The following is a 461373-nucleotide window of genomic DNA, read 5'->3' as shown; positions in this document are numbered from 1 at the left end:
GCGGCGCGACGGCGCCGGAACCGGGCCACCGCAGGGTCCACCGCGTCCGCCCCCGGGCCCGCCTCGTCCGCCTCCGGGCCCGGCTGTGCGGCACCGGGGGCGGACGCGGTGAGCGCGGCGGTGATCCGGGCCCAGGGCCAGGCAACCGGGGCGCCCTCGTACTCCGGGCTGCGGCCCCACGCGGTCGTCCAGCCGGCGGCGGCCAGGTCCCGGGCGAGGGCGTCGGCGAGCGCCGTCTTGCCCGCGCCCGGCTCGCCCGAGACGAGGGCGAGCGCGGGGCTGCCGTGCCCGGCGACGCGGGCGGCGGCCTGCCGCAGGGCATTCGACTCCTCGTCCCGCCCGACGAACGGGCGCTCGTCAGGCGGGACGGGCGCGGACGTGGCCGCTCCGGCGCCCGTCGCGGGCGTCGCCGGCCCGGCACCCGTCACGGGCGTGGCCGCCCCGGCACCGACCACGGGCGCGGCCACCACAGGCGGGATCAGTTCCGGCGCCTGGGCGAGGATGTCCGCCTCCAGCCGGCGCAGCCGCGGGCCCGGGTCCACGCCGAGCTCCGTGACCAGGGTGTCGCGCGCCTGCCGCAGCGCGGCGAGCGCCTCGCCCTGGCGGCCCGACCGGTACAGGGCGGTGGCCAGCAGCCGCCAGGCGTCCTCCCGCAGCGGGCGGCCGGCCGTGTGGGCCCGCAGTCCGGCGGCGGCCTCGGCGGCCCGGTCGAGCGCCAGCAGCGCCTCCGCCCGCCGTTCGAGGACCAGCATCCGCAACTCGTCGAGCCGGTCGATGTCCGCGCGGGCCCAGGGCTGGTCCGCGAACTCCGCGTACGCCGGACCGCGCCACAGGCCGAGTGCCTCGTCGAGGCGACGCAGCGCGGGTACGGCGTCGCCGGCCGTCAGCAGCTCGCCGGCCTCCCCGGCCGCCGCCTCGAACCGCCAGGCGTCCACGGCGTCCGGGGCCGCGCGCAGCGCGTAGCCGGGCGGGGCGGTCACCAGCAGGCGGGCGGGTTGCCGGGCCGCCCGGCCCGGTTCCAGGGCGCGGCGCAGGTCGGCGACGAACGTACGGATCGCCCCCACCGCGCCGTCCGAGGCCGTCTCCCACAGGTCCCCGACGAGCCGCTCGACCGGTACGACCCGGCCCCGGGCGACGAGCAGGCGGGCCAGCACGGCGCGGTGGCGGGGGCCCTTCAGCGCGACGGGTTCGGCGTCGCGTACCGCGCGCACCGGTCCCAGCACGCCGAAGGCCACCGCGTCCGTCGCCGGGTGCCTGGTCATGGCACCAATCTAGGCAGGCCCCGCCGGTCGGGTGCCCGGGGCCGGCGCCGCGCGGCACTCATCCGTTGCTGACCGGTCGCTGATCATCCCAGCGCACGCTCGGTGCCGGACGACGTGGTCCCCGGACCACCGCACCCGCCGCGAGGGCGGCACCACAGGAAGGCCCACCATGCACCCGACGATCAGCGGATTCGAGCACCGACGCGTCACCGTCGCCGACGGCGTGACGCTCAGCGCGGCCGTCGCCGGTTCCGGCAGCCCGGTCGTGCTGCTGCACGGCTTCCCGCAGACCCACCTCATGTGGCGGCACGTCGCCGCCGATCTCGCCGCCGACCACACCGTGATCTGCCCCGACCTGCGCGGCTACGGCGACAGCGACAAGCCGGCCGACACGGACGGGACCGCGTACTCGAAGCGGACCATGGCCGCTGACGTGGTCGCGCTCGCCCGGGCGCTGGGCCACGAGCGGTTCGCCCTCGCCGGGCACGACCGTGGCGCCCTGGTCGCCGTCCGCGCCGGCCTGGACCACCCCGGGACGGTCACCCACCTGGCCGCGCTGGACGTGCTGCCCACCCTCGACATGTGGGACGTCATGCGCGGCGTCTCCGCCGCCGTCGGCTTCCACCTCTACCTGATGGCCCAGCCCCCGGGTCTGCCCGAGCGGCTGATCGGGGCGAGCCCGGACGCCTTCTTCGGCCACTTCCTCGACGCCTGGACCCGCGACCCGGACGCCATCCCCGCCCAGGTGCGGGCGGCGTACCTGCGGGCGTCCCGGGAGGCGGTGCCCTCCATCGTCGCCGACTACCGGGCCTCCGCCGGGATCGACGTCGCGCACGACCGCGCCGACCGGGCCGCCGGCGCGACGCTGCGGATGCCGGTGAGCGTGCTGCAACAGGACTGGGGTGCCGCCCTCGGCTACGACGCGGCCGCGCTGTGGCGGGCCTGGGCACCCGACCTGGAGCACCGGACGGTCACCTGCGGGCACTTCATGGCCGAGGAGGCGCCCACCGAGGTCGTCGCCGCCCTGCGCGCCCTGCTGGCCCGGTAGCGCCGGGCGACGCCCCCGGCCGCGGTGCCCGCCCGCCCCGGACCGGCGCCAGGGGTCGGATCCGGTCGGGGGACCGTCGCGCCGCGCCGGGGCGGTCCGGTGGCGGCAACCGCACTAGGGTGGCCTTGTGACGACGCGCACCACGAGCGCTGGCGCTGCCCCGGTCGGCGCGCTGCCCGCCGCCGGGACGGCGGCGCGGTGACCGGCCGGCTGGCGCAGCTGTGGCGCTATCCGGTGAAGTCGATGCTGGGCGAGCGGCTGCCCGCCGCCGACGTCGGCCCGGCGGGCGTGGCGGGCGACCGGCGGCTGGCCCTGCGGCACCGGGGCACCGGGCGGGTGGCCAGCGCGAAACACCCCCGGCTCTGGCGTGGCCTGCTCGCGCTCCACGCGACCGGCGCCGCACCCGGGCCCGTACGCATCACGCTGCCCGACGGGCGGGCCGTGTCCAGCGTCGACCCCGACGTCGACGACGTGCTGTCGCGGGTGCTCGACGCCCCGGTCACGCTGATCGACCGGCCCCCCGCCGGGGCGGTGCTGGACCGGGCCGACCCGGACGCGGTGCTGGCCGCCGGCCTCACCGCCGAGGTTCCGGTCGACGCCAGTCCGCTCGGGGCGGCGGCGCCGGGCACCTTCTTCGACTTCGCCCCGGTGCACCTGGTCACCACGGCCACGCTGGCCCGGGTGGCCGCCGAGCTTCCGGCCGGCACCGTCGAGGCGGTCCGCTACCGGCCCAACCTCGTGCTCGACGTCGACGTGGACGGCTTCGCCGAGAACGACTGGGTCGGCCGCGAGCTGCGGATCGGCCCGGAGTTGGTGCTGCGGGTGCTCGCCCCGACCCCACGGTGCGCGGTGCCGACCCTGGCGCACGGGCCGCTCCCCCGGCAGGGCGCGGCGCTGCGCGTACCGGCCCGGCTCAACCGGGTGGCGCCGCTGCCGCAGCTGGGCCCACAGCCGTGCGTGGGGGCGTACGCGCAGGTGGTCCGAAGCGGTCGGGTGGCGCAGGGCTCGACGGTCGAGGTCGGCTGAGCCGGCTCAGTCGTCGTCCTCGTCGTCGTTCCGCAGCCCCGTGTCGACCCGGTCGAGCAGGGCGTCGAGTCGCGCCGCCGTGTCCGGCGGGATCTGCCCCTCCTCGGCGGCCTTTGCGAGGCGCTCCCGCAGCTGCTCGACCCTCTTGGCCCGGTCCTTCTGCTTGCCCCGGCTCAGGTCGGCGAGCTTGTCCCGCAGCCCCTCGACCGTCTTGCGGTCGATCTCGCCGCGCGCCTGCGCCCAGGCGAGCACCGCGGCGAACTCCGCGATGAACTGCGGCAGGCCGACCGGTTCGGGCCGCGCGGTCACCGGCGGCGGGGCGGCGGTCGTGGCCGGCGGTCGCGTCGGTCTGGCCGACGTCGGCTCGCCGCCCGGTGTGCCGGTGGTGGGGGCCGCCGCCGGTGGTGGGCTCGCCCCGTCGGTGAGCACGAGCGCCCCGACGAGCCCGACGAGCAGCGCCACGCCGACGGCGACCAGCGCGGTGACGGGCCTGTCCCGCGTCGCCCGCGCGTCGGTGGCCGGGACGCCCCGGCCGGTACGGGCGGCCACGGGTCGGTGCCCGCCGGCCGGTGCGGGGTACGGCACCCCCGCGCGCCCGGACGCCGGCCCGGGCAGCGCGCGGTCGGGTCCTGGCAGCGCGCGGTCGACCAGGGTCGGCGGGTGCGCGGGGCTCCCCGGCAGGGTCGGCAGGACGACCGCCGGCGGGTTGGCCGACGTCGACGCGCCGAGACGGGCGGACAGCTCGGCGGCGCCCGGCCGGCGCGCCGGGTCGGTGGCGAGGCAGGCCAGGGTCAGCTCGGCGACGTCGGCCGGCAGCCCCGGCACCCGCGGGGACGGCACCGACCGGTGCCCGGCGTGCACCTCCAGCGCGTCCTCCCAGGTCTGCACGGGCAGCGGGGCCCGGCCGGTGAGGGTGCGGTAGAGCAGCGCCCCCAGGGCGTAGACGTCGCTGGCCGGGTTCGGCGGCCCGGGTCGCATCCGCTCCGGGGCGAAGTAGGCGGGGGTGCCCATCAGCAGCTCGCCGGTCTGACCGGCGCGCGGATGGTGCGGCCCGGCGAGCGCGGCGATGCCGAAGTCGAGGACCTTGGCGCCGGTCTCGGTGAGCATGACGTTGCCGGGCTTGACGTCGCGGTGCACGACGCCGATGCGGTGGGCGGCGGCGAGCGCGCCGGCGACCTGGGCGGCCATCCGCACCGCCTCCGGCCAGGGCAGCGGGCCGGAGGCGAGCCGGTCGGCGAGGTTGTGCCCCTGCACCAGCTCCATCACCAGGTACGGCACGACCACGCCGCCGTCGAGGGTCGCCTCGCCGTAGTCGTACACCTGGGTGACGTGCGGGTGGGTGAGCCGCGCGGCGGCGCGGGCCTCGCGCTGGATGGTGGCCCGCAGCTGCGGGTCGGTGGCGAACTGACGGGTGAGGGCCTTGACCGCGACGGGCCGGTGCAGCACCTCGTCGTCGGCGCGCCACACCTCGGACATTCCGCCGAGGCCGATGCGCTCGCGCAGGACGTAGCGGTCGTGCAACCGCAGAGCGGGCGAGAACGGCGACATAGCCCTCCAGTCTGCCCTGCCGGCGGGGGTGGCCACCAGCGCGGTGCCCGTCGGCCGGGCGAGCTGATCGACGAGGCGCACGCACGAGGCCGCCAGCGCCGTCGTCCCGGACGCGGGCGCGGGTCAGGGCTTGCGGGCCACCGCCCCGTACATGCTGACCTCGGCCGCCGTCGGACGCGGCTGCGGGGCGTCCTCGGCACGCCACTCGGCGACGGAGGTGATGCCGGGCTCGACCAGCTCCAGCCCCGCGAAGAAGCGGGTGAACTCGGCCCGGGTGCGCAGGTTGATCAGGCCGTGCGGCCCGTCACCCCGGGCCGCCGCCTTCGCCTCCTGCGCCACCTGCGGCGGCAGGTAGTCGTGGGTGGCGTGCGAGGCAGCCAGGAAGCTGCCCGGCGGCAGCGCGTCGAGCAGCCGCGTGACCACGGCGTACGGGTCGTCGTCGTCGCCCACGAAGTGCAGGATCGCGACCAGCATCAGGGCCACCGGCCGGGACGGGTCGATGGTGCGCAGCAGGTCCGGGTGGCGCAGGATGCGCTCCGGGTCGCGCAGGTCGGCGTCGATGTAGGCGGTGGCGCCCTCGGGCGAGCTGGTCAGCAGCGCCCGAGCGTGCGCGAGCACGATCGGGTCGTTGTCGACGTAGACCACCCGCGACTCGGGGGCGACCGCCTGGGCGACCTCGTGCGTGTTGTCGGCGGTCGGGATGCCGGTGCCGATGTCGAGGAACTGGCGGATGCCCTCCTCCCGGGCGAGGTGCCGCACCGCCCGCTGGAGGAAACGCCGGTTCTCCAGGGCGGCGGTGCGGATCGTCGGGAAGGCCGCCGCCACCATGTCGCCGGAGTCCCGGTCGGCCTGGAAGTTGTCCTTGCCGCCGAGCCAGTAGTTGTACCGGCGCGCGGGGTGGGCCACCGAGGTGTCGATGCGGTCGCTGGGGCTGGCGGGGCCGGACGTCGTGCCCGGGGCATCGGTGGTCAAGGCAGCCTCCACGACTCTGCGCCGCCGCGAGCGGGGGCGTCCGTCCACTGTCGCCGGTCGGCGACCATGTTAGCCGCAGCCCCGGCCGGACGACGCCCCGCAGTGCTCACCCCGGATAGAGGTCGTCCAGGATCCCGCCGAGGATCTCGGGCGTACGCTCCGGTGGCTCTGCCTCCACGCAGAGGCGCTCCATCGCCACCGCGTAGTAGTCGAGGTCGTCGCGCTTGTCGAGGTAGAGCGCGCTGGTGAGCTGTTCGATGTAGACGACGTCGGGCAGTTCCTGGTCGCCGAAGCGCAGGATGGTGAAGGCCCCACCGGCGGCGGCGTGCCCCCCGGCGGCGAACGGGATGACCTGGAGCCGGATGTTCGGCGACTTGGTCGCCTCGATCAGTGCCGCCACCTGGTCACGCATCACCCGGGGGCCGCCGATCGGCCGGCGCAGGGCGGCCTCGTCCACCACCGCCCACAGCTGCGGCGGGCGCTCGCGGTGCAGCAACCGCTGGCGCTGCATGCGCAGGGCGACCCGTCGCTCGATCTCCGCCGGCGCGGCCCGCCCGTGCCCGAGCAGCACCACCGCGCGGGCGTACTCGCGGGTCTGGAGCAGGCCCGGGACGAACTGGACCTCGTAGCTGCGGATGAGCACCGCGGCCGCCTCCAGCCCCAGGTACGACTGGAACCAGCTCGGCAGCACGTCGCCGTAGCGGTGCCACCAGCCCGGGCTGTTGGCGTCGCGGGCGAGCTTGAGCAGCGCCTCCCGCTCCTCGGACGCGGTGACGCCGTAGAGGGTGAGCAGGTCCGCGACGTCGCGCTCCTTGAAGCCGACCCGGCCCAGCTCCATCCGGCTGATCTTCGACTCGGACGCGCGGATCTCCCAGCCGGCGCCCTCCCGGGTCACCCCGCTGGACTCGCGCAGCCGACGCAACTGGGCGCCGAGCAACATGCGCAGCACGGTCGGGCCGGTCCCCGGACCGCCCTCGGCGGGACCCATCGCCACAGCCGACCTCCACACGCCGTTCGGGTCGGCCAGGTGCCCCCGCGCGGCCGACGTGTAAGCATGCCATGAACCGTGAGTGAGGTGAACTTCCTCGGTGCGGACAATCCGTCCCGCCGACGGGACGCGGTCAGGCGATCAGATCGTCGAAGTCGCCGTCGCGGGCACCGAGCACGAAGGCGGCGATCTCGTCGACCGTGTAGATCAGCGCCGGCCCCTCGGGGTGCCGGGAGTTGCGCATGGCGATGCCGGCGCCGCCCGGCAGTTCGGCCAGCTCGACGCAGTTGCCGCTGGGGTTGCTCCGGCGACTCTTCTGCCAGCGCAGCGGGGGCAGCTGGGTCGTGGGAACGCCGTTCGGAGGCTGTTGCATGGGCGTCTTTCTCTCGCGAGCCCCGCGACGCCGGCCGCGGTGGCTCGGTGAGGGGCGCACGGCATCGACGATGGGCTTCCTGCACGTGCATCTGCTATTGCATCTGCATCGGACAGCGAGCATGATAACGCACGTGAACGGTACCCATCTGTTCACTGAGAGTTACCGAACCTGGGCTGTCACCAGGGCGGAGAGGGCCTGGCGCGGGCGTGGACCGCCGCGTGCCGGGGCCGGGAGTCATCGTGGTGATGGGAGGTCTCGTGCCGGATCCGTTGACCATCGCGTCCGGCATCTGTGCCGCCGGGGCACTCGTCACCTCCTGGCAGCTGCGGCGCCGCGCGATCGAGGCCGAGGCCGAGATCAGGCACCTCCAGGCCGAGCTGGCCGCCGAGCGGCACGCCGCCAGCCACGACCCCCTCACCGGCCTGCCCAACCGCCGAGCCTTCTACCGCCTGGCCGCCACCCTGCTCACCGACGCGGCCGGCCAGCCGCTCATCGCCGTGGTGCTCGACCTCGACGACTTCAAGCAGATCAACGACCGTTACGGGCACGCCGCCGGCGACCAGGTGCTGGTCAGCGTCGCCCAGCGGCTCGCCGCCTTCGCCGGGGACAACCTGGTCGCCCGGCTCGGCGGCGACGAGTTCGCCGGGTTGCTCACCAGCCCCACGATCGACCGGCGGTGGATCGAGCACGCCACGCGGCGGCTCTGCGACAGCCTCGCCGCCCCGATCCCGCTGGGCGGGCTCAGCGTCCGGGTGACCGCCTCCGTCGGGCTCGCCCCCGTCACCGGGCCGGCGCAGCTCACCGAGGCGCTCGACCGGGCCGACGCCGCGATGTACCGGGCCAAGAGCCTCGGTGTGGCCCGCCCGCCCCGCCAGCTCGTCGACACCGCCCACCTGGCGGAGTGCTGAGCGGGCCGGCCCGCCCCGACGGACCGCCGACCGGGCGCGACGCGTTTCGACGTGTCCCGCGACGGCCGGCGGGTATGCCAGCGGGGTCAGCGCCACAACGGCCGGAAGGGGAACCACCGTGGCGAGCATCCGCGCTGTGGTCCTGAACTGCACCCTCAAGCGGTCCCCCGCCCCGTCGAGCGCCGAGGTGCTCGGGCGCGAGGTGCTCGACGCCCTCGCCGGGCAGGGGGTGGCGGGCGACCTGGTCCGGGTCGTCGACCACGACGTGCGGTTCGGGGTCTCCACCGACGAGGGCGACGGCGACGGCTGGCCGGCCATCCGGTCCAAGCTGATGGCCGCGCAGATCCTCGTCATCGCCACACCGATCTGGCTCGGCCAGCCGTCCGCGGTGTGCAAGATGGTCCTCGAGCGGCTCGACGCCGAGCTGTCCGAGACCGACGCCGAGGGCCGGCTGCTCACCTACGGCAAGGTCGCCGGGGTCGCGGTCGTCGGCAACGAGGACGGCGCGCACCACACCATCGGCGAGGTGCAGCAGGCCCTCAACGAGGTCGGCTTCACCTGCCCCGCGGCGGGCGCCACCTACTGGGTCGGCGAGGCGCTGCACAAGGTGGACTACATCGACGCCCGCCCCAAGCCCGACACCACGGGACGCACCACGAAGGCGCTGGCGCTCAACAGCGCGCACCTGGCCCGGCTCCTGGCCGAGCAGCCGTACCCGCCGCCGGACGCCCGCGACGCCGCGGTCGGCCCGAGCCGCGAGCCGGCCTGACGCTCAGCGCCAGCCGTAGCCGGCCCGTAGGGCCTGCCCCACCCGGTCGAACCGGGCCCGGTCCAGCACCGCGCCCTCGCGGCGGATGCCGTCCTCGCGCATGGTCAGTACGCGGTCCAGCCGCACCCAGCTCGGCCGGTTGTCCCGGTCCCACTCGCCCGGACCGAGCGCGAGCCAGTGCCGCTGCCCGTCGCGCTCGCTCTGGCTGGACAGCATCAGCCCGAACAGCGTCCGGCTGTGCCTGCCCACCACCAGCACCGGGCGGTCCTTGCCCTGGCGCGGGTCGTCCTCGTACGGCACCCAGGTCCAGACGATCTCCCCCGGATCGGCGTGCCCGTCGCGCTCCGGGGCGTACGCCAGTTGCCGGCGCTGCAACGCGGCCACCTGGCGGGGACGGGCGACCTGCGCCGGGCCCGGCCGGGGCCGACGCGGCGACGGGATGACCCCGCCGATGCGGGCCGCCACACTCCTGAGAAGTCCTGCCACGACCGGCAGCCTATCCCCCGCCGGGACCGGCGGCCCGGTGGGGACAATCCGGTGGACCGGGCCCGGGGCGAGCCGTCAGGATCGGCGCCATGCCGGTTCCCCCGCATCAGGTCCGCGCCCGTCACACCGCCGACACCGTCACCGTGTACCAGGCGTACCCGCCGGAGATCGCGGGTCCGGCGCTGGCCGCCGGCCGCTTCGTGCCGCCGTTCAAGCGGGAACGGATGACGTGGATCAAGCCGTCGTTCCGCTGGATGATGTACCGCTGCGGGTGGGGCGCGAAACCCGGGCAGGAGCGGGTGCTGGCCGTCGAGATCACCCGCGCCGGCTTCGAGTGGGCGCTGGCCAACTCGTGCCCGAGCAGCTACGACCGCGACCTGCACCCCGACCGGGAGACCTGGTCGCGGCGGCTGCGGGCCAGCCCCGTGCGGGTGCAGTGGGACCCGGAACGGTCGCTGCGCCTGGCCCCGCTGCCGCACCGGTCCCTCCAGGTCGGGCTCGGCGGCGAGGCGGTGCGGCGTTACGTCGACGAGTGGCTCGTCGGTCTCACCGACGTGACCCCGACCGCCCATGCGGTGCGCGCGGCGCTCGACGCGGGCGACGACACCGCCGCCGAGGCGCTGCTGCCGCCGGAGCGCCCGTATCCGCTGCCGCCCGAGGTGGCCGCCGTGATCGGCGCGACGGCGCGTCCGTGAGCCGCGCCGTACCCCTTGCGCGTGCTTGACTGGGGTGTCGGTGCGGGCACGGAGGAGGCGGTGGCGGATGGTCTTCCCGGTACGGACGCGGAGCCTGGTCACGCAGCCGACCGCCGTCGGGGCGCGCACCCGCTCCCGGCGGCGGGCCGCAGGCGCGGCGACCGTCGCCCTGGTCCTGCTGGCCGGTGCCACCGGCTGCACCGGCAGCGGGCGTCCGGAACCCCCGCCGGCCGGCGTCGCGTCCGCCACGGCCGCCACCGACCCGTCCCCGACGCCGGCCGTCGAGGTCCGCGACGACCTGGCGGGCGTGTTCCGGCAGGCCGGCCTGCGGGGCACCTTCGTGATGTACGACGTGACGGCCGGACGCGTCGTCATGGTCGACCGGGAACGGGCGCAACGGCGCCTCGTCCCCGCCTCGACGTTCAAGATCGCGCACAGCCTGATCGCGCTGGAGACCGGCGTGGTGCGCGACGAGCGGCAGAAGGTGCCGTACGGCGGCGGGCCGCAGCGCGTCGCCGCCTGGGAGCGGGACATGGGGCTGCGCGACGCGGTCCGGGTCTCCAACGTGCCGGTGTTCCAGGAGCTGGCCCGCCGCATCGGGCCGGAGCGGGAGCGGGAGTGGCTGCGCCGGCTCGGCTACGGCAACGGCGAGGTCGGGTCGGTCGTCGACCGGTTCTGGTTGAGCGGGCCGCTGGAGATCTCGGCCGACGAGCAGGCGCGGTGGCTGGCCCGGCTGGCCCGGGGCGAGCTGCCGGCCGACCGGGGGCACCAGGCCACCGTCCGGGACATCCTGCGCCTGGAGCGCACCGGCGGGTACGCCCTGTACGGCAAGACCGGCTGGACGGACGCCACCGACCCGGGCACGGGATGGTGGGTCGGCTGGGTCGAACGCGGCGACCGGCTGTACTGCTTCGCGCTGAACGTGGACGTCCGCGCGGACGGCGACGCCGACAAGCGCCTGCCGCTGGGCCGGCAGCTGCTGCACCGCCTCGGCGCCCTGCCCACCCCCTGACCTCGACCCGCCACCGGGCGGTCCACGGACACGGCCGATAACCGGTTGCCGCGCGCGGCCGGCATCCGGAATCGTGTCGGCCATGACGTTCTGACGGGCAGAACCCCCATCGCCGAGGCGCGCGGCACCGACCGGTGTCGTGGTGCCGTCCGTCCATTCCCGTTTACGCGAGAAGCGAGCGTCCTTGTCTCCGCACCAGTTCCTGCCGCAGTCCGCCCCGGCCACGGTCGCCGTGTTCGCCTCCCCCACGAGCTGGATCGAGTCCGACGCCCTGGCGCAGTGCCGGCAGGTGGCCGCCCTCGACGGCATGGTCCACGTCGCCGCCATGCCGGACCTGCACCCGGGCAAGGGCGCCCCCATCGGCGCCGCCATGGCCTCGACCGTGCTGTACCCGTTCCTGGTGGGCTCCGACATCGGCTGCGGCATCGCCGTGTTCCCGATCAGGCTCAAGCGTGCCGTGCCGGAGCGGCTCGCCGCCCGCTTCCCCGACCTCGACCGCCCGCTCGACCCCGAGCGGGACGCCGACGACCCCGCCTGGGCCGTCCTGCACGGCGACATCCCCGCCGGGCACACCGAAGGACTCGCCACGGTCGGCCGGGGCAACCACTTCGTCGAACTGGCGCGCGTCGGGACGGTCTTCGAGCCGGGCCACGCGGGCCGCCTCGGGCTCGACGCCGGCGACCTCGTGCTCGTCGTACACTCCGGCTCCCGGGGGCTGGGCGAGCGCATCCTGCGGGCGCACACCGAGACCCACGGCGCCGGCCCCGCCCCTGACCCGGCGGCCTACCTGGCGGCGCACGACGACGCCGTACGGTGGGGCTCACTCAACCGCCGGCTGCTGGCCGCCCGGGTCGCCCACGCCCTGGGGGCCGAGCCCACCGCGCCCGTCGTCGACCAGTGCCACAACCTGGTGGAGGTCCGCGACGGGGTCTACCTGCACCGCAAGGGTGCCGCACCGGGCGACGACCGCGACGTGCTCGTCGCCGGCACCCGGGGCACCCCCTCCTACCTGGTGGCCGCCCATGCCGGCCCGGAGGCCAACCACTCGGTGGCGCACGGCGCGGGTCGCAAGATGTCCCGCGCGGACGCCCTGCGGCGCAGCCGGGCCAAGCACACCGTCGAGGAGCTGCGCCGCACCCCCGTGGGTTCGCTGGTGGTGTGCGGCGACCGCCAGTTGCTCTTCGAGGAGGCGCCCACGGCCTACAAACGGATCGAGCGCGTGGTCGACGACCTCGTCGAGCACGGTCTGGCCACCCCGGTGGCCACCACCGTCCCCCTGGTCACCTACAAGACGCCGGACGTCGGGTCCGCCGCCCGGCCGGACCGTCGGGACGACCGCCGCAGGCGGGGCCGGCCATGAGCCCGCACCTGCTGATGTCCGCCGGGCGCGGCCCGCAGGAGTGCGCCTGGGCGCTGGCCCGGCTGCTGCGCCGTCTCGAGGCCGACGCCGCCCGGCGGGGCCTGACGACCCAGCGGGTCGAGACGGTGCCCGGCGACCGGCCCGGCACCTTCCGGTCGGCCCTGATCCGGATCGACGGGGACGACGCCCAGGCGTTCACCGCCTCGTGGACCGGCACCCTGTGCTGGCAGGCCCCCAGCCCCTACCGGGCGGGCACCGGCCGGAAGAACTGGTACGTCGTCGCCCGACCGTGCCGGCTCGACAGCCCGGTCACGACGTTCGCGGAGGCGGACGTCGACATCGTGGCCTGCCGCACCGGCGGGCCGGGCGGCCAGCACCGGAACAAGGCCAGCACGGCGGTGCGCGCGACCCACCGGCCCTCGGGCCTCGTGGTCGTGGTCGACACGGAACGGCAGTTCAGCCTGAACCGCCGCCTCGCCCTCCAACTGCTGCGGCAGCGCATCGCGCGCGGCGACGAGGCCGCGGGGCGGGCCGTCGTCGCCGCACGCTGGCGCATCCACGACGAACTCGTCCGTGGCGACCCCACCCGCGTGGAGCGCCCGGAGCCGTCGGAGCGGGAGGCGGCCCCGACACGTCCACTGCCGACCCGACGGGGCCGGGGGACCGCGTCCTAGGCGAGGCAGGCGAGCAGGTCCCGGTAGGCCTCGTCCTCCCTGCCGTGCTCGCTGCGCACCACCCGCGTGCCGGGCCGGGCGGCCACGACCGTGAGCAGCCGGTCGTACATGGCCGCCAGCTCCGTGGCCCCGCCGTGGCGGTCGAGCAGGCGCTGGGCGTCGAGATGCGTTGGGTCGCTGGAGGTACGGCTGCGCTCGGCGAAGCGCCGCAGCGCGTTCTCCTTGTCGTCGAGCAGCACGATCTCGTGGAAGTCCGCGCCGGTGTCGTGCGCGACGCGCTCGGCCTGCTCGATGAACTCGATGCGCCCGAGGAACTGCGGGACGATCACGTCGTGGCGGCCGGCCAGGTGCGCCCGGGCCGCCGCCAGGGCGACGGTACGGGCGAGCAGGCCGGCGGGACCGGCGTGGTCACGCCACCGGCCGACGAGATCGCGGATCCGGTCGATGTCGAGGTCGAGCGCGAGCGGGTGATCCTCGACGTAGCGGCGGGCCAACGTCGACTTGCCGCAGCCGGGTGGCCCGTTGAGCACGATCAGGCGCGGCGCCGACGCGGCGGCCGGCGGAGCCTGCGTCACGGTGTGCCTCCTCGCTCGGCCCGGCGGAGCCCGTACGGACGCCCACGATCGTACGGGCGGACGACGCGACGCGGGCCGCCCCGGTCCGGGGCGGCCCGCGTCACGGGTGGCGGTCAGGAAGCGTCGGGATCGGTGGGCGCCGGTCGTGCGGTGGCCGACACGAGGGCGCGCAGTTGCGGGGCCATCGTGGCGCTGTCCGGTTCGCGCCGCAGCTCGCGGAGCAGCCCGACCACCATCCCGACCATCACGAACAGGAACGGCAGGGCGGCCAGGATCGTCAGCGACTGGAGGGCGGACAGCCCACCGGCGAGCAGCAGCACCGCGGCCACCAGGCCGGTCAGGACGCCCCACATCGAGACGAGCCAGGCCTTCGGCTCCAGGTTGCCGCGCGAGGAGAGCGTGCCCATCACCACCGAGGCGGCGTCGGCGCCACTGACGAAGAAGAGCGCCACCAGCACCATGACCAGGATCGCGGTCACGGTGAAGAACGGGAACTCCCGCAGCACCGCGAAGAGCGCCGCCTCGGGGCTCTCCTTCACCGCGGACGACAGGTCGGTGCCGCCGAGTTGCAGGTCGACGGCGGTGCCGCCGAACACCGAGAACCAGACGACGCTGACGAGGCTTGGGACGGCCACCACACCGAGGATGAACTGACGGATGGTGCGGCCCTTGGAGATGCGGGCGACGAAGGCCCCGACGAACGGGGTCCAGGAGATCCACCAGGCCCAGTAGAAGATGGTCCAGCCGGCCATCCACTGCTCGCCACCGAAGGCGCCGGTGCGGAAGCTCATCGGGACGAGGTTGAACAGGTAGCCGCCGGTCGACGCGGTGAGCGTGTTGAGGACGAAGACCGTCGGGCCCACCACGAGCAGGAAGAACATCAACGCCACCGCGAGCACCATGTTGGTGTTCGACAGGAACTGGATGCCCCGCTTGACGCCCGTGACGGCGGAGACCACGAACGCCACGGTGAGCGCCGCGATGATGCCGATCGCCAGCGGGGTGGACTTCGGCACGTCCCAGAGGTTGGTGAGCCCGCTGTTGATCTGGAGGGCGCCGAGGCCGAGGGAGACGGCCGACCCGAAGAGCGTCGCGAGGATCGCGAAGACGTCGATGGCCCGGCCGGGCCCACGGTCGGCGCGCTGGCCGATGAGGGGGAAGAAGGCGCTGCTGATCAGGCCACGCCGACCCTTGCGGAAGGTGAAGTACGCCAGCGCCAGGCCCACGACGGCGTAGATCGCCCACGGGTGCAGTGCCCAGTGGAACAGGGAGTACTCCATGGCCACCCGGGCGGCCTGCGGGGTGTTCGGTTCGTTGAGGCCGCGCGGCGGGGTCGCCAGGTGCGACAGCGGCTCGGCGGCGCCCCAGAACATCAGGCCGATGCCCATGCCGGCGCTGAACATCATCGCCACCCACGAGACGGTGGAGAACTCGGGCTCGTCGTCGTCGCGGCCGAGCTTGATCCGGCCGTACCGGCTGCACGCCAGCCAGATCGAGAGCACCACGAAGCCGGTGCTGGCCAGCACGAAGACCCAGCCGAACGAGCGGACCACCCAGTCGAGCGCGGTGCCGCTGACCGAGGCCAGGTTGTCGGTGGCGACGATGCCCCACGCGACGAAGAGGACGGACACCACGGCGGCGACGCCCAGCACCGTCCGGTCGATGCCCTGCCGGGGGTTGCCCGGTCCGGGGGGTGCGCCGTCCGGCGGGGTGTCGTCGGTTGCCGGGCCTGTGGCGGACACGGTCATGTTTTGTGGACCTCCGTGGGCGTCCAGACACGCAGGGCGCGTTGCCGGCGCCGCGCGCCGGTCGGCCCGCATCTCGGGTTGTCCCGCGCCCCGTCTGGGCGCCCGGGAACTCGGACAGGTGTCGCTGAGCGCGCCGACGTCCACGGGCGGCTCGGGGAGCCGGCCGGAGTCCGACTGCCGGGGACGCCGGCGACGACCGGCGATCACTCTCGGCTTCGATGGTGGAGGAGACCCTGCGGTCTCATGACAGTGCTGTGACAAAACCCGGGGCGGCTCGCGACGGTGGTGGTGACGGCGGCCGGTCGAGCGGGCACAGTGGGGCGGTGACGACCGACATCCGTACGCCCCTGGCCCGCTACGCCGACCGTCTGCGCGCCGTGACCGGCGACGGGCACCACGTCGCCTCCCCGCTCGGCGCGTGGCTGCTGCTGGCGCTCGCCGCGCCGGCCGCCACCGGCGCGACCCGTGCGGCGCTCGAGGAGGCGCTCGGCACCGACGCCGAGACCGCCGCCACGGCCGCCCACGCCCTGCTGGCGGCGCCGCATCCGCTGGTGCCCTCGGCGACCGCGTTCTGGCACCGGTCGGGACGCGCGAGCGCCGGGCTCGACGGGTGGCGGGGGACCCTGCCCGCGTCGACCGCGACCGGGGTGCTGCCGGAGCAGGCCGGGCTCGACGCGTGGGCCCGCGAGCACACGCTCGGGCTCGTCGAGGCGTTCCCGCTGACGGTCACGCCGCAGGTGCTGCTGGTGCTGGCCAGCGCGCTGGCCACCCGGGTCTCGTGGGCGACCCCGTTCGAGGTGGCACCGGCCGACGCGCTCGGGTCCGGCAGCGCCTGGGCCGGTGGGCTGCGCCGGGCGCTGCGCAGCCCGGAGCACGGCCACCGCTGCTGGATCGCCGACACCACGCGGGCCGGCACCGTCGCCGTGCACGCCGCCCCCGCCCGGCCGGCGCGGACCGCCGACGGCGCGGCCGGGCTGCTGGTGGTCTCCGTCGTCGCGGCGCCCGACGTGCCGGCCGGGGACGTCCTCGCGGCGGCCCACGAGCTGGCGGCGGTCGCCGCCGACACGCCGGAGGGGCACCTGCCGGCACGGCGTTCCCTGTTCGACGTGCCGCTGGGCGAGGGCCCGCTGTGGGCGCTGCGCGAGGAGCCGACCCGCACCAACGCGCCGGACGGCCGGGAGGAGCGGGCGACGGCGGTGCTGCCCTGCTGGTCGGCCCGCAGCCGGCACGGGCTGAGCGCGCCCGGCCTGGGCTTCCCGGCCGTCGCGCGGGTGTTCGGGGAACTGCTGGACGAGCCGGGCCTGGAATTCGAGGCGGCCCAGGCGGCGATGGCCCGCTACGGCCGGTACGGCTTCGAGGCGGCGGCCGTCACCGGGTTCGCCGCGACGCTCAGCCTGCCGCCGGAGGGGGTGGCCCGGGTCGCGGAGCTGCGCTTCGGCCACCCGTACGCCGTGGTGGCCGTCGCCACCGACGACCGGGCCGGCGGCGCGGCGCCCGGCCCGTGGCACGGGGTGCCGGTCTTCTCCGCCTGGGTGGCCGATCCGGAGGAGCTGCCGGAGGCCGACGTCGCCGACCGCTACGGGGACGCCTGAGGCGGGCGTCAGGGGGTGTGCGGCTCGGCCATCGCGACGGCGATCCTGCGGGGGCCGGTGAACGGCTCCCGCCCGTGCGCGGCGGTCATGTTGTCCACGACGAGCACGTCGTCGCGCCGGTAGTCGAAGCGGACGCTCGCCGCCCGGTACGCCGACCGCAGGTGCTCCATGACGTCGGCGGGGATCTCGCCGCCGTCGCCGTAGTAGGTGTTGGCCGGCAGTCCCTCGGTGCCGAACATGGCGAGCAGCCCCTCCTGGAGGTCCCTGGACAGGGTGCTCACGTGGAAGAACGTGGCGTGGTTGAACCAGCGCGGGGTGTCCGAGCCGGGCCGGTGGTGCACCACGTCGCGCACCGCGCGGGTACGCAGCCCGTCGGCGCCCCGCCACTGCACCTCGATGCGGTTCGCCGCCGCGTACGCCTCGACCTCGGCGCGGTCCTCGGTGCCGAAGACGTGCTGCCACGGGGTGCCGAAGTCGCCGTGGAAGTTGCGTACCAGCATCCAGCGGCGGCGGACGAACTCCTCGCGTACGGTCGGGTCGATCTCGTCGTGGACCCGGCGGACGTCGGCCAGCGGGGTGGCGCCCTGCGTGTGCGGCGGGGTGAGGCAGTGGAAGAACAGCGTCAGCGGCCAGCGGGCCTGGTACGAGTTCTCGTTGTGCAGGAAGATCTCCTCGTCCGGCGGGTAGTCGGTCGAGGTGTAGACCCGCCCGGCGATGGCGTGCCGGGGCGACGAACGCTCGGTGTAGGGCAGCGGCTCACCGGAAAGCGCCCGTACTGCCCGGTCGAAGCCCTCGACGCCGCCCACGTCGAACCCGCGGAACAACAGGGCGCCGTGCGCCACGAGGCTCGCGCGCAGCTCCGCGCGGCGGGTGGCGATCAGCTCGGTCAGCTCGCGCCCGTCGTTCTCGACGACCACCGGCAGCGTGGCGCTCGGGTCACTCATGCTCTCGCTCCTGTCGTCGCCCGCCGACGTCGCCGACGGCGGCGGCGGGACGGTGGTCCTGACGGCTCGTCGCCCGTCGGCGGGATCGTGGCCCTGACGGCCGAGGCGGGCGGCTCACCCGAGGCGGCGGGTGGGCATGTCGGCGTGGGCGGCGGCGAGGTCCGCCCGGATCGCGGCGAGCAGCTCGGGCAGCCGCTCGTTGAGGAAGAAGTGCCCGCCGTCGATCTCGTGCAGGGTGAAGCCGGCGGCGCTGTGCTCCCGCCATCCGTCGCTGTGCTCCCGGCTGACGGTGTCGTCGTCGCGGCCGGCGAACGCCACGATCGGCATCGGCAGCGGCGCCTCGGGGCTGTAGCGGTAGTCGTCGACCTGCGCGAAGTCGGCGCGCAGCAGGGGTAGCAGCAGCTCGACCAGCTCGGGGTACTCCAGCAGCCCGGCCGGCAGCCCGCCGCCGGCCTCCAGGCGGCGCAGCAGCTCGTCGTCGGCCACCCGGGACAACCCGTCGAAGTGGCTGGGGGCGCTGACGTGCGGGGCGCGGGCGCCGCCGACGTAGAGCCGCAGCGGCAGCGGACGCCCGGCGCGGCGCAGTTCGCGGACCACCTCGAAGCCGACCCGGCCCCCCATCGAGTGGCCGTAGATGGCGTACGGGCCGCGGATGCGCTCGGCGATGGCGTACGCGACGTCGGCGGCCCGGAACACGGGGTTCTCGCTGATCCGGTTCTCGCGGCCGGGCAGTTGCACCGGCAGCACCTCGACGTCGGGGGCGAGCCCGTCCTGCCAGCGCCGGAAGACGCTGGCGCCCCCACCCGCGTAGGGCAGGCAGAACAGTTGGACCGGCGCCGAGCGCCAGTCGCTGGCGGAGAGGAACCAGGTCACCGCGCGCCTTTCGTCGAAGGGGCCGTCCCGGTGGCGCTGTCGCCGGAACGGTGACGTCCGGTGCGGCGCGCCGGACCGACCCGGGGCGCGGCGCCCTGCGGGGCACGGGCGGGCGGACTGCGACCGGGCCGCTCGCCATGCTCCCCGGGGGCCTCATGATCTGCCTATACCGTCACGTCGGAAGCAGCATAAGGCGCGCTGCCCGACCGCGATGATCCGCGTGCCGGGCGGGTGACGGGGTGGCTGGTCAGGCGTCCGGTCGGGGGATCGGTTGGGTCATGCCGTCGAAGTCCCGGGGCAGCCGGGCCACCATGTCACGGAACTCGTCGACGGTGACCGCCTCCCGCAGGGTGGCGAAGACGGCGCCGGTGCCGGCCCGGGCGGTGGCCTCGTCCACCCCGGCCCGCTCCCCCACCCGGCGTACGAAGTCCGCCGGTCCGGCCGCACCCCCCGGGGTCTCGTCGGGACCGGGCTCGCCGAGATAACCGTCCAGGTCGTCGGGGAGGCGGCCGGCGGCGGCGCCGCTCATCCGTTCCACCATCGTCTGCAACACGGCACGGGCGATCGTGGCGGCCTGCGCGGTGGGCAGTCCCGCACGGCGGGACACCGCGTCGACGAATAGGGGGAACCGCACGGCAGCCTCCTGTCGTCACCGGCCCGACGGATACCCGCCCCCGGTGCCGGCAAACGGCCCCGCCGTGGGCCGGGCGTCCGGGTGCAGCGCGCCACCCTCGCTTGACACCGGCGCGATAACTCAGCAAGTATTGAGTCAATGGACGCTGATGCTTCGCTCACCGCCCGCGCCCGGGTCCACGCCGCCCTCGGCGACCCGGCGCGCCTGGCGATCGTGGACGCGCTGCTGCTGGGTGACTCCTCCCCCGGCGAGATCGCCCACGCCCTCGACCTGCCCACCAACCTGGTGGCCCACCACGTCAAGGTGCTCACCGACGCCGGCCTGGTCACCCGCACGCGCTCCGAGGGCGACCGGCGCCGCGCCTACCTGCGGCTGCGACCGGCGGTGCTGTCGACGCTGACCCCGCCGCCGCTGGCCGACGTGGGCCGGGTGGTCTTCGTCTGCACCCACAACTCGGCCCGCTCCCAGCTCGCCGCCGCCCTCTGGACGCGGCGCACGCACGCCCCGGCCGCGTCGGCGGGCACCCGCCCGGCCCGCCGGGTGCACCCCCGCGCCGTGGCGGTGGCCCGCCGCCACGGGCTGCGTCTCGACCCGGTCGGCACCGCCCACGTCGACGACGTCGTACGCGCCGAGGATCTGGTCGTCGCCGTCTGCGACAACGCGCACGAGGGCTTCACCGGTGCGGCCCGCCCCCGCCTGCACTGGTCGGTGCCCGACCCCGTCCGCGTCGACACCGACGAGGCGTTCGAGGCGGCGTACGCCGAGATCGAGGCCCGGGTCGAGCGACTCGCCCCCGCCGTCACCCCAGGAGCATCGCGATGACCGACACCCGTACCCACCCGAATCTCGCCGTCGACCAGCAGGTCGCCCTGCGCACCGCGGCGACCCGGCTGGCCGCCGAGTTCGACGGCACCTACGGCACGGAGACCGTGGAGCGGTTCCTGCACGCCAGCTACGAACAGTTCGCCACTCTCGGCAGCGTCCCCCACTTCCTGCCCCTCCTGGCCGAGCGCTTCGCCCGACAGCGCCTGCGCGCGCTCGCCCGGGTCGAGGGGCACCACCGCGACGGCCGCCCGGTGGTCCTCTTCCTCTGCACGCACAACGCCGGTCGCTCGCAGATGGCGCTGGGCTTCTTCGCCCGCCTGGCCGGCGACGCCGCCGTGGCCTGGTCGGGCGGCAGCGAGCCCAGCACCGAGGTCAACCCGGCCGCCGTGGCGGCGATGGCCGAACGCGGCATCGACATCGCCGACGAGTTCCCCAAACCGTGGACCGACGAGGTGGTCCGCGCCGCCGACGTGGTGGTCACCATGGGCTGCGGCGACGCGTGCCCCGTCTTCCCCGGCACCCGCTACGAGAACTGGGAGCTCGACGACCCCGCCGGCCTGGACCTGGCCGGCGTACGGCCTGTCCGCGACGAGATCGAGCGGCGGGTCCGCCGGCTGCTCGACCAGCTCGGCGTGCCAACCACCCGCCTGTGACCTGCCCGCACGAACCATCGCCGCGTCCCACCGGGGGCGACGCGGCGGGTCCGGCCGCTGACACGCCCCCACCGACGACCCGAACGGGAGCCCCGTGAGCACCACCACGCACGACGATCCGGCCGAGACGGCCGTGGTCGGACGCCTGTCCCGCCTCGACCGGTTCCTGCCGGTCTGGATCGGCCTCGCCATGGCGGCCGGCCTCCTGCTCGGCCGGCTGGTGCCCGGCCTGGACAGCGCGCTCGACGCGGTGCAGATCGGCGGCGTCTCGCTGCCCATCGCCCTCGGCCTGCTGATCATGATGTACCCGGTGCTGGCCAAGGTCCGCTACGACCGGCTCGACTCCGTCACCGGCGACCGGCGGCTGCTGGTCTCCTCGCTGGTGCTGAACTGGGTCGTCGGGCCGGCGCTGATGTTCGCCCTGGCCTGGATCTTCCTGGCCGACCAGCCGGAGTACCGCACCGGCCTGGTCATCGTCGGCCTGGCCCGGTGCATCGCCATGGTGATCATCTGGAACGACCTGGCCTGCGGCGACCGGGAGGCCGCCGCGGTGCTGGTCGCGCTCAACTCGGTGTTCCAGGTGCTCGCGTTCGGCGTGCTCGGCTGGTTCTACCTCGCGGTCCTACCGGGTTGGCTGGGCCTGGAGGGCGCCGAACTGGCCGTGTCGGGCTGGGACATCGCCGGCAACGTGCTGATCTTCCTGGGCATCCCGCTGGTGGCCGGCTACCTCACCCGTCGCCTCGGCGAGCGGGCCCGGGGCCGCGACTGGTACGAGGACCGGTTCCTGCCGAGGATCGGCCCCGCGGCGCTGTACGGGCTGCTCTTCACCATCGTCGTCCTGTTCGCCCTCCAGGGCGAGGCGATCGCCGACCGGCCGCTGGACGTCGCCCGCATCGCCCTGCCGCTGCTGGCCTACTTCGCGGTGATGTGGGCCGGCTCGTACGCCCTCGGCCGGGCGGTCGGCCTCGGCTACGCGCGCACCACGACGCTGGCCTTCACCGCCGCCGGCAACAACTTCGAGCTCGCCATCGCCGTCGCGATCGGCACCTTCGGCGTCACGTCCGGGCAGGCCCTGGCGGGCGTGGTCGGGCCGCTGATCGAGGTGCCCGTCCTGGTCGCCCTCGTCTACGTCTCGCTGTGGGCACGCCGCCGGTTCTTCCCGTCACCGGCCCCGGGCCAGCCGACCGTCTCCGCTTCGCGCTGAAAGGAAACACCGCCGTGAGCGACAAGCCCAGTGTCCTGTTCGTCTGCGTGCACAACGCCGGCCGCTCGCAGATGGCCGCCGGCTGGCTGCGGCACCTCGCGGGCGACGCCGTCGAGGTGCGCTCCGCCGGCTCGGCGCCGGCCGGGACCGTCAACCCGGCCGCCGTCGAGGCGATGCGGGAGGTCGGCATCGACATCAGCACGCAGACGCCGACCCTGCTGGAGTACGCCACCGCCGAGTCCTCCGACGTCATCGTCACCATGGGCTGCGGCGACGCCTGCCCGGTCTTCCCCGGCAAGCGCTACGAGGACTGGCAGCTCGAAGACCCCGCCGGCAAGGGCGTCGAGGCGGTCCGGCCGATCCGCGACGAGATCCGGGCGCGGGTGCAGCGGCTGCTGCGGGAGCTGGTGCCCGCCGGCTGACCGGGGCGGATGGGCTCGGCCGACCGGGGACGGGTCGGGTTGAGCTGACGGGGACGGGTCGGCTCAGCCGGCCGGATCGTCGGCGAGGACGTCGAGCAGCAGCGCGGCCGTCCAGCCGAAGGCCGGCGAGCCCAGCCCGGCCCCGGTGTCGGGGTGGAAGTACTCGTGGCAGCCGGCGCCGGCCACCAGCTCGATCATCGAGTCGCGCAGGCCCGCGGCCAGGTCGGGGCGGCCGTGGCACAGCAGTCCCCGGCGTACCAGCCAGTTGACGTTCATCCAGCTCGGCCCGCGCCAGTAGCGCAGCGGCTCGAAGTCCGGGGCCGTGCGGTCGTGGCTCGGCAGCGGCCGGTCCATCCGGGCGGCCAGCCCGAAGCGGGCCGAGCAGGCCTCGGCGACCAGCGCCGACACCTGCCGCGCGGGCAGGTCGGGCAGGACCAGCGGGGCCAGGCCGAGCACCGTCCGGGCCGGCACGAGCCGGTCGGCGCGCAGGTCCCGGGGCTGGAAGGTGCCCGTCGTCGGGTCGTACAGCCGGCGCACCAGGGCCTCGGTGATCCGCGCCGCGCGCTCCCGGTGCGGGCCGGGGTCGGCGCCGGCCAGCGGCGCGATCCGGGCGAGGGCGTGCTCGGCGGCGCCCATCGCGGCGTTGACCAGCGGGCACTCCACCAGGAACGGGTGCCGGGCGGCGAGGTCGTCGTCGCGGTAGCGGCGCTCGCGGTAGGACGCCACGATCGCGACGTAGCGCGCGTAGTCGAGGTCGGTGGGGCGGTGCGCGGCGTCGGCGTGCGCGGTGTCGTGCCGGCGGTACGCGCGCATGACGGCCGCGTCGGCGGGCACCGCCGCCAACGGGGCGTCCCAGGCGGGGCTGTTGTCCAGCCCGGACTCCCACGGGTGCACGACGCAGGCCAGCCCGCCCCCGCCGACGTCCCGGCGGGTGGCGAGGTAGCGCTGCTGGGCCACCAGCCGGGGGTAGAGCCGGCGCAGCGCCGCCCGTCCGGCCTCGCCGGGGGACCGCCGGTACGCCAGCCAGGCGGCGGACGCGTGCACGGGTGGCTGGATCAGCCCGGAGGTGGCGACGGCCGGGGCGCCCTCGGCGAGCCCCGACGCCCAGAACTCCGGGCCCGGAAAGTACGAGCCGACGGGCAGCGCCGGGTTGAACACGATGTGCGGCACCCGCCCGTCGACCCACTGGGCCCGGAACAGGCTGGTCAGCTCCCGCCAGGCGCGCTCGGGGCGCACGTGGGACCAGCCGATCGCGATGAACGCCGAGTCCCAGCTCCACTGGTGCGGGTAGAGGGTGCGCGAGGGCACCGTGTGGTCGTGTTCCCAGTTGGCGTCGAGGGTGGCGACGGCGAGGCGGCGCAGTGCCCCGACGTCGCGGGCCCCGGCGTCGGCGGTGTACGCGCCGCCGGCTGTCCCGGTGCTCACGCCGCCGCCTGCCGGGGCTGGGCGTGGCGCAGCACGGCGGCGGCCTGGTGCAGGGCGCGTACTGGGTCGCCGCGCAGCCGGCACTCCAGCGCCAGCCAGCCCCGGTAGTCGATCTCCAGCAGGGTGCGCACCAGCGCCGGCCAGTCGAGGTGCCCGGCGCCGGGCTGGAACCGGTTGGAGTCGCTGACCTGCACGTGCCCGAGGTACGGCGCGGCGGCGCGCAGCGCCCGGTGCACGTCGTCCTCCTCGATGTTCATGTGGAAGGTGTCCGCCACCACCCGCACCGAGGGCAGCCCGACCATCGCGCAGAGGGCGACGGCGTCGTCGAGCCGGTTGACCATGTGGTCCTCGTACCGGTTGAGCGGTTCCAGGAAGAGGGTGACCCCCTCGGCGCGGGCGTGCTCCCCCAGCTCGCCCAGGGCGTCGACGAGCACCTGCCGGTCGCCGGCGGGTGGGCGGGGCGGCTCGAACGGCGGCAGCCGCCGGGAGAACATCCCCCACGCGGCCGGGGTCAGCGCGCCGACGCCGCCCAGCTCGGCCATCACCGAGAGCTGGGAGCGCAGGTTGCGTACGGCGTCGCGGGAGCGCTCGGGGTCGAAGTCGCCGATGAAGTGGTCCATCTCCACGCAGACGGTGGGCATGACCACCCCGGCGGCGCGGGCCCGGCGCAGCTCGGGCAGCCGGCGGGCGAGGCCGAGGTCGCCGGCGCCGCGCAGCTCGATGGCGTCGTAGCCGAGCGCGGTGGCGAGCGCGTACTTCTGAATCAGGTCGGTGCCCGGCAGGAGCTGCTCCTGACAGGCCAGGGGAATCGTCATGGGAACCTCAGCACGACTTGGAGGGCGTCAGCGTCACCGCGGTCGAGCAGCGCCAGCGCGTCGGCCACCGCGCTCGCGTCGACGACGTGGCTCACCAGCGGCAGCGGATCGACGCTGCCCTCGGCCACCAGGTCCATGAAGGTGTGTGCGACGCGGGCCCCGGTCCACCGGCCGGCCATGCCGGGCGCCGGGGTCGGCCCGGAGACCTGGGCCGCCACCAGCTGGATCCGGTTGTGGTGGAACTCCTCACCCAGGCCGAGCCCGTCGGCCTGTCCCTGGTAGAAGCCGGCGGCCACGACGCGGCCGGCATGGGCGGTGGAGCGGATCGCCTCGTGCAGCGCCGGGTACGCCCCGGACAGCTCCAGGCAGACGTCGGCGCCCCGGCCGCCGGTGGCCCGGCGCAGCACGGCCGCGGCCGACTCGACGCCCGCGTCGACGGCGATCCGGGCCCCGAGCCGGGTGGCGTGCGCCAGGCGGGCGGGCACCCGGTCGACGGCGACCACCCGCGCGCCGGAGAGGACGGCGAGCCGGGTGGCGAGTAGCCCGATGACGCCCTGCCCGAAGACCGCCACCCAGTCGCCCAGGTGCAGGTCGCCGGCGAGCACGGCGGTGAGGGCGATCGCCCCGGGGCGGGCGAAGACCGCCGCGAGGGGATCCAGGTCCGGGGGTAGCGGGTGCACGGCGCCGGCGGGCACGACGGCCTCGGCGCGGTGCCCCCAGATGCCCCAGACGACCTGCCCGGCCCGCCGGTCGGGCACGTCGGGCGCGACCTCGACGACCTCGCCGACCTCCTCGTAGCCGAAGCCCACCAGCGGGTACGGCACGGTGCTCTGCCGGGGCACGAACATCCGGCTGACGTCGTCCCAGTCCTTGCTCAGTCGGGGATTGCTGCCCCGGTAGAGGGTGAGCTCCGTGCCGGCCGAGATGCCGGAGTAGCGGGTGCGGACCCGGACCTGGCCGGGGCCGAGCGGATCCGGGGGGCAGGGCTCGAGGCTGATCCGTCGGGGCCCGGCGAGTGAGACAACCCAGTTGACCATGAGTCACATCCCGGTAGCACTGGGCTCCATCGTAGGCAATAAATCGGCATATGTCTTGTAATTGATCAATCGAAGGGGTTGAATCCGTTCCATACCCTTCGAGAGGAGTGCCACCGATGTCAGCACCTCCGATGCGGATACTCGCCGCGACCCTGATCATGGCAGTCACCGGGGCCGGCCTGCTGGCCTGCGGCGACGAGGAATCCGGCAGCGACAGCAGGCAGATCACCGTGTGGAGCCTGGAGGACGTGGCCGACCGGGTCACCGCCACCAAGGCGATCATCGCGGACTTCACCGCCAGCACCGGCATCGCCGTCGACCTGGTCACCGTCAACGAGGACCAGTTCCCGTCCCTGATCGCCTCCAGCGCCGCCGCCGGAGAACTGCCCGACGTCGTCGGCTCGGTGTCGCTCGCCGGCGTCCGCACCCTCGCCGGCAACGAGCTGCTGCACGCCTCGGCGAACGCGGAGGTCGTCGAGAACCTCGGCCGGCAGACCTTCTCGCCGCGCGCCCTGGAGCTGACGGCGGACGACGGGAAGCAGCTCGCCGTGCCGAGCGACGGCTGGGGCCAGCTGCTCGTCTACCGCAAGGACCTGTTCGCCGCCGTCGGGCTGCCCGCCCCCGACACGTACGAGAGGATCGCCACCGCCGCGACGAGACTCAACACCGGGGGCGTCGCGGGCATCACGGCCGCCACCGCCCCCGGCGACGTGTTCACCCAGCAGACCTTCGAGCACCTGGCGTTGGCCAACAACTGCCAGCTCACCGACGACTCCGGGGCCGTGAAGCTGGACTCGCCCGAGTGCGTCGAGGCGTTCCGGTTCTACGGCGAGCTGATGCGCACCAGCTCGGTCAAGGGCGCGCAGGACGTCGACACCACCCGGGCCACCTACTTCGCCGGCAAGGCGGCCATGCTCGTCTGGTCGCCGTTCATCCTCGACGAGCTGGCCGGCCTGCGAAACGACGCCAAGCCGACCTGCCCGCAGTGCCAGGCCGACCCGACGTTCCTCGCGCGCAACAGCGGCTTCGTCACCGCGATCAAGGGACCGAACGGCACCGAACCCGCCCAGTACGGCGAGATCAGCTCCTGGGCGGTGCTCGACGGCGCCGCCGCCGACCCGGCCGGGTCCTTCGTGGAGCACATGCTCGGCGACGGCTACCCGCGCTGGTTCGGCATGTCCCCCGAGGGGCGCTTCCCCGTCCGCAAGGGCACCGCGGCCGAGCCGGAGAAGTTCCTCACCGCCTGGAACACCAGCCAGGCCGGGGTCGACACGAAGAAGCCGCTCGCCGAGGTCTACGGCGACGAGGTGCTCGCGAGCCTGCGCCGCAGCCCCGACACCTTCCAGCGGTGGGGCCTGACCCAGGGCCAGGGCAAGCTCGTCGGCGCGATCCTCGGCGAGCTGCCGGTGCCCAAGGCCCTGAACGACGTGGTCGCCGGCAAGACCGACGCCGCCGCGGCCGCCGGACGGGCGAAGAAGGACGTGGAGGCGATCAAGGCGGGCGTCAATTGACCACCGCCCCACCGGGCACCGGCCGCTCCCCCGCCCGGGAGCGGCCGGCCCCGGCCCGCCGCCGACCGCTGACCCTGCGCCGCCGCGAGTCCCGCGCCGGGCTCGCGCTGGTCGCCCCGACGCTGCTCGTCGTGGTCGCCGTCATCGGCATACCCATCGTCTGGACCGTCGTGCTGGCCTTCCAGCGGGTACGCCTGGCCACGCTGCGCCGCACCGGGCTGTTCGGCGAGTTCACGTTGGACAACGTCGAGCGGGTGCTGAACACCCCCGGCTTCGCCGACACGTTGTGGACCACGCTCGTCTACGCCGTGGCCAGCACCGTCGGCTCCATCGTGCTCGGCCTGGTGGCGGCGCTGGTCGTCCGCCGGCCGTTCCGGGGCCGCACCCTGGTGCGCGCGTCGATGCTGCTGCCGTACGTGGCGCCGGTGGTCGCGGTCACCTTCGTCTGGCAGGTGATGCTCGACCCGCAGCTCGGCATCGTCAACGACTGGGGCCGGCGGTTCCTCGGCTGGGACACCCCGGTGCCGTTCCTGTCGCAGGAGTCGACCGCCCTGGCCACGGTCGTCGCCTTCGAGGCGTGGCGCTACTTCCCCTTCGCCTTCCTGTTCCTGCTCGCCCGGCTCCAGGCGGTGCCCGGCGAGCTGGAGGAGGCCGCCCGGGTCGACGGCGCCACCCCCTCCCAGCGGTTCCGGCACATCCTGCTGCCGCAGTTGCTGCCGGTGATCGGCCTGCTGGGCGTGCTGCGGTTCATCATGACGTTCAACAAGTTCGACGACGTCTACCTGCTCACCGGCGGGGCCGCCGGCACCGAGGTGGTCAGCGTCCGGGTCTACGAGTTCCTGACCGCGCGTACGGACATCGGCGCGGCGGCGGCGCAGGCGGTCGTGCTCGCCGTGGTGCTCATCGTGTTCGTGGTGGTGTATCTGCGCTTCTTCGGCGGACGGAGGGACGGCTGATGGACCGGGACCGGATCGAGACGGTGGGCCTGCGCTGGCTGCGCCGGCTGGTGATCGCCGCGTTCCTGCTGGTCACCGTCTTCCCCTTCTACTACATGCTGGTGCTCTCGGTGCGCCCCATCGAGCGGCTGCTGCTCGACCCAGGCTCCCTGGTCGTGGGCCTCGGCGAGCTGACGTTCGACACGTACGCCGAGGTGGTGAAGGCCGTCGACGACGGCGGCCAGGGTTTCCTCACCTTCATGCGCAACAGCGGGCTGGTCGCGGTCGCGGCGACGCTGCTGACGCTGGCCGTGGCGATCCCCGGCGCGTACGCGGTCGCCCGGCTGCGGTTCTTCGGTCGCCGGCAGGTCGACTTCCTGTTCCTGGCGGTCTACCTGTTCCCGTCGATCGTCATCGCCATCCCGCTCTTCGTGGTCTTCACGCGGGCCGGGCTGCGCGGCTCCCTGTTCGGCCTGGTGCTCGTCTACATCTCGCAGACGCTGCCGGTGTCGGTCTACATGCTGCGCAACTACTTCGAGACCATCCCGGTGAGCCTGGAGGAGTCGGCGGCCATCGACGGCGCCGGGCGGCTCGGCATCATCCGCCGGGTCAGCCTCCCCCTGGCGGCGCCGTCCATCATGGCCGTCGCCCTGTACGACTTCATGATCGCCTGGAACGAGTTCCTCTTCGCCCTGCTGTTCCTGGTCGACAAACCGAACCGGTGGACGGTGTCGCTGGGGCTGGCGCAGCTCTCCGACGGCGTCGAGGTGCCCAAGACGGTGCTGATGGCCGGCTCGGTGATCCTCACCCTGCCCATCGTGATCCTCTTCTTCGCCAGCGAACGCCTGCTCACCGAGGGGCTAACCAGCGGCGCGGAGAAGGGCTGAGCCGGCGGGCGGGGTTGCCGCGCGGTGGGCGTCGACGGAGGATGTGCCGGGTGGATGCCTCCCCCGACGCTGTCCCGGGCACCCCGCCCGCGGCTGCCCCGCCCGCTGCCGGGGTGCGGCTGCGCGACGTGCAGCCGGGCGACCTCGACGCCTACGTACGCCTGCGCTGCGATCCCGCTGTGATGGCGGAACTCGGCGGCCCGCAGCCGCGCGAGCGGGTGTCCGCCCAGCTCCGGCGCGACCTCGAGACCGTGCGGGACGGCAGCGCCTGGATCAAGATGATCGTCCCGGACGGCGGCACCGAGGTGGCCGGGACGGTGACGGTGTACGCCCACGACGGCGTCTCCGAGATCGGCTGGATGGTCGCGCCGGAGTTCCAGGGCAGGGGCCTGGCCGGCAGGGCCGTCCGCGCCGTGCTCGACCTGGCCCGGGCGGATGGCCGCTGGGGCCTCATCCACGCCTTTCCCGCCACGACGAACGCCGCGTCGAACGCGATCTGCCGCTCGGGCGGCTTCGCCCTCGTGGGCGAGGAGCAGACGGAGTTCGCCGGCCGCCTCTTCCGCACCAACCACTGGGTGCTCGATTCGTCGGCCCGCGTCGACGGCTAGGCGTCGCTGTCGTGGCGGCGTTCCGGCAGGCGGAAGACCTGGGAGGCACGCCAAGCTGATGAACCAGCGCTGTCGGAACAGCTGATACCTGTGCGGTATAAGAATGCCTGTGTGGTATCGGGCGAGCGGACTGCACCGCCGTCGGCGGCGGCCCGCCGGGCAGGCGGACACCGCGTCGCCGACGGAGGTCCCCGTCCGCCCCGCCGCCACCGGAGCATCGGGGGCCCGGCTACGGTGGCGGCATGGGAAACCCGACCCGTTGGGAGACCGAGACCGGTCCGGAGCACTCGCAGTGGTACATCGACCGGTTCCGCCGGCTGGCCGCCGACGGGGCCGACCTGGCCGGCGAGGCCCGGCTGCTGGACGCGATGGTCGCGCCCGGATCCCGGATCCTCGACGCCGGCTGCGGCACCGGCCGGGTGGGCGCGGCGCTGGCCGCCCGGGGGCACGCCGTGGTCGGGGTGGACGCCGACCCGGCCCTGGTCGAGGCCGCCCGCGCCGATCACCCCGGCCCGCGCTGGCTGGTCGCCGACCTGACCGAACTCGACCTGGCGGCGGCCGGCGAGCCGGAGCCGTTCGACGCGGCGGTGCTGGCCGGCAACGTGCTGGCCTTCGTCGCCCCCGGCACCGAGCGGGAGGTGCTGCGCCGCGTCGCCGCCCACCTGCGCCCCGACGGCGTGCTGGCGGTCGGCTTCGGCACCGACCGGGGCTACCCGCTGACCGGCTTCGACGCCGACGCGGTCGCCGCCGGCCTGCGGCTGGAGCACCGCTTCGCCACGTGGGACCTACGCCCGTGGCGCGACGACGCCGACTTCGCCGTCACGGTGCTGCGCCGCCCCGCCGCCTGACCCTGGACGGGGGCCGCGACCGGCCGGCGCGGCCGTTCGCCGTCGACGCGAGGCCGCGCCGAGGCCGGTGGGTGCCCGCCGGTGGGTGCCCGCCGGTGGGTGCCCGCCGGTGGACGGGCGCGCTCAGGCCGGGGCGGCGACGACCCGCGCGGCGGCCGGGTCGAGCGTGGCGCCGGCGGGCACCATCGCCACCAGGCCGGCCGGCAGCCGCACCGGACGCACGTCGCGGTAGCCGAGCGCGCCGAGCACGTCGCCGCCGGCGAGGACGTAGCGCCGGCCCAGGTCGGTGACCACGGAGATCGCGCCGCCGGTCGCGCCGGGCGCCGCGACCGCCTCGACCACCGCGCCCCGGCCCGGCTCCACCACGACGTGGTCGGCGCGCACCCCACCACCCGCCGCCGGGGCGGTGCGCGGCGCGGCCGCGAGGTCCGGCAGTCGTACGCCGAGCCGGACCTCGGTGACGCCGCCGTCGTCGCCCACCCGGGCACAGAGCGCCGCCCCGTCGGCGGTGGCGAGCCGGGGCGGTGCGGTCGGCGGGGCGGTCGGTCCTGTCGGGGCGAGGTCGGCCAGCTTGGGCAGCGCCGCGAACCGCCCGAGCGTGATCGGCTCCGGCTCGCCCTGGCCCGTGCGGGCGAGCAGCAGGCCGGCCTGCAACTCGGTGATGCCGGCGAGGCCGTCGCGCAGCGCGACGGCGTACTGCCGGCCGCCGCCGGAGTTGCGCACCAGGTAGACGTCGCCGATCCGCGCCCCGGACACCCGCGCGGAGCGCTCCCCCTCGTCGGGCAGGGTCAGCGGGGCGAGGTCGGCGCCGGCGGGCAGGCTGTTGAGCAGGGCCGGGGCCACCGGGACCGCTCGGGCCCGGGTCGCGGCCAGGGCGGCCAGCACCCGGTTGGGGTCACGCACCAGGTAACGGCGCTGGTGCCAGACGAGGTGCAGCCCCCCGTCGGGATCGCGCAGCAGGAGTGCGTCCTCGCCCAGCTCCCGGCCCGCGCCGACCGGCACGCCGATCAGCAGCGCCGAGCGGGGCGCCGTCCGATCGGCCTCGGCGGGGACGGAGCAGACCGTCCACGGCGCGGTGGACAGCCGGCCCTTGGCGGGCAGGGAGTCCGGGGCGTCGGCGATGCCCAGCGGCAGGCCGCGCGGCACCCCGTCGATGGCGCGACGGGAGACGAGCACCGTCTTCGGCCGCTCGGCACCGATGATCAGCAGGGCCGAGGCGTAGTTGAGCACCGGGTGCAGCTTCTCCTCCCGGTAGACGAACCGGGCGCCGGACTCCTTCTCCACGATCACCGCGCCCGGGTCGCGCCAGCTGCTGCCGCCCCCCGTGAAGAGGCCGTAGAGGGCGAACCCGCCCAGGCCGATGGCCGCGACCAGCACGCTGGCCAGACCGGCGCCGGCGAGCCGCCGGAACGGTGACTGCGCCGGGTCGGTCTCCCGCATCACCAGCGCGGCGACGGCCCGCTGGACGGTGAACTGGTACGAGTGCAGCTGGTCCTGCCGCGACGGCATCGCATCCCTTCCGGTGGGGCGGTCGGGGCACAGGATAAGCGTTGCGTCGATGCCCCGAGGACCCTGCGTGGCGGCGGCGCCCGCTAGCGGGGCGACTCCCCGGAGATGACCGGGGAGGAGCTGGGGAAGCTCTTCCTCACCCTCGCCTGGCCGCCACCGAAAGAAACGCACCGCACACGTTGCGTGACAGCGACGTGTGCGGGTAGACAGAGTGCACACGTCAGCACACCCGACGTTCGTCCGTCACATACCCCCAGGGGTATTTGATCCCACAAGGAGTACGGCAATGGCAGTTGAGGTGTCCGTCATCGCGACGTCCTCGCTCGGCGACCGCAGCTACCTGGCCTCCGACGGCACGGTGGCGATCGTGGTCGACCCCCAGCGCGACATCGACCGAATTCTGTACCTGGCCGGCGAGAAGGGTGTATGTGTCACCCACGTGGTGGAGACCCACATCCACAACGACTACGTCTCCGGCGGCCTGGAGCTGGCCCGGCTGACCGGTGCCCGCTACCTCGTCGCCGCGGACGACGAGGTCGACTTCGACCGGACGCCGGTCGCCGACGGCGACACCGTGCCCGTCTCCGGCGCGCTACGGCTGCGGGTGCTCGCCACCCCGGGGCACACGTTCCACCACCTGTCGTACGTGCTCGACGAGGCCGACGACTCCGGCTGGCGCCCGGTCGGCGTCTTCACCGGCGGCTCGCTGCTCTTCGGCACCACCGGGCGCACCGACCTGCTCGGCGAGCAGCACGCCCACGAACTCGCCCACCACCAGCACAGCTCGGCCCGGCGCCTGGCCGACCTGCTGCCCGATGGCGCCGAGGTGTGGCCCACCCACGGCTTCGGCAGCTTCTGCTCCGCCAGCCAGTCCGACGCGCCCGAGTCGACCATCGGCCGGGAGAAGCGGGCGAACCCCGTGCTGCGGCTGGCCGCCGACGACTTCGTCACCGAGACCCTCACGGGGCTCGACGCCTACCCGGCGTACTACGCCCACATGGGCGTGGCGAACCTCGCCGGCCCGGCGCCGGTGGACCTCACCCCGGTCGCCCGGGCCGACGCCGCCGAGCTGCGGGAGCGGATCGCCGCCGGCCAGTGGGTCGTCGACCTGCGCCACCGCAAGGCGTACGCCACGTCGCACCTGGCGGGCACCGTCGCCCTCGGACTCGACGGCCCGATGTCGACCTGGCTCGGCTGGCTCATCGACTGGGGCGCACCGCTCACCCTGCTGGCGGAGACCGAGGAGCAGGTCGCCGACGCCCAGCGCGAACTGGTCCGCATCGGCATCGACCGGCCGGCCGCCCAGGCCACCGGCGACCCCGACCGGTGGTCCACCGAGCCGGGGCAGCTCCGCGAGCTGCGCATGGCCGACTTTCCCGCGCTGGCCGCCGCCCGGGCCGGCGACACCCCGGCGGGGCTGCCCGCCCCGGACGTGGTGCTCGACGTCCGGATGACCAACGAGTGGACCGCCGGTCACGTCGAGGGCGCCGTGCACATCCCCCTGCCCGACCTGCCCGGGCGCCTCGCCGAGGTGCCCGCCGGCACCGTCTGGGTGCACTGCGGCTCCGGGTACCGGGCCACGGCCGCCGCGTCGCTGCTGGCCAACGCGGGCCGCGAGGTCGTCGTGATCGACGACAAGTTCGGCCGGGCCGAGGCCGCCGGGGTCGCCATGAGCCCCGGCCACGCCTGACCGACCGAGGAGAAATGACCACTTCACCGAACGCCCTGCCCACCACCCTCGTCGGTCGGCTCGGAGACCACCCGACGCCCCGGCCCCTGCCATGACCGGCAGCCTCGCGCTGACCGTCGCGCTGGCCGTCCTCATCGGGGTGAGCCTCGGCCTGCTCGGCGGCGGCGGGTCCATCCTCGCCGTGCCGCTGCTGGTCTACGTGGCCGACCTGCCGGCCCGGGAGGCGATGGCCACCTCGCTGCTCGTCGTCGGGGTGACCAGCGCCGTCGGCGCGCTGCCGCACGCCCGGGCCGGCCGGGTCCGATGGCGCACCGGCCTGCTGTTCGGGGCCGCGGGCATGGCCGGCGCGTACGGCGGCGGACGCCTCGCCGCGTTCGTCCCGCCCGCCGTCCTGCTCGCCGGCTTCGCCGTCATGATGCTCGCCACCGCGACGGCCATGCTGCGGGGCCGGCGCGACGGCCCGGGGCGGCAGCGGCGTGAGCTGCCCGTGGCGCGGGTGCTCCTCGACGGCGTCGTGGTCGGGCTGGTCACCGGGCTGGTCGGCGCGGGCGGCGGGTTCCTGGTGGTGCCGGCCCTCGCGCTGCTGGGCGGCCTGCCGATGCCGGTCGCGGTCGGCACCTCGCTAGTGGTCATCGCCATGAAGTCGTTTGCCGGGCTCGCCGGCTACCTGTCCACCGTCGACATCGACCCGGGCCTGGCCACCGCCGTCACCGCCGCGGCCGTGCTCGGCAGCCTCGCCGGCGGCCGGCTGGCCGGGCGCGTCCGCGAGGACGTGCTGCGCCGGGCGTTCGGCTGGTTCGTGGCGGCGATGGGCGTGTTCGTCCTGGCCGGGCAACTGCCCGCACACCTGCGGACGGATCCCCTGCTGTGGACGCTCGGCGCGGCGGTCGCGGCGACGGCGGTCGCGATCGTCGGGGTACGCCGCCGGCGTCGACGTACCGGCCGGCCCGACCCGACGGCCGTCCGGCCGTGAGCGCCCCCGCCCGCCCCCGCGCGAGGAGCAGCGGTACGCCGACGGTCCCGGCCGCTCAGGGGCGCAGGATCAGCCGGATCGGGTTGCCCTGCTTGGTCTGCACCCGACGCACCGCCTCCTGCGCGTCGGCCAGCGGCAGCACGTCGCTGATCGACGCCGCCAGGTCGAGTCGTCCCTGCCGGGCCAGCGACACCAACTGCTCGACGTGCTCGCCCTCCGAGCCGTAGTGGCCGAGCACCGCCTGCTGGAAGTAGGTGAACGGGCTGTCCGACGCGATCGTCACCGGCTTGTTGGCGATGCCCGCGAGCACCAGCCGGCCCCGGCGGCCCAACACGGTCAGCGCCTGCTCGCGCACGGCGGTGACGCCGGCGAAGTCGAACGCCACGTCCAGCCCCCGCCCGCCCGTCAGCTCCAGCACGGCGTCGCGGAGGGCGGGGTCGGCCGGGTCGAGCACCGCGTCGGCCCCCAGGGCCACCGCCCGCTCGCGCGCCGCCGCCAGTGGCTCCACGGCGATCACCGGGGCCGCGCCGACCAGGCGGAGCAACTGCACGGCGTGCGCGCCCAGCCCACCCACGCCCCACACCCCGACCGCCTCGCCGGGGCGGGTGCGCGCGGTGTCCGTCACCGCCGCCCAGGGGGTGGAGACCGCGTCGGGTATGACGCAGGCCTGCTCGAAGGGGAGGTCGTCCGGGATCGGCACCACCGTGCTCTCGCTCGCCACGGCGTACTCGGCCCAGCCGCCGTCGTAGTCCACGCCCCGGGTCAGCACGGTGCCGCGCCGGTCCCGCTCCCCCGCCTGGAGCAGCACCCGCTGACCGGGCGCCCAGCCCTCGACGTCGTCGCCGAACGCGTCGACGACCCCGGCCACCTCGTGCCCGAGGGTCACCACGTCGCCGGGCAGGTACAGCGGCGTGAGGGTGCCGTCGATCAGGTGCACGTCCGAGAGGCAGACCCCGGCCGCCTCGACCCTGATCCGCACCTGCCCGTCCCGCGGTTCGGGCACCGGCACCGACTCCATCCGCAACGCCCGCTCCGCCAGGTGCAGCCGTCCGGCCAGCATGTCCGCCACCGCGCCCTCCCTGTCCGGCCCCCGTCGGCGGCCCTCGACGGGCACGCATACCCGCCCGCGCGGCAGGAATGCGCGTGCCGACCGACGGGACCCGAGGTGCCGGCGGGTAGCATCCGGGCCCGTGGGCGTGCGATTCGAGGAACTGGCCTGGCGGGAGACCCCGATCGGCCTCATCAGCCTGCGTCGGCGTCGCGACCCGCAGCTCGACGTCCAGGTGTACGAGGTCAAGCTCGACGACGAGTTCCTGATGTCGAGCCTCTTCCCCGTGGCGGAGATCGAGCTGGCCCGGCTGGGCCTGGCCCCCCTGTCCGGGCAGGGCCTCGACGTGGTCGTCGGCGGCCTCGGCCTCGGCTACACCGCCCGCACCGCGCTCTCCGACGAGCGGGTCGGCTCGCTGCTGGTGGTGGAGGCGATCGAGGACGTCATCGACTGGCACCGGCGCGAACTGCTCCCCTTCGCCGCCGGGCTGGCCGCCGACCCGCGTACCCGGTTCGTGCGGGCCGACTTCTTCGCCGCGGTCGCCGACGGCAGCGGGTTCGACCCACGGGAGCCGGGACGGCGGTTCCACGCCGTGCTGCTCGACGTCGACCACTCGCCGCGCAACGTGCTGCACCCGAGCCACGCCAGCTTCTACACCCCCGACGGACTGCGCCGGCTCGCCGCCCACCTGCACCCGGACGGGGTGTTCGCCCTCTGGTCGGACGACCCACCCGACTCCGACTTCGAGGTGGCGCTGAGCGAGGTGTTCCGCACCGCGCGGGCGCACGTCGTCCCGTTCGCCAACCCGCTGACCGGCGGACGCTCGGCCAACACCGTCTACGTCGCCCAGCGCTGACGCGGGCTGGCCGGGCCGGCACTCGGTGGCATCGCAGGGAGCCGGGCGGGAGGCCGCGCTGCCACCGGTGTGGCGCGCCGAGGAATTCGCCGGCCCCGGCGGCATGGCCGGGTGCGGGCCGGGAAGGCGGGCGGGTGGGCCGCGACCTCGCGGCGGGAGTCACGGGAGGTGGACATGCGGACGTTGCTCTGGGTCGTCGGCGTCGTCGCGGGCGCGCTCGTCCTGCTCGGGCTGCTGCTGGAGGCGGTCCGCTGGCTGGTGATCATCGGTGCGGTGGCGCTGGCCGTGGTCATCGTGCTGGCGGTCATCAAGGGCCGGCAGGCGATCCGCCATTCCGCCGGGCAGCGCTGACGTCGAACGCGGCGGCCAGTTCCTCGTCGTAGGTGGCGATCGGTCGTCCGTCGGCGGCGTAGGCGACGAGCCGGCCGTGGGCCATGGTCGCCGACTGGAACGAGAACGTCCGGGGTCCCGGGTGCGGCGCCAGCAGCGGGATGACGCGGGGCGCGCCGCCGGGGGCGCAGTGGTACTCGAGCCGGGCCACCGCCAGCGAGACGACCCCGTTGACCCGGACCTTGGTGCGCTGCCTGCGGACGCCGAACGTCACGGGAGCATCCGTGCCGTACGCGGCGCACTCCAGCGCGCCCCGGCAGACGAAGAAGTGGCGCGGATTGCCCGCGTCGGAGAGCGCGTACGCCTTGAATGTCGGATCGGCGCCGGCCGGCAGCGGCTGCACGGCGAGGAACGCGACGGCCAGCGCGGCGGTGGTGCCCAGCCGCAGCCAGCCGCGGGCCGCCGGCGCCCGCCGGTCCGCGCCGGCCACGGCCAGCGCGGCCCCGCCGAAGCCGGCGGGGCAGAGCGCGCCGACGCCGAGCGCGCGGGCGTTCTCGAGCAGGAACTGCGTCCCGGAGGTGGGCGGGACCGGCCTGAGCGCCACCCCCAGCGACACCACCATGGTCACCAGCAGGGCCGCCCCGGCCACCCGCCGGGCGACACCGTCGGCGCCGATCAGCAGCATCGCCGCCAGCGGCCGGCACGGCCGGCCGGGGGTACCTCGACTGCTACCTACGTGACCGTAGGTTACCGTGTGGTAGGACAATGGACGTACGGCGGAGGAGTGAGATGGACCTGAGCGCGGAGCGACCCTGGCTGCGCAGCTACGCCCCGGGCGTGCCGGCCACCGTCACGCCGTCCGACGAGTCGCTGGTCGACCTGCTGCGCGACGCCGCCCGACGGTTCGGCCCCCGGGTCGCGCTGGACTTCTTCGGCGCCACCACCACGTACGCCGACCTGGGCGACCAGGTCAGCCGGGCGGCCGAGGCGCTGCGCCGCCTCGGCGTCGGCCGGGGCGACCGGGTGGCGCTGGTGCTGCCGAACTGCCCGCAGCACGTGGTCGCGTTCTACGCCGTGCTGCGGCTCGGCGCGGTGGTGGTGGAGCACAACCCGCTCTACACCCCGCAGGAGCTCACCCAGCAGCTCGCCGACCACGGCGCCCGGGTCGCGGTGGTCTGGGACAAGGTCGCTCCCCTGGTGCGGGGGGCCGTCGGCGCGACGGCCGTCGAGACGGTGCTCGCGGTGGACCTGACCCGGGCGCTGCCCCGACGCAAGCGCTGGGCGCTGCGGCTGCCGCTGGCCCGCGCGCGGGCCACCCGCGCGGCGATGACCGGGCCCGCCCCCGGAGCGCTGTCCTGGGAAGGGCTGGTGGCCGAGGCCGGCCCGCTGGCCGCCGCGCACCCCGCTCCCGGGCCGGACGACACGGCGCTGTTGCAGTACACGGGCGGCACCACCGGCACCCCGAAGGGCGCGATCCTGACCCACCGCAACCTGCGGACCAACGCGGCGCAGGGCCGCGCCTGGGTGCCCGGCCTGCGCGACGGCGAGGAGACGGTGTACGCGGTCCTGCCGCTGTTCCACGCGTACGGGCTGACGCTCTGCCTCACCTTCTCGGTGGGCATCGGCGCCACGCTGGTGCTCTTCCCCCGCTTCGACCTCGACCAGACGCTGGACGCGGTGCGCCGCCGCCCGCCGACCTTCCTGCCCGCCGTCCCGCCGATCTACGAGAAGCTGGCCACGACCGCCCGGGAACGCGGTGTCGACCTCTCCTCGGCCCGGTACGCCATCTCCGGCGCCATGGCACTGCCCCCGGCGACGGTCGAGCTGTGGGAGTCGGTCACCGGCGGGCTGCTCGTCGAGGGCTACGGCATGACCGAGACCTCACCGGTCGCGCTCGGCAACCCGGTCTCCCCCGCCCGCCGGCCGGGCACCGTCGGCGTGCCGTTCCCGTCCACCGACATCCGCATCGTCGACCCGGAGGACCCGTCGCGCGAGCGCGCCCCGGGCGAGGCGGGCGAGCTGCTGATCCGGGGGCCGCAGGTGTTCGCCGGCTACTGGAACCGCCCGGCGGAGACGGCGGCGACGCTGCTGCCCGACGGCTGGCTGCGCACGGGGGACGTCGTGGTGGCCGACGCCGACGGCTTCGTCAGCGTGGTCGACCGGATCAAGGAGCTGATCATCACCGGCGGGTTCAACGTCTACCCGTCGGAGGTGGAGGACGCGCTGCGCCGCGTACCCGGCATCCGCGACGCCGCGGTGGTCGGCCTGCCGGGCGCGCACGGCGAGGAGGTGGTGGCGGCGGTCGTCGCCGACGAGGGCGCCGAGCCCGACGAGGCGGGCGTCCGGGCCGCGTGCCGGCAGCACCTGGCCGGGTACAAGGTCCCCCGCCGCGTGATCGTCGTCGAGGACCTGCCCCGCTCCCAGATCGGCAAGATCCTGCGCCGCGAGGTCCGCGACCGGCTGCTCGCCGACGGCTGAGACCGCCCCGCTCGCGCGGCGGGGCGAGCGAACCGGCCGGCGGGACCCCAGCTCGACCGGCGCCGGCCGGCGGGACCCCAGCTCGACCGGCGCCGACCGGCGGGACCCCGCTCGACCGGCACGGGTCACCGACCCTCGCTCGGGGGCGGCGGCCCGCCGCCTCCCTCAGGCGACGGGCGGGCCGGCCCGCAGGATGCGCCGGGCCCGGCGGCGGTCGAGCCAGCGGGGCTCGGGCGGGTCCGTCGGATCGCCGCCGAGACCGAGCTCCAGCAGGACCTGCACCCAGAAGCCGGCCGCGCTGAGCAGGTTGCGGGCGCGGCCCGGCTCCGGCGCCCCCGGCGGCAGGACGACCTGCGCCCAGCGCCAGGCCACCCAGGCCACCTCCCGGTCCGGGTGGTGGCGTCCGGAGCGACCGAGCAGCCGGACCTCGCGCCGGGCGGGCGCCGGCAGTCGCCACCAGCGGCGCAGGATCTCCAGTCGCTCCTCGGCACCGTCGGCGGACGGCGGGACGGACACGTCACCGGGGTTCATGACTGGCAAGGATAGGCAGGCGGCGCACGTCGTCAGAACCAGTCGTCGCGCATCTCCAGCGTGGTCCGGTCGAGGCTGTCCAGCAGGTCGAACTGCGCCGCCGTGCGGGGCAACTCGTGCCGGAAGAAGAACCGGGCCGCCTGCCGCTTGCCGGCGTGCAGGTCGGCGTCCGGGCCGTCGCCGGGACCGCCGGCCGCCTCGACCACGAGGAGTTGCTCCAACCACATCCAGGCGATCACCACGTGGCCCACCGCCTCCAGGTAGACGCTCGCGTTGGCCAGCGCCACCTCCGGATCGCCGGTGCCCCACAGCCGCCGGGTGACCAGGGAGACCCGGTCGAGGGCTGCGCCGAGCGCGGCGGCCAGCTCGGCGGCCTCGCCGCCGGCCTTCCACGCGCGGGTGGTCGTGGCCCGGACCGTCTCCACCAGCAGCGCCAGCCCGGCCCCGCCGCGCATGGTGACCTTGCGGCCGAGCAGGTCCAGCGCCTGGATGCCGTGGGTGCCCTCGTGGATCGGGTTGAGCCGGTTGTCGCGCCAGTGCTGCTCGACGTCGTAGTCCCGCGTGTAGCCGGCGCCGCCGTGCACCTGGATGGCCAGGTCGTTGGCGGCCAGGCACCACTGCGAGGGCCAGCTCTTCGCGATCGGGGTGAGCACGTCCAGCAGCAGGCGGGCCCGCTCCCGGTCGGCCGCCTCCGGCGCGGTCTTCTCCTCGTCGAGCAGCCGGCCGCAGTAGAGGACCAGCGCCAGGGCGCCCTCCACGTAGCTCTTCTGCGCCAGCAGCATCCGCCGCACGTCCGGGTGGGCGACGATGGGCACCTGCGGCGTCGCCGGGTCCTTGGCGGCCAGCGGGCGGCCCTGCGGCCGCTGGCGGGCGTACGCGAGGGACTTCAGGTAGCCGGTATAGCCCAGGGCGGTGGCGCTGGCGCCCACGCCGACCCGCGCCTCGTTCATCATGTGGAACATCTGCGCCAGGCCCTGGTGCGGCTCGCCGACCAGGTGGCCGACCGCCCCCGGGCGCCCGCCGGGCCGGTGCACGCCCTCGCCGAAGTTGAGCAGCGTGTTGGTGGTGCCGCGGTAGCCCATCTTGTGGTTGAGGCCGACCAGGACGACGTCGTTGCGGGCGCCGGGCGTGCCGTCGTCGGCCAGCAGCACCTTCGGGACGATGAACAGCGAGATGCCCTTCACCCCGGGCGGAGCACCGGGGATCCGGGCGAGGACGAGGTGGACGATGTTCTCCGACAGCTCGTGGTCGCCGCCCGAGATCCACATCTTGGTGCCGTGCAGCCGGTACGTCCCGTCGTCCTGCGGCTCGGCGCGGGTGGTGATGTCGGCCAGCGAGCTGCCGGCGTGCGGCTCGGAGAGGCACATGGTGCCGAAGAAGCGTCCCTGCACCATCGGCCGGACCCAGGTGTCGATCTGCTCGGGGCTGCCGTGCGCCAGCAGCAGGTTGGCGTTGCCGAGGGTCAGCAGCGGGTACGCCGAGGTGCCGACGTTGGCGGCCTGGAGCCAGGCAAAGCAGGCGGCCTGTACGACGTGCGGCAGTTGCATGCCGCCGACCGCCGCATCCATGCCGGCGCCGAGCAGCCCCGTCTCGGCGAAGACGTCGAGGGCCTGCTTGACCTGCGGGATGGTGTGCACCCGACGGCCGTCGAAGGTGGGCTCGGCGAGATCGGCGGCCCGGTTGTGCGGGGCGAACCGCTCGGTGGCCACCCGCTCGGCGAGCTCCAGCACGGCGTCGAAGGTCTCCCGGGAGTGTTCGGCGTAGCGGTGCCGCTCGGTCAGCCGGGTCACCTCCAGCCAGTCGTGCAGCAGGAAGCGCAGGTCGCGACGGGAGAGCAGGGTGGACGACACGGGTCTCCTTCCGTCGTCGGGCGCGCCGTCGGCCGCGGCGCGGCCGGGCGATGCCCTCGCGCAGGTCATCCTGACTGATCCGGCCCGCCGGCGCACCACCCCGCCGCGCCCACCGGACGCGCCGGATCGCCGGACGTCTCCGCCCATCACCCCGTAATCCGGGCATGCCCTTGCCATGGACATAGACATCTCCCTATTCTCGCTGGAAAGCGCTTTCCGGGCAGGGCGACGACGGGCGGCACCACGGGCGGAGCGGGCGGGAGCGCGCTCACGGTGCCCCACGCCGGCACCGACGACCTCGGCGGTCGGGGGTCGGCGGCGCGACCGCCGAGCGATCGACAGCGGGGCGAGTTCCACGCGGATGTCCACCGACGACCGGCCGGCGACGGACGGCCCCGGTGGACCGCCCGACACGACAGACACGCAGCAACACGGGCATTCGAAACGAGAGACGAGGCGAAGATGAGACGACCAGTCGCACTGCGACTCCAGGTGGCACTGGCCACGACGGCCGTCGGGGCCGCGATCGGCGTCGCGGTCCTGCCGATGGACGAGGCGTCGGCGGCCGCGGGCGCCGCCACCGGCTACGCGACCCAGAACGGCGGCACCACCGGCGGGGCGGGCGGGCAGACGGTGCGGGTCAGCACGGGGACCGGGATCCACACGGCCCTGTGTACCCGGCCCAGCAGCAGCACCCCGATCATCATCGAGGTCCAGGGGACGATCAACCACGGCAACACCGCCAAGGTGTCCGGCAACAGTTGCAGCACCGCCGCCGGCGTGATCGAGCTCAAGCAGATCAGCAACGTCACGATCATCGGGGTCGGCACCGGGGCGGTCTTCGACCAGTTGGGCATCCACATCCGCGAGTCCCGCAACATCATCATCCGGAACGTGACCGTCCGGAACGTCAAGAAGTCCGGCTCACCCACGTCCAACGGCGGCGACGCCATCGGCATGGAGAGCGGCGTCCGCAACGTCTGGGTCGACCACGCCACCCTGGAGGCCTCCGGCGGCGAGTCGGAGGGCTACGACGGCCTGTTCGACATGAAGGACGACACCCGGTACGTGACCCTGTCCTACAGCATCCTGCGCAACTCCGGCCGGGGCGGCCTCATCGGCTCCAGCGAGAGCGACCGCTCGAACGGCTTCGTCACGTTCCACCACAACCTGTACGAGAACATCGACTCCCGTACGCCCCTGCTGCGCGGCGGCATCGCGCACATCTACAACAACCACTACGTGAGCCTGCACGAGTCCGGCATCAACTCCCGCGCCGGCGCCAGGGCCAAGGTGGAGAACAACTACTTCCGCAACTCCAAGGACGTCCTGGGCACCTTCTACACCAGCGAGGCCGGCTACTGGCAGGTCGCCGGCAACATCTTCGACAACGTGACCTGGTCCAGCCCCGGCAGCGACAACAACCCGGCCGGCCCCAACCCGCAGTCCAACACCACCGTCAGCATCCCGTACGCCTACAGCCTCGACGCGGCCAGCTGCGTGCCGGACGTCGTGCGCCAGACGGCGGGCGCCAACACGGGCCTGCGGGAGTCGAACGGCAGCTGCTCGCCGCAGACGCCGGCCCCGACCACCCCGGCGCCCGGGCCGACCAGCCCGACCCCGGCGCCGACCAGCCCCACGCCGACGCCGACCCAGCCCGCCGGGCCGAACCTCAGCATCGGGGCCGGCTCCGACGGTTCCAGCAAGGCCGACGGCACGAGCTACGGCAACGTGCGCGACGGCAGCCTGAGCACCTACTGGTCGCCGGTCGGCGCGACCGGGGACATCTCCATCAAGTGGGGTTCCGCCACCACGGTGTCCAGGGTGGTCATCCGTGAGCCCTCGGGCACCCAGGGCAGCGTCGGGTCCTGGCAGCTCGTCAACCACGGCAGCGGCGCCGTCCTGGCCTCCGGCAGCGGGGCGGGCGCGATCACCTTCCCCGCCACGTCACTGACCAAGATCACCTTCAGGATCACCAGTTCGGGCGGCAGCCCGAAGGTCGCCGAGTTCGAGACCTACGCCCGGTAGCGGCGCGGCCCGCCGTCCGGCCGGGACCGGGGTGTCCCGTGCCGGCCGGACGGCGGCCTTCGCATCGACGCCCGGCCGTCGCGGATCGCCCGGAAGCGGCGGTCACCACGACGGGCGGCGCGCGGCGGCGTCAGCCCGCCTCGGCGAGCAGGCCGTCGACGAGGTCGCGGGGCAACCCGTGGGTGTCGTGCAGGTCCCGGTAGTCCGCGTCCGTCAGCGGGCCCCGGGACCGGCGCCGCAGGACCACCGGCCGGCCGCGACGCAGCAGTTCCCGGAACCGCCGTTCCTCGCCGGTGAACACCTCGCGCACCTCGTCGACGGTCACGGGCTGGCGGAAGCTGTCGAGGGTGTGTCGCACCGGCGCGGTCGGCAGGTCCGACAGGGTCCTGGACGCCTCGTCGCGCCACAGCGTGGTGAGGGCCCGGCGCAACAGCCGGCGCAGCACGTAGCCGCGGCCGGTGTTCGAGGGCCGTACGCCGTCGCCGACCACCACCACGCCCGTGCGCAGGTGGTCGCCGACCACGCGCAGCGACGCGTCCCGCAGGCCCCACACGTCGGAGGCGCCGCGCACCCACGGCACGAGATTCTCGCCCTCGTGGACCGAGCGGTGCCCGCGCAGCACCATCTCCAGCCGTTCGAGGCCCATCCCGGTGTCCACGTTGGGCTGCCGCAGCGGCGTCAGTCGGCCGTCGCCGTGGCGGTGGTAGCGCATCCCCACGTGGTTCCAGACCTCCATCCACCGCTCGTCGGTGCCCGGGGTGCCGTGGGGCGGGCCGTCGCCGGTCCAGACGAAGATCTCGGTGTCGGGCCCGCAGGGCCCGGTCGGGCCGTTGGACCACCAGTTCTCCTCCCCGGTCAGCTCCACCGGCAGGCCCAGCTCGCCCCACGTACGCAGCGAGGGTTCGTCCGGGCCCACCCGGTCGTCGCCGCCGAAGACCGTCACGTGCATCCGGTCGTGCGGCACGCCGAAACCGTCACGCAGCAGTTCGTAGCCCCACCGCAGGCTGCGGGGCAGGTCGTAGTCGCCGAGCGACCAGGAGCCGAGCATCCGGAACAGGGTCAGGTGGGTGCGGTCGCCCACCTCGTCCAGGTCGGTGGTGCGCAGGCAGCGCTGCACGTTGACCAGCCGCCGGCCCAGCGGGTGGGGTCGACCCTCCAGGTAGGGGGTCAACGGGTGCATGCCGGAGGTGGTGAAGAGCACCGGGTCGCCCGGCGGCGGGATCAGGGAGCCGTCGGGCACGGGTTCGTGGCCGCGCTCGCGGAAGAAGTCGAGGAAGGTGCGGCTGATCGGGTCGTACGTCATGGCGGTGGCCCTTCCGGGTTCGGACGACCGGAAAGGGTCCGACCGCCGGGGACCGGCGGGCCGACGGAGACGAGAAGCCGGCGGACCGTTTCCGGTCGCCGGCGGGAGATGGTGAGGTCAGGCGGCGGCGACCGACGAGCGCGAAGCTCGCGCGGCCGCGGCGGCGAAGAAGCGCCTGATCTCCATGCCCCGACTGTACGCGGACGCGGCGCCGCCGCCCAGCGCGTTTCGCGGCGGGCGGCGGCGCCGGAGGAGGCTCAGACGCCGGAGGAGGCTCAGACGCCGGAGGTGGCGAGGGCCGGGGCGGGGCGCTCGTCGACGCGGCGGGGGGTCTTGCGGTTCGGCAGCGAGAGCCGGACGACCTTCCGCCACGCCGAGAAGACCTGCCGGGGCAGCGAGCCGGTGGTGTACTTCAGCCCGTACCGGTCGAACAGGGCCCGCACCTCGGGGGCGATCTCCTGGTACCGGTTGCTGGGCAGGTCCGGGAAGAGGTGGTGCTCGATCTGGTACGACAGGTTGCCCGTCATGATGTGCATCAGCCGGCTGCCGCTGATGTTGGCCGAGCCGAGCATCTGCCGCAGGTACCACTCGCCGCGGGTCTCGCCCTCGATCGAGCGCCGGGAGAAGGTCTCCACGCCCTCCGGGAAGTGCCCGCACATGATCACCGAGTGGCTCCACAGGTTGCGCAGGAGGTTGGCGGTGAAGGTGGCGGCCAGCGTGTGCAGGAACGAGGGCCCGGACAGCAGCGGGTGCACGACGTAGTCCTTGAGCACCTGCCGGCGGATCTTGCGGCCCACGGCGCGCGCCCGGGCCCGGAACTCCGGCTTCTTGTGCCGGCCCTTGCGCAGGTTGCGCCCCAGCTCCAGGTCGTACGCGGCGATGCCGTACTCGAAGAAGCAGGCGTTGATGAAGTTCCACAGCGGCTGCCCCAGGTGGAACGGGTGCCACCGCTGGTCCTCGTCGACGCGCATGATGCCGTAGCCGAGGTCGTTGTCCTTGCCGAGGACGTTCGTGTACGTGTGGTGCAGCTCGTTGTGCGAGTGCTTCCACTGGTCGGCGGGCGAGACGTGGTCCCACTCCCAGGTGGTGGAGTGGATCTTCGGATCGCGCATCCAGTCCCACTGGCCGTGCAGGACGTTGTGGCCGACCTCCATGTTCTCCAGGATCTTGGCCACGGTCAGGCCGGCGGTGCCCACGATCCAGGCGGGCGGGAAGAGGGAGAACAGCAGCACGACCCGGCTGCCGATCTCCAGCTTGCGCTGCGTGGAGATCACCCGGCGGATGTAGGCGGCGTCGCGCTCGCCCCGGTCGGCGACCACCCGCTCGCGGATCGCGTCGAGTTCCCTGCCGATGGTCTCGATGTCCTCGGCGGTGAGGTGGGCGATCGGATTGACGGGCTTGTTCTGGATCACGGTCACGTCAGGTACTCCGGTCAGTGGTCGATGTCGCAGGGGCCGGCCGCCGCCGACACGCAGGTCTGGATGCGGACGCCGTCGCCGGGCACCGCCGTGGTCAGTTCCCCGTTGCGCAGGTCCCGAACCGCGCCCTGGCGCAGCGGCAGGACGCAGCCGAAGCAGATGCCCATCCGGCAACCCGAGGGCATCAGCACCCCGGCGTTCTCGCCGGCGTCGAGCAGCGGGGTCGCGCCGTCGGCGGCGACGGTCACGCCCGAGCGGACGAAGGTGACGGCGCCGCCCTCGCCGGCCGAGATGACGGTGGGGCGGAACCGCTCCGTGTGCAGCCGCTCGCCGTGCCCCGCGGTCGTCCAGTGCTCCTCGAGGGCGTCGAGCAGGCCGACCGGGCCGCAGGCCCAGGTCTCCCGGTCGAGGTGGTCGGGCACGAGGCGCCCGAGGTCGGCCATGGTGAGCAGCCCGTCGCTGTCGGTGTGCCGCTCCACCAGCCGGATCGCGCCCCGCGTCGCGAGGTCCCGCAGCTCAGCGCCGAAGATCACGTCGTCCGGGGTGGGCGCCGAGTGCACCACGACGACGTCGGCGCCGCCCAGCACGTCGGCGCGCAGCATCCCCATGACAGGGGTGACGCCGCTGCCCGCCGTCACGAAGAGCACCCGGGCCGGCGGCCGGCCCGGCAGCACGAAGTCGCCCTGGGCCTGGTCGAGCTGCACCAGCGTCCCGGGCCGGGTCCGGCGGACGAGGTGGTTGCTGACGACCCCGTCGGGGATGGCCTTGACGGTCACTGAGATCGGTCCGCCCCGGCGCTGCGGCGCGGAGGTCACCGAGTAGGCCCGCCACTGGCGTACGCCGTCGACGTCGACACCGAGGCGGACGTACTGTCCGGGGGTGTGCCCACGCCAGTCGCGGCCGGGCCGGATCACCAGCGTCGCCGCGTCGGCGGTCTCGGGGCGTACGGCGAGGATCCGGCCGCGCAGGTCGGCGCCGGAGCGCAGCGGGGCGACCATGTCGAGGTAGTCGTCGGGCAGCAGCGGGGTGGTGACCGACGCGGCCAGCCGGAGGATCCGGCCCCGCAGGGCCGCCTTCCCGGAGGGGTTCGGGACGGTGGTGGTCATGATTCGATGGTCGCCCGCCGAATGGCATAAAATCTTGACCGGCGAAGGTGAACCGGACGAGGCTTTTTGTGCGGAGGGAACAACGTGTCCGAACGCTCGGAGGCCACACGGCGCGCGGCCCGGCTCGAATTGGACGCCCGGGTGGCCGGCGAGCTGCACGAGCGGCTCCCCCTGCTCGCCGAGCGCACCATCACCGCCATCACCGCCGAGGTACCGAGCTACTCCGGCACCCTTACCGGCCAGATGCGCGAGAAGATCGAGACGGCGGTGCAGCTCGCCCTCGGCACGTTCCTCCAGCTCATCGGGCGCTCCCACGGCGGCGACCCGAGCATCCCGCTCGGCGGTGCCCTGGAGGCCGCGTACGCCCTCGGCAGCGGTGAGGCGCGTTCGGGCCGGAGCATGGACGCCCTGCTCGCCGCGTACCGCGTCGGCGCCCGGGTCTCCTGGCGGGAGATGTCCACCACCACCGTGCAGGGCGGGTCGTCGGCCGCGACCGTCGCCGAGTTCGCCGAGCTGATGTTCGCGTACATCGACGAGCTCTCCGCCGCGAGCGTGGCCGGGCACGCCGACGAGCTGGCCAGCGCCGGACGGGCCCGGCGGCGCAACCTGGAACGGCTCACCCAGCGGCTGCTGGCCGGGGAGCCCGAGGACGCCCTGCTGCGCAGCGCCGAGCGGGCCGACTGGCCGCCGCCGCAGACCCTCACCGTCGTCCTGCTGCCCCGGGCCAACCTCCGCGCGGCGCTCGCGCGGCTGCACCCGCGCACCCTGGAGAGCGGCGACGACCTTGCGGCAGGCGGGGCGGGCGAGGACCTGGCGGTGCTGCTGGTGCCCGACACACACGGCGACCGGCGGCGGCAGCTCGCCCGGGTGCTGCACGGCCGCCGCGCCGTGCTCGGCCCCGCCCGGCCCTGGGCCCTGGTCGCCTCGTCCTACCAGCGGGCGGTCCGGGCCCTGTCGCTCGGCCTGCGCCCGGCCGACGACGGGCCGGCGCTGGACACCGAGGAGCACCTCGCGGAGCTGGTGCTCAGCACCGACCCGGAAGGGCTCGCCGACCTGCGCGCCCGGGTCCTCGCGCCGCTCGCGTCGCTGCCGCCCGGCACCGCCGACCGGCTCACCGAGACCCTGCGCTCCTGGCTGCTGCACCAGGGCCGGCGCGACGACGTGGCCGCCGACCTGTTCGTGCACGCGCAGACCGTGCGCTACCGGATGGGCAAGCTGCGCGAGCTGTACGGCGAGCGCCTGACCGACCCGACGACGGTCCTCGACCTCACGCTGGCCCTGGCCTTCCCGCCGCGCGGAGAGGCCGACGACCCGGCACCCTGACCCTCTCCGCGCGTGTTCGCTCGGTCACGCTCAGGTCAGATACCGGACACACGCGTGCCGCCCGGGCAGCGGAAATGCCACCCTGGTCCTCCCCCGCCCGTGATCACCCGACCGGTTGCCGGCCCCCGCGCCGACGGGTCCGCCGGCGGGGTGCACGGGGCCGCCACCGGTGCCGCGACGCCTTCCGCCAGGAGGGCGCCGGACGGGGCCCTCGCGAGCGGGAGGACGGGCATGGCGTCGCACACGGGGGACCAGACCGGGGCCGACCGGTCCGCCGGGCCGGCGCGCCCGGCCGGCAGCGGCCGGCTCCGCGACGTCCTCCGGACGACCCCGGCGCTGATCGTGCTGAGCGGCGCCGTGCTGCTCGCCGCGCTGGCCGCCACCGCCGTCGTCGCCGTGCAGTCCCGCCCGTCGGCCACCACGCTGGGCGAACGCTCCGCCGCGACCGCCGTGGGCACCAGCACGACCGCCCGGGAGATCTACCAGGGCCTCGCCGACGCGGACGTCGCCGCCAGCGCCGTATTCCTGCTCCCACCGACCGAGGACCGACGGGCCTCGTTGGTGGCCGCCTACGACGCGTCCGTGCACGAGGTCGAGCGCACGCTGACCGACTCGATGGGCAACGCCGTGGGCGACCCGGCCCGCCTGACCCGACTGGCGACGATCGCCGCCCGGCTGAAGGTCTACCGCGACGTGGTGTGCGCCGCCCTGCGGGTGGCCGGTCCGCTGTCCGCGACGGCCACGGGAAACCGGCGTCCCTGCCCGCCGGCCACGACGGAACAGGCCGGGACGGGCAGCCCGGCGGCCCGCGCGGTGCTCGCCTCCGCGTACGCGCGCCAGGCGTCGCACTACATGTCCACCGAGCTGCTCACCGCCGCCCAGGGCCTGTGGAACTACGACACCAGGCTGCTGCTCGACGCCCGCGCCGACGCCCGCCCGTGGCTGGCCGCTTCGATCCTGGTCCCGCTGGCCGCGCTCGCCGCGCTGGTGGCGGTCCAGGTGTGGCTGCGCCGGCGGACCCGGCGCCGGCTGAACGCGGGCCTGCTGCTGGCCTCGGTGGGCACCGCCGCCGTCCTGGCCATGCTGGTCTCCTCGTGGTGGCACTGGCCGGACGCCGACCGGGGGTTCCCGGAGCTGGAACGGGCGATCGACGCGCAGAGCGCCACCCAGCAGCGGCTCGGCGCCCTGCTCGCCGGCCGGGCCGACGTCTACCTGGGGCTCGGCGCGAGCGTCGACCCGGCCGGGCACAAGGCGGACTTCGACAGCCGGGACCTCTGCCTCGCCCCCGCCGCCGGGCGGGAGACACCGGACCGGATCGACTGCACCGACCTGGAGGAGGACGTCTGGCCGGCCCGGCAGATCAAGACCCCCGACGCGTTCCGCGCGGCGGTCGACACCGTGCTCGCCGAGGGATCGGCGGGCCGGGCGTTCGTCGCCGCCGAGGGGCACCTGCTGACCGAACTGACCACCCGCAACGAGGAGGTCTCCCGGATGGTCGACGACCTGCCCGAGGCGCGCCGTCACCTGGGCGGCGCGGCCGCCTGGGTGACCCTGCTCGCCGCCGCCGGTGTGGTCGCCGGGCTGCGCCAGCGCCACCGGGAGTACCAGTGACCGCACCCCGGCGGACCGCCACGCGGACCCGACGCCGGGCCGCGTTCCTCGCGCTCCTGGCGACGCTGGCCGGGTGCGCCGCCCCCGCGACGCCGGCTCCCGCGCCCCCCGCCCGGCCACCGGGGGTGGCGACCGCGCCGACCACCGACGCGACCGGCGGGGTCTGCCCCGTACGCCGCAGCTTCCCGCCCGACCCGACGCCCCCGCGCCGGATCCTCGAGCGGGGCGAACTGGTCGCGGGCGTGGACCCGTCCGACGCCACCATGAGCCACTGGGACGCCAGCAGCCAGCGGTTCGAGGGCTTCAACATCGAGCTGATGCTGGCGGTGGCCCGCGCCCTCTGGCCGGCCGACGATCCGCGCAGCCGGCTCACCTTCAAGGCGGTGCCGCCCGGCCAGGGCGCCTTCACCATGCTGGACAAGGGTGAGATCGACGTCGTCGCCACGTCGCTCACGGCCTCCTGCGAGCGGGCCCGGCTGGTGCTGTTCTCCAACGACTACCTCGACTCCGGGCAGACGGTGCTGGTCCGCAAGCGCCCCGACGGCACGCCCGAGTTCGCGGGCATGGAACAGCTCGGCGGCCGGCGGGTCTGCGCCGCCGCGAACACCACCTCGCTGGCGATGATCGCCGGCTACCGCACCACGGGGGGCCTGCGGCCGGTCCCGGTGCACGCCCCGCACCCGGTCGACTGCCTGGTCATGCTGCGTCAGGGCCAGGTCGACGGCGTCAGCACCGACGACAACATCCTGCTGGGCTTCGCCCGGATGGCCCCGGACACGACCCTGGTGACCGAGGCACCCCGGGAGGATCGGCGCTCCTGCGAGCACCACCGGGACGAGGACTGCACCTGGTTCACCGACGAGCCGCACGCCTTCGCGTTCCGCCTGACCGACGGCCGGGACCTGGTCGCGTTCGTCAACCACGTGCTGGCGCAGCCGCGTACGGCGACCGTGTGGCAGCAGGCCCACGACCGGTGGCTCGCCGGCCACCGGGACCGGGGCATGCCCTCGCCCGGGCCGGCCACCACGGCCTGGCCGCCGCCCGACCCCGCGCCGGCCGACTGATGGGCGGTGGGGGAATGGCCGTGCGCGAACGCCTCGACGCCGCCCTGGCCGCGCACGCCTGGGTCTGCGAGCACCTGCTCGACGTGCAGCAGTTGATCACGGACGCCTTCCGGCAGCCCGACGGCCCGGCCGCCGCGCCCGCGCAGGAGGCCCGGAGCCTGCTGCACCGGCTCGGCTGCCTGTCGCTGGCGCTCGACCGGCTCGTGGACGACCTCGACGGCGTCGAGGAGCCGACGGGCGCGGGCGCGCAGGCGCTGGCCCGGCTGCTGGCCGACCCGTGCCAGGTCCGGTTCACCGCGGCCACCGGCGAGCCGGTGACCGTGGAGGCGATGAGCGTCCAGGAGATCCTGGTCGCGGCCCGCGAGCACGTGGCCCGGATCCGCCGGATCGTCGACGCGTACGGCCGGGACCGGCTGACGGTGCGGGCGCAGCGGCTGCGCTCCTCGGTCGAGCGGCTGCGGCGGCTCGCGGCGGAGGCCGCCGCGGAGGGGCTGGGCGACGGGACGGACCCGGTGGCGGCGCTCGCGGTCGACGCGCTGCTCGACCGGCTCGGCGCCGCCGAGGCGGCGGGTCGGGGCCAGTGGTGGCGCGGCGACGTCCAGCCGGAACGCGACGACGGGTCGCTGGGGGCCGCCGTCGACCGGGCGGTCGAGCGGACCGACACCGCGCGGCGCCGGCTGCGCCGCGGCTGCCACGCGGAGCTGACCGGGCGGCTGGAGGCGTACCGGCAGAAGGCCGCCGACGAGGGCCGGGCCGAGCACCCGCAGGTCGAGCGGGCCTACCGGGAGGCGCTGGCCGCGCTGCGACCCGACGCCTTCGCGCTGACCGACGCGAGCCGGGCGGTGCGGGCCTACCAGCGGGCCGTGAACGGGGGTACGCGATGACGGTGGACCGCGACTGCGCGCAACGCAACTGCCCCGGCGCCGTCGACGAGGACGGGTTCTGCCGGCTGTGGGGCCACGAGTGCCTCGGCGCGGGCGGGGCCCACGAGGGTGGCGCGGCGGTCCGGCCGCCCGAGGCCGATCCGCGACCGCCCCGGACGACGTCGCGGCCGTGGGAGCGACCGGCCGTGCTGCCGACCGCGCGGCCCCACGATCCCCTGACGGCGGTGGTGTCGCAGGCGGTGGTGCCCGAGCACTCCCGCTACTGCGGCAACACGAGGTGCCACCGGCACCGGGGCCCCCGGCTGCCCCGGGTCGTCGGGTTCTGCCCCGACTGCGGCACCCGCTACTCCTTCACCCCGCCGCTGGCCGACGGTGACCTGCGCGCCGGGCGCTACCGGATCGAGGGCTGCCTGGGCAACGGCGGCGTCGGCTGGGTGTTCCTCGCCCGGGACGAGGACATGGACGGCGCCTGGCGGGTGCTGAAGGGACAGCGCAACCCGGAGGACCGGGAGGCCGTCGCGGCGTTCGTCGCCGAGCGGCAGGCGCTGATCGCGCTGAACCACCCGAGGATCGTCACCATCACCCACGCGCTGCGGCCCGAGTCCGACCGCGACGGCGGCTACCTGGTGATGGAGTACGTCAACGGCGGCACCCTGGAGGAGGCGCGCAGCACGGCCGGACCGGGCGGCGGGTCCTGCGCCGTGGACGTGGCGCAGGCGCTGGGGTACGCCGTGCAGATCCTCGACGCCTTCGAGTACCTGCACGACCAGGGCTGGCTGTACTGCGACCTGAAGCCCGAGAACGTGATGCGCGTCGGCGGCCAGGGCACCAACGACCCGATCAAGCTGGTCGACTTCGGCGCGGCCCGCCGCATCGACAACACGGTCGGCCCGGCGTGGGGCACGGTGGGCTACACGGCGCCGGAGGTGGAGCGGCTCGGGCCGGCCGGTCCCAGCGTGCGGTCGGACCTCTACACCGTCGGGCGTACCCTCGCCGCGCTGACCCTGGCGCCCCGCTCCACCGAGGTGACCCGGATCCCGCCGGGTGCGGACCTGCTGCGGCTGCCCGTGCCCGCGCGGCTCGACCCGTTCCTGCGGCTGCTCGCGCGCGCCACCGCCGCCGAGCCGGAGGACAGGTTCGCCTCGGCGGCCGAGATGCGCGAGCAGGTCCGGGGCGTACGCCGGCAGGTCGGCTCCGCCACCGACGGCGTGCCCAGGCCGACCCGCTCCACCCTGTTCAGCCCGTCCACGTGCGCGTTCGCGCTGCACACCGACCGCGCCGCCCTCGACGTCGTGGAGATCATGCTCGGCCTGCCCGTGCCCCTGGTCGACGGCACCGACCCCGCCGCCGGGTTCCTCGCCTCGCTCGGCGCCGCCGACCCGGCCGAACTCATCGAGCTGCTGAAGACCGCGCCGCAGCGGACCGCACAGGTCACCTACCGCGCCGTACGGGCCCACCTCGCCGCCGGACGGGTGGCCGAGGCGGGCCCGCTGCTCGCCGACTTCCCCGAGGACCTGCGGGACTGGGCGCTGTGGTGGCACCGCAGCCTGGTGGCCCTGGTGGGGCGGGACACCGCCACCGCCCGACGCCACTTCGAGCAGGTCTACGGCTGGCTGCCCGGCGAGGTGTCGACCCGGCTCGCGTACGCGGTGGCCTGCGAACTCGACGGCGACCCGCGGACGGCCGCCGACCACTACCGGGGGGTGTGGGACGCCGACCCGGGCGTGGTGGGCGCGGCGTTCGGGCTGGCCCGTTGCCTGCTGGCGACGGCCGACGCGCGCAGCGCGGCGGACGCCCTGCTGCGGGTGCCGGAGTCCTCCCGCGCCTCGACGGTGGCGGTGACCTGCGCGGTGCGGATCCTGCTCGACGCGCCGGACGACGGGCGCCGGCTCGACGCCGCGCTCGACGCCGCCGCGATCGTCGACAAGCTGCCCCCGTTCGGCGAACGCGAGGAGGTGGAGGCGCACATCCTGCGGATCGCGCTGGACTGCGACCTGACCGAGGGGCGCCACGACGACCGGCGGCTGTTCGGCCACCGGCTCGACGAGGACGCCCTGCGCCGCGCGTTCGAGCGCCGGTGCCGCTCCCGCGCCCGACGCACCGCCGACCGGCGGGAGCGGATCGCTCTCGTCGAGCTGGCCAACGCGTACCGGCCGGTGACGTGGTGGTGACCCCGGCCGCCGGCCCCGACGGAGAAGAGGTCCCCGTGAACGACCTGCCGCTGCGGCTGCGCGTGCACCACACCGAGTGCGTCCCCGCCGACGGGGCGGTGCTCGACGTCGTCGCCACCGTCCGGGGCGAGGAACCGGCCCACCCGGACGTCCGGCACGACGACCTGGCCGAGGTGATCCTGCTCGACTCGTCGGGCTCGATGGGGGCGCCGCAGGCCAAGATGCGCGCCGCCCGGCAGGCCACGGTGGCGGCCGTCGACGCCCTGCCCGACGGGGTGGCGTTCGCGGTGGTTTCCGGCACCGCGCACGCCACCATGGTCTACCCGGGCGACCGGCGGCTGGCGGTCGCCGACGAGGGCACCCGCGCCGCCGCCCGCCGGGCGCTGCGGCACGTCACCCCGCACGGCGGCACGGCCATCGGCACGTGGCTTCTGCTGGCCCGCCAGCTGCTGGCGACGCGACCGGACGCGATCGGGCACGTCATCCTGCTCACCGACGGGCGCAACGAGTCCCAGCGCCCCGCCGACCTGCGGGCGGCGGTGGACGACTGCGTGGGCCGGTTCACCGTCGACTGCCGCGCCATCGGCTCCGCCGACGGCGTACACGACTGGGACGCGGCGGAGCTGCTGGGCATCGCGGAGGCGCTCGGCGCCAACCCCGTCGTGCCGGTGGAGGACCTCACCGGGCTCGCCGACGACTTCCGGGCGGTGCTGGGCCGGGCGATGTCCCGGCGGGTCCCCGACGTGCGGCTGCGCGTACGCACCACCGGGCTGGCCCGGGTCCGCTTCGTCAAGCAGGTGCACCCGGCGCTCGCCGACCTGAGCGGGCGCGGCGAGCCGGCCGGCGAGCTGTCCACCGACTACCCCGTCGGCGCGTGGAGCCCGCACGACCAGCGTGACTACCACGTCGCGCTGGAGGTCGACGCGATGGCGCCCGGGGCGCGTCGGCGCGTCGGCTGGTTGAGCGTGCACGCCGGTGCCGACGCCGCGCCCGTCGAGGTGCCGCTCACCGTGGAGTGGACCGAGGACGCCCTGCGGTACTCGGAGATCAACGAGAGCGTGGCGTACTACACCCGCCAGCAGGACTACGCGGCGGCGGTCCAGCGGGGGCTGTCGGCCGCCCGGGCGGGTCGGGTGCCGGAGGCCGAGGAGCACCTCGGGCGCGCGGTGGCGCTCGCCCACGCCACGGGCCGCGACGACGACGTCGCCCTGCTCGCCCGCGTCGTGGACGTCCTGGACGCCGCCGGAGGCCGGGTCCGGCTCAAGCCCGACGTCGACGTCCGCCTCACGCAGTCCTCCCTGGTCGTGGCCCACCGGACGTCACGGTGGGGGCCGCAGGAGCCGCCGGCGCAGCGGGCCGCGCCGACCGGCCCGCCCGCCCCGTGGCGGCACTGCGACGAGGAGCAGACCGGCGCGTACTGCGAGGGGTGCGGCGCGCACCACCTGTCGGCCGACCGGCCCGGCGCCGGCCGGTCCTGACCGCCGATGGACCTGGACGTCTCCGACAAGGTCGCCAGCGTCGTCAGCGGCACCGTGGCGCTCGCCACCGCGCTCGCCACCGCGGGCGTCGCCCTGCACCGTCACGCCCGGGGCCGGCACGGCTGGTGGGCCTCGCTGCGCCCGGTCTGGCGCGGCGAGGCGGACGCCGGCATCGTCCACCCGCACCGCTTCGGGGGCTACGTCAAGCCGTTGTCCGAGGTGTACGTGCCGCGCCGGGCGGTGCCGCGGCTCGCGCCGTCCGGCGACGGCGTGGACGTCGCGGACCTGCTCACCGGCGACGGCGACGTGCTGCTGATCGGGGAGCCGGGCAGTGGCAAGACGGCGCTCGTACGCTACGAGAGCGCCCGTTCGGCGCGGCGGTGGCTGGCCGGGCGCGGCCGGCGGCGGCGCTGTCCGCCCGGGCCGGTGCTGGTGAGCCTGCCGGCGTCCGCCCTGGTGCACCAGCCGCTACCCGCCGCGCTCGCCGAGGCGTACCCCCGGGAGGGCGCGCCGCTCGACGTCGAGCGGCCCCCCGTCCCCGGCCGGCGGTGGCTGGTCTGCGTCGACGCGTTGGACGCCGTCGCCGACCCGGACGAGCGGGCCGTCGTCCTCAACCGCCTCGCGGAGCTGGCCCGCTCCCCCGGCCCGGCCGGTGCGCCGCGGCCCTGGCGGCTCCTGGTGACCACGCGGCACCTGGCCGAGGACGAGCTGGCCGTGCTGGGCGACGGCTACCCGGCGTACCATCTGGCGCACTTCACCGACGCCGACGTGGCGTTGCTGGCGGCCCGCTGGTTCCCCGACGGCGGCACCGCCCGCAGGTTCCTGGACTGGACGCACGCGCAGCGCATCACCGACCCGGTGCGCAATCCGCTCACCGCCACCGTCGCGGTGCTGGTCTGGGAGGGCGGGCAGGCGGAGGCGGCCACGCAGCCCGGCCCGGCCGCCCTGCTCGACGAGTTCGTGCGTGCCCTGCTGCGCGGTGGCCGGGACAGCCTCGACGCCGCCCGCGAGGCGCTGCGCCGCCATCCGGCCGGGGGCGAGGCGGTCGCCGCCTGGCTGGACACCCGGCACACGGATCTGGTCGAGGTGGCGGCCACCGCCGCCGTCGCCGGAGGCGACCCGGTGTCGGCGGTCGTCGACTGGTCGGCGGCGCACGCCCCGGCTCCCCCCGCGACGGTGCTGCCCGACTGGCCCGCGCGGGTACGCCAGATCCTGCTCGCCACCGACCTCTTCCGGGCCGACCGGCACACCCTGACCTCGGTCTGGCCCAGCCTGGTGGAGTACCTGGCGGCCGGGCCGCTCGCCCGCGACTGGCGGCCGGACGAGTGGGTGACGCTGATGAACACGGGCTCAACGCGGTTCGTGGCGTTGCAGGCGATCAGCCGGGCGGCCGTCGCCCCGGCGTTCCTGCGCGCCCGGTTGACGCGACCCGACGGGGCGATCGCCGCGGGGCACCTGCTCGCCGGCCGGGGCACCGCCGGGGCCGGCACGCCGTCGTTCCGGGCGGACGTGCTGGCGGCGCTGCTCGCCCACTGGTCCGCCGGCCCGGACGGTCCCGCCGGCCGCGACGGCGCGCGGGAGTGCTTCTCGTTGTTGACGACGCTGGCGGCGGAGCGGGCCGACCGGGACCTGCTGCACGGGATCGCCACGGACCCGCGCCGGCCGGGGGACGTCCGCCGGGCCGCGGCGCTCTTCTTCGCCGTACGCACCCGCAACGCCCACCGGGCGCGGGCACGGGGATGACGCCGGCGACGGCGACAGCGAGCAGGGCCCGCGCTCGGTGCGCGGGCCCTGTCACGGTCTCGGCCCACCGCGGCGGGCGTGGAAGCTTCGCCTACGCCGCCCGCTGCGGACCCACGACGGCCCAGCACAGGCCGGCGGGATCGCGAAGCGTCACCTGGCGCGACGGGTCCGCCGGCGTCTCGACGCGGGCACCGGCGGCCACCGCCCGCCGCAGCACCGACTCGGGGTCCGTCCGCTCGATGGTCAGCACGTCGTCGCGGCTCTCGACCGCCGACGCCGTGCCCGCCTCGTACCACTCGCTGACGGTCAGCCGGTGGCCGCCGACGGCCAGCTCCGCGTGCAGGACACGCCCGTCGAGCAGACACTCCCGTTGGATCGCGACGGCGTCGAAGACGTCCGTGTAGAAGGCGATGGCTTCGTTCGTGTCGCTGACCGTCAGGTGTGGCCCCGGCCGGTGGTCCTGTGCCCTCATGAGACTGCTGCGCCCTTCCCTACTCGGCGATCCGGGTCCGGCCGGTCCAGCGGAAGACCACCGGAAGGTCGAGCGCCCCCGGGGCGGCGCCCCGCTCGAAGTGCTCGTACCCGCCGTAGTGCAGGACCTTGATCTTCTCCTCCGCCCTGGCCACGCGGCGGCTGCGCAGGTCCGCCGGCAGGTCGACGGGGCCGCCCTCCAGGACGACGTCGATGACGCCGGCGGCGTCCCGGGTGACCGGATCAGCTTGCGAAACGTCCTTCATGGCACGACCTCCGTCGCATTCCGCACACCTTGGACGGGCCGCCGCGTGGTGCGGCGGCGTCCACACAGGTCTGACGACACCCGTTGCCGGGTGAACGGACGCTTCACGGTCGAACGTCCTTGTCCGGTGACCGGCCGCCCGTTCTGCTCCGAACGTAATCCAGATCACATTCGCCCGACACCCTTAGGTCACCCCTAGGAACGGCCCTGGGCAGCGACGATGCCCCCGTAGCGACCACGACGGTGTGGGGGATCACTCCCAGCGGAAGAACCGGGTGGCCGCTACGGAGCCGACCACGGCCGTCACCGCCAGGGCGATCAGCTGCGGCAGCTCCGGGTTCGCGCCCGCCCACGCCGCGCCGAGGGTGTCCACCGTGGCGCCCAGCGGCGAGTAGTCGGCGATGGCGGCCAGGGTGGCCGGCATCCGGTCGCGCGGCAGCCAGGCGCCGGCCAGGAAGAGCAGCGGGAAGAACAGCGCCGGGCCGATGGACTGCGCCGCCCTGGCCGACGGCGCGAGCGCCGCGATCAGCAGGCCGACGGCGAAGAGGCACGCCACCCCGAGCAGGAAGGCCAGCACGAACCCGGGCAGGTTGGCCGGTGCCGGCTGGTCCAGCAGGAACCGTACGGCGATCGCGGTGACCACCGCGCCGAGGACGCCCATCACCAGGTTGACCACCACCTGGGCCACCAGCAGGAGGCTGGGCTGCACCGGGGTGGTCGCCAGGCGGCGCAGCACCCGGCGCTCCCGGTAGATGCCGAGCGCCATCGGCAGGGTGAAGAGCGCGAGCATGCCGATGGTGAGGGCCAACGCGAGCGACGGCAGGAAGGTCTGCTCGGCGTGCTGCCCGGTGTCGGCGGCCGTACCGGCGCGCTGCGGCAGCCCGAAGACGAGCATCAGGCCGATCGGCAGGGCGAAGACGAAGAACAACGACACCGGTTCCCGCAGGAACAGCTTCGTCTCGACGGCGATCAGCTTGGACAGGGCGCTCACGACGACCTCCCGTCGGTCGGGGACTGCGCGGCGGTCCGGCCCGAGCGGCCGGTGAGGGAGACGAACGCGTCGTCGAGGGTGGGTTGCTCGACCCGCAGCGCGTCGTAGCCGATCCCGCGCCCGTTGAGCACGGACATGACCGCTTGGAGCACGTCCTTGGTGCCGGTCACCGTCACCTCGTCGCGGTAGCGCGACACCCCCGTCACGTCGGGCGACGCGAGCAGCAGGGCGTCCTCGACGGGCTCGGCGGGACGGAAGTGCACCCGGTGCTCGGAGCCGACCCGGGTGAGCAGGCCGGCGGGGCTGTCGATGGCCACCACCCGCCCCTTGTCGATGATCGCGAGCCGGTCGCAGAGGCGTTGCGCCTCCTCCATGAAGTGGGTGACCAGCACGACGGTGACGCCCCGGTCGCGGATCCGCTCGACCAGGTCCCAGGTGTCCCGGCGGCCCTGCGGGTCCAGGCCGGTGGTCAGCTCGTCGAGGATGGCGACTTCCGGCCGGCCGACCAGCGCCAGGGCCACCGACAGGCGCTGCTTCTGCCCGCCCGAGAGCTTCTGGAAGTACGTGTTGCGCTGCTCGGCCAGGCCGAGGTCCGTCAGCAGCTCGTCGATGTCGGCCCGGTTGCGGTAGAAGGACCGGTACAGGTCCAGCGCCTCCCACACCCGCACCTTGTCGGGCAGCTGGCTCTCCTGGAGCTGGGCGCCGACGCGCTGCCGCACCTCGGTGCGGTCGCGGATCGGGTCGAGCCCGAGCACCCGGATGGTGCCGCCGTCGGCGCGGCGCAGGCCCTGCACGCACTCGACCGTGGTCGTCTTGCCGGCCCCGTTCGGGCCGAGCACGCCGAAGATCTCGCCCTGTTCCACCGTGAAGGAGACGTCGTCGACCGCGATCTTCTCGCCGTACCGTTTCTGCAGATGATCGACTTCGATGACCGGCATGGGGCGTGGTCCTCCTTCACGTGCGGGTTGCCGTCGAGAAGGGCGGGACCCCTCGGCTGATCGCGGCGTCGGCTTGCGGGAACGGGCCGGTGCCGGGCGGCGCCAGGCCGACCGACGCCCGACATCATCCGGCCAACCGATGCGCCAATCAACTGATCAGTTGACAAATCGGGGGTGTCCGACCGGGAACCGGCACGGGACAGGGGTACCGGCCGCGCACTCGCCCCGGAGGCAGGGGTGCCGACCGGTCACCGCAGGTGTCCGGTCGGCGCGGCCCCGTCACCGCCGAGCCGACGCGATCGTCCCGACCCGGTCGGCGCGGGCCGTCACCGCCGGGCCGGGCAGATCGGCAGCAGCTCGTCGAGCCGGGTCAGCACGACGTCCGGGCCGGCGGCGCGCAGGGTCTCCTCGTCGGACTCGCCCCACAGCGCGGCGACCGCCACCACGCCGGCCGCCCGCGCACTGGCCAGGTCGCTGGGCGCGTCGCCGACCATCAGCGCCTCACCCGGCCGGGCCCCGAGCAGGCGCAGCGCCCGCCACACGATGTCGGGCGCGGGCTTCGGCCGGGGCACCTCGTCCGAGCCCACCACGTGGTCGACGAGCGGCAGCAGGTCGAGCCGGCCGAGCAGGTCCCGGGCGCGGACTCCGCTGCGGCCCGTGGCCACGGCCAGCCCGATCCCCCGCCGGCGCAGCGTGCCGAGCAGCTCCGGCACCCCGTCGACCGGGGTGACGCGGTGCGCGAGTCGGTTGCTCTCCCGCACGAACGGCCCGGCCAGCGCCGCCGGCAGGCCCATCAGCTCCAGCACCTCCGGCAGGTACCGGCCGGGGTGGCGGCAGTACTCCTCGACCGGGGCCACGCCGTCGCCGACCACCTCGGCGTACGCGAGGGCGAACGCCTCCCGGGCCACGGCGAGGCTGTCGACCAGCACCCCGTCGAGGTCGAGCACCACGGCCCGGACACCGCCGGGTGCCGCCGCCCACGGTGTCGCGTCCACGGTCACCGGTGCCACCTCCCGTCCGACGCCGCCCGTAGGGGTGGCAGGCCCCGGGGAGCCCCGACTACGGTCAGGACGTCGTCCCGGGCCCGCCGGCGCGGCGTACGCGCCCGGATCCGCCGGCGTCGCACCGACCCTACCGGCGTCCGGGGCGTCCGTTCGTCCGGTGCCGGCGCGCCAGGCCGGGCCCGGTCGGGTCCGAGCCGCTGGAGAGGGATCGCACCATGCCGCTGCTGAGCTGGCTGACGAAGGGCACCGACGAACGCCCGGACGCCGTCCGGGTCGACGACCACGCGGTGTCCTGGGTGGAGCTGCGCCGCCTGGCCGCCGCGGTGGCCGACGAGCTGCACGGCGTCGACCGGGTCGCCATCGAGGCCACCGCGACCCTGGAGACCGTGGTCGGAGTGGTCGGCGCGCTCACCGCCGGAGCGGCGGTCGTACCGGTCCCGCCGGACGCCGGTCCGATGGAGCGCGACCACATCCTGCGCGACTCGGGGTCGACGGCGCTGCTGGTCCCGGCCGGCGCGGCGCGCGGCGCCGAGGCCGCGGGCCGCGCGGTCGTGCCCGTCGACCTGACCCGCCGGTCGGACACCGTCCACCCGGAACCGGACCCGGCCCGCACCGCGGTGATCCTCTACACCAGCGGCACCACCGGCGCCCCGAAGGGCGCCGTGATCTCCCGCCGCGCGGTCGCCGCCTGCCTGGACGGGCTGGCCGACGCCTGGGCGTGGACGCCGGACGACCTGCTGGTGCACGGCCTGCCGCTGTTCCACGTGCACGGGCTGGTGCTCGGCGTGCTCGGGCCGCTGCGGCTGGGCAGCGGGCTGCACCACGTGGGCCGCCCCCGTCCCGAGCGGTACGCCGCCGCCACCGGCTCGATGTACTTCGGCGTGCCGACCGTCTGGTCCCGCATCGCCGCCGACCCGGACGCGGCACGGGCGCTGCGCCCGGCGCGGCTGCTCGTCTCGGGCAGCGCGGCGCTGCCGGCCGCCGTCTTCGCGGACCTCGCCGCCCTCACCGGCCACCGGGTCGTCGAGCGGTACGGGATGACCGAGACCCTGATCACGGTGAGCGCCCGGGCGGACGGCCCGCGCCGGCCGGGCACCGTCGGGCTGCCGCTGCCGGGGGTGCGTACGCGGCTCGTCGACGACGACGGCGCCGTCCTGCCCGCCGACGGGGCGGCGATGGGCGAACTCCAGGTCGCCGGCCCCACCCTGTTCGACGGCTACCTCAACCGCCCGGACGCCGACGCGGCCAGCCGCACCCCGGACGGCTGGTTCCGCACCGGCGACGTCGCCACCGTCGACCCGGACGGCTGGCACCGGATCGTCGGCCGGGCGTCCACCGACCTGATCAAGAGCGGCGGCTACCGGATCGGCGCCGGCGAGGTGGAGGACGCCCTCCTGGCGCACCCCGGTGTCCGCGAGGCCGCCGTGGTGGGCGTCCCGCACCCCGATCTCGGCCAGCAGGTCACCGCGTACGTGGTGGGCGACGGGGTGGACGGCGCCGAGCTGATCGACTTCGTCGCCCGGCACCTGTCGGCGCACAAGCGGCCACGCGAGGTACGCCTGGTCGACGCGCTGCCCCGCAACGCCCTCGGCAAGGTGCAGAAGAGCAGGCTGACGGCGGACTAGGGGCGCGCGGCCGGGATGCTGATCGCGGTGGCGAGCAGTCCCCGCTCGACGAGGAACCTGCCGGCGAAGGCCGTCACCGGGGTCCCGCCGAGCACGGGGCCGGGCACCAGCAGCCGGGCCTCGAACGTGCCGGCCGGATCGATCACGATGTCCGCCTCGGAGAAGTCCAGCCACCGGCCGGTGAGCGGGAACCACGCCTTGTACACCGCCTCCTTCGCGCTGAACAGCAGGCGGTCCCAGCAGACGGTGGGGCGGGCCGCCGACAGCGCGGCGGTGCGCGTCCGCTCCACCGGCAGGGCGATCGCGTCGAGCACCCCCTCGGGCAGCGGCGCGTGCGGCTCGGCGTCCACGCCGAGGGTGGCGAACGCCGTCGTGCGGCCGAGGACCGCCGCCCGGTAGCCGTCGCAGTGCGTCATGCTGCCCACCACCCCGCCCGGCCAGACCGGGGCGCCCCGGGCGCCGGAGACGATCGGCACCGGGTCGAGCCCCAGCTCACCGAGGGCCAGCCGGGCGCAGTGCCGCACGGTGGTGAACTCCCGGCGGCGCTTCTCCACCGACCGGGCCACCAGCGCCTCCTCCTCGGGGAACAGGGTCAGGCCGGTGGGATCCGTGAAGGCTTCGGCCACCGCCACGGCGGGAGGCAGGATCTGCTCGATCACGTCCGCCGATGCTAGGCGGTGCGGCGACCCGCGCCGCCCCGGCGTCGGCGGTACGGTGCACCATAGGGGTCGGGTACGGGTGCCGGCCCGCGCAGGTGGCTGCCAGTCTGGGGCGGCCCCGGTCCCACGGGCGGGGCACGCGGATTTTGGGTCGGATGGATGCGGGAAAGCGATGCTCACTGGCAAGGTGGTGCGGTTCGACGAGGTGCGGGGCTACGGGTTCATCGCCCCGGACGACGGCAGCGACGACGTGTTCGTGCACGCGAACATGCTGGACGGCGACAAGTGGGCGTTGACGCCCGGCGTCCCGGTGGAGTATGAGGCGGTGGGGACCGACCGCGGCCCCAAGGCCGTGCTGGTGCGGGTGGTCGGCGCGGAGCGGAACGGGACGGCCGGCGCGGTGGCGCCCTCCCGGGCCGGCGTGGCGGTCACCGGCGCGCGCGGCAGGGACAGCGGACACGCCGCCGGCGGGGCCGAGGACGACGAGGGCCTCTGCGACGTGCTCTCCGAGCGGGCCTTCTACGCCGAGACCACCGAGGCGCTGGTGACGTCCGTGTCGGATCTGACCGGGGCGCAGATCGTGGCGGTACGCGCCCGCATGCTGGACCTCGCCCGGCGGCACGGCTGGGTGGAGGGCTGACCGCGGCGGCCGACGGGGTGGATGCCCGCCTGCCGCGCTCAGCTCAGCCGGCGGCGATCAGCAGGGACTTCCTGATCCGGCCGTGCGCGCTGCGCGGCAGCTCGTCGACGAAGTGCACCCGCCGGGGTCGTTGACAGGCCGAGAGGTACCGGCCGACGTGGTCGATGAGCACCTGCGCGGTCAGCCCCTCCGCGACGACGTACGCGGTGACCTGCTCGCCGAGCGCGTGGTGCGGCGTGCCGACGACGGCCGCCTCCCGGACCCCGGGATGGCTCAGCAGCGCCTCCTCGATCTGCCCGGCGTGCATCCGCCGGCCCCGGCTGTGCACCACGTCGAGCCCGCACCGCCCGATGATCCGGTACGAGCCGTCGGCGGCCACGCTGGCCAGGTCGCCGGTGGCGTGCCAGCGCCCGGCCGGAAAGCCCTGGCCGGCACCGACGTAGCCGCTGAACAGCGTCGGGCCGCAGACGCTCAGCTCGCCGACCGACTCGCCGTCGGCCGGCACCGGCCGGGCATCGCGGTCCAGCACCCGGGTCTGCACGCCGGGCAGGGGGGTGCCGACGGCACCGGCGGCGGTGCGGTCGTCGGCCCGCCCGGTCAGGGCGATGAGCGTCTCCGTGGTGCCGTACGCCTGCACCGGTGAGTGCGAGGTCAGCAGCCGGAGGCGCTCGGCCACGGCGGCGGGCAGGGGGGCGTCGGCGGAGATCAGGACGCGCGCCGCGGCCAGCGACCGGGCCCACCGGCTGTTCAGCGCGATCCTCGCCCACTGTTCGGGCATCGCCAGGTACATGGTGCCGACCGGTCCCGCGGCGGCGTGGCGGTCGAGGTGGACGAAGCGGCTGCCGACCCGCAGCGCGCCGAGCAGGCCGACGACCAGCCCGTACGCCCGGAACAGCGGCGCGCCCTGGACCACCACGTCGTCCTCGCACCACCGCCACGCCTGGGTCAGCAGGTCGAGGTCGGCGGCGATGGCGCGGCGCGAGATGCGTACGCCGCGCGGCGGCCCGCTGGCGCCGCCGGTGTAGAGGATGACCGCGTCGGCGCCGGGCGACGGCTCGGGGTGCCGCGTCGACGAGCGCTGGCGCAGGTCGACCGGGACCGTGGGCAGCCGGTGGGTGTCGGGCAGGTCCCGGCCGAGGAACAGCGTCGCCCCGGACTGCCGGAGGATGCGGCGCCGCTCGCGCTCGTCGGCGTCGGGCGGCAGCGGCACGAGCGGGACGCCCGCGTGGAGGGCGCCGAGCATGCCGACCACCGTCTCCAGGGTCGGCGTGCCGTCGACCGCGACGGCGCCCGCGCCCCGGATCCGGTCGGCGACGGCGTTGACGCAGCCGAGCAGGGCCTCGCTGGAGAGCGTACGGTCGGCCACCCGCACCGCGTCGGCCCGATCCGCGCCGAATCCCCGCAGCGCCGGCAGCAGTGTCATCTCCGCTATCCCCTGCGGAGGGCGTCAACGAGTCGCGGCAGCGGCTGGGACATCACGACGGCCACAGAGCCCTTCAGGTCATGGGACCGGCACGGCCCCATATCCGGCTATCCCGATGTTGGAAACGGGTGCCCCGAAATTAGGCCGGGCAATCGTCCGGCACAACCCCTAGCCACCGCGCCCCGGTCCCCTGCCGGGGCCGACAGCCCAGGTAGGACAGGATTTCGCCCCGACTCCGGGGACGGCCGGAGCGGCCGCCCTTTCCGGCCCTCGCCACTATGGACGGACAACGGTGTCGCAGCATCTGCGGACATTCAGCCACCGAATTGGTTGCGACCTCGTCTAGCGATATTTCGAGGATGTCAATGCATTGACGCAGGTCACTCTTACTCAAGCATTTCCCATCGGCCAGCCCGCACTGCAGCCGTCCACCCGGGACCTCGGGCCGCATAATTCTTTTTTAACAACATAATCGTTGAATTTCCCAAACGTCCGAATCGGCGATCGCCCCCGCGACTCGCGGCACGCCCGATCCGCCACCCCACCCCCCGGCAGTCCGCGGTCGCACTTCGCGGCACCCGATGCTTTACTCCGCAACGATTTCGGGAATCCTCGCCAATTTCCGGCCGCCAGGCCCCGGCGGGAGCATCCCGGCGGCGGGCCGGGCCGGCGGAGCCGACACGCCGCCGCATCCGCCCGGACGCGCGACGCACCCGCCCCGGGCCAGGTGGGCACCCCGGGTGCCGGCCGCGCTGACCCTGAGTTGAGCAGCGCCTACGCGCTGGCCTCGACAGTTGCGTCCCAGGGACCGGGACCGGGCTCGCAGACCTCATCGACGCTGCGCGATTCGGATGTCGAGGGACGGACGGCTCGGGGCCGCGCCGGGACGGCGGGCGACGCCGCAAACCGGAGACACCTAGCACGCGAAACCGCGTCCGCCAATCGCCGGGCGGGCCAGAAAGGCGCAACCAATGGGGTCACGAGAGCGCTCTGTCACGTTGCGACGCCGCCCGGCGACTTTCCGTTGTCAACCGACGTCGAGGGCACGCTCAGGCCGGCGGCGGCCCGCAACCGATGTTTGCTCATCCTTTACAAACCTCGGCTTGCCGCCCAATTGCCGAACTGCCATACTCCCACCATCACGGTGGTCGATAGGGGAGACCGACCCGGAGAGGCTGGGGAATTATCGCCGGGACCGACAAGGGCGCGACTCGAAGTCCTCGGCCGGTCAAGTCGGTCGATGTTCACCAGCCATATTCGATGGTCGTCTATATTTGCTAATAATGGAATGGGTCAAGAATTGCCGGTCTCCGATTTCGTCGAGCTCCCGGGCCGCGCAGCTCGGGCGGCCCGTTCGGTGACCGCGGACCGCGCGCTCCCTCGGAGGCCACGTCGATGGAGCTGACCGAGCGGTCGTGCCAGCTGAGCCTGCTGGAGGGCCGGCTCGCGGACCTGTTCCGGGGTGGGAGCACGTCGACGAACCGGACGGTGGTCGTGCTGACCGGTCCGGTCGGCGTCGGTAAGACCACGCTGTTGCAGACCTTCGCCCGGCGGGCCTGTGACTCCGGAGCACGCGTCCTCGGCGCGAGTGCGTCCCGCGCCGAACGCACCGTGCCGCTGGAAGTCGTCCGACAGCTCGTCCGGGCGGCGCCGTTGAGCGGAGCCGGCACCCCGGACACCCTGGCCCGGCTGGAGCGGCTGCTGGACGAGGGTGCCCTCGCCTGGGCGGACGCCGACGACACCGACGACGAGGGCACGGCCCTGACCACCGCCGCGATCGGTGGCGCCCTGCTCGAGATGACCACGCGGGAACCGCTGGTCATCGCCGTCGACGACGTCCACCACGCCGACGTGCCGTCGCTGCGCTGCCTCGACTACCTGGCCCGGAGGATCTCCGGCCTGCCCGTGCTGATCGTCCTGACCGAGACCCCGCGCACCAGGCCGTGGCGGCCGGAAGTGCACGCCGAACTGCTGCAACCCGCGAGGCTGCACCGCATCCGGCTGCCGCTGCTCAGCCCCGACGGCACGTTCCATCTGCTCGCCCAGCGGCTCGGTGTCCCGGTCGCCCGGACCATCGCCGCGGAGAGCCACCGGATCAGCGGGGGCAATCCCCTGCTGCTCCAGGCGCTCGCCGAGGACCAGGCCGTGGCACCCGGCCCCGCCGACCACCCCGCCGTCGGGGAGTCGTTCCGGGAGGCGGTGCTGAGCTGCCTGTACCGCTGCGACCACCTGGTGCTCAACGCCGCCCGGGTGCTCGCCGTGACCGGCGAGCCGCTGCACGGCAACCTGCTGCCGCAACTCGTCGACGCCCGGTCGCGGGCCGCGCTGGGCGCGATCGACGACTCGACCAGTGCGGGGCTGATCACCGAGCAGGGGTTGCGCCACCCGGCGGTGAGCCAGGCGGTGATCGACGGAACGACCGCCGAGGAACGCGCACGGCTGCACCTGGAGGCGGCCTGCCTGCTGCACGACGACGGCGCGGCGCCGGCCCGGGTCGCGCCGCACCTGGTCGGGATCGACGAGTTGGCCGAGCCCTGGATGGCGCAGACCCTGCTGGACGCCGGCGAGCAGGCGCTGCTCGACGGCGAGGTGGAGATCGCCCTGCGGTACCTGCGCCGTGCGCACCGGGGCTGCGCCGGCGAGTGCCTGCGGGCCCGGATCCGTTCCGCGCTGGCCCGCGCCGAGTGGCGGCTCGACCCGCAGGCCGCGCTCCCCCACCTCATCGGCGTCGTCAGCGCCATCCGCGCCGGGCACCTCGGCAGCCAGCAGGCCGCCGGCCCCATCCAGTACCTCCTCTGGCACGGTGAGATCGAGGAGGCCGCCGCGCTGGTCAACCATCTCAGCGAGCGGGCGGACAGCGCCGACCCGCGGTCCGCCGCCGAACTGCTCATCATCACGGGTTGGATGTCGACCCTCTACCCCGGCGTGATGGTCGACCGTCCCGCCCCCACCATGGCCGTACGGGACCCCCTGACGTTGGCCAAGGTCAAGCGCGGGGTCGAGGGGGCCACCCTGTTGTCGGCCGTCCTCGACCGTGGCGACGTCGGCGCGGTCGAGCAGGCCGAGCGGACGCTGTCGACCACCGGGCTCGACGACGAACGCAACATGTGGACCGCCGTCTGCGCCCTCATCGCCATCATCTACGCGGATCGCCTCGACCTGGCCGACGACTGGTGCGACCGGCTGGGCCGCGATCCCGCCGCCCCGCGCTACCCCACCCCGTCGGCCATGCTCACGGCCCTGCGGGCGACCGTCGCCGGACGCCTCGGCGACCTCTCGCGAGCCGAGAAGCTGGCCGACGAGGCGCTGGGGCAGCTCTCGCCCAAGGGCTGGGGCGTGGTGATCGGGATACCGCTGGCGGTGCGGATCCGGGCCCTCACCTTCATGGACCAGCTCGACGCGGCGGCGGCCTGCCTCCAGACGCCGGTCCCGCCGGCGATGTTCGAGACGCCGATCGGCCTGCACTATCTTCAGGCCCGCGGAATGCACGCCCTCGCCGCGGGCAGCCCGGAGGCCGCACTGGCCGACTTCCAGCTGTGCGGACAGCTGATGAACCGCTGGCGGCTGGACTTCTCCGGCCTCATCCCCTGGCGTACCGAGTCGGCCCGGGCGTTGCTGCGGATGGGCCGCCGTCAACAGGCCGGCCGGCTGGTCCGCGACGAGTTGGCCCGGCTGCGACCCGTCCACGTCCGGTACCGGGCCGCCGCCCTGCGGGTCCTGGCCGCCACCGAGGACGGGCCGGACCGGATCCCGCACCTGCGCAGCGCCGTGCGGCTGTTGCGCCAGTGCGGCGACCGGATGGAGCTGGCGCACAACCTGGCCGACCTCGGCCACGCCTACCAGCAGGCCGGCGACCGGCGGCAGGCCCGCGTGGCGTCGCGCTCGGCCCGGGAGCTCGCCGAGGAGTGCGGCATCCCGATGCTGCGGTTCGGCATCTCCGCCAGGAGCGGCGCGGCCGAGGGCCGCCGCGACACGACGGTCGTGGTGCACGGGCTGACCGACGCGGAGTCCAAGGTGGCGGCCCTGGTCGCCCAGGGTCACACCAACCGCGAGATCGCCGAGAAGCTCTTCCTGACGGTCAGCGCGATCGAGCAGCGGCTGACCCGCATCTATCGGAAGCTGGACGTCAACTCGCGCAGCGAGCTGGCCAGCCGGCTGCGGTTGAGCCGGCCCGGCGCGACGCTGCTGGATCCGCCGCCGCGCGACTCGCTCGACCCGTACCGCCGGCCTCCCGGCCCTCGGCTGCGCTGAGGCACTCGGCCCCGGCCGTCGGCCCCGACGCCGCGACCCTCACCGTCGACCCGACACCGGGGCCTTGGCCGTCGGCCCGACGCCGCGGCGCTCATCGTCCGCCGTCGGCCCGACGCTGCAACGGTCACCGTCGCCGTCAGCCGCCGCTGACCCTCCACACGGGACGGCACGGTCGTCGCCGGCCGTTCACTACGGACCGGGTCCGGGTTCACCTGCCGTCAACCTCTGCCCCCATCGGCGCGTACGCCCTCCTGCCGGCGCCTGACGCCCGGCCGGGAGACGCCGGACGGCCTTCTCCGCCGATCGTCGCCGCGTGTCCGCTTCCCACCACTGTCCGTGCCAGCGGGGGTGCGTGCGGAAGCCCGGTATGACACCATCAGCCTGCACACCCGACACCAGCCCCTCACGGAGCGTCCACCTCCCCCGTCGGGCCGGCGCCGACACCCCTCAGTGCGATTCGCGCAACCCCTATATGCGTTCGGAAGCCGCAGGTTTGTGCGCGAAACGGTGGGGTCCCGCGCCCGTTGTCGCACACCCGCGCCGGTGCCAGACTCGCCTGAACACGCGGACCGTACGGCGAAAACCCCGGTCCGGCGAAAGATTTCCAGGTCCACCCGGCGCGGCGGCCCGGTGCGCTCCACCCCTACCCGGCACACGCGGGTGGAGGGGGCGGCTGTCCGGCAAGGGGGAGGCGGCTTCGACAGCACCGGGGTTCCCGGTCCGTCGCCGCGTACGAGAAGGGCTGACACGCTGGTGTTGGTGCAGCAAGAGGAACAGACGACCCGTCTCCGGCGCGCGTTCCGGGCCTGTGAGGACCAGCAGCGCGGCCACGTCGCGCTGGTGACCGGCGCCGTGGGAAGCGGCAAGACGAGCCTGCTGGAGTCGTTCAGCGAGTGGGCGGCGGGCGCCGGCGGGCAGGTGATGAGCGCCGCGGGCTCCCGGGCGGAGCGCGGGCTGCACCTGGGGGTCGTCGGGCAACTGTTCCACAGTGCACGGCTCGCGCCGCAGGAGGCGGCCCGGGTCGAGAAGCTGATCCGGGACGCCACCTTCGCCGTACCGCTGCCCGAGCCCGGCGGCGAGGCGGCCGACGGCGACCGGGCCTGGGCGCCCCTGCTGCACGGGCTCTTCGCCACCCTGCTCGACCTGACCGGCGCCGGTCCCCTGGTCCTCGTCGTCGACGACGTGCACCACGCGGATCCGGCCTCGCTGCACTGCCTTCTCTACGTGGCCCGCCGGCTGCGCCACGCCCGGATCATGCTCGTGCTCGCCGAGGCGTCGACGCTGCGTCCGCCGCACCCGCTGTTCCGGGCCGAACTGCTCAGCCAGCCGCACTTCTCCCGGATCGGCCTGCCGCCGCTGACCGTGGAGGCGGTCGCCCGGCTGGCCGGCGGCGACGCCGACGACGCCGACGCCCGCAGGACGGCGGAACGGTGCGTACGGATGACCGGCGGCAACCCGCTGCTCACCCGGGCGCTGCTCGAGGAGCGGGTCGGCGGCGGGCTGAGCGACGACTACGGCCAAACCGTCGGTGACGCGTTCGACCAGGCCGTGCTCGGTTGTCTCTACCGGCACGAGCCGGGCGTACGCCGGGTGGCCCAGGCGCTGGCGGTGCTCAACCGGCCCGCACCGGTCGACCTGCTCGGTCACCTCCTCGACGTGGTGCCCGAGTCCACGGTGCCGGCGGTGCGGGTGTTGCGTACCTCGGGGTTGATGGAGTCCGACGAGCTGCGCCACCCGCGCATCCTGCGCTCGATCCTGGGCGACATGTCGGCCGACGAACGGCGCAGCCTGCACCAGCGGGCCGCCGAGGTGCTGCACGAGCACGGCGCGGAGCCGAGCGTGGTGGCCGAGCACCTGGTGGCCGCCGGCACGGCGGGTGCCCCCTGGATGGTGCCCGTGCTCCAGGACGCCGCCGGGCACGCGTTGGCGTCGGGCCGGCCCGACGTGGCCGCCGCCTGCCTGCGGCTGGTCTCCCGGGCGCCCGTGGACGAGCAGCAGCGGACCGCCACCACCGAGATGCTGGTCAGCGCGCGTTGGCAGATCAACCCGTTGACGGTGAACGGGCAGCTGACCGAGCTGGTGGAGACGGCGCGGGCCGCCGGCTGGTCCACCGACGCGGGCCTGTCCGCCGTGCCCTACCTGCTCTGGCAGGGCCGGGTGGACGAGGCCACCGAGGCGGTCACCGCCTTCCCGTCCGACGAGGAGAACGGCTCCCTGCCCGGTCGCCTGCGGATGATGCAGCTGCTGGTCTCGCTCTCCCACCCGGACCACCTGGCCGGCGTACGGGAGACCCCGAGCACCTGGAGCCGGGCGGCGAGCGCGCCGACCGCGATCAGCCCGCTGCTCCAGGCGGTGACGGTGCTCGGCACCGCGCTGACGCCGGCCGCGGACAACGACACCGTGGCGACCGCCGAGCAGCTCCTCCAGCGCCACCACACGGACGACGGGGCGCTGGGCATGCTGGCCGCTCCCCTGCTCGCACTGCTCTGGACGGGTCGCTCCGACCGGGCCGCGGTCTGGGGGGACGTGCTGCTCGGCCGGCCGGTGGCCCAGCACGCGCCGGGGTGGCGGGCCGTCATCCGGGCGATCCGGGCGGAGGCGGCGCTGCGCGTCGGCGACCTGCCCGGCGCCGAGCACCACGCCCGCGCGGCCCTGGAGGACATGCCCGCCCCCGCCTGGGGGGTGGCGGTCGCCGGCCCGCTGGCCACGCTGGTCGCCTGCGCGACCGAGTCGGGCCGGTTCTCCGAGGCCGACCGGTGGCTCGCCCACCCGGTCCCGCCCGGCATGTTCCGCACCCCGCTGGGCCTGCACTACCTGGCCGCCCGCGCCCGGCACCACCTCGCCGTACGGCGACCGCACGCCGCCACCACCGACCTGCGGCGCTGCGGCGAGCTCATGCGCGCCTGGGGCATCGACGCGGCCGGGCTGGTGCCGTGGCGGCTGGAGCTGGCCCGGGTGCAGCTCAGCGTCGGCAACAAGACGCAGGCCACGCAGCTGCTCCAGGAGCAGTTGCGGGTGCCGCACGGGGTCGACGACCGGACCCGGGGCCGCACGCTGCGCCTGCTCGCCACCACCGCCGCCCAGGACCACCGGCGCAAGCTGCTCTCCGAGGCGGTCAACCTGCTCCAGTCCAGCGGCGACCGGCTGGAACTCGTCCGGGCCCTCGGCGACACCGGCCAGACGTTGCAACGCGCCGGGGACTCGGCCCGCGCCCGCCTGCTCGTGCGGCGGGCCTACCAGCTCGCCCAGGACTGCGGGGCGTCGGTGCTGGCCCAGCGGCTGATCCGCCGGGAGCCGGGCAGCGGGCTGCCGGCGTACCCGGCCGCCGCCGAGTTGCAGGAGCCGGACGACGGGCTGAGCGACGCCGAACGCCGGGTCGCCGCGCTGGCCGCGCAGGGGCACACCAACCGGCAGATCTCCAGCAAGCTCTTCATCACGGTGAGCACGGTCGAGCAGCACCTGACCCGGGTCTACCGCAAGCTGGACGTGAAGCGCCGCACCGACCTGCCGTCCCGGCTCGTCGCGTACGCGGAGGCGTTGGCCGACGAGACCCAGGGCGCCGCGTCCTGACGGGCCTCGAAGGGGGCGCGGTGGCAGTGGACCACCGCGCCCCCTTCGGCGTACGGCAGCCAGGAACTCAGCCGACTGCCAGCCCTGCGGGCGGGCGGGCGGCCGCGGCGTCGCGGTGCCGCAGCACGAGGTCGGCGGCGGCGGTGACCCCGCCGGCCTGGCGCATCCGCCGGCTCCACAGCCGCGCCCGCGCCCGGAACGTCTCCTCGCCCAGCAGTCGTCCGAGCTTGGCCAGGACGTCCTCGACGTTCGGCGAATCGGCGCGCTCGACGGCGAGCGCCACCCCGCTGTCGACCGCCCGCACCGCGCCGTCGGGGCAGTCCAGCCAGAACGGCATCACCAGCTGCGGTACGGCGAAGTGGACGGCCTCGTGGATGGCGTTGGCGGCGCCGTGGTTGAAGAAGACCCGCACGTGCGGGTGGGCCAGCACCCGCAGCTGCGACGGCAGCCACGCCTCCACCCGCAGGTTGGCCGGCAGCCGTCGCTCCGGCGGGAGGAGGTGCCGTTGGCGTGCGGGCACCTTCCACAGCACGGCGTGTCCGGGCCCGAGCCGCTCGGCGACCTCGACGATCGCGTCCACCTGCCCCTGCGACAGTCGCATGATGGTGCCGAACCCGACGTAGACCACCGAGGGGTGCTCGTCGAGCCATCCCATCAGCTCGTCGTCGTCGGCCGGCGGCAGCTCGCGGGGCACCACGGGGCCGAGCATCCGCAGCTTCTCCGGGGCGGTGGCGAACGGGTACTCGAAGCCGAACACCGTGTACGCCATGAGGGCCTCGGCGGCCTCGACGTAGCCCGCCGGGCGCATCTCCGGGTTGGGGATGCCGGCCGCCCTCCGGCTGGCCACGGCGGCGAGGCTGCGGCGTAGCCGCTGCGGCTCCATCAGCGCCCGCACCAGCCGGTTACGGAAGCCGGTGTTGGCCGCCTGCTGCCGGGGCGTCATCTGCTGCGGCAGTCCCGAGAACGGAGCGGGGTAGCGCGGCGGCAACTGCTCCTGGAGGAAGTTGGACGGCGGCAGCGAGATGCTGACCACGTAGGGCAGCCGCCGCGTCTGTGCGGCGTCCATGGCCCAGCTGGCGAGGCTGTCGACCACGGCCAGCGCCGGGCCGACCTCGTCGATGACGTCCAGGCAGCGCCGGTAGAGCTGCTGCACGTGGTCGTAGTCGGTGCTGACGTCGAGGTAGCGGGCGAAGCTGGTCGCACGGTCGCCGGTGGTCAGCGCCCGGTACGTGGCGTCGTCCCAGGTGTCCGGTGACGACTGTGGCCGGGCCGGGCCGAGCGAGACGAAGGTGACCTCACCCGGCCCGCGCAGCCCCTCGACGTCCGCCCGGCGATCCTCGGTCGACGCGAACCAGACGTTCCCGACTCCCCGGGCCTTCAACTCGCCCACGATGGTGAGCAACGGGTTGAACATCCCCGCGCTGTTGTAGGCGACGACCAGCACCGCTCGGTCGCGGTCGTTTCCGGTCATGTGCACCGTCCGCCACTCCTTCCCGCCTGTGCGGCGACCTGCGCCGTCCGACCCTGGAGTACGCCGCACCGGCGGGCTGTTCGTGGAGCCGTCCAGTCAGCGGCAGGGCCGGTCATCGATCTTTATCGATTCGGCAACGTTCGGCGGGTCCCCTGACACAGGGCCGGTCACTCCGGGACAGTCGGGCCCAGGAACTACCGCCGTCTATTTAGCCTGCCACGATTGGCGCGACGACGCTCGCGGAGAATGGGGTTTTCTGCCGATTATTTCGGGCGAACCGGCTCTGCCTGAGCCTGCTCAGGTCTGTGGCGCGCGTTCCCCGATCGGCGTCGACGTCACGCCCGAAACCACGACGCCGATGGCCCGGGCCGCGTGAGCGGCCCGGGCCATCGGCGTTCGGTTGGTACGACGGACGGGTGGATGTCTGCGTCGGTCCTGGTCGGTCAGTCCATGGCGCGGCGCATGAAGCCACGCATGCCGATCGCCGAGAACACCACGAAGACCCCGGTGAGGACGCACATGCACAGCCAGAGCGGCAGCGACTCGACCCCGGGCGGGCCGACGAGCGACCGGGTGGCCTCGCTGATGTAGGTGAGCGGGTTGAGCGAGCAGATCACCTGGTACCAGCGCAGCGAGTCCAGGCCGAGCAGCGGGAACTGGGTCGCGCCGGTGAACATGATCGGGGTCATCACCACGGTGAACATGATCTGGATGTGCTGCGTCGGCACCAGCGTGCCGAAGGCGAGGCCGACCGCCGCACCGACCAGCGCGCCGATCGCCAACACCCCGACCACCTTCAGCACGACCGCCCAGGGCCAGGTGACACCGAGCATGAGCATGCCGACCGGGATCAGCACCACGCCGGCGATCAGGCCGCGGATGCCGCCGAAGACGATCTTCTCCAGGGCCACCAGCGGAATCGCCATGGGCGACAGGAGGCGGTCCTCGATCTCCCGGGTGAAGGAGAAGTCCATCATCATCGGCAGCGCGGTGTTCTCCAGCCCGATCAGGAAGGCGTTCAGCGCGATGACGCCGGGCAGCAGCACGTTGGAGAAGTCGTCGCTGGCGTAGCCCAGGTCGCTGAGCACCTTGCCGAAGATCAGCAGCATGAACAACGGCTGGATGAAGACCTGGAGCAGGAAGCCGACCAGCTCCCGGCCGGTGACGAACAGGTCCCGCGAGAGCACCGCGCGGAACGTGGCGAACTGGTCCAGCGCGCTCACCGGCGGCGGCGCCGCGGCCGACGAGGGCGCGGACGGGGGGGCGGGGGCGGCGACGCTCACCGAAGTTCCCTTCCGGTCAGGTGGATGAAGACATCTTCCAGGCTGGGCTGGCCGATGTTGAGGTCACGAACCTCGCAGCCCAGGTCGGCGAGGATCTTCATCGCCATCGGGATGGCGTTGGCCGGCTGACCGCTGGTGTAGACCCGGAAGGAGAGCGGGGCGTCCGGATCGACGGGCGCGTCGGGGGCCGGCGCGGGCATCGGCATCGCCGGCATGCCGGGGAACGCCGGCGCGGCGACGGGCGCCGGGGCGGTCATCTTGAAGTGTTCCACCTGCTCCACGTCCGGGATCGCGTCGAGCGCGGCCCGCACCTCCTCGGCGGGGGCGCCGGGGGTCACCACGAGGGTCAGGGTGCTGCTGCCCGGCAGCGTACGGGTCAGCGCGGACGGGGTGTCCATGGTGAGCAGCTTGCCGTGGTCGACGATGCCGACGCGGTCGCAGAGCTTCTCCGCCTCGTCCATGTCGTGCGTGGTGACCACCACGGTCACCCCGGCCCGCTTCAGCTCGGCGATCCGGTCGTGCACGAAGAGCCGGGACTGCGGGTCGAGGCCCGCGGACGGCTCGTCGAGGAAGAGCACCCGGGGCGAGTGCATCAGCGCGCGGGCGATCATCGTGCGCTGGGCGAGGCCACCGGACAGGAAGTCGGTACGGTGGTTCGCGAAGTCCTTGAGCCCCATCTGGTCCAGCAGCTCGTCCGCCCGCCGGATGCGCTGCGCCCGGGGCACGCGGTGGTACGCCGCGTGGAACAGCAGGTTCTGCCGGACGGTCAGCGCCCGGTCCAGGTTCACCCGCTGCGGTACGACCGCCAGCAACTGCCGAGCGACGGCGGGCGCGCCGATCACGTCGGCGCCGCACACCCGGGCCCGGCCCGAGGTGGCCCGCACCCGTGTCGTCAGCACCCCGATCGTCGTCGTCTTGCCGGCGCCGTTCGGCCCGAGCAGGCCGAAGACCTCACCGGCGCCGACGGAGAAACTCAGTCCGTCCACCGCCGGTGGCATGTTGGGCTGGTACCGCTTGACCAGCTCCGTGACCACCACTGCCTCGTCCACGTCGTCATGCTCCGTCCTGAAACATCGGTCCGATAGATGTGCGTGCGCCGATAGGGGGCGCTAGGGGCACGCCAGGGGCGGTACCGGTCACAGACCCCGCCCGGTCAGCCACCGCTGCACCGTGCCGGCAAGTTCCGGCCCCCGGTCGGCGACCATGCTGAAGTGGTCACCCGCCGCGTCCGCCACCTCGTGCGGATAGGGCCAGCGGGAGCGCCAGCCGTCCTCCTCGCCGGCCCACTCCCCCAGCGGCTCGCTGGCCCGGACCAGCAGGGTCGGCGCCGCCATCTCGACCGGCTGCCAGTCCAGGAACAGGGGCAGGTAGCCGGCCCACGCGGTCGTCCGCCAGTCGTCCATCGGCGTGTACGCGCTCTCCCGGTCGATCATCCCGTCGAGCAGCTGCGGCACCCATCCGCCGAGCACCTCGCTGTCCGCCGGGTAGGTGTCCATCAGCACCACCGCGTCCGGCGTCCGGCCCTGGCGCTCCAGCTCACCGGCGAGCAGGTTGGCCACCATCGCGCCGCCCGAGTGCCCGGCCAGCACGAACGGGCCGGCGCCCACGGCGCGCAGCACCGTGTCGGCGTGCACCCGCAGCAGGGCGTCGAGGTCGGCGGGCAGCTCCTCGCCGACGCCGAACCCCGGGTTGGGCAGGGCCCACACGTCGCGCACCCCCCGGAAGCCGGCGGCCAGTCGGGCGTACTCGTGGGCCCCGGAGAGCAGCGACATGGTGCAGCAGCACACCAGCTGCGCCCGGGCGTCCCCCTGGGCCAGCCGGAGGATGCCGGCCGGTCGGGTGAGCTGCGCCGGTTCGCTGAAGCTGGGCCGGAACTGGGCGAGCTTGACCAGGAGTTCGGCGTACCCGGCCGGATCCTCGCGCGCCTTCGGCTGGTTGAACAGCCCGCCGAGCAGGCCGCCACCGGCGCTCTCCGGTGCGCCGCCCCCGGCGGCGTCCGCCGCGTCCTCGGCGGCGTCCGCGCCGACGAGCTGACCGAGCAGGTGGCGGGCCAGCGCCGTAGGGGTGGGGTGGTCGAAGAGCAGGGTCGCCGACAGCTCCGCCCCGGTCTCCTGGCACAGCGCGTCGCGCAGCTCCAGCGCCGTCAACGAGTCGAAGCCGAGTTCCAGGAAGTCGCGGTCGGCCTCGACCGCGCCGGGCGAGGCGTGCCCGAGCACCGTGGCCACGCGTGCCCGTACCAGGTCCAGCAGGATCCGGTGCCGGTCGCCGGCCGGGACGCCGGCCAGCCGGTCGCGCAGCGCCCGGGCCGGGTCGGTGGCCTCGCCGCCGGACCCGGCGTCCCGGTCGGCGGCGACCACCGCCTCGGGCACGCCGCGCAGCAGCGGGCTGGGCCGGACGGCGGTGAAGGCCGGCACGAAGGCGGCCCAGTCGAGGTCGGCGACCGCGAGCTGCTCGTCGCCGCGGCCCACGGCCTGCTCTAACGCGGACAGGGCCAGCGCGGTGGGCAGCGGACGGACCCCCCGGCGTCGCAGCGGTACCGGATCGGTCACCTCGTCCGCCCAGGGCACCCACGCGACGACGGTGGCCGGCCGGCCGGCGGCGCGCCGGCCGGCGGCCAGGGCCTCCAGCCCGGCGCCGGCGGCGGCGGAGACGGCCGCTCCCCCGCTGCCCCAGACGGCGGCGGTGGAGGTGAAGACCACGAACTCGTCGACCGGCCGACCGGCGCAGGCCTGCTCGAGCAGGTGCACGGCGGCGGTGCGGGCGGCCACGGCGTCGGCCAGGTCGCGCGGCTCCAGCGCCACGACCGGGTCGCCGGCCCCGTCGGAGTCGGCGACGTGCAGGACGGTGCGGACCTCGGTGCCGGCGGCGGCCAGCCGGTCCAGCGCCCCGGGCAGCCCGTCGAGGTCGTCGACGCCGGTGACGGCGACGTCGCGGCCCAGGTCGGCGGGCGGCACGGAACCGACGACGACGAGGTGGGTCGCGCCCCGGTCGGCGAGCCACCGCAGCAGGTGCGGGGTGCGCACCGTCGCCGCCCCGTGCACCAGGACCGCGCCGCGGGGCCGCCAGTCCGCGTCGGCGGCGCCGGCCGGGGCGCGCGACAGCCGCCGCGCGTACACCCCGCCGGAGCGCACCGCGAGCTGGTCCTCGTCGCCGCCGGCCGCGACGAGCCGGGCGAGCACGGCGAGCGCGGCGTCGTCCGGCTCCGCCGGCAGGTCCACCAGCCCGCCCCACAGGCGCGGCTGTTCCAACGCCAGCACCCGACCCAGACCCCAGAGGTACGCGCCGGCCACGGCGGGCGCGGGATCGTCCGCGTCGACGGCCACCGCGCCCCGAGTCACCGTCCACACCGGCGCGCTGCTCCCGGCGCCGCCGAGGGCCCGCACGAGCGCGGCGGTCGCGGCCAGCGCGGCGGTCCCGGCCGGCTCCCCCGCCGCCAGCAGCGAGAGCACGGCCGACGGGGTTCCCCCTACGGGCAGGGCCCCGGCGATCTCGTCCGGGTCGTCGGCCACGGTCACGAGCACCGGGGTCAGGCCCTCGGCGCGCAGGGCGGCCAGCACGGCGTCGGCGTCGGTGCCCGCGCCGGCCACCACCAGGCAGTCGCCGGCCGGCGCGGTGCCGGCGGCGGGCGGGGCGACGCGGGCCCAGTCGGCGCGGTACCGCAGGCCGTCGAGCTCGGATCCGCGGCGCCGCCGGTCCCGGTAGGACGCGAGGGCGGGCAGCAGCTCGGCGAGCGCCTCCTGCCGGCCGCCGTCGAGGCCGAGCGTGGCGGCCAGCGCGTCCGGCCGGCCCGCCGCCACGGCGGCCCAGAACTCCTCGTCGTCGCCGGCGGCGGGTTGGATGAGGTCGACGGTGGGCGGGTCCGGCCAGTAGCGCTCGTGGTGGAAGGCGTAGGTGGGCAGCTCGACGCGGGCGGCGTCGCTGCCGGCGAAGAGCGCCGGCCAGTGCACCCCGGCGCCGCGCAGGTCCACGGCGGCGAGCGCGGCGAGCAGGGTGGCCGCCTCCGGCTGGTCCCGGCGGCCGAGCGGTACGAAGGCCGTGGGCTCGACGTCGGGCAGGCACTCGCGGGCCAGCGCGGTCAGGGCGCCGTCGGGGCCGAGTTCCAGGAAGGTCGCGACACCGGCGGCGGCCAGGGTGGCGACGCCGTCGTGGAAGCGGACGGTGTCCCGCACGTGGTCGACCCAGTAGCCCGGGTCGGTGGCCTGGGCGGCGGTCAGCGGCTCGCCGGTGCGGTCGGAGACGACCGGCAGGGTCGGCGGATGCCAGGTGACCTTCTCCGCGACGACCCGGAAGTCGGCCAGCATGGCGTCCATGCGCGCGGAGTGGAACGCGTGGCTGACCCGCAGCCGGCGGGACCGCCGGCCCTCGGCGGCCAGCCGCCGACCCGCCGCGAGCACGGCCTCCTCGTCGCCGGAGAGCACCACCGAGCGGGGGCCGTTCACCGCGGCCAGCGACACCCGCTCGTCGAGCAGCGGGAGCACCTCGGCCTCGGCTGCCCGTACCGCCAGCATCGCCCCGCCGACCGGCAGCTGCTGCATCAGCCGGCCCCGGGCGGCCACCAGGGCCGCCGCGTCGGCCAGCGACAGCACGCCGGCGACGTGCGCCGCGGCCAGCTCGCCGACCGAGTGCCCGAGCAGGAACTGCGGGCGCAGCCCCCAAGCGGTGACCAGCCGGTAGGCGGCGACCTCGTAGGCGAACAGCGCCGGCTGGGTGAACTCGGTGCGGTCCAGCAGCGCCGCCTCGGGCGAGTCGGCCCCGGCGAAGGCCACCTCCCGCAGCGGCCGGCTCAGGTGCCGGTCCAGTTCTCCGGCCACCTCGTCGAACGCGGCGGCGAACACCGGGAACCGGCGGCACAGCTCGGCGCCCATGCCGGGGCGCTGGGCGCCCTGGCCGGTGAAGAGGAACGCGACCTTGCCGGCCGGGCGGGCCACCCCGCGTACCACGCCGGGGGCGTTGCGCTCCTCGGCGAGGGCGCGCAGGCCCGACAGCAGCGCGTCGCGGTCGTCACCGATCACGGCGGCCCGGTGCGGCAGCGCCGCCCGGGTGGTGACCAGCGAGCACGCCACGTCGGCCGGGGCCAGGTCGGGGTGGGCGGCGAGATGGTCGAGCAGCCGCCGGGCCTGTCCGGCCAGGGCCGGCGCGGACCGGGCGGAGACGACCCAGGGGGCCGGCGGGGCGGGCGTGCCGGCCGGCCGGGCGTCGTCGGTGTCCGCCCCGACGGCCTGCTCGATGATGACGTGCGCGTTGGTGCCGCTGATCCCGAACGCGGAGACCCCGGCCCGGCGCGGCTGCCCGGTCTCCGGCCAGGGCTGCGCCCCGGTCAGCAGGGACACCGCCCCGCTGTTCCAGTCGACGTGCGGGGTGGGCTCGTCCACGTGCAGGGTGGGCGGCAGCATCCCGTGCCGCATGGCCAGGACCATCTTCATCACCCCGGCCACGCCCGCCGCCGCCTGGGTGTGCCCGATGTTCGACTTCACCGACCCCAGCCACAGCGGCCGGTCGGCGGGGCGCTCCCTGCCGTACGTGGCCAGCAGCGCCTGCGCCTCGATCGGGTCGCCGAGCGTGGTGCCGGTGCCGTGCGCCTCGACGACGTCCACCTGGTCGGCGCTCAGCCCCGCGTTGGTGAGGGCCTGCCGGATCACCCGCCGCTGGGACGGGCCGTTCGGGGCGGTCAGCCCGCTGCTCGCGCCGTCCTGGTTGACCGCGCTGCCGCGTACCACCGCGAGGACCGGGTGGCCGTTGCGGCGGGCGTCGGAGAGCCGCTCGACCAGCAGCATGCCGGCCCCCTCGGACCAGCCGGTGCCGTCGGCGGCGGCGGCGAACGACTTGCACCGGCCGTCGGTGGACAGGCCGCGCTGGCGGGAGAACTCCACGAAGACGGTCGGGGTGGCCATCACCGACACCCCGCCGACCAGCGCCATCGTGCACTCGCCCAGCCGCAGCGCCTGGCAGGCCAGGTGCAGCGCGACCAGGGACGAGCTGCACGCCGTGTCCACGGTGACCGCCGGCCCCTCCAGGCCCAGCGCGTACGAGATCCGGCCGCTGGCGACCGCGGCGGCGCTGCCGGTGCCGAGGTAGCCCTCGACGCCGCCGCTGACCCCGGTGAGCAGCGCCGCGTAGTCGCCCTGGCTGCTGGTCGCCGCGTACACGCCGGTGGGCGCGCCGCGCAGCGTGGTGGGGTCGATGCCGGCCCGCTCGAACGCCTCCCACGCGGTCTCCAGCAGCAGCCGCTGCTGCGGGTCCATGGCGAGGGCCTCGCGGGGGCTGATGCCGAAGAAGGCGGGGTCGAAGTCCCCGGCGGAGTAGAGGAACCCGCCCTCGCGCACGTACGACGTGCCCCGGCTGTCGGGGTCGGGATCCGGGTCGTAGAGCGCACCCAGGTTCCAGCCCCGGTCGTCGGGGAACGCCGACATCGCGTCGGTGCCCGCCGCCACCAGGTCCCACAGCTGCTCCGGCGACCCGACGCCGCCGGGGAACCGGCAGCTCATGCCGATGATCGCCACCGGCTCGCTGAGCGCGGCGGTCAGCTGCTGGTTCTGCTGCTTGAGCTTCTGGTTGTCGAGCAGGGACGCGCGCAGCGCGCCGACGACCTCGTCCAGGGAAACACTCATCGGGGGCTCCTCAGGGCCGGCCGGGTCACGAGTCGGAGCCTTCCAGGGCCATCCGGACCAGGCCGGCGACGTCGAGTTCGCGGATCTGGGCCTCGGGCGCGGGCGACGCGGCCGGGGCGGCGGGCGCCACGGCCGACGGGCCGGCGCTCGTGCGGGCCAGCTGGAGCAGCTGGTCGAGCAGGCCCGCCTGACGCAGCTCGTCCAGCGGGATCGCGGCGAGGGCCCGGCGGACCGACTCCTCGTCGCCGCCGTCGCCGACGTCCGCGTCGCCGTCGGCGAACAGCTCCTCGTACAGGTGGTCGGCCAGGCCGGCCGGGGTCGGGTAGTCGAAGACGACCGTGGTGGGCAGGTCGTGCCCGGTCGCCGCGGTGAGCAGGTTACGCAGCTCCACGGCGGTGAGCGAGTCGAAGCCGAGGTCCAGGAAGCCCCGGTCGGTCTCGATCGCGTCGCCGGAGGGGTGGCCGAGCACCTTCGCCGCGTCGACCCGCACCATCTCCAGCAGCGCGGCCCGCCGTTCGTCGCCGGGCAGCGCCCGCAACCCGGCGAGCAGGTCCCGGGCGACCGGCGCGGACGCGTCCGGCGTCTGGGCGGGGGCGGCGTCCAGCTCGCGTACGGCCGGCAGCTCCGCCAGCAGCGGGCTGGGTCGCAGCGAGGTGAACAGCGGCTGGAAGGTGGCCCAGTCGACGTCGGCGACGGTGACGCAGGTGTCGTCGGCGGCCAGGGCGTGGCGCAGTCCGGCCATCGCCACGCCCGGCGGCATCACCCGCAGGCCGCGGCGGCGCAGCTGCTCCGCGGCGCCCTCGGTGTACATGCCCGACTCGGTCCACGGGCCCCACGCCACGGACGTGGCCGGCAGGCCCCGGCCGCGCCGCCGCTCGGCGAGCGCGTCCAGGTAGGCGTTGCCGGCCGCGTACGCGCCCTGCCCGCCGCTGCCCCACACCGCCGAGATGGACGAGAAGAGCACGAACGCGTCCAGCTCGGTGTCGTCGAGCAGCTCGTCGAGGTGCTCGGCGCCGGAGAGCTTCGGGGCGATGACGTACGCCAGGTCCTCCAGGGTGGTGTCGGCCAGCGGCACCACCTCGCTGACCCCTGCGGCGTGCACCACCGCGCGCAGCGGCGGCCCCTCCCGCCGCAGGTCGGCCAGGAGTTCGGCCACGGCGCCGCGGTCGGCGGCGTCACAGCGGGCGACCCGGCAGTCCACGCCGAGACCGGTCAGCTCGGCGAGCAGCTCGGCGGCGCCCGGGGTGTCGGTGCCCCGCCGGCTGGTCAGCACCACGCGTTGCGCGCCGGCGCCGGCCACCCAGCGGGCCACGTGCCCGCCGAGCGCGCCGGTGCCGCCGGTGATCAGCACCGTGCCCCGGGGCTGCCACGGCGCGGGCTCCCCGTCGGTGGTGGCCGGGACGAGCCGCCGCACCAGCACCCCGGAGTCGCGGACGGCGAGCTGGTCCTCCACGCCGCCGCCGGTGAGGAGGCCGCCGAGGCGCATCGCCGTCCACGGCTCGAGGTCGGTGGGCAGGTCGACCAGCCCGGCCCAGCGGGTGGGCTGCTCCAGCGCCGCCACCCGGCCCAGGCCCCACAGCATCGCCTGCCGCGGGTTGGCGGGGACGTCGCCGTCGCCGGTTCCGACGGCGCCCTGGGTGACGCACCACAGGCGGGCCGGGGCGTCGAGGTCGACGAGCTGCTGGAGCAGGTGCACGGTCGCGGCGAGGCCGCGGGGCAGCGCCGGATGCTCGGCGTGCGGGGCGTCGTCCAGGCCGAGGAAGGACAGGATCGACAGCGGCCCCTCGCCCGCGCCGAGCGCCTCGGTGAGCACGTCGGCGAACCCGCCGCACAGCTCGTCGGGGTCGGCGGCGGTGTCCACGGGCACGATGCTGACCTCGGAGCCCAGCGCCCAGGTGCAGGAGTTCAGGTCGGGGTCGTCCGCCCGGTCGGCGGGCAGCAGCACCAGCCAGCGGCCGGGATCCTGCTCCTGCGGGGTCTCCGCGATGGGCTCCCAGACGACACGGTACCGGCTGCCGTCCACGAGGGCCCGCTCCCGGCCGCGCCGCCGCCACGCGGACAGGGCGGGCAGCACGGTGCCGAACGGCTGGTCGCGATGCACGTCCAGGTCACGGGCCAGCGACTCGAGGTCCTCGGCCTCGACGGCCGCCCAGAAGCGGCGCTCGACCTCGGTGTCCTCGTCCTCGGCGGCCAGGCTGGCCCACGGCGGCGGCTCCGGCCAGTAGCGCTGCCGGTCGAAGGTGTAGGTGGGCAGGTCGACCCGCTGCGCGCCGGTGCCCGCGTAGAGGGCGGACCAGTCCGGGGAGACGCCGTGGGTGTGCAGCGCGGCGACCGCCCGCAGCAGGGTGGTCGGCTCGGCACGGTCCCGGCGCAGGGCCGGCACGACCAGCGGGGGCCGCCCGCCGGTCGGGGCGTCCTCGGCGAGGACGGCCTGGGCGAGGGCGGTGAGCACCCCGTCCGGGCCGATCTCGACGTAGCCGGTGACGTTGCGCTCCCGCAGCGCCGTGACGGCGTCGGCGAAGCGTACGGCGTCGCGGGCGTGGCGCACCCAGTAGTCGGGCGTGCCGATCTCCGCCACGTCGACCGGCGCGCCGGTGACGGTGGAGATCATCGGGATGGTCGGGGGCGCGTAGCGCAGCCGTCCGGCGACGGCGGCGAGGTCGTCGAGCACCGGATCCATCAGCGGGCTGTGGAACGCGTGGCTGACCGTGAGGCGCCGGATCCGTACGCCCCGGGCGGTCCACTCGGCGGCCAGTTCCTCGATCGCGTCGCCGGCCCCGGACACCACGACGGCGGCGGGACCGTTGACGGCGGCGACGGAGACCCGCGCGGCGCGGTCGGCGAGCGTGGCGGTCACCTCGGCCTCGGTGGCGGCGATGGCGAGCATCGCCCCGCCGGCCGGCAGCGCCTGCATCAGCCGGCCCCGGGCGGCGACCAGTTCGGCGGCGTCGGCCAGGGAGAGCACTCCGGCGGCGTGCGCCGCGGCGAACTCGCCGATGGAGTGCCCGGCGACGGCGTCGGGGCGCACGCCCCACGCCTCCAGCAGCCGGAACAGCGCCACCTCCACGGCGAAGAGCGCCGGCTGGGTGAACTCCGTGCGGTCCAGCGCCTCGGCCTCTGCGGTGTCGGGCTCGGCGAAGAGCAGCGGCTTCAGCGGGCGGGGCAGGTGCGCGTCGAGGGCGGCACATGCCTCGTCCAGGGCGGCGGCGAAGACGGGGAACGCCTCCGCCAGCTCGCGACCCATCCCGGCCCGCTGGGCGCCCTGCCCCGAGAAGAGGTACGCCACCTTCGGCCGGGACGCGGCCACGCCGGTCACCACCAGCGGCGAGTCCTCGCCGGCGCCGAGGGCGCGCAGTCCGGCGCCCAGGGCGATCCGGTCGGTGGCCAGCACGACGGCGCGGTGTTCCAGGGTGGCCCGGGAGACCGCCGACGACCAGCCGACGTCGACCGTACGCGGCGCCTCCAGCCCGGTGAGCTGCTCGGCCCAGCGCTCCGCCTGGGCGGCCAGCGCGGCACCGGTGCGGCCCGACAGCAGCACCGGCACCACCGGCAGCAGGGCCGGGTCGCCCGTGGGCTGCTCGACGACGGACGGCTCCGGGGCCTGTTCCAGGATGGTGTGCGCGTTGGTGCCGCTGATGCCGAACGAGGAGACGGCCGCGCGGCGCGGGTGGTCGGTGACGGGCCACGGGCGGCCCTCGTCGAGCAGCTCGACCGCGCCGACGCTCCAGTCCACCTGGTCGGTCGGCTCGTCGACGTGCAGGGTCTGCGGCAGGTAGCCGTGCCGCAGCGCCAGCACCATCTTGATGATCCCGGCGACCCCGGCGGCGGCCTGCGTGTGCCCGATGTTGGACTTGATCGAGCCGAGCCAGAGCGGCTGGTCGGCGGGCCGCTGGCCGTACGTGGCGAGCAGGGCCTGCGCCTCGATCGGGTCGCCGAGCTTCGTGCCGGTGCCGTGCGCCTCGACGGCGTCCACGTCGGCCGGGGTGAGGCCGGCGTTGGCGAGCGCCTGCCGGATCACCCGCTGCTGCGACGGCCCGTTCGGGGCGGTGAGCCCGTTGGACGCGCCGTCCTGGTTGACGGCGCTGCCCCGGATCACGGCGAGCACGGGGTGGCCGTTGCGGCGGGCGTCGGAGAGCCGCTCGACGAGCAGCAGGCCGAGGCCCTCGCCCCAGCTGGTGCCGTCGGCGGCGGAGGCGAACGCCTTGACCCGGCTGTCCGGGGCGAGGCCACGCTGCCGGCTGAAGCCGACGAACACCCCGGGGGTGGACATGACGGTGACGCCGCCGACGAGGGCGAGGGAGCACTCCGAGCGGCGCAGCGCCTGGCAGGCCCAGTGCAGCGCGACCAGCGACGACGAGCAGGCGGTGTCCACCGAGACGGCGGGCCCCTCCAGCCCGAGGGTGTACGACACCCGGCCGGAGAGCACGCTGCCGGCGTTGCCGGTCATCAGGTGCCCCTCGGCGCCCTCGGCGCTGAACATCAGGTTGCGGTAGTCCTGGTAGTTGGTGCCGACGAAGACGCCGGTGGGGCTGCCGCGCAGGGCGTGCGGGTCGATCCCGGCCCGCTCGATGGCCTCCCAGGACGCCTCCAGCAGCAGCCGCTGCTGCGGGTCCATGGCCAGGGCCTCGCGGGGGCTGATGCCGAAGAAGCCGGCGTCGAAGTCGGCGGCCCCGGTGACGAAGCCGCCCTCGCGGGCGTAGCTGGTGCCCTCCTTCTCCGGGTCGGAGTCGAAGAGCCGGTCGAGGTCCCAGCCCCGGTCGGTGGGGAACTCGCCCATCGCGTCGCCGCCGCCGGCGAGGAGCTGCCACAGCTGCTCCGGGGTGTCCGCCCCGCCGGGCAGGCGGCAGCTCATCGCCACGATGGCGATCGGCTCGTCGTCGTCGGCCGTGGCGGCCGGGGCGGGGGTGGCCACGTCCGGGACGGCACCGGTGAGCAGTTCGTCGAGGTGCGCGGCGAGCACCGTCGGGTTCGGGTAGTCGAAGGCGAGCGTCGCGGGCAGCCGCAGGTCGGTGGCGGCGGCCAGGAAGTTGCGCATGTCCACGGCGGTCAGCGAGTCCAGGCCGAGGTCGCGGAACGGCAGGGTGGCCGGGATGTCGTCGGCGGCGCCGTAGCCGAGCGCGGTGGCCGCGCACTGGCGGACCAGCTCCAGCAGCGTCGCGGCGCGCTCCGCCGGGGCGAGCCCGGCGAGCCGCCGCGCCAGGGCCGACGGTACGTCCGTCTCCTCCTCGGCGGCCTCCTGCGGGGCGGGCCGCGTCGCCTCGCGTACCTCGGCGAGGTCGCCGAGCAGCGGGCTGGGCCGGACCAGGGTGAACGCGGGGGCGAACCGGGCCCAGTCGATGTCGGCGATGACGGTGGTGGTCTCGTCGCGCCGCAGCGCCCGGGCGAGGGCCTCGACGGCCAGGTCCGGGTCCATGCCGACCATGCCGCCCCGGCGCAGCCGCTGCTGGGCGCGCTCGTTGTCGGCGGGCAGGCCGGCACCGCGCCAGGCGCCCCAGGCCACGGAGAGCGCGGGTCGGCCCTCGGCCCGGCGCCGTTCGGCGAGGGCGTCGAGGAACGCGTTCGCCGCCCCGTACGCGCCCTGCCCGGCGTTGCCGGTGGTGCCGGCGACCGAGGAGAAGAGCACGAAGGCGTCCAGGTCGAGGTCCCGGGTCAGCTCGTCGAGGTGCAGCGCGGCGGCGCACTTCGGCGCGGCGACGGTGTGCAGGCGCTGCGCGGTGGCCGTGTCGACGATCCCGTCGTCGAGAACGGCGGCGGTGTGCAGCACGGCGGTCACCGGGGCGTCGGCGGGGGCGGCGGCGAGCAGGTCGGCCACCTGCGCCCGGTCGGCGACGTCGCAGCGGGCCACGGTGACCCGTACGCCGAGGTCGGTCAGCTCCGCCTCCAGCTCGGCGGCGCCGGGGGCGTCCGGGCCGCGCCGGCTGGCGAGCAGGACGTGCGCGGCGCCGGAGCGGGCCGCCCACCGGGCCAGGTGCCCGCCCAGCCCGCCGGTGCCGCCGGTGATCAGCACGGTGCCGCGCATCCGCCAGGTGTCCCCGGCGGCTGCCGGCTCGGGTTCGGTGATCCGGGCGAGCCGGCGCACGTACACCCCGGAGTCGCGGACGGCGAGCTGGTCCTCGCCACCGGACTGGTCTGCGTCGTCGTCGCCGAGCGGGTCCTCGCCGCCGCTGGCGCCGAGCGCCGCGCAGAGCAGCGCGCCGGCCTGCGCGTCGAGGACGTCCGGCAGGTCGAGCAGGCCGCCCCAGCGGCCGGGGTGCTCCAGGGCGACGGCCCGGCCGAGCCCCCAGACGGAGGCGGCGACGGGGCGCGGCGCCGGGTCGTCGGGGCCGACCGCGACGGCCCCGCGGGTCGCGCACCACAGCGGCGCCTCGACGCCGAGCGCGCCGAGCGCCTGCACCAGCAGGGCGGTGCCCGAGGCGGCCAGCGAGGTCGCCGGGTGCTCCGGGTGCGCGCGTTCGTCCAGGCCCAGCAGTGAGAGCACGGCGACGGGGGCGTCCGGGCCGGCGAGCGCGGCGCCCAGCGCGTCGGCCAGCGCCGCCGGGTCGTCGGTGGCGTCCAGCGGCACGGGTACGACGTCCGCGCCGAAGTTGCCGAGTGCCGACAGCACGTCGGTGACCAGGGGGTCGTCGCCCAGTGCCGCGGGCACCGGGACGAGCCAGGTGCCGCCGAGCCAGGTCAGCGGCAGGTCGGGCACGGCCTGCCAGGTGATCCGGTAGCGCCACCGGTCGATGTCGGGCTCGCCGTCGGGCGCGGCGAGGAAGACCGGCGGCGCGGGCCAGTACCGGTGGTGGTCGAAGGCGTACGTGGGCAGGTCGACGGCGGGCGCGGCGGGGAGCACCTTCGTCAGGTCGACGGGCAGGCCGATGGCGTGGGCGGTGGCGAGGTTGGTCAGCAGCCGCGTCGGGTCGTCGTCGTCGCGGCGCAGACTGCCCAGGGTGTGGCCGGTGACGCCGGTGTCGTCGAGGATCGCCGTGACCGGCATCGTCAGCACCGGGTGGGGGCTGATCTCGATGAACGTGGTGTGCCCGGCGGCGACGGCGACCCGCACGGCGGCGTCGAACTGCACGGTCTGCCGCAGGTTGTCGTACCAGTAGTCGGCGCCCATGACGGTGGGTTCGGCCCAGTCCCCGGTCAGGGTGGAGACGAGCCGGGTGTGGCCGGCCTGCGGGGCGACGTCGGCCAGGTCGGCGCGGAGCTGCTCGGCGACCTCCTGGACGGCCGGCGAGTGCGACGCGTAGTCGACGGGGATCAGCCGGGCGCGGATCCCCTCGGCCTGGCACGCCTGCACCAGGTCGGCGACGTGCTGCGGCGGGCCGGAGACCACGACGGTGGACGGGCCGTTGACGGCGGCCACCCCGACGCCCGGGAAGGCCGGCAGCCGCTCGGCGACCGCGTCGGCGGACAGGTCGATCGACGCCATGGTGCCGGTGCCCCGCAGCACGGTCAGGGCACGCGAGCGCAGGGCCACGGCCTTCGCCGCGTCCTCGATGCTCAGGATCCCGGCCACGCAGGCCGCGCCGATCTCGCCCTGCGAGTGACCGACCACCGCAGCCGGGGTGACCCCGGCGTGCTGCCACACGGCCGCGAGGGCCATGCCCACGGCCCACAGCACCGGCTGCACGACCTCGACCCGCGCCAGCCACGACTCGTCGTCGCCGGTCAGCACCGACACCAGGTCCACGTCGAGGTACGGGGCGAGGGCCCGCTGGCACTCGGCCAGCTTCGCGTCGAACACCGGCGTACGACCCACCAGGCCGGCCGCCATCCGCGCCGACTGCGCGCCCTGACCGGGGAAGACGAATACCGGGCCCGCGCCGGGGCTCGCCGCCACGGCGGTGACCACGTTGCCGGCCGGCAGTCCGGCCGCGACCGCGTCCAGCCCGGCGAGCAGCTCGTCGGCGGTCGAGGCGACGACGGCGGCGCGGTGGTCGAACGTGGAGCGGGTGGCCGCCAGGGACCAGCCCACCGCGGCCGGGTCCGTGCCAGCCCGCCCGCGCAGGTACGACGCGAGCCGGGCGGCCTGCCCGGCCAGGGCGGCCTTCGACCGGGCCGACACCGGCCACAGCAGGGCGTCGGCGGCGACGAGACCGGGGGCGGTGTCGGACGGGCGTTCCTCGGCCGGCTCGGCCGGCTGCTCGATGATCACGTGGGCGTTGGTGCCGGAGATGCCGAACGAGGAGACGGCGCCGCGCCGTACCCGGCCGGTCTCGGGCCACGGCCGGGCCTCGGTGACCAGTTCCACCGCGCCGGCCGTCCAGTCGATGTGCGGGGACGGCGCGTCGACGTGCAGCGTCGCCGGCACGAGGCCGTGCCGGATGGCGAGCACCAGCTTGATCACGCCGGCCACGCCCGCGGCGGCCTGGGCGTGGCCGATGTTCGACTTCACCGAGCCGAGCAGCAGCGGCGGCGCCTCCCCCCGGTCCTGCCCGTACGTGGCGATGAGCGCCTGCGCCTCGATCGGGTCGCCCAGCTTGGTGCCGGTGCCGTGCGCCTCCACGACGTCCACGTCGGCGGTGGCGAGCCGGGCGGAGGCCAGGGCCTGGCTGATCACCCGCTGCTGCGCCGGCCCGTTCGGGGCCGTCAACCCGTTCGACGCGCCGTCCTGGTTGACGGCGGTGCCCCGGACCACCGCGAGGACGCGGTGGCCGTTGCGGCGGGCGTCCGACAGCCGCTCGACCAGCAGCCAGCCGACGCCCTCGGAGAACCCGGCGCCGTCGGCGGCGGCGGCGAACGACCGGCACCGCCCGTCCGGGGAGAGGGCGCGCTGGCGGCTGGATCCGATGTAGAGGCCCGGGGTGGCCATCACGGTCACCCCGCCGGCCAGCGCCAGGTCGCACTCCCCCGCCCGCAGCGCCTGCACGGCGAGGTGCAGCGCCACCAGCGACGACGAGCAGGCCGTGTCGATGGAGACGGCCGGCCCCTCCAGCCCGAGGGCGTACGACACCCGGCCCGACGCGACGGCCGCCGCGCCCCCGGTCATCGAGTGCCCCTCGTCGCCGTCCGGCGACATCATCAGCAGGGTGCCGTAGTCCTGCCCGTTGGTGCCGACGAACACCCCGGTCCGGCTGCCGCGCAGCGAGGCGGGGTCGATGCCGGCGGCCTCGACCGCCTCCCAGGACGTCTCCAGCAGCAGTCGCTGCTGGGGGTCCATCGTCAACGCCTCGCGGGGCGAGATGCCGAAGAAGGCGGAGTCGAAGTCCCCGGCCCCGTCGATGAACCCGCCCTCCCGGGCGTACGAGGTGCCCGGGTTGTCGGGGTCGGGGTGGTAGAGGCGCTCCAGGTCCCAGCCCCGGTCGTCGGGGAAGGGGGTGACGGCGTCCCGGCCGTCGCGCAGCAGCTCCCACAGGTCGTCGGGGTTGCGCACCCCGCCCGGCAACCGGCAGCTCATCGCCACGATCGCCACCGGCTCCAGTTCCTGGGACTGTGCCTCACTGAGCCGGCGGCGGGTGTCGTGGAGATCAGCCATGACCCGCTTGAGGTAGTCGCGGAGCTTGTCTTCATTGGCCATCGGAGTGCCGCTTCCTCGAAAGGGACGGGAGAGAGCTGGAGCTGGAGGTCAGGAGATGCCGAGGTCCTTGTCCACCATCGCGAACAGTTCGTCGTCGGTGGCGTCGTCGAGGTGCCGGCCGATGTCGGCGCCACCGCTGTCCTGGGCGAGCCGGGAGAGCATCGCCTGGAGGCGTACGGTGGCCCGCACCCGGGCGGCCTCGTCGCGCGCCACCACGTCGAGGCTGTCGGCGATCCGGTCCAGATCGTCGAGGAGGGCGGTCGGGGTGACCACGTCGTCGTGGGCGACCTCGGCGAACAGGTACTCCGCCAGGGTCGTCGGGGTCGGGTAGTCGAAGACCAGGGTGACCGGGAGGGCCACGCCGGTGGCCGAGCCGAGCCGGTTGCGCAGCTCGACGGCGGTGACGGAGTCGAAGCCGAGCTCCCGGAACGCCCGGTGCTCGTCCACCGACTCGGCGGACGGGTAGTTGAGCACGGCGGCGACCTGGCTGCGGACCAGGCCGAGCAGCACGGCGAGCCGCTCGGCGGCGGGCAGCCCGGCGAGCCGCTCCTGCAACGACTCCGGGCCGTCGCCGGCCTCCACGCTGGCGACCTTCTCGGCCGTGGCGAGCCGCCGCACGTCCGGCAGGTCGCTGATCAGCGGGCCGGGCCGGGTGGCGGTGAAGGCGACGGAGAACCGCTCCCAGGCGATGTCGGCGATGGTGAGGAACGCCTCGCCGTGGTCGACGGCCTGGTGCAGCGCGGCGATGGCCGCGTCGGGGGTCATCTCGGGTACGCCGTGGCGGTGCAGCAGCTCGCCGAGCGGCCCGTCTGCCATGCCGCCGCCGGCCCACGCCCCCCAGGCGACGCTGGTGGCGGTCAGGCCGAGGCCGCGCCGGTGCTGGGCCAGCGCGTCGAGGAACGCGTTGCTCGGGGCGTAGTTGCCGACGCCGGAGCTGGCCACGCTGCCGGCGAAGGACGAGAACATGATGAACGCCGACAGCTCGTGGTCGAGGGTCAGCTCGTGCAGGTTGTACGCGACGTCGACCTTGGCCTGGAGCACGCGCTCGATCTGCTCCGGCCGGATGTCGTTGATCATGGCGTCGTCGAGCACGGCGGAGGCGTGCACGACGGCGGTGAGCGGGTACTCGGCGGGGATCGCGTCGATCAGGTCGGCCAGCGCGTCGCGGTCGGAGGCGTCGCACTCGACGACGGTTGCCTGGGCGCCCAGCTCGGTGAGGTCGTCGACGAGCTGCTGCGCGCCCGGCGCGGCCATGCCCCGCCGGCTGACGACGACGATGTTCTCCACGCCGCTGCGGGCCAGCCAGCGGGCGGCGTGCCCACCGAGCGCGCCGGTGCCGCCGGTGACCAGCGCCGTGCCGTACGGCTGCCACGGGTTGGCGGGCTGGCTGTCGCCGAGCGGGACCCGGGTGAGCCGGCGGGCGAGCAGACCGCTGGGGCGTACCGCGATCTGGTCCTCCTCCCCGGCGGTGGTGAGGGCCGCGACCAGCAGGTCGGCGCAGCGGTCCTCGACGGCCTCGGGCAGGTCCACGAGACCGCCCCAGCGCTGCGGGTGCTCCAGCGCGGCGACCCGGCCGAAGCCCCAGACCAGCGACTGCACCGGGGAGCGCAGCAGGTCGGCCATGCCGACGGAGGCCGCGCCGGAGGTGACGCTCCACATGGGGGCGCGCAGGCCGATGTCGCCGAGGGCCTGGAAGAGCGCGACGGTGGCGGCGAAGCCGCCGGGCACGGACGGGTGCAGCGGGTGGGCCAGCTCGTCGAAGGCGAGCAGCGAGACCACGCCGGTCACCTCGGGGGCGGCGGCGTCGCCGCCCGGTACGGCGGCGAGCGCCTCCTGGAGCAGCTTGCCGAACTGGTCGCGGTCGACGTCGGGGGTGGAGACGGCGACCGGGACGAGCGTCGCGCCGGCGGCCGTGAACGCCTCGACGCAGGCGTCCTGCCAGGGCTCGATGATGTCGCCGGTCGGCATGACCACGACCCAGGTGCCGCTCATGCCCCGGTTGGCGACGCCGGTCAGCGGCTTCCAGGTGTCCTGGTAGCGCCAGCTGTCGATGTCGGACTGCCGGCGCCGCTGCCGCCGCCAGGAGGTGAGCAGCGGCAGGGCGGGCAGCAGCGCGTCGAGGACCTCGTGCGCCGGGGTCTCGTCGGTGGCGATGGTCTCGGCGAGGGCGGTGACGTCGCCGCGTTCCACGGCCGCCCAGAAGCTCGCGTCGCTCGGGTCGGCCGCCGCGCCCTGGAGCAGGCTCTCCAGGTCGGGGCCGCCACTGCCGTCGAGCCAGAACCGCTGGTGGTCGAAGGCGTACGTGGGCAGCGGCGCGACGTCGGTCTCGGCGAGGACGTCCGCCAGGTCGACGGGCAGGCCGATGGCGTGCGCGGTGGCCAGGTTGGTCAGCAGCCGCGTCGGGTCGTCGTCGCCGCGGCGCAGACTGCCCAGGGTGTGGCCGGTGACGCCGCTGTCGTCGAGGATCGCCGTGACCGGCATCGTCAGCACCGGGTGGGGGCTGATCTCCACGAAGGTGGTGTGCCCGGCGGCGATCGCCGTGCGCACGGCCGCGTCGAACCGCACGGTCCGGCGCAGGTTGTCGTACCAGTAGTCGGCGGTCATCGCGGCGGGGTCGACCCAGTCCCCGGTCAGGGTGGAGACGAGCCGGGTGTGGCCGGCCTGCGGGGCGACGTCGGCCAGGTCGGCGCGGAGCTGCTCGGCGACCTGCTGCACGGCCTCGGAGTGGGAGGCGTAGTCGACGGGGATGAGCCGGGCGCGCAGGCCCTCGGCCTGGCACGCCGCCACGAGGTCGGCCACGGGCTGCGGCGGGCCGGAGACCACGACGGTGGACGGGCCGTTGACGGCCGCCACCCCGACGCCCGGGTAGGCCGGCAGCCGCTCGGCGACCGCGTCGGCCGGCAGGTCCACCGACGCCATCGTGCCGGTGCCGCGCAGCACGGCGAGCGCACGGGAGCGCAGCGCCACCGTCCGGGCGGCGTCCTCCAGGGTGAGGATGCCGGCCACGCAGGCGGCGCCGATCTCGCCCTGCGAGTGGCCGACGACCGCGTCCGGGACGACGCCCGCCGCGCGCCACACGGCCGCGAGGGCGATGCCGACGGCCCACAGCACCGGCTGCACGACCTCGACCCGCTCCAGCCACGACTCGTCGTCGCCGGTCAGCACCGACACCAGGTCCACGTCGAGGTACGGGGCGAGGGCCCGCTGGCACTCGGCCAGCTTCGCGTCGAACACCGGCGTACGACCCACCAGGCCGGCCGCCATCCGCGCCGACTGCGCGCCCTGACCGGGGAACACGAACACGGGGCCGGTGCCGGCGCTGGTGACCGTACCGGTGACGAGGTTGCCGGCCGGCTGGCCGGCGGCGAGGGCGTCCAGCCCGGCGAGCAGCTCGTCGGCGGTCGAGGCGACGACGGCGGCGCGGTGGTCGAACGTCGAGCGGGTGGTGGCCAGCGACCAGCCGACCGCCGCCGGGGCGAGGTCGCCGTGCTCGCGCACGTGCCGCGCGAGGCGGGCGGCCTGCCCGGCGAGGGCGGTCTTCGACCGGGCCGACACCGGCCAGAGGGTGACGTCGGAGGCGACCAGGCCGGGCCGTCGCGCGGGCTCGACGGCGGTGGCCTCGACGGCCTCCTCGCCGTCGACGGCGACCGGGTCGGCGACGCGCGGCCGGTACTCCTCCAGGATCACGTGCGCGTTGGTGCCGCTGACGCCGAAGGAGGAGACGCCGCCGCGGCGGGGGCGGTCCAGTTCCGGCCACGGCTTGGACTCGGTGAGCAGGGACACGGCACCGGCGGTCCAGTCCACGTGCGGGGAGGGCTCGTCGACGTGCAGGGTCTCCGGCATGACGCCGTTGCGCAGCGCCATCACCATCTTGACCAGCCCGGCGACGCCGGCGGCGCTCTGGGTGTGGCCGATGTTCGACTTCACCGAGCCCAGCCACAGCGGCCGGTCGGCCGGCCGGTCCTGCCCGTACGTGGCGATGAGCGCCTGCGCCTCGATGGGGTCGCCGAGGGTGGTGCCGGTGCCGTGCGCCTCGACCATGTCGACGTCGGCGGTGCCGAGCCGGGCGTTGGCGAGGGCCTGCCGGATGACCCGCTGCTGGGAGGGACCGTTCGGGGCGGTGAGCCCGTTGGACGCACCGTCCTGGTTGAGGGCGCTGCCCCGGATCACGGCGAGGATCGGGTGGCCGTTGCGCTCGGCGTCGGCCAGCCGCTCCACGACGAGCACGCCGCCGCCCTCGCCCCAGCCGGTGCCGTCCGCGCCGGCCGCGAACGCCCTGCACCGGCCGTCCACGGACATGCCGCGCTGCCGGGAGAAGACGACGAAGACGCCGGGGGTGACCATGACGGTGACGCCACCGGCGATGGCCAGGTCGCACTCGCCGCGGCGCAGCGCGTTCACGGCGAGGTGCAGGGCCACCAGCGAGGAGGAGCAGGCGGTGTCGACGGTGACGGCCGGGCCGTTGAGGCCGAGGGTGAACGAGATCCGGCCGGACGCGACGCTTGTGGTGTTGCCGGTGCCGATGTACATGTCGACGCCCTCGGGCACGTTGGGCAGACCCATGCCGTAGTTGGACGTGCTCAACCCGACGAAGACGCCGGTGGAGCTGCCGCGCAGCGACAGCGGGTCGATACCGGCCCGCTCGACGGCCTCCCAGGACGTCTCCAGCAGCAGCCGCTGCTGCGGGTCCATGGCGAGGGCCTCACGCGGCGAGATGCCGAAGAGGGACGGGTCGAAGTCACCGGCGCCGTCGAGGAACCCGCCGATGCGGGTGTAGCTCTTGCCCGGCTTGTTGGGGTCCGGGTCGTAGAGCGCCTCCAGGTCCCAGCCCCGGTCGTCCGGGAACTCGGTGAGCGCGTCCCGGCCGTCGGCGACGAGGTCCCACAGGGCTTCCGGCGACCGGACCCCACCGGGGAAGCGGCAGCTCATGGAGACGATGGCCAGCGGCTCCTGATCCCGGGCCTCGACGGTCTGCAGCTTGCGCTTGGTGTCGTGCAGGTCGGCGGTCACCCGCTTGAGGAAGTACCGCAGCTTGTCGTCGCTCATCGGGTGGCCCCTGCCTCGATTCGAAGGTTGGTCATCTCAGGAGATTCCAAACTCTTTGCTGATGAAGTCGAAGATCTCGTCGTCGCTGGCCGAGTCGAGGTCGGGCCGGTCCGGCTCGGCGGCGGGCCCCGCCGCCAGGTCGGACGCCTTGGCGAGCAGGTCCTGCATGCGGGCGGTGAACCGGGCCCGGGCCGCCGGGTCGAGCGGGATGCTGTTGAGCAGGCTCTCCACCGTGTCGATGCCCTGGAAGAGCGGTTGCGTGGAGGGCGCCGCGTCGGCGGCGATCTCGCTGGTCAGCTTCTCGGCGAGCGCCGTGGGCGTCGGGTAGTCGAAGACCAGCGTCGCCGGCAGCCGCAGCCCGGACAGGCCGTTGAGCCGGTTGCGCAGGTCGACGGCGGTGAGCGAGTCGAAGCCCAGGTCGGTGAAGAGCCGGTTCGGGTCGACGGCGTCGGCGCCGGCGTGGCCCAGGACGGCGGCGATGTTCGCCCGTACCACGTCGAGCACCACCTTGAGCCGCTCCGGGCCGGCCAGGCCGGCGAGTCGCTGGCTGAGCTGCACCCCGCCGGAGCGGGCGCCGGTGGCGTCGACGGAGCGCCGCAGCGGCACCCGGACCAGGGCCCGGAGCATGGGCGCGAGGGTGCCGGCCTCCGCCTGCCCGCGCAGCGTCCCGACGTCCAGGCGCATCGGTACGACGGCCGCCGCGTCGAGCCGCCACGCGGCGTCGAAGAGGTTCAGCGCCTGCTCGGTGGCGAGGCCGGCGGCGCCCTGCTCGGCCATCCGCCGCACGTCGTCGTCGCCGAGGTGGCCGGTCATGCCGCTGGCCTGCTCCCACAGGCCCCAGGCGAGCGAGATGCCGGCGAGCCCACGGGCCCGGCGGTGTGCCGCGAGGGCGTCGAGGAAGGCGTTCGACGCCGCGTAGTTGGACTGGCCGGCGCTGCCCAGGGTGGCCGCCGCCGAGGAGAACAGGACGAAGGCCGCGAGGTCCGCGTCGGCCGTGAGGCGGTGCAGGTGCCACGCCGCGTCGATCTTGGGTACGGCGACCGCGTCCACCCGTTCGGGGGTCATCGACTCCAGCACGCCGTCGTCGAGGATGCCGGCGGCGTGCACCACGGCGGTGAGCGGGTGCGCGGCGGGCACCCCGGCCAGCAGCGCCGACAGGGCGTCGGGGTCGGCGGCGTCGCAGGCCGCGACGGTCACCTCCGTACCGGCGCCGGCGAGTTCGGCGACCAGGTCGTCGATCCCTTCGGCCGCCCCGCCGCGCCGCCCGGCCAGCAGCAGGTGCCGTACGCCGTGGGTGGTGGCGAGGTGGCGGGCCAGGATGCGGCCCAGCACGCCCGTCCCACCGGTGATCAGCACCGTGCCGTCCGGGTCGATGCCGCCCGGCAGCGGCTCCACCCCGGCCGGGACCCGCCCGAGCCGTGGCGTGCGGACCTGCCCGGCCCGCACGGCGAGCTGCGGCTCGCCGGAGGCGATCGCGGCGGCCAACGCGGCGGCGCTGTCCGGGGTGTCGTCGAGGTCGACGAGCTGGCACCGGCCCGGGTGTTCGAGCTGCGCGGTGCGCAGCAGACCCCAGACCGGGGCCTGGCGGAGGTTGACCGCCTGCTGCTCCCCCGTTGCGACCGCGTCGCGGGTGACCAGCACGAGCCGCGAGTCGGCGAACCGGTCGTCGGCGAGCCAGGTCCGCAACGCGGCGAGGGTACGGTGCGTGGTGGCCCGCGCCTGCCCGGCCAGCGCCGGGTCCGTCGGGTCTCCGACGTCGCCGACGGGGACGATCACCGCCTCGGGCGCCGGCTCACCCCCGGCGAGCAGGTCGCCCAGCGAGTCGAGGCCGACGTCGGTACGCACCCGGGCGCCGGCCGCCTCGCAGGCGGCGCTGAGGGCCAGGTCGTCGCCGAGCGCCACCCAGCGGGTGGCCGCCGGTACGGGGCCGGTGGGCACCGGCAGCACCGGCCAGTCCACCTGGAACAGCGACTCGTGCCGACCGGAGCGGGCCGCGCCGAGCGAGTCGCCCGAGACCCGGCGCATGATCAGCGAGTCGACGTGCAGCACCGGGGCGCCGGTGGCGTCGGCCACCTGGAAGGAGACGCCGACCTCGCCGGCCGCCGCGACGCGGACGCGCAGGGCGGTGGCCCCGGCGGCGAGCAGCGAGACCCCGGTCCAGGCGAACGGCAGGCGGGGCACGCTGGCGTCGGCGCCGTCGCCCATCCGGCCGAGGAAGCCGCCGATCGACATGGCCTGCAAGGCGCCGTCCAGCAGCGCCGGGTGCACGCCGAAGCGGCCGGCCTCGGCGTGGTGGTCGGCGGGCAGCTCGACCTCGGCGAAGACCTCGTCGTCGCGGGTCCACGCGGCGCGCAGGCCGCGGAAGGCCGGGCCGTACCCGAAGACGGTGGCCTCGATGCCGGAGTAGAAGTCGTCGGCCTCGACGCGCGTCGCGCCGGGCGGCGGCCACACCCCCAGGTCGAAGGCGGGTGCGGCGTCGGCCGGCTGCGGGCCGAGCAGGCCGGTGGCGTGGCAGGTCCAGGCGACGTCGGCCAGGATCTCGTCGGAGCCGTCCCGGTAGGGCCGGGAGTAGAGCTGGACGCTGCACCGCCCGTCGTCGTCCCGGTCGCCGACCATGAGCTGCACCTGGAGCGCGCCGAGTTCGGGCAGGACGAGCGGGGCGAGCAGGGTCAGCTCCTCCACCGTCGGGCAGCCGGCCTGCTCACCGGCGTACGTGGCCAGCTCAACGAAGGCGGTGCCGGGCAGCAGGATGTTGTCCATCACCCGGTGCTCGCCGAGCCACGGGTGGGTACGCACCGACAGCCGCCCGGTGAAGACCATCCGCTCGCTGTCGGGGAAGGTCAGCGTGGCGCTGAGCAGCGGGTGTCCGGCGTCCTGGAGGCCGGCGGAGCTGACGTCCTGCGCCCGGTGCAGCGGCGGCTCGACCCAGTACCGCTGGTGGTCGAAGGCGTACGTGGGCAGCGCCACGGCGTCGGTGCGGGCCAGCACGGCCGTCAGGTCGACGGGCAGGCCGATCGCGTGGGCGGTGGCGAGGTTGGTCAGCAGCCGCGTCGCGTCGTCGTCGCCCCTGCGCAGGCTACCGAGGGTGTGCCCGGTGGCGCCGGCGTCGTCGAGGATCGCCGTGACCGGCATCGTCAGCACCGGGTGCGGGCTGATCTCGACGAAGGTGGTGTGCCCGGCGGCGACGGCGACCCGCACGGCCGCGTCGAACTGGACGGTCTGCCGCAGGTTGTCGTACCAGTAGGCGGCGGTCATCGAGGTCGGGTCGACCCAGTCCCCCGTCAACGTCGACACCAGACGGGTGTGGCCCTGCTGCGGAGTCACGTCGGCGAGGTCGGCGCGCAGTTGCTCGGCGACCTCCTGCACCGCCGCCGAGTGGGAGGCGTAGTCCACGGGGATCAGTCGGGCGCGCACCCCGTCGGCCTGGCAGGACTCCACCAGGTCGGCGACCGGCTGCGGCGGACCCGAGACCACGACGGTGGACGGGCCGTTGACGGCCGCCACCCCGACGCCCGGGAACGCCGGCAGCCGCTCGGCGACCGCCTCGGCGGAGAGGTCGACCGACGCCATGGTGCCGGTGCCCCGCAGCACCGTCAGCGCCCGCGAGCGCAGCGCCACGGCCTTCGCCGCGTCCTCCAGGCTGAGGATGCCAGCGACGCAGGCCGCGCCGATCTCACCCTGCGAGTGGCCGACGACCGCAGCCGGGGTCACACCCGCGTGCTGCCACACCGCCGCCAGCGCCATACCCACGGCCCACAGCACCGGCTGCACGACCTCGACCCGCGCCAACCACGACTCGTCCTCGCCGGTGAGCACCGACACGAGATCGACATCGAGGTAAGGGGCGAGGGCCCGCTGGCACTCCGCCAACCGCGCGTCGAACACCGGCGTACGACCCACCAGGCCGGCCGCCATCCGCGCCGACTGCGCACCCTGACCCGGGAACACGAACACCGGGCCCGCGCCGTGGGGCGTGGCGGTGCCGGCGACGACGTTGCCGGCCGGCGTCCCCGACGCCAGGGCGTCCAGCCCCGCCAGCAGCTCCTCCAGGCTCGACCCGACGACGGCTCCCCGGTGGTCGAACGTCGACCGGGTGGCGGCGAGGGACCAGCCCACCGCCGCCGCGTCGACCTCGCCGCGCTCGCGCACGTACTGCGCCAGGCGGGCCGCCTGGCCGGTCAGGGCGCCCTTCGACCGCCCCGACAGCGACCACAGCACCGCGTCGGAGGTCACGAGTCCGGGGCCGGGCTCGGCCGGAGCCACGGCCTGCGGCTCGTCGGCCTGCTCGATGATCACGTGGGCGTTCGTGCCGGAGATGCCGAACGACGACACCGCCGCCCGGCGCGGGCGCTCCACCGTCGGCCACGGCCGCGACTGGGTGGCCAGTTCGACCGCGCCGGAGGTCCAGTCGATGTGCGGCGACGGCTCGTCCACGTGCAGCGTCGCCGGGACGAGGCCGTGCCGGATGGCCTGCACCATCTTGATCACGCCGGCCACACCGGCGGCGGCCTGCGCGTGGCCGATGTTCGACTTGATCGAGCCGAGCAGCAGGGGCCGGTCCGCGGGCCGCTCCCGCCCGTACGTGGCGAGCAGGGCCTGCGCCTCGATCGGGTCGCCGAGGGTGGTGCCAGTGCCGTGCGCCTCGACCACGTCCACGTCGGCGGCGGTCAGGCGCGCCGCCGCGAGGGCCTGCCGGATCACCCGCTGCTGCGAGGGGCCATTCGGGGCCGTCAGACCGTTGGAGGCGCCGTCCTGGTTGATCGCCGAGCCGCGCACCACCGCGTACACGGTGCGCCCCTGCCGGCGGGCGTCGGAGAGCCGCTGCACGAGCAGCATGCCGACGCCCTCGGACCAGCCGGTGCCGTCGGCGGACGCGGCGAAGGACTTGCACCGGCCGTCGGCGGCCAGGCCGCGCTGCCGGGAGAACTCGACGAACGCGGTCGGGGTGGCCATCACCATGACGCCGCCGGCGAGGGCCATGTCGCACTCGCCGCGCCGCAGCGCCTGGCCGGCCCAGTGCAGGGCGACGAGGGAGGACGAGCAGGCCGTGTCCAGCGACACCGCCGGCCCCTCCAGCCCGAACGTGTACGCCACCCGGCCGGAGATGACGCTGCTGGTCATCCCCGTCAGCATGTAGCCCTCGGCGGCCTCCGGCGAGTACGCGAGCAGCGAGCCGTAGTCCTGGCCGCTGGTGCCGACGAAGACGCCGGTGCTGCTGCCCCGTACGTCGGTGGGGTCGATGCCGGCGGATTCGAAGGACTCCCAGGTGGTCTCCAGCAGCAGCCGCTGCTGCGGGTCCATGGCCAGGGCCTCGCGGGGCGAGATGCCGAAGAAGCCGGGGTCGAACTTGTCCACGCCGCTGAGGAAGCCGCCGCCGCGGGCGTAGAAGGTGCCGGGGGCGTCCGGGTCGGGGCTGTAGAGGCTGTCGAGGTCCCAGCCGCGGTCGGTCGGCAGGTCGCTGATCGCGTCGACGCCGTCGACCACCAGCCGCCACAGGTCGTCGGGCGACCACACGCCGCCGGGCAGCCGGCAGGCCATGCCGATGATCGCGAGGGGCTCGTCGTCGCCGACCGACACGGCGGTCGTCGTGGGTCGTACGGGGACCGGGGTGCCGGCGATCTCCGTACCCAGGAAGGCCGCCAGGTCGTGCGGGGTCGGGTAGTCGAAGACGAGGGTGGCCGGCAGCCGCATCCCGAACGCGTTGTTGAGTCGGTTGCGCATCTCGACGGCGGTGAGCGAGTCGAAGCCGAACTCGCTGAACGCCCGGCGCGGCTCGATGGCCGCCGGGTCGGGGTAGCCGAGCACGGCGGCGGCCTGCCCCCGGACGATCTCGACGAGCGCGGCGGCCCGCTCGGACTCGCCGAGCCCGGCGAGCTGCTGCACCAGCGAGGCGCCGGTGGTGGCCGCGGCGGCGCGGGCGGGCGTGCGGATCAGCGCCCGGTACAGCGGCGGGATGGTCCCGCCGGCGAACTGCACCTTCATCGCGGCGAGGTCCAGCCGGGCCGGGACGAGCGCGGCGTCGGTGGTGCGGCAGGCCGCGTCGAAGAGGGCGAGCCCCTCCTCGGCCTCCATCGCGGCGACGCCGGAGCGGGAGATCCGGTTGAGGTGGACGTCGTCCAGCTCGGTGGTCATGCCGCTGCGGTCGGCCCAGAGGCCCCAGGCGAGGGTGAGGGCGGCGAGGCCGCGCGCCTTGCGGTGCTGGGCCAGCCCGTCGAGGAACGCGTTGGCGGCGGCGTAGTTGCCCTGGCCCGGACCGCCGGCGGTGGCGGCCAGCGAGGAGTACGAGACGAACGCCTTCAGGTCGAGGTCGGCGGTCAGCTCGTGCAGGTGCCAGGCGGCGTCGACCTTGGGCCGCAGCACGCCGTCCATCCGCTCGGGGGTGAGCGAGGAGATGACGCCGTCGTCGCGGACGCCGGCGGCGTGGATGACGGCGGTGAGCGGGTGCTCCGCCGGGATGCCGGCCAGCAGCTCGGCCACGGCGCCGCGGTCGGCGACGTCGCAGGCGGCGACGGTGACGCTCACGCCGAGCGCCTCCAGTTCGGCGCAGAGCTCCGCGACGCCCCCGGCGGCGCGGCCGCGCCGGCTGGTGAGGATCAGGTGCCGGACGCCGTACGTGCCCACCAGGTGCCGGCTCATCAGCTGGCCGAGGGTGCCGGTGGCGCCGGTGATCAGGACGGTGCCGTCGGAGTCGAAAGGGGCTGCCGGCGGCTCGACCACGGCGGGGACCCGGGTGAGCCGGGCACCGGCGGCGACGCCCGCCCGGATGACGACCTGCGGCTCGTCGGTCGTGACGGCCGGGACGAGCGCGGCGGCGCAGCCGGCGATGTCGTCGACGTCGACCAGCACGAACCGGTCGGGGTTCTCCGACTGGGCGGAGCGGAGCAGGCCGATCACGGCGGCGCCGGCCAGGTCGGTCAGGTCGGTGTCCCATTCGGTGGCGACCGCGCCTGAGGTCAGCACCACCAGGCGGGAAGCCGTGTAGCGGTCGTCGGCGAGGAACTGCTGGAGCACGGCGAGCGCGCGGTGCGTCACCTCGGCGACGGCCCCGGGCACGTCCGCCGACGTGGGCGGGTCGAGGAACGGCACGACGAGCACGCCGGGTGCGTCCGTCCCGTCGTCCATGGCCGTGGCCAGGGCGGTCAGGTCGGCGTACGCCGTCACGGCCGTGCCGGTGGCGGCGACCGCGTCGGTGAGCGCCGCCGCGTCGCCGAGCACCGCCCAGTCGACGGTGGCCGGGCCGGCGGGCAGCGCGAGCGGGGCCCACTCGACCCGGAACAGCGACTCGGTGCCGCCGCCGGAGGCGGTGCGGAGCTGGTCGGCGGAGACCGGCCGCAGGACGAGGGAGCCGACGGAGATGACCGGCGCGCCGGTGACGTCGGTGAGCAGCAGCGAGATGCTGTCGGGGCCGGTATGCGAGACCCGGACGCGGGCCGCCGCGGCGCCGGCGCCGTGCAGGGCGACGTCGTTCCAGGAGAACGGCAGCCGGCCGTACCCCGGAGGCATGTCGGCCCCGGAGGGCTCACCGGCCGGCGTGGTCAGGCCGAGGGTGTGCAGCGCGGCGTCGAGCAGGGCCGGGTGCAGGCCGTACCCGCCGGCCTCGGCGGCGGGGGCCTCGGGCAGCGCCAGCTCGGCGAAGAGGTCGTCGCCGCGCCGCCACGCGGAGCGCAGGGCGATGAACGACGGGCCGTAGTCGTAGCCCTGGGCGGCGAGGTTGAGGTACAGGTCGTCGGTGCCGACCTCGGTCGCGCCGGGCGGCGGCCAGGTGGTCAGGTCGGACCAGCCGACGGGGCCGCTCGGGGCGGCGGGGCCGCTGGCCAGCACGCCGCTGGCGTTGCGGGTCCAGGCCCGCTCGCCCTCGGTCGGCTCGCCGTCCTGGGCGGAGTGCAGCGACACGGACCGGCAGCCGGTCTCGTCCGCCGGGCCGATCCAGAGCTGGATGTCGACGCCCCCGGTCTCCGGCAGGATCAGCGGCGATTCCAGGGTGAGTTCGCGGACGTGGTCCGCGCCAACGTGTGCGCCCGCCTGGAGGGCGAGTTCGACGAAGCCGGTGCCGGGCAGCAGCACGGTGTCGAAGACGACGTGGTCGGAGATCCACGGGTGGGTACGCCGGGCCAGCCGTCCGGTGAACAGGAAGCCCTCGGCGTGCGCGACACCGACGGCGGCCCCGAGCAGGGGGTGCTGCGCGGGCCGCAGGCCGAACGCGGTGACGTCGCCGGTCCACCCGGCGCCCGCCTCCGGCCAGTAGCGCTGGTGCTGGAACGCGTACGTGGGCAGGTCCACCCGCCGGGCGCCGGTGTCGGCGAACCACGGCTGCCAGTCGACGGCCACCCCGTGCGCGTGCAGCTCGGCCAGCCCCGCCAGCAGCCCCTGCTCCCCGGGCCGGTCCTTGCGCTGCGCGGCGACGGCCAGCACGACGTCGTCGACGGGCAGGATCTCGCCGACCATCGCGGTCAGTACGCTCTGCGGCCCGATCTCCAGGAACGCGTCGACGCCCGCCGCCCGCAGCGCGGTGATTCCGTCGGCGAAGCGGACGGCCTCGCGGACGTGGCGCACCCAGTAGTCGGCCGTACGGATCTCGTCGGCGTCGGCGAGCGCACCGGTCACATTCGACACGAGCGGCAGCGACGGCGCGGCGAACTCCAGCCCGTCGAGGACGGTACGGAACTCGGCGAGCATCGGCTCCATCAGCGGGCTGTGGAACGCGTGACTCACGGTCAACCGGCGCGTGCGCACGCCCCGGTCGCGCCAGACCCGCTCCACCTCGTCGAGAGCGTCGACCGCACCGGAGACCACGACCGAGGCCGGCCCGTTGACCGCCGCGATCCCGACCCGGTCGGTCGATCCGGCGATCGACTCGACCACCGCCGCCTCGTCGGCGGCCACCGCGAGCATGCCGCCACCGGCCGGCAGCGCCTGCATCAGCCGCCCCCGCGCGGCGACGAGCGCACACGCGTCGGCCAGCGACAGCACCCCCGCCACGTACGCGGCCGTCACCTCACCGATCGAGTGACCACCCACGAACTCCGGCGCGACCCCGAACGACTCCACCAGCCGGAACAGCGCCACCTCGACGGCGAACAGACCCGCCTGCGTGAACACCGTCCGGTCCAGCAGCGCCGCCTCGGCAGAGCCCTCCGGCGCGAACAGCACCTCCCGCAACGGACGCGGCAGCAACGCGTCCAGATACACGCACACCTCGTCCAGCGCGGCGGCGAACACCGGGAAGCCGGCGTACAACTCGCGGCCCATGCCGGCGCGCTGCGCGCCCTGACCCGAGAAGAGCACCGCCAGCGAGCCCCGGCCCCCGGCCTGGCCGGCGACGACCGCGCCGGACGGCTGGCCGGCGGCGAGGGCGCGCAGCCCGGCCAGCAGGTCCTCGCGGCCGGTCGCGCAGACCACGGCGCGGTGGTCCAGGCTGGACCGCGACGTGACCGACGAGAAGCCCAGGTCGAGGGGCCGCAGGGTCTCGTCGGCGGCGATCCGGTCCGCCCAGCGGGTCGCCTGCGCGGCGAGGCCGGCCGCGTCCCGGGCCGACACCGGCACCGGCACGACCGGCCGCTCGACCACCGGCGCGGCGGCCGACGGGGGCTGCTGCGGTGCCGGGGCCTGCTCCAGGATGGTGTGCGCGTTGGTGCCGGACACCCCGAACGAGGAGACCGCCGAGCGGCGCGGCCGGTCCACCGCCGGCCACGGCGTCGCCTCGGTCACCAGCGAGACCTCGCCGGCCGACCAGTCGACCTCGGGGGTCGGCTCGTCGACGTGCAGGGTGGGCGGCACGAGCCCGTGCCGCATCGCCATGACCATCTTGATGACGCCGGCGACCCCGGCGGCGGCCTGCGCGTGGCCGATGTTCGACTTGACCGAGCCGAGCAGCAGCGGCGCCGAGGTGCCCCGGTCCTGCCCGTACGTGGCCAGCAGCGCCTGCGCCTCGATCGGATCGCCGAGCCGGGTGCCGGTGCCGTGCGCCTCCACCACGTCCACGCCACCGGCGGCGAGGCCGGCGTTGGCCAGGGCCTGCTGGATCACCCGCTGCTGCGACGGCCCGTTGGGGGCGCTCAGGCCGTTGGAGGCGCCGTCCTGGTTCACCGCGCTGCCCCGCACCACGGCGAGGATGGGGTGACCGTTGCGCTGCGCGTCCGACAGCCGTTCCAGCACCAGGACGCCGACGCCCTCGGACCAGCCGGTCCCGTCGGCGGCGGCGGCGAACGCCTTGCACCGGCCGTCGGCGGCGAGGCCGCGCTGCCGGGAGAACTCGACGAAGGCGGCCGGGGTGCACATGGCGGTGACCCCGGCGACGATGGCCAGGGTGCACTCCCGCTGCCGCAGCGCCTGGCCCGCGAGGTGCAGGGCGACCAGGGAGGACGAGCAGGCGGTGTCGATGGTGACGGCCGGCCCCTCCAGCCCGAAGGTGTAGGCGATGCGGCCGGAGACCACGCTGCCGGCGTTGCCGGTCATCAGGTGCCCCTCGAGGCCCTGCGCGGCACCCATCAGCACGGTGCCGTAGTCCTGGCCGGTGCTGCCGGCGAAGACGCCGGTGCGGCTGCCGCGCAGCGAGTGCGGGTCGATGCCGGCCCGCTCCAGGGCCTCCCACGAGGTCTCCAGCAGCCAGCGCTGCTGCGGGTCCATCGCCAGCGCCTCCCGGGGGGAGATCGCGAAGAAGCCCGGGTCGAAGTCGGCCAGGTCGTGGACGAAGCCGCCCTGCCGCGTGTACGACGTACCGCTCTGCTCGGGGTCGCTGTCGTAGAGCGACCCGAGGTCCCAGCCGCGGTCCTCCGGGAAGTCGGAGACCACGTCCCGACCGGACGCGACCACCTCCCACAGGTCCTCGGGCGACCGCACCCCGCCGGGGAAACGGCAGCTCATGGAGACGATGGCGACCGGTTCCTGTTCACCGGCCTCCACCTCGCGCAGGCGCTGGCGCACCTGGTGCAGGTCAGCGGTGACCCGCTTGAGGTAGTCGAGAAGCTTCGCCTCGTCAGCCATGGACCGCGCACTCCTTGTGTTGACCCGTCGTCGCAGCAGCGATCACGTCAGGACATCCCCAGCTCGCGGTCGATGAAGTCGAAGACCTCGTCCGGCGTCGCGTCCTGGAGCTTCTCGGCGACGGTGTCGCCGTCCGCCGGCGCGTCGGCCTCGTTGAGTGAGGCCAGCAGCGCCCGCAGCCGCTCGGTGATCCGAATTCGGGCGCTGCGGTCCGGCGCCGAGCCGGAGAGCGCCGCTTCCAACCTGTCCAGCTCACCGAAGACCGGTGCGACCCCGACCACCCCGCCGTCGACGATCGCGGCCCGCACGTACTCGGCCAGACCGGCGGCGGTCGGGTAGTCGAACACCACCGTGGCGGGCAGCCGGACGCCGGTCGCCGCGGTGAGCCGGTTGCGCAGTTCCACGGCGGTCAGCGAGTCGAACCCGAGTTCGCGGAACGCCCGGTCCGGCTCCACGGCGTCCATCGAGGCGTGCCCGAGCACCGCGGCGGCCTGCCCGCGTACCAGTTCCAGCAGGCTCTTGCGTCGTTCGGCGTCGGTCTGCCCGGCGAGCAGGGCGGCCAGGGACTCCGCGGAGACGCCGGTGTCCTCGGCCCGCTCGGCGACGGCCCGGCGCGCCTCGGCGACGCCCGCGATGAGCGGGCTGGGCCGCACGGCGACGAACCCGGGCACGTAGCGGGCCCAGTCGATGCCGGCCACCATCGTCGCCGGCTCGCCCCGCGCGACGCACTGCGCGAGCGCCGTGAGCGCGGGCGCGGTGTCGAGGCGGGCCACGCCGGTGCGCCGGCGGCGCTCCTCGACGGCCTGGTCGGTGGCGGCCATCCCGCCGGCCGTCCAGGGGCCCCAGGCGACCGAGGTGGCCGGCAGGCCCTGGCGGTGCCGTTGCTCGGCGAGGGCGTCGAGGTAGGCGTTGGCGGCGGCGTAGCTGCCCTGACCGGCGGCGCCGAGCTGGCCGGCCATCGCGGAGAACAGCACGAACGCGCGCAGTTCCCGCCCGACGGTCAGCTCGTGCAGGTGCAGGGCGCCGAGCACCTTGGGTCGCAGGACGGTGGCGAGGCGGTCGGCGGTGAGCCCGTCGAGCACCCCGTCCTCGAGGACGCCGGCCGCGTGCACGACGCTGGTCAGCGGCGCGTCGGCGGGTACCTCGTCGAGCAGCTTGGCCAGCGCCGCCCGGTCGGCGACGTCGCAGGCCGCGACGGTCACCCGGGTGCCCGCCCCGGTCAGCTCGCGGACCAGCTCGGCTGCGCCGGGGGCGTCCGCGCCGCGGCGGCTGACGAGCATCAGGTGCTCGGCGCCCCGGGCGGCCAGCCAGCGGGCCACCTCCGCGCCGAGCGCGCCGGTGCCGCCGGTGACCAGCGTCGTGCCCGGGTAGCCGGCCTCGTCGGTGGGCGCCTCGCCGCCGGGCGCCCGCACCAGCCGGCGTACGAGGATGGTGGCGCCGTCGATCGCGAGCTGGTCCTCGCCGTCGAGGCCGGCGAGGGCGGCGCAGAGCAGGTCCCAGCCGTGGTCGTCCAGGGTGGCCGGTACGTCGACCAGGCCGCCCCACCGCTCGGGGTGCTCCAGGGCCACGACCCGGCCGAGGCCCCAGAGCAGCGACTGCTCCGGCCGGCCGGGCGTACCGCCCCGGGTGGTGCCGGCGGCGCCCCGGGTGACGCACCACAGCGGCGCGGCGACGTCGAGGTCCCCGAGCGCCTGGATCAGCGCCAGCGAGCGGGCGAGGAAGGGCGGCACCGGCTGGGTGTCGTCGACCGCGCCGTCGGCGAGGGCGAGCAGCGACAGCACCCCGTCCACCGGGGCCGGTTCGCCGTCGGCGGTGCGGGCGGCGCCGGTCAGGCGCGCGGCGAGGGCGGCCCGGTCGGTCAGGTTCTCCGGTACCAGCACCAGTCGGACGTCGGCGCCCCGGCGGGTCAGCTCGGCGACGGCGGCCTCGCCCTCCTCCGGGTGCCGCTCGTCGGCGACGACCCACCAGGCGCCGGGGAGGAAGCTGACGGGCGTGCCGGTGTACGGCTGCCAGACGCTGCGGTACCGCAGGTCGTCGAGGCTGGACCGGTTGCGCTGCTGCCGCCGCCAGGAGGCGAGTACGGGCAGGGCCGCGCCCAGCCGTTCCAGCGATTCCGTGGCGTCCTGCTCGGTGAGTTCCGCGAGCGCGGCCAGGTCCTCGCGTTCGACGGCCGCCCAGAACGCCGAGTCGACGCCGCTCGGGGTCTCCTCGGTGTCGCCCTGACCGGTCGCCGTGGTGGGCCAGAAGCGGCTGCGGTCGAAGGCGTACGTGGGCAGCGCCACGATGTCGGTCTCGGCGAGGACCGTCGTCAGGTCGACGGGCAGGCCGATCGCGTGGGCGGTGGCGAGGTTGGTCAGCAGCCGCGTCGCGTCGTCGTCGCCCCTGCGCAGGCTGCCCAGGGTGTGCCCGGCCGCGCCGGCGTCGTCCAGGATCGCCGTCACCGGCATCGTCAACACCGGATGCGGGGAGATCTCCACGAACGTCGTGTGACCCGCCTCGACGGCCACCCGCACGGCGGCGTCGAACTGCACGGTCTGCCGCAGGTTGTCGTACCAGTAGTCCGCCGTCATCGACGCCGGGTCGACCCAGTCTCCGGTGAGCGTGGAGACGAGTCGGACGTGGCCCTGTCGCGAAGTCACGTCGGCCAGATCGGCGCGCAACTGCTCGGCGACCTCCTGCACGGCCGCCGAGTGCGACGCGTAGTCCACCGGGATCAACCGGGCGCGCACCCCGTCGGCCTGACACGACTCCACCAGGTCCGCGACCGGCTGCGGCGGGCCGGAGACCACGACGGTGGACGGGCCGTTGACGGCCGCGACACCCACGCCGGGGAACTCCCCGAGCCGCTCAGCCACGGCGTCGGCCGACAGGTCCACCGACGCCATCGTCCCCGTGCCCCGCAGCACCGTCAGCGCCCGCGACCGCAGCGCCACGGCCTTCGCCGCGTCCTCCAGGGACAGAATCCCGGCCACGCACGCCGCACCGATCTCGCCCTGCGAGTGACCGACCACCGCAGCCGGAACCACACCCGCGTGCTGCCACACGGCGGCGAGGGCCATACCCACGGCCCACAGCACCGGCTGCACGACCTCGACCCGGTCGAGCCACGACTCGTCGTCACCCGTCAACACCGACACCAGGTCGACATCGAGGTACGGGGCAAGGGCCCGCTGACACTCCGCCAACCTGGCGTCGAACACCGGCGTACGACCCACCAGACCCGCCGCCATCCGCGCCGACTGCGCACCCTGACCCGGGAACACGAACACCGCGCCGGTCCCGGAGGCCGTACCCGTGACGAGGTTCCCCGCCGGCGCGCCGGCGGACAGGGCGTCGAGCCCCGCCACCAGCTCGGCCACGGTGGCCCCGACGACGGCGGCCCGCTGGTCGAACGTCGACCGCGTGGCCGCCAGGGACCAGCCCACCGCCGCCGCGTCGATGTCGGCGTGCGCCCGGACGTGCTGGGCCAGGCGGGCGGCCTGACCAGCCAGCGCGCCCTTCGACCGCCCCGACACCGTCCAGACGACGACGTCGGAGGCCACGAGCCCCGGGCTGTGGCCCTCAGTGGCCTCGGGTTCCGCGCTCTCGGCGGGCCGGTCCTCGGGCAGTTCGATGATGACGTGGGCGTTCGTGCCGGAGATGCCGAACGAGGACACCGCCGACCGGCGCGCCCGGTCCACGGCCGGCCACGGCCGCGACTCCGTCGCCAGCTCCACCGCGCCGGAGGTCCAGTCGATGTGCGGCGACGGCTCGTCCACGTGCAGCGTCGCCGGGACCACGCCCTCGCGCATCGCCAGCACCATCTTGATCACGCCGGCGACGCCGGCGGCGGCCTGGGTGTGGCCGATGTTCGACTTCACCGAGCCGAGCAGCAGCGGCTCGTCGCGCTCCTGCCCGTACGTGGCCAGCAGGGCCTGCGCCTCGATCGGGTCACCCAGCGTCGTGCCGGTGCCGTGCGCCTCCACCACGTCCACGTCGGCCGTGGAGAGCCGCGCCGAGGCCAGGGCCTGCCTAATCACCCGCTGCTGCGACGGGCCGTTCGGCGCCGTCAACCCGTTGGAGGCACCGTCCTGGTTGACCGCGCTGCCCCGCACGATCGCCAGCACCTCGTGGCCGTTGCGCCGCGCGTCCGACAACCGCTCCACGAGCAGCATGCCCACGCCCTCGCCCCAGCCCGTGCCGTCCGCACCCGCCGCGAACGCCTTGCACCGGCCGTCGGCCGCCAGGCCCCGCTGCCGGGAGAACTCCACGAACAGCCCGGGCGTCGCCATCACGGTCACGCCGCCGGCGAGGGCGAGGTCGCACTCGCCGCGCCGCAGGGACTGCACCGCCAGGTGCAACGCCACCAACGACGACGAACACGCCGTGTCCACCGACACCGCCGGCCCCTCCAACCCCAACGCGTACGCCACCCGACCCGACACCACACTCGCGGCGTTGCCCGTGCCCGCGAAGCCCTCCACCTCGTCCCCCGCCACCATCAGCAGGGCCCCATAGTCCTGACCATTCGTGCCCACGAACACCCCTGTTCGCGAACCCCGAAGGACCCCAGGCTCAACCCCTGCCCGCTCGACCGCCTCCCACGAAACCTCCAGCAGCAACCGCTGCTGCGGATCCATGGCCAACGCCTCGCGGGGGGAAATCCCGAAGAAACCGGCATCAAACTCCGCCGCCTCGTAGAGGAAGGCGCCGCTGCGGACGTAGGAGGTGCCGGTGGAATAGGGGTCGGGGTCGTAGAGGCGCTCGACGTCCCAACCCCGATCGCCGGGGAGGTCGGACACGGCGTCGCGGCCGGCGTGCAGCATCTGCCAGAACCGCTCGGGGTCGTTGGCCCCGCCGGGGAAGCGGCAGGACATGGCGACGATGGCCACCGGCTCGTCGTCGCCGAGCGCCACCGGGGCGGTCTCGACGGCCACGGCGGCCTCGCCGCCCAGTTCCTCGTGCAGGTGCCGGGCGAGCGCGGTCGGCGACGGGTAGTCGAAGACCAGGGTCACGGGCAGCCGCAGCGAGGTGGCGGTGGCGAGCCGGTTGCGCAACTCCACCGCGGTCACCGAGTCGAAGCCGAGGTCGCGGAACGCGTGGTGCGGGTCGACGGCCTGGCCGTCGGCGTACTTCAGGACGGTGGCGGCCTGGTCGCGGACCAGGTCGAGCAGCGCCTGCTGACGCTCGGCGGCGCTCATCCGGGTGAACGCGCCGGACGGGCCGGCCTCGTCGGTCTCCTTCGTCTCGGCGAGGCCCTTGGTGGCCTGCAACCGCTGCGCCTCGGGGATCTCCGAGATCAGCGGGCCGGGTCGGGTGGCGGTGAACGCGACGAAGAACCGGTCCCAGGCGATGTTGGAGATGGTCAGGAACGTCTCGTCGTGCTCGACGGCCTGGTGCAGGGCCGCGACGGCGAGGCGCGGGGGCATCTCGGGTGCGCCGTGGCGGTGCAGCATCCGGCCGAACTCGCCGTCGGCCATGCCGCCGCCGCCCCAGGCGCCCCAGCCGATGGAGGTGGCGGGCAGGCCGAGGGCCCGCCGGTGCTCGGCGAGGGCGTTGAGGAACGCGTTGCCGGGGGCGTAGTTGCCCACGCCGGAGCTGCCGACGGTGCCGGCCATCGAGGAGAACAGGATGAACGCGTCGAGGTTCAGCTCGCGGGTCAGCTCGTGCAGGTTCAGCGCGGCGGTGACCTTCGCGCTGAGCGCGTAGTCGACCTGCTCCAGGGTCAGCGAGTTGATCACCGAGTCGTCGAGGACGGCGGCGGTGTGCACGACGGTGGTCAGCGGGTGCTCGGGCGGCAGGTCGGCCAGGACGGCGGCGAGCGCCGAGCGGTCGGCGGCGTCGCAGGCCGCGACGGTCACCCGGGCGCCCAGTGCGACCAGCTCGGCCTCGAGGTCGGCGATGCCGTCGGCCTGCCGGCCGCGCCGGCTGACCAGCACCAGGTGGGCGGCGCCGTTGGCGGCGAGCCAGCGGGCCATGTGTCCGCCGAGCGCGCCGGTGCCGCCGGTGACCAGGGCGGTGCCGGAGGGCCGCCAGGTGCGCGGGGCGGGGGTGTCGCCGAGCGGGGCGTGCAGCAGTCGCCGGCCGAAGGCGCCGGCCCACCGCAGCGCGACCTGGTCCTCCCCGTCGGCGCCGGCGAGGACGCGGACCAGCCGGCGGCCGGCCGCGTCGTCGAGCTCGTCGGGGAGGTCCACGAGGCCACCCCAGCGGTCGGGGTGCTCGAGGGCGGCGACCCGGCCGAAGCCCCAGGTGAGCTGCTGGAGCGGGTGCGGCAGCGGATCGGCCGGGCCGGTGGCGACGGCACCCCGGGTGAGGCACCACAGCGGGGCGCGGACGCCGGCGTCGCCGAGCGCCTGCACGAGGGTGACCGTGCCGGCGAAGCCGACCGGCACCGACGGGTGCGCCGGGGCGGGCGTCTCGTCGAGCGGCAGCAGCGACAGGATCCCGGCGGGGCGGGAGCCGCCGTCGGCCAGGTCGCGCAGCCGGGCGGCGAGTGCCGCGCGGTCCGTGCGGTCGGCGTCCAGCGCCAGCGGTACGACGGTGCCGCCGTGCCGCCGCACCGCCTCGGCGCAGAAGGCGGCCTCGGCCGCGCCGGTGTCGTCGGGACCGGTGAGCAGCCACCAGGTGCCGGTGACGACGGGCTCGCCGGCGGCGTCGGGGGCGACGGGCGTCCAACTGTCCCGGTACCGCCAGGAGTCGACGGTGGCCTGGTCGCGGTGTCGGCGGCGCCAGGCGGCGAGGACGGGCAGCACGTCGGCGAACGCCGTCTCCGGGATGGGCCGCGACTCGGTCGTGGCGGCGAGTTCGGCGGTGAGGGCGTTCAGATCCTCCGCCTCGACGGCCGCCCAGAACCGGGCGTCGACCTCGTCGTCGGCCACGGGCGCGGTGCCGCTGCCGGCGGCCGGGGCGGGCGCGGTGGACGGCTGCGGCCAGTACAGCTGCCGCTGGAACGGGTACGTGGGCAGGTCGAGGCGGCGTCCGGCGAGGCCGGTGAAGGCGGGCCGCCAGTCCACCGGCGTACCACCGGTCCAGACCTCGGCCAGGGCGCGCAGGAAGCGGCCGAGGCCACCCTCGCCCCGGCGGAGGCTGCCGGTGACGGTGACCGCGTCCGGTTCGGCGGCGGCCAGCTCGACGCTCTCCTGCACGGCCATGGTCAGCACGGGGTGCGCGCTGACCTCGACGAAGGTCTGGTAGCCGGCCGCGACGAGGCTGCGCACCGCCTCGTCGAAGCGGACGGTCTGCCGCAGGTTGCGGTACCAGTAGTCGGCGTCGAGGGCGGCGGTGTCGAGCCAGTCGCCCTCCACGGTGGAGCGGAACCGGACCTCGCCGGTGCGGGGCCGCAGCCCGGCGAGCAGTTCCAGGAGCTGCCCGCGCAGTTGCTCGACGTGGGCGGAGTGGGAGGCGTAGTCCACGGGGACGCGGCGTACCCGCACCTCGTGGGACTCGTAGTGGGCGACCAGCTCGTCGAGGGCGGCGCTGTCGCCGGAGACCACGACGGAGGTGGGTCCGTTGACGGCGGCCAGGGCGACCCGGCCGGCCCAGCGGGTGATCGTGCCGTTGGCCTCGTCGGCGGTGGTGGCGACCGAGACCATGCCGCCGTCCCCGGCGATGCCGGCGATGATCCGGCTGCGCAGCGCCACCACGGCCGCCGCGTCGTCCAGGGTGAGGCCGCCAGCCACGTACGCGGCGGCGATCTCGCCCTGGGAGTGGCCGACGACGGCGGAGGGGCGCACCCCGTACGACTCCCAGAGCGCGGCGAGCGAGACGCTGACCGCGAACAGGGTGGGCTGCACGACGTCGACCCGCTCCAACGACGGGGCGTCCGGCGCGCCGCGCACCACGTCGGTGGGCGACCAGTCGACGTACGGGCGCAGCGCCTCGGCGCAGGCGGCGAACTTCTCGGCGAAGACCGGTGCGGTGTCGAGCAGTTCGGCGGCCATCCCGACCCACTGGGAGCCCTGGCCCGGGAAGACGAAGGCGACCTCGCCCGGGGTGCCGGGGACGCGGGTGACGGTCTGCGGGCTGGGCCGGCCGGCGGCGAGCGCGTCGAGGGACGCGGTCAGTTCGGCGCGGTCGGTGGCGAAGACGACGGCCCGGTGGTCGTGGGCGGCGCGGGTGGCGGCCAGCGACCAGCCGACGGCGGCGAGGTTGTCGTCGTCGACGGTGTCGAGGTGGTCGAGCAGGTCCCGGGTGCGGGCGGTGAGGGCGTCGACGGTGCGCCCGGAGAGCACCCAGGGCAGCTCCCCGGTCGGCCCGCCGGCCACCGGCTCGGGCTCGTCGGCGGGGGCCTGTTCGAGGATGGTGTGCACGTTGGTGCCGCTGATGCCGAACGAGGAGACGGCGGCGCGGCGTACGCCGTCGGCCGGCTCCCAGGGGCGGGCGGAGGTGAGCAGCTCGACGCTGCCGGCGCTCCAGTCGACGTGCGGGGTGGGCTCGTCCACGTGCAGGGTGGGCGGCAGCACCCCGTGCCGCATGGCCAGGACCATCTTCATCACCCCGGCGACGCCGGCGGCGGCCTGGGTGTGCCCGATGTTCGACTTGATCGAGCCGAGCCAGAGCGGCCGGTCGGCGGGGCGGTCCTGCCCGTACGTGGCGATGAGCGCCTGCGCCTCGATGGGGTCGCCGAGGGTGGTGCCGGTGCCGTGCGCCTCGACGGCGTCCACCTGGTCGGCGGTGAGTCCGGCGTTGGCGAGGGCCTGGCGGATCACCCGCTGCTGGGCGGGGCCGTTGGGGGCGGTGAGGCCGTTGGAGGCGCCGTCCTGGTTGACGGCGCTGCCGCGCAGCACGGCCAGGATCGGGTTGCCGTCGCGGCGGGCGTCGGAGAGGCGCTGGAGCACCAGCAGGCCGACGCCCTCACCCCAGCCGGTGCCGTCGGCGGCCCCGGCGAACGGCTTGCACCGGCCGTCGGCGGCGAGGCCGCGCTGGCGGGAGAAGCCGACGAAGATGCCGGGGGTGGCCATCACGGTGGCGCCGCCGGCCAGGGCGAGGTCGCACTCGCCCGTCTGGAGGGCCTGCGCGGCCAGGTGCATCGCGACCAGCGACGACGAGCAGGCGGTGTCGACGGTGACCGCCGGGCCGTGCAGCCCGAAGGTGTACGCCAGCCGGCCGGAGATGACGCTGGCGGAGGTGCCGGTGGCGAGGTAGTTCTCGTCGACGTCCCCGGCGGCCATCAGCAGCGAGCCGTAGTCCTGGCCGTTGGTGCCGACGTACACGCCGGTGCGGCTGCCGCGCAGCGCGGTCGGGTCGATCCGGGCCCGCTCGAACGCCTCCCAGGTGGCCTCCAGCAGCAGCCGCTGCTGCGGGTCCATGGCGAGGGCCTCGCGGGGGCTGATGCCGAAGAAGGCCGGGTCGAACTCGCCGGCTCCGGCGACGAAGCCGCCCTCCCGGACGTAGCTGGTGCCGAGGTGCTCGGGGTCGGGGTGGTACAGCTCGGCGAGGTTCCAGCCGCGCTCGCCGGGCATCAGGCTCATCGCGTCGGTGCCGGTGGCGACGAGGTCCCAGAGCTGCTCGGGCGAGGTGACGCCGCCGGGGAAACGGCAGCTCATCGCGACGATGGCGATCGGCTCGCGGTCGCGGCCGGTGCCGTCGGCGACCACCTCGCCGGTGGTGTGCCCGGCGGTGAGGCCGTGCAGGTGGGCGGCGAGTTCGGCGACCGTGGGGTGGTCGAACACCAGCGTGGCGGGCAGGGTCATGCCGGTCTCGGCGGTGAGCCGGTTGCGCAGCTCGACGGCGGTGAGCGAGTCGAAGCCGAGGTCGCGGAAGGTGCGCTCGGGCAGCGGCTGGCCGGCCGGATAGCCGAGCACGACGGCGGCCTGGGTACGCACGAGGTCGGCGAGCTGCGGCAGGGACCGGCCGACCACCACGGCGCGGGCGGGGCCGGTCGGCACGGCGGGCACCCCGGGCAGGGCGGCGATCAGAGGCGTCGGGCGGCCCCAGGAGGCGGCGAGGCGTCCCCAGTCGACGTCGGCGACGGTGACCGCCGGCTCGGCGGTGTTGACCAGCCGGCCGAGGGCGGTGACGGCCTCGGCGGCGGGGAGCGCGTCGACGCCGCCCCGGGCGAGTCGGGCGGTCAGCGCGGCGGCCATGCCGTCCTCGGCCCAGGCGCCCCAGGCGATGGCGGTGCCGGGCAGGCCCTGGTCGCGTCGCCAGGCGGCGAACGCGTCGAGGTAGGCGTTGGCCGCCGCGTAGTTGCCCTGTCCGGCGCTGCCGATGACCCCGGCGAGGGAGGAGAAGAGCACGAACGCGTCGAGGTCGCGGTGGGCGGTGGCCTCGTGCAGCACCTGGGCGGCGCGGACCTTGCCGTCGAGGACGGTCTGCATCCGGCCCAGGTCGAGCCCGTCGAGGACGCCGTCGTCGACCACGCCGGCGGTGTGCACGACGGCGGTCAGCTCCGGCAGGTCCGCCACGAGGGCGTCGACGGCCGCCCGGTCGGTGACGTCGCAGGCCACCACCCGTACGGCGCCCAGCTCGTCGACCAGCTCGGCCGCGCCCGGCGCCGCCGGGCCCCGCCGCGAGGCCAGCACCACCTCGGCCGCCCCGTTGGCCAGGAGCCAACGGGCCACGTGCCGGCCCAGGGCACCCGTACCACCGGTCACCAGCACCGTCCCGGCGGGCCGCCAACCCGCGCCCGCGGGCGGCGCGGCCGGCACCAGCCGCCGGCCGAAGACGCCCTGCGGGCGGATCGCCACCTGGTCGTGGCCGGCGTCGGCGAGGACGGCGAGCAGCGCGTCGGCGGCGGTGCGGTCGGCGCGGGCGGGCAGGTCGACCAGGCCGCCCCAGCGGTCGGGCTGTTCGAGGGCGACGACCCGGCCCAGGCCCCAGGCCAGGGCGGACCAGGGGTCGGCGAGGGTCTCGCCGGCCCCGACGCGGACGGCGCCCCGGGTGAGGCACCAGAGCCGGCCGGGCAGGCCGGCGTCGGCGAGCGCCTGGGTGAGGGTGAGCAGCAGCGCGGCGCCGGCGGAGACGGCCGGGGCGTCCGGCAGCGCCCGGTCGGTCGCGGGGAGCACGCAGAGCACTCCCGTCCAGCCCTGGTCGCCGTGGCCGCGCAGCAGCCCGGTGAGCTCGGCGCGGTCGACGCCGGGGGCGACGGTGAGGGTGTCGACGTGGGCGCCGGCGCCGGTCAGCGTGCCGGCCACCCCGGCGTCGTCGGTGTCGGCGGTGACGACCAGCCAGCGGCCGGTCAGCGCCGGCGCGGCGGCGGGGCGTACCGGCTCCCAGTCGACCCGGTACGTCCAGCCGTCCACCACGGCGTCGCGGTGCCGGGCCCGCCGCCACGACGACAGCACGGGTACGGCGGGCGCGAGGGCCTCGACGGCCGCGGGGTCGTCCTGCACGGCCAGGTGGGCGGCGACCCCGGTCAGGTCCCCGCGCTCCACGGCCGCCCAGAAGTCGCCCTCGGCGCTGTCGCCCGACGCGGCGGTCGCGGCGGTGCCGCCGAGCTCCGGCCAGTAGCGCTGGTGCTGGAACGCGTACGTGGGCAGGTCCACCCGCCGGGCGCCGGTGTCGGCGAACCACGGCTGCCAGTCGACGGCCATCCCGCGCACGTGCAGCTCGGCCAGCCCGGCCAGCAGCCCGTGGGCCTCGGGCCGGTCCCCGCGCTGCGCCGGCACGGCGAGCACGCCGTCCCCGCCCGACAGGGCGTCGCCGACCATGGCGGTCAGTACGCTGCGCGGCCCGATCTCCAGGAACGTGTCCGCCCCGGCGGCCCGCAGCGCGGCGATTCCGTCGGCGAAGCGGACGGCCTCGCGGACGTGGCGCACCCAGTAGTCGGCCGTACGGATCTCGTCGGCGTCGGCGAGCGCACCGGTCACGTTCGACACGACCGGCAGCGACGGCGCGGCGAAGGTGAGCTTGTCGAGCACCGCGCGGAACCGGGCGAGCATCGGCTCCATCAGCGGACTGTGGAACGCGTGACTCACGGTCAACCGGCGCGTGCGCACGCCCCGGTCGCGCCAGACCCGCTCCACCTCGTCGAGAGCGTCGACCGCACCGGAGACCACGACCGAGGCCGGCCCGTTGACCGCCGCGATCCCCACCTCGGCCAGCCCGTCCAGCGTGGCCAGCACGTCGGCCTCGGCCGCCGCGACGGCCAGCATCCCGCCGCCCTCCGGCAGCGCCTGCATCAGCCGCCCCCGCGCCGCCACCAGCGCACACGCGTGCTCCAGCGACAGCACCCCGGCCACGTGCGCGGCCGTCACCTCGCCGATCGAGTGGCCGGCGACCAGGTCGGGGGCGATGCCGAAGGACTCGACGAGGCGGAACAGCGCCACCTCGACGGCGAACAGACCCGCCTGCGTGAACACCGTCCGGTCCAGCAGCTCGGCGTCGGCCGAGCCCTCGGCGGCGAAGAGCACCTCGCGCAGGGAGCGCGGCAGGGCCCGGTCCAGGTACCCGCACACCTCGTCGAGGGCGGCGGCGAAGACCGGGAACTCGGCGTACAGCTCGCGGCCCATGCCGGCGCGCTGCGCGCCCTGGCCGGAGAAGAGCAGCGCGAGCTGGCCGCGCGGCGCCCCGGCGCCGGTGACGACGGTGCCGGCCGGTTCCCCGGCGGCGAGGGCGCGCAGCCCCGCGAGCAGGTCGTCGCGGCCGGTCGCGGACACCACGGCGCGGCGGTCCAGGGTGGAGCGGGAGGCGACCGACGAGAAGGCCACGTCCAGCGGGCGGAGGGTCTCGTCGGCGGCGAGGCGGGCGGCCCAGCGGCCGGCCTGCGCGGCGAGCGCGGCCTCGGAACGGGCGGAGAGCAGCACGGGGGCCACCGTGCGGGTCGCCGGCGCGGTCGGCTCCGCCTCGGCCTCCGCCTCGGCCTCGGCGAGGGCCGGTGCCTGCTCGATGATGGTGTGCGCGTTGGTGCCGGAGACGCCGAACGACGACACTGCGGCGCGGCGCGGCCGGTCCACGGCCGGCCACGGCGTCGCGGCGGTGGCGAGGGCGACCGCCCCGGCGGTCCAGTCGATGTGCGGGGACGGCTCGTCGACGTGCAGGGTGGGCGGCACGACGCCGTGCCGCATCGCCATCACCATCTTGATCACGCCGGCCACGCCGGCGGCGGCCTGGGTGTGCCCGATGTTCGACTTGACCGACCCGAGCAGCAGCGGCGCGGCCTCGTCGCGGTCCTGCCCGTACGTGGCCAGCAGCGCCTGCGCCTCGATCGGGTCGCCGAGCCGGGTGCCCGTGCCGTGGGCCTCCACCACGTCGACCTGCTCGGGCGTGAGCCGGGCGTTGCCCAGGGCCTGGCGGATGACGCGCACCTGGGAGGGGCCGTGCGGGGCGCTGAGCCCGTTGGACGCGCCGTCCTGGTTCACCGCGCTGCCCCGCACCACGGCGAGCACCGGGTACCCGTGCCGCTGCGCGTCGGAGAGCCGGGTGAGCAGCAGCATGCCGATGCCCTCGGACCACGAGGTGCCGTCCGCGCCGGCGGCGAACGCCTTGCACCGGCCGTCGGCGGCGAGGCCGCGCTGCCGGCTGAAGCCGACGAAGACCGCCGGGGTGGGCATCACCGTCACGCCGCCGGCCAGCGCCAGCTCGCAGTCGCCGTTGCGCAGGGCCTGCGCGGCCAGGTGGATGGCGACCAGCGAGGACGAGCAGGCGGTGTCGACGGTGACCGCCGGCCCCTCCAGCCCGAGGGTGTACGCGACGCGGCCGGAGATGACGCTGGTGGCGTTGCCGGTGAGCAGGTGCCCCTCGCCGTTCTCGGCCTGCGCCATCATGCCGTCGTAGCCGTGCGACGACGCCCCGACGAAGACGCCGGTGCGGCTGCCCCGTACGGCCGGCAGCGGCAGTCCGGCCCGCTCGAACGCCTCCCAGGAGGTCTCCAGCAGCAGCCGCTGCTGCGGGTCCATGGCGACGGCCTCGCGCGGCGAGATGCCGAACAGGTCGGCGTCGAAGTCGGCGGCGGAGTAGACGAAGCCGCCCTCGCGCACGTAGCTGGTGCCCGGGTGGTCCGGGTCGGGGTGGAACAGGTGCTCCAGGTCCCAGCCCCGGTCGGCGGGGAACGGCCCGATGCCGTCGCCGCCGTCGTGCACGAGCTGCCACAGCGCCTCGGGGCTGTCGACCCCGCCCGGGTAGCGGCAGCTCATCGCCACGATGGCGATGGGCTCGGAGTCCCGGGCCTCCAGCTCGCGCAGCCGCCGCCGGGTACGCCGCAGCTCCGAGGTCGTACGCTTCAGGTACTCGACGTACTTCTCGTCCTCGTTGCTCACCGTGGACCTACCTCACTCGGCATGCCGATGTCGTTGCGGCTGATGTCGTTGCGGCTGGTGGTCACGACGTCTCCAGCTCGCGGTCGATCAGGTCGAAGATGTTCTCGGCGGTGGCCGACTCCAGGTCGTCGTCGCCGTCCGCGTCCGTCTGCCGCTCGGTCAGCCGGTCCAGCAGGCCGTGCAGCCGGTCGGTGATCCGGCGGAACTCGTCGTCGGTCGGGTCGAGCCCGACGAGCGCCGCCTCCAGCCGGTCGAGTTCCCGGCCGGCCGTCGACGTCTCCCCCGCCGGGGTCACCGGGGCGAACTGCCCGGCCAGGTGGGTGGCGAGCGCCTCCGGCGTCGGGTTGTCGAAGACCAGCGTCGCCGGCAGTCGCAGCCCGGTGGCCGCGCCGAGCCGGTTGCGCAGCTCGACGGCGGTGAGCGAGTCGAAGCCGAGTTCCCGGAACGCGCGGGTCGGCTCGATGCCGGCCGGGTCGCCGTGGCCGAGGACGACCGCCACGTGCGACAGCACCAGGTCGCGCAGGGCGCGTACCCGCTTGTCGTCGGGCAGGGCGCGCAGCGTCTCCGCGTACGCCTGCCCGTCGGCGGCCTCGCCGGCCGCGGCCCGGCGGCCGGCGGCGCGGACCAGGTTGGTCAGCAGCGGGTGTACGGGCGATCCGGGCGCCGCCACCCCGGTGACGATCTTGGCGGGCATCAGGGTCGCCCGCTCCGAGCGCCAGACCGCGTCGAACAGGGCGAGTCCCTCGTCGTCGGAGAGGGCGGCCATGCCGCCCCGGTCGAGGCGGCGGATGTCGGCCGAGTCGAGGTGGCCGGTCATGCCGCTGGCCTGGGCCCAGCGGCCCCACGCCAGCGCGACCGCCGGCAGGCCGAGGGCCCGCCGGTGCTCGGCGAGGGCGTCGAGGAACGCGTTGCCGGCGGCGTAGTTGCCCTGGCCGGGGCCGCCGAACACGCCTGCGGCGGCCGAGAAGAGCACGAACGCGCTCAGGTCGTGGCCGAGGGTGGCCCGGTGCAGGTTCCAGGCCACGTCGACCTTGGGCCGCAGCACCGTGGCGAGGCGGTCGGGGGTGAGCGACTCCACGGTGGCGTCGTCGAGGACGCCGGCGGCGTGCACGACGGCGCGCAGCGGGTGCCGCCGGTCCACCATGGAGAGCACGTCCGCCACGGCGTCCGGGTCGGCCAGGTCGGCGGCGACGATCGACACGTCCGCGCCGAGGGCCTTGAGGTCGGCGAGCAGGTCGTCGGCGCCCTCGGCGTCCGGGCCGCGCCGGCTGACCAGGAGCAGCTGCCGGGCGCCGTGCGCGGTGACCAGGTGGCGGCAGAGCAGCGCGCCGAGGGTGCCGGTCGCCCCGGAGACCAGGACCGTGCCGTCGAGCCGCGGCGCCTGCGGGACGCTCAGCGCGAGCTTGCCGACGTGCCGGGCCTGGCTGAGGAAGCGGAACGCCTCGGGGGCGCGCCGGACGTCCCACGTGCGCCGGGGCAGGGGCCGCAGCGCACCGGCGGCGAAGAGGGCCATCAGTTCGCCCAGCATCGCGCCGATCTTCTCGGGGCCGGCCTCGATGAGGTCGAAGACCTGGTAGCTGACGCCGGGGTGGTCGGCGGCGACGCGCTGCGGGTCCCGTTTGTCGGTCTTGCCCATCTCGACGAACCGGCCGCCGTCGGCGAGCAGCCGCAGCGACGCGTCGACGTACTCGCCGCTGAGGGCGTTGAGCACCACGTCGACGCCCCGCCCGCCGGTGCGGTGGGCGAACTCGTCGGCGAAGTCGAGGCTGCGGGAGGAGGCGAGGTGCGCGTCGTCGAAGCCGGTGGCGCGCAGCGCCGGCCACTTGCCGGGGCTGGCCGTGCCGTAGACCTCCGCGCCGAGGTGGCGGGCGATCTGCACGGCCGCCATGCCGACACCGCCGGCCGCCGCGTGGACGAGCACGGACTCCCCGGCGCGCAGCCGGGCCAGCTCCACCAGGCCGTACCAGGCGGTCAGGAAGACCACGGGCACGGCGGCGGCGTCGGTGTAGGACCAGCCGTCGGGGATGCGGGTGACCAGCCGGCGGTCGGTGACCGCCGCCGAGGAGAACGAGCCGGAGAAAATGCCCATCACCCGGTCGCCGGGGGCGAGGTCGGTGACCCCCGGTCCGACGCCGAGCACCACGCCGGCACCCTCGTTGCCCAGCACCTCCTGGTCGGGGACCATGCCGAGGGCCAGCACCACGTCGCGGAAGTTCAGCCCGGAGGCGCGCATCCCGACCAGGACGTGGCCCGCCGGCAGCTCCCCGGTCGTCCGGGGGGCGGGCAGCAGGGCGAGGTTCTCCAGCGTGCCCTTCTCGGTGACGTCGAGGCGCCAGGGCACCTCGTCGGCGGGCAACGGCAGCACGCCGGCGTCGCGGGCCCGGGCCAGCCGGGGTACCAGCGGCACGCCGTCGCGCAGCGCGAGCTGCGGCTCGCCGGAGGCGACGGCCGCCGGGACGGCCGCCAGGGAGGCGGTGGCATCGTCGGTGTCGAGCAGCGTGAACCGGCCGGGGTGTTCGGACTGCGCGGAGCGGACCAGCCCCCACAGGCTCGCCCGGGCCAGGTCGCGGGGGGCCTCGCCCGGGGCCGCGCCGACCGCGCCCCGGGTGTGCAGGACCAGCCGGGACCGCTCCAGCCGGGGCTCGCCCAACCACTGCTGCACCAGCGCGAGCGCGTCGCGGGCCGCGTCGTGTGCGGCCGCGCCGGCCCGCTGCGGGTCCGACTCCGCGCCGGAGCGCAGGTCCAGCACCACATCGGGTACGTACCCGGACTCCCCGACCTCGGCGACCAGCGCCGCCAGGTCGGCGTGGGCCCGCACCGGGTGCCCGGCGGCGGTGAGCGCCCCGGCGAGGCCGAGGGTGTCGTCGCCGAGCAGCACCCAGCGGGTGGCCTCCCCCGCCGCCGCGTCGGTGCCCGGCAGCGGCGTCCAGTCCAGGTGGAACACCGAGGTGCGGCGCAGGGCGGCGGCCTCGTCGGCCCGGCCCGCGGCGACCGGGCGGAACGTCAGCGACTCGACGGTCGCCACGGGCTGGCCGGCGGTGTCGGCGAGGGTGACCGCGACGGTGTCCGGGCCGAGCGGGCGCAGCCGCGCCCGCAGCCGGGTGGCGCCGTGGGCGTGCAGGGCGACCGAACGGAAGGCGAACGGCATCCAGCCCACGCCGGAGGTGTCCGCCGGGTCGCCGAGCAGGGCGGTGACCCCACTGGCCTGGAGGGCCGCGTCGAACAGCGCCGGGTGCAGCCCGAAGCGGGACGCGTCGGCGCCCGCTCCCTCGGGCAGGGCCACCTCGGCGTAGACCTCGCCGTCGCCGCGCCACACGCGGCGCAGGCCCCGGAAGGCGGGGCCGTAGCCGAGGCCGCCCTCGGCCATCTGCGCGTACCAGGCGTCCAGGTCGGCGTCGACCTCGACGGCGTCGGCCGGCGGCCACTGCCCCGGTACGGCGGCCGGGGCGGGCAGGTGCGCCAGCAGCAGGCCCTCGGCGTGCCGGGTCCACTCCGCGTCGGCGTTCTCCTCGGGGCGGGAGTGCACGGTGACGCTGCGCTCGCCGGTGTCGCCGGGCGGGCCCACGCGTACCTGCACCTGCACCGCGCCGGCCGGCGGGAGCACCAGCGGGTTGATCAGCGTCAGGTCGCCGACCTGGCCAGCGTCGACCTCGTCGCCGGCCCGGACCACCATGTCGACCACGCCGGTGCCGGGGACGATCACCGCCCCGCCGACGGCGTGGTCGGCCAGCCACGGGTGGGTACGCACGGACAGCCGTCCGGTCAGCACCACCGTCTGGTCGTCGGCGACGGGTACGGCCGCGCTGAGCAGGGGGTGGTCGGTGTCTTGGAGGCCGGCGGAGCCGACGTCGCGTACGCGGTGCGCGGGTGCGTCCAGCCAGAAGCGTCCCCGTTCGAAGGCGTACGTGGGCAGCGCCACGATGTCGGTCTGGGCCAGCACGGCCGTCAGGTCGACGGGCAGGCCGACCGCGTGGGCGGTGGCGAGGTTGGTCAGCAGCCGCGTCGCGTCGTCGTCACCCCGCCGCAGGCTGCCCAGGGTGTGCCCGGTGGCACCGGCGTCGTCGAGGATCGCCGTGACCGGCATCGTCAGCACCGGATGCGGGCTGATCTCGATGAACGTGGTGTGCCCGGCGGCGACGGCGACCCGCACGGCCGCGTCGAACTGGACGGTCTGCCGCAGGTTGTCGTACCAGTAGTCCGCCGTCATCGACGCCGGGTCGACCCAGTCTCCGGTGAGCGTGGAGACGAGTCGGACGTGGCCCTGTCGCGGAGTCACGTCGGCCAGATCGGCGCGCAGTTGCTCGGCGACCTCCTGCACGGCCGCCGAGTGCGACGCGTAGTCCACCGGGATCAACCGCGCCCGCACCCCGTCGGCCTGACACGACTCCACCAGGTCCGCGACCGGCTGCGGCGGGCCGGAGACCACGACGGTGGACGGGCCGTTGACGGCCGCCACCCCCACGCCCGGGAACGCCGGCAGCCGCCCGGCCACCGCGTCGGCCGACAGGTCGACCGAGGCCATGGTGCCGGTACCCCGCAGCACCGTCAGCGCCCGCGAGCGCAGCGCCACGGCCTTCGCCGCGTCCTCCAGGGACAGAATCCCGGCCACGCACGCCGCACCGATCTCGCCCTGCGAGTGACCGACCACCGCAGCCGGAACCACACCCGCGTGCTGCCACACGGCGGCGAGGGCCATACCCACGGCCCACAGCACCGGCTGCACGACCTCGACCCGGTCGAGCCACGACTCGTCGTCACCCGTCAACACCGACACCAGGTCGACATCGAGGTACGGGGCAAGGGCCCGCTGACACTCCGCCAACCTGGCGTCGAACACCGGCGTACGACCCACCAGACCCGCCGCCATCCGCGCCGACTGCGCACCCTGACCCGGGAACACGAACACCGCACCCGCGCCGTGGGGCGTAGCGGTGCCCGCGACGACATTGCCAGCCGGCGACCCCGACGCCAAAGCGTCCAGCCCCGCCAGCAACTCCTCAACGCTCACACCAACCACGGCCGCCCGCTGATCGAACGTCGACCGCGTGGCCGCCAGGGACCAGCCCACCGCCGCCGGATCGACCTCGCCGTGCTCACGCACGTACTCCGCCAGACGGGCCGCCTGGCCCGCCAGGGCTGCCTTCGACCGCGCCGACACCGGCCACGCCACGACGCCCGACGCCACCAGTCCGGGGCCGGTCACGGCGGGGGCGACGGCCTCCGGCTCGTCGGCCTGCTCGATGATCACGTGGGCGTTCGTGCCGGACATGCCGAACGACGACACCGCCGCCCGGCGCGGCCGGTCCACGGCCGGCCACGGCCGCGACACCGTCGCCAGCTCCACCGCGCCAGAGGTCCAGTCGATGTGCGGCGACGGCTCGTCCACGTGCAGCGTCGCCGGGACGAGGCCCTCGCGCATCGCCAGCACCATCTTGATCACACCCGCCACGCCCGAGGCGGCCTGGGTGTGCCCGAGGTTCGACTTGATCGAGCCGAGCAGCAGCGGCTCGTGCCCCTCGCGGCCCTGCCCGTACGTGGCCAGCAGCGCCTGCGCCTCGATCGGGTCGCCCAGCGTCGTGCCCGTGCCGTGCGCCTCGACCACGTCCACGTCGGCCGTGCCCAGCCGGGCACCCGCGAGGGCCTGCCGGATCACCCGCTGCTGCGAGGGGCCGTTCGGGGCGGTCAGACCGTTGGAGGCACCATCCTGGTTGACGGCACTCCCCCGCACGATCGCCAACACCTCGTGGCCGTTGCGCCGCGCGTCCGACAACCGCTCGACCAGCAGCACGCCGACGCCCTCGCCCCAGCCCGTGCCGTCCGCAGCGGCCGCGAACGCCTTGCACCGGCCGTCGGCCGCCAGGCCCCGCTGCCGGGAGAACTCGAAGAAGGTGCCGGGGGTGGCCATGACCGTGACGCCACCGGCGAGGGCCAGGTCGCACTCGCCGCGCCGCAGCGACTGCACCGCCAGATGCAACGCCACGAGCGACGACGAACACGCCGTGTCCACCGACACCGCCGGCCCCTCCAACCCCAACGCGTACGCCACCCGGCCCGACACCACACTGGCGGCGTTGCCCGTGGCCCCGAACCCTTCGGCCTGCTCCCCCGCAGCCATCAGCAGGGCCCCATAGTCCTGACCATTCGTGCCCACGAACACCCCTGTTCGCGAACCCCGTAGGACCCCAGGCTCAACCCCTGCCCGCTCGACCGCCTCCCACGAAACCTCCAGCAGCAACCGCTGCTGCGGGTCCATCGCCGCCGCCTCGCGCGGCGAGATCCCGAAGAAGCCCGGGTCGAACTCCGCCGCGCCGTCGAGGAAGCCGCCCTTGTCGGTGTAGGTGGTGCCGGGGTTGGCCGGGTCGGGATCGTAGAGCCGGTCGAGGTCCCAGCCCCGGTCGGTCGGGAAGTCGCCGATGGCGTCCACGCCGTCCGCGACGAGGCGCCACAGCCGCTCGGGGTCGTCGACGCCGCCGGGGTAACGGCAGGCCATGGCGACGATGGCCACCGGCTCGTCGTCGTCCACGGCGGCCGGGGCGGCGTCGGGGGCCGGCCCGGCGTCGGTGCCGAAGAGCCCGGCGAGCAGGAAGCGGGCCAGCACGACCGGGGTGGGGTGGTCGAAGACCAGGGTGGTGGGCAGCGCCTGCCCGGTGGCGGCGGCGAGCCGGTTGCGCAGCTCCACGGCGGTCAGCGAGTCGAAGCCGAGGTCGCGGAACGCGGTGGTCGCCGGGACGGCGGCGGTCCCGCCGTCGTGGCCGAGCACGTCGGCGGCGAGCTCCCGGACCAGGTCGGCGACGGCCTCCTCGCGGCGGGCCGGGGCCAGCCCGGCGAGGCGCCGGCGCAGGGTCGCCGCCGGGCCGTCGTCGCCGTCGTCGACCGCGGCGCCGCCGTCGAGGGCGGCCCGCGCCTCCGGTACGCCCTCCAGCAGCGGCCGGCGGCGGGCGGAGGCGTACGCCGGGGCGAACCGGGACCAGTCCACGTCTGCCACCGTCACGGTGACGTCGTCGTGGTCGAGGGCCTGCTGCAACGCGCCCATGGCCACGGCCGGGTCCATGGCGGGCAGGCCCCGGCGGCGCAGGTTCCGTTCGGCGTCGGCGGCGTGCATGCCGCCGTCGGCCCAGGGCCCCCAGGCGATGGCGGTGCCGGCGCGGCCGTCGGCGCGGCGCCGCTGCACCAGCGCGTCGAGGTAGGCGTTGCCCGCCGCGTACCCGGCCTGCCCGCCGCTGCCCCAGGTGGCGGCGATGGACGAGTAGACGACGAAGGCGTCCAGTTCCCGGTCGGCGAGCAGGTCGGCGAGGTGGGTGGCCCCGGCGGTCTTGCCGACGGTCACCTCGGCCAGCTCGGCCGGGGTGACCTCCGCCAGCGGGGTGGCCTGCGCGATGCCGGCGGTGTGCACGACGGTGCGCACCGGCGGTCCGGCGGACTCGACCCGGTCGAGCAGGTCGGCGAGGGCGGCCCGGTCGGCGATGTCGCAGGCGGCGACGGTGACCCGGGCCCCGAGGCCGGTCAGCTCGGCCTCCAGCTCGGTGGCGCCGGGGGCGTCGGGTCCGCGCCGGCTGACCAGCACGACGTGTTCGGCTCCGGCGGCGGCGAGCCAGCGGGCGGCGCGGGCGCCGAGTCCGCCGGTGCCGCCGGTGATCAGGGCGGTGCCGGTGGGCGTGAACCGGCGCGCCGGCGGGCGGTCGCCGAGGGCGGCGCGGACCAGGCGGCGGGCGAAGACGCCGGGGCCGCGTACCGCGATCTGGTCCTCGCCGGTCGATCCGGTGAGGATCGCGGCGAGCCGGGTGGCGGCCCGGTCGTCGGGCTCCGGCGGCAGGTCTACCAGGCCGCCCCAGCGGTGCGGCGCCTCGACGCCGACGACCCGGCCGAGGCCCCAGATCGCGGCCTGCGCCGGGTCGGCGAGCCGGTCGTACGAGGCGGCGGCGACCGCGCCCCGGGTGACCAGCCACAGCGGCGCGGCCAGCCCGGCGTCGCCGAGCGCCTGCACGAGCGTGAGGGTGGCGGTCAGGCCGGGCAGTCCGGTGCCGTCAGCGGCGGGCGGTTCCCCGGCGAGCAGGGAGACGACGCCGGCGGGGTCGGTGCCGGCGAGGGACGCCGCGAGGCCGGCCCGGTCGGCGTCCGGCTCCACGGTCAGCGGCTGCACGTCGGCGCCGGCGCCGGTCAGCGCGGCCCGGACGGCCTCCACCGCCGGGTCGTCGGTGCCGCCGGCGGGCAGCGCCAGCAGCCAGGTGCCGGTCAGCCGGGCGGGGGCGGGTTCGGCGGTCACCTGCCAGTCGGCCCGGTACCGCCAGCCGTCGAGGACCGAGTGCTCCTGCCGCTGCCGACGCCAGTCGGCGAGGACGGGCAGCAGGGTACGCAGCGACTCGGCGGCGGCGGTGTCGGTGACGGCGAGGGTGTCGCGCAGCGCGTCGAGGTCGGCGCGTTCGACGGCCGCCCAGAACCCCCGGTCGAGCGCGCCGGCCCCGCCCGTCGTGGTGTCGTCGGCGGGCGTCTCGGCCGGCACCCAGTACTGCTGCCGCTCGAACGGGTAGGTGGGCAGGTCGACGAGCCGGCCGGGCCGGTCGGCGAGGACGTCCGCCCAGCGCACCGGGGTGCCGGCGACGTGGAGCTGGGCGAGGGCGGCGAGCAGGGCGCGGCGGTCCGGGCGGTCCCGGCGCAGCACCGGCACCACCACGGCGGGGGCGGCGTCGCCGGCCTCGGCCCCGGCGAGGGTCTCCTGGACGCTGGCGGTGAGCACGGCGTCGGGGCCGACCTCCACGAACGTGCCGACGCCGTTGGCCCGCAGGGTGCGTACGCCGTCGGCGAAGCGGACCGCCTCCCGGACGTGGCGCACCCAGTAGCCGGGGTCGGTGAGCTGCGCCGGGTCGGCCAGCTCGCCGGTCAGGTTGGACACCACCGGCAGGGTGGGCGCGCGCAGGTCGAGGCGGGCGGCGACGGCGGCGAACTCGGCGAGCATCGGCTCCATGAGCGGGCTGTGGAAGGCGTGGCTGACCCGTAGCCGCCGCACCTTCACCCCCCGGCCGGTCCAGAGTTCGGCCAGCTCGTCGATGGCTGCGCCGTCGCCGGAGACGACGACGGCGCCGGGGCCGTTGACGGCGGCGACGGCGACCCGGTCGGTCACGTCCGCGATCGACTCGGCGACCCGGGCCTCGTCGGCGGCAACGGCGAGCATCGCGCCGCCGGCGGGCAGGGCCTGCATGAGCCGCCCCCGGGCGGCGACGAGGGCGCACGCGTCGTCGAGGCTGAGCACGCCGGCGACGTGGGCGGCGGTCAGCTCGCCGACGGAGTGCCCGGCGACCAGGTCGGGGGCCAGCCCCCAGGAGCCGAGCAGTCGGTGCAGTGCCACCTCGACGGCGAACAGCGCGGCCTGGGTGTAGGCGGTCTGGTCGAGCAGCGCGGCCTCGTCGGTGCCGGGCTCGGCGTGCAGCAGCGGATTCAGCGGCCGGGGCAGCCGGTGGTCGAGGTGGGCGCAGACCTCGTCGAGCGCCTCGGCGAAGACCGGGTACGTCTCGTACAGCTCCCGGCCGGCGCCGGCGCGCTGGGCGCCCTGGCCGGAGAAGAGGAACGCGACCCCGCCGCGCTCGGCGGCGGCGCCGGTGACCAGGCCGGGGGCGGGCCGGTCGTCGGCGAGGGCGTGCAGGGCGGCGAGCAGGCCGTCGCGGTCGTCGGCGAGCACGACCGCCCGGTGTTCCAGGGGCGAGCGGGAGACCACCGAGGTCCAGGCCACGTCGCCCGGTCGCACGGCCGCGTCGTCGGCGACGTGGCGCGACCAGCGCTCGGCCTGGTGACGCAGCGCGGCGCGGGTACGCCCGGTGAGCAGCACCGGCGCGGGCGCGGGCGGCTCCGGGCGGTCGGCCACGGCGCGGGCGGGCTCGGGCTGTTCGAGGATGAGGTGGGTGTTGGTGCCGCTCATGCCGAACGAGGACACGGCGGCGCGGCGCGGCCGGTCCACGGCGGGCCACGGCGTGGCCTCGGTGACCAGGGTGACCGCTCCGGCGGCCCAGTCCACGTGGGGGGTGGGCTCGTCGACGTGCAGGGTGGCGGGCACGATGCCGTGCCGCATCGCCTCCACCATCTTGATCACCCCGGCGATGCCGGCGGCGGCCTGGGTGTGGCCGATGTTGGACTTGATCGAGCCGAGCAGCAGCGGCGCGGCGTCGCCGCGCTCCCGGCCGTACGTGGCGAGCAGGGCCTGGGCCTCGATCGGGTCGCCGAGGGTGGTGCCGGTGCCGTGCGCCTCGACCACGTCGACGAGGTCGGGGGTGAGCTTCGCGCCGGCCAGGGCCTGCCGGATGACGCGCTGCTGGGACGGGCCGTTGGGGGCGGTGAGGCCGTTGGACGCGCCGTCGGAATTGACCGCCGAGCTGCGGATGATGCCGAGCACGGGGTGGCCGTTGCGGCGGGCGTCGCTGAGCCGTTCCAACAGCAGCATGCCGACGCCCTCGGACCAGCCGGTGCCGTCGGCGGAGGCGGCGAACGACTTGCACCGGCCGTCGGCGGCGAGGCCGCGCTGCCGGGAGAACTCGACGAACGGGCCGGGGGTGGCCAGCACGGTCGCCCCGCCGGCCAGGGCGAGGCCGCACTCCCGTTGGCGCAGCGCCTGGCAGGCGAGGTGGATGGCGACCGACGCCGACGAGCAGGCGGTGTCCACGGTGACCGACGGGCCCTCCAGCCCGAACGTGTACGCCAGCCGGCCGGAGACCACGCTGGCGGCGGTGCCGGTCAGCACGTACCCCTCGACGCCGGGCGCCCGGTGCAGCACGGCGGCGTAGTCCTGCCCGGAGGTGCCGACGAAGACGCCGGAGCGGCTGCCGCGCAGCGAGAGCGGGGCGATGCCGGCCCGCTCGAACAGCTCCCAGGTGACCTCCAGCAGCAGCCGCTGCTGCGGGTCCATGGCGACCGCCTCGCGCGGCGAGATGCCGAACAGCGCGGCGTCGAAGCGCCCCGCGTCGTGCAGGAACCCGCCGGAGGTGGTGTACGAGGTGCCGGCGTTGTCCGGGTCGGCGTGGTAGAGCCGCTCCAGGTCCCAGCCCCGGTCGGTGGGGAAGTCGCCGATGGCGTCCCCGCCGGACGAGACGAACTCCCACAGCTGTTCGGGCGAGCTGATGCCGCCCGGGTAGCGGCAGCTCATCGCCACGATCGCCACCGGCTCGGACTCCTCGGCGGTGACCTCGCGCAGCCGTTGGCGGGTCTGCTGAAGTTCGGCGACGACCCGCGTCAGGTATTCGCGCAGCCGCTCTTCGTCCGCCATGACATCTCGCTTTCTCGTGACACCACAGGTCCCGGCGGCTCAGGAGAGCCCGAGGTCCTGGTCGATGAGGTCGAACAGCTCCTGGTTGCTGGCCACCCGCAGCCGGTCGGCGACCTCGGCGGTCCCCTCCCGGTGTTCCTCGGCGGTGCCGAGCCGTTCGAGCAGGCTGTGCAGCCGCATCGTGATCCGCACCCGGCCGATGTCGTCCGGGTCGCGCAGCGCGAGGGCACTCTCCAACTGGTCCAGCTCCGCCAGCGTCGGCAGGGCCTCCACCGAGGCCTCGCTGAGCAGTTCGGCCCGCAGGTGCTCGGCCAACGCCTGCGGGGTCGGGTAGTCGAACACCACCGAGCTGGGCAGGCTCAGCCCGGTCGAGCGGGCCAGCCGGCCCCGCAGCTCCACGGCGGTGAGCGAGTCGAAGCCGAGGTCCCGGAACGGCCGGCCGGCCTCCACGGCGTACGGGCTGTCGTGGCCGATGACCTCGCCGGCGGCGGTGCGGATGAGATCCACCAGCAGCCGCGCCTGCTCGGCCTGCGACAGCTCGCCGAGCCGCTTGCGCAGCTCGCCGGCGACCTGGTCGCCGTCCTCGGCGTCGGCGCGCGCCGCCGCGGCCTGGGCGGCCACCTCGGCGATCTCGCTGATCAGCGGCCGGGGCCGGGCGGAGGCGAAGACCGGCGCGAAGCGGTCCCAGTCGATGTCGGCGACGGTGAGGGCGGTGTCGTCGCCGTCGAGGCCGGCGCGCAGGGCGGCCATCGCCGGTTCCCGGTCGAGCAGGGACACGCCGCGTCGGCTCATGGCCGCCGCGTGCGCGTCGGTCACCATGCCGCCGCCGGCCCACGGTCCCCAGTTCACCGAGAGGTGCCGGGGGCTCCCGGCCGGCCGGGACTGCGCCCAGGCGTCCAGGAAGGCGTTGCCGGCGGCGTACGCGCCGTGGTCGCCGACGCCCCAGACGGCCGCGATGGAGGAGAAGTGCACGACCAGGTCGAGCGGCTCGGGGTCGAGGAACTCGTCGAGGTGCCGGGCGCCGGCGATCTTGCCGGAGACGACGTCGGCGAGTTCCGCCTCGGTCACCGCGGCGACCGGGTTGAGCCGGCCCACCCCGGCGGCGTGCACCACGGCGTGCACGCTCTCGCCGTCGGCGCGCAGGGAGCGCACCAGCTCCGCGACCGCGTCCCGGTCGGCCAGGTCGCACGCCAGCACCCGCGCCTCGGCGCCGAGGGCGGCCAGTTCCGCCACCGCCTCGTCGGCCCCGGGGGCCGCCGCGCCGCGCCGGCTGACCAGCAGCAGCCGGCGCGCGCCGTGCCGGGCGAACCAGCCGGCGGCGTACCGGCCGACGGCGCCGGTGCCGCCGGTGACCAGGACGGTGTCCGGCGGCTGCCAGCCGGCCGGCGCCTCGGTGCGGGGCGCGCGGGCGAGCCGGCGCAGGTACGTCCCGGAGTCGCGTACCGCGAGCTGGTCCTCGTCGCCGGCGGCGGTGAGCGCCGCCAGGACTCCCTCGGCGGTGGCGGTGTCCAGCGTGGCCGGCAGGTCCAGCAGGCCGCCCCAGTGCCGGGGGTGTTCCAGGGCGGTCACCAGGCCGAGGCCCCACGTGGTGGCCTGGGCGGGGCGGACGACGGGGTCGTCGGCGCCGGTGGCGACGGCCTGCCGGGTGAGCAGCCACAGCGGCACCGGGGGCAGGGCGTCCGTGACCGCCTGCACGAGGGCGAGGTTCGCGGTCAGGCCCAGCGGCACGGCGGGGCGCTCGGGGTGCGCTCGCTCGTCGAGGGCGAGCAGCGACACGATCCGGGTGGGCGCGGCGCCGGCGAGCTGCCCGGCGAGCGCCGTCCGGTCGGTCGTGGCCGGGTCGACGGCGAGCTGCCGCACGGTGCCGCCCCGGGCGGTGACGAGCTCGGCGAGCCGGTCGACGACCGGCTGGTCCGTGCCGCTGTGGACCAGGATCCACGTGCCGTCGGCGGCACCCGGGGCGAGGGCCTGCGGACGCCAGGTGACCCGGTAGCGCCAGCCGCCGGCGAGGGTGTCCTCCTGCTGCTGGCGCCGCCACCGGTCCAGGTCCGGCAGCAGTTCCCGCAGCGGCCGGTCCGCGTCGAGGCCGAGCCGGCCGGCGAGCGCGTCGCCGTCGCCCGACGCCACGGCCCGCCAGAACGCCGAGTCGACGTCGTCGTGGGTGCCGGTCGGGGTGCCCGTCGGCGCCGCGTCGAGGTTCGGCCAGAACCGCTGGTGGGCGAACGCGTACGTGGGCAGGTCGACGGGGCCGGCGCCGGGCAGCAGCGCCGGGAAGCGTACGGGCACGCCGTGGCAGTGCAGCCGGGCCACCGCGCCGAGCAGGGTGGTCACCTCGTCCTGGCCGGGCCGCTGCACGCCGGTCACGACGACCGGGGCGTCCGCCGGCAGCGCGTCGGCGGTCAGGGCGGTCAGCACGGTGTCCGGCCCGATCTCCAGGAACCGGGTCACCCCGTGGGCGTGCAGGTGGGTGACGGTGTCGGCGAAGCGGACCGCCTCCCGGACGTGGCGCACCCAGTAGTCGGGGGTGCAGAGCTGCTCGGCGTCCACGACCGTGCCGGTCAGGTTCGACACCAGCGGCACCGTCGGCGGGGCGTACGACAGGGTCGCCGCCACGGCCGCGAACTCGGCCAGCATCGGCTCCATCAGCGGGCTGTGGAAGGCGTGGCTGACCCGCAGCCGCTTGGTGCGTACCCCGAGGTCGGCGAAGTGGGCGGCCAGCCCGGTCAGGGCGTCCCCGGCGCCGGCGACGACGACGGCGGCCGGCCCGTTCACGGCGGCGACGGCGACCTGTCCGGGCGTGCCGTCCAGGGCCCGCAGCACGTCGACCTCGGGCGCGGCGACGGCGAGCATCCCGCCGCCGGCGGGCAGGGCCTGCATCAGCCGGCCCCGGTTGCCGACGAGCGCGCAGGCGTCGGCCAGGTCGAGCACCCCGGCGACGTGGGCCGCGCTGATCTCCCCGACGGAGTGCCCGGCCACGAAGTCGGGCCGGATCCCCCAGTGTTCGAGCAGCCGGAACAGCGCCACCTCGACGGCGAAGAGCCCGGCCTGGGTGAAGGCCGTCTGGTCGAGCAGGTCGGCCTCGGCGGTGCCGGGCTCGGCGAAGAGCACCGGGCGCAGCGGTCGCGGCAGGTACGCGTCCAGGTGCTGGCACGCCTCGTCGAGGGCCGCCGCGAAGACGGGGAACGTCTCGTACAGTCGGCGGCCCATCCCGGCGTGCTGGGCGCCCTGGCCGGAGAAGAGCGCCGCCAGCGCGCCGCCGGGCTCGGCGACGCCCCGGGTGAGGCCGGGGTGGTCCTGGCCGGCGGCGAGGGCCCGCAGGCCGGCGAGGGCGGCGTCGGCGTCGGCGGCGAGCAGCACCGCGCGGTGCCGCAGCGGGGACCGTCCGGTGGCCAGTGCCCGGGTCACGTCGGCGGCGGGCGTCGCGCTGCCCGGCAGCCAGTCGGCCAGCCGTGCCGCCTGGGCCCGCAGGCTGTCGGCGGTGTCGGCCGAGACGACCCAGGGCAGCACCGGCGGCCCGTCGGCCGGGCGGGGCGTGCCGGCGTCGGCCGGCGGCGCGGCGGGCGCCTGTTCGAGGATGACGTGCACGTTGGTGCCGCTGACCCCGAACGAGGACACGCCGGCCCGGCGCGGCCGGTCGACGTCCGGCCACGGCTGCGCCTCGGTCAGCAGCGCGACGGCGCCCGCCGACCAGTCCACGTGCGGCGACGGCTCGTCCACGTGCAGGGTGGGCGGCAGCAGGTCGTGCTGGAGCGCCAGCACCATCTTGATCACACCGGAGACGCCGGCGGCGGCCTGGGTGTGGCCGATGTTCGACTTGACGGAGCCGAGCCAGAGCGGCCGGTCGGCGGGCCGGTCCCGCCCGTACGTGGCCAGCAGCGCCTGCGCCTCGATGGGGTCGCCCAGCCGGGTGCCGGTGCCGTGCCCGTCGACGGCGTCCACGTCGGCGGCGGTCAGCCGCGCGTTGGCCAGCGCCTGGCTGATCACCCGCTCCTGGGCCGGCCCGTTGGGTGCGGTCAGGCCGTTGCTGGCGCCGTCCTGGTTCATCGCCGAGCCGCGCACGACGGCCAGGATCCGCCGGCCGTCGCGCTGGGCGTCGGAGAGCCGCTGCAACATCACCAGGCCGACGCCCTCGCCCCAGCCGGTGCCGTCGGCGGCCCCGGCGAACGACTTGCACCGGCCGTCGAGGGCCAGCCCCCGCTGCCGGGCGAACTCGAGGAACGGGCCGGGGGTGGCCATCACCGTCACGCCGCCGGCGACCGCGACGTCGCACTCGCCCTGCCGCAGGGACTGGCAGGCCAGGTGCAGCGCCACCAGCGACGACGAGCAGGCGGTGTCGACGCTGACGGCGGGGCCCTGCAACCCGAAGTGGTACGCCAGCCGACCGCTGATGACGGCGGCGACGTTGCCGGTGGCCTGGTAGCCCTCGGTCTCGACCCGGGCGGCCATCAGCAGCGTCGCGTAGTCCTGGCCGTTGGTGCCGACGAAGACGCCGGTGTTGGTCTCCCGCATGTCGGCCGGCGCGGTGCCGGACCGCTCGAACAGCTCCCAGGCGCTCTCCAGCAGCACCCGCTGCTGCGGGTCCATCACCATCGCCTCGCGCGGGGAGATGCCGAACAGGGCGGCGTCGAAGCCGGCGGCGTCGGTGAGGAAGCCGCCCTCCCGCACGTACGAGGTGCCGGGCCGGTCGGGATCGGGGTCGTAGATGGCCGCCAGGTCCCAGCCCCGGTCGGTCGGGAACTCCGCGATGCCGTCGCGTCCCTCGGCGACCAGTCGCCACAGGTCCTCGGGGCCGGCGACGCCGCCGGGGTAGCGGCAGCTCATCGAGACGATGGCGATCGGCTCGTCCAGCGCGGTGGCGGCCTGCGTGGGCGCGGTCGCCGGGGTGTCGTCGCCGGTGATCCTGGTCGCCAGGTGCTCGGCGAGGGCGTCGGGCGTCGGGCGGTCGAACACCAGGGTCGCCGGCAGGTTCAGCCCCACCGCCTCGGCGAGGCGGTTGCGCATCTCGACGGCGCTGAGCGAGTCGAAGCCGATCTCCCGGAACGACCGGTCCGCCGCGAGCGCCTGCGGCGAGGCCAGCCGCAGCACCGCCGCCGCGTGGACGCGTACGAGGTCGAGCAGGATCCGGCGGCGTTCCGGCGCGGCGAGGCCGGCCAGCCGGCCGCGCAGGGGCGAGGCCGCGTCGGGCGTGTCGCCGTCGCGCTGCCCGGCGGCGAGCAGCCGCGCCACCTCGGGGACGTCGGCGATCAGCGGCCGGGGGCGGGCCAGCGTGTAGGTCTGCAGGAACCGGTCCCAGGCGATGTCCGCCACGGTGAGCGTGGTGTCGCCGTCGTCGAGCGCCCCGGCCAGGACGGAGACCGCGAGGTCGGGACGCATGGCCCGGACGCCCGAGCGGAACATCTGGTCGGCGGCGCCCTCGGCGTCGACCATGCCGCCGCCGTCCCAGGCGCCCCAGGCGATGGCGGTGGCGGTCCGGCCGCGCCGTCGCCGGTCCTCGGCGAGCGCGTCGAGGAAGGCGTTGGCCGCGGCGTAGCCGCCCTGGTGCCCGCCGCCCCAGACGCCCGCCCCGGAGGAGAAGAGCACGAACGCCGACAGCTCGTCGCCGCACACCTCGTCGAGGTTGGCCGCCCCGGCCACCTTGGCGCGCAGGGCGTCGGCGAGGTCGGCCACGTCGGTGGCCGCGACCGGTGCGGCGTGGGCGACGCCGGCGGTGTGGAACACGGCCCCGATGCGGGTGCCCTGCCCGGTCAGCCGCTCGACGAGGTCCCGCACGGCGGCGGGGTCGGCGACGTCGCAGGCGGCCACGGTGACGGTGGCGCCGGCGGCGCGCAGTTCGTCCGCGAGCTCGTCGGCGCCGGGCGTGGCGGGGCCCTGGCGGCCGGTCAGCACCAGCTCGCCGACGCCCTCGCGGGCCAGCCAGCGCGCGACCTGGGCCCCGATCGACCCGAGGCCGCCGGTGACCAGGACGGCGCCGCTCGCGGGACGCCAGTCCCCGGTCGCCGTGCGCTCGGCGCGGGCCCGGACCAGTCGCCGGGCGAACACCCCGGAGGAGCGCAGCGCCAGCTGGTCCTCCGTGTCGACGCCGGCCAGCACCGCCACGAGCCGGGCCCGGTCCCGGGGGTCCGGCTCGGTGGGCAGGTCCAGCAGGCCGCCCCAGCGTTCCGGGTGCTCCAGGGCAACCACCCGGCCGAGACCCCAGAGCATCGCCTGCCGGGGACGGTCGAGGGGATCGGCCCGGCCGGTGGAGACCGCGCCGGCGGTGGCGCACCACAGCGGCGCGGTGATCCCGGCGTCGCCCAGGGCCTGGACCAGGGCGTACGTGCCGGCGAGGCCGGCCGGCACCACCGGGTGGGCCGGGTGCGGGGCGTCGTCCAGGCCGAGCAGGGAGAGCACGCCGGCGACGGGTCCGCCGGTACGCGCGAGCCGGTCGGCCAGCGCGCGCCGGTCCGTCTCCGCCGCGTCGATCCGGACGACCTCGGCCCCGCCCTCGCCCAGCGCCCGGGCGACGCCGTCGACCAGGGGGTGCTCGGCGTCGGCCGCCGGCACCACCAGCAGCCAGGTGCCGGAGAGGGTGGACTCGGGCGCGACGGCCAGCGGCTTCCAGGTCACCCGGTACCGCCACGAGTCCACGGCGGACTCGTCGCGGCGGCGCCGGCGCCACGAGGAGAGCAGGGGCAGCGCGGGGTCGAGGGACCGGGCCGCCGTCTCGTCGATCCGCATCGCGGCGGCGAGCGCCTGCGGGTCGGCGCGTTCCACGGCCTCCCAGAAGTGCCGGTCCGCCTCGTCGGAGCCGGCGAGGGCGGGGGCGGTCGCCACCGGTGCCTGCGGCCAGTAGCGCTGGCGTTGGAAGGCGTACGTCGGCAGCTCCACCGGCGGGCCGGTGCGGGCGCCCAGGATCGCGGTCCAGTCCACGGGCACGCCGTGCACGTGCAGCCCGGCGAGGACCGCCAGCACGCGGTGCCAGCCGCCGGCTGCGGTGTCGTCGGCGGCCACCACGACGGCGTCGTCGGCGAGGCTCTGCGCGGTGTCGCGGATGCCGGCGGCGAGCACGGGCTCGGGGGCGGCCTCGAGGAGGACCCGGTGGCCCTCGTCGAGCAGGGCGCGTACGGCCGGGTCGGCGTCAACGGCGTCGGCCAGTTCCCGGTACCAGCGGGCGGCGTCGAGGCCGTCGGTGTCGACCGGGCCGCCGGCCGTCGCCGAGTACAGCGGCACCTCGGCCGCCCGGAGGGTGATCCCGGCCGGCGCGTCCGGGCCGGCCTCGGCCCCGCCGCCGAGGGCGATCGTCCTCGCCGCGTCGTCCAGCGACAGCGCCCCGGCCACGCAGGCGGCCGCGACCTCGCCGTGGGCGTGCCCGAGCACGGCGGCGGGTCGTACGCCGAGCGAACGCCACCAGCGGGCCAGCGAGACCGCCACGGCCCACCGGACAGCCGGCGCCACCCCGGGGTCGGCCGGGGTCGGGGCGCCGTCCGCGCCGCGCAGCACTGCGGTGAGTGACCAGTCCACGTGGGGGGCGAGGGCCGCCTCGCAGGCGACGATCGCGGCGGCGAACTCCGGTGCCCGATCGAGCAGCTCGGCGGTCGCGGCGGGCCACGGGTCGCCGTGGCCGGGGAAGACGAGGACCAGGTCGGCGCCGCGCGCCGCGACGCCGGTGACGGCGGTGGCCTCGCCGAGGTGGAACGACTCCAGGGCCCGCGCCAGGCCGACGGTGTCGCGGCCGAGGACGACGGCGCGGTGCGCGAACGCGGCCCGGGTGGTGACCAGGGCGTGCGCGACGTCGGCCGGCGCCAGCTCCGGGTGTGCCGCCAGGTGCGCGCCCAGCCGGGCCGCCTGGTCGCGCAGCGCCGGGGCGTCCACGGCGGAGAGCAGCAGGGGTACGACGCCGGCGCGCGGCCGGTCGGCGGACGGCGCGTCGACCGCCTCGGCGGGCGGCTGCTCGATGATCACGTGCGCGTTGGTGCCGGAGATCCCGAACGACGACACCGCCGCCCGACGCGGCCGGTCCACCGCCGGCCACGGGGTGGGCTCGGTGGTGAGAGCGACCGCCCCGGCCGTCCAGTCGACGTGCGGCGACGCCTCGTCCACGTGCAGCGTCGCCGGGACGAGGCCGTGGCGCATCGCCATGACCATCTTGATCACACCAGCCACACCCGCGGCGGCCTGCGTGTGACCGATGTTCGACTTCACCGACCCCAACAGCAGCGGCCGGTCCTGCGGACGGTCCTGCCCGTACGTGGCCAGCAGGGCCTGCGCCTCGATCGGGTCGCCGAGGGTGGTACCCGTGCCGTGCGCCTCGACGGCGTCCACGTCGGCCGGGGTCAGGCGGGCGTTGGCGAGGGCCTGGTGGATCACCCGCTGCTGCGACGGACCGTTCGGCGCGGTCAGCCCGTTCGAGGCGCCGTCCTGGTTGACGGCCGTGCCGCGCAGGACGGCATGGATGCGCCGGCCTTCGCGCTGGGCGTCGGAGAGCCGCTGCACGAGGAGCACGCCGACGCCCTCGGACCAGCCGGTCCCGTCGGCCGACGCGGCGAACGACTTGCAGCGGCCGTCGGCCGACAACCCGCGCTGCCGCGAGAACTCGATGAACGTCCCCGGCGTCGCCATCACCGTCACGCCACCGGCCAGCGCCAGATCGCACTCGCCGCTGCGCAGCGCCTGCGCGGCGAGGTGCAGCGCCACCAGCGACGACGAGCACGCCGTGTCGACGGTGACCGCCGGGCCTTCGAGGCCGAACGTGTAGGCGACCCGGCCGGACAGCACGCTGCCGGAGTTGCCGGTGCCGACGTAGCCCTCGACCTCGTCGGCAAGCTCCATCAGCTGGGAGGCGTAGTCGTGGTACATCACGCCGGCGAAGACACCGGTCCGGCTGCCCCGCAGCCGCTGCGGATCCAGCCCCGCCGACTCGAACGACTCCCACGACGCCTCCAGCAGCAACCGCTGCTGCGGGTCCATGGCGAGGGCCTCGCGGGGCGAGATCCCGAAGAAGCCCGGGTCGAACGCGCCGGCGTCGTACAGGAAGCCGCCGTGCCGGGTGTACGACGTGCCGGGGTGGTCGGGGTCGGGGTCGAACAGGCTCTCCAGGTCCCACCCGCGGTCGGTGGGGAACTCCCCGATCCCCTCACCGCCGGCGGCCAGCAGCGCCCACAGCTGGTCGGGCGTCTCGACGCCGCCCGGGTAGCGGCAGGCCATCCCGACGATGGCGAGCGGCTCGTCGACCCGGGTCGTGGTCCGCGCGCCCGGCGCGGCGGGACCGCCGGCGGCGCCGGCCAGTTCGGCGTGCACGTGGGCGGCGAGCGCCTGGGGCGTCGGGTAGTCGAAGACCAGCGTCGAGGGCAGCCGCAGGCCGGTGGCCGCGTTCACGCGGTTGCGCAGGTCGACGGCGGTCAGCGAGTCGAAGCCCAACTCGCGGAACGCCCGGTCGGCCGGCACGGCTTCCGCGCCGCCGTGCCCGAGCACCTGCGCGACGAGGCCGCGTACGAGCACGTCGAGCTGGGCGCGCGCCTCGTCGGCGCTCAGGCCGCCGATGCGGGTCGCCCAGGTGGTGCCCTGTCCCGCCTGGCGGCGGGTCGTGGTCGTGCCGACCAGGCTGCGGAGCATCGGCGGCACCAGGCCGGCCCCGGCGGCGGCCCGGAGGGCGGCCAGGTCGATCACGGCGGGCACCAGGGCCGGCCGGTCGGCGGCCAGGGCGGCGTCGAACAGCCGCAGCCCGGTCTCGGCGCTCATCGCGGTGACGCCGCCCCGGGTCGATCGCGCCCGGTCCGCGTCGTCGAGGGAGGCGGCCATGCCGTCCGTGTCCCACATGCCCCAGGCGAGGCTGACGGCCGGCAGACCCGACTGCCGCCGGTACGTCGCCAACCCGTCCAGGAAGGCGTTACCCGCCGCGTACGCCGACTGACCCGGCGAACCCAACACACCCGCCACCGACGAGAACACCACGAACAAGTCCAGATCCAGGCCCGCCGTCGCCTCGTGCAACAGCCAACCCGCCGACACCTTCGGCGCCAACACCCCCGCCAGACGCTCCGCCGTCAAACCCTCCACGACACCGTCGTCCAACACACCGGCGGTATGCACCACACCCGCCAGCCGACCCTCGGCACCGATCTCGGCCACCAGACCGAACACCTGGTCCCGGTCCGTCACGTCACAGGCGACCACCCGCACGTCCGCACCCAACCCGGCCAGCCGCTCCGACAACTCACCCGCACCCGCAGCCTCCAGGCCACGCCGCGACACCAGCACCAGAGAGCGCACGCCGTGCACACACACCAGGTGCTCCGCGACCAACGCACCCAACGCGCCCGTGCCACCGGTCACCAACACCACGCCGTCACCCACGACCGGCGCCTCCGCCGACGACGGAGCGACCGCGCGCACCAGACGCGGCACGAACACCCCACCCGAGCGCACCGCGACCTGACCACCGAACGCCACCGGCTCGTCGGCCACGGTGGTCAGCACACCCAGCAGCCCGGCATCCACGTCGCCCGCCACGTCCGCCAGGACGATCCGGCCCGGATGCTCCGACTGCGCCGAACGCAGCAGGCCCCACACCGCCGCGCCCGCCAGATCGGTGACCCGGTCTCCGTTCCCGACCGACACCGCGCCCCGGGTCACCACCACCAACCGCGAGTCCGCCAGCGCGTCGGCCGCCAGCCAGGACCGCACCGTCGCCAGCACGGCCGTGGTCGCCGCGCGTACCGCCTCGGGGTCGTTGCCGCGTCCGGCGTCCGGCGCCCCTGCGTGGTCGGCACGCTGCGCGCCGCCCGCCGGCACCAGCAGCAGGCGCGGCGCCGCGCCCGACGATCCGGCGGCCGCCTCGACGTCGGCGTACGCCGGCAGGTCCACGCCGACCGGCGAGCCCACCAGCGCCCACCCGGAGACGTCCCCGGCCGGGCTGACCTCCTGGGCCTGCCAGGCGACCTCGAACAGCGAGCGGGCCGACGCGTCCGGGGATGACGACACCCCGGTCAGCTCCCGCAGCGCCAGGGAGTCGACCGACACCACTGCCGCACCCGACTCGTCGCACGCGACCAGGCGCACCGCAGAACCCGTACGCGACAGCCGCACCCGCAACACCCGCGCACCCGAGGCGTACACCTGCACACCCTCGAACGCGAACGGCACCCGCGGCCCACCCGACTGCTCGGAGCCGGGCAGCAGCCCGATCGGATGCAGGGCGGCGTCCAGCAGCGCCGGGTGCACCCCGAACCCTGCCGCGTCACCGGCGACCTCGTCGGGCAACGCCACCTCGGCGAACACCTCGTCGCCACCGGCCGTCCACACCCGGCGCAGCCCCCGGAACACCGGCCCGTACGCCAGGCCGTGTTCGGCCAGCGCCGGGTACCAGCCCGTGACGTCCACCTCGGACGCCCCGGCCGGCGGCCACTCCCCCACACCCGGCTCGTCGGCCGACGCCGGCTCCAGCACACCCTCCGCGTGCCGCACCCACTCCGGGTCGACGGCCTCCTCCGGCTGCGAGTGCACGGTCACCGACCGGGTGCCCGCCTCGTCGGCAGCGCCCACACGCACCTGCACCCGCACCGCACCCGCCGACGGCAGCACCAGCGGCGCCGCCACGGTCAACTCCCGCACCCGCGACGCACCCACCTCGTCGCCCGCCCGCACCGCCAACTCCACCAGGGCCGCGCCCGGCACGATGACCACGCCGGAGACGGCGTGGTCGGCGAGCCACGCGTGCGTCGACGTGGACAGGCGGCCGGTCAGCACCACCATGTCCTCGCCGGCCACGGAGACGGCAGCGCCGAGCAGCGGGTGCCCGGCCGCCCCGAGGCCCGCCCCGGAGACGTCCGTCCAGCGGCCCGCCGGCTCCAGCCAGTACCGCTGGTGCTGGAAGGCGTACGTCGGCAGGTCCAGGTGCCGGCCGCCGGCCCGGCCGAGCAGGTCCGCCCAGCCGACGGTCACGCCGTGCACGTGCAGCGACGCGAGGGCCTCCAGGAGGGCCTGCGGCTCGGGTCGGTCGTGGCGCGACGCCGGCACCAGCAGGGGCGCCGGTTCGTCGTCCGCGCGCTCGGCGAGGCAGTTCTGCGCCATGGCGGTCAGGACGCCGTTCGGCCCCACCTCCAGGTAGGTGTCGACCTCCTCGGCGCGCAGGCAGTCGACGGCGTCGGCGAAGCGCACGGTGCCGCGTACGTGGCGCACCCAGTAGCCCGGGTCGCAGAGCTGGTCGGCGTCCGCGACGCGGCCGGTCAGGTTCGACACGACCGGGATCGTCGGCGGCCGGAACGTCAGCCGCCCGGCGACGGCCGCGAACTCGGCCAGCATCGGGTCCATCCGGGCGCTGTGGAAGGCGTGGCTGACCCGCAGCCGGCGGGTCTGCACGCCCCGCTCCGACCACACCCGCTGCACCTCGTCGAGGGCCTCGACGTCGCCCGCGACCACCACGGCGGCGGGGCCGTTCACGGCGGCCACGTCCAGCCGGCCGGGCAGCCCGGCGAGGGACGCGGCGACGGCGGCCTCGTCGGCGGCCACGGCGAGCATGCCGCCGCCGTCCGGCAGGGCCTGCATGAGCCGGCCGCGCGCGGCGACCAACGCGCACGCGTCGGCCAGGGAGAGCACCCCCGCCACGTGTGCCGCCGCGATCTCGCCGATGGAGTGCCCGGCCACCAGGTCCGGCACCACCCCGAACGACTCGACCAGGCGGAACAGGGCCACCTCGACGGCGAACAGCCCCGCCTGGGTGAACACCGTCTGGTCCAGCAGCTCCGCCTCGGGCGTACCCGCCCCGGCGAACAGCACCTCGCGCAACGCGCGCGGCAGCAACGGGTCCAGGTGTCCGCAGGTCTCGTCGAGGGCGGCGGCGAAGGCCGGGAAGGCCGCGTACAACTCGCGGCCCATGCCGGCGCGCTGCGCACCCTGGCCGGAGAAGAGGAAGGCCACCCGGCCGCGCGGGGCCGACGCCGCGGTGGTGACGGTGCCGGTCGGCTCGCCGGCGGCGAGGGCCCGCAGCCCGGCGAGCAGGTCGTCCGCGTCGCCGGCCAGGACGACCGCGCGGTGTTCGAGCCCCGCGCGGTTGACCGAGGAGACCGCGACGTCCACCGGACGCAGGGACTCGACGCGGGCGAGGTGGTCGGCCCAGCGGCCGGCCTGCCCGGCGAGCGCCTCGGGCGTACGGGCGGAGAGGAACACCGGGGCGAGCGGGAGCGTGACCGGCGCGTCGGCAACGGGCGGTGCCTCGTCGGTGGACGGGGCGTCGTCGACGGGCGCCTCCTCCAGGATGACGTGTGCGTTCGTACCGCTGATGCCGAAGGACGACACGGCGGCCCGGCGCGGCCGGTCGGTGGCCGACCACGCCCGCGCCTCGGTCAGCAGCGAGACCTGTCCGGCGGACCAGTCGATGTGCGGGGACGGCTCGTCGACGTGCAGGGTGGCGGGCATGGTGCGGTGCCGGATCGCCTCGATCATCTTGATCAGACCGGCGGCGCCGGCGGCGGCCTGGGTGTGGCCCAGGTTCGACTTGACCGAGCCCAGCCAGAGCGGCCCGCCGTCGCCCCGGTCCTGCCCGTAGGTGGCCAGCAGCGCCTGCGCCTCGATGGGGTCGCCGAGGGTGGTGCCGGTGCCGTGCGCCTCGACCACGTCGACGTCGGCCGGCGAGAGCCGGGCGTTCGCGAGGGCCTGCCGGATGACCCGCTCCTGCGACGGGCCGTTCGGGGCGGTGAGCCCGCTGCTGGCGCCGTCCTGGTTGACGGCGCTGCCCCGGACCACGGCGAGGATGCGCCGGCCGTCGCGGCGGGCGTCGGAGAGCCGCTGCAACAGCAGCACCCCGACGCCCTCGGACCAGCCGGTGCCGTCGGCGGCGGCGGCGAACGACTTGCACCGGCCGTCCGAGGCCAGGCCCCGCTGGCGGGAGAAGTCGGCGAAGGTGCCGGGGGTGGACATGACCGTGACGCCGCCGGCGAGCGCGAAGTCGCAGTCCCGCTGGCGCAGCGCCTGCGTGGCCAGGTGCACGGCGACCAGCGACGACGAGCACGCCGTGTCCACCGTGACGGCCGGGCCCTCCAGCCCGAAGGTGTACGCCACCCGCCCCGACACGACGCTGCCGGAGTTGCCGGTGCCGATGTAGCCCTCGACGCCGTCGGGCAGGTCCAGCACCCGCGACGCGTAGTCGTGGTACATCACCCCGGCGAACACGCCGGTCCGGCTGCCGCGCAGCCGCTGCGGGTCGATGCCGGCGTGTTCGAACGCCTCCCAGGACGTCTCCAGCAGCAGCCGCTGGTGCGGGTCCATCGCCAGCGCCTCGCGGGGGCTGATGCCGAAGAAGCCCGGGTCGAACTGCGGCGCGTCGTAGAGGAAGCCGCCCTGGCTGCTCGTCGACGTGCCCGGGTTGTCCGGGTCGACGTTGAAGAGCCGCTCCAGGTCCCAGCCCCGGTCGGTCGGGAAGTCGCCCACGCCGTCGCCGCCCCGGTCGACGAGGTCCCACAGCTCGGCCGGGCTGGACACCCCGCCCGGGAACCGGCACGCCATGCCGATGACGGCCATCGGCTCGCGGTCCTTGGCCTCCACCTCGCGTACCCGCCGGCGCGCGTCGCGCAGGTCGGCAGTGGCACGCCGGAGGTAGTCGAGGAACTCTGCCTCAGTGGGCATCGGGCCACTCCGTATCGGGGTTCGAGGTGTGCGACATGCCGGATCAGGCCGAGCCGAACTCTTCGTCCAGCAGGCTGAAGATCTCTTCGGCGGAGGCCGACTCGAGGCTGGCGCCCTCGTCGGCGGCGGAGTCCGCACCGGACTCGGTGTAGGTCCACAGGGAGAGCAGTTCGCGCAGCCGGGCGCCGACGGCGGCCCGGTCGGTGTCACCGGTGGCGACCGCGCGCATGGCGTGCTCCAGCTTGTTGAGCTCGCCGAGCACCGTCAGCGCGGACGTGCTCCGCTCCGCCAGCAGCGCGCCCCGCAGGTACTCGACCAGCGCGGCCGTGGTCGGCCGGTCGTAGATCAGCGTGGACGGCAGCCGCAAACCGGTGGCCGCGTTGAGCCGGTTGCGGAACTCGACGGCGGTCAGCGAGTCGAAGCCCAGCTCGACGAAGCCGCGCTCGGCGTCGATCGAGCGGATCGACGCGTAGCCGAGGACGGCGGCGGCGTGGGTGCGGACCAGGTCGGAGAGCACCTGGTCGCGGTCGGCCTCCGCCGTGGCGGCGAGGGTCTCCCGCAGCGCCTCGGCGGGGTCGCGCTCGGCGGCCCGGGCCGCGCCGGTCGCCGCCGGGCGGACCAGCGACCGCAGCACCGGCGGCACCGCCGCCGGCCCGTGCCGGCCGATCAGCGCGAGGTCCAGGTTGACCGGTACGACCACCGGCTCGGCGAAGCGCAGGGCCTCGCTGAACAGGTCCATGCCCTCCTCGGCGCCGAGCGGGACGAAGCCGCCCCGGTTCATCCGGGCCTCGTCGACGTGCCCGGTCTGCCCGTCGCCGGTGTCGTTGACCCACGGGCCCCAGGCCAGCGAGAGCGCCGGGAGTCCCCGGTCGCGCCGGTGCTGGGCGAGGGCGTCGAGGAAGCAGTTCGCCGCCGCGTGGTTGGCCTGACCGGGGCCGCCGAAGAGGCCGGCCGCCGAGGAGAAGAGCACGAACGCGGCCAGGTCCAGCTTCTCGGTCAGCTCGTGCAGGTGCCAGGCCGCGTCGACCTTGGGGCGCAGCACGGTGTCGAAGCGGTCCGGGGTGAGCGCGGGCAGGACGCCGTCGTCGAGCACCCCGGCCGCGTGCACCACGCCGGTCAGCGGCAGGTCGGCGGGGAGCTGGTCGACCAGCAGGGCGAGCGCGTCGCGGTCGGTGACGTCGCAGGCGACCACCCGGGCGGTGGCGCCCAGCTCGGCCAGCTCGTCGACCAGCGCGGCGACGCCCGGGGCGTCCGCCCCGCTGCGGCTGACCAGCAGCAGGTGCCGTACGTCGTGCCGGGTCACCAGCCGCCGCGCCACGAGCCGCCCGAGCAGGCCGGTCGCCCCGGTCACCAGGACGGTGCCGGCGGCCAGGTCGGGGCCGGGCGCCTCGGCCGGGGGCGGCCCGAGCCGGGTCAGTCGGGGCACCCGGAGCTGGCCGGCGCGTACGGCGAGCTGGGGTTCGCCGGCGGCCAGGGCCGCCGGCAGCAGCGCGGCGGCCGAAGCGTCGTCGTCGACGTCGAGGAGCACGATCCGGTCGGGGTTCTCCGACTGGGCGGAGCGCAGCAGTCCCCAGGCGGTGGCCGCCGGTACGTCGGCGATCCGCTCGTCCGGGTCGACCCGCACCGCGCCGCGCGTGACGACCACCAGCCGGGCGGCGGTGAGGGCCTCCTCGGCGAGCCACTGCTGGGCCAGCGCGAGCATCCGGTGGGCGACGCGGTGCGCCTGGGCGGCGGGGTGCGGCTCGTCGGCGGCCGGTCCGGCGCAGGTCACCACCACCGCGTCGGGCGCGGCGGCACCGGCGCGCACGTCGGCGACCAGCGCGGACAGGTCCGGGTGCCGGTCGGTGCCGGGCCAGTCGTCGCCGAGGACGACGAGCCGGGGGGTGCCGTCGGCGCGGCCGGCGGCGGGGGCGACCCAGTCGAGGCGGTGCAGGGACCGGCTGGCCGAGCGGCGGGCGGCGCTGAGCTGCTCGCCGGAGATGGGCCGCAGGACCAGGCCGTCGACGGAGGCGACCGGGGTGGCGCCGGTGTCGGTGATGGTCAGGGCCACGGACCCGGCGTCGGTGGCGCGCAGCCGGATCCGCAGCTCGCGGGCGCGGGTGGGCCGGATGGTGACGCCCGACCAGGTGAACGGCAGGCCCGGGCGGATGTCGGGGCCGCCGTCGGTGGCCGGCGCGCCGCCGTCCGCGGTGGCGTCGGCCGTGGCACTGGCGCCGATGGCGTGCAGCGCCGCGTCCATCAGGGCCGGGTGCACCGAGAAGGCCGTGGTGTCGGTGGACGCGTCGGCGTCGAGGGCGACCTCGGCGAGGATGTCCGGGCCCGAGCGCCACGCGGCGCGCAGCGCGCGGAAGGCGGGGCCGTAGTGGTAGCCCTGGGCGGCGAGCCGGGCGTAGAGCCCGTCGAGGGCGATCGGCTCGGCGTCGGCGGGCGGCCACACGGCGGCCGGAGCGGGGTCCGGGTCGACGGTGTCGGCGAGCTGGCCGGAGGCGTGCCGCTGCCAGGCCCGGGCGCCGTCGGGCCCGGTGTCGTCGTCGCGCCGGGTGTGGATGGCGACGGGCCGGTGGCCGGTCTCGTCCGGCGGGCCGACGCGGACCCGCAGGTCGATGCCGCCCTCGGTGGGGATCGCCAGCGGCGCCTCCAGGTTCAGCTCGGCGACCGTCGCCGCGCCGGCCTGCCGGCCGGTCCAGGAGGCCAGCTCCACCAGGGCCGTCCCGGGCAGCAGCACCGTGCCCAGCACGGCGTGGTCGGCGAGCCACGGGTGGGTGGTGAGGGTGATCCGGCCGGTGAACAGCAGGCCCTCGTCGCCGGGCAGGTCGGCCACCGCGCTGAGCAGCGGGTGGTCGACCACGTCGAGGCCGACGGCGGGCAGGACGGAGCGGTGCGCGCCGGTGCGCTCCAGCCAGTAGCGGTGCCGGTCGAAGGCGTACGTGGGCAGGTCGACCGGCTCGGCCTCGGGCAGCAGCCGGCGGTGCTCCACCGCCAGGCCGAGGGTGTACGCGGTGGCGAGGCCGGTCAGCAGCCGGGTGGCGGCGTCGTCCGGCCCGTCGAGGGTGTCCAGGACGTGGCCGGTGGTGCCGGTCGCGTCGAGCACGGCGGCGACCCGGGCGGCCAGCGCCGGTGTCGGCGAGACCTCCACGAAGGTCACGTGTCCGGCCGCCACGGCGGCGCGCAGGGCGGCGTCGAGCCGCTCCGTTCCCGCGTCCCCGCCGGCGGCCGACGGAGCACCGGTCCCGAGCGCGGCCCAGTGGTCCGGACCGAGGCCGGCCGGGTCGGCCCAGTCCCCGGTGACGGTGGATGCCAGCCGGGCGGTCCCGGGCTGCGGCGCGATGCCGGCCAGGGCGGCGCGGAGGCCGTCGTGGTCCAGGTCGCCGGCGGCGGCGCGGGCCCGCAGCGCCACCGTGCGGGCCGCGTCGGACAGGGTCAGCAGGCCCGCGACGTGGGCGGCCACGACCTCGCCGTCGCCGTCGCCGACGACCGCCGTCGGGGTGAGCCCGGCGTGCCGCCAGACGGCGGCGAGCGCCACGCCGACGGCGAACAGGACGGGCCGGGCCAGCTCCGGCCGGCCGGCCCAGGAGGGGTCGGTGCCGGTGAGCAGGGCGGTCGGGTCGACGTCCACCCAGGGGGCGAGGGCCTGCCGGCACTCGGCGAGGGCGTCGTCGAAGACCGGGCAGCGGCCCACCAGGTCGGCTGCCGCGCCCGCCGGGGCGGCGGCCGGGAAGACGAACACCGGGCCCGCGCCGTGGTTGGCGACGGTGCCGGTCACCACGTTGCCGGCCGGGGTGCCGGCCGCGAGGGCGTCCAGGCCGGCCAGCAGCTCGCCGGGGGTGGCGCCGAGCACCACGGCACGCCGGTCGAACGCCGAGCGGGTCGCGGCGAGCGACCAGCCGACCGCCGCCGGGGCGAGGCCGGGGTGCGCGCGCAGGTGCCGGGCCAGCCGGGACGCCTGCGCGGCCAGGGCGGAGGCCGAGCGGGCCGAGACCGGCCAGACCACCGCGTCGGCGGCCAGCAGCCCGGCGGCCGGGGCGGGGGTCGGCTCGGCGTCACCGGCGGCGTCGGTGTCGACGGCCTGCTCGACGACCACGTGGGCGTTGGTGCCGGAGATCCCGAACGAGGAGACCGCCGCCCGGCGGGGCCGGTCGACCGCCGGCCACGGCCGGGACCGGGTCACCAGCTCCACGTCGCCGGCCGACCAGTCGATGTGCGGCGACGGGGTGTCCACGTGCAGCGTCGCCGGGACGGTGCCCTCCCGCATCGCCAGGATCATCTTGATCACGCCGGCCACGCCGGCGGCGGCCTGCGCGTGGCCCATGTTCGACTTGACCGAGCCCAGCAGCAGCGGGCCCGCGTCGCCCCGGTCCTGCCCGTACGTCGCCAGCAGCGCCTGCGCCTCGATGGGGTCGCCGAGGACGGTGCCGGTGCCGTGCGCCTCGACGACGTCCACGTCCGTGGTCGTCAGCCGGGCGCTGGCGAGCGCCTGCCGGATCACCCGCTGCTGGGAGGGGCCGTTGGGGGCGGTCAGGCCGTTGGACGCGCCGTCGGAGTTGACGGCGGAGCCGCGTACCACGGCGAGGATGCGGCGGCCCTGCCGCCGGGCGTCGGAGAGCCGCTGCACGAGCAGCATGCCGACGCCCTCGGACCAGCCGGTGCCGTCCGCCGTGGCGGCGAAGGACTTGCACCGCCCGTCGGAGGCCAGGCCGCCCTGGCGGGAGAACTCCTGGAACGCCGTCGGGGTGGCCATCACGGCCACGCCGCCGGCCAGCGCCAGGTCGCACTCGCCGCGCCGCAGCGCCGCCCCGGCGAGGTGCAGCGCCACCAGGGACGAGGAGCAGGCGGTGTCGACGGTGACGGCCGGTCCCTCCAGCCCGAGGGCGTACGCGACCCGGCCGGAGATGACGCTGTGCGCGGCGCCGGTCATCAGGTAGCCCTCGACGCCCTCGGGGACCTCGGTGAGCCCGGTGCCGTAGCCGGAGGTGGAGGCGCCCACGAAGACGCCCGTACGGGTGCCGCGCAGCGTCGCCGGGTCCAGCCCGGCCCGCTCCAGCGCCTCCCAGGACGTCTCGAGGGTGAGCCGCTGCTGCGGGTCCATGGCGAGGGCCTCGCGGGGCGAGATCTCGAAGAACGCGGGGTCGAAGTCCGCCACGTCGTAGAGGAAGCCGCCCGCCGGCGGGTGCGTCCCCTCCGCCGGTTCGGGGATCTCCCAGCCCCGGTCGGTGGGGAACGGCGAGATGGCGTCCACGCCGTCGGCGACCAGCCGCCAGAACGCCTCCGGCCCGTCGACGCCCCCGGGGTAGCGGCAGGCCATGCCGACGATCGCGACGGGCTCGTCGGCGTCGACGACGACGGCCTGCGGCGCGTCGGCGGGGGCGGCGCCGGAGACCAGCTCGCGCAGGTGCGCGGCCAGCTCGGCGGGGGTCGGGTAGTCGAAGACCAGCGTGGTGGGCAGCCGCAGGCCGGTGGCCGTGTTCAGCCGTCCCCGGAAGTCCACGGCGGTCAACGAGTCGAAGCCGAGGTCCTTGAACGGGCGGCCGCGCAGCTCGTCGGGGGTGGCGTGGCCCAGCACCGCGGCGGTCTGCTCGTTGACCAGCCGCAGCAGCTCCCGCTCCTGCTCCGCCGCGGGCAGCGTCGCGAGGTGGCGCAGCGGCGCGGCGACTCCGCCCGTGGGCGTGGCGGCCTCCTCCTCCTGCGCGACGATCGCCCGCACCTGCGGCAGGCCACCCAGGAAGGGGCTGGGCCGGGCCACGGTGAACGCGGGGTGGAACCGGCTCCAGTCGACGTCGGCGACGGTCACGCAGGGCGTCGGGCGACGCAGCGCCCGGTCGAGGGCGACGAGGGCCTTCTCCGGGTCGACGGGCGGCAGGCCCATCCGGTTGAGCTGCTCGGTGGCCACGTTCTCGGCGGCCATGCCGTGCGCGCCGCCCCAGGCCGTCCAGGAGACGGCGGTGGCCGGCAGGCCCCGGTCGCGCCGGTTGACGGCGAGGGCGTCCAGCAGGGAGTTGCCGGCGCCGTAGGCGCACTGCCCGGCGCTGCCCCACACGCCGGAGATGGAGGAGAACATGACGAACGCGCCCAGCTCGCGGTCGGCGAGGCACGCGTCGAGGTGCAGGGCGCCGAGCACCTTGCCCGCGACGACGTGGGAGAACTCGTCGAGGGTGGTGTCGGTCAGCGGGGTGAGCTGGTCGGTGCCGGCGGCGTGCACGACCGCGGTCAGGTCGGGCAGCGACCCGACCAGCTCCGCCACGGACCGCCGGTCGGTGACGTCGCAGGTGGCGGCGGTGACCCGCCCGTCGGCGCCGTACGCATCGAGCAGGTCCGCCACGGCCGGGGCGGCGGCGCCCCGGCGGCTGGCCAGGACCACCCGCCCGACGCCGCGGTCGAGCAGCCAGCGGGTGACGTGACCGCCGAGGGCGCCGGTGCCGCCGGTGACCAGGACGGTGCCGGAGCACCAGTCGCCGGCGGACGGCTCGTCCGCCGCCGGCGGGGCCGGGGTGAGCCGCCGGGCCCAGGTCCCGCCGGGTCGCACGGCCACCTGGTCCTCGCCGCCGTGGCCGGTGAGGACGGCGGCGAGCCGCCGGGTGGTGGCGTCGTCGACGGTGGCCGGCAGGTCGACCAGGCCGCCCCAGCGGTGCGGTTGCTCGACGGCCGCGGCGCGGCCGAGGCCCCAGACCTCGGTCTGCAAGGGGTGCGCGACCCGGTCGCCCGGGGCCGCCGCCACGGCGCCGCTGGTGACGCACCACAGCGGCGCCACCAGGTCGAGGTCGGTCATGGCCTGGACCAGGGCGAGGGTGCCGGCGGCGGCGAGGGTCACGCCGGGGTGCTCGGGCAGCAACCGGTCCTGGCCGGCGACCACGGCGAGCACGCCGTCGATCGGCCGGCCGTCGAGGAGGTCCCGCAGCCGGGCGGCGAGCGCCGCGCGGTCCAGGTCCGCCGCGCCGACGCGCAGCACCAGCGGCTCGGCGTCGCCGAAGATCCCGGCCAGGCCGTCGGCCCACGCCGGCGCGTCGTCGGCGGGCAGCACGACCAACCAGCGACCCGTCGGGGCGTCGGCCTCCTCGACCGGCACGGGCTGCCAGGTGACCTGGTACGACCAGCCGTCCACGAGGGAGCGTTCCCGCCGCGACCGGCGCCAGGAGGCGAGCACGGGCAGGGCCGGCAGCAGCGCCTGGACCTGCTCGTCGTCGTCGCCCAGCTCGCCGCGCAGGGTGTCGGCGTCCGCCTGTTCCAGGGCGGTCCAGAACTCGTCGTCGCCGTCCGAGGAGGCGGTGTCGGGGGCGGCGGGCGGCGGCTCGGGCCAGAAGCGCTGCCGGCGGAAGGCGTACCCGGGCAGCGGCACCCGCGCGGTGTCGGCGCCCGCGTACAGCTGCGCCCAGCCGACCTCGACCCCGCCGACGTGCAGCTCGGCGAGGGCGGTGAGCGCGGACGCGGGCTCGGGGCGGTCGCGGCGCAGCAGCGCCACGGCGGCGGTGTCGTCGTCCGCGCCGGCGGCGGTCAGGACGTCGCGGGCCAGCGCGGTGAGCACCCCGCTGGGGCCGACCTCCAGGAACGTACGCACGCCCAGGGCGCGCAGCTGCTCGACGCCGTCGGCGAACCGGACGGCCTCCCGCACGTGCCGCACCCAGTAGTCGGCGGTGCGGATCTCGTCGGGGTCGGCGAGCGCGCCGGTCAGGTTCGACACGATCGGCAGCGTCGGCGGGTGCAGCTCCAGCCCGCGCACCACGGCGGCGAACTCGGCGAGCATGGGTTCCATCAGCGGGCTGTGGAAGGCGTGGCTGACGCGCAGCGGCCTGGTCCGTACGCCCTGGTCGGCCCAGCGGCGTTCGAGTTCCTCGACGGCGTCGGCCGCGCCGGAGACGACCACGGCGGTGGGCCCGTTGACGGCGGCCACGGCGACCCGGTCCTCGACGCCGGCCAGGGCGGCCCGGACGGCGTCGGCGGGGAGCTGGACGGCCAGCATCGCGCCGCCGGCCGGCAGGGCCTGCATCAGCCGGCCCCGGGCCGCGACGAGCGTGGCGGCGTCGGGCAGCGACAGCACGCCGGCCGCGTGCGCGGCGGACAGCTCGCCGATCGAGTGGCCGAGCAGGACGTCCGGGACGATCCCCCAGCTCTCCAGGAGCCGGAACAGCGCGACCTCGACGGCGAACAGACCGGCCTGGGTGTAGAGGGTCTGGTTGAGCAGCCCGGCGGCCTCGTCGCCCTCGGGCGCGAAGAGCACCGGGGCCAGCGGGCGGGGCAGGTGCCGGTCCAGCTCGGCGCAGACCTCGGCCAGCGCCCGGTCGAAGACGGGGAACGCGGCGGCCAGCTCGCGGCCCATGCCGCTGCGCTGCGCGCCCTGGCCGGAGAAGAGGAACGCGAGCTTGCCGCCGCGCGGGCCGGCGCCGGTGACCAGGCCCGGGGCGTCGCCGCCGGCGGCCAGCGCGCGCAGGCCGGCGGTCAGGTCGGCACGGTCGGCGGCGAGCAGTACGGCGCGGTGCTCGAGGCTGGCCCTGGTGCGCACCGACGACCAGCCGACGTCGGTCAGCCGCAGCTCGGGGCGGCCGTCGAGCCAGTCGGCCCAGCGGGTGCCCTGCGCGGTCAGGGACTCGGCGTCGCGGGCGGAGACCAGCACCGGCACGAGGCCGGCCCCGTCGACGCAGGCGGTGTCAGCGGCGGCCGGCACGGTGCCGGCGTCGGGCGCGGCGGCGGGGGCGTCCGGGGCGTCGGCCGCCGGGGCCGGGTCGGCGGCGGGCGCCTCCTCGATGATCACGTGGGCGTTGGTGCCGCTCATGCCGAAGGAGGAGATGCCCGCGCGGCGGGGCTGCTCCCCGGCGGGCCACGGACGCGGCTCGGTGGCCAGCGCGACCGCGCCGGCCGTCCAGTCCACGTTGGGGGTGGGCTCGTCGACGTGCAGGGTGGCGGGCACGGTGTCGTGCCGCAACGCCATCACCATCTTGATCACGCCGGCCACGCCGGCGGCGGCCTGGGTGTGGCCGATGTTCGACTTTACCGAGCCGAGCCACAGCGGCCGGTCCGCCGGCCGGCCCTGCCCGTACGTCGACAGCAGCGCCTGCGCCTCGATGGGGTCGCCGAGGGTGGTGCCGGTGCCGTGCGCCTCCACGACGTCGACCTGCTCCGGGGCGAGCCGGGCGCTGGCCAGCGCCTGGAGCACGACCCGCTGCTGGGACGGCCCGTTGGGGGCGGTCAGTCCGTTACTCGCGCCGTCCTGGTTGACCGCGCTGCCGCGTACCACCGCGAGGACGGGGTGGCCGTTGCGGCGGGCGTCGGAGAGCCGCTCGACCAGCAGCAGGCCGGCCCCCTCGCCCCAGGCGGTGCCGTCGGCGGCGGCGGCGAACGACTTGACCCGGCCGTCCATGGCCAGGCCCCGCTGCCGGCTGAAGCCGATGAAGGCGGACGGGGTGGACATGACGGTGGCCCCGCCGGCCAGCGCCAGGGTGCACTCGCCCTGCCGCAGCGCCTGGCACGCCAGGTGCAGCGCGACCAGCGACGACGAGCAGGCCGTGTCGACGGTGACGGCGGGTCCCTCGATGCCGAGCGCGTACGAGATCCGGCCGGACACGACGCTGGCCGCGGTGCCGGTGAGGATGTATCCCTCGGTGCCCGGCGGCGGCTGCTGGAGCAGCCCCACGTAGTCCTGGCCGGTGGTGCTGGCGAACACCCCGACCTGGTGGCCGCGCAGCGTCGAGGGGTCGATGCCGGCGTGCTCGAACGCCTCCCACGAGGTCTCCAGCAGCAGCCGCTGCTGGGGGTCCATGGCGAGGGCCTCGCGCGGCGAGATGCCGAAGAACGCGGCGTCGAAGTCGGTGGCGGAGTCGACGAAGCCGCCCTCGGCGACGTACGACGTGCCGGGGTGGTCGGGGTCCGGGTGGAACAGCCGCGCCAGATCCCAGCCACGGTCGGCGGGGAACGCGGAGACGGCGTCGCGGCCGGAGTCGACGAGCTCCCACAGCCGCTCCGGCGAGTCCACCCCGCCCGGGAACCGGCAGGCCATGCCGACGATGGCGATCGGCTCGCGGTTGGCCGCCTCAAGCTCGCCGAGCTTCCTCCTGGTCTGGTGAAGGTCCGCCGTCACCCATTTCAGGTACTCCCGGAGCGTATCTTCAGTCGCCATTGACGCCACCTCTTCGGGTCGGAAAGAAACAGCGACCCAATACCGTCCACAGACGCCACAAGCCGCGAAGATCCAAACCCATTCAGCCGACCACGAATTGCCAGACAAATAGCGTTTAAGCCCCCACCAGGTCTTACGCGCCGGACGAAAGGTAATTGTCGCCGGACGGCGGTCACAACCCCTAGCGTGCCCCTACGGGTGCCCCTAGGCGGCGGGGGCGCAGGCTGCGCCGACCCGCCCTGCGAGCGGTCCGGCGCGGCACCCTCGCGGCCTGCGGCCGGGCGGGTGTCCAGGCCCGCCCGGCCGCAGGTGTCACAACCGTCGACAACGGCCGTACGGCACCATTTCTAGACGCCCGGCAAATTGCCGCCGGGGCCACCCAGCTCGCGGTGGATGAAATCGAAGATCTCGGCGTCGGTGGCGTCGTCGAGGGTCTGCGAGGCCGGTTTCTCCTCGACGGGACCACGCTCGTCGCCCCACCGGGCCACGAACGCCTGGAGCTGCACCAGCAGCTTCTGGCGGGTCAGCCGGTCCGGCGCGTCGGCCGCGAAGACGCCGTCGAGCCGCTCCAGCTCGGCGAGCAGCGGGGCCGCCGCGGTGGCGCCGTCCTCGGCGAGCCGGTCGCGCAGGTGCCGGGCGAGCGCCGCCGGCGTCGGATAGTCGAACACCACGGCGGCGGGCAGCTGGACGCCGGTGGCGGCGCGGAGCCGGTTGCGCAGCTCCACGGCCGTCATCGAGTCGAAGCCGACCTCGCGGAACGCCCGGTCGGGCTCCAGCCCCGCACCCCCGGTGTGGCCGAGTACGGCCGCCGCGAGGCCACCCACCAGGTCGACGAGGACGCCCTCGCGTTCGCCGGGGCTCAGCGGGCGCAGCCGCTCCCGCAGCGCGGCGGCCGCCTCGTCGTCCGCCGGCCGGTGGTCGTCGTCGGCGGGCATCGCCGCGCCCGCCTCGGGGACCCCGGTCAGCAGCGGGCACGGCCGCATCGACGCGAACGTCGGCACGAACCGGTCCCAGCGCACGTCGGCGACCACCAGCGCCGCCTCGCCCCGCAGCGCCTGCCCGAACGCCTCCACGGCCAGCTCCGGGGGCAGGCCCGGCAGGCCCCGCCGGCGCAGTTGCGCCAGCTCGGCCGACTCGGGATCGTCGTGCCACGGGCCCCACGCCACGGCGGTGGCCACCAGTCCGCCGTGCCGTCGGTTCGCCGCGAGCGCGTGCAGCAGCGCGTCACCGGCGGACTGGCCGGCCCGGCCGCCCGCGCCCCACACCCCCGTCGTGGAGGTGCACAGCACGAACGCGTCGAGCGGCCGGTGGGCCAGCTCGTCGGCGTACCGGGGGACGTCGCCGACGGTGGCGGCGAGGTCGGCGGCCAGGCCGGCGAGGGTCAGCTCGCCCAGCGGCACCGAGCCGGTCTCCGCCGGTACGTGCACGAGCGCGGTCACCGGCCGGCTCTCGGCGGCGAGCTGCTCCATCAGGTCGCCGAGCTTGCCCGTGGCCGGCTCGGTCAGCGGAAGCACCTCGGCGCCGTGGCGGCCCAGCCAGTCGGTGGTGTGCCGGGCGAGCGCCCCGGTCCCGCCGGTGAGCAGGACGGTGCCGTTCGGCTGGTAGCCGTCGCCCGTCGCCGGGAGCCCGGTGTCGCGGACCAGCCGCCGGGCGTGCACGCCGGCCTGCCGGACGGCGAGCTGGTCCTCCCCGTCGACGTTGACCAGCGCCGAGACCAGAGCCGCGTACGCCCCCTCGTCGGGGCCCGCCGGCAGGTCGACGACTCCGCCGACGTGCCGGGGGTGCTCCAGGGCGGCGACGAGGCCGAGGCCCCACGTGGTGGCCTGCGTCGGGTGCACGACCGGTTCGTCGTCCACGGCGACGGCGCCGGTGGTCGCCAGCCACAGCGGCACGGCCGGGCCGGAGCGGCCGGTGTGCGCCTGCACGAGCAGCAGGTTCGCCGCCAGGCCGGTCGGCAGCGCGGTCTGCTCCGGGTGCGGCGCCTCGTCCAGCGCCAGCAGGGACAGCAGCGCCGTCGGCTGGTACGCGGCGGCGAGCCGGTCGAGGTCGGCGGCCAGGCCGTCGCGGGTGGCGGTGGCCGGGTCGACGGTCAGCAGGTGCACCGCCGCGGCACCGGCCGTGAGGGCGGCGAGCACCCGGTCGGTGACCTGGTGCGGCGGGGCCACCACCAGCCACGTGCCGGGGTCGGCGCCGGTCAGCGCCCGGCGTTCCCAGGTGATCCGGTACCGCCAGCCGGCCAGGGTGCCGTCGAGGCGCTGGCGGCGCCGCCACGACTCCAGTTCCGGCAGCAGCTCGCGCAGCGGCTGGTCCGGGTCGAGGCCGAGGCGGCCCAGGTCGCCGTCGGTGACGGCCCGCCAGAACGCGTCGTCGACCGGGTCGGCGGTCGGCGCCGCGTCGAGGGTCGGCCAGTAGCGCTGCGGCCGGAACGCGTACGTCGGCAGCTCGGGCAGCCGGCGGGGGTCCGGACGGGGGCCGGCCAGCACGGCGAGCACCGCCGACCAGTCGACGTCGCGTCCGGTGCCGTCCACGACGGCCAGCGCGGAGAGCAGGGCGGTCGGCTCGTCGGCGCCGGCGCGCAGCGCCGCCACGGCCGTGCCGCCGTCGTCGGGCAGCAGTCCGGCGGTCATCGCGGTCAGCACCGCCTGCGGGCCGAGTTCCAGGAAGGTCTCCACGCCCGCGTCGCGCAGCGCGGCGATCCCGTCGGCGTACCGGACGGCCTCGCGCACGTGGCGCACCCAGTAGTCGGGCGTACGGATCTCGGCGGGCTCGGCGAGCCGCCCGGTCAGGTTCGACACGATCGGCAGCAGCGGCGCGGCGAACGTCAGCCCGTCGAGGACGGTCCGGAACTCGGCCAGCATCGGCTCCATCAGCGGGCTGTGGAACGCGTGGCTGACCCGCAGTCGCCGGGTGCGTACGCCGCGCTCCTGCCAGAGCCGCTCCAACCCGTCGAGGGCGTCGACGGCTCCGGCGAGCACCACGGCGGTGGGGCCGTTGACGGCGGCGACGCCGACCCGGTCGGTCAGCCCGGCGAGGGACTCGGCCACCGCCGCCTCGTCGGCGGCGACGGCGAGCATCCCGCCACCGGCGGGCAGGGCCTGCATGAGCCGGCCCCGGGCGGCCACCAGCGTGGCGGCGTCCGCGAGGGACAACACCCCGGCGACGTGCGCGGCGGTGATCTCGCCGATCGAGTGCCCGGCGACGTGCCCGGGCACCACGCCGAACGACTCGACCAGCCGGAACAGGGCCACCTCAAGCGCGAACAGCCCCGCCTGGGTGAACACCGTCTCGTCGAGCAGCGTCGCCTCGGCGCTGCCGTCGGCCGCGAACAGCACCGGCTTCAGCGGCTGCGGCAGCTGGTGGTCCAGCGCCGCGCAGACCTCGTCGAGGGCCGCCGCGAACACGGGGAACGTGTCGTACAGCTGCCGGCCGGCGCCGGGACGCTGGGCGCCCTGGCCGGAGAAGAGGACCGCGAGGCCGCCTCCGTGCCGTCGGGCGGTGACCAGCGCGGGGTGGTCCTCCCCGCCGGCCAGGGCCCGCAGGGCGGCCAGCCGGGTCGCCCGGTCGGCGGCGACCACGGTGGCCCGCCGGCCGAGGTGGGCCCGGCCGCCGGCGAGCGTCCAGGCGACGAGGTCGGCGGGGTCGTCGCCGGTCGCGAGCCGGTCGGCCAGCCGGCCGGCCTGCGCGCGCAGCGCGGGCAGGTCGGCGGCGGAGACCGGCCACGGCAGGGCCACGGCGCGCTGGTCGCGTGGTGCTTCGCCGTGCCCGACGGTCGCTCCGGGTCCTTCCCCGTCGGCGGCGACCGGTGCCGGCTGCGGGGCCTCTTCGATGATCACGTGGGCGTTGGTGCCGCTGATCCCGAACGAGGAGACGCCGGCCCGGCGCGGCCCGTCCGTGACGGTCCACGGTCGTGCCTCGGTGAGCAGCGCCAGCGTGCCGGACGTCCAGTCGACGTGCGGGGTCGGCGCGTCCACGTGCAGGGTCGCGGGCAGCACCCCGTGTTGCAGGGCCAGCACCATCTTCATCAGGCTCGCCGCGCCCGCCGCCGCCTGGGTGTGGCCGATGTTCGACTTGACCGACCCGAGCCACAGCGGCCGGTCGGCGGGGCGCTCCCTGCCGTACGTGGCCAGCAGCGCCTGCGCCTCGATCGGGTCGCCGAGGGTGGTGCCGGTGCCGTGCGCCTCGACGACGTCCACGTCGCCGGGGGTCAGGCCGGCGTTGTCCAGCGCCTGCCGGATGACCCGCTGCTGCGCGGGCCCGTTCGGCGCGGTGAGGCCGTTGCTCGCGCCGTCCTGGTTGACGGCGCTGCCCCGTACGACGGCGAGGATCCGGTTGCCGTCGCGCTGGGCGTCGGAGAGCCGCTGGAGCAGCAGGACGCCGACGCCCTCGCCCCAGCCGGTGCCGTCGGCGGCCTCGGCGAACGCCTTGACCCGCCCGTCGGCGGCCAGGCCGCGCTGCCGGGAGAACTCCAGGAACGCGCCCGGGGTCGACATCACCGTGACGCCGCCGGCCAGCGCGAGGTCGCACTCGCCGCTGCGCAGCGCCTGTGCGGCCAGGTGCAGCGCGACCAGCGACGACGAGCAGGCCGTGTCGACGGTGACGGCGGGGCCGTGCAGCCCGAACGAGTACGCCAGGCGGCCGGAGACCACCGATGCCCCGTTGCCGGTCGCCTGGTAGCCCTCCACCTGGGACCGGGCACCCAGCAGCAGCGTGGCGTAGTCCTGCCCGTTGGTGCCCATGAAGACGCCGGTGGCGGAGCCGCGTACCCGGTGCGGGTCGATGCCGGCGCGTTCGAAGACCTCCCAGGTGGTGTGCAGCAGCAGCCGCTGCTGCGGGTCCATGGCGAGGGCCTCGCGCGGGTTGATGCCGAAGAACGCGGCGTCGAAGCCGGCCACGTCGTGCAGGAAGCCGCCGCTGCGGGTGTAGCTGGTGCCGACCCTCTCCGGGTCGCTGTCGAACAGGGCGTCGAGGTCCCAGCCCCGGTCGGTGGGCATCGGCGTCACCGCGTCCACCCCGTCGGCGAGCAGCCGCCACAGCTCCTGCGGCGACGACACCCCGCCGGGGAACCGGCAGGCCATGGAGACGATCGCGATCGGCTCGTCCGCCGGCGGCCGGGCCGGGGCCACGCCGCCGGTGGCGGGGCCGCCGTCCGCGCCGACGACGATTTCGGTACGCAGGAAGCGGGCCAGTTCCGCCGCCGACGGGTGGTCGAAGACCACGGTGGACGGCAGGGTCAAACCGGTGACCCGGCCCAGCCGGTCGCGCAGTTGCACGGCGGCGAGGGAGTCGAAGCCCAGCTCGCGGAACGCCCGGCCGGCCGGCACCTGGTCGGTGGTGGAGTGGCCGAGCACGGCCGCCGCCTCCGCGCGGACGAGGTCGACCAGCAGCGCCTCCTGGCCGGTCGCCGACAGCGTCGCGAGCCGGTTGCGCAGCCCGTCGGTGGCGGCGGCGCTCTCCGGTCGCTCCGGCTGTTCGGCGGCGGCCGGGGCGACCCGGTCGAAGAGGTGGCTCGGCCGCGCGGCGGTGAACGCCGTGACGAACCGGGACCAGTCGACGTCCACGATCACCGGGGCCGCCTCGGGGGCGTTCACCCAGCGGCCCAGCGCCGCGACGGCGGCGTCGGGCGCGAGCGGGCTGAACCCGCGGCGGCGCAGGCCGTCGGCCGTCTCGCCGGCGGCCATGCCGTCCTCCGCCCAGGGGCCGTAGGCCAGGGCGGTGGCGGGCAGGCCGGCCGCCCGGCGGGCGGTGACGAGCGCGTCGAGCAGGGCGTTGCCGGCCGCGTAGCCGGCCTGCCCGCCGCCGCCCCAGACGCCGGCGACCGAGGAGAAGACCACGAACGCGTCGAGGTCGCGGCCCCGGCAGGCGGCGTCGAGGTGTACGGCGCCGAGCACCTTGCCGGCCAGGGTCTCCGACAGCTCGCCGTCGGTCACCTCGTACGCCGGCGTGGTTCCGCCGGACGCCCCGGCGGTGTGTACGACGGCGGTCAGCCCGGGCAGGTCCGCCACGAGGGCGTCGACCGCCGCCCGGTCGGTGACGTCGCACGCCACCACCCGCACCGCGCCCAACTCGGCCATCAGCTCGGCCGCGCCCGGCGCAGCCGGACCCCGCCGCGAGGCCAGCACCACCTCGCCGGCCCCGTTGGCCAGCAGCCAGCGCGCGACGTGCCGGCCCAGGGCGCCCGTACCACCGGTCACCAGCACCGTCCCGGCGGGCCGCCAGCCCGCACCGGCCGGTGGCGCGGCCGGCACCAGCCGCCGGCCGAAGAGGCCGTTGCGGCGGACGGCCACCTGGTCCAGGGTGCCGTCGGCGAGGACCGCGACGAGCCCGGCGCGGGCGCCGCGGTCGGCGCGGTCGGGCAGGTCGATCAGGCCGCCCCAACGGTCGGGCTGTTCGAGGGCGACGACCCGGCCCAGGCCCCAGGCCAGGGCCGCCCAGACGTCGCCGGCCCGCTCCCCGGCAGTGACCGGGATGGCGGCTCGGCTCAGCGCCCACACCCGTCCCGGCAGGCCGGTGTCGGTCAGCGCCCGGGTGAGGGTGAGCAGGGCGGCCGCGCCGGCGGGTACCGCCGGGGTGTCCGCCAGGGGCCGGTCCTGCCGGGGCAGCACGCAGAGCACCCCGGCCCAGCCGTCCGCGCCGGTTCCGCGCAGCCGCTCGCCCAGGTCCGCCCGGGTGAGGGTGGGCGGCGCGGTCAGCAGGTCGACCCGCGCGCCCGCCTGGGTCAGGGTCTTCGCCACGCCCGCGTCGGCGCCGCCGTCGACGGTGACGACCAGCCACCGCCCGGACAGCCCGGTCGCCGGGGCCGGGCGCACCGGCTCCCACGCGACCCGGTACGACCACCCGTCCAGCGCGGTGTCCCGGGACCGGTGCTGACGCCAACGCGCCAGGAGCGGCAGGGCCGGGCCGAGGGCGTCCAGGTCCTCGGTGTCGTCGCCGAGTTCGGCGGCGAGGGCGGCCAGGTCGCCCCGCTCGACGGCGGCCCAGAACTCGGCGTCGCCGCCGTCCGGGGCGGCCTGCTTCGCGGGCGTGCCCTCCGGCCAGTAGCGCTGGTGCTGGAAGGCGTACGTGGGCAGGTCCACCCGCCGCGCGCCGGTGTCGGCGAACCACGGCTGCCAGCTCACGGGAACCCCGTGCACGTGCAGCTCGGCGAGGGCGTGCAGCAGCGCCGGCGTCTCCGGCCGGTCCTTGCGCTGCGCGGCGACGGCCAGCACGGCGTCGTCGGGCAGCACGTCGGCGGCCATCGCGGTCAGGACGCTCTGCGGCCCGACCTCAAGGAACGTGTCGACGCCCGCCTCGCGGAGGGCGGTGATCCCGTCGGCGTACCGGACGGCCTCGCGCACGTGGCGCACCCAGTACTCCGGGGTGCGGATCTCGTCGCCGGCCAGGGCACCGGTCACGTTCGACACGACCGGCAGCAGCGGTGTGGCAAAGGTGAGGCCGTGCAGGACCGTGCGGAACTCGGCCAGCATCGGCTCCATCAACGGACTGTGGAACGCGTGGCTCACGGTCAGCCGGCGAGTGCGGGTGCCTCGCTCGCGCCAGAGCCGCTCCACCTCGTCGAGCGCGTCGACAGCACCGGACACGACCACGGACGTCGGTCCGTTGACGGCGGCGATGCCGACGCGGTCGGTCAGGCCCGCGATCGACTCGACCACCGCGGCCTCGTCAGCGGCCACGGCCAGCATGCCGCCACCGGCCGGCAGGGCCTGCATCAACCGGCCCCGCGCGGCAACGAGCTGACACGCGTCGGACAGGGACAACACGCCCGCCACATGCGCCGCCGTCACCTCGCCGATCGAGTGACCGGCCAGCATGTCCGGCACGACCCCGAACGACTCCACCAGACGGAACAACGCCACCTCGACCGCGAACAACCCGGCCTGCGTGAACACCGTCTGGTCCAACAACGCCGCCTCAGCACTGCCCGCCTCCGCGAACAGCACCTCCCGCAACGCACGCGGCAACAGCGCATCGAGCTGCCCACACACCTCGTCGAGCGCCGCCGCGAACACGGGGAACCCGGCGTACAGCTCCCGACCCATGCCCGCACGCTGCGCACCCTGACCCGAGAACAGCAGGGCGAGCTGGCCGCGTGCGGCGGCGGAGCCCGTCACGACGGCCCCGGAGGACTCGCCCGCGTCGAGGGCCCGCAGCGCGGCGAGCAGGTCGTTGCCGTCGGCCACCACGGCGACGGCGCGCTGTTCCAGGGCGGGCCGGGTGGTCACCGAGGACCAGGCGACGTCCACCGGACGCGGGGCCTCGTCGACGCTCAACCAGCGCGCCCACCGGCCCGCCTGCGTCGACAACGCCGCACCGTCGCGGGCCGACAGCAGCACCGGCACCACCGGCGGCACGTTCCCGGCGACGATCTCGCCCTCGATCGCCTCGGCGGGCGGCTGCTCGATGATCACGTGCGCGTTGGTGCCGGAGATCCCGAACGACGACACCGCCGCCCGACGCGGCCGATCCACCGCCGGCCACGGCGTCGCCTCGGTGGCGAGGGCGACCGCCCCGGCCGACCAGTCGACGTGCGGCGACGGCTCATCCACATGCAACGTCGACGGCACCACACCGTGCCGCATCGCCATGACCATCTTGATCACACCAGCCACACCCGCAGCCGCCTGCGTGTGACCGATGTTCGACTTCACCGACCCCAACAACAGCGGCCGGCCCTGCGGACGGTCCTGCCCGTACGTCGCCAGCAGGGCCTGCGCCTCGATCGGGTCGCCGAGGGTGGTACCCGTGCCGTGCGCCTCCACGGCGTCCACGTCGGCGGCGGTGAGACGCGCGTTCGCCAGAGCCTGGCGGATCACCCGCTGCTGCGACGGACCGTTCGGCGCCGTCAGCCCGTTCGACGCGCCATCCTGGTTGACGGCGGTGCCCCGCACCACGGCGTAGATCTTCCGGCCCTCGCGCTGGGCGTCGGAGAGGCGCTGCACCAACAGCACGCCGACGCCCTCGGACCAGCCGGTGCCGTCGGCCGACGCCGCGAACGACTTGCAGCGGCCGTCCTGCGACAACCCGCGCTGCCGCGAGAACTCGATGAACGTCCCCGGCGTCGCCATCACCGTCACGCCACCGGCCAGCGCCAGATCACACTCGCCGGACCGCAGCGCCTGCGCGGCGAGGTGCAGCGCCACCAGCGACGACGAGCACGCCGTGTCGACGGTGACCGCCGGCCCCTCCAGCCCGAAGGTGTAGGCGACGCGACCGGACAGGACGCTGCCGGAGGTCCCGGTGCCGACGTAGCCCTCCACCTCGGTCGGCAGGTCCATGAGGCGGGACGCGTAGTCGTGGTACATGACGCCGGCGAAGACACCCGTCCGGCTGCCCCGCAGCCGCTGCGGGTCCAGCCCCGCCGACTCGAACGACTCCCACGACGCCTCCAGCAGCAACCGCTGCTGGGGATCCATGGCCAGGGCCTCACGCGGCGAGATCCCGAAGAAGCCCGGGTCGAACTCCGCCGCCCCGTAGAGGAAACCACCGTGACGCGTGTACGACGTACCGCTGCGGTCCGGGTCCGGGTCGAACAGCGACTCCAGGTCCCAGCCCCGGTCCGCCGGGAACTCGGAGATCCCGTCCCCGCCGCCGGCCAGCAACTCCCACAGTTCGTCGGGGGATTCCACCCCGCCGGGGTAGCGGCAGGCCATGCCCACGATCGCGATCGGCTCGTCGGTGCCGACGATGGCACCGGCGACCGGGCCGGCGGCCGACGCGCGAACGCCGGCCAGCTCCGACCACAGGTGCTCGGCGAGCACGGCCGGGGTCGGGTAGTCGAACACCAGCGTCGAGGCCAGCCGCAGCCCCGTGGCCGCGTTCAACCGGTTACGCAGATCCACCGCCGTCAGCGAGTCGAAGCCCAACTCCCGGAACGCCCGATCCGCCGGCACCGACTCCACGCCACCGTGCCCCAACACCTGCGCCACCAGACCACGCACCAGCACGTCGACCTGGGCGCGGCCCTCGTCCTCGGTCAGCCCGGCGAGCCGCTCGGCCCAGCCGCCACCGCCCTGCCCCGCCTGGCGGCGGGCACCGGTCACGCCGATCAGGGTGCGCAGCACGGCCGGCACCGGGCCGCCGGAGGTCGCCGCCCGCAGCGCGGGTACGTCGATCACGGCCGGCACCAGGGCCGCACGGTCGGCGCCCAAAGCGGCGTCGAACAACTCCAGCCCGACCTCGGCGCTCATCGGCACCAGGCCCGCCCGCGCCGAACGCGCCCGGTCCGCGTCGTCGAGGGAGGCGGCCATGCCGTCCGTGTCCCACATGCCCCACGCGAGGCTGACCGCCGGCAACCCGAGCTGCCGCCGCCACACCGCCAACCCGTCCAGGAACGCGTTACCCGCCGCATACGCCGACTGACCCGGCGAACCCAACACACCCGCCACCGACGAGAACGCCACAAACAAGTCCAGATCCAGCGACGCCGTCGCCTCGTGCAGGAAATACCCGGCCGACACCTTCGGCGCCAACACGCCCGCCAGACGCTCGGCGGTCAGCCCCTCCACGACACCGTCGTCCAGGACACCGGCCGTGTGCACCACACCCGCCAGGCGGCCCTCGGCACCGATCTCCGCCACCAGGCCGAACACCTGGTCCCGGTCCGTCACGTCACAGGCGACGATCCGCACGTCGGCGCCCAGCGCGGTCAGCCGCCCGGTCAGCTCGCCGGCGCCCTCGGCCTCCGGACCACGCCGCGACACCAGCACCAGCGAGCGCACCCCGTGCACCGACACCAGGCGCTCCGCCACCAGCGCCCCGAGCGCACCCGTACCACCGGTCACCAGCACCGCGCCGTCACCCACCACCGGCGTCTCCGCCGACGTGATGCCGGCCCGGACCAGGCGCGGTGAGTACACCGCACCCCCGCGGACGGCCAACTGGCCGCCGGTCGCGGTCGGTTCCCGCAGGACGCCGTCCAGCAGGGCCACCAGCGCGGCGTCCAGGTCGCCGTCGACGTCCGCGAGGACGATGCGACCCGGGTGCTCCGACTGCGCCGAGCGCAGCAGGCCCCACACCGCCGCGCCCGCCAGGTCGGCCACCCGGTCGTCCGTACCGACCGAGACCGCGCCCCGGGTGACCACCACGAGCCGCGACTCCGCCAGCGCGTCCGCCGCCAGCCAGGACTGCACCGTCGCCAGCATGTCCGACGTCACCGCCCCGACCGACTCCGGCGTCGCCGAGCCGGGCGTGGGGAACACCGGCAGCAGCAGCGTCCGGGGGACGGACTTCTCCCCCGCGACCGTCGCCACGTCGGGGTACGTGGGCATTCCGACGGGTGCCGGCAGCTCCTGGCCGCCGGTCACCAGCGCCCATCCGGAAAGCTCCCCGGCGGGCGCGGTTTCCACCGCCGGCCACCGCAGCTCGAACAGCGACCGCGACGCCACGCCCGGCGCGGCCACGCCGGCCAGCTCCCGCAGGGCGAGGGAGTCCACCGACACCACCGGCGCACCCGACTCGTCGTACGCCACCAGCCGCAGCCCCGAGCCGTTGCGGCTCAGGCGCACCCGCAGCAGGGCCGCCCCGGAGGCGTACACCTGCACGCCCTCGAACGCGAACGGCACCCGTGGGCCGCCCGACTCCTCGCCACCGAGCAGCAGCCCGATCGGGTGCAGGGCGGCGTCCAGCAGCGCCGGGTGCACGCCGAACCCGGCGGCCTCCGTCGCGGCGTCGCCCGGCAGGACCACCTCGGCGTACGCCTCGTCGCCGCCGGTCCAGGCACGCCGGAGCCCCTGGAAGATCGGCCCGTACGTCAGGCCGTGCTCCGCCAGCGTCGCGTACCACCCGGTGAGGTCCACCTCGGACGTCCCGGCGGGGGGCCAGGTGATCGTGTCGGGCTCGTCGGCCGTGGTCGACTCCAGCATGCCCTCCGCGTGCCGGGTCCAGCCCGCCTCGGGGTCGTCGTCGGGGCGGGAGTAGACGGCGACCGCGCGGTACGCGGAGTCACCGGCCGCGTCCACCCGTACCTGGATCCGCACGCCCCCGGCTTCGGGGAGCAGCAGCGGGGCGGCCATGGTCAGCTCCCGCAGCCGGGAGAGGCCCACCTCGTCGCCGGCCCGCACGACCAGCTCCACCAGGGCGGTACCCGGCACCAGCGTCAGCCCGGAGACCGTGTGGTCGGCCAGCCACGGGTGCGTGGCCAGGGATAGCCGGCCCGTCAGCACCATCTCGTCGTCGCCGGCCAGATCCACCGTCGCGCCGAGCAGCGGGTGCCCGGTGCGGCCGAGCCCGGCCCCGGACACGTCGCCCGTACGCGTCCGGTTGGCGGCGGGCCAGTAGCGCTGGTGCTGGAAGGCGTACGTGGGCAGGTCCACCCGCCGCGCGCCCGTCTCGGCGAACCACTGCCGCCACGTCACCGGAACGCCGTGCACGTGCAGCTCCGCCAGGGCGTGCAGCAGCGCCTGCGTCTCCGGCCGGTCCTTGCGCTGCACGGCGACGGCCAGCACGGCGTCGTCGTCGGGCAGCACGTCGGCGGCCATCGCGGTCAGTACGCTCTGCGGCCCCACCTCAAGGAACGTGTCCACCCCAGCGGACCGCAGGGCGGTGATCCCGTCGGCGTAGCGCACCGCCTCGCGCACGTGGCGCACCCAGTACTCCGGGGTGCGGATCTCGTCGGCGTCGGCCAGCGCACCCGTCACGTTCGACACGACCGGCAGCAGCGGCGCGGCGAACGTCAACCCCTCCAGCACCGCCCGGAACTCGGCCAGCATCGGCTCCATCAACGGACTGTGGAACGCGTGGCTCACCGTCAACCGGCGCGTACGCACGCCCCGGTCCCGCCAGACCCGCTCCACCTCGTCCAAGGCGTCGACAGCACCCGACACGACCACGGCGGCGGGTCCGTTGACGGCGGCGATGCCGACCCGGTCGGTCAGCCCGGCGATCGACTCCACCACCGCGGCCTCGTCAGCGGCCACAGCCAACATCCCGCCGCCCGTGGGCAGCGCCTGCATCAACCGACCCCGCGCGGCAACGAGGGCACACGCGTCCGCCAGGGACAACACCCCGGCCACATGCGCCGCCGTAACCTCACCGATCGAGTGACCGGCCAGCATGTCCGGCACGACCCCGAACGACTCCACCAGACGGAACAACGCCACCTCGACCGCGAACAACCCGGCCTGCGTGAACACCGTCTGGTCCAACAGCTCCGCCTCGGCAGTGCCCGCCTCCGCGAACAGCACCTCCCGCAACGGACGCGGCAACAGCGGGTCGAGGTGTCCGCACACCTCGTCCAGCGCGGTGGCGAACACCGGGAAGAGGGCGGACAACTCCCGGCCCATCCCGGCGCGCTGCGCGCCCTGGCCGGAGAAGAGCAGGGCGAGCTGGCCGCGCTGGCCGGTGGCGCCGGAGACGACCGTACCGGTGGGGTCGCCGTCGGCGAGGGCGGTCAACGCCGCGACCAGGTCGTCCCGGTCGGCGGCGGTGACGACCGCCCGGTGCTCCAGCGCGGGCCGGGTGGTGACGGAGGACCAGGCCACGTCCAGCGGACGCGGGGCCTCCTCGGCGGTCAGCCAGCGCGCCCACCGGCCCGCCTGCGTCGACAACGCCGCACCGTCGCGGGCCGACAGCAGCACCGGCACCACCGGCGGCACGTTCCCGGCGACGATCTCGCCCTCGACCACCTCAACCGGCGGCTGCTCGATGATCACGTGCGCGTTGGTGCCGGAGATCCCGAACGACGACACCGCCGCCCGACGCGGCCGATCCACCGCCGGCCACGGCGTCGGCTCAGTGGTGAGAGCGACCGCCCCGGCCGACCAGTCCACGTGCGGCGACGGCTCATCCACATGCGACGTCGACGGCACCACACCGTGCCGCATCGCCATGACCATCTTGATCACACCAGCCACACCGGCAGCCGCCTGCGTGTGACCGATGTTCGACTTCACCGACCCCAACAGCAGCGGCCGGTCGACGGGACGGTCCTGCCCGTACGTCGCCAGCAGAGCCTGCGCCTCGATCGGGTCACCCAGCGTCGTGCCCGTACCGTGCGCCTCGACCGCGTCCACGTCGGCCGGGGTCAGGCGCGCGTTCGCCAGGGCCTGGTGGATGACCCGCTGCTGCGACGGACCGTTCGGGGCGGTCAGGCCGTTCGACGCACCGTCCTGGTTGACGGCCGTGCCCCGCACGACCGCAAGCACGCGGTGCCCGTTGCGCTGCGCGTCCGACAGCCGCTCCACGAGGAGCACGCCGACGCCCTCGGACCAGCCGGTCCCGTCGGCCGACGCCGCGAACGACTTGCACCGACCATCCTGCGACAGACCGCGCTGCCGCGAGAACTCGATGAACGTGCCCGGCGTCGCCATGACGGTCACGCCACCGGCCAGCGCCAGATCGCACTCACCGGACCGCAGCGCCTGCGCCGCCAGGTGCAGCGCCACGAGGCTGGACGAGCACGCCGTGTCGACGGTCACCGCCGGGCCTTCGAGGCCGAACGTGTACGCCACGCGACCCGACAGCACGCTGCCCGACGTGCCGGTGCCGACGAAGCCCTCAGCGTCCGGCGGCAGGTCCATGAGGCGGGAGGCGTAGTCGTGGTACATGACGCCGGCGAAGACGCCCGTCCGGCTACCCCGCAACCGCTGCGGATCCAGCCCCGCCGACTCGAACGACTCCCACGACGCCTCCAGCAGCAACCGCTGCTGCGGGTCCATGGCCAGGGCCTCACGCGGCGAGATCCCGAAGAAGCCCGGGTCGAACTCCGCCGCCCCGTAGAGGAAACCACCGTGGCGCGTGTACGACGTGCCGCTGTGCTCCGGGTCGGGGTCAAACAGGCTCTCGAGGTCCCAGCCGCGGTCGGTGGGGAACTCGGAGATCCCGTCCCCGCCGCCGGCCAGCAACTCCCACAACTGGTCCGGGCTCTCGACGCCGCCGGGGTAGCGGCAGGCCATGCCGACGATGGCGATCGGCTCGTCGGTGTTGGCGGTGCGCACCGCCGTCTGGCGGGCGGCGATCTGCCCGGAGACCTGCTCGTAGAGGTGGTCGACGAGCACGGCCGGGGTCGGGTAGTCGAACACCAGCGTCGAGGCCAGCCGCAGCCCCGTGGCCGCGTTCAACCGGTTACGCAGATCCACCGCCGTCAGCGAGTCGAAGCCCAACTCCCGGAACGCCCGATCCGCCGGCACCGACTCCACGCCACCGTGCCCCAACACCTGCGCCACCAGACCACGCACCAGCACGTCGATCTGGGCGCGCGCCTCGTCGGGCGCCAGGCCCGCGAGCTGGTTGGCCCAGTCGCCACCCCGCGCGGCCCGTCGCCGGGACGCCGTCGACCCGATCAGGGTACGCAGCACGGCCGGCACCGGGCCGGCACCGAGCGCTGCCCGCATCGCCGGAACGTCGATCACGGCCGGCACCAGGGCCGCACGGTCGGCGCCCAAAGCGGCGTCGAACAACTCCAACCCGACCTCGGCGCTCATCGGCACCAGGCCCGCCCGCGCCGAACGCGCCCGATCCGCCTCGTCGAGGGAGGCGGCCATGCCGTCCGTGTCCCACATACCCCACGCGAGGCTCACCGCCGGCAGACCCGACTGCCGCCGCCACACCGCCAACCCGTCCAGGAACGCGTTACCCGCCGCATACGCCGACTGACCCGGCGAACCCAACACACCCGCCACCGACGAGAACACCACGAACAGGTCCAAGTCGAGCGACGCCGTCGCCTCATGCAGGAACCAACCCGCCGACACCTTCGGCGCCAGCACTGCCGCCAGGCGCTCCTCGGTGACCCGCTCGATCACCCCGTCGTCCAGGACACCGGCGGTGTGCACCACGCCCGCCAGCCGGCCCGCGGCGGAAACCTCAGCCACCAGGGCGTTTACCTGCTCCCGATCCGTCACGTCACAGGCGACGATCCGCACCGAGGCGCCCAACGCCGTCAGCCGCTCGGACAGCTCACCAGCGCCCGCAGCCTCCGCGCCGCGCCGTGACACCAGCACCAGGGACCGCGCGCCGTGCGCCGACACCAGATGCTCCGCCGCCAGCGCACCCAACGCGCCCGTACCACCGGTCACCAGCACCGCACCGTCGCGCAGGCTCGGCGCCTCGGCCGACGCCGGGGCCACCGCACGCACCAGGCGCGGCACGAACACCCCGCCGGCACGCACCGCGACCTGACCACCGAACGTCACGGGCTCGTCCGCCACCGGGGTGAGGGCGGCCAACAGCCCGGCGTCCACGTCACCGTCAACGTCGGCCAGGACGATGCGGCCCGGGTGCTCCGACTGCGCCGAACGCAGCAGACCCCACACCGCCGCACCCGCCAGATCGGACACCCGGTCCCCGTCCCCGGCGGACACCGCGCCCCGCGTCACCACGACCAGCCGCGACTCCGCCAGGTCGTCCGCCGCCAGCCAGGAACGCACCGTCGCCAGCACGGCCGAGGTCGCCGCGCGCACCGCGTCGGGGTCGTTGTCGTGCCCGGCGTCCGGCGCGCCTGCGTGGTCGGGACGCTGCGCGCTGCCGGCAGGCACCAGCAGCAGGCGCGGCGCCGCACCCGACGATCCGGCGACCGCCTCGACGTCGGCGTACGCCGGCAGCTCAGCGAGGGCCGGCAGGTCGACCAGGGCCGACGCACCCAGCAGCGCCCATCCGGCGACGTCCCCGGCCGGGGTGACCTCCTGGGCCTGCCAGGTGAGTTCGAACAGCGAGCGGGCCGCCGCGCCTGCCGCCGCCACGCCGGTCAGCTCGCGCAGGACCAGGGAGTCCACCGACACCACGGCCGCACCCGACTCGTCGCACGCGACCAGCCGCACCGCCGAGCCCGTACGCGTCAGCCGCACCCGCAACACCCGCGCCCCCGAGGCGTACACCTGCACACCCTCGAACGCGAACGGCACCCGCGGCCCACCCGAACCCTCCGCACCGGCCAACAACCCGATCGGATGCAGCGCCGCGTCCAGCAGCGCCGGGTGCACGCCGAAGCGCGCCGCCTCCGTCGCCGCCTCGTCCGGCAGGGACACCTCGGCGTACACGTCCTCGTCGGCGGTCCACACGCGGCGCAGCCCCTGGAACACCGGCCCGTACGTCAGGCCGTGTTCGGCCAGCGTCGGGTACCAGCCCGTGACGTCCACCTCGGACGCCCCGGCCGGCGGCCACTCCCCCACGCCCGGCTCGTCGGCCGACGCTGGCTCCAGCACGCCCTCGGCGTGCTGGACCCACTCGGCCTCCGGATCGCCCTCGGACTGCGAGTGCACCGCCACGACGCGGGTGCCGGCCTCGTCGGCCGCGCCCACGCGCACCTGCACCCGCACCGCACCCGCCGACGGCAGCACCAGCGGCGCAGCCACGGTCAACTCCCGCACCCGCGACGCACCCACCTCGTCGCCCGCCCGCACGGCCAACTCGACCAGGGCGGCACCGGGCACGATGACCGCGCCGGAGACGACGTGGTCGGCGAGCCACGCGTGGGTGGTGAGCGACAGTCGGCCGGTCAGCACGACCATGTCGGCGCCGGCCACGGTGACGGCAGCGCCGAGCAGCGGGTGCCCGGCCACACCGAGGCCCGCGCCGGAGACGTCGGCGGTACGCGCCTGGCCCGCGCCGAGCCAGTACCGCTGGTGCTGGAAGGCGTACGTCGGCAGGTCGACCCGGGTGGCGCCGGTGTCGGTGAACCACTGCGTCCAGGTCACCGGCACGCCGTGGACGTGCAGCTCGGCGAGGGCGTGCAGCAGCGCCTGCGGGGCGGGACGGTCCCTGCGCTGGGCGGCCACCGCGAGCGCGTCGTCGGCGAGCAGGTCGGCGTTCATCGCGGTCAGGACGCTCTGCGGCCCGACCTCAAGGAACGTGTCGACGCCCGCCTCGCGGAGGGCGGTGATCCCGTCGGCGTACCGGACGGCCTCGCGCACGTGGCGCACCCAGTACTCCGGAGTGCGGATCTCGTCGCCGTCGGCCAGCGCACCCGTCACGTTCGACACGACCGGCAACAACGGCGCGGCGAACGTCAACCCCTCCAGCACCGCCCGGAACTCGGCCAGCATCGGCTCCATCAACGGACTGTGGAACGCGTGGCTCACGGTCAGCCGGCGGGTACGCACGCCCCGGTCCCGCCAGAGCCGCTCCACCTCGTCGAGGGCGTCAACGGCACCCGAGACCACCACGGCGGCCGGCCCGTTGACGGCGGCGATGCCGACCCGGTCGGTCAGCCCGGCGATCGACTCCACCACCGCAGCCTCGTCAGCCGCCACGGCCAACATGCCGCCACCGGCCGGCAGCGCCTGCATCAACCGACCCCGCGCCGCCACCAGCGCACACGCGTCCGCCAGCGACAACACCCCCGCCACATGCGCCGCCGTCACCTCACCGATCGAGTGACCGGCCAGCATGTCCGGCACGACCCCGAACGACTCCACCAGACGGAACAACGCCACCTCGACCGCGAACAACCCGGCCTGCGTGAACACCGTCTGGTCCAACAACGCCGCCTCAGCACTGCCCGCCTCCGCGAACAGCACCTCCCGCAACGCACGCGGCAACAGCGCATCAAGCTGCCCACACACCTCGTCGAGCGCCGCCGCGAACACCGGGAACCCGGCGTACAACTCCCGACCCATGCCCGCACGCTGCGCACCCTGACCCGAGAACAGCACGGCCAGCTGCGTACGCGTCGTGCCCGTGCCGGTGACCACGGCGGCGGCCGGCTCACCGGCGGCGAGGGCCCGCAGCCCGGCCAGCAGTTCGTCCCGGCCCGTCGCGGTGACCACCGCGCGGTGCTCCAGCACGGCCCGGCTGACGGTCGACGACCAGCCGACGTCGACGGGGCGCAGCGCCTCGTCGCCGGCGATCCAGTGGGCCCAGCGGTCCGCCTGCGCCGCGACGGCGGCCTCGGACCGGGCCGACAGCAGCACGGGGGTCGGCAGCGACCCGGCCGCCGGTTCGTCGGCGCGCGTCGGCGCGCCCTCGCCCCGGGCCGGTCCCGCCTCGGCGGGCGGCTGCTCGATGATCACGTGCGCGTTGGTGCCGCTGACTCCGAACGACGAGACCGCCGCCCGCCGGGGCCGGCCCGCCGCGGGCCAGTCGCGCGCCTCGGTGAGCAGGGTGACCGCCCCGGCGCTCCACTCGATGTGCGGGGACGGCTCGTCGACGTGCAGCGTCGACGGCATCAGTCCGTTGCGCATCGCCATGATCATCTTGATGATGCCGGCCACCCCGGCGGCGGCCTGGGTGTGGCCGATGTTCGACTTGATCGAGCCCAGCCACAGCGGCCGGTCCTGCGGACGCTCCTGCCCGTACGTGGCCAGCAGGGCCTGCGCCTCGATCGGGTCACCCAGCGTCGTGCCGGTCCCGTGCGCCTCGACCGCGTCCACGTCGGCGGCGGTGAGACGCGCGTTCGCCAGGGCCTGGCGGATCACCCGCTGCTGCGACGGACCGTTCGGCGCCGTCAGCCCGTTCGACGCGCCGTCCTGGTTCACGGCGGTACCGCGCACGATCGCGTGGATCCGCCGGCCCTCCCGCTGGGCGTCGGAGAGGCGCTGGACGAGCAGCACACCCACGCCCTCGGACCAGCCGGTGCCGTCGGCCGACGCGGCGAACGACTTGCACCGGCCGTCGGCCGACAGACCACGCTGCCGCGAGAACTCGATGAACGTGCCCGGCGTCGCCATCACCGTCACACCACCGGCCAACGCGAGATCGCACTCACCCGAACGCAGCGCCTGCACCGCCAGATGCAGCGCCACCAGCGACGACGAGCACGCCGTGTCCACGGTGACCGCCGGGCCTTCGAGGCCGAACGTGTACGCCACCCGGCCCGACAGGACGCTGCCGGAGGTGCCGGTGCCGAGGTAACCGCCCACGCCCTCGGGCAGGTCCTGCAGACCGGAGGCGTAGTCGTGGTACATGAGCCCGGCGAAGACGCCCGTTCGGCTGCCGCGCAGCCGCGACGGGTCGAGGCCGGCCGACTCGAACGTCTCCCACGAGGTCTCCAGCAGCAGCCGCTGCTGCGGGTCCATGGCGATCGCCTCGCGGGGCGAGATGCCGAAGAAGTCCGGGTCGAACTCGGCGGCCCCGTACAGGAAGCCACCGTGGCGGGTGTACGACGTCCCGGGGTTGTCCGGGTCGGGGTGGAAGAGCCGGTCGAGGTCCCAGCCCCGGTCGGTGGGGAACTCCCCGATGCCGTCGGCGCCGGCGGCGACCAGGTCCCACAGCTGCTGCGGGCTCGTCACGCCGCCCGGGTAGCGGCAGGCCATGCCCACGATGGCGATCGGCTCGTCGACGGTGGTCGCCCGCACGGCCTGCTGCTGGTCGGCGACCTGGCCGGACAGCTGCTCGTACAGGTGCTCCGACAGGGCGCCGGGGGTCGGGTAGTCGAAGACGAGCGTCGACGTGAGTCGCAGCCCGGTCGCGCCGTTGATCCGGTTGCGCAGCTCGACGGCGGTCAGCGAGTCGAAGCCGAGTTCCCGGAACGCCCGGTCGGCCGGCACCGCCTCGGCGCCGCCGTGGCCGAGGACCTGCGCGATCATTCCGCGGACCAGCAGGGCCACCTGGGTGCGCGCCTCCTGCGGGTCGAGTCCGGCCAGCCGGTCGACCCAGGCGCCGGTGCCGGAGCGGCGGCGCTTCGCCGCCGACCCGACGAGGGCCCGCAGCATCACCGGCACCCGGCCGGCGGCGGTCTGCGCCCGCATGGCGGGCAGGTCGACCACTGCCGGCACCAGCGCCGCGCCGCCGTGGGTCAGGGCGGCGTCCCACAGCCCGAGCCCGACGGGGGCGGTCATCGGGACCAGGCCGGCCCGGGTCACCCGGGCCCGGTCGGCGTCGTTGATCGACGCGGCCATGCCGTCGGTGTCCCACATGCCCCAGGCGAGGCTGACGGCGGGCAGCCCGCGCTGCGCCCGCAGCAGGGCGAGGGCGTCCAGGAAGGCGTTACCGGCGGCGTAGGCGGCCTGGCCGGGAGAGCCGAGCACCCCGGCGACGGAGGAGAAGAGCACGAAGAGGTCGAGGTCCAGCTCGGCGGTCGCCTCGTGCAGCCACCAGCCCGCCGTGACCTTCGGGGCCAGCACGTCCGCCAGCCGGTCGGCGGTGATCCCGCTGACGATGCCGTCGTCGAGGACGCCGGCGGTGTGGACCACCCCGGCCAGGCGGTCCTCGGCGGTGATCGCCCGGACCAGCTCGCCGACGCGCTCGCGGTCGGTCACGTCCGTGGCGACCACCCGGGCGGTCGCGCCCAGCGCGGCCAGCCGCTGCACCAGTTCGTCGGCGCCGGGGGCCGCCGGGCCCTGCCGGGACGCCAGCACCAGCGAACGCACGCCGTACGCGGTGACGAGGTGTTCGGACACCAGGGCGCCGAGCGAGCCGGTGCCGCCGGTGACGAGGACGGTCCCCCGGCCCAGGGTCGCCGGGGTGCGCGCGTCGCCGGTGGCACGCACCAGCCGCGGCACGTACGCCGTGCCCGCCCGTACCGCGAGCTGCCCGCCGAGGGCGGGATCGTCGGCGGCGGCGGCGAGCAGCGCCAGCAGGTCGGTGTCCAGGTCGGCGTCCGGGTCGAGGTCGGCCAGCACGATCCGCCCGGGGTGTTCCGACTGGGCCGAACGCAGCAGGCCCCAGACCGCCGCCCCCGCCAGGTCGGTGACGCGGTCGTCCGCGCTGGTGGCCACCGCGCCGCGCGTCACCACGACCAGCCGCGCGTCGGCGAGCGGGTCGGCGGCCAGCCACGCCTGCACCGTGCGGAGGACGTCCGCTGTGACCGAGCGCACCCCGTCGGGCACGTCCGCCCCGGAGGCGGCCGAGGTGACGGGCAGCAGCAGCGCCGCCGGGGCGGTTGCGTCCGTCACGGCCGTGGTCACGGCCGCGACGTCGGCGTACGCCGGAAGCTGCGGGGCGCCGTCGAGCGGGCGGTCGCCGAGCACGACCCAGCCGTACGCGCCGTCGGACGCGGTGATCTGCTCGGGCTGCCAGGAGGCCTCGAACAGGGAGCGGTACGCCTCGTCCGGGACGGCCGCCAGGCCGGTCATCTCGCGCAGCGTCAGCGAGTCCACCGACACCACCGGCACACCGGTCTCGTCGACGGCGACCAGCCGCACGGAGTTGCCGGTGGCGGTGAGGCGGACCCGGAGCGTCCGGGCCCCGACCGCGTGGACCTGCACCCCCTCGAACGCGAACGGCACCCGGGGGCCGCCGCCCGGCCCGTCGACGGGCAGCAGCCCGACGGGGTGCAGGGCGGCGTCCAGCAGCGCCGGGTGCACCCCGAAGCCCGCCGGGTCGGCCATGACCTCGTCGGGGAGGGCGACCTCGGCGAACACCTCGCCGTCGGCGGCCCACGCCCGGCGCAGGCCCCGGAAGACAGGCCCGTACGAGAGCCCGTGCTCGGCGACCGTCGGGTACCAGCCGGTGACGTCCACCTCGGACGCTCCCGGCGGCGGCCAGGCGCCCACCGTGGGCTCGTCGACCGTGGGGGTGCCGACGAGGCCGTCGGCGTGCCGGGTCCAGCCCGACTCCGGGTCGTCCTCGGGCTGGGAGTGCACGGTCACCGAGCGGCTACCGGTCCCGTCGACGGGACCGACCCGGACCTGGACCCGTACCCCACCGCCGGTGGCGGGCAGCACGAGCGGGGCGAGCACGGTCAGCTCACGCACGCGGGACGCGCCGACCTCGTCGCCCGCCCGCACGACGAGGTCCACCAGCGCGGTGCCCGGCACGACCACGGCGCCGGAGACGACGTGGTCGGCGAGCCACGGGTGGGTCGACACCGACAGCCGGCCGGTCAGCACGACCATGTCCTCGCCGGCGACCGACACCGCCGCGCCGAGCAGCGGGTGCCGCGCCACGCCGAGGCCCGCCCCGGAGACGTCGGCGGACTGGCCGGCCGGCGGCAGCCAGTACCGCTCCCGGTGGAAGGCGTACGTGGGCAGGTCCACCCGCCGCGCGCCCGTCTCGGCGAACCACTGCCGCCACGTCACCGGAACGCCGTGCACGTGCAGCTCCGCCAGGGCGTGCAGCAGCGCCTGCGTCTCCGGCCGGTCCTTGCGCTGCACGGCGACGGCCAGCACGGCGTCGTCGGGCAGCACGTCGGCGGCCATCGCGGTCAGGACGCTCTGCGGCCCGACCTCCAGGAACGTGTCCACCCCAGCGGCCTTCAGGGCGCTCACCCCGTCGGCGTAGCGCACCGCCTCGCGCACGTGGCGCACCCAGTACTCCGGGGTGCGGATCTCGTCGCCATCGGCCAGCGCACCCGTCACGTTCGACACGACCGGCAACAACGGCGCTTCAAAGTTCAACCCGGACAGGACCGTGCGGAACTCGTCGAGCATCGGCTCCATCAACGGGCTGTGGAACGCGTGGCTCACCGTCAACCGGCGCGTACGCACGCCCCGGTCCCGCCAGACCCGCTCCACCTCGTCGAGGGCGTCGACAGCACCCGACACGACCACGGCGGCCGGCCCGTTGACCGCCGCGATGCCGACCCGGTCGGTCAACCCGACGAGAGACTCCACCACCGCGGCCTCGTCAGCGGCCACAGCCAGCATCCCGCCGCCCGTGGGCAGTGCCTGCATCAACCGACCCCGCGCGGCAACGAGGGCACACGCGTCCGCCAGGGACAACACTCCGGCCACATGCGCGGCGGTCACCTCGCCGATCGAGTGACCGGCCAGCATGTCCGGCACGACCCCGAACGACTCCACCAGACGGAACAACGCCACCTCGACCGCAAACAACCCGGCCTGCGTGAACACCGTCTGGTCCAACAACGCCGCCTCAGCACTGCCCGCCTCCGCGAACAGCACCTCCCGCAACGCACGCGGCAACAGCGCATCAAGCTGCCCACACACCTCGTCGAGCGCCGCCGCGAACACCGGGAACCCGGCGTACAACTCCCGACCCATGCCCGCACGCTGCGCACCCTGACCCGAGAAGAGCAGCGCGAGCTGGCCGCGCTGGCCGCCCGGGCCGCTGACCACGCCGGCCGAGGACTCGCCCGCCGCCACGGCTTCGAGGCCCGCCAGCAGCTCTTCCCGGCTCGTCCCGGACACGACCGCCCGGTGCTCCAGTACGGAGCGCGACGCCACCGACGAGAACGCCACGTCGATCGGGCGCGGGGTCCCGGCGTCGCCGAGCCACTGCGCCCAGCGGCCGGCCTGCGCCGACAGTCCGGCCGCGTCGCGGGCCGAGAGCAGCACCGGCACCACCGCCGGTGCCCGGGACGGCTCGTCGCGGGTGTCCGGCTCGTCCGCGTCGGTCGGCGTGGGCGGCTGTTCCAGGATCAGGTGGACGTTCGTACCGCTGATGCCGAACGACGACACGGCGGCCCGGCGCGGCCGGTCCACCGCCGGCCAGGGGCGCGCCTCGGCCAGCAGGGACACCGCGCCGGCGGACCAGTCCACGTGGGGGGTCGGCTCGTCGAGGTGCAGGGTCTGCGGGAGCAGGCCGTACCGCATCGCCTGCACCATCTTGATCATGCCGGCGACGCCGGCCGCGGCCTGGCTGTGGCCGATGTTCGACTTGATCGAGCCGAGCAGCAGCGGCCGGTCGGCGGGGCGGCCCTGGCCGTAGGTGGCCAGCAGGGCCTGCGCCTCGATGGGGTCGCCGAGCGTCGTTCCCGTGCCGTGTGCCTCGACGGCGTCCACGTCGGCCGTGGTCAGCCGGGCGTTCGCCAGGGCCTGGCGGATCACCCGCTGCTGGGCGGGCCCGTTGGGCGCGGTGAGGCCGTTGGACGCGCCGTCCTGGTTGACGGCACTGCCGGCGATCACGGCGAGCACCTGACGGCCCTGCCGCCGGGCGTCGGAGAGCCGCTGGACCAGCAGCACGCCGACGCCCTCGGACCAGCCGGTGCCGTCGGCGTCGGCGGCGAAGGACTTGCAGCGCCCGTCCGGGGCGAGGCCGCCCTGGCGGGAGAACTCGACGAAGGCGCCCGGGGTCACCATGACGGTGACGCCGCCGGCCAGCGCCATGTCGCACTCGCCGCCGCGCAGCGCCTGGGCGGCCAGGTGCACCGCCACCAGCGAGGACGAGCAGGCGGTGTCGACCGTGACCGCCGGGCCCTCCAGCCCGAAGGTGTACGACACCCGGCCGGAGATGACGCTGTGTGCGCCGCCGGTGAGCTGGTAGCCCGCCAGCTCCGCCGGGGTGTCGGTGGTGCCGTAGCCCGACGGGGAGGCGCCCACGAAGACGCCGGTACGGCTGCCGCGCAGCTCGTCCGGGTCGATGCCGGCCTGCTCCATGGCCTCCCAGGACGCCTCCAGCAGCAGGCGCTGCTGCGGGTCCATGGCGACCGCCTCGCGCGGCGAGATGCCGAAGAAGCCCGGGTCGAACGTGGTGGCGCCGTCGACGAAGCCGCCCTCGCGGGTGTGCGAGACGGGTTGCCCGTCGGCGTCGACGGCCAGCAGCCGGCCCATGTCCCAGTGCCGGTCCTCGGGGAAGCCGCTGATCCCGTCGCGCCCGGTGGCGACCAGGTTCCACAGGTCGTCCGGGTTTGCCACGCCGCCCGGGTAGCGGCAGCTCATGCCGACGATCACGATCGGGTCGTCGTCCACCGGCCCGGCGGGGCCCCAGGCGGTGACGGTCTCGACCTCGTGCAGGCGCAGCGTCGCCGCCAGGTGGTCGGCGAGGGCGGCCGGGTTCGGGTAGTCGAAGACCAGGGTGGTGGGCAGGGTGAGGCCGGTGGCGGCGCCGAGCCGGTTGCGCAGCTCGACGGCGGTCAGCGAGTCGAAGCCCAGCTCCTTGAACGCCCGGTTGGCCTTGACCAGTTCGGTGCCGGAGTGGCCGAGCACGGCGGCGGTGTGCGTGCGTACGAGGTCGGTCAGGTGGCGGTCCTGCTCGGCGCGGGGCAGCGTCAGCAGGTGCTGGCGCAGCCCGCCGCCGGCGGTGTCCTCCGGTTGCCCGTCGACCACGCGCAGGGCGTCGCGGGCCTCGGCGATGTCGTCGAGCAGGGGGCGGGCACGGGCGGCGGCGAACGCCGGGGTGAACAGGGACCAGTCGACGTCCGCCACGGTCACCGACGGCACGGCGCGGCCGACCGCGCTGCGCAGCGCGTACACGGCCTGGGCCGGGGACATCGGGCTGAGGCCGCGGCGGGCCAGCAGTTCCTGCCCCTCGCCGCTGGCCATGCCGCCGTCGGCCCAGGGTCCCCACGCCACGGCGGTGGCGGCCAGGCCGCGGGCGCGGCGCCGCTCGGCGAGGGCGTCGAGGAAGGCGTTGCCGGCGGCGTACGCGGCCTGTCCGCCGCTGCCCCAGATGCCGGCGATGGAGGAGAAGAGCACGAACGCGTCGAGCGGCCGGTCGCCCAGCAGCTCGTCCAGGTGCACGGCCCCGGCGATCTTGCCGTCGAGTACCCCGGCGAGCCCGGCGAGGTCGGTGTCGGCCAGCATGTTCAGCTGGCCCACCCCGGCGGCGTGCACCACCGCGGTCAGCGGCGCCGGGTCGGCGTCGACGTCGCGCAGCAGCGCCTCGACCCGGGCGCGGTCGGCCATGTCGGCGGCGACCAGGCTCACCCGGGCGCCGAGCCCGGTCAGTTCGTCGCGCAGCTCCGCCGCCCCGGGGGCGTGCTCGCCCCGGCGGCTGGTCAGCACGACGTGCTCCGCGCCGTTGGCGGCCGCCCAGCGGGCCACGTGGGCGCCGAGCGCCCCGGTGCCGCCGGTGATGAGGACGGTGCCCGACGGCTGCCAGCGCTCGACGGTGCCCACGGCGGCCGGCGTGGCGCGCACCAGGCGGCGCACGAACACGCCCGAGGGCCGTACGGCGACCTGATCCTCGTGGCCGCCGCCGGTCAGGACGCCGACCAGGTGGTCCCAGTCGCCGCGCCCGGGGCCGTCCGGCAGGTCGACCAGGCCGCCCCAGAGCTGCGGGTGCTCCAGCCCGGCGACCCGGGCCAGCCCCCACAGTCCGCCCTGGGCGACGCTGCGCACCGGGTCGGCGTCCCCGGTGCCGACCGCGCCCCGGGTGAGCATCCACAGGGGCGCCGCGACGTCGGCGGCGTGCAGGGCCTGCACCAGCGTCATCGTCGCGGCCGTGCCGAGCGGCACCGCCGGCTGGCCGGGGTGCGGCTGGTCCAGCAGGCCCAGCAGGGAGACGATCCCGGTGCACGGGGTGTCCGCCACGGCCTCGGCCACCCGCGACGTCACCTCGTCGCGCTCGGCGAGCGGGTCCACCGCCAGCCGGGACACCTCGCCGCCGGCGGCGGTCAGTGCCCCCGCGAGCGCTTCGGCCCAGTCGGTCGTGGCGGCGTCGTCGGCCGGTTCCACGAGCAGCCAGCGGCCCGACGGGGTGACCGGTGCGGGGGCGGCGGTCCGCTTCCACACGACCCGGTACGACCAGCCGTCGACGACGGCGTCCCGCAGGCGCGCCTTGCGCCAGGACGACAGGACCGGCAGGGCCGGGGCCAGGACGTCCAGGGCCGCGCCGTCGGCGCCGAGCTGCGCCGCGAGGGCCGCCACGTCGGAGCGCTCCACGGCGGACCAGAACTCGACGTCCACCACGTCCGGGCTGACCGGGCCGGTGACCGAGACCGGCATCTGCTCGGGCCAGTAGCGCTGCCGCTGGAAGGCGTACGTGGGCAGGGCGACCGGGGTCGCTCCCGCGCCGGAGTAGAGGGCCGGCCAGTCGACGGGCACCCCGTTGACGTGCAGCTCGGAGAGGGCGGCGAGCAGGGCCCGCGCCTCGGGACGGTCGGCGCGCAGGACGGGCACGGCGATCACCGGGGTGTCGTCGTCGGCCGCCTCCTGCCGGCTCAGCGCGTCGCGGGTCATGGCGGTCAGCACGCTGCGCGGACCGATCTCCAGGAACGCGTCGACGCCCGCCGCCCGCAGCGCGGTGATTCCGTCGGCGTACCGGACGGCCTCGCGGACGTGGCGCACCCAGTAGTCGGCCGTACGGATCTCGTCGGCGTCGGCGAGCGCACCGGTCACGTTCGACACGAGCGGCAGCGACGGCGCGGAGAACTCCAGCCCGTCGAGGACGGTACGGAACTCGGCGAGCATCGGCTCCATCAGCGGACTGTGGAACGCGTGACTCACGGTCAACCGGCGCGTGCGCACGCCCCGGTCGCGCCAGACCCGCTCCACCTCGTCGAGAGCGTCGACCGCACCGGAGACCACGACCGAGGCCGGCCCGTTGACCGCCGCGATCCCCACCTCGGCCAGCCCGTCCAGCGTGGCCAGCACGTCGGCCTCGGCAGCCGCGACGGCCAGCATCCCGCCGCCCTCCGGCAGCGCCTGCATCAGCCGCCCCCGCGCCGCCACCAGCGCACACGCGTGCTCCAGCGACAGCACCCCGGCCACGTGCGCGGCCGTCACCTCGCCGATCGAGTGGCCGGCGACCAGGTCGGGGGCGATGCCGAAGGACTCGACGAGGCGGAACAGCGCCACCTCGACGGCGAACAGACCCGCCTGCGTGAACACCGTCCGGTCCAGCAGCGCCGCCTCGGCGGAGCCCTCCGGCGCGAACAGCACCTCCCGCAACGGACGCGGCAGCAGCGGGTCGAGCCGCGCACACACCTCGTCGAGCGCGGCGGCGAAGGCCGGGAATTCCCCGTACAGCTCGCGGCCCATGCCGGCGCGCTGCGCGCCCTGACCGGAGAAGAGCACGGCGAGCGGGCCCCGGTCGGCCGACTGACCGGCGACGACCGCACCGGACGGCTGGCCGGCGGCGAGGGCGCGCAGCCCGGCCAGCAGGTCCTCGCGGTCGGTGGCGGTGAGCACCGCGCGGTGTTCCAGCGCGGAGCGCGACACCACCGACGACCAGCCGACGTCCATCGTGCGGAGGGTGTCGTCGGCGTCCAGCCACCGGGCCCAGCGGCCCGCCTGCGCGCTGAGGGCGGCCTCGGAGCGGGCCGACAGCAGCACGGGCACCGCCGGCAGGGCGGGGGCCGGTCCGGGGTCGACGTCGGCGGGCTCGTCGGCGTCGGGCGCGGGCGGCTCCTCCAGGATGGTGTGCGCGTTCGTGCCGGAGATGCCGAACGACGACACCGCCGCCCGGCGGGGACGGTCGGTGACCGGCCACGGCCTGGCCTCGGTCACCAGCGACACCTCGCCGGCCGACCAGTCCACCTTCGGCGTCGGCTCGTCGACGTGCAGGGTGGGCGGCACGAGCCCGTGCCGCATCGCCATCACCATCTTGATCACGCCGGCCACGCCCGCGGCGGACTGGCTGTGACCGATGTTCGACTTGATCGAGCCGAGCAGCAGCGGCCGGTCGGCGGACCGGTCCCGCCCGTACGTGGCCAGCAGCGCCTGCGCCTCGATCGGGTCACCGAGGACGGTGCCGGTGCCATGCGCCTCGACGGCGTCCACGTCGGCCGTGGTCAGCCGGGCGTTCGCCAGGGCCTGGCGGATCACCCGCTGCTGGGCGGGCCCGTTGGGCGCGGTCAGGCCGTTGGACGCGCCGTCCTGGTTGACGGCGCTGCCGGCGATCACGGCGAGGACGGGGTGCCCCTTGCGCTGGGCGTCCGACAGCCGCTCCACCAGCAGGATGCCGACGCCCTCGGACCAGCCGGTGCCGTCGGCGGCGGCGGCGAACGACTTGCACCGGCCGTCGGGGGCGAGCCCCCGCTGCCGGGAGAAGCCCACGAACGGGGCGGGGGTGGCCATCACGCAGACGCCGCCGGCCAGGGCCAGGTCGAAGTCGCCCTGCCGCAGCGCCTGGCAGGCCAGGTGCAGGGCGACCAGCGACGACGAGCAGGCGGTGTCGACCGTGACGGCGGGGCCCTCCAGGCCGAGGGCGTACGCGATCCGCCCCGAGACGATGCTGGTGGCCGTGCCGGTCAGCAGGTAGCCCTCGTCGGTGCCCTCGACCTCGGTCTGCGGGCCCACGCCGTAGCCGTTGGCGGCGGTCCCGACGAAGACGCCGACCTTCTGCCCGCGCATGGACGCGGGTGCGATGCGGGCCTGCTCGAACGCCTCCCACGACGTCTCCAGCAGCAGCCGCTGCTGCGGGTCCATCGCCACGGCCTCGCGCGGCGAGATGCCGAAGAACTCGGCGTCGAAGTCGGCGGCGTCGTAGAGGAAGCCGCCCTCGCGGGTGGTGGAGTGCCCGGCCCGGTCGGCGTCCGGGTCGTACAGGTTGTCCAGGTCCCAGCCCCGGTCGGTCGGGAAACCGCCGATGGCGTCGCCGCCGGAGGCCACCAGGTCCCAGAGCTGCTCGGGGCTGGCGACACCGCCCGGGTAGCGGCAGGACATCGCGACGATCGCGATGGGCTCCCGGGCGGCAGCGGTCAACTGCTGGTTGAGCTGACGGAGGCGGCCCGTCTCCTTGAGCGAGGCGCGAAGCGCCTCGACGACCTTGTCTGCGGACGTAGACATCATGAGCTCCGTACTGGGGACAACGGTCAGGAATCGGTTCCGTCAAGCGCCAGCCTGACGAGGGCGTCGGTGTCGAGATCGTCGAGGTCCAGGGCCTCGTCGGTGGACTCGTCACCACCGCCGCCGTCGGCGTCGGCGAGGTTGAGCAGCAGGTCCAGCAGCCCGGCCTCCCGCAGGCGGGTCAGCGGGATCGCCGCGAGCGCCTGCCGGACGGCCACCTCCGCCGGGTCGCCGTCGTCCGCCTGTGCCCCCTCGGGCAGCAGGCCGTCGAGCAGGTTCTCGGCGAGCACGGCCGGGTTCGGGTAGTCGAAGACGAGGGTCGCGGGCAGCGACAGGCCGGTGGCGCCGGTCAGTCGGTTGCGCAGCTCGACCGCCGTCAGCGAGTCGAACCCGAGCTCCTTGAAGGCGCGCTGCGGCTTGACCCGGTCCGTGCCCGAGTGGCCGAGCACGGCGGAGGCGTGGGTACGGACGAGGTCGACCAGGTGCCGGACCCGCTCGGGCCGGGGCAGGGTGAGCAGGTGCTCCCGCAGGGCGTCGACGGCCCCGCCGGGCTGCTGCTGCCCGGCCTGGGCGTGCAGCGCCTCGCGGGCCTCGGCGATGTCGTCGAGCAGCGGCCGGGGGCGGGCCGAGGCGTACGCCGGGGCGAAGACCGCCCAGTCGACGTCCACCACGGTCAGCGCCGCCCGGGGCAGGCCGACGGCGTACCGCATGGCGTGCACGGCGTCGGCCGGTGCCATGGCGGTCAGGCCGCGCCGGGCCAGCAGCTGCTGGGCCTCGCCGGTGGCCATGCCGCCGTCGGCCCACGGCCCCCAGGCCACGGACGTCGCCGGCAGGCCCCGGCCGCGGCGCTGCTCCGCCAGCGCGTCCAGGAAGGCGTTGCCGGCGGCGTACGCGGACTGCCCGCCGCTGCCCCACACCCCGGCGATGGAGGCGAACAGCACGAAGGCGTCCAACGGCCGGTCGCCGAGCAGCGCGTCCAGGTGCACCGCGCCGGCCACCTTGCCGTCGAGCACGCCCGCGAACGCGGCCAGGTCGGTGTCGGCGATCAGGCCGGGCTCGCCGGCACCCGCCGCGTGGACCACGGCCGTCAACGGCGCGGGGTCCTCGTCGAGGCGGGCCAGCAGTGCCGCCACCTGGTCGCGGTCGGCGACGTCGCAGGCCACGACCGACGTCCGGACGCCCTGCGCGGTGAGTTCCGCGCGCAGCTCCATGGCCCCCGGTGCGCGCTCGCCGCGGCGGCTGGTAAGCACGATGTGCTCCGCCCCGTTGGCCGCCGCCCAGCGGGCCACGTGCGCACCCAGCGCGCCGGTGCCGCCGGTGACCAGCACGGTGCCGCACGGCTGCCACCGCTGCGCCGTGTCGGGGGCGGCGGGTGCCGCACGGACCAGGCGGCGGACGAACACCCCGGAGGGACGTACGGCCAACTGGTCCTCGTCGCCGGCGCCGGTCACCACCCGCGCCACCCGGTCCCAGGCCGTCGCGTCGACCTGCTCGGGCAGGTCCACCAGTCCGCCCCACAGCTGGGGGTGTTCCAGGCCCGCCACGAGCCCCAGGCCCCACAGCCCGCTCTGGGCGACGCCGTGCACCGCGTCCCCGTCGCCGGTGCCGACCGCGCCCTGGGTCAGGCACCACAGCCGGGTCGTCGTCCCGGTGTCGTGCAGGGCCTGGAGCAGCAGCAGCGTGGCGGCCGTCCCGACCGGTACGGCCGGGTGGGCGGGGTGCGGCTGGTCGCGGAGGCCGAGCAGGGACAGCACGCCGGTGGCGGGTCCGTCGGCCAGCGCGTCGGCCAGCCGGCGGGCGAGTTCCGCCCGGTCGGTGCCGACCGGGTCGACGGTCAGCCGGACCACGTCGGCGCCGACCTCGGCGAGGGCCTTGGTGACCGCCTCCGCGCGGGTGCCGTCCGTCAGGTCGTCCTCCGCCGTCACGAGCAGCCACACGCCCGGGCGCGCCGGATCGGCGGTGATGTCGGTCCGCTTCCACCCGACCCGGTACGACCACGCGTCCACGACCGCCCGCCGCGTACGCGCCCGGTGCCAGGTCGACAGGACCGGCAGGGCCGGGGTGAGGGCGTCCAGGGCGGCGCCGTCGTCGCCGAACTGCGTGGCGAGGGCGCTCAGGTCGCCCTGCTCGACGGCGGCCCAGAAGTCGGCGTCGCCGGTGTCGGTCACCCTCGTACGCGGCCTGCTCGCCGGCTCCGGCCAGTAGCGCTGGTGCTGGAAGGTGTACGTCGGCAGGTCGACCCGCCGCGACCCGCTGTCGGTGAACCACTCCTGCCAGGTCACCGGCACGCCGTGCACGTGCAGTTCCGCCAGCGCGCCGAGCAGCGCCTGGGCCTGCGACCGGTCCCGACGCTGGACGGCGACCGACAGTACGTCGTCGTCGGGCAGGATGTCCGCCGCCATCGCGGTCAGCACGCTCTGCGGCCCGATCTCCAGGAACGTGTCCACCCCGGCGGCCCGCAGCGCGGTGACCCCGTCGGCGTAGCGGACGGCCTCGCGGACGTGGCGCACCCAGTAGTCGGCCGTGCGGATCGCGTCAGGGTCGGCGAGCGCCCCGGTCACGTTCGACACCACCGGCAGTGCCGGTGCGGCGAACGTCAACCCGGCCAGGACCGCCCGGAACTCGTCGAGCATCGGCTCCATCAGCGGGCTGTGGAACGCGTGGCTGACCGCGAGCCGACGGGTGCGTACGCCCCGGTCCCGCCAGTCGCGCTCGATCTCGTCGAGGGCCTCCACCGCGCCGGACACGACGATCGACGTCGGCCCGTTCACCGCCGCGACACCGACCCGGTCGGCCAGCCCGGCGATCGACTCCGTCACCGCAGCCTCGTCAGCCGCCACGGCCAACATGCCGCCGCCGGCCGGCAGCGCCTGCATCAACCGGCCCCGCGCGGCGACGAGGGCGCACGCGTCGGCCAGGGACAGCACCCCGGCCACGTACGCGGCCGTCACCTCGCCGATCGAGTGACCGGCCACCATGTCGGGCACGATGCCGAACGACTCCACCAGCCGGAACAACGCCACCTCGACGGCGAAGAGCCCGGCCTGCGTGAACACCGTGTGGTCCAGCAGTTCCGCCTCTTCCGTACCCGCCTCGGCGAACAGCACCTCCCGCAGCGCGCGCGGCAGCAACGGGTCGAGGTGTCCACACACCTCGTCCAGGGCGGTCGCGAACACCGGGAACGCCTCGGACAGCTCCCGGCCCATGCCGGCGCGCTGGGCGCCCTGGCCCGAGAACACCAGCGCCAGTTGGTCCCGCTGCCCGCCCGGACCCACGAAGACCCCGCCGGAGGGCTCACCCGCCGCCAGCGCGGTCAGGCCCGCCAGCAACTCGTCGCGGCCCGTTCCGGCCACGACGGCACGATGTTCGAGCATCGACCGCGACACCACGCTCGACCACGCCACGTCCAGCGGACGTACGCTGCCGTCGGCGGCCAGCCAGTTCGCCCAGCGGCCCGCCTGCGCGGCCAGCGAGGCACCGTCGCGGGCCGACAGCAGCACCGGCACCACCGGCGGCACGTTCCCGGCGACGATCTCGCCCTCGACCAGCTCGGCGGGCGGCTGCTCGATGATCACGTGCGCGTTGGTGCCGGAGATCCCGAACGACGACACCGCCGCCCGACGCGGCCGGTCCACCGCAGGCCACGGCGTCGCCTCGGTGGCGAGGGCGACCGCCCCGGCCGACCAGTCGACGTGCGGCGACGGCTCATCCACGTGCAACGTCGACGGCACCACACCGTGCCGCATCGCCATGACCATCTTGATCACACCAGCCACACCGGCAGCCGCCTGCGTGTGACCGATGTTCGACTTCACCGACCCCAACAGCAGCGGCCGGCCCTGCGGACGGTCCTGCCCGTACGTGGCCAGCAGGGCCTGCGCCTCGATCGGGTCGCCGAGGGTGGTGCCCGTGCCGTGCGCCTCCACGGCGTCCACGTCGGCGGCGGTGAGACGCGCGTTTGCCAGAGCCTGGCGGATCACCCGCTGCTGCGACGGACCGTTCGGCGCCGTCAGGCCGTTCGACGCGCCATCCTGGTTCACCGCCGTGCCCCGCACGACCGCGTAGATGCGCCGGCCCTCGCGCTGCGCGTCGGAGAGGCGCTGGACGAGCAGCACACCCACGCCCTCGGACCAGCCCGTGCCATCCGCCGACGCGGCGAACGACTTGCACCGGCCGTCGGCCGACAGACCACGCTGCCGCGAGAACTCGATGAACGTGCCCGGCGTCGCCATCACCGTCACACCACCGGCCAACGCCAGATCACACTCGCCCGAGCGCAACGCCTGCACCGCCAGGTGCAGCGCCACCAGCGACGACGAGCACGCCGTGTCGACGCTGACCGCCGGGCCCTCCAGGCCGAACGTGTACGCCACCCGACCCGACAGGACGCTGCCCGAGTTGCCGGTGCCGACGTAGCCCTCGACCTCGCCGGCCAGCTCCATGAGCCGCGTCGCGTAGTCGTGGTACATGACGCCCGCGAAGACGCCGGTCCGGCTGCCCCGCAGCCGCTGCGGGTCCAGCCCCGCCGACTCGAACGTCTCCCACGACGCCTCCAGCAGCAACCGCTGCTGCGGGTCCATGGCCAGGGCCTCACGCGGCGAGATGCCGAAGAACGCGGGGTCGAACGCGCCGGCGTCGTACAGGAAACCGCCGTGGCGGGTGTACGACGTGCCGGGGTGGTCCGGATCGGGGTGGAAGAGCGTGTCGAGGTCCCAGCCCCGGTCGGCCGGGAACTCGCCGACGCCCTCCCCGCCGGTGCTGACCAGCTTCCACAGCTGGTCGGGAGACTGGACGCCGCCGGGGTAGCGGCAGGCCATGCCCACGATCGCGATCGGCTCGTCGGCGTCGCCGCCGGCCGGCTCGTCGGAGACGACGGCGGCGAGCCGTTCGCCGACCAGTTCCGCGTACACGTGGGCCGTCAGGGCCTGCGGGGTCGGGTAGTCGAACACCAGGGTCGAGGCCAGCCGCAGGCCGGTCGCGCCGTTGACCCGGTTGCGCAGCTCGACGGCGGTCAGCGAGTCGAAGCCCAACTCCCGGAACGCCCGGTCCGCCGGCACCGCCTCGGTACTGCCGTGCCCCAGCACCTGCGCGACGAGACCCCGCACCAGCTGGTCCACCTCGGTGAGGCCGTTCTCCTCGCTGAGCCTGGCGAGCCGGTCGGCCCAGCCGTCACCGCCCTTGCCCGCCTGGCGGCGGGTGTTCGCCGTGCCGATGAGGACCCGCAGCATCGGCGGCACCATCCCGCCGGAAGCCGCCGAGCGCAGCGCGGGCACGTCGATCACGGCCGGCACCAGGGCCGGCCGGCCGGCGCCCAGGGCGGCGTCGAACAGCTCCAGACCGGTCCGGGCGTTCATGGCCCGCAGGCCGGCGCGCGCCGAGCGGGCCCGCTCGACCCCACCGATCGACGCCGCCATGCCGGCGGTGTCCCACATGCCCCAGGCCAGGCTGACCGCAGGCAGACCCGACTTCCGCCGCCACACCGCCAGCCCGTCGAGGAACGCGTTGGCCGCCGCGTACGCCGACTGTCCCGGCGAACCCAACACACCCGCCACCGACGAGAACACCACGAACAGATCCAGGTCCACCGCGAGGGACGCCGTCGCCTCGTGCAGGAACCAACCCGCCGACACCTTCGGCGCCAACACCCCCGCCAGACGCTCGGCCGTCAGCCCCTCCACGACACCGTCGTCCAGGACACCGGCCGTGTGCACCACACCCGCCAGGCGGCCCTCGGCACCGATCTCCGCCACCAGGCCGAACACCTGGTCCCGGTCCGTCACGTCACAGGCGACGATCCGCACGTCGGCGCCCAGCGCGGTCAGCCGCCCGGTCAGCTCGCCGGCGCCCTCGGCCTCCGGACCACGCCGCGACACCAGCACCAGCGAGCGCACCCCGTGCACCGACACCAGGTGCTCCGCCACCAGCGCCCCGAGCGCACCCGTACCACCGGTCACCAGCACCACGCCGTCACCCACGGCCGGCGCCTGCGCCGACGCCGGAACCACCGCACGGACCAGACGCGGCACGAAGACCTCGCCGCCACGGACGGCCACCTGACCGCCGGTCGGGTCCGCCGCGTAGCGGGTCAGGGTGCTTAGCACGTTGGGATTCACGCCACGGTCCACGTCGGCCAGGACGATGCGGCCCGGGTGCTCGGACTGCGCCGAGCGCAGCAGACCCCACACCGCCGCAGCGGCCGGGTCCGTCACCTGGTCCTCGTCGCCGACGGACACGGCGCGTCGGGTGACCACCACCAGTTTCGAGTCCGCCAGGACGTCGGCGGCCAGCCACGCCTGCACGAGGCCCAGCACGTCCGCCGTCATGGCCCGGGCCCGCTGCGCCGTATCGACGCCGTCGGCGTCCGGCCCGGTCGGCGTGAACAGCAGGCGGCGCGGCGGCGTGGTGCCGGTGTCGATCGCGGCCAGCAGCTGCCTGATCGTCTCGGCGGAGGGACCGTCGGGAACGCCCGGCAGGGCCGGACCGCCCAGCACCGCCCAGCCCGAGACGTCGTCGACCGGTTCGGTCTCCTCCGCCTGCCAGACCACCTCGAACATCGACCGGGACGCCACACCCGCCGTGGCCGTACCAGCCAGCTCGCGCAGGACGAGGGAGTCCACCGACACCACCGCCGCGCCCACCTCGTCGCACGCCACCAGCCGCACGCCGGCACCGCTGCGGGACAACCGGACCCGCAGCACGCTGGCACCGGAGGCGTGCACCTGCACGCCCTCGAACGCGAACGGAACCCGTGGCCCGCCCGGCTCGTCGCCCAGCAGCAGGGCGACCGGGTGCAGGGCCGCGTCCAGCAGCGCCGGGTGCACCCCGAACCGGTCGATGCCCGCCACCGCGTCGTCCGGGAGGGCCACCTCGGCGAACACCTCGCCGTCGCCCACCCACGCGCGTCGCAGACCCTGAAACACCGGCCCGTACGCCAGGCCGCGCGCGACGAGCGCCGGGTACCAGTCCGCCAGGTCGACCTCGGTCGCGCCGGCCGGCGGCCAGGTGCCCGTCCTCGGCTCGTCCGCCGTCGCCGGCTCCAGCACACCCTCGGCGTGCTGGAGCCAGCCCGCCTCGGGGTCGTCGTCGGGGCGCGAGTAGATGGCGACGGGACGCTGCGACGCCTCGCCCGCCGACACCCGGACCTGGATCCGCACGGCGCCCGCGTCGGGAAGCACCAGCGGCGTCAGCACCGCCAGGTCACGCAGCCGGGACACGCCCGCCTCGTCGCCCGCGCGCACGGCCAGTTCCACCAGCGCCGTGCCGGGGACCAGCGGCACGCCCGAGATCACGTGGTCGGCCAGCCAGGGGTGGGTGGCCAGCGACAGCCGGCCGGTCAGCACCACCTCGTCGTCGCCGGCGAGGTCCACCGCCGCGCCGAGCAGGCCGTGCCCCGCCACACCGAGGCCCGCGCCGCTGACGTCACCGGCCCGCAGCCGCCCCACCGCCGGCCAGAACCGCTGCCGCTGGAACGGGTACGTCGGCAGGTCCACCGGGCGGGTCGCGGTGCCCGGCAGGAGGTCGGTCCAGGTGACCGGCACGCCGTGCACGTGCAGCTCCGCCAGCGCGTTCATCAGCGACACAGGTTCCGGGCGGCCCGGGCGCAGGCTCGCCACGACGGCCGCCGGGAGGGTGTCGTCGTCGTCGGGCAGGCAGCCACGCACCATGCCGGCGAGCACCGCGTCGGGGCCGAGTTCGAGGAAGACCCGGACGTTGCGCGTACGCAGGCTGGCGACCCCGTCGGCGAACCGGACGGTCTCGCGCACGTGCCGGACCCAGTAGTCGGGGGTGCCGATCTCGTCGGGGTCGGCGATCTCGCCCGTCAGGTTCGACACGATCGGCAGGGTCGGCCAGCGGAACGTCAGGGTGTCGAGCACCTGCCGGAACTCGCGCAGCATCGGCTCCATCAGCGGGCTGTGGAAGGCGTGGCTGACGTTCAGCCGGCGGGTGCGTACGCCCCGGTCCTGCCAGGTCCGCTCCACCTCGTCGAGGGCCCCGACCTCGCCGGAGACCACCACGGCGGTCGGGGCGTTCACCGCCGCGACGCCGAGCCGGTCGGTGAGCCCGGCCAGCGACTCCACGACGGCCTGCTCGTCGGTGCCGACCGCGAGCATCCCGCCGCCCTGTGGCAGGGCCTGCATGAGCCGGCCACGGGCCCCCACCAGCGCGCAGGCGTCGGCGAGGCTGAACAGCCCGGCGACGTGGGCGGCGGCCACCTCGCCGATCGAGTGCCCGGCCACCAGGTCCGCCCGGACGCCGAACGACTCGACCAGCCGGAACAGGGCCACCTCGACGGCGAACAGCCCGGCCTGGGTGAAGACGGTCTGGTCCAGCAGCTCCGCCTCCGGCGTGCCCGCCTCGGCGAACAGCACCTCGCGCAGCGGACGGGGCAGGTGCTGGTCCAGGTGCCCGCACACCTCGTCGAGGGCGGCGGCGAAGGCCGGGTGGGCGTCGTACAGCTCACGCCCCATGCCGGGACGCTGGGCGCCCTGGCCGGAGAAGAGGATCGCGGTGCGTCCGCCGCGCGCCACGCCGTGGACGACGGCGGCCGAGGGCTGCTCGTCGGCCACCGCGTCGAGGGCGGTGAGCAGGTCTTCGCGGTCCCGGGCCAGCAGCACCACGCGGTGTTCGAAGGCCGTGCGGCGGGTGGCGAGCGCGTGGGCCACGTCGGCGAGCGTCAGGTCCGGTTCGTCGTCCAGCAGGCCCCGCAGCCGGCGTGCCTGCTCGCGCAGGGCGGCGTCGTCGCGGGCCGAGAGGACGCACGCGACGAGGTCGACCGGGGGCGTCGCGGGCGGCCCGGCGGGCGGCGGGACGGACTCCGGCGCCTGTTCGATGATCGTGTGCGCGTTGGTGCCGCTGATGCCGAACGACGACACCGCGGCCCGGCGCGGCCGGTCGACGGCCGGCCACGACCGGGCGCCGGTGAGCAGGGCCACCGAGCCGGTGGTCCAGTCGATGTGCGGCGACGGCTCGTCCGCGTGCAGGGTCGGCGGCAGCACACCGTGCCGCATCGCCAACACCATCTTGATCACCCCGGCGACGCCCGCCGCCGCCTGGGCGTGACCGATGTTCGACTTGATCGAACCGAGCCACAGCGGTCGGTCCTGCGGCCGGTCCTGCCCGTACGTGGCCAGGAGGGCCTGCGCCTCGATCGGGTCGCCCAGCGCGGTGCCCGTGCCATGCGCCTCGACGGCGTCGACGTCGCCCGGGGTCAGTCGGGCGTTCGCCAGCGCCTGCCGGATGACCCGCTGCTGCGCGGGACCGTTCGGCGCGGTCAGGCCGCTGCTGGCCCCGTCCTGGTTCACCGCGCTGCCCCGCACGACGGCGAGGACGCGGTGGCCGTTGCGCTGCGCGTCGGAGAGGCGCTCCAGCAGGAGCATGCCGACGCCCTCGGCGAAGCCGGTGCCGTCGGCGCCCGCACCGAAGGCCTTGCACCGACCGTCGGGCGACAGGCCGCGCTGCCGGGAGAACTCGGTCAGCATGCCGGGGGTGGACATCACGCTCACCCCGCCGGCGAGCGCGAGCCGGCACTCGTCCTGTCGCAGCGCCTGGGTGGCCAGGTGCAGCGCGACCAGCGACGACGAGCAGGCGGTGTCGACGGTGACGGCGGGACCTTCGAGGCCGAACAGGTACGAGATGCGTCCCGAGGCGACGCTTCCCGCGCTGCCGTTGCCGACGTAGCCGTCCACCTCGTCGGTCGTTCCGGCGGCCTGGGAGGCGTAGTCGTGGTAGATCAGCCCGACGTAGACGCCGGTGCTGCTGCCCCGCGCCGAGTGCGGGTCGATCCCCGCCCGTTCGAAGGCCTCCCAGGACGTCTCCAGCAGCAACCGCTGCTGCGGGTCCATGGCCAGCGCCTCCCGGGGCGAGATCCCGAAGAAGGCGGCGTCGAACTGGGCGGCGTCGTGCAGGAAGCCGCCCTGGCGGGGCACGGACGTGTCGTCCCCGCCGCTGGCCCTCAGGTCGTCCAGGTCCCAGCCCCGGTCGGTGGGGAACGGCGAGATGACGTCGGCGCCGGCGGTGACCACCTGCCAGAGCTGCTCGGGGGTCTGCACCTCGCCGGGGAAACGGCAGGCCATGCCGATGATGGCGATCGGCTCGTCGAGCGCGGCGGCCGTGCCGACCACGGCCGGGCGGGCGGCGTCGGAACCGCCGCCCAGTTCCCGGTCGAGGAAGTCGGCGAGCACCGCGGGGGCCGGGTGGTCGAACGCCACGGTCGCGGGCAGCCGCAGCCCGGTCGCGGCGGAGAGCCGGTTGCGCAGTTCGACGGAGGTGAGCGAGTCGAAGCCCAGCTCCTTGAAGGCGCGGTGGGGGTCGACGTTCTCCGCGGAGCGGTGCCCGAGCACGCTGGCGACGTTCGTGGCCACCAGGTCGAGCAGGTGGTTGCGCCGCTCGGCCGGGCTGAGCATCGCCAGGCGGTCCCGCACCGACGCGGTGTCGGCCGTGCCCCGGCCCACCGCGCGGCGGGCCGGAGCGGCGGGGCGGACCAGGTCACGCAGCAGGCTGGGCACGGCGCCGCCGGCCGGGCGCGCGGTCGCCGGCGGCAGGTTCATGAGTACGAGATGGGCGCTGCCGCGCTGCCGGGCCGCCTCGAAGAGGGCGACGCCCTGCTGGTCGGTCAGCGGGGCGCTGGTGGCGCGGATCGCCTTGCGGTGGTCGTTGCCGTGCAGGTGCGCGGTCATCGCGCTGCTGGTGGCCCACAGTCCCCAGGCGAGGCTGGTGGCGGGCAGCCCCTGCTGCCGGCGGTGCTGGGCGAGGGCGTCGAGGAACGCGTTCGCGGCGGCGTAGTTGCCCTGCCCCGGCGAGCCGAGGGTGGCCGCCACGGAGGAGAACAGCACGAACGCCGACAGGTCCAGGTGCGCGGTCGCCTCGTGCAACGCCCAGCCGGCGTCAACCTTCGGCGCCAGCACCGTACGCAGGGCGGACTCGTCCAACGAACCGATGGTCGCGTCGGCGATCACGCCGGCGGTGTGCACCACCGCCGTCAACGGGTGCGCCGGGTCCACCAGTTCCAGCAGCCGGGTCACCTGCCGTGGGTCGGTCACGTCGGCGGTGCCGACGGTGACCCGGGCACCGGCCTGGGTGAGCTCCTCGATGAGGTCCTGGTACTGCTCGGGACCACGGCGGGAGGCCAGCAGCAGGTGCCGCGCCTGACCGGTGGCGACCAGGTGCCGGGCGAACACCCGGGCGAGGGCGCCTCCCGCGCCGGTGAGCAGCACGGTGCCGTCGGGGTCGGCGGGCGCGGGCACCCGCAGGACGACCTTGCCGATGTGGCGGGCCTGGCTGATGTGCCGCAGTGCCTGCCGGGCCTGGCGCACGTCCCACGCCCGTACGGGCAGCGGACGCAGCGCGCCCTGCTGGAACAGGTCGAGGATCTCGGTGAGCATCTCGCCGATGCGCGGGTGTCCGGCCTCGTTGAGGTCGAACGCGCGGTAGCTGACGCCGGGGTGGTCGGCGGCGACCGTCTCCGGGTCGCGCACGTCGGCCTTGCCCATCTCCACGAACCGACCGCCGCGCGGCAGCAGCCGCAACGACGCGTCGACGAACTCGCCGGCCAACGCGTCGAGCACCACGTCCACCCCGGCACCACCCGTGGCCGCGCCGAAGACCTGCTCGAACTCCGTGGTCCGCGACGACGCGATCCGCTCCCCGGCCACCCCGAGGCCACGCAGCACACCCCACTTGCCGGGGCTGGCGGTGGCGTACACCGTCGCGCCCCAGTGCCGGGCGAGCTGGATGGCGGCCATGCCGACGCCGCCCGCGCCGTTATGGATCAGCACCGACTCGCCGGCCCGCAGGCCGGCCAGGTCCCGCAGCGCGTAGTACGCGGTCAGGAACACCACCGGCACCGACGCGGCCTGCGTGAAGGACCAGCCGTCGGGGATCTTCGCGACGAGGTCGCGGGCGGCGACCACCTCCGGGGCGAAGGCCGGCTCGAACATGCCGAGCACCCGGTCGCCGGGCGCCAGGTCGGTCACGCCGGGGCCCACCTCGACCACGACGCCCGCGCCCTCGCTGCCCATCACGGCCGCCGGATCCGGGTACATGCCCAGGCCGATCAGCACGTCCCGGAAGTTCACGCCGGCCGCGCGCACCGCGATGCGCACCTGGCCGGCGTCCAGGGCGACGGGCGTGGCGGGCACCATGCCGATCCCGTCGAGGGTGCCGGGGCTCACCGCCCCGACCTGCCACAGCCCGGCCGGCGCGACGAGTTCCTCGGCGACCGGGCCGGCGGGCCGACCCAGGCGCGGGGTGCGCACCTCGTCGCCGCGTACGGCCACCTGGCCGCCGGTGGCCGACGGGTCCTCGGCCACCGCGGCCAGCACCGCGAGGACCGCCGGGGTGAGCGCGCCCTCGACGTCGGCGAGGACGATCCGTCCCGGGTGCTCCGACTGCGCCGAGCGCAGCAGGCCCCAGACCGTCGCGCCGGTCAGGTCCCGCAGCGCGTCGGCCGGTGCGGCGAGCACCGCGCCGCGGGTCACCACCACCAGCTTCGTGTCCGCCAGCGCCTCGGCGGCGAGCCAGGAACGCAGCACGTCCAGCACCTGGGCGGTGACCGTGCCCACCAGGTCGGGCAGCCCTGCGTCCGGCGTGTCCGCGCGGACCGGGAGCACCAGCGCGCGGGGCGCCTCGACCGCGCCGCCGGAGATCGCCGTGACGAGGTCGTCGACGGTCGGGAACACGGGCGTGGACAGGTCCGCCGGCACGTCGGTGTCGCCGAGCAGCATCCAGCCGGAGAGGTCGCGCGCCGGCGTGACCCGCTCGGGCTGCCACGTCACCTCGAACAGCGCCCGCTCGGTGGGGTCCTGGCCGGCCGATGCGGTCATCTCCCGCAACGCGAGCGCGTCCACCGACACCACGGGCGCGCCCGACTCGTCGCCGGCCACCAGCCGCACCCGGGAACCCGTCCGGGTCAACCGCACCCGCAGCACCCGGGCCCCGGAGGCGTGCACCTGCACGCCCTCGAAGGCGAAGGGCACCCGCGGCCCGCCGGAGCGGTCGGCCAGCAGCAGCCCCACGGGGTGCAGCGCGGCGTCCAGCAGCGCCGGGTGCACGGCGAACCGGTCGGTGTCGGCGGTCGCCTCGTCCGGCAACGCCACCTCGGCGTACGCGTGGTCGCCGGCGGCCCACAGCCGGCGTAGCCCCTGGAACGACGGGCCGTAGGTGAGGCCCCGCTCCGCCAGCGCCGGGTACCAGCCGGCGAGGTCCACCTCGGGCACCCCGGCGGGCGGCCAGGCGCCCACCTCCGGCTCGTCGGCGGCAGGCTCCAGCACACCGTCGGCGTGCCGCGTCCACTCGGCCTCCGGGTCGCCGTCGGGCTGCGAGTGGACCGCCACCGACCGGACGCCGGCGCTGTCGGCCGCGCCGACGCGTACCTGCACGCGGACGGCACCGGCGGCGGGCAGCACCAGCGGCGCCGCCACCGTCAACTCGCGTACCCGCGACGCGCCCACCTCGTCGCCGGCGCGCACCACCAGCTCCACCAGCGCGGTGCCCGGCGCCAGCACCGCACCGCCGACCACGTGGTCGGCCAGCCACGGGTGCGTCGACACCGACAGCCGGCCGGTCAGCACCACCTCGTCGTCACCGGCGAGGCGCACCGCCGCGCCGAGCAGCGGGTGCCCCGCCGCCCCCAGGCCCGCGCCCGACACGTCGCCGCCGGCGGAGTGGTCCACCGCCGGCCAGAACCGCTCCCGCTGGAAGGCGTACGTCGGCAGGTCGACGCCGGTGGCGCCGGAGCCGGCGAACACCGCCGTCCAGTCGACGGGCACCCCGGCGACGTGCAGGTCGCCGAGGCCGGTCAGCAGCTGGCGCGGCCCGTTCTCGTCGCGGCGCAGCGAACCGACCACGACGCCCGCGTCGACGGCGCCGGTGGCCTTCTCCAGCGCGTCCTGGACCACCACCTTCAGCACGGGGTGCGGGCTGACCTCGACGAAGACCCGGAAGCCCTGCTCGATCAGCTGGTCCAGCACCGGCGCGAGCCGGACGGGTTCCCGCAGGTTGCGGTACCAGTAGTCGGCGTCGAGCTCGGCGGTGTCGATGGGCTCGCCGGTGACCGTCGAGTGGAAGGCCACCCCGGTCGAGCGGGAGTCGACCGTGCCGAGCGCGGCCACCAGGTCGTCGCGTACGGCGTCGACGTGGCCGCAGTGTGAGGCGTAGTCGACGGCGATCGCGCGGGCCCGGATGTCCCGCTCGGCGCAGTGCGCGAGCAGTTCGGCGACCGACGCCGCGTCACCGGAGACCACGGTCGCGGAGGCGCCGTTGAGGGCCGCCACGGAGAGGGTGTCCCGCCACGGCGCGATGAGCTGCTCGGTGTCGGCGGCCGGCAGCGGGACGGAGACCATGCCGCCCCGGCCCGAGATGGCCAGCAGGCCACGGCTGCGCGCCACGACGAGTCGCATCGCGTCGGCGAGGGTCAGCGCGCCGGCCGCGCAGGCCGCGGCGATCTCACCCTGCGAGTGCCCGACGACGGCGGCCGGCACGATGCCGCACGAGCGCCAGAGCTGGGCGAGGGACACCATGACGGAGAAGAGCACCGGCTGGACCACGTCCACCCGGTCCAGGGACGGCGCGCCGGGCGCCTGCCGGAGCACGTCGGTGAGGGACCAGTCCACCAGCCGGGACAGCTCCTCGGCGCACTCCCCCATCCGCTGCCGAAAGACCGGCGAGGTCTCCAGCAGGTCCAGCGCCATCCCCGCCCACTGGGAGCCCTGACCGGGGAAGACGAAGACGACCTTCGACGCGGCGTCCGCGCCGGCCGGCGAGCCGTCGCCGGCGGCGAGGGCGGCCAGCCGGGCGGCGGCGTCGTCCCGGTCGGCGGCCACGACGACCGCGCGGTACGGGTGGTGCGCCCGCTGGGCGGCCAGGGAGAACCCGAGGTCGCGCAGGTCCAGGTCGGCGTCGCCGGCCAGCCGCTCGCCGATGCGGGCGGCCTGCGCCCCGAGCGCGCGGGGGCTGCGGCCGGAGACCAGCAGGGGTACGGCGGCGGGGCCGACCAGGCCGGGGAGGCCCCCCGCCGGCGGGGCCGTCGCCGGGGCCGGCTCGTCGGGCGCCTGCTCGATGATGGTGTGCGCGTTGGTGCCGCTGATGCCGAACGACGACACGGCGGCCCGGCGCGGGCGCCGCACCGCCGGCCACGGCCGGGCCTCGGTGAGCAGGGCGACCGCCCCGGCGCTCCAGTCGACGTGGGGCGACGGCTCGTCCACGTGCAGGGTCGGCGGCAGCACGCCGTGCCGCATCGCCAGCACCATCTTGATCACGCCGGCCACCCCGGCCGCCGCCTGGGAGTGGCCGATGTTCGACTTGATCGAGCCGAGCCAGAGCGGCTCGGCGTCGGCCCGGTCCTGCCCGTAGGTGGCCAGCACCGCCTGCGCCTCGATCGGGTCGCCGAGGACGGTGCCGGTGCCGTGCGCCTCGACGGCGTCCACGTCGGCCGGGTTCAGCCGCGCGTTCTCCAGGGCCTGCCGGATCACCCGCTGCTGCGACGGGCCGTTCGGGGCGGTCAGCCCGTTGGACGCGCCGTCCTGGTTGACCGCGGAGCCGCGCAGTACGGCGAGCACCCGGTGCCCGTTGCGCCGGGCGTCGGAGAGGCGCTCCACGAGCAGCATGCCCACGCCCTCGGACCAGCCGGTCCCGTCGGCGCCGGCGGCGAACGCCTTGCACCGTCCGTCCGGGGCGAGGCCGCCCTGCCGGGAGAACTCGGAGAACATGCCGGGCTGCGCCATCAGCGCCACCCCGCCGGCCAGGGCCATGTCGCACTCGCCGCCGCGCAGCGCCTGGGCGGCGAGGTGCAACGCCACCAGCGACGAGGAGCAGGCGGTGTCGATGGTGACCGCCGGGCCTTCGAGGCCGAACATGTAGGCGACCCGCCCGGAGGCGACGCTGCCCGCCGTCCCGGTGAGCAGGTGCCCCTCGAGGCCGTCCAGGTCGTCGCGTCCGCTGGTGGCGTAGCCGGAGGAGGCCGCGCCGATGAAGACACCGGTGGCGGTGCCGCCGAGCGCGGTGGGGTCGATGCGGGCGTACTCGAAGCTCTCCCAGGCGGTCTCCAGCAGCAGCCGCTGCTGCGGGTCCATGGCGAGGGCCTCGCGGGGGCTGATGTTGAAGAAGCCGGCGTCGAAGTCGGCCGCGTCGTAGAGGAAGCCGCCCTGTTCGGTGACGGTGCCGCCCGCCTGGTCGCCGTCGGTGCCGTACAGCCGGTCGAGGTCCCAGCCGCGGTCGGCGGGGAACCCGCCGATCGCGTCGGAGCCGGAGGTGACGAGCTGCCACAGCTGCTCGGGGGTGGCGACGCCGCCGGGGTAGCGGCAGGCCATGCCGATGATGGCGATCGGTTCGTCGGCGTCGGCGGTGACGACGGTACGGACGGCGGTGCCGGCGCCGGTGGCCCGGCCGAGCTGCGCGAACAGGTGCTCGGCGAGGCGGGCCGGGGTGGGGTGGTCGAAGGCCAGCGTGGCGGTCAGCCGCAGCCCGGTGGCGGCGCCCAGCCGGTTGCGCAGCTCCACCGAGGTCAGCGAGTCGAAGCCCAGGTCCTTGAAGGCGCGGGCGGCGGGAACCGACTGCGCCGAGGCGTGCCCCAGCACCGTGGCGGCCTGGCCACAGACCAGGTCGACAAGCGCCTGGCGGGCGTCCGCCTCGGACAGGCCGTCGAGCCGCTCCCGCCACGACGCCCCGGCGCTCGGCCGGTCGGTGGCGGTGCGGCGTCGGCCGCCGCCGCGCAGCAGGTGCCGCATCAGCGGCGGTACGTGGCTCGCCTCGCCGGTGACGTGGAGTCGGGCCGCGACGACGACCGGTTGCACCGCCGGCAGGGCGGCGTCGAAGAGTTCGGCGCCCTCGGCCGGGGAGAGCCGGCTCATCCCGACCCGCCGCAGCCGCTGCTGGTCGTCGCCGTCGAGGTGCGCGGTCATCGTGCTGTCGGTGGCCCACATGCCCCAGGCGAGGCTGGTGGCGGGCAGCCCCTGCTGCCGGCGGTGCTGGGCGAGGGCGTCGAGGAACGCGTTCGCGGCGGCGTAGTTGCCCTGCCCCGGCGAGCCGAGGGTGGCCGCCACGGAGGAGAACAGCACGAACGCCGACAGGTCCAGGTGCGCGGTCGCCTCGTGCAACGCCCAGCCGGCGTCCACCTTCGGCGCCAGCACCGTACGCAGGGCGGACTCGTCCAACGAACCGATGGTCGCGTCGGCGATCACGCCGGCGGTGTGCACCACCGCCGTCAACGGGTGCGCCGGGTCGATTCCGGCGATCAGCTCGCTGGCCTGCGCGGGGTCGCTGACGTCGACGGCAACGGCGGTGACGTCGGCGCCCGCGTCGGTCAGTTCCCGGACCAGGGTGGCGTACGCGTCGTCCCGGCCGGGCGCGCGGCGGGAGGCCAGCAGCAGGCGGCGGGCCTGGCCGGTGGCGACGAGGTGCCGCGCGAGTACGCCGGCCAGGGTCCCGGCCGCGCCGGTGAGCAGCACGGTACCGTCGGGGTCCACGGGTGCGGGAATGCGCAGGACGACCTTGCCGACGTGGCGGGCCTGGCTGACGTACCGCAGCGCCTGCCGGGCCTGGCGCACGTCCCACGCCCGTACGGGCAGCGGGCGCAGCGCGCCCCGCGCGAACAGGGCGAGGATCTCGGTGAGCATCTCGCCGATGCGGGTGCTGCCCGCCTCGTTGAGGTCGAACGCGCGGTACGCCACGCCCGGGTGCTCGGCAGCGACCGTCTCCGGGTCGCGCACGTCGGCCTTGCCCATCTCCACGAACCGGCCACCGCGCGGCAGCAGCCGCAACGACGCGTCGACGAACTCGCCGGCCAACGCGTCGAGCACCACGTCCACCCCGGCACCACCCGTGGCCGCGCCGAAGACCTGCTCGAACTCCGTGGTCCGCGACGACGCGATCCGCTCCCCGGCCACCCCCAGACCGCGCAGCACACCCCACTTACCGGGGCTCGCCGTCGCGTGGACGGTGGCGCCGAGGTGGTGGGCGAGCTGGATGGCGGCCATGCCGACGCCACCCGCGCCGTTGTGGATCAGCACCGACTCGCCGGCCCGCAGCCCGGCCAGGTCCCGCAGCGCGTAGTACGCGGTCAGGAACACCAGGGGGACGGAGGCCGCCTGGGTGAAGGTCCAGCCGGCGGGCATCCTGGCGATGCGCTCCCGGTGGGCGACCGCCTGCGGGCTGAACCCGAGTTCGAACATGCCCATCACCCGGTCGCCGGGCGCCAGGTCGGTCACGCCGGGGCCCACCTCGACCACGACGCCCGCACCCTCGCTGCCCATCACGGCCGCCGGATCCGGGTACATGCCCAGGCCGATCAGCACGTCCCGGAAGTTCACCCCGGCCGCGCGCACCGCGATGCGCACCTGGCCAGCGCCCAGGGCGACGGGCGTGGCCCGAACCGGCCCGATCCCGTCCAGGGTGCCGGGGGTGACGGGAGCGAGGTGCCACGGCCCGGGCGGCGGCGTCAGCTCGTCGCCCACCGGCCGTGCCAGCCTCGGCACGAGGGTCCGCTCGCCCCGCACCGCGAGCTGGCCGCCGGAGGCCGACGGGTCGACCGCCGCCCCGGCCAGCACGGCGAGGGTCGCGGGGGTCAGTTCGCCCTCGACGTCGGCGAGGACGATCCGCCCCGGGTGCTCCGACTGCGCCGAGCGCAGCAGGCCCCAGACGGCGGCGGAAGCCAGGTCGGTGACCTGGTCGTCGTCCCCGGCGGCCACCGCGCCCCGGGTCACCACCACGAGCTTCGTGTCGGCCAGCGGCTCGGCGTCGAGCCAGGACCGCAGCACGTCCAGCACACCGCCGGTGACCGTCCGCACGGCCTCCGGCACGGCGACGCCGGGTTCGCCGGCGGGCACCGTCAGCAGCACCCGCCGGGCCGTGGCCCCGCCCGCCGCCAGCGCCGCCACGTCGGCGAAGACCGGCAGCTGCGGCAGCGCGTCCGTGGCCGGCCGGCCCAGCGCCGCCCATCCCGCGAGGTCGTCGACGCCGTCGATCTGCTCGGCCTGCCAGGTCACCTCGTACAGCGACCGGGCGGCAGCGCCGCGACTCGACGTCGGGGTCATCTCCCGCAGCACCAGGGAGTCCACCGACACCACCGGCGCGCCCGAGCCGTCGCAGGCCACCAGCCGCACCCCGGAGCCGTCCCGGGTCAGCCGTACCCGCAGCGTCCTGGCGCCCGAGGCGTGCACCTGCACACCCTCGAACGCGAACGGCACGCGGGGCCCGCCCGCCGGCTCCGCCGCCAGCAGCAGGGCCACCGGGTGCAGCGCGGCGTCCAGCAGCGCCGGGTGCACCCCGAACGCGCCCGCGTCCCCGGCCGCGCCGTCCGGCAGCGCCACCTCGGCGTACGCCTCACCGTCGGCCGTCCAGGCGCGCCGCACGCCCTGGAACACCGGCCCGTACGACAGGCCGTGCTCCGCCAGCGCCGGGTACCACCCGGTCAGGTCCACCTCGTCGGCGCCCGGCGGCGGCCACGCGCCGACGCCCGGCTCGTCGACCGACACCGGTTCGAGCAGGCCCTCGGCGTGCCGCGTCCACTCGGTGTCGTCGTCGTCCTCCTGCTGGGAGTAGACGGACACCGACCGGACGGCGGCGTCGTCGGCCGCGCCGACGCGCACCTGGACGCGCACCGCGCCGGACTCGGGCAGCACCAGCGGCGCCGCCACCGTCAGCTCCCGTACGCGCGACGCGCCCACCTCGTCGCCGGCGCGCACCGCCAGCTCGACCAGCGCGGTGCCCGGCACCACCACGGCGTCGCCGACCACGTGGTCGGCCAGCCACGGGTGCGTCGACACCGACAGCCGGCCGGTCAGCACGACCTCGTCGTCACCGGCGAGGCGCACCGCCGCGCCGAGCAACGGATGCCCCGCCACGCCGAGGCCGGCGCCCGACACGTCGCCGACGCGCCACGGCAGCACCTCGGGCCAGAACCGCTCCCGCTGGAAGGCGTACGTGGGCAGTTCCACCCGCCGCGCCCCGGTGTCGGCGAACCACTCCTGCCAGGCGACGGGCACGCCGTGCACGTGCAGCTCGGCCAGCGCCGCCAGCAGCGCCTGCGTCTCCGGCCGGTCCCGGCGCTGGGCGGCGACGGCCAGCACGTCGTCGTCGGGCAGGACGTCCGCCACCATCGCGGTCAGTACGCTCTGCGGCCCGATCTCCAGGAACGTGTCGACCCCGGCGTCGCGCAGGGCGGCGACCCCGTCGGCGTGCCGTACGGCCTCGCGGACGTGCCGCACCCAGTACTCCGGGGTGCGGATCTCGTCGGCGTCGGCGAGCGCCCCGGTCAGGTTCGACACGATCGGCAGCACGGGGGTGGCGAAGTCCAGCCGCTCGACGATGCCGCGGAAGCGCTCCAGCACCGGCTCCATCAGCGGGCTGTGAAACGCGTGGCTCACCGTCAGCCGGCGGGTACGCACGCCCCGGTCCCGCCAGACCCGCTCGACCTCGTCGAGGGCGTCGACGGCGCCGGAGACCACGACCGACGTCGGGCCGTTCACCGCCGCGACGCCGACCCGGTCGGTCAGCCCGGCGATCGACGCGACCACCGCCGCCTCGTCGGCGGCCACGGCGAGCATCCCGCCGCCGTCGGGCAGCGACTGCATCAACCGGCCCCGCGCGGCCACGAGCAGGCAGGCGTCCTGGAGGGACAGCACCCCGGCCACGTGCGCGGCGGCGATCTCGCCGATCGAGTGCCCGCCCACGAGGTCCGGCGCGACGCCGAACGACTCCACCAGGCGGAACAGCGCCACCTCGACCGCGAAGAGCCCGGCCTGGGTGAACACGGTCTGGTCCAGCAGCTCCGCCTCGGCGGAGCCCTCGGGCGCGAACAGCACCTCCTTGAGCGGGCGCGGCAGCACCCGGTCCAGGTGCCCGCACGCCTCGTCGAGGGCGGCGGCGAAGACGGGGAACTCGCCGTACAGCTCCCGGCCCATGCCGGCGCGCTGCGCGCCCTGGCCGGAGAAGAGCACCGCCAGCGGACCCCGGTCCCCGGCCTGGCCCGTGACGACCGTGCCCGACGACTCCCCCGCCGCCAGGGCCGCCAGGCCCGCCAGCAGGCCCGCCCGGTCGTCGGCGAGCACCACCGCGCGCCGGTCGAGCGCCGAGCGGGACACCACCGACGACCAGGCCACGTCGAGGGGGCGCGACTCCCCGTCGTCGGCGAGCCAGCGGGCCCACCGGTCGGCCTGGGCGGAGAGCGCGGCCGGCTGCGCGGCGGAGAGCAGCACCGGCGCGACGGCGCGACGGCGGTAGCCGGCGGCCTCGTCGCCGGCCGGGTCGGGGGCCGGCGCCTGCTCCAGGATCAGGTGGGCGTTCGTGCCGCTCATGCCGAAGGACGACACGCCGGCCCGGCGGACGTGGTCGCCGCCCGCCCAGGGGCGCGCCTCGTCGAGCAGGGACACGGCCCCCGTCGACCAGTCGACGTGCGGGGACGGCCGGTCCACGTGCAGGGTGGGCGGCAGCACGCCGTGCCGCATCGCCATCACCATCTTGATGACGCCGCCGGCGCCGGCCGCTGCCTGCGGGTGACCGATGTTCGACTTCAGCGATCCCAGCCACAGCGGCCGGTCGGCGGGCCGTCCCTGGCCGTACGTGGCGAGCAGCGCCTGCGCCTCGATCGGGTCGCCGAGCCGGGTGCCCGTGCCGTGGGCCTCGACGGCGTCCACGTCGGCCGGGGTGAGCCGGGCGTTCTCCAGCGCCTGGCGGATGACCCGCTGCTGCGAGGGACCGTTGGGGGCGGTCAGGCCGCTGCTCGCGCCGTCCTGGTTCACGGCGCTGCCCCGGATCACCGCCAGGACGGGGTGACCGTTGCGGCGGGCGTCGGAGAGCTTCTCGACGAGCAGCATGGCGACGCCCTCGGACCAGCCGGTCCCGTCGGCGTCGGCGGAGAACGCCTTGCACCGCCCGTCGGAGGCGAGCCCCCGCTGGCGGGAGAACTCGACGAAGGCGCCGGGGGTGGCCAGCACGGTGACGCCGCCGGCGACGGCGAGGGAGCACTCGCCGTCGCGCAGGGCCTGACCGGCCAGGTGCAGGGCGACCAGCGAGGAGGAGCAGGCGGTGTCGATCGTGACGGCCGGCCCCTCCAGCCCGAAGGAGTACGCCAGCCGGCCGGACATGACGCTCGCGGCCGTACCGGTGAGGACGTAGCCCTCGGTGCCCTCGGGCAGCTGCCGCAGCACGGACGTGTAGTCCTGCCCGGCGGTGCCGACGAACACGCCGGTACGGCTGCCCCGCACCGACGTGGCGTCGATGCCGGCCCGCTCGAAGACCTCCCAGGTCACCTCGAGCAGGAGCCGCTGCTGCGGGTCCATGGCCAGCGCCTCGCGCGGCGAGATGCCGAACAGGGTCGGGTCGAACAGGCCGGCGTCGCGCAGGAAGCCGCCCCGGTTGCTGTAGGTGGTGCCGGGGTGGTCCGGGTCGGGGTCGTAGAGTCCGTCGAGGTCCCAGCCCCGGTCGTCGGGGAACGTGCCGGTGGCGTCCACACCGCCCGCGACGAGGTCCCAGAGGTCCTCCGGCGAGGCGACCCCGCCGGGGAACCGGCAGGCCATGCCGACGATCGCGATCGGCTCGGCGTCCTCGTTCTCCAGCTCGGTCAGGCGCCGACGCGCCAGGCGGAGCTCGGAGGTCACCCACTTCAGGTGTTCGAGGAGCTTGTCTTCGTCCGCCATGACCCACCCGCCCAGAGCTTGCTATCGATCGGAATCTGCCGATTCGTTGACCACACCACCACCGACGGACCGGTCTCGTGCACAGGTGGGCGGAGACACGGCCGCTCGGCCACGAACCCGACACCTGTTCCTGATTCCGGTTGTCGTGCCTGCTCAGGCGCCCGCCACGCCGGGCCGTCCCGCCGACACATGCCCGCCACCGTGACTGGACGGTACTGAGCGCCCATCACGCGCCCAACCCCTAGAGAACCCCTGATCGACTGGCCCGTGAGGGCCGTCGCGGCGGGTCCCGGACGAAGCGGTGACCAGCATCGCGACGGCCGTTCAGGCGGGCTGTCCGGTGACCGCCGGCAGGATGCGGCGCAGCCGTCCCGGCGGCGTCGAGCGGCGGCGCCACTCCCGTGGGTAGCCGACCGAGACCTCTTCGAACCGGACCCCGTCGTACCAGGTGGTGCGCGGGATGTGCAGGTGGCCGTAGACGGCGACGCGGGCGTCGAAACGGACGTGCCAGTCCGCCGTGGCCTCGGTGCCGCACCACTGGGCGAACTCCGGGTACCGCAGGATCCGGGTGGGTTCGCGGACGAGCGGGAAGTGGTTGACCAGGACGGTGGGTAGCCCGTCGCGTTCCGCGGTCAGCCGGCGCTCGGTCAGGGCCAGCCGCGCCCGGCACCAGGCGTCCCGCGTCGGGTACGGGTCCGGATGCAGCAGGATCTCGTCCGTGCAGACCACGCCGACCTCGTGGGCCCGTGCCAGGGCCTGCTCCTTCGTGTACGTACCGGCCGGCCGGAAGCTGTAGTCGTAGAGCAGGAACAGCGGCGCGATGAGGACCGGGTCGTCGCCCTGCGGATCCCAGACGGGGTACGGGTCCTCCGGCGTGACCACCCCGAGACCCCGGCAGAGCTGTACCAGATGCTGGTAGCGCGCGTCCCCGCGCAGCTGCACCGGGTCCTCGCGGGGCGTCCACAGCTCGTGGTTGCCGGGGGCCCAGATGACCTTGGCGAACCGGCGGCTGAGCAGTCCCAGCGCCCACTCGACGTCGGCGACGAACTCGCCGACGTCCCCAGCGACGATGAGCCAGTCGCCGTCCCGCTCCGGCCGCAGCCGCTCGACGATGGCCTTGTTCTCCGCGTGGACCACGTGCAGGTCACTGATGGCGAGCAACTGAGGCAGGCCGGATCCGGCCATGCGGACCTCCCGTCCATCCGGGGCACCGCACGCACCCACATCCGCACCGCTCGCTGCCGGTGGGCATGGCGAGACGGCCTGACGGGCTCCGACCCTACGGAGCCGGGTCCACGCAGGCACACCCCTAGACGGGCCGCGCGGACCCCTAGGCCGCCGTGACCTGGCCGACGCCGGTCAGGTCACGGCTCTCCGTGCCGTCGGGGGCTCCTCGCGTCCGGTCAGGACCTGCCAGGTCCGTCAGGACTTGCCGAACTCGCGCTGGATGATGTCGAACAACTCCTCCCGGCTCGCCGACTCCAACTCCTGCCCCCCGGCCGGCGCGGGCGCGACGGCGGCGGGTCGTCCCCGCCACCTGGCCACCAGGTCCTCCAGCCGGCCGATGACGGCGTCGTCGACCTGGTCGCCCGGCAGGCCGCCGAGGAGCTGGTCGAGGCGCTCGATCTCCGCCACGATCGGCAACGCCGGCTGTTCGGGCGCCAGTTCGGCCCGCAGGTGCCCGGCGAGCGCGTTCGGGGTGGGATGGTCGAAGACGAGGGTGGCGGGCAGCCCGATGCCCGTCTCGGCGGTCAGCCGGTTGCGCAGCTCGACCGCCGTGAGCGAGTCGAAGCCCAGTTCGAGGAAGCCACGGCTGGGCCTGATCGCGGCCGGCGTGGCGTGGCCGAGCACCGCCGCAGCGGTGCCGCGAACCAGGTCGAGCAGGATGCGGTCGCGCTCCGGCCCGGAGGCGGCGGCCAGCCGCTCGCGCAGCGCCGTCGCCGCGCCCCGGTCCTCGCGGGCCGGGGCGTCCTCGCCCTGCCCGGGCTGCGCTTCGGGGATTTCGGTGAACAGGCGGGACGGCCGCAACGCCGTGAACGACGGCACAAACCGATCCCACCGCACATCCGCCACCACCACCTGCGCCTCATCACCCTCCAACACCCCCTGCAACGCCGCCACCGCCAACTCCGGCACCATCCCCGGCAACCCACGCCGACTCAACTGCTCACCCGCCACCCCCACCGCCATACCCGCCTCAGCCCACGGCCCCCACGCCACCGACGTCCCCACCAACCCACGCCCACGCCGCGACACCACCAACCCATCCAAAAACGCATTCGCCGCCGCATACCCCACCTGACCCGCCGAACCCCACACCCCCGCAATCGACGAAAACACCACAAACGCATCCAAATCCAAACCAGCCGTCAACTCATCCAACACCACCGCACCACCAACCTTCGCCCGCAACACCTCCTCCACCTCACCCACACCCACCTCACCCAACGACGTCAACTGCGCCGCACCCGCCGCATGCACCACCGCCCGCAACCGCTCACCCGCACCCACCAAATCCCCCAACAACCCCGCCACCGCACCACGATCCGCCACATCACACGCCACCACCGACACCCGCACACCCAAACCCTCCAACCGCCCCACCAACTCCCCCACACCCGGCGCACCACCACCACGCCGACTCACCAACACCACATGCTCCGCACCCACACCCGCCGCCCACACCGCCACCCGCGCACCCAACGCCCCCGTACCACCCGTCACCAACACCGTCCCCGACAACGAAAAACCACCCGAACCAACACCCGCCACAGAACCCGCACGCACCAACCGCCGCACAAACACACCCGACGACCGCAACGCCACCTGATCCTCACCACCAGACGACGACAACACCCCACACAAACGACCCCACACACCCCCACCCAACAACCCCGGCAAATCCACCAAACCACCCCACCGCAACGGCACCTCCAAACCCACCACCCGACCCAAACCCCACACCGCAGCACCCGCGACATCGGCCAGCTCGTCGGATCCGCCGACCGACACCGCCCCACGCGTCAGCCACCACAGCCGGCCCGCCCCGCCGACGTCGGTCAGCGCCTGCGCCACGACCAGCGCCGTCGTCACCTCGACGGCCCCCGGCACCGCGGCCGGCTCCCGGGAATCGGCCGGCTCCCGGGGGTCGGCCAGCGACAGCAGCGACACCACGTCGGCGTCCCGGTCGTCGGAGCCCATCGCCTCCCGCAGCAGCCGCGCTACCCGGTCACGGTCAGCGCCGGCCGGGACCAGCACCGGTACCGCACGGTCGGCACGGGCCGCCAGCTCCACGGCCACCGGGTGGTCCTGCTGCCCGGGCGCCATCAGCAGCAGCCAGGTACCCGGCAGCGTCGCCGAGGCGGGCACGTCGGCCGTACGCCACGTCACCCGGTACCGCCAGGAGTCGACGGCGGCCCGCTGCTGCGTCGCCCGCCGCCACCGGGCGAGCTTCGGCAGCAGCGCCGTGGACGGCTCGTCCGCGCCCAGCTCGTCGTCCAGCACGCCGAGGTCACCGGACTCGACCGCCGCCCAGAACTGCTCGTCGGACGGGGCGGCGGCACCCGCGGCGGGCGAGGCGGGCCGGGGGTCCTCCAGCCAGTAGCGCTGCCGGTCGAAGGCGTACGTGGGCAGCTCCACCACGCGCGGCCGGGCGCCGGTCTGGCCGTGGTACGCCGTCCAGTCGACCGGTACGCCGGCTGCCCAGAGCTGCCCGACGGCGCTGGTGAGGGTGGTGACGTCGGACTGGTTGCGGCGCAGCGTGGCCACGTACCGGACGTCGTCGGCCGCCTCCGCCTCGGCGGCCATGGCGGTGAGGACCGCATCGGGGCCGACCTCCAGGAACGTGTCGACACCCTGCTCCCGCAGAGCCGCCACCCCGTCGGCGAACCGCACCGCCTGCCGCACGTGCCGCACCCAGTAGGCGGGATCGGTGATCTCCTCTGCCTCCGCCACCGCACCCGTCACGTTCGACACGACCGGCACCCGCGGCACCCGCCAGTCCAGCCCCGCCACCACCGACGCGAACTCATCCAACATCGGATCCATCAACCGCGAATGGAACGCGTGACTGACCGACAACTCCCTGACCCGCCAACCCCGCTCACGCGCCGCCGCCACCACCGAGGCGACCTCGTCGGCGGCACCCGACACCACCACCGACGCCGGCCCGTTCACCGCCGCCACGTCCACCCCGGCACCCGCAGCCTCGATGACCTCCCGCACCGCGATCTCGGGCGCACCGACCGCCGCCATGACGCCGCCGGCCGGCAGCGCCTGCATCAGACGGCCCCGCGCCGCCACCAACGTGCACGCATCAGCGAGAGACAACATCCCCGACACGTACGCCGCAGTCACCTCACCGATCGAATGACCCGCCAGGAAATCCGCCCGCACACCCCACGACGCCAACAACTCCCACAACGCCACCTCGACGGCGAACAAACCCGCCTGCGCGAACACCGTCTGATCCAGCAACGCGGCGTCAACCGAACCGGCGTCGGCGAACACCACCTCGCGCAGCGCACGCGGCAGACGCGGATCAATCTCCGCACACACCGCATCGAACGACGACGCGAACACCGGGAACACCTCATACAGCTCGCGGCCCATACCGGCGCGCTGCGAGCCCTGACCGGTGAACAACACCGCCCGACGACCTGCCGACACCACACCCGACACCGCCGACCGACCCTCGGCGACCGCCGACAGACCAGCGGCAAGCTCGTCCACCGACGAACCCCACACCACCGCACGGTGCTCCAACGCCGCCCGCGACGTCACCAACGACCACGACACATCCACCGGCGACAGACCACGACCACACACGAACGACGCCAACCGCCCCGCCTGACCCGCCAGAGCACGCTCCGAACGCCCCGACACCACCCACGGCACCGGCAAAGCCACGGAAGCGCCCCCGGCAGACGCCGGGGCAGACTCCGGCTCCGCCGCGACCTCGAGGTCGGCCTCGGACTCCGGCTGCTCCAAGATCACGTGCGCGTTCGTCCCCGAGATACCGAACGACGACACACCCGCACGACGCGCACGCCCCGCACCCGGCCACCGCCGGGACTCCGTCACCAGCTCCACCGCACCCGACGACCAGTCCACATGCGACGACGGCGCATCCACGTGCAGGGACGCCGGCACCACCCCATACCGCATCGCCAAGATCATCTTGATGATCCCCGCCACCCCCGCAGCCGCCTGCGTGTGACCGATGTTCGACTTCACCGACCCCAACAACAACGGCACATCCCGACCCTGCCCATACGTCGCCAACAACGCCTGCGCCTCGATCGGATCACCCAACGTCGTACCCGTACCGTGCGCCTCCACCACATCCACGTCGGACGTGGACAAACCAGCACTAGCGAGGGCCTGCCGGATCACCCGCTGCTGCGACGGACCGTTCGGCGCCGTCAAACCATTCGACGCACCATCCTGATTCACCGCCGTGCCCCGCACCACCGCCAGGATCCGACGGCCGTCACGCCGCGCGTCCGACAGCCGCTGCACCAGCAGCATGCCGACGCCCTCGGACCAGCCGGTGCCGTCGGCCGCGTCCGAGAAGGACTTGCACCGGCCGTCGGCGGACAGGCCGCCCTGGATGGAGAACTCGGCGAACGTGGCCGGTGAGGCCATCACGGTCACGCCGCCGGCCAGGGCGAGGTCGCACTCGCCGGACCGCAGCGCCTGCGCCGCGAGGTGCAGCGCGACGAGCGACGACGAACACGCCGTGTCCACCGTCACCGCCGGCCCCTCGAACCCGAACGAGTACGCCACCCGACCCGACAACACGCTGGTGGCGTTGCCGGTGAGCAGGTGTCCGCCGACCTCCTGGGCGCGACCCACCGAACCGCTGGCGTACCCCTGGAAGCTCGCGCCGGCGAAGACGCCGACGGCGCCGCCCCTCAGGCTGATGGGGTCGATGCCCGCCGACTCGACGGCCTCCCACGAGGTCTCCAGCAGCAGCCGCTGCTGCGGGTCCATGGCGAGGGCCTCGCGCGGCGAGATGCCGAAGAACTCGGCGTCGAACTCACCGGCGTCGTAGACGAAGCCACCCCTGCGGACGAAGGACGTGTCGGAGAGGCCGCCGTCGAGGAAGCCGTCCCAGCCCCGGTCGAGGGGGAACTCGGAGATGCCGTCGCCCCCGGCGCAGAGCAGTTGCCACAGTTCGTCCGGCGATCCGACGCCGCCCGGGAGGCGGCAGCCCATTCCGACGATCACGATCGGGTCGTCGTCCACGGCGGTGATCCGGCGCTCGGCCGGCGCGTCACCCGGTGCGCCGAGCACCGCCTCCCGGATGAAGGCGACGAGGGCGGCCGGCGTCGGGTGGTCGAAGACGAGGGTGGAGGGCAGGGCGAGGCCCGTCTCGGCGGTCAGCCGGTTGCGCAACTCGACCGCCGTGAGCGAGTCGAAGCCGAGGCGCTGGAACGCCCGGTCGGGGGCCACCGCCTCGACGGTGGCGTGCCCGAGCACCGAGGCGACCTGGGAGCGTACGAGGTCCAGGAGGGACGCCTCGACCTCCGTCGGCGTCAGGGCCGCCAGCCGCTGGCGGAGTACGGAGGCCTGATCGGTGGGAGCGGTTTCCGCGCGGGCCGCCGCTTCGATGGCCGACTGGGCTTCGGGGATTTCGGTGAACAGGCGGGACGGCCGCAACGCCGTGAACGACGGCACAAACCGATCCCACCGCACATCCGCCACCACCACCTGCGCCTCATCACCCTCCAACACCCCCTGCAACGCCGCCACCGCCAACTCCGGCACCATCCCCGGCAACCCACGCCGACTCAACTGCTCACCCGCCACCCCCACCGCCATACCCGCCTCAGCCCACGGCCCCCACGCCACCGACGTCCCCACCAACCCACGCCCACGCCGCGACACCACCAACCCATCCAAAAACGCATTCGCCGCCGCATACCCCACCTGACCCGCCGAACCCCACACCCCCGCAATCGACGAAAACACCACAAACGCATCCAAATCCAAACCAGCCGTCAACTCATCCAACACCACCGCACCACCAACCTTCGCCCGCAACACCTCCTCCACCTCACCCACACCCACCTCACCCAACGACGTCAACTGCGCCGCACCCGCCGCATGCACCACCGCCCGCAACCGCTCACCCGCACCCACCAAATCCCCCAACAACCCCGCCACCGCACCACGATCCGCCACATCACACGCCACCACCGACACCCGCACACCCAAACCCTCCAACCGCCCCACCAACTCCCCCACACCCGGCGCACCACCACCACGCCGACTCACCAACACCACATGCTCCGCACCCACACCCGCCGCCCACACCGCCACCCGCGCACCCAACGCCCCCGTACCACCCGTCACCAACACCGTCCCCGACAACGAAAAACCACCCGAACCAACACCCGCCACAGAACCCGCACGCACCAACCGCCGCACAAACACACCCGACGACCGCAACGCCACCTGATCCTCACCACCAGACGACGACAACACCCCACACAAACGACCCCACACACCCCCACCCAACAACCCCGGCAAATCCACCAAACCACCCCACCGCAACGGCACCTCCAAACCCACCACCCGACCCAAACCCCACACCGCAGCACCCGCGGTCAGGTCGGTCAGGGGCTCGGAGCCGTCCACGGAGACCGCTCCCCGGGTCAGCCACCACATCCGCCCCTGCACCTCGGTGACGGCCAGCGCCTGTGCCACGGCCAGCGCCTCCACGACGCCCGCGCCAGCCAGCGACAACAGCGAGATCAGTCCGGCGACCGGCTCCCGGTTCTCGGCCGCGCCGGCCAGTCGGCGCGCGATCTCGTCGCGCTCCAGCACGTCCAGCACCACCGGGACCATTTCGGCGCCCCGCTCCGCCAGCCCGGCCAGCAACGGGTGGTCCTCCTGGCCGGGGAGCATCAGCACCAACCAGGTGCCGGTCAGGTTCTCGTCCCCGGTCACGTCCTGGCGTCGCCACACCACCCGGTACCGCCAGGAATCCACGACCGACCGCTGCTGGGCGGCCCGCCGCCACTGCGCGAGCTTCGGCAGGACAGCGCTGAACGGCTCGTCCGCGCCGACGCCCAGTTCGCCGCCGACCAGGTCGGGGTCGCCGGACTCCACGGCCGCCCAGAACCGCCCGTCGAGGGCGTCGTCGTGCGCGTCCCGGCGGGCCGCGGGCGCGGCCTCCGGCCAGTACCAGGTGTGCTCGAAGGCATACGTGGGCAGGTCGACCACGCGCGGCCGGGCATCGGCCTGACCGTGGTACGCCGCCCAGTCCACCGGCACACCCGCCACCCACAACTGCCCCAGCGCAGACGTCAGCGCCCCGACCTCCGGCTGATCCCGCCGCGACACGGCAACACGCCGCACACCCGCGTCCCCGACGATCTCCGCCACCATCGCCGTCAACGTCGCATCCGGACCCACCTCCAGGAACGTGTCGACACCCTGCTCCCGCAGAGCCGCCACCCCGTCGGCGAACCGCACCGCCTGCCGCACGTGCCGCACCCAGTAGGCGGGATCGGTGATCTCTTCCGCCTCCGCCACAGCACCCGTCACGTTCGACACGACCGGCACCCGCGGCGACCGCCAGTCCAGCCCCGCCACCACCGACGCGAACTCGTCGAGCATCGGATCCATCAACCGCGAATGGAACGCGTGACTGACCGACAACTCCTTGACCCGCCAACCCCGCTCACGCGCCGCCCCCACCACCGACGCCACCTCGACGGCGGCACCCGACACCACCACCGACGCCGGCCCGTTCACCGCCGCCACGTCCACACCCACACCAGTCGACACGATCAGCTCGCCAACCGCGTCCTCGGCAGCACCGACCGCCGCCATCACCCCACCGGCCGGCAACGCCTGCATCAACCGACCCCGCGCCGCCACCAACACACACGCGTCAGCGAGGGAAAGCATCCCCGCCACGTACGCGGCCGTCACCTCACCGATCGAGTGACCCGCCAGGAAGTCGACCCGCACACCCCACGACGCCAACAACTCCCACAACGCCACCTCGACGGCGAACAACCCCGCCTGCGCGAACACGGTCTGGTCCACGAGCGCGGCCTCGTCCGTACCCGCCTGCGCGAACACCACCTCCCGCAGCGCACGCGGCAACAGGTCGTCGAACCGCGCGCACACCCCGTCGAACGCCTGCGCGAACACCGGGAACGCGTCGTACAGCTCGCGGCCCATACCAGCGCGCTGCGAACCCTGACCCGTGAACAACACCGCCCGACGACCCGCCGACACCACACCCGACACCGCCGACCGACCCTCGGCCACCGCCGACAGACCAGCCACCAACTCGTCCACGTCCGAGCCCCACACCACCGCACGGTGCTCCAACGCCGCCCGCGACGTCACCAACGACCACGACACATCCACCGGCGACAGACCACGACCACACACGAACGACGCCAACCGCCCCGCCTGACCCGCCAGAGCACGCTCCGAACGCCCCGACACCACCCACGGCACCGGCACCGCACTCCCGGACGACGCCGGGGCAGACTCCGGCTCCGCCGCGACCTCGAGGGCGGCCTCGGACTCCGGCTGCTCCAGGATCACGTGCGCGTTCGTCCCCGAGATACCGAACGACGAGACACCCGCACGACGCGCACGCCCCACGCCCGGCCACCGCCGGGACTCCGTCACCAGCTCCACCGCACCCGACGACCAGTCCACATGCGACGACGGCGCATCCACGTGCAGGGACGCCGGCACCACCCCGTACCGCATCGCCAAGATCATCTTGATGATCCCGGCCACCCCCGCAGCCGCCTGCGTGTGACCGATGTTCGACTTCACCGACCCCAACAACAACGGCACATCCCGACCCTGCCCATACGTCGCCAACAACGCCTGCGCCTCGATCGGATCACCCAACGTCGTACCCGTACCGTGCGCCTCCACCACATCCACGTCGGACGTCGACAAACCAGCACTAGCGAGGGCCTGCCGGATCACCCGCTGCTGCGACGGACCGTTCGGCGCCGTCAAACCGTTCGACGCACCATCCTGATTCACCGCCGTGCCCCGCACCACCGCCAGGATCCGACGGCCGTCACGCCCCGCGTCCGACAGCCGCTGCACGACGAGGACGCCCACGCCCTCGCCCCACGCGGTGCCGTCAGCCGACTCGGCGAAGGCCTTGCAGCGGCCGTCCGCCGACAGCCCGCCCTGGCGGGAGAACTCGATGAAGGCGCCCGGGGTGGCCATCACCGTCACGCCGCCGGCCAGGGCGAGGTCGCACTCGCCGGACCGCAGCGCCTGCGCCGCGAGGTGCAACGCCACCAGCGACGACGAACACGCCGTGTCCACCGTCACCGCCGGCCCCTCGAACCCGAACGAGTACGCCACCCGACCCGACAACACGCTCGCGGAGGCGCCGGTCGCGCCGTAGCCGGCGAGCGACTCCCCGGCTTCGCGTACGACGCTCTCGTAGTCCTGGCCGTTCGTGCCGGCGAACACCCCGACCCGGCTGCCGCGTAGCGCGAGGGGCTCGATCCGGGCGTCCTCGAACGCCTCCCAGGAGACCTCCAGCAGCAGCCGCTGCTGCGGGTCCATGGCGAGGGCCTCGCGCGGCGAGATGCCGAAGAACTCGGCGTCGAAGCCACCCGCGTCGGCCAGGAACGCGCCCCGCGAGACGTAGGAGTCGGTTCCGGCCAGCGAATCCAGGTCCCAGTGCCGGTTGGTCGGGAAGTCCGACATCGCGTCGACGCCGGCCGTCAACAGCTCCCAGAGCCTCTCCGGGGACTCCGCTCCGGCGGGAAAACGGCAGCCCATGCCGACGACGACGATCGGGTCGTCGCCCACGACGGAGCCGGCGACGGTGGCGGCGACCGGAAGGGCCTGCCCGCCGAGCAGTTCGGCGTGGATGTGCCCGGCCAGGGCCGCCGAGTTCGGATAGTCGAAGGCGAGCGTGGCGGGCAGCGCGAGCCCCGTCGCGGCGTCGAGTCGGTTGCGCAGCTCGACGGCCGCCAGCGACGTGAAGCCGAGGTCCTGGAACGCGCGCTCCGGTGCCACCCGCTCGGCGGACTCGTGGCCCAGCACGGCGGCGACCTCGGCGCGTACGAGCTCGCCCAGGACGCGCAGCTGCTCCGTACCGGACATCGACGACAGGCGCAGACGCAGGTCGGCCGCCGGCACGGGGGCGTCGACGGTCACCGTCGCGCCGGCCTCGGTCAGGAGGTCGTGGACCAGCGGGTGGGCGTGCCGACCGCCGGCCGCCGCCACCCGGGCCCAGTCGATGTCGGCCACCACGAGGTACGTCTCGTCGCGGTCCAACGCCCGGGTGAGCGCGCGTACGGCCGTCTCCGGCGCCATCGCACCGAACCCGGTGCGGCTCAGCCGCTGCTCGAAGTCGCCGGCGCTCACCCCGCCGTCGGCCCACAGGCCCCAGGCGAGCGAGGTTCCCGGCAGGCCCTCGGCGCGACGGCGCTGCGCCAGGGCGTCGAGGAAGGCGTTGCCCGGCGCGTACGTGGCCTGGCCGGCGGCACCCATGAGGCCGGCGAGCGAGGAGAAGAGAACGAACGCGGAGAGGTCCGCTCCCCGGGTCAGCTCGTCGAGGTTGCGCGCGGCGTCGACCTTCGCCCGCAGGGCGGTGGCCAGCTGGTCGACGCTCACGGCGTCGACGACGTTGTCGTCGAGGGCGGCGGCGGTGTGCACGACCGCACTCAGCGGCAGCTCGTCGGGGATCGAGTCGAGCAGCGCCGCGAGCGCGGCCCGGTCGGCCACGTCGCAGGAGGCGAGGGTGACACGGCTGCCGAGCGCGGCGAGTTCGGCGGCGAGGGCGGTCGCTCCCGGCGCCTCGCCACCCCGCCGGCTGACCAGCAGGAGGTGTTCGGCGCCTTCGGCGGCCAACGCGCGGGCGACGTGCCCGCCGAGGGCTCCGGTGCCGCCGGTGATCAGCACCGTGCCGCACGGCGTCCAGGAACCGCGGCGACCGGTGTCCCCGTACGCCGCCCGGACGAGCCGACGCGCGTGGGCGCCGTTGCCGCGCAGGGCGACCTCGTCCTCGCGGCCGGTGCCGGAGATCAGCGTCCGCAGCATGCGTACGGCGCCCTGTTCGGGCCGCTCGGGGAGGTCGACGAGCCCGCCCCAGCGGTGCGGGTGCTCGGCGCGCAGCACGGTGCCGAAGCCCCACGCCATGGCCTGCACGGGGTCGACGTGCCGGTCCCGGGAGCCGACGGCGACCGCGCCACGGGTGGCGATCCAGAGCCGGGCGGTGATCCCGGCGTCGCCGAGCGCCTGCGCGAGCGCGACCGTGCCGGCGAGCCCGGCCGGCACGGAGCCGGACCCGGCGTACGGCCGGTTGTCGAGGGCCAGGAGGGAGAGCACGGGCAGCGGGTTCCCGTCGTGGCCGGTCGACGCCTCGACGAGGTCGTGGGCGAGCCGCTTCCGGTCGCACGCGGCGTCGACCTCGACGATCCGCCCGCCGGCCGCGCCCAGGGCGGCCGCCCAGTCCGTCACGACCGCGTCGGCGTCGGCCGGCACCACGAGCAGGAAGTCGGACGCCTCGACGCGGGCGGGGTCGTCCGTGAGCGGCTGCCAGGCCACCCGGTAGCGCCAGGAGTCGAGGGCGGCCTCGGCGTCCCGGCGGCGTCGCCAGGTGGACAGCGCCGGCAGGACGTCGGCGAGCGGGGCGTCGGCGTCGACGGCCAGGCTCTCGGCGAGGGTCGTCAGGTCCTCCGCCTCGATCGCCCGCCAGAAGTCCTCGTCGGCGGCGGTACGCCGGGCGACGGGGGCGTGGTAGGAGCGCGTCCCGGCGTTGATCCAGTAGCGCCGGTGGTCGAAGGCGTACGTGGGCAGGTCGACCACGCGCGGCCGGGCACCGGTCTGACCGTGGTACGCCGCCCAGTCCACCGGCACACCCGCCACCCACAACTGCCCCAGCGCAGACGTCAGCGCCCCGACCTCCGGCTGATCCCGCCGCGACACGGCAACACGCCGCACACCCGCGTCCCCGACGATCTCCGCCACCATCGCCGTCAACGTCGCATCCGGACCCACCTCCAGGAACGTGTCGACACCCTGCTCCCGCAGAGCCGCCACCCCGTCGGCGAACCGCACCGCCTGCCGCACGTGCCGCACCCAGTAGGCGGGATCGGTGATCTCTTCCGCCTCCGCCACAGCACCCGTCACGTTCGACACGACCGGCACCCGCGGCGACCGCCAGTCCAGCCCCGCCACCACCGACGCGAACTCGTCGAGCATCGGATCCATCAACCGCGAATGGAACGCGTGACTGACCGACAACTCCTTGACCCGCCAACCCCGCTCACGCGCCGCCCCCACCACCGACGCCACCTCGACGGCGGCACCCGACACCACCACCGACGCCGGCCCGTTCACCGCCGCCACGTCCACACCCACACCAGTCGACACGATCAGCTCGCCAACCGCGTCCTCGGCAGCACCGACCGCCGCCATCACCCCACCGGCCGGCAACGCCTGCATCAACCGACCCCGCGCCGCCACCAACACACACGCGTCAGCGAGGGAAAGCATCCCCGCCACGTACGCGGCCGTCACCTCACCGATCGAGTGACCCGCCAGGAAGTCGACCCGCACACCCCACGACGCCAACAACTCCCACAACGCCACCTCGACGGCGAACAACCCCGCCTGCGCGAACACGGTCTGGTCCACGAGCGCGGCCTCGTCCGTACCCGCCTGCGCGAACACCACCTCCCGCAGCGCACGCGGCAACAGGTCGTCGAACCGCGCGCACACCCCGTCGAACGCCTGCGCGAACACCGGAAACACCTCATACAGCTCGCGGCCCATACCAGCGCGCTGCGAACCCTGACCCGTGAACAACACCGCCCGACGACCCGCCGACACCACACCCGACACCGCCGACCGACCCTCGGCCACCGCCGACAGACCAGCCACCAACTCGTCCACGTCCGAGCCCCACACCACCGCACGGTGCTCCAACGCCGCCCGCGACGTCACCAACGACCACGACACATCCGCCACCGCGAGACCGGACCGCTCCCGCACGAACGACGCCAACCGCCCCGCCTGACCCGCCAGAGCACGCTCCGAACGCCCCGACACCACCCACGGCACCGGCACGCCCACCGGCGCCGCGACGGACTCCGCCGCCGGCTCACCCGCCGGCAGCGCCGCCAGGCCCGGCTCGGGCTGCTCGATGATCACGTGCGCGTTCGTGCCGGAGATGCCGAACGACGACACACCCGCCCGCCGGGGGCGCCCCGCACCCGGCCACCGCCGGGACTCCGTCACCAGCTCCACCGCACCCGACGACCAGTCCACATGCGACGACGGCGCATCCACGTGCAGCGTCGCCGGCACCACCCCGTGCCGCATCGCCAAGATCATCTTGATGATCCCGGCCACCCCGGCAGCCGCCTGCGTGTGACCGATGTTCGACTTCACCGAGCCCAGCAGGAACGGCTCGTCGCGGTCCTGCCCGTACGTCGCCAGCAGTGCCTGCGCCTCGATCGGGTCGCCGAGCGTCGTGCCGGTGCCGTGCGCCTCCACCGCGTCGACGTCGGCGACGCCCAGCCGGGCGTTGGCGAGGGCCTGCCGGATCACCCGCTGCTGCGAGGGGCCGTTCGGCGCCGTCAAACCGTTCGACGCACCATCCTGATTCACCGCCGTACCTCGCACCACCGCGAGGATCCGACGGCCGTCACGCCGCGCGTCCGACAGCCGCTGCACCAGCAGCACGCCGACGCCCTCGGACCAGCCGGTGCCGTCCGCCGCGTCGGAGAACGACTTGCACCGGCCGTCGGGGGCCATGCCCCGCTGGCGGGAGAAGTCGATGAACGTCTCGGGCGTCGCCATCACGGTGACGCCGCCGGCCAGGGCGAGATCGCACTCACCGGACCGCAGCGCCTGCGCCGCGAGGTGCAGCGCGACGAGCGACGACGAACACGCCGTGTCCACCGTCACCGCCGGCCCCTCGAACCCGAAGGAGTACGCCACCCGGCCCGACAGCACGCTGCTGGCCGTGCCGACGCCGAGGTAGCCGTCGAGGGTCTCCGGCACGTCGGCCAGCCCGGCGGCGTGGTTGTGGTACATCATGCCGGCGAACACGCCGACGGGGCGGCCCCGCAGCGCGAGCGGATCGATCCGGGCGTCCTCGAGCGCCTCCCACGAGGTCTCCAGCAGCAGCCGCTGCTGCGGGTCCATGGCGAGGGCCTCGTGCGGCGAGATCTTGAACAGGTCGGCGTCGAAGTCGCCGGCGTCGGCCAGGAAGCCGCCCTCGCGGGCGTAGCTGCTGCCCCGGCGCGTGCCGGACGGGTCGTACAGGTCCTCGACGTCCCAGCCACGGTCGGCCGGGAAGCCGGTGATGCCGTCGCCACCCGAGACGAGGAGGTCCCACAGCTGCTCGGGGCTGCGTACGCCGCCGGGGTAGCGGCAGCTCATGCCGACGATCGCGATCGGCTCGTCGAGCGCCGCGACGGCGGCGACCGGGGTCGGCAGCGCGCCGGCGTCGGTCCCGGTCTCGGCGTCCAGGTGGTCGGCCAGGGCGAGCGGGGTCGGGTGGTCGAAGACCAGGGTCGCGGGCAGCCGCAGGCCGGTGACCGCGCCCAGCCGGTTGCGCAGCTCGACGGCGGTCAGCGAGTCGAAGCCCAGCTCGGTGAACGGGCGGGCGGCCTCGACGGCGGCGGCGTCGGCGTACCCCAGGACCGCCGCGACCTGGTCGAGGACGAGCCGCAACAGGGCCGCGGCGCGCTCCTCGCGGTCGAGCCCGGCGAGCCGTTCGGTCAGGGCGGCGGTCTCCGCCGGGCCGGACCGCGCGGCGCGGCGCCGGGGCGCCCGGACCAGGCCGCGCAGGACCGACGGCAGGGTGCCCGCCTCGGCCTGTGCGCGCAGCCCCGGCCCGTCCAGCACCATCGGCACCGTCGCGGGCAGGCCGGTGATCAGCGCGGCGTCGAAGAGGGCGAGACCGTCCGCCTCGGGGAGCGGGCGGACGCCCGCGCGGGCCAGCCGGTCGGTGTCGGCCCGGTCGAGGCCGGCGGTCATGCCGCCGCCCGACTCGACCCACGGGCCCCAGGCCAGGGAGTGCGCGGGGAGGCCCGCGGCCCGCCGCCGGTGGGCGAGCGCGTCCAGGAAGGCGTTGGCCGCCGCGTAGTTGGCCTGGCCGGGGCTGCCCGTGACACCCGCCGCCGACGAGTAGGTGACGAACAGGGCCAGCCCGCTGCCGGCGGTCAGCTCGTGCAGGTTCGCGGCGGCGTCCACCTTCGGCCGCAGCACGTCGGCGAGGGACTCGGCGGTCAGCGAAGTCAGGGTGCGGTCGGCCAGCACGCCGGCGGTGTGCACCACGCCGGTGAGCGGGTGCGCCGGATCGATCCGCTCCAGCAGCGCGGCGAGGGCGGCCCGGTCGGCGGCGTCGCACGCCTCGACCGTCGCGGTGGCGCCCAGGTCGGCGAGTTCGGCGAGCAGGTCGGCGGCGCCTTCGGCGTCGGCCCCGCGCCGGCTGGTCAGCACCAGGTGCCGGACCCCGTAGCGGGTGACCAGGTGGCGGGCGGTCAGCGCGCCGAGGGCACCGGTGCCGCCGGTGACCAGCACCGTGCCCTCCGGGTCGAGCGACGGCGCCGGCGCGTCGGGTTCCGGGGCGGCGACGAGGCGCGGCACGCGGACCACGCCGTCGCGCACCGCCGCCTGCGGCTCGTCGGTGCGGAGCAGGCCGGCGAGGGCGGCCGGCGAGTGCTCCCGGTCGTCGACGTCGACGACCAGGAAGCGGCCGGGGTGCTCGGCCTGCGCGGAGCGCAGCAGGCCCCACACGGCGGCGCCGGCCAGGTCGGTGACGTCCGCGTCGTCCACGGCGACGGCGCCGCTGGTGAGGACGACCAGCCGGGACCCGCCGGTGTGCCGCTCGGCGGCGAGCCAGCCCTGGAGTACGGCGAGGACCTCGGCGAGCAGGTCGTGGACCGGGCCGGGCCCGGTCGCGGCGGTGCCGGCCACCGGCAGCAGCACGACGTCGGGGACCCTGGCGGCGAACAGCGCGTCGAGGTCGGCGTGCCGGGCGACGGGCAGGCCGGCGGGCAGCGGCGCGTGACGGTCGCCGAGCACCGCCCAGGTCGTGCCGTCGGTGCTGCCGGGACCGCCGGCGTGCCGGGGCCAGTCGAGGCGGAACAGCGAGCGACGCCACGGGGACCCGCCGGAGGTGAGGTCCCCGGCCGGCAGGGGCCGCAGCACCAGGGCCCCGACCCGGGCGACCGGCGCCCCGGCGGCGTCGGCGACCAGCATGGCCACCGTGTCCGCTCCGGTGGGGGTCAGCCGTACCCGCAGCGTGGCGGCGCCGTGGGCGGACAGCGTCACGTCCGACCAGGCGAACGGCAGCCGGGCCTCGCCGGGGTCGACGATGCCGAGCCCGACCGCCTGAACGGCGGCGTCGAGCAGCGCCGGGTGCAGCCCGTACGCGCCGGCCTCGTCGGCCGCCGGCTCGGGCAGCGCCACCTCGGCGTACACGTCGGCGCCGACCCGCCAGGCGGCGCGCAGCCCCTGGAAGGCCGGGCCGTACGCGAACCCGGCCTGCGCCGCCCGTTCGGTCAGCTCCGACACGTCGAGGGCGGTGGCGCCGCTCGGCGGCCACTGCGCCAGCGTGCCGGTGTCCTCGCCCGGCTGCGGGGCGAGCAGACCGGTGGCGTGCCGCACCCACAGGTCATCGGTGCCGGAGCGGCGGGCGTGGACGGTGAGCTGCCACGATCCGCCGCCGGTACGCTCGGCGGCGACCTGCACGTCGACGCCGCCCGTCTCGGGCAGCACCAGGGGCGCCTGGAGGGTCAGTTCGGCGAGCCGGTCGGCGCCGACCTCCGCGCCGGCGCGCAACGCCAGCTCCACGAACCCGGTTCCGGGGAAGAGCACCACGTCGCGTACGGCGTGCTCGGCCAGCCAGGGCTGGGTCTCCACGGACAGCCGGCCGGTGAGCGTCACCTCGTCGCCGTCGGCCGAGCGGAACACCGCGCCGAGCAGCGGGTGGCCGGTCGGGGTCAGTCCGGCGGCGGTCACGTCGGCGGGCTGCGGCAGGGGCAGCAGCCAGTAGCGTTCGCGCTGGAACGCGTACGTCGGCAGGTCGACCGGGACGGGCGGGCCGTCGAACAGGGCCGCCCAGTCGACCGGCACGCCCCGCGCCCAGACGGTGGCCGCGGCGGCGAGGGCGGTCGCCGCCTCGTCGTGCTCGGCGCGCAGCATCGGGGCGCAGACCGCCTGGTCCGCGCCGACGATCTCCTGGGTGAGCGCGCACAGCACCCCACCCGGGCCCACCTCGACGTACGCGCCGACGCCCAGCTCGCGCAGGGTGGTCACGGCGGCGTCGAAGCGGACCGTGTCGCGGACGTTGCGCAGCCAGTACGCCGGGGAGCGCACCTCGTCGGGGTCGAGCACCGCGCCGGTCACGGTGGAGACCACGGGGATCCGGGGCGCGGCGAAGCTCAGCTGCCCGAGCACGTCGGCGAACGCGTCGAGCATCGGGTCCATGCGGGCGGAGTGGAACGCGTGGCTGACCCGCAGCCGCTTGGTGCTGCGGCCGAGGGCTTCGAAGTGTGCGGCGACCGCCAGTACGGCGTCCTCGTCGCCGGAGACGACGACGGACTCCGGGCCGTTGACGGCTGCCAGCCCGCCGCCGGCCGCCGCGCCGACGGTGGTCAGGTGTGCGCGTACCTCCGCCTCGGTGGCGCGGATCGACACCATCGCGCCGCCGGTGGGCAGCGCCTGCATCAGCGTGCCACGGGCGGCGACCAGGCGGGCGGCGTCGGGCAGCGACAGCACGCCGGCGACGTGCGCGGCGGCCACCTCGCCGACCGAGTGCCCGGCCACGAAGTCCGGCACGACACCCCAGGACTCGACGAGGCGGTAGGCCGCCACCTCGACGGCGAACAGTGCCGCCTGGGCGTACCCGGTGCGGTCGAGCACGTCGGCGGGGCCGTCGAGCACGGCGCGTACGGGCCGGTCGAGGTGCTGGTCCAGCTCGGCGCAGGCGGCGTCGAAGGCTTCGGCGAAGGCCGGGAACGCGGCGTACAACCGTTGGCCCATGCCGACCCGCTGGGCGCCCTGGCCGGTGCAGAGCACGGCGACCCGGGTGGGGCTGGCGACCCCGCGCCGCACGGACGCCGCCGGGACGCCGTCGGCCAGCGCGCCGAGCCCGGCGAGCAGCTCGTCCCGGTCGGCCCCGAGCACCACCGCCCGGTGTTCCAGGACGGACCGCCCGGTGGCCAGCGCCCGGCCCACGGCGGCCGGCGCGGCGTCGGGGTGCTCGGCGAGCCAGGAGCGCAGCCGGTCGGCCTGGGCGCCGAGCGCGGCGGCGCTGCGGGCGGAGACGACCCACGGCAGCGGGTCGGGCCCGGCGACCGCGTCGGTGCCGGCGGTCGGCTGCGGCGCGGGCGGGGCGGCCTCGACGATGACGTGGGCGTTGGTGCCGCTGACGCCGAACGAGGAGACGCCGGCCCGCATGGGCCGGGTGGCGCGCGGCCACGGGCGCGGCTCGCGGAGCAGGCTCACCGCCCCGGCCGACCAGTCGACGTGCGGGGACGGCTCGTCGACGTGCAGGGTCCGCGGCAGGACGCCGTGGCGCATCGCCATGACCATCTTGATCACACCGGCGACGCCGGCGGCGGCCTGGGTGTGCCCGAGGTTGGACTTGATGGAGCCGAGCCAGAGGGGCTGGTCGTCGGCCCGGTCCCGGCCGTACGTGGCGAGCAGCGCCTGCGCCTCGATGGGGTCGCCGAGGCGGGTGCCGGTGCCGTGGGCCTCCACCGCGTCCACGTCGGCCGGGGCGAGCCGGGCGTTGGCGAGGGCCTGGCGGATCACCCGCTGCTGCGACGGGCCGTGCGGCGCGGTGAGGCCGTTCGAGGCGCCGTCCTGGTTGACGGCGCTGCCGCGCACCACGGCGAGCACCGGGTGGCCGTTGCGCTGGGCGTCGGAGAGCCGTTCCAGCAGCAGCAGCCCGGCGCCCTCGCTCCAGCCGGTGCCGTCGGCGGTGGCGGCGAAGGACTTGCACCGCCCGTCCGGGGACAGGCCGCGCTGGCGGCTGAAGCCGACGAACGTGTCGGGGCTGGACATGACGGTGACGCCGCCGGCCAGCGCGAGCGTGCACTCGCCGGAGCGCAGCGCCTGCACGGCGAGGTGCATCGCCACCAGCGAGGACGAGCAGGCGGTGTCGACGGTGACCGCCGGGCCCTCGAACCCGAAGGTGTACGCGATCCGGCCGGAGACGACGCTGCCGTGGTTGCCGGTGCCGACGAACGCCTCGACCTCCTCGGGCACGCCGTTGAGACGGGAGACGTAGTCGTGGTACATGACGCCGGTGAAGACGCCGGTGCGGCTGCCCTTGAGCGAGTCGGCGGCGATGCCGGCCCGTTCGACGGCCTCCCAGGCGACCTCCAGCAGCAGGCGCTGCTGCGGGTCCATGGCCAGCGCCTCGCGCGGCGAGATGCCGAAGAACCCGCCGTCGAACTCGCCGGCGTCGTGCAGGAAGCCGCCCTCGCGGGTGTACGACTTGCCGTGCGCGTCCGGGTCGGGGTCGTAGAGGTTCTCCACGTCCCAGCCCCGGTCCGCGGGGAACGGCGTGACGGCGTCGACGCCGGACTCGACCAGTCGCCACAGCGCCTCGGGGGTCCGCACCCCGCCCGGGTAGCGGCAGCCCATCCCCACGATCGCGATCGGCTCGTGGTTCTGCTCGTCGACGGCCCTCAGGCGTTCGCTGGTCTCGTGCAGGTCAGCGGTGACGCGCTTGAGGTACTCGCGGAGCTTGGCTTCGTTCGCCATCGGGTTGATCACCTGTCGCTAAGGGGCAAGCGGCGGACTCGTGGTCAGGATCGGCCGAACTTCTGGTCGATGAAGTCGAACAGCTCGTCGTCCGAGGCCTCGTCGAGGGCCTGGCTGACGTCGGCCGGCCGGTCGGTGGCGTCGCTCCACCTGGTTACCAGCGCCCGGAGGCGGACCGCCACGGCCGTCCGCGTCTCGTCGTCGCCGGCCAGTCGTTCCAGTTCCTCCGGCCCGGTCGCGGCGAACGCGGCCTCCAGCCGGTCCAGCTCGGCCAGCAGGCCCGCTTCGGGTGCCGGCGGGGCGGCGTCGACCAGCAGGAAGTCGGCGAGGGCGGCGGGCGTGGGGCAGTCGAAGATGAGGCTCGCCGGCAGCCGGATCCCGGTGAGGGTGGTCAGCCGGTTGCGCAGCTCCACGGCGGTCAGCGAGTCGAAGCCGAGTCCGGTGAACGTCTGCCCGGACGGCACGACGGTGGCCGGCGGGTAGCCGAGCACCTCGATGACCTGCGCCTTGACCAGGTCCTCCACCAGCCGGCCGCGCTCGGCCTCGGGCGTGGCCGCGAGGCGCTGCGCGAAGGACGGCCCGCCGTCGCCGCCGCCGAGGACGCGCCGCCGGGCCCGGACGAGGCCACGCAGCGGCGCCGGGAGCTGCCCGGCGTCGGCCTGCCGGCGCAGCGCGGCGGGGTCGAGCAGCGCCGGCACCAGGTGGGGGCGTCCGCCGCGCAGGCTGGCGTCGAAGAGGCGCAGGGCCTGCTCGGTGTCGAGCGGGCTGAGGCCGTTGCGGCTCATCCGTTGCCGCTGGGCGGCGTCGAGGGCGCCGGTCATCCCGCTGTCGGCGGCCCAGAGGCCCCAGGCCAGGGAGGTGGCGGCGAGGCCCGCGGCGTGCCGGTGGTGGGCGAGGCCGTCCAGGAACGCGTTCGCGGCGGCGTAGTTGCCCTGCCCGGGGCCGCCGAGCACGCCGGCGACCGACGAGAAGAGGACGAACGTCGACAGGTTCCGCCCCCGGGTCAGCTCGTGCAGGTGCCAGGCCGCGTCGGCCTTGGCGGACAGCACGGCGGACATCCGCTCCGGGGTCAGCGCCGAGATCACCGCGTCGTCGAGGACGCCAGCGGCGTGGACCACGCCGGTGAGCGGGTGTTCGGCGGGGATCGCGGCCAGCAGCGCGGCGAGGAGGTCCCGGTCCGCCACGTCGCCGGCCACCAGCCGGGCGTTCGCGCCCAGCCCGGCCAGCTCGGTCAGCAGTTCCGCACCGCCCGGGGCGTCCGCCCCGCGCCGGCTGACCAGCAGCAGGTGGCGCACCTTGTGCGCGGTGACCAGGTGCCGGGCCAGCAGGCCGCCGAGGGCGCCCGTGGCGCCGGTCACCAGGACCGTCCCGTCGGGGTCGAGGTCGGCGCCCAGCGCCGCGTCGAGGGCGGCGGGCGTGAGCCGGGGCGCCAGCACCGCGTCGGCGCGGACCGCGAGCTGGGGTTCGCCGGTGGCGACCGCCCGGGCCACCAGGTCCACCGTGCCGGCCTGCGGTCGCCCCGCCCCGTCGAGGTCGACGAGCACGAGACGGTCGGGGTGCTCGGCCTGGGCCGAGCGCAGCAGGCCCCAGACCGCCGCGCCGGGCAGGTCGACCGCGCGGCCGGTGTCGCCGGCGGGCACGGCCCCGCGGGTCAGCACGACCAGCCGCCGCTGCGCCAGCCGGTCGTCGGCGAGCCAGCCCTGCACGGCGGTCAGCACGGCGGCGAGCCGGGCGCGGGTCGCGGCGGGGACCGGGGCGCGCTCGTCGTCGGCGTACGCGGCGAGCAGCACCAACTCCTGGTCGAGCAGGCCGACGTCGACCGCCTCGGCCAGCGCGGTGAGCCCGTAGCTGGGAAGTCCGGACAGGTCGGACGGGGCGTCGCCGAGGAGCACCGCGTCGCCGGTCACCGGGGCGCCCGCCGGCACGCTCTGCCAGACGACGTCGTAGAGCGCGTCGACGGCCGCGCCGGCGCCGCGTACCTGGTCGGCGGTCACGGGACGGGAGACCAGGGAGGCGATGCGGGCGACGAGGGTGCCGGCCGGGTCGGTCAGGGTCAGGGTGACCCCGCCGCCGCTGCGCCGGGCGCGGACCCGCAGTGCCGTCGCGCCGACCGCCGCGAGGGTGACGCCGGTCCAGGCGAAGGGCAGGCGTACGCCCGAGGCCTCCCCGTCGGCGTCGAGCAGGCCGACGACGTGCAGGGCCGCGTCCAGCAGCGCGGGGTGGATGCCGAAGCCGGTGACCTCGGCGCCGTCGGGCACCGCCACCTCGGCGCACACCTCGTCGTCGGTACGCCAGACGGCGCGCAGGCCGCGGAAGAGCGGGCCGTACTCGACGCCCAGGCGGGACAGCTCGGTGTAGATCCCGTCGACCGCGACGACGGCGGCGGCGGTGGGCGGCCACGGCGACGGGTCGGACCCGTCGGGCTGCGGTACGACGGGTGAGAGGACGCCCACCGCGTGGCGGTCCCACTCGGCGTCCGGGTCGGCGGCGGCCCGGGAGTGGATGGTGACGGGCCGGCGACCCTCCTCGTCCGCCGCGCCCAGCTTCACCTGCACCGCGCGGGCACCCTGTTCGGCGAGCGCCAGCGGAGCCTGGAGGGTCAGCTCGTCGAGGGTGTCGCAGCCGACCTGCGCGCCCGCGTGCAGGACCATTTCGACCAGGGCGGCGCCGGGCACCACGACCGAGTCCCAGACGACGTGTTCGGCGAGCCACGGGTGCGTACGCACGGAGAGTTCGGTGCCGAAGACCCGTACGTCGTCGTCGGCCACGCGTACGGCGGCGCCGAGCAGCGCGTGGTCGACGGGGCGGACGCCCAGCCCGGGCGCGCCCGCGTCGCCGGTGGTGGCGTTGAGCCAGTAGCGCTGGTGGTCGAAGGCGTACGTGGGCAGGGCGACGGTGCCGGGCCGCGCGCCGGCAGCGGTGAGGTACCCGGCCCAGTCGACGTGGCCGCCGGTGACGTACCGCTCGGCGAGGGCGGTGCGCAGGGTGTCGGCCTCGGGGTGGCCGGCGCGCAGCGTGGCGGTGAACCGGACGTCGCCGGTCTCCTCGACGCAGTCCTGCGCCATCGCGGTGAGCACGGCGTCGGGGCCGACCTCCAGGAAGTGCGTCACGTCCTGCTGGTGCAGGGTGCGTACGGCGTCGGCGAACCGCACGGGCTGCCGCACGTGCCGCACCCAGTAGGCGGGATCGGTGATCTCCTCCGCCTCCGCCACCGCGCCCGTCACGTTCGACACGACCGGCACCCGCGGCACCCGCCAGTCCAGCCCCGCCACCACCGACGCGAACTCGTCCAACATCGGATCCATCAACCGCGAATGGAACGCGTGACTGACCGACAACTCCTTGACCCGCCAACCCCGCTCACGCGCCGCCGCCACCACCGAGGCGACCTCGTCGGCGGCACCCGACACCACCACCGACGCCGGCCCGTTAACCGCCGCCACGTCCACCCCGGCACCCGCAGCCTCGATAACCCCCCGCACATCGGCCTCGGCCGCGCCGACCGCCGCCATCACGCCACCAGCCGGCAACGCCTGCATCAACCGACCCCGCGCCGCCACCAACGTGCACGCATCAGCGAGAGACAACATCCCCGCCACATACGCGGCCGTCACCTCACCGATCGAATGACCCGCCAGGAAATCCGCCCGCACACCCCACGACGCCAACAACTCCCACAACGCCACCTCGACGGCGAACAAACCCGCCTGCGCAAACACGGTCTGATCCACCAGGCCGGCGTCGGCACCGCCCGCCTCCGCGAACACCACCTCCCGCAACCCGCGCGGCAACAGGCCATCAAACTGGGCGCACACCGCATCGAAAGACGACGCGAACACCGGGAACACCTCGTACAGCTCGCGGCCCATACCGGCGCGCTGCGAACCCTGACCCGTGAACAACACCGCCCGACGACCCGCCGACACCACACCCGACACCGCCGACCGACCCTCGGCCACCGCCGACAGACCAGCGGCAAGCTCGTCCACCGACGAACCCCACACCACCGCACGGTGCTCCAACGCCGCCCGCGTCGTCACCAACGACCACGACACATCCACCGGCGACAGACCACGACCACGCACGAACGACGCCAACCGCGCCGCCTGACCCGCCAGAGCACGCTCCGAGCGCCCCGACACCACCCACGGCACCGGCGACCCCGGGGGGCCCGCCGCCGGTTCCGCCTCGATCCCGGGATCGGTCCCGGGTTCCGGCTGCTCCAGGATCACGTGCGCGTTCGTGCCGGAGATGCCGAACGACGACACGCCCGCCCGCCGGGGACGCTCCACCGTTGGCCACTCACGCGTCCGCGTCACCAGTTCCACGGCACCGGACGCCCAGTCCACGTGCGACGACGGCGCGTCCACGTGCAGCGTCGCCGGCACCACACCCGCCCGCATCGCCGAGATCATCTTGATGATCCCGGCCACCCCGGCAGCCGCCTGCGTGTGACCGATGTTCGACTTCACCGACCCCAACAACAACGGCACATCCCGACCCTGCCCATACGTCGCCAGCAGAGCCTGGGCCTCGATCGGGTCGCCCAGCGTCGTGCCGGTACCGTGCGCCTCCACCACGTCGACGTCCCCGACACCCAGCCCGGCATTCGCGAGGGCCTGCCGGATCACCCGCTGCTGCGACGGACCGTTCGGCGCCGTCAAACCATTCGACGCACCATCCTGATTCACCGCCGTGCCCCGCACCACCGCCAGGATCCGACGGCCGTCACGCCGCGCGTCCGACAGCCGCTGCACCAGCAGCACGCCCACTCCCTCGGCGAGCGCCGTGCCGTCCGCCGCGTCGGCGAACGCCCGGCAGCGGGCCACCGGGGACAGGTTGCCCTGCCGGGTGAAGTCGACGAACACCGCCGGGGTGGGCATCACCGTCACGCCGCCGGCCAGCGCGAGGTCACACTCCCCGGACCGCAGCGCCTGCACCGCCAGGTGCAACGCCACCAGCGACGACGAACACGCCGTGTCCACCGTCACCGCCGGCCCCTCGAACCCGAACGAGTACGCCACCCGGCCCGAGGCGATGCTGCCCGCGTTGCCGAGGCCCAGGTAGTCCTCCACGCCCGCCGGCGGCGTCTCCGGCGGGTGGGCGTACCCGCTGTGGGTCATGCCGGCGAAGACCCCGACCCGGGCGCCCTTCAGGCTGGTGGGGTCGATGCCCGCCGACTCGACGGCCTCCCAGGAGGTCTCCAGCAGCAGCCGCTGCTGCGGGTCCATGGCGAGGGCCTCGCGCGGCGATACCCCGAACAGTCGGGGGTCGAACTCGGCGGCGTCGGGCACGAAGCCGCCCTCGCGTACGGAGGAGGTGCCCGGTCGGGAGCGCTCCGGGTCGTAGAGCGCGTCCAGGTCCCAGCCACGGTCGGTGGGGAAGGAGGCGATGGCGTCGCCGCCGGCCGCGACGAGGTCCCACAGCTCCTCGGCCGTGCGTACCCCGCCCGGGAACCGGCAGCCCGTACCGACGATCGCGATCGGCTGTTGAGCCTCGGCCTCGACGTCCCGGAGCCGTTGCCGGGTCCGCCGCAGGTCGGCGGTGACTCTCTTCAGGTACTCCCGGAGCTTCTCTTCGGTGTCCATCAACCCAGCCCATCGCGATTCACGGCGGAGACTCGACGTAAGCGACGGTACGAATGCGCAGAAGTCTCAGGCGACACCTGTATCTGTCGTTCGGCTCGCTCGGCCGAGAGCCACGCAGATCCCCATCTGCGGGGAGAAGTTATTGCGTCCGCGCGAGCGCGGACAACCCCTAACCAGGCAACCGACCAGCTAGGGGTGTCCGGTCCCGACCCGTCGCACTAGCGTCGCCTCGACCGGGTCCGCGCCGATCCGGTCGGAACCGCAGCCGCCGGAAGGACCGCCAGAGGATGACCACGCCAGATACCGACAACGGATTGTGGGTGCGACGTTTCCACCCGGCTCCGGGCGGCGCCCGGCGGTTGGTGTGCCTGCCGCACGCCGGCGGCTCGGCCAGCTTCTACTTTCCCGTCTCCCGCAGCCTCTCCCCCGGCGTCGAGGTGCTGTCGATCCAGTACCCGGGCCGGCAGGACCGCCGCCACGAGAAGTGCATCGGTGACATCCACGAGCTCGCGCGTGAGGTGTTTACCGTGCTGCGGCCGTGGATGGACGAGCCGGTGGCCATCTTCGGGCACAGCATGGGGGCCAGCGTCGGCTTCGAGCTCGCCCGGCTGATCGAGCAGGACGGCGGTTCGGCCGCGCACCTGTTCGCGTCCGGGCGCCGCGCGCCGTCGCAGCCTCGGCACGAGACGGTGCACCAGCTCGACGACGAGGGCCTGCTGGCCGACGTACGGAAGCTGAGCGGCACCAACTCCGCCGTCCTCGGGGACCCGGAGATGCTGCGGGCCGCGTTGCCGGCGATCCGCAGCGACTACCGGGCCGCGGAGACCTACACCTACCGGCCGGGTCCGCCGCTGAGCTGCCCGATCACCGTCTTCACCGGCGACGACGACCCGAAGACGACGGTCGAGGAGGCCCGGGCCTGGTCGACCCACACCACGGGTCCGTTCGACCTGAAGGTCTACCCGGGCGGGCACTTCTTCCTGGCCGAGCACCAGCCGGCGGTCCTGCGGGCCATCTCGACGGCCCTGAGCACGGCGCCGGCAGTCTGAATCCGAACGGACGAGGGGCCCGTCCACCGGTGTCACGACCGGTCGGCGGGCCCCTCGTCCGTGCGGGGCGTCATCGCTTGTGGCCGACCGCGATCACGTAGTCGAGCTGCGCCAGCTCGCGCTTCATGAGGTCCTGGTTCTTCCAGTGCGCGGCCATGCTCTTGCGGACGGCGGGCTTGACGACGGCGCGGAACTCCGGGTCCTCGGTCCGTCCGGCCATGTACGCCCGCCAGCCCTCCCAGGTGCGCTCCTTGATCGAGTGCACCTCCGGGTTGGCGAAGCCGGCCTCGACGAGTTCCTGCCGGTACGTGTCCCGGTCGTGCCAGTTCTCCTTGGGGATGCTGAACTTGACGAAGCTCAGCGGGCCGGACTGGATGGCCGCGCGGACCACGTCGCCACTGACCGGGATGATGTCGGCCGTGGCCAGTACGCCGCCCGGGCGCAGCACCCGCAGCGCCTCGGCGAAGAACGCACTGCGCGGGTAGAAGTGGAAGGCGGACTCCAGGGCGACGACCCGGTCGAAGGTGTTGTCCTCGAAGGGCAGTTCGGTGGCGCTGCCCAGCCGGAAGTCGGTCCGGTCGGCGAGGCCCTCCTCCTGCGCCCGGCGCTGCGCCGCCTCGACGTGGTGCGGGGTGATGTTCAGGCCGTACACCTTGGCGACCTGGCGTTCGCGCAGCCACTTGAAGTCCTGGTCGGCGTAGCCGAAGCCGACGTCGAGGACGGTGTCGTCGGGCTTGAACCCGGCGGCGTCGGCCAGCTTGTCGGCCAGCGCCTCGGCGGCCGTGTCGAGGTCGGTGACCCCCTCGGACCAGTAGCCCACGTTCATGTAGTGGGTGCGGCGGGCGGCGAACTCGACGTCGGGCGACTGGATCTCGTAGAAGCGCCGGACCCGGGTGATGGGGTCGGCGGTGAAGACCGTGCGGATCGCCCGGCCGGCGATCTTCAGGTTCTCGAACATGTGGGTTCCTTCCGGTGGATGGATGCCGATCAGCCGCGCCGGACCTGCTGGCGCAGGTCCTCGACGAGCGCGGGCACACCGGCCGGGTCGGCGGCCGTGCCGAAGACGTAGAAGTCGGGCCGGACGAGCACCGCCACGGCGTCGTACCGCTTGAAGTGGGGCAGGTACACGTCGTCGAGGTCGAAGACGGTCGGCGCGGCGCCGGGTCCAGGGGCGGGCGCACCGGCGGGAACGACCCGGACGACCCGGGCGTCCAGCGAGTCCAGGACGGCCCGGGCGTCCGCGTCGAGCAGGGCGTCGGGTTCCTCGGCGCAGAGCAGGACGAAGCCGGTGCCGACGACCTCGTCGAAGAGCCCGGCGCGGCCGTCGACCTCGACGCGTCCCTGCGGCATCGGCACGCCGGCGCCGGCGGCCTCGTCGGGGCGGCCGTGCAGGACCCCGCCGGCAAGGGGCTCCAGCAGGGAACGGGTGCGCGGGCGGGCGGTACGCCGGCGCAGCTCGGCGAGCATGGCGGCGTCCCGGCCGGCCGCGGCGGCGCGGTCGGTCTCGCAGATGACCGTGCCCGAGTCCATGGACATCCGGATGGCGTGCTGCACGTGCGCGCAGCGCTCCTCCTGGTAGGTGTCCAGCAGGGCCTCGTCGGCCAGGCCGCGGTGCACCAGGTCGAGCTTCCAGGCGAGGTTGAGGGCGTCGCGGAAGCCGGAACTCATCCCCTGCCCCATGAACGGCGGCATCACGTGCGCCGCGTCGCCGGCGATGAGGATCCGCCCGGAGCGCCAGCGTCCGGCCGAGCACGCCTGGGTGGTGTAGACGCCGTACCGCTCCAGGGTCGCGTTGTCGGGCGTGATGTCGAAGAGGCCGAGCAGCCGCCACACGCTCTCGACGCTCTCGAACTCCTCCCGGCTCTCCCCCGGCACCCGCATGAACTCCCACCGCCGGTGCCCGGGGCCGGCCGACACGGCCGTGCGGGGGCGCGCCGGGTCGCAGACCTGGAGGTTGTTCGGCTTGAACTCGCGGGCCTCGTGCGGCACGACGTCGCAGACCAGCCAGTCGTACGTGAAGTCGAGGTCGGTGACGCCGCCGCCCAGGTGCTCCCGGACGAAGCTGTTGGCCCCGTCGCAGCCGACGACCCAGCGGGCCGCGCGGACCTCCTCGCCGTCCGGTCCGGCGATGGTGACCTCGACCCGGTCGTCGTGCTCGACCAGGCCGGTCACCTGGTACGGGCGCAGCACCGTGACGCCCGGCAGCTCCGCTCCCCGCTCGGCGAGCAGCGCCTCCAGTCCCGGCTGGTAGAAGGAGACCGAGTCGGGCCAGCCCATCGGGCCCTCGCCGGTCACCTTGACGTGCAGCAGGGTCCGGCCGAAGCCGTTCTTGAAGGTGTACTCGCCCGACGACTCCACCACCGGGCCGAGCCGGTCGGCGACGCCCGCGGCGGCCAGGATGCGGCTCGCCTCCCCGTCGTACGACACGGCACGCGGGAAGTTGTACGGGGTGGCCCAGCGCTCGACCGCCGTGACGGTGAGCCCCCGCTGCGCCAGCAGGATCGTGAGCATCTCACCGACGGGGCCGTAGCCCACGATCAGGACGTCGGTCATCAGCATCGGTATCGGTTCCTCGCAGGGTCGGTCGGACACGGTGTCGCAGGGACGGCTGCCGTGTGGGGCGGCCGGACGGCCATCAGAGACCGAGTTCGGAGTCGATGAGGTCGAAGAGGTCGTCGTCGCTGGCCAGTTCGAGGTCGAGGTCGGGATCGCCGCCCGATCCGGCGCGCATCGTCCGCCACTTGGCGATGAGCACCTCCAGGCGGGACCCGATCTGCTCGTGCAGCTCCGGTTCCACACTGGCCTCGGTCAGCGAACGTTCGAGGTTCTCCAGGTCCGCGAGGACCGGCGGAACCTCCGGGCCGGTGTCCGGCGCCAGCTGCGACACCAGGTACGTGGCCAGCTCGTTCGGGTCCGGGTAGTCGAAGATCAGCGTGGCCGGCAGGCGCAGGCCGGTGGCGGTGGTGAGCCGGTTGCGCAGCTCGACGGCGGTCAACGAGTCGAAGCCGATCTGGCTGAAGGCCCGGCCGGGGGCGACCGCGGCCCGGCTGCCGTGCCCGAGCACGCTCGCCGCCTGCTCGCGTACGAGGTCGACCACCAGGGTGTGGCGCTCGGGTCCCGCCAGTGCCGCCAGCTCGTCGGCGAGGGTGCGCGCGCCACCGCTCGGGGTGGCCGAGCGCGCGGTCGGCCGTTCCCGCCGCAGGAGCCCGCGCAGCAGGGCCGGGGGCCGCTCGACCCGTTCGCCGAGCGCGGCGACGTCGATCCTGGTCGGCACCAGCACCGGCTCGGCCAACCGCAGGCCCGCGTCGAACAGGGTCATGCCCAGGTCGGACGGGATCGCGAGCTGCCCGTCGCGGGCGGTGATGCGGGGGTCGGTGCGGTCCAGCTTGGCGGTCATCTCGCTGGCCTGCTCCCACAGCCCCCACGCGAACGAGCGGCCCGGCAGGCCCTCGGCGCGACGCGCCAGGGCGAGCGCGTCGAGGAACGCGTTGGCCGCCGCGTAGTTGGCCTGACCGGGCACGCCGAAGACGCCCGCGCCCGAGGAGAACAGCACGAAGGCGGCCAGGTCGAGGTGGCGGGTGAGCTCGTGCAGGTGCCACGCGGCGTCGAGCTTCGGCGCGAAGACCGTGTCGACGCGCTGCGGCGTCAGGGCGGTGACCACCCCGTCGTCGAGCACCCCGGCGAGGTGCACGACGGCGGTCAGCGGGTGCCGCGCCGGTATCGCCGCCAGCACCCCGGCGAGGGTGTCCCGGTCGGCCACGTCGGCCGCCACCACCGTGGCCTCGGCCCCGAGAGCCCGCAGCTCGTCGATTGCCTCGGTCGCCCCGGGAGCCCGCTCGCCGCGGCGGCTGACCAGCAGCAGCCGCCGTACGCCGTGGGTCTCGACCAGCCGCCGGGCGACCAGCCGGCCCAGGGTCCCGGTCCCGCCGGTCAGCAGCACCGTGCCCTCGGGGTCCCACGCCCGGGGCGTGGTCAGCACCACCTTGCCGACGTGCCGGGCCTGACTGACGTGCCGGAACGCCTCCGGCGCCTGGCGGACGTCCCACACCTGGGTGGGCAGCGGGGTGAGCGTCCCCCGTTCGAAGAGCCCCAGCAGCTCGACGAGCATGCGCTGCACCTCGTCGGGGTCCTCCAGGGTCAGGTCGAAGGCGGTGTAGGCCACCCCCGGGTGGTCGGCGGCGACGCGGTCGGCGTCGCGGATGTCGGTCTTGCCCATCTCGATGAACCGTCCGCCGCGCGGCAGCAGCCGCAGCGAGGCGTCCACGAACTCGCGGGCCAGCGAGTCCAGCACCACGTCGACGCCCCGTCCGCCGGTGACCTCGGCGAAGCGGGCCTCGAAGTCGAGGGTCCGGGACGAGGCCAGGTGCTCCTCGTCGAGGCCCATCGACCGCAGGGCGTCCCACTTGGCGGGGCTGGCGGTGGCGTACACCTCGGCGCCGAGGTGCCGGGCGAGCTGCACGGCGGCCATGCCGACGCCGCCGGCCGCCGCGTGCACCAGCACGGACTCGCCCCGGGTGAGCCCGGCCAGGTTGACCAGCCCGTGGTACGCGGTCAGGAAGACCACCGGCACGGAGGCGGCCTCGACGTACGACCAGCCGGCCGGCATCGGGGCCAGCAGCCGGCGGTCGGTGACCGCGACGGGCCCGAAGCAGCCCACGAAGACCCCGAACACCCGGTCGCCGGGGCGCAGGTCGGTCACCTCGGCGCCCACCTCGACGACCTCGCCGGCGCCCTCGCCGCCGAGCGGCCCCGCGTCGCCCGGGTAGAGGCCGAGCGCGTTGAGCACGTCGCGGAAGTTCAGGCCGGCGGCGCGGACGCGGACGCGGACCTCGCGGGGGCCGAGGGCGACGTCGGCGGCGTCGGTGGGAACCAGGGTGAGGTTCTCCAGGCTGCCGCGCACCGGCGCGTCCAGGCGCCACGCGGCGGCGGGCGGTGCGGTCAGCTCGCCGGCCGAACCGGCCCGCGCCAGTCGCGGCACGTACGCCGCGCCGCCCCGGATCGCGGCCTGCGGCTCGTCCGCCGCCAACAGGGCGGCGACCTGGTCGGGGCCGATCCCGTCGCCGTCGACGTCGACGACGAGCACCTGGCCCGGGTTCTCCGACTGGGCGGAGCGCACCAGGCCCCACGCCGCCGCGGCGGCCGGGTCGGTCACCTCGCCGGCGTGGTGCACGGCCACCGCGCCACGGGTCACCAGCAGCAGCCGGGACGCCGCCCAGCGGGGCTCGGTGAGCCAGCGCCGGACCAGGTCGAGGGCCCGTACGGCGGCGTGGCGCGCCGCGCGGGGGGTGCGCTGCGCGGGGTCCGCGTCGAGCGGCACGAGCACGACCCCGGGCAGGGCCAGTCCCGCGTCGACGGCGTCGGCGAGCCCGTCCAGTCCCGGCTGGAACGGGAACCCGGCCAGGCCGGGGGCGACGGCCACGGCGTCGACCGGGCTGGCCGCGTCGGCCGGCGGCAGCGGCGTCCAGTCGATCCGGAACAGGGCGTCGCGGGTGGCGCGGTCGTCGGTGACGGCCAGCTCCGCGGTGGAGATCGGCCGCATGGTCAGGGCGGTCACCTCGGCGACCGGGGCGCCGGTCGGGTCGGCGGCGGTCAGCGCGATGGCGTGCGGCCCGACCTGGGTGAGCCGTACCCGCAGGGCAGTCGCGCCGGTGGCGTGCAGGCTGACGCCGTTCCAGGCGAACGGCAGTAGCAGCTGGCCGGCCCCGGCCCCGGCGAGGCCGCCGAAGTGCGCGGCGTGCAGGGCGGCGTCGAACAGGGCCGGGTGCAGGCCGTAGCGGTCGGCGTCGACCCGCTGGGCCGCCGGCAGCTCCACCTCGGCGTAGACCTCGTCGCCGCTGGTCCACACCGCGCGCAGCCCCTGGAACGCCGGCCCGTACGCGTAGCCGTCGGCCGCCAGCCCGGCGTAGAAGCCGGTCAGGTCGACGGGCCGGGCGTCGCGCGGCGGCCACGTGGTGAGCTGCGGCGGCGCGGCGGGCTGGTCGGCGCAGAGGGTGGCGCTGGCGTGCCGGGTCCACGGGGTGCCCGCCGGCGCGTCGGCGGGTCGGGAGTGCACGGTCACGGGCCGGCGCCCGTCGTCGCCGCCCGCGCCGACCGCCACCTGCACCTGCGTGGCCCCGCCGGCGGGCAGGGTCAGCGGGGCCTCGATGACCAGCTCGTCGAGGACGGGGTGGCCGATCTCGTCGCCGACGCGGAGGCAGAGCTCCACCAGGCCGGTGCCGGGCACCAGCACGCTGTCGGTGACCCGGTGGTCGGCCAGCCACGGCTGCGCGTCGGTCGACAGGCGCCCGGTGAACAGGTGCCCCCTCGTCTCGGCCAGCGCGATCGACGCGCCGAGCAGCGGGTGCCCGGCGGCGTCCAGGCCGGCGGCGCCGACGTCGCCAGCCTCGCGCAGGGGCCGGGGCCAGTAGCGGCGGTGGGCGAACGCGTACGTGGGCAGGTCGACCCGCCGGCCGCCGGCCAGCGCGGGCCGCCAGTCCACGGCGACCCCGCACACGTGCAGCTGGGCCAGGGAGAGCAGGAACCGTTCCCGGTCACCCTGGTCGCGCTGCACCGAGCCGACCACCACGGTCTCGCCCTCGTGGTCGGCGAGGGTCTCCTCGACGCCGACGGTGAGCACCGGGTGCGGGCTGCACTCGACGTACGTGTCGTGGCCCTGGGCCGCCAGCGAGCGGATCGCCCCTTCCAGCTCGACGGGCTGCCGCAGGTTGCGGTACCAGTAGTCGGGCCCCATCTCCTCGCCGTCGAGCCAGCGCAGGTCGGTGGTGGAGAACAGCGGCACGGCCGCCGGGCCGGGGGCGATGCCGGCCAGCACCTCGGCCAGCTCGTCGCGGATGCGTTCCACCTGGGCGGAGTGGGAGGCGTAGTCGACGGCGATGCGTCGCACCCGGGCCTGTTCGCCGGCCAGTTCGGCGAGCAGTTCCTCGACCGCCTCCGGGTCGCCGGAGACCACGACGGCGGCCGGGCCGTTCACGGCGGCGACCGAGATCCGGTCGCCGAAGCGGGCGATCCGGTCGCGGACCGTGTCGGCGGGCAGCGCGACGGAGGCCATCGCGCCGTGCCCGGCCAGGGCCCGCAGCGCCCGGCTGCGCAGCGCCACCACCCGGGCGGCGTCGGGCAGGGAGAGCACCCCGGCGACGCAGGCGGCGGCGATCTCGCCCTGCGAGTGGCCGACCACGGCGGCCGGCTGCACGCCGTGCGAACGCCACAGCTCGGCCAGGGACACCATCATCGCGAACAGGGCGGGCTGCACCACGTCGACCTCGTCGAGGCCGGGCGCGCCGGGCACCTGGCGCAGCACGTCCAGCAGCGACCAGTCCAGGTACGGCCGCAGGGCCGCGTCGCAGGCCGCCATGCGTTCGGCGAACACGGGGGCCTGGTCGAGCAGGTCCAACCCCATGCCGAGCCACTGGGAGCCCTGCCCGGGGAAGACGAAGACGCACCGGCCGGCGGGCCGGGCCTCGCCCCGCGTCACCGCCGGGTCGGGCCGGCCGTCGGCGAGGGCGTCGAGGGCGGCGGCGACGCGTTCCGGCGACGCGCCGACCAGCACCGCCCGGGAGTCGAAGGTGCTCCGGCTGGTGGCCAGCGACCAGGCCACGTCGAGGGGCCGCTGGTCGGGCCGGGCGGCGAGGTGCTCGCGCAGCCGGCGGGCCTGGCCGCCGAGCGCCTCGGGGGTACGCGCGGAGAGCAGCAACGGCAGGGCGTGCGCCTGCGGCGGCGTGGGAGCCTCGGCGGCCTGCGACGTCGGTTCGGCGACCGCCTCGACGATCACGTGGGCGTTGGTGCCGCTGATGCCGAACGACGAGACGCCGGCGCGGGCCGGCCGGTCCGCCGGGCGCCACGGTCGGGCCTCGGTGAGCAGCTCCACGGCCCCCGAGTCCCAGTCGATCCGCGAGCTGCGGCGCTCGGCGTGCAGGGTGCGGGGCAGCCGGCCGTGCCGCATGGCGAGGACCATCTTGAGCACCCCGGCCACGCCGGCCGCGGCCTGGGTGTGCCCGAGGTTGGACTTGACCGAGCCGAGCAGCACCGGCGGGGTGTCGGCGGGACGCTGCCCGTACGTGGCGAGGATCGCCTCCGCCTCGATGGGGTCGCCGAGCGACGTGCCGGTGCCGTGCGCCTCGACGACGTCCACCTCGGCGGCGCTCAGCCCGGCGGCGCCGAGCGCGGCCTTGATGACCCGTTCCTGCGACGGCCCGTTCGGGGCGGTCAGCCCGTTGGACGCGCCGTCCTGGTTGACCGCCGAGCCGCGGACCACGGCCAGCACCGGGTGGCCCCGGCGGCGGGCGTCGGAGAGGCGCTCGACCACCAGCATCCCGACGCCCTCGGACATGCCGAAGCCGTCGGCGTCCTCGGCGAACGCCTTGCACCGCCCGTCGGCGGCGAGACCGCGCTGCCGGCTGAAGCCGGTCAGCCCGGCCGGGGTGGACATCACCGACACGCCGCCGGCCAGGGCCAGGTCGCAGTCGCCCTGGCGCAGGGCCTGGACGGCCAGGTGCAGCGCCACCAGGGACGCCGAGCAGGCGGTGTCCACGGTGACGGCCGGTCCCTCCAGCCCGAGCGCGTACGCGACGCGGCCGGAGAGGACGCTGCCGGCCGTGCCGGTGAGCAGGTGCCCCTCGTCGGCGGTGACCTCGCCGTCGTCGGACACGACGCCGGGGGCGACCCGGTCGGCGTAGTCCTGCCCGTGGGTGCCGGCGAAGACACCGGTACGGCTGCCGCGCAGGGTGACCGGGTCGATGCCGCCGCGCTCCAGCGCCTCCCAGGAGGTCTCCAGCAGCAGCCGGTGCTGCGGGTCCATGGCGAGGGCCTCGCGGGGACTGATGCCGAAGAACGCGGCGTCGAAGTCGGCGATCCCGGTGAGGAACCCGCCGGCCCGCACGTACGTGCGTCCGGGCGTGCCGGGCACCGGGTCGTAGAGGTCGGCCAGCGGCCAGCCGCGGTCGTCGGGCAGGTCCCCGATGACGTCGGCGCCCGCGTCCAGCAGCCGCCACAGCTCCTCCGGGGAGCCGATGCCGCCGGGGAACCGGCAGGCCATCGCGACGATCGCGACCGGTTCGTCCAGGGCGACGGTGGTGGCGTCGGCGACCTCGGTCGCGGCGGTGCCGAGCAGCCGGGCGTGCAGGTGCGCGGCGAGCAGTTCCGGGGTGGGGTGGTTGAACACGGCGTGCGGGGCGAGCCGGACGCCGGTGACGGCGGTGAGCCGGTTGCTCAGCTCCACGGCCATCAGCGAGTCGAAGCCGAGGTCCTTGAACGGGCGGCGCGGCTCGACCTGCTCGGGGCCGGTGTGTCCGACCACGGTGGCGCACCGGGTGCGGACGAGCTCCAGCAGCAGCTCGGCGCGGTCGGGCTCGGCGAGTTCGGCCAGCCGGTCGGCGAAGCTGCTGGCCGAGGCGGGCGCGGAGTCGGCGTTGACGGCCCGGCGGGGCGGCGGCGGCAGCAGGGCCCGCAGCAGGGCGGGCACCTCGCCGGAGGTGCGTACGGCGGCCAGGTCGAGCCCGATCGGCACGAGCGCCGGCCGGTCGACGTGCAGGGCTGCGTCGAACAGCGCCAGTCCGGCGGTCGTGTCGAGGGGGCGGGTGCCGCCCCGGGCGAGCCGGGCCAGGTCCGCCGGGGTGAGCCGGCCGGCCATCCCGTCCTCGGCGGCCCACAGCCCCCAGGCCAGCGCGGTCGCCGGGAGGCCCTGGGCGCGGCGGTGTGCGGCGAGCGCGTCCAGGAACGCGTTGCCGGCCGCGTAGTTGCCCTGACCGGGGCTGCCGAAGGTGGCGGCGGCCGAGGAGAAGAGCACGAACGCGGCCAGGTCGAGGCCGGCGGTGAGCTCGTGCAGGTGCCACGCGCCGTGCACCTTGGACCGCAGGGCCCGTGCCCAGCGGGTCGGGTCGAGGTCGGTGAGCAGGGCGTCGTCGGTGGCCCCGGCGGCGTGCACGACGGCGACCAGCCGGTCGGCCAGCGGGGCGATCACCTCGGCGAGCGCCGCCCGGTCGGCGACGTCGGCCGCGACCACCCGGACGGTGACGCCGGCGTCGGTCAGCGCGCTCGTCCAGTCGCCGGCCCGGCCGCTGCGGCTGACCAGCACCAGCTCGGCGACGCCGTGCGCGGTGGCGAGGTGGGTGGCGACGTGCCGGCCGATCCCGCCGGTGCCGCCGGTGACGAGCACGGTGCCGCCGGCCAGCGCCGCGAGCGGCGTACCGGTCGGGGGCCGCCCGACGGGGTTGAGCCGGGGCAGCAGTGCCCGGCCGTCGCGGACGGCGACCTCGGGTTCGTCCGCCGCGGCGGCCAGCGCCGACCGGACGGTGGCGTCGTCGGTGGCGTCGAGGCTGAGCAGGAGGAAACGGTCGGGCTGCTCGGCCTGGGCGACCCGGACCAGCCCGGCCACCGGCGCGTGCACCGGGTCGCCGTCGCGCACGGCGAGGGCGAGGCGGGTGGTCTCCGCGCGGGGGTCGGCCAGCCAGTCCTGGAGCACGCCGAGCACGGCGAGACCGACGGCGTGCGCCCGGTCGGGCACCGGCCGGCCCGGCTCCCCATCGCCGACCCGCAGCACCAGCAGCGGCGGCAGCGGCCCGTCCGGCGGTGTGCCGTCGGCGAGCGTCCAGGTGGGCGCCGGGGTCGCCGGGAACGCCGCGGGCAGCCAGTCGACGGCGTACAGCCCGGCGGGCGCGGCCGGGGGCGTCGGCGCGTCGGCGGGCGGCAGGTCCACGCTCCGCAGCACCACCCGGTCCACGTCGAGCACGGGCACGCCGGCGTCGTCGACGGCGCTCAGCGTCACCGCGTCCGCCCCGGCCGGGGCCAGGCAGACGCGCAGCGCGTGCGCCCCGACGGCGTACCGGCGCACGCCCGTCCACTCGGTGGGCAGCAGCCGGGCGGCGGGCCCGGCGTCGGCGCCGGGTGCGAAGTCGGCGAGCGGGAGCAGGCGCAGGGCCGCCTCCAGCACCAGCGGGTGCACGCCGTACCGCTCGGCGTCCGGGTCTCGGGTGTCCTCGGGCAGGCGTACGTCGACGAAGAGCCGGTCGGCGGCCACCCACGCGGCCCGGGCCAGTTCCCCGGCCAGCGCGCGGTGCTGCGGGGCGGTCAGGTCCACCGGCCGGGCCCCGGCGGGTGGCCAGGTCGGGGCGAGGGTGCCCCGCCCGTTCTCCGGGTCGACCGGGCCGAGCACGGCCTCGGCGACCTCACGCCAGGGCTGCCCGTCGCCGGCCCGGACGTGGCAGTACGCCACGCGGCGCCGGTGCTCGTCGGGCGCGGAGAGGCCGATCTGCACGTCGAGGGTCGCCTCGCCGGGCAGCGGCACCGGCCCGGGCACGCTCAGCCGCTGCACGGTCGGGGCGCCGACCTGGTCGCCGAGGTGGGTGAGCATGTCCAGCAGGGCGGCGGTGGGCAGCAGGGCGGCGGCGCCGTCGGCGGGGGCGGCCAGCCACGGCCGGACGGCCGTGGGCACCTGACCGGTGCAGACGACCTGCCCGGTGCCGGCGACCGGCAGTACGCCGCCGAGCAGCGGGTGCCCGGCGTCGGTCAGCCCGACGCCGGCCGGGCCGCCGGCGCCGGTGGGAGCGGGCAGCCAGTAGTGCCGGCGCTGGAAGGCGTACGTGGGCAGGTCGACGCGGCGGTGCGGCCCGGGGCCGGCGAGGGCGGCGCGGTCCACGGCGACGCCCCGCACGTGCAGCCGCGCCACGGCGGCGAGCAGCGCCTCGGCCTCGCCGGCGGTGCCCCGGACGGCGGGGACGAACGCCAGCTCGTCGGCCTCGGCGACGAGGCAGTCCTGGGCCATCGCGGTGAGTACGCCGGCCGGGCCGATCTCCAGGAAGGTGGTGACGCCCTGCCCGTGCAGGGCCCGTACGCCGTCGTGGAAGCGGACGGTGGCCCGCACGTGCGCCACCCAGTAGTCGGGCGAGCAGAGCCGGGCCGGGTCGACGGGGTGACCGGTCAGGTTGGACACCACGGGCAGGTGCGGGGTGCGGTACGTGAGGCCGGCGGCCACCGCGCGGAACTCGTCGAGCATCGGCTCCATGCGCGGCGAGTGGAACGCGTGCGACACCCGCAGCCGGCTGGTCCGGCGCCCCGCGGCGCGCAGGGTGGCCGCGACGGCCAGCACCGCGTCGGTGTCGCCGGAGACGACCACGCTGGTGGGGCCGTTGACGGCGGCGAGGCCCACCCGGTCGGTCAGGTGCGCGGCGACCTCGGCCTCGTCGGCCTCGACGGCGACCATCGCGCCCCCGGCGGGCAGCTGCTGCATCAGCCGGGCGCGGGCGGCGACGAGCGCCGCCGCGTCGGCGAGGGGGAAGACCCCGGCCACGTGCGCGGCGGCCAGTTCACCGACGGAGTGGCCGAGCACGGCGTCGGGGCGCACCCCCCAGGATTCCAGGAGGCGGTAGAGCGCCACCTCGAAGGCGAACAGCCCGGGCTGGGTGTAGAGGGTCTGGTCGAGCAGTTCGGCCAGCTCGGTGCCTTCGGCGGCGAGGACGACGTCCGCGACGGGGTGCGGGGCGTGGCCGGCGAGGCAGCGGTCGAGTTCGGCGCAGGCGGCGTCGAAGGCGTCGGCGAAGACCGGGTACGCGGCGTGCAGCTCGCGCCCCATGCCGGCGCGCTGGCCGCCCTGCCCGCCGAAGAGCAGGCCGAGCTGGCCGTCGACGACCCGGCCGGTCAGCACGGTCGGCACGTCGGGGTCCGGCTCGCCGCGGGTCAGCGCGGTCAGGCCCGTACGGGCGGTGGCCGGGTCGGCGGCCAGCACCACGGCCCGGTGTTCGAGGGCGGCGCGGGTGGTGGCGAGCGCGTGCCCGACGTCGGCCGGGTCGGCGTGCGCCCCCGGCCCGTCGAGCCAGGCCAGCAGGCGGGCCGCCTGGTCGCGCAGCGCCTCGCCGGAGGCGGCGGCGAGCAGCCACGGCACGGGCGGTCGCCGGTCGGCGGTCCCGGGCGACGGGTGCCGGTCGGCGGTCCCGGGCGACGGGTGCCGGTCGGCGGGCGCCTCGACGATGACGTGGGCGTTGGTGCCGCTGATGCCGAACGACGACACGCCGGCGCGGCGGGGGCGGCGTACGTCGGGCCACGGGCGGGCCTCGGTGAGCACCTCGACGGCCCCGGCGGACCAGTCCACCTCCGACGTCGGGGCGTCCACGTGCAGGGTGCGCGGCAGCGTCCCGTGCCGCATGGCGAGCACCATCTTGATCACCCCGGCGGCCCCGGCGGCGGCCTGGGTGTGGCCGAGGTTGGACTTCAGCGAGCCCAGCCGCAGCGGTTCGGCGTCGCCGCGTCCCACCCCGTACGTGGCGAGCAGCGCCTGGGCCTCGATCGGGTCGCCCAGCCGGGTTCCGGTGCCGTGCGCCTCGACGACGTCCACGTCGGCGGCGGAGAGCCCCGCCGCGTCCAGCGCCCGGCGGATGACCCGCTCCTGGGCGGGCCCGTTGGGGGCGGTCAGCCCGTTGGACGCGCCGTCGGAGTTGACGGCGGAGCCCCGCAGCACGGCGACGACGGGGTGCCCGAGCCGGCGGGCGTCGGAGAGCCGTTCCAGCAGCAGCACGGCGACGCCCTCGGACCAGCCGGTGCCGTCGGCGCCGTCGGCGAACGCCTTGCACCGGCCGTCCGGGGCGAGCCCGCGCTGCCGGCTGAACTCCACGAACGCCTGCGGGGTGCCCATCACCGCCACGCCGCCGGCCACGGCGAGGGAGCAGTCGCCGGCGCGCAGCGCCTGGGCGGCCAGGTGCAGCGCCACCAGCGACGACGAGCACGCCGTGTCGACGGTGACCGCCGGCCCCTCCAGCCCGAGCGCGTACGCGACGCGGCCGGAGACGACGCTGCCGGCGGTGCCGACGCCGAGGTAGCCCTCGGTGCCGGGCGGCGCCTGGCGCAGGTTCGCGGCGTAGTCGTGGTGCATGACGCCGGTGAAGACGCCGGTGGCGCTGCCGCGCAGCGAGGTGGGGTCGATGCCGGCCCGCTCGAACAGCTCCCAGGACGTCTCCAGCAGCAGCCGCTGCTGCGGGTCCATGGCGAGCGCCTCGCGGGGGCTGATCGCGAACAGGGCGGCGTCGAAGTCCGCCGCGTCGGTCAGGAAGCCGCCCACCCGCACGTACGAGGTGCCGGGACGGTCGGCGTCGTCGGAGAACAGGTGCGCCAGGTCCCAGCCCCGGTCGGTGGGGAACTCCGTGAGCCCCTCCCGGCCCTGCTCGACCAGCTCCCACAGCTCTTCGGGGGAACCGACGCCGCCGGGCAGCCGGCAGGCCATGGCCACGACGACCACCGGATCGTCCGCCGTGGAGGGGCTCGGCCGGTCCGTTTCGGGGCGGACCTGTCCGGTGGCGCCGCGCAGGCGCTCGGCGAGGTGTCGGGCGAGGGCGTCCGGGCTGGGCCGGTCGAACGCGGCCGTGGCGGAGAGCCGTACCCCGGTGGCCCGCGCCAGCCGGTCGCGCAGGGCGACCGCGCTGACGGAGGTGAAGCCGAGTTCCTTGAAGGCGCGGCCGGGGCGGACGGCGGCCGGGCCGGACAGGCCGGCCACCTCGGCGGTGGCGGCGCGCACGAGGTCGAGCAGGAGCCGGTCCCCCTCGGCGGTGCCCAGCCCTGCCAGCCGGCGGCGCAACTCGGCGGCGTCCCGGTCGTCCGTGGCGTCGCCGGGCGCCGCGACGGGCCCGCGCCAGGCGGGGTGCGCGGTGTCGGCGTGGCCCGCCTGGCGGGCGAGCAGGACCAGGTCGTCGCCGTCGTGCGCCACGTCGAACGCGTCGAGGTCGGCGCGTACGGCCGCCGGCGCGGCGCCGGTGGGCTCCCCCGGGTGGCGTGCGGTCGCCCCGGCAGTGCCGGGTGACGGCTCCCGGTCGGCGGGCGCGGTCGTGCCGACGAGGCGGGCCGGGAGCCCGGCGGCGTGGCGGCGGGCGGCCAGGGCGTGCAGCGCCCCGACGGCGGCGGCGGCCCGTTCCCGGTCGGCGGCGCCCAGCAGCAGGGCGGACGGGACGAGGACGGTGAACGCGGCGGCCGGTTGCCGGGTCGCCGCGTCCAGCGCCGCGGCGAGGCCGAGCAGCCGGGCCACGCCCTCGTCGTCGGCCAGGTCGTCCTCGGACGGGCAGAGCACGACACCGCCGGTCGGCTCGTCGCCCGGCCGGTCGGCAGGCAGGACGGCGGCCTCGGCGCCGGCGGCGGAGAGTTCGGCGGCCAGGTCACTCAGGGCTGTCCCGGCCGTGTCGCCGACGTGCAGCAGCCGCAGCCGGCGGACCCGGTGCGCGGCGACGAGGTGTCGGGCCAGCGCCGCGCCGGTCGGTCCGTCGGCGCCGGTGATCGACACCGGGCGGTCCGGGTCGGCCACGGTCGCCGGCCGCGCCGGCACGGCCGCCGGGGCCGGCACGAGGGCCGCGTGCAGGGCGGCTCCGGCCCGCAGCGCGACCTGCGCGGCGCCGGCATCCACCGCGGCGGGCAGCAGGGCGACCGACCGGTGTCCGGCGTCGTGGTCGACCAGCACGATCCGGTCCGGGTACGCGGCCTGGAGGGCGCGCCCGATCGCCGGGACGGCACCGGCCGCCGGATCGGGCCCGACCCCTCCGGCGACGTCGCCCGCGCCGGTGGCCGTGTCGCCGCGCACATCGCCAGCGTCGGGGCCGGTCGGGTCGTCACCTGCGGGGCCGGTCAGCAGCACCAGCCGGGTGCCGGCGAACCGGTCGTCGTCGAGCCAGCCACGCAGCCGGTCGGCGAGGTCCGGCGCGGCGGCGTCGGCCGGCCCGGCCAGCAGCACCGTCACGTCGGGCACGTCCGGGGCCGCACGCAGGGCGGGCAGGTCCCGGTGGCACCGGAACCGGTCCCCGGGCGCCGCCGCCCGCAGCGGCTCCGTCAGCGCCTCGCTGCCGGGGCCGACGAGCGCCCAGTGTCGGGCCGGGGCGACGGCGGCCTGCGCGGCCGTCGGGACGGGCGCTTCGAGCGGCGGTACGGCGGCGAGGTCCAGCGGCCGCCAGGCGAGCAGGCTCAGCGCCGCGTGGTGGCTGCCGTTGACCGCCCGCAGCCGCGCCGGCCGCTCGAGCAGGAGCCGCCGGGTGACCTTGCCGGAGGCCGTACGCGGCACCTGCCCGATCTCGTACAGCTCCTCCGGCACCTTGTGGTAGGACAGCTTCTCCCGGCAGGCCGCGTACCCGGCGCGGGGGTCGAAGCCCTCCGGACCGGGCACCACGAACGCCACCGGCACCTCGCCGAGCACGTCGTGCGGGCGGCCGGTCACCGCCACGTCGGCGACGCCGGGCACGGCGCGCAGCGCCTCCTCCACCTCGGCCGGGTGGATCTTCTCGCCGCCCCGGATGATCAGTTCCTGGTGCCGGCCGGTGACGAAGATGTTGCCGTCGGCGTCGCGGCGGGCCAGGTCACCGGTGCGGTACCAGCCGTCGCGCAGGGCGGCGGCGGTGACCTCCGGCAGGCCGTGGTAGCCGAGCATGACGCTCGGCCCGCTGACCCAGACCTCCCCCTCGGCGCCGGTCGGCACGTCCAGGCCGGTCTGCGGGCTGACCAGGCGCACCTCGACGCCGGGCACCGCGCGTCCGCAGGAGCCCTCGACGCGGGGCTGGTCCGGCCGGGTCACGGCGATCGACCCGCAGGTCTCCGTGCTGCCGTACGCGTCAAGCAGCGGCGCGTCGAAGACCTCGTCGAACGCCCGGCGCAACGCGCCGGTGGTGATCGCCCCGCCGACCAGGCAGACCCGCAGGGCCGGGGCGCGGAAGCCGGTCTCCCGGGCGGCGGTGACCAGGTGGTGGTACATGGCCGGCACGCCCGCCAGCACGGTGGCCTCGTCCTCGTCGACCGCGCGCAGCACGTCGTCGGCGGAGAAGCCGTCGATGAGCCGGGCCGTGGCGCCGACCGCGGTCACGCTGAGCACGCACCCGATGTGCGAGAGGCTGTGGAACAGCGGCAGCGGCCAGACCACCCGGTCGGCGTCGGTGAGCCCGGGGATCGGCACGTAGCAGGCGGCGACGGACCACAGGCAGGTGCGCTGGGTGGAGAGTACGCCCTTGGGCCGACCGGTGGTGCCGGAGGTGTAGAGCATCCAGGCGACCTCGTCGAGCCCCAGGTCGTCGCGGGCGTCCACGCCCGGCTCGGTGTCGACCAGGTCGCGCCACCCGATGACTCCGGCGGGCACCGGGCCGTCCCCGGTGACCACGAGCCGCAGGGTCCGCCGGTCGGCGCGCAGCCGCAGCAGTTGGTCGAGGTGCCGCTGGTCGGTGACCACCAGCACCGCACCGGAGTCGTCCAGCAGGTGGGCCAGTTCCGCGTCGGTGCTGTGCGGGTTCACCGGTACGCCGACCGCGGCGGCCCGCGTCACGGCCAGCCAGGTCTCGACCGTCTCCACCCGGTTGCCGAGGCAGAAGGCGACCCGGTCGCCCCGCCCGACGCCCGAGGCCGCCAGGTGACCGGCCAGCCGGCGGGTCCGCACGGCCAGGTCGGCGTAGCCGACCGCCCGGCGCTCGTCGCGGAACGCGACCTTGTTCCCCAACCTGGCGGCGTGCGCCTCGATCAGATCGGACAACGGCTGGATCAGGTCGCTCCGAAGCATGTCACCACATCCGTCCGTCGGCGAGACTTCTCATCCGCGGCGTAGACCCCGCTCGCCGTAGCGGCCCAAGTCTTCCGAGCACCCTGCCGGTGTCCTACCCCTGTCACCCCCTAAGTCGTCCCCAGTTCGGACCGCCGATCCGGTGGCGGGACGGGCCGCAGGTCGATGATGGTGCGACCCCCGCAGACCGTCGAGTCCCGTGCTCCACCCGCCCGTCAGCCGAGGTGCCGTCGTTGGAACGCTGCTGGATGTTCGCCCGCTCGGCCGTGCCGGCCGAGGGATGCCCGGACACGCGGGTGATCGAGCTGGTCGGAACGGTCCTCACCGGCCTGGTCGCCGCCGCCCGCCGGGCCGATCCGGGCCTGGACTGGTTCTTCGACCCGGAGGGCTCGCCCGCCGGGCCACACGTGAGCCTCGGCTTCCACGCCACCCCGCCCGCGCTCGCCGCGGTACGGACGCGGCTGCTCGCGTACGACCCGGGGGTTTCCTTCCCCGCCGACCGCCGGGTGGTGCGCGACGCCGCCCGGGGCGGCCCGCTCGCGTCCGCCGGCAGCGACCTGGCCCTGACGCTGCTCGGCGGGGACGCACCCTGGCTGGCCGGCGTCGAGCTGCCGCTGGCCGTGGCGCACCTGCGGCACCTGACGGCGCTGGTGCCGGCGGCCGACCGGCTGGCGTTCCTCTTCCTGCACTGGCAGGAACGCAGCCAGCGGCTCACCGCCGCGCAGCGGCGGGACCTGGCGGCGCAGGCGGACGCCGGGGCGGAGAAGATCGTCCTGTCGGCCGGCGACCTGCCGCTGGGCGGGGAGGTCGCCGTGGCGTGGCAGCACTACCTGGACCGGGTGGCCGACGTGGTCGGCCGGGAGCATCCGGCGGCGCCGTCCGGCTTCCTGTTGGCGCACCATGCGCAGCTCACCCACGACCGGTGGGGCATCGGGCCGCAGGTCGACTCGCTGGCCGCGCTGGCGCTGCGCCTGTCGATGGTCCGGGACCGCCCGGTCGTCGCCGCGCCCGTCCCCGTCGCCCGGAGGAGGCAGCAACCCCATGCAAGCGTCCGCACCTGAGCGCCGCGCCCACGCCGAGCCCGCCCGGATCGAGGTGGCGCTCGGGGAGCGCGCGTACCCGGTGCTGATCGGCCCCGGCGTGCGCCACCGGCTGCCGGCGGAGGTGGCGCGGATCGGCGCGCGGCGGGTCGTGGTGGTCTCGGCCCGGCCGCCGGAGTGGACGCCCGACCCGGGCGTGCCGCACCGGGTGGTGCCGGCCCGCGACGGCGAGCACGACAAGAACCTGGCCACGGTGGAGCAGCTCTGCCGGGCGTTCGCCGAGTTCGGGCTGACCCGCGCCGACGCCGTCGTCTCCTGCGGCGGCGGGACGACCACGGACGTGGTCGGGCTGGCCGCCGGCCTCTACCACCGGGGCATCGCGGTGATCCACCTACCGACCTCGCTGCTCGCCCAGGTGGACGCCAGCGTCGGCGGGAAGACCGCGGTCAACCTGCCGGAGGGCAAGAACCTCGTCGGGGTGTACTGGCAGCCCCGGGCGGTGCTCTGCGACACCGAGCACCTGGACACGCTGCCGCGCCGGGAGTGGCGCAACGGGTACGGCGAGATCGCCCGGGCGCACTTCATCGGCGCGGGCGAGCTGCGCGGCCGCCCGGTGGCGGAGCAGATCGCCGCCTGCGTGGGGCTCAAGGCCCGGGTGGTGGCGGCCGACGAGCGCGACTCCGGCCTGCGGCACATCCTGAACTACGGCCACACCCTGGGCCACGCGTTGGAGCGGGCCACCGACTTCGGGCTGCGGCATGGCGAGGCGGTCGGCGTCGGCACGGTCTTCGCGGGCCGGCTGGCCGGCGTCCTCGGCCGCGTCCCTGCCGAGCGGGTGGCCGAGCACCACGACGTCGTGGCGGGGTACGGCCTCGACACCGACCTGCCCACCGGCGTCGACCACGACGAGCTGATCGCGCTGATGCGCCGGGACAAGAAGGCGACCTCCGGTTTGTCCTTCGTCCTGGACGGCCCGGCCGGGCCCGAGCTGGTCGCCGACGTCCCCGAGTCCGCCGTCCGGGCCGCCCTCACGGGCATGTGACGCCCGGCCGCTCGTACGGCGTCCGGGTCGGGCGGTTCGGCGGGCGCGGCCGCCGCTGGGCGGACCGGTCGTCCCCCGGGCCGCTCCCACACGGCCCGGGGGGCGACACGTCAACTGCCCAGCGCCCGCTGGATCTGCGCGATCAGCACGCCGCAGGCGTACCGGTCCGAGGCGCCGACCATGCCGACGATGCTCGCCGGCAGCGGTCCGTTGTCCGTCTCCGCCGGGTCGTGGTGCATGAACACGACCAGCTCCCCCCGGTCGATGAACGGCGCGAGGATCGGCTCGGCGTCGACGCCGGGGGCCAGCGAGAAGAACGTGGTCATGGCGCACCGGTGCTGGCCCAGCAGCGAGCTGCGGTGCAGGATCGAACTGGTGGCCCCGCTGACCCGGAAGTTGGGATCGATGACCCGCAGTTCGCCGTCGCGGCCGATCCCGGCGTCGAAGGAGCAGTACCCCCGGTACCCGAGCGCACTGGCCTTTCGGACCCCTACGGTCAGCGCTTCGATCAGCTCCGCCGGCGGCTGGTCGTCGTCCATCACACAACCGACCCACGTCGACGTGGGCTGCGGCAGGTGTACGGACGCACCGAAGTAGTGCACCGCTCCGCTCTCCGTCACGCCGAACTGGAGGCCCCAGATCGTCCGGAAGGGCACCTCCTCCTCGAGGATCCACTGGTCGCTGACCTGTTCGAGCTGGTTGAACAGCGACCGGTTCCGCCGGTCCTGCAAACGCCTGGTGAAGATCGCGATTCCGCTGTAGACCTCGACGCCGGCCGGTTTGATCACCGCGGGCCGGCGGTCCTGCCGGACGATGCGACGCACCTCCTCGGGCGTGGCGACCTGGCGACGGGGCAGGTATTCCGGTGCGAGCAGTGTCTCCAGGACGGTCTTGTTGTTGAGGCGGGCCAGCAGTTCCGGCGACACCCGGGCCTGCGCGGCCCGCAGGTGCGGATCGTGCGGGGGAAACTGGAACTCCAGCGTCTCGCCCCGTTCGGCGGCGTCGCGGGCGAGGCGCACCGCCTGCGCGCCGGAGCGGAACTCGCGCAGATCGCTCGGCGTCTTCAGACCGCACCGGCTGATGAGCCGCAGTGACTTGTCGGCGCTGGATCCGGTGCTGCAGATCGCCGCCGACTGGTGCGGGAGGGTCAGATGGAGGCCGGTGATCATGTCCAGCCCGTTGTGCAGGGCGGCGCCCGCGCCGGCGAGATAGCGGCTTCCGGCGGTCGCCACCGGGTCGGGCGGCCGGGCGAGGACCACCCCGTCATGGGCGAACACCTGTACCTGGATAGGCCCGTGCATTTGGATCTCCTGACATGCCGGCCCACAGGGGGCCTCGGGGTGGCACGAAGTCCGGGTGCCCACGACCACGAACAGCGGAGAACGTGGACGGTTGCGGGGCTCCCGGTCCTGATGAGGCCGCTCGGCCACGAGAGTCGGGCGTGCCGCGTGCACCGACCGGACGGTCTCAGGGCTGGACCGGCCAGGTAGCGGGCTGGCTTGTGGCCAGCGCCGCGTCGGCGGGGTGCACACCATCAGTCGGTGGCTGACGGGCAGTCACCGACTTGGTCATGATCGGCAAAGCATAGTCAGTCCTCATTGCCCGGGGATGGGCCGGTCAGCCGAACACGGGCGGCCCTTTTCGCGACCGGAATCGCCAGTTCTCCGAGCGGGCCCGTCGACTCGGGCTGACCGAAAAGACGCTTTTCGAAAAGGGCTGCGGGACCATTCACCGCCGAACCCGGACAATCGCACACCGACCCTCTCGGAGGGCACCTATTAGCAACTATAGAAAAGATATAGCCGCATGTGCTTTCACTGGAAGGTTAGCGCATCCGAGCGGGATCGTGACCGGCAATTCGGATGGACCACCGCGCTGAGCAGGGCACTTCGGCGATCGGGCCGCGACGAGGCGGCATCGGGGCCGAATCGGGTCGCCGCCGGCGGCGCATCGCGGCGGTCCTCGGCGGGGGATCTCCGGCTGACGCGCTAGGGGTCGACGTGCGCATCTCTAGGGGTGTACGTCACTCCACGGTGCTTCGTAGGGTCGGGCCCCATCGGTTCGTCGTTCCCTTTTCAGTGCACCGGATCGGGGACGAATGTGGGTGCGCGACGCCCGGACGGACGGGAGGTGCCGGTGACCGGATCGGGCACCGGTCTGCTCCTTCCGATCAATGACGCGGCCGCGGCCCGGGATCCGGACGGTGACCCCGTCCCTGCTCGCGCGGCGGTTCCCGCACCCCGGCCACCCGACCGGACCGCACGCCCCGCGAACCGCTCCTGCCGCGCCGACCGGAGTCCGCCCGGCGGTACGGCACCTCGGCTGACCGGCCGTTGCGGCCCCGTGCCTTCCGGTCGCCACCTTTCGATCGGAGGTTGAGCTGATGTCTGTCGGGTTCGATGGTGCCCGGAGCGTGGCCGGTGCGGTTGACGCCGGGACCCTGGACCTGGTGGGGGACCTGCGCCGGCCGACGGTGTGGCCCGCCCGGGCGGCCTCGGTGCACCGGGTGCTCCCCTCCTGGCTGCCGGACGCCGGACCGGCCGCCGACGTCGTGCTCGCCGGGCTCGTGGCGGTCCTGGCGCGCTGGACGGCCCAGGAGGAGATCGTGCTGGGCCTGTCGTCGGGTGACGGCGGTTCGGTGCTGCGGGTGGACGTGGCGGGTGACCCCGGTTTCGCCGAGTTGACGGCGCGGGTGGGTGCGGCGCTGGCCGAGCCGGTCGTGGTGGGTGCCGGTGTGGTGGGTCCGGTGGTGGTGGGTGTGGTGGACGTCCCGGTGGCGGTCGTGGGGCCGGGTGTGGTGGGTGTGGATCTGGTGGTGTCGGTGGCGTCGGACGCCTCGGCGGTGCGGGTGGATTACGCGGTGGAGGGTTTCTCGGGGCAGTGGGTGCGGGGTCTGGTGGATCAGGTGGTGGTGTTGGTGTCGGCGGGGTTGGCGGCGCCGGGGCTGGGTGTGTCGGGGTTGCCGTTGGTGGGTGATGCGGAGCGGGAGCGGTTGTTGGCGTGGGGTCGGGGTCCGGTGCGTGAGGTGCCGGGTGAGCCGATCCATGAGTTGGTGTTGGCGTGGGCGCGGCGTTCGCCGGAGGCGGTGGCGGGGGTCTTCGGTGGGCAGGTGTTGACGTACGGGGAGTTGGATCGCCGGTCGGGGGTGGTGGCCGGGTATCTGCGCGGCTCGGGTGTCGGTGTGGGTGATGTGGTGTCGTTGGCGTTGGATCGCAGCCTGTGGACGTTGGTGGCGACGTTGGGTGTGCTGCGGGCGGGGGCGGCGTACACGCCGATGGACGTGTCGTGGCCCGTGGAGCGGATGCGGATGCTGCTGGCCGACCACGGCGCGCGGGTGGTGTTGACCGTCGGCGAGGTCGCCCCACGCATCCCCCGCCCCGACGGCGTACGGGTGGTCGCGCTCGACGACGACTGGCCCGCCGTGCAGGCGGCCGACGCGGTCGACCTGCCGCAGGTGCCGGCCGACGCGCCCGCGTTCGTGATCTACACCTCGGGCTCCACCGGCACCCCCAAGGGCGTCGTACTGACCCACGACAGGCTCACCAACTTCCTGACATGGATGCGCGACGAGTGCGCCATCGACCCGGACAGCCGCATGCTGCATTCGGCGGCCCCGGTCTTCGACGCCGCGTTCGGGGAGGTCTTCGCGGCGCTCACCGGTGGCGGTCGCGTCGTCGTCTGCTCCCGCGACGACCTGCTCGACGCGCGCCGGCTCACCGACCTCGTCAACACCCACGACGTCACGCACACGTTCGGGCCGGCCACGAACATCGCCCCGCTCGACCCGGCCGCCTGCCCGGGCCTGCGCTGCATCATCTTCGGCGGCGAGGCCGTCCCGCCGCAGTTGGCCCAGCGCTGGCTGGCGGCCGGTACACGGGTGGTGAACGCGTACGGGCCGGCGGAGATCGCCGTGGCGTGCACGTGGTTCGACGCGTCGGCCGGCTGGGGCGGCGCGTACGTGCCCATCGGCTGGCCCATGCCCAACCGCCAGATCCGCGTCGTCGACACCAACCTCGGCCTCGTCCCCATGGGCGTGCCCGGAGAGATCCTCATCACCGGCTTCGGCGTCGCCGACGGCTACCTCAACCGCCCCGAACTCACCGCGCAGCGCTTCGTCACCGACCCGTACGGCGGCGGACCCGCCTACCGCAGCGGCGACCTCGGACGGTGGAACGCCTCCGGCGCGCTGGAGATCCTCGGCCGCATGGACCACCAGGTGAAGGTCAACGGCATCCGCATCGAACTCGGCGAGATCGAAGCCGTGCTCGAACAGCACACGGACGTCGGCGCCGCCGTCGTCGTGCGCCGCGAGGACAACGGCACCGCCCGACTCGTCGCCTACGTCACCGGACGCAACGGCCGTACCCCCGCCGTCGGCGACCTGCGCGCGCACGCCGCAGCCCTGCTGCCCGCCTACATGGTCCCCGCCGCCACCGTGGTCCTCGACCGCTTCCCCGTCGGCGGCACCGGCAAGATCGACCGAAACGCGCTGCCCGCACCCGACACCCAGCGCCCCGACCTCGGTGTCGAGTACGTCGAGCCGACGACGAACTCCGAACGCCTCGTGGTGGGGGTGTTCGCGACCGTCCTCGGCATCGACCGGGTCGGTACGCGGGACAGCTTCTTCGATCTGGGCGGCACGTCGTTGCAGTCGGCGGCGGTGGCCACGCGCCTCGACGAGGCCGCGGACGTCGTCGTGCCCGTCTCGCAGATCCACCGCACCCCCACGCCACAGGGGCTCGCCCGGTGGCTGACCACCGCGCCCCGCCGGGTGGACACCGGCGCGAGCGCCGGGCAGGCCCGTCCGCGTCCCGGTCCGGTTCCGCTCGCGCAGCAGGTGGCGAAGTGTCTGATGTCGCCGCTGGAGGTCGTCGTCCCGGTCACCTGGTGGATCGAGGGCGAGTTGGACCTGCGGGCGCTCATGGCCGCGCTCGGCGACGTGCACCGCCGGCACGAGGCGCTGCACGCCCGCTACCGCCGCACGGATCCGCCGGTGGCGCTCGTGCCGCCGAACCCCGGCATGCCGCAGCTGCGGCTGCTCACCGACGCCGCCACCGAGCAGGAGGCCCTGGACCAGCTCGCCGACGCCGTGCAACAACCCCTCGACTACACCCAGGGCCGCAACTGGCGCGCCGCCCTCATCCGCGACAAGTCGACCGGACGCGTCCTGTTCGGCGTGGGCATCCACCACATCGCCTTCGACGGCTGGTCGTACGCGCTGCTGGTGCGGGACCTGAGTCACGCCTACACGGCGCGGTTGTCGGGGACGACCCCCGAGTGGGCGCGGCCCGCGCCGACGCTGCGCCAGTCGTACGACGAGTACACCCGACTGCGCGACGCCGCCGACCTCGAAACCCAGCGGGCCTACTGGCGCGAGCAGTTGCGCGGCCTGCCCCGACAGGGCAAGGGCCCGGCCACCGCCCCGCTGGAGCAGGCGCTGGCCTGGGGTCCGAAGGCCGGGCACACCGTCACCGTCACACCCGAGGTCATGCAGCGCTGGGACCGGGCCGCCCGGGAACAGCGGTTCAGCCGCTCCAGCTACTTCGTCGCGGCATTCGCCTCGGCGCTGCGCGCGATCCATCAGCAGGACGACATCGGCCTGCTGATGGTGGTGGCGAAGCGGGGCAGCCGCGTGCTCGACTCCGCCTTCACCACCCGACTCAACCTCAACTGCGTCCGGGTGCGCTTCGACGGGCCGGAGGACGACAAGCTCGTCCTGCGGGTCAACGAGACGATCACCGACCTCATGCGGGCCCAGGACGTCCCCTTCGCGGAGACCGCCGACGACCCCGCCGCCGGGCTCTCGGGCGAGGTCGTCGCCAGCCTGCCCACGTTCGTGTTCCAGGACAACGTGGTCGTGCCGCTGGAGCTGCCCGGCTGCCGGGCCGAGGAGGTCGTCGACCCGTACGCCCGGGAGGTGCCCAACGGGCTCACGGTCGAGGTGCTGCCCCGCCTCGACCACGCCCTGCTGCGTGTCACCATCCGCACCGACTACCTGCCGTACAGCTTCGCCGAGGAGCTGAACGGACACATGCTGCGCTTCCTCGAAGCCGGGCCCGCGGTTTCCCTCGCCGCTGGCTGAGCGTCCGTCCTATCGAACTGCTCTCCCATGCCGACGGCGCGCAAGGCCGCGTCTTCGGCAGTCCTGCTTCTACTGTCCCGGGGTACCCGAGCGGGTGCTGCCGGCCCTGATCGGAGGTTGGCTCATGTCTGTCGGGTTCGTTGGTGGTCAGGCACAGGCCACGGGTCTCGCCGGGCCCGGTACCGATTTCGAGGCCCTCGACCTGATGGGCGACCTGCGTCGGCCGCTGGGGTGGCCGGCCCGGGCGGCGTCGCAGGTGCGGACCTTGCAGCTGCCCGTCCCGGCCGGCGCGGAGCCGGCCGGGACGGTGGTGCTGGCGGGACTCGTCGGGGTGCTGGCCCGGTACACCGGTCAGGGGGAGGTGGTGCTGGGCCGGTCCTCCGGTGGATCGGTGGTCCGGGTACGTGTGGCGGACGATCCGGCGTTCGGTGAGCTGGTGAGCCGGGTGGGTGCGGCGTGGGCCGCGCCGGTGGTGACCGCCGGTGTGCCGGGTCCCGTGGCGGTGGGCCTGGTCGACGGCCCAGTGGCCGAGGTGGGTCCGGAGGTGGTGGACGTCGACCTGGTGGTGACCGTCGCCTCGGACGGCTCCGGGCTGCGGGTCGATTACGCGGCGGAGGGATTCTCCACCGACTGGGCACGGGGCCTGCTGGACCAGACCGGGACGCTGCTGGCGGCCGGGTTGCGGGAACCCGACGTCCCGCTGTCCGGGTTGCCGTTGTTGGGCACGGCCGAGCGGGACCGGCTGCTCGCATGGGGCCGGGGGCCGAGCTGCCCGGTGCCGGGCGAGCCCCTGCACGAACTGGTGCTGGAGTGGGCACGCCGGACGCCGGACGCGGTCGCGGGCGTCGCCGACGGCGAGGTCGTCACGTACGGGGAACTGGCCCGCCGTTCGGAACTACTGGCCCGTTACCTGCGCGCGGTCGGGGTCGGGGTCGGGGACGTGGTGTCGCTGGCGTTGGACCGCAGCATGTGGACCCTCGTCGCCACCCTGGCGGTGCTGCGGGCGGGAGCGGCCTACACGCCGATGGACGTGTCGTGGCCGGCGGAGCGGATGAAGATGCTCCTGGCCGACCACGGCGCCCAGGTCGTGCTCACCGTGAGCGAGGTCGCCCACCGCCTCCCCCGCCCCGACGGCGTGCGGGTGGTCGCCATGGACCAGGACTGGCCCGCTGTGGAGGCGGTCGAAGCGATCGACCTGCCGGTGGTGGACGCCTCCCAACCGGCGTTCGTGATCTACACGTCCGGATCGACCGGGACGCCGAAGGGCGTCGTGCTGTCCCACGACAAGCTGACGAACTTCGTCACCTGGATGCGCGACGAGTGCGCGGTCGGCCCGGACAGCCGGATGCTGCACTGCTGCGCCCCGGTCTTCGACGTGGCCCTGGGCGAGATCTACACCGCGCTGACCTCCGGCGCCCGCGTCGTGGTCTGCTCGCGTGACGACCTGCTCGACGCCCGCCGGCTGACCGAGCTGATCGCCAAGGAGCAGACCACCCACGCGTTCTGCCCACCCACCAACCTCGCCGCCGTCGACCCGGCCGACTGCCCGAGCATGTCCTGCGTGACCCTCGCCGGGGAACCCATCCCGCCACGCATGGCCCAACGGTGGATGGCCGCCGGCACCCGCCTGATCAACGCCTACGGCCCCGCCGAGGCATCCGTCGCCTGCACGTGGTTCGACGCCAAGGCCGGCTGGGGTGGCGCGTACGTGCCGATCGGCTGGCCCATGCCCAACCGCCAGATCCGCGTCGTCGACGCCGCACTCGACCTCGTCCCCATGGGAGTCCCCGGCGAAATCCTCATCACTGGCGCCGGGGTCGCCGACAGCTACCTCAACCGCCCCGAACTGAGCGCGCAACGGTTCGTCACCGACCCGTACGGCGGCGGGGTCGCCTACCGCACCGGCGACCTGGGCCGGTGGAACGCCTCCGGGGCGCTGGAGATCCTCGCCCGGATGGACCACCAGGTCAAGGTCAACGGCATCCGCATCGAACTCGGCGAGATCGAGGCCGTCCTCGAACAGCACCCGGGCGTCGGCACGGCCGTGGTCGTCCGCCGCGAGGACCGGGGCGTCGCCCGGCTGGTCGGTTACGTGACCGGGCACAATGGCCGGGCCCCGACCGTGAGCGAGCTGCGGGAGCACGCCGCTACGGTGCTGCCCTCGTACATGGTCCCCGCAGTGATCATGGTGCTCGACCGGTTCCCCGTCGGCGGCACGGGGAAGATCGACCGGCGGGCCCTTCCGGAGCCGGGCTCGCAGCGCCCGGACCTCGGCGTGGCCTACGTCGAAGCCTCGACCGCCGAGGAACGGCTGGTCACAGGCGTGTTCGCCACCGTACTCGACATCGATCCCATCGGCACCGAGGACAGCTTCTTCGCCCTCGGCGGCACCTCCCTGCAATCCGCCGCCGTCGCCGCCGCCATCGACGAGGCCGCCGACGTCGTCGTACCCGTCTCGCAGATCCACCGCACACCCACCCCACGCGAACTGGCCCGCTGGCTCGCCACCGCACCCCGCCGGCCCAGAGCCGAACCGGAACCACCCGTCACCGGACGCCCCGCCCCGACCGGGCCCGTCCCGCTGACCCCGTCGGTCGCCAAGTGTCTCGTGCTCCCGTTCGAGCTGGTCTGTCCGACCACCTGGTGGATCGAGGGCGAGTTGGACCTGCGCGCGCTGATGGCGGCGCTCGGCGACGTGCACCGGCGGCACGAGGCGTTGTACGCCCGCTACCGGCGGGTGGACCCGCCCGTGGCGATCATCCCGCCGAACCCGGGGATGCCCCAGCTCCGGCTGCTCACCGACGCCGCGGGCGAACAGGAGGCACTCGACCAGCTCGCCGAGGCGGTGCAGCAGCCGCTCGACTACACCCAGGGCCGCAACTGGCGGGCCGCCCTGATCCGGGAGAAGTCCACGAACCGGGTCCTGTTCGGCATCGGCATCCACCACATCGCCTTCGACGGCTGGTCACACGCCCTCCTCGTTCGCGACCTCAGCCATGCCTACACCGCCCGGCTGTCCGGCACGGCCCCGGTGTGGGCGCGACCCGCGCCCACCCTCCGCCAGTCGTACGACGAGTACACCCGGCTCCGCGAGGCCGCGGACCTCGACGCTCAGCGGGCCTACTGGCGCGAACAGTTGCGCGGGCTCGCCCGCCAGGGCGCGAGCCGACCCCGGGAACTCCTGGAGGAGACCCCGATCTGGGGCCCCAGGACCGGGCACATCGTCACTGTCTCTGCCGACGTGTTGGACCGCTGGGACCAGGCCGGCCGCGAACAGCGGTTCAGCCGCTCCACCTACTTCGCCGCCGCCTATGCCTCCGCGCTGCGCACCATCCACCAGCAGGACGACATCGCCCTGCTGATGATCGTCGCGCAGCGCGGCAGCCGGATCCTCGACTCCGCCTTCACCAGCAGGATCGGTTCCAACTGTCTCCGGGTCCGGTTCGACAGGACCGAGAAGAATCTCGTTCGGGCCCTCCAGCAGACCGTGGACCGGCTGATGGCAGCCCAGGACGTCACCTTCCTGGAGATGACCACCGACCCGGTCCTCGGGATGTCCCGCGAGGTGATCAACAGCCTGCCCTCCTTTGCCTACCAGGACAACCTCGTCCTCCCGCTCGAGCTGCCCGGCTGCCGAACCGAGGAGGTCGTCGACCCGTACGCCCGGGAGTGGTCTGGTGGCTGTGTCGCCGAGGTCCTGCCCGGTAACGGGGGCGCCCTGCTTCGCGTCACCATCCGCACCGATCTGGTCCCGACCCCGGTCGCCGAGATGTTGGCCACCAACATGCTGCGCTTCCTGGAGGCCGGGCCGGAGGCCGCCGAGCAGGCGGACTGAGCGGCCCTCGCCAGACGCCGCCTCGGCCCGCCACCGTCACGCCGACGGTGGCGGGCCGGTCGCGGAGCGAGAGGACGCCGGGCGGCCGGGCGGGGGGGGGGCTACCTACGTCGCCGCAGACCTCGCCCATTGGTGGCTGGCGCCTGCCAGTGGCTCTCACGCGCCGCCCTACGTCTGTCAACGGGGGCGGCCGGCCCGAGCGGCGAGGTCCGTGGCGGCCCGGCATCCAGCGACCAGGGTCGGTCAGTGGACGAGGGCCGCCGGGCAGTGCGCGAGCAGGTCCGTCGGGGCGTGCAGGACCAGGTCGGGTCCGGCGGCGAGCAGCGCGGCGACGTCCCCGCCGTGCCACGTGGTGGCCACGGCGGTCGCCCCGGCGCCCCGGCCGCTGAGCAGGTCGATGACCGCGTCGCCCACCATCATCGCCTGCGCCGGCGGCACGTCGAGGTGGCCGAGGGCCTGGAGCACGATGTCGGGGGCCGGCTTCGGGCGGGCCACCTCGTCGGAGCCGATCACCTGGTCGAACAGGCCCAGCACGCCGAGCGTGTCCAGCAGGGAGCGGGCCCGGGGACCGCTCTTGCCGGTGGCGATCGCCATCCGGATCCCCCGCGAGTGCAGCGCCTCCAGGGTCTCCCGTACGCCGGGGAAGAGCGGCACCAGGTGGGCCATCCGGTAGCTCTCCCGGACGAACGGCTCCTCCATCTCCAGCGGCAGCCCCATCAGGCGCATGATGTCCGGGAAGTACCGGCCCATGTGCCGGTTGTACTCCTCGAACGGTGCCGGCCCGTCGCCCACCACCTCGGCGTACGCGATGCTGAACGCCTCCCGCATGACGGCCGAACTGTCGACGATGACGCCGTCGAGGTCGAACACGACCGCGCGGATCGGGCCGCGGGCCGGCGACGGCTCGGTCATCTCGACGGTGGACGATGGATGGCTCATGGCTGCTCCCGGAAGCGAGTGGGGCCGACGGTGGTTCTCACCGGTCGCGATGGCCCGCCAGCGCGTGCTGCCGCTGCGGCCGGATGGGCCGGGCGGACTGGTAGATCCGTTCGATGATGTCGATGGTGCGGTGGGCCTCGGCGACGGCTGCGCCGCGGGACGCCGGGTCGGCGAGCAGCGCGGGCAGCTCGTCGAGCTGGCGGTCGTACTCGGCGCCGATCGGCTCCTCGGGCAGCGGCAGCCGTACGGTCTCGCCGTCGCGGGTGCGGGTCAGCACCGGCGTCGGCTCCCGGTTGGGGCTGAACCCGAACGTGCAGCGCAGCGTCGCCGACCCGGCGGCACCGTGCACGGTGACCGTGGTGCGGTCCAGCGACTCGTGCGAGGCCCAGCAGGCGTGCAGGGCGACCGACGCCCCCTCGGCGGTGAGCAGGAAGCCGCGCGCGGTGTCCTCGACGTCGCCACGGTCACGGCCACCGTCGCCGGCGTCGCTGCGCCAAGCGGCGTGCGCGGCGCTGTCGTTGACGAAGTCGTCGGAGACGCTGCCGATGGCGTGGGTGACCCGGGTCGCACCGAGCAGCGGCAGCACCGTGTCGAGCAGGTGCCAGCCGAGGTCCACCAGCGCTCCCCCGCCGGACAGGTCGCGGCGGGTAAACCAGCCGCCCGCGTCGGGCACCCCCCGGGCGCGTACCCACGCCACGTCGACGTGCCGGATCGGGCCCAGCTCGCCGGCCACGCCGGCCAGTGCCCGGATGTCGGCCCGGTAGCGGGCGGCGCTGCCGGCGAGCAGCACCGCGCCGCCCTCGCGCTCGGCCTCGGCCAGCAGGGTCGCCTCGGCGGAGGTCAGGCAGACCGGCTTCTCCAGGAACACCGGCACGCCCCGGCGCAGCAGCCGGGCGGCGACGGTGGCGTGCAGGTGGTTCGGCACCGCCACCACCACCAGGTCGGCCGCCCCGGCCGGCAGGTCGTCGACGTCGGCGTACGCGGACGCGACGTGGTGGGTGTCGCGCGCCCGGTCGCGTACGCCCGGCTCCGGGTCGACCACGGCGGTCACCTCGAAACCCGGATGCGCGGCGAGCCGGGGCAGCCAGATCTCCCGTCCGGCCCACCCGAGGCCGGCCACCGCGACCCGCACCGGTCGGTCCGACGCGGCGGCCGGCGGCAGGGCGGTCATCCGGCGAGGACGTCGGCGAGCACGGCGGTGATGTCGTGCATCTGCTGCTCCGTGCCGAGCAGGGTGCGGTGGTGCAGCCAGATGCAGTCGGAGTGGATCTGCTCGACGTTGGGGCAGCGGGCCGCGATCGCCTCGACCGACTCGTCGGGGGCGCCGGCCTTCCAGAAGCCCTCGCACCGGTAGATCGCGCGGAACGCCACGAAGGCCGGGACGCCCCGGGCGATGAGCGCGTCCACCACGGCGCGGCGGCGCTCCATGGTGATGCCGGGAACGCGGAACATCGCCATGTAGTGCGGGTTGCGGTCGGTACGCGGGTCCGTGGTCTGCGGGACGACGCCGGGGATCTCGGCGAGCAGGCGCGACAGCAGCGGCCAGCGCTGCTCGCGTACCGCGATCTGCTCGTCCAGCCGGGACAGCTGCGCGCGCAGCACGGCGGCGGTGAACTCGCCCATCCGGTAGTTCGAGCCGGTGGTGCCGTGCAGGTAGTCCCGGTCGGTGCGGGGCCGGCCGCAGCTGTGCACGAGGAACGCCCGCTCGCGCAGCTCCTCGTCGGGGAAGAGCACCGCCCCGCCCTCGCCGGCGGTCATCAGCTTGCCGTTCTGGAAGCTGAACGCGGCCACCGAGCCGAGCGCGCCGGACCGCTTGCCCTGCCACTGCGCGCCGTGGGCGTGCGCCGCGTCCTGGAGTACCGCCACCCCCGCGTCGGCGGCGAGCTTGTCCAGCGCGTCCATGTCGGCGAACTGCCCGGCCATGTGCACCGGCATGATGACCTTGGTGCGGGGCGTGATCGCGGCCTCGACGGCGGCCGGGTCGATGCAGTAGGTGCCCAGGTCGACGTCGACCGGCACGGCGACCGCGCCGAGGCGCTGGGCGGCCAGCGACGACGAGATGAACGTGAAGGCCGGGACGATCACCTCGGTGCCCGGTCCGACGCCCAGCACCTCCAGCGCGACCTCCAGGGCGTGGGTGCCGTTGGTGACGGCGAGCGCGTGGGGCGTGCCGTGGTAGTCGCCGAACTCCCGCTCGAAGGAGTCAACCTCGCTGCCGCCCATCCGCCACCACTGGCCCTGTTCGAGGGCGCGGATCAGGCCGGTCCGCTCCTCGTCGCCGAACTGCGGCCACTCGGGGAACTCCGACACCGTCGAGGGCTGACCACTCATGACTTCCCACTTCCCAACTCGGGCAGACCAGGGGCTTCGCCGGACCATCGGCCCGGGACGACCCGGGACCGCCGGTACGCGGTCCGGGCACACCGGGGCGCCGGGTGGCCGGTACGAGGTAGGTGACGCTGCCGTTGGAGCCGGCGTCGTCGCTTCAGCAGGGAGGACGGTAACCGACCCGGCAGCACGGTCACCGCCCCTAACAGCCCCTAGCCACCCCTTAGTCCGCCCGTGCCACGGCCGCCGCCGGTTCGCCCGGCGCCGCGGGCGTAGTAAGACTGCGTGGACCAGTCATCGGGCCTTGTCGGGACAGGGCCGCGCCCCGCGAGGTGAAGTGTGTCGGACGTGCTGCTGCTGAACGGCCCGAACCTGGGCATCCTCGGCCGACGGGAGCCGGAGATCTACGGCACCGACACGCTGGACGACATCGAACGCGCCGTCGGCGAGGAGATCGCGGGGCGGGGCTGGCGGGTGGTGGCCGAGCAGCACGACTGCGAGGGCGCCCTGATCCGCGCGATCCAGAACAGCTACGACACCGTCGGCGCCATCGTCAACCCGGGCGCCCTGATGATCGCGGGCTGGAGCCTGCGTGACGCACTGGCGAACTACCCGCGCCCCTTCGTCGAGGTGCACCTGTCCAACGTCTGGGCCCGGGAGAGCTTCCGGCACGATTCGGTGATCGCCCCGCTGGCCAGCGGCGTCATCGTCGGGCTCGGGTCGCTGGGCTACCGGCTGGCCGCCCGCGCCCTCGTCGCGACCGTCCGGTGACGACCGCGGGCCCCGCCGTCCGGTCCCGGCTGCGCCGCCACGGCAGCGGTACGGTCGTCCGCACGTCCCGACTCTTCCCGAAGGACCTCACGTGCACATTCCCATCCTCGTCCTGACCCTCATCCTCGCCGCGGTGTTCGTGGGCACCGCCGTGCCGAAGCTCACCGGGCAGGCACAGATGCGCGAGCGGATGGAGCACCTCGGCGTCTCGCCGGGGCTGACCCGCCTGCTCGGGGTGCTGGAACTCGCCGCGGTCGCCGGCCTGCTGCTCGGCCTGCTCTGGCCGCCGCTGGGCATCGCGGCGGCGATCGGTCTCGCCCTGCAGATGGTGGGCGCGGTCGTCTACCACGCCCGCGCGAAGGACCCGGCCGCGATGACCCTGACGCCGGTGATCTTCGCGGTGGCGGCCGTCGCGCTCGTGGTCCTGCACGTGCTCCAGGGCTGAGGCCCGGACGTGACCGGTCCACGACGGACTCCCGGTGTGCTGGGTGTCGACGTCGGCGGCACCAAGGTGGCGCTGCGCGCGGAGGCGGCCGGGCGGCCGGCGTACGAGCGCAGCTTCCGCTGGCCGCCCGGCGCCGACCTCGCCGGGGACCTGGCCGCGCTGGCTGCCGAGGTGGACCGGCTGCGCGACGCGTGGGGGCCGGTGGGCGCGGTCGGCGTGGCGATGCCGGCGACCACGGACCCGGCGGGCACCGTCACCACCTGGCCCGGGCGGCCCGGCTGGGCGGGGCTCGACCTCGCCGGCGCGCTGCGCCGCCTCTTCCCGGACGCGGCGACCGCCATGGCCGACGACGGTGACCTCGCCGCGCTGGCCGAGGCCCGGCGCGCCGGCGCGGACGACGTGGTCTACCTGGGCGTCGGCACCGGCATCGGCGGCGGCGTGGTGCTGGCCGGGCGGTCGGTGCCCGGCCGGTCCTCCGCCGAGATAGGCCACATGGTCGTCGCCGTCGACGGCGAACGCTGCGACTGCGGTCGGCGCGGCTGCCTCCAGTCGATCGCGTCCGGCCCCGCCACCCTGCGCCGGGCCGGCGCCGGCCGGGGCGCCGAGGTCAACTTCGAGGACCTGCGGGCGGCACTCGACGAGCGCCGGCCCTGGGCGGTGGAAGCGGTCGACGCGAGCTGCCGGGCGCTGGCGGCGGCGGTGGCGAGCCTCGGCGAACTGCTGGACCCGGCGCTGGCGATCGTCGGTGGCGGGTTCGCCGCCGGCCTGCCCGGCTTCGTGCCGCTCGTCGCCGAGCGGGCCCGCGCCGCCGGCCGTCCCGGGCGGCCGGCGCCGCCGGTGCGCGCCGCCGCCCTCGGCGCGTCGTCGTCCCTGCACGGCGCGCTGGAGCTGGCCCGTGACCTGGCCGGCCTGCCGGCGCCCGTGCGTCCCGTCCCCACCCCGTAGAGGAGATCAGCCATGGTCAGGATCGGTGTCATCGTCGGCAGCACGCGGCCGGGCCGCAAGGCCGACGCCGTCGCCCGCTGGGTGACCGACGTCGCCGCCAAGCGGAGCGACGCCACGGTCGAGCTGGTCGACATCGCCGACTACGACCTGCCGCACTTCGACGAGGTGCTGCCGCCGTCGATGGCGCCGTCGAGGCGCCCCGCCGTACGCCGTTGGGCGACGACCGTCGCCGGCTTCGACGGCTTCGTCTTCGTCACCCCGGAGTACAACCACTCCATCCCGGGCGCGCTGAAGGACGCCGTCGACTTCCTGTTCAAGGAGTGGCAGCACGCCGCCGCCGGCCTGGTCAGCTACGGCGTGCACGGCGGCACCCGGGCGGCGGAGCACCTGCGGCTGGTCCTCGGGCAGCTCGGGGTGGCCGACGTCCGCTCACAGGTCGCGCTCTCCCTGACGACCGACTTCGTCAACTTCCGCGACTTCCGGCCGGCCGCGCATCAGGAGCAGGCCCTCGGCACCGTGCTCGACGAGGTGGTCGCCTGGGCCGGCGCACTGCGTACGCTCCGCCGGGGCTGACGCGCCCGCCCGCGCTCCGGTCAACCGCCGGGCCGAGACGCCGGGCCGGGCCGACGGGCCTACGGCGTGTCTCAGAAGTGGTGGGCCTGATCACACTCCTGGTGGCGTTCTGGCTGCCGGGAGACGTGGCAGGCGCGTGACCCTGGTGACCCGTTGTCGCCGCAACGCTGATACCTGTGCGGCATGAAAATACCTGTGTGGTATCAGGAAGAGCGGAGCGTACCGCCGGTCGTCGGGGTACGGCGCAGCCAGTCACGGTGATGAAACGGCCCTGTGGCGCAGGTGCGGTCGGGGTGAGGGTTCCTTCACAGCGGGATGGTTGTCCACAGGGGCGTGGGGCGGGCGGTCAGAGTGGGCACGGCGCACGGGTCGGTGCTCCCGGTGCGGAAGCCGGTCCTGCTGGACGGGTTCCCTTGCGCGCCTGCGGCACCCGCCGGTGCGGCGGCGCGCGCAAAGACGCCGAGTCTGGACGCCGGGCCGGCCTCAGCCGGACCAGCCTCAGCCGGACGGCCTCAGCCGGACCAGCCTCAGCCGGACGGCCTCAGCCGGGCCAGCCTCAGCCGGCCCGCTCGGCGCGGCGCAGCAGCGCGGCGGCGACGCAGCCGCCCGCGAAGACGGCCACGGCGCCGACCGTCTGACCGGTCTCCAGGGCGGAGCGGAACGCGTCGGAGACGAGCGCACGCTCCGACTCGCTGCGCGCGGCGGCCAGCGCCGCGGGGAACGATCCGGCGCCGGCCACGGCGGCCGGCAGCAGGGCGGCGAACCGGGCGTTGAGGATCGCGCCCAGCACGGCGACGCCGAGGCTGCTGCCGACCTCCGTCATGGTGCCGTCGACGCCCGCGCCGGCCCCGGCCTTCTCCGGCGGGATCGCGCTCATCACGGCCTCCACGATGGCGGGGTTGGCCACGGCGCAGCCGGCGCCCATCACCAGCAGGCCCGCCAGCAGCACCGGGTAGCCGTCCGTCGGGGCGTGGGTGATCAGGGCGAGACCGCCGGCGAGCAGCGTCATGCCGAGGGCGATCGACCACGCCAGCCCGAGCCGGCGGATCACCAGCGCCGCGACCCCGCCCACGTTGAGCAGGACGATGGAGAGCGCGAACGGCATCATCCGCAGCCCGGCCTCCCAGGCCGGGTAGCCGCGCACGAACTGCAGGTGCTGGGTCAGCAGGAACAGCGCGCCGGTGGCGCCGAACGTGATCAGGACGACCCCGGAGACCGCCCCCACGAAGCGGGGGTTGCGGAAGAAGTGCATGTCCAGCATGGGGTCGGCGACCCGCCGCTCCCAGGTCACGAAGGCGGCGAGCAGGAGCACCCCGGCGACGGCCGCGCCCAGCACCGGTGCGGCGGCCCAGCCCCGCTCCGGCCCGGCGATGATGGCGTAGACGACGGCGGTCAGGCCGGCCGTGGAGAGCAGCACCCCGCCCACGTCGAGGCGGCCACGAGCCGGCTGGCGCGACTCCGGCACGAGCGCCCACGCCGCCACCAGGCAGACCAGCACGATCGGGACGTTGACCAGGAAGATCGCCCCCCACGGCAGGTGGGCGAGCACGAGCCCGCCGAAGGGCGGCCCGGCCGCGAACCCCAGGGCGCTCGCCGCCGCCCAGAGGCCGATCGCGCGGGTCCGCTCGGCGTCGTCGAAGACCTGCATCGCCACCGCGAGGGTGGCGGTGACCAGCAGTGCGCCGCCGATCCCCATGCCGGCGCGGGCGGCGATCAACTGGCCGCTGGACCCGGCGAACCCGGCGGCCAGCGAGCCGAGCCCGAACAGCACGAGCCCGGCCAGCAGCATCCGGCGGCGGCCGTACCGGTCTGCGGCGCTGCCCGCGGTGAGCAGCAGGCCGCACTGGACCAGCGCGTACGCGTTGATCATCCACTGCACGTCGGCGGTGCTGGCGGCCAGCTCGGTGGTGAGCACGGGGATCGCCACGGTCAGCACCGTGTTGTCGAGCACCACGGTGACCTGGGCGAGGCAGAGCACGGCGAGGATCAGCCACCGGCCGCGTACCCGGCCGTCGGCGCCGCCGACCGGTGGTTCCGCGGCCGGGGCGAGCGTCGTGGTCGTCATCGGGCCGACGGGGCGAAGCGGGCGATGGGGTTGGTCAGGGTGCCGACGAGTTGCAGCGCGGCCGACGGGTCGGCCAGGTCGACCATCTGCTGGTTGTTGCGCAGCTGGAGCCGGTTCAGGCAGGACAGCGCGAACTCCGGGGCGAACAGGTCGTAGCGCCGCAGCCGCTCGGCGAGGTGCGGGACGCTGTCGGCGTAGTCGGTCGCGCACTCGGCGACCGTGCGCCAGAAGGTCTCCTCGTCGAGGACGTCCTCGGTGACGAGGATGGCGCTGAGGTAGCGCAGGAAGCAGTCGAAGACGTCGGTGAAGATGGACAGCAGCTTCATGTCCTCCGGCACGTCGGCCCGGACCCGTCGGACCTGCGTCGGCAGGTCGGCGTCGGGGTTCATCACCACGATCTCCTCGGCGATGTCCTTGAAGATCGCCCGCTCGACCGTCGCGCCGTCGAGGACGAGGATGACGTTCTCGCCGTGCGGCATGAAGGCCAGGTCGTGGGCGTAGAAGCTGTGCAGCAGCGGGGTGAGGTAGGCGTCGAGGTAGCGGCGCAGCCACGCCTGCGGCGTCAGCCCCGACCGGGCGATGAGCGCGGCGGCGAACGAGCGGCCGTCGCGGTCGGTGTGCAGCAGCGACGCCATGGTGGCCAGCCGCCGGCCCGGCTCCAGCGCGGGCACCGGGCTCTCCCGCCACAGGGCGGCGAGCATCTTGCGGTACGGGGAGTACCGGTCGGTGGCCGCCTCGTACTCCAGGTGCCGGTAGCCGACGGCGGCCCGCTCCCGGATGATCGTCAGCCCGGTGCCCTTGAGCACCTCGTCGCCGTCGATCAGCTCGGCGAGCCAGTCGTTGATGGCCGGGGTGGCCTCCATGTACGCGGCCGACAGCCCCCGCATGAAGCCCATGTTCAGCACGGACAGCGCGGTCTTGACGTAGTGCCGGGTCGGGTCGGTGACGTTGAAGAAGGTGCGGATGGACTGCTGTGCCAGGTATTCGTCGGGGCCGGGGCCGAGGCAGACCAGCCGCCGCTGCGCCACCTCGGCGGCGAAGGTCACCGAGATCCTGTTCCACCACTGCCACGGGTGCACCGGGACGAGCAGGTAGTCGACCGGATCGAGGCCGAGCCCGGTCAGGGTGTCGGCGAACCGGGCGAGGGTGTCGTCACCGAGTTCCGCGCGGATCAGCGTGTCGTAGTCGAGGTCGGCGGCGCAGGTGAAGGTCGTCCGGTCGCGGTGCGCGGCCACCCAGATCAGCCGCACCGGGTTGCCGGCCTCCGGGGCGTACGCCCGGTATTCGTCGACGCCGAAGCCGATGCGGCCGTTGTTGGCGACGAAGCCGGGGTGGCCCTCGGTCATCTCGGTCTCGATGGTCTGGAAGTCCGCGTCGGCGAGCTCGGCGGCGCTGACGGCCGGCTTGTCGAGCTTGTACGCGGTGCTGGCCAGGGTGGAGCTGATCTCCTCCAGGTAGACGGGGAGGATCTGGTCGGTGAGGCCGAGCGCGGCCCGCAGGTCGAGGCAGAACTCCAGGGCGTCCAGCGGCAGCTCGGTGTCGCCACGGTGGCGGGTGATGCTGTCGGCGTCGATGCGCCAGTGGTCGAGGGCCAGCAGGCTCGCGGTGAACCGGTAGACGACCTCGCCGTCGTCGCCGCGCACCTGGTACCGGCGCGCGCCCGCCGCCGCGCCGGCGGGGACGGGCTCAGGCGCGAGGAGCCGCTCGTGGGCGAACTCGGCCAGCGCCTTGCGGACCAGCAGCCGGTTGGCGTGGGCCCAGTTCGCGGGCGTCAGGTGGGCCACGGATGCGAGCGGGTTCACGCGGGCACGTCTCCTCGGGTTGCGGCGTGGAACTGGTCACGGGTGCAGACGCTGAGCAGCGCGTCCTTCTCGGGCTTGCGGATCGGGCCGACGACGGTGAAGCCGACGGCCGCGTTGAGCGCGTGCACCGCCGTGTTGCGCACGTCGGGCTCCACGACGACCCGGCGGGTGGTCGGGTCGGTGAAGAGCCACGCCATCACCGTCGTGATCACCGCCAGGGTGAAGCCGTGCACCGGGGCGTCGGCGGGGGCGCAGAGGAAGTGCATGCCGACGTCGCCGTCGGCCGCGTCGTACAGGCCGACGAGTTCGACGTGGGCGGGGTCGTACCGCTCGGCGAGGAACGCCGGCCGGCCCTCGTGCAGGCCGAGGAACGCGTCGTGGTGCGGGTGCGCGGCGATGCGCCGGTACTCCTCGGCGACCCGGGCCACGTCGGCGTCCTGCATGAGCCAGAACGCCGCCTTCGGGTGGGTCACCCAGCGGTGCAGCAGCGGCGCGTCGGCGTCCGTATCGAGGGTGCGCAGGGCGAACTCGCCGAGCCGCTCGTCGACCCGGCGGTGGACCACCTCGGTCACGACGCGGCCCCGGCCGGCACGCCGAACTCCTGGAAGGCGATGCCCTTCTCGATCGGGTAGTGCTCGCGGCCCAGCAGCTCCCGGATGATCCAGGAGTTGCGGTAGGGGCCCATGCCCAGGTCGGGCGAGGTGACGCTGTGCGCGTGGGTGCCGGCGTTCTGCAGGAAGATGCCGCGTCCGGTGTGGTCGATGCTGTAGTTGCGGGCCACGTCGAAGCGCCCGTGGGCGTCCCAGCGGATGCGCTCGCGCACCGGCTCCAGGAACTGCGGTACGCGGTAGTGGTAGCCGGTGGCCAGCACCAGGCCCTCGGTGGCCAGCGTGACGTCGCGCTCCTGCTCGACGTTGCGCAGGTCGAGGGTGTACGTCCCGCCGGACTCGTCGTACGCGGCGGCGGTCAGCTCGGTGTTGGTCAGCAGCCGGGTGCGGACGGGGCCGGCGATGCTCTTGGCGTAGAGCAGGTCGTAGATCTCGTTGATGAGGTCGGCGTTGATGCCCTTGAACAACCCCTTCTGCTCGGACTCCAGCCGGTAGCGGGTGGGCTCCGGCAGGGCGTGGAAGTAGTCCACGTAGTCCGGCGAGGTCATCTCGAGGGTGAGCTTGGTGTATTCGAGGGGGAAGAACCGGGGCGAGCGGGTCACCCAGTTGAGCTGGTAGCCGCACGTGTCGATGTCGGCGAGCAGGTCGTGGTAGATCTCGGCCGCGCTCTGCCCGCTGCCGATCACGGTGATGCTCCGCTTCGCGCGCAGCGCCGCCCGGTGCTCCAGGTACCGCGAGTTGTGGATCATGTCGCCGCCGAGGTCCGCGCAGGCGTCCGGCACGTACGGCGGGGTGCCGGTGCCGAGCACCAGGTGCCGGGCCCGGTAGGTGACCGACTCCCCCGTGGCCGCCACCGTGGCCGTGACGGTGTAGTGCTCGTCGGCCGGGTCGTAGCCGACGGCCGTGACCTCCTGCCCGAACCGGATGCTGTCCAGCTTGCCGGCGGCCCAGCGGCAGTAGTCGTCGTACTCGCTGCGCAGCGGGAAGAAGCTCTCCCGGATGTAGAACGGGTAGAGCCGCCCGGACTCCTTGAGGTAGTTCAGGAAGGAGTACGGCGAGGTGGGGTCGGCGAACGTGACGAGGTCGGCGATGAACGGCGTCTGGAGCCGGGTCGACTCCAGCAGCATCCCGGGATGCCAGCTGAAGCTGTCCCGCGCCTCCAGGAAGATGCCGTCGAGCTCGTCGATCGGCTCGGTCAGGCAGGCCAGGCCCAGGTTGTACGGGCCCAGCCCGACGGCGATGAAGTCGTGCGTCGACATGCGGTTCTCCAGAGCGGGGGGCGGATCGTCAGCCGACGGGGCAGGACAGCTCGGCGGTGGCCCTGGTCCGGGCGTACCAGCCGGCGTGTTCGGCGATGAGGTCGAGGACGTGGGCGATGTCGTCCAGCGTGGTCTCGGGGTTGAGCAGGGTGAACTTGAGGTAGTGCGCGCCGTCGACCTTGGTGCCGGCGACGAGGCCGGCGCCGGAGGCGGCCAGCGCCTCGCGGGCGTACAGGTTGGCGTCGTCGACGACCTCCCGGCCGGCGGCGGCCGGCAGGTAGCGGAAGACCACGGTGCTCAACTGCGAGCGGGTGACCACCTCGAAGCGGGGGTCCTCGGTGAGCAGTTGCCACGCGGCGGCCGCGCGGTCGATCACCTCGTCGAAGAGCGCGCCGATCGCGTCCGGCCCCATGATCCGCAGGGTCAGCCAGAGCTTGAGGGCGTCGAAGCGGCGGGTGGTCTGGATGCTCTTGTCGACCTGGTTGGGGATGCGCTGCTCGACCATCCGCGCGGGGTTGAGGTAGTCGGCGTGCCAGGTGGCGTGCCGCAGCACGCGCCGGTCGCGTACCAGCAGCGCGCTGGAGCTGACCGGCTGGAAGAACGACTTGTGGTAGTCGACGGTGACCGAGTCGGCCCGCTCGATGCCGTCGAGCAGGTGCCGCCGGGTCGGCGACACCAGCAGCCCGCAGCCGTACGCGGCGTCGACGTGCAGCCAGACGCCGGCGGCGGCGCAGATGTCGGCGATCTGCGGCAGCGGGTCGATGGTGCCGAAGTCGGTGGTGCCGCCGGTGGCGACGACGGCCATCACCACCAGCCCCTCCTCCCGGCACCGGGCGATCTCCCGGGCCAGGTCGGCGGTGCGCATCCGCCGGTCGGCGTCGGTGGGCACGGTGATCACGGCGTCGGCGCCGAGGCCGAGCAGCTTGGCGGCCTTCTGCACGCTGAAGTGGCCGGCCGCCGAGGTGAGGATGCGCAGTCGGGACAGCAGCTCCGGACGGGACTGCCGCTCGGTCGCCCGGCCGACCAGGCTGGCGCAGGTCTCCTCCCGGGCCAGCAGCATCGCCTGGAGGTTGGACTGGGTGCCGCCGCTGGTGAAGATGCCGTCGGCGGCGGGTCCCAGGCCGATCCGGTCGGCGGTCCAGTCGATGAGCCGGCGCTCGATCAGGGTGCCGCCGGCGCTCTGGTCCCAGGTGTCCAGCGAGGAGTTGACGGCGCTGAGCACCGCCTCGCCGAGCAGCGCGGGGATCACCACCGGGCAGTTGAGGTGCGCCAGGTAGCGGGGGTGGTGGAAGTAGACGGCGTCGCGCAGGTAGACGTCGTGCAGTTCGTCGAGCGCGGCCCCGCTGTCGCCCAGCGGCCGGTCCAGGTCGATGCCGGCGATCCGCGGCGCCAGCTCGTCCGGCGTCGCACCCGTGAAGGGTCGGTCCACCTCGCTCACCCGGGCCGCCACCCGGCTGATCCCCTCGGCCAGCACCCGCCGGTATTCCTCGACCGAGCCGGCGGTGAACAGGTGGGCGCGGGCGCCGTCGGACCCGGGGGTCACCCCGGTCGAAGGCACCTGGACGGTGGATCCGGGCAGGCTCATGCGGGTCCTCAAACGGTCGGGAATGGACGTGGGCGAAATGGCGGGACGTCACCGCCCGCCCGCAGTCGGTGATCGAGCGAGCTTAGGTTACCCTAACCTAAGGATGTGTCAACATCGCCGTCCACATTGAGCTGCATCACTCAGCCCGGCACCTTCGCGAGCTCCCGCTCGCCCGGCGCCGCACCGGATCGATGCCGGAAGCGCCGCTGGTGTCCGAGGCCCAGCGCGACGCCGAGCGCCACCAGGACGACGGCAGCCACGGCGACCACCGGGTAGCCGAACACCTCGGCCGCCGCCAGCGCCACGGAGGCCGCCACGAAGGAGCAGACCAGCCCGAACGACGACAGCACGGTGAAGTCCGTACCGCCCGTGCCGGGGCGGGAATAGTCCATGTTCACCGTGTAGAGCACGACGTTGGCGATCGTGTAGGCGGCCATGAAGCAGCAGAGCGCGGCAACCGTCCCGGCGAGCGGGGCCCGGCCGTTCATCAGCGGCAGCAGCATCGCCGTGGAGAGCGCGAGCGCCACTCCCCCGGCCACGAGGACGCGGCCGCGCCCGAACCGGCCGATCGCGGCCCCGGCGAGCAGACCGGCCACGATGGCCGGCAGGCTGGTCACCACGCCGGTAACCACGCCGATGCGCGCCAGGGACCAGTCCGCGTCCACCAGGGCGGGCGTCACGAGGGCGTACGTCGCGCCTGCGCCGATGTAGACCGGCGGCACCACGCCGAAGGTCCACCACCGGCAGCCCGGCTGGCCCAGCACCGACAGCAGCGCCCGGTACGCCGCGCCGGCGCTGGCGACGCGGTCGGTGCGCTCCGGCTCCCGGAACCGCCACACCACCAGCAGCCCGACGGCGGTCAGGGCGGCGAGCAGCAGGATCGCGGGCACCCAGCCGAACCGGTCGTAGACGACCACGCAGGCGCCGCCGCCGAGCAGGTTGCCGACGTAGCTCGCGGCGACCTGGATGCCGTTGCCGGTCCCCCGCGAGCGCTCGGAGAGCAGCCGGACGGCGACGGCGTCGACGGCGATGTCCTGCGTGGCGGAGAGGAACACGTACGCGACGCAGATCGCCACGACCGGGCCGAGCTGCCCGGCCGGTCGGTCGAACGGCAGCAGGGCCAGCAGGGCCAGCACCATGCCGCCCTGGAGCACCACCAGCCAGGACCGGTAGTGGCCGCGGTGGCGGGAACCGTACCGGTCGATCAGGGGCGCCCAGAGGAACTTGATCGGCCAGACCAGGCCGACGAACTGCAACAGCGCCAGCGTGTCGAGGGAGGTGCCGCCGTCACGCAGGATGGCGGTCAGCCCGACGGTGATGAAGCCGATGCCGAGGTACTGCGTGACGTAGAGCGCGGTCAGGGTGCCGAGCCGACCCCTCACCTGGCGCTCCAGTAGGCCAGCGAGGTGAGCTGGTGCTTGCCGACGCCGAGGTTGCGTCGTACGTGCTTGGCGATGCCGCGCGTACTGGCCGCCTCGCAGGCCACCCAGTAGTGGGCGTCCTCGGCGGCGGGCAGGGCCGCGCAGACGGTCTCGACCAGGTGCCGCCCGTCGTCGCGGCGCGGCACCCAGTTGACGTCGTGCGGGGCCGCGGCGCGCGGCGCCAACTCCTTCTCGCCCTCGTGGGCGTACTCCAGCCAGACCGTCGCCGGGACGTCGGGGGCTGCGGCGAGCAGGCTGTTCACCGCCGGGAGCGAGGCGGCGTCGCCGACCAGGTACAGGTGTCGCGGGGCGGGGTCCGGCAGGCTGAACCCGGTGCCCTGCACGGTGGCGTCGATGGTGTCACCGACCTGCGCGGCGGCGGCCCACCGGGCGGCGCACCCGTCGTGGATGGCGAACTCCAGGTCGAACCGGCCGGTCTCCGGGTCCGGGTCGACGATGGTGTACGCGCGCTGGTGGGGCTTGCCGTCGTTGTCGAACCACAGCCGTACCCACATGGTGGGGTGCACACCGCACGCCTCCAGCAGCCCGCCGCCGTCCATGCGCAGTCGGCGGTAGTGCTCACCGACGGACTCCGTGCCGAGCACGGTCAGCCGGAAGTCGCGGCCGCCCATCGCCTTGAGCACCAGGGCTTCCCAGTTTCGCTTCACGCACCCCTCCAGGTAAGGTTCGCCTCAGTTAGGGGAGGGTAGCCTAAGTTGACATTCCTGTGGCAGGTGGGCCGAGCGCCCCTCCGCAAGGCGCGACGATGACCGGCATCCATCGCGACCGGTGGGGGATCCCCCACCTGCGCGCCGACGACGTCGACGGGCTCGCCCGGCTGCAGGGGCGGGTCGCCGCCCTCGACCGGGCCTGGCAGATCGAAGTGGAGCGGTGGCGCTCCGAGGGTCGGCTCGCCGAGCACGTCGGCCCCGCCGAGCTGGGCTGGGACCGCTTCGCCCGCCGGGCCCGTCTCGACGACACCGCCCGGCGCTGCTTCGAGCGGCTCGCCCCCGACACCCGGCGGTGGGTCACCGCCTACGTCGACGGGGTCAACGAGGGGCTGGCCGAGGGGGCCGCGGCGGCACCGGAGTTCGCGGCGGCCGGCTGCGCCCCGGGCCGGTGGCGGCCGTGGTCGCCGCTGGGGGTCTTCCTCGTCCAGCACGTGCTCTTCTCCACCTTCCCCAACAAGCTGTGGCACGCCCACGTCGCCGCCACCCTCGGCCCGGCGGCTGTCGACCTGTTCGCCGTCGAAGGGCCGGGCGGGTCTGGCAGCAACGCCTGGGCCCTGCCCGCCGACCCCGCCTCCGGGCGGGCGCCCGTCATCGCCGGCGACCCGCACCGCATCCTGGAACTGCCCGGCATCTACCAGCAGGTGCGCCTGGCCTGCCCCGAGTTCGACGTGTTCGGCTTCGCCTTCCCCGGGGTCCCCGGCCTGCCCCACTTCGGGCACACCGGCGAGGTCGCCTGGGCCGTCACCAACGCCATGGCCGACTACCAGGACCTCTACCGGGAACGGTTGCGCCACGACGGCGACGTGGTCCTGGTCCGCGAGGCGGACGGCTGGGCGCCGGCACGCCGGCACGTCGAGCGCGTCGAGGTCCGCGGCGGCGAGGCGGAGACCGTCGAGGTGATCGAGACACCGCGCGGGCCCGTCGTCGACCACGACCGGGGCACCGGCGAGGCGATCAGCCTGCGCGTGCCCAGCCGCGTCGAGCAGCGCCTCGGCTTCGACGCGCTGCTGCCGCTGCTGCGGGCCCGCAGCGCCGACGACGTGGCCGACGCGCTGCGCGACTGGGTCGAGCCGGTCAACAGCGTCCTCGTCGCCGACCGGCACGGGGCGGTCCGCCAGCTCGTCGCCGGGCTCGTCCCGCTGCGCGACGACCGGTGCCGCCGCGAGCCGGTGCCGGGCGACGACGCGCGCTACGGCTGGCACGGCGGCTACGCCGAGCCGCGCCGCACCGTCGTCGACGGGCCGGCCGTCTGCGCCAACGACCGCCGCCCCGACGTGGCGGACCTCGGCGCCGGCTTCGCCCCGCCGCACCGGGCCCGCCGCATCCGCGCCCTGCTCGCCGAGGGCGCCCGGGCGGAGGCCGTACACATGGACACCCGGCTGGAGGCCGCGACGCTGCGGGGCGTGCTGGACCGGGTCGACCCGGTCGCGCTCAGCGGGCCGGCGCGGCGTCTGCGCGAGCGGCTGACCGCGTGGGACGGGCAGATGCGCGCCGACAGCGCCGACGCCGGCGCCTGGGCCGCCTGGCGCGCGGCCCTGGCCCGCCGCCTGTACGACCACCCCTGCCTGCGCCCGCTGCGCGACGCCCCGAGCGCGTTCGACGGCCTCTTCGCGCCGTGGACCGATCCGCTGTCGCGCGTCGGCCACGCCCTGGACGGGGTGGCCACCGGGCTGCACCGCCTCGGCGGCGACGTCGGGCCGGTGGCGGCCGGGGCGCTCGAGGACGTCGCGGCGGGCGACCCGCCGGCGCCGTGGGGCCGGCGGCACGTGCTGCACCCCGTCCACCTCGGCGTGGCGGCGGCCGTCGACGAGGCGGTACGCGGCATGCGCGAGCGGGTCGCGCTGGGCGGCGACGCCGACTGCGTGCTGGCCACGTCGAGTGTGCCCGGCGTGTCCGACGCGTGCTGGCGGGGCCCGGTGGCCCGCTACGTGTGGGACCTCACCGACCCCGGGAACAGCCGCTGGGTGGTTCCCTTCGGCGCGTCCGGGCGACCCGGCGACCCGCACTTCGACGACCAACTGCCACTGTGGGCCGGCGGCGAGCTGGTTCCGGTGGTCACCGACTGGCGTGAACTCACCCGAGAAGCAGGAGACGCGACACCGTGACGTACCAGGAGAAGATTGCCGGCTTCGGCGAGCTGTCGCTCGTCGCGCTGGACCCGAAGGCCCACGCGGAGCTGGTGCACGCCTGGGTGACCGAGCCCCGGGCGGCGTTCTGGGGCATGGGTTCGCACACGGTCGACGAGGTGCGCGAGATCTACGAGTTCGTCGACAGCCTCGCCACCCACCACGCGTACCTGATCATGCTCGACGGCACGCCGGTCGGCCTGTTCCAGACGTACCAGCCGGAGGCGGATCCGGTCGGCGAGCGCTACCCCGTGCGGCCCGGCGACGTCGGGATGCACCTGCTGCTCGCCCCCGGCAGGCGCCCGCCCAAGGGCCTCACCACGGCCATCGGGCCGGCCCTGGCCCGCTTCCTGTTCGCCGATCCCACCCGGCTGCGGATCGTCGTCGAGCCCGACGTCCGCAACGAGCGCGCGCTGGAGCGGCTGCGGCGGGAGGGCTTCACCTTCGCCGACGAGATCGACATGCCCGACAAGCGGGCCCAGCTGGCGTTCCTGACCCGCGAGCGGTTCGAGTCGGACCACGCCGTACCCGCCTGAGGGTGTGGTGCGACCGGTGGATCGTCCACGACATCAGCTCGACAGGGTCCCGCGGGTGGATGCTCCGCCGGCCGGCGCCTCGCGCAGACGAGCACGCCGAGGCCCCGCCGGGTGCGGCGGGGCCTCGCGCGGGAGCGGGATCAGGCGGTGGGGAAGTTGTCCGGCGTACGGATGCGGTCACGGATGAGGGCGCCAGACTCGGTCAGCACGCCCGGGCCGGTGTAGGTGCTCCCGGCGCAGGTGCCCGGCCGCAGCGCGGCGCTGCCCTCGGCCTTGTCCGAGTAGGTCCAGTTCGCGTAGCTGATCTTCAGACGGTCCAGCAGGTCGATCCAGGCGTTGCTGCTGGCGACGTCCACCCCACCGTCGCCGGTGTAGTCCACCGTGCCGAACTCGGTGACGAACAGCGGCAGCCGGGCGGCGGCCCGCTCCACCTCGGCGCGGTAGTTGTCCCGGTGCGACGCGGCGTAGAAGTGGAACGTGTACATGACGTTGGCGGCGTTCACCGGGTTGTCGATGACCTCGTTGGCGTTCGAGCCGTCGGAGACGCCCAGCGACGACCAGCCGCGGGTGCCGACCACGACCACCGCGTCCGGGTCGTTGGCGCGGATCACCGGGATGACCTGCTCGGCGTAGCTCTTGATGGTCGCCCAGCTGACGCCGTTGGGCTCGTTGGCGATCTCGTAGATGACGTTCTTCTTGGCGGCGTTGCGGGCCGAGACGGCGGCGAAGAACGTCTTGGCCCGGTCGAGGTTGTACGTCGGGTCGCCCGGGGTCAGGGTGTGGAAGTCGATCAGCGCGTACATGCCCCGCTGTTCGGCCTCGTCGACGAGGGCGTTGACCCGATTGGTGAACCCGGCCGGGTCGGTCTCGTAGCCGTCCTCCTGGACGTACATGGCGATGCGCAGCAGGTCGGCCCGCCAGTCGTCGGCGAGCGCGTCCAGTGAGGCGTCGTTGTAGCAGCGGGCGAACCACTGGATGCCGTGGGTGCTCATGCCCCGCAGCTGGATCGGCCGGCCGTACTGGTTGCACAGGTTGACCCCGCACACCCGCAGCTGGCCGTTGATCGCGACCGGCGTCTGCCCGCCCGGCGGCGGGGTCGTGGGAGGCGGGGTGGTCGGCGGCGGGGTGGGGGGCGGGGGCGTGGTGGGGGGCGGCGGAGTGGTCGGCGTGGTCGCGCCGGTGCAGGCGGTGCCGTTGAGGGTGAACGCCGTCGGCGCGGGGTTGGCGGCGCTCCAGGTGCCGTTGAACCCGATGCTGGTCGACGCGCCGGTCGCCAGCGCGCCGTTCCAGCTCACGCTGCGGGCGGTGACGGCGGCGCCGGCCTGGCTCCAGGTCGCCGACCAGCCCTGGCCGACCCGTTGGCCGGCGTCGGGGAAGGCGAAGCCGAGCGTCCACCCGTCGACCGCGTCGCCGAGGTTCTTGATCGTGATGTTGGCGGTGAAGCCACCGGTCCAGCTGCTGGTCGTGTAGGTGACGGCGCAGCCGGTGGCGGCCTGGGCGTCGGCGGGCGGGACGGCGGCTGACGCCGCGACGGTCAGCGCGCCGACCGCGCCGGCCATGAGCAGGGTGCGCCGGGACGGGCGCGCAGGGAGCTTCATGCGGGTGCCTTCGCTTCCGAGGGGGTGGTGGGGGTGCCGGCGGTCCGACGGCGGATCGTCCGGTGGGGAGGCTCGCGGACACCCTGCCCACGGGGCCGGGAGCGCTCCCATTGACGGCAGCCTAGGCGGGCCGCCCGCTCCCCGCAACATGGACGCATGTCGACGTGTGCACACGCACCGGCCCCGGGGCGCATGCGCCCCGGGGCCGGTGTGCCGACGGTGTCGGTCAGAACGTGGGAGCCAGGTAGAGCAGGCGGTTCGGGGAACCGGTGCCCGGGTTGGTGATCACGTTCGTGGTGGCCTGGCCGACCAGGTACGAGTGCACCTGGGCGGGCGTCCAGCTCGGGTAGACGCTGAGCACCCGGGCCGCCGCGCCGGCGACGTGCGGCGACGCCATCGAGGTGCCGCTGATGGTGTTGGTGGCGGTGTTGCTGTTGTACCAGGCCGACAGGACGCCCACGCCCGGGGCGAACATGTCGGTGCAGGTGCCCCAGTTGGAGAACGAGGCCCGCGCGTCGTTGCTCTGCGAGGCGTTGACGGTCAGCGCCGTCGGCACGGAGGCCGGCGAGAAGTTGCAGGCGTTGGCGTTCGAGTTGCCGGAGGCCACCGCGTAGGTGACGCCGTCGGCGATCGAGTTCGCCACCGCGGTGTTCAGGGAGGCGTTGTAGGAGCCGCCGAGGCTCATGTTCGCCACCGCCGGCTGGCCCGCCTGGTGGTTCGAGGTCACCCAGTTGATACCGGCGATGACCTGCGCCCAGGTGCCGCTGCCCTGGCAGTTGAGCACCCGCACGCCCACCAGCCGGACGTTCTTCGCCACGCCGTAGGTGTTGCCGCCGACGGTGCCCGCGACGTGCGTGCCGTGGCCGTTGCAGTCGGCAGCCGGCAGCGCGTTGTCGACCGCGTCGTAGCCGTCGACGGCCTGACCGGCGAAGTCGTTGTGGCTGGTCCGGATGCCGGTGTCGATGATGTACGCCGTCACGCCGGTGCCGCTGCTGTTGTAGGTGTAGGTGCGACTGAGCGGGAGGGGCCGCTGGTCGATGCGGTCCAGGCCCCACGGCGGGTTGCTCTGGGTGGCCGCGAGCGACACCGTGTGGTTCTGCTCGACGTAGGCGACGTCGGGGTGCGCGGCGAGGCGCTTGGCGGCCCGCTCGGAGAGCTTCACCTCGAAGCCGTTGAGCGCGTCACCGTAGACGTGCCCGACGCTGCCGCCGAAGCGGGCGGCGAGCGAGCCGGCGGTGCTCTTCACCTCGCCCTGCCGGGTGCCGGCACGGCCGCCGACGCTGGTGTCCTTGAGTACCACGATGTAGCTGTCGGCTACGGCAGTCGCGCCACCGGCGCTGAGGATCTCGCCGGTGGCCGAGGCCGCCGCCGGCGCGCCGAGCATGGTGGTGACCATGGCGGCGCTGGCGAACACGCTGGCCGCAGCGGCGAGGGTACGCCGATGAGTGCGAGGGAGTGTCATCTCCCGGTCCTCCTACTGTGGTGGCCGCCGGGTGGCTCGTGGCGCACCCGACGAGCGGTCTGGACGATGAGCAAACCTTAGCCGCAACATTCATAGTCGTAAATTTTGTTGATGTTCACGATGTGAGGACGATGTTGAGAAAAGAATTCGTGAATGCCTTGCGTGAGGCGAGATTCAATTGAGACACGTCGACTTTCCTGGTTGACTGCCCCAGGGAGCACCGGGCCGTCACACCTCGCACCTCGACCTGTGACAGGAGTTCCTCCACCATGCACCGAAGGCCCCTGCTCCACGCCCTGCTCGCCGCGCTGGCGGCGATCCCCCTCGCCCTCGTCGTCGGGTTCACCGCCCCCTCCCCCGCCCAGCCGGCGGCCGCCGCACCGGCACGGGTGATGCCGCTGGGCGACTCGATCACCGGCTCGCCCGGCTGCTGGCGCTCCGTGCTCTGGAACCGCCTCCAGGCCACCGGCCACACCGACGTCGACTTCGTCGGGACGCTCGGCCCGCAGGGCTGCGGCCAGCCCTACGACGGCGACAACGAGGGACACGGCGGCTACCTGGTGACCACCGTGGCCAACCAGAACCTGCTGCCGGGCTGGCTCGCCGCCACCCGGCCCGACATCGTCCTGATGCACTTCGGCACCAACGACGTGTGGAGCGCCGTCGCGCCCGCCACGATCCTCGCCGCGTACGGCCGACTGGTGGCGCAGATGCGGGCCAGCAACCCGGCGATGAAGGTCCTCGTCGCGAAGATCATCCCCATGGCGCCGCCCACGTGCCCGGAGTGCGGCCAGCGGGTGATGGCCCTCAACGACGCGATCGACGGCTGGGCGGCGACGGTCTCCACCCCGACCTCGCCGGTGGTGGTGGTCGACCAGTGGGCCGGGTTCAGCACGGCCACCGACACCTACGACGGCGTGCACCCGAACGCGTCCGGCGACCAGAAGATGGCCGCCCGGTGGTACCCGGCGCTGACCGAGGCGCTGGGCGGCGCCATCCCGACGCCCACCGCCAGCCCGACGCCCACCGCCAGCCCCTCGCCCACGCCCAGCGGCCCGGCCACCGGCTGCACCGCGAGCTACCGGGTGGTGGGCCAGTGGCAGGGCGGCTTCCAGGGCGAGGTGACCGTACGCAACTCCGGCGCCACGCCGGTCTCCGGCTGGACCGTCCGCTTCTCATTCACCGACGACCAGCGGATCAGCCAGTCCTGGAACGCCCGGCTGACGCAGAGCGGAGCCGAGGTGACCGCCGGTGACGTCGACTGGAACGGCGACCTCGCTCCCGGCGCGCAGGCCACCTTCGGCTTCCTCGCCAGCACCTCGGGAGGCGCCAGCACGGGGCCGGTGAGCTGCACGGCCACCTGACCCGTACGCACCCGTCAGGGGCGGTCCGGACACCGCGGAAGGCGTCCGGCCACCCCGGCGGGGCGGCGGCGGCACCGGTGTCGCCCACATCTCGGCCCGACAGTGAGTGATCTTCGTCACAGATCCACCTTCGGCGGCGCCGGCGGCCCAAACCGCCGGCCGCACAACGGAATTCCCTTCCGGCGGCCCGGATCCCCGCCGTCGACAAATCCGGGGCGATCCGACACCTCTACACGTACCGAGCCGTAACTCGCACGCAGAGTCACCTGCGTCGCCGTCGACGTGGGATGGCGACTCCCCGCTGGTTCAGCCGCCCGTCGTCGCAATTTGCGGCGCTCACTACCCTGATCCTTGATCCCGTGCCTGGGCACACGTCGACAGCGATAAGGGCTTCACATGAGCGACAGTTACCCTCCGTACGGAGGGCAGCAGCCTGACCCGAACGTCACCCCCTGGAGCGGGCCGCCGGCTCCGCAGCAGGGCGGGTACCCGGGATACGGGCAGCCAGCGCAGGCGCCGCAGTTCGGTGCCCCCTTCCCGCCGCCGAAGAAGTCGAACAAGGGCCTGATCATCGGGCTGGTCGCCGGCGCGGTGGTCCTCGTGCTCGCCATCTGCGGCGCGGGCATCGGCCTCATCCTGGTCAACAGTGACGACGACGAGCCCATCACGGTCGCGACCGCCGGCCCCAGCGCCGGCCCCGATGCCAGCGGCACCCCGGGCACCGACGCCTCCCCCACGCCGGGGCAGCAGGAGACGCAGGAGCCGAACAACAACGCGGTGACCGCCCGCTACTCCAGCGACCTGTCGAACGTCTGCGAGGGTGGCCAGATCCTGAACGCGGCCCCCTACAACGGCCCGACCGGTGCCAAGGCGTACACGTTCTCGAACAACCCCGACCGGCCGAACTTCTGGTCGACGAAGTCGGTCGCCTCGAACAAGCCCTACTACGCCAAGAGCGCCGACTTCGAGACGGTGTCGGTGGTCGGCTGCCTGAAGTTCGTGGAAGGCAGCGAGGGCGCGCCGAAGAAGTGCCAGTACAAGGACAGCGCGGGCAAGCAGGTCACCATCGACTACATCTCGTCGCGCTACACCCTGACCTTCTACGCCGCGAAGACCGGCGAGAAGATCGGCGACGGCGGCACCATCACCGCCCCGGCGGCGCGTTGCCCGAGCTTCATCTCGTACAACAAGACCACCATGAAGTCGCACGCGGCGCCGGACTCCGGCAGCATCGAGGCCGCCCTGGACAAGTTCCTGTCCTGAGCGGTCCGCGCACGGTGTGGGGAGGGACGCGGCGGCGTCCCTCCCCACCGTCGTCTTCCCACGAGGGCGGTCCGGCAGCGCCGGTCGGGGCCGCCACCGTCGCGCGACGGTGGCGGCCCCGAGTCGTACGCGCGGCGGGCCCGTCAGCGGCGGGCCGGCACCTCGCGTACGGGGGCGTCCCCGGTCACCTGGTCGAAGGCGGGAGCGCCGTCGACGGCGTCGGCGCCCACGGCCGTCGACCTGGCCGGGTCGGGCAGGTCCAGGCTGCTGCGCAGGCCGACCGGCTTCAGCAGGACCGCGGCGATGACGCCGACGACGGCGATGGCGGCGGAGATGAGGAAGATGTGGCCGGTGGCGTCCCCGTACGCCGTGCGCACGATCTGCTGGACGGCGGCGGGCATGGCGTCGAGGTTCAGGCTGCCCGCGCCCGCGCTGCCCGAGGTGGGGATGCCGGCGGCGGAGAGGTCGGTGGTGATCTGGTCGGTGACCCGCCGGGCGAGGACCGCGCCGAGCACCGAGACGCCGATGGTGCCGCCGAGCGAGCGGAAGAAGGCGACGGTCGAGCTGGCCGCGCCGATGTCCCGCAGCGAGACGGTGTTCTGCACGGCGAGCACGAGGTTCTGCATCGTCATGCCGACCCCGACGCCGACGATGAACATGGCGGCGCCGACCAGCACCAGCGAGGTCTCGTGGTCGATGGTGCCGAGCAGGGCGAACCCGATGACGAGCACGATCGCGCCGAAGACGATGTACGGCTTGATCTTCCCGGTCCGGGTGATCAGCCCGCCGGCGATGATCGACGAGCCGAGGACGCCGGCCATCATCGGGATGGTGAGCAACCCGGCCTCCGTGGGGCTGTAGCCACGGCCGATCTGGAAGTACTGCCCGAGGAAGACGGCGCCGCCGAACATCGCCATGCCGACCGCCAGACTGCCCAGGATGGCCAGGGCGGTGGTCCGCTGCCGGACGAGGTCGAGTGGGACGACCGGTTCCTCGGCCCGGGACTCCACCCACACGGCCAGGGCGAGCAGCGCCACCGAGCCGCCCACCATGGCGGCGGACTGCCAGGAGAGCCAGGCGAACGAGTCGTCGACGAAGGAAATCCAGATGAGCAGCACGCTGACGCCGGCGGCGATCAGGGTCGCGCCCAGGTAGTCGATCTTGACGTTCTCCCGGCGGACCGTCGGCAGGCGCAGGGTGAACTGGAGCAGGACCAGCGCGATGGCGGCGACGGGGACCCCGACGAAGAAGCACCAGCGCCAGCCGAGCCAGGACGTGTCGACGATGAGCCCGCCCAGCAGCGGACCACCGACCGTCGCCACCGCCATGACGCCGCCGAGGTAGCCGTTGTACCGGCCGCGCTCCCGGGGCGGGATCATCGCGGCGATGGCGACCTGGACGAGGGCCTGGAGGCCGCCGACGCCGATGCCCTGGAACGCGCGGGCGGCGATGAGCTGGCCGGCGGTCTGGGCGAAGCCGGCGATCACCGAGCCGACCAGGAAGACGACGATGGCGATCTGGACCAGCAGCTTCTTGTTGAACAGGTCGGCGAGCTTGCCCCACACCGGGGTGGTCGCGGTCGCGGTGAGCAGGGTGGCGGTGACCACCCAGGTGTACTGGGTCTGCGACCCGTTCAACGCTCCGATGATCTTCGGCAGCGCCGTCGAGACGACGGTGCCGCTGAGCATCGCGACGAACAGCACCAGCAGCAGGCCGCTGAGGGCCTCCAGCGTCTGCCGATGTGTCATCGGCGCGTCGCCGGCCGTGGTGGTGGGTGCGCTCATCGCGCGGCCTCCAGGTTGTCGTGGTGTCCGAGGGCGGTCTCGACGTCGCGGGTGAACCGGCCGAGGGCGGCGGCGAACGCCGCCACCTCCGTCGGGGTCCAGTCGGCGAGCGCGGTGGCGAGGATCCGGCCGTACCAGTCGTAGGTGTCGGTCAGGGCGGCCCGCCCGGCCGGGGTGACGGTCAGCAGGCTGGCCCGCTTGTCGGCGGGGTCGGCGCGCCGCTCGACCAGCCCGTGGCTGACGAGCGAGGCGATGGAGCGGCTGACGGTCGACGGGTCCAGTCCGCTGCGGGCGGCCAACTCGCGGGCGTGGCAGTCGGCGGGCAGCCGCTCGATCTGCATGAGGAGACCGGCCAGGCCGATCGGCACGGCCGGCCGGACATCGGCCCGCTGCCGCCTGATCAGCCGCACGCTGCGGACCAGCTCGGAGAGCCTCGTACCGAGTTCGCGACCGGCGTTCTCCACGCTGCCCTCCCCTGACCAGATGGTTGCCGCACACAAGCATCTGCCGATCTTGCCCGGAGTGCAAGTTTGCCCGATGAGAACTGAATCACGGCCCCGTAGGCTGTCGCCATGGAGGAGACCAGCGGGCTGCGGGAACGCAAGAAGGCGGCCACCCGCCTCGCCCTGCACGAGGCCGCCCTGCGCCTCGCCACCGAGCACGGGCTCGACCGCGTCACCGTGGAGGCCGTCGCCGACGCCGCGAACGTCTCGCGCCGGACGTTCTCCAACTACTTCTCCAGCAAGGAGGAGGCGATCTTCCACGGCGACGCGGTGCGGCTGCGCCGGCTGCTGGAACTGGTCCGCCGCCAGCCGGCCGACGCGCCGCCGTGGGCCGCGCTCAGCGGGGCCGCCGAACGCCTCGCCGTCGAGGCGTACGGCAACGCCCCGCCCTCCTGGCTGCTGCACCGCCGTCAGCTACGCGGGCACCCGGGCCTCGTCGCGCACCAGGTCGCGGCGTACACCGCCATCGAGCGCGAACTCGCCGACGACATCGCCCACCGGCTCACGGGCCCCGACCGGGTACTGCGGTCCCGCGTCCTCGCGGCGACCTTCCTGGCCTCGCTGCGCGTCGCCATCCAGCACTGGATCGACCACCCCGACGGGCCGCTGCTCGACGTCCTGCGAGCGGCGCTCGCCGAGGCCACCTCCGCCCGGCCCGGCGCCCCCTCCCCGCAGACGGCCGGCTGACGCCGGACGGACACGGCACGGCCGCGCACCGCACGCACCGGTACGCGGCCGTCGCTCGGGCGGGACCGCCGCTCACCGGCGACCCCGCCCGCTGGTTCAGCAGGGACCGTTGTCGGTCCAGACGCCCTGAGCGTCGGCTCCCGGCACGTCACCCTGGGTCCACCACCTCGCGGTCCACCGGTGCCGGTCGTGGGAGACCACCGCCCCGCCGGAGTAGGCGGTACCCGCCGACCAGGCCGGCGCCGTACAGGCACCGCCGGTCGGGGTCGGGCCGACGGTCGGGGACGCGGTGGGCGAGGTCGTCGGGGACGGCGTCGCGGCGCACGCCCCCTCGTCGGCCCAGACGGCCGCGCTGCCCGGGGTGTCGCCCTGGGTCCACCACTTCGCACTCCAGGTACGCCCGGCGTGGGACACCCGCGCGCCGCCGGAGTACGCCGTGCCGGCCGACCAGGCCGGCGCGGTGCACGTCCCGCCGCCCGGCGGGGTGGAGCCGCTCGGGCTGGGCGTCGGCTCGACCGGCACGGCCCCACGGGCGTGGTCGCTGGCCAGCGAGTACGTCTGCCCGCCGAAGCTGAGGGTGAAGTTGGCCGGCCCGGAGATCGGCAACTGGTAGTTGAGCGTCACCTCCGCGAACGCGCCCGGGGCGATGGCGGCCGGCACGGTGAGCCGCACCCGGTTGTAGCCGCCCCTGAGCCCGCCCACGTTGCCGCCGGTGTGCCCCGTGGAGACGGTGGTCAGGGCCCAGCCGGACTGCTGGGTGAGGGTCGGCGTGGTGGTCGGGTAGTCGAACTCCAGCTGCGCGCCGGCCGGGATCGGGCCGCCGGTGTCGTTGGTGAGCCGCAGTTCGGGGTTGATCGGGTAGTTGTTGTCGCCGAGGGCGAAGCCCCCGACGGTGGCGGTCACGTCGATGGTCCGGGTCGGCAGGGTGACGGCGGCGCGCCGGGCACCGTACGCGGGCGCCGTGCGGAACTTGTCGTAGAGCAGGGTGGTGAGCGTCTCGCCCATCCCGTACTGGCCCTTGGCCTGGTCGTAGGCGTAGTCGCCGGCGAGTTCCCAGATCATCACGCCGCCGATGCCCTTGTCCACCACGTAGTCCGCCTTGGCGCCGAGGGACTGCTCGTCCTCGGTGGAGAGGAAGACGCCCTTCTGCGCGTTCCACAGCCAGGGCGCGACCAGGGCGGCGGAGTAGTGGCGGGCGTAGCTGCCGCTGATCCGGTCGGTCGGGTCGGTGGCCGGCGTGAGGCCGTACGCGGACAGGTAGTCCGGGGTGATGCCGCGTTCCAGGTTCTTGGCGTGCCACATCGGGTTGGCCCCGGCGGGCACCTCCCCGCCGGCGTCGTCGAGGTCGTGCCAGAGGTTGTCGATGCCGACCGCCCCGTTCCCGCAGGGTGTGGTGGAGCCGATCGAGGTGCCGGTGCCCGGCGGGCACTTGCTCTGGTCGGGCAGGGCGGCGCGGCCCCACAGCCCGTTGGTGCCGCCGGTGACGCCCTGCCAGCCGCGGGTGTAGTAGGGGACGCCGATGTTGACCCGCCCGCTGGGCAGCGCGCCACGGAAGTAGTGGTAGGCCCAGTCGGTGTTGAGGTAGCCGATGTTGCCGTACGCGCCGTAGACGCCGCCGGCGGCGAGTTCGGCGTCGTCGCCGTTGTCGTAGAGCGCCGCGTTCGGGCCGACGTGGTGGTTCCAGGACCCGTGCAGGTCGTAGGACATGATGTTGACGTAGTCGAGGTACCGCAGCGCCTGCGAGGACTCCATCCCCCGCAGCAGCCACCCCGAGGCGGGCGCGGCGACCGTGAGCAGGTAGTGCTTGCCGTCCGTGGCGGCAGCCGCGTCGAGCTTCTCCCGCAACGTCTTCATCAGCACCTGGTAGGAGGCGTTGAGCCCGGCCCGCTTGGCGTCCGCCTGCGCGAAGTCCAGCGGGTTGCCGGCCTTGTTGTTGGAGGTCGGGTACTCGTAGTCGATGTCCACCCCGTCGAAGCCGTAGGTGCGCAGGAAGGCGACCACGGAGTCGGCGAAGGTGGCGATGCCGGCGGTGTTGACGGTGTTGCTGCCGGTGGTGGTCATCCGGTAGAAGCCGCCGGCGTCGACCCGGTCGCCGTTGTCGTCGAAGTAGCCGCCGGTCTCGGCCCAGCCGCCGACGCTGATCAGCGTACGGACGTTCGGGTTCTGCTTCTTGTACTTGTTGAGCAGGTTGAAGTGCCCGGTGTAGGCGTACTGCGGATCCATCTCGGCGCCGGCGACGCCCGGCCAGGTCATGTTGGTGGCCGGGTTGTCCGCCGCCGTCGGGTTGCCGACCGAGATCTTGTTGGCCGCGTCGACGTGGGCGAAGGCGTAGTTGATGTGGGTGACCTTGCCCCAGGGGATCTGGTTGGCCAGGTACGCCGGCGAGCCGTTGCGTCCGGTGCGCCAACTGGTGAAGTAGCCGATGATGCGCCGGGAATGGTCGGCGCCCAGCTTCTCCCGGCCGTCGGTGTCGTAGACGGTGCAGTACGGCACCGCCACGCCTGGCGTCCGGTACAGCCCGTCCGGCCGGCACGCCTCGTCCTGCCCGACGGAGGAATGTGCGGCGGGGGCCACGGTCAGCGCCGTCGCCACGGCCAGCAGACCGACCGCACCGCCGACGAGGAGCTTGCTCAACCGCTTCCGCAACGCGTCCACCTCCAACTCTAAAGAAACTTTACTATTTACGGTCCTGAATATATACCTGCCCGGTGCCCCTCGACGCAAGGGCGCGGCACGGCCGTACGGTCGTTCGTGGGCAGGGCGCGGATGGCCGGATGTGCGGTGCGGCCGTCCTTGTGGCCCTCGGCAGGGGGTGACCAGACTTCTGGTGTGGAGATCCTCCGGACCCGCGAGGTGGTCGTGGTGGTGCACGACGGCGTCGTGCTGCTCGACGTGGCAGGGCCCGTGCAGGTGCTGCACGGCAGCGGCGCTACCGGGTCCGACTGGCCTCGGTGGACGGTCGAGCGGCGCGGCTGCTCGACGGCCGCCGGGCCACCACCCACTGGGCGGCCTGCGCCGACCTCGCGGCGCGGTTCCCCGCGGTCCGGGTCCGGCCCGACGCCCTCTACGTGCGGGACGGGCCGCTGTTCACCCCGGCCGGCGTGACTGCGGGCATCGACCTGACGTTGACGCTGGTCGAGAACGACCACGGCCCCGAGCGCGCCCGCACCACCGCGAAGTACCTGGTGGTTCTCCTGCACCGCCCCGGGGGCCAATCCCAGTTCACCGTGCGGGGCAGCGCCACGGCCGCCCCCGGCAGCGCCCTGCGCCGCGTCCTGGACGTCGTCGCCGCCGACCCGGCCGCCCCGCACACGCTCGCCACGATGGCGGCGCACGCGTCGCTCAGCGAACGGCACCTCACCCGCCTGTTCCGCCGCACGGTCGGGACCACCCCCACCCGGTACGGCGAGCAGGTCCGGGTGGAGGCGGCGAAGACCCTGCTCGAGGCGACCCACGACGGCGTGGACCGCATCGCCCGCGTCTGCGGCTTCGGCTTGGACGACACCATGCGCCGCGCCTTCCTGCGCGGCGTCGGCACCACCCCGGCCGAGTACCGCCAGCGCTTCCGCTCGGCACACCCCACCCCTGAGAGACGAGGTACCCCGGCCTCTTCCTTCTCCCGGCGCACCGCCCTCGGCACGGGCCTGGCCGTCGGCGTCGGCGTACTCACCGGGCTGGTGGCCGCCACCCCGGCCGCTGCGCACGACCAACCGGACGCCGACCTGTCCTTCCCGTCCACCCGGCTGGCCCGCGAGGCGATCCGGCTGATCGAGGAGGCGCAGGAGGCGTACCTGCGCAACCACAGCCTGCGCAGCTTCCTCTTCGCCCGCGACTCGACGGCCGTCGGATCAGCCGGCGGAGTGGGCGTGGCGGGTGGCGCGCTCGGCCAGCCACAGCCACCGGCGCTGCACCTCGCCAGCGGTGGCGGCGACCATCGCCAGTGCGTCCCCGCGCACCGCGGCGAGGGCGTCCGCCGTGGCCGCGCCGTCGTCGAGCACGGCCGCCGCGTCGCGGAACGCCTCGGCCTCGGCCGCGCCGCCGAAGCGGGGAACGACCTCGTCGCGCCAGAAGTCGGCCCAGGCCAGGTCGGGGTTCCAGGTGAAGCGGGCGTACGCCAGATAGCTGATCTCGTTGGTCGGGTGGTACGCCGACGCCTCGGCGAAGATCGTCAGCCCGCGCAGCCCAGCGTCGCCGGCCCGGATGCCCATGTCGGCGTACATGTCGGGCACCCAGGAGTGCCGCTGCCGGTTCCACTGGGAGCCGGCGTGGGTGCGCAGCACGTTGGTGGTGTGCGGAAGCTGCTCGACGTGCGCGGCGGTGAGCCGGTGCCGGTTGTCGTACCAGAAGCCCCGGTTGACGCAGTACTGGTAGGCCACGTCGTCGGGCAGCTCGGCCAGCGGCTTCTGCGCCTCCAGGTCGAAGATGTTGTCCCAGTAGACCTCGACCAGGTGCCGCAGCGGTACGCCCGCCGGGCCGGTGCGCCGAGCCGTCTCCAGCAGCGTCGGGTAGACCGAGCGCATCGCCTCGTACGACCAGGAGGTCCGCTCGCCGCCCGTGCGGGCCGCGCAGCGCTGGCAGGCGCAGCTGCCGTAGTCGCCGGTCTCGAAGTTGATGCCCCCGACGGGCAGGGTGTCCAGCAGCCAGTCGACGGCGTCGCGGTGCCAGGCGAGGTTGTCCGGCTGCGAGGGGCAGGCGGCCATCATGTACTCGCTGGCCGGGAAGTGCAGGTCGCCGAAGTCGTCGATGTCGAAGCCCACCTTCCTGGGCAGCTCGGCGGCCAGGTCGGGCCGCTGGCGCAGCCAGGTGGCGAGGTTGTAGCGGTGCCGGCCGTCGAAGTAGATGCCCCCGTAGGCGTTGACGCCGATGCCGGCGATGATGCGTACGCCCCGGGCGTTGGCGTACTCGCACAGCTCGCGGGCCGCCTCGACGCCGCCGTGGGCGTCGCGCAGCAGCCCGTAGACCACGATGCCGCCGATCCGCTCCCGGCTGCAGAAGTCGACCAGCCGGCGGTAGTCGGCGCCGAAGGCGTCGGCGCCCTTGGCGTACGGGTTGAGCGCGCCGATCTCCTGCTGGCCGAGCTGGCGCAGGTCCCAGTTGGTGGAGTGGTCCCAGGTCCAGAGTGTGCGCAGCGGCAGCCCGGGCGAGTCGGTCCGCACGCCCACGGGCAGACCGGCCGGCGTGGCCAGGGTGGTCAGCTCCCGGGCGGCGTAGATCAGGCCGGCGAAGGGGTCACCGGTGAGCCGGATGTCGCCCCGCTCGGGCACCTCGATGCGGTAGCCGCCCTCCGGCAGGGCCGGGTCGACGGTCAGGTCGACCGTCACCGCGTCGGGGCTCTCCCCCCACGCCTGGGTCAGCAGCTGGGCGGCGTACGGCGCGGACGCGGCGCCCCGCACCCGGATTCCGGTGATCTGACGGTACTGCGACATCATGACCTTCCATGGGGTGGCGGGATGGCGGCCAGGTAGTCGGCCACGTCGATGGCCGTCCACACCCCGTGCCGCCAGTAGGGATCCTCTTCGCAGAGGGCGCGGGCGGCGGTGGCGTCGGCGGCCCGCAGGACGAGGACGGAGGCGCCGAGGTCGGCCCGTGCCCCGGCGATCAGGGCGGTGCCGTCGGCGAGCAGGGCCTCGACGCGGGCGAGGTGCTCCTGCCGGTGGGGTTCGCGTCGGACGGCGGCGTCGGCGGCGAACGTGGCGGTGACCAGGAAGGTGGGTTCGAATCTCACACCCCACCGCCGATCTCGTCGAACAGCCGCTGCATCTCCACCCGGTAGACGGTCTGCGGCCGGCCCGCGCCGGTGCTGACGTGCACGCCGATCTCCTCGGCGTAGCCCGCGGCACGCAGGGAGTTGAGCAGCCGGCGTGCCGAGCGGACCTCCACCCCGTACGCGTCGGCCAGGCCCCGCGCGGTCACCTCGTTCGGGTCCGTCTGGCGCAGCGCCTCCAGCAGCCGGCGGGTGGACAGCGGCCCGAGCCGCAACTGCTCGGAGATGCGCAGCACCCCGGACGCGGTCTCGCGGAGCCGTTGCTTCACCGGGCTCTCGCGGCTGGAGTAGATCTCCCCGTCGGGGAAGACCACGTGGGTGTCGCCGCTGCCCCGGCCGAGTGCCAGGGCCTTGCGGGCGTTGTCCTCGGCGGCGGCGATGGTGGTGCCCGCGCCGAAGCCGACGGTGTGCTCGACGTCGACGCCGCGCAGGGCGAGCAGCGTCGCGTGCCCGGAGCGCTGCCGGGCGATGGCGCTCTCCACGGTGCCCCGCGTGGTGGTGATGAGCAGCGTACGGTCGTCGATCGTGCTCAGCCGGCCGCGCATCCGCTCGGCATGTTCCAGCAGGGCCTCGCGCAGCCGCAGCCGCTGCCGCTCCACCTGGTACGGGTCGTGCCCGCGGCCGGCCTGCTCGGCCACCTCGATCATCATCACCGCGATCTGGGTGGCCCGGGACTGCCGGATCTCGGCGGCGAGCCAGGCCCGGCGCAGGGCGTCGCGGACCGAGGCGCGCGTGTGCTCGACGCGCCAGACCGGCACCCCGCTCTCGCGCAGGTCGCGGTGGACCGCGCCGAGGCAGGTCAGGCACGCCTCGACGGCGCCCGAGGCGTACCGCTCGCGGTGGAAGGCGACGATCTCGTCGAGGCCGGAGAAGAGCAGCCCCGAGGAGTCGGCGATGGGCAGGATCTCGGTGGGCGGGGCCAGCTCGATGTCGTGGTAGGTCTCCCGGACGATGTCGGCCTCGATGGTGTCCACGCTGACCGTCGGCAGCCGCCCACCGCTGGCCAGCAGCATCCGCGACAGCGTGCGGTAGAGGTCGATGCCGGCGTGCGGCATGTAGTCGATCTCGGCGCGCAGCCCCCCGGCGGAGGCCGCGAAGGCGTGCGGGATGCGCCCGGTGAACAGCAGCACCTGGCACAGTTCGTCGAGTTCGCGGGCCAGCTCGGGGGCCTGCTCGGGTCGGGTGTAGGCGCGGACCGTGAGGTCCCCGGCCCGCCCCTCCCCGGCGGAGACCTCCTGCACGAGCCGGATCGAGTCCTCCGGTCCGATGATGCCGATCACCTTGTCGCCTCCACGTCGTCGCCGTCTCGGGTCGGCTGCTCAGCCGGTGTGGACGGTGCCCACGACACCGTCGCTGACCGGCGATGCCAGCAGGACCAGCGTGGACGCGACGTCCTCCGGCCGACCAAGGGCGGCCTCGATCTCCGCGACCCGCTCCCCGTCCGCGCCGTTGGTCCGCGCCTCGGCCAACGACCTACGCATCAGCGGCGTGTCGATGTCGCCGGGGCAGAGCGCGTGCACACGGATCCCCTGTGGACGGAGTTGTCGGGCCAGGGTGAGCGCCAGGCCGTGCAGCCCTCCCTTGCTCGCGCCGTAGGGTACCGACCCCGAGCCGTTCAGCACGCCCGCCTTGGACCCGACGAGCACGAGGACGCCGGACCGGCCGGTGAGGTGTCGTACGGCGTGCTTGGCGACGAGGAACGGCCCGGTCAGGTTGACGGCGAGCACCTGGGACCACAACTCGGCGGTGACCTCCCGCACGTCCAGGCCCTGCCCGCGCATGACGCCCGCCACGTGCAGCACGGCGTCGATGCCGCCGAGGTCGGTGGCGGCGCCGTCGACGGCGGCGGCGACCTCGGCCTCGACGGTCACGTCGACCCGCCGGGCGCAGGCGCTCGCACCGGCGGCGCGCGCCTGCTCGGCGGCGCTGGCCGCGCCGTCGCCGTCGGCGTCCAGCACGGCCACCGCCGCGCCGGCGGCGGCCGCGGCGCGGACGGTGGCGAGGCCGATGCCGGAGGCGCCGCCGACGACGACCACCCGCCGGCCGGCCAGCAGGCCGGCCGGCGGGATGTCGACGCTCACTGACGGACCGTCCGGCGCACCGCCGCCACCACGTCGGCGGCCTCGGGCACGACGGCGGCCTGGAGGGCGGGGGCGGCGGGCATCGGCACGTCCGGGGTGGCCACCCGGGCGACCGGGGCGCGCAGGTCGGCGAAGCACTCGGCGGCGGCCCGGGCGGCGATCTCCGCGCCGAACCCGCCGGTCAGGTTCGCCTCGTGGGCGACGACCAGGCGGCCCGTGCGCGCCACGGAGGCGGCGACGGTGTCGAAGTCGAGCGGGTTGAGCCAGCGCAGGTCGATCACCTCGGCCTCGATGCCGTCCTCGGCCAACTGGCCCGCCGCGTCGAGCGCGGCACCGACCATCCGGGACCAGGCGACCACGGTGACGTCGCCGCCCGGGCGGACCACACGGGCGCCGCCGACGGGTTCGACCGGGGCGTCGGTGCGGACGGGCCCGCGCGTCGGGTAGAGCATCCGCGCCTCGGCGACGACCACCGGATCGTCGCTGACCACGGCGGTGCGCAGCATCTGGTACGCGTCGTCGGGGGTGGCCGGCAGCGCGACGCGCAGGCCCGGGGTGTGTGCGAAGTACGCCTCCGGCGAGTGGGAGTGCTGGGCGCAGGCGCCGGGCGAGTAGCCCTGCTGCATCCGGATCACCAGCGGCGCCCTCCACCGGCCGTTGCTGGAGTAGTGGATGGTCGAGATCTGGTTGACGAACTGGTCCATCGCCACGAACGAGAAGTCGGCGTACATGATCTCGGCGATCGGGCGCAGGCCGGTCATCGCGGCGCCGAGGGCCATGCCGAGGAAGCCGGTCTCGGAGATGGGGGTGTCGAAGATGCGGGCGGAGCCGAACCGCTTGTGCAGCCCCTTGGTGGCGCCGAACGGCCCGCCCGGCAGGGCTACGTCCTCGCCGAAGTAGACGGTGTCGTCGCGGCTGTCCAGGGCCCAGGTGAGTGCGGCGTTGACGGCCTGGATGTAGCGCAGGGACTCAGACATGGACGTGCTCCTTGGCGGTCGCCGGGTCCGGGAACGGCACGGCGCGGGCGGTGGTGACGGCGGCCTCGACCTCCGCGGCCACCTCGGCGTCGATGGCGTCGAGCCGGGCGGCGAGCGCGGCGTCGGCGGCCTGCCGGATCCGGGCCAGGGGCTCGCGGGTGCGGGCGGCGGCGATCTCGCCGGCCGGCCGGTAGTGCTGCACGTCGCCGCTGTAGTGGCCGACCAGCCGCTCGGTCATCGCCTCCACGATGGAGGGACCGGCACCCTCGCGGGCCCGGGTGACGGCCTCGCCGACGGCCTCGGCCACGGCGTCGGTGTCGTTGCCGTCGACGACCCGGCCGGGAATGCCGTAGCCGGCGGCGCGCTCGGCGAGCTGGCGGACGCGGACCATGTCCTCGATCCGGGACATCTCGGAGTAGACGTTGTTCTCCACGACCAGCACCAGCGGCAGGTCCAGCACGGCGGCGAGGTTGATCGCCTCGTGCACGTTGCCCTGGTTCATCGCGCCGTCGCCGATGCTGACCAGCGAGACCGCGCCGCTGCCGGTGCGCTGCGCGGTGAGCGCGGCGCCGGCGGCGACCGGCACCCCGGCGCCCACGATGGAGTTCTCCCCCAGGAACCAGCGGCTCGGGTCCGACAGGTACGGCGAGGCGGCCCGGCCGCCGCAGAGGGCGGAGTCGCGCCCCATCATCTCGGCGAAGAGCCCGGTCAGGTCGACGCCCCGGGCGACCGCCCAGCCGTGGCCGCGGTAGGTGGCGGTCACGTGGTCGCCGTCGCGTAGCGCCCGGCAGGCGCCGACCGGGATCGCCTCCTGGCCGTTGCACAGGTGGATCGAGCCCGGGATCTCGCCGTCGTCCTTGAGGGCGGCCAGCCGCTCCTCGAACCGGCGGATCCGGGCCATGAGCCGATAGTCGTCCGGCAGCCCCATCACACCCCCAGTAGCAGTTAGAGCCTTATTGCGGCTCGTTCGTTCCGAAGCCTAGACCAGCCTCGCAAGGCTATGGAAGAGTGCAGTAGCAAGTTTCTGGCCGTTATTGGTCTCTAATTTGGGGGCAGGTATGGAGATCACCGCCGTCGAGTCGGTGGTGCTGGGCGACGCGCACTTCGTCCAGCTGCACACGTCGGACGGGCTGGTCGGCGTCGGCCAGTCCGCGTGCTGGGGCTACCCCGCCGCGGTGCACGCCGTGGTGGAGGCGTTCCGTCCCCACCTGCTCGGCGCCGACCCCCGCCGCATCGAGCACCACTGGCACCACCTCTACCGGATGGGCCCGTTCCGGGGCTCGGTGCTCTCCGCCGCCGTGGCCGCGGTGGACATCGCCCTGTGGGACCTGCTCGGCAAGCGGCTCGGGGTTCCCGTCTGGCAACTGCTGGGCGGGCGCGTACGCGAACGGATCCGCCTGCACCTGCTGCTGCCCGGCACCGGCGCCGACGCGCTGGCGGCGCAGGCGGCGGCGGCCGTGGCCGACGGCTTCACCGCGGTCAAGTTCGACCCGTTGCCGGCCGACTACGCCGACCTGTCGCTGGCCCGCCTGGTCACCTCCACCGAGGCCACCACGGCGGCGGTACGCGACACGGTCGGCCCCGACGTGGACCTGCTCGTCGAGCTGCACCGCAAGCTCACCCCCTTGCAGGCCGAAGCGGTCGTGCCCGCGCTGGCCCGGCACCTGCCGTTGCTGGTGGAGGACCCGATCCAGATCGACAGCGTCAGCAGCCAGGCCGACGTCGCCCGGCGGGCCCTCGGCGTGCCGATGGCCAACGGCGAACGGCTGCACACCATCTGGGAGTTCAAGGAGCTGCTCGCCCAGGGCGGGGCCCAGTACGTCCGCCCCGACCTGGGCCTCGCGGGCGGCATCAGTCACGCCCGCAAGATCGCCGCCCTGGCGGAGGCGCACCACGCCGCCGTGGTCAGCCACAACTGCCTCGGCCCGCTGCTGACGATGGCCTCGGTGCACCTCGACACCGCCATCCCCAACTTCGTGGTGCAGGAGTACTCCCCCCTCGACGACCAGCTGGCCGAGGGTCCGGCGCGGGCCTGCGTACGGCGCGAGGGCGGCTTCCTGCCGGTGCCCGAGGAGCCCGGGCTCGGCGTGACGCTCGACCTCACCGGCGCCGCGCCCCTGGACCTGACGGGCCGGCCCCTGCACCGCGTCCCGCTGCGCGCGGACGGCTCCGTCGCCTACGCGGTCTGAGCACACGCGACGGTCGCCTGGCGGCGTGCGCCGCCGGGCGACCGTCGTACGGGCCGGCCCGCTCACACCGGGGGCGGCCGGCCCGCGTGGTGGAAGACCGGGTACGCCCACAGCGGCTCGCCGTCGGCGTCGGCGATCTCGGCGAACAGGTGCGCCAGCGACCGCGTCCACCGCGCCTGCACGGCGGATGCCCCGGTGACCCGGCGCGCCCGCGGGTAGCCGTCGCGGGTGCGCAGCACGCAGATCAGCAGCAGCCCGTGCCGGTAGATGTGATAGTCGTAGACGCCCGCCTCGTCCAGCAACGCCGACATCTCCGGCCAGACCTCGGCGTGCCGGCGCGCGTACTCCCCCTCGGCCCCCGGCCGCAGCCGGTAGAGGTGGCACAGCTGCTCTCCCGGCCCCGCGGCCCCGGGATCGGCCGCCGGCCCGACCCCGCCGAGGCGGGCCGGGCCGGAGTCGGTGGGGACGGCGCCGGGGTCGGAGCCGGCCACCGGGCGGATCACTTGCCGGAGCCGGCGAGCGCACCGGAGACGAGCTGGCGCTGGAAGACCAGGTAGATGATCAGCACCGGCAGCAGGGCGACGATCAGGCCGGCGCTGACCAGCGGCACCGACACGTCGTACTGGCCGCTGAGCAGGCTGACGCCCACCATCAGGGTCTTGCTGTCCGAACCGCCCATGATGACCAGGGGCAGCAGCAGGTCGTTCCACATCCAGACGAAGTTGAAGATGGCCAGCGCCGCGAGTGCCGGCGCGGCGATCGGGGCCAGCAGGCGGAAGAGGATGGTGAAGTGGCCCGCGCCGTCGACCCGGGCCGCCTCGATCAGCTCGTCGGGCACCTGCTGGAAGTAGCCCGCCAGCTGGTAGGTGCCCAGCGGCAGCCCGAACGCCGCGTACGCCAGGATCAGTCCCTGGTACTCGCCGGACATGCCCAGGTCCAGCACGGTCTGGTAGAGCGGGTAGATGATCGCCTGACCGGGGATGGTCAGGGTGATGATGATCAGCAGGAAGACCACCTTGCCGCCGCGGAAGCGCAGCTTCGTCACCGCGTACGCGACCAGCAGCGCGGCGAGCACCGACAGCACCAGTCCGCCCACGGTGGTGATCAGCGAGTTGAGCAGCAGCCGGGGCATGTCCATCCGGCGGAACGCCTCGAGGTAGTTGTCGAGGGTGATCCCGCTCGGCAGGCCCAGCGGGTCCTGGGCGAAGCCCGTCTGCGTCTTCAGCGAGCTGACCACCGTGAACAGCAGCGGATAGACGGCCGCGACCGCGACGACGACCAGCGCGAACGTGAGCAGGTAGCGCCCGGCCCGGGCGAATTGGCGCTGGTTCATCGCGGCTTCCTGGTCCCCTCTGTGAACATGTGCCGCACGCTGAAGATGGAGAGCACGGCGACGAAGACGAACAGCGCGATGCCGATGGCGGAGCCGTAGCCCCGGTCCAGGAACTGGAAGGTGGTGAGGAAGACCAGGTACTCCGGCAGCATCGTGGCGTCGCCCGGCCCACCCTGGGTCAACGCGTAGATCAGCGGGAAGAGCCAGATCAGGACGCCGGAGGCGCACAGCACGCTCCAGTACGCCACGGTGGGTCGCAGCATCGGCACCACCACGGAGAGCAGTCGACGCCAGAACCCGGCGCCGTCGAGGTAGGCCGCCTCGAGCGTCTCCTCGGGGATCGTGGCCAGACCCGCCAGGTAGGTCATCACGCCCAGGCCGAAGAAGCTCCACAGGGCGACCGCGACCAGCGAGAACAGCGCGCTGTAACGGCCGTTGAGCCACTGGATCGCCAGCGGTTCGAGGCCGACCGTACGCAGCAGGGCGTTGAGCGGACCGTCCGGGGCGAGGATCTGCCGGAACATGATGCCGACGACGATCGGGGCGATGGTGTACGGGACGAAGTAGACGGCCCGGAAGAACTTCCAGCCCGGCGAGCGCTGGTGGATCAGCAGCGCCAGCACCAGCGGCAGCACGATCCACACCGGCAGGGTGGCCACCACCAGCAGGGCGTTGCGGAAGCTGGTGAGCACCATCGGGTCGTCGAGCATGCGGGTGTAGTTGTCGGCCCCGGCGAACGAGCTGCCACCGAACCCGCTGGACGACTCGGTGCTGGTGATCACGCCCCGGATCAGGGGCACCACCTTGAACATCACGGCCAGGACCAGCGCGGGCAGCACCAGCACGGCGCCCAGCCACCACTCGCGGGCACGGCCGGGGCGCGGGGGCCGCCGGGCGGATCGGGTCGGCTTGTCGGCGGCCACCGGCTCCGACACCGGCGCGGTGGAGATCGTCATCTGGCTTCCTTCTCCGGATGGCGGGGCGGGGCGTGTCCCGCCCCGCCCCGTACGGCTACTTGGCCTGCTTCTTGGTGGGGCTGCGCTCCAGCGCCTGCTGCATCTGCTCGGCCCACTTGTCGACGGTCAGCTGACCGAGGCTCACCTGCTGCCAGCCACGCGCCAGCGCGTCGGCCTCGGGCCCGGAGAGCATCACCCCGGCGTGCAGGGTCGGCTCGGCCACCAGCTCCTGGATCTTCTGGAAGGCCGGTGAGGTGGGCAGCAGCGCCTTGTCGACGTTCTTGTTCAGCGGCTGGCCCTTGGCGTGCTTCACCCACAGCTCGCCGTTCTCCTTGCCGGCGAGCCAGGTGATGAACTCCAGCCCGGCGTCCTTCTTCTCGCTCCACTTCGTCACGCCGTAGACGGCGCCCTCGATGCCGGAGAACTTCTGCGCCAGCGGGGCGTCCGGGTCGGCGGCCGGCCAGCGGGTCACGCCGAGCTTGTCGTCGCCGAGGGCCTTGCCGAACGCCTCCCAGTTCACCGCGTCCGAGATGATCGTCCCGGCGAACGCGGCGTCGCCGCGCTGGAAGATGTCCGCGCCGTCGGGGAGCATCGTGATCGACGGGGCGTTGCTGTTCGCCCAGCCCTTGGTGGTGATCTCGGCGAGCTTGCCCAGCACCGCGACCAGCTTCGGGTCCTTCCACGACAGGGTGCCGGCCAGCAGGCCGCGGATGTCGTCCTCGCTCAGGTAGCTGCGGGCGATCTCGGGGAAGTCCCAGTAGGCGGGGAAGGTCCCCGACAGCCCGAGGGCCAGGCAGGTCTTGCCGGCCTTCTTCACCGCGTCGCAGGCGGCGCTGAACTCGGTCCAGGTCGCCGGCGGCTTCTCCGGGTCGAGCCCCGCGGCGGTCAGGATGCTCTTGTTGTAGTAGAGGACGTTGCCCTGGTACGAGAAGGGCACGCCGTAACAGGGCTTGGCCGTGTCGAAGCCCTCGCAGGCGCCGCTGTAGGTGACGAGGTCCTTGTTGATCTCGGCCGCCTTGTCGCCCAGCGGCTCGTACGCGCCGCGCCGGTCGAACAGCTCCAGGCCGGCGTTGTTGGCCATCACGTCCGGGCCCGACTGGGAGGTGATGTAGGGGCCCTGCACCTCGGGGTACTTGTCGAAGGGCACCGACTGCATGTCCAGCTTGATGTCCGGGTGGGTGGCCTCGAAGCTGGTCTTGACCTGCTTCCAGTACTCGGTGCCGCCCGGCTCCCAGGTCAGCACCTTGAGGGTGACCGGTCCGGATGAGGCGTCGTCACCTCCGCAACCGGTCAGCAACGCGGCGGCGGCCATGCCGGCGGCGACGATGCCGGCGGCCAATCTACGTCGAGTCATCGGCAGAAGCTCCTGTCAGCGAGGGGGATGGGGGAACTCGGCGGGGGGCGCCGTCGGCGGCGGCGCTGTCGGCGACGGCGGCGGCGATCTGCACCACGTGCAGCCCGTCGGCGAGGGGGACGACCGGCGTGGGCTCGCTGCCGTCCAGCCGGCGCAGGAAGTGCCGGATCTCGGCAGCGAGCGCGCCACCGCCGTCGGCCGGGGAGAGCAGCCAGTCCGGCGCCTCGGTCCGCTCGGCCTGCACGAGCAGGGCGGGGTGGGCGAGGTCGACATGGCCGATGCCGTCGGTGCCGTACACCTCGACCAGGTCGGCGGTGTGGTTGGGCGTGTCCTCGGGCAGGAGGTAGCTGTTGCGGACCGACGACACGACGCCGTTGGCGTGTCGAAGCTCCGCCCACACCAGCACCGGCGTCGCCGATCCCGGGCGGGTCCGGGCCGCCGCGCGCACCTGCACCACCGGCGACTGCGCGTACCACAGCGCCAGGTCGATGTCGTGCACGGCGGTCAGCAGGGCGGGATGCTCCCCGGGGAAGAGCCGGGTCAGGGTGCGGGGGCGGTCCCGGCGGGAGGAGACCGCCAGCACCTGACCCAGCCGGCCGGCGCGCACGGCGTCGTGCAGCGCCCGGTGAGCCGGGCTGTAGCGCAGGATGTGCCCCGGCTGGCAGAGCACCCCGTACGCCTCGGCGGCGGCGACGATGGCGGCGGCGTCCGCGACGGTCGCGGCCAGCGGCTTCTCGACCAGGACGGGCACCCCGGCGGTGATCAGGTCGACGGCGACGGCGCGGTGGGCGGAGCCTGGCACGCACACGGAGGCGGCGTCCGGCGCGCCCGCGTCGAGCAGCTCGGCGACGGTGGCGAAGGTGCGCGGGACGTCGTGGCGGGCGGCGACCCGGTGCCGGGTGGCCGCGTCGGGATCGACCAGCGCGTCGACCCGGATCCCCAGCGCCTGGTAGGCGGCGACGTGCCGCAGGCCGAACGCGCCGCCGCCGATCACCGCCACCCGCGGCCCGTGGCTCATGCGTCCACCGCCCCGGCCGGCGCCGGCACGGCGTCGGCGACGTCGGCGCGCAGTCGGCCGTCGAGGACCGCCCGCGTGAGCCGCTCCAGTGCGGCCACCCCCGTCACGAGGCACCGCTCGTCGACGTCGAACGCGCCGGAGTGCAGCGGAGCGCCGCCGCGCTCGCCGGTGACGCCCAGCTTGACGTAGAGGCTCGGGCCGAGCGCGCCGAGCAACGCGAAGTCGTCGGTGGTCAGCGGCGGTACGGGCAGGTCGACGACGTCGACGATGCCGGGCAGTTCGGCGTGCGCCAGGGCGACCAGCTCGGCGGCGTTGCGTACCGGGGGCATCTCGTTGGCCCAGGTGAAGCGGACCCCGAGGTCGAGCGCGGCGGCCTGCTGGCGGGTGACGCGTTCGATCACCGCCTTGAGTCGCTCCCGCACGGCCGGGTCGTGGGTGCGCAGGGTCCCGGTCGCCTCGGCGCTGTCGGCGACCTGGCTCTGGCTCGCCCCGCCGGAGATGGTGCCGATGTTGAAGGCGACCAGCTCCTCGGGGTTACGGGCCCGGGCGACGGCGGCGTGCAGGGTGGTGACCATGGCGGTGAGGCCGAGGATGGCGTCGCGCCCCAACGCCGGGGTCGCGGCGTGCGCGGCCAGCCCGAGCACCTCGACGCGGAACGCGTCCTTCGCGGCCATCGCGGTGCTCCGGTCGACGCCGAGCGAGCCCGCCGGCAGGTCGGGCCAGCAGTGCAGGCCGAGCACGGCGGCGTACCGGCGGTCGCGGAACGCCTCGTGGGCGAGCACCGCGGCGGCGCCGGAGTCCGCGCCGAACGGGATCTCCTCGGCGGGCTGGAACAGCAGGGTCACCGAGCCGCGGGCCGGCGGGTCGGCCGCGAGCCGGGCGGCGACTCCGTACGCGACGGTCATGTGCACGTCGTGTCCGCAGGCGTGGCAGACGCCGGGGTTGCGGGAGGCGTACGGCTGCTGCTTGGCATCCTGAACGGGATAGGCGTCCATATCGGCCCGAAGGAGAACGTCGGGTCCGGATGCGGCTCCATCGATCTCCAGGGCCAGGCCTGTCCCGGCGATTCCGGTCCGGATCCGGCCCAGCGGCCGCAGCAGCCCCTCGAGGGTAGCGGCCGTCCGCCTCTCGGTGAACCGCAGCTCAGGGTGTTGATGTAGCTGGCGCCGCAGCCGGACCAGTCCATCAACGTTGTCGCCTTCCAGCGTCACGCGGTTCACCCCTTGCTCGCGCCCTAGAATCCGGACCTAATTGAGACAAGAACCTAAGTCAGGGGTGCCGCCGCGTCAATGGCCTGCGGAAATTTGGGTTAGGGTCCGACCATGCGACGCGCCGACGCCCACCTGCACCTGTTCGCCGACGGCTACCCCGGCCGCTACGGCCACTCCCCCGCCGGCGGCGACGAACTGGCCGTCTACCAGGCAGTACGCCGCGAGCACGGCATCGAACGGGCACTGGTGGTCGGCTACGAGGGCGAGCCTCGCTTCGCCGGCAACAACGCCCACGTCGCCCGCCTGGCCGCCGCGCACGACTGGATCGCCCCGATCGCCTACGTCCCACCAGGCGGACCGGCGCGGGCGGGCGAGATCGCCCGGCGGCTGTCCCGCGACTTCGTCGGCGTCGCCGCGTACCTGCCGGACGAGGCGGCGGCCGAGGCGCTCACCGCCTGGGCGACGCGCGAAGCGCCGGCACTGAACCAGGCCGGTGCGGTGGTCAGCCTCAACGCCACGCCCACGGCGACCGCGGGGCTCGGCCCGGCCCTGGCCGCCCTGGACGGCTGCACGGTGCTGTTCAGCCACCTCGGCCTGCCCGGGGAACGGGCCGAGGTGCCGACCCGCGAGACGGCGGAGGCCGTCCTCGCCCCCCTGGCGCGGCTGGCCCGGCTACCCCACGTCGGGGTCAAGGTCTCCGGCCTGTACGCGGTCAGCCGCCCCGCGCACGCCTACCCGCACCACGCGGCCCGGCCCTTCGTCGACCTGCTGCTCGACCGCTTCGGCCCACGCCGGCTGTACTGGGGCTCCGACTTCTCCCCCAGCCTCGACCACGTCTCCTTCGCCCAGGCGGCGGACCCGATCGGCCTGGACGGGCTTTCGGTCGGGGAGCGCGACGCCGTCCTCGGCGGCAACCTCCTGCGCGCCCTCGACCGCCAGGCCGCCGCGACGGGGCGGCAGCCGTCGGCGTCCACACCACAGGAGGGCCGGCTACCCTCGCCGTCGTGACCCACGAGAACGAGATCACCGAGCCGGTCGACCTGTGTCTCGCGGGTGGGCGGCTGAATCCCGCCGCCGTGGGCTGGAGCCGCCGCCCGCTGCACCGGGCGAACCTGCGCGGCTGGGGCCGCAACAAGCGCTGGGAGTACTGGGGAGTCGTCACGCCGACCCACGTCGTCGGCCTGGTCGCCTCGTCGCTTGACTACGCGGGGGTGCACAGCCTCTACGTGCTCGACCGCACGACGAAGGTCGAGATCGACAGGGGCGCGGTGGTCCCCCTCGCCCGTGGCACGACCTTCCCGCCGGTCAGCGGGGCGGGCGCCGTACGGGCCCGCGGCGGTGGGCTCTCGATCGACATCGACCAGGAGGCGGCGGGCACCACGATCCGCGCCAGCGCCCCCGGCCTGGAGGTCGACCTCGTGGTGCCGCTGCCGGCGGGGCACGAGTCGCTCGGCGTGGTGGTGCCCTGGAGCACCCGCCGGTTCCAGTACACGGTCAAGGACCTCGGCCGACCGGTACGCGGCACGCTGCGGGTCGACGGGGTGCGGCACGCGGTCGCCGAGGCGGACTCCTTCGCCGTCCTCGACCACGGCCGCGGCAGGTGGCCGTACGCCGTCCGCTGGAACTGGGCCGCCGGCAGCGGCCCGGGCCGGGCGATCCAGCTCGGCGGCAGGTGGACCGACGGCACCGGCTCGACCGAGAACGGCGTCTTCGTCGACGGCCGGCTGCACAAGATCGGCGACGAGCTGCGCTGGGCGTACGACCGCGCCGACTGGCTGCGGCCGTGGCGGATCGACGGCGAACGGGTGGCGGTGCGGTTCCACCCGTTCCACGAGAAGGTCTCCCGGACGAACTTCGGGGTGCTCGCCAACGAGACGCACCAGTGCTTCGGGCACTTCACGGGCTGGGCGGCGGCCGACGACGGCGAGCGGATCGACCTGGACGGCCTGGTCGGCTGGGCCGAGGAGGCACGCAACCGCTGGTAGCGGCACACGGCGACGCCGAGGTGTCGGCCCTGGCGGCGGGCGCCGGGGCGGTGACGCCGCCGGTCGCCGGGGCGGCGCCGGACGGCCTAGGGTGGGCGGCATGGCAAGCCCCGGCCCCTCCGCCGACGCCTCGGCGACCCGCAACCCGCTGACCCTGCTCACGGTGGACGAACTCCGGCAGCGCACCAGCGTGAAGTGGCGCATGTACCCGCCGGACGTGCTCCCGCTGTGGGTCGCGGAGATGGACGTGCCCCTCGCGCCCCCGGTGGCCGACGCCCTGCGCCGCGCGGTCGACCTCGGCGACACCGGTTACGCGTACGGCACGGCGTACGCCGAGGCGCTCGGCGACTTCGCCGCCCGGCGCTGGGGGTGGCACGACTTCCGCGTCGAGCGCACCACGCTCGTGCCCGACGTGATGATGGGCGTCGTCGAGGTGCTGCGACTCGTCACCGATCCCGGCGACGCGGTCGTGCTCTGCTCCCCCGTCTACCCGCCCTTCTACGCCTTCGTCACCCACGCCGACCGGCAGGTGATCGAGGCCCCGCTCGGGCCCGACCGGCGCATGGACCCCGCAGCCCTCGACGAGGCCTTCCGCCGGGCGCGCTCGCGCGGTCGCCGGCCGGCGTTCCTGCTGTGCAACCCGCACAACCCGACCGGCGTCGTGCACCGGCGCGACGAGCTGGAGACCGTCGCCGAACTGGCCGACCGGCACGGCGTACGGGTGGTCTCCGACGAGATCCACGCTCCCCTGGTGCTGCCGGGGACGCACTTCACCCCCTACCTGACGGTGGCCGGCGCCGAGGACGCGTTCGCGCTGACCTCCGCCTCGAAGGCGTGGAACCTCGCCGGGCTCAAGGCCGCGCTCGCCATCGCCGGGCCACGGGCCGTCGCCGACCTGCGCCGCATGCCGGAGGAGGTCAGCCACGGTCCGAGCCACCTCGGGGTCGTCGCGCACACCGCCGCGTTCCGCGCCGGCGGGCCGTGGCTCGATCTCCTGCTCGACGGTCTCGACGGCAACCGCACGCTGCTCGCGACGCTGCTGGCGAAGCACCTTCCGTCCGTCGCGCACCGCCGCCCCGAGGGCACCTACCTCGCCTGGCTGGACTGCACCGCGCTGGGCATCACCACGGAGCAGCCGGACGGGCCCGGCGTGGTCAGCGACGTCGCCGGGCCGGCGAGGATGTTCCTCGACCGGGCGCGGGTCGCCCTCAGCTCCGGGCACGTCTTCGGCACCGGCGGGGCGGGCTTCGTACGACTGAACTTCGCCACCTCGCCGGCCGTCCTCACCGAGGCCGTCACCCGCATGGGTCAGGCCGTCGAGGCGCACCGGTCGGCCCCCTGACCCGCTCCCCCGCGATGCTGCCGGTCGCGCCGACCCACCGCCAGGATCGTGCTTGTCGCCGCCCGAGGTCGACCTCGGCGCCGGACGGGTCGCCGCGCGTTCAGGCGTCGTCGGGCCCGCCGGACCGGTCGTCCCGCGCCGGCTGGTCGACCAGCCGCTGGTAGCGCCGCACCGCGAGCAGGACCGTCAGCTGACCCAGCGCGCTGACGGCGGCGGCGAACTGGTCGAGGTAGAACACCAGCAGGTTCACCACGCTCAGGGAGGTGAGCAGGCCGGCCTGGGCGATCTCGACGGCCCGGCGCGCCACTCCGCGCAGCAGCAGCCCGGCGGCCACGATGAGTGCGGCACCCACGCAGACGTCCAGCAGCGCCCGGACGAGCAGGAGCAGCACCCCGCGGCGGTCCTGGATGTCGACGCGGGCGTACTCGTTGGCGGTGGTGAGCACCCCACCGGTGGTGCCGTCGCGCAGGTCGACGGCCACCGCGACGATCGTGGTGAGGTCGCTGAGGGCGGCGACGCCCAGCAGCCCGAGTGCCACGACCAGCCCGACGCGCAGCCGGACCGGGGTCAGCGAACGCGCCAGCCACGCCCGTACGGCCACCGCCGCCCGGAAGATCCACCCCGACCGGTGCTCGTACGGCGGCAGCGTCCCGGGCCGGCTCAGCTCCAGCAACGCGACGGCCAGCGGCCGCAGGTGGTCGCCGTCCGGACCCGCGGCGGCCAGATCGAGCCGTCGCCGCAGCTGCGCCCGGTCGCGTTCGCCGAGTCTGCCGTCGACCGCCTCGCCGAGCAGTTCCAGCGCGGCGTGCAGCTGCGCCCGCCTGCCCTCGACGCGCGTGCTGCGGGCGCGCACGTACAGCCACACGGAGATGAGGAAGGCCGCGTAGGCGATGGGCGCGGCGGCGGGGAAGAAGTAGTCGTTGTCGGCGGTGATGAACTTGCCGACCTCGTCGATGAAGAGCCCCGCACCGACCCCGGCCAGCAGCGCCGCCCAGAGCAGCGCCGCCCGGTCGACCACGAGCAGCGGAACGAGCGAGGCGACGAACAACGACAGGCCGCCCCACAGGGCGTGCGAGATGTGCAACGTGTCGCCGCCGACCTGCGGATAGCCGGTCAGCGCCAGGAACGCGCGGGTGCCGAGGACCGCACCGCCGAAGCCGACCAGCATCACCAGCATGTACCGGTCGGCGTCCAGCCTCGCCACCGGTCGCCGGGACGGCCGACGGCGACGCTGCCGGTGCGACGGGAAGCTCATGGGGACAGCAAACACCGGGCGACCACGTACCGGCGGCGCCTCCGCCGAACGCGAACTCCGGGCGGCCGTTATAACAGTTCTTATATATTTCCGGTACAGTGCCGGGGTGGCAGACGGTGAAGGACACGACAACCCCGATCTCCTCGACAGTCACTGGCGTCCGCTGTGGCAGATGTTGAACGCGATGGATCAGGACATCGCGCAGCTGTACGACCAGGCCGGCATCACCGGGCTGCGCAACCGTTTCGTGGGCCCCCTGATCCAGTTGGGCCGGCACGGATCGATGACGATCCAGGAGTTGGCGACCGCCGTCGAGGTGACCCACTCGGCGATGAGCCAGACCGCCGCCGCGATGCGCGCCGCCGGTTTCGTCGACAGCGCGGAGGGCAGCGACGGCCGGACCCGGCGCATCCGGCTCAGTGCGCGGGGACGCGAACTCCTGCCACTCCTCCAGGCGGAGTGGCGGGCGACCGAGGCGACGGTGCGGGATCTGGAGGCGGAGATCCCGTACCCGCTCACCCAGGTGGTCAAGGACATCAACGCCGCTCTCGCCAGGCGCTCCTTCCGGCAGCGGCTCGACGACAACCTGACCCGGGCCCTCAAGGAAGACCCCTGATGGGTCTCCTCGGCGCACTGGTCGACATCCGTCCGCTGCGCGGGCACCCCACCTTCCGCCGTTTGTGGCTGGGCACCACCGCGTCCGGCTTCGGCAGCCAACTGGGCGGCTTCGCCGCCACCTTCTACGTCTGGGACCGCACCCACGACCCCCTGATGGTCGGGCTCCTCGGGCTGTTCACCGCCGTCCCGCTCATCGCGGTCGCGCTGCTCGGCAGCGCCTTCGTCGACCACGTCGACCGGCGTCGGCTGGCCATGACCACCACCTGCGGCCTGATCGTGACCAGTCTGCTCATGACCGGGATCGCCCTGTGGCCCGGCGACGGGGTGTGGGCCATGTTCGGCCTGGTCGCCGTCGCATCGAGCCTCTCCGCGCTGGGCGGGCCCGCCCGGCGGTCCTTCATCCCGCAGCTGCTGCCCCCCGAGCGTCTCGCGGCGGGACTGGCCCTCAACCACCTGTCCTTCCAGGTCGCGGTGCTGCTCGGCCCGGCGATCGCGGGAGTCCTCACCGCACGGTGGGGCACCACCGTCTGCTTCGCCGTCGACGCCGTCACGTTCGTCGCCGCGCTGATCGGGCTCGCGGGGCTGCCCGAGTCGAACGCACCCACGGGCGCCGGGCGAGCCGGCGCCGCCGCGGTCCGGGAAGGCATCGGCTTCGCCGTCCGCACCCCGGCCGTACGGGGCGCCTTCCTCGTGGACCTGACCGCGACGGTGCTGGCCATGCCGGTGGCCCTGTTCCCGGTCATCAACCAGGAGAGGTTCGGCGGATCCCCGCAGATCCTCGGACTGCTCACCTCGGCGCTCGCCGTCGGCGGCGTACTCGCCTCCGCGCTGTCGGGGCTGATCACCCGACGCAACCGCCCCGGCCTCGTACTCCTGGCCTGCGCCGCCGCCTGGGGCACAGCGCTGGCCGGAGTCGGCCTGAGCAGCCAACTGCCCGTCGTGCTCGCCCTGATCGCCCTCGCCGGCGCCGCCGACACCTGGTCCGTCGTGTCACGTGGCACCATCGTGCAGTCGTCGACGCCGGACACCCACCGCGGACGGGTCGCCTCCCTCGAACACATCGTCGGCGCCGCCGGGCCGCACCTCGGTGGCCTCCGTGCGGGACTGGTCGCGACAGGGGCCTCCGGCGGCACCGCTCTGCTCGTGGGCGGGCTCACCTGCCTCGCCGGAGTGGGGCTGGTCTCCGCGCTCGTTCCCCAACTCCGCCGCTTCACGATCACCCGACAGGCTCCGGCCCGAGCCGAGGCCCACGTGTGAAGCCGCGCAAGACGGCGTCGGGGTCGCCACCCCGGCCTCAGCGCCCGGCGCCGACCCGCCTCAGCGCCGGGGGCCGCCCGGCCGGTCCCGGCCGGTCCCGGGAGCCCGGTGACCGATGCGCGGAGCCCGTACCACCGTGGCGCTGCCCGCACCGGAGCGGAAGTCCCGCGCCGCGCCGGCAACCATCTCGTCGGGGTCGCGGCCGAGCGCCTGCCGGATGTGCGGCGGAACCAACTCCGACGTCGCCATCGCCATCCGCACCTGTACCGAACGGTCGTCGACCAGGCGTCGCAGGTCCGCCTCGTCCAGCTCGACGGCGAGCACCAGCGCGACCCGGACGTCCACCACGGGGTCCTGGGCGAGCGCGCTGCGCTGGGCGGCGGTGGTCCGCGGGTTGCGGGCCAGCCCCTTGCGTACGCGCGCGGTGCGGTCGGCCATCAGCACGGTGATCACGTCGGGGTCGTGGGTGTGGGTGGCGAGCCTCTCCCGTACCTCGGGTGAGACGTCGTCGGCCAGCCGCGCGGCCAGCTCGTGCTCCAGTTCGCGCGTCTCCGCGAGGAGACCGCGAAGCTCCTTGTCGGGAGCCTCCGCCATCACCCGGCGAATCGACTCGTTGCAGGCCGGGTTACCGGCGACCGCCCAGCGGACCCACCGGTCGGCGTCCTTGACGAGCAGCATGAGGTTGCCGATCGAGGTCGAGGGATTCCTCGCCACCGCCTCCCGGACATGACGGTCACGGTCCCGGGCCAGCGGTCGCAGTGCCTGCGCGGGCGCGTCGGCGCGGCTCGCCACCGCCTTGCGGACCACGGCCGACGGATCGGACGCCAGGTCGATGAGGGTCATCTGTGGCGTCGCGGGGTCCTGCGCGACGGCGAGCCGCGCGTCGACGCTGCCATCCGCCGCATCGTCCCCGGCGGCACCTGACCCACTGTGACGGTCGGTTCCGCCGGTGTCCTGCTGTCTGCCCATGGGCGGAATCATGTCACGGGCCGACAGGGTCACCGCGTCACGCGCACGGTTTCCGCCCGCAGACATCGATCACCTTGCCGGTGAGCAGGAAGACCGCCTTCTGTCGCTGGGCCGCGGCCTGGGCGCGCGGGAACTCGTGCGAGTCGTCGCCGTACTCCGGCCCGGCCGGGGCGAGGTTCGTCGGCGGTGGCGCGTACGCCGCGCCGCTGTTCCAGACCACCATCGCCGAGCCGACGTGCGGGTATCTGCGGATCGGCGCGATCCCCCAGTACGGCCGCACGTCCGGTGACCAGCCGTCGGCGAGCGCGGGGGTGTGCAGGCGGGTGCCGATGGTGCGCGCCTGGACCTCCGCCGCGACCGTGGAGACCTGCTGGTCGCCGAAGGCCACGTGCATCAGCACCTGGTGCGCCGGGGTGCCCGGCAACGGCCGGTCGGTCATGTGCTGGGCGTACCCGTTGGCCTCCGAGCGGTCCCACAACATCTGCAACAGCGCGAGGATCAGCTGCTGGTCGACCTTGTCCGGGTAGTGGCCATCCATGATCGCCTGGAACGGGGTGAAGGCCACGCTGCGTTGCAGCAGCGTGGAGTAGTTCATTCCCGGCACGCCGAGCACCGACCGGGTCCAGTCCTGGGCGATGGCGGTGAGCGCGCCGCCGTTGATGCCGCCCTGGCTGTTGCCGTCGTAGTGCAGGCCGCCGGCCACGTCGATCAACGGCCGTCCGGTGGCGTCCCGGAACGCCGGGTGGGCGGCGAACCCGCCCGGGTGGATCATCGTCCGGCCCAGGAAGAGGAAGTTCAGGTAGCTCTGCTGCAACCGGTCGACCACCGCGGGGAAGGCGCTGAGGTCGGTGAAGGCGCCGGCCACGTAGGGGACGTCGGCGGCGGCCATGCCGATCCAGCTGGTCGCGCAGAACGTGAAGTCGTACGTGTGCGACATCGTCCTGACGTTGCCGGCGTTGATCTCGGTCGGTCTGCCGAGCAGGCCGTGGCCGTAGAGCGAGAGGTGCGCCGGCCTCGCGGCGGAGGCGCTGCGCGGGATGTTGCAGACGAAGTCCGCCGCCACCGTCGTGCCGGACGGTGTGGGCAGGGCGTTCGGCGTCGGTGGCGTCCCACCGCCGCCGGCCGGCCCGTAGTGCAGCCGGGAGCCGGGCCCGCCGTCGCCGGTCAGATAGGACGGTACGCCGATGGTGCCGGTCACCTGTCGGGCGATCAGCGGCTCCTGCTCCGGCGGGTAGTCGGTGACCTGGGTGACCGTGAACGACGGTGCGGCGCGGCGCAGGGAGGCGAACGCGCCGTCGCGGATCGCCAGCATCCGCCCGGTCAGACCGTGTCGGCTGGCCACCGTGAAGTCCCAGGCCAGGTAGAGGCTGTGCCGCTTGACGCCGGCCCGGGCCAGATCGGCGAGGATCCGCTTCATCTGCGGGGCGCGACGGTCCCGGCGGTCGAGGCCGGCGCCGGTCACGTACGCCGTGAATCCCTCCGGTGCCGGGATCAGCGCACCGGTGCCGTCGCGCAGGCCGCGCAGGCCGACGACGTAGCGGGTGCCCTCGGTCAGCGCCACCGCCGGCCGGATGATCAGCACCTGCCGCTCGGGCTGGCCGGCCGCGTGCGCGTCCAGCTCGGCCCAGTACGGCGTACGCCTGCCGGTGCGGGCGTCGAGCAGCACGACCGGCGCGTCCGGCGCCAGCGAGCGACCGATGTCGGTGACCGGCGCGATGCCGCTCGCCGCAGCGTCGAGGCCGGGTACGCGCACCAGGATCGGCGAGCCGGGACTGAACCCGTCCTGCCGGTTCCACTCCGTCGGGTCGATCGGGTTTCCCCGCGCGTTGGCGGGCATGACGGAGGCCGCGAACCGCACCCGCTTGCCGGTCGGGCTGCTCCGGTCCGGCACGGTGAAGTAGTCGTTCGGGAACGGCAGTAGGCAGGCCGTCGGGTCGATCGGGTCGCAGCCCTGGGGCCCGGCAGGTGTGGGAGACGCGGGTGGCGCCGCGGCGGCGGCCGCGCCGAGCAGGACGGCTCCTGCGGTCACCAGCACGGACACGGCGAGACGGAGCCGTCTGGGTGTGGTCACGCGCATCTCCTTCGACACCGGACCCTGGTCCGATGCAGGGGCCGACGATGGTGGGTGGAGCGTGCTGTCCTTCCTACGCCCGTGAATGGGTCTCGGCAAGAGGGTCGGCGCGGCCGACGGATCCGCATGCAGCCGGCCGCACGCCAACCGTCCGACCTGGAGATCCCGCCGGGTGTCCGGTCTCCGGGCCTGGTGAGGGCGTCGACAGCGCGAGCATCGCCGCGGGCTCCGTGCCCGGCGTGGGGTCGAAGGTGCGCTCGGCCTTCACGCGCGCCGCGGCGGGGTCGTCGCCGAGGATCCCTGCGCCGGCGGCGGCGAACTCCGCGACGGCAGCGCGGTCGGACCAGTCGGGCATCGGGGGCGCGAACCGCCGGCCCATCATCGCCGCGTCGTGGTCGGGCAGGTCGTCGTCGACCGGGCCGGATGCGACGGGCCGCGTCCCGGTGAGGATGAGGGCCGAGAACGCCTCCGGGTGGTCGAGCGCGAGCGTCGCGCCGTCGGGCGTACGGGACGAGCGCAGCGTCGTCGGCATCGTCGACCTCCAGGACAGCTGCGTGCTTGCGGCACACGATCGGCCAACCGAAATTGGGAGCGCCCGGCCATGCCGGTCGTGCGGACTGGCCACCGGAACAGCCCTTGGCTACTGACGCCCTTCTCCGGACAGGAAGAGCATCGACCAAGGGCTGTTTCCGTCCCCGGTCACGATCCCCACAGGGCCCCGGGAGTCGAGGATCAAGTTGGTGGCTGGTGCGATGGCGACCGCGCGTCGGGCATCCTCACACTCGCCGCAGATAACCACCAGGGAACCAGGTGAACATCAGTTCCTCACGGGATCTGTCGACCTCGAAGCGCTGATCAGGCAGAAATTCCTCGAGCGCCTCCCAGGGACCGTCGCCTGGTTCCCACGGTCCGGCCTGGACCGGGTGCCCGCTGAGGTTGGTGTCCTGCACGATCAGGTAGCAGCCCGGCGTCACCAGGTCGGCGTACGCCTCAAGTTCCGCGAGGACATGCCGCTTGCTGTGGTCGCTGTCGAGGATCACCATGACCCGTTCGACGGCCTGCGCCTTCTCCCGCATCTTGGCGACGACAGCAGGATCGACGGACGACCCGGTCATGGTGTCGACCCGGTCGAAGTACGGCGAGTCGACCGCCATCGTCTCGCCGTCGATCCATCCGCTCGGTCCCGCCAGATGTTCGGGCTTGACGTCGACCGTCGCGACCCGGCCGTTACCGACGAGGCCGAGCATGGTCGCGTAATACAATGCGGACCCACCGTGTCGGGTGCCGGTCTCGATGATCAGATCAGGTCGCGTCTCGTGAATGATCTCCTGGATCATCCACATGTCCATCGGATTCTGGTGGCACGCCACGCCGAGCCATGTCCGGCGACGCCACACCTTGCTCTTGTAAAAGGCCCGCTGGAACGTGTCCACGGCCCCGGAAACATCAGCATCCATGGGGGGAAACTATCACGACAATTGCTGGCCGGTGATCATGCCGCTGACCAGAAAAATCGCCGGTACCGGGTGACCCCTTTTCTCGAACAAAACGCCCAGGAACGCACTGGAGAAAGGGGCATACTGCGATTCGGTTCCAGAACCGTGACCATCGGTAACGGCCGGTCCCTAACCGTGACCATCCGATCCCGCCAACGCCGGCAGGTGCGACACGGGACCCGCCGCCCACGTCACCGACAAGGCGGACGGAGGCGCTTGAGCGAGGTGCCCAAGCGCCTCCTGCCGCCTTACTGGCAGGCGAACGGGCCGCCGACGACATCGTCCAGCTCGTCGTCGGCCATCTCACGGATGTCGACAGCTTCGAAATTCACCTCGGTCATGTTGGTTCACCCCCTCTCCGCATCATCGGTCACACTGCACCCGACCATCCGGTCGGACGAATCACATGCAACGGGCCGCGCCCACGACATCGTCCAGCTCCTCGTCGGCCATCTCGCGGATGTCGACAGCCTCGAACTCGACCTCCATCAAGTGATTCACCCCCTTTCCGCATCATCGGTCCTTCTCCACCCGACGGGTTCGATCCGGAAGCCGTGGCGGCGGACTCAAGTCCACAGGTTCCACACGGATCGACAGCCCTTCCATAGCGGGCCGGGGGCCATAGGATACCTCCGTCATGTCCACGGGTGATGTCGCGTTGGTCGCGTTCAACTGACAACTGCCAAGGGCTATCAACCCGCCTCCAGATCGGCCTTGACCGCGCGCAGGAACGCCACCGCCGACCGACCGTTGACAAAACGATGGTCGTATGCCAAACCCAGATGGAAATAGTCACTGGTGGTGACCGAACCATCATTCTGAAGCACCAACTCGCGCTGCACCGAGGCGAGAGAGACCGCGCATGCGTGTTCCGGGAAGATGAACGGCTGCGCGTGCACGACGTCCGGTTCCGTATGCAGGGCGAGCGCGATGTTCGCCCCGGCCAGATCCGCTTCGGTGAATTTACCGCGCGCCGCGGCACGCCGGAACCGCAACAGGTCGGCGGCGACGTCACGCAGCGGCCGGGCATCGGCGTCGGCGACGACCGGTAGGTAGAGCCCCTTCCCGACGTCGATGGTGACACCGACGTGCGCTCCCGGCCGTACCGTCGCCGCCTCGTCGCTCTCCGCGCGCGCGAAGCACAGCGGAAACTGCGCCCGCCGCGCCGCGATCGCCTTGACCACCAGTTCCGGGATGCCTACGTATCCGATGGTCGCCGCCTCGTCACGCAGGCGTCGTGTCAGGCGATCGGCGACCACCTTGACGACCGTGTAGGCGGCGGGGATCTCGCGATGCGAGGTGGACACCGTACGGGCGACCCGTCGCTGGGCTGCCGACACGCTCACCCGCTCGGCCGTGGCCGACGGCGCCTGCCCGGCGACGAGCTGTTCGATGTCCGATCGCGCGATGACCGGCTTGCCGATCGACCGGACGGCCGCCTCCGTCACACCGTGTTCGGCCATCAGCCGCCGGGCCGGCTCAGTGATGGTGATCGAATCCGGATCGGCAGCCTGGTGCGCCGGCGATGGTCGGTCGTCCCCGCCGACGGTCGCCACCACCTCCCCGGGGCGGCAGGTCGACGGCGCGGACACCCGATGCCACAGGATGCCGGCGTCATCCGTGACGAGTTCGTGCGCTGCCTTGGAGGTCTCCACCAGAGCTACCGCGGTGCCCGCCTCGACCGGCGCCCCGTCACCGACCAGCCACTCGATCAGCGTGTACTCCTCGTCGGTCGCGTTGAGCCGCGGCAGTCGGATGTCAGCCACCGGCGACCTCCGTCACCACGGCGCGGATGTCGTCCGCCTGGACCAGCACCGCACGCTCGAGGTGGGGTGCGGCGGGGATGGTGCTCGACGGCGCGTGGAGCAGCCGGACGGGCTGGGACAGCAGGTCCCACATCTGCTGGTGGATGGTGTGAGCCACCTCGGCCCCCCACGTCCCGCCGGCCGTCGCGTCCTCGACGACCACCACCCGTCCGGCCCCGGCGACCAGAGCAGCCAGCGGCGCGGGGTCGAACGGGTAGAGCTGCGACGGCACCACCGCACGCACCGCGATCTCGTCACTCAGATAGGCACCCCGCATCCCGCCGAGCACCCTGTCGGTGAGGCCACCCGGTGCGATGACCACGACGTCGGCCCGGTCGACCCCGCGCACGCCCAGCACGGCGAAGTCGCAGGCGCCACCGATCCGCTCGCAGTGGAACAGCTCGTCCCCCACAGCCGCGCCGAAGCGTCGACGGCCGTAGAGCACCTTGTCCTCGAAGTACATCGCGGGAACCCCCGAGTCGAGGATTCGGGCCAGTGTGGCGTGCGCGTCGTGCACCGGGCTCAGCTCGTGCACGACGAGGTTGGGAATGCCCACGAAGTGCTTCTGCAGGCTCTGGCTGTGGGTGGGCCCGTATCCGCGGTTGCCCCCCGTCGGGCACCGGATCACCAGCGGCATCCGGACCGGTTCGCCGTACATCGTGACGACCTTGCTGGCCAGGTTGACGACCTGGTCGAAGCACAGGGTGGCGAAGTCGGAGAACATCACCTCGACCACCGCCTCCCGGCCCCGCAGGGCCAGGCCGACCGCGAAGCCCACGATCGCCTGCTCGCTGATCGGAGTGCTGAGGACCCGTTCGGGATACCCGGTGGACAGCCGGCGGGTGACGCCGAAGGCACCGCCGTACGGGTCGGCCATGTCCTCGCCGATCAGATGGAGATCCGGCCTCTGGTCGAGCAGGGTCGCCAGGGCACGGTTGAGGCCCTCCCCGACCCGCTCGGCTCCCGGCTCAGCCATGGCCGGCACCGATCAGCGGGCGGGCGAGTACCGACTCGACCACGGCACGGATCTTCTCGGTCGCCGCCGCGTCCAGACGGTCGACCTGCTCCGGGAACGCCGCCCGGTAGTGCAGGTACCAGTCACGCCCGGCGACGGCCTCGAGCTCCGCCGACGTGCGGGTGTCGTCGCCCTTGCTGTGCGGGCCGAGCCGCACCGTGTCGAACTCGACCACCAACGGAGACCCGTCGTGACGTACGGCGGCGACGAGCGGCGCCAGGATGGCCCGGATGGCGTCGACGTCGACGCCGGTCACCCTGACGTGGCGGATGCCGAAGGCGGCACAGCGGTCGGCGACGCTACCGGCCATCTGTGCCGAGGTCGGGGTGGACTGGGCGATCCCGTTGTGTTCGACGACGACGACCATCGGCACCCGCCAGAGCGCGGCGAGGTTGAGCGCCTCGTACACCACCCCCTCACCCCAGGTGCCGTCCCCGACGTACACCACGGAGATCGAGGTGGTGCCGGTGCGCCGCATGTCGAAGGCGGTGCCCACCGCGACCGGGACCAGTTGCCCCTGGATGCCGGTGGACATGAAGCCCGGCCGGCGGATGTGCTGCGAACCGCCCATCCCGCCGCACAACGCGCCCTCGCGGCCGGCGAGCTCGGCGAGCAGGCCCGCCGGATCGTCGTAGCGCGCCAGGAAGTGGCCGTGTCCCCGGTGGTTGCTGAACACCTCGTCGTCGTGGCGCAGCAGGGACTCGACCACGACCGGGACGTACTCCTGGCCGAGGCAGGTGTGGCTGGTGCCCGGGATCAGTCCCCGGCCGAGCAGGTCGAGGACCGCGTACTCGAAGTGTCGGATGGACAGCATCGCCCCGATGGTGGAGTCGGCCAGCGGGCGCAGCCGGCTCTCACGCATGGGTGACCTGTCCGCCGGCCACCAGGTCCCGGGCCCGTGCGGCGAGCACCGAACGGTCGATCTTGCCGTTCGCCGTGTGCGGGAACGCGTCGACGTCGCGGCACAGCAGCGGAACCATGTATCCCGGCAGGATCGAGGACATCGGGCGACGGATGTCCACGCCCGGCGTGCCGACGTAGAACACCGCCAGCTCCGTCCGCCCGGCCGCCTCGAACGCCACCGCGACGGCCCGTTCCACCCCCGGCAACTGCCCGACGTGCCACTCCAGCTCGTCCAGCTCGACCCGGTAGCCGCGGACCTTCACCTGCCGGTCGACCCGACCGAGATAGACGAGTTCACCGCCGGCGCACTCCCGGACCCGGTCGCCGGTGCGGTACCAGCGCACCGAGTCGCCGTCGTGGAAGCGACCCTGGTCGTCGGCCGGATCGAGATACCCGGGGAACATCTGCTGCCCGGTCACGCACAGCTCGCCTTCGGTGCCGTCGACGCCGTCCTCGACGATGCGGTACCTGAGATGCGGATACGGCGCGCCGATGGGGACGACGCCGTGCACGGCGAGGTCGGCGGAGTCCTCGGACAGCCGGTGTGTGGAACAGGCGATGGTCAGCTCGGTCGGACCGTACAGGTTCTCCACCACCGATCCGGCCGCCGCCCGCTGCCAGTCCTCGGCATCCGTCAGGCGCAGCGCCTCACCGCAGAAGAGGCTCCACCGCAGCGTCGGCATCGAGCCGGGAGTCAGCCCGCCCCGGCGCCGCACCAGAGCGATGGCGCTGGGCACGGAGAACCAGAACGTCACCCGCTCGGCGGCCAGGAACTCCGGCAGCGCGGTGAACACCTGCGGCGGTGTGGACACCACGGTGGCACCCGCACCCCAGGCCACGAACAGGTCGAACATCGCCAGGTCGAAGGTCTGGTCGAAGGTCTGCGAGCACACGTCGCCCGGGCCGAGGTCGTAGCGGTCGAGGGTGTACCGCAGGAAGCTGTCCATGTTGGCGTGCGTGATCGCGGCGCCCTTGGGCCGGCCGGTGGAGCCCGAGGTGAACAGCACGTACGCCACGTCGTCGTAGCCGGCCTGGGGCAGGGCGGCCAGCGGCGTCGCGGCCTGCGCCGCCACGGTGAGGCCGGGCAGGGCCGCCGTGAGGTGCGCAAGCGCCGCCGCCCCCGACCGGTCGACGATCAGCGTGTCGACGCCGGCCTGCGCCGCCATCCGGCAGGTGCGCGCGGCGGGGAAGCCCGGGCTGAGCGGCACCGCCGTCGCGCCGGCGTAGAGCGCGGCGAGGAGCCCGGCGTACGACTCGACGCTGCGCACCGCGAGGATGCCGACGGTTCGCGCCCCGCACTCGACCAGCCCGCCGGCCCAGCGCCGGGCCACCTGGTCCAGCTCCGTGTACGTCCACTCCTGGCGACCGATCCGCAGCGCGACCCGGTCCGGCGCCGTCGCCAGGCCGGCGATGAACCACTCGTGCAGCAGACGTTGTGGCACCTGACCGGTCACCAGGCCACCGTGTCTTCCGTGAAGAGCCCCAACCGGTCGAAGAAGCGGGTGGTCTTGTGCATCACGGCCCGGTGGAACTCCTGACGGTACTGGTCGCCGAGCACCTCGGCGCGGATCCGCCGGGCCTCGGGAAGGGCGGCGTCCGCGTACACCTCGGGGTGGTAGAACGCCCGCAGGCACGAGCTGACGTAGCGGGCCAGATATGTCGCGGCTCCCGCCACCTCCTCCGGTGTCGCGCTCTGCTTCGCCTCCTCGTACAGCGCCCGCATCATCTGCCGACCGAAGGCGATGTGTCGCGACTCGTCCTGGTGGTGGACGGCGTTGATCTGCTGCGCGATCTGCGGCAGCCGGTCGTCGGTCGCCATCTTCGCGTTGTAGTAGTCGCACAGCTCCTCCGCGATGAGGATGCGACCGAAGATGACGACGTCCCGGATGGCGGGGCCACCTTCGATCGCGTTGCCGGCGACGCGTTTGGTCTTGTAGACCTTCCCCCCGTACCGCTGGCAGAACTGGGCGAAGAACCACATGTGTTCGTTCTCTTCGTGGATGAAGTCGTGGAAGAACTCCGACAGGCCCGGGTACCGCGTGTCGTAGATCCGCCCGGCCACCTCGCCGATCAGCTCACGGATGAGGTGGACGTTGAGACTGAAGAAGTTCACCGCCTCGGCCTGGGTCAGGCGCACACGTTCGGCATCCGACAGGCGGTCCCACACCGCGGTGCCGTAACACGTCGTCAGCTCCGGGCTCATCCAGAACTGGTCCGTCGGCAGCTCCGCCGGCCAGTCGAAGATGTCGAAGACGTGGTAGCGCTGGTCCCGCGCCTGGTCGCTCAACCTGGCGGCGACCGTGGTGAGCCGCTCCCACGACTGGTTCATGTCCGCGTGTCTCTCCTCGACAGAGCCGGTCACATCAGGCTCCTGACCGCGTTCCAGATGGTGCCCGGAGTCGCGAAGACCTCCGGCTGCAGCAGCTCGGGTGGGATCTCGATGTCGAACTCGGTCTCCAGGTTGACGATCAACTCGACCACTTCCAGCGAGTCGACACCCAGCTCGGTCAGGCTCTGGTCAGGCTCCAGGGGCGAGTCGGCACTGAGCAGCCGGCTGCGCTCCCGAATGAGCGGTTCAAAGGCGGGTGGCCAATCCACCATGTCACCCTCCCGTGTCGCGGTAGGTTGGGAATCTCGCGAAAACCGGCTGACCGGCGTGCGTCACCAGGTCGCGCCAGCTGGCGCCGACGCGGCCGAGGATGGCACCGAGCGAGCGGTCGCGGTGCCACTCCGGCCCGGCCATGCCCCACTGCCCCAGGGCGTCCAGGAGCACCGGGTCGACCGGGACCCAGACCCCGTCGACCTGGAACTCCGCCCACGAGTGCGATGCGGAGATCGGTGGGGTCAGGGACCTGCCGAAGGAGAACCGGGCGGTCAGTCCCCGGCTGCGCGCCTCCTCGACCAGCAGGTGGGCCACGCCGACGCAGTCGCCGATCCCGGTGTCACGGACGAAGGCGCTGTCGGCGCGCAACGTCTCCGGCAGCCAGAGGAACCGGATGTGCCGGGTCTCCGCCAGCAGGTCGAGCACCGCGGCCGGCAGTTCCGGCCAGGTCCGCGGCCGGTCGAACGTCACCGAGTGCAGCACGCCGCCCCGGTCCGGTGCCGAGGTCGTCTCGTGCCAGGCGTCGTCGGGCACCGCGAGGCGCCACCGGCACGGCTCGTCGTGCCCGGGCTCCGGGCACTGCGCCACGTAGTCCATCCGGTAGCGGGCGGGGGCAGTGGGGCGCCCCAGCTCGCGGATCCACCAGGAGAGGACCTTCCGCCCGCGCGAGCGCGGGTCCAGGTGCGTCGTGATGTTGCGCAGGTCGGTGGCGTCGAACAGGAGGCCGTCCGCGCCGGCCGCCGAGGGCAGACCGGCGGCGACGAGGACGTCGAGGCCCGGCCCGTCGATCTGGTACTCGGCGGCGGCCGTGGCAGCGTCCATGTCGAAACGCCGATGCGAGTGCGGCACCTGGAGGATCAGCGGCAGCAGGGCGTCGAGGGCGTGCCGGTCGAGCCAACGCTCGGCTGTCACGGGGCACCTCCCACGAGGCGCCGGTACAGACCGTCCTCGGCCATCAGGTCCTCGTGGCGGCCACGCTGGACGAGCCTGCCATCGCTCATGACGAGGATCTGGTCGGCGGCCTCGGGATGGGAGAGCCGGTGGGCGACGACCACCAGGGAGCGCCCGGTCCGGCGCAGGTTGGCCATGATGCGGTCCTCCGTGAGCCGGTCGAGGGCGCTGGTCGCCTCGTCGAGGATCAGCAGCTCGGAGTTCCGCAGCAGGGCCCGCGCCAGGGAGATGCGTTGGATCTGCCCGCCGGACAGGCCCGCCCCGGAACTGCCGAGCAGCGTCTCGTACCGCATCGGCATCGCGTCGATGTCGTCGTGGACCTCGGCCAGCCGGGCAGCGGCGATGACGTCCTCCAGGGAGCACTCCGGCCGGCCGAGCGCAATGTTCTCCCGGATGGTCCCGCCGAACAACCGGGCGTCCTGCCGGACGTACGCCATCGACCGCCGCGCGGCCGGCCGGTCCAGCTGATCCGTCGGCGTGCCGTCGAGGGACACCGTGCCGGCGCTGGGCAGGTAGAGCCCCGCCAGCAGCATGGCGAGTGTCGACTTGCCGGAGCCGGATTCACCGAGGATGAGAGTGAACTGCCCGGGCGCGATCTGCGCGTTGACGTCCACGAGTGCCGGCGTCCGCGCGCCCGGATAGGCGAACCGCACGTTGTCGAGCGTGATGGCGCCGGTGACGCGGGACGGCACCACCGCGTCCGGGCCGGCCTCCGGCCGCGCGTCCAGGATGTCGGCGAGCCGGGTCAACGTGGCCCTCAGGCCGGCGACCTCCAGACCGGTCTGCACCAGACTCGCCAGCGGTACGAACATTCCCATGGCCAGGGCGGAGAAGCCCACCACCCGGGACAGGGAGATCTCGCCGCGACCGAGCAGGACCAGACCGGCGGCGAGCACGGCGAGCGGAGCGAGGAACTGGATCGCGGTGCTGGCGGCCTCACAGACGCCGAGGAACCGCCGGCTGCGGGTCCTGGCGTTCACCTCGGCAACGAACGTGTGGCTCCAGGTCTCCGCCGCGGCGCCCTCCAGCCCGGAGGCCTTCAGCGTCGGCACGCTGTCCAGCAACTGGAACAGCTCGGTGTGGCTCTTCGCCTGCGCCTCCAGCAACGCCGCGGTCAGGTATTCCTGCTTGCGCCAGCTGAACGCGAGCAGAGCGAGCTGGGCGACAGCGAGGGTGAGCACCAGCGCACCGAGACGCCGGTCCGCGACGACGATGAGCCCGCCGTACACGAGCACCAGCACCCCGTCGAGCACGGCCGACAGCGCGGACCCCGTCAGGATCTGACGGACCGCGTTGCTGGTACGCACCCGCATGGAGAGGTCACCGGTGTGGCGCTGGGCGAAGTAGTCGAACGGCAGGGCGACGAGGTGGTGGACCGCGCCCAGGGTCACCGACTTGTCGGCGAGGGTCTGCACGGACAGCAGGGCCAGCCGGCGGACGGTCTGCATCCAGAAGTACATCCCGAACAGCACGACCGCCGCCCCAAACAGCAGCCAGGCGCTGACCGGTTCGCCGGGCTGGCTCGCCCGGTGCACGACGTAGGTGGAGGCGGCCGGCACCGCCAGGCCACACACGGTCAGCGCGACCGAGGTCAGCGCGAGGGGAACCCAGGCGGCCGTACGCGGGAAGAACTTCGACAGGTACGGCAGGCGGCTGGCGCCGAGGTTCCGGGCGTCGGCCCCGCGCCGCGACGTCGTGGCGCCGACGGGTGGATGGAACTCCAGCGCCACACCGGTGAACGCCTTGCCGGCCTCGGCCAGGCTGACCTTACGCCGGCCGAAGGCCGGATCGACGATGTACAGGTGGGTGTCGGTCACCCGCTCCAACACGACGAAGTGGATGAAGTTCCAGAAGAGGATGGTCGCCGGGGGGAGGTTGCGCAGCCCGTCGATGGAGACCCGCACTCCGCGCGCGACCAGGCCGCGCCGCCGCGCGGCACCGAGCATCGCGCGGGCCGCGACCCCGTCCCGGCCCGTGTTGGTCTCGGTGCGCAGCTCGTCGAGGGAGACCGGTTGACCGAAGTAGGCGAGGACCATCGCCAGCGCGGCGGCCCCGCACTCGCTCATCTGCGACTGGAGCACGACCGGAACCCGGGTGCGCGAGACCTGCAGCGCGGCCCGCACGTTGCGCCACCGCAGGCCGCGCAACGCGGCCAGGCCGGGTAGCGCCCGCCAGCCGAGCTCCACCGCGTCGCCGGCATCCCGGTTGACGCCGTGGTGACGCAACGCCTCGCGCCGGAAGCGCTGCCGTCGGTCGGTGAACTCCGTCGGTGGGCTCGTCGCCTGCGGCGGCCGGGGGGCCTGTTCCGCCTGCCCGGTCTTGTCCAGCGTGCTCATCCGCCGCTGCCCGAGTCGACCCGGAGCACCTGCGCGGTGATGGCCTCCGCGGCGGGTGAGAGCAGGAACTCCACCGACCGCGCCACGTCGGCGACGGTGGCGGCCCGGTTGAGCATGTTCCGCCGGTTGATCGCGGCGCGGAGGCCGTCCTCGATCGACGCGGTCATGGCGGTGTCGATGAAGCCCGGAGCGACGCAGTTGACCGTGATGCCCCGGCTGCCGACCTCGGCGGCGAGCACCCTCGAGAACCCTTCCAGGGCGCACTTGGTCGCGGTGTACGCGCCGAGCCCGCGGAAGGTCCGGTGGGCCGCGATCGAGGTGATGTTGACGATGCGCCCGCCACGGCGGTACATCGCCTTGACCGCCGCCTGGGACAGGGACATCGGGACCTCGACGTTGAGCTGCCACATCCGACTCATGTCCGACCGTGCGGCGGCCACGTGCAGTGCCGCACTCGCCACCCCCGCGTTGTTGACCAGACCGTGGAGATCGGCGCACTCCCGTAGCCGGCTGGCCACCGCGAGTCGGTCGTCGCCGCGGGTGAGATCGGCGGCGACGAACGTCAGGGGGGCACCGACGGACTCCCGCAGGGCCGCGAACTCGCTGGGAGCGGTCCGCGCCACGGCGACCACCCGGTAACCGACGGTCAGCAGCTGCCGGGTGACCGCCAGCCCGATGCCCCGGGTACCGCCGGTGACGAACACCGTCCCGAGCGCCTCACTCACCGCGGGCCGCCTTTCCGGACGGTGCCATCGGGAGCTGGTCGACGACGGTGACGCGACGCGGTTGTTCCGCTGGGGCCAGTACGCGGCGGGCATGGGCCTTGACCCGCTGCACGACCAGGTCACGGTCGGCGCCCGGCGGCGCGACGACATCGGCGCCGACGACGGCGCCGAGCACGCTGCTGCGCACCGGGTAGACGCGGACCGCGACGACGTCCGGGAGTTCCCGCAGCAGCCGGGCCACGTGGCCGGGCACGACCTTCACCCCGCCCACGTTGATGACCTCGCCGCGTCGCCCGAGGATGTGCAGGCGCCCACCGTGGATCGCCGCCTCGTCCCCGGTCGGCAGGTACGGTGCGTCGGGAGCCGACGACAGGAGAAGCTCGCCGTCACGTACCGTCAGCGCCTTCCCGGTGGGCCCGTACCCGTCGAGGACGGAAAGCGGCAGGCCCGGAAGCCCGTCGGAGACGGTGGCGATCCGGCCCAGCTCGGTGCTGGCGTAGAACTGCAGGACGCGTTGCGGCGCGAACGCCGACTCGATCAGTCGTAGCAGCTGGGCGTCCACCGGCTCGCCGCCCATCGAGACGGTGTGCACCCGCGGTCGGGCCTCGTCGGTCCCCCGGTGCAGCGCCGCCATCCGCCAGAACGACGGGGTGCCGGCGACGACGTCGTAGCGCGCGCCGGTCCCGGCGGCCAGGTCGGTCGGCGTGAGGAAGTCGATGCTGGCAGCCCTGCCCAACGCCTGGCTCACAGCTTCCACCCCGGCGTAGGTGAAGGGTGCGTAGCCGATCCCCCACCTCTCGTCACGGTGCGCGGTGTCCCAGTCGGCGCCTCGGGTCAGCTCCGGCCAGGGCCAGTAGGTCGGGGTCGGGGTGCCCGTGGTGCCCGACGAGAAGATCCACAGCCCGCCCTGCCCCGCGCCGGTGGGCCGGCCGCCGTCCCCGGTGGGCCGGATCCGCCCGCTCGCGACGTCCAGCACGGCCTGCGGGCGCAGCTCCGCCAGCGCCGACGCGGGGGTGGTCGGACCCACCACGACCACGGACGCGTCGAGCGGGCGGAGCGCACGCAGGGCGACCACGAGATCCGGCCCGGAGGCCACCTCGACCGCGAGGTGGCGCAGGCCGGTCGCCGCGACCGTCTCCCGCAGCCGCACGATCCGCTGCCCCAGCGGATCGGCATGGGTAGTCACGGGCATGGCTCAGCCTGCTGCCGGTTGCAGCGCCCGACAGAGGTCCGCGAGCGTCTCCATCCGGTCGACGGCGACGACGTCCAGCAGCACACCCAGCTCCTGCTCGAACTCGACGATGAGTTCCGCGACGACGAGGCTGTCGATCTCCAGCTCGGCCAGCTGCATGGCACCGGTGTAGCGCGGCGCGTCGCCGACCGGCGGCACGGAGAGCACCCGCTTCGCCACCGCGTCAAGGGTTTCCTCGTCGATCACCGTGTCGACGTGGACACTCTCCACGCTCAACCAACTCCATCCATGAATAGCTCCTCGGACCGTTCGTCGGCGGCGGTACCGGACACCACCGCGATGCGCACCGGGACCGCCAGGAACGGCCGGCCGGCGAGGTGGGAACGGACGTGGCTGGCGAGTTCGTCCGCCATGACTCCGGCGTCGAGGGTCGTCACCTCGGCGGCGAGCCGCGATCCGCCGTCCTCGGCGACCTCCACCGAGGCCCTGGCCGAGGCGACCGCGGGGTGCGAGTCGAGGACCGAGGTCACCTCGGCCAGGTCGACGACCAGCACGACCGTACCGTCGGGTGCGCGGAGCGGCGTGAGTCTGGGGCCGCCGTCCGTCGCCGGCGCGGCGCTGACCGGGTCGTCTCCGGCCAGCCGTGCGCGGAAGGTGGCGACGAACCTGGTGAAGGTGGCCTGCGACATGGTCGCGCCGTCGACGGTCAGCCGGACGCCCAGCCCGTCGGGCCGCTCGTTCGCGGCGATCCGCAGGCCGTCGACGGTCCGGAGCAACGTCGGGGTGTACGCGCCGCGCTCGATGGCGATCGCGCCGCCGTCGGCGTCGTCGCGGTCGGCGGTGTCCTCCAGGTACGTCATCGACAGGGTGTCGTGGACCGGACGGCCCAGGCGTCGGACGGCTGTCGCCCACATGTCGTCCAACGCCTGCCGCGTGACGTTGCGGCGCGAGGTCGCGGACATCAACTCCCGCCGCACCTGCACCAGCAGATCGGCGGGCCGGGCCGGACGGTCCAGCACGACCGGCACGACGACGTCGAACATGCCGACGACGCCCTGGTCGGCGTGACGCCGGCCGTTGAGCTTCATCGAGACGACGATGCGGTCCTGCGGCGTCATCAGGAACACGGTGGCCGCGAACGACGCGAGGAGCCGCTGGACGGTGCTGAAGCCGGCGGCTTGCCAGCGCTCGCGCACATCCTTCCATTCGTCTCCACCCACGGTCAGCAGCTCGGTGTGGGCGACGGCCCCGGACGGCCCGCCGAGACCCGGAAGGAACTGGCACCGGGGCGGCAGCCACGGGCCACGCTGCCGCCAGTACGCGGACACCGCGTGGGCGCGCGCCGAGTCGGCGGCGGCGGCCTGGCCGGTCACCGCTGCGAGGTAGTCGGCGTCCGCCGGGTCGGCGTCGGTCCTGCCGCCGAAGTAGGCGTCCCACAGGTCGCGTACGACGATCATCCGGGCGGTGGCGTCGACGGCGTAGTCGGAGAACACCCCGAGCACAGCGTGCAGAGTCGGGGTGAACCGCAGCAACCGCAGCACGAACGGGTACTCGACCGTGAGGTCGAAGGGGCGCTTGATGTCAGCGGCCAGCACGGAGCGTACGTAGCGTGTGAACTGCTCGGTGTCGTTCGCCGTGACCTGGGTCGTCGTCACGAGCCGACGATCGTCGGGCATCGGCCGGACCCACTGGACGGGTTCGCCGTCGAGCGTCGTGACACCGATCCGCAGCGCCGCGTGCCGGGCGACCGTCGACCGCACCGCGCCGACGAATGCGGCGACGTCCAGCGGGCCGGCGACCTGGTAGGACATCCAGACCGCCGCGCCCTGCTCCGGCGTCCTCAGCAGGGCGCGATGGTGCGCGAGCTGGCCCGGCAGCAAGGGATGAACGACAGCGGTGTCGAGATCGGCCGCCCCAAGGCGGGTGTGTCGCGACGACATACGGTCCTCATCCCAGCAGCAGTGGTCACCTACCGGAGGCCAGTTCAAGATCGGCAGATTAGCAACTCCCCGGAAACCGTCAAGGAATCCGCACTTGAACGAGGGTCGGCGGTGGGTGCGAACGCGCGATCGCGCGGATCCGTTGACGGTCCACCTTCCCGTGCGGGGTGAGCGGCAGCGCGTGGACCGCGACGCAACGGTCCGGCGTCTTGGCCGGTTCGAGGCGGCGCGCCAGCTCCGTCAGCACCTCGCTCTCGGGCAGGACGGTGGCCACCACGACGGTGAGCGGGTTCGTCTCGTCCGGCGCGACGGCGGCAGCCCCGTCGACGCCGTCGATGTCCATGGCCGCCGCTTCGATCTCGGCGATGCTCGACCGCACGCCCCGGTGCTTGAAGACGTCATCGCCGCGACCGTGCAGATACAGGTAGTCGTCGACGTCCAGGTGGCCTCGGTCGCCCGTGTGCAGCCGCGGGCCACCTGCGGTCGCCCGGAAGGTGGCGGCGCTCAGCTGGCGGTCGCGCCAGTATCCGGCCATGACGTTCGCGCCCTCGACGACGACCTCGCCGACTTCGCCGGGAGGTAGTGGTCGACCCTGACGGTCGACGACCCGTACGACGGTGCCGGGGATCGCGCGCCCGACCGACCCTGGGCGTTCCAGGTCACCGTCCGGCTCCAGGATCGTGGCTCGCTTGCATTCCGTCAGTCCGTACATCTGGACCACGGCCGCGCCCGGGAACGCGGCGCGCAGCCCGTCGGCGAGTCGTGGCGACATCCGGGCGCCGGTGTTCGTGAACATCCGGACCGACCGCGGGGCCGGGAGCGCTGTCCTGGCCACGAGCCGGAGCAGCGCGGTGGCGATCTCCGGTACGACGGGCACGACGGTGGCCCGCGCGCTGGTTATCCGTTCGAGGAGGGCGATCCCCTCGCCTGCCTCGAGCGCCTCCCACTGCGCGCCCGCAGCCGTGGCGAGCAGGATCTGGTAGAGCCCGTAGTCGAACGAGGGCGGCACGCAGGAGAGCACGACGTCGTCCGGCCGGTAGTCGAGGACCTGCCCGATCGCCCGGGTCGAGAAGAGGACGCTGTCGTGCGGACAGACCACCCCCTTGGGCCGCGCGCTGCTGCCCGACGTGTACATCAGGAGGGCGGGCACCTCCAGGCCACCGTCGGCACGGCGGGCAACGGCCTGGTCCGCGTCCCCGACCGGCGCATCGAGCGTCTCCAGGATCTCGCGGAACTGTCCCGACGACCAGGTGCGGGCGGACACCTCGACGGCTACGGGGTCGATCCCCACCACCAGGGCTGGTTCGAGGTCGGCGAGTACCGCCCGAAGTTGGAACGGACGCATCATGGCCGACAGCGGCGCCAGCGTCAGGTCCGCGTACGCCGCCGCGAACAGGATCGCGGCGAAGCCGGCGCCGCCGGACCGCACGGCGATCCGGTCCCCCGGCAGCAGGCCCAGTGCGCGAAACAGACCGGCCAGGTTGACGCTTCGCCGCCGGAGTTCCTGGTAGCTCCACCGATGACTGCGGTCGACGACCGCGGTGCGACGGGGATGCCGTCGCGCGGCGGTGTCCAGCAGGGTGTGGATCCGCATGTCAGGACCGGGCCGAGATCGCCCTGGCGGCGGGGCTCAACGCCCGACCGCACGATGCCGTCTGCGCTCCTCCGGCAGCATCTGGCTGAATTGGTACCATCCCCCCGCGCAGGCCTGGGCGACGACACGAAGCGACTCGTGGCAGTGCGCAGGGACGTTTCCAGCGGTGTTCGACGACTGCGAGATGAAGGCGAGCGTCCCGGTGAGCAGCCGGAGCAGGGCCTTGCCGTGGTCCGTGTAGCGCAGCGCGGGATCCTGGCGGAGCCGCTCCAGTTGCAGTCGGATGCTGGCAGCGAGCTCCTGGTCCGTCGCCGGCAGCCCGTCGGCGGACGAGACGGCTGCCAGCTCGGCCAGCGGCGTGGCCGGGGTCTTCTGCCCGGCCGGGACGCAGGCGCCGCCTCCGAGCGCCTTACGGCGGACGTCGAAGGCCGTCCCGACTGAGATGCCGGACCGGCGGGCCACCTCGCGCAGGCTGGCATCGGGCTCGCGACGCACGATCGCCTCCGCCAACCGCCGGCCTTCTTCTGTCGAGACCGGGTGCCGCCGGCCGTCTCGGCCGATCCGGACGTCCTGGTGGTGGCCCGTGTCCAGGGAACGCCGCCGCAGGCCGGCGACGGTCTTGGCAGCGACGCCGCACACCGCCGCTATCCGGCGGTCGGACCACTGGGGGTGCGAGGCGAGGATCCGCTTGGCAGCGGCCAGCCGATCCCGGGCGCTCAGCGGCAGGCCGTGCTCGAGGTTCAGCTGCACCGCGGCCACGAAGGCGTCCGCGTCGGAACCGTCGAAGTACACGACCGGCACGTGGCGGTCACCCCGCACCCGCGCGGCGCGTAGCCGGTGCATGCCGTCCACCACCCGCAGCGAGGACCGCTGGACGACGATCGGTGGCAGCTCGACGGTCAGCTCGACGAGCGTCGTGACGTGCCGTGCACTGATCCCGTCCAGTCTCGGTGAGAAGCCGACCCGCAACGATCGCACGTCGGCCACGTCGACCTCCGGAACCGCTGCCTCCCCCGCCTGGGCGGACTGTGCGGTGGAGTCGCCATCCGGTCGTCTCTTCATTCGTCCCTCGCGCCAAGTCGCCACAGTGAGAATGGTTGCGCTGACGCTGATCGCCCCGTGCACCTGTGACAACACACAGTCGCACTTCCCGACGATTTGGGCCCGCCGCCATTACCCGTCCGTCACGAAATACCCGTGGCGGCCATGCTACAACCCGCAGGCAGACGCCTTCCAGACCGCGGCAGACAGCAATTCGAACGGTAACGACGGACGTACCGACAGTTCGACTTCACGCAGGTCGGGGCAGCTCAACAGCATCAGCGCGTAAACGCCCCGCGGACAGTCGGTAATTGTCCGACGCAGAAATCGCCGCAGTCCATGTCGAATTGCGACCGAGCAACACGGAGGGTGGTGGCCCTCTGACGCAAAATGGGCCACGAGTATGCTTGTGGATCACCATCACGGTCGGTACTATGCAGGCCCCAAGACCGTTGGCCAGTTATCCGGCCGAAGGCGGGCGTGGCGTTCGAGAAATGCCGTTCGCCCTTGCTCGACTAAACACTTCAGAGACACCAGCAAACCAATTAGGACGTACGGGCGGGGGCCAATGCCACAGGAATTGAAGCTGCCGGCCACTGTCGTCGCGCACCGCCACCCCGCCCGGCCGTCGGGCGGGTCGTCAGCATGTGGGGCACCGGCCGCCGGAGCAGGCGTCCTGCCGGGGCGCGGGCTTCGGGGGCGGAGTCCTGCCGGCCCCGCGACACGGGCTGCGGGGTGAGCCCTACGACGCGGGCACGGACGCGCCTGAGTCGCCCGACGGTCGATCCGGTGGCCGCGGCGCGGAGACAGACACCCGCGCCGGGTCCGCGACGACGGTTCGCCCGACACCACGCACCAGAGCGGAGCGGCAGTCGTGACTGAGCGGGAGACCAACCGGGTGCTGGTGCTGCGCCCTCTCGCCGTGCTCAAGCTCTACACCGCTCCCTGGCGCCGCGACACCGAGGTGGCGGCACTCGAGTCGCTACGCGGACGCGCGCCGGTACCCGAGGTCATCGGCAGCGCGACATTCGGGCGGCACAGCGCGGCCCTCATCCGGTACGTGCGGGGCAGCGCACCGAACCGCGCCAGCGCCCTCGACGTGCGGGCATCGGTCGCCGCGTTGGGGGCCGCGCACAGGGTCACCGGCCCCGCCTTCGGTCGGCTGCACGCGCCCGACCAACCGAGTTGGGCCGGGTTCCTGGCGGGCCGGCTCGACGCGTACGCCCAGACACTGACCACGTTGGGTCTCACCACGCAGGCGCGGCAGTGCCGGACCCTGCGCCACGCGCTCGACATGATCGGGGACGCGCGCCCCCACCTGCTGCACAGCGACCCGAACCCCGGCAACGTCGTCATGGCCGAACACGGCCCGGTCCTGCTCGACTGGGAACTGGCGACCTTCGGCGACCCCGAACTGGACCTGGTCAGGCTGGCCTGGGAGTGGCGTCTGCCGCCGGCGCGGTGGCCGGAGTGGGTCGGGCTCGACCCACGGTCGCCCACCGTCGACCTCTACCTGCGGCTGCACCTGTTCAGCCGCCTGATGAGCGCGAGCAGCAGGCCGGGGGCCGCCTCGGCGGCGCTGGCGCACCGCTGCCTGACCGAGCTGACCGACCTGTACGACGGCGTCCACTCCCCCGGAGGCTCCGATGCAAGTTGACGCGGCCATCGACATCCTGACCTCGGTGGTACCGCAGGCGGCCCCGCTGGGAGCGACACCGGTCACGAAGGGCATCTTCAGCACCGGATGGCGGGTACACGCCACCGGCGGCGACTACCTGGTCAAGATCAACGAAGATTCCCGGGCCGCGGACGACTTCCTGGGAGCCCGCAGGGCCACCGAGATCGCGCTGGCGCACGGCGTGCCGGTGCCGCGCCTGCTGGGTTCGGGCTCGGACGGCGACGGGCACGCCTTCCTCGTCCAGGAGTGGATCGACGGCACGGACGCCGAGGACCACTTCGCCGCCCGGGACGGGCGGGAGCGGCGGCGGGTACTCGAACGGCTGGGCGCGGTGCTGGCCCGGCTGCACGACATCCCCTACACCGCGCAGGGACCGACCAGCATCCACGACACGGTCGCGGTCAAGGTCCGTCGCTACGCCGCCCGGGCAGCCAGGTTGGAGATATTCACCCCCAGCGATCTTGATCGGCTCGTCGCCAAACTGCTGGAACTGGTCACCGAGGTGCTGCCGCCGATGTCTCCGCGGCTGACCCACCTCGATGTGCACCTGCCCAACGTGCTGGTCGACGCAGCCGGCGACGTGTGGCTGCTGGACATGGACTTCGCCCGGCCCGGTGACCCGGTGGAGGACTTCGTGAAGCTCGACTGGTGGTGCTTCGCGGACGACACCGAACGCGCGGCGTTCCACACCGCCTATGCGGCGCACCGGACCCACCCGACCCCGCCACGTGACGTCGAAGCCGGGCTGCACCTGCACAAAATCATCACGGCTCTCTCCTACGTCGCACTCTTCGCCGAGAAGGAGCCACAGGAAGTGGCCGAATGGAAGCAGCGCCTCAGCGACGAGCGCCGGTCGGCGGCCCGGCTACTCGGAGAGGCAGTGACATGACATTCGAAGGCTACGACCTGGTGGTCGTCGGATCCGGCCTGTTCGGATTGACGATCGCCGAGCGGACCGCCGCCGAGTTGGACAAGCGGGTCCTGGTCCTGGAACGGCGCGACCATCACGGTGGCAACGCCTACTCGGAGGTCGATCCCGACACCGGAATCGAGGTGCACAGATATGGCCCCCATATCTTCCACACCTCGAACGAGCGAATCTGGGCCTACGTCAACCGTTTCACCGAGTTCACCGGATACCGGCACAAGGCTTTCACCCTCTATCAGGGGCAGGTGTATCCCCTGCCGGTCAACCTCGCGACGATCTGCCAATTCTTCGGCCGCTACCTCACCCCGGACGAGGCACGGGCACTGATCGCCGGACAGGCGGCCGAGATCGGTCAGCTCCCCCCTGACCCGAGCCACGAGGAAAAGGGCATCTCACTGGTGGGACGGCCCCTCTACGACGCGTTCTTCCGGGGATACACGGCCAAGCAGTGGCAGACGGACCCGAAGGAACTTCCCGGGTCGGTCATCGCCCGGCTGCCGGTCCGGTTCGACTTCAACAACCGGTACTTCAACGACACGTACGAAGGCCTCCCGGTCGACGGGTACACCGCCTGGCTGTCGCGGATGGCGGCCGATCCACGCATCGACCTGCGCCTGAACACGGACTTCTTCGAGCTGGCCGACGCCATTCCGGACGGGACGCCGGTCGTCTACACCGGGCCGCTGGACCGCTACTTCCGCTACAGCGGGGGTCGGCTCGGCTGGCGCACGCTCGACTTCGAGCGGGAGGTGGCGCCGGTGCGCGACTACCAAGGGACCACGACGATCAACTACGCCGAGGAGTCGGTGCCGTTCACCCGCAACGTGGAGTACCGCCACATGCACCCGGAACGGTCGTACCGCAGCGACCGCACGGTGCTGGTCCGGGAGTACTCACGCTCCGCCGGCGACCAGGACGAGCCGTACTACCCGATCAACACGGCCGGAGACCGGGACGCGCTGCGGACGTACCGGATGCTGGCCCGGCAGGAGACCGCCGAGCGCAACGTGCTCTTCGGCGGACGGCTCGGCACCTACCAGTACCTGGACATGCACATGGCGATCGGTTCCGCGCTGGCGATGTTCGAGAACCGGATCGTGCCCTACTTCCGCGATCGGCGCCCGCTCGGGTCCACCGGTCCGACCACCGACGACAAAGAGTAGGCACCATCTTGCAGACGATCACCGTGCTGGGCCGCGTCGTGGCGATCCTGTTCGCCGCGCACGCGGTCTGGGTACTCGTTTGGATCATCGTGGCGGCACGGGCGGTCCGCGACCGCCCTGCGGCGCCGGCCGCGCCCCCCGCGGACCTTCCCGTCATCGTGGTCATGCTGCCGGCCCTGCGCGAGCAGCGACTGGTACGCGAGACGCTGGAATCGTTCGCCACCGCGCGGTATCCCGGGACGTTGATATCGGTCGCCATCACCAGCGAACGCGAGACGGCCGAACGTGCCGCCCAGGAGGCGGCCCTGCCCGCCGTGGTCTCCGAACTGCGCGGTCTGGCCAGGCGTGGCAGCCGCGAGCGGGCACTGGAGAAGGTGCTCGCGCCGTCGGTGATCGCCGCGACCCTCGACGAGCTGGAGCGGACGTCACCGGACGAGTGGCCCGGCGTGCTGCGCCGCGCCTTCGACGCGACGCCCACCACCGAGGAGCTGTGCCGGCGGATCACCGCCGAGTTGAACGGCAGGCCCGGTACGCACCGCTCGTGCCACGTCCACTTCCCCCACACCGACGGGCGCAAGGGTTCCCAGCTCAACTACGCGGTGGAGCTGCTGCCCGAGCTGTTGCCGGGCGTCGACCCGGACAGCGTCTACCTGGCCGTCTACGACTTCGACGCGGTGGCCCACGGGGAGACGTTCGTGGCGGTGGGAGACCTGGTGCGTGCGGCGGTCGCCGCGGGCCGCCGTCCGCCGGCGCTGCTGCACCAGGTGCAGCTGCCGCTGCGCTTCCGTGCCCCCTTCGCCCCCGGTGCCGACGGCGCCCTCATGCGCGGGCAGGTGCTGTACTGGCTGCGGCGCGGCCTGGCCGTCGAGGTCGGGCGGATCCTCCAGAACGACCTGCTGCGCCGCAGCCCGCGCCTGGTGCGACTGCTCGCCGCGCCGTTCCGCCCGATGATCTACGCGATCGGCTCGGGGACGTTCGTCCATCTCGGCGCGTGGCGCGAGCTCGGCCCGTTCCCGGAGATGCAGGAGCCGGTCGGGCACCGTGCCTCGCTGCTCGGCGTCGAGCAGGCGCTGGTCCCGAGCTTCAACCTGACCGAGCCCTACTACCAGACCAGGTCGATGATGAACGGGTGGGCCAACGTCTGCTACGGCAGCCTGGGGGTCGCCCGGGAACTGGACCACGTACGCCCCTATCCGTCACCGGTCAGCCGGCCGGGCAAATGGCTGCTGGTGGCGAAGGAGCTGTTCGACATCGGCATCTGGTTCGCCGGAGTGCTGCTCATCCCCGCCGGGCTGGTGATCACGGCGACCGGGGGCGGCTGGTGGACCGTGCTCGCCGTCGGCGCCGGCCTGGTGGCGTATCCCCTCACCGCCGTCCTGCTGCTGGCGCTGCTGCCGCGACTGGGCGGGATCGACCGCCAGGACCGCTCCGTCAGTTGGTTGACCGGGATACGTCCGCGGCTGACGCTCGTGGCGACGTTCGTCGCCGCGCCCTTCGTCAGCGCCACCGGCCCGTGGCTGATGTTCCTGCGCATGCTCCGCTCCTGGCGGGTGGGCACGCCGGTGCTGTCCGGGAAGACCGAACGGTAGACCGGTCCTCGCGTCGCTCACGACGCAGGAGGCGCTTGAGTGGCATCGCCCAAGCGCCTCCTGCCGTCACACGAGTGACTTCGAGGCGGGCAGGTCGCGGTCGGCGTCCGGGTCGAAGAACCGGGTGAGGAAGTCCTGCTGCCAGGCGCGCGGCTCCGGCAGGTCCCACTGGCCGTACTCGCTGAGCAGGCGCTCCGGCTCCGGGCACCGTTGCCGCAGCGCGGTGAGGGCGTCCGCGGGGACGGCGTCCGGAAAGAGCATCCGCAGGTGCGCGAGCCCGTAGTAGACGGGCCCGGCCACCGCGTACTCGTCCACCCGCTCGAGCAACAGGTCCCACGAGAGGTCCGGGCCGGCACGGCGTACGACTTCGGCGATGTCGACGTACTTGAGCAACTGCCGGTGCTTGCCCCGGTTCATGAACCTGAGGGCCGTCGAGGTCTTGTAGATGTGGGCGGAGAGATCGATGACCGCGTCCTCGACGGACGGCACGAGGAACGAGGCGTCCCCGTACCGGTGGCGGTCGGCGTGCGCCAGGACGGCACCGACCGGAACGTCGTAGCCCTTGCCGGGCAGCGCCAACGAGACGTTGATGTCGACGCTGACGATCGGCCGGTGGAACTCGCCGAACTTGTTCATCTTGGGCAGGTCGCTGCCGTACAGACGCCAGAAGGCCCGCTCCCGCTTGCTCAGCGGGACGATGTCGACGCGCGTCGGGTTGCCTTCCACGTAACCGAGTCCTTCGAGCGCCTTGACCAGGGTGGTCGCCTCCTCCCTGGTGACGAGGACGTCCAGGTCACCCATCGGTCGCGTGCCCGGCTCCTGGTAGACCGCGAAGGCCAGATGGCCGCCCTTGCGCATGAGCACCGTGATGCCCTGCTCCGCCGCGGCGTCGCTGATCGCCCGGACCTCAGCCAGCATGAGCTCGTTGGCACGTTGCGTGTCCCGGTAGGCGGAGTACAGGAGCAGCACGACGGGAGAATCGATGCCCGCGACCCTTTCGGTGGTCAGCAGGCGCCAGAGATGCCAGCCCACGAGGGGGGCGACGCGGTGCCTGGCGGCCTGCACGGCGAAGTGCCCCCAGTCCAGGCGTGGTGCGTCCTGACTGATGATCGCACGCACACGAGCCATTTGCGGATCCGTCACATGCTGCCTGCTGAGCAGGAGCAACAACTCCGATTCGGCTGACAACTCGGCCATTCGGCCTCCTTCTCGACGGTGCCCGGGCATCGCACAGCACTGGCTCGACCACTCGTCCGCAGTGGCCACGAGATCACTCAACGTGAGGGCTTGCCCCGGGGGCGGGCGGCAGAGTTTAACGGTCCCCGGAAGGCTTTTCACCCGCCTGTCGACCGGACGCGGCGCAGGACGCCACTGCCGACGAGGTGCGGTCCGCTCCGGGTGAGGTGCCGGTGCGGCGCCGTGCCCACAGGGAGGTTGACCAGCGCTCAACTGCTGCCCGGCGATCGTTCAGCTGATTAGTGGACTCTCGCTCCGACCTTGATCACTATAACCGTCAACGGCACAATGGCCGCTGGGGTCGGCGGAGACAGCAGGGGGCGTGGATGGAGTTCCATCAACTGGGCCGCAGCGGCTTGCGTGTGTCCACGGTTACTCTGGGTACCTTCAACTTCGGCGGCCCGACCGACGAGGCCGCGGCCGAGGAGATCATCCACACGGCTCTCGACGCCGGCGTCAACCTCGTCGACACCGCCAACGCCTACCAGGACGGCCGCAGCGAACAGATCCTCGGCAAGGCCATCCGTCACCGCCGCGACGACGTCCTGATCGCCACCAAGTGCTACAACGAGGTCGGACCGGGCCCCAACGACTGGGGCAACTCCGCGTACGCCATCAAGCGTGAGTGCGAGCGGTCCCTGCGCCGCCTGGGCGTCGACCACATCGACATCTTCCACCTGCACCGACACGACCTACGGACACCCGTCGAGGAGACCCTCGGGGCCTTGACGGACCTCGTGCGGGACGGGAAGGTCCGCTACATCGGCACGTCCACGATGCCGAGCCCGGAGGAGATGGCCGAGCAGGCCGGCCTCGGCGTGGTGCCGACCTGGCGCCTGGTCGAGATGGCCGTGCTGGCACGCGGCTCGCTCGGCGTTCCCGGCCCGGTCGCCGAGCAGTCGCCCTACAACCTGCTCGAACGCGAGGTGGAGCGGGACATCCTTCCCATCTGCCGCGAGTACGGCGTCGGCTTCGTCGCCTACAGCCCGCTGGCGATGGGCTACCTCAGCGAACGGTTCCTCGGGGAGCCGCCCGCCGCCGCCCGCTTCACCGAATGGTGGTCACCGCGCGGCGCGATCTGGGAGCCGGTGCAGCGTGCCCTGGCCGCGCTGCTGGATCTCGCCGCCGAGCACGGCCAGTCGCTGCCCGAGTTCGCTCACTCGTGGCTGTCCGGCAACCGTGACGTGACCAGCACCATCATCGGTCCTCGGACCCTCGAGCAACTCACGCTCGCGCTCAAGGCGACAGGGACCACCGTAGACGCACAGGCCCGTCAGGCGGTCGACGCGATCGTCGCCCCCGGCAGCAGCCTGTGGTTCCGGACCATCGAGCAGGGCCATCGCGGCACACGTGACAGCGAGGAATCTTGAGCCAGGGCATGAACGACCTCACCTCCCGCCGACCCGTCGTGCTGCTGACCGACGACGGTCTGCTCTCGGAATTCTGGGCGTTCCTGCGCGAGCGGCTGGAACAACGCCTGTCCCCGACCTGCGACATCCGCTACCTCGACGTACGCGAAAGCGATCTGGCTGCCGTCGACTGGGCCGACATCGACGCGGTCGCCCTGTTCGGGGGCGACCTCACCCAGGACATGATCGCCGCCGCGACCCGGCTGAAGGTGGTGGCCAGCGAGACCGACACCTGCGGGATCGAGGCCATGGACGCGTTGTGGGACGCGGGCATCCCGTTCGTCGAGGGAACCCCCGGCTGGGGTCAGTCGGTCGCCGAGTGTGGGCTGAGCCTGATCCTGTGCGGGTTGCGCCGCATCCCGCAGTGGCACCACGAGGTCATCACCGGCTTCCGCCCCTGGGACTACCCGTACGTGCAGTTCTGCGACGACCCGCGCTTCGCCAACGGCACCGTGGCGGGCAAGACCGTCGGCATCATCGGGGTCGGCGAGATCGGCGGTCGCATCGCCAGCTGGTGCGCCACGCTCGGCGCGACCGTGCTGGCGTACGACCCGTTCCGCTCGCCGCAGCGCTTCGCCGAGGTCTCGGCGGAGCCGGTGGACCTCGACCGGCTGGTGCGGGACTCGGAGATCCTCGTCGTCGCGGCACCGGACACCCCCAGCGTCACCGGTGTGGTCGACCGCGACCACGTCTTCGCCCTGCGGCAGGGCGCACTCGTCGTGACCATCACCCGAGCGGCCGCGATCGATGCCGCGGCACTGCGGGAGCGGGTACTCGCCGACGAACTGGCCTGGGCCGCGGACGTGTACGACGTCGAACCGCTGCCGGAGGGCGATCCCCTGATCGGCAGGCACAACGTGGTCCACCTGCCGCACATCGCGGGACGCACCAGGGACGCCAACATCGCGGTCGCCGACATCGTCGCCGACGACATCCTGCGCGTGCTGGCGGGCGAACAGCCGCGGCACCCGCTGACACCCCAGCGACTGCACGTCCGGCTCGGCCGAACGCCGGCCGCCCGGCACGGCAGGGACGGTACCGGTGGGTGACCTGGAGAACGGCTGGACGATCAGCGATGCGTTCCCGGCCGCCGGGCTGAGCCCGAGCGAGCTGACCGCCGGCCTCGACCGCGCGTACGCGGAGACGACCGGTTGGGCCGACCCCACGGTGACCCGGCTCGGCTTCGCCATGTCGGCCCCGCACCAGGTGGCCCTCTCCGCCTGGACCCGGTTCCTGGCGCTCAACAGCAACAACGTCGGAGTGCACACCCCCTTCGGCGCCGGGCGCGCCGGCACCCGACGGCTCGAACGTGAAGCGCTGCTGGGGCTCGCCGGCCTGCTGCACGCCGACTCGGCCGACGGATACATCACCTCGGGCGCGACCGAGGCGGTGCTCCAGGGACTGCGGATCGGGCGCAATGCCGTCCGGGCCGACGCGGCGTCGCGGGTCACCCTCATCACCAGCGAGTTCGCCCACCACTCCGTGACCAAGGCCGCCGAGGTCCTCAGCCTCGACCTGCGCACGATCGCACCCGGCCCGAGCTGGGTCGTCGAGCCGGAGCAACTGGCGCAGGCCGTCGAGGCAGCGGTCGCCGCCGGCGCGACCGGCGTCATCGTGGCGCTGACGGCCGGCTACTACAACAGCGGCCTGTGCGACCCGGTCGATCAGCTGGCCGCGCTGCTGCGGCGCCGCGCGGTGCAGCTCGCCGATCAGGTGCGGTTCTTCTGCTACGTCGACGCGGCTCATGGCGGCTTCATCTTCCCGTTCAGCGACCCCGCGCTGGCCTTCGACTTCCGCAACGTCGGCGTGCACGCGATGGCCCTGGACCCGCACAAGTCGGGGCTGCTGCCGTACTCGTGCGGGGTTCTGCTCATGCGCAAGGGCCTGCTGGGACATGTCGCCGAGGCGAGCCCGGTCACCGGGATCGTCGACTCGACCCTGACCGGGTCCCGCCCGGGCGCCGCGGCCGCCGCCCTGTGGGCCACTGTCTTCGGTCTCGGCCGCTCCGGTTTCACCGCGGCGATCCAGGAGTGCCTGCGTCGCCGGGACCTGATCGCCGACGCGATCCGTGCCGCCGACCCGGAGGCGGAGATCCGGCCGGCGCCCGCCTCACCCGTCGTCGTGGCCGGTTTCTCCACACCGGACGGGCTGCTGCCTAAGGAGTTCACCGAGCGCTACCGGCTCCTCCCGGTCAGCGCGCCCGCGCCGGCGGGCGGACGCCGCAACTACCACCACTTCTACGCCGGACATAGCCTCACCGACGAGCAGATCGCCCGTTTCGCCACCGGCTTGTCCGAGGCGGTCGCGCAGGCCAGGGCCGAACGTGCCAGGCCCGGGCACGGGAAGGCCGACGCCGGTGTGCCGGAGCAGTTGCGGGACATCGCCGCCGACACCGACTGCTTCCGGCACTACATCGTGCACCCGCCTGGCCGCCGCGATCCGGACGTGCCCGGGTATTCCTTCCACACCTTCCTGCACCGCTCCGCCACCGGCGAACCCCTCCAGGTACGTGAATGGGGCGAGACCGCGACGGGTCGCCAGGCGCACGTCTACGCCCCGGATCTCGCCGACCCGTTCGGGAACGAGCTGTTCGGCGTGCGGACCGCCGACTACTACGTCGAAGTGCTCGACCGGTCGCAGCAGAAGCTGTCCCTGGTCGGCGGCGTGCACTTCTGCGTCGGCACCGGTGCCCCCGGCGAGCGGGTGCTGATGAACCTGGAGAACACCGGCGAGTTCCGGTCGCTGGAGTACAAGTTCGGCGAGGGCGAGTTCACCGACGAGATCCAGTGTTTCCGGGACCGCATCGTGGTGAAGCTCGGAAAGAGCGCGCGTGGCTTCCGGCGGCGCGCCCACAGCGACGACTACTCGTTCTCCATCGACACGTCGTTCGAGTGCACCGTCGAACTCGCCGACGACGACCGCCCGGCCCGGTTGGACATGCTCCGGGTCAGCGGCGACCCGCTGCTGCCCCGGCGGACACACCTGCTGCGGCAGGAGTACCAGCGGTTCCCGAACCGCTTCTTCGACATCGAGTGCACGGTCGTGGTGGGCGCAAGGTCGCAGGACGCCTGGCGGTTGTCCGACCTGGTCGCCGCGTCGGCGGCGGACGCGCTGGTCGCCCGGTCGGGCCTGGTCGGCCGCTGCGTACCCGACGTGTCCGGGAGCGCCGGCGAGCTTGTCGTGACCACCGCGTCGCTGCCTGCCGGACGGCGTACCCGGATGGCGGTCGACACCGGCGTGGGCCGGCGCATGGCCTGCCTCCTGCCCGTCTTCGACGTCTCCGAACCGGAACGGCTGCGGGTCGACGACGTCGTCGCCGTCGCCGATCACGGCGCCGACCTGATCCGGGCGCACGCGGCGGTACGGAGCACGGACGGCGGCACCGGCACGGTCCTGGCCACCGCGGTCGGGGTCGCGGCATGACCACTTCCTTCATCGGCGCCGACCAGAACGCCGACGACCTCGCCGTGGCCGCGATGGACCCGCTGCGCGCCGACGACGTCCTCGCCGAACTGCCCGCCGCCAACGAGCGCGCCGACACGGCGTGGATGGTCGACGCGCTGGCGGACCTCAGCGCCGACTTCGACACGGCTGACGTCCACACCGCCCGAGCCGCCCTGCGCGACCTGGGCTTCCTCGCCGCCTCACTCGTCCGGCACGATCCGGACGCCGACCTGCACGGCATCGAGCCGACACTCCTACGCCTGGCCGCCGTCGCCGACGAGGTCCCCCGCGACACCGTGTACAGCTACACCACGCGCAACCCGGTCGGCTCCCGCCGCCGCGGCTTCCTGCTCAGCGACGAAGAGCACGTGTTCATCGACTCGGTCGTCGCCGCGACCCAGGCGCTGAACCTGGCCGTCGACGACCTGGCCGCCTGCCGCGACCGCGCCGACCTCGACGAGGACGTGCTCCTCGCCGCACTCGGCCAGGTGCACGACGGGGTCGAGGTCCTGCGCAAGAACCTGCGTACGGTCCAGCGGACGATCACCCCCGACTACTTCTCGCACCGGCTACGGCCCTACTTCCCGTCGATGGACATCGGCGGGAAGGCCTACATGGGTCCCGGCGGCGCCCAGATGCCACTGCTCGTCCTCGACGTGCTCCTGCTCGCGCCGAGCGAACCGGGCCAGCTCGGCGCGTGGCACGACGACTATCTCGTGGAGAACGTGCTCTACCTGCCGCCCATCCACCGGGCGGTGTGCGACGACACGCTCCTGGCGTACCGCAGCGGCAACTCGCCGCTGCTGCGCTGCCTGCTCGAGTCGCCCCGGGTGCGCGCGGAGTACGCCGCGCTGCTCAAGCGCATCCTGCGCTTCCGCTACCCCCACCGCCAGGTGGCCCGGGCCAACATGGCGATCCGGGCCGAAGGCTCGCTGGGCAGCGGCGGCTACACCGTCGAGGCCCTCGACCACCTCATCGAGATCACGACGTCCAAGGCCGCGGTGACGCTGCCGTTGCCCCGACAGCGGAGAGGAAGCGCCGATGACCGCGACCGGTAGTGTGGCGGGCTTCGCCCCCGTACGGGTGGGTTCGGTGCGCGGCGCAGTCCCGTCCGTGCCACCCGTTGCCGGAGTCGAGGGCCGGGTGCGCCTGCGCTACCCGAACCGGCTCAACGCGATGGCACTGGATCCGAGCAAGGTGCTGCCCGGCGCCGGCTCCTACCCCGCCGGCGAGCTGGTCTTCGTCACCGACCTCTTCACGAGCGTCGAGATCCAGGGTACGGCGTCCGGCGACGGCGTCGAGGTCACCGCCGACAGTGCCCGGCCGGTCCTGGGGCGCCACGCCGCGCTGCTGATGCGCCAGGTCCTGGGCCTCACCGGCGGAATGCGGATCACGATCCGCTCGCACCCGCTGCCTCCGCACGTCGGTCTCGGCAGCAGCAGCGCCGTCCTCGCGGCCGTGGCGGCGGCGATCAACGAACTGTGCGGTCGGCCGCTGGACCACCGGACGCTGATGCGGCTGCTGGTCGACAACCACGGCGAGGAGATCGACGGCAACGACGACGAGATCATGCCGGTCCAGTGCATCGGCGGCTCGGCCGCCGCCGGTCTGGTACCCGGCGCGATCCAGGTGGTCTCCGGGAACGCGGTCGCGCTGCTGGCCGCCCCCGCGCCGGCCGGGCACACGATCGTGCTCGCCGTACCGCCGGACCTGCGCAGCTGGGACGCCTCGGAGAGCCTTCGCGCCGAGGCGGAGAACTTCGACGGGTTCCTGGAGACCGGCCGTCGGTACGCGCCGCAGATCGCCTACCGGTTGCTGCACGAGTGCTGGCCCGACCTGGTCACCGGCACTCCGGGCACCCTCGGACAGCTCGTCTTCGACTACCGGTTCGAGATGGGCAGCATCCGCAACTGCGCCTTCTCGCACCCCCGCCTGCTGGAGTACGCGGCGCAGGTGCGGCAACTGTTCGAGTCAGGGCAGGCCGCGGTGCTCAGTCTCTCCTCGGTCGGGCCGCTCTTCTTCGCTCTCACCGAGCAGCCCGACGCCGTCGCGGCCGGCTTCGAAGCCGCGGGCCTCACCACGTTCCGCGCGATGCCGTGGGACCAGGGCTACCTGATCGACGAGTGCACGGTGAAGCGCGATGCGCGCGACGGGTGACTACTGGAACCGGCCGGATGTGGTGACGACGTTCGCCACGGCGTCGCCGCCGGGGTACCTGGCCGACATCGTGCCGCAGGGCGGCCCCGGCGCGGTCGCCCTCGACGTCGGCTGCGGAGGCGGGCGGAACCTGCCGCTGCTGGCCGAACGAGGCTACCGGGTCGTCGGAATCGACCTGCACGCCGAGATGGTGCTGCGCGCACGAGGCGTCGCCCCCGGTGTGGCCTTCTGTCGGGCGGACGTCGCCGCGCTGCCGGTGGCCACCGCGCGGGCCGCAGTCGTGGTGTGTCACGGGGTCCTGCACAACCTGCCCCGGCCGGAACAGGTCTGCGCCGCCATCGGCGAGCTGAGCCGGGTCGTCGCCACCGCCGGCGTCGTGTCGCTGAACCTGTTCAGCGCGGCGCATCTGGACCACCGGCTGACCCGGCTCGCCGACGACCGTCACCGGCTCCCCAACGGACAGGTGATGACGCTGCTGCCGCCGGAGCGCATCGCCGCGCTCTGCCGTGCCGCCGGATTCGAGTTCGTCGACGGCCCGTTCGAATACCTCCACGATGCCGATCCCGGCCAGCGCTCAGTCTGGCGGGCCGTCCTGCGACCGACGGGGACCCGATGATCCAGAGCGAAGCAAGCCTCCTCGACACCGATCCGGCCGAGCTGGCCGATCCGCACGCGCTGGCGGCACGGCTCGGCGTACGCGCCGGGACCGTCCGGCTGGGCCAGACCAGGATCGCGGTGAGCAGCGCCGACCCGCGAGCCATCACCTACCTGCACGACCTGTTCACCCCGGCGAACGACATCTGGGAGCACCTGCCCGACGACTTCTCGCCCTGTTCGCTGGCCGCCGTGAACCTCGCCGTCTCCGACGCGTGCTTCGCCCGGCTGGTCGAGCACTACGCGGCGCAGGCGGTCCGGCGCCGAGCCGTACACCTGCACGTGGCCGCACCCGGGACCCGCTACGAGCTGGCCGACGGGACCTGCGCCGTGGTCTCGGAGCCCGACGAGATCGACGGCACCAACCTGGTCGTGCAGTCCCCGCGCGGCCTGGTGTTCGTCACGACCGCGCGCCCCTACGCCCACCTGGCGCTGGCCCGGCACCTGCGCGAGTTCGGCTACCGGCGGGGCGAGAGCGACGGTTGGGCCGGGCTGCACGCGTCCTGCGCGGCCACCCCCGAGGGCAACGTGGTGGTGGTCGGCCGCTCCGGTGCCGGCAAGTCCACCACCGCCCTGGCCCTGGCCGCTGCCTCCGGATGCGCCTTCGTCGCCAACGACCGGGTCATGGTCCGCGCGGACGGAGAGCAGGTGACGGCCTGCGGCATGCCGGTGCCGATCCGCATCAACGGCGGCACCATGCACGCGCTGGGCCTGAAGGACGCGACCAGCTGGCAGCTGACCCGCCGGCAGCCGGACTTCGTCACCAGCGACTGGCAGAGTTTCTGCGGAGACTCCAAGCTGAACCTGCTGCCCGTCGAGTGGCGTGCGCGCACCGGCACCTCCCTGGTCCCCTCGGTACGGCTGACCGCCATCGTGCTGCCCCGCGTGACGAAGGACTCCGCGGTGCTCAGCGTGCGTCGGGTCGGTCCGGACCAGGCGCGCGAGGTCCTCGCCGAACAGCTGATGACTCCGGACGACGACGTGTTCGTCGAGGACTGGCTGCATGCCCGCACCCGCGACCGCGACGAGATCGGTGCCCTGACGGGGCCGACGTTCGAGGCACTCATGCGGTTGCCGATCCTGGTCACCGAGCTCGGCACCCGCAACACGCTGGTGAACCTGTCCAGCGCCATCCGCGAGGCGCTCGGAACGCTGCGTGCCTGACCTCGCCTTCGCCGCGTTCGACCTGGACGGCACGCTGGTCGACGAGCGCGGCGTGCCGCTGCCCGGCACGATCGAAGGCCTCGCCCGGCTGCGTGACCGCGGCCTGACGCTCCTGCTGGTGACGGGACGATCGACGGTGCTGTTCGAGGCACTCGGTCTACCCGAGCGCCTCCTCGAACTGTTCGGGCCCCGCCTGCTGCTCGACAACGGCAACGTCGAGTACGACCGCGCCGCCGCCCGGGCGACGTATCGCCGCGCGCTACCCCGCGAGGTGCTGCCAGCGCTGCTCGCCGCAGGCTTCAGCGAGATGGTCGCGGAGTTGGACCACCGCTATGTCGCGACCTCCCGGCGCGCGTCCACGTGGTTCGCGATGGCACACCGGCTGCCCCGATCGTCCATCGACGTCGACCCGCAGCTCGGCGGGAGGACGCAGGTCGGCTCGGTGCTGGTGCTGGATCGTGTGCCGCTGCCCGAGGGGCTGTTGGGCGGTGCGGTCGAGGCGATCCCGTTCGCCGGCACCGCGGCGAAGCTGGTGCGCCCTGCGGGGACCTGCAAGAGTGCCGCGGTGACGGCGTTGCTGGCCGAGCAGGCCGGTGAGGCGGACCTGAAGCGGGTCATCGCGTTCGGCGACGGGCGCAACGACCGGTGCCTGCTGGCCACTGCGGCGGTCGGGGTCGCGGTGGCCGACAGCCACGCCGACGCCGCTGCGCGCGCGACGATGCGGCTGTCGGGCCCGATCGGGGACTTCCTGGCCGCATTCCACCCGGACGCGCTCGTCCGGCGTGACCGGCCCGACGTCGTGGAGGATTGTGCGCACTGACGCTCACCAGCGCGCGAGCAGGACCTCTTCGTCGTCCCGGTTCCGCCAGATCCAGGTGGTGCCGGCCGGCACCGCACCGCTCAGGTAACCGAGGATCGGCTCCCGCTGGTTGTCGCTCTCGAGCTGACCGATCAGCTTGAGGGCCTCCGGCAGCGGGAAGAACGCCGCCTCGGCGATCTCGTCGTCCTCCGGCAGGGTCTCGCCCTCCCAGTCGTTGATCTCGAACGCGATCGCCAGTGCCGACGGGTAACGCTCGGAGTCGATGTGCATCACGAACGCGGTGGCGACCGGATCGCCGACCACCAGGCCGGTCTCCTCCTGCATCTCCCGCCGCAGCGCCTCGTGGAAGACCTCGCCGTCCTGGACGCCGCCGCCGGGCAGCGACCAGAGCATCTCGCCGTTCGCGCCGAGGCTCTCCCGCACCAGCAGGATCTCGTCGCCCCGCCGGACGATGCCGATGACGAGCTGCACGCGGGAAACAGGCGCCCGCGCCGGCGCTTCAGATTCAACAGAGGTCATAAGCAGAGAATCCTAGTGGTCCGCCCGGCGGTGGCACTCCCCGGGCATGCGCCTCGGAACTCCTCCAGCGTTGGAGTCAGCGACTGGTTGACGTCGGCAGTTTCGGCTTCTGCCCATCTGAGCACAGTTTCCAATGACATATAGCAATGTCGCGTTTCGACTCGCTTCGTGACGATCGCGCTGGCCCCACGGATCGCTGGCTACCGACGGTGCGCTTCCGCACGTCGAGGACGGGGCCGGTGGGCCACTACCCTGCGAGCATGGCTCACGTTGCTCGGGCCCGCAGGCCGTACCCGCTGCTCGTCGCCGCGGCGGTCCTGCTGGCGCTCGGCGCGACCACGGCCTGGGCGGTCGGCGACACGCTGGGGCTGAGCCACGCCCCCGCCGCCGTGCCGCGCGAGGATGCCGTCGCCGCGCCGGCGCGGACGCCCGCACCGGTCCCGGCGTTGGCGTCCCTCGTCGTGCCCGACGAGCCGCGCGTCAGGAAGGCCGCCGTCGCCGTCGCCGACGCCGTGGTCTCCCGCGGCCTGCCCCGGCCGGTGCTCGCCCCCGCCGCGCCGCGCCCGGCCAGGTCCGCGACGGCCGCGCCGGGCACCGACGCGACAAGCGTCGCGGCCCCGGACCTGTCGGCGGTGACCACGCTGCGGGCGCGCGTGCTGGCCATCCCCGGCGGGGCGCCCGAGTCGTACCGGCTCGACGTGCACGGCGCCGAGCTGGCCGTCCAGGGCGGCGACGTCGCGGGCGTGGCAGCCGGGATGTACCGGTTGGCCGACCGGATCCGCTCCGGTGCCGAGGCGCTCCCGGCGGCGGACGCGGGTCGGGTGGTCGTCCCCCGGCTCGGCCTGCGGCTGACCGACGCGGGCTCGGTGGGGCGCGAGCCCGACCCGGCCGCCTTCGCCGCCGGCGACGACTACGGCCTGAACACCGACGTGGTCGCGTCGGCGGTGCTGCCCGGCGCGCCATGGGTGGACGCCGACGCGGTGGCCCGCATCGACGCGCAGTTCCGGCAGCTCGTCGACCACTCGGTGGCGCAGGGATTCAACGGGATCGTCGTGCCCGGCTTCCTGGAGTACGTCACCTTCGCGAAGGTCGGCGACGGGCGCGCGGTCTACCCGCCCGGCGACCCGCACGTCGACCGCGCGCGGGCGATGGTCGCGGCGTTCGGCCCCGTCTTCCGGTACGCCGAGGACATGGGCGTGCGCGTCTTCCTGCTGACCGACATGCTCGCGGTGTCGCCCCCGCTGGAGGCGTACCTGACGCGGACCGTCGGCGGCCTCGACGTGGCCGACCCTCGGCTGTGGGCGGTCTACCAGGCCGGTCTGGCCGAGCTGTTCGAGAGCATGCCGTTCGTCGACGGTCTGATGGTCCGCGTCGGCGAGGGCGGCGAGGTGTACGCCGGGACCGGCTGGGACTACTCGTCGAGGCTCGCGGTCACCACGGAGACGTCCGTACGCGCGATGCTGCGGGCGCTGCTGGACACCGCGGGCGCGGCCGGCAAGGAGATCATCTTCCGCACCTGGACGGTGGGCGTCGGCGCCGTCGGCGACCTGCACACCAACCCGGAGTCGTACGAGCGGGTGCTCGGCGGGCTCGACGACCCGCACCTGATCGTGTCCACCAAGTACACCCTGGGCGACTTCTACAGCCACCTGCCGCTGAACACCACCCTGCTGGGCGGCAAGCATCGCCGCATCGTGGAGTTCCAGGCCCGGCGCGAGTTCGAGGCGTTCGGCTCGCTGCCCAACGACCTCGGCCCGCTGCACCGCCAGGCGCTGCGCGCGTTCCTCGCCGCAAACCCGAACGTCGAGGGCGTCTGGAACTGGACCCAGGACGGCGGGCCGCTGCGCGCCGGGCCCATGTCGCTGCACCTGCGCGCCGGCTTCTGGCAGCTCTACGACCTCAACACGTACGCCGTCGGCCGCCTGGCCTGGGACCCGCACGCCGACCCGGCGCAGGTCACGGCGGACTGGGCGTACCGCACGTTCTCCGGCGACCCGGCCACCGTCGCTGCGATCGGGCAGGCCATGGCGCTGTCCCGGCAGGCGGTCACCAGGGGCCTCTACATCGGCCCGTACGCCGACCGGTCGGTGCGGGCGCTCGGGCTGGAACCGCCGCCCATGATGTGGATCTTCGAGTGGGACATCCCGACCGGCGACTCCGCCGCGCTGAACAGCATCTACGCGGTGACCGGCGACCGCGTAGACGAGGCGGTCGAGGAGGGCACGCAGGCCGTCGCACTGGCCCGGCGCATGCGCGACCTGGTCGCCGCGACCGACCCGGCGACCTGGCGCGACGCCGAACTGCGCGCGCGCTTCACCGCGACGCTCGACTACCAGGTCGACCTGTTCGAGACGCTGGGCGCGTACCGGGCCATGGTGCTGCGGCACGCGCAGTGGCTGGACACCGGCTCCCCGGCCGCCCGCCACGACTGGCGGCTGGCCGCCGCGGCGTACCACGACGCACGCGACGCGCACCGGCAGCGCTACGGCGCCGACCTGGACCTGCCCGCGTACAACTTCACCGCCGCCGACCTCGGGGCGCGGCGCGCCGACCGGGACCCGGCGATGGCCTGGGCGGCCCGGGCGTTGCTCGGGTCGATCCTGCTCGTGGTGCTGCTCGGCCTGCGCGGGCGCGGGTTCGGTGGGGTCGCCGCGCGCGGGTTGCTGCTCGGCGCGCTCCGGCCGTGGCGGGTCGCCGCGCTGCCGACGCCCGGGGCGCAGGCGGACCGGGTGCTGGTGTGGCTGGTCCCGGCCGTGGTGCTGGTGGCGAGCCGGCTCGTGCTGACCTGGTTCGCCGCGCCGGCGCACCTGCTGGTCACCCTCGGTGGGTGGGCGCTGTTCGCCCTCGTCGTACGCCTCGTCGTCGGCCGGCGGGACCCGTTACACCTGTGGGCCGTGGTCGGCGGCGTCGCGCTGCTGCGCAGCGTGCTGCTGCTGGTCGCGCTCGCCGGGCGCGGACCGGGCGGCTACTGGTTCGCCTTCTGGACCGCGCCGGGTCTGCGCGCGGCGTACGTCACCGTCGCGTTCGCGGCGTTCTGCTGGCTGTTCGTGGCCGCCGCCGTGGTCCTGCGGGACCGGTACGGCCTGCGCCGCCGAAGCGCCGTCGGGCTGACTCTCACCGCCGCGGGCGTGCCCCTCGGCGTGTTGTCCGCCCTGGTCTGGGTGGTGGGCCTGGAACGCGCGCTGACGGTGTGGAACGACCAGCTCGCGCTGCTGCCCTGGGGCCTGTCCCGCATCCTCGGCATCACCGTCCACCTGGGCATCCCCGCCCAACTCCCCGCGTACACCGCCGCCGCCGGAGCCGCCCTCGCCGCCGCCGGCCTGCTGGTGTCCCTCGGCCGGCCGGCGGGGGGCTCCCGCCGGCCGGCCGACGGCGTCACCGGCCGTAGACCTCGAACTCGTGCAGCGAGAAGCCGTACGAGGTGGCCCGCTTGAGGCCGTACACCCGCACGTAGCGGGCGGCGACCGGGGCGAACGTGGCGTTGTCGACGCCGCCGTTGCCGGTGGCGGTGGCGAACACCGGCGTCCAGGAGCTGCCGTCGCCGGAGACCTCGATCCGGTACGACGTGCCGTACGCGGACTCCCAGCGCAGCACCGCCCGGCTGACGGTGCGGGCCGAGCCGAGGTCGACCCGGAGCCACTGGTTGTCGTTGTAGCTGCTGGCCCACCGGCTGCTCAGGCTGCCGTCGACCGCCTTGCCCGGCGTGTGGCTGGTCAGGAACTGGGTGCTCGACGCGGTGGCCGGACGGCCCTGGGCCAGGTTGGTGACGTCGTCGCCCCGGCGCGCCGGGAACGAGACGACCTGCTGGTAGGTGGGGCGGTTCTGCCAGGCGATCAGCGGGTGGGTGATGCCGCCGAGCCCGGAGTGGGCGATCGAGTCGGCGCACCACTGGTCGCCGGCGGAGCAGGACTTGTCGCCCGGGTAGACGGTGCTGGCCGGCACGGCCGCCGCCTGCCCGAGCGCGCCGAGCAGCGCCGTCCGGCACGCGGCCAGGTTGCCGCCGCCGCAGTACGCGCGCCCGAGGCCGCCGGCCACCGGGTCGCCGAGCACGGTGCGCACGTCCTTGTCGACGTAGCCCCACCAGCCGTACTGGAACGCCGAGCCCTTGTGCGCCTGCCCCTGCGACGCCCAGCTCGCGGCGCCGTCGCGCCCGCCGTTCTGGCCGCCCGACGGCGCCTCGTTGACCTCGATGGCGTCCACCAGCGCGGCGTAGAGGTCCGGCCCGAGGCCGGGGCGGAACTGCGCCGAGGCGAGCAGCGGCCACCACGCGTCGAAGATCCGGATGGCGTCGGCGTGCTGGTAGACCTTCGAGCCGGGCGTGGTCTCCACCCGCCGGGCGCCGGCCTGCTGCCAGGCCCGCAGCTTGCCGATCGCGTCGGCCAGCGCCGGGTCGGTGACCGGCGCGCTGTCGAGCACCCGCAGCAGGTCGCCGAGGACCTGCTGGCCGCGCAGGTCGGTCACCGCCGCGTCGGCCATGATCTTGACGACGTCGGCGCGGCCGAGCTTGCGCTGGGCGATCGCCGCGCGCACCGGACCGTCGAGCAACTGACCCCGGTGTACGGAGCCGAAGCTGAAGTTGCCGTCCGCCGCCCCGAAGTCCCGCGCCTGCTTGTTGTTCCAGCTCACGTAGTAGTCCTGGTTGACCGACTGCGGGTGGGCCGAGGGCGGGGCGTAGGTGGCGTCGTTGGTGTCCGGGTTCCAGCCGACCCACTCGTACGCCGGTTCGGCCTTCGCCGGCAGGTTCGGGTCGAGGGCGGCCGGGCGGACCGGGTTCGCGCCGGAGTTGTAGTACGCCGCTTCGGTGGAGTTGACGTAGAACCAGTTGAAGGCGTACCCGACGCTCTCGGCGGACGCCTTGAACGCCGCCGCGCCGCCCATCGCCGACGGGTCGTTGAAGGCCTGGAAGCCGATCGCCGAGTCGGCCTCGTGCCGGTAGGTGGAGCGCAGCTTGGTGAACGCGGTCGGCTTCCCGTTCACCAGTCCCCGGTAGGCGACCAGCCCGTACCTGGTGCGCAGCGCGCGCAGCGTGTAGGACCCGGCCGGGGTGGAGTCGGCCAGCGTCGGCGACCAGGAGTTGCGCTGCTCCAGCGTCTCCATGGCCAGGCACTGCCCGTGGTAGAGGTAGCGGTTGGTGCGCAGCGTCGGCGCGGTGCCGTCGGTGGTGCACAGCGGCACCGCGTAGGTGTCGGTGAGGTCCTGCGAGGCGGAGGTGGCGCTCCACGCGTAGTCCTGGCCACGGCCGAGCAGCACGTAGAGGTTCAGCCCGGCGAACGCGGCGCCGCGCGCGCTGATGCCGGGCCCCTGCAACTCCTGGAGCATGAGCAGTTGCGGGGCGAAGTAGCCGGTCTGCGGGCCGAACACGGCGACCGGGTTGCCGGTGGTGGTGTGCCGTCCGGAGACCACGACCGCGTTGGACATGCCGTGTGCGCGCAGGTTGGCCAGGCCGCCGACCAGCTCCTGGGTGGCGGTGCTGGCGCCGGTGCGCGCGGCGGCCCCGCCGGTCTGGTCGTAGGCGAGCGGCTCGGCGACCACCGTGCCGGCGTCGGGGAGCACCGCGCTGGTCGCGCCGGGCGGCGTCGCGCCGTACGGGAAGCTCTGCCCGTCGTGCAGGGTGAGCACGGTCTCCGGGTCGTTCTGCGACCGGAACGCCGCCCACACCCGGTCGCCCTCGACGGTGCCGTACTTGGCCCGGGCGGCCACCCGGACGAGCGCGGACTGGATCTCGCTGCCGCCGCCCCCGCCGAAGAGGCCGCCGATCACGCCGGCGGTGGCGATCAGGTCGGTCATGGTGAAGTGCTTCGGTTTGCCGGCGCCAGCGAGCACGTACTCGCCGGGGTAGTTGTCGTCGGCGATCGACTTGTCGATGTAGGCGTTGATGCCGGCGATGTAGTCGACCACGTCGGTGTAGAGCTGCTGGCCCCGGGCGCCCTTGGTGCGCAGCGCGTCCACCTGGGCCTGGAGGTCCGCCTCGGTGTAGGGCGAGTTGGCCCAGACGCTCTGCTCCAGCTCCCGGTTGCCGGGGGCGCCGCCGGCGAACGAGGTGACCTTGCCGCGGCCGACGTGGCGCAGCAGGTCCATCACCCAGAGCCGGTCCTGGGCCCCGGCGTAGCCGGCGCCGAACATGGTGCCGGCGCGGGTGGTGCCGGTGATGTGCGGGACGCCGGTGGCCTTGTCCCGCACGATGGTGACGTCGGCGCGCGGCGAGACGGTGCTCTCGACCTGCGCGGCGGGGACGCCGAAGGAGGCGTCGTTGAAGAAGTGGGCGATCTGCTCGTCGGTCAGCCCGGCGTAGTTGTAGACCAGTTTCGCGTACTCGTCGAGCTGGTCGCTGGAGTGCGCGGGGCGGGTGCCGAGCGCCTGGTGGGCCAGGATGGCGGCCAGTGTGGCGTTGCCGTTCTGCCCGGGGGGCAGGATGTCGGCGCACTGGCCGAGGCAGTAGTCGTTGGCGGCGAACGTGGCGGCGGCCAGCGCCGGTGACGGTGGGGTGACGGTCAGGACACTCGCGGTCAGGGCGGCGGCGGTGAGCGCCGCGAGCCGGGCGCGGAGTGGGGGACGGGGCATGAGTCTTCCTCCGGGGACGCGGAGTCGGGCCTTCGGTACGCCCGGCTGCCGTGCCGACGTCTCGCCCTCCGCGCCCGGGCGTTCCACCCGGAGGTGAGATTTGCTCGTATCTATCTCCGGGCAATGATCGGCGGCCGACCGCCGCCCGGGATAGCAGGCGTTCACCAACCGCCAATGCCGACGTTTCGCCCCGCCGGCGCCGCTCTCCGGACGTAACAGTGGGCCGGCGCCGTCGCCACCCGTAGCGCTTCCTCACCTGAGGGCCGGTCCGCTTCAGGGCCTGCGGCGGCGTGGTCGCTCGCGCAGGGCCAACGCGCGCAGCACGCCCGTGATCAGGGCCGCTTTGATCCACTACGCTGGTGGGGCTGTCGTACGTGACCGGAGGACGCACATGGCCCGCCCCTACGATCCCGGACCGAAGCAGTTCGTCTTCTCGGTGGGTGATGGCAACGACCAGCAAGTCTCGGTGGGCGACCCCCAGGAGGCCTACGTAGCGTTCTCCGCGTTCTTCCGGGGTCGAGAGTCCGACACCTACACCATCGAGGATGAACCGGCGAGGCAGAGACTGGTGCTCATGCCCCGGCTGCGGGTGATCTCCCGGACCAGGGACGCGGACCAACCTCGGTCGGAACACCTCCAGGTCGACAGGCCCAACCGCTACCTTCCGAGCGCGATGCTGTTCTTCGAGAACGGATATGCCGGCCTCGACCACTTCGGCCAGTGGTTCGCCGACCTCTCCGACCTCGACGCGTCACCGGAGACCCGCGGGGCCGCCCGCGCCGCCACTATCACGACGGAAGCAGCGGCGATCGAAGAAGTCGCCCGGATCTGGGCGGATTCGGGCAGCGTCGACCCGAGCGACCAGTACTACGTCTTCTTCGAGTCGCACGATGTCGACGATGACCGGGCCGAACGAGCCGAACTGCTCCAGTTGATCGGTTTCCTCGGTCTCGAACGAGTCGACGCCCCGGCCGAGGCCGCCGGCGGCGAAGTCTGGGTGCGCACCGACCCACGCCTCGACGTCGAGTGTGCACGGTGGTCGTGAACAGCTGGTGCGGGGTGGGCCGCACCATCGCCGTGATGGTCGCCGCGGACCCCGAAGCAACCACGTCCAGCCGGTGCCGTTCCGGGGAGCCTGAGCTGTGAGAGACATCGTCTTCACGCGTGGCAGCGGCTGGATCCCGAACGTGGTCCGCGAGGACGGCGAGCTGAAGCTGATGCTCGCCGCCGGGGCCGACGCCAACCACGAGCCTCGCACGTTCACGTTCCCGGTCTCCGAAGCCCATCTTGCGGCGATCCGGGACGACCTGGCCAGACACCTGTTGCTGTGGAGTGCGGTCCTTCCGCTGTGCGACGCCGCCGGAACCCGGGGCCGCCTCGATGAGAGCGCTGCCGTCGCGCTCCTGGACCCGGTCCTGCTCTCCTCGCCCGCGGACGTCGACGCGCTCTTTCGGCGCATCCCGTGGGACAGGAGCCGGCTCGTCGCTCATGGTGCCGACATCGGTCTACTTGAGCGCGGCCAGGTCTGCGAGGCGATGCGCGCGGCGACGGAGGGGGCGAACGAGAAACGTGCTCAGGAGCATCACGCCAACCGCCGGCGCGCCGAGCGCGGAGCAGTCCTCGGGCCACTCGACGCCGCGATTCTGAGGTACACGGGCCAGTATCTGCATGGCGCGACGGTTCCCAGGCGGATGCCCGATGCCGTCGACCCCGCACTGCTGCCCCAGGTCATGCGTGTGATCGCCACCGCGGAGCAGGCATGCGCCGGAATGCGGATCGGCCTCGATCCACGGCGGGGACACCGGGCCACGGACAAGCGCGACTGGGATCGGATGGCGGCGACGGTCGACGCGGCCGTGCGCCGCGCGTACCCCGAACTCGTCGATGACGCGGTGCGTACGGTGAGCTTTCTGATGTGCTCGGAGGCTGCGGACCGCTCCAGGAGCGCCCCGGCGGAAGACGACGAGGAGGCTGCCGACGACCACGCCGACCTCGGTGAGAGCGCGAGAAAGACGGCCCTGTCGTTCACCGATGACAAGGGCGGCGAGAAGAAGTGGCTACGGGACGGTCCTCGCACTGCCTCCGGCGAGTTCTGGGAGTTCGTCGCCGATCGCTCCGCCGCCGACAACGAAGTGTTCACCATCGAGGACGAGGAGATGGGCGAGGGCATCCAGCTGCACTTCTACGCGGACTCCATCGCCCGGATCACCACCGTGCGACACGGGGAAGCCGGGTCCGATCCGCAGTACCAGGTCGAGTACAGCCTGGTCGACGGGATCGGCGGGTACCGGAAGCTGGTGAGCGCCTTCGTCCGCGGCGGCTGCGCCGCACTCGAACAGCACGGTCCCTGGATGTCGGATGTCGCCGAGTTCGAGCGCGCGCGTCGTCGGCGCGACGCCCGGTAGTCCCCAGAGGAAGCCCGAGCGGCGCGATCCGGCCGCGTGGCCCCAACGCGGCAACCGGTCGGCGCGATCCGGCGTGGCCGGAACGTCACGGCCCGGCCGCCCGGCAGCCGACACCCCGCCCACGGCGGAACGCCGCTACTGGCACCCGCACAGCTACGAGGTGCTCGGTGGCTCACGGGAGTTGCGGACCGGCGGCTGATCATCTACGCCGACCACGCGCCTGCGGCCGGTCGCTCGATCTCATCGCTGAATGATCGGGACACCGACGTAACATTTTCGCGGCTGCGCGGTCGTGCAGCCGGGATTCAGCAACGTTCGGCGACCACGACCGTGTCCAGGGCGTCCACAGCTCGGCCCTCCACCGTCACGGGTCGGCGTGCAGTCTCGGCCCGGCGGATCCGCAGCCCCGACAGCTCTTTCACCACCGCCTCGGGGGTGAGCAGGATGTCGGGGTCCTGCGGGCCACCCGTGCCACCGGAGAGGTTCCCGACGTCGTGGCCGACCACGAGGACCCGTCCGCCCCGACGTACCGCGCGGCGGGCGTGGGACAGCACGGCAGCGATCTCGGCGGCAGGCAGGTGCAGGTACGCGATCAGCACCAGGTCGACGCCGTCGGCCGGCGGCTCGTACGCGGTGACGTCGGCCACCTGCCAGTCGACGCTGACGTCTCGCTGGCGCGCCAGCTCCCGGCCCCGCTCGATGGCTACCGCCGAGAAGTCGACTGCGGTGACCTCCCAGCCCTGCTGGGCCAGCCACACCGCGTTTCGTCCCTCACCAGCGGCGAGGTCGATCGCCCTGCCGGGGGACAGACCGGCGACCTCCTCCACGACGAAGCGGTTGGGTTCGGCGGTCCACACGAGTTCCGGAGCTCTCGCGTACCGCTCGTCCCAGGCGGTGCTGTCCATCGTCGTACTCCTCTCGACGTGCGAAGGATCGTCTCCCGGCGCCGCCCTCATCCTTGCCGAGGGCCTCGGCGGACACGGTCCGGACCGTCAACTGCCTGCCACGTGGGCGGGACTCCCGGCCGCAGGTGGCGAGTCGGTCGGACAGGTGGCGGCTTGGAGGGCCAGGCCGGCGGAGGCGATCGCCACCGCCGGTGGTCCGGTCAGGAGCAGTCCGATCGCGCTGGCGGCGACGAGGCGGTGAAGGGTCCGCGGTCGGGCCGGCGGGGCGAGCATCCGACGTACCCGCTCGACCGCACCCGTACCCGCGCCCAGAGCGTGCCGGGGAGCGCGGTCGGCGAGTTGGACGATGGCCGTGGCGACAGCTTGCCGTCCATGGCGCTCGCTCGCACGGTCGTCGGCCAGGTGCTCCACCAGCCGTCTGATCTCCGTTTCGGCCGCGTCGGCCATCGGCAGTCCCGGCAGTGCCCGGTGGAACGCGACGGCGAGGGCGACGAGGAGGTGGTGGCGGCCTCGGAGATGCGCCCGCTCGTGCCGCAGTACGGCTGCCAGTTCCTCGGCGGTGAGTGCGTCGAGCGCGGCGCTGGTGACGACGACCCGGCCCGGGCGGCCGGGCAGGCAGTAGACCGCGGCCGTGGTGTGGTCCACGACCGTCCAACCGTTGGCATCCGGTCGGCCGAGGGGCAGCAGTGCGGCGAGGTGTCGGCGGCGCCAGCGGCGGGCGGAGGTGAAGGTGACGATGAGGCTGATCACGATCCGAGCGGCGAGGACCACGGTGGCGAGCAGCCCGATCACGGCGAGCGTCTCGTTCGGGGCACCGAGGCCCGTCAGGGCCCGCGTGCACGCGACGACGATGCCTTCGAGGCCGGCGGCGAGGGCAGCGGGCGGTACGGCGACCAGCAGACCGGCGGTGAGGACGGCGACGCTGACGGAGAGCTCCGCGCCGAGCCAGAGTCCGACGGTGAGCCGTGGTAGAGAGGTCGTCCATCCCCCGGTCAGGGCCGGACGGGCGAGGGCCGCCACCGCGGCCGCCCAGACCAGCAGTACCAGACTGGTCACGGGTTCGGCGTTCCGCGCTGATCGAGCAGCTCGCGCAGGGCGGCGGCCTCCTCGGGAGTCATGGTGTCGACGAACCGGGCCAGGGCGGCATGCTGGTCGGCGGCCGAGGAGAGCGCCTCGGCCATCAACTGTCCGACACGCTCCTCCCGGCTGGCCTTCGGGCGGTAGCGATACGCCCGCCCGGCAAGGTCGCGTTCCGCCCAGCCCTTGCGATGCAGGTTGTCCAGGACCGTCATCACCGTGGTGTAGGCGAGGCCTCGCTCCCCCATCGCGTCCACCATCTGCCGCACCGTGAGCGGCCCGGGCGCCTCCCACAACGCATTCATCACGGCGGATTCCAGCGGACCCAGTGGGCGGTCGTTGCCGGGGTCCTTCCTTCGGGGTCGGCTCACCGGTCGACCGTACCTTCTGCGGCGAGCGACTCCGACGCGGCCGGCGCCGGGCAGGCCCGCTCCCCGGCGAGCCGGCGCCGCAGTGCCCAGGCGAGCAGGGCGATCGAGGCCACGGCGAGTACGGGCTGAGCCGGGGCGAACCAGCTCATCGCCCCGCTGTAGCCGAGCGCGATGAGGACGAGCTTGTTGCAGACGGGGCAGCCGACGGCGAACAGGGACAGGGCCGCCCCGGTCACGCCGGTCCGCGACTCTCCGCGGCCGGTCGCCTTGTCGCCGGTTGCGGCGACGGGCGCGACGTAGGTGGCCAGGAGCAGCCCCGACAGGACCGCGGTCACCAGAAGTACCGGCCACGCCCACCAGGTGACGGCCATGTCACGGCCGAAGTAGGGGGTGTCGATCAGGTCGGTGGGGATCGCGATCACGACCGCGGTCGCCACGGCGCCGGCGCCCGCCGCGATCCACCGCCGAGCCGGCCACACCCACGGCTCGGGTGCGAGGCCCGCCCCGACCACGCCGGTCACCGACGGCAGCCGGGCTGCAGCCGTTTCCTCGGCGACAGGGACTTTCGGGGCGGCGGCGGTGACCGCAGTCGCGGCCGCACGACGCTGGCGCAGCACCAGGACGGTGATCGCCGCCAACCCCGCGACGAGCAGGACCAGTTCGTCCGGCACGTCACCGAGTGTTCCGGTCACCCACTCCTGCGCGGCGCCTTCCATGTCGGTCAGGCCGAAGCCACCGGCGAGGCCCGCTGTGCCGTCGAAGACCAGGAAGAGTGCACCCAGGACGACGAAGAGCAGACCCGACACGGTCGACGTGCTGTGCAGGCGCAGCCGGCCGACGGAGAACTGCCGGCCCCGCAGCCACCGTCGCTCGCCGATACGCCACCGGTCCCAGACGAGGGCGAGCAGCAGCAGGGGCGCCGTCATGCCCAGGGCGTAGACGGCCAGCAGGGCACCGCCCGTCGCGGGCTGCTCGGAGGTCGCGGCGACCGTCAGGATGCCGCCCAGGATCGGGCCGGAGCAGAAGCCGGCGAGCCCGTAGACCGCGCCGAGCGCGAGCACTGACAGCGGAGAGTCTCCGGTGAGCCGTCCCATCAGCCGCTGGGCCGGCCCGAAGGCGAACCCCTTGCCGACCAACTGCATGGCCCCGAGGGCGATGATCGACCAGCCCGCGACGGTGATCAGCGTGTCCCGGTGCTGGAAGAACGCTCCGGCGACGACCGAGGACCCGGCGCCGAGCGGCACCAGCACGGCGGCCAGGCCCACGTAGAACACCCCGGTGCGGGCGAGCAACTGCCGCGGGTTCTGGAAGGCGTACGCGAAGAAGGCCGGCAGCAGCATGGCGCTGCATGGGCTGAGCAGCGCGAGCACTCCTCCGAGCAGGGCGGCGAGGTAGCCGATGTCGCTCATCGGGCACCCACCTGCCTGTCGATGGCCTGCTTGAAGGCCTCGTACGGCTGGGCTCCGACAATCGGGGTGTCTCCCACGATGAACGCCGGGGTGCCGGTGATGCCCATCGAGGTCGCCTCCTGTTGGTCGCGCAGGAGGGCGGTACGGGTGGCGGCGGAGGCACGGTCGGTGTCGAACCGGGCGAGATCCAGCCCGATGCTCCTGGCGATGTCGCGTAGCGCGTCCCCGTCCAGGGCACCACTGTTCACCCGGCGCTCCTTCGCGTACACGGCGTTGTGGAACTCCCAGAACCTCCCCTGGGCGGCGGCGGCGCGGCCCGCAGCGGCCGCGTCGTTGGACTCGGCACCGAGGTAGGGCAGGTCGCGCCATTCGATGCGGACCAGGCCCTTGTCGACGTAGTCCTTGATCAGCTTCGGCTCGGTCTGGCGGGCGTGCCGCCCACAGAAGGGACACTGGAAGTCGGCGTACTCGAGGATCACGACGGGCGCGTCGGTCTCACCGAGCGCGAGGGGGTCGTCGGGCGCCCGCCGGGCCAGACCGGCAAAGAGGTTCTCCGCCTGGCCGCCACCGGCCGATGCGCCGGTGGCGGCGCCGGTCGCTGGCTCCGCCGGCTTGTCGGCCGGCCGGGCGATGATCGCCAGGACCGCGACGATCGCGATGACGACAACCGGCCCCAGCCAGCCAGCCGCCCGACGGATCGGGGGTGTACGCCTGGCGCTTGCGTGTGGCGGCTTCGTGGAGCGTTGCATGCGTCCTCCAGCAGTCATCGGCTCTACTATCAGACTTAGTACTATCAGCTTTAGTACTAGGACCGCTAGTAAGTCTGGCGAAGGGCGCCCGGATCCACCGGGCGCCCCTGGTGTGCCAGGAGGTCAGCGATGGGGCGCGGACCCGACCGGCTCCCGAACGGCCGACTCGCCGGGCGCCTCGGGCTTCCGACGGCCGAGCGGCACGCTCACCGCCACCGTGGCCGCAACGGCAATGCCCACGCCCGTCCAGAGCAGCGGATTGCTGCGTAGTTCCGCGGGCAGCTGCTGGGTGAGTACGAAGACACCCATCACCACCACGAACCAGCCGAACGACTTGCGCAGCACGTCGGCCGGGATCTTCCCGGCGAGCCGGGCGCCGAGGAAGCTGCCGACGATGGCGGCGGCGGTGACCGCGGCGGCGAGCCCCCAGTTGATGCTGACGCTGGACAGGTAGCCGGCCAGTCCAGCGAAGGACTTCATCGCGATGACCACCAGGGAGGTGCCGACCGCGACCGGCATCGGCAGGCCGCCGAGCAGGGCCAGGGCGGGCACCACCAGGAAACCACCGCCGGCGCCGACCAGGCCGGTGACCAGACCGACGACGATGCCGTCGATGATCACCCGGAACACCGGCAGCTCGTGGGGCACGGGCCTACCCTCGGCTGAGCGTCGGCCGCGGATCATCGCGATCGCGGTGGCCAGCATCATGATCGCGAAGCCGGTGAGCAGGTACGCGGCCGGGACGAACTCGGCCAGCCGTCCACCGGCGTACGCCCCCGCCATACCGGCCAGGCCGAAGATCAGGCCGGTACGCCAGCGCACCCGGTTGCCCCGGGCGTGCGGGATGACGCCGACCGCACTGGTGGCGCCCACGACGAGCAGCGAGGTGGCGATGGCCTCCTTCGCGGGCAGGTCGGCGACGTAGACCAGCAGCGGTACGGCGAGGATGGAGCCGCCGCCGCCGAGCAGGCCGAGGCTGATCCCGATCAGCACGGCCAGCCCGACCGTCAGCAGCAGGGTGGCACTCATTCCCGGCTCCCCGAACCGCGCAGCTGGCCGACGACGCCTTCCAGGTCGCAGCTGGCGCCGCGGTTGTAGGGCAGCTTGCCGAGCATCATGCCCATGGCGCAGGTGTTGGTCACGGCGGCGAAGGTGAGGCCGGCGCCGATGAAGCCGGCGACCCACTTCAGGCCGGGGACGAACACCGAGCCCAGGACGCTGGCCAGGACGATGGAGCCGGCGACGAGGCGGACCTGGCGCTCCAGGTCCCAGCGCTGCTTCCCCTGCTTGATCGGCGCGCTGGTGGCCTGCCAGGCCAGCATTCCTCCGTCGAGGACCTTGAGGTTCGGCAGGCCGATCTCGGCGAGGGCCTGCTCGGCCTGAGTGGCGCGGGCGCCGGAGCGACAGATCAACACCACTTCCTCGTCGAGGTGGTTGCGCAACTCCTCGCGGTGCTCCTTGAGCAGGTCCAGCGGGACGTTGTAGGCCCCGGGAATGTGCACGGTCTCGAACTCGGCCGGGGTACGCACGTCCAGCAGACGGGGAGCCCGACGGGAGTCGATCAGTTCACGCAGGCTGGTGGCGTCGAGAGTGGCCGGGCGGCGGGTTTCGGAAGCGGTCATTTCTCCTCGATCAGGTCAAACCGTCGCTATCGACGGCAGGGTGGGGTGCCGGCCGGCGCCGAATTGCGCTGTCCGGTCCGCGGGTACGGGTCAGGTGTTGTCGGCCATGGCGACGCCGGCCGCCTCGGCCCGGTCGAACTTGTCGTCGATGACGACGACCTCGCGGCCGGCGTTGGCCAGCAGCGACGCGGCGGCGGTGGCCCGGTAGCCGGAGCCGCAGTGGACCCAGACCGTGCCGGCCGGCACGTCGGCGAGCCGCTGGGGCAGGTCGGGCAGGGGGACGTGCACCGCGCCCCCGATGTGGCCGTTGCGCCACTCGTTGGTCATCCGAACGTCAAGGACGACGTCCGGGGCCGGCAGGCCAGCCGGGGTGTTGCCGGCACGAGCCGCCGCCAGCGCCGGGAAGTCGGCCATCCGCAGCTCCCGCAGCTCCTCGGGCTTGCTCACCCACTGCTCCGGCTGGCCGGTGGCCTGCGCGGCCGGCCGGTCGATGCCGATCCGGACCAGCTCCCGCTGGGCGTCCGCAACCTGCTCCGGCGTCTCCGCCAGCAGCGTGATCGGCACGCCCCAGTCGATCAGCCAACCGAGCCAGGTCGACATCGGCCCGTCCAGCCCGAGACTCACGGTGCCGGCCAGGTGCGAAGCGCCGTACGCCTTGCGGTGCCGCAGGTCCACCACCCACTCCCCGGCGGCGATCCGGTCCCGGAGCTGGACCTCAACGGCCCGGGTCACCGGGGTGAGGTCCACGGCCGCGGGGCCGGCGAAGTTCGCCACGCCCATGTGGGCGTAGTACGCCGGGTAGGCGTCCAGACCGGCCAGGGTCTGGGTGACGAACTCGTCCGCCGCCAGCTTCAGGACCGGATTCGCCTGCTTCTCCCGCCCGATGGTCGAGTCGGGGGCGTCGGCCTGACTGGCCGAGCAGAAGCTTCCGAAGCCGTGCGTCGGCCACACCTGGGCGCCGTCGGGCAGCAGGTCGGCCAGTCGCTTCGCCGAGGCGTGCTGCTGGTGGGCCAACTCGTGGGCGTGCTCCTTGCCGAGCAGATCGGTACGGCCGGTCGTGCCGAACAGCAGCGACCCACCGGTGAAGACGCCCGCCGGCTGCCAGTCGCCGTCGGTGGCCTCGTCGAGGACGTACGACAGGTGGTGGAAGGTGTGCCCCGGGGTCGCGATCACCCGCAGGCGCAGGGCGTCCGAGACGGGCACCACGTCGCCGTCGGAGACCGGCCTGCGGTCGAAGCCGACCTGGTCGGCTGCGGCGACCAGGTAGTGCGCGCCGGTTACCCGGGCGAGCTCCAGGCCACCGGAGACGTAGTCGTTGTGGATGTGCGTCTCCACCACATGGGTGATCCGCACCCCCTTCTGTCCAGCGAGATACAGGACCCGGTCGATGTCGCGCTGCGGGTCGACCGCGATCGCCACCCGCCCGTCAGATGCCAGGTAGCTGCGGTCGCCGAGCGAGGACGTCGCGATGACGGCCACCTCTGCTGCCATTGCCGTTCTCCCTTCCCGATTCCCCATATACCCCCGGGGGTATATGGGAGACAGACTTTTGTGTCGACTGAGACGCGAGAGGACTACCCGCCCACGCTGCGGACACGCACTCCCGGCGGGTAGTCCTCCGCGGTTCAGGCCAGAGCGAGGAAGAGCTTTTCCAGCTCCTCTTCGGTCATCTCGGGCGCCTCGCCCCGGTCGCGTGCGGCGTTGCAGTGCCGCATCCCCGAGGCGATGATCTTGTAGCCGGCGCGGTCGATCGCCTTCGACACCGCGGCCAACTGGGTCAGCGCCTCGCGGCAGTCCTGACCGCTCTCCATCATCTCGATGACCGCGTTGAGCTGCCCTCGAGCCCGCTTGAGCCGGGTCAGCGCCTCGCTGGTCATGTCAGGTCGAAGCTTCACCGCACCACCTCCCAGTCGAAAGATACCCCAGGGGGTACCGGCTCGCCACCAGATACCCCCACGGGCATCCTCAACCGAAGGGATCGCCCGGACATTCCGCGGCCCTCCGGAACTGGCCCAGAGGTCGACCAGCAGATGCCGCCCCCGGGCGACGGTCTTTCCGAAGCTGGCTGTGGTCAGCGCCACGCTCGCCATGTTCTACCTCCGCATGTCGACGGCGTCCCACGGCGAGGACAACCCGCCCCGGGGGCGGACGTTTCCGGCGGCCCCGCTCGCATCCGACCCGCGGGGCAAAGCTCCCGGAAGATCGGGACCTTGGGCCCGGAATATACCCCCGGGGGTATGCGCTATCGTGATTACATCGCCTGCCATCACTACAGAGGAGTTCAGCGCCATGTTGTTCACCCAGTACTACCTGGACTGTCTGTCTCAGGCCTCGTACCTCATCGGTGACGAGACCACCGGTCGGGCGGTGCTCGTCGACCCCCGCCGGGACATCGACGAATACCTGGCCGACGCCCGGACTCGGGGGCTGACCATCGAAGGGGTGATCAACACCCACTTCCACGCCGACTTCCTCGCCGGCCACCTCGAGGTGGCCGCGGCGACCGGGGCGTGGATCGGCTACGGGCACCGCGCTGAGACCGAGTACCCGAGCCGCAAGCTCGCCGACGGTGAGCGAATCGACCTCGGCGACGTGACCCTGGAGATCATGGAGACTCCGGGCCACACGCCGGAGTCCATCAGCATCCTGGTCTACGAGCGCGCCGACGACGCGGTGCCATACGGGGTGCTGACGGGCGACGCGCTGTTCATCGGTGACGTCGGCCGCCCCGACCTGCTCGCATCTCTCGGCGTCACCGCCGGTGAGCTCGGCGCCATGCTCTACGACAGCGTGCAGCGCAAACTGATGGGCCTTGCCGACGAGGTGCGGGTCTTCCCCGCCCACGGCGCCGGCTCGGCCTGTGGCAAGAACCTCTCCACCGAACGTCAATCCACCATCGGCGAACAGCGCCGCACCAACTACGCCTGCACCCCGATGAGCAAGGAACAGTTCGTCGCCCTGGTCACCGGCGGCCAGCCGGCCGCGCCCGGCTACTTCGCCTTCGACGCCGTGCTCAACCGCAAGGCCCGCGAACTGTTCGACCACACCCGGCCGGCGCGCCCGCTCGACGCTGCCGAGTTCACCGAGAGCCGCGCCGAGGGGGCGGTGGTGATCGACGCCCGCGACCCGCAGGAGTTCGCCGCGGGGCATGTTCGGGGTGCGATCAACATCCCGGCCGACGGGCGGTTCGCCGAGACCGCAGGCAGCGTGGTCGCCCCGGACCGCAAGGTGCTCGTGGTCGCCCCGCAGGACCGGGAAGAGGAAATCGTCGTACGCCTCGCGCGGATCGGCTTCGACCAGGTGATCGGGTACCTACGGGAGCCCGAGGGAGCCTTCCTGGAGATGGTCACCGACATGACCCGGGCCAGTCGGGTCACCGCCACCGAACTGCGCGAGGCGCTGGACGGGACCGAGGCGCCGGTGGTGCTGGACGTACGCAACGCCGGCGAGCGGGAGCAGGGTGCCGTAGCCGGGTCGCTGCACATCCCCCTGGCGGAGCTCACCCGACGCGTCGACGAGGTACCGACCGATCGACCGGTCGTCGTGCACTGCGCCGGCGGCTACCGTTCCTCGGTCGCGGCCAGCCTGCTCCGCAACGCGGGTCGGGCGGACGTCTCCGACCTGCTCGGCGGGTACGGCGCGTGGCAGACGCTGCACGCCGCGGTCTGATCCCAACTTGACGAGGCCGGCAGGTGGCCGAGGGCGCCGAGGTCACCTGCTCGTCCGGGGGAGGAAGGTGAGGGATTGGCAAAAGGATGTGGACATGACCGCGAACGCCGTCGGGCCGAGGCTCGGCCTACGGGCAAACGCCGCCCAGTTCCTCCTCCTCGTCGTGGTCAACGCGTTGGTGGGTGGCTTGCTCGGCACCGAGCGCACCGTCCTGCCGCTGCTGGGACAGCAGGAGTTCCACCTGACCGCCTACACTGCCGCCCTCACCTACATCCTCGCCTTCGGCGCCACCAAGGCGGTCACCAACTTCTTCGCCGGCACCCTCTCCGACCGTTACGGCCGCAAGCCGGTGCTGTTGGCCGGCTGGCTGGTGGCGATCCCCGTACCGCTGATGCTCATCTGGGCGCCGAGCTGGGGCTGGGTGGTAGCGGCCAATGTCCTGCTCGGCATGAACCAGGGGCTGGCCTGGTCCACCACGGTGATCATGAAGATAGACCTGGCCGGGCCGCGTCGGCGCGGCCTCGCAATGGGGCTGAACGAGGCGGCCGGATACCTCGCAGTGGCGGCGACAGCGCTGGCGACCGGAGCGTTGGCGGCTCGCTACGGCCTGCGTCCCGTTCCGTTCCTGCTCGGCGCCGCCTACGTGGCGGTGGGCCTCGGCCTGGCGTCGCTCCTGGTGCGGGAGACGCGTGGGCACGCCCACCACGAGGCGGCCACCCATCAGGTTGCCGAGGGCGCGCACTCGGGCGATCTCACCACCCGGCAGGTCTTCAGCCTGGTCAGCTGGAGGGAACCGGCACTGAGTTCAGCCAGCCAGGCCGGCCTGGTGAACAACCTCAACGACGGCCTCGCCTGGGGGCTGTTTCCCGTGCTGTTCGCCGCCGCCGGCCTCTCCCTGCCAAGGATCGGGGTGCTGGCGGCCCTCTATCCCGCGATCTGGGGCCTGGGCCAGATCGTCACCGGTCCCCTCTCAGACCGGTTCGGACGCAAACCCTTCATCGTGGTCGGGATGCTGACCCAGGCCGGCGCGCTCGGACTGATCGCCGGCGCGCACAGCTTCGGCTGGTGGGCGACAGCCGCGATCCTGCTCGGTGCTGGCACCGCCATGGTCTATCCCTCCCTGCTCGCGGCGATCAGCGACGTCGCGCATCCGGTGTGGCGGGCCCGCGCCGTCGGCATCTATCGACTCTGGCGCGACGGTGGCTTCGCGGTCGGCGCACTACTGGCCGGCTTCCTGGCGGACGTCGTCGGCATCCGGGGCGCCACCTTCGTGGTGGCGGCACTCACCGCCGCATCCGGCCTGATCGTCGCCGGGCGAATGTACGAGACGCACCGGGGCACCCGCCGCCCTGCGGATGGCCGGCCGGCCCGATTTCGCTGAGGTCCCCGCCAGCGCGATGACCGGGCCACGGCGAGTCCCACAAGGGATTGACGCAGTCTTGGTGAGAGAAGTTCGCTGAACGAAGCGGAATTTCAGTGCGCCAAGGGGACTGCGCTCATGCTCCCGCTTGACGGGGAATCAAGAGACCACAATGCCGCTTCATCCGGGATGCAGATGAAGCCGCAGGTCAGAACGTTGCACAGCGCTCACGCCGACGGCCAACCGTCCTCGCAGTTACCGCCAATAAAGGTCATCCGTTACCGGATGTTACCGCCGTTACCGGAGAAGATCTTCATCTCCCCAGGTCAACCGGTCGGGACGGCCGGATTCGAACCGACGCCCCCTTGACCCCCAGGACGATTTGGTAAGCGTTCCCGCACGTCACACACGCTATCCCCAAGATCAGGCCGTGCGGTCGACGTCGTGCCGCGCACCATCGCGCAGGCCGTGTGGTCCCCACCTGGTCCCCAGGCACTGAGACGTTCGACGAAACGCAACACCGGTTCAGCGAGGAGTAAGCGAGTCCGGCTCTTGGTCGTCACCCGATGACAACTTCTCGCGCTTCTCCGCATCGGTGCTCCGCTGTACTGCCATGTATTCGGCCAGATGCGGGTCGGCTCGGACTTCATCGCCGCGCATGTATCGCGCAACGACCCGCTTCGCCGCCCGGAGCCAGGCAAATCTTGATGTCCGTCGCATCCCACGACTCCCCCACCTTCGTTACGGTCAGCGACTCCCACCGACTCCCAAGGCAACCGGGTCGTGATTCCCCGCAGCCGAAGTGTCAGCCCATTCAGATCGACCTTGATCAGAAACGGCCAGAGCAGCATCAGCCACGCAAGAAGTGAAACAGCGACTACAACCAGGCTAACGACTTCGTAAAAGGGCGCCTTGCTGTGATGAAAGTGATCAGGGTTGGCCCCGGCCCACCGTGCCGCCAACCAGACGAGCGCCCCGAACAGCCCCCAGGCGAGGCAAATCTTGCGCAGTCTCGCAGTGTTCCGATGCAACTGCACGGTCCCCCCTCCTGACAAGACGAATGCCCCACGGACTCGGCAGCTGATCTGGCACCGTACCGCAGCTCGTCACGTTGCTTCCCGTCGCAGGTCAGAGGGTGGAGGGCAGGAACGTGCCTGCCCCACGCCAGCCGTCGGGCACGGGCGTGGCGGTCGCCGAGCGACAGTGGCAAGCGGCCGGAGACGCCCAGGTGACCGCACACGTGCGGCCCGTCCAGGATCCTTGTTGCTGTGAGCGAACGATCGGAAGGCAAGAGCGGCCAGCCGTGGAACTTGACCGGCGGTCAAGATGCACTACCGGCCCGGCGCACTTGACCGACGTGGTCCCCAGGAAGCCAGCAGGGCCGACCCGATGCGTCGGATCAGCCCAATGACCTGCTGTTTTACCTTGTCGGGACGGCCGGATTCGAACCGACGACCCCTTGACCCCCAGGACGCTTCGCCCACACGTCCACGCGCGTCACGCACGCTATCCCCAAGATCAGGCCGTGCGGTCGACGTCGTGCCGCGCACCATCGCGCAGGCCGTGTGGTCCCCACTTGGTCCCCGGAACGCTGACACGCTCCAGCGACCGCAGCAGGCGGTTTAGGAAGTGTGGACACGGGCGGAAGCGGCTCGGCAAGGAGCTGGTCCGGCCTGCGCTGCCAGGCTGGCGGCCACCTCCAGGAGTCGACCGCCGTTGACCCTCGGCACCCGTGCCAACAGGCACGCATCGGGCACGGCGCGACCGGAGGATTATGAGATCAATATAGGCGACCCAGCGACCTGCCCAAGTGGGCCCCCACCCGCGGAAACACCTATCGACATCTTTCACCACTCCCCCGCCGTCCGTCGACCTCTTGCGGACTCGATGCGGACCGCTCGCTGCCACAAGGTGGTCAGTTTGCCGGCCCCTCACCAGGCACTTGCCACAGCAGCCGCTCGGCTCGCTGCTCCCACCTCACATGCTCCTGCTTTTGAGAGATCGAAGTTGCTTTGGCCGGCATACGCCCAACTTGCACCACAAATGTGAAATTCATGAATATTTGCATTTAACGCTACGGCGGGAGACCTGCCCTAGTAGGCAACCGTAGGATATTGATGTTGGTTACGGCAGTTACAGGAAGCAGCCTTGATGCACATCGATTACACGGGGGATCTATGAAAAAGATGAGATCAATCCTCAGCATTCTGAGTCTCGCAGCGGCCCTTTTGGTAGTTGCACCGCCAAACGCTGCCCAGGCTGCTGCTTGGTCCTGCTCCAGTGGATACGTTTGCGTTTGGAGTGGAACAGGTGGGACGGGAAGCAGGTGCACCTGGTCCGATGCTGACCCTGACTGGCTAAGTGGAAGCATTCAATGCGGGTGGACCGCAGCTTACGCGGTTCGCTCGGCATGGAATCGCGGGACGAGCACGTCCTACCGCGGCGTCGAGTTCTACACCTATTCCAACTACGTCAACCCGGACCTCTTATTGGGGCAGGGAATCAAGTATGACGGCCTTAATGATTTCTATCGCTCACATCGCTGGGTGAGTTGAACCAAGTTTTGCAAATACCTATCCTATGACGGCCAATAGCACCTTCACTATGGCTCGAATGTCTGCCATGGGCAGCGGCTGCGTCTAACGGATCTCGATGTCATCTCGTCTGCCGCCGACCCACACACCGTGGGGCGGGCCAGGGCCAGGGTGACAAGGTGGAGCGCCCTACCGGACGAACGACCTTGTCGCCCTGGCCCTGGTCTGCTCGGCTCTGCCTGGGTCGGTGGTAGGCGGGATGGCATCCCACCACCCACGGACCGGAACAGTTCGGCAACTCCATCTCGGAGTCGTCTGGCCCCCGCCGGAGGCATGCCCTTCATTCAGCCGGCGCGCCGACCGATGCCGGCGCTTGCGCCGCCAGCAGGCCGAGCGCGGCCGGCGCGGCCCGCTTGCGGGCCGCCTTGATGCAGATAGCGAACGATTCGGCAGGCATCCCGCATTAACGCTTCGCGACTTGACCAGCGGTCAAGATGCGCTACCGGCCCGACGCACTTGACCGACGTGGTCCCCAGGAAGCCAGAGGGGCCGACCCGATGTGTCGGATCAGCCCTTTGACCTGCTGTTACACCTTGTCGGGACGGCCGGATTCGAACCGACGACCCCTTGACCCCCAGTTTTACAACGATTCTGTCACGACATGCCAGGATAGGCTGAAACGTTCTTAGAAGCGGACAAGAACGACGCCCTCAAATGCCGTTCCATGCCGTGGCTCATCGCCTCATCCATCTGTTGCGAAGCCCACCGTTACCGGGCTCGTTACCGCGGACCGTCAAGCGCCTGCCATGCCAGGCAGTCCGGACGAACTCTTGCCTTGCGCGACTGTCAGCGGCTCCACCAACCATCGATCGGCGAACTGGATAGGTCCCACGAGACCGAGCGCGCCGTGCCGCACGGACCGTTGCTTCAAGAAATCACCTGCGGCACCATGATTTCAACTGGCCGCCGTAGTCGAGGGCTTCGCCGGACTCCTGACGCTCAGCGGGAAACGCCGACCGGCTCTCGCTCTGGATGGTCCAGGTCCGCGCGGGCGACCTACCTCATCTGCACGCCTTTACCCGAGGCCTGGAACGGGACCGCGACGCCGTGAACGCCGCGCTCACGCTCCCCCACAGCAACAGCCCTACCGAAGGCGTCAACACCAATACCAAACGGATCGCACGCCAAATGCACGGCCGAGCAGCCTTCACCCTGCTCCACCACCGCGCCCCCTCGGATAGCAGCATCCTCCTTCACCATCGATGTGAGACAGGGGCCGTTTGATCCACACTCCCATCCAACGAGATCGCAGCATGGCTGGCCCGCATCGCGGGCCAGCCATGCTGCGATTCGCACGGTCAACCGCATGCTGTAGACCTAATCGAGAAGCTAATCGTCGCCGCCGTCCTCGTAATCCTCTTCGGAGACTAGCCCCGCAATAAATAACTCGAATGAACCGGCAATTCGCCGCGGCAATCTGTCTTCGTCGACGTAGACAACGATCGGCCCCCCGTCCGGTCCAGACTCGGAGTAGTTGAGCATGACCACATCCGGCCCGGCTGCAGGCGTCACACCGATCACCACGCCGATGTCCGGATAATTCCATTCCCGAATCGAGGCAACACCTTGTTCATCAATTCCCCTCTCGTAGCCAATACCTCGAATGATGTCCATTTGGAAGTGGTCAGCACTCCACGAGGTTCGAAAACTTGTCGGGAAGCAAGTGTTTTTCAATAGGCCACCGTTCTGCTGATACATCAGCTGTACATAGCTCTGCGGCAGCTGCACTCCGAGGCTTTCCTCTGCCCGCTGAACCATCTCTGCGGTCAGCGGCGGGCCAGTCCAGGATGACGAAACAGCTTCGAATGGGAAGTTCATACCAGGCTCCCTCACCTCTCAGCAAATAGAGTGGCCACCCGTATGGCCGGTTCTTCCATGCACGTTCATATCCACCAATTGCATGCGCCCACAGTCCTGGTGATGGCTCCAAGTCCATCTACCCTTCCTATAGGCTGGCGTGATCCCGACAGCTCTGTCGGCGAGCCTGAAATCCTTCTAACGGTCACCGGTCAGGGTAATATAGACGTCCGGGACAGCCGGGTCGACCCACGCCGAAAAATCTGGGAACCCCTGGGCACCAAAGGGAACATTGGCTATCGGGTGGGTACTGCCATATAGGTGCGCATTGATCGGCCCCACCGGGGGACCACCGGCAGCGCAAGTGCATGCGGCGTCATGGCCCCGTACCGATCCTCCGCAGTTGTGGACCAGCACCGATTCCTCGCCGGTTGCCACATAGAGATGCTTCTATAGCTGTCAAGTGCTGGCGATGGCTGGGTTGGTTCCGTTCAGGGTCCGGAAGAGTTGCCTGCTGATATAGCGCTTGAGGCTGCGCATGATCTCGCGTTTGGTGCGGCCCTCGCTGATGCGGCGGGTGACGTAGTCGCGGGTTCGCGCATCGTGGCCCATGCGGACCAGCGCGACGGTGTAGAGCGCTCGGTTCAGGCGCCGGTCGCCGCCGCGGTTGAGCCGGTAGCGGGTGGTATTGCCTGAGGAGGCCGGTAAAGGTGACGCGCCGGCCAGGGCGGCGAACGCCGCTTCGGAACGGACGCGTCCGGGGTGTGACCAGGCGAGTAGAACGGCTGCACCGACGACGGCACCGACACCGGGTTGGGCGAGCAGTTGCGGCGCTTGCGCGGTGACGGCTTGGTGCAGTGCCGTGTGGTTGGCGGCGAGTTCTGCGTCGAGAGCGCGGATGCGTCGGGCCAGTCTGATGGCCTCGGCGCGGCAGATGGCCAGGGTGTCGTTGTCGCTTCGGGTGCGCCAGGCCGCGACGGTCGCGATCGTTGTGGTGGTCAAGGCGCGGCGGGCATCAATGCCGAGATCGACGGTGCGTAGCAGCGCGGTCAGCGCGTTGATCGCGCGGGTGCGCTCGCCGCTCATCTGCTCGCGGGCTGCTGTCAGGACTCGCAGGGCGGTGCGCTCGCCAGCCGCCCGCGGCCAGCACAGATGGTTGACGTAGCAGCGCAGCTTGGCCAGGCTCTTCCAGGTCTTGAGTGTGGCGATCGCCCGTTCGCCGCGGGCGCGGATCTTCGCGTGGGCCCGGTTCACGGCCTTCTGCCGGCGTGACAGCTTGGGCCGGAAGCGGCGCCGCTTGAACGGAGTGCGCACGCTGCCGCGGGCACCTTGATAACCCTTATCAGCGAAGGTCATCACCTCTGCACTGGTCAGCGCCTCGATGATGCCGTGGGTCCGGGCTGCGGTCAGGTCGTGGACCGAGCCGGGCAGTGCCGGCGAAGCCCAGACGAGGCGGCCAGCCGCGTCGGCGATGACCTGCACGTTCACGCCGTGCCGCTTGTGCTTTCCGGAGTAGTACGGTTTCTGCTCGGCGACCCGGTCGATCGGAATCAGGGTGCCGTCCAGGATCGCGTACGCCAGCCGGCGGATCCGGTCCATGGCGGTGGCCAGGTCGTCGGCGGTCAACGCGAGCAGGGCTGTCGCTTCCTGCACGTACCGCCATGCGGTGCTCACGCCGACGGCGAACCCGGCGGCGAGGCGGGTGTAGGTGTCACCGTTGCGCAGGTGAGCCAGAGCGAGCAGTGCCTGCCGTCCCGCGTCGAGGCGCCGCCACCTGGATCGACGCTGGTTGCGGTGGCTGCGGATACGGTCAGCGAGGTGGTTCAGCGTCCGGCTCGACAACGAGAACGTGGGCGGGTAAGACAGCACAGGCGAGGCTCCCGTGTTGGGGCATCGGGTTTCGGTCGATTTGCTGTCTTACCTGGAGCCTCGCCCTCATCGATCCCCGGGCTACGCACACCGTCCCTGACCTGCAAGATCAGGTTGGAAAAGGCTCAGTGGATCCCATGCCACCGTGGACGCCCGCTCGAACTCGATCGGGGTGTGCATGCCGATGCTTCTATGCCGACGTGGGCGGTTGTGCCAGATCTCAAGGTAGTCGAAGATCGCGTTGGCGAGTTCGATGCGGGTGCGCCAGCGCCAGCGGTTGAGCAGCTCGACCTGCATCCTTGGCCAGAAGGCCTCGATCATCGAGTTGTCGTAGCAGTCGCCGATGCTGCCCATCGATGGCATCAGCCCGGAGTCGCGGGCGCGTTTGGTGAAGGCCCAAGAGGCGAACTGCCCGGGTGCAACCGGTCGTTGCAACACCGCTGCTGTGCAGCAATCGTAGGTGCTCGTCGAGGGCCTCGGCGGGTGTCTTCCAGCCGAGGACCTTGCGGGGTCTGCTGTTGATGGCGGCCTGGACGGCGAGGAGGTCATCGAGGCTCCAGCGGGACAGGTCGGTGCCCTTGGGAAAGTACTGGCGTAGCAGGCCGTTGGTGTTCTCGTTCGTGCCGTGCTGCCAGGGCGAGTGGGGGTCGGCGAAGTAGACTGCCATGCCGGTTTCGACCTTGAATTGGGCGTGGGCGGAGAGCTCCTTGCCCCGGTCCCAGGTCAACGACCGTAGCAGCTCGGCCGGCATCGTCGTCATCGTCGAGCTGAGGGCGTCTTTCATCGCGATGGCGCCGTAGCCGCCCAGGGCGGGCCCGTTCTTGACAGGTGGGACGGTTCCGTAGCCCTCGAGGCGGGGCAGGTGGACCAGGAGCGTGTAGCGGCTGCTGGGCTCCACGACGGTGCCGATCGCCGACCGGTTCAAGCCGATGATCAGATCGCCCTCCCAGTGCCCAGGCACCGCACGGTCGGTGACCTCCGCAGGCCGTTCACTGAGCACGACATCGGCGGTCACGTGACCCTGCGGCCTGTTCCGGGACCGTTCTCGGGGCTTGCGCAATGCCCGCCCGGTGCGCAAGCAGGCGACCAGCTCACGCTTGAGCGCTCCGCGTCCTTGGATGTAGAGCGCCTGGTAGATCGCCTCGTGGCTGATGCGCATCTCCTCATCGTCGGGGAAGTCGACGACCAGCCGCCGGCTGATCTGTTCCGGGCTCCAGGCCGTGGCCCAGCGCCGGTCGGCGCGGTGCGGCTTGTTCAGCCCTTTCCAAGTCGTCGACGGGCCGGCGGCAACGGTCCCGTCAGGACGCTGCAACTGCCCGCTCAGCCGCGCTTGGACGTACTCGCATAGCCGCGGGTTGCCCGCCAACTTCACCCGCTTCGGGCGCCGCGCCGCGATCTGCGCCTTCCACTGTGCGACGCCTGCCCGGTACTCCCGCTTGCCGGCACGGGTGGCGGCGTTGCGCCGCAGCTCCCGCGAGATCGTGCCGGGGTCCCGATCGAGCTGCCGGGCGATCGCGCGGACGCCCTGGCCCTGCGCCTTGAGTAGCGCGATCTCCTCGCGCTCGAAGAAGGACAGGTAGCGGCCGGTGGGCTCGGCCAGGTTCAGTGGCGGCATGCCGCCAGCGTGCCGAAACCAGCGCACCGCCACCGGCGTCGACACACCCAGCTCGAGCGCCGCCTCTTCGGTGCGCTTGCCCTGCGCAATCAGGCGCCAGAAGGCGCGCTCCACATGCCGCGCCGGCATCGGCCGGCCCGGCGAACGCATCGCCGGCCGCAACGCCAGATCCGCCTGCTGCTGATGACGCACCATTCGAACACCTCCATGACCACGAGGTGTTGCGACGACCGGTTGAGTCCGCCCTGCACGCCCTGGTCGGAGTGGAAGATCACGCCGTGAGCCCGGCCGCCGCGGGCGGCGACGGCGGCGTCGAGGGCGTCGGTGACCAAGCTGGTGCGCATGTGGGTGTTGATGGACCAGCCGATCAGCCGTCGGGTGGCGATGTCGATGACGGTGGCCAGATAGAGCCAGCTGGTGCCGACGCGTAGGTAGGTGATGTCGCCGCACCACCGCTGGTCGGGCGCGGTGGCGGTGAAGTCCCGGCCGATCAGATCCGGCACCGGCGGGGCGGCCGGATCCGGGATCGTGGTGCGTTTGCGGCGGCGCAGGTGCCGGCCCACCACGTCCCGCTGCTGCATGATCCGCTCGACCGCTTGCGGTTGACCCGCACACCCTGGTCGCGCAGCTCGACGGTCACCCGTGGGGATCCGTAGGCGCCGCCGGAGTCGGCGTGGATGGCCCTGATCTGCTCGGCGAGGACGTCCTCGCTGGCGGCGCGAGCCTGCCGGGCCGGCTCGCTGGCGGCCCAGCGGTAGAACCCGGAGCGGGAAACCGCCAGGACCCGACACAGCTGCTTGACGCCGAACGTGGCGCGGTGGGCGGAGATGAACCGGAAGCGGCTGGTCACCGATCCATCTCCTTCGCGAAATAGGCGGCTGCCTTACGCAGGATCTCCTTCTCCTGCCGCAACTCCGCGACCTCACGCCGCAGACGGGCGATCTCGGCGTCCTTGTCCGCGACCGACAACCCGTCCCCACCCGAGGCGGGCGCAACGGCCCCAGCCCGGCGTTCAGCGGCGCGGACCCAGTTACGCAGCGTCTCGTGACTCATCCCCAGCTCACGGGCCACCTGGTTGATCGGCCGCCCCGACGAACGGACCAAGTCAACCGCGTCACGCCGAAACTCTTCCGTGTACTTCGATGGACGCCCCAACGGGGACAGCCCTTTCTCTGGACCAACATCCAGTCTCAGGGTGTCCACATCTGAGGGGGAAGCCCACCGGTGCCACGGGCCACGATGCCCTCAGACTTGCCCCATGCCACGGCGGCAGCCCCTTCGCTATGGTGACCGAGGGGTCAGGATGACACTTCCACGCCGCTTGTGGCGACGCCACCGTTGCTCGCCTGGGCTCTACCGGTTCGCTCCGCGTTCACTTCCCCGGGCACAAGGCCCGACGAGATCACCCCACTAATGGCTCGGCTTCCCGGTCCCTCGGCAACCGCGTCACCTGTGCGACGGGCCGACGCCCCGCCAACCATCGTCGCGGCGTTCACTATGGTGGATTGGCGGTAGGCCAACCAGGTCAGCACAAGGCCGGCCGCACTCACGGCCACGGAGATGAACATCCCAACGACGGCGACCCACTTCTCTGCGCGGTCGAGCCCTTGGCCGGTCAGGAACATCACGGATCCTGCTAGTCCGACAACCACCATCAGCGACGATACGATGACCCTGGCGAAACGACCCATTAGCACAGCATGACAGACCTCATGACCACGGGAACCGCGCCCGGGACTGCCGCGGTGGCGAAGAACGGGCCGGGACAGCCGGCGGATGATGCCGACGCGGAGCTGGTCGCCCAGCTCGTGAAGCAGGCCCGCGCGGCGGGCCTGCAGCTGACCGGTGATGGCGGGCTGCTGCAGCAGCTCACGAAGCGGGTCCTAGAGTCGGCCCTGGAAGGTGAGATCACCGACCACCTGGGCAATGACAAGGGCGACCCGGCCGGGGAAAACGGTGGGAACTCCCGGAACGGGGTGCGGTCCAAGACGGTGTTAACGGACGTCGGCCCAGTCGAGATCGAGGTGCCCCGCGACCACGACGGCAGCTTCGCCTCGCAGCTTGTGAAGAAGCGGCAACGCCGGCTGTCCGGGGTGGACGACATGGTGATCTCCCTGTCCGCCAAGGGCCTAACCACCGGCGAGATCCAGGCCCACTTGGCCGAGGTCTACGGCGCCGAGGTGTCCCGGCAGACCATCTCCACGACCACCGACAAGGTCGTCGAGGGCATAACCGAGTGGCAGAACCGGCCGACGCCGCACCGCCCTGGTCCGGGCAGTCCTCGGTCGACCACTGCTGCGCGGCGCCGCCGCTGTTGATGCCGCACTCCACAGCGTGGCGGGCCTTGTAGTCCTCGACGTCGAATGCTGGTGGCCTGCCGCCGGCTGCGCCGCGCTTCTTCGAGCGAAGCGGCCGGTCCAGTAGCTCGAGATGACCCGTGGGCGGCGGGCCGACCGATGAAGCCTCTTGCGAGAATGGTCGGCATGAGGCGATCGACCGTGGTTCTCGTTGGGACATGTGCCACAGTGGCTGTGCTGGGCCTGGTGTTCTGGCTCCTTGACGACAGCGGTGCAGGGAAGCTCGGCGGGGCGGTCTCGGCGCTGGCTTCGGTCGCCGCGGTCGGCATCGGGATCTGGGCCGCACTGCGTCGGCCGAACGGGAGTACCCGGGTGTCGGGCACAGGTCCGGCGGTCGCGCGATCATCCGGGACGGCGATCAGCGGGCTGTCGGCGTCGGCGGGTCGATCCCTGTCCGAGCAGCACGTCGACATCAAGAAGACCGGCCGGGCCGAGGCGGCGGGCGGCGGGCAAGCAGCCAGCGGCGCCGCCATCTGATCCAGAACAGCGAGCATCCGCGATGCCACGCCGGGTCGACGTCTCGCAGACGGGTGCGGCCACCGCAAGCGCTGGTGGCGTTGCCATCTCCGGCCTGCACTATGGCGACATCCATGTGTACGCGCCAGCGCCGCGCCGGTCGCTGTACCGCGACAGGGTGGTCACCCAGATAGCGCCGACGTCCCTGCAGGGGCGGGAGACCGAGCTGGACGAGCTCAAGCACTTCTGCACCGTGCCGGACGGCGAGCCCTACGTGTGGTGGCAGGCATCAGCCTGGTCGGGTAAGACAGCGATGCTGTCGTGGTTCGTGCTGAACCCACCACCGGGCGTACGCGTCGTCTCGTTCTTCATCACCGCGCGTCTCAAAGGCCACTCCGATCGATCGGCGTTCCTCGAGTTCGTGCTGGCCCAGCTTTCGGAGATCCTCGACGAGCCGATGCCGATGGTCACCGATGCCTCGAGCGAGGTCGAGTTCCGCGATCGTCTGGCACGCGCCGCCCGGCTCTGCGCGGAGCTGGGTGAACGTCTCGTCCTCGTCGTGGACGGGCTCGACGAGGATCGCGGGGTCGTGGCAGGCCCGGACGCCTACAGCATCGCGGCGTTGCTGCCGCAGGAGCTGCCCGACGGCATGCGGGTGGTCGTGGCCGGCCGCCCGAACCCGCCGATACCTGCTGACGTGCCCGCGGCGCATCCCCTTCGGCGACCGTCGGTCGTGCGGGCCCTGGCCGCCTCACCGCATGCGATGGCGGTCCAAACGGACATGCGCCTGGAGATCAGGCGGCTGCTGCTCGGTTCGGACCTGGAGCGGGACCTGCTCGGTCTGGTCACGGCCGCGGGAGGTGGTCTCAGCGGGCCCGACCTCGCCGAACTCACGCATACCCCGTTATTCGTCGTCGATGAGCACCTTCGGACGGTCACGGGCCGCAGTTTCGCCAAACGACCGGCCGGCTGGCGACCCGATGCACATCCCGAGGTGTATCTGCTCGGACACGAAGAGATCCAGGTGGAGGCGGTCAACCGTCTCGGGGACGCCGCGTTGCGGGAGCACCGGAAGCGGTTGCACGAGTGGGCGGACAACTACCGCAACCGCGGCTGGCCGCCGGAAACCCCGGAATATCTGCTTCGTGGTTACAGCCGCCTGCTGCACGAGATCGGCGACCTGCCCAGGATGCTCGCAATCGCCACCGACCGGATGCGGCACGATCGCCTGTTCACAATCAGCGGCGGAGATTTCGCCGCGCTGGGGGAGATAAGCGCGGTTCACGAGATACTCCAGGCCGGGGCCCCCGACGACCTCGCGAGTTTGGGACGTGTGACAGTGCACCGCCTTCGTATCACCAAACGAGCGGAGAGCATCAGGGTCAATCTGCCGCACGTTTGGGCCCGGCTCGGTCAGCACGAGCGGGCAGAGACGCTCGCGCGGTCGATGCCGGACCCGGACCGCCGGGCGTGGGCGCTCGCGGGCGTCGCACGAGCGGTTGCCGCCGACGGTCACACGGAGAAGGCTATGCAGATCGCGGACTCCGTCACCGTGCCGCGCTGGCGTAGCTATGGCCTGACCGGGGTGGCTAGAGTGCTGGCCCTCGGCGGTGAGCTCGACCGGGCACGGCAGTTGGCGCTGCAGGCGGAGGAGATCGCCGAAGGCGTGGAGGCGATGGGCGGCCTGATGGAGGTGTACGCGCTCTGCGGAGACAACGAGCGGGCGTGGCGCACGTTCCGTTCCCGCAAACGTGACGATGATGCGTGGGCTCTCGCCGGGCCGCTGGCAACCGCCGGGGATGTCGCTGGAGCGCAAGAGTTGGCGGCATCAATAGACCAGTCGCGGTGGCGCACGTATGCCCTCATCGGAATCGCTCACGCCCTCGCCAGGAGCGGCGATCGAAGCCGGGCTCAGGAATTCGCTGCGCAGGCCAGCGACCAGGCCGCAATGCTCGACGGGTCCGGAATTCGCGGCTTCGCGATGGCGCCCCTGGTCGCCGTCCTGTTCGAGATCGGAGAGCAGGAACAGGCCGCGCGCCTCGCCGATCGGATCGAGGAGATCATTACCTCGGCCGAGCCGACCTTCTACCGGGCATACGCATGGGCGGAACTGGCCAAAGCCGTCGCCGTAACCGGGGATCTGGACCGGGCCGGCGAGTACGCGGAGCGTGCTGAGCAGGCCACCATGGCGGAGATCGACATAGATCGCGAGCTGGCCGCCCTCGTGCATCCGTTGCAAACCATCGGTGAGCCCGAACTGGCCCGGCGGGCCGCTCAGCAGGTCACAGAGCCTTACGTACGCGCCTGGGCGCTGACAGCGGTGATCGACACGGCCGGCGATCCTGCCTTGGCGCAAGCGAAAGCGGCGGCGTTGTCCATCGCCGAGCCAGGTTTCCGTCTCGACGCGCTCGGCGCCGTCGCCGACGTGGCGTTGCGCGTTGGCGACGTACCGACGGCTCGGGCGCTCGTCGACGAATCTGTCGAGGTTGCCAGAGCGCTCAGCGATAACTTCTATGCAGTCTCGGGCCTGGCGCCGGCCATCGGGCTCTCCGCCCGCCTCGGTGAGAGCGGTCGAGCACGCGAGTTGGCGAACCGGGCGGAAGAGGAGGCAACCTCGATCAGCCATCCGTCGGTCCGGGCGGCAACCATGGCTCCGGTGTTGACCGCCTTGGGCGTGTGCGGGGAGGTCAACCTGGCGTGGGAGCTGGCTCAGCGCCTGGAACGATTCGCCGTCGAGGCTGGCGACCGCCTCGACTCTGACGGCGCGCGGGCACTTCTGGCGGCGGCGCTCGCTCCAGCGGACCGAGAGCACGCGACGGAGGTTGCCCGTCGCATAGAGAACCTGGCAGCGATGATGTTCGGCTCCGGTGGCCTCCCTGTGGCGCTGACCGGTGACTTCGATCGAGCGGAGCAGATTGCCAGAGCCATCGATAATGGACCGGCGCAGCTCTTCCTGGCGCAGTTGGCAGACGCTGCCGCTGCGAACGGCGATCCGCGACGGGCGCTCCGGCTGGCCCGCGAGGCGGCACAGGCTCCCGCCACGGATATCGAATTGTGGCATGACGGGGCACTCGTCATACTCATCGGCGCAATGGTCCGCCTCGGTGAGCGCGATCAAGCCGCCGACCTCGCCGCCAAGCTCCGCAGCCTCCACGACCGGGTCTGGGCGGTGGCCGAGTCCGCTCAGGACCCAGCCCAGCAGCGCGTGGCGGTCGCCTCCGCCCTGCGGGTCACCGACTGGTCGCCGGTCTGGCAGCCGGTCCTGTCACCTTTTGATTCGAGACCGCCGGAGCTACAGAAGACTCTGGTGCTGATGCCTGCCTACATCCTCGCAGCCGCCGCACCCGAGGCCCTGAAGACCATCACCGAGGAGCTACTCCTGATTGCGCAAACATAAGGTTCGACGGTGATCCGAGTCGTCGCGGCACTGAGATGCTTTTCCACCTTCCACCTTCCACCTTCCACCTTCCACGTCACAAACACCGCCCCTGCCCTGCCGGCACCGGCGTGGCCGCCTCCCGCAGGCGTAGGTGTCAGGGTTCGGATCTACTGGTCGGCAAGGGGGACGCCGACGCTGATCTGCCTGCCGGCGATGCTGATCCCGCCGCGGCCGTTGACGACCTGGTCGACCTCGACCGCGGTGGTCTGTGGCTCAGGCTCTGGCAGCGGAGGCGGGCCGGCCTGGGTGCCGCCGTCAGCGAAGAGCCGGGCGAGGTCGCGTGGGACAGCCGGGATGGGCATGGACCCTGATACTGGCGGTCCAGTTGGAACCACGGGGTCAGTTTTCAGGCGGAGCCGACAGGCGGGTCCAAGGCAATGCAAGGTTCTCGGCATGGGGGCGTACCGCGCCGGGTCGTGGGGTGAAGTGACCCCCTGAGACCGGACCCTCCGGCAAACCGGGGGAACCTCAGACACCGTCTTTCCCGGTATCGCCGCCACACGTATGGCGGCGCTACCGCACTCGTGGCACCTCTTGGCGATCGAGACACTACTCAAAGTGTCAGCCTTACGACAGCGTCGACCCTTTTTGTCGCATCGACAAAAAGCTATGGTCGAGCGGTGCCCGATGACACCTGGGAACCACCCCTGATCCTGCTCGCTGTCGATCTCGTGATCCTCACCCTGCGCGGTGGTCGTCTAAACCTGCTTCTCGTGCGGCGCGGTGTTGAGCCGTTCGTCGGGCGGGCAGCGCTGCCTGGTGGGTTCCTCGCCGATGAGCGCGAGGACATTCTCAGCGCCGCCCGCCGGGAGCTGCGGGAGGAGGCGGGGCTCACCGACATCCCGCACCTGGAGCAGCTCGGTACATACGGCGACCCCGACCGTGACCCTCGTGGACGCGTGGTCTCCGTCGCCCACCTCGCCGTCGTGCCGCGCCTTCCCGAGCCCGTCTCTGGGACCGACGCCGCAGCCGCTGAGTGGACGCCAGTCGACGACGTACTGGCCGCGCGGGTACCGCTCGCCTTCGACCACTTGCGCATCGTCGTCGACGGGGTGGAGCGTGCTCGCTCCAAACTGGAGCACACAGACTTGGCGACGGCCTTCTGCCCGGAGGTCTTCACCCTCACAGAGCTGCAGCAGGTCTATGAAGCCGTCTGGGGCACCCCGCTCGATCCCCGCAACTTCTACCGCAAGGTCCAGGGCACGAAGGGCTTCGTGGTCCCCGCCGGTCCGCCCCGTGCCACGGGCACCGGCCGCCCGGCCCGCGTCTACCGCGCTGGTCCGCGCCGGAACCTCTACCCGCCCATGATCCGCACGGTTCCGACCGTCGCAGCCGGAGGAGACGAGAGATGACCAGACCCGTGGTCGTGCTCACCGCACTGGACCTCGAGTACAACGCAGTTCGCGAACGTCTCACGAAAGCCGAACCGCACGTACATCCGATGGGCACGCGCTTCGAGCGTGGCACCGTGACCGGAGGCTCCTGTGAGATCATTCTCGGCCTTGTCGGCAAGGGCAACCACCCCTCCGCCGTCATCGCCGAGCGCGCCATGACCGAGTTCGACCCGGAAGCGATCATCTTCGCCGGCGTGGCCGGGGCGCTCTGGCCCTCCGTCGGCCTCGGCGATGTCGTCGTGGCCACCCACGTGTACGCCTATCACGGCGGCACCAGCGAGAGCGACGCTTTCCGCACCCGGCCTCGCGTGTGGGAGATCCCCCATGCCTGTGATCAGCTCGCCCGGCATCTTGAGCGGGAGCGAGGCTGGGCGCGGGGCCTCGCCGGAGGAGTGCCCAAGGTGTGGTTCGGCCCAATCGCCGCAGGAGAGGTCGTCCTCGACTCGGCGTCCTCGCCCGAGGCCGCGCACATCCGTGATCACTACAACGACGCGTTGGCGGTGGAGATGGAGTCGGCCGGGGTCGCCCAGGCCGCCCACCTGAACCGCTCCCTGCCGGCCGTCGTCGTCCGCGGCATCAGCGACCGCGCCGACGGGACCAAGGTCCACACCGACGGCGAGAGCTGGCAGCCGCGTGCCGCCGCCAACGCCGCGGCCTTCGCCCTCGCGCTCGCCCAGGAAATCGGGGCGCAGTATGGCTCCTCCCCTCGCCGTCCTCGGAAAGAAGCAGGTGGTGCGTCGATGTCCGGCTCTGTCAGAAACGTCGCCAAGGGCAACGCTCACGTTGGATTCCAGGCACACACCGTTCACCACGCGACCGTCTACGGCGCGCCGGGCGGTGCGGGCGGGGAGACATTCCACGATCAGCTCGCGGACTTGCGCGCCTCGCTCCGTAAGTGCCATGAGGCGGGTGACGTGGACGCGGTCACATACCGCGCGGCGGAGCAGGAGATGGACGCAGCCGCCGCCGACGTACCTCCGGCCGACGACGAGGCACGGAGCCGCGCGACCACGGCCCTGCGAAAGCTGCGCGGCCTGCTGCTGGACTGGACGGACCTCGCCACCCGGGTCGCGGGGCTCATGGCGGCTCTGCGGGACCTGTCATGAGCGCCGGACCGCAGGAGAGGACGTTCACCAACGTCGCGGACGGCGATGCCCGGGTGGGTTTCCAGGCCCAGGAGGTCCACATCGAGGGCGGATACCACGTCAGCGACGACGACCCGCCGGAGCGGCAGTTCGAGGTCGGCCTCCGCTACCTGGAGATCAGCGCCCCACCCGAGGCGAGAGAGCTGATCATGAAAGCCATCACCCGGGGCTATAGGAACTCCCGCGCCTACTTCTATCTGGCGCTTGCACTGTTGAGCGGCCGTACCCTGCAGAGCTTGACGGACCAGGAACTCGCGCAGCTGGCACACGTCCGCCGCTGGGCGGCGCAGCGCTCCGAAGATCCCTGGGCCCGTGGCATCAACGCCGTCGGCTCGCTGCTGGACTCGCTGCCGCAGACTACGGCGGAAACTCCAGACCCAGCCGCGATCGGTGTAGTGGTCAAGGAGTTCGAATCGCTCAACCCGCCACTGCAGGAAAGCATCCTCAACCACCTCGAGGTTTTCTTGGCCGGACCGCACCAGGACTGGACCTGGCAGAAGACGTTCGCGGCCGCCCGGCGGGACAGGACGGCCAAAGACCGGGTCGAGCGGGTGTGGAAGTTCTTCCAGCCCAAGCCGATCCCTCCCCGACCGGTTCCGCCGCAACCGATCCGAACCGACGCGGCGGACTATCTACGCGCCCTCGGCGGCTCGGCACTGCTCCTCATCACGGGTTTCGCGGTGGTCCAGTACGCCTGGGCCCACTCATGGCTTCGCTCCGCCGGCTACCTGATGGTGGTTCTTGGAGCCGTCGTCGTCGCGGTCCGGGCCGGATTTACGATCAGGCTGGCTCGGCATCGACGCCGGGCGGCCCGTCAGCGTCTCACCTTCACACCCCAGCGTGCTCCCACACAGTCCAACCGGTTCGCCTCCGCGATGGACTCCTTGTTCGACCGCTACTTCGGGCGTTACCTGCCGCCGGACATAGCCCGGGAGATGTGGCTGGCTGAGACGGCGGGCATCCGGCAGACCCTCCGTAACGAGCTGGTCGAGCTGTATCGGGAGCAACCGGTCGACGCCAAGCGGGTCGCCTGGCTAGTGAGATTCCTCGCCAGCGACGTCAAGCGGCAGTGGCTCAGCGGTGAGCTGACCGCAGATCCCGAGGACTCCCGAGTGCCATCCTCGGCGCGGACCGCCTTCGGCATCGCAGTGTTCGCCCTGGTGGTTACCGGGCCGCTGCTGCTGTGGCAGGCCCTCGTCGAGGCGCCGTTCACGACGGTGATCGCGACGGCCGGAATCGTGGCTGGGGCCCGGCTCGCCATCCAGGGCTGGCTCGCGATCCTCCTCGAGGGCCACCGCTACCGGGACGACATAGACCGGGTCCGGCGCGACTACGAGGACCGGTGCGCGGCGTACGACAGGTGGGTGCGCAAGTTGGAATCGAAGCCGACCGACGCTGAGATGGCGCACTGGCTCGACTGCGACCGCAAGATCCTGGTCGAGGACACGCTGCGGCACTACCGCGTGGCCGCGCAGGACGTGATAGCGCACGCCTTCATCGAGGCGCCCGTGCCCGGGTGCAAGCGGGCCCGGGTCAGCAAGGGACCCTGGCGCTACTCGCGATACAAACTTCTCCTCTTCCTGCTCACCAAGGACGGGGTCCGCCAGGTCACGGTCACCCTCGACTTCGAAACCATGGAATTCGGCGATCGGCAGCGTCTCACCTACCAGTACAACTCGGTCGTGGCGGCGCACGTCGTGGATGCCCGCAACGGCGAGAAAAAGCTCTCCCTTACCCTGACGAACAATCCCCGGGACGAGCTGACGATCACCGGTGAGTGGCCAGGCATGCCGGAACTCGGCGACGACGACCGCATCGCCTCCCAGGTCTCGCTCGACGCCTCGGGCCTCGAACGCACCCTGCACGTGCTAGAGGGCATCGCTGCCGAAGGCAAGGAATGGATCACCCACGAGAACCGCCGAGAACGCGCCGGCCTCCGGCGGCTCGTCGCCGCGATGGAGGGCTGACAAATGCGATGCTGCTCGGCGCGGGGTCAGGGTCGGGCAGCACTGCGGTTCGGGATGCTGCGGGGTGGTGCTCGGTGACACGGACGTCATCGATCCAGCCTCGCTCAGGGGTCAGCCGGCTGGTCCTGCGGACCTGCTACGGACGTTAGTGCCGACACCTGTCGAAGGGTTGGTGATGTCGGCTAGCTGTCGGCCCGGCACCTAGCGCTGACCCAGGGTCCGGGCGTGAAGAGGCCGCCACACCACTGCGCCGACCGGGTTGCCCTCAGAACAGTAGAAGCGCGTCGAACTCCGGTTCTTCGTCCCTGCTGGCCATGACACCGCGGCTGCCGCTCATACGGCGGCGGCCCGCGGGACCACCGCCCACCACTTCCCCCCGCCCCCGCCACCCGTGCATGCCGGGGGGTGCTCATCCTTGACGGATCGACAAGTAGGACCGTCACATGCAGGCAGGACATACGGGGTTGTCGCGATGCTGTCGCAGCCGAACGGGGCAACGGTAGAGGTGGCAGAAGCTCACCTCTACCGAGGAGGACGTCATGAGACAGAACCCGAACCGTGGCCGCGTCTACCGCTGCTGCGCCTGTCGTGACAGCGCCGGCCGACTACTCCGCCCCCGGTGCCCCAAGCTGTCCAAGGCGCGGCACGGTGGCTGGGCGTTCGCCGTCGACCTGCCGAGCCTGAACAAGCGCAGCACCATGCGCCGTACCGGTTTCGCCACCAAGGCGGCGGCCTCGGCGGCCCACTCCCATGTGCTTGAGTGCGAGCGTGCCGGTGTCAGCCTCGACGACAGCGAGACGGTCGCCAGCTACCTCACCTGCTGGCTTGAGACCAAGTCCCCGAGCCTCAAGACGAACACCGTGAACCGCTACACCGCCTACATCCACAACGACCTCATCCCCGCGCTCGGCGCCGTGCCCTTGGAGCGGCTCACTCACGACCACGTCACCCAGTTCATCCAGCGTGAGCTCGCCGCCGGCCGCGGCCCGGTCACCCTGCGCCGCTGCGTGACGACCCTGTCGAGCGCGCTCAACGACGCCCGCCGCAACCACCGGCTGTCCCACAACGCCGCCCGCTTCGCCATGATCCCCCGACCACCGGAACCCGAACTCACCTGCTGGAGCACCAGCCAGACAAGCGCGTTCCTGCGGCACTGCCACGCCGTTGAGGATCCGCTCGCGGACCTGTTCGAGTTGATGGTCTGCACCGGGATGCGCAAAGGCGAGACTCTGGGCCTGCACTGGGCCGATGTGGACCTCGATGCGCGGGCACTCTTCGTGCGCTGGACGTTGGTCAGCGTCAACAACAGCCGCAGCATGTTGAACGCGCCCAAGACCCACGGCAGCCGGGCCTGGGTCGCCCTGTCCACCCGCGCCGTCGACGCGTTGCAGCGGCAACGCCGCCGCCAATGCCGGCAACAGGTGACCGCCCGCCATCACGACAATCTCGACCTCGTGTTCGCCAGACCCGATGGACAACCCCTACGGCCGCAGTACGTACTCGACCACCTGCGCCGCCTCACCGCCGACGCCGGGCTTCCGGCAATTCGGGTGCACGACCTGCGACACATCGCCGCCACGATCATGATCAACCAAGGGGTGCCGATCGCCGTGGTGTCCAAGACGCTGCGCCACAGGAACGTGGCCACCACCGTCGACATCTACGGCCACCTCACCCGCGACGCCGCCGCCGACGGCGTGAGCGCCACCTGCGCGGCCCTCGACGCGGCCGACGCCCGGGCCGCCTGAGCTGCACTGCAAGATCCGTGCGTAGATGCGACAGCAACGCGACAACACAGCCCTGAAACAACCACAGGGGATATGCCTCCGTCGGCATATCCCCTGATCAGATGCGTCGGGACGGCCGGATTCGAACCGACGACCCCTTGACCCCCAGACAACGATTCTGTCACGCGATGCCGGAACAGCTCGATACATCCGCATACCCGGACAGAACCACAGTACGCATCACGTCTCAATGCCATCTCATGCCGGCCGCTCCTCCCCTGGCGGGCCGTCGCCGTTACCGGATCCGTTACGGCGGACGGTCAAAGACCCACCCTGCCGCCCTGTCCAGGCTGCACTGTTGAGGAGAAACACTGCTTGCAGCGCGTCCTAGGATAGAGCTTGTCAGGCTCAGCCGGGGCGCTCTTTGCGATCAGCATGCTCTCAATAGCTGCGGCCGAGTTGGCCTTGGTGTTGCCGCCCGACGAGCCCTGGCATGCTAGCCGCGGCGCTGCCGCCAGCTTCCTGGGCGACGCGGGTTCCTCGTCGTCGTCCTGCGCGGGGCGGGCCAGTGCCACGGCCGCCACAGTCCGGTCCGCACGGCAGTTAGGCGTGATGAGCATCAGCTGCGCCAGCGACTCCTCGATCGTGACCAACCGATCCGCTGCCACCGCCGCATCCAGCCGAGCTGTCGTACCCCCTCCCCCCGCAGAGCCGGTTCCCGGCACGCGTCGGCGATGAGCGCGAACAGCGCCGCCTCGGCGACCCAGTCCTCGACGCCGAAATCGAGGTCCACCACCACGAACCTCGCGCCGGGCCGAGGTCGACCCACGGCTCATCCTTGACGTAGTGAGGTCTTTTCATCGTGATGGGCCTGGTCACGGTGGGGCGGGGAAAGGCTGTCGACATAGGAGGAGGCTCCCGGTAAGACAGCAGTCGACCAAAACCCGATGCCCCGACCGGGAGCTTCGCTGTGCTGTCTTACCCGTCCGCGGTCGCGCTGCCCAGCCGCACCCTGAACCACCTGGCCGGCCTCATCCGCGCCGAACGCATCCGGCGCCAAGGCCGATGGCGGCGCCTCGACGCAGGCCAGCAGGCCCTACTCGCCCTGGCCCATCTCCGCAACGGGGACACCATCGCCGTCTGGCCTGCGGCTTCGCGGTCAGCGTCAGGACGGCCTGGCGGTACATCCGGGAAGCCATCGACCTGCTCGCCACGCACGCCGAGGACCTGAACGCGGCCGTACGGCGCATTGCCCGGCTCGCGTACGCGATCCTCGATGGCACCCTGATCCCGATCGACCGGGTCGCGGACCAGAGGCCGTACTACTCCGGGAAGCACAAGCGCCACGGAGTCAACTTGCAGGTCATCGCGACTGCAAGGGACGCCTCATCTGGGCCTCACCCGCCCTGCCCGGCGCCGTACACGACCTGACCGCCGCTCGCACCCACGGCCTGATCGACGCTCTGAGCAGCGCCAACGTGATGACCTTCGCCGACAAGGCGTACCAAGGCGCCGGCGGCAGCACCCGCACGCCCTTCAAGCGCCGCCGTCACCGACCGCGGCTGTCCCGCCGGCAGAAGACCGTCAACCGGCACCACGCCAAGATCCGCGCCGTCGGCGAGCGCGCCGTCGCCACCCTCAAGGGCTGGAAGATCCTGACCAAGCTCCGCTGCTGCCCCCGACGCGCCACCGCGATCATCAAGGCCATCCTCGCCCTACATCACGCCCAGACCAGCCAAACCCACGATGAAAAGCGCTCAGTGCAAGCGGCCGTCGACGCTTTCCGGCACGAATACAACACGGACCGGCCGCACCAGTCCCTGGACATGGCCTTCCCCGCCGACCGGTTCACTCCAGCCCTCGCCGCAGAGCAGGTGGTGCCGGTGAAGCTGCCAGCCCGGCTCACCCAGCCCATCGACCAAGCCCTCGTCTCACCACCGCCGGACCCGAGCCCGGTGCCGCTGGCGGTGACGGGGGCGGTCGAGTTCGATCGGGTCGTGCCACCGTCCGGAAATCTCCAGGTCGCCGGGAAGCAGTTCTGGCTCGGCCCGGCCCGCTCCGGCGTGACGGTCACGTTCTGGGCCGACACCGATGTCATCCACCTCCTGATCGCCGGCGCCCGGCTCAAATCGGTGCGCTCACACCTGTCCGCCGCCGACCTCGCCGCCCTGCTCAGGCAGGAAGGCCGTCTCGCCGGTGAGCCGCCCTTGCCGCCGGCGCCACCGGGTGAGGCCGTCGAGGTCGACCGGACCATCAGCCGCGCCGGTCCCGTCTCACTAGGCCAGCACATCGTCCTGGCCGCCGAGATCCTGGGCGGGCAACGCGTCGGCATCCGCATCGACGACAAGACCCTGAGCTTCTTCGACCTCGACACCCGCCAGCTGCTGCGCACCCGACCCAACCCCCTCACCCCGGCCGAGGTGGCGCGGCTGCGAGGCGCCCGACCCGCCGGACCACCCCCGCAACCCGCGGCCGGACCAGTTCAGGTCCAGCGCCGCGCGTCCAACAGCGGCGTCGTCATGGTCGTCGGGCAGAAAGTCGCCCTCGGCCGGATGCATGCCGGCAAGACCGTCACCATCTACGTCACCGACACCGAGCTGGCCATCGCCTGCGACGACGGCACTCGCACCGTCCGACGCACCACCGACCAGCCCGTCCGCAACCTCAAAGCAAGCCGACCCCGCAAGACGGATCCGGTCACCGCATGACGACGACGAGGCCCTTGCGCCATGCGAATGTTCCAATCGGAGGCGTGGATGATCAGCAGACCTGGTGGCAGCAGCTACCCACCGATGCCGGGGAACGCGCACGCCAGCTGCTTGGCGTGTTCAACCAGCTCGGGTGCAATGCCCCTGAGGGATGGGTCCGGTCCGAGATCGAGGAGGACATCCCGCAACTGGCCCGCTACCGACTCCTGCGCACACTCTGGCCGCAACTGATCGACAGCTGGAATGACGGGCTGGCCAACATCCCTGCTGCCCGGCGGGCTCTCGACGCGGGAGCCAGCCAAGGCGATCTCACGCAGCTGGCCCGAGCCGTGGCCTACGAAACGGTATTCGCCATGCTCTACCACCTCGGCGCCGACGAGGAAGCCAACGACCAACTCCCATCCTGGGCACTAGCCGAGATCACCCCAACCGGACAAACCACCGGAAGACACCTCGACGGCCTTCACGAGGACCTCCTCACCCTCGATTCCTCCGGCAGGGAAGGGCAAGACCTCTGGAGCTGACAGCGACCCCGCAAGGTCACCCCTATTCGTCTAGGTCAACCGTCAAACATGAGCTGGGACGGATCCGTCAAGCATGTGGTGGGACTAGACACAAGTCCTGACTTGCTTCTGACTTGCTGCGCCCCGCCGATAGTTCTCCGCCAGGTCAGCGCCCATTCCGATGGTCAACAGGCCGGTAATTGCTTCCGGGATTGTCATCCATTAGCACGGCAAGCGCGGTGGGAAGGCGCCACTCACGGACAAGTTCCTCATACATCCGGCCAAGGTTCGCAGCTTGTCCGGTGACGCGATCAATAAGTGCCATGTAACGCAGCACAGCCTCCCTCGGACGAGGCTCTGTAAAGAAGCTCAGTCGTTGGGCGAGCTGTTCGAGGTTGCGTCCACGGAAGTGGTGTACGACTTGCCCGTGATGGGCGTGTTGGGTAGATAGGAGACGGCCACCGCGCGATCCTTCGAGACGGCTAAGCCCAGTGAAGGAGAGTGATGCGCGATGGCCGCATCTGAGAGTGTGAACCCTGTTGAGCTGCTGTGCGAGCAGATCGCGGGCGCGTCGCCGGATCTGTTGCAGGCGATGATCAAGACGTTCGCGCAGGCGGTGATGTCCGCCGAGGCCGACGCGATCTGCGGTGCTGGTTATGGGCAGCGCAGCGACGAGCGGGTCAACTCCCGCAACGGCTACCGGCCGCGGGAGTGGGACACCCGCGCCGGGACGATCGACCTGGCGATCCCGAAGCTGCGGCAGGGCAGTTACTTCCCGGACTGGCTGCTGACTCACCGGCGGCGGGCCGAACAGGCGTTGGTGTCGGTCGTGGCCACTTCCTACCTGCTCGGGGTGTCGACGCGGCGGGTGGAGAAGCTGGTCGAGCAGCTCGGCATCCGGCAGTTGTCGAAGTCGCAGGTCTCGGAGATGGCAGCGCACCTGGACGTCCAGGTTGAGGCGTTCCGCAACCGGCCCCTCGACGCCGCCCACTACACGTTCGTGTGGATGGACGCGCTCACGATGAAGGTCCGAGAGCACGGCCGCACCGTCAACGTCCACGCGCTGATCGCCGTGGGCGTCAACGCCGACGGCCAGCGTGAGGTGTTGGGCCTGGACGTGGCCTCGGATGAGGACGGCGCCGGCTGGCTGGCGTTCCTGCGCAGCCTGACCGCCCGTGGTCTGACCGGGGTGCGTCTGGTCATCTCCGACGCCCACGCCGGCCTCGTGGCCGCCATCGGCGCGGCTCTGCCCGGGGCGTCGTGGCAGCGGTGCCGGACCCACTACCTGCGCAACCTGCTGACGAAGGTGCCCAAATCGGCGCAGCCGTGGATCGCCACCTTGGTGCGCACGATCTTCGACCAGCCCGACGCCGACGCCGTCCGCGCCCAGTTCGACCGGGTCGTGGCCACGATCGAGGCGAAGTTCCCGGCCGCCGCCGAACACCTCGACGCCGCCCGCGACGATCTCCTGGCGTTCACCGGCTTTCCCCGCGAGATCTGGCGCCAGATCTGGTCGAACAACCCGCAGGAACGGCTGAACAAGGAGATCCGCCGCCGCACCGACGTCGTCGGGATCTTCCCCAACCGGCCGTCGATCATCCGCCTCGTCGGCGCCGTCCTGGCCGAGCAGACCGACGAGTGGACCGAAGGCCGCCGCTACATGGGCCTGGAACTCCTCGCCAAAGCCCGCATGGTCACGATCGACACCAGCCAACACGACACCGACCAGACCGACCCCACCCCGATCGCCGCATAACATCAAACCGGATCCCGCGATGGCCGTCTCCTACACCACCAGCGCGGACGCGACCGGAAGGCCGCTGTGCCTACTTGGTATCCCACCAGTCCCACCACCGCTCTGGCGCTTGCTCAGCGACGGCCACGGTGGGGGCCTTGTGTCGGGCAGCGCTGCCGTCGATGCCGGGGGCGCAGGAGCGGAATGGCCCGTCGGGACCGAGCAGCATCGGCAGGTGGTGGTCCAGTTCGCGCAGCCAGCCGAGCATGCCGGTCATCTCCAGCCGGGCGTGTTCCCAGCCGTACCACAAGGCGGTCAGCCGGGTGACGGCTTCGTCGTGGCGCCACCACTGCTCGCACCAGTGCCACCGCACCAGCCCAACCTCGCCGACCGGCCGGGGAAAACCCGGCAGGAGGTAGTCGCGGACCCACTCCTCGACGGTCGCGTACAGCGGTGGCTGCCCCTCCCCGCCGCTGGCCGCGCGGTCGGCGACAACCTGCTGAAGTTCGGCGACCTGCTTGGTCAACAGCGCTACCTGGGCTGTGAGATCCTCTGGCGCCCCGTCCACCTCGTTGAAGGAGAGCCTTGAGGTTTCCTCGCGGGTCATCGCGTCACCGCCCGGGCCCGCTCCGGTACCACGGTCGCCGGCCGCTTGGCGGCCACGAGGGGGTCCACCTTCCCGCCGACGACCAGCGGAGCGAACGTACTGCCGAGGCGGCGCTGCTGGGCCACGGCTTCGTCGTGGCTGGCAGATCCGAAGTGCCCCGCGGCCACAACGAGCCCCTCGGTATGCTCGCCGACTGCGGTGCGCGGGTGATCCAGCGTCCCGGCGACGGCGCGGGCCTGCACCCGATCCTCGTCCGCGCGTGCCAGCAGGTCGCGATCGACGGCGTTGGCGACCACCGGCGTCAGTGCGCCGGCCTTGCGGGTCTGACTCACGTACTGGCGTGCCAGTCCGAGGCCGTCCGCCGCTGGCGCCCGGCCGCTGGCGCGCAGGTCACGCTGTAGCCGGTCCAGCGCCTCGGGACTGACGTCGGCGAGCAGCCGGCCTGCTTCAGCGCGAACGGCGGCGTCCAGGTCGTTGAGCGCCTGCCCACCGGCGGGTAGCGCCTTCCCGTTCGCGCCGGCGCGCAGCTTCAGGCCCTCGGGGCCACTGTGCGGTCGCGCCGCTCTGCCGCTGGCGCCGGCCCTCGTCGCTTCGCTCTCCCAGACCTCGTGGGCCGCGGCGCGGGCGGCGTCGGGGGCGGACTTTCCGGCTGCCCGCTGCCGGTCGTACGCGGCCCGCCACTGCGGGTGCAGCTCGCCCAGGCGGTCCAGTGCGAGTCCCGCGAGCTTCTGCGCGACGGGGTCGCCGGCGGCGGCGTGCACCGTCGCGGTACGCCATACCTGGGCCGCATCGGTGAGGGTGGCGTCCTTCAGCCACGAGCCGTCGACTCGGCGGGCGAGTCGCTCCCGGTCGGCACGGACGGAGTCGCTGAGCCGGTTGGCCTCGCGGCTAGCCGCCTCGGCGGCCCGCTCCCGGCCGGCGGCGCGTTCCGCCTCGGCGGCCCTGCGCTGGATGCCGACCGCAGCGAAGCGGGTGACGGCTTCGCTGAGGGTGGAAACGACACCGAAAAATTGCATCGCCTTCTGTCGGGCCTCGTCGACCGGGTCTTCGTGCTGCGGTTGCATCATGCTGGGCTCCTCCCGTTACCAAGCCCGCGGTGCGCGGCGGGCATTGTCCACTGTCGGGCTGGGCGTTGCCGCCACGGTGAGCGGCGCCGTTACCGGCCGCTGCCAGCCGGCGGCGAGGGTCCGGAGTTGCCGGGCTGCGTCCCGGGCTGCCTTCGCCTGGTGCAGTCGCTGCTGGGCGGTGCGGAGGTGCTCCAGCGCGTCGGCAAGCCGGGCCATGTCGAGCACCAGCGCCATCGCGGCGACCGAGTCCTCGTCTGCGGCGATGCGGCCCATGAGCGCTACCAGCCGCGACATCGCTCGTAGCTCGTACGAGAGGGAGGTCGTGCGCGCGGTCCGTGCGTACATGTCGCGTGCGGCGCGGTCGAACACCTCCGCCGCCCGGTGCAACGGCCCACGCAGGCTGCCTTCCCTCGCGTACGCCAGGCTGGTGAGCACGTCGGCTGCGGCGGTAGCGGCGGCCTGGGCGGTCGCGGGATCCTCGCGGGCGCTGCGGCGGATCTCTTCCGCCGCCGCCTGGGTGACGCTGGCGGCGTCGCGTAGGGCTTGGGCGCGGGCTGTGACCCGACTTCCTGACGGTGGGGAGGCGGCCGGCGGCGGGTCGCCCCATCGGCGGCGCAGTTTCGGCAGAGTCAGATCGGGGGCGAGGCGCCCACCGGAGAACCACACCGGTTGCCCGTCACCGGTGCCCGCGCCAGGCAGGGCGACGGCGTAGCCGGTGATCTCATCGGCGTTGACAGTGCTGCAACGCACTCTGATCAGCACCCCTGCCTCCCGCAGCCGGTCGAGGAACTCCAGCTCGCTGCCGGCGGCGGCGACGGCGGTACGGACCCGCCGTCGCAACTCGTCGCGAGGCGTGTCGCTCCAGCCCTTGCGGCGGGCCTTGCTGACCTCCACCGGGTGTGGCCTCCGGTGAGCGGTGCGGTCGGCCGGAGGTACCTGCCTGCGCAGGCCGTAGCGGCGGGCGACGTTGTAGGTGGCCTTCACGCACTTGCGGTAGTCGTTGCGGGCCCAGTTCGTGCGGCCGTCTTCGCGCACGAGGGTCGCGACGATGTGGACGTGGTCGTCGTTGTGCCGCACCACCACCCACCGCAGGCCCGGGTCGTCGGCTTGCGTGGCGAGTCCCGCTTCAGTGAGCATCTCCCGGGCAATGCGCCCCCAGGTGCCGTCGGTGAGCACCCGGTCGCGGTCCTCCGGCGCCAAGCGCATCGAGCAGTGCCACACCGGCTTTGCCGGCGGCCTGTTCCCGGCTCGTACCGGCTCCTCCAGGAGAGCGGTCAACCTCCGGAAGTCCCGCTTACCCGAGGCGGTGATCTCCGGCTCCAGATCGGCCAGCTCCCCAGCACCGTCCCACGCCGCGACCAACCGCGGGTTGACGTGCTCCTCCTGCTTCCCAGGGCCGTAGAGGTAGCGCAGCAGCCCACCGACGCGGGTGCCGCGACGGTGGACGCGCGCGATCACCGCAGTCGCCGGTCGATCAGTGCCGTCACCTGGTCGAGGCGAGCGACGGCCTGCACGCACAACTGCACCGCCTCGACGGCCCAGCCAGGCAGCTCCCCGGTCGCATTCGCAGCCGCAGCAGCCTGATTGACGTTGGAGCCGAACATGTTCACTGCGCGGCGGGCGACGAACAGTTCTCGCTGCAACTCCCGCAGGTCACCGGTCAGGCCCGTGGCCGGCTCTTCTGCGCGCGCTGCGCCAACCACCACCTGCGCCGTGTATCCCGCTGGCGTCAGACCCGCTCGCCGGGCCGCCTCAACGACCAGCGCCTTCTCCTCGTTCGAAAGCCGAGGATAGATCCGGTGGGGCCGGCCGGGGCTGAGGTGCTCACGATGCCGAGCCTGGCCAGAGGGGCTGACATTGCCTTCGGTGCTCACGGCAACGAGCGTTACGCCTGGCCGTTAACGCCCCGGTGAGCGGAACCGTTACCGGCACCGGCCAGCGCTTCAGCGACCACCGTCGGGGGGAAAGTGACCTGACGTAGCGGCGAGTGTGATCAAGTGCCGTACCGCGTGGTCAGACGCTTCGGTCGTGCCGTCGAGCATGATCGAGTGTGGCTGCGCGATACGGCATTCGCTGACGATCCGCTGACTCTCGGATGACGCGCTGCGGGCGCCCGAGGACGGCCGGAGGCCGCCCGCAGGGCAGTCCGCGAGCGCGGGCGCCTCTGCCTAATCGTCGTGCGCCGGCCGCAGGTGCTCCGACTGCGGGTCGTAGCAGACAAGTCGATGCTCGGCGGCAAGCCGGGTGGCCTCGACCGACAACTTCCCGGCCAATCCGTAGGGCATCGTCAGATAGATCATCGGCCCGGAAGCATCGTCAAGCAACGAGCCCCAACCATGGGATCTACCTTCGGTCAGGATGGCCCAGCGCTCGGCTAGCGCTTCGGCGTAGGCAAGGATGCCGGGAGTCGGGGCAACCACCTCACCCTCCATGTACTTCTCGTAGAGCTGTTCGTAGACAGCGCCGCCCTCCCCATCGTGCGCCGGCTGCACGCCCTCCCACACTGCCAAGTCGCAACTCATGGCAGGAGTCTGTCAGCCACCACACAGGAGCCGGCGAGAGTTGCTTTCGCATGGCAGCCGTTCGAACCCTCTGCCTTGCAAGCTGGTCGGTCTGTTGCAGGCACTCGGCCTTCCCGGTGAACACATCCCCGCCGCCGAGGCCGACCGTAGCCGGCTGTTCCGCAGTGTACTGGCCGTGTACGCCTCACAGGGCCGACGGATCCTGTTCGTAATCGACAACGCCGCCATCACTGGGCAGGCGACGTATCCTGTTGGCATGTCGCGTCGAAGCCGTCTGAGGGAGACCCAGCTCGGGGTCGGCCTGCTGGTGGTCGCCCAAATCGCGGTCGAGGTCGTCAAGATCTCCGCTGGCTTTGCTGATCGACCGACGCCCATGCAACTCGTCTCGACAGCCGCGGTGGCACTACTCGTTGGTGTGCTGGCGGCCTTCCAGGTGACCGACCTGGTTAAAAAAACTCCTCACATGTAGCTCTGCGTCAACACCGGCTCAACCATGATCACTTTGCTCCGGCTGAGAGTTGATCCCCTCGCTGGTTGATGTTCAGTCGTGGTCTTGGCGACGGTGGAGAAGCGGCCGAGGCCGCAGTCCTTGAGCCACAACTGCCGCCCTTCATAGAGATCACCTCCTAGCGAACATTTAGCCATCTAAATGGGCAAGGCAGCCGAGACGGCTTAAGACCAGGTTCAGCTAGAGACACGACCGTGACCCCTGCCTTGCAAAGATCAAGACTCGTGTCGGCCGGCGTCAGTGACTGCCGCTGACCTGCTTGCCATGCCGCCCATCGTCGACTCCGGACCGTGTCCGTCGGCCGGCTTGGCTGTACGGATGGCTGTACAACAGACCCCGTTTTGCCCCGTCACATGATCATTCGGGCGGTAGTCTCCATCGATGGCGATCTCCTCTTATCTCCGGGAACTGCGTGCCAAGGTCGGGCAACAGCTACTGATGCTGCCCTCGGTCAGCGGCATCGTCTGCAACGACGACGACGAAGTCCTCCTCGTCCGGCGCTCTGACAACGGCTGTTGGTCGCTGCCAGCAGGAGCAGTCGAGCCGGGCGAGCAGCCCGCAGACGCCGTTATCCGTGAAGTAGAGGAAGAGACCGGCGTACGGGTTGCTGTCCAGAGCATCGCGGGCGTAGCACTCTACCCACGCACCTACCCCAACGGGGACTCCTGCCAGTACCTGAACGTGTGGTTCCGCTGCCGCCCCAAGAGCGGCCAGGCACGGGTCAACGACGACGAGACATCAGCCGTCGGATGGTTCCCCGCCCGGGCACTGCCAGAGATGGAAGCAACCGCCAAGCTCCGGATTGAGACCACCCTGAACAACCTCGATGGCGCCGCCTGGTTCGCCCGCACTGGGGAGCAACATGACGCGCTGATCATGCCAGGCGACTACTGAACCCCTTCGTCCCGAACGCCAGCACGGCGCACCCGGGCGTGCCATTCGCTAGCGTCTCGTACCGTCGAGCACGGTTGCCGCACCGCCTGCCGTCATGCTTCGCCGGCTGCTACCGATAGGTTCGCTGCCTCCTCGCTGCCCAGCCTCTCGCTTGCGCTACCTCACGCGGGCGACCGCCGCCAGTCAATTGGCCACCCAGGCTGGCTGGCAGCACGGATCCTGGTGGGCATGTCGTAGCGTCGATGGCATGACAGCTGTGGTGGTGTCTCTCGCTGTGTTCGTGGTGTTGCTAATCGCGGCGTTCGTCTTTGTTGGCTGGCGAGACCGCAAGCGGCTCTCCTCAGATGAAGATTCGGCTGCGGCGCGCGATGCCGCATCTGTCCAGGCGCGTTACGCGGCCGAGCGTCATGGCACACAGGGTGAGGTATGGCGAAGCGGGCAAACAAACCCCCAATAGCACGTAGGCGGCAACTTCCTGAGACCGCAGCGGCTCGGACGCGCCCACGCGGTCACCTGATCCGCCAACGGACGGCTGGCTCGCATCGGTCACCCTGGCTGCGTGACTGATTCCCAACCTTCCCGTCACGTCCGGTCATCCCTTGCTCGTGACGTCCTGGTCAACGTCGCCGCCAACCTCATTGCTGCCGGAGTCATCTACCTCGGCGCGGTGGCGGCTGGCTACATCACGGTGAACGCTGTTCTGGCGATAGTGATCACCGCGCTTCTGATTTTGTCCGTGGTGAATCTTGCTCTTGGCGAACTGGGAGAACGGCTACCCTCCCCGCGCGCCGCAAGGATCAACGAGCGCCTTGGCACTGCCTTGGGCATCGCCGCAGTGGTGATCATGCTGGGGTTCGCCGTCATGGCAGCTTTAGGGCTCCGTTTCCCTGCTTGAGCCGCACGCCGCCGCTTCCGCACTACCTGCCATCCCGTCTGCCGCCGACCCACACACCGCGGAGCGGGCCAGGGCCAGGGCCAGGGTGACAAGGTGGAGCGCCCTACCGGACGAGTCTCAATGGTTGTTGTCAAGCGGGCTGTGCGGTGGGCAGGGTCTCCTCGGTCGGGCAGGCATGTTCCTGCCTGGGGTTCTCGGTCGGGTCAAAGCTCGCCGAAGGCGACCGCGTAGCGGCTTGGCCTTGACCTGGCCGGGGTTCTCGGGCAGCCCCTTGGGGTGCCCGAGCGAGGAGACCCGTTGCGGTCTCTGAGGGAGGGTCGGGGTGCGGGGCAGCGCCCCGCTTCTTCTGAGAGGGCAGGGTTGGTGGTGTCGACCGTGGTGCCTGTCTGGGTCAGGGCTGAGTACCGCGCCGTGCTACGAAATCCAGAAAGTCTGGTGCCTCCAGCGTCGGGTCGTCGGCGTCGTGGTAGTGGAACCACACCTCGGCACTGCACCGGCCGTCGAGGACGGGGAAGCACCAGTAGTCGCCTGTGCCGACGGGTGCCACCGCGACGAACGACCCATCCGGGAACTCGGCCTGACTGACGGAGACGACGTTGTCGACGTGGTGTGCGGACGCTGCTGTGGGTATGGGCAGCAGGTCGAGGAATCCGAACTGCCCGCCGCCGTAGCGCAGCATGAATGCCTTATACGGCTCAGGCAAGGTCGCGCCCAGCGCTCGCTCCGCCTCGGTGATGTCCTCCGCCGACGCGGTCAGCCCTTCGATGACCTTGAAGTCTTCGATTTCCTCGAAGCCGGATTCGGCCGTCCGGGCGCGGAGTGATTGAACGTGCTGGTCGAACTCATCGAGGTTCATGCCGTCGATCATCTGCGACTCCTGGCCGGGTGTTGATGGGGCTGGTGGTTGGAGTTGGAAGCAGCGGTTGTCGCGGAGCAGTGCCCAGAGGACGTCGACGCGGCGGCGGGCGAGGGCGATCAATGCCTGTTGGTGCTTGCGTCCCTCGCCGCGTTTGCGCTGGTAGTAGTCCCGGTTCGGGCCGCTCATCCGCAGAGTGCTCAGCGAGGACATGTAGAACACGTGGCGCTGCGGCCGGCGTAGGTTGGCAACGCGCTTGCCGGAGTCACGGGCCACCGGTGCCAGACCTGCGTAGGCGGCAAGGTGATCAGGGCTGGCGAAGGTCGACAGGTCCCCGACCGCGACGATGAATTCCGCCGCCGCCAGTGCTCCCATGACGGGCAGGCTGCGGATGATGCCGGCCTGAGGGTGGCTGCTGAAGGCGGCCTCGATCGCTTTGTCGGTGTCCCGCATCCGTCGGTGCAGTCGCAGCAGGTGGCTGGCCAGTTCAGCGGCGAGGGCAGCAGCGGTGTCCTGTCCCGGCAAGGTGAGATCCTGTTCAGCCGCGGCGGCCAACGCCTGATCGGCGACCTTGGCGGCGTTCACTGCCCGGTGCCGGCGCAGATGCGCCACGAGCTGCTCTCGACCGGCGGCGCGGATCTGCTCGGGCGTTTGATATGCGCTGATCAGAATCAACGCCGCGACGTTGGTGAACGTCAGCGCCCGTTCCAACACTGGGGAGATTCCGAGCATCAGCCGGCGCAGCCGGTTCACGGTGCGGACCCAGTCTTCGACCAGGTCGGCGCGGTGCGCGACCAGCAGCGCCAGCTTGGCGATCAGCTCCGTCGGCGTCTCGACCCGCAGGAAGTCATGCCGCATCCGGGCCGTGTTGGCGATGACCACCGCATCACGCGCGTCAGTCTTCGCCCGCAGCAGAGCTGTCTCGCAGCCGACCAGGTCGACGGCCTACACCACCTCATCATCCGCGCTGACACGGGCGACCAGGTCCGCGCTCGCCTGCTGATCGTTGGCCACCCGCGTCGACCACAGCACCCGCCCGCCCACGTCCACCGCCGCGGCGTGGTGAGCCTGCTTGCCCGCGTTGACACCTACCCATACCTGCGCCAAGCCGTCCTCCCGAAGCACCCGAATCCAGGTCACCACGGACGACCCCGCCGGCAGTTCCTTAGCAAGCGACGACTCGCAGATCTCAATCAGCGGCCAAGGCGCCCTGGGCTGGCTGGGCGGCCGCTCGTCCATGGCCGCCTAACGGCAAACGACCTTGAGCCACACCCAACCAACCCGGCGGCCCGGAACACCATCCAGACGCAAGTGTCAACGCCGGCTGAACCTTGGCTCTGGCACACATTCTGTGAGTCGTGCTCGCTGAAGGTTCGGGTTGGGTGCCGGAGTGGAGATCATTTCGGCGTTGCTGCCTCATCTGGTTGGTCTGCGGTTGGACGCGGTGGTGGTCCGCGGCGTCGGGGTCAGGATCGACGCGGCGACACAGACGGTGCGGGCGCCGTGCGGCGCTTGCGGCACCTGGTCGACCACTGTGCATGGTCGCTATGTGCGGCGGTTGGCTGATGTCAGGTTGGGTGGCCATGAGGTGCTGGTCGCGTTGACGGTCCGCCGATTCGCCTGCTGGAACGTCGGGTGCCGGCGGCGGACGTTCGTCGAGCAGGTTCCTGGGCTGACCCGTCGGCATGCCCGTCACACGGTCCTGGCGGCGGGTGACCTGGAAGCGGTCGCGGTGGCGTTGGGCGGTCGATCGGGCAGCAGGTTGGCGCATCGGTTGGCGGTGTCGGTGTCCCGGATGACGTTGATCCGGATGATCCGGCGGATGCCTGACCCGCCGCCGGTGACGCCGACGGTGCTGGGCGTGGACGACTTCGCCCGACGGCGGGGGCACCGATACGCCACCGTGCTGCTCGACATGCACACCCGCCGGCCGATCGATGTCCTGCCCGACCGCACCGCCGACACCCTCGCCGCATGGCTGCGCGACCATCCTGGCGTCCAGATCATCTGCCGGGACCGCGGTGGCAGCTATGCCGACGGCGCCCGCAAGGGAGCACCTGACGCGATTCAAGTCGCCGACCGGTGGCACCTGCTCAAGAACCTCAGCGATGCCGTCGAAAAAGTCGTCCGTGGGCACCGCCGATGCCTACGGGAACACACCGAACCGACGCCCGCCCTGGCTGGACCGATCACGGACGAGCCGGTCAGGACGGGCCGCCGGGCGGCGAACACCCGCCAACGCCACGCGGCCGTGCACGCCCTGCGGGCCGAAGGACTGTCGATCAGCGCGACCGCCCGCCGCCTCGACATGAACGTCAGAACCGCCCGCAAATACGCTCACGCCGCGACCGCCGAGGCGTTGATCGGCCCGAACGCCAGCAGCCGGCCCAGCGTCCTCGCACCGTTTCACACCCACCTGCGTCAGCGACTGACCGACGGCATCCACCAGACAGCCGACCTGCACGCCGAGATCTTGGCCCGCGGCTACCAAGGCAGCCTGCGCGTGCTGCGGGACTGGCTCGCCACGAACCGCACCCGACCCACCCCTGCGACCGCAGTCCGGGTGCCGTCGGCCCGGCGGATCACCGCCTGGATCATGCGACCCGGCCACAAACTCACCGACGACGACCGCACCGACCTCGCCGACGCCCGCAGCCGCTGCCCCGACCTCGACACCGTTGCCGATCTCGCCCGCGGGTTCGCCGCCCTGGTCCGCCACCAGGGCACCGGACAGCACCTCGACGCCTGGATCGACCGCGCCCGCAACGCCGGATACTCCGAAATTCGCGGCTTCGCCGCCGGTCTGGTCAGCGACCGCGATGCCGTCGTCGCCGGCCTCGCTCAGCCCTGGAGCTCAGGCCCGGTCGAGGGCCACGTCAACCGCATCAAGACGATCAAGCGACAGATGTATGGCCGCGCGAACCTCGACCTCTTACGCAAACGCGTCCTGACCAACCCGTGAGCCGCCACCAAGATCAATCACAGAAAGTGTGCCAGAGCCAGTTTTCAGGCGGAGCCGACAGCAAGAACCCTAGGGTACGACCTTGTCGCCCTGGCCCTGGTCTGCTCGGCTTGCCTGGGTCGGTAAGCATTGCTTGATGTCATGGACCAAACCCGACCGACGTTGGTGCTGCCCTCCTGCTGCCTCGCCGCTGCTTAACGTCCCCTGCAGGCTTTCCGAGGTCGGAAGGTCACCCCAGCACATCGGTATCTGGCCGCACCGGCAGGGCTGCACCGCCACACTTGGCCTGCCGCCACCGTGCACGAGCGTGACCCGCCGGCCATCCTGAATCCTGCGCTCGATCACGGTCAGGCACGGAAGTAGCATCGGCCCGTGACGTACGGGACAGCGACGCTCATCGGTTGCGGGGCTCTCGTCCTCGGCGGACCAATCGGCCTGAGCCTGGTCGCCAACCTGATCCGGCGGCAGCGAGAGTTTGGCAGGCGGTCCCTGCGGCTCTTCGTGGCCAGCGGCATAATCGTGTCCGGGGCAATCTTCCTCGTCGGCGGTCCTGCTTTCCACCGGCTGTTTCCTCCGCCGTACGACCCGATGCTCGCCAACGGCAACGGACTCGACCTGCGCGGCTTCCTGTTCTGGTGGGCCGCATGGGCCGGCGCGGCGCTGACCTTCACCATCGCGCTCGCCTACGGCGTCGACCTGAGCCGGCTGAGGCGGTCGCGGCAGGCGGCGTGACACCGCTGAAGGGCGGGACAGCGGTTGTGGATCGGCGGTGCCCACGGGCGGGTTCGAACCTGCGACATACGGTCTGGGAAGGCGACTGAGGCGGGTTGGCGAGATCAAGGCACGTACTCGTCCGGCTTTCGGCAACTCCGTCGACAGCCGCGACGGCGGACTGCCCGGAGCGCTCGATCACGGTCTGCGGCGTGCGGATTCCAGTGCTGCCCTACGCACACTGATCTGGATCGCGCAGATACCCCGCTCTGGACCGAGGTAGAAGTGATCGACCTTGATGTCCGTGTCCGCGATGCCGGCGGCCCAGAGGTCTCGGCGAGTCGGCCGCGGTGGCAGATCAACGCCAAGGTCAGCCAAGCGCCTCCACGCCTGAGTCACTGCGGCGGCCTGGTCCTCGGAGCATCCCAGCGACATCCAGTCTTGGCCGCGCTCCTCCTGCAAGCGCCGTCCAACGGCCGCCAAGCGCTTCTGCTTCCTGCTCTTGCCCATACTGCGACCGTGGCGCACCGAAACAGCCAGGACAAAAAAGATGTGCGCACCGCCAGCTTGGAAGATCACTATCGGCTGACCTGATCTGTCCGCATCGCCTGGTCAGCGTCGGTGCCGTGGTGCCCGATCATGACCGCTGCTGACCGTTTGGAACACCGGTTACTGGCACGTAGCTGGCACGGCTGGGCGGTGGGCGCGTGGCTGCCCGGTCCGGCGGCGTACGCCAAGCCGCCCCCGACCTCTCAGGTCAGGGGCGGCTTGGCGTACCACCGGCTTCGGCGCGGCTGGAGTCACTACCCGATGGCAAGCCGCGAAGCGGCGCGGCAGCGATCGCCCCGCCCTCGACGGCGGTTGAGCGCCCTGCGATCGTCTGAGCCACCCCCGCTTTCATGGAGCTTCTTGATCATGGTCTGATGGCCGTGGGGAGGAAGTCGTCCGTGGCAGCACCGAAGAAGTACCCCGACGAGCTACGTCAGCGCGCTGTGCGCCTGTATCGCGAGTCGGACCCGAAGCCGGTGATCCGGCGCCTGGCCGAGCAACTCGGCGTGCATCACGAGGCGTTACGGAACTGGATCCGTCAGGCCGAGGCCGACACGGGTGAGCGCACCGACCGGCGTACCAGCGAGATGGCGGACGAGAACCGGCGGCTGCGCAAGGAAGTGGCCGAGTTGCGGCGGGCGAACGAGATTCTGAAGGCCGCGAGCGCGTATTTCGCGGCGGAGCTCGACCCGACCCGGCGACGGTCATGAGGTTCATCCACGAACACCGTGACCAGTTCGCGGTCGCGCTCCTGCTACGGGTCCTCAACATCGGCGCCTCGACCTACTACGCGTGGGTCAAGCAGGTCGAGCAGCCCTGTGATCGGGACGTGGTCGACCTGGGGCTGATTTCGAACATCCACGAGATCTGGGAGACCTCCGGGCGCACCTACGGCGCGGACCGGGTCCACCGGCAGCTACGCCGTGACGGCATCCGCGTGGGCCGCAAGCGCATCGAGCGGCTGATGGCCGAGCAGGGCTGGCAGGGGGCGTTCCTGCGTCGAGGCTGGCGTGGCGGCTCCACGAAGCAGGATCCCCGGCACACGCCGGCGCCGGATCTGGTCAACCGGCAGTTCATCGCGGACGGGCCGAACCGGCTCTGGGTTGCCGACGCCACCCGCATTCCGTGCGGTGAGGGCGTGTTCTGGTTGGCTGCGGTCCGCGACGCGTTTTCCCGCCGGATCGTCGGGTGGAAGACGTCTGACCGCTGCGACACCGACCTGATCCTCGCCGCCCTCGAATACGGCATCTGGTCCCGCGACGTCCGCGCCGGCCAGTTGATCCACCACAGCGACCGCGGGTCGAACTACACGTCCTTCCGCTTCGCGGAACGCTTACAGGACAACGGGATCCTGCCCTCGATGGGCTCCGTCGGCGACTCGTACGACAACGCCCTGATGGAGAACTTCTGGTCCACGCTGAAGATCGAACTCGTCTACCGCACGTCCTGGCGGACCCGCGACGAGGCCGAGAACGCGATCTTCGCCTACATCGACGGCTGGTACAACACCCGCCGCATCCAAAAGGAACTGGGCTACCTCAGCCCGAACGAGTACGAGGCCGCCTGGCACAGCCGCCATACCGAGTCAGCCGAGCCACCTATCGCCACCCCTGCGCCAGCCGGCAGCAGGTAACCACCGCTCCATCAAAGCGGGGGGAACTCACGTCACGACCTTGCGATCGGCCCTGGACGGCTCCTATCGGGCCATTCGACTGGTAAGCGATCATCGGCTGATGGATCTCAACGACACCGGCGCGGTGAAGACCCGCGAGGATCTGGCGGCCTACGTTCGGGCGCTCGCCGAAGAGTCGGCTACGCCCCCGGACTACTGGGAGAACGTAGACCTGCCCCGCTACCTCGAAGCTATGTCCTCCTGGATCGGCAGCATGGACGGCTGGGCACGCAATCAAGGTCGGGAGCTACCTGAGCAGCCCACGTGGTCTCTGGTAGCGGACATCCTGCGGGCGGCCTCCGTCTACGAGTAGCTGTCGGCTCCGCCTGAAAGCTGGATCTGGCTCTGGCACACAACTTATGAGTGATCTTGATGATGGCTTTCAGTTGGCGTTGACAAATGAGGTGGCCCGTGGCGGTCGTGTCAATCCCCTGGAATCGTGGAGGGCTCCGTTATGCGGCCTGGGCCTCCAGGGCGCGGGTCTCTGATCGTTCGTAGTCGATGGGGGATCGCCAGTCGCAGACGGAGTGCCGGCGGCGCCGGTTGTAGAAGTCGGTGATCCAGGTGGCGATCTTCAGGCGTGCCTCGGTACGGGTACGGAAGTGACGGCGGTGGACGTACTCGACCTTGATGGTGGAGAAGGTGGCCTCGGCGACGGCGTTGTCGAAGCACGACCCGACCCGGCCCATCGACTGGCGTACCTTCCACCGGGCACAGGCCCGGTCGAAGTCGGCCGAGGTGTACTCGCTGCCCCTGTCGCTGTGGAAGATCACCCCGTCCACGCAGCCGCCGCGGGTGACGGCGGCCATGTTCAGCGCGGCGACGACCAGCCCGGCGTCGTGATGGGCGCCCATCGCGTAGCCGAGGATGCGACGGGAGTACAGGTCGATGACGGTGGCCAGGTAGAGCTTGCCCTCGTCGGTGCGGATCTCGGTCATGTCGCCGCACCAGGCGACATCCGGCGCCGGCGCGGTGAACACCCGCTTGATGAGGTCCGGTGCGGCCGGACGCTTACCTTGGCGGGTCAGGCCCCGCCGGCGGCGCTTGACCCGGGCGGCCAAGCCCAGCTCGGCCATGAGCTGCGCGATCGTGTTGTCGGAGACCTGCCAGCCGGACTCGCGCAGCTCGATGCCGATGCGCGGGCTGCCGTAGGTGCCACCCGAGTCGTCGAACACCTTCTGGACCGCGGCCGACAATCGAGCACGCCGGTCATCGCGGCGCGTTGGCGGCCGGTCACGCCACTTGTAGAACCATGACTCGGACACCCCCAGGGCCCGGCAGGCTAGCGCGTGCGGCACGTCGTGCTCGGTCCTCTGGGAAGCGATGAAGGCGGCCACGCTCACCGGCCCGTCGCTTCCTTGACCCACAGGACCACGGATCGCTTGAGGACATCACGCTCCATCGCCAGCTCCGCGTTCTCCCGCCGCAACCGTGCCAGCTCCGCCCGCTCGTCCTCTGCCAGCTGCCCAGCAGCGGCCTCACCGCGAGTCTCGCGGTCCCTCTTCACCCAGTTCGCCAGGGTCCCGCTGTTGATCCCCAGGTCGCGGGCGACCTGAGCGATTGACTTGCCCGTCTCGCGCACGATGCGCACCGCGCCCGCCCGGAACTCCGGATCGAACTGGCGTCTCGTCTCAGCCATGAACCTCTATCCCTCAAGCTCTGGCCTCCACGCTACGAGGGGAAGGGCAGTCGCGTCCGCGCTGGTGGTGTAGGAGACGGCCATCGCGGGATCCGGTTTGATGTTATGCGGCGATCGGGGTGGGGTCGGTCTGGTCGGTGTCGTGTTGGCTGGTGTCGATCGTGACCATGCGGGCTTTGGCGAGGAGTTCCAGGCCCATGTAGCGGCGGCCTTCGGTCCACTCGTCGGTCTGCTCGGCCAGGACGGCGCCGACGAGGCGGATGATCGACGGCCGGTTGGGGAAGATCCCGACGACGTCGGTGCGGCGGCGGATCTCCTTGTTCAGCCGTTCCTGCGGGTTGTTCGACCAGATCTGGCGCCAGATCTCGCGGGGAAAGCCGGTGAACGCCAGGAGATCGTCGCGGGCGGCGTCGAGGTGTTCGGCGGCGGCCGGGAACTTCGCCTCGATCGTGGCCACGACCCGGTCGAACTGGGCGCGGACGGCGTCGGCGTCGGGCTGGTCGAAGATCGTGCGCACCAAGGTGGCGATCCACGGCTGCGCCGATTTGGGCACCTTCGTCAGCAGGTTGCGCAGGTAGTGGGTCCGGCACCGCTGCCACGACGCCCCGGGCAGAGCCGCGCCGATGGCGGCCACGAGGCCGGCGTGGGCGTCGGAGATGACCAGACGCACCCCGGTCAGACCACGGGCGGTCAGGCTGCGCAGGAACGCCAGCCAGCCGGCGCCGTCCTCATCCGAGGCCACGTCCAGGCCCAACACCTCACGCTGGCCGTCGGCGTTGACGCCCACGGCGATCAGCGCGTGGACGTTGACGGTGCGGCCGTGCTCTCGGACCTTCATCGTGAGCGCGTCCATCCACACGAACGTGTAGTGGGCGGCGTCGAGGGGCCGGTTGCGGAACGCCTCAACCTGGACGTCCAGGTGCGCTGCCATCTCCGAGACCTGCGACTTCGACAACTGCCGGATGCCGAGCTGCTCGACCAGCTTCTCCACCCGCCGCGTCGACACCCCGAGCAGGTAGGAAGTGGCCACGACCGACACCAACGCCTGTTCGGCCCGCCGCCGGTGAGTCAGCAGCCAGTCCGGGAAGTAACTGCCCTGCCGCAGCTTCGGGATCGCCAGGTCGATCGTCCCGGCGCGGGTGTCCCACTCCCGCGGCCGGTAGCCGTTGCGGGAGTTGACCCGCTCGTCGCTGCGCTGCCCATAACCAGCACCGCAGATCGCGTCGGCCTCGGCGGACATCACCGCCTGCGCGAACGTCTTGATCATCGCCTGCAACAGATCCGGCGACGCGCCCGCGATCTGCTCGCACAGCAGCTCAACAGGGTTCACACTCTCAGATGCGGCCATCGCGCATCACTCTCCTTCACTGGGCTTAGCCGTCTCGAAGGATCGCGCGGTGGCCGTCTCCTATCTACCCAACACGCCCATCACGGGCAAGTCGTACACCACTTCCGTGGACGCAACCCCCGTGGCCGCGCGAAGTGGGCCACCACGTAGCCAGCCGTGAAGCACCGATCGTCAGGCGGACGACCTGCGCCGCATGTCTCGGGAGTTGGCCCCGCCGCAGGCCACGGAGGACCGCTGGTGTCAGATCAACCGGGCCGGACATGATCCAATCGACACCCCGCCGGGTGTTCTCGACCGCGCCGGTCGAGATTGGCGGCCAAATGGCCATATCTTGCTCTCCGATCTCATCGCTGCGATGGCACGCGTACTCCGCCGAAACCGGACGGGGAGGGACGGGAAAGGAAACTCCGCCGACCTGCACAAGCGAGCCGCTCCGTCCGGCGCCGGTACGGGACTGCCGGCGGCGATGCGTCCCGAGTGCACCGAGTCGGTCGGCGCACTCGGTCTCGCGACGCACCAACCGGGTGGGCGAGTGGGCTAGGGTGTCCTTAATCGACCGCTGACCGACGAAGGCGTGTGACGAGCAGATTGCCCGACTCCCTGCCCACCTCCGTCGCGATGCGCCTTCGCGACCGGCGCGCTCTCCTGTGGGCGTGCCAGGCCCACGACCTCCGGCCGGGCGAGAAACCGCACGACTACGACGTCGCGTCGGCCACGGCGGCCGTGCGATACCGCCTCCAGCCGGACCCGCTCGACCTGCACGTCGCCTCGTACTACTGGGAGGCGGTGTGGCTGGAGGGCGCAGCGAGCCCGCTGCTGCCGGCGCTCAAGGCTGCGGCGCAGACGGCCGAACGAGACGTCCGGCAGATCGTGCTGCTCGCGGCCGACGACGACGCCTCGGCACAGCTGTCCTCCCGCGAGTTCCTGCCGGTCTGCGTCCTGCCCGGCGTGCTCGACCCGGATGCGCCCGCCGCCTCCCGATACGGCGCCGTTCGCGAGCGGGTGCGGGAGCGGACCGCGTGGGCGCTCGTCGAGCGGCTGCGCCAGTACCGGGATCGCATCCTGATCGTCCTCGGCGCCCGGGAGGACGGCGATCTGGAGAGGCTGTCCGAAGTCCTCGAGGACTGCCCGATCGTCGACCTAGAAATTCTTCTCGTCTGGCCGCCTGACGCGCCGGAGCCAGGCCTGCCGGCGAGCCCGTCGATCGTCGTCCACGTCTGGCGCGGCACGGAGAACGACCTCCTCGCGGCCATGGCCGAGGTGGGCGCCCCGCACGTCGTCGACATCCCGCGGCACACCGTGCGCATCGGGAACCGCACCCTGGCTCTGGGCATCCGCGACGTCGACCGCATTCTCGCCCGGTTCTCGCTCCTCACCGAGCAGCACATCGCCCCGGCGACGACGTTCACGATGGAGAACCTGCTCGCCTTCCTAGACGGCAACCTGGAGGACTGGTCGGCGTACAGCGTCGGCCTCCCGGTCGGGCGCGACTACCGGACGCAGGGCAAGCCGCTGCATGAGGACGTCCTCGCGATGCTTCGGCAGGTGCAGGCCAGCTCGGGGCTCGCGTCGACGTACGTCATGCGGCTTCCGGCCGAGCCCGGCGCGGGGGCGACCACGCTGCTGCGGGCCGCAGCGTACGCGGCGGCGCGGGATGGATTCCCCGCTCTCGTCCTGCGTCCCGAACAGATCGCCATCGACCACGAGGAGCTGTCGGCCTTTGCCACTACGCTTTCCGAGGGGGCGCTCGCCCTCGGCCTTGAGCAGGTCCCGCCCCTGCTCATCATCATCGACGTCGAGCACGAGCAGCGCGGCATAGCAGCCCGGGGCATCGCCAGCATGCTCGCCCGGCAGGGCCGGTCGGCCGTCGTATTGCATGCCGTCGCCGCAAAGGAGGCGGCCGTCGACATCGAGCGCCGGACGCGGCGTGCCGCGGCGCTCCCGGTGTTGAGCGCGGGGCTGGCCGAGGAGGAAATCGAGCGGTGCCGGCGCACCTTTTTCCAGACGGTAGAGCAGTGGACGCTCCCGGTGGTCGTCCCGTCCGTGTACCAATGGCAGCGGTACGACCAGGCGACCCGATGGCGGCTGGGCGACGACGGCCGGAGCGAGTCGCTGTTCTGGGTCGCGCTACGGTTCTTCATCACCGAGGGTATGGCGCTGCCCGAGGCCGAGCAGGCGCAGAGCTTGCTGAGCCGATGGATCAGGCAGCGAAGCGAGGCAATCGAGGACGTTTCGGTGCGCGACATCGTTACGTACGTGGCTGCGTTGTCCTCGTTCCGCCTGCCAAGCCCGATCTGGACCGTCATCCGTCCCGCCGTGGGCGGCGCCTACCCGTCGAATCTCTCAGCGGCCATACGGCAGCTCGACGGCATCGTGACCTGGGGCGGGCCGACCAAGGGCCTCGATGAGGACGTCATCCGGTTCCTCCATCCCGCGCTTGCGCAGGCCTATCTGGAGCACCATGCCGACGCGCGCTCGGCCGCCGCGTGGATGCACCAGCTCGTTCCCGTCCTCGGGGCGCTGTCGCCCGGCAGCGGCGCGGACATCTGGGTTGCCGAGTCGCTCGCCAAGTACGTGCTGGCGCCGAAGTTCGAAGAGCGCGACCCTGACTGGGACTGGCGGCTGCGGACCTTCGAGCTGATTCCGCCTGCAATCCGCGACCAGAGCAAGGCCATCCTGCACCACTGGGCGCGATCGCTGTACTGGTCGGCCGACCAGCGCACGCCGCGCCTCGAGATCGACCTGCGGGTCGAGCGCTTCGCCAGCGCCGTGGAGAAGCTGGAGAGGGCCACCAGCCTGCCCCGCCGCTCCGGGCGCGACGAGCATCCCAGCCACCTCTACAACACGCTCGGCACGGCGTACTACCGCTACTCCCTGGCTCTGCAGGAGGCGGGCCGCGCGGCCGACGGGGCGACGGCGTGGACCAGCGCTTGCGTCGCCTTCGAGAAGGCAATCGAGCTCTCCGGCGGCGTCAACATGGAGGCCCTTCTCGCCTTCAGCCGCCGGCTGCTTGACCACGCGAAGGCGGCCGGTGCCGAGGAGCAGATGGTCAAGGCGTCCGACGTGACGCAGGCGCTGGAGCTGCTCGACGAGGCCAACGACGTGGCGGAGAACCATTCGGCGCCCGACCCGGTCTGGACCGAGCATGTCACGACGTACCGCGCCGAGGCGTTCTCCCGGCTCAGCGAGGAGCTCGGCGAGGCCTACATCGACGAGCTGATCAACTCGGCCGACCCCGAGCTCGGTCACTACTGCAAGGCCCGACTCTGCCTGCTGAGCAACGAGGGAGCGCAGGGTGTCGACGATGCGCTCGCCATCCTCGACGCGGCGGAGCGCGCCGGGGTGGCGCCGCGAACCCGCTCGGTGCGTCTGCGGATTTCCCTGCTGGAGCGCCAGCCGATTCGGCGACGCAACTTCGGCCTGCTAAAAGAGCTGTATCGGCGGTTGGATGCCGAACTCTCCGAGACGGCCCGACCGCTGGATCTCTTCCGCTACGCCGTGCTCTGCTACCAGACCGGCGACTATCGCGAGGGGGCCGAGCGTTTCCGGCAGCTGCGCGCGCAGCTCCGCAGAGAGGACGCAGTCGCCATTCGTATGTACGACGTCTGGCGGGATCCGGTCGACCCGGAGCAGCCCCGGCTGACCCAGATGCGGGTGGACCGCTGGATCACCGAGTGGCGAGCGCAGGGCTACCTGCTCGACCTGCACCAAACCGTGCCGTTCCGGCCGCGCCACTTCTCGCCGCCGCCGGACCGAGGTCAGATCGTCACCTGCGCGATCCGGTTCGAGTCGAACGGACCCCTCGCCGTGCCGCCCCGCTTCGTCGAGCCGTCCGCGGCGGCCCGCCGGTCGGCGTCGACCACCCGGTAGCGGTGGAGCCGGAGGCACTGAGCGGCTCCCAGCGCGACCTGCTGGAGCTGCTCCGGAACGCAGTCTTCGTGGCGAGTCGGTTCCCGGCCGTGCTGCTCACCGGACCGTCCGGGTCCGGGAAGCGGACCCTGGCCCGGTGCCTCGCGGACGACATGGGTGTGGACTTCGCGGAGGTTCCGGCCGGCGATTCCATCGATTCCCTGTCCGCGATGCTCTTCGGCACACCGGCCGACGCACGGCGGGCGGGCAGCGACGGCGTCGCGCCCGGGCTGCTCGGACAGGAGAGTGCGAACGTCCTGTTTCTGTCCGGCCTGCAGGACCTTCCAGTCGACTTCGCGCAGCGGTTGCGGACGGCCATTTCGGAACGGCGCTACACCGACGCCCTCGGGACGAGCTGGCGCGTCGCGGAGGACATCATCATCATCGGTTCCCGCCGCGTAGCCGCCGATTCCCCAATTCCGCTGGACCACTGGCTCTGGACGGCGTTCGGACGACGCGTCGACGTCCCGGTTCCGTCCGAGCCGTCCTGCGTCATAACCATCGCCGGCAGCATGCTGACGTCGCTGGTGGGACGGTCCACCCTAACCGGCGACAGCGATCTGCCTGCGGTGCTGAGCTCGGTGGCTGGCGCGTGCGACCACCTGCATCTGCTGCGCCGCGTGCTCGAGGCGGCCTGCGCGTACGACGCAAACCGGCCGGTTGGGACGGCGGCGGTGCTTGAGGTGCTGCCGCGCGAGACGCGGTGGCTGCTGGCCAACGTGCTCTACCGCGGGCGCGAGCTCTCCGAGGAGGATCTGCGACTCTGGCTGGATCAGTTCCCGGGCGTCCTCCGACCCGTCGCGCTGGGGCTCTTCCGGTCGGTCGCGAAGAGGTACTATGTCGGGACCGACGAATTCTACCGAGCGCTCGGCCATCTCATCGACACGTCCGGGATTCCCGCTTACGGCGGGGTGTCGTTCTGCCGGTGGCAGCAGCTCGGCGCTAGCGGCCCGCGCATCGCGCACGCCCTCAAGAACCAGGGCAACTGGCGCCATCTCGCCGAGCTCAACCTGCAGGATGCGGAAGATGAGTGGCCGGATTTCGATGGCGACCCGCCGGAGTGGTTCGTCGTCACCGACGACTTCGTCGGCTCGGGTAGATCGTTGCGCGCCTGCACCGAAGGGGACGACGCACCTCTAAAGCGGCTTCTCCGGCGGTTCCCCGAGGCGAAGGTGAGGATTCTCGTCGTCGTCGCGTTCGAGACTGCGCTGCAGCATGTCGTCGCCGATCTTTCGGCGTTCCGGGACCGGGTGGAGGTTGGCGCGTACCAACTGCTCGGCGACCGAGACCGCTGCTTCACCGAGACCAGTGAGATCATCACCGACCCGCATCACCGGAACCTGCTATCGGCCTTCTGCACTGCGGGCGACGGCCCGCTGCGGATCGGAAAGAGGTTTCGCCTGGGCTATGGGGACCTGGCGGCCCTGGTTGTCTTCCCCGACACCGTGCCCAACAACAGCCTTCCGCTGCTCTGGCACGCCAACGACTCGTGGCGGCCCCTGTTTCCGGCGGCCGGCTGAGTCAGGGCCGCTCGCGGACGATCACGGACGGCGGGTCCGGGGGTGCGCCGCCCGCGTCCAGGTCCAGGGGCCAGGGGGACCGCCCGCTGGTCGTAGCTGGCCGCGTCTATCAGAGGTCTACCGGTCACCAGCGCTCCGTCACGCCAGCAGGCAGCAGGTGCCGCAACCGAACCTCACCCAGACCAGCACTTGCGGGGATCGGGACGTGCTGGGCCAGCAAGATCAGCATTGCGTCATGCAGTTCGACAACCGCCTTCAGCACCAGGCGTGCATCCCGAAACGCACCCTTCCCCCGATGAGACAGGTTCGAACGGACTTGGTAGTAATAGCGCGCACCGCCGGTGAAATCCGGCCTCAACGCGAACTTGTCGGTGGGTTTTCTGCTGTCCACGACACTGTCGGGCTTGGCGCTCACGGTCTTGAGCGCGGCTTGAAACGCGAGGTCGTCGTCCAGTAGGCAGACCCGGGGCCAGGGATCCCGCGCTGGCCCGTAGCGGAGCGCCGTGTATCGTTCCACGACGCTCCACAGCAGGAGGTAGGACGCCTGGAGGCGGAAGAACTGACGCCAGAACTCGGGGCCATCCGGTTGCGCCTGCGCGTCCTGCGGCGCCGCTTCCAACACGAGCCGCCGGACCTCGGCCAGTCCTTCACCAAGCACTGGATCATAACTGGCCGACCATTCCGTTACTGGATCTCCAGAGACCCCGCGCTGCAGCTTCGCGCCGGCGAGAACGTTGGCCGCGACGCGCTGGCCATCTTCAGTCACGGCATCGGTCGTCTCCCACCTGTACTGGGTACCTGGCTCAAAGTCAGCCACGATGTTCCAGGCCTCGTCGACCTTGCCCGCACGAAAGAGAAGAAGGAATCCGCGGACACGCCCGGCAGCCGAGGAGTCCAACAACGGCAGTCCATCGCGCAGCTTGATCACACCGGCAACGGCGGCCTCAACGGACCGACTGTCGTCGACAAACGGCTCAATCAGACCGAAGGCCAGCTCTCCGGGCTTCAGCGAGCCGTAGACAAACAGCGGAAGGTCTCTGTCCTGTGGCGGCGCGAGTGATGGCATGAGCGATTGTCTCTCATGTAGCAGACGCGCCTGCCGGTGCCCAGGAGCCTCAGCTGGACTGGGTTGAACGCGCACATTGAGTCCGTCTGCATCGGTCATGGCGCCCAAGGAAGGACTACGCTAGCGCGCCGCAGCCGCACCCCGTCGCCTTCGTCGACTTCTCCCGCCGCGTCGTGCGTCATCGCACCTGCCGTGGAGATCAGAATTGAGCATCGGCTGTCCGACGCCCATGTCGAGAGCGTCAACACCAAGCTACGGCTGATCGCCCGCATCGTGGTTCGATTCCACAACCCGCACGCTGATCGGCCTGGCCATGCTCACTCTTGGCTGGCTGTGCCACCGCGCTCCAACCGGCTTCGACCGGCGTCCAGGCGGCGCTCGAGCACGCCGACGCCCACTCTGCCCTGGCGGGGCCGCTAACGCTACGCCGAACAGCACCGCACACCACACCATCGGCCCACGACAGCAGGGCTACCCGGGCAATACACTTGCGACTTTAAATTCGGCCTGAGGACGGCGGCGGCGAATGCCTCGGAAGAAGATGTGGGTTGAGTACGACGACGGATCGCATCTCTCCAAGTCGCAGAAGAAGCCCGGCGAGTACAGCCCCCTGACCCGTGAAGACGGCACCAACAAGCTCGGACACGTCACGCTGAGCGACATCGACGAGGACGACGAAGAAGATCCGCCGATGGCGTACGACTACACCATGGATTCGAGCGAGCCCGACAGACCGCCGGCACCGGCGGAGCCGTGGTTGTCGGAGCAGGCGATCGAAATGCTCGGAACCCTGCTCGTCCTCGGTGCCGCCGCCGCGGACAAAGCCAAACCGCACGTGACGAGATGGCTGGCCGAGCAGGCGGTGCCGGCCGTGAGGTCGACGTGGACTCGGTTTAGATCCCGCGAGCCCGGTCGGTCGGCCGCACGTGCCGAGCATGCCGCAGCAGCAGAGGCCGCACCCCCGCCCGAGACGCAGGAAGTGGTCGCCGCGCTCGAGGCGTACCGCGCCAGCATGAGCACCGATGAAGCACGGAACCGTTTCCTGGCGGCCCTCGTGACCCGGCTGTACAGCGAGGAGCAGCTTAGAATGCTCCGCGAAGCCCGAATCGAGGATGTCGATGGCCTCTTGAAACTAGACAGCATAGTGGAGCCGCTCACCGCCGAGCAGCTCCGGTCCGCCATCACGGCGCTGCTCGATGAGGATCCATCCCTAATCGGCGACGGCGCGCAGACTGAACTCGGGAAGATTCTCGGCATAAGCCACCCCGACGCCGCCCGCGTACCCCTGGCCGGCGAGCCGTCCGCCGAGCCGCTCCGAACCGGCCGCGGGTTGTAGCCGCGACGAGATGGTCGCCGCCGGCGTCAACGAGCACCCTGTGCCCCGCCGTACATCCTGCCGCCGTACGCGCGCCCGCTCATCGCCGCGCACCGCGCCTACCGCCTCGCCGAAGGCGCCTATGTTCCGTGTCGAAGTCGATCACAGCATTTCTTGATGGGCCACGCGCAGGATTGGCTCAGACTATGACCGTTGTGCTGGCTGGATCACCCAGCCGCCGCCAAAGACCAGCGGCGGGCCAGCGCCGTTGCTGCAAGGAAGGCAGTGAGGACTATCGCCGCCTCGGCCGCGATCGCCAGTGGGGTGAGCGGGTAGTTGAGCGACCAGGCGAATGTGGCCGCAGCGGCGATCGCGGCTGCGATAGCGGGTGGCAACAGCAGTGTCATCCGCGCCGCAGTGTGTCGGATGTGGGGCGCGTCTCGCAGGGCGATGCGTACGGCGAGGACGGCGCCGGCGACGACAACCGCTGCGACGCCGCCGTAGAAGACACCGGCGGCAAGCCACAACGGCACGCGCACGCTTCGCGGCAGGTCGAATGCCGCCACGAACGCCTGGTGCAGGCTAATGACCACGATGTAGCCGACGACGAGGGAGAGCATCGCGCCCGCGGTCGCAACGCCGAGCACCTGGCCGTACCGCGGCGGGGTGCGCTCCACGCCGGCTTCCTCGGCGATTCGCAGGGCGAACTCGGTAGGGTCAGCGCCGAGAAGCTCGGCGGGATCGAGCCCGTCGGCGGCTGCTGCCTCAAGCTCGGCGCGGAGGTCGGCCGCGAGAGTCACCCTGTCGCGACGGTGAATGCCGAGAGCGCGCCACTCGCGGTCTGCGGCGGCGAGGAGGTTGTCAACGACCGACGTCGACGTGCTCATGGTCGTCTCCTGGATTCGATGGATGGGCGGCGAGGGTTGCGTTCACGACGCTGGCGAACTGAACCCACTGCTCGCGCCAAGCACGCAGCCGATCGTGGCCGGTGTCGGTGAGCCGATAAACCTTGCGGGGTGGGCCGTTGGGACTGGGCTGCAACGCGTTGGCGATGAGCCCCAATCGGTGCAATCGGGTGATCAACGGGTAGACGGTGCCGTAGCTCACCGTTCCGAATCCGGCGGTGTCGAGTCGGCGGACGAGTTCGTAGCCGTGCGCCGGCTCGCCGGCAAGCAGCGCAAGCAGGCACATGTCCAGGCAGCCGCGCAGTAGCTGGGCCTGCCGCTCGGAGGCCACATCCGAGTCACCTGCTGCCGCTATCATGCGCCACATAATACGGTCGGTACTATGCGTCGTCTAGTAGGCCTTCGCTAGAAGCCGGTCATAGCCACTCGTTAATGGCGGCGAGAGGATGGTTGCCTCGTACCAGACGGCCAGCTTGTCGAAGCGGGTAGCCACGGCGCGGTTGCGCTTGAACCGGTTGATGCCGCATTCCACGGCGTGACGTTGTTGGTAGAGGTGGGGGTCGAAGGCTGGTGGTCGGCCGCCTTTGGATCCCTCGGCTCGCCGGTGGGCGTCCTGGTTCGTCTGCTCGGGATGGTCGCGGCGATCCCGCGCAGGCGCAGGTAGGCCCGGTTTACCCGTTCGAGGCGCTACCCTCGACGCATGGGCGCCACTTCGACCCGTTCCGCCCGGCGGTATCAAGCCCGGCCGGGCCGTTCCGCCGTGGTCGTAGACGATCTTGCCGCCCTGCACGGACCGACCAGCGGTGTCGTGGAGCTGCCACACCGGCTGCTCTGGCGGCCAGACCGCAGCGTCAACCTGGACCAGGAATGGGCGCGCAACGCCCTGTACGAGGTCGTGCTGACCGAAGCGGTGCGGGTTGATGAACTCTGCGCCTGGCTCGACGGTCCGACCCTGATCCGGGTATGGAACGACCTCTACCTGCCGCGGGGTGTGCGCCACGCATGGGAGGACCGGCATGCGGTGCTGCGCCAGATCTCGGCCGCAGCCTGATGCCTCACCCTGACCCAGAGCACGTCGAGGTCGCGCGGGTCGCGCTCTCCGTAGCCAAGCAGCACGGATTTGCCCTGGGCGGTGGACTGGCCTTGCTCCTGCACGGAGTCGTCGACCGGCCGACCGAGGACGTCGATGCCTTCACCGACCGCGCCGACGGAGTCGCCGCAGCGACCGAGGCCGTGGAGACGGCGTTGCTCGAAGCTGGTTTCCAGGTAACACGGGTCGCCGACGACAGCGAGCTGTCGGCAGTGATCTACGGCTTTGACGACCACATGACGGAATGGGAGATCCGACGGGGCAACAAGGTGGTCCGGCTGAGCCTGTCCTGTCAGGCGCGACTCCATGCTCCGGTGGTGATGGATGTCGGCCCGGTCATGGACCTGGCCGACCTGCTCGCCTGGAAAGTCACCGCACTCGTGGGACGAGCCCGCGAGCGTGACTACGTCGATGTGGCCGCAGTGCTCGACCAGTACACGCCGGCCCAACTGCTGGCCATGGCCCGCCGCGTTGACCCTGGACTTGAGGCAGAGGACGTTCCAGTGGTGGGTCGGCGCCTGGACAGGATGCCCGACGAGGCATTCGTGCCGTACCAGCTCACTCGCGCCGACGTGGTACAGCTACGGCGACGCTTCGCAGCCTGGCCCCGCTGATCGATCGGGCTCACCAAGGGGCAGGAGCTCATCGGCGCTGCCCCAGCGCTCTGGACCGTAACGACTCACACGGCTGACCGACGGCGCGCCGGCTCACACCGTGCGCGCCGTCGGTCCTTTTGTTTGTCGGCGCACCAGCCCGGTCGGTCTCCGGGATTCCCTGTCTCAGGCTCTGAGCCTGGCTAGCGGCAGGTCGGCTACTCGATGGCAAGCAGCTTGAGGATCGCCGGTACGGGCACGAGGTACCGCCGGCCGACGCGCAGAAGGCGTACCGGGAATTTGTTGGTTTTGGCCAGCTCGTAGGCCTTGGTGCGCCCGATTCCCAGGATCGCTCCGGCGGTCTCCACGTCGGTGGTGACGCCGAGCTCCCGCACCGCCTCGATCGTCCAGACCTGGTTTAGCGCCTGGCCCGGCTTGCGTCCGCCAGTTGTGGTCGTTGACATTGTCCGCCGCCCTCCCCTGAGGTCGTGAGCACGCCGATACCGGCGTCAGCCCTCACGATGCGATCATCCGGTTACTCGGCGCGTTGCCGAGTGAGAGCAACCGCCACGGGTAACGGCAACGGCCACAGCCGCTGGCTACCGTGCCGATGCCCGAGCTGGCGGTCGGACATCGGGCTCCCTCACCGGCAACCTCCGCAGCCAGAAGTACTGCGGTCGGGCGTGACCCAGCGTCTTCGGTCTAGCTATTCCGGGGCGACCAGGTCGCTGCGTCGCCGAGTACTGCCTCCATGAGCTCTGCGGCCTTCCGTTCGCTCTCCGGCAGTACGTGGGTGTAGACCTCCCGCGTCGTCCGGCTGTCAGCGTGACCGAGCCGCCGCTGCATCACGTGCTCGGGAACACCGGCGTCAGCGCCGGTGGTAGCGGAGGTGTGCCGAGCGTCGTGCAACGCGATCACGGGCACCCCAGCATCCCCGCACGCCTTCGCCCACTGGTCGGTGAAGTACTTCGGGTAGTACGGCTCCCCGTCCTCGCGGCAGAACAGGTAACCACCGTCGTGATACAGGACGCCAGCGTCTGCCTTCTCCAGGACCTGGCGCTCCCGGTGGGCACGCAGCTCCGCAATCAGGGCCGGCCCGAGCGCTACCGCCCGCTTACTCTTGCCCTTGGGCGCCTTCTCCACCACCCCGTTGCTGGTCGTGGTGCGTTGCCAGTGCAACAGCAGCACGCCCCGGTCGAGATCGACGCGCGGCCACTTGAGGCCGGCCAACTCCCCTCGCCTGGCACCGACGACGATCGCCAGCACCCACGCGGCACGGAGTCGGTGGTCGGCGTGGTACTTGAGGAACTTCGCCGACTGCGCCGGCGTCCAGACGCCCTTGCGCCCCATCGTCTCCCGCTCGACCTGCCGAGGTTGACGCACGCCCTCGACGTTGACCCCCAGGTCGCCCAACGCCTTCATCAGGATCCGGTGCACGATGCGGACGGTGGTCGCCGACAGCGGCCCACCGTTCTTGCCGCCGCTCTTCAGGAGCTTCTTGTAGAGGTCATGAAGGACACGCTTGTCGAGCGCGTAGAGCTGCCGCCCGCCGATGTGCGGGACCACGTAGCAGCGGATGACGTCCCGGTAGTTGCTTAGCGTCGTCTCCTGGACGTCCAGCTCGCGCTCGTTGAGCCAGCTCTCCAGCTCCGCAGCCATGCTGCCGTCGGCGCCGAGGTCCGCTCCGCCGTAGGCGACGCGCGCCTGTTCCTCCGCCTTCAGGGCAGCAGCCTGGTTGGGAAACCCTTGCCGCTTGTGCTGGCGGCGACGACCATCCGCGTCAGGCGGGAGGTCGATGATGAAGAACCAGCGGGTCTGGCCGTTGGCGAGGCGGTAGTTGTAGACAGCCACGGGGCTGCACCTCCGCAGTAACGGGATCGGGGGATGCAGCCCACGTTAAGCGATCTCCGTTACCGCCAGCGTTACCGCAAGATCACGCATGATCTTCTATATCCGCTGGTGAACACCAGTCGGGACGGCCGGATTCGAACCGACGACCCCTTGACCCCCAGTCAAGTGCGCTACCAAGCTGCGCCACGTCCCGATGCTCCCGCGCGAATCTCCCCGCGACAGCCGGTACAGCTTAGCGCAGGATCTTCGCGCCGTCCGCACTGCCCCCTCCTGTGCCGGAACGCGTCATCGCACCCACACCCGCTAAGGCGTCCTAGGAGGATAGGGAAGTTGGTGGGTAGCGAAAAGCCGGGTGGGGGCCCTCCCCACCCGGCTTCAGGTCGAGCGGGTCAGCCGTGCGCCTTACCCCGGCCACCGGGGCCGAGCTTCTTGCGGGGGCGTACGGAGATCTCGATCGGGCTGCCCTCGAAGCCGAACTCCTCGCGCAGCTTGCGCTCGACGAACCGCTGGTAGCCCGCGTCCAGCGGGGCGGTGGTGAACAGCACGAAGCGCGGCGGCGCCACGCCCGCCTGGGTGGCGAAGAGGATCTTCGGCGCCCGTCCGCCCCGCACCGGGTGCGGGGTGGCCTGCACCAGCGCGGTCAGCCACGCGTTGAGCTGCGCTGTCGGTACGCGGGTCTCCCAGCTCGCCAGGGCCTTGCGCAGCGCCGGGGCGAGCTTGTCGACCGCCCGGCCGGTCTGCGCCGACAGGTTGAGCCGGATCGCCCACGGGATGCGGCGCAGCTCGCGCTCGATCTCCTTGTCCAGGTAGTACCGGCGGTCGGCGTCGACCAGGTCCCACTTGTTGAAGGCGATCACCAGCGCCCGGCCGGCCTCGGTGACCATGGTCAGGATCCGCTGGTCCTGCTCGCTGATGGGCTCGCTGGAGTCCAGCAGCACCACGGCGACCTCGGCGGCCTCGATCGCCCCGGCGGTCCGCAGGCTGGCGTAGTACTCGGTGCCGCTGGCCTTGCCGACCCGCTTGCGCAGGCCCGCCGTGTCGACGAGCTGCCAGGTCTCCCCGCCGATCTCGACCAGGCTGTCGACCGGGTCGACGGTGGTGCCGGCGACCGAGTCGACGACCGCCCGCTCCTCGCCCGAGAAGCGGTTGAGCAGGCTGGACTTGCCGACGTTCGGCCGGCCGACGAGGGCCACCCGACGCGGGCCGCGCGGGCGGTTCTCGACGATCTTCGGCGCCTCCGGCAGCGCGCCCATGATGGCGTCGAGCAGTTCACCCGAACCGCGCCCGTGCAGCGCCGACACCGGGTACGGCTCACCGAGGCCCAGCGACCACAGCGAGGTCGCCTCCATCTCGATGGCGGTGTTGTCGGCCTTGTTCGCGACCAGGATCACCGGCTTGGCGCTGCGGCGCAGCATGCGTACGGCGGCCTCGTCCACGTCGGTCGAGCCGACCATCGCGTCGACCACGAACAGCACCACGTCGGCGGTGGCGACCGCCGTCTCGGCCTGCGCCGCGATCGCGGCCGCCCGGTCCTTGGCGTCGGGCTCCCAGCCGCCGGTGTCCACCACGGTGAACTGCCGGCCGGCCCACTGCGCGTCGTAGGGGACCCGGTCCCGGGTGACCCCGGGGACGTCCTCGACGACCGCCTGGCGGCGGCCGATGAGGCGGTTGACCAGGGTCGACTTGCCCACGTTGGGGCGGCCGACCACGGCCACCACCGGCTGCGGGCCGGTGGGCTCCTCGGTGTCGGCGTCCGGCTCCCGCAGCTCGATCCACCCGTCGGTGTCGGTCATGCCACTCCCCGATCGGTCAGCAGGTCACGCAGCCGCCCGACGACCTGGTCGATGCCCAGCTCGGTGGTGTCCAGCACCACGGCGTCGGCGGCCTGGGTCAGCGGGTCGGCCTTGCGGGTCGAGTCGAGCCGGTCCCGCCGGGCCAGGTCGGCCGCGGTCGCCGTCACGTCGGTGGCGTCCTCGGCGCTGCGCCGGGCGGCCCGGGCCGCCTCGGAGGCGGTCAGGTAGACCTTCAGGTCGGCGTCCGGCGCCACCACGGAGCCGATGTCGCGGCCCTCGACCACGATCCGGCCGGCGTTGGCGATCATCTCGCGCTGCCGGTTGACCAGCAGGGCGCGCACCGCCGGCACGGCGGCCACCGCGGAGACCGCCCCGGTCACCTCCGGGCCTCGGATCTGTGCGTCGACGTTCACGCCGTCGGCGGTCACGCCGTACCCCTGCGGGTCGGTGCCGATGCGCAGGTCGACCTCGCCGGCGACCTTGGCCACCGACTCGGCGTCGGCCAGGTCGACCCCGGAGCGCAGCACCGCCCAGGTGATGGCGCGGTACATGGCGCCGGTGTCGAGATAGCGGGCACCGATGCCGACGGCGAGCCGCCGCGAGACGGTGGACTTACCCGAACCGGACGGCCCGTCCACAGCGACCACGCATCGCCCGGCCCGTTCGTTTTCCTCCACCGTCGTCCTCCTCAGCCCGTACCTCACGAAACACCGGATGTGTCGCGAGCGGTTGTCCAAACGTTCTCAATGATGCCCGGCGCCGCGGCCGCCCGGTGGGCGCCGCCGGCACCGGGCCGCCAGGGAGCCTACCGGCAGCCGTACCCCGAACCCGGGGGTCAGTCACCCACGGCCTTGAACAGGACGGCGACCTCCGCGTTGGTCAGCCGCCGCGTCCGCCCCGCGCGCAGGTCGCCCAGCCTGATCGGCCCGATCGCGGTACGCACCAGCCGGCTCACCGGGTGGCCCACCTCGCCGAGCAGCCGGCGGACGATGTGCTTGCGCCCCTCGTGCAGGCTCAGCTCGACCTGGGCGCTGCGTCCCAGCGTGTCCACCACCCGGAAGGAGTCGACCTTCGCCGGCCCGTCCTCCAGCTCCACGCCGGCCATCAGCTTCTTGCCGAGGTTGCGCGGGATCGGTCCGGACACCTCGCACAGGTACGTCTTCTGCACCCCGTACGACGGGTGCATCAGCTTGTGCGCGAGGGTGCCGTCGTTGGTGAGCAGCAGCAGTCCCTCGCTGTCGGCGTCGAGGCGCCCCACGTGGTAGACCCGCTGCTCCACCCGGTTGCCGAGGAAGTCGGCGAGCGCGGTACGCCCCTTCTCGTCGGCCATGGTCGAGACGACCCCGCGGGGCTTGTTCATGGCCAAATAGACCAGTCGGGTGTCGGCGACGAGGCGCTCGCCGTCGACGTGGATCACGGCGGTGGCGGGGTCGACCTTGTCGCCGAGCTGGGCGACCCGGCCGTCGACGGTGACCCGGCGGCGGAAGATCAGGTCCTCGCAGGCGCGCCGGGAGCCGACGCCGGCAGCGGCCAGCACCTTCTGCAGGCGCTCGGCCCCCTCGAAGACGGGCGCGTCGGGGCGGGGCGTGCGGTCATCGCGTGGCATCGGCAAGCTCTTCTACGTCGTCGGGAAGGAACGGGGCCAGCGGCGGGAGGTCGTCGACGCTGTTCAGCCCGAGCTTCTCCAGGAACATCGTGGTGGTCCGGTAGAGGAACGCCCCGCTGTCCGGTTCGGTGCCGCACTCCTCGACCAACCCGCGGGAGACCAGGGTACGGATCACCCCGTCGCAGTTGACACCCCGGATGGCGGAGATCCGCGAGCGGGTGACGGGCTGCTTGTACGCGATCACGGCCAGTGTCTCCAGCGCGGCCTGGGTCAGCCGCACGGACTGCCCGTCCAGTACGAACCGTTCCACGTAGGTGGCGTATTCCGGCCGGGTGTAGAGACGCCAGCCACCTGCGGCCCGGCGCAGCTCGAAGCCGTGCCCGGCGGCCGTGTAGCCGGCGGCGATCTCGTCCAGCATCGGCCCGATCCGCTCGGCGGGCTGCTCCAGCACCTGGGCGAGGATCAGCTCGCTGACCGGCTCGTCCACCACCAGCAGGATCGCCTCCAGGGCCCCGCGCAGCTCCGTGTCGTCGAGTTCCGGGGGCGGCTCGGGCGCCGGCGCCCCCCGCCGCCGCCCCGCCGAGCCCTTCGCCGATGAGCCCCGACCGCCCTTGCCCTCCCCGCCCCCCGTCTCCCCGACCCCGGGGCCCTCCCCCGACTCGCGGCCCTCCCCCGACTCGCCCGTCTCTCCGGACCCGCCGGCCTCCCCCGACCCGCCGGCCTCCACAGGCGCGTCCGGTGCGGCGGACTCCGCCGCCCCCTCAATATCTCCGGAGATCTTGGTAGGTTCAGGCCCCTCTGGGGGCGCGGAGTTACCAAGATCTTCGGTTTCGGGAGCTGCGGAGGGGGCCGTGGGGCGCTGCCAGGGCGGCACCCAGGCGGCGGCCTGGTCGGCCAGGGAGTCCCGACGCTCGTCGCTGCTCATCCCGCTCGCTCCTCCGTCGTCGCCGTCCCGTTCCCGTCCGCCGCCACAACGGGCACCGACCCGCTGCCCTCCGCCGCCACACCCGGCGCCGACCCGCTGCCCTCCGCCGAGCCGGTGTGCGCCGCAGCCGATCCGGTGTCGTCCGTCACCACGTCTGCCACCGTGGCTGAGCCGGTCTCGTCCGCCACGCCGTCCGGCACCGGCCGCCGCTCGGCCGCCGCCGGCAGCGGGCCGGAGCCCGCCGGCTCGGGCACCGTCGGGGCCGGCTCGGCCGGGGTGCCCGCGTACTCGTCGACGTGCAGGTCGGGGCCGCCCTCGGCGGGGCCGGTCCAGCGTACGGTCAGCTCCTCCAGCGCCTGCTCCTGGACGAACGCGACCAGGCCCTCCCGGTAGAGCTCCAGCAGAGCCAGGAAGCGGGCCACCACCTCCAGGGTGGCCTCGCAGTCGGCGCAGAGCAGCGAGAAGGTGGCCGTGCCCGCCCGGCGCAGCCGCTCGGCGAGGATGCCCGCGTGCTCGCGGACGCTGACCCGCACCATGTGCACGTGGGCGACGGACACCTCCGGCACCGGCTTCGGCGTCATCGCCCTGACCGCCAGCTTCAGCAGCCGCTGCGGGCCGATGCCGAGGACCAGGTCGGGCAGCGCCTCGGCGTAGCGGGGCTCCAGGGTCACCGCGCGGGGGTAGCGCCGGCCGCCGACCTCCTCCAGCGCGGCGATGTGCGCCGCCGCCTCCTTGTACGCCTTGTACTGCAACAGCCGGGCGAAGAGCAGGTCCCGCGCCTCCAGCAGCGCGAGGTCCTCCTCGTCCTCGACCTCGGCGGCGGGCAGCAGCCGGGCCGCCTTCAGGTCGAGCAGCGTCGCGGCGATGAGCAGGAACTCGCTGGCCTCGTCCAGGTCCCACTGGTCGCCCATCGCGCGGATGTAGGCGATGAACTCGTCGGTGACCCGGTGCAGGGCCACCTCGGTCACGTCGAGCTTGTGCTTGCCGATCAGTTGGAGCAGCAGGTCGAACGGGCCGGTGAAGTTCGCCAGCCGGACGGTGAACCCGCCGCTCTCCGTCGCCGTTTCGGGCACGCCGGCCGGGTCCGTCGGCACCTCGGCGAGGGCCTCGGCGGCCCGTACGGGGGGCTGCTCCGGCGTCGTCGGAGGGTCGAGGGGCGGCGCGGTCACCGGAAGACCGTAGTCCACGCCCCGGACGACCCGGCGCGAAGGTGCATCCCGGCCTACCGCTCGGCCTGGGCGGCGATCACCTCGCGGGCCAGCTGGCGGTAGTTGCGGGCACCGGACGAGGCCGGGTCGAGCGTGGTGATCGGGGCACCGGCGACGGTGGACTCGGGGAACTTGACGGTCTTGGTGATCACCGTCTGGTAGACCTTGTCGCCGAACGCCTCCACCACCCGCTGGAGCACCTGGCGGCAGTGGGTGGTGCGGCTGTCGTACATGGTCGCGAGGATGCCCTCGAGTTCCAGGTCGAAGTTGAGCCGCTCGCGCACCTTGTCGATGGTGTCCAGCAGCAGCGCCACGCCACGCAGGCTGAAGAATTCGCACTCCAGCGGGATGAGCACGCCGTGCGCCACGGTCAGCGCGTTGATCGCCAGCAGGCCCAGCGAGGGCTGGCAGTCGATCAGGATGTAGTCGTACTCCTTGCGGATCGTGCGCAGCACCCGGGCCAGGGCCATCTCCCGGGCGACCTCGTTGACGAGCTGGATCTCGGCCGCGGAGAGGTCGATGTTGGCCGGCAGCAGGTGCAGCCCCGCCACGTCGGTCTTGATCAGGACGTCCTCGGCGGTGACGTCGTCCTGCATGAGCAGGTTGTAGACCGACAGGTCGAGGTTGTGCGGGTTGACCCCCAGCCCGACCGAGAGGGCGCCCTGCGGGTCGAAGTCGACGAGCAGCACCTTGCGGCCGTACTCGGCCAGCGCGGCGCCCAGGTTGATGGTCGTGGTGGTCTTGCCCACGCCACCCTTCTGGTTGGCCATCGCGATGATCCGGGCCGGGCCGTGCCGGTCGGTCGGCATCGGCTCGGGAATGGGCTTGCGCATCGTGTACGCCGCCGGATCCGCCGGACCCAGATCCGCCCCGAGCGTGGCCTGCTGCTCGCGGAGCTCCGACGTCCAGGTCTCGGCACGGTCACCGTTGCCAGCCATGTGCTCGTTGCCCCCTCCCGACGACCACCCGGCGTCGGAGCCGTCCGACGTCCTTCGCGGCGCCGCTGCGCACCCCGGTCTGCATCACCATCGCCCCAGGAGGTCCGCGCCGATGCCGACTGTACGCCACCGCCCGGCGGGCCGGTCGCACCCGCTCGGCGTGTCGCCGCCCCGCCGACCAGGCCAGCCACCGGCGACGTCCTCCGCGCACCGCCCCGTACACCGTCGCGCCACCCGTGCCGGCCGGCGGCGGCCACCCCTGGCGGGCCGCCCGGCGGTCGGTCCCGCGCCAGGGCCGGGGCCGGGCGGGGTCAACCCCGCGCCCGAGGGTGGGCGGTGGCGTACACCTCGCGCAGCCGCTCGACGGTGACCAGGGTGTAGACCTGGGTGGTGGTGACCGAGGCGTGACCGAGCAGTTCCTGCACCACCCGCACGTCCGCGCCACCGTCGAGCAGATGGGTGGCGTAGGAGTGGCGCAGGGTGTGCGGGGAGACCGCCTCCGCGCCGTCCACCGGCAGCCCGGCCCGCTCGGCGGCGCGGCGCAGGATGGTCCAGGCGCCCTGCCGGGTCAGCGCGCCACCGCGGGCGTTGAGGAAGACCGCCGGGGTGCCCCGGCCCGCGGCGGCCAGAGCGGGCCGGGCCCGCACCAGCCAGGCGCGCACCGCCTCGACCGCGTACCCGCCGATCGGGACGAGCCGGGTGCGGCCGCCCTTGCCGCGCAGCAGCACGGTGCCCTCGTCGACGTCCAGGTCGTCCACGGCGGCGCCGACCGCCTCGGAGATCCGCGCCCCGGTGCCGTACAGGAACTCCAGCAGGGCCCGGTCGCGCAGCGCGAGCGGCGCACCGTCCCCGGCGGCGGTCACCGGGCCGGCGGTCTCCAGCAGCCGCACCACGGCGTCGACCGGCAGCGCGCGGGGCAGCCGGCGCGGCGGCGTGGGCGGGCGGACGTCCCGGCTCGGGTCGGCGCCGGCCAGCCCCTCGCGCAGCGCGAACCGGTGCAGTCCCCGCACGGCGCTGGCGGCCCGCGCGGCGGAGGAGACCGCGAGGGGTGGGTGCTCGTCGTCGCCGGCGCGCAGCCGGGCCAGGTGGGCCTCGACCTGCCCCGCGCCGACGGCGGCCAGGTCCGGCACGCCGGCCGCCGCCAGGGTGCCCAGGTAGCGCTCCAGGTCGCGCCGGTACGACGAGAGGGTGTTCGCCGACAGTCCCCGCTCGACGGTGAGGTGGTCGAGGTAGCCGCGCACGGCACGGCGCAGGGCCGGCGCTGGCTGCACGTCCGCGCCGGCCCCGTCCGCTGTGCCGGTCAGTCCGCCACCCCTCAGGCCAGCGCGTCGGCCAACGCGAGGCTCGGCATGCCGTGCGCCTCGGCGACCGGGCCGTAGGTGACCTGGCCGTCGTGGGTGTTCAGGCCCAGCGCCAGCGCCGGGTCGCGGCGCAGCGCCTCGCGCCAGCCGTGGTTGGCCAGCTCCAGGGCGTACGGCAGGGTGACGTTGGTCAGCGCATAGGTGCTGGTGTGCGGCACCGCGCCCGGCATGTTCGCCACGCAGTAGAAGATCGAGTCGTGCACCTGGTAGGTCGGCTCGGCGTGCGTGGTGGGACGCGAGTCCTCGAAGCAGCCGCCCTGGTCGATGGAGATGTCGACCAGCACGCTGCCCGGCTTCATCCGGGAGACCAGCTCGTTGGAGATGAGGGTCGGGGCCTTCGCGCCGGGCACCAGCACCGCGCCGATGACCAGGTCCGCGTCCAGCACGGCCCGCTCGATCTCGTACGCGTTGGAGGCCACCGTCTGGAGGTGGCCCCGGTAGATGGCGTCGGCCTGGCGCAGCCGCGCGACGTTCTTGTCCAGCAGCAGCACCTCGGCCTGGAGGCCCAGCGCGATCGCGGCGGCGTTCATGCCGGAGACGCCGGCGCCGATGACCACGGTCTTCGCTGCGTAGACGCCGGAGACGCCGCCCATCAGGATGCCGCGCCCGCCGCCCTGCCGCTGCAGGTGGTAGGCGCCCACCTGCGGGGCGAGCCGGCCGGCCACCTCGGACATCGGGGCGAGCAGCGGCAGCGACCGGTCGGGCAGCTCGACGGTCTCGTACGCGATGCCGGTGACCTTGCGGTCGACGAGCGCGTCGGTGCACGCCTTCGAGGCGGCCAGGTGCAGGTAGGTGAAGAGCACCTGCCCCTCGCGCATCCGGTGGTACTCCTCGGCGATGGGCTCCTTGACCTTGAGCACCAGCTCGGCGGTCTCCCACACCTCGTCGGCGGTGGCCAGGATCTTGGCCCCGGCGGCGGCGAACTCGTCGTCGCCGATGCTGGAGCCGACGCCGGCGCCGGACTCGACGAAGACCTGGTGGCCGCTGCGGACGAACTCGTTCACGCCCGCCGGCGTGATCGCCACGCGGTACTCGTGGTTCTTGACCTCGCGGGGGATTCCGACCTTCACGATGCAGACACCTCTCTTCGGGGCTGCGCTCCCCCGACTGCGCGGTGCCGCGGCGGCCCCTTTGCCGCCGCGGTCCACCGGTCCCGCCGGCGGCAGTCTAGGCGCGTCGGCGCCGCCGCCGAGGCAGCACAGTGACATCCGGTGCCGGCACACGCTGACGATGTGTCAGGCGTGCACGCGGCCGGCGGTGGGACCCGCACCTCAGCCGTCAGGACAGTGTTCATCCATTATCGTCCCACTCTTCGGGTGCCGCTGCGGACAGGAGACCAGTGGATCACTAGGGTGTCGCCTCATGACCACACCTCCTTACCAGCCCGGCTACCCCAACCAGCCCGGGTACCCGTCGGGTGTCTCCGACAAGAGCAAGGTCGTCGCGGGCGTCCTGCAGATCGTGCTCGGCGGCTTCGGCGTCGGCCGGTTCTACATGGGCGACACCAAGACCGGCGTCATCCAGCTCATCGTGACGCTGGTGACGTGCGGCCTCGGCAGTCTCTGGGGCCTCGTCGACGGCATCCTGATCCTGATCAACGGTGGCGTCGACGGGCAGGGCCGGCCGCTGCGCGACTGACCGACCCGGAACGACGAAAGGGGCCGTGCGGCGTACCGCACGGCCCCTTCACGTTCTCCGCCCCCGGCTCAGCCCGGCAGGGGCGCGTCGGCCCGGCGCAGCGCCGACCAGCCGGTGTCGCGGGCCCGGGCGGCGGCGAGCAGCCCGGCCACGCAGGAGGCGTTGGTGATCTCGCCCGCGAGGACCATGCCGACGGCCTCGTCCAGGTCGACGCGGACGACCTGGAGGTCGGCCTCCTCGTCGCGGCGCTCGTGCCGCTGCGGCGCCGGCACGTCGGCCAGGTCCCGGGCCAGGAAGACCCGGACCAGCTCGTTGGTGAAGCCCGGCGAGCTGTGCAGGTCCACGAGGACGTCGATCCGCCCGGCGGTCAGGTCCACCTCCTCGGCCAGCTCCCGGACCGCGGCGGCGGCCAGGTCCTCGCCGGAGACGTCGGTCAGCCCGGCGGGCAGCTCCCACAGGTGCCGCCCGACCGGGTGCCGGTACTGGCGGATCAGCACCACCTGACCGGCCGCGTCGAGCGCCACCACGGCGACCGCGCCGACGTGCCGGACGAAGTCGCGCACGCCCGTCCCGCCGCCGGGCATGGCCACCTCCTCGCTGACCACGTCGAAGATCCGGCCCCGGTAGCGCTCGGTGCGCGAGCGCACCTCGTAGCGGTGCCCGACGGCGCTCGGGTCGCCGTCGGACCCGACGGTGCGCCCGCTCACGAGGCCGACGTCGCCTTCGCGGCGGCGCCCCCGTTGCGGGCGGCGTTGGTCGCCGCCGCGTCCGGGTTCGTCGCGCTCTCGGCCGCGTCGAGGTCGACCGGGAGCTGGTCGGCCTCCGAGTAGGCCACCGCCGCCTTGACGAAGGAGGCGAACAGCGGGTGCGGGCGGGTCGGCCGGCTCTTAAGCTCCGGGTGCGCCTGGGTGGCGACGAAGAACGGGTGCAGGCTCCGGTCCAGCTCGATGAACTCGACGAGCCGCCCGTCGGGCGAGGTGCCGGAGACGTGCAGGCCGGCCTTGGTCAGCGCGTCGCGGTAGGCGTTGTTCACCTCGTAGCGGTGCCGGTGCCGCTCGCTGACCTCGGTGCTGCCGTACGCCTCCGCGACGAGCGAGCCCTCGGCGAGCGCCGCCGGGTACGCGCCCAGCCGCATGGTGCCGCCCAGGTCGCCCCTGCCGGCGACGATGTCCTCCTGGTCGGCCATCGTGGCGATGACCGGGTGCGCCGCCTCCTCGTCGAACTCCAGCGAGTTGGCGCCCTCCAGGCCCGCCAGGTGCCGGGCCACCTCGATGGTCATGCACTGCAGACCGAGGCAGAGGCCGAGCAGCGGGATGCCGTTCTCCCGGGCGTAGCGGGCGGTGCCGATCTTGCCCTCGATGCCGCGTACGCCGAAGCCGCCCGGGATGACGATGCCGTCCACACCGGCCAGGGCGGCCGCGGCGCCGGACGGGGTGACGCACTCGTCGCTGGGCACCCAGCGCAGCTGCACCCGGGCCCGGTGGCCGAAGCCGGCGGCCCGGATCGCCTCGCTGACCGACAGGTACGCGTCGGGCAGGTCGACGTACTTGCCGACCACGGCGACGGTGACGGTGTGCCGGGGCTGGTGCACCCGGTCCAGCAGGTCGTCCCAGCTGGCCCAGTCGACGTCGCGGAAGGAGAGGCCGAGCCGGCGCACCACGTACGCGTCGAGACCCTCGCGGTGCAGCACCTTGGGGATGTCGTAGATGCTCGGCGCGTCCGGGGCGGCGGTGACGGCCTCGCGGTCGACGTCGCAGTAGAGCGACAGCTTCTGCTTGACCTTGTCGGGAATCTCCCGGTCGCAGCGCAGCACCAGCGCGTCGGGCTGGATGCCGATGCTGCGCAGCTGGGCCACCGAGTGCTGGGTCGGCTTCGTCTTCAGCTCGCCCGACGGCGCCAGGTAGGGCACCAGGGAGACGTGCAGGTAGAAGCAGTTGTCCCGGCCCAGGTCGTGGCGGACCTGGCGGATCGCCTCCAGGAACGGCAGCGACTCGATGTCGCCGACGGTGCCGCCGACCTCGGTGATCACCACGTCCGGCACCTGGCCGTCGTCGTCGGGGTCGGCCATGGCCAGGATCCGCGACTTGATCTCGTTGGTGATGTGCGGGATGACCTGGACGGTGTCGCCCAGGTACTCGCCGCGCCGCTCCTTGGCGATCACCTCGGAGTAGATCTGGCCGGTGGTGACGTTCGCCTTGCCGGACAGCGCCCGGTCCAGGAACCGCTCGTAGTGCCCGACGTCGAGGTCGGTCTCGGCGCCGTCCTCGGTGACGAAGACCTCGCCGTGCTGGAACGGGTTCATCGTCCCCGGGTCGACGTTGAGGTAGGGGTCGAGCTTCTGCATGACCACGCGCAGGCCGCGCGCGGTGAGCAGGTTGCCGAGGCTGGAGGCGGTGAGGCCCTTACCCAGCGAGGAGGCGACTCCCCCGGTGACGAAAATGTGCCTGGTCGTCCGTGCTGATGGGGCCAAGGCCTGCTCCCGTGTCGTCCGTCGCGGTCGTGCAGACCGCCGTGCCGATCAGCCAAGTGATCACGCGATCCACGGGATTCCACGGTAACACCTCTCCCGGCCCGCCCGCCGGGCGCACCCGCAGCGGGCCGTGGCGCGTCCCGATCCGGGTCAGGAGGCGGTGACCTCGGTCGATGACCGTCCGGCCGGCGCGCGCTCCCCGGCGGCGGCGCCGGCCGTCGGCCCCTGCGCCCCGGTGTCCGGGCCCGGCGACCGCGGGGCCGGGGGCGTCGGGGCCGCGGTCGGGGCCGCGCCCCGATCCGGGGTGCGGGCGGTGCCCGCCCCCGCGCCGGTCGGGCTCGGGCGGTCCGGGCCGTCGCCGTCCGGTCCGCCGCCGGTGTCGCCGCCCGACCCGCCGGGCCCCTCGTCGCGCTGCCGGCCCGCGTCGGGCAGCGTGCGGTCGGTGGAGTGGTCGAGCACCCGCAGCGCGGCCAGCGCCGCCATCGGCACCACCACGGCCGCGGCCGCGCCGGCGACGTCCAGGGCGTCGCCGCCCAGCACCCCGCCGGTCACCGCGGCGACGGCGGTGCCGGCCATCGCCGCCCGTATCGCCGGGTAGATGCCGAACAGCCGCATCAGCCCGCCCCACGGCTGGAGCAGGGCGAACCAGACCAGCAGGGCACCGGCCAGGGCCAGTACGGTCAGCGGGCTGTTGACCAGCGTCTCGAAGTTCGCCGTGCTGGAACGGTGCACGGTGAGCCCGCCGGTGCCGTCGCCGACGGCGGCCAGGAAACGGCCGAGGCTGCCCCGCTCGGCGGCGGGTCGGCGCAGGTCGAGCACCGCGAAGCCGATGGTCAACGCCAGCCCGGCCATGGTGGCCCAGGCCAGCCGGCTGATGGTCAGCCATCCGCCGGCGCTGATCGCGGCGGCGACGCTCAGCCCGGCGGTCAGCGCGATCGCGCCGATCGGGTCGGCCCCCAGGTACGGGCTGCCGACGACCAGTACGGCGGCCCCGCCGACAGCCACCATCACGGGCGGCCGCCACGACCGGCGGACCCGCTGGGCCAGCCACCCCGCGCTGAGCAGGGCGCCGGCCAGGAACACGCCGAGCCCGACGGTGCCCAGCCCGGCGTACCGGCCACCCTCCAGGGCCGAGTAGCCGACCACGCCGTTGAGCTGGAGGCGGGCGCCGGTGAGCACGTCCATGCCGACGGTCAGCGTGGTCAGGCCGGCCACCGCGCCGAGCGGCCCGAGGGTCTTCGCGTGCCCCGGCGCGAGCCGGACCACGGCCGTCGCGGCGACCAGCAGCAGCACGGTCACCCCGGCGAAGTACACGCCCGCGTGGTCACCGCGCCACCAGGGCACGGCGTCGGCGAGCAGGGCGGCCGGCACGGCGAGGGCCGCCGCGATCAGCAGCAGTTCCACGACCGCCACCACGCGTGGCGACACGGGCTCCGGGCCGTACGGGCCGGCGTGCCGGCGGGCCCGGCGCAGCAGCGGCAGCACCGCCAGCGCCAGCAGCACCTGGGCGCCGGCGAGCAGGGTGAAGAACCAGTCCGCCACCCGGCGCTGGGCGGCGGCCTCCCGGTCGGCGTCGGCGGGCGCCGCGATCGCGGCGGCGAGGTCCGCCGGTCGCCCGCCGACCGACTCGGCCGGCCGGCCGAGGAAGAGCCGCTCCGGCATCGGCCGGCCCAGCGCGGTGAGCGCGGTCGGCGCGAGGTCGACCAGTTGCAGGTAGCCCTCGCGGCCGGTGCTGGCGGAGGTGAGCCACCCGCGTTCCCAGCCCGGCCCGTCGGCGACGGCCACGTGCAGCCGCGACGGCGCCTCGGTGTCGGACACCCCGGCGACGAGCACCAGCGAGCGGGGCGGCCGGGCGGCCAGCACCCGGGCCAGGCGGGCGTCGGCCGCGCGGGCGGCCGTGGCCCGGGCCACCGGGTCCTCGCCGGCCACCGTGCCCAGGTCGACGATGCTCAGCACGCAGGAGCCGAGCAGGCCCGCCGGGTCGGCGGGCAGCGCCGGCGCGTACCGGTCGACGCGGCCGAACGGCCGGGCCGCCGCGACGGCCGCGCCGGGCCCGACCGCCACCGAGCAGCGCACCGACTCCGACAGGGCGCCGGGCACCGTGCCCCAGGGCAGCCGCTCCTGGTTGTGCAGGACGACGCTCTCCTGGTCGGGCAGGTTCGCGCCGATGCCGTCGGGCTGCTCGACCGTCACCTGCGCCGGCGGGCAGCCCCCCGACTGGCGGCTGCCGTTCCAGGCGGCGTAGCTGCCCGCGCCGAGCGTCAGCCAGCCGTCCACGGGGCAGGTCGGCCGGTGCGCGGAGCGGACCGACAGGGAGCCGATCGAGCCGTCCTGGGCCATCCGCCACAGCGTGGGCGTGGTCTGCGGGTCGACGTCCTCCCAGCGCAGTCCCGCCACCCCGGCGAGCACCACGAAGTCGGCGGTGCGCCCCGGCGCCTCCCGGTCGGGGCGGGCGGTCAGCGCGGTGATGCCCAACGCCACGACCACGAGGGTCAGCAGGATCGGGGCGATTCTGCGGCGCATCAGCGGCGTCCCGTCGACGGGGCGTCGGCGCCCGGGGCCGCCGGTCCGGCGCCGTCCGGGGCCAGTTCGGCGTAGAGCGCCGCCAGTTGGGCGAGGGTGTCGGCCTCGGTGGGCCAGGTGGCGGCCCGCTCGGCGCCGCGCCGCCCCAACCCGGCCCGCGCGGCCTCGTCGTCGAGCAGATCGCACACGGCTGCGTCGACGGCGTCCACGTCCCCCGGCGGCACCAGCACCGCGGCGTCGCCGACCAGCTCCGGCAAGCCGCCGACGCCGGTCGCCACCAGCGGTACGCCGGCCCGCATCGCCTCCTGCGCGAAGAGTTGACGGGCCTCCCAGTCGCTGGTCACCACCGCCAGGTCGGCCCCGGCGAGCAGGTCGGCCACGTCGGTGCGGTGCCCGAGCAGGGTCACCGGGGCCCGGGCGGCGGAGATCCGGGCCGCCAGCGGCAGGTAGGCGGGGCCGCTGCCGGCGATCACCACCACCGGCGCCGGTGTCCGCGTACGCCACCTCGCGGCGGCGTCGACGAGCACGTCGTACCGCTTCTGGGGGTGCAGCCGGCCGACGGACAGGATCAGCGGCTGCTCCGCCACGACGCCGAACTCGGCGCGGACGGCGGCCCGGCGGCGACGCGGCGCGGGCAGTGCCGGCGCGGCGACGGGGGCGAGCCGGGCGTCCGTCGCGCCCAGCGCGGCGGCCCGCTCGACCAGGTCCCCGGAGGCGCCGAGCGCCACCCGGGCGCCCCGGGCCACGACCCGCTCGACGAGACGGGACACCCCGCCGCGCAGGCCACCGGCGAGCACCGCGTTGTGCCAGGTCACCACGAGCGGGGCGGCCGGGCGGGCGAGTACGGCGACGAGCCCGGCCCGCAGCCCGTGGGCGTGCAGGACGTCGACCTCCTCGGCGGCGAGCGCCCGGCGCAGCGCGCCGACCGCCCGGGCGTCGGCCGGGGTCGGGCTGGCCGGGATCTCCACCGGCAGGAAGCGGGCGCCGGCGCCGGCGAAGTCGAACTGCTCCTGCGTCGCGGCGGGCCCGCAGACGAGCACGCGGGCGCCCCCGGCGGTCAGGCCCCGGGCCAGCGAGCGGACGTGCTGCCCGACGCCGCCGGTGCTGGAGGCGAGCAGCAGGGCCACGGTGCCGTGCCAGTCGGGAACCGGTGTCGTCACCACGACCACCCCCGCCCGTCGGTCGCCGTCGGCCGGTCACCCGTCCTGCACCCGCTCACCGGGACACCGTCTCCTTCCCGCCACCCCGTTCCGGGGGGATGTCGCCCTCGCCCGTCCCTTCGGCAGGGGCCGCCGGCCCGCGCCGGCCCGCCCGGCCCAGTCGCCGGAGCACCCCGGCGAGCAGCGGCGTCACGTCCCGCCGGTCGACCAGCCAGACGACGGCGAGGAACACGACGCCGACCAGGACTCCGGACAGCATGCCCTGCACGAGTGCGCCCGGTGTCGTCGGGGTGCCGCCGCCGACCGCGTCGAGCCAGCGCGCCAGGGCCGTTCCGGCGAGCGCGGCCAGGGCGCCGGCGAGCAGTCCGGCGGCGCCGGCACGGGCCGCGCCGGCGAGCGCGAGAGGCCCGGCAGCGCGGCGCACCGCGACGAGGAGAAGCCCGCCGAGCAGCACCATCCCGACCGAGTTGGCCAGGGCGACCGCGAGCACCCGGTCCCGCAGCGGCAGCACCGCGCCCAGCAGCAGGGCGGTGGCGGGTACCGCCAGGAAGCCGGCGGCGATGGCGACGGTCGCAGCCCGGGTCTCCCCCCGGGCGTAGAGGGCCCGACTCAGCAGCGCGTAGAGCCCGTAGCCGAGCAGGCCCGGAGCGAACCCGGCGATCGCCGCAGCGGCCGAGGCCGCCGGGCCCGGCGCGAAGAAGAGGTGGCCGACGGGGCCGGCCGTCCCGACCAGCGCGGCGGCGCCCAGGCAGCTGAACAGCAGCACGCCACGCACGGCCGGCGCCAGGGTCGCCCGGTAGCCGTCCTCGTCGCCTGCCGCGCGGGCCGCCGCCAGCGTCGGGTACGCGGCGACCGCCAGCGGCACCGCGAGCACCGCCCAGGGCAGCAGGTACAACGTCTGGGCCAGTTGGTAGACGCCCGGGTTGGCCGCCGCCCCGTAGGTGACCTGGTTGAGGCTCACCATCAGGGCGATCTGCTGGGCGGTGACGGCCACCGCGCCGGCCGCCACCAGCCCGCCCACCCGGGCGCGGGCGTCGGCCGGGAAGCCGAACCCGGGTCGAACCCGCAGCCTCAGCCGGCGGACGGGAACCAACAGTGACAGGGAGAGCACGACGACGCCCAGCGTGGTGCCGGCGGAGAGCAGCAGTTCCCCGCCCGGGCTCACGCCGGCGACCGTGGCGAGCGGCCCTTCGGCGGCGGTGAAGCCCAGGTAGACCACGATGACGGTGAGGCTGGACAGCAGCGGCGCCACCACCGGCCAGGCGAACCGCCGGTGCGCCTGGAGCACCCCGGTCAGCACGATGCCGACCCCGTACAGCGGCAGTTGGGGGGCGAAGACCCGCAACATCCGCTCGCCGCTGGCCTGCTGGGCGACGGTCAGTCCGTCGCCGAGCAGCGCGACCGCTGGCCCGGCGAGCAGCGCCACCAGCACGGCGAGGGGCACCAGGAGGCTCACCGTCCAGGTGAGCAGCGCGCCGGTGGTGCGGGCCACCGCCGCCCGGTCCCCCGCCGCGACGGGCCCGGCGAGCAGCGGTACGACCAGGCTCGCCAGCGCCCCGCCGGCGACGATCTCGAAGATGAAGTTCGGCACCGCGTTCGCCACCACGTACGTGCCGCCGAGGTCGGTCGGCGCCAACGTCCAGGTGAAGACGGCGGTACGGCCGAAGCCGGCGAGCCGGCTGAGGACGGTGAGGACGGCGATGAGCGCGGCTGCTCCGGCGACGCGGCCGGCGCCGGCGAGGGGTGCCGGGGTCGTCACGTCAGTCGGCGCGTCGACCCAGTGCGTCGAGTTCGCGCAGCCCCGGGGTGCGCTGGATGACCTGGGTGAAGCTCACCTTCTCGCTGGCCGCGGTGAGGCCGGCGAGCACGGCCAGCAGCCCGGCCCGCCCGAGCGGCCCGGTACGCGCGGCCAGCGCCACGCCGAGCACCGCGCCGAGCGCGTTCGCGCCGCTGTCGCCGAGCATCACGTCCTCGTTGAGGTCGGCGGGGAGCAGCCCGGCGGTGGCGCCGACGGCACCGGCGGCGATCCCGCCGTGCGGGCCCCCGGCCAGCGGGGCGCCGAGCAGGAGACCGGACTTCAGCGCCCGGCCGGGACGCAGGTCGAGCAGGTTGAGCAGGTTCGCGGTGCCGGCGACGACACCGGCGCCCAGCAGCACGTCGACGCCCCGGCCCAGCGCGCCCTGCCGCTGGCGGCGCCGGTGCCCGGCGACCCGGGGGTCGGCGGCGAGCAGCGCGGCGGCGCCGAGGCCGGCGGCCCCCACCCCGACGACCTTGACCATTCCCGCGGTGACCCGGCCCTCGCGCAGCGCGGCCAGGTGCCCGGCGAAGCCCTTGGCCGTCTTCTGTTCGGGCCGCGCCCCGACGACGTCGTCGTAGAGCCCGACCGCCCCGGCACCCACCCCGGCGACCAGGGCGGCGGCACCCGAGGGGCCGCTGGCGGCGCCGAACGCGCCCGCCGCGGCGGCGCCTGCGGCGAGCGCGGGGCCGGCCGCCAGGCTCACCGTGCGGCCACGGAAGTTGGTGCGCTCCAGCGCGGGCCCGGCCGGCGAGGTGCGCACCTCGCGCAGCGCGTACCGGGCGGCGGCGGCGCCCGCCCCGGCGATCAGCAGTCGACCGAGCAGACTCACGCCTCTCCCTCCCGCCGTGCGTCGGCGAAGCCGGATCCGGACACCGGGGTACGTCGTCGCGTCACTGGGGCAGTCTAGGCAGCAGGGACGCCGCGTTGTCGCCGACGCCGTACTGCCCGGCCTTCTTCTCGGTGACCTGCTGCACCAGCGCGAGGGCGGTGACCAGCTGGCCCTGGACGGTGTTGGCGTTGTCGACGGTGGAGATGGTCTGCACCAGCACGGGGTCGCTGCGCACGGCGGCCACCAGGTTTCCGCCGGCCGAGCCGTTGCCGCCCACGACGAGCGTCCCGGCCTGGTCGAACTGCTCGGCGACCTTCAGCACCGACTCGTCCTTCTTCGCCGAGTCCTTGTCCACGTACGGCTGCCCGCTGACCAGGACGACGGCCTCCGCTGGCGCGGTGACCGGCTTCTCGGTGGTGAGGTAGTTGGCGTTGACGTAGGCGGCGAGCACCGCCCGCCGGTCGGCCTCGGTGACGGGGGTGGCGCCGGCCGCCCGGTCGAGCAGGACGCTGGCCAGCAGGGCCGTCGAGGTCTCCACCCCGTGCCCGTTGCCCGGCAGCCCGGCCGTCGGCGCGCTGGTGGGGCGCGCGGCGGTGACCGCCAGCTCCAGCAGGTTGTTGTTGTTGTCCGGGTTGATGAACTTGTCCTGGAGGTCGATGCGGCCGGTCACCTGGGCGCCGGCGAGCTGGAGCATCTTGAGCACGCCCTCGGTGTGGTCGCGCCCGGTGGGCAGGCCGACCACCACGACCCGCTTGCCGGTCAGCGTGCCCGGCAGGACGACCTCCGCGATCTGGGCGGCGAAGTCCTCCTCTAGCTCGAGTTCCTTCTCCATGCTCTGGACCGCCTGGCGCATCTGCTGGTTGTCCTTGCGCAGCGCGTTGACGTTCTCCTTGAGCGAGTCGGCCACCGGGCCGTTCAGGGCGGCGGTGCCGACCACCAGACCGATCGCCAACGCGAGGAAGACCGCGGTCAGGGACACCACGTGGTACCGGAAATTGATCACACCTGCAGCCTCTTGATCGGTGGGACGCTAGAAAAGCTGTTCGAGCTGGAACACGAAATTGTTCCACCACTCGGAGACCACGCCCAAATACGCCTTGCCGACGGTGGAGACCGCCACCGCCGACGCCATCGCCGCGATCGCGGAAAGCACCAGCAGCAGCAGCGACGACCCGGAGATGCTCTGCCGGTAGAGCCGGCTCACCCCCTTGGCGTCGACCAGCTTGCCGCCGACCTTGAGCCGGGTCAGGAACGTGGAGGCCATCCCGCCGCGACCCTTGTCGAGGAACTCGACAAGGGTCGCGTGGGTGCCGACGGCGACCAGCAGCGAGGCGCCCTTCTCGTCGGCCAGCAGCATGGCCAGGTCCTCGCTCGTCGCCGCCGCGGGGAAGGTCACCGCGGGGACGCCGAGGCCGTTGACCCGGGCCAGGCCGGGCGCCCGGCCGTCCGGGTAGGCGTGCACGATCACCTCGGCGCCGCAGCGCAGCACGTCGTCGGTGACCGAGTCCATGTCGCCGATGATCATGTCCGGCGTGTAGCCGGCCTCCACCAGCGCGTCGGCGCCGCCGTCGACACCGATCAGGACCGGCTTGAACTCGCGGATGTAGGGGCGCAGCACGTCCAGGTCGGCCTTGTAGTCGTAGCCGCGCACCACGATCAGGCAGTGCCGCCCCTGCATCTCCGTCTGGATGTCGGGCACGCCGACGCCGTCGAGGAGCAGGTCGCGCTCCTGGCGCAGGTAGTCCATCGTGTTGGCGGCGAACGCCTCCAGCTGCACCGAGAGCCCCTCGCGGGCGTCGGCCATCGACTTGGCCACCGTCTCGGCGTCCTGGAGGCTGCCGTGCGCCACCGGCTCGTCGCCGACGAAGACGGTGTTGCCCTCGATCCGGACGGTGTCGCCCTCGCGGATCCGCTCGAAGACCCCCTCGCCCAGGTCGTCCAGGAGGGGAATGCCGGCGGCGACGAGCACCTCCGGCCCCAGGTTGGGGTAGCGGCCGGAGACCGACGGCTTCGCGTTGAGCACGGCGCCGACACCGACGGCGACGAGCGAGTCGGCGGCGACCCGGTCGAGGTCGACGTGGTCGATGACCGCGATGTCGCCGGGGCGGAGCCGGCCGACCAGGCGTTTTGTCCGGCGGTCGAGGCGCGCGGTGCCGAGGATCCTGCCCGGTTCCGCGTTCCGGGTCCGGCGCAACGTGGGTAGACGCATCGTGACCATCCTGGCATGTGAGGCAGGCAAATCTGTCGCGACATGCCTGAGCAGGGCTGCCTACCCAGGGAAGCACACTAACGCGCAGGCCGGTGTGCCTGTGCTCACAATCGCCGGCGTCACGGGCGCCTTTCGCGGGCCGCCACGGCGAGAAGCTCCTCGGCGTGCGCGATACCCAGGTCGGAGTCGGGCAAACCCGCGAGCATGCGGGCGAGCTCCCGGGCGCGCTCGGTGTCCTCCACCACCCGGACCCCGCTCGTGGTCACCGCCCCGCCCGTGTCCTTCGCCACCACCAGGTGCCGGTCGGCGAAGGCGGCCACCTGCGGCAGGTGGGTGACGACGAGGACCTGGTGGCTGCGGGCCAGCCGGGCCAGCCGCCGGCCGATCTCCACGGCGGCCTGGCCGCCGACCCCGGCGTCGACCTCGTCGAAGACCAGCGTGGGCGGCCCGCCCGAGCCGGCGAAGACCACCTCGATGGCGAGCATCACCCGGGACAGCTCGCCGCCGGAGGCGCCGCGCTGCAACGGCAGCGAGGGCGCACCCGGGTGGGCCAGCAGTCGCAGCTCGACCTCGTCGCCGCCGTCCGGGCCGACGCCGACCTCGGTGCCGTTGACCGCGAGGGTCGGCTCGGTGCGGCCGGCCGCGCGGGGCAGCACCGCCACCTCGATCCTCGCGTGCGGCATGGCCAGCCCGGCCAGCTCGACGGTGACCTGCTCGGCGAAACGGGTCGCCGCCTCCTGCCGCGACGTCGACACCCGGCCGGCCAGGTCGGCCACCTCGCCGGCCAGCCGGGAGGCCTCCCGGTCCAGCTCCTCCAGCAGGTCGTCGGAGGTGTCCAGGTCGGACAGCCGGGTGCGGGCGTGCTCGGCCCAGGCGATCACCCCGTCGACGTCGTCGGCGTACTTGCGGGTGAGCGCGCGCAGCGCCGCCCGCCGCTCGTAGACGGTCTGCAACCGGGCCGGGTCGGCGTCGAGCGCCGCGAGGTAGGCCGACAGCTCGGCGGAGACGTCCGTGACGAGCGTCGCCGCCTCCTCCAGCCGCGCCGCCAACTCACCCAGGGCCGGGTCCGTGCCGGCCTGCGCCTCGAGGGTACGGCGGGCGGTGCCGAGCAGCGCCGCCGCGTCCGGGGTCTCGTCGGCCGCCTCCACGCCGCCGGCCACGCACTGGTGGGCCACCTGCGCCGCGGTGCGCAGCCCCTCGGCGTGCTCCAGCCGCTGCGCCTCCGCCTTCAGCTCGTCGTCCTCGCCCGGCTGCGGGTCGACGCGGGTGATCTCGTCGAGGCCCAGCCGCAGCAGGTCGGCCTCCTGGTTGCGCTCACGGGCGTTGCGCCGCCGGTCGGTCAGGTCGTCGACCACCGCGCGCCAGCGGGCGTACGCCTCGCGCAGCGCGTCGAGCAGCTTCTCGTGCTCCGGGCCGGCGAAGCGGTCCAGCGCGGCGCGCTGCTCGGCCGGCCGCAGCAGCCGCAGCTGGTCGGACTGGCCGTGCACGGCCACCGCCTGCTCGCCCACCTCGCCGAGCATCGACACCGGCATGCTCCGCCCGCCCAGGTGCGCCCGGGAGCGGCCCTCCACGGTGACGGTGCGGCTCAGCAGCACCGAGCCGTCCTCGTCGGGCTCGCCGCCCGCGTCGGTGATCCGCGCGTGCACGGTGGCGGCGACGCGGCCCTCGAGCCGCAGCCGGCCCTCGACCACCGCCCGGCCCGGCTGGGCGCGCACCCGGCCGGCGTCGGCGCGCCCGCCGAAGAGCAGGCCGAGGCCGGTGACCACCATGGTCTTGCCCGCCCCGGTCTCGCCGGTGATGACGTTCATGCCGCCGGTCAGCGGCAGCGTGGTGTCCTCGATGACGCCCAGTCCGGTGATGCGCAGCTCTTCCAGCACAGCAACCGACAGTAGACGCGGCCCCCGACACTTGACCAGCCGGCGTGCGCACGCCGGTGCGTCCGCCCGCCGACACCACGCGCAGCCGCCCGAGGGCTGCCGACGTGGCACCGACCCGACCCGCGCGGGCGGCCTGGGCGCGTCGGGGCGGCACCCGTCCGGGCGGCGGCGAGGGCGATCCCCCGGCCGCCTTGCCGCGCCTGCCCGGCCCCGGTCAGCGTCGGTTGCCGCGCCAGCCCTGCACGGGCAGGTCGAACTTCGCCACCAGCCGGTCGGTGAACGGACGGTCCCGCAGCCGCACGACGCGCACCGGCAACGCGCCTCGGCGCACCGTGACCCGCGCCCCCGGCGGCAGGTCGTAGACCCGCCGGCCGTCGCAGGACAGCACCGCGAGGGTGGTGAACGGGTCGACGGTGATGGCGAACGTGGACGTCGGCGCGGTGACCAGCGGGCGGCTGAACAGCGCGTGCGCGCTGATCGGCACCAGCAGCAGGGCCTCCACCTCCGGCCAGACCACCGGCCCGCCGCCGGAGAACGCGTACGCCGTCGAGCCGGTGGGGGTCGCGCAGACCACCCCGTCGCAGCCGTACCGGGACAGGGGGCGACCGTCGACGTCGACGAGCAGCTCCAGCATCTGGGCGCGCTCGCCCTTCTCGACGCTGATCTCGTTGAGCGCCCAGGACTCGATGGTCGGGCCGCCGTCGAACTCGGCGGTCACGTCGAGGGTGAGCCGCTCGTCGACGGTGTAGTTGCGCTCGACGACGTCGCGTACCGCGCTGTCCAGGTCGTCGATCTCGGCCTCGGCGAGGAAGCCGACCTTGCCCAGGTTGATGCCGATCAGCGGCACCTTCGCCGGGCGGGCCAGCTCCGCCGCGCGCAGGAAGGTGCCGTCCCCGCCGAGCGCGAAGACGATCTCGGCGCCCTCGGCCGCCTCGGGGCCGGTCACCGGGACCACCCCTGGCAGGTCGAGGTCGTCGGCCTCCTCGGCCACGACCCGCACCTCGAAGCCGGCCGAGATCAGGTCGGCGGCCACCGCGCGGGCGTGCTCGGTGCTGCGCCGGCGACCGGTGTGCGTCACCAGCAGCGCCGTGCGGCTCACCGGGACGGCCGTCCCGTCGCGCCCGCGCGGCGCCCGCGCGGCCCGCCCGCGGGGCTCGCCAGCTCACTCACCCGGCCACCTCCTCCGTCGCCGCGTCCGGCCGGTCGCCGGAGCGCACCGGGCCGCCCGGCCCGGCGGTCACCACCGCGCGCACCCGCTCCGGGTCGGCCGGCGGTGCGTCCCGGCGTAACCATACGAAGAACTCGACGTTGCCGCTCGGCCCCGGCAGCGGGCTCGCGGCCACGTCGGCCAGGCCCAGGTCGAGCCGGGCCGCCGCGGCGGCCACGTCGAGCACGGCCTCCGCCCGCAGCAGCGGGTCCCGGACCACCCCGCCGGCGCCCACCCGCTCCTTGCCGACCTCGAACTGCGGCTTGACCATCAGCGCCAGGTCGCCGTCGGGCCGGGTGCAGCCGGCCAGCGCCGGCAGCACCAGCCGCAGCGAGATGAACGACAGGTCGGCGACCGTGAGGTCGACCGGCCCGTCGATGGCCTCTGGCGTCAGCGTACGGACGTTGGTGCGCTCGAAGACCCGCACGCGGGGGTCGTTGCGCAGCGGCCAGGCGAGCTGCCCGTAGCCGACGTCGACCGCGACCACCTCCGCCGCGTCGGCGCGCAGCAGCACGTCCGTGAAGCCGCCGGTGGAGGCGCCCGCGTCCAGGCACCGCCGGCCGGCCACCGTCAGCCCGCCCGGCGCGAACGCGGCCAGGGCACCGGCCAGCTTGTGCCCGCCCCGGGAGACGTACTCCGAGCCGGGGTCCTCGCCGGTGACCAGGAGCGCGTCGGCGGGGTCGACCATCGCGGCGGGCTTGCGGGCCGGCACGCCGCGCAGCTGGACCCGGCCGGCCTCCACCAGCGCCGCGGCCTGTTCCCGGGACCGGGCCAGGCCGCGGCGGACGAGCTCGGCGTCCAGCCGGTTACGACGTGCCATGCGTGCTTCTTCTCCGGTCGGTCAGGCCTGGTCGATGGTGGCGAGGGTTTCCCGCAGCGTCTCGTACGCCGCCTCGTACTGCGCGATCTGGTCGGCCGGGGCGAGCGTCACGGCGTTGGCCATCGCCCGCACGGCGGCGTCCACGGCGGGGTGCCGGTCGTCGCCGAGGTCCTCGACGGGCTCCGGCGGCGGGCCGGGACGCGGGCCCGGCCGGGTGCCGGGCGGCCCGGGACGGAAGGAGCCCGGCCCGGCACCCGGCGGACCGGGGCGGGCGCCGGGCGGCGGGCCGGGCCGGAAGGGGCCGCTCACGACCCGGCCCCGGCCGTGGCCCGGCGCATCACGCCTCGTCCTCCGGCGTCCGCTTGCGGGCCGGTGCCTTCTTCGCCGGCCGGACCGGCTCCGCGGCGCCCTCGGTCGGGGCGAGGGCCGACGGCGCCCGCTTGGCCACCGCCTTCTTCGCCACGGCCTTCTTGGCCAGCGCCTTCTTCGCCACCGCCGGCCTGGCGACCGGGGCGGGGCCCGCCGAGGTGGGTACGGCCGGCTCGGCGGCCCCCGGGGCGGCCGACGACGCGGCGGCGGACCCGGTCCCCGCCGGCTCCGTGACGCCGGCGGGGACCGGCGTCGGGGCGCCGGGGGTCGCCTTGGCGTCGCGGAGCTGACGCTCCAGCTCGTGCACCCGGCGGGTCAGCTCGGCGACCTCGTCGGCGGTGGCGAGCCCCACCGCGCCGAGGGCCCGGTCCACCTCGAAGCGCACCAGCTTGGTCAGCGCCTCACGGTTGGCCGCGCCCGTGGAGACCAGCTCCTCGGCGAGGGTCTGCAACTGGGCGGCGGTCGCCCCGCCCGAGCCGACGACCCGGCGAACCGCGTCCTGGGCCTTCTTCCGGGGTGCCTCCGTGAGGCCCATGGCCAGCTCGAGGTAGGCGCGCCACGCGTCCTGCATGCCTGATTCCTTCCCGGGGCGGGGGGGGTGTGCAGGTGCCACGCTACCGGGCACCCCGCGACGCCCCGTGCGGTACGGTGCCGGGGACGGCGTGGCGAGCGGTGAGGGGGCGGTCGTGGCCAGCGTGGACGAATGCCGGCAGGCGTTGCGGGATCTGGCGGCGCGGCTGGACCGCAACGCGGAGACGGTCCGGGAGAAGGTCGACTTCGACCGGACGCTGGCCTGCCGCGTCACCGACCTGGAGACCGCCTTCCACGGCCGGCTCTCCGGCGGTCGCCTGGTCGACCTGGCCGACGGCGACGACCCGAAGGCCAAGATCGCGCTGAGCACCGGTAGCGACGACCTGCTCGCGCTGGTCCGCGGCGAGCTCGACATCACCCGCGCGGTCACGTCCCGACGAGTGTCGATCAAGGCGAACCCGCTCGACCTGATGAAGCTGCGCAAGCTGCTCTGACCGGTCACCGCACCGGAAGCGGCCGACGGACGGTCAGTCGGCCAGACCGAGTTCGGCCAGCGCCTTCTCCGCCTCGGCCGACCCGGGATGGACCCGCGCCGCCCGTCCCGACCAGGCGGCCCCGCAGAGCGCCGCCAGGGCGTCCAGCGGGCGGCCCGCCCCGCGCAGCTCCAGCGTGTCGTCGCGCGGCGCCACCGACCAGCCGCCGGCGTCCGCCGGGCCCGGGACCCGCACGACGGCGGCCGGGTCGAAGAGCCCCGCCAGGTCCATCGAGACGTACGTCGGCCTGCGGTGCGACGGGGCGGCGAGCAGCTCGGCCGCGTCACTCACGCCGGTGAGCACGAGCAGGCTGTCCAGGCCGGCCCGCCGGGCGCCCTCGATGTCGGTGTCCAGCCGGTCGCCGACCAGCAGCGTCCGGCCCTGCCCGGCGCGGCGGGCCGCCATGGTGAACAGGGCCGGCTCGGGCTTGCCGACGATCACGTCGGGGTCCCGGCCGAGCGCCGTACGCAGCACGGCGACCAGGGAACCGTTGCCCGGCAGTGGCCCCCGGCCGCTGGGCAGCGTCGGGTCGGCGTTGGTGGCGACCCAGGTCGCACCGCCGCGTACGGCCACCGAAGCCTCGGCCAGATCAGCCCAGCAGACCTGCGGACCGAACCCCTGCACCACCGCGAGCGGTGACTCGTCGGCCCGGGACACCGGGGTGAGCCCCACCGCGCGCAGCTCCGCCCGCAGCGCCTCGGTCCCGACGACCAGCACGGCGGCGCCGGCCGGCAGCCGGTCACGAAGCAGCTCGGCGGCCGCCGCCGCGGAGGTGAGCACCTCCTCGGGCCGGGCGGGCACACCCATCCCGGTGAGCAGGTCGGCCACCTCGCTGGAGCGGCGCGAGGCGTTGTTGGTCGCGTACGCCACCGACCGGCCCTCGGCGTGCAGCCGGCCGACCGCCTCGACCGCGCCGGGGACCGGCCGGTCGATCAGGTAGATCACGCCATCCAGGTCGAAGACGACCAGGGCGTACCCGTCGACCAGCCGTTCCCCGGCACCCGTCGTCATCGCTGCGCGGCGTCCGACCCGCCGGAGTCGGTGGCCTCGCCGCCACCGGCGCGGGCACCGCTGTCGTCGCCGGTCGACCCGGCGGCGACGGAGCCCGCCTCGTCGTCGGTCAACTGGTCGTCGGACAGGTCGTCCGCCGGCACCGCCGCGACAGCGGCCTCGTCCTGCTCGTCGTCGCGGTCGTCGTCGTCGCGGTCGTCGTCGTCGTCGCGGTCGTCGTCGTCCTCGTCGTCGTCGCGGTCGTCGTCGCGGTCGTCGTCGTCCTCGTCGTCGTCGCGGTCGTCGTCGTCGCGGTCGTCGTCGTCCTCGTCGTCGTCGCGGTCGTCGTCGTCGCGGTCGTCGTCGTCGCGGTCGTCGTCGTCGCGGTCGTCGTCGTCCTCGTCGTCGTCGCGGTCGTCGTCGCGGTCGTCGTCGTCCTCGTCGTCGTCGCGGTCGTCGTCCGTCGGCTCCGCGTCACCGGTGAGGTCGGCGTCCGGTCGGGCCGGCACCGCACCCGGGGCACCGGGGCCGGCGGCGACCTCCTCGGCGGGCTCCTCGTCCTCCTCGTCGCCCTCGATCACCACGCCGTCGAGTTCCAGCAGCCGCTCGGCGGCGTCGGTCTCGCCCTCGGCGTCGACGTCGGCGGCCCGGGAGAACCACTCGCGGGCCTCCTCGCGACGACCGACCGCGAGCAGGGCGTCGGCGTACGCGTACCGCAGGCGCGCCGTCCACGGCTCAGCCGTCTCGCTCGTCAGCTCGGGAACCTGGAGCATGGCCACGGCGGCGTCCTTCTGACCCAGGTCACCACGCGCCCCGGCCGCCACGATCAGCAGCTCGGTCGCCACGGCCTGGTCCAGCTTCTCCCGGTCCGCGCCACGGAACAGGTCGATCGCCCGCTCCGGCCGGCCCAGCGCCCGCTCGCAGTCCGCGAGCACCGCCAGGTGGCTCTGCAACCCGCTCATCCGGTGGTACGTGCGCAGCTCCGCGATCGCGGTCTGCCACTCCCCCGCGTGGTACGCGGCCAGGCCGACCGCCTCACGCACGGCGGCGATCCGGGACGCCAGCCGACGGGCTGCCAGCGCGTGCGCCAGCGCCTCGGCAGGGTCCTCGTCGATCAACTGGCCCGTCGCCACGAGGTGCCGGGCGACCGTCTCGGCGACCGGCTTCGCCAGCGAGAGCAGCTCGGCCCGGACGTCCTTGTCGAGGTCGGTCGCGACGATCTCGTCGGGCAGCGCGGGGGCCGCCGTACGCTCCCCCTCCGCCTCCGGACGCTCCCGGCGCTCGTCGCGACGGTCGCCACCACGGAAGCCACCCTCACGGTCGCCACTGCGGAAGCCGCCCTCGCGACGGTCACCCTGGCGATCGCCGCCCCGGTAGCCACCTTCGCGGTCACCGCCCCGGTAGCCGCCCTGCCTGTCGCCGCCCCGGTAGCCGCCCGGACGGTCACCACCACGGAAACCACCATCACGGTCGCCACCACGGAAGCCACCCTCACGACGCTCGCCACCGCGGAAGCCGCTCTCACGGTCCCCACCGCGGAAGCCGCTCGGACGGTCGCCGCCCTCACGACGGTCACCACCACGGAAGCCACCCTCACGCGGCGGACCCGACCGGAAGCCACCCTCACGACGCTCGCCACCGCGGAAGCCGCCATCGCGATCCCCACCACGGAAACCACCCGGACGGTCACCGCCCTCACGACGCTCACCGTCGCGGTCTCCACCGCGGTAGCCGCCCTCACGACGATCGCCGCCACGGAAGCCACCATCGCGATCCCCACCACGGAAACCGCCCTCACGCGGCGGACCCGACCGGAAGCCGCCCGGACGGTCACCGCCCTCACGACGGTCACCGCCACGGAAGCCACCATCGCGATCCCCACCACGGAAACCACCCGGACGATCGCCACCCTCACGCGGCGGACCCGACCGGAAGCCACCCTCACGACGGTCACCACCGCGGAAACCGCCATCGCGATCCCCACCACGGAAACCACCCGGACGGTCACCGCCCTCACGGCGCTCGCCACCGCGGAAGCCACCATCGCGGTCCCCACCACGGAAACCACCCGGACGATCGCCACCCTCACGACGGTCCCCACCACGGAAACCACCCGGACGATCGCCACCCTCACGACGGTCCCCACCACGGAAACCACCCTCACGCGGCGGACCCGACCGGAAGCCACCCTCACGACGGTCACCACCGCGGAAACCGCCATCGCGATCCCCACCACGGAAACCACCCGGACGGTCACCGCCCTCACGACGGTCCCCACCCTCACGCGGCGGACCCGACCGGAAGCCACCATCGCGATCTCCGCCACGGAAGCCACCCTCACGACGCTCGCCACCGCGGAAGCCACCATCGCGATCCCCACCACGGAAACCACCCGGACGATCGCCGCCCTCACGACGGTCACCGCCACGGAAGCCACCATCGCGACGGTCACCGCCACGGAAACCGCCATCGCGATCCCCACCACGGAAACCACCCGGACGGTCACCGCCCTCACGACGGTCACCACCACGGAAACCGCCGGAGCGCTCGTCACCCTCACGGCGGAAGCCACCTTCGCGGCGGTCACCGCCACGGAAACCTTCGCGGTCACCACCACGGAAACCGCCCTGGCGGTCGCCGGCGTCGCGACGAGGGGCGCCACCACCACGGGAGTCGCCGTCACGCGGACCGGACCGGAAGCCGCCCTCGCGACGATCGCCACCACGGGAGTCGCCGTCACGACGGTTGCCGCCGGCGTACCCGCCGCGCTGGCCGCCCCGGTCCTCCCGGTACGGGGGCCGGTCGTCGCGGCGCGGCGCTCCCTCGCGCCCACCCGAACGGTCTTCGTAGCGACGGGGACGATCTCCGCCCTGCGGTCCTGAACTCACAGGTACATCCTTCCTCATTGCGTCACCCACGACGCTACGCAGTCGAGGGCCGACCCGGATGGGGCGGCCCTCGACTGGAAAAGTTGTCCGGCGGTGTCCTACTCTCCCACACCCTCCCGAGTGCAGTACCATCGGCGCTGGAGGGCTTAGCTTCCGGGTTCGGAATGTAACCGGGCGTTTCCCCTCCGCCATGACCGCCGTAACTCTATCGACATATCAAACAACACCACACACCGCGTGGTCTGTTGTTCGTTTATCGAGAGTTGCACAGTGGACGCGTAGCAGCTTAGTAGTCAAGTCCTCGGCCTATTAGTACCGGTCAACTGAACCCGTTACCGGGCTTACATTTCCGGCCTATCAACCCAGTCGTCTAGCTGGGGGCCTTACCCCCACAAAGTGGGGTGGGATACCTCATCTTGAAGCGAGCTTCCCGCTTAGATGCTTTCAGCGGTTATCCCTTCCGAACGTAGCTAACCAGCCGTGCCCCTGGCGGGACAACTGGCACACCAGAGGTTCGTCCGTCCCGGTCCTCTCGTACTAGGGACAGCCCTTCTCAAGTATCCTACGCGCACGGCGGATAGGGACCGAACTGTCTCACGACGTTCTAAACCCAGCTCGCGTACCGCTTTAATGGGCGAACAGCCCAACCCTTGGGACCTGCTACAGCCCCAGGATGCGACGAGCCGACATCGAGGTGCCAAACCATCCCGTCGATATGGACTCTTGGGGAAGATCAGCCTGTTATCCCCGGGGTACCTTTTATCCGTTGAGCGACACCGCTTCCACTCGCAAGTGCCGGATCACTAGTCCCGACTTTCGTCCCTGCTCGACCTGTCAGTCTCACAGTCAAGCTCCCTTGTGTACTTGCACTCAACACCTGATTGCCAACCAGGCTGAGGGAACCTTTGGGCGCCTCCGTTACCCTTTAGGAGGCAACCGCCCCAGTTAAACTACCCACCAGACACTGTCCCTGAACCGGATAACGGTCCGAAGTTAGATACCCAAATCAACCAGAGTGGTATTTCAAGATTGCCTCCACCCATACTGGCGTATGGACTTCACCGGCTCCCACCTATCCTACACAAGCTAACTCAGATACCAATGTCAAGCTATAGTAAAGGTCCCGGGGTCTTTCCGTCCTGCCGCGCGTAACGAGCATCTTTACTCGTAATGCAATTTCGCCGGGCCTGTGGTTGAGACAGTGGGGAAGTCGTTACGCCATTCGTGCAGGTCGGAACTTACCCGACAAGGAATTTCGCTACCTTAGGATGGTTATAGTTACCACCGCCGTTTACTGGCGCTTAAGTTCTCCGCTTCGCCCCGAAGAGCTAACAGGTCCCCTTAACGTTCCAGCACCGGGCAGGCGTCAGTCCATATACATCGAATTACTTCTTCGCATGGACCTGTGTTTTTAGTAAACAGTCGCTTCCCCCTGCTCTCTGCGGCCATACAACGCTCCACCCGCGCGGGGCTTCACGTCTCCGGCCCCCCTTCTCCCTAAGTTACGGGGGCAATTTGCCGAGTTCCTTAACCACAGTTCGCCCGATCGCCTCGGTATTCTCTACCTGACCACCTGTGTCGGTTTGGGGTACGGGCCGCTAAGAAC

247 protein-coding genes, 1 tRNA gene, 2 rRNA genes and 14 pseudogenes (2 of these 264 cut by a window edge) are annotated in these 461373 nt (G+C 73.7%); 102 read left to right on the top strand and 162 right to left on the bottom strand.

The window, feature by feature from the left end:
- Positions 1-1262, bottom strand: partial view of an AfsR/SARP family transcriptional regulator gene (locus tag CLT72_RS03480; RefSeq protein ID WP_101409487.1) — the 5' portion only. The gene continues 2173 nt to the left of window position 1, outside the view; only the first 1262 of its 3435 coding nucleotides appear in the window; it begins with the start codon at positions 1260-1262; its stop codon lies beyond the left edge, outside the window.
- 169 nt (positions 1263-1431) lie between these two features.
- On the opposite strand from CLT72_RS03480, the gene CLT72_RS03475 reads away from it, so the two are divergent.
- Positions 1432-2310, top strand: coding sequence for an alpha/beta fold hydrolase (locus CLT72_RS03475; RefSeq protein ID WP_101409486.1), 879 nt, complete (start codon positions 1432-1434; stop codon positions 2308-2310).
- Positions 2311-2508: 198 nt separating this feature from the next.
- Positions 2509-3336 (top strand): MOSC domain-containing protein, encoded by an 828-nt coding sequence (locus tag CLT72_RS03470; protein WP_101409485.1) that lies wholly within the window; start codon positions 2509-2511, stop codon positions 3334-3336.
- Positions 3337-3342: 6 nt separating this feature from the next.
- On the opposite strand, the gene CLT72_RS03465 is transcribed toward CLT72_RS03470, so the two are convergent.
- The 4 genes from CLT72_RS03465 to CLT72_RS03450 form a co-directional block, all read right to left on the bottom strand.
- The gene (locus CLT72_RS03465) at positions 3343-4884 is read right to left on the bottom strand and encodes a serine/threonine-protein kinase (RefSeq protein WP_101409484.1); all 1542 of its coding nucleotides are present in this window, start codon (positions 4882-4884) and stop codon (positions 3343-3345) included.
- Positions 4885-5007: 123 nt separating this feature from the next.
- On the bottom strand, positions 5008-5856 hold the full coding sequence (locus tag CLT72_RS03460; RefSeq protein ID WP_101409483.1) for an SAM-dependent methyltransferase: 849 nt from the start codon (positions 5854-5856) through the stop codon (positions 5008-5010).
- A gap of 106 nt (positions 5857-5962) precedes the next feature.
- Entirely contained in the window at positions 5963-6850 is an 888-nt protein-coding gene (locus CLT72_RS03455; protein WP_101409482.1) for a helix-turn-helix domain-containing protein, read from the bottom strand.
- Positions 6851-6977: 127 nt separating this feature from the next.
- Positions 6978-7217, bottom strand: coding sequence for a DUF397 domain-containing protein (locus tag CLT72_RS03450; RefSeq protein ID WP_089000719.1), 240 nt, complete (start codon positions 7215-7217; stop codon positions 6978-6980).
- Positions 7218-7477: 260 nt separating this feature from the next.
- Between CLT72_RS03450 and CLT72_RS03445 the strand changes: the two genes are divergently transcribed.
- Entirely contained in the window at positions 7478-8128 is a 651-nt protein-coding gene (locus CLT72_RS03445; protein ID WP_089003535.1) for a GGDEF domain-containing protein, read from the top strand.
- A 118-nt stretch (positions 8129-8246) separates the two neighbouring features.
- Entirely contained in the window at positions 8247-8897 is a 651-nt protein-coding gene (locus CLT72_RS03440) for a flavodoxin family protein (protein ID WP_101409481.1), read from the top strand.
- Between the two features lie 3 nt (positions 8898-8900).
- Here CLT72_RS03440 and CLT72_RS03435 read toward each other — a convergent pair whose 3' ends face one another.
- Positions 8901-9383: a type II toxin-antitoxin system PemK/MazF family toxin gene (locus tag CLT72_RS03435; protein WP_089000721.1), complete on the bottom strand. Its 483-nt coding sequence runs from the start codon at positions 9381-9383 to the stop codon at positions 8901-8903.
- Between the two features lie 89 nt (positions 9384-9472).
- On the opposite strand from CLT72_RS03435, the gene CLT72_RS03430 reads away from it, so the two are divergent.
- From CLT72_RS03430 to prfH, 4 genes are all read left to right on the top strand, one after another.
- Entirely contained in the window at positions 9473-10078 is a 606-nt protein-coding gene (locus CLT72_RS03430; protein WP_101409480.1) for a DUF4291 domain-containing protein, read from the top strand.
- 67 nt (positions 10079-10145) lie between these two features.
- A complete protein-coding gene (gene blaOXA / locus CLT72_RS03425; RefSeq protein ID WP_101409479.1) occupies positions 10146-11090 on the top strand; it encodes a class D beta-lactamase in 945 nt (314 codons plus the stop codon).
- A gap of 184 nt (positions 11091-11274) precedes the next feature.
- Complete coding sequence (locus tag CLT72_RS03420; RefSeq protein WP_101409478.1) at positions 11275-12450, top strand: RNA ligase RtcB family protein; 1176 nt, start codon at positions 11275-11277, stop codon at positions 12448-12450.
- Positions 12447-13124 carry a peptide chain release factor H gene (prfH, locus tag CLT72_RS03415; protein ID WP_101409477.1) on the top strand — a complete coding sequence of 226 codons (678 nt, stop codon included), beginning with the start codon at positions 12447-12449 and terminating at the stop codon, positions 13122-13124. Before CLT72_RS03420 ends, prfH begins: the two co-directional genes overlap by 4 nt.
- Here the strand turns inward: prfH and CLT72_RS03410 are convergent.
- Positions 13121-13699, bottom strand: a complete 579-nt coding sequence (locus CLT72_RS03410; RefSeq protein ID WP_101409476.1) for an AAA family ATPase — start codon at positions 13697-13699, stop codon at positions 13121-13123. The two genes, prfH and CLT72_RS03410, sit on opposite strands and share 4 nt — an antisense overlap.
- A gap of 113 nt (positions 13700-13812) precedes the next feature.
- Complete coding sequence (locus CLT72_RS03405; RefSeq protein ID WP_101409475.1) at positions 13813-15447, bottom strand: BCCT family transporter; 1635 nt, start codon at positions 15445-15447, stop codon at positions 13813-13815.
- Positions 15448-15770: 323 nt separating this feature from the next.
- On the opposite strand from CLT72_RS03405, the gene CLT72_RS03400 reads away from it, so the two are divergent.
- Positions 15771-17039, top strand: a complete 1269-nt coding sequence (locus CLT72_RS03400; protein ID WP_101409474.1) for a hypothetical protein — start codon at positions 15771-15773, stop codon at positions 17037-17039.
- Between the two features lie 8 nt (positions 17040-17047).
- Here the strand turns inward: CLT72_RS03400 and CLT72_RS03395 are convergent, their stop codons facing one another.
- From CLT72_RS03395 to CLT72_RS03385, 3 genes are all read right to left on the bottom strand, one after another.
- A complete protein-coding gene (locus CLT72_RS03395; RefSeq protein WP_101409473.1) occupies positions 17048-17983 on the bottom strand; it encodes a TauD/TfdA family dioxygenase in 936 nt (311 codons plus the stop codon).
- Between the two features lie 114 nt (positions 17984-18097).
- A complete protein-coding gene (locus CLT72_RS03390) occupies positions 18098-18856 on the bottom strand; it encodes a thioesterase II family protein (protein ID WP_101409472.1) in 759 nt (252 codons plus the stop codon).
- Positions 18857-19103: 247 nt separating this feature from the next.
- Positions 19104-19490 carry a DUF2267 domain-containing protein gene (locus CLT72_RS03385; RefSeq protein WP_101409471.1) on the bottom strand — a complete coding sequence of 129 codons (387 nt, stop codon included), beginning with the start codon at positions 19488-19490 and terminating at the stop codon, positions 19104-19106.
- 138 nt (positions 19491-19628) lie between these two features.
- Between CLT72_RS03385 and CLT72_RS03380 the strand changes: the two genes are divergently transcribed.
- From CLT72_RS03380 to CLT72_RS03365, 4 genes are all read left to right on the top strand, one after another.
- On the top strand, positions 19629-20312 hold the full coding sequence (locus tag CLT72_RS03380) for an arsenate reductase/protein-tyrosine-phosphatase family protein (RefSeq protein WP_101409470.1): 684 nt from the start codon (positions 19629-19631) through the stop codon (positions 20310-20312).
- On the top strand, positions 20309-20968 hold the full coding sequence (locus tag CLT72_RS03375; protein ID WP_101409469.1) for an arsenate reductase ArsC: 660 nt from the start codon (positions 20309-20311) through the stop codon (positions 20966-20968). The genes CLT72_RS03380 and CLT72_RS03375 overlap by 4 nt, the downstream gene beginning before the upstream one ends.
- A 94-nt stretch (positions 20969-21062) precedes the next feature.
- Positions 21063-22172 (top strand): ACR3 family arsenite efflux transporter, encoded by a 1110-nt coding sequence (arsB, locus tag CLT72_RS03370; protein ID WP_101409468.1) that lies wholly within the window; start codon positions 21063-21065, stop codon positions 22170-22172.
- A gap of 14 nt (positions 22173-22186) precedes the next feature.
- Positions 22187-22594, top strand: coding sequence for an arsenate reductase ArsC (locus tag CLT72_RS03365; protein ID WP_089000735.1), 408 nt, complete (start codon positions 22187-22189; stop codon positions 22592-22594).
- Positions 22595-22657: 63 nt separating this feature from the next.
- Here the strand turns inward: CLT72_RS03365 and CLT72_RS03360 are convergent, their stop codons facing one another.
- From CLT72_RS03360 to CLT72_RS03350, 3 genes are read right to left on the bottom strand one after another with little or no spacing between them, the layout of a single operon-like run.
- Entirely contained in the window at positions 22658-24019 is a 1362-nt protein-coding gene (locus CLT72_RS03360; protein WP_486484175.1) for a trehalase domain-containing protein, read from the bottom strand.
- Positions 24016-24834 (bottom strand): sugar phosphate isomerase/epimerase family protein, encoded by an 819-nt coding sequence (locus CLT72_RS03355; RefSeq protein ID WP_101409467.1) that lies wholly within the window; start codon positions 24832-24834, stop codon positions 24016-24018. Before CLT72_RS03355 ends, CLT72_RS03360 begins: the two co-directional genes overlap by 4 nt.
- Positions 24831-25871 (bottom strand): zinc-dependent alcohol dehydrogenase, encoded by a 1041-nt coding sequence (locus CLT72_RS03350; protein WP_101409466.1) that lies wholly within the window; start codon positions 25869-25871, stop codon positions 24831-24833. Before CLT72_RS03350 ends, CLT72_RS03355 begins: the two co-directional genes overlap by 4 nt.
- A 116-nt stretch (positions 25872-25987) precedes the next feature.
- Here CLT72_RS03350 and CLT72_RS03345 point away from each other — a divergent pair, with 116 nt between their 5' ends.
- The 5 genes from CLT72_RS03345 (at position 25988) to CLT72_RS03325 (ending at position 30660) form a co-directional block, all read left to right on the top strand.
- Positions 25988-27382, top strand: a complete 1395-nt coding sequence (locus CLT72_RS03345) for an ABC transporter substrate-binding protein (RefSeq protein WP_101409465.1) — start codon at positions 25988-25990, stop codon at positions 27380-27382.
- The gene (locus CLT72_RS03340; protein ID WP_101409464.1) at positions 27379-28338 is read left to right on the top strand and encodes a carbohydrate ABC transporter permease; all 960 of its coding nucleotides are present in this window, start codon (positions 27379-27381) and stop codon (positions 28336-28338) included. The genes CLT72_RS03345 and CLT72_RS03340 overlap by 4 nt, the downstream gene beginning before the upstream one ends.
- On the top strand, positions 28338-29204 hold the full coding sequence (locus tag CLT72_RS03335; RefSeq protein WP_089000740.1) for a carbohydrate ABC transporter permease: 867 nt from the start codon (positions 28338-28340) through the stop codon (positions 29202-29204). The genes CLT72_RS03340 and CLT72_RS03335 overlap by 1 nt, the downstream gene beginning before the upstream one ends.
- A 50-nt stretch (positions 29205-29254) precedes the next feature.
- Positions 29255-29812, top strand: coding sequence for a GNAT family N-acetyltransferase (locus tag CLT72_RS03330; protein WP_199184459.1), 558 nt, complete (start codon positions 29255-29257; stop codon positions 29810-29812).
- Positions 29813-30054: 242 nt separating this feature from the next.
- Complete coding sequence (locus tag CLT72_RS03325; RefSeq protein ID WP_101409462.1) at positions 30055-30660, top strand: class I SAM-dependent methyltransferase; 606 nt, start codon at positions 30055-30057, stop codon at positions 30658-30660.
- 123 nt (positions 30661-30783) lie between these two features.
- On the opposite strand, the gene eccB is transcribed toward CLT72_RS03325, so the two are convergent.
- Entirely contained in the window at positions 30784-32169 is a 1386-nt protein-coding gene (eccB, locus tag CLT72_RS03320) for a type VII secretion protein EccB (protein WP_101409461.1), read from the bottom strand.
- 286 nt (positions 32170-32455) lie between these two features.
- Here eccB and CLT72_RS03315 point away from each other — a divergent pair, with 286 nt between their 5' ends.
- Positions 32456-33859: an MBL fold metallo-hydrolase gene (locus tag CLT72_RS03315; RefSeq protein ID WP_101409460.1), complete on the top strand. Its 1404-nt coding sequence runs from the start codon at positions 32456-32458 to the stop codon at positions 33857-33859.
- A gap of 91 nt (positions 33860-33950) precedes the next feature.
- Positions 33951-34832 (top strand): sulfite exporter TauE/SafE family protein, encoded by an 882-nt coding sequence (locus CLT72_RS03310; protein WP_101409459.1) that lies wholly within the window; start codon positions 33951-33953, stop codon positions 34830-34832.
- A 55-nt stretch (positions 34833-34887) separates the two neighbouring features.
- Here CLT72_RS03310 and CLT72_RS03305 read toward each other — a convergent pair whose 3' ends face one another.
- A complete protein-coding gene (locus CLT72_RS03305; RefSeq protein WP_199184694.1) occupies positions 34888-35892 on the bottom strand; it encodes an alcohol dehydrogenase catalytic domain-containing protein in 1005 nt (334 codons plus the stop codon).
- A gap of 130 nt (positions 35893-36022) precedes the next feature.
- Between CLT72_RS03305 and CLT72_RS03300 the strand changes: the two genes are divergently transcribed.
- Together CLT72_RS03300 and CLT72_RS32120 are read left to right on the top strand one after the other, a co-directional pair.
- On the top strand, positions 36023-36736 hold the full coding sequence (locus CLT72_RS03300) for a polyamine aminopropyltransferase (RefSeq protein WP_101409457.1): 714 nt from the start codon (positions 36023-36025) through the stop codon (positions 36734-36736).
- Between the two features lie 174 nt (positions 36737-36910).
- Complete coding sequence (locus CLT72_RS32120) at positions 36911-37087, top strand: hypothetical protein (RefSeq protein ID WP_199184458.1); 177 nt, start codon at positions 36911-36913, stop codon at positions 37085-37087.
- Here CLT72_RS32120 and CLT72_RS03290 read toward each other — a convergent pair.
- Positions 37044-37751 (bottom strand): hypothetical protein, encoded by a 708-nt coding sequence (locus CLT72_RS03290; protein WP_101409455.1) that lies wholly within the window; start codon positions 37749-37751, stop codon positions 37044-37046. The genes CLT72_RS32120 and CLT72_RS03290 overlap by 44 nt on opposite strands.
- Positions 37752-37855: 104 nt before the next feature.
- Between CLT72_RS03290 and CLT72_RS03285 the strand changes: the two genes are divergently transcribed.
- Complete coding sequence (locus tag CLT72_RS03285; RefSeq protein WP_101409454.1) at positions 37856-39544, top strand: long-chain-fatty-acid--CoA ligase; 1689 nt, start codon at positions 37856-37858, stop codon at positions 39542-39544.
- Positions 39545-39709: 165 nt separating this feature from the next.
- On the opposite strand, the gene CLT72_RS03280 is transcribed toward CLT72_RS03285, so the two are convergent.
- Both CLT72_RS03280 and CLT72_RS03275 read right to left on the bottom strand, forming a co-directional pair.
- Positions 39710-40075, bottom strand: coding sequence for a hypothetical protein (locus CLT72_RS03280; protein ID WP_101409453.1), 366 nt, complete (start codon positions 40073-40075; stop codon positions 39710-39712).
- Positions 40076-40107: 32 nt separating this feature from the next.
- On the bottom strand, positions 40108-41925 hold the full coding sequence (locus CLT72_RS03275; RefSeq protein WP_396802292.1) for an acyl-CoA dehydrogenase: 1818 nt from the start codon (positions 41923-41925) through the stop codon (positions 40108-40110).
- Between the two features lie 462 nt (positions 41926-42387).
- Here CLT72_RS03275 and CLT72_RS03270 point away from each other — a divergent pair, with 462 nt between their 5' ends.
- Positions 42388-43953, top strand: a complete 1566-nt coding sequence (locus tag CLT72_RS03270) for a pectate lyase family protein (protein ID WP_101409451.1) — start codon at positions 42388-42390, stop codon at positions 43951-43953.
- 130 nt (positions 43954-44083) lie between these two features.
- On the opposite strand, the gene CLT72_RS03265 is transcribed toward CLT72_RS03270, so the two are convergent.
- The 3 genes from CLT72_RS03265 to CLT72_RS03255 all read right to left on the bottom strand — a co-directional run bounded on the left by CLT72_RS03265 (position 44084) and on the right by CLT72_RS03255 (position 47780).
- Complete coding sequence (locus CLT72_RS03265; protein WP_101409450.1) at positions 44084-45256, bottom strand: alanine--tRNA ligase-related protein; 1173 nt, start codon at positions 45254-45256, stop codon at positions 44084-44086.
- Between the two features lie 275 nt (positions 45257-45531).
- On the bottom strand, positions 45532-46674 hold the full coding sequence (locus tag CLT72_RS03260; protein ID WP_101409449.1) for a fatty acid desaturase family protein: 1143 nt from the start codon (positions 46672-46674) through the stop codon (positions 45532-45534).
- Between the two features lie 14 nt (positions 46675-46688).
- Positions 46689-47780 carry a ferredoxin reductase gene (locus CLT72_RS03255; RefSeq protein ID WP_101409448.1) on the bottom strand — a complete coding sequence of 364 codons (1092 nt, stop codon included), beginning with the start codon at positions 47778-47780 and terminating at the stop codon, positions 46689-46691.
- Positions 47781-47864: 84 nt separating this feature from the next.
- Here CLT72_RS03255 and CLT72_RS03250 point away from each other — a divergent pair, with 84 nt between their 5' ends.
- The 7 genes from CLT72_RS03250 (at position 47865) to CLT72_RS03220 (ending at position 58054) form a co-directional block, all read left to right on the top strand.
- Entirely contained in the window at positions 47865-49103 is a 1239-nt protein-coding gene (locus CLT72_RS03250; protein WP_101409447.1) for a PucR family transcriptional regulator, read from the top strand.
- Between the two features lie 231 nt (positions 49104-49334).
- Positions 49335-50714, top strand: a complete 1380-nt coding sequence (locus tag CLT72_RS03245; protein WP_101409446.1) for a hypothetical protein — start codon at positions 49335-49337, stop codon at positions 50712-50714.
- Positions 50711-51778, top strand: coding sequence for a transporter substrate-binding domain-containing protein (locus CLT72_RS03240; RefSeq protein WP_101409445.1), 1068 nt, complete (start codon positions 50711-50713; stop codon positions 51776-51778). The genes CLT72_RS03245 and CLT72_RS03240 overlap by 4 nt, the downstream gene beginning before the upstream one ends.
- 20 nt (positions 51779-51798) lie before the next feature.
- The gene (locus CLT72_RS03235; protein WP_144082169.1) at positions 51799-52662 is read left to right on the top strand and encodes a hypothetical protein; all 864 of its coding nucleotides are present in this window, start codon (positions 51799-51801) and stop codon (positions 52660-52662) included.
- Positions 52659-54833 carry a tetratricopeptide repeat protein gene (locus CLT72_RS03230; RefSeq protein WP_101409443.1) on the top strand — a complete coding sequence of 725 codons (2175 nt, stop codon included), beginning with the start codon at positions 52659-52661 and terminating at the stop codon, positions 54831-54833. Before CLT72_RS03235 ends, CLT72_RS03230 begins: the two co-directional genes overlap by 4 nt.
- Positions 54834-54868: 35 nt before the next feature.
- Positions 54869-56311, top strand: coding sequence for a VWA domain-containing protein (locus CLT72_RS03225; protein ID WP_144082168.1), 1443 nt, complete (start codon positions 54869-54871; stop codon positions 56309-56311).
- A gap of 6 nt (positions 56312-56317) precedes the next feature.
- Positions 56318-58054: a hypothetical protein gene (locus tag CLT72_RS03220; RefSeq protein ID WP_101409441.1), complete on the top strand. Its 1737-nt coding sequence runs from the start codon at positions 56318-56320 to the stop codon at positions 58052-58054.
- A 91-nt stretch (positions 58055-58145) separates the two neighbouring features.
- On the opposite strand, the gene CLT72_RS03215 is transcribed toward CLT72_RS03220, so the two are convergent.
- The 5 genes from CLT72_RS03215 to CLT72_RS03195 all read right to left on the bottom strand — a co-directional run bounded on the left by CLT72_RS03215 (position 58146) and on the right by CLT72_RS03195 (position 61720).
- Entirely contained in the window at positions 58146-58526 is a 381-nt protein-coding gene (locus CLT72_RS03215; protein WP_101409440.1) for a VOC family protein, read from the bottom strand.
- A gap of 19 nt (positions 58527-58545) precedes the next feature.
- The gene (locus CLT72_RS03210; protein ID WP_101409439.1) at positions 58546-58791 is read right to left on the bottom strand and encodes a DUF5988 family protein; all 246 of its coding nucleotides are present in this window, start codon (positions 58789-58791) and stop codon (positions 58546-58548) included.
- Between the two features lie 252 nt (positions 58792-59043).
- On the bottom strand, positions 59044-59781 hold the full coding sequence (locus CLT72_RS03205; protein ID WP_101409438.1) for an ABC transporter permease: 738 nt from the start codon (positions 59779-59781) through the stop codon (positions 59044-59046).
- Entirely contained in the window at positions 59778-60719 is a 942-nt protein-coding gene (locus CLT72_RS03200; RefSeq protein WP_101409437.1) for an ABC transporter ATP-binding protein, read from the bottom strand. The genes CLT72_RS03205 and CLT72_RS03200 overlap by 4 nt, the downstream gene beginning before the upstream one ends.
- 326 nt (positions 60720-61045) lie before the next feature.
- Positions 61046-61720 (bottom strand): HAD-IA family hydrolase, encoded by a 675-nt coding sequence (locus tag CLT72_RS03195; RefSeq protein ID WP_199184457.1) that lies wholly within the window; start codon positions 61718-61720, stop codon positions 61046-61048.
- Between the two features lie 218 nt (positions 61721-61938).
- On the opposite strand from CLT72_RS03195, the gene CLT72_RS03190 reads away from it, so the two are divergent.
- Positions 61939-63348: an acyl-CoA synthetase gene (locus tag CLT72_RS03190; RefSeq protein ID WP_101409436.1), complete on the top strand. Its 1410-nt coding sequence runs from the start codon at positions 61939-61941 to the stop codon at positions 63346-63348.
- Here CLT72_RS03190 and CLT72_RS03185 read toward each other — a convergent pair.
- On the bottom strand, positions 63345-64007 hold the full coding sequence (locus CLT72_RS03185; RefSeq protein ID WP_101409435.1) for a 4'-phosphopantetheinyl transferase superfamily protein: 663 nt from the start codon (positions 64005-64007) through the stop codon (positions 63345-63347). The two genes, CLT72_RS03190 and CLT72_RS03185, sit on opposite strands and share 4 nt — an antisense overlap.
- Positions 64008-64179: 172 nt before the next feature.
- On the opposite strand from CLT72_RS03185, the gene CLT72_RS03180 reads away from it, so the two are divergent.
- Positions 64180-64647 carry a cold-shock protein gene (locus CLT72_RS03180; protein WP_101409434.1) on the top strand — a complete coding sequence of 156 codons (468 nt, stop codon included), beginning with the start codon at positions 64180-64182 and terminating at the stop codon, positions 64645-64647.
- Between the two features lie 43 nt (positions 64648-64690).
- Here the strand turns inward: CLT72_RS03180 and CLT72_RS03175 are convergent, their stop codons facing one another.
- Positions 64691-66070 carry an AMP-binding protein gene (locus CLT72_RS03175; RefSeq protein ID WP_101409433.1) on the bottom strand — a complete coding sequence of 460 codons (1380 nt, stop codon included), beginning with the start codon at positions 66068-66070 and terminating at the stop codon, positions 64691-64693.
- A gap of 1395 nt (positions 66071-67465) precedes the next feature.
- Here CLT72_RS03175 and CLT72_RS03170 point away from each other — a divergent pair.
- Together CLT72_RS03170 and CLT72_RS03165 are read left to right on the top strand one after the other, a co-directional pair.
- Positions 67466-70321 (top strand): AAA family ATPase, encoded by a 2856-nt coding sequence (locus tag CLT72_RS03170; protein WP_101409432.1) that lies wholly within the window; start codon positions 67466-67468, stop codon positions 70319-70321.
- Between the two features lie 759 nt (positions 70322-71080).
- Positions 71081-73891 carry a helix-turn-helix transcriptional regulator gene (locus tag CLT72_RS03165; protein WP_486484174.1) on the top strand — a complete coding sequence of 937 codons (2811 nt, stop codon included), beginning with the start codon at positions 71081-71083 and terminating at the stop codon, positions 73889-73891.
- Between the two features lie 67 nt (positions 73892-73958).
- Here CLT72_RS03165 and CLT72_RS03160 read toward each other — a convergent pair whose 3' ends face one another.
- The 16 genes and pseudogenes from CLT72_RS03160 to CLT72_RS03085 all read right to left on the bottom strand — a co-directional run bounded on the left by CLT72_RS03160 (position 73959) and on the right by CLT72_RS03085 (position 238106).
- Positions 73959-75362: a glycosyltransferase gene (locus CLT72_RS03160; RefSeq protein WP_101409430.1), complete on the bottom strand. Its 1404-nt coding sequence runs from the start codon at positions 75360-75362 to the stop codon at positions 73959-73961.
- A 443-nt stretch (positions 75363-75805) separates the two neighbouring features.
- Positions 75806-76645, bottom strand: a complete 840-nt coding sequence (locus CLT72_RS03155) for an ABC transporter permease (RefSeq protein ID WP_089000778.1) — start codon at positions 76643-76645, stop codon at positions 75806-75808.
- Complete coding sequence (locus CLT72_RS03150) at positions 76642-77694, bottom strand: ABC transporter ATP-binding protein (RefSeq protein ID WP_089000779.1); 1053 nt, start codon at positions 77692-77694, stop codon at positions 76642-76644. Before CLT72_RS03150 ends, CLT72_RS03155 begins: the two co-directional genes overlap by 4 nt.
- Before the next feature lie 87 nt (positions 77695-77781).
- Positions 77782-83253, bottom strand: a pseudogene (locus CLT72_RS03145) (type I polyketide synthase); the annotation flags it as partial.
- Positions 83254-83278: 25 nt separating this feature from the next.
- Positions 83279-92758 carry a type I polyketide synthase gene (locus CLT72_RS03140; protein WP_101409428.1) on the bottom strand — a complete coding sequence of 3160 codons (9480 nt, stop codon included), beginning with the start codon at positions 92756-92758 and terminating at the stop codon, positions 83279-83281.
- A 48-nt stretch (positions 92759-92806) separates the two neighbouring features.
- Positions 92807-97804 carry a type I polyketide synthase gene (locus CLT72_RS03135; RefSeq protein WP_101409427.1) on the bottom strand — a complete coding sequence of 1666 codons (4998 nt, stop codon included), beginning with the start codon at positions 97802-97804 and terminating at the stop codon, positions 92807-92809.
- Between the two features lie 36 nt (positions 97805-97840).
- Entirely contained in the window at positions 97841-108787 is a 10947-nt protein-coding gene (locus CLT72_RS03130) for a type I polyketide synthase (protein ID WP_101409426.1), read from the bottom strand.
- 47 nt (positions 108788-108834) lie between these two features.
- Complete coding sequence (locus CLT72_RS03125) at positions 108835-122964, bottom strand: type I polyketide synthase (protein WP_101409425.1); 14130 nt, start codon at positions 122962-122964, stop codon at positions 108835-108837.
- A gap of 61 nt (positions 122965-123025) precedes the next feature.
- Positions 123026-134212, bottom strand: coding sequence for a type I polyketide synthase (locus CLT72_RS03120; RefSeq protein WP_101409424.1), 11187 nt, complete (start codon positions 134210-134212; stop codon positions 123026-123028).
- 39 nt (positions 134213-134251) lie between these two features.
- Positions 134252-148810 (bottom strand): annotated as a pseudogene (locus tag CLT72_RS03115) (type I polyketide synthase); the annotation flags it as partial.
- A gap of 43 nt (positions 148811-148853) precedes the next feature.
- On the bottom strand, positions 148854-158912 hold the full coding sequence (locus CLT72_RS03110; RefSeq protein WP_101409422.1) for a type I polyketide synthase: 10059 nt from the start codon (positions 158910-158912) through the stop codon (positions 148854-148856).
- 347 nt (positions 158913-159259) lie between these two features.
- The gene (locus tag CLT72_RS03105) at positions 159260-189133 is read right to left on the bottom strand and encodes a type I polyketide synthase (protein ID WP_101414908.1); all 29874 of its coding nucleotides are present in this window, start codon (positions 189131-189133) and stop codon (positions 159260-159262) included.
- 26 nt (positions 189134-189159) lie between these two features.
- Entirely contained in the window at positions 189160-211722 is a 22563-nt protein-coding gene (locus CLT72_RS03100) for a type I polyketide synthase (protein WP_486484360.1), read from the bottom strand.
- 363 nt (positions 211723-212085) lie between these two features.
- A complete protein-coding gene (locus CLT72_RS03095) occupies positions 212086-212946 on the bottom strand; it encodes a metallophosphoesterase family protein (protein ID WP_089000789.1) in 861 nt (286 codons plus the stop codon).
- A 237-nt stretch (positions 212947-213183) separates the two neighbouring features.
- Positions 213184-232515, bottom strand: coding sequence for a type I polyketide synthase (locus CLT72_RS03090; protein WP_101414907.1), 19332 nt, complete (start codon positions 232513-232515; stop codon positions 213184-213186).
- Between the two features lie 44 nt (positions 232516-232559).
- Positions 232560-238106: a type I polyketide synthase gene (locus CLT72_RS03085; RefSeq protein WP_101409420.1), complete on the bottom strand. Its 5547-nt coding sequence runs from the start codon at positions 238104-238106 to the stop codon at positions 232560-232562.
- A 284-nt stretch (positions 238107-238390) separates the two neighbouring features.
- On the opposite strand from CLT72_RS03085, the gene CLT72_RS03080 reads away from it, so the two are divergent.
- Positions 238391-239152 (top strand): thioesterase II family protein, encoded by a 762-nt coding sequence (locus CLT72_RS03080; RefSeq protein WP_101409419.1) that lies wholly within the window; start codon positions 238391-238393, stop codon positions 239150-239152.
- 70 nt (positions 239153-239222) lie between these two features.
- Here CLT72_RS03080 and CLT72_RS03075 read toward each other — a convergent pair whose 3' ends face one another.
- The 3 genes from CLT72_RS03075 to CLT72_RS03065 all read right to left on the bottom strand — a co-directional run bounded on the left by CLT72_RS03075 (position 239223) and on the right by CLT72_RS03065 (position 256646).
- Positions 239223-240110 carry a class I SAM-dependent methyltransferase gene (locus CLT72_RS03075; RefSeq protein ID WP_101409418.1) on the bottom strand — a complete coding sequence of 296 codons (888 nt, stop codon included), beginning with the start codon at positions 240108-240110 and terminating at the stop codon, positions 239223-239225.
- A 29-nt stretch (positions 240111-240139) separates the two neighbouring features.
- The gene (gene mhpA / locus CLT72_RS03070) at positions 240140-241711 is read right to left on the bottom strand and encodes a bifunctional 3-(3-hydroxy-phenyl)propionate/3-hydroxycinnamic acid hydroxylase MhpA (RefSeq protein WP_101409417.1); all 1572 of its coding nucleotides are present in this window, start codon (positions 241709-241711) and stop codon (positions 240140-240142) included.
- Between the two features lie 76 nt (positions 241712-241787).
- Positions 241788-256646, bottom strand: a complete 14859-nt coding sequence (locus CLT72_RS03065) for a type I polyketide synthase (protein ID WP_101409416.1) — start codon at positions 256644-256646, stop codon at positions 241788-241790.
- Between the two features lie 224 nt (positions 256647-256870).
- Here CLT72_RS03065 and CLT72_RS03060 point away from each other — a divergent pair, with 224 nt between their 5' ends.
- Both CLT72_RS03060 and CLT72_RS03055 read left to right on the top strand, forming a co-directional pair.
- On the top strand, positions 256871-257707 hold the full coding sequence (locus CLT72_RS03060; protein WP_250101104.1) for a hypothetical protein: 837 nt from the start codon (positions 256871-256873) through the stop codon (positions 257705-257707).
- Positions 257688-258728, top strand: coding sequence for a 3-dehydroquinate synthase family protein (locus CLT72_RS03055; protein WP_101409415.1), 1041 nt, complete (start codon positions 257688-257690; stop codon positions 258726-258728). Before CLT72_RS03060 ends, CLT72_RS03055 begins: the two co-directional genes overlap by 20 nt.
- Positions 258729-258838: 110 nt before the next feature.
- Here the strand turns inward: CLT72_RS03055 and CLT72_RS03050 are convergent, their stop codons facing one another.
- Complete coding sequence (locus tag CLT72_RS03050) at positions 258839-260005, bottom strand: ATP-grasp domain-containing protein (protein ID WP_486484173.1); 1167 nt, start codon at positions 260003-260005, stop codon at positions 258839-258841.
- 1106 nt (positions 260006-261111) lie between these two features.
- Between CLT72_RS03050 and CLT72_RS03045 the strand changes: the two genes are divergently transcribed.
- The gene (locus CLT72_RS03045; protein WP_101409413.1) at positions 261112-264810 is read left to right on the top strand and encodes a non-ribosomal peptide synthetase; all 3699 of its coding nucleotides are present in this window, start codon (positions 261112-261114) and stop codon (positions 264808-264810) included.
- A 124-nt stretch (positions 264811-264934) separates the two neighbouring features.
- Positions 264935-268645, top strand: coding sequence for a non-ribosomal peptide synthetase (locus CLT72_RS03040; RefSeq protein ID WP_101409412.1), 3711 nt, complete (start codon positions 264935-264937; stop codon positions 268643-268645).
- A gap of 243 nt (positions 268646-268888) precedes the next feature.
- Here the strand turns inward: CLT72_RS03040 and CLT72_RS03035 are convergent, their stop codons facing one another.
- From CLT72_RS03035 to CLT72_RS03025, 3 genes are all read right to left on the bottom strand, one after another.
- Positions 268889-269557 (bottom strand): HAD-IA family hydrolase, encoded by a 669-nt coding sequence (locus CLT72_RS03035; RefSeq protein WP_199184692.1) that lies wholly within the window; start codon positions 269555-269557, stop codon positions 268889-268891.
- A gap of 64 nt (positions 269558-269621) precedes the next feature.
- Positions 269622-270755 carry a Gfo/Idh/MocA family protein gene (locus tag CLT72_RS03030; protein WP_101409410.1) on the bottom strand — a complete coding sequence of 378 codons (1134 nt, stop codon included), beginning with the start codon at positions 270753-270755 and terminating at the stop codon, positions 269622-269624.
- Positions 270752-271915, bottom strand: a complete 1164-nt coding sequence (locus CLT72_RS03025) for a DegT/DnrJ/EryC1/StrS family aminotransferase (RefSeq protein WP_101409409.1) — start codon at positions 271913-271915, stop codon at positions 270752-270754. Before CLT72_RS03025 ends, CLT72_RS03030 begins: the two co-directional genes overlap by 4 nt.
- A 336-nt stretch (positions 271916-272251) precedes the next feature.
- Here CLT72_RS03025 and CLT72_RS03020 point away from each other — a divergent pair, with 336 nt between their 5' ends.
- From CLT72_RS03020 to CLT72_RS03005, 4 genes are all read left to right on the top strand, one after another.
- On the top strand, positions 272252-272683 hold the full coding sequence (locus tag CLT72_RS03020) for a type II 3-dehydroquinate dehydratase (RefSeq protein WP_101409408.1): 432 nt from the start codon (positions 272252-272254) through the stop codon (positions 272681-272683).
- Positions 272684-272774: 91 nt separating this feature from the next.
- The gene (locus CLT72_RS03015) at positions 272775-273128 is read left to right on the top strand and encodes a DoxX family protein (RefSeq protein WP_089000807.1); all 354 of its coding nucleotides are present in this window, start codon (positions 272775-272777) and stop codon (positions 273126-273128) included.
- Positions 273129-273137: 9 nt separating this feature from the next.
- A complete protein-coding gene (locus tag CLT72_RS03010) occupies positions 273138-274073 on the top strand; it encodes an ROK family protein (protein ID WP_101409407.1) in 936 nt (311 codons plus the stop codon).
- A gap of 12 nt (positions 274074-274085) precedes the next feature.
- Complete coding sequence (locus tag CLT72_RS03005) at positions 274086-274646, top strand: NAD(P)H-dependent oxidoreductase (RefSeq protein ID WP_101409406.1); 561 nt, start codon at positions 274086-274088, stop codon at positions 274644-274646.
- 556 nt (positions 274647-275202) lie between these two features.
- Here the strand turns inward: CLT72_RS03005 and CLT72_RS03000 are convergent.
- From CLT72_RS03000 to CLT72_RS02970, 7 genes are all read right to left on the bottom strand, one after another.
- The gene (locus tag CLT72_RS03000) at positions 275203-276711 is read right to left on the bottom strand and encodes an MFS transporter (RefSeq protein WP_101409405.1); all 1509 of its coding nucleotides are present in this window, start codon (positions 276709-276711) and stop codon (positions 275203-275205) included.
- Positions 276708-278513 carry an IucA/IucC family protein gene (locus CLT72_RS02995; RefSeq protein WP_101409404.1) on the bottom strand — a complete coding sequence of 602 codons (1806 nt, stop codon included), beginning with the start codon at positions 278511-278513 and terminating at the stop codon, positions 276708-276710. The genes CLT72_RS03000 and CLT72_RS02995 overlap by 4 nt, the downstream gene beginning before the upstream one ends.
- A complete protein-coding gene (locus CLT72_RS02990) occupies positions 278510-279076 on the bottom strand; it encodes a GNAT family N-acetyltransferase (RefSeq protein ID WP_101414905.1) in 567 nt (188 codons plus the stop codon). The genes CLT72_RS02995 and CLT72_RS02990 overlap by 4 nt, the downstream gene beginning before the upstream one ends.
- A 5-nt stretch (positions 279077-279081) precedes the next feature.
- A complete protein-coding gene (locus CLT72_RS02985; RefSeq protein ID WP_101409403.1) occupies positions 279082-280380 on the bottom strand; it encodes a lysine N(6)-hydroxylase/L-ornithine N(5)-oxygenase family protein in 1299 nt (432 codons plus the stop codon).
- A 28-nt stretch (positions 280381-280408) separates the two neighbouring features.
- The gene (locus CLT72_RS02980; protein WP_101409402.1) at positions 280409-281965 is read right to left on the bottom strand and encodes a pyridoxal phosphate-dependent decarboxylase family protein; all 1557 of its coding nucleotides are present in this window, start codon (positions 281963-281965) and stop codon (positions 280409-280411) included.
- A 140-nt stretch (positions 281966-282105) separates the two neighbouring features.
- Positions 282106-283347, bottom strand: a complete 1242-nt coding sequence (locus tag CLT72_RS02975; protein ID WP_101409401.1) for an MFS transporter — start codon at positions 283345-283347, stop codon at positions 282106-282108.
- Positions 283344-284054, bottom strand: a complete 711-nt coding sequence (locus CLT72_RS02970; protein ID WP_101409400.1) for a siderophore-interacting protein — start codon at positions 284052-284054, stop codon at positions 283344-283346. The genes CLT72_RS02975 and CLT72_RS02970 overlap by 4 nt, the downstream gene beginning before the upstream one ends.
- 98 nt (positions 284055-284152) lie before the next feature.
- Between CLT72_RS02970 and CLT72_RS02965 the strand changes: the two genes are divergently transcribed.
- Together CLT72_RS02965 and CLT72_RS02960 are read left to right on the top strand one after the other, a co-directional pair.
- Entirely contained in the window at positions 284153-286222 is a 2070-nt protein-coding gene (locus tag CLT72_RS02965; RefSeq protein ID WP_101409399.1) for a penicillin acylase family protein, read from the top strand.
- Positions 286219-286779: a GNAT family N-acetyltransferase gene (locus CLT72_RS02960; protein WP_101409398.1), complete on the top strand. Its 561-nt coding sequence runs from the start codon at positions 286219-286221 to the stop codon at positions 286777-286779. Before CLT72_RS02965 ends, CLT72_RS02960 begins: the two co-directional genes overlap by 4 nt.
- A gap of 140 nt (positions 286780-286919) precedes the next feature.
- Here the strand turns inward: CLT72_RS02960 and CLT72_RS02955 are convergent, their stop codons facing one another.
- Together CLT72_RS02955 and CLT72_RS02950 are read right to left on the bottom strand one after the other, a co-directional pair.
- Entirely contained in the window at positions 286920-288377 is a 1458-nt protein-coding gene (locus CLT72_RS02955; RefSeq protein ID WP_101409397.1) for a cellulase family glycosylhydrolase, read from the bottom strand.
- A gap of 226 nt (positions 288378-288603) precedes the next feature.
- Positions 288604-289839, bottom strand: a complete 1236-nt coding sequence (locus CLT72_RS02950; protein ID WP_101409396.1) for a S8 family peptidase — start codon at positions 289837-289839, stop codon at positions 288604-288606.
- Between the two features lie 269 nt (positions 289840-290108).
- On the opposite strand from CLT72_RS02950, the gene CLT72_RS02945 reads away from it, so the two are divergent.
- On the top strand, positions 290109-291203 hold the full coding sequence (locus CLT72_RS02945; RefSeq protein ID WP_101409395.1) for a cellulose binding domain-containing protein: 1095 nt from the start codon (positions 290109-290111) through the stop codon (positions 291201-291203).
- Between the two features lie 396 nt (positions 291204-291599).
- Positions 291600-292466 (top strand): hypothetical protein, encoded by an 867-nt coding sequence (locus CLT72_RS02940; protein WP_101409394.1) that lies wholly within the window; start codon positions 291600-291602, stop codon positions 292464-292466.
- 143 nt (positions 292467-292609) lie between these two features.
- Here the strand turns inward: CLT72_RS02940 and CLT72_RS02935 are convergent, their stop codons facing one another.
- Positions 292610-294250 (bottom strand): MDR family MFS transporter, encoded by a 1641-nt coding sequence (locus CLT72_RS02935; RefSeq protein ID WP_101409393.1) that lies wholly within the window; start codon positions 294248-294250, stop codon positions 292610-292612.
- Complete coding sequence (locus tag CLT72_RS02930) at positions 294247-294714, bottom strand: MarR family winged helix-turn-helix transcriptional regulator (RefSeq protein WP_250101119.1); 468 nt, start codon at positions 294712-294714, stop codon at positions 294247-294249. Before CLT72_RS02930 ends, CLT72_RS02935 begins: the two co-directional genes overlap by 4 nt.
- 108 nt (positions 294715-294822) lie before the next feature.
- Between CLT72_RS02930 and CLT72_RS02925 the strand changes: the two genes are divergently transcribed.
- The gene (locus CLT72_RS02925; protein WP_101409392.1) at positions 294823-295440 is read left to right on the top strand and encodes a TetR/AcrR family transcriptional regulator; all 618 of its coding nucleotides are present in this window, start codon (positions 294823-294825) and stop codon (positions 295438-295440) included.
- Positions 295441-295536: 96 nt separating this feature from the next.
- On the opposite strand, the gene CLT72_RS02920 is transcribed toward CLT72_RS02925, so the two are convergent.
- A complete protein-coding gene (locus tag CLT72_RS02920) occupies positions 295537-298095 on the bottom strand; it encodes a glycosyl hydrolase family 18 protein (RefSeq protein ID WP_486484172.1) in 2559 nt (852 codons plus the stop codon).
- A 668-nt stretch (positions 298096-298763) separates the two neighbouring features.
- On the opposite strand from CLT72_RS02920, the pseudogene CLT72_RS32115 reads away from it, so the two are divergent.
- A pseudogene (locus CLT72_RS32115) lies at positions 298764-298991 on the top strand (helix-turn-helix domain-containing protein); the annotation flags it as partial.
- A 297-nt stretch (positions 298992-299288) separates the two neighbouring features.
- Here the strand turns inward: CLT72_RS32115 and CLT72_RS02910 are convergent.
- From CLT72_RS02910 to CLT72_RS32105, 6 genes are read right to left on the bottom strand one after another with little or no spacing between them, the layout of a single operon-like run.
- Positions 299289-300866: a hypothetical protein gene (locus CLT72_RS02910; protein ID WP_101409391.1), complete on the bottom strand. Its 1578-nt coding sequence runs from the start codon at positions 300864-300866 to the stop codon at positions 299289-299291.
- Positions 300866-301165, bottom strand: a complete 300-nt coding sequence (locus CLT72_RS02905) for a YciI family protein (RefSeq protein WP_101409390.1) — start codon at positions 301163-301165, stop codon at positions 300866-300868. Before CLT72_RS02905 ends, CLT72_RS02910 begins: the two co-directional genes overlap by 1 nt.
- Complete coding sequence (locus CLT72_RS02900) at positions 301162-302484, bottom strand: helix-turn-helix domain-containing protein (RefSeq protein ID WP_101409389.1); 1323 nt, start codon at positions 302482-302484, stop codon at positions 301162-301164. The genes CLT72_RS02905 and CLT72_RS02900 overlap by 4 nt, the downstream gene beginning before the upstream one ends.
- Before the next feature lie 39 nt (positions 302485-302523).
- A complete protein-coding gene (locus CLT72_RS02895) occupies positions 302524-303285 on the bottom strand; it encodes an SDR family NAD(P)-dependent oxidoreductase (protein WP_101409388.1) in 762 nt (253 codons plus the stop codon).
- Positions 303282-304262, bottom strand: coding sequence for an alpha-ketoacid dehydrogenase subunit beta (locus CLT72_RS32110; protein WP_199184455.1), 981 nt, complete (start codon positions 304260-304262; stop codon positions 303282-303284). The genes CLT72_RS02895 and CLT72_RS32110 overlap by 4 nt, the downstream gene beginning before the upstream one ends.
- On the bottom strand, positions 304255-305163 hold the full coding sequence (locus tag CLT72_RS32105; protein WP_250101123.1) for a thiamine pyrophosphate-dependent dehydrogenase E1 component subunit alpha: 909 nt from the start codon (positions 305161-305163) through the stop codon (positions 304255-304257). The genes CLT72_RS32110 and CLT72_RS32105 overlap by 8 nt, the downstream gene beginning before the upstream one ends.
- A gap of 157 nt (positions 305164-305320) precedes the next feature.
- On the opposite strand from CLT72_RS32105, the gene CLT72_RS02885 reads away from it, so the two are divergent.
- Complete coding sequence (locus CLT72_RS02885; protein ID WP_101409387.1) at positions 305321-306451, top strand: mandelate racemase/muconate lactonizing enzyme family protein; 1131 nt, start codon at positions 305321-305323, stop codon at positions 306449-306451.
- 62 nt (positions 306452-306513) lie between these two features.
- On the opposite strand, the gene CLT72_RS02880 is transcribed toward CLT72_RS02885, so the two are convergent.
- The 6 genes from CLT72_RS02880 to CLT72_RS02855 are packed head-to-tail and all read right to left on the bottom strand — an operon-like array spanning position 306514 to position 312323.
- The gene (locus tag CLT72_RS02880) at positions 306514-306942 is read right to left on the bottom strand and encodes an L-rhamnose mutarotase (protein WP_158241956.1); all 429 of its coding nucleotides are present in this window, start codon (positions 306940-306942) and stop codon (positions 306514-306516) included.
- An 8-nt stretch (positions 306943-306950) separates the two neighbouring features.
- Entirely contained in the window at positions 306951-307784 is an 834-nt protein-coding gene (locus tag CLT72_RS02875; protein ID WP_101409386.1) for a carbohydrate ABC transporter permease, read from the bottom strand.
- Complete coding sequence (locus CLT72_RS02870; RefSeq protein ID WP_101409385.1) at positions 307781-308740, bottom strand: carbohydrate ABC transporter permease; 960 nt, start codon at positions 308738-308740, stop codon at positions 307781-307783. The genes CLT72_RS02875 and CLT72_RS02870 overlap by 4 nt, the downstream gene beginning before the upstream one ends.
- 55 nt (positions 308741-308795) lie before the next feature.
- A complete protein-coding gene (locus CLT72_RS02865) occupies positions 308796-310094 on the bottom strand; it encodes an ABC transporter substrate-binding protein (protein WP_250101125.1) in 1299 nt (432 codons plus the stop codon).
- Positions 310081-311112 carry a Gfo/Idh/MocA family protein gene (locus CLT72_RS02860; RefSeq protein WP_101409384.1) on the bottom strand — a complete coding sequence of 344 codons (1032 nt, stop codon included), beginning with the start codon at positions 311110-311112 and terminating at the stop codon, positions 310081-310083. Before CLT72_RS02860 ends, CLT72_RS02865 begins: the two co-directional genes overlap by 14 nt.
- Entirely contained in the window at positions 311109-312323 is a 1215-nt protein-coding gene (locus CLT72_RS02855; protein ID WP_158241955.1) for a M20 metallopeptidase family protein, read from the bottom strand. The genes CLT72_RS02860 and CLT72_RS02855 overlap by 4 nt, the downstream gene beginning before the upstream one ends.
- A gap of 111 nt (positions 312324-312434) precedes the next feature.
- Here CLT72_RS02855 and CLT72_RS02850 point away from each other — a divergent pair, with 111 nt between their 5' ends.
- From CLT72_RS02850 to CLT72_RS02840, 3 genes are all read left to right on the top strand, one after another.
- The gene (locus CLT72_RS02850; RefSeq protein WP_101409382.1) at positions 312435-313331 is read left to right on the top strand and encodes an amidohydrolase family protein; all 897 of its coding nucleotides are present in this window, start codon (positions 312435-312437) and stop codon (positions 313329-313331) included.
- A complete protein-coding gene (locus CLT72_RS02845) occupies positions 313328-314308 on the top strand; it encodes a DUF2804 domain-containing protein (protein WP_101409381.1) in 981 nt (326 codons plus the stop codon). Before CLT72_RS02850 ends, CLT72_RS02845 begins: the two co-directional genes overlap by 4 nt.
- 100 nt (positions 314309-314408) lie before the next feature.
- A complete protein-coding gene (locus tag CLT72_RS02840) occupies positions 314409-315650 on the top strand; it encodes a MalY/PatB family protein (protein WP_101414900.1) in 1242 nt (413 codons plus the stop codon).
- Between the two features lie 100 nt (positions 315651-315750).
- Here CLT72_RS02840 and CLT72_RS02835 read toward each other — a convergent pair whose 3' ends face one another.
- Positions 315751-316905: a hypothetical protein gene (locus tag CLT72_RS02835; RefSeq protein ID WP_144082166.1), complete on the bottom strand. Its 1155-nt coding sequence runs from the start codon at positions 316903-316905 to the stop codon at positions 315751-315753.
- A 106-nt stretch (positions 316906-317011) separates the two neighbouring features.
- Here CLT72_RS02835 and CLT72_RS02830 point away from each other — a divergent pair, with 106 nt between their 5' ends.
- Positions 317012-317521 (top strand): MarR family winged helix-turn-helix transcriptional regulator, encoded by a 510-nt coding sequence (locus CLT72_RS02830; protein WP_199184453.1) that lies wholly within the window; start codon positions 317012-317014, stop codon positions 317519-317521.
- A complete protein-coding gene (locus tag CLT72_RS02825) occupies positions 317521-318780 on the top strand; it encodes an MFS transporter (RefSeq protein WP_101409378.1) in 1260 nt (419 codons plus the stop codon). The genes CLT72_RS02830 and CLT72_RS02825 overlap by 1 nt, the downstream gene beginning before the upstream one ends.
- A gap of 60 nt (positions 318781-318840) precedes the next feature.
- Here CLT72_RS02825 and CLT72_RS02820 read toward each other — a convergent pair whose 3' ends face one another.
- The 18 genes from CLT72_RS02820 to CLT72_RS02735 all read right to left on the bottom strand — a co-directional run bounded on the left by CLT72_RS02820 (position 318841) and on the right by CLT72_RS02735 (position 339366).
- Positions 318841-319749, bottom strand: coding sequence for a hypothetical protein (locus tag CLT72_RS02820; protein ID WP_144082165.1), 909 nt, complete (start codon positions 319747-319749; stop codon positions 318841-318843).
- 37 nt (positions 319750-319786) lie between these two features.
- Positions 319787-321826, bottom strand: coding sequence for a hypothetical protein (locus CLT72_RS02815; RefSeq protein ID WP_396802805.1), 2040 nt, complete (start codon positions 321824-321826; stop codon positions 319787-319789).
- Positions 321827-321893: 67 nt separating this feature from the next.
- Entirely contained in the window at positions 321894-322352 is a 459-nt protein-coding gene (locus CLT72_RS02810; RefSeq protein WP_199184452.1) for a hypothetical protein, read from the bottom strand.
- Positions 322353-322596: 244 nt separating this feature from the next.
- Complete coding sequence (locus tag CLT72_RS02805) at positions 322597-323277, bottom strand: CmcI family methyltransferase (protein ID WP_101409376.1); 681 nt, start codon at positions 323275-323277, stop codon at positions 322597-322599.
- Positions 323278-324008: 731 nt separating this feature from the next.
- Positions 324009-325082 (bottom strand): 2-oxo acid dehydrogenase subunit E2, encoded by a 1074-nt coding sequence (locus CLT72_RS02800; RefSeq protein ID WP_101409375.1) that lies wholly within the window; start codon positions 325080-325082, stop codon positions 324009-324011.
- Positions 325075-326097 carry an alpha-ketoacid dehydrogenase subunit beta gene (locus CLT72_RS02795; protein ID WP_101414898.1) on the bottom strand — a complete coding sequence of 341 codons (1023 nt, stop codon included), beginning with the start codon at positions 326095-326097 and terminating at the stop codon, positions 325075-325077. Before CLT72_RS02795 ends, CLT72_RS02800 begins: the two co-directional genes overlap by 8 nt.
- Positions 326090-326998 carry a thiamine pyrophosphate-dependent dehydrogenase E1 component subunit alpha gene (locus CLT72_RS02790; protein WP_101409374.1) on the bottom strand — a complete coding sequence of 303 codons (909 nt, stop codon included), beginning with the start codon at positions 326996-326998 and terminating at the stop codon, positions 326090-326092. The genes CLT72_RS02795 and CLT72_RS02790 overlap by 8 nt, the downstream gene beginning before the upstream one ends.
- Entirely contained in the window at positions 326991-328493 is a 1503-nt protein-coding gene (locus CLT72_RS02785) for an acyl-CoA synthetase family protein (protein ID WP_486484171.1), read from the bottom strand. Before CLT72_RS02785 ends, CLT72_RS02790 begins: the two co-directional genes overlap by 8 nt.
- Positions 328490-329401, bottom strand: coding sequence for a diiron oxygenase (locus CLT72_RS02780; RefSeq protein WP_144082164.1), 912 nt, complete (start codon positions 329399-329401; stop codon positions 328490-328492). Before CLT72_RS02780 ends, CLT72_RS02785 begins: the two co-directional genes overlap by 4 nt.
- Complete coding sequence (locus CLT72_RS02775) at positions 329398-329640, bottom strand: phosphopantetheine-binding protein (RefSeq protein WP_101409372.1); 243 nt, start codon at positions 329638-329640, stop codon at positions 329398-329400. Before CLT72_RS02775 ends, CLT72_RS02780 begins: the two co-directional genes overlap by 4 nt.
- A 1-nt stretch (position 329641) precedes the next feature.
- On the bottom strand, positions 329642-330553 hold the full coding sequence (locus tag CLT72_RS02770) for a transglutaminase-like domain-containing protein (protein ID WP_101409371.1): 912 nt from the start codon (positions 330551-330553) through the stop codon (positions 329642-329644).
- On the bottom strand, positions 330550-332928 hold the full coding sequence (locus tag CLT72_RS02765; RefSeq protein WP_101409370.1) for a peptidase domain-containing ABC transporter: 2379 nt from the start codon (positions 332926-332928) through the stop codon (positions 330550-330552). The genes CLT72_RS02770 and CLT72_RS02765 overlap by 4 nt, the downstream gene beginning before the upstream one ends.
- Positions 332925-333653 (bottom strand): SDR family NAD(P)-dependent oxidoreductase, encoded by a 729-nt coding sequence (locus CLT72_RS02760; protein WP_158241954.1) that lies wholly within the window; start codon positions 333651-333653, stop codon positions 332925-332927. The genes CLT72_RS02765 and CLT72_RS02760 overlap by 4 nt, the downstream gene beginning before the upstream one ends.
- Entirely contained in the window at positions 333646-334845 is a 1200-nt protein-coding gene (locus CLT72_RS02755) for an AMP-binding enzyme (protein WP_101409368.1), read from the bottom strand. Before CLT72_RS02755 ends, CLT72_RS02760 begins: the two co-directional genes overlap by 8 nt.
- Positions 334846-334848: 3 nt before the next feature.
- Positions 334849-335115, bottom strand: a complete 267-nt coding sequence (locus CLT72_RS31795; RefSeq protein WP_250101137.1) for an acyl carrier protein — start codon at positions 335113-335115, stop codon at positions 334849-334851.
- Between the two features lie 2 nt (positions 335116-335117).
- Positions 335118-336725 carry a condensation domain-containing protein gene (locus CLT72_RS02745; protein WP_158241952.1) on the bottom strand — a complete coding sequence of 536 codons (1608 nt, stop codon included), beginning with the start codon at positions 336723-336725 and terminating at the stop codon, positions 335118-335120.
- 139 nt (positions 336726-336864) lie between these two features.
- The gene (locus CLT72_RS02740) at positions 336865-338379 is read right to left on the bottom strand and encodes a class I adenylate-forming enzyme family protein (RefSeq protein WP_101409366.1); all 1515 of its coding nucleotides are present in this window, start codon (positions 338377-338379) and stop codon (positions 336865-336867) included.
- Between the two features lie 36 nt (positions 338380-338415).
- Positions 338416-339366 carry a ParB/RepB/Spo0J family partition protein gene (locus tag CLT72_RS02735; RefSeq protein ID WP_158241951.1) on the bottom strand — a complete coding sequence of 317 codons (951 nt, stop codon included), beginning with the start codon at positions 339364-339366 and terminating at the stop codon, positions 338416-338418.
- A 928-nt stretch (positions 339367-340294) separates the two neighbouring features.
- On the opposite strand from CLT72_RS02735, the gene CLT72_RS02730 reads away from it, so the two are divergent.
- From CLT72_RS02730 to CLT72_RS02715, 4 genes are read left to right on the top strand one after another with little or no spacing between them, the layout of a single operon-like run.
- Positions 340295-341077, top strand: coding sequence for a phosphotransferase family protein (locus CLT72_RS02730; protein WP_158241950.1), 783 nt, complete (start codon positions 340295-340297; stop codon positions 341075-341077).
- On the top strand, positions 341067-341987 hold the full coding sequence (locus tag CLT72_RS02725; RefSeq protein WP_101409363.1) for a phosphotransferase family protein: 921 nt from the start codon (positions 341067-341069) through the stop codon (positions 341985-341987). The genes CLT72_RS02730 and CLT72_RS02725 overlap by 11 nt, the downstream gene beginning before the upstream one ends.
- Entirely contained in the window at positions 341984-343189 is a 1206-nt protein-coding gene (glf, locus tag CLT72_RS02720; RefSeq protein WP_101409362.1) for a UDP-galactopyranose mutase, read from the top strand. The genes CLT72_RS02725 and glf overlap by 4 nt, the downstream gene beginning before the upstream one ends.
- Before the next feature lie 8 nt (positions 343190-343197).
- Positions 343198-344778 (top strand): hypothetical protein, encoded by a 1581-nt coding sequence (locus CLT72_RS02715; protein WP_101409361.1) that lies wholly within the window; start codon positions 343198-343200, stop codon positions 344776-344778.
- A gap of 66 nt (positions 344779-344844) precedes the next feature.
- On the opposite strand, the gene CLT72_RS02710 is transcribed toward CLT72_RS02715, so the two are convergent.
- Positions 344845-345906 carry a nucleotidyltransferase family protein gene (locus CLT72_RS02710; protein ID WP_158241949.1) on the bottom strand — a complete coding sequence of 354 codons (1062 nt, stop codon included), beginning with the start codon at positions 345904-345906 and terminating at the stop codon, positions 344845-344847.
- 350 nt (positions 345907-346256) lie between these two features.
- On the opposite strand from CLT72_RS02710, the gene CLT72_RS02705 reads away from it, so the two are divergent.
- From CLT72_RS02705 to CLT72_RS02670, 8 genes are read left to right on the top strand one after another with little or no spacing between them, the layout of a single operon-like run.
- A complete protein-coding gene (locus CLT72_RS02705; protein WP_144082162.1) occupies positions 346257-347384 on the top strand; it encodes an aldo/keto reductase in 1128 nt (375 codons plus the stop codon).
- Entirely contained in the window at positions 347381-348472 is a 1092-nt protein-coding gene (locus CLT72_RS02700) for an NAD(P)-dependent oxidoreductase (RefSeq protein WP_144082161.1), read from the top strand. Before CLT72_RS02705 ends, CLT72_RS02700 begins: the two co-directional genes overlap by 4 nt.
- Complete coding sequence (locus CLT72_RS02695) at positions 348465-350846, top strand: pyridoxal-dependent decarboxylase (protein WP_101409357.1); 2382 nt, start codon at positions 348465-348467, stop codon at positions 350844-350846. Before CLT72_RS02700 ends, CLT72_RS02695 begins: the two co-directional genes overlap by 8 nt.
- Complete coding sequence (locus tag CLT72_RS31790; RefSeq protein WP_158241948.1) at positions 350843-351925, top strand: monodechloroaminopyrrolnitrin synthase PrnB family protein; 1083 nt, start codon at positions 350843-350845, stop codon at positions 351923-351925. The genes CLT72_RS02695 and CLT72_RS31790 overlap by 4 nt, the downstream gene beginning before the upstream one ends.
- Positions 351909-353024, top strand: coding sequence for a GHMP family kinase ATP-binding protein (locus CLT72_RS02685; RefSeq protein ID WP_101409356.1), 1116 nt, complete (start codon positions 351909-351911; stop codon positions 353022-353024). The genes CLT72_RS31790 and CLT72_RS02685 overlap by 17 nt, the downstream gene beginning before the upstream one ends.
- The gene (locus tag CLT72_RS02680) at positions 353008-353640 is read left to right on the top strand and encodes a class I SAM-dependent methyltransferase (protein WP_101409355.1); all 633 of its coding nucleotides are present in this window, start codon (positions 353008-353010) and stop codon (positions 353638-353640) included. Before CLT72_RS02685 ends, CLT72_RS02680 begins: the two co-directional genes overlap by 17 nt.
- Complete coding sequence (locus CLT72_RS02675; protein WP_101409354.1) at positions 353637-354842, top strand: hypothetical protein; 1206 nt, start codon at positions 353637-353639, stop codon at positions 354840-354842. The genes CLT72_RS02680 and CLT72_RS02675 overlap by 4 nt, the downstream gene beginning before the upstream one ends.
- Positions 354835-355662 carry an HAD hydrolase family protein gene (locus CLT72_RS02670; RefSeq protein WP_101409353.1) on the top strand — a complete coding sequence of 276 codons (828 nt, stop codon included), beginning with the start codon at positions 354835-354837 and terminating at the stop codon, positions 355660-355662. Before CLT72_RS02675 ends, CLT72_RS02670 begins: the two co-directional genes overlap by 8 nt.
- Positions 355663-355665: 3 nt before the next feature.
- Here CLT72_RS02670 and CLT72_RS02665 read toward each other — a convergent pair whose 3' ends face one another.
- Entirely contained in the window at positions 355666-356133 is a 468-nt protein-coding gene (locus tag CLT72_RS02665) for an NUDIX hydrolase (RefSeq protein WP_231925621.1), read from the bottom strand.
- 308 nt (positions 356134-356441) lie between these two features.
- Between CLT72_RS02665 and CLT72_RS02660 the strand changes: the two genes are divergently transcribed.
- Positions 356442-359615 carry a hypothetical protein gene (locus tag CLT72_RS02660; RefSeq protein ID WP_101409351.1) on the top strand — a complete coding sequence of 1058 codons (3174 nt, stop codon included), beginning with the start codon at positions 356442-356444 and terminating at the stop codon, positions 359613-359615.
- Here CLT72_RS02660 and CLT72_RS02655 read toward each other — a convergent pair.
- A complete protein-coding gene (locus CLT72_RS02655; RefSeq protein ID WP_101409350.1) occupies positions 359557-362742 on the bottom strand; it encodes a penicillin acylase family protein in 3186 nt (1061 codons plus the stop codon). The two genes, CLT72_RS02660 and CLT72_RS02655, sit on opposite strands and share 59 nt — an antisense overlap.
- A gap of 391 nt (positions 362743-363133) precedes the next feature.
- On the opposite strand from CLT72_RS02655, the gene CLT72_RS02650 reads away from it, so the two are divergent.
- Both CLT72_RS02650 and CLT72_RS02645 read left to right on the top strand, forming a co-directional pair.
- Positions 363134-363787, top strand: a complete 654-nt coding sequence (locus tag CLT72_RS02650) for a hypothetical protein (RefSeq protein ID WP_101409349.1) — start codon at positions 363134-363136, stop codon at positions 363785-363787.
- Positions 363788-363884: 97 nt separating this feature from the next.
- The gene (locus CLT72_RS02645; protein ID WP_199184451.1) at positions 363885-365147 is read left to right on the top strand and encodes a DUF6357 family protein; all 1263 of its coding nucleotides are present in this window, start codon (positions 363885-363887) and stop codon (positions 365145-365147) included.
- Positions 365148-365452: 305 nt separating this feature from the next.
- Here CLT72_RS02645 and CLT72_RS02640 read toward each other — a convergent pair whose 3' ends face one another.
- From CLT72_RS02640 to CLT72_RS02600, 9 genes are all read right to left on the bottom strand, one after another.
- On the bottom strand, positions 365453-366052 hold the full coding sequence (locus tag CLT72_RS02640) for a class I SAM-dependent methyltransferase (RefSeq protein ID WP_101409348.1): 600 nt from the start codon (positions 366050-366052) through the stop codon (positions 365453-365455).
- 87 nt (positions 366053-366139) lie between these two features.
- Positions 366140-367108: a M56 family metallopeptidase gene (locus CLT72_RS02635; protein WP_101409347.1), complete on the bottom strand. Its 969-nt coding sequence runs from the start codon at positions 367106-367108 to the stop codon at positions 366140-366142.
- Positions 367105-367500 carry a BlaI/MecI/CopY family transcriptional regulator gene (locus tag CLT72_RS02630; protein ID WP_101409346.1) on the bottom strand — a complete coding sequence of 132 codons (396 nt, stop codon included), beginning with the start codon at positions 367498-367500 and terminating at the stop codon, positions 367105-367107. The genes CLT72_RS02635 and CLT72_RS02630 overlap by 4 nt, the downstream gene beginning before the upstream one ends.
- The gene (locus CLT72_RS02625; protein ID WP_101409345.1) at positions 367497-368909 is read right to left on the bottom strand and encodes a cytochrome c biogenesis protein CcdA; all 1413 of its coding nucleotides are present in this window, start codon (positions 368907-368909) and stop codon (positions 367497-367499) included. Before CLT72_RS02625 ends, CLT72_RS02630 begins: the two co-directional genes overlap by 4 nt.
- On the bottom strand, positions 368906-369658 hold the full coding sequence (locus CLT72_RS02620; RefSeq protein ID WP_101409344.1) for a thioredoxin domain-containing protein: 753 nt from the start codon (positions 369656-369658) through the stop codon (positions 368906-368908). The genes CLT72_RS02625 and CLT72_RS02620 overlap by 4 nt, the downstream gene beginning before the upstream one ends.
- A gap of 123 nt (positions 369659-369781) precedes the next feature.
- Complete coding sequence (locus CLT72_RS02615; protein WP_101409343.1) at positions 369782-370687, bottom strand: sulfite exporter TauE/SafE family protein; 906 nt, start codon at positions 370685-370687, stop codon at positions 369782-369784.
- Positions 370684-371280 (bottom strand): rhodanese-like domain-containing protein, encoded by a 597-nt coding sequence (locus tag CLT72_RS02610; RefSeq protein ID WP_101409342.1) that lies wholly within the window; start codon positions 371278-371280, stop codon positions 370684-370686. Before CLT72_RS02610 ends, CLT72_RS02615 begins: the two co-directional genes overlap by 4 nt.
- A gap of 90 nt (positions 371281-371370) precedes the next feature.
- Entirely contained in the window at positions 371371-372771 is a 1401-nt protein-coding gene (locus CLT72_RS02605; protein ID WP_101409341.1) for an MBL fold metallo-hydrolase, read from the bottom strand.
- A 134-nt stretch (positions 372772-372905) separates the two neighbouring features.
- Positions 372906-373175 (bottom strand): metal-sensitive transcriptional regulator, encoded by a 270-nt coding sequence (locus CLT72_RS02600; protein WP_101409340.1) that lies wholly within the window; start codon positions 373173-373175, stop codon positions 372906-372908.
- 394 nt (positions 373176-373569) lie between these two features.
- Here CLT72_RS02600 and CLT72_RS02595 point away from each other — a divergent pair, with 394 nt between their 5' ends.
- From CLT72_RS02595 to CLT72_RS02580, 4 genes and pseudogenes are all read left to right on the top strand, one after another.
- Complete coding sequence (locus CLT72_RS02595) at positions 373570-374949, top strand: rhodanese-like domain-containing protein (RefSeq protein WP_101409339.1); 1380 nt, start codon at positions 373570-373572, stop codon at positions 374947-374949.
- Between the two features lie 94 nt (positions 374950-375043).
- Entirely contained in the window at positions 375044-376330 is a 1287-nt protein-coding gene (locus CLT72_RS02590) for an MFS transporter (protein WP_101409338.1), read from the top strand.
- Between the two features lie 2096 nt (positions 376331-378426).
- Positions 378427-378864, top strand: a complete 438-nt coding sequence (locus tag CLT72_RS02585; RefSeq protein WP_357662608.1) for a peptidase inhibitor family I36 protein — start codon at positions 378427-378429, stop codon at positions 378862-378864.
- A 1008-nt stretch (positions 378865-379872) separates the two neighbouring features.
- Positions 379873-380127, top strand: a pseudogene (locus tag CLT72_RS02580) (transposase); the annotation flags it as partial.
- 105 nt (positions 380128-380232) lie between these two features.
- Here CLT72_RS02580 and CLT72_RS02575 read toward each other — a convergent pair.
- From CLT72_RS02575 to CLT72_RS02530, 10 genes and pseudogenes are all read right to left on the bottom strand, one after another.
- Positions 380233-380721, bottom strand: coding sequence for an SMI1/KNR4 family protein (locus CLT72_RS02575; protein ID WP_101409337.1), 489 nt, complete (start codon positions 380719-380721; stop codon positions 380233-380235).
- 18 nt (positions 380722-380739) lie between these two features.
- Positions 380740-380865, bottom strand: coding sequence for an HNH endonuclease (locus CLT72_RS02570; RefSeq protein WP_101414893.1), 126 nt, complete (start codon positions 380863-380865; stop codon positions 380740-380742).
- A 294-nt stretch (positions 380866-381159) separates the two neighbouring features.
- Positions 381160-381513: pseudogene (locus CLT72_RS32505) on the bottom strand (transposase); the annotation flags it as partial.
- 351 nt (positions 381514-381864) lie between these two features.
- Positions 381865-382569 (bottom strand): annotated as a pseudogene (locus tag CLT72_RS02560) (transposase family protein); the annotation flags it as partial.
- An 81-nt stretch (positions 382570-382650) separates the two neighbouring features.
- Positions 382651-382890 carry an IS3 family transposase gene (locus CLT72_RS02555; protein ID WP_486484170.1) on the bottom strand — a complete coding sequence of 80 codons (240 nt, stop codon included), beginning with the start codon at positions 382888-382890 and terminating at the stop codon, positions 382651-382653.
- 103 nt (positions 382891-382993) lie between these two features.
- Positions 382994-384379 (bottom strand): annotated as a pseudogene (locus CLT72_RS02550) (IS30 family transposase); the annotation flags it as partial.
- 56 nt (positions 384380-384435) lie between these two features.
- Positions 384436-384684, bottom strand: a pseudogene (locus tag CLT72_RS32500) (DDE-type integrase/transposase/recombinase); the annotation flags it as partial.
- Entirely contained in the window at positions 384675-385034 is a 360-nt protein-coding gene (locus CLT72_RS02540; protein WP_101409334.1) for an IS3 family transposase, read from the bottom strand. The pseudogene CLT72_RS32500 and the gene CLT72_RS02540, both read right to left, overlap by 10 nt.
- Entirely contained in the window at positions 385031-385387 is a 357-nt protein-coding gene (locus CLT72_RS02535) for a transposase (RefSeq protein WP_101409333.1), read from the bottom strand. Before CLT72_RS02535 ends, CLT72_RS02540 begins: the two co-directional genes overlap by 4 nt.
- Before the next feature lie 95 nt (positions 385388-385482).
- Positions 385483-385875: a hypothetical protein gene (locus CLT72_RS02530; RefSeq protein ID WP_144082160.1), complete on the bottom strand. Its 393-nt coding sequence runs from the start codon at positions 385873-385875 to the stop codon at positions 385483-385485.
- A 9-nt stretch (positions 385876-385884) separates the two neighbouring features.
- On the opposite strand from CLT72_RS02530, the pseudogene CLT72_RS02525 reads away from it, so the two are divergent.
- From CLT72_RS02525 to CLT72_RS02510, 3 genes and pseudogenes are all read left to right on the top strand, one after another.
- A pseudogene (locus CLT72_RS02525) lies at positions 385885-386436 on the top strand (transposase); the annotation flags it as partial.
- A gap of 273 nt (positions 386437-386709) precedes the next feature.
- Entirely contained in the window at positions 386710-387018 is a 309-nt protein-coding gene (locus CLT72_RS02515) for a hypothetical protein (RefSeq protein ID WP_144082159.1), read from the top strand.
- A 22-nt stretch (positions 387019-387040) separates the two neighbouring features.
- The gene (locus CLT72_RS02510) at positions 387041-390394 is read left to right on the top strand and encodes a GTPase domain-containing protein (protein ID WP_101409330.1); all 3354 of its coding nucleotides are present in this window, start codon (positions 387041-387043) and stop codon (positions 390392-390394) included.
- A gap of 149 nt (positions 390395-390543) precedes the next feature.
- Here CLT72_RS02510 and CLT72_RS02505 read toward each other — a convergent pair whose 3' ends face one another.
- Entirely contained in the window at positions 390544-390738 is a 195-nt protein-coding gene (locus CLT72_RS02505; RefSeq protein WP_486484169.1) for a hypothetical protein, read from the bottom strand.
- 318 nt (positions 390739-391056) lie between these two features.
- Here CLT72_RS02505 and CLT72_RS02500 point away from each other — a divergent pair, with 318 nt between their 5' ends.
- The 4 genes from CLT72_RS02500 (at position 391057) to CLT72_RS02485 (ending at position 396690) form a co-directional block, all read left to right on the top strand.
- Positions 391057-391788, top strand: coding sequence for an NUDIX hydrolase (locus CLT72_RS02500; protein WP_101409329.1), 732 nt, complete (start codon positions 391057-391059; stop codon positions 391786-391788).
- A complete protein-coding gene (locus CLT72_RS02495) occupies positions 391785-392936 on the top strand; it encodes a 5'-methylthioadenosine/S-adenosylhomocysteine nucleosidase (RefSeq protein WP_101409328.1) in 1152 nt (383 codons plus the stop codon). The genes CLT72_RS02500 and CLT72_RS02495 overlap by 4 nt, the downstream gene beginning before the upstream one ends.
- A complete protein-coding gene (locus tag CLT72_RS02490) occupies positions 392933-394942 on the top strand; it encodes a hypothetical protein (protein ID WP_101409327.1) in 2010 nt (669 codons plus the stop codon). Before CLT72_RS02495 ends, CLT72_RS02490 begins: the two co-directional genes overlap by 4 nt.
- Before the next feature lie 539 nt (positions 394943-395481).
- Positions 395482-396690, top strand: coding sequence for a site-specific integrase (locus tag CLT72_RS02485; RefSeq protein ID WP_101409326.1), 1209 nt, complete (start codon positions 395482-395484; stop codon positions 396688-396690).
- A 598-nt stretch (positions 396691-397288) separates the two neighbouring features.
- On the opposite strand, the gene CLT72_RS02480 is transcribed toward CLT72_RS02485, so the two are convergent.
- A complete protein-coding gene (locus CLT72_RS02480) occupies positions 397289-397498 on the bottom strand; it encodes a hypothetical protein (RefSeq protein ID WP_144082158.1) in 210 nt (69 codons plus the stop codon).
- Between the two features lie 141 nt (positions 397499-397639).
- Here CLT72_RS02480 and CLT72_RS02475 point away from each other — a divergent pair.
- From CLT72_RS02475 to CLT72_RS02465, 3 genes and pseudogenes are all read left to right on the top strand, one after another.
- Positions 397640-398408: pseudogene (locus CLT72_RS02475) on the top strand (transposase family protein); the annotation flags it as partial.
- A 1013-nt stretch (positions 398409-399421) separates the two neighbouring features.
- The gene (locus tag CLT72_RS02470; RefSeq protein WP_199184450.1) at positions 399422-399901 is read left to right on the top strand and encodes a hypothetical protein; all 480 of its coding nucleotides are present in this window, start codon (positions 399422-399424) and stop codon (positions 399899-399901) included.
- A 490-nt stretch (positions 399902-400391) separates the two neighbouring features.
- Positions 400392-401636, top strand: a complete 1245-nt coding sequence (locus CLT72_RS02465; RefSeq protein WP_101409309.1) for an IS256 family transposase — start codon at positions 400392-400394, stop codon at positions 401634-401636.
- 70 nt (positions 401637-401706) lie between these two features.
- On the opposite strand, the gene CLT72_RS02460 is transcribed toward CLT72_RS02465, so the two are convergent.
- The 5 genes from CLT72_RS02460 to CLT72_RS02435 form a co-directional block, all read right to left on the bottom strand.
- Positions 401707-402222, bottom strand: a complete 516-nt coding sequence (locus CLT72_RS02460; RefSeq protein ID WP_101409324.1) for a DUF4913 domain-containing protein — start codon at positions 402220-402222, stop codon at positions 401707-401709.
- Positions 402219-403289, bottom strand: coding sequence for a hypothetical protein (locus CLT72_RS02455; protein WP_101409323.1), 1071 nt, complete (start codon positions 403287-403289; stop codon positions 402219-402221). The genes CLT72_RS02460 and CLT72_RS02455 overlap by 4 nt, the downstream gene beginning before the upstream one ends.
- A 15-nt stretch (positions 403290-403304) precedes the next feature.
- Positions 403305-404747 (bottom strand): relaxase/mobilization nuclease domain-containing protein, encoded by a 1443-nt coding sequence (locus tag CLT72_RS31785; RefSeq protein ID WP_158241946.1) that lies wholly within the window; start codon positions 404745-404747, stop codon positions 403305-403307.
- Positions 404744-405163, bottom strand: coding sequence for a hypothetical protein (locus CLT72_RS31465; protein WP_144082157.1), 420 nt, complete (start codon positions 405161-405163; stop codon positions 404744-404746). Before CLT72_RS31465 ends, CLT72_RS31785 begins: the two co-directional genes overlap by 4 nt.
- Positions 405164-405457: 294 nt before the next feature.
- Complete coding sequence (locus CLT72_RS02435) at positions 405458-405811, bottom strand: hypothetical protein (RefSeq protein WP_101409320.1); 354 nt, start codon at positions 405809-405811, stop codon at positions 405458-405460.
- A gap of 94 nt (positions 405812-405905) precedes the next feature.
- Between CLT72_RS02435 and CLT72_RS02430 the strand changes: the two genes are divergently transcribed.
- From CLT72_RS02430 to CLT72_RS02415, 4 genes are all read left to right on the top strand, one after another.
- The gene (locus tag CLT72_RS02430; protein ID WP_101409319.1) at positions 405906-406280 is read left to right on the top strand and encodes a hypothetical protein; all 375 of its coding nucleotides are present in this window, start codon (positions 405906-405908) and stop codon (positions 406278-406280) included.
- A 420-nt stretch (positions 406281-406700) separates the two neighbouring features.
- The gene (locus CLT72_RS02425) at positions 406701-407213 is read left to right on the top strand and encodes an NUDIX hydrolase (protein WP_101409318.1); all 513 of its coding nucleotides are present in this window, start codon (positions 406701-406703) and stop codon (positions 407211-407213) included.
- 247 nt (positions 407214-407460) lie between these two features.
- Complete coding sequence (locus CLT72_RS02420) at positions 407461-407670, top strand: hypothetical protein (protein ID WP_101409317.1); 210 nt, start codon at positions 407461-407463, stop codon at positions 407668-407670.
- A 102-nt stretch (positions 407671-407772) separates the two neighbouring features.
- Positions 407773-408108, top strand: coding sequence for a hypothetical protein (locus CLT72_RS02415; RefSeq protein WP_101409316.1), 336 nt, complete (start codon positions 407773-407775; stop codon positions 408106-408108).
- Between the two features lie 391 nt (positions 408109-408499).
- On the opposite strand, the pseudogene CLT72_RS02410 reads toward CLT72_RS02415, so the two are convergent.
- Both CLT72_RS02410 and CLT72_RS02405 read right to left on the bottom strand, forming a co-directional pair.
- Positions 408500-408850 (bottom strand): annotated as a pseudogene (locus CLT72_RS02410) (SMI1/KNR4 family protein); the annotation flags it as partial.
- Between the two features lie 141 nt (positions 408851-408991).
- Positions 408992-410071 (bottom strand): annotated as a pseudogene (locus CLT72_RS02405) (IS110 family RNA-guided transposase); the annotation flags it as partial.
- A 283-nt stretch (positions 410072-410354) separates the two neighbouring features.
- Between CLT72_RS02405 and CLT72_RS02400 the strand changes: the two are divergent.
- Positions 410355-411926 (top strand): ISL3 family transposase, encoded by a 1572-nt coding sequence (locus CLT72_RS02400; protein ID WP_101409315.1) that lies wholly within the window; start codon positions 410355-410357, stop codon positions 411924-411926.
- A 372-nt stretch (positions 411927-412298) separates the two neighbouring features.
- Positions 412299-412658 carry a hypothetical protein gene (locus CLT72_RS02395; protein WP_101409314.1) on the top strand — a complete coding sequence of 120 codons (360 nt, stop codon included), beginning with the start codon at positions 412299-412301 and terminating at the stop codon, positions 412656-412658.
- A 177-nt stretch (positions 412659-412835) separates the two neighbouring features.
- Here CLT72_RS02395 and CLT72_RS02390 read toward each other — a convergent pair whose 3' ends face one another.
- A complete protein-coding gene (locus CLT72_RS02390) occupies positions 412836-413216 on the bottom strand; it encodes a hypothetical protein (protein WP_101409313.1) in 381 nt (126 codons plus the stop codon).
- A gap of 368 nt (positions 413217-413584) precedes the next feature.
- Here CLT72_RS02390 and CLT72_RS02385 point away from each other — a divergent pair, with 368 nt between their 5' ends.
- The 3 genes from CLT72_RS02385 to CLT72_RS02375 all read left to right on the top strand — a co-directional run bounded on the left by CLT72_RS02385 (position 413585) and on the right by CLT72_RS02375 (position 415171).
- Positions 413585-413896, top strand: a complete 312-nt coding sequence (locus CLT72_RS02385) for a transposase (RefSeq protein ID WP_158241945.1) — start codon at positions 413585-413587, stop codon at positions 413894-413896.
- Positions 413893-414819, top strand: coding sequence for an IS3 family transposase (locus CLT72_RS02380; RefSeq protein ID WP_101409311.1), 927 nt, complete (start codon positions 413893-413895; stop codon positions 414817-414819). The genes CLT72_RS02385 and CLT72_RS02380 overlap by 4 nt, the downstream gene beginning before the upstream one ends.
- A 100-nt stretch (positions 414820-414919) precedes the next feature.
- A complete protein-coding gene (locus tag CLT72_RS02375) occupies positions 414920-415171 on the top strand; it encodes a DUF7660 family protein (protein WP_486484168.1) in 252 nt (83 codons plus the stop codon).
- Between the two features lie 139 nt (positions 415172-415310).
- On the opposite strand, the gene CLT72_RS02370 is transcribed toward CLT72_RS02375, so the two are convergent.
- The 3 genes from CLT72_RS02370 to CLT72_RS02360 all read right to left on the bottom strand — a co-directional run bounded on the left by CLT72_RS02370 (position 415311) and on the right by CLT72_RS02360 (position 417845).
- Positions 415311-416201, bottom strand: coding sequence for an IS3 family transposase (locus CLT72_RS02370; protein WP_101409310.1), 891 nt, complete (start codon positions 416199-416201; stop codon positions 415311-415313).
- Complete coding sequence (locus tag CLT72_RS02365; protein WP_088981155.1) at positions 416198-416497, bottom strand: transposase; 300 nt, start codon at positions 416495-416497, stop codon at positions 416198-416200. The genes CLT72_RS02370 and CLT72_RS02365 overlap by 4 nt, the downstream gene beginning before the upstream one ends.
- A gap of 103 nt (positions 416498-416600) precedes the next feature.
- Positions 416601-417845, bottom strand: a complete 1245-nt coding sequence (locus tag CLT72_RS02360) for an IS256 family transposase (protein WP_101409309.1) — start codon at positions 417843-417845, stop codon at positions 416601-416603.
- Positions 417846-418433: 588 nt separating this feature from the next.
- Between CLT72_RS02360 and CLT72_RS31780 the strand changes: the two genes are divergently transcribed.
- Positions 418434-421715, top strand: a complete 3282-nt coding sequence (locus CLT72_RS31780; RefSeq protein ID WP_158241944.1) for a hypothetical protein — start codon at positions 418434-418436, stop codon at positions 421713-421715.
- Positions 421716-421717: 2 nt separating this feature from the next.
- Complete coding sequence (locus CLT72_RS02355; protein WP_158241943.1) at positions 421718-423274, top strand: ATP-binding protein; 1557 nt, start codon at positions 421718-421720, stop codon at positions 423272-423274.
- Between the two features lie 124 nt (positions 423275-423398).
- Here the strand turns inward: CLT72_RS02355 and CLT72_RS02350 are convergent, their stop codons facing one another.
- Positions 423399-424340, bottom strand: coding sequence for a hypothetical protein (locus tag CLT72_RS02350; RefSeq protein ID WP_101409307.1), 942 nt, complete (start codon positions 424338-424340; stop codon positions 423399-423401).
- Between the two features lie 526 nt (positions 424341-424866).
- On the opposite strand from CLT72_RS02350, the gene CLT72_RS02345 reads away from it, so the two are divergent.
- Positions 424867-425676, top strand: a complete 810-nt coding sequence (locus CLT72_RS02345; RefSeq protein WP_144082156.1) for a hypothetical protein — start codon at positions 424867-424869, stop codon at positions 425674-425676.
- A 206-nt stretch (positions 425677-425882) separates the two neighbouring features.
- Here CLT72_RS02345 and CLT72_RS02340 read toward each other — a convergent pair whose 3' ends face one another.
- The 3 genes and pseudogenes from CLT72_RS02340 to CLT72_RS02330 form a co-directional block, all read right to left on the bottom strand.
- Positions 425883-426542, bottom strand: coding sequence for a hypothetical protein (locus tag CLT72_RS02340; protein WP_101409305.1), 660 nt, complete (start codon positions 426540-426542; stop codon positions 425883-425885).
- Positions 426517-426918: a PadR family transcriptional regulator gene (locus CLT72_RS02335; protein ID WP_101414889.1), complete on the bottom strand. Its 402-nt coding sequence runs from the start codon at positions 426916-426918 to the stop codon at positions 426517-426519. Before CLT72_RS02335 ends, CLT72_RS02340 begins: the two co-directional genes overlap by 26 nt.
- A 58-nt stretch (positions 426919-426976) precedes the next feature.
- A pseudogene (locus CLT72_RS02330) lies at positions 426977-427238 on the bottom strand (IS5 family transposase); the annotation flags it as partial.
- 22 nt (positions 427239-427260) lie between these two features.
- Between CLT72_RS02330 and CLT72_RS02325 the strand changes: the two are divergent.
- Both CLT72_RS02325 and CLT72_RS02320 read left to right on the top strand, forming a co-directional pair.
- Positions 427261-427611, top strand: a complete 351-nt coding sequence (locus CLT72_RS02325) for a hypothetical protein (protein WP_101409304.1) — start codon at positions 427261-427263, stop codon at positions 427609-427611.
- A complete protein-coding gene (locus CLT72_RS02320; RefSeq protein ID WP_101409303.1) occupies positions 427611-428264 on the top strand; it encodes a nucleotidyl transferase AbiEii/AbiGii toxin family protein in 654 nt (217 codons plus the stop codon). Before CLT72_RS02325 ends, CLT72_RS02320 begins: the two co-directional genes overlap by 1 nt.
- Before the next feature lie 197 nt (positions 428265-428461).
- On the opposite strand, the gene CLT72_RS02315 is transcribed toward CLT72_RS02320, so the two are convergent.
- From CLT72_RS02315 to ald, 11 genes are all read right to left on the bottom strand, one after another.
- Positions 428462-428707: a helix-turn-helix domain-containing protein gene (locus CLT72_RS02315; RefSeq protein ID WP_101409302.1), complete on the bottom strand. Its 246-nt coding sequence runs from the start codon at positions 428705-428707 to the stop codon at positions 428462-428464.
- A gap of 238 nt (positions 428708-428945) precedes the next feature.
- On the bottom strand, positions 428946-430094 hold the full coding sequence (locus tag CLT72_RS02310) for a site-specific integrase (protein ID WP_101409301.1): 1149 nt from the start codon (positions 430092-430094) through the stop codon (positions 428946-428948).
- Between the two features lie 119 nt (positions 430095-430213).
- A tRNA-Pro gene (locus CLT72_RS02305) sits at positions 430214-430287 on the bottom strand.
- Between the two features lie 196 nt (positions 430288-430483).
- A complete protein-coding gene (der, locus tag CLT72_RS02300) occupies positions 430484-431887 on the bottom strand; it encodes a ribosome biogenesis GTPase Der (protein ID WP_101409300.1) in 1404 nt (467 codons plus the stop codon).
- Positions 431884-432564 (bottom strand): (d)CMP kinase, encoded by a 681-nt coding sequence (gene cmk, locus CLT72_RS02295; RefSeq protein ID WP_101409299.1) that lies wholly within the window; start codon positions 432562-432564, stop codon positions 431884-431886. The genes der and cmk overlap by 4 nt, the downstream gene beginning before the upstream one ends.
- 158 nt (positions 432565-432722) lie before the next feature.
- Positions 432723-433493 (bottom strand): pseudouridine synthase, encoded by a 771-nt coding sequence (locus tag CLT72_RS02290; RefSeq protein ID WP_101409298.1) that lies wholly within the window; start codon positions 433491-433493, stop codon positions 432723-432725.
- On the bottom strand, positions 433480-434418 hold the full coding sequence (gene scpB, locus CLT72_RS02285; protein WP_101409297.1) for an SMC-Scp complex subunit ScpB: 939 nt from the start codon (positions 434416-434418) through the stop codon (positions 433480-433482). The genes CLT72_RS02290 and scpB overlap by 14 nt, the downstream gene beginning before the upstream one ends.
- Entirely contained in the window at positions 434415-435587 is a 1173-nt protein-coding gene (locus tag CLT72_RS02280) for a segregation and condensation protein A (RefSeq protein WP_350821609.1), read from the bottom strand. Before CLT72_RS02280 ends, scpB begins: the two co-directional genes overlap by 4 nt.
- A 53-nt stretch (positions 435588-435640) precedes the next feature.
- Positions 435641-436564: a ParA family protein gene (locus tag CLT72_RS02275; protein ID WP_089000898.1), complete on the bottom strand. Its 924-nt coding sequence runs from the start codon at positions 436562-436564 to the stop codon at positions 435641-435643.
- Between the two features lie 311 nt (positions 436565-436875).
- Positions 436876-437868: a site-specific tyrosine recombinase XerD gene (locus CLT72_RS02265; RefSeq protein ID WP_101414888.1), complete on the bottom strand. Its 993-nt coding sequence runs from the start codon at positions 437866-437868 to the stop codon at positions 436876-436878.
- 11 nt (positions 437869-437879) lie between these two features.
- The gene (gene ald / locus CLT72_RS02260) at positions 437880-438995 is read right to left on the bottom strand and encodes an alanine dehydrogenase (protein WP_101409295.1); all 1116 of its coding nucleotides are present in this window, start codon (positions 438993-438995) and stop codon (positions 437880-437882) included.
- 160 nt (positions 438996-439155) lie between these two features.
- On the opposite strand from ald, the gene CLT72_RS02255 reads away from it, so the two are divergent.
- Positions 439156-439563, top strand: coding sequence for a TM2 domain-containing protein (locus CLT72_RS02255; RefSeq protein WP_374208845.1), 408 nt, complete (start codon positions 439156-439158; stop codon positions 439561-439563).
- A gap of 68 nt (positions 439564-439631) precedes the next feature.
- Here CLT72_RS02255 and CLT72_RS02250 read toward each other — a convergent pair whose 3' ends face one another.
- From CLT72_RS02250 to CLT72_RS02190, 13 genes are all read right to left on the bottom strand, one after another.
- Positions 439632-440270, bottom strand: a complete 639-nt coding sequence (locus tag CLT72_RS02250; protein ID WP_101409293.1) for an NUDIX hydrolase — start codon at positions 440268-440270, stop codon at positions 439632-439634.
- Positions 440267-442033 (bottom strand): CTP synthase, encoded by a 1767-nt coding sequence (gene pyrG / locus CLT72_RS02245; RefSeq protein WP_101409292.1) that lies wholly within the window; start codon positions 442031-442033, stop codon positions 440267-440269. Before pyrG ends, CLT72_RS02250 begins: the two co-directional genes overlap by 4 nt.
- Before the next feature lie 150 nt (positions 442034-442183).
- A complete protein-coding gene (locus CLT72_RS02240) occupies positions 442184-444556 on the bottom strand; it encodes a hypothetical protein (protein WP_101409291.1) in 2373 nt (790 codons plus the stop codon).
- Positions 444556-445716 (bottom strand): glycosyltransferase family 4 protein, encoded by a 1161-nt coding sequence (locus CLT72_RS02235; RefSeq protein ID WP_101414887.1) that lies wholly within the window; start codon positions 445714-445716, stop codon positions 444556-444558. Before CLT72_RS02235 ends, CLT72_RS02240 begins: the two co-directional genes overlap by 1 nt.
- A 55-nt stretch (positions 445717-445771) precedes the next feature.
- Entirely contained in the window at positions 445772-447475 is a 1704-nt protein-coding gene (gene murJ, locus CLT72_RS02230) for a murein biosynthesis integral membrane protein MurJ (protein WP_101409290.1), read from the bottom strand.
- Position 447476: 1 nt separating this feature from the next.
- Complete coding sequence (locus CLT72_RS02225) at positions 447477-448343, bottom strand: hypothetical protein (protein WP_101409289.1); 867 nt, start codon at positions 448341-448343, stop codon at positions 447477-447479.
- Between the two features lie 61 nt (positions 448344-448404).
- The gene (locus tag CLT72_RS02220) at positions 448405-449346 is read right to left on the bottom strand and encodes a copper transporter (protein ID WP_101409288.1); all 942 of its coding nucleotides are present in this window, start codon (positions 449344-449346) and stop codon (positions 448405-448407) included.
- Between the two features lie 27 nt (positions 449347-449373).
- Positions 449374-450552, bottom strand: a complete 1179-nt coding sequence (steA, locus tag CLT72_RS02215; protein ID WP_101409287.1) for a putative cytokinetic ring protein SteA — start codon at positions 450550-450552, stop codon at positions 449374-449376.
- Positions 450553-450671: 119 nt separating this feature from the next.
- Entirely contained in the window at positions 450672-452429 is a 1758-nt protein-coding gene (gene recN, locus CLT72_RS02210; protein WP_101409286.1) for a DNA repair protein RecN, read from the bottom strand.
- 214 nt (positions 452430-452643) lie between these two features.
- Entirely contained in the window at positions 452644-453528 is an 885-nt protein-coding gene (locus CLT72_RS02205; protein WP_089000908.1) for an NAD kinase, read from the bottom strand.
- A gap of 67 nt (positions 453529-453595) precedes the next feature.
- Entirely contained in the window at positions 453596-454456 is an 861-nt protein-coding gene (locus CLT72_RS02200) for a TlyA family RNA methyltransferase (RefSeq protein WP_101409285.1), read from the bottom strand.
- Between the two features lie 21 nt (positions 454457-454477).
- Complete coding sequence (locus tag CLT72_RS02195) at positions 454478-454765, bottom strand: hypothetical protein (RefSeq protein ID WP_101409284.1); 288 nt, start codon at positions 454763-454765, stop codon at positions 454478-454480.
- Positions 454766-454793: 28 nt separating this feature from the next.
- Positions 454794-455396 (bottom strand): phasin family protein, encoded by a 603-nt coding sequence (locus CLT72_RS02190; protein ID WP_101409283.1) that lies wholly within the window; start codon positions 455394-455396, stop codon positions 454794-454796.
- A 115-nt stretch (positions 455397-455511) separates the two neighbouring features.
- On the opposite strand from CLT72_RS02190, the gene CLT72_RS02185 reads away from it, so the two are divergent.
- Positions 455512-455850 carry an SCP2 sterol-binding domain-containing protein gene (locus CLT72_RS02185; protein ID WP_089003556.1) on the top strand — a complete coding sequence of 113 codons (339 nt, stop codon included), beginning with the start codon at positions 455512-455514 and terminating at the stop codon, positions 455848-455850.
- A 33-nt stretch (positions 455851-455883) separates the two neighbouring features.
- Here CLT72_RS02185 and CLT72_RS02180 read toward each other — a convergent pair whose 3' ends face one another.
- The gene (locus CLT72_RS02180) at positions 455884-456900 is read right to left on the bottom strand and encodes an HAD-IIA family hydrolase (RefSeq protein ID WP_101409282.1); all 1017 of its coding nucleotides are present in this window, start codon (positions 456898-456900) and stop codon (positions 455884-455886) included.
- 463 nt (positions 456901-457363) lie between these two features.
- Positions 457364-458060, bottom strand: a pseudogene (locus CLT72_RS02170) (tetratricopeptide repeat protein); the annotation flags it as partial.
- Between CLT72_RS02170 and CLT72_RS32100 the strand changes: the two are divergent.
- Complete coding sequence (locus CLT72_RS32100; protein ID WP_199184821.1) at positions 457962-459761, top strand: hypothetical protein; 1800 nt, start codon at positions 457962-457964, stop codon at positions 459759-459761. The pseudogene CLT72_RS02170 and the gene CLT72_RS32100 sit on opposite strands and share 99 nt — an antisense overlap.
- A gap of 91 nt (positions 459762-459852) precedes the next feature.
- Here the strand turns inward: CLT72_RS32100 and rrf are convergent.
- Together rrf and CLT72_RS02155 are read right to left on the bottom strand one after the other, a co-directional pair.
- A 5S ribosomal RNA gene (rrf, locus tag CLT72_RS02160) occupies positions 459853-459969 on the bottom strand.
- An 87-nt stretch (positions 459970-460056) separates the two neighbouring features.
- Positions 460057-461373 (bottom strand): 23S ribosomal RNA (locus CLT72_RS02155) (it continues 1793 nt past the right edge of the window).

Source organism: Micromonospora sp. CNZ309, assembly GCF_002846525.1.
This window is presented reverse-complemented; position numbering and strand designations above follow the sequence as displayed.

Coding starts and splice junctions, on each gene's coding strand:
- CLT72_RS03475 (WP_101409486.1), top strand. CDS start 1,432: ATGCACCCGACGATCAGCGGATTCGAGCACCGACGCGTCACCGTCGCC.
- CLT72_RS03465 (WP_101409484.1), bottom strand. CDS start 4,884: ATGTCGCCGTTCTCGCCCGCTCTGCGGTTGCACGACCGCTACGTCCTG.
- CLT72_RS03450 (WP_089000719.1), bottom strand. CDS start 7,217: ATGCAACAGCCTCCGAACGGCGTTCCCACGACCCAGCTGCCCCCGCTG.
- CLT72_RS03430 (WP_101409480.1), top strand. CDS start 9,473: ATGCCGGTTCCCCCGCATCAGGTCCGCGCCCGTCACACCGCCGACACC.
- blaOXA (WP_101409479.1), top strand. CDS start 10,146: ATGGTCTTCCCGGTACGGACGCGGAGCCTGGTCACGCAGCCGACCGCC.
- prfH (WP_101409477.1), top strand. CDS start 12,447: ATGAGCCCGCACCTGCTGATGTCCGCCGGGCGCGGCCCGCAGGAGTGC.
- CLT72_RS03405 (WP_101409475.1), bottom strand. CDS start 15,447: ATGACCGTGTCCGCCACAGGCCCGGCAACCGACGACACCCCGCCGGAC.
- CLT72_RS03395 (WP_101409473.1), bottom strand. CDS start 17,983: ATGAGTGACCCGAGCGCCACGCTGCCGGTGGTCGTCGAGAACGACGGG.
- CLT72_RS03380 (WP_101409470.1), top strand. CDS start 19,629: ATGGACGCTGATGCTTCGCTCACCGCCCGCGCCCGGGTCCACGCCGCC.
- CLT72_RS03375 (WP_101409469.1), top strand. CDS start 20,309: ATGACCGACACCCGTACCCACCCGAATCTCGCCGTCGACCAGCAGGTC.
- CLT72_RS03355 (WP_101409467.1), bottom strand. CDS start 24,834: ATGACGATTCCCCTGGCCTGTCAGGAGCAGCTCCTGCCGGGCACCGAC.
- CLT72_RS03350 (WP_101409466.1), bottom strand. CDS start 25,871: ATGGTCAACTGGGTTGTCTCACTCGCCGGGCCCCGACGGATCAGCCTC.
- CLT72_RS03345 (WP_101409465.1), top strand. CDS start 25,988: ATGTCAGCACCTCCGATGCGGATACTCGCCGCGACCCTGATCATGGCA.
- CLT72_RS03335 (WP_089000740.1), top strand. CDS start 28,338: ATGGACCGGGACCGGATCGAGACGGTGGGCCTGCGCTGGCTGCGCCGG.
- CLT72_RS03325 (WP_101409462.1), top strand. CDS start 30,055: ATGGGAAACCCGACCCGTTGGGAGACCGAGACCGGTCCGGAGCACTCG.
- eccB (WP_101409461.1), bottom strand. CDS start 32,169: ATGCCGTCGCGGCAGGACCAGCTGCACTCGTACCAGTTCACCGTCCAG.
- CLT72_RS03315 (WP_101409460.1), top strand. CDS start 32,456: ATGGCAGTTGAGGTGTCCGTCATCGCGACGTCCTCGCTCGGCGACCGC.
- CLT72_RS03310 (WP_101409459.1), top strand. CDS start 33,951: ATGACCGGCAGCCTCGCGCTGACCGTCGCGCTGGCCGTCCTCATCGGG.
- CLT72_RS03305 (WP_199184694.1), bottom strand. CDS start 35,892: ATGCTGGCCGGACGGCTGCACCTGGCGGAGCGGGCGTTGCGGATGGAG.
- CLT72_RS32120 (WP_199184458.1), top strand. CDS start 36,911: ATGCGGACGTTGCTCTGGGTCGTCGGCGTCGTCGCGGGCGCGCTCGTC.
- CLT72_RS03290 (WP_101409455.1), bottom strand. CDS start 37,751: ATGCTGCTGATCGGCGCCGACGGTGTCGCCCGGCGGGTGGCCGGGGCG.
- CLT72_RS03285 (WP_101409454.1), top strand. CDS start 37,856: ATGGACCTGAGCGCGGAGCGACCCTGGCTGCGCAGCTACGCCCCGGGC.
- CLT72_RS03280 (WP_101409453.1), bottom strand. CDS start 40,075: ATGAACCCCGGTGACGTGTCCGTCCCGCCGTCCGCCGACGGTGCCGAG.
- CLT72_RS03270 (WP_101409451.1), top strand. CDS start 42,388: ATGAGACGACCAGTCGCACTGCGACTCCAGGTGGCACTGGCCACGACG.
- CLT72_RS03265 (WP_101409450.1), bottom strand. CDS start 45,256: ATGACGTACGACCCGATCAGCCGCACCTTCCTCGACTTCTTCCGCGAG.
- CLT72_RS03255 (WP_101409448.1), bottom strand. CDS start 47,780: ATGACCACCACCGTCCCGAACCCCTCCGGGAAGGCGGCCCTGCGGGGC.
- CLT72_RS03245 (WP_101409446.1), top strand. CDS start 49,335: ATGGCGTCGCACACGGGGGACCAGACCGGGGCCGACCGGTCCGCCGGG.
- CLT72_RS03230 (WP_101409443.1), top strand. CDS start 52,659: ATGACGGTGGACCGCGACTGCGCGCAACGCAACTGCCCCGGCGCCGTC.
- CLT72_RS03220 (WP_101409441.1), top strand. CDS start 56,318: ATGGACCTGGACGTCTCCGACAAGGTCGCCAGCGTCGTCAGCGGCACC.
- CLT72_RS03215 (WP_101409440.1), bottom strand. CDS start 58,526: ATGAGGGCACAGGACCACCGGCCGGGGCCACACCTGACGGTCAGCGAC.
- CLT72_RS03210 (WP_101409439.1), bottom strand. CDS start 58,791: ATGAAGGACGTTTCGCAAGCTGATCCGGTCACCCGGGACGCCGCCGGC.
- CLT72_RS03200 (WP_101409437.1), bottom strand. CDS start 60,719: ATGCCGGTCATCGAAGTCGATCATCTGCAGAAACGGTACGGCGAGAAG.
- CLT72_RS03190 (WP_101409436.1), top strand. CDS start 61,939: ATGCCGCTGCTGAGCTGGCTGACGAAGGGCACCGACGAACGCCCGGAC.
- CLT72_RS03180 (WP_101409434.1), top strand. CDS start 64,180: ATGCTCACTGGCAAGGTGGTGCGGTTCGACGAGGTGCGGGGCTACGGG.
- CLT72_RS03175 (WP_101409433.1), bottom strand. CDS start 66,070: ATGACACTGCTGCCGGCGCTGCGGGGATTCGGCGCGGATCGGGCCGAC.
- CLT72_RS03170 (WP_101409432.1), top strand. CDS start 67,466: ATGGAGCTGACCGAGCGGTCGTGCCAGCTGAGCCTGCTGGAGGGCCGG.
- CLT72_RS03160 (WP_101409430.1), bottom strand. CDS start 75,362: ATGACCGGAAACGACCGCGACCGAGCGGTGCTGGTCGTCGCCTACAAC.
- CLT72_RS03140 (WP_101409428.1), bottom strand. CDS start 92,758: ATGGCCAATGAAGACAAGCTCCGCGACTACCTCAAGCGGGTCATGGCT.
- CLT72_RS03135 (WP_101409427.1), bottom strand. CDS start 97,804: ATGAGCGACGACAAGCTGCGGTACTTCCTCAAGCGGGTGACCGCCGAC.
- CLT72_RS03130 (WP_101409426.1), bottom strand. CDS start 108,787: ATGGCTGACGAGGCGAAGCTTCTCGACTACCTCAAGCGGGTCACCGCT.
- CLT72_RS03120 (WP_101409424.1), bottom strand. CDS start 134,212: ATGGCGGACGAAGAGCGGCTGCGCGAATACCTGACGCGGGTCGTCGCC.
- CLT72_RS03110 (WP_101409422.1), bottom strand. CDS start 158,912: ATGGCGACTGAAGATACGCTCCGGGAGTACCTGAAATGGGTGACGGCG.
- CLT72_RS03105 (WP_101414908.1), bottom strand. CDS start 189,133: ATGTCTACGTCCGCAGACAAGGTCGTCGAGGCGCTTCGCGCCTCGCTC.
- CLT72_RS03095 (WP_089000789.1), bottom strand. CDS start 212,946: ATGGCCGGATCCGGCCTGCCTCAGTTGCTCGCCATCAGTGACCTGCAC.
- CLT72_RS03090 (WP_101414907.1), bottom strand. CDS start 232,515: ATGGCGAACGAAGCCAAGCTCCGCGAGTACCTCAAGCGCGTCACCGCT.
- CLT72_RS03080 (WP_101409419.1), top strand. CDS start 238,391: ATGACCACGCCAGATACCGACAACGGATTGTGGGTGCGACGTTTCCAC.
- CLT72_RS03075 (WP_101409418.1), bottom strand. CDS start 240,110: ATGTTCGAGAACCTGAAGATCGCCGGCCGGGCGATCCGCACGGTCTTC.
- mhpA (WP_101409417.1), bottom strand. CDS start 241,711: ATGCTGATGACCGACGTCCTGATCGTGGGCTACGGCCCCGTCGGTGAG.
- CLT72_RS03065 (WP_101409416.1), bottom strand. CDS start 256,646: ATGCTTCGGAGCGACCTGATCCAGCCGTTGTCCGATCTGATCGAGGCG.
- CLT72_RS03055 (WP_101409415.1), top strand. CDS start 257,688: ATGCAAGCGTCCGCACCTGAGCGCCGCGCCCACGCCGAGCCCGCCCGG.
- CLT72_RS03045 (WP_101409413.1), top strand. CDS start 261,112: ATGTCTGTCGGGTTCGATGGTGCCCGGAGCGTGGCCGGTGCGGTTGAC.
- CLT72_RS03040 (WP_101409412.1), top strand. CDS start 264,935: ATGTCTGTCGGGTTCGTTGGTGGTCAGGCACAGGCCACGGGTCTCGCC.
- CLT72_RS03035 (WP_199184692.1), bottom strand. CDS start 269,557: ATGACCGAGCCGTCGCCGGCCCGCGGCCCGATCCGCGCGGTCGTGTTC.
- CLT72_RS03030 (WP_101409410.1), bottom strand. CDS start 270,755: ATGACCGCCCTGCCGCCGGCCGCCGCGTCGGACCGACCGGTGCGGGTC.
- CLT72_RS03025 (WP_101409409.1), bottom strand. CDS start 271,915: ATGAGTGGTCAGCCCTCGACGGTGTCGGAGTTCCCCGAGTGGCCGCAG.
- CLT72_RS03005 (WP_101409406.1), top strand. CDS start 274,086: ATGGTCAGGATCGGTGTCATCGTCGGCAGCACGCGGCCGGGCCGCAAG.
- CLT72_RS03000 (WP_101409405.1), bottom strand. CDS start 276,711: ATGACGACCACGACGCTCGCCCCGGCCGCGGAACCACCGGTCGGCGGC.
- CLT72_RS02985 (WP_101409403.1), bottom strand. CDS start 280,380: ATGTCGACGCACGACTTCATCGCCGTCGGGCTGGGCCCGTACAACCTG.
- CLT72_RS02980 (WP_101409402.1), bottom strand. CDS start 281,965: ATGAGCCTGCCCGGATCCACCGTCCAGGTGCCTTCGACCGGGGTGACC.
- CLT72_RS02965 (WP_101409399.1), top strand. CDS start 284,153: ATGACCGGCATCCATCGCGACCGGTGGGGGATCCCCCACCTGCGCGCC.
- CLT72_RS02955 (WP_101409397.1), bottom strand. CDS start 288,377: ATGAAGCTCCCTGCGCGCCCGTCCCGGCGCACCCTGCTCATGGCCGGC.
- CLT72_RS02950 (WP_101409396.1), bottom strand. CDS start 289,839: ATGACACTCCCTCGCACTCATCGGCGTACCCTCGCCGCTGCGGCCAGC.
- CLT72_RS02945 (WP_101409395.1), top strand. CDS start 290,109: ATGCACCGAAGGCCCCTGCTCCACGCCCTGCTCGCCGCGCTGGCGGCG.
- CLT72_RS02940 (WP_101409394.1), top strand. CDS start 291,600: ATGAGCGACAGTTACCCTCCGTACGGAGGGCAGCAGCCTGACCCGAAC.
- CLT72_RS02935 (WP_101409393.1), bottom strand. CDS start 294,250: ATGAGCGCACCCACCACCACGGCCGGCGACGCGCCGATGACACATCGG.
- CLT72_RS02925 (WP_101409392.1), top strand. CDS start 294,823: ATGGAGGAGACCAGCGGGCTGCGGGAACGCAAGAAGGCGGCCACCCGC.
- CLT72_RS02910 (WP_101409391.1), bottom strand. CDS start 300,866: ATGTCGCAGTACCGTCAGATCACCGGAATCCGGGTGCGGGGCGCCGCG.
- CLT72_RS32110 (WP_199184455.1), bottom strand. CDS start 304,262: ATGTCTGAGTCCCTGCGCTACATCCAGGCCGTCAACGCCGCACTCACC.
- CLT72_RS32105 (WP_250101123.1), bottom strand. CDS start 305,163: ATGGCCCGGATCCGCCGGTTCGAGGAGCGGCTGGCCGCCCTCAAGGAC.
- CLT72_RS02885 (WP_101409387.1), top strand. CDS start 305,321: ATGGAGATCACCGCCGTCGAGTCGGTGGTGCTGGGCGACGCGCACTTC.
- CLT72_RS02875 (WP_101409386.1), bottom strand. CDS start 307,784: ATGAACCAGCGCCAATTCGCCCGGGCCGGGCGCTACCTGCTCACGTTC.
- CLT72_RS02870 (WP_101409385.1), bottom strand. CDS start 308,740: ATGACGATCTCCACCGCGCCGGTGTCGGAGCCGGTGGCCGCCGACAAG.
- CLT72_RS02865 (WP_250101125.1), bottom strand. CDS start 310,094: ATGACTCGACGTAGATTGGCCGCCGGCATCGTCGCCGCCGGCATGGCC.
- CLT72_RS02860 (WP_101409384.1), bottom strand. CDS start 311,112: ATGAGCCACGGGCCGCGGGTGGCGGTGATCGGCGGCGGCGCGTTCGGC.
- CLT72_RS02850 (WP_101409382.1), top strand. CDS start 312,435: ATGCGACGCGCCGACGCCCACCTGCACCTGTTCGCCGACGGCTACCCC.
- CLT72_RS02840 (WP_101414900.1), top strand. CDS start 314,409: ATGGCAAGCCCCGGCCCCTCCGCCGACGCCTCGGCGACCCGCAACCCG.
- CLT72_RS02835 (WP_144082166.1), bottom strand. CDS start 316,905: ATGAGCTTCCCGTCGCACCGGCAGCGTCGCCGTCGGCCGTCCCGGCGA.
- CLT72_RS02825 (WP_101409378.1), top strand. CDS start 317,521: ATGGGTCTCCTCGGCGCACTGGTCGACATCCGTCCGCTGCGCGGGCAC.
- CLT72_RS02820 (WP_144082165.1), bottom strand. CDS start 319,749: ATGGGCAGACAGCAGGACACCGGCGGAACCGACCGTCACAGTGGGTCA.
- CLT72_RS02815 (WP_396802805.1), bottom strand. CDS start 321,826: ATGCGCGTGACCACACCCAGACGGCTCCGTCTCGCCGTGTCCGTGCTG.
- CLT72_RS02810 (WP_199184452.1), bottom strand. CDS start 322,352: ATGCCGACGACGCTGCGCTCGTCCCGTACGCCCGACGGCGCGACGCTC.
- CLT72_RS02805 (WP_101409376.1), bottom strand. CDS start 323,277: ATGGATGCTGATGTTTCCGGGGCCGTGGACACGTTCCAGCGGGCCTTT.
- CLT72_RS02795 (WP_101414898.1), bottom strand. CDS start 326,097: ATGGCTGAGCCGGGAGCCGAGCGGGTCGGGGAGGGCCTCAACCGTGCC.
- CLT72_RS02790 (WP_101409374.1), bottom strand. CDS start 326,998: ATGCGTGAGAGCCGGCTGCGCCCGCTGGCCGACTCCACCATCGGGGCG.
- CLT72_RS02775 (WP_101409372.1), bottom strand. CDS start 329,640: ATGGTGGATTGGCCACCCGCCTTTGAACCGCTCATTCGGGAGCGCAGC.
- CLT72_RS02765 (WP_101409370.1), bottom strand. CDS start 332,928: ATGAGCACGCTGGACAAGACCGGGCAGGCGGAACAGGCCCCCCGGCCG.
- CLT72_RS02755 (WP_101409368.1), bottom strand. CDS start 334,845: ATGCCCGTGACTACCCATGCCGATCCGCTGGGGCAGCGGATCGTGCGG.
- CLT72_RS02740 (WP_101409366.1), bottom strand. CDS start 338,379: ATGCGGATCCACACCCTGCTGGACACCGCCGCGCGACGGCATCCCCGT.
- CLT72_RS02725 (WP_101409363.1), top strand. CDS start 341,067: ATGCAAGTTGACGCGGCCATCGACATCCTGACCTCGGTGGTACCGCAG.
- glf (WP_101409362.1), top strand. CDS start 341,984: ATGACATTCGAAGGCTACGACCTGGTGGTCGTCGGATCCGGCCTGTTC.
- CLT72_RS02710 (WP_158241949.1), bottom strand. CDS start 345,906: ATGGCTCGTGTGCGTGCGATCATCAGTCAGGACGCACCACGCCTGGAC.
- CLT72_RS31790 (WP_158241948.1), top strand. CDS start 350,843: ATGACCACTTCCTTCATCGGCGCCGACCAGAACGCCGACGACCTCGCC.
- CLT72_RS02685 (WP_101409356.1), top strand. CDS start 351,909: ATGACCGCGACCGGTAGTGTGGCGGGCTTCGCCCCCGTACGGGTGGGT.
- CLT72_RS02680 (WP_101409355.1), top strand. CDS start 353,008: ATGCGCGCGACGGGTGACTACTGGAACCGGCCGGATGTGGTGACGACG.
- CLT72_RS02675 (WP_101409354.1), top strand. CDS start 353,637: ATGATCCAGAGCGAAGCAAGCCTCCTCGACACCGATCCGGCCGAGCTG.
- CLT72_RS02660 (WP_101409351.1), top strand. CDS start 356,442: ATGGCTCACGTTGCTCGGGCCCGCAGGCCGTACCCGCTGCTCGTCGCC.
- CLT72_RS02655 (WP_101409350.1), bottom strand. CDS start 362,742: ATGCCCCGTCCCCCACTCCGCGCCCGGCTCGCGGCGCTCACCGCCGCC.
- CLT72_RS02650 (WP_101409349.1), top strand. CDS start 363,134: ATGGCCCGCCCCTACGATCCCGGACCGAAGCAGTTCGTCTTCTCGGTG.
- CLT72_RS02640 (WP_101409348.1), bottom strand. CDS start 366,052: ATGGACAGCACCGCCTGGGACGAGCGGTACGCGAGAGCTCCGGAACTC.
- CLT72_RS02625 (WP_101409345.1), bottom strand. CDS start 368,909: ATGAGCGACATCGGCTACCTCGCCGCCCTGCTCGGAGGAGTGCTCGCG.
- CLT72_RS02620 (WP_101409344.1), bottom strand. CDS start 369,658: ATGCAACGCTCCACGAAGCCGCCACACGCAAGCGCCAGGCGTACACCC.
- CLT72_RS02615 (WP_101409343.1), bottom strand. CDS start 370,687: ATGAGTGCCACCCTGCTGCTGACGGTCGGGCTGGCCGTGCTGATCGGG.
- CLT72_RS02610 (WP_101409342.1), bottom strand. CDS start 371,280: ATGACCGCTTCCGAAACCCGCCGCCCGGCCACTCTCGACGCCACCAGC.
- CLT72_RS02605 (WP_101409341.1), bottom strand. CDS start 372,771: ATGGCAGCAGAGGTGGCCGTCATCGCGACGTCCTCGCTCGGCGACCGC.
- CLT72_RS02595 (WP_101409339.1), top strand. CDS start 373,570: ATGTTGTTCACCCAGTACTACCTGGACTGTCTGTCTCAGGCCTCGTAC.
- CLT72_RS02590 (WP_101409338.1), top strand. CDS start 375,044: ATGACCGCGAACGCCGTCGGGCCGAGGCTCGGCCTACGGGCAAACGCC.
- CLT72_RS02585 (WP_357662608.1), top strand. CDS start 378,427: ATGTTGGTTACGGCAGTTACAGGAAGCAGCCTTGATGCACATCGATTA.
- CLT72_RS02575 (WP_101409337.1), bottom strand. CDS start 380,721: ATGAACTTCCCATTCGAAGCTGTTTCGTCATCCTGGACTGGCCCGCCG.
- CLT72_RS02555 (WP_486484170.1), bottom strand. CDS start 382,890: ATGATCGAGGCCTTCTGGCCAAGGATGCAGGTCGAGCTGCTCAACCGC.
- CLT72_RS02530 (WP_144082160.1), bottom strand. CDS start 385,875: ATGGGTCGTTTCGCCAGGGTCATCGTATCGTCGCTGATGGTGGTTGTC.
- CLT72_RS02510 (WP_101409330.1), top strand. CDS start 387,041: ATGCCACGCCGGGTCGACGTCTCGCAGACGGGTGCGGCCACCGCAAGC.
- CLT72_RS02505 (WP_486484169.1), bottom strand. CDS start 390,738: ATGCCCATCCCGGCTGTCCCACGCGACCTCGCCCGGCTCTTCGCTGAC.
- CLT72_RS02495 (WP_101409328.1), top strand. CDS start 391,785: ATGACCAGACCCGTGGTCGTGCTCACCGCACTGGACCTCGAGTACAAC.
- CLT72_RS02490 (WP_101409327.1), top strand. CDS start 392,933: ATGAGCGCCGGACCGCAGGAGAGGACGTTCACCAACGTCGCGGACGGC.
- CLT72_RS02485 (WP_101409326.1), top strand. CDS start 395,482: ATGAGACAGAACCCGAACCGTGGCCGCGTCTACCGCTGCTGCGCCTGT.
- CLT72_RS02465 (WP_101409309.1), top strand. CDS start 400,392: ATGGCCGCATCTGAGAGTGTGAACCCTGTTGAGCTGCTGTGCGAGCAG.
- CLT72_RS02460 (WP_101409324.1), bottom strand. CDS start 402,222: ATGACCCGCGAGGAAACCTCAAGGCTCTCCTTCAACGAGGTGGACGGG.
- CLT72_RS02455 (WP_101409323.1), bottom strand. CDS start 403,289: ATGATGCAACCGCAGCACGAAGACCCGGTCGACGAGGCCCGACAGAAG.
- CLT72_RS02435 (WP_101409320.1), bottom strand. CDS start 405,811: ATGAGTTGCGACTTGGCAGTGTGGGAGGGCGTGCAGCCGGCGCACGAT.
- CLT72_RS02425 (WP_101409318.1), top strand. CDS start 406,701: ATGGCGATCTCCTCTTATCTCCGGGAACTGCGTGCCAAGGTCGGGCAA.
- CLT72_RS02420 (WP_101409317.1), top strand. CDS start 407,461: ATGACAGCTGTGGTGGTGTCTCTCGCTGTGTTCGTGGTGTTGCTAATC.
- CLT72_RS02380 (WP_101409311.1), top strand. CDS start 413,893: ATGAGGTTCATCCACGAACACCGTGACCAGTTCGCGGTCGCGCTCCTG.
- CLT72_RS02375 (WP_486484168.1), top strand. CDS start 414,920: ATGGATCTCAACGACACCGGCGCGGTGAAGACCCGCGAGGATCTGGCG.
- CLT72_RS02365 (WP_088981155.1), bottom strand. CDS start 416,497: ATGGCTGAGACGAGACGCCAGTTCGATCCGGAGTTCCGGGCGGGCGCG.
- CLT72_RS02360 (WP_101409309.1), bottom strand. CDS start 417,845: ATGGCCGCATCTGAGAGTGTGAACCCTGTTGAGCTGCTGTGCGAGCAG.
- CLT72_RS02350 (WP_101409307.1), bottom strand. CDS start 424,340: ATGCCATCACTCGCGCCGCCACAGGACAGAGACCTTCCGCTGTTTGTC.
- CLT72_RS02345 (WP_144082156.1), top strand. CDS start 424,867: ATGCCTCGGAAGAAGATGTGGGTTGAGTACGACGACGGATCGCATCTC.
- CLT72_RS02340 (WP_101409305.1), bottom strand. CDS start 426,542: ATGAGCACGTCGACGTCGGTCGTTGACAACCTCCTCGCCGCCGCAGAC.
- CLT72_RS02335 (WP_101414889.1), bottom strand. CDS start 426,918: ATGATAGCGGCAGCAGGTGACTCGGATGTGGCCTCCGAGCGGCAGGCC.
- CLT72_RS02325 (WP_101409304.1), top strand. CDS start 427,261: ATGGGCGCCACTTCGACCCGTTCCGCCCGGCGGTATCAAGCCCGGCCG.
- CLT72_RS02320 (WP_101409303.1), top strand. CDS start 427,611: ATGCCTCACCCTGACCCAGAGCACGTCGAGGTCGCGCGGGTCGCGCTC.
- CLT72_RS02315 (WP_101409302.1), bottom strand. CDS start 428,707: ATGTCAACGACCACAACTGGCGGACGCAAGCCGGGCCAGGCGCTAAAC.
- der (WP_101409300.1), bottom strand. CDS start 431,887: ATGACCGACACCGACGGGTGGATCGAGCTGCGGGAGCCGGACGCCGAC.
- CLT72_RS02290 (WP_101409298.1), bottom strand. CDS start 433,493: ATGCCACGCGATGACCGCACGCCCCGCCCCGACGCGCCCGTCTTCGAG.
- scpB (WP_101409297.1), bottom strand. CDS start 434,418: ATGAGCAGCGACGAGCGTCGGGACTCCCTGGCCGACCAGGCCGCCGCC.
- CLT72_RS02275 (WP_089000898.1), bottom strand. CDS start 436,564: ATGGCTGGCAACGGTGACCGTGCCGAGACCTGGACGTCGGAGCTCCGC.
- CLT72_RS02255 (WP_374208845.1), top strand. CDS start 439,156: ATGTGTCAGGCGTGCACGCGGCCGGCGGTGGGACCCGCACCTCAGCCG.
- CLT72_RS02240 (WP_101409291.1), bottom strand. CDS start 444,556: ATGCGCCGCAGAATCGCCCCGATCCTGCTGACCCTCGTGGTCGTGGCG.
- steA (WP_101409287.1), bottom strand. CDS start 450,552: ATGCGTCTACCCACGTTGCGCCGGACCCGGAACGCGGAACCGGGCAGG.
- CLT72_RS02200 (WP_101409285.1), bottom strand. CDS start 454,456: ATGGCACGTCGTAACCGGCTGGACGCCGAGCTCGTCCGCCGCGGCCTG.
- CLT72_RS02190 (WP_101409283.1), bottom strand. CDS start 455,396: ATGCAGGACGCGTGGCGCGCCTACCTCGAGCTGGCCATGGGCCTCACG.
- CLT72_RS02180 (WP_101409282.1), bottom strand. CDS start 456,900: ATGACGACGGGTGCCGGGGAACGGCTGGTCGACGGGTACGCCCTGGTC.